Origin of the sequence: Bacillus sp. LJBS17 (assembly GCF_019334685.1) — a bacterium.
Taxonomy (GTDB): domain Bacteria; phylum Bacillota; class Bacilli; order Bacillales; family Bacillaceae; genus Bacillus; species Bacillus subtilis.
In genome coordinates this window covers 2,743,343-3,204,715 of the sequence record NZ_CP079759.1, presented here as the reverse complement: position 1 = coordinate 3,204,715, position 461,373 = coordinate 2,743,343, and the positions used below count along the sequence as shown (strand labels likewise).

General features: G+C 44.6%; 437 protein-coding genes, 23 tRNA genes, 3 rRNA genes, 7 pseudogenes, 4 riboswitches and 6 other annotated features (1 of these 480 running past the window's edge). Of the genes and pseudogenes, 357 read left to right on the top strand and 113 right to left on the bottom strand.

What is annotated here, in order from left to right:
* Window positions 1–85 precede the first annotated feature (85 nt).
* A complete protein-coding gene (locus KXZ66_RS16555) occupies window positions 86–1,588 on the top strand; it encodes a leucyl aminopeptidase (protein WP_032726803.1) in 1,503 nt (500 codons plus the stop codon).
* Window positions 1,589–1,735: 147 nt separating this feature from the next.
* Window positions 1,736–3,064, top strand: a complete 1,329-nt coding sequence (locus KXZ66_RS16550; RefSeq protein ID WP_003228736.1) for a Na+/H+ antiporter family protein — start codon at window positions 1,736–1,738, stop codon at window positions 3,062–3,064.
* 53 nt (window positions 3,065–3,117) lie between these two features.
* On the opposite strand, the gene KXZ66_RS16545 is transcribed toward KXZ66_RS16550, so the two are convergent.
* Complete coding sequence (locus tag KXZ66_RS16545; RefSeq protein ID WP_021480519.1) at window positions 3,118–3,720, bottom strand: biotin transporter BioY; 603 nt, start codon at window positions 3,718–3,720, stop codon at window positions 3,118–3,120.
* A gap of 101 nt (window positions 3,721–3,821) precedes the next feature.
* On the opposite strand from KXZ66_RS16545, the gene KXZ66_RS16540 reads away from it, so the two are divergent.
* From KXZ66_RS16540 to KXZ66_RS16505, 8 genes are all read left to right on the top strand, one after another.
* Window positions 3,822–4,418: a sulfite oxidase-like oxidoreductase gene (locus tag KXZ66_RS16540; RefSeq protein WP_046160805.1), complete on the top strand. Its 597-nt coding sequence runs from the start codon at window positions 3,822–3,824 to the stop codon at window positions 4,416–4,418.
* Window positions 4,419–4,631: 213 nt separating this feature from the next.
* Complete coding sequence (gene besA / locus KXZ66_RS16535; protein ID WP_015714637.1) at window positions 4,632–5,501, top strand: ferri-bacillibactin esterase BesA; 870 nt, start codon at window positions 4,632–4,634, stop codon at window positions 5,499–5,501.
* Window positions 5,502–5,694: 193 nt separating this feature from the next.
* A complete protein-coding gene (locus tag KXZ66_RS16530) occupies window positions 5,695–6,480 on the top strand; it encodes a 2,3-dihydro-2,3-dihydroxybenzoate dehydrogenase (protein ID WP_151870072.1) in 786 nt (261 codons plus the stop codon).
* A 25-nt stretch (window positions 6,481–6,505) separates the two neighbouring features.
* Entirely contained in the window at window positions 6,506–7,702 is a 1,197-nt protein-coding gene (gene dhbC, locus KXZ66_RS16525; protein ID WP_072173667.1) for an isochorismate synthase DhbC, read from the top strand.
* A gap of 28 nt (window positions 7,703–7,730) precedes the next feature.
* On the top strand, window positions 7,731–9,350 hold the full coding sequence (locus KXZ66_RS16520) for a (2,3-dihydroxybenzoyl)adenylate synthase (protein WP_151870073.1): 1,620 nt from the start codon (window positions 7,731–7,733) through the stop codon (window positions 9,348–9,350).
* A 27-nt stretch (window positions 9,351–9,377) separates the two neighbouring features.
* Window positions 9,378–10,316, top strand: coding sequence for an isochorismatase (locus KXZ66_RS16515; protein WP_029318480.1), 939 nt, complete (start codon window positions 9,378–9,380; stop codon window positions 10,314–10,316).
* Between the two features lie 19 nt (window positions 10,317–10,335).
* Complete coding sequence (gene dhbF / locus KXZ66_RS16510; RefSeq protein WP_219144616.1) at window positions 10,336–17,472, top strand: non-ribosomal peptide synthetase DhbF; 7,137 nt, start codon at window positions 10,336–10,338, stop codon at window positions 17,470–17,472.
* Between the two features lie 15 nt (window positions 17,473–17,487).
* On the top strand, window positions 17,488–17,697 hold the full coding sequence (locus KXZ66_RS16505) for an MbtH family protein (protein WP_003228753.1): 210 nt from the start codon (window positions 17,488–17,490) through the stop codon (window positions 17,695–17,697).
* Window positions 17,698–17,741: 44 nt separating this feature from the next.
* Here the strand turns inward: KXZ66_RS16505 and KXZ66_RS16500 are convergent, their stop codons facing one another.
* The 3 genes from KXZ66_RS16500 to adeR all read right to left on the bottom strand — a co-directional run bounded on the left by KXZ66_RS16500 (window position 17,742) and on the right by adeR (window position 21,037).
* Complete coding sequence (locus tag KXZ66_RS16500) at window positions 17,742–18,419, bottom strand: YukJ family protein (RefSeq protein ID WP_003228755.1); 678 nt, start codon at window positions 18,417–18,419, stop codon at window positions 17,742–17,744.
* 111 nt (window positions 18,420–18,530) lie between these two features.
* The gene (ald, locus tag KXZ66_RS16495; protein WP_041352154.1) at window positions 18,531–19,667 is read right to left on the bottom strand and encodes an alanine dehydrogenase; all 1,137 of its coding nucleotides are present in this window, start codon (window positions 19,665–19,667) and stop codon (window positions 18,531–18,533) included.
* Between the two features lie 101 nt (window positions 19,668–19,768).
* The gene (gene adeR / locus KXZ66_RS16490) at window positions 19,769–21,037 is read right to left on the bottom strand and encodes a sporulation transcriptional activator AdeR (RefSeq protein WP_051673220.1); all 1,269 of its coding nucleotides are present in this window, start codon (window positions 21,035–21,037) and stop codon (window positions 19,769–19,771) included.
* Between the two features lie 521 nt (window positions 21,038–21,558).
* On the opposite strand from adeR, the gene KXZ66_RS16485 reads away from it, so the two are divergent.
* The 9 genes from KXZ66_RS16485 to KXZ66_RS16445 all read left to right on the top strand — a co-directional run bounded on the left by KXZ66_RS16485 (window position 21,559) and on the right by KXZ66_RS16445 (window position 33,737).
* Window positions 21,559–21,852, top strand: coding sequence for a WXG100 family type VII secretion target (locus KXZ66_RS16485; protein WP_003220661.1), 294 nt, complete (start codon window positions 21,559–21,561; stop codon window positions 21,850–21,852).
* 69 nt (window positions 21,853–21,921) lie between these two features.
* On the top strand, window positions 21,922–22,161 hold the full coding sequence (yukD, locus tag KXZ66_RS16480) for an ESX secretion system protein YukD (RefSeq protein ID WP_003228763.1): 240 nt from the start codon (window positions 21,922–21,924) through the stop codon (window positions 22,159–22,161).
* 14 nt (window positions 22,162–22,175) lie between these two features.
* Window positions 22,176–23,531, top strand: coding sequence for a type VII secretion protein EssB (gene essB / locus KXZ66_RS16475; protein ID WP_151870075.1), 1,356 nt, complete (start codon window positions 22,176–22,178; stop codon window positions 23,529–23,531).
* Between the two features lie 60 nt (window positions 23,532–23,591).
* Window positions 23,592–28,079, top strand: coding sequence for a type VII secretion protein EssC (gene essC / locus KXZ66_RS16470; protein WP_151870076.1), 4,488 nt, complete (start codon window positions 23,592–23,594; stop codon window positions 28,077–28,079).
* On the top strand, window positions 28,076–31,312 hold the full coding sequence (gene esaA / locus KXZ66_RS16465) for a type VII secretion protein EsaA (RefSeq protein WP_219144615.1): 3,237 nt from the start codon (window positions 28,076–28,078) through the stop codon (window positions 31,310–31,312). Before essC ends, esaA begins: the two co-directional genes overlap by 4 nt.
* Before the next feature lie 31 nt (window positions 31,313–31,343).
* Window positions 31,344–31,799 (top strand): type VII secretion protein EssA, encoded by a 456-nt coding sequence (gene essA / locus KXZ66_RS16460; RefSeq protein WP_015251327.1) that lies wholly within the window; start codon window positions 31,344–31,346, stop codon window positions 31,797–31,799.
* A gap of 62 nt (window positions 31,800–31,861) precedes the next feature.
* Complete coding sequence (locus KXZ66_RS16455; protein WP_151870078.1) at window positions 31,862–32,596, top strand: (S)-benzoin forming benzil reductase; 735 nt, start codon at window positions 31,862–31,864, stop codon at window positions 32,594–32,596.
* A 197-nt stretch (window positions 32,597–32,793) separates the two neighbouring features.
* Window positions 32,794–33,324, top strand: coding sequence for an HD domain-containing protein (locus KXZ66_RS16450; protein WP_003244444.1), 531 nt, complete (start codon window positions 32,794–32,796; stop codon window positions 33,322–33,324).
* Between the two features lie 176 nt (window positions 33,325–33,500).
* Window positions 33,501–33,737 (top strand): YuzF family protein, encoded by a 237-nt coding sequence (locus KXZ66_RS16445; RefSeq protein ID WP_003220677.1) that lies wholly within the window; start codon window positions 33,501–33,503, stop codon window positions 33,735–33,737.
* Between the two features lie 40 nt (window positions 33,738–33,777).
* Here the strand turns inward: KXZ66_RS16445 and KXZ66_RS16440 are convergent, their stop codons facing one another.
* Entirely contained in the window at window positions 33,778–34,167 is a 390-nt protein-coding gene (locus KXZ66_RS16440) for a DUF2283 domain-containing protein (protein ID WP_151870079.1), read from the bottom strand.
* A 114-nt stretch (window positions 34,168–34,281) separates the two neighbouring features.
* Here KXZ66_RS16440 and KXZ66_RS16435 point away from each other — a divergent pair, with 114 nt between their 5' ends.
* From KXZ66_RS16435 to pdeH, 7 genes are all read left to right on the top strand, one after another.
* The gene (locus KXZ66_RS16435) at window positions 34,282–35,391 is read left to right on the top strand and encodes an AI-2E family transporter (protein ID WP_014480712.1); all 1,110 of its coding nucleotides are present in this window, start codon (window positions 34,282–34,284) and stop codon (window positions 35,389–35,391) included.
* Between the two features lie 59 nt (window positions 35,392–35,450).
* Window positions 35,451–35,672: a spore germination protein gene (locus KXZ66_RS16430; protein ID WP_015384524.1), complete on the top strand. Its 222-nt coding sequence runs from the start codon at window positions 35,451–35,453 to the stop codon at window positions 35,670–35,672.
* Window positions 35,673–35,744: 72 nt separating this feature from the next.
* Entirely contained in the window at window positions 35,745–35,993 is a 249-nt protein-coding gene (locus tag KXZ66_RS16425) for a YueH family protein (protein WP_021480501.1), read from the top strand.
* 71 nt (window positions 35,994–36,064) lie between these two features.
* Window positions 36,065–36,463, top strand: coding sequence for a YueI family protein (locus KXZ66_RS16420; protein WP_014480710.1), 399 nt, complete (start codon window positions 36,065–36,067; stop codon window positions 36,461–36,463).
* 96 nt (window positions 36,464–36,559) lie between these two features.
* Window positions 36,560–37,111: a cysteine hydrolase family protein gene (locus KXZ66_RS16415; protein ID WP_014477836.1), complete on the top strand. Its 552-nt coding sequence runs from the start codon at window positions 36,560–36,562 to the stop codon at window positions 37,109–37,111.
* Window positions 37,112–37,126: 15 nt separating this feature from the next.
* Window positions 37,127–38,599 (top strand): nicotinate phosphoribosyltransferase, encoded by a 1,473-nt coding sequence (locus KXZ66_RS16410; RefSeq protein ID WP_003228788.1) that lies wholly within the window; start codon window positions 37,127–37,129, stop codon window positions 38,597–38,599.
* Between the two features lie 136 nt (window positions 38,600–38,735).
* Complete coding sequence (gene pdeH / locus KXZ66_RS16405; protein ID WP_003243525.1) at window positions 38,736–39,965, top strand: cyclic di-GMP phosphodiesterase; 1,230 nt, start codon at window positions 38,736–38,738, stop codon at window positions 39,963–39,965.
* Here pdeH and KXZ66_RS16400 read toward each other — a convergent pair.
* Both KXZ66_RS16400 and KXZ66_RS22655 read right to left on the bottom strand, forming a co-directional pair.
* Window positions 39,941–40,309: a YuzC family spore coat inner layer protein gene (locus KXZ66_RS16400; RefSeq protein ID WP_038828672.1), complete on the bottom strand. Its 369-nt coding sequence runs from the start codon at window positions 40,307–40,309 to the stop codon at window positions 39,941–39,943. The two genes, pdeH and KXZ66_RS16400, sit on opposite strands and share 25 nt — an antisense overlap.
* A gap of 177 nt (window positions 40,310–40,486) precedes the next feature.
* A pseudogene (locus tag KXZ66_RS22655) lies at window positions 40,487–40,549 on the bottom strand (hypothetical protein); the annotation flags it as partial.
* A gap of 221 nt (window positions 40,550–40,770) precedes the next feature.
* On the opposite strand from KXZ66_RS22655, the gene degQ reads away from it, so the two are divergent.
* From degQ to KXZ66_RS16370, 6 genes and pseudogenes are all read left to right on the top strand, one after another.
* Window positions 40,771–40,911: a degradation enzyme regulation protein DegQ gene (gene degQ / locus KXZ66_RS16395; protein WP_003220708.1), complete on the top strand. Its 141-nt coding sequence runs from the start codon at window positions 40,771–40,773 to the stop codon at window positions 40,909–40,911.
* Window positions 40,912–41,095: 184 nt separating this feature from the next.
* The gene (gene comQ, locus KXZ66_RS16390) at window positions 41,096–41,995 is read left to right on the top strand and encodes a ComX modifying isoprenyl transferase ComQ (protein WP_015251332.1); all 900 of its coding nucleotides are present in this window, start codon (window positions 41,096–41,098) and stop codon (window positions 41,993–41,995) included.
* Entirely contained in the window at window positions 41,983–42,150 is a 168-nt protein-coding gene (gene comX / locus KXZ66_RS16385) for a competence pheromone ComX (protein ID WP_003242801.1), read from the top strand. Before comQ ends, comX begins: the two co-directional genes overlap by 13 nt.
* 14 nt (window positions 42,151–42,164) lie before the next feature.
* Window positions 42,165–44,475, top strand: a pseudogene (gene comP, locus KXZ66_RS16380) (two-component system sensor histidine kinase ComP).
* An 80-nt stretch (window positions 44,476–44,555) separates the two neighbouring features.
* Complete coding sequence (comA, locus tag KXZ66_RS16375; RefSeq protein ID WP_003220716.1) at window positions 44,556–45,200, top strand: two-component system response regulator ComA; 645 nt, start codon at window positions 44,556–44,558, stop codon at window positions 45,198–45,200.
* Between the two features lie 18 nt (window positions 45,201–45,218).
* Window positions 45,219–45,599, top strand: a complete 381-nt coding sequence (locus KXZ66_RS16370) for a hotdog fold thioesterase (protein ID WP_017695528.1) — start codon at window positions 45,219–45,221, stop codon at window positions 45,597–45,599.
* A gap of 38 nt (window positions 45,600–45,637) precedes the next feature.
* Here KXZ66_RS16370 and mnhG read toward each other — a convergent pair whose 3' ends face one another.
* The 7 genes from mnhG to KXZ66_RS16335 are packed head-to-tail and all read right to left on the bottom strand — an operon-like array spanning window position 45,638 to window position 51,406.
* Window positions 45,638–46,012: a monovalent cation/H(+) antiporter subunit G gene (gene mnhG, locus KXZ66_RS16365; RefSeq protein WP_014477830.1), complete on the bottom strand. Its 375-nt coding sequence runs from the start codon at window positions 46,010–46,012 to the stop codon at window positions 45,638–45,640.
* Window positions 45,996–46,280: a Na(+)/H(+) antiporter subunit F1 gene (locus KXZ66_RS16360; RefSeq protein WP_003228814.1), complete on the bottom strand. Its 285-nt coding sequence runs from the start codon at window positions 46,278–46,280 to the stop codon at window positions 45,996–45,998. Before KXZ66_RS16360 ends, mnhG begins: the two co-directional genes overlap by 17 nt.
* Window positions 46,280–46,756 (bottom strand): Na+/H+ antiporter subunit E, encoded by a 477-nt coding sequence (locus KXZ66_RS16355; protein WP_003228815.1) that lies wholly within the window; start codon window positions 46,754–46,756, stop codon window positions 46,280–46,282. Before KXZ66_RS16355 ends, KXZ66_RS16360 begins: the two co-directional genes overlap by 1 nt.
* Window positions 46,757–46,761: 5 nt before the next feature.
* Entirely contained in the window at window positions 46,762–48,243 is a 1,482-nt protein-coding gene (locus tag KXZ66_RS16350; protein WP_032726793.1) for a Na+/H+ antiporter subunit D, read from the bottom strand.
* Window positions 48,236–48,577, bottom strand: coding sequence for a Na(+)/H(+) antiporter subunit C (locus KXZ66_RS16345; protein ID WP_003220730.1), 342 nt, complete (start codon window positions 48,575–48,577; stop codon window positions 48,236–48,238). Before KXZ66_RS16345 ends, KXZ66_RS16350 begins: the two co-directional genes overlap by 8 nt.
* Window positions 48,577–49,008 carry a Na(+)/H(+) antiporter subunit B gene (locus tag KXZ66_RS16340; protein WP_003228819.1) on the bottom strand — a complete coding sequence of 144 codons (432 nt, stop codon included), beginning with the start codon at window positions 49,006–49,008 and terminating at the stop codon, window positions 48,577–48,579. Before KXZ66_RS16340 ends, KXZ66_RS16345 begins: the two co-directional genes overlap by 1 nt.
* The gene (locus KXZ66_RS16335) at window positions 49,001–51,406 is read right to left on the bottom strand and encodes a Na+/H+ antiporter subunit A (RefSeq protein WP_017695526.1); all 2,406 of its coding nucleotides are present in this window, start codon (window positions 51,404–51,406) and stop codon (window positions 49,001–49,003) included. The genes KXZ66_RS16340 and KXZ66_RS16335 overlap by 8 nt, the downstream gene beginning before the upstream one ends.
* A gap of 230 nt (window positions 51,407–51,636) precedes the next feature.
* On the opposite strand from KXZ66_RS16335, the gene KXZ66_RS16330 reads away from it, so the two are divergent.
* Window positions 51,637–51,852 (top strand): hypothetical protein, encoded by a 216-nt coding sequence (locus tag KXZ66_RS16330; protein ID WP_015483630.1) that lies wholly within the window; start codon window positions 51,637–51,639, stop codon window positions 51,850–51,852.
* Window positions 51,853–51,887: 35 nt separating this feature from the next.
* Here KXZ66_RS16330 and maeN read toward each other — a convergent pair whose 3' ends face one another.
* From maeN to maeL, 7 genes are all read right to left on the bottom strand, one after another.
* Complete coding sequence (gene maeN / locus KXZ66_RS16325; protein WP_029725866.1) at window positions 51,888–53,234, bottom strand: sodium/malate symporter MaeN; 1,347 nt, start codon at window positions 53,232–53,234, stop codon at window positions 51,888–51,890.
* Between the two features lie 154 nt (window positions 53,235–53,388).
* Window positions 53,389–54,348 carry a guanosine ABC transporter permease NupQ gene (gene nupQ / locus KXZ66_RS16320; RefSeq protein WP_014480697.1) on the bottom strand — a complete coding sequence of 320 codons (960 nt, stop codon included), beginning with the start codon at window positions 54,346–54,348 and terminating at the stop codon, window positions 53,389–53,391.
* Window positions 54,349–55,395, bottom strand: a complete 1,047-nt coding sequence (gene nupP, locus KXZ66_RS16315; protein WP_021480492.1) for a guanosine ABC transporter permease NupP — start codon at window positions 55,393–55,395, stop codon at window positions 54,349–54,351.
* Window positions 55,388–56,920 carry a guanosine ABC transporter ATP-binding protein NupO gene (gene nupO, locus KXZ66_RS16310; protein WP_003228830.1) on the bottom strand — a complete coding sequence of 511 codons (1,533 nt, stop codon included), beginning with the start codon at window positions 56,918–56,920 and terminating at the stop codon, window positions 55,388–55,390. Before nupO ends, nupP begins: the two co-directional genes overlap by 8 nt.
* Window positions 56,921–56,995: 75 nt before the next feature.
* Entirely contained in the window at window positions 56,996–58,075 is a 1,080-nt protein-coding gene (nupN, locus tag KXZ66_RS16305) for a guanosine ABC transporter substrate-binding protein NupN (RefSeq protein ID WP_015384509.1), read from the bottom strand.
* A 474-nt stretch (window positions 58,076–58,549) separates the two neighbouring features.
* Complete coding sequence (gene maeM / locus KXZ66_RS16300; RefSeq protein ID WP_014477821.1) at window positions 58,550–59,257, bottom strand: two-component system response regulator MaeM; 708 nt, start codon at window positions 59,255–59,257, stop codon at window positions 58,550–58,552.
* Complete coding sequence (gene maeL, locus KXZ66_RS16295; protein ID WP_003228835.1) at window positions 59,250–60,851, bottom strand: two-component system sensor histidine kinase MaeL; 1,602 nt, start codon at window positions 60,849–60,851, stop codon at window positions 59,250–59,252. Before maeL ends, maeM begins: the two co-directional genes overlap by 8 nt.
* Window positions 60,852–61,028: 177 nt before the next feature.
* Between maeL and KXZ66_RS16290 the strand changes: the two genes are divergently transcribed.
* A complete protein-coding gene (locus tag KXZ66_RS16290; RefSeq protein WP_003228837.1) occupies window positions 61,029–61,586 on the top strand; it encodes a YufK family protein in 558 nt (185 codons plus the stop codon).
* A 223-nt stretch (window positions 61,587–61,809) separates the two neighbouring features.
* On the opposite strand, the gene KXZ66_RS16285 is transcribed toward KXZ66_RS16290, so the two are convergent.
* From KXZ66_RS16285 to KXZ66_RS16275, 3 genes are all read right to left on the bottom strand, one after another.
* Window positions 61,810–62,223 carry a thiol-disulfide oxidoreductase DCC family protein gene (locus KXZ66_RS16285; RefSeq protein WP_015384506.1) on the bottom strand — a complete coding sequence of 138 codons (414 nt, stop codon included), beginning with the start codon at window positions 62,221–62,223 and terminating at the stop codon, window positions 61,810–61,812.
* 20 nt (window positions 62,224–62,243) lie between these two features.
* Window positions 62,244–64,118, bottom strand: a complete 1,875-nt coding sequence (locus KXZ66_RS16280; protein WP_010886602.1) for a transglycosylase domain-containing protein — start codon at window positions 64,116–64,118, stop codon at window positions 62,244–62,246.
* 92 nt (window positions 64,119–64,210) lie between these two features.
* The gene (locus KXZ66_RS16275; protein ID WP_220562392.1) at window positions 64,211–65,419 is read right to left on the bottom strand and encodes a multidrug efflux MFS transporter; all 1,209 of its coding nucleotides are present in this window, start codon (window positions 65,417–65,419) and stop codon (window positions 64,211–64,213) included.
* Between KXZ66_RS16275 and KXZ66_RS22650 the strand changes: the two genes are divergently transcribed.
* Both KXZ66_RS22650 and kapD read left to right on the top strand, forming a co-directional pair.
* Window positions 65,322–65,525, top strand: a complete 204-nt coding sequence (locus KXZ66_RS22650; protein ID WP_003243502.1) for a hypothetical protein — start codon at window positions 65,322–65,324, stop codon at window positions 65,523–65,525. The genes KXZ66_RS16275 and KXZ66_RS22650 overlap by 98 nt on opposite strands.
* 75 nt (window positions 65,526–65,600) lie before the next feature.
* Complete coding sequence (gene kapD / locus KXZ66_RS16270; RefSeq protein WP_014480688.1) at window positions 65,601–66,218, top strand: 3'-5' exonuclease KapD; 618 nt, start codon at window positions 65,601–65,603, stop codon at window positions 66,216–66,218.
* Between the two features lie 26 nt (window positions 66,219–66,244).
* Here kapD and kapB read toward each other — a convergent pair whose 3' ends face one another.
* From kapB to patB, 3 genes are all read right to left on the bottom strand, one after another.
* A complete protein-coding gene (kapB, locus tag KXZ66_RS16265; RefSeq protein ID WP_015714614.1) occupies window positions 66,245–66,631 on the bottom strand; it encodes a kinase-associated lipoprotein KapB in 387 nt (128 codons plus the stop codon).
* A 45-nt stretch (window positions 66,632–66,676) separates the two neighbouring features.
* Window positions 66,677–67,963: a sporulation sensor histidine kinase KinB gene (gene kinB, locus KXZ66_RS16260; protein WP_015714613.1), complete on the bottom strand. Its 1,287-nt coding sequence runs from the start codon at window positions 67,961–67,963 to the stop codon at window positions 66,677–66,679.
* 125 nt (window positions 67,964–68,088) lie between these two features.
* Window positions 68,089–69,252 carry a cystathionine beta-lyase PatB gene (gene patB / locus KXZ66_RS16255; protein ID WP_151870082.1) on the bottom strand — a complete coding sequence of 388 codons (1,164 nt, stop codon included), beginning with the start codon at window positions 69,250–69,252 and terminating at the stop codon, window positions 68,089–68,091.
* Between the two features lie 86 nt (window positions 69,253–69,338).
* Here patB and KXZ66_RS16250 point away from each other — a divergent pair, with 86 nt between their 5' ends.
* Window positions 69,339–69,599, top strand: a complete 261-nt coding sequence (locus tag KXZ66_RS16250; RefSeq protein WP_032726785.1) for a YugE family protein — start codon at window positions 69,339–69,341, stop codon at window positions 69,597–69,599.
* Between the two features lie 24 nt (window positions 69,600–69,623).
* Here KXZ66_RS16250 and KXZ66_RS16245 read toward each other — a convergent pair whose 3' ends face one another.
* Window positions 69,624–70,445, bottom strand: a complete 822-nt coding sequence (locus tag KXZ66_RS16245) for an alpha/beta fold hydrolase (protein ID WP_032726784.1) — start codon at window positions 70,443–70,445, stop codon at window positions 69,624–69,626.
* A gap of 147 nt (window positions 70,446–70,592) precedes the next feature.
* Here KXZ66_RS16245 and KXZ66_RS16240 point away from each other — a divergent pair, with 147 nt between their 5' ends.
* The 3 genes from KXZ66_RS16240 to yugI all read left to right on the top strand — a co-directional run bounded on the left by KXZ66_RS16240 (window position 70,593) and on the right by yugI (window position 72,848).
* Window positions 70,593–71,093 carry an Lrp/AsnC family transcriptional regulator gene (locus KXZ66_RS16240; protein WP_009968070.1) on the top strand — a complete coding sequence of 167 codons (501 nt, stop codon included), beginning with the start codon at window positions 70,593–70,595 and terminating at the stop codon, window positions 71,091–71,093.
* Complete coding sequence (locus KXZ66_RS16235) at window positions 71,094–72,254, top strand: aminotransferase (RefSeq protein ID WP_003228862.1); 1,161 nt, start codon at window positions 71,094–71,096, stop codon at window positions 72,252–72,254.
* A 201-nt stretch (window positions 72,255–72,455) separates the two neighbouring features.
* Window positions 72,456–72,848 (top strand): S1 domain-containing post-transcriptional regulator GSP13, encoded by a 393-nt coding sequence (yugI, locus tag KXZ66_RS16230; protein WP_003228864.1) that lies wholly within the window; start codon window positions 72,456–72,458, stop codon window positions 72,846–72,848.
* A gap of 78 nt (window positions 72,849–72,926) precedes the next feature.
* Here yugI and KXZ66_RS16225 read toward each other — a convergent pair whose 3' ends face one another.
* The gene (locus tag KXZ66_RS16225; RefSeq protein ID WP_003220771.1) at window positions 72,927–73,163 is read right to left on the bottom strand and encodes a DUF378 domain-containing protein; all 237 of its coding nucleotides are present in this window, start codon (window positions 73,161–73,163) and stop codon (window positions 72,927–72,929) included.
* A 229-nt stretch (window positions 73,164–73,392) separates the two neighbouring features.
* On the opposite strand from KXZ66_RS16225, the gene KXZ66_RS16220 reads away from it, so the two are divergent.
* The 5 genes from KXZ66_RS16220 (at window position 73,393) to KXZ66_RS16200 (ending at window position 78,190) form a co-directional block, all read left to right on the top strand.
* Window positions 73,393–74,556 carry an iron-containing alcohol dehydrogenase gene (locus tag KXZ66_RS16220; RefSeq protein ID WP_003228869.1) on the top strand — a complete coding sequence of 388 codons (1,164 nt, stop codon included), beginning with the start codon at window positions 73,393–73,395 and terminating at the stop codon, window positions 74,554–74,556.
* A gap of 103 nt (window positions 74,557–74,659) precedes the next feature.
* Window positions 74,660–75,832: an iron-containing alcohol dehydrogenase gene (locus KXZ66_RS16215; RefSeq protein ID WP_151870084.1), complete on the top strand. Its 1,173-nt coding sequence runs from the start codon at window positions 74,660–74,662 to the stop codon at window positions 75,830–75,832.
* A 111-nt stretch (window positions 75,833–75,943) separates the two neighbouring features.
* A complete protein-coding gene (locus KXZ66_RS16210; protein ID WP_003243401.1) occupies window positions 75,944–77,296 on the top strand; it encodes a glucose-6-phosphate isomerase in 1,353 nt (450 codons plus the stop codon).
* A gap of 58 nt (window positions 77,297–77,354) precedes the next feature.
* Window positions 77,355–77,726, top strand: coding sequence for a hypothetical protein (locus tag KXZ66_RS16205; RefSeq protein WP_015251349.1), 372 nt, complete (start codon window positions 77,355–77,357; stop codon window positions 77,724–77,726).
* A 59-nt stretch (window positions 77,727–77,785) separates the two neighbouring features.
* Window positions 77,786–78,190 carry a YugN-like family protein gene (locus KXZ66_RS16200; RefSeq protein ID WP_003228878.1) on the top strand — a complete coding sequence of 135 codons (405 nt, stop codon included), beginning with the start codon at window positions 77,786–77,788 and terminating at the stop codon, window positions 78,188–78,190.
* Here KXZ66_RS16200 and kbfO read toward each other — a convergent pair.
* Together kbfO and mstX are read right to left on the bottom strand one after the other, a co-directional pair.
* A complete protein-coding gene (gene kbfO, locus KXZ66_RS16195) occupies window positions 78,187–79,173 on the bottom strand; it encodes a potassium channel protein KbfO (RefSeq protein WP_003228881.1) in 987 nt (328 codons plus the stop codon). The two genes, KXZ66_RS16200 and kbfO, sit on opposite strands and share 4 nt — an antisense overlap.
* Window positions 79,170–79,502 carry a biofilm formation protein MstX gene (mstX, locus tag KXZ66_RS16190; protein WP_003228886.1) on the bottom strand — a complete coding sequence of 111 codons (333 nt, stop codon included), beginning with the start codon at window positions 79,500–79,502 and terminating at the stop codon, window positions 79,170–79,172. The genes kbfO and mstX overlap by 4 nt, the downstream gene beginning before the upstream one ends.
* 46 nt (window positions 79,503–79,548) lie before the next feature.
* Here mstX and KXZ66_RS16185 point away from each other — a divergent pair, with 46 nt between their 5' ends.
* The 7 genes from KXZ66_RS16185 (at window position 79,549) to KXZ66_RS16155 (ending at window position 84,691) form a co-directional block, all read left to right on the top strand.
* Entirely contained in the window at window positions 79,549–79,812 is a 264-nt protein-coding gene (locus KXZ66_RS16185) for a YuzI family membrane protein (RefSeq protein ID WP_128740678.1), read from the top strand.
* Window positions 79,813–79,853: 41 nt separating this feature from the next.
* Window positions 79,854–80,531 carry a zinc metallopeptidase gene (locus KXZ66_RS16180; protein ID WP_003228889.1) on the top strand — a complete coding sequence of 226 codons (678 nt, stop codon included), beginning with the start codon at window positions 79,854–79,856 and terminating at the stop codon, window positions 80,529–80,531.
* A gap of 43 nt (window positions 80,532–80,574) precedes the next feature.
* Complete coding sequence (locus KXZ66_RS16175) at window positions 80,575–81,864, top strand: hemolysin family protein (protein WP_038828450.1); 1,290 nt, start codon at window positions 80,575–80,577, stop codon at window positions 81,862–81,864.
* 126 nt (window positions 81,865–81,990) lie between these two features.
* Complete coding sequence (locus KXZ66_RS16170; protein WP_151870085.1) at window positions 81,991–83,655, top strand: glycoside hydrolase family 13 protein; 1,665 nt, start codon at window positions 81,991–81,993, stop codon at window positions 83,653–83,655.
* A gap of 25 nt (window positions 83,656–83,680) precedes the next feature.
* Window positions 83,681–83,815: a hypothetical protein gene (locus KXZ66_RS16165; protein ID WP_003243642.1), complete on the top strand. Its 135-nt coding sequence runs from the start codon at window positions 83,681–83,683 to the stop codon at window positions 83,813–83,815.
* A complete protein-coding gene (locus tag KXZ66_RS16160) occupies window positions 83,775–84,173 on the top strand; it encodes a secondary thiamine-phosphate synthase enzyme YjbQ (RefSeq protein WP_151870086.1) in 399 nt (132 codons plus the stop codon). The genes KXZ66_RS16165 and KXZ66_RS16160 overlap by 41 nt, the downstream gene beginning before the upstream one ends.
* A gap of 263 nt (window positions 84,174–84,436) precedes the next feature.
* Window positions 84,437–84,691 carry a hypothetical protein gene (locus KXZ66_RS16155; RefSeq protein WP_003244393.1) on the top strand — a complete coding sequence of 85 codons (255 nt, stop codon included), beginning with the start codon at window positions 84,437–84,439 and terminating at the stop codon, window positions 84,689–84,691.
* Between the two features lie 13 nt (window positions 84,692–84,704).
* Here KXZ66_RS16155 and KXZ66_RS16150 read toward each other — a convergent pair whose 3' ends face one another.
* The gene (locus KXZ66_RS16150) at window positions 84,705–85,442 is read right to left on the bottom strand and encodes a protein-glutamine gamma-glutamyltransferase (RefSeq protein ID WP_101501405.1); all 738 of its coding nucleotides are present in this window, start codon (window positions 85,440–85,442) and stop codon (window positions 84,705–84,707) included.
* 157 nt (window positions 85,443–85,599) lie between these two features.
* Here KXZ66_RS16150 and mcpB point away from each other — a divergent pair, with 157 nt between their 5' ends.
* The 10 genes and pseudogenes from mcpB to rhaA all read left to right on the top strand — a co-directional run bounded on the left by mcpB (window position 85,600) and on the right by rhaA (window position 100,098).
* Window positions 85,600–87,588 carry a methyl-accepting chemotaxis protein McpB gene (mcpB, locus tag KXZ66_RS16145; protein ID WP_032726777.1) on the top strand — a complete coding sequence of 663 codons (1,989 nt, stop codon included), beginning with the start codon at window positions 85,600–85,602 and terminating at the stop codon, window positions 87,586–87,588.
* Between the two features lie 176 nt (window positions 87,589–87,764).
* Window positions 87,765–89,753 (top strand): methyl-accepting chemotaxis protein TlpA, encoded by a 1,989-nt coding sequence (gene tlpA, locus KXZ66_RS16140; RefSeq protein ID WP_021480475.1) that lies wholly within the window; start codon window positions 87,765–87,767, stop codon window positions 89,751–89,753.
* Between the two features lie 122 nt (window positions 89,754–89,875).
* Window positions 89,876–90,919 (top strand): annotated as a pseudogene (mcpA, locus tag KXZ66_RS22845) (methyl-accepting chemotaxis protein); the annotation flags it as partial.
* Window positions 90,914–91,864 (top strand): methyl-accepting chemotaxis protein, encoded by a 951-nt coding sequence (locus KXZ66_RS22840; RefSeq protein WP_369877620.1) that lies wholly within the window; start codon window positions 90,914–90,916, stop codon window positions 91,862–91,864. The pseudogene mcpA and the gene KXZ66_RS22840, both read left to right, overlap by 6 nt.
* Before the next feature lie 112 nt (window positions 91,865–91,976).
* Window positions 91,977–93,965, top strand: a complete 1,989-nt coding sequence (tlpB, locus tag KXZ66_RS16130; protein WP_038828460.1) for a methyl-accepting chemotaxis protein — start codon at window positions 91,977–91,979, stop codon at window positions 93,963–93,965.
* Window positions 93,966–94,101: 136 nt separating this feature from the next.
* Window positions 94,102–96,171, top strand: coding sequence for a bifunctional aldolase/short-chain dehydrogenase (locus KXZ66_RS16125; RefSeq protein ID WP_151870087.1), 2,070 nt, complete (start codon window positions 94,102–94,104; stop codon window positions 96,169–96,171).
* 56 nt (window positions 96,172–96,227) lie between these two features.
* Window positions 96,228–97,004, top strand: a complete 777-nt coding sequence (gene rhaR / locus KXZ66_RS16120; protein ID WP_009968057.1) for a rhamnose catabolism operon transcriptional regulator RhaR — start codon at window positions 96,228–96,230, stop codon at window positions 97,002–97,004.
* Window positions 97,005–97,008: 4 nt separating this feature from the next.
* Window positions 97,009–98,466, top strand: a complete 1,458-nt coding sequence (gene rhaB / locus KXZ66_RS16115; protein WP_070547688.1) for a rhamnulokinase — start codon at window positions 97,009–97,011, stop codon at window positions 98,464–98,466.
* Window positions 98,467–98,483: 17 nt separating this feature from the next.
* Complete coding sequence (gene rhaM / locus KXZ66_RS16110; protein ID WP_021480470.1) at window positions 98,484–98,798, top strand: L-rhamnose mutarotase; 315 nt, start codon at window positions 98,484–98,486, stop codon at window positions 98,796–98,798.
* 25 nt (window positions 98,799–98,823) lie between these two features.
* On the top strand, window positions 98,824–100,098 hold the full coding sequence (gene rhaA / locus KXZ66_RS16105; protein WP_151870088.1) for an L-rhamnose isomerase: 1,275 nt from the start codon (window positions 98,824–98,826) through the stop codon (window positions 100,096–100,098).
* Window positions 100,099–100,138: 40 nt separating this feature from the next.
* Here rhaA and iolU read toward each other — a convergent pair whose 3' ends face one another.
* Window positions 100,139–101,125: a scyllo-inositol 2-dehydrogenase gene (iolU, locus tag KXZ66_RS16100; RefSeq protein WP_041850599.1), complete on the bottom strand. Its 987-nt coding sequence runs from the start codon at window positions 101,123–101,125 to the stop codon at window positions 100,139–100,141.
* 181 nt (window positions 101,126–101,306) lie between these two features.
* On the opposite strand from iolU, the gene KXZ66_RS16095 reads away from it, so the two are divergent.
* The 3 genes from KXZ66_RS16095 (at window position 101,307) to KXZ66_RS16085 (ending at window position 103,575) form a co-directional block, all read left to right on the top strand.
* A complete protein-coding gene (locus tag KXZ66_RS16095; protein ID WP_021480467.1) occupies window positions 101,307–102,473 on the top strand; it encodes an AI-2E family transporter in 1,167 nt (388 codons plus the stop codon).
* Between the two features lie 92 nt (window positions 102,474–102,565).
* Window positions 102,566–103,396, top strand: a complete 831-nt coding sequence (locus tag KXZ66_RS16090; protein WP_014477785.1) for an undecaprenyl-diphosphate phosphatase — start codon at window positions 102,566–102,568, stop codon at window positions 103,394–103,396.
* A 106-nt stretch (window positions 103,397–103,502) separates the two neighbouring features.
* Window positions 103,503–103,575 (top strand) — tRNA-Ala (locus tag KXZ66_RS16085).
* Between the two features lie 106 nt (window positions 103,576–103,681).
* Here the strand turns inward: KXZ66_RS16085 and cdoA are convergent.
* Entirely contained in the window at window positions 103,682–104,167 is a 486-nt protein-coding gene (gene cdoA, locus KXZ66_RS16080) for a cysteine dioxygenase (RefSeq protein WP_021480465.1), read from the bottom strand.
* 502 nt (window positions 104,168–104,669) lie between these two features.
* Between cdoA and KXZ66_RS16075 the strand changes: the two genes are divergently transcribed.
* From KXZ66_RS16075 to KXZ66_RS16065, 3 genes are all read left to right on the top strand, one after another.
* Window positions 104,670–106,205, top strand: a complete 1,536-nt coding sequence (locus tag KXZ66_RS16075; protein ID WP_151870089.1) for an MFS transporter — start codon at window positions 104,670–104,672, stop codon at window positions 106,203–106,205.
* A gap of 160 nt (window positions 106,206–106,365) precedes the next feature.
* Window positions 106,366–107,214 carry an exo-glucosaminidase LytG gene (gene lytG, locus KXZ66_RS16070; protein ID WP_031315317.1) on the top strand — a complete coding sequence of 283 codons (849 nt, stop codon included), beginning with the start codon at window positions 106,366–106,368 and terminating at the stop codon, window positions 107,212–107,214.
* 108 nt (window positions 107,215–107,322) lie between these two features.
* Entirely contained in the window at window positions 107,323–107,586 is a 264-nt protein-coding gene (locus tag KXZ66_RS16065) for a YiaA/YiaB family inner membrane protein (protein WP_003222348.1), read from the top strand.
* Window positions 107,587–107,620: 34 nt separating this feature from the next.
* On the opposite strand, the gene ktrB is transcribed toward KXZ66_RS16065, so the two are convergent.
* The 4 genes from ktrB to gbsR form a co-directional block, all read right to left on the bottom strand.
* On the bottom strand, window positions 107,621–108,958 hold the full coding sequence (ktrB, locus tag KXZ66_RS16060; RefSeq protein ID WP_003228940.1) for a Ktr system potassium transporter KtrB: 1,338 nt from the start codon (window positions 108,956–108,958) through the stop codon (window positions 107,621–107,623).
* Between the two features lie 6 nt (window positions 108,959–108,964).
* The gene (ktrA, locus tag KXZ66_RS16055) at window positions 108,965–109,633 is read right to left on the bottom strand and encodes a potassium uptake protein KtrA (protein WP_003228942.1); all 669 of its coding nucleotides are present in this window, start codon (window positions 109,631–109,633) and stop codon (window positions 108,965–108,967) included.
* Between the two features lie 72 nt (window positions 109,634–109,705).
* A riboswitch (cyclic di-AMP (ydaO/yuaA leader) is annotated at window positions 109,706–109,854 on the bottom strand.
* Between the two features lie 145 nt (window positions 109,855–109,999).
* A complete protein-coding gene (gene bslA / locus KXZ66_RS16050) occupies window positions 110,000–110,545 on the bottom strand; it encodes a biofilm surface layer hydrophobin BslA (protein ID WP_003243556.1) in 546 nt (181 codons plus the stop codon).
* Between the two features lie 197 nt (window positions 110,546–110,742).
* Window positions 110,743–111,285: a transcriptional regulator GbsR gene (gbsR, locus tag KXZ66_RS16045; RefSeq protein ID WP_015251366.1), complete on the bottom strand. Its 543-nt coding sequence runs from the start codon at window positions 111,283–111,285 to the stop codon at window positions 110,743–110,745.
* Window positions 111,286–111,483: 198 nt separating this feature from the next.
* Between gbsR and betB the strand changes: the two genes are divergently transcribed.
* The 3 genes from betB to KXZ66_RS16030 all read left to right on the top strand — a co-directional run bounded on the left by betB (window position 111,484) and on the right by KXZ66_RS16030 (window position 114,847).
* Window positions 111,484–112,956 carry a betaine-aldehyde dehydrogenase gene (betB, locus tag KXZ66_RS16040; protein ID WP_032726762.1) on the top strand — a complete coding sequence of 491 codons (1,473 nt, stop codon included), beginning with the start codon at window positions 111,484–111,486 and terminating at the stop codon, window positions 112,954–112,956.
* 16 nt (window positions 112,957–112,972) lie between these two features.
* Window positions 112,973–114,181, top strand: coding sequence for a choline dehydrogenase (gene gbsB, locus KXZ66_RS16035; RefSeq protein WP_032727092.1), 1,209 nt, complete (start codon window positions 112,973–112,975; stop codon window positions 114,179–114,181).
* Between the two features lie 87 nt (window positions 114,182–114,268).
* Window positions 114,269–114,847: an MOSC domain-containing protein gene (locus KXZ66_RS16030; RefSeq protein WP_077671146.1), complete on the top strand. Its 579-nt coding sequence runs from the start codon at window positions 114,269–114,271 to the stop codon at window positions 114,845–114,847.
* A gap of 5 nt (window positions 114,848–114,852) precedes the next feature.
* On the opposite strand, the gene KXZ66_RS16025 is transcribed toward KXZ66_RS16030, so the two are convergent.
* Window positions 114,853–115,341, bottom strand: a complete 489-nt coding sequence (locus KXZ66_RS16025) for a DinB family protein (protein WP_070547682.1) — start codon at window positions 115,339–115,341, stop codon at window positions 114,853–114,855.
* A 167-nt stretch (window positions 115,342–115,508) separates the two neighbouring features.
* Here KXZ66_RS16025 and KXZ66_RS16020 point away from each other — a divergent pair, with 167 nt between their 5' ends.
* The 3 genes from KXZ66_RS16020 to KXZ66_RS16010 are packed head-to-tail and all read left to right on the top strand — an operon-like array spanning window position 115,509 to window position 118,122.
* Window positions 115,509–116,033: an NfeD family membrane protein gene (locus KXZ66_RS16020; protein WP_032727091.1), complete on the top strand. Its 525-nt coding sequence runs from the start codon at window positions 115,509–115,511 to the stop codon at window positions 116,031–116,033.
* A 20-nt stretch (window positions 116,034–116,053) separates the two neighbouring features.
* Window positions 116,054–117,583, top strand: a complete 1,530-nt coding sequence (gene floT, locus KXZ66_RS16015) for a flotillin lipid rafts scaffold protein FloT (RefSeq protein ID WP_015384468.1) — start codon at window positions 116,054–116,056, stop codon at window positions 117,581–117,583.
* A gap of 17 nt (window positions 117,584–117,600) precedes the next feature.
* Window positions 117,601–118,122 (top strand): GNAT family N-acetyltransferase, encoded by a 522-nt coding sequence (locus tag KXZ66_RS16010; RefSeq protein WP_151870090.1) that lies wholly within the window; start codon window positions 117,601–117,603, stop codon window positions 118,120–118,122.
* A gap of 41 nt (window positions 118,123–118,163) precedes the next feature.
* Here the strand turns inward: KXZ66_RS16010 and thiT are convergent, their stop codons facing one another.
* A complete protein-coding gene (gene thiT / locus KXZ66_RS16005) occupies window positions 118,164–118,742 on the bottom strand; it encodes an energy-coupled thiamine transporter ThiT (protein ID WP_003228966.1) in 579 nt (192 codons plus the stop codon).
* Window positions 118,743–118,841: 99 nt separating this feature from the next.
* Window positions 118,842–118,943: riboswitch (TPP riboswitch) on the bottom strand.
* 464 nt (window positions 118,944–119,407) lie between these two features.
* On the opposite strand from thiT, the gene KXZ66_RS16000 reads away from it, so the two are divergent.
* The 29 genes from KXZ66_RS16000 (at window position 119,408) to glgP (ending at window position 134,384) form a co-directional block, all read left to right on the top strand.
* Window positions 119,408–120,953, top strand: a 16S ribosomal RNA gene (locus KXZ66_RS16000).
* Between the two features lie 170 nt (window positions 120,954–121,123).
* Window positions 121,124–124,049: ribosomal RNA gene (locus tag KXZ66_RS15995) — 23S ribosomal RNA — on the top strand.
* 132 nt (window positions 124,050–124,181) lie between these two features.
* Window positions 124,182–124,297, top strand: a 5S ribosomal RNA gene (gene rrf, locus KXZ66_RS15990).
* Together the 16S, 23S and 5S rRNA genes with 21 tRNA genes alongside form the textbook arrangement of a ribosomal RNA operon.
* A gap of 22 nt (window positions 124,298–124,319) precedes the next feature.
* Window positions 124,320–124,395: transfer RNA gene (locus KXZ66_RS15985), tRNA-Val, on the top strand.
* Between the two features lie 32 nt (window positions 124,396–124,427).
* Window positions 124,428–124,503, top strand: a tRNA-Thr gene (locus KXZ66_RS15980).
* A gap of 37 nt (window positions 124,504–124,540) precedes the next feature.
* Window positions 124,541–124,616, top strand: a tRNA-Lys gene (locus KXZ66_RS15975).
* A gap of 10 nt (window positions 124,617–124,626) precedes the next feature.
* Window positions 124,627–124,713 (top strand) — tRNA-Leu (locus tag KXZ66_RS15970).
* 5 nt (window positions 124,714–124,718) lie between these two features.
* A tRNA-Gly gene (locus tag KXZ66_RS15965) sits at window positions 124,719–124,793 on the top strand.
* Window positions 124,794–124,807: 14 nt separating this feature from the next.
* Window positions 124,808–124,893: transfer RNA gene (locus KXZ66_RS15960), tRNA-Leu, on the top strand.
* Window positions 124,894–124,902: 9 nt separating this feature from the next.
* Window positions 124,903–124,979, top strand: a tRNA-Arg gene (locus KXZ66_RS15955).
* A gap of 15 nt (window positions 124,980–124,994) precedes the next feature.
* Window positions 124,995–125,071 (top strand) — tRNA-Pro (locus tag KXZ66_RS15950).
* A gap of 5 nt (window positions 125,072–125,076) precedes the next feature.
* A tRNA-Ala gene (locus KXZ66_RS15945) sits at window positions 125,077–125,149 on the top strand.
* A gap of 20 nt (window positions 125,150–125,169) precedes the next feature.
* A tRNA-Met gene (locus tag KXZ66_RS15940) sits at window positions 125,170–125,246 on the top strand.
* A gap of 2 nt (window positions 125,247–125,248) precedes the next feature.
* Window positions 125,249–125,325 (top strand) — tRNA-Ile (locus KXZ66_RS15935).
* A 6-nt stretch (window positions 125,326–125,331) separates the two neighbouring features.
* Window positions 125,332–125,424: transfer RNA gene (locus KXZ66_RS15930), tRNA-Ser, on the top strand.
* 17 nt (window positions 125,425–125,441) lie between these two features.
* Window positions 125,442–125,518: transfer RNA gene (locus tag KXZ66_RS15925), tRNA-Met, on the top strand.
* 11 nt (window positions 125,519–125,529) lie between these two features.
* A tRNA-Asp gene (locus tag KXZ66_RS15920) sits at window positions 125,530–125,606 on the top strand.
* Window positions 125,607–125,618: 12 nt separating this feature from the next.
* A tRNA-Phe gene (locus tag KXZ66_RS15915) sits at window positions 125,619–125,694 on the top strand.
* A 17-nt stretch (window positions 125,695–125,711) separates the two neighbouring features.
* Window positions 125,712–125,787, top strand: a tRNA-His gene (locus KXZ66_RS15910).
* A 10-nt stretch (window positions 125,788–125,797) separates the two neighbouring features.
* Window positions 125,798–125,871, top strand: a tRNA-Gly gene (locus KXZ66_RS15905).
* A 15-nt stretch (window positions 125,872–125,886) separates the two neighbouring features.
* Window positions 125,887–125,963 (top strand) — tRNA-Ile (locus tag KXZ66_RS15900).
* A 12-nt stretch (window positions 125,964–125,975) separates the two neighbouring features.
* Window positions 125,976–126,050: transfer RNA gene (locus tag KXZ66_RS15895), tRNA-Asn, on the top strand.
* Between the two features lie 3 nt (window positions 126,051–126,053).
* Window positions 126,054–126,144, top strand: a tRNA-Ser gene (locus KXZ66_RS15890).
* Between the two features lie 25 nt (window positions 126,145–126,169).
* A tRNA-Glu gene (locus KXZ66_RS15885) sits at window positions 126,170–126,241 on the top strand.
* Window positions 126,242–126,472: 231 nt separating this feature from the next.
* The gene (gene glgB / locus KXZ66_RS15880) at window positions 126,473–128,356 is read left to right on the top strand and encodes a 1,4-alpha-glucan branching enzyme (protein WP_038829922.1); all 1,884 of its coding nucleotides are present in this window, start codon (window positions 126,473–126,475) and stop codon (window positions 128,354–128,356) included.
* On the top strand, window positions 128,353–129,495 hold the full coding sequence (locus KXZ66_RS15875) for a glucose-1-phosphate adenylyltransferase (RefSeq protein WP_151870091.1): 1,143 nt from the start codon (window positions 128,353–128,355) through the stop codon (window positions 129,493–129,495). The genes glgB and KXZ66_RS15875 overlap by 4 nt, the downstream gene beginning before the upstream one ends.
* 23 nt (window positions 129,496–129,518) lie before the next feature.
* Window positions 129,519–130,550, top strand: coding sequence for a glucose-1-phosphate adenylyltransferase subunit GlgD (gene glgD / locus KXZ66_RS15870; protein ID WP_021480380.1), 1,032 nt, complete (start codon window positions 129,519–129,521; stop codon window positions 130,548–130,550).
* A complete protein-coding gene (gene glgA, locus KXZ66_RS15865) occupies window positions 130,547–132,001 on the top strand; it encodes a glycogen synthase GlgA (protein ID WP_219144613.1) in 1,455 nt (484 codons plus the stop codon). Before glgD ends, glgA begins: the two co-directional genes overlap by 4 nt.
* Window positions 131,988–134,384, top strand: a complete 2,397-nt coding sequence (gene glgP / locus KXZ66_RS15860; RefSeq protein WP_032722378.1) for a glycogen phosphorylase GlgP — start codon at window positions 131,988–131,990, stop codon at window positions 134,382–134,384. The genes glgA and glgP overlap by 14 nt, the downstream gene beginning before the upstream one ends.
* Before the next feature lie 30 nt (window positions 134,385–134,414).
* On the opposite strand, the gene KXZ66_RS15855 is transcribed toward glgP, so the two are convergent.
* Together KXZ66_RS15855 and cotI are read right to left on the bottom strand one after the other, a co-directional pair.
* A complete protein-coding gene (locus KXZ66_RS15855) occupies window positions 134,415–134,882 on the bottom strand; it encodes a TspO/MBR family protein (RefSeq protein ID WP_041851138.1) in 468 nt (155 codons plus the stop codon).
* A gap of 92 nt (window positions 134,883–134,974) precedes the next feature.
* Window positions 134,975–136,048: a spore coat kinase CotI gene (cotI, locus tag KXZ66_RS15850; RefSeq protein WP_080351468.1), complete on the bottom strand. Its 1,074-nt coding sequence runs from the start codon at window positions 136,046–136,048 to the stop codon at window positions 134,975–134,977.
* A gap of 189 nt (window positions 136,049–136,237) precedes the next feature.
* Between cotI and cotSA the strand changes: the two genes are divergently transcribed.
* From cotSA to KXZ66_RS15835, 3 genes are read left to right on the top strand one after another with little or no spacing between them, the layout of a single operon-like run.
* The gene (gene cotSA / locus KXZ66_RS15845) at window positions 136,238–137,371 is read left to right on the top strand and encodes a spore coat protein CotSA (RefSeq protein WP_064670850.1); all 1,134 of its coding nucleotides are present in this window, start codon (window positions 136,238–136,240) and stop codon (window positions 137,369–137,371) included.
* Between the two features lie 14 nt (window positions 137,372–137,385).
* Window positions 137,386–138,441 (top strand): spore coat putative kinase CotS, encoded by a 1,056-nt coding sequence (gene cotS, locus KXZ66_RS15840; protein WP_103803295.1) that lies wholly within the window; start codon window positions 137,386–137,388, stop codon window positions 138,439–138,441.
* Between the two features lies 1 nt (window position 138,442).
* Entirely contained in the window at window positions 138,443–138,877 is a 435-nt protein-coding gene (locus KXZ66_RS15835) for a hypothetical protein (RefSeq protein WP_151870093.1), read from the top strand.
* Window positions 138,878–138,950: 73 nt separating this feature from the next.
* Here KXZ66_RS15835 and KXZ66_RS15830 read toward each other — a convergent pair whose 3' ends face one another.
* From KXZ66_RS15830 to KXZ66_RS15820, 3 genes are read right to left on the bottom strand one after another with little or no spacing between them, the layout of a single operon-like run.
* On the bottom strand, window positions 138,951–140,174 hold the full coding sequence (locus KXZ66_RS15830) for a glycosyltransferase family 4 protein (RefSeq protein WP_032726474.1): 1,224 nt from the start codon (window positions 140,172–140,174) through the stop codon (window positions 138,951–138,953).
* 2 nt (window positions 140,175–140,176) lie between these two features.
* Entirely contained in the window at window positions 140,177–141,127 is a 951-nt protein-coding gene (locus KXZ66_RS15825; RefSeq protein WP_032726473.1) for an NAD-dependent epimerase/dehydratase family protein, read from the bottom strand.
* The gene (locus KXZ66_RS15820) at window positions 141,124–142,410 is read right to left on the bottom strand and encodes a UDP-glucose dehydrogenase family protein (RefSeq protein ID WP_122895724.1); all 1,287 of its coding nucleotides are present in this window, start codon (window positions 142,408–142,410) and stop codon (window positions 141,124–141,126) included. The genes KXZ66_RS15825 and KXZ66_RS15820 overlap by 4 nt, the downstream gene beginning before the upstream one ends.
* 171 nt (window positions 142,411–142,581) lie before the next feature.
* Here KXZ66_RS15820 and KXZ66_RS15815 point away from each other — a divergent pair, with 171 nt between their 5' ends.
* Window positions 142,582–143,400, top strand: coding sequence for a UTP--glucose-1-phosphate uridylyltransferase (locus tag KXZ66_RS15815; RefSeq protein WP_151870094.1), 819 nt, complete (start codon window positions 142,582–142,584; stop codon window positions 143,398–143,400).
* 8 nt (window positions 143,401–143,408) lie between these two features.
* On the opposite strand, the gene KXZ66_RS15810 is transcribed toward KXZ66_RS15815, so the two are convergent.
* Window positions 143,409–144,128 carry a yteA family sporulation protein gene (locus KXZ66_RS15810; RefSeq protein ID WP_003229046.1) on the bottom strand — a complete coding sequence of 240 codons (720 nt, stop codon included), beginning with the start codon at window positions 144,126–144,128 and terminating at the stop codon, window positions 143,409–143,411.
* Window positions 144,129–144,417: 289 nt separating this feature from the next.
* Here KXZ66_RS15810 and KXZ66_RS15805 point away from each other — a divergent pair, with 289 nt between their 5' ends.
* The 10 genes from KXZ66_RS15805 (at window position 144,418) to mntD (ending at window position 156,058) form a co-directional block, all read left to right on the top strand.
* The gene (locus KXZ66_RS15805; RefSeq protein ID WP_015714577.1) at window positions 144,418–145,833 is read left to right on the top strand and encodes an isochorismate synthase; all 1,416 of its coding nucleotides are present in this window, start codon (window positions 144,418–144,420) and stop codon (window positions 145,831–145,833) included.
* On the top strand, window positions 145,830–147,572 hold the full coding sequence (gene menD, locus KXZ66_RS15800; protein ID WP_015384451.1) for a 2-succinyl-5-enolpyruvyl-6-hydroxy-3-cyclohexene-1-carboxylic-acid synthase: 1,743 nt from the start codon (window positions 145,830–145,832) through the stop codon (window positions 147,570–147,572). Before KXZ66_RS15805 ends, menD begins: the two co-directional genes overlap by 4 nt.
* A complete protein-coding gene (menH, locus tag KXZ66_RS15795; protein ID WP_141949787.1) occupies window positions 147,560–148,384 on the top strand; it encodes a 2-succinyl-6-hydroxy-2,4-cyclohexadiene-1-carboxylate synthase in 825 nt (274 codons plus the stop codon). The genes menD and menH overlap by 13 nt, the downstream gene beginning before the upstream one ends.
* A 34-nt stretch (window positions 148,385–148,418) precedes the next feature.
* Window positions 148,419–149,234 (top strand): 1,4-dihydroxy-2-naphthoyl-CoA synthase, encoded by an 816-nt coding sequence (gene menB / locus KXZ66_RS15790; protein WP_003229054.1) that lies wholly within the window; start codon window positions 148,419–148,421, stop codon window positions 149,232–149,234.
* 90 nt (window positions 149,235–149,324) lie between these two features.
* Complete coding sequence (locus KXZ66_RS15785) at window positions 149,325–150,785, top strand: o-succinylbenzoate--CoA ligase (protein WP_151870095.1); 1,461 nt, start codon at window positions 149,325–149,327, stop codon at window positions 150,783–150,785.
* The gene (gene menC, locus KXZ66_RS15780; RefSeq protein ID WP_049140989.1) at window positions 150,782–151,897 is read left to right on the top strand and encodes an o-succinylbenzoate synthase; all 1,116 of its coding nucleotides are present in this window, start codon (window positions 150,782–150,784) and stop codon (window positions 151,895–151,897) included. Before KXZ66_RS15785 ends, menC begins: the two co-directional genes overlap by 4 nt.
* A gap of 279 nt (window positions 151,898–152,176) precedes the next feature.
* The gene (mntA, locus tag KXZ66_RS15775; RefSeq protein ID WP_113712811.1) at window positions 152,177–153,097 is read left to right on the top strand and encodes a manganese ABC transporter substrate-binding protein/adhesin MntA; all 921 of its coding nucleotides are present in this window, start codon (window positions 152,177–152,179) and stop codon (window positions 153,095–153,097) included.
* Between the two features lie 18 nt (window positions 153,098–153,115).
* Window positions 153,116–153,868 carry a manganese ABC transporter ATP-binding protein MntB gene (gene mntB / locus KXZ66_RS15770; RefSeq protein ID WP_014480635.1) on the top strand — a complete coding sequence of 251 codons (753 nt, stop codon included), beginning with the start codon at window positions 153,116–153,118 and terminating at the stop codon, window positions 153,866–153,868.
* A gap of 5 nt (window positions 153,869–153,873) precedes the next feature.
* Window positions 153,874–155,181, top strand: coding sequence for a manganese ABC transporter permease MntC (gene mntC / locus KXZ66_RS15765; RefSeq protein WP_219144612.1), 1,308 nt, complete (start codon window positions 153,874–153,876; stop codon window positions 155,179–155,181).
* A complete protein-coding gene (gene mntD / locus KXZ66_RS15760; protein WP_041851129.1) occupies window positions 155,171–156,058 on the top strand; it encodes a manganese ABC transporter permease MntD in 888 nt (295 codons plus the stop codon). The genes mntC and mntD overlap by 11 nt, the downstream gene beginning before the upstream one ends.
* 18 nt (window positions 156,059–156,076) lie before the next feature.
* Here the strand turns inward: mntD and KXZ66_RS15755 are convergent, their stop codons facing one another.
* The 3 genes from KXZ66_RS15755 to KXZ66_RS15745 are packed head-to-tail and all read right to left on the bottom strand — an operon-like array spanning window position 156,077 to window position 158,703.
* Window positions 156,077–156,235: a DUF1540 domain-containing protein gene (locus KXZ66_RS15755; protein ID WP_003229069.1), complete on the bottom strand. Its 159-nt coding sequence runs from the start codon at window positions 156,233–156,235 to the stop codon at window positions 156,077–156,079.
* Between the two features lie 53 nt (window positions 156,236–156,288).
* The gene (locus tag KXZ66_RS15750) at window positions 156,289–157,329 is read right to left on the bottom strand and encodes a cytochrome d ubiquinol oxidase subunit II (RefSeq protein ID WP_014477746.1); all 1,041 of its coding nucleotides are present in this window, start codon (window positions 157,327–157,329) and stop codon (window positions 156,289–156,291) included.
* 42 nt (window positions 157,330–157,371) lie between these two features.
* Window positions 157,372–158,703: a cytochrome ubiquinol oxidase subunit I gene (locus tag KXZ66_RS15745; RefSeq protein WP_032726463.1), complete on the bottom strand. Its 1,332-nt coding sequence runs from the start codon at window positions 158,701–158,703 to the stop codon at window positions 157,372–157,374.
* A gap of 205 nt (window positions 158,704–158,908) precedes the next feature.
* On the opposite strand from KXZ66_RS15745, the gene KXZ66_RS15740 reads away from it, so the two are divergent.
* A complete protein-coding gene (locus tag KXZ66_RS15740) occupies window positions 158,909–159,157 on the top strand; it encodes a type B 50S ribosomal protein L31 (protein WP_219144610.1) in 249 nt (82 codons plus the stop codon).
* A gap of 93 nt (window positions 159,158–159,250) precedes the next feature.
* The gene (locus KXZ66_RS15735; protein ID WP_003229074.1) at window positions 159,251–159,814 is read left to right on the top strand and encodes a beta-class carbonic anhydrase; all 564 of its coding nucleotides are present in this window, start codon (window positions 159,251–159,253) and stop codon (window positions 159,812–159,814) included.
* On the opposite strand, the gene yidD is transcribed toward KXZ66_RS15735, so the two are convergent.
* Entirely contained in the window at window positions 159,811–160,038 is a 228-nt protein-coding gene (gene yidD, locus KXZ66_RS15730) for a membrane protein insertion efficiency factor YidD (protein WP_003229076.1), read from the bottom strand. The two genes, KXZ66_RS15735 and yidD, sit on opposite strands and share 4 nt — an antisense overlap.
* A gap of 128 nt (window positions 160,039–160,166) precedes the next feature.
* Between yidD and KXZ66_RS15725 the strand changes: the two genes are divergently transcribed.
* Both KXZ66_RS15725 and KXZ66_RS15720 read left to right on the top strand, forming a co-directional pair.
* The gene (locus KXZ66_RS15725) at window positions 160,167–160,640 is read left to right on the top strand and encodes an S-ribosylhomocysteine lyase (protein WP_003219361.1); all 474 of its coding nucleotides are present in this window, start codon (window positions 160,167–160,169) and stop codon (window positions 160,638–160,640) included.
* Window positions 160,641–160,759: 119 nt separating this feature from the next.
* A complete protein-coding gene (locus KXZ66_RS15720; RefSeq protein WP_032726462.1) occupies window positions 160,760–161,197 on the top strand; it encodes a FixH family protein in 438 nt (145 codons plus the stop codon).
* Here KXZ66_RS15720 and ytzI read toward each other — a convergent pair.
* Window positions 161,191–161,331, bottom strand: coding sequence for a YtzI protein (gene ytzI / locus KXZ66_RS15715; RefSeq protein ID WP_003229081.1), 141 nt, complete (start codon window positions 161,329–161,331; stop codon window positions 161,191–161,193). The genes KXZ66_RS15720 and ytzI overlap by 7 nt on opposite strands.
* A 128-nt stretch (window positions 161,332–161,459) precedes the next feature.
* On the opposite strand from ytzI, the gene KXZ66_RS15710 reads away from it, so the two are divergent.
* The 3 genes from KXZ66_RS15710 to ytkD all read left to right on the top strand — a co-directional run bounded on the left by KXZ66_RS15710 (window position 161,460) and on the right by ytkD (window position 163,152).
* Window positions 161,460–161,897, top strand: coding sequence for a Dps family protein (locus tag KXZ66_RS15710; protein WP_003229083.1), 438 nt, complete (start codon window positions 161,460–161,462; stop codon window positions 161,895–161,897).
* 165 nt (window positions 161,898–162,062) lie between these two features.
* Window positions 162,063–162,467 (top strand): phage holin family protein, encoded by a 405-nt coding sequence (locus KXZ66_RS15705; RefSeq protein WP_021480358.1) that lies wholly within the window; start codon window positions 162,063–162,065, stop codon window positions 162,465–162,467.
* A gap of 208 nt (window positions 162,468–162,675) precedes the next feature.
* Window positions 162,676–163,152 (top strand): RNA deprotection pyrophosphohydrolase, encoded by a 477-nt coding sequence (gene ytkD / locus KXZ66_RS15700; RefSeq protein ID WP_003229087.1) that lies wholly within the window; start codon window positions 162,676–162,678, stop codon window positions 163,150–163,152.
* Between the two features lie 26 nt (window positions 163,153–163,178).
* On the opposite strand, the gene KXZ66_RS15695 is transcribed toward ytkD, so the two are convergent.
* Genes KXZ66_RS15695 through KXZ66_RS15685 form a run of 3 tightly spaced genes read right to left on the bottom strand, consistent with a single transcriptional unit; the run spans window position 163,179 to window position 165,765 of the window.
* Entirely contained in the window at window positions 163,179–163,991 is an 813-nt protein-coding gene (locus KXZ66_RS15695) for an ABC transporter permease (protein WP_003229090.1), read from the bottom strand.
* Window positions 163,966–164,748: an ABC transporter ATP-binding protein gene (locus KXZ66_RS15690; RefSeq protein ID WP_003229092.1), complete on the bottom strand. Its 783-nt coding sequence runs from the start codon at window positions 164,746–164,748 to the stop codon at window positions 163,966–163,968. Before KXZ66_RS15690 ends, KXZ66_RS15695 begins: the two co-directional genes overlap by 26 nt.
* 12 nt (window positions 164,749–164,760) lie before the next feature.
* Window positions 164,761–165,765: an ABC transporter substrate-binding protein gene (locus tag KXZ66_RS15685; RefSeq protein WP_021480357.1), complete on the bottom strand. Its 1,005-nt coding sequence runs from the start codon at window positions 165,763–165,765 to the stop codon at window positions 164,761–164,763.
* Between the two features lie 151 nt (window positions 165,766–165,916).
* Here KXZ66_RS15685 and KXZ66_RS15680 point away from each other — a divergent pair, with 151 nt between their 5' ends.
* Both KXZ66_RS15680 and KXZ66_RS15675 read left to right on the top strand, forming a co-directional pair.
* Window positions 165,917–166,690, top strand: a complete 774-nt coding sequence (locus tag KXZ66_RS15680; protein ID WP_029318292.1) for an alpha/beta hydrolase family protein — start codon at window positions 165,917–165,919, stop codon at window positions 166,688–166,690.
* A gap of 51 nt (window positions 166,691–166,741) precedes the next feature.
* Entirely contained in the window at window positions 166,742–166,984 is a 243-nt protein-coding gene (locus KXZ66_RS15675; protein WP_004398611.1) for a DUF2584 domain-containing protein, read from the top strand.
* Between the two features lie 38 nt (window positions 166,985–167,022).
* On the opposite strand, the gene pckA is transcribed toward KXZ66_RS15675, so the two are convergent.
* The gene (gene pckA, locus KXZ66_RS15670; RefSeq protein WP_014480627.1) at window positions 167,023–168,606 is read right to left on the bottom strand and encodes a phosphoenolpyruvate carboxykinase (ATP); all 1,584 of its coding nucleotides are present in this window, start codon (window positions 168,604–168,606) and stop codon (window positions 167,023–167,025) included.
* A 196-nt stretch (window positions 168,607–168,802) separates the two neighbouring features.
* Window positions 168,803–168,941, top strand: a riboswitch (SAM riboswitch).
* A 167-nt stretch (window positions 168,942–169,108) separates the two neighbouring features.
* Between pckA and metK the strand changes: the two genes are divergently transcribed.
* The 3 genes from metK to alaP all read left to right on the top strand — a co-directional run bounded on the left by metK (window position 169,109) and on the right by alaP (window position 173,886).
* The gene (gene metK / locus KXZ66_RS15665; RefSeq protein WP_003229102.1) at window positions 169,109–170,311 is read left to right on the top strand and encodes a methionine adenosyltransferase; all 1,203 of its coding nucleotides are present in this window, start codon (window positions 169,109–169,111) and stop codon (window positions 170,309–170,311) included.
* A 149-nt stretch (window positions 170,312–170,460) separates the two neighbouring features.
* Window positions 170,461–172,359 carry an asparagine synthase (glutamine-hydrolyzing) gene (asnB, locus tag KXZ66_RS15660; RefSeq protein ID WP_004398625.1) on the top strand — a complete coding sequence of 633 codons (1,899 nt, stop codon included), beginning with the start codon at window positions 170,461–170,463 and terminating at the stop codon, window positions 172,357–172,359.
* A 135-nt stretch (window positions 172,360–172,494) separates the two neighbouring features.
* Complete coding sequence (gene alaP, locus KXZ66_RS15655) at window positions 172,495–173,886, top strand: alanine permease AlaP (protein ID WP_003229105.1); 1,392 nt, start codon at window positions 172,495–172,497, stop codon at window positions 173,884–173,886.
* Between the two features lie 245 nt (window positions 173,887–174,131).
* On the opposite strand, the gene KXZ66_RS15650 is transcribed toward alaP, so the two are convergent.
* The gene (locus tag KXZ66_RS15650; protein WP_014477735.1) at window positions 174,132–174,647 is read right to left on the bottom strand and encodes a gamma carbonic anhydrase; all 516 of its coding nucleotides are present in this window, start codon (window positions 174,645–174,647) and stop codon (window positions 174,132–174,134) included.
* Window positions 174,648–174,695: 48 nt separating this feature from the next.
* Here KXZ66_RS15650 and ytpA point away from each other — a divergent pair, with 48 nt between their 5' ends.
* Window positions 174,696–175,475 carry a phospholipase YtpA gene (gene ytpA, locus KXZ66_RS15645; RefSeq protein ID WP_003229109.1) on the top strand — a complete coding sequence of 260 codons (780 nt, stop codon included), beginning with the start codon at window positions 174,696–174,698 and terminating at the stop codon, window positions 175,473–175,475.
* A gap of 20 nt (window positions 175,476–175,495) precedes the next feature.
* Window positions 175,496–176,599 (top strand): tetraprenyl-beta-curcumene synthase, encoded by a 1,104-nt coding sequence (gene tbcS, locus KXZ66_RS15640; RefSeq protein ID WP_004399076.1) that lies wholly within the window; start codon window positions 175,496–175,498, stop codon window positions 176,597–176,599.
* Here tbcS and KXZ66_RS15635 read toward each other — a convergent pair.
* Both KXZ66_RS15635 and KXZ66_RS15630 read right to left on the bottom strand, forming a co-directional pair.
* The gene (locus KXZ66_RS15635; RefSeq protein ID WP_120028506.1) at window positions 176,589–177,173 is read right to left on the bottom strand and encodes a tRNA 5-(aminomethyl)-2-thiouridylate-methyltransferase MnmM; all 585 of its coding nucleotides are present in this window, start codon (window positions 177,171–177,173) and stop codon (window positions 176,589–176,591) included. The two genes, tbcS and KXZ66_RS15635, sit on opposite strands and share 11 nt — an antisense overlap.
* Window positions 177,170–178,138 (bottom strand): tRNA modification radical SAM protein MnmL/YtqA, encoded by a 969-nt coding sequence (locus KXZ66_RS15630; protein ID WP_032726458.1) that lies wholly within the window; start codon window positions 178,136–178,138, stop codon window positions 177,170–177,172. Before KXZ66_RS15630 ends, KXZ66_RS15635 begins: the two co-directional genes overlap by 4 nt.
* Window positions 178,139–178,299: 161 nt before the next feature.
* Between KXZ66_RS15630 and KXZ66_RS15625 the strand changes: the two genes are divergently transcribed.
* From KXZ66_RS15625 to bceB, 12 genes are all read left to right on the top strand, one after another.
* Window positions 178,300–178,572 (top strand): YtzC family protein, encoded by a 273-nt coding sequence (locus tag KXZ66_RS15625; protein WP_003229117.1) that lies wholly within the window; start codon window positions 178,300–178,302, stop codon window positions 178,570–178,572.
* A 154-nt stretch (window positions 178,573–178,726) separates the two neighbouring features.
* Window positions 178,727–178,864 (top strand): hypothetical protein, encoded by a 138-nt coding sequence (locus KXZ66_RS15620; RefSeq protein WP_003229119.1) that lies wholly within the window; start codon window positions 178,727–178,729, stop codon window positions 178,862–178,864.
* A gap of 33 nt (window positions 178,865–178,897) precedes the next feature.
* Entirely contained in the window at window positions 178,898–179,290 is a 393-nt protein-coding gene (ytrA, locus tag KXZ66_RS15615) for a GntR family transcriptional regulator YtrA (RefSeq protein ID WP_003229121.1), read from the top strand.
* Window positions 179,283–180,161: an ABC transporter ATP-binding protein YtrB gene (gene ytrB, locus KXZ66_RS15610; protein WP_003229123.1), complete on the top strand. Its 879-nt coding sequence runs from the start codon at window positions 179,283–179,285 to the stop codon at window positions 180,159–180,161. The genes ytrA and ytrB overlap by 8 nt, the downstream gene beginning before the upstream one ends.
* Entirely contained in the window at window positions 180,155–181,141 is a 987-nt protein-coding gene (gene ytrC, locus KXZ66_RS15605) for an ABC transporter permease YtrC (RefSeq protein ID WP_015483589.1), read from the top strand. Before ytrB ends, ytrC begins: the two co-directional genes overlap by 7 nt.
* Before the next feature lie 29 nt (window positions 181,142–181,170).
* Window positions 181,171–182,148, top strand: a complete 978-nt coding sequence (gene ytrD / locus KXZ66_RS15600; protein WP_049140982.1) for an ABC transporter permease YtrD — start codon at window positions 181,171–181,173, stop codon at window positions 182,146–182,148.
* Window positions 182,149–182,162: 14 nt separating this feature from the next.
* The gene (gene ytrE / locus KXZ66_RS15595; RefSeq protein WP_014477726.1) at window positions 182,163–182,858 is read left to right on the top strand and encodes an ABC transporter ATP-binding protein YtrE; all 696 of its coding nucleotides are present in this window, start codon (window positions 182,163–182,165) and stop codon (window positions 182,856–182,858) included.
* A complete protein-coding gene (ytrF, locus tag KXZ66_RS15590; protein ID WP_047183062.1) occupies window positions 182,848–184,158 on the top strand; it encodes an ABC transporter permease YtrF in 1,311 nt (436 codons plus the stop codon). Before ytrE ends, ytrF begins: the two co-directional genes overlap by 11 nt.
* 96 nt (window positions 184,159–184,254) lie before the next feature.
* The gene (gene bceR, locus KXZ66_RS15585) at window positions 184,255–184,950 is read left to right on the top strand and encodes a two-component response regulator BceR (RefSeq protein ID WP_070547660.1); all 696 of its coding nucleotides are present in this window, start codon (window positions 184,255–184,257) and stop codon (window positions 184,948–184,950) included.
* The gene (gene bceS, locus KXZ66_RS15580; RefSeq protein WP_161619632.1) at window positions 184,943–185,947 is read left to right on the top strand and encodes a two-component sensor histidine kinase BceS; all 1,005 of its coding nucleotides are present in this window, start codon (window positions 184,943–184,945) and stop codon (window positions 185,945–185,947) included. The genes bceR and bceS overlap by 8 nt, the downstream gene beginning before the upstream one ends.
* Before the next feature lie 101 nt (window positions 185,948–186,048).
* A complete protein-coding gene (gene bceA, locus KXZ66_RS15575) occupies window positions 186,049–186,810 on the top strand; it encodes a bacitracin ABC transporter ATP-binding protein BceA (RefSeq protein ID WP_003229137.1) in 762 nt (253 codons plus the stop codon).
* A complete protein-coding gene (bceB, locus tag KXZ66_RS15570) occupies window positions 186,800–188,740 on the top strand; it encodes a bacitracin ABC transporter permease BceB (protein ID WP_128747204.1) in 1,941 nt (646 codons plus the stop codon). The genes bceA and bceB overlap by 11 nt, the downstream gene beginning before the upstream one ends.
* A 36-nt stretch (window positions 188,741–188,776) precedes the next feature.
* Here the strand turns inward: bceB and KXZ66_RS15565 are convergent, their stop codons facing one another.
* Complete coding sequence (locus KXZ66_RS15565; protein ID WP_014477720.1) at window positions 188,777–189,523, bottom strand: LMBR1 domain-containing protein; 747 nt, start codon at window positions 189,521–189,523, stop codon at window positions 188,777–188,779.
* Between the two features lie 188 nt (window positions 189,524–189,711).
* Between KXZ66_RS15565 and KXZ66_RS15560 the strand changes: the two genes are divergently transcribed.
* A complete protein-coding gene (locus KXZ66_RS15560; RefSeq protein WP_041851117.1) occupies window positions 189,712–190,905 on the top strand; it encodes an MDR family MFS transporter in 1,194 nt (397 codons plus the stop codon).
* A 236-nt stretch (window positions 190,906–191,141) separates the two neighbouring features.
* Here KXZ66_RS15560 and KXZ66_RS15555 read toward each other — a convergent pair whose 3' ends face one another.
* Window positions 191,142–191,927, bottom strand: coding sequence for a YtvA family blue-light photoreceptor (locus KXZ66_RS15555; protein ID WP_049140998.1), 786 nt, complete (start codon window positions 191,925–191,927; stop codon window positions 191,142–191,144).
* Window positions 191,928–192,331: 404 nt separating this feature from the next.
* Between KXZ66_RS15555 and KXZ66_RS15550 the strand changes: the two genes are divergently transcribed.
* The 3 genes from KXZ66_RS15550 (at window position 192,332) to KXZ66_RS15540 (ending at window position 195,934) form a co-directional block, all read left to right on the top strand.
* Window positions 192,332–192,667 (top strand): DUF4257 domain-containing protein, encoded by a 336-nt coding sequence (locus KXZ66_RS15550; RefSeq protein WP_219144980.1) that lies wholly within the window; start codon window positions 192,332–192,334, stop codon window positions 192,665–192,667.
* Window positions 192,668–192,769: 102 nt separating this feature from the next.
* Window positions 192,770–192,984 (top strand) — a binding site (T-box leader).
* Window positions 192,985–193,092: 108 nt separating this feature from the next.
* Window positions 193,093–195,507: a leucine--tRNA ligase gene (leuS, locus tag KXZ66_RS15545; RefSeq protein WP_219144609.1), complete on the top strand. Its 2,415-nt coding sequence runs from the start codon at window positions 193,093–193,095 to the stop codon at window positions 195,505–195,507.
* A 115-nt stretch (window positions 195,508–195,622) separates the two neighbouring features.
* A complete protein-coding gene (locus KXZ66_RS15540; RefSeq protein ID WP_041851115.1) occupies window positions 195,623–195,934 on the top strand; it encodes a rhodanese-like domain-containing protein in 312 nt (103 codons plus the stop codon).
* Window positions 195,935–195,955: 21 nt separating this feature from the next.
* Here the strand turns inward: KXZ66_RS15540 and melA are convergent, their stop codons facing one another.
* Genes melA through KXZ66_RS15515 form a run of 5 tightly spaced genes read right to left on the bottom strand, consistent with a single transcriptional unit; the run spans window position 195,956 to window position 201,353 of the window.
* On the bottom strand, window positions 195,956–197,254 hold the full coding sequence (gene melA / locus KXZ66_RS15535) for an alpha-galactosidase MelA (protein ID WP_003246000.1): 1,299 nt from the start codon (window positions 197,252–197,254) through the stop codon (window positions 195,956–195,958).
* A 19-nt stretch (window positions 197,255–197,273) separates the two neighbouring features.
* A complete protein-coding gene (locus KXZ66_RS15530; RefSeq protein ID WP_014480612.1) occupies window positions 197,274–198,104 on the bottom strand; it encodes a carbohydrate ABC transporter permease in 831 nt (276 codons plus the stop codon).
* A complete protein-coding gene (locus KXZ66_RS15525) occupies window positions 198,101–199,012 on the bottom strand; it encodes a carbohydrate ABC transporter permease (protein ID WP_015251409.1) in 912 nt (303 codons plus the stop codon). The genes KXZ66_RS15530 and KXZ66_RS15525 overlap by 4 nt, the downstream gene beginning before the upstream one ends.
* Window positions 199,005–200,285: an ABC transporter substrate-binding protein gene (locus KXZ66_RS15520; protein WP_041851114.1), complete on the bottom strand. Its 1,281-nt coding sequence runs from the start codon at window positions 200,283–200,285 to the stop codon at window positions 199,005–199,007. The genes KXZ66_RS15525 and KXZ66_RS15520 overlap by 8 nt, the downstream gene beginning before the upstream one ends.
* Window positions 200,286–200,318: 33 nt before the next feature.
* On the bottom strand, window positions 200,319–201,353 hold the full coding sequence (locus KXZ66_RS15515) for a LacI family DNA-binding transcriptional regulator (RefSeq protein WP_041851113.1): 1,035 nt from the start codon (window positions 201,351–201,353) through the stop codon (window positions 200,319–200,321).
* A gap of 217 nt (window positions 201,354–201,570) precedes the next feature.
* Here KXZ66_RS15515 and KXZ66_RS15510 point away from each other — a divergent pair, with 217 nt between their 5' ends.
* The 10 genes from KXZ66_RS15510 (at window position 201,571) to KXZ66_RS15465 (ending at window position 212,334) form a co-directional block, all read left to right on the top strand.
* Window positions 201,571–202,470, top strand: coding sequence for a dienelactone hydrolase family protein (locus tag KXZ66_RS15510; protein WP_041851112.1), 900 nt, complete (start codon window positions 201,571–201,573; stop codon window positions 202,468–202,470).
* Between the two features lie 208 nt (window positions 202,471–202,678).
* Window positions 202,679–203,455: a 6-carboxyhexanoate--CoA ligase gene (gene bioW, locus KXZ66_RS15505; RefSeq protein ID WP_041851143.1), complete on the top strand. Its 777-nt coding sequence runs from the start codon at window positions 202,679–202,681 to the stop codon at window positions 203,453–203,455.
* Complete coding sequence (bioA, locus tag KXZ66_RS15500; RefSeq protein WP_021480339.1) at window positions 203,445–204,791, top strand: adenosylmethionine--8-amino-7-oxononanoate transaminase; 1,347 nt, start codon at window positions 203,445–203,447, stop codon at window positions 204,789–204,791. Before bioW ends, bioA begins: the two co-directional genes overlap by 11 nt.
* On the top strand, window positions 204,781–205,950 hold the full coding sequence (gene bioF / locus KXZ66_RS15495) for an 8-amino-7-oxononanoate synthase (RefSeq protein WP_041851111.1): 1,170 nt from the start codon (window positions 204,781–204,783) through the stop codon (window positions 205,948–205,950). Before bioA ends, bioF begins: the two co-directional genes overlap by 11 nt.
* The gene (gene bioD, locus KXZ66_RS15490) at window positions 205,947–206,642 is read left to right on the top strand and encodes a dethiobiotin synthase (RefSeq protein WP_041851110.1); all 696 of its coding nucleotides are present in this window, start codon (window positions 205,947–205,949) and stop codon (window positions 206,640–206,642) included. Before bioF ends, bioD begins: the two co-directional genes overlap by 4 nt.
* Window positions 206,643–206,644: 2 nt before the next feature.
* The gene (gene bioB / locus KXZ66_RS15485) at window positions 206,645–207,652 is read left to right on the top strand and encodes a biotin synthase BioB (protein WP_004398967.1); all 1,008 of its coding nucleotides are present in this window, start codon (window positions 206,645–206,647) and stop codon (window positions 207,650–207,652) included.
* A 68-nt stretch (window positions 207,653–207,720) separates the two neighbouring features.
* A complete protein-coding gene (gene bioI / locus KXZ66_RS15480) occupies window positions 207,721–208,908 on the top strand; it encodes a biotin biosynthesis cytochrome P450 (protein WP_041851142.1) in 1,188 nt (395 codons plus the stop codon).
* 76 nt (window positions 208,909–208,984) lie between these two features.
* The gene (locus KXZ66_RS15475) at window positions 208,985–209,746 is read left to right on the top strand and encodes an NAD-dependent epimerase/dehydratase family protein (RefSeq protein WP_041851109.1); all 762 of its coding nucleotides are present in this window, start codon (window positions 208,985–208,987) and stop codon (window positions 209,744–209,746) included.
* Between the two features lie 206 nt (window positions 209,747–209,952).
* A complete protein-coding gene (locus KXZ66_RS15470) occupies window positions 209,953–210,813 on the top strand; it encodes a carbohydrate ABC transporter permease (RefSeq protein WP_010886597.1) in 861 nt (286 codons plus the stop codon).
* A 24-nt stretch (window positions 210,814–210,837) separates the two neighbouring features.
* A complete protein-coding gene (locus tag KXZ66_RS15465) occupies window positions 210,838–212,334 on the top strand; it encodes an extracellular solute-binding protein (RefSeq protein ID WP_014480599.1) in 1,497 nt (498 codons plus the stop codon).
* Between the two features lie 40 nt (window positions 212,335–212,374).
* On the opposite strand, the gene KXZ66_RS15460 is transcribed toward KXZ66_RS15465, so the two are convergent.
* The gene (locus KXZ66_RS15460) at window positions 212,375–214,693 is read right to left on the bottom strand and encodes a helix-turn-helix domain-containing protein (protein ID WP_151870102.1); all 2,319 of its coding nucleotides are present in this window, start codon (window positions 214,691–214,693) and stop codon (window positions 212,375–212,377) included.
* Window positions 214,694–214,908: 215 nt separating this feature from the next.
* On the opposite strand from KXZ66_RS15460, the gene rmgP reads away from it, so the two are divergent.
* The 6 genes from rmgP (at window position 214,909) to KXZ66_RS15430 (ending at window position 219,742) form a co-directional block, all read left to right on the top strand.
* Window positions 214,909–215,874: a polygalacturonan/rhamnogalacturonan ABC transporter permease gene (gene rmgP, locus KXZ66_RS15455; RefSeq protein WP_015251423.1), complete on the top strand. Its 966-nt coding sequence runs from the start codon at window positions 214,909–214,911 to the stop codon at window positions 215,872–215,874.
* Between the two features lie 7 nt (window positions 215,875–215,881).
* Window positions 215,882–217,003, top strand: a complete 1,122-nt coding sequence (gene rmgQ / locus KXZ66_RS15450) for an unsaturated rhamnogalacturonyl hydrolase (protein ID WP_141949798.1) — start codon at window positions 215,882–215,884, stop codon at window positions 217,001–217,003.
* Complete coding sequence (gene rmgS, locus KXZ66_RS15445) at window positions 217,000–217,503, top strand: rhamnogalaturonan transport/degradation protein RmgS (protein ID WP_080474428.1); 504 nt, start codon at window positions 217,000–217,002, stop codon at window positions 217,501–217,503. Before rmgQ ends, rmgS begins: the two co-directional genes overlap by 4 nt.
* A gap of 11 nt (window positions 217,504–217,514) precedes the next feature.
* Window positions 217,515–218,801, top strand: coding sequence for a Gfo/Idh/MocA family protein (locus KXZ66_RS15440; protein ID WP_021480330.1), 1,287 nt, complete (start codon window positions 217,515–217,517; stop codon window positions 218,799–218,801).
* A 22-nt stretch (window positions 218,802–218,823) separates the two neighbouring features.
* On the top strand, window positions 218,824–219,492 hold the full coding sequence (locus tag KXZ66_RS15435; protein WP_141949755.1) for a YesL family protein: 669 nt from the start codon (window positions 218,824–218,826) through the stop codon (window positions 219,490–219,492).
* A gap of 67 nt (window positions 219,493–219,559) precedes the next feature.
* Complete coding sequence (locus tag KXZ66_RS15430; protein WP_003223398.1) at window positions 219,560–219,742, top strand: sporulation protein Cse60; 183 nt, start codon at window positions 219,560–219,562, stop codon at window positions 219,740–219,742.
* A gap of 36 nt (window positions 219,743–219,778) precedes the next feature.
* Here KXZ66_RS15430 and opuD read toward each other — a convergent pair whose 3' ends face one another.
* Entirely contained in the window at window positions 219,779–221,317 is a 1,539-nt protein-coding gene (gene opuD / locus KXZ66_RS15425; protein WP_003229220.1) for a glycine betaine transporter OpuD, read from the bottom strand.
* A gap of 188 nt (window positions 221,318–221,505) precedes the next feature.
* Entirely contained in the window at window positions 221,506–222,768 is a 1,263-nt protein-coding gene (locus KXZ66_RS15420) for a BaiN/RdsA family NAD(P)/FAD-dependent oxidoreductase (protein ID WP_072173641.1), read from the bottom strand.
* A 203-nt stretch (window positions 222,769–222,971) separates the two neighbouring features.
* On the opposite strand from KXZ66_RS15420, the gene murJ reads away from it, so the two are divergent.
* The gene (gene murJ / locus KXZ66_RS15415) at window positions 222,972–224,606 is read left to right on the top strand and encodes a lipid II flippase MurJ (protein ID WP_014480588.1); all 1,635 of its coding nucleotides are present in this window, start codon (window positions 222,972–222,974) and stop codon (window positions 224,604–224,606) included.
* Between the two features lie 68 nt (window positions 224,607–224,674).
* On the top strand, window positions 224,675–225,394 hold the full coding sequence (locus KXZ66_RS15410; protein WP_101502192.1) for a pseudouridine synthase: 720 nt from the start codon (window positions 224,675–224,677) through the stop codon (window positions 225,392–225,394).
* 121 nt (window positions 225,395–225,515) lie between these two features.
* On the opposite strand, the gene KXZ66_RS15405 is transcribed toward KXZ66_RS15410, so the two are convergent.
* The gene (locus KXZ66_RS15405; protein WP_003152337.1) at window positions 225,516–225,737 is read right to left on the bottom strand and encodes a DeoR family transcriptional regulator; all 222 of its coding nucleotides are present in this window, start codon (window positions 225,735–225,737) and stop codon (window positions 225,516–225,518) included.
* A 289-nt stretch (window positions 225,738–226,026) separates the two neighbouring features.
* Between KXZ66_RS15405 and KXZ66_RS15400 the strand changes: the two genes are divergently transcribed.
* On the top strand, window positions 226,027–226,737 hold the full coding sequence (locus KXZ66_RS15400) for an ABC transporter ATP-binding protein (RefSeq protein ID WP_042977616.1): 711 nt from the start codon (window positions 226,027–226,029) through the stop codon (window positions 226,735–226,737).
* On the top strand, window positions 226,734–227,891 hold the full coding sequence (locus KXZ66_RS15395) for an ABC transporter permease (RefSeq protein ID WP_151870103.1): 1,158 nt from the start codon (window positions 226,734–226,736) through the stop codon (window positions 227,889–227,891). The genes KXZ66_RS15400 and KXZ66_RS15395 overlap by 4 nt, the downstream gene beginning before the upstream one ends.
* 38 nt (window positions 227,892–227,929) lie before the next feature.
* Here the strand turns inward: KXZ66_RS15395 and pbuO are convergent, their stop codons facing one another.
* Entirely contained in the window at window positions 227,930–229,228 is a 1,299-nt protein-coding gene (pbuO, locus tag KXZ66_RS15390; RefSeq protein WP_014480583.1) for a hypoxanthine/guanine permease PbuO, read from the bottom strand.
* Between the two features lie 96 nt (window positions 229,229–229,324).
* Here pbuO and pepV point away from each other — a divergent pair, with 96 nt between their 5' ends.
* Entirely contained in the window at window positions 229,325–230,716 is a 1,392-nt protein-coding gene (gene pepV, locus KXZ66_RS15385; protein ID WP_151870104.1) for a dipeptidase PepV, read from the top strand.
* 33 nt (window positions 230,717–230,749) lie between these two features.
* On the opposite strand, the gene cysK is transcribed toward pepV, so the two are convergent.
* Entirely contained in the window at window positions 230,750–231,685 is a 936-nt protein-coding gene (gene cysK / locus KXZ66_RS15380) for a cysteine synthase A (protein ID WP_003229237.1), read from the bottom strand.
* Between the two features lie 148 nt (window positions 231,686–231,833).
* Between cysK and thpR the strand changes: the two genes are divergently transcribed.
* The 5 genes from thpR (at window position 231,834) to KXZ66_RS15355 (ending at window position 237,462) form a co-directional block, all read left to right on the top strand.
* Window positions 231,834–232,385 carry an RNA 2',3'-cyclic phosphodiesterase gene (gene thpR, locus KXZ66_RS15375; protein ID WP_014480581.1) on the top strand — a complete coding sequence of 184 codons (552 nt, stop codon included), beginning with the start codon at window positions 231,834–231,836 and terminating at the stop codon, window positions 232,383–232,385.
* 25 nt (window positions 232,386–232,410) lie between these two features.
* A complete protein-coding gene (locus KXZ66_RS15370; protein ID WP_003229241.1) occupies window positions 232,411–233,325 on the top strand; it encodes a hypothetical protein in 915 nt (304 codons plus the stop codon).
* Window positions 233,326–233,373: 48 nt separating this feature from the next.
* Entirely contained in the window at window positions 233,374–234,303 is a 930-nt protein-coding gene (locus KXZ66_RS15365; protein ID WP_021480323.1) for a YegS/Rv2252/BmrU family lipid kinase, read from the top strand.
* 25 nt (window positions 234,304–234,328) lie between these two features.
* Window positions 234,329–236,485: a type I pullulanase gene (pulA, locus tag KXZ66_RS15360; RefSeq protein ID WP_021480322.1), complete on the top strand. Its 2,157-nt coding sequence runs from the start codon at window positions 234,329–234,331 to the stop codon at window positions 236,483–236,485.
* Between the two features lie 179 nt (window positions 236,486–236,664).
* Window positions 236,665–237,462: a phosphotransferase family protein gene (locus tag KXZ66_RS15355; RefSeq protein ID WP_009967993.1), complete on the top strand. Its 798-nt coding sequence runs from the start codon at window positions 236,665–236,667 to the stop codon at window positions 237,460–237,462.
* On the opposite strand, the gene KXZ66_RS15350 is transcribed toward KXZ66_RS15355, so the two are convergent.
* Complete coding sequence (locus KXZ66_RS15350) at window positions 237,463–237,741, bottom strand: YtzH-like family protein (RefSeq protein WP_003237926.1); 279 nt, start codon at window positions 237,739–237,741, stop codon at window positions 237,463–237,465. It lies immediately after the preceding gene.
* Between the two features lie 206 nt (window positions 237,742–237,947).
* On the opposite strand from KXZ66_RS15350, the gene trmB reads away from it, so the two are divergent.
* The 3 genes from trmB (at window position 237,948) to KXZ66_RS15335 (ending at window position 241,287) form a co-directional block, all read left to right on the top strand.
* A complete protein-coding gene (gene trmB / locus KXZ66_RS15345) occupies window positions 237,948–238,589 on the top strand; it encodes a tRNA (guanosine(46)-N7)-methyltransferase TrmB (RefSeq protein WP_021480321.1) in 642 nt (213 codons plus the stop codon).
* A 69-nt stretch (window positions 238,590–238,658) separates the two neighbouring features.
* Window positions 238,659–239,504, top strand: a complete 846-nt coding sequence (locus KXZ66_RS15340; RefSeq protein ID WP_032726424.1) for a YtnP family quorum-quenching lactonase — start codon at window positions 238,659–238,661, stop codon at window positions 239,502–239,504.
* An 82-nt stretch (window positions 239,505–239,586) separates the two neighbouring features.
* Window positions 239,587–241,287: an NAD-dependent malic enzyme gene (locus KXZ66_RS15335; protein ID WP_014480576.1), complete on the top strand. Its 1,701-nt coding sequence runs from the start codon at window positions 239,587–239,589 to the stop codon at window positions 241,285–241,287.
* Between the two features lie 52 nt (window positions 241,288–241,339).
* On the opposite strand, the gene KXZ66_RS15330 is transcribed toward KXZ66_RS15335, so the two are convergent.
* Window positions 241,340–241,657, bottom strand: coding sequence for a PepSY domain-containing protein (locus KXZ66_RS15330; protein WP_151870105.1), 318 nt, complete (start codon window positions 241,655–241,657; stop codon window positions 241,340–241,342).
* Window positions 241,658–241,815: 158 nt separating this feature from the next.
* Between KXZ66_RS15330 and KXZ66_RS15325 the strand changes: the two genes are divergently transcribed.
* Window positions 241,816–242,889: a M42 family metallopeptidase gene (locus tag KXZ66_RS15325; RefSeq protein WP_151870106.1), complete on the top strand. Its 1,074-nt coding sequence runs from the start codon at window positions 241,816–241,818 to the stop codon at window positions 242,887–242,889.
* Window positions 242,890–242,943: 54 nt separating this feature from the next.
* On the opposite strand, the gene KXZ66_RS15320 is transcribed toward KXZ66_RS15325, so the two are convergent.
* Window positions 242,944–243,390 carry a YtoQ family protein gene (locus KXZ66_RS15320; RefSeq protein ID WP_003229263.1) on the bottom strand — a complete coding sequence of 149 codons (447 nt, stop codon included), beginning with the start codon at window positions 243,388–243,390 and terminating at the stop codon, window positions 242,944–242,946.
* A 78-nt stretch (window positions 243,391–243,468) separates the two neighbouring features.
* Between KXZ66_RS15320 and KXZ66_RS15315 the strand changes: the two genes are divergently transcribed.
* The 13 genes from KXZ66_RS15315 (at window position 243,469) to motS (ending at window position 255,569) form a co-directional block, all read left to right on the top strand.
* On the top strand, window positions 243,469–243,585 hold the full coding sequence (locus KXZ66_RS15315) for a hypothetical protein (RefSeq protein WP_004399150.1): 117 nt from the start codon (window positions 243,469–243,471) through the stop codon (window positions 243,583–243,585).
* Between the two features lie 38 nt (window positions 243,586–243,623).
* The gene (locus tag KXZ66_RS15310; protein ID WP_003229265.1) at window positions 243,624–243,947 is read left to right on the top strand and encodes a thioredoxin family protein; all 324 of its coding nucleotides are present in this window, start codon (window positions 243,624–243,626) and stop codon (window positions 243,945–243,947) included.
* Between the two features lie 14 nt (window positions 243,948–243,961).
* Window positions 243,962–244,771, top strand: a complete 810-nt coding sequence (locus KXZ66_RS15305) for a DUF1444 domain-containing protein (RefSeq protein ID WP_009967991.1) — start codon at window positions 243,962–243,964, stop codon at window positions 244,769–244,771.
* Between the two features lie 15 nt (window positions 244,772–244,786).
* Window positions 244,787–245,392, top strand: coding sequence for a YtpR family tRNA-binding protein (gene ytpR, locus KXZ66_RS15300; RefSeq protein WP_003229269.1), 606 nt, complete (start codon window positions 244,787–244,789; stop codon window positions 245,390–245,392).
* A 159-nt stretch (window positions 245,393–245,551) separates the two neighbouring features.
* The gene (sftA, locus tag KXZ66_RS15295; RefSeq protein ID WP_163138222.1) at window positions 245,552–248,410 is read left to right on the top strand and encodes a DNA translocase SftA; all 2,859 of its coding nucleotides are present in this window, start codon (window positions 245,552–245,554) and stop codon (window positions 248,408–248,410) included.
* Between the two features lie 249 nt (window positions 248,411–248,659).
* The gene (gene murC, locus KXZ66_RS15290) at window positions 248,660–249,958 is read left to right on the top strand and encodes a UDP-N-acetylmuramate--L-alanine ligase (RefSeq protein ID WP_015714530.1); all 1,299 of its coding nucleotides are present in this window, start codon (window positions 248,660–248,662) and stop codon (window positions 249,956–249,958) included.
* A 161-nt stretch (window positions 249,959–250,119) separates the two neighbouring features.
* Window positions 250,120–250,542: a DUF948 domain-containing protein gene (locus KXZ66_RS15285; RefSeq protein WP_003229276.1), complete on the top strand. Its 423-nt coding sequence runs from the start codon at window positions 250,120–250,122 to the stop codon at window positions 250,540–250,542.
* A 30-nt stretch (window positions 250,543–250,572) separates the two neighbouring features.
* Window positions 250,573–251,028: a YtxH domain-containing protein gene (locus tag KXZ66_RS15280; protein ID WP_004398549.1), complete on the top strand. Its 456-nt coding sequence runs from the start codon at window positions 250,573–250,575 to the stop codon at window positions 251,026–251,028.
* A gap of 23 nt (window positions 251,029–251,051) precedes the next feature.
* On the top strand, window positions 251,052–251,378 hold the full coding sequence (gene ytxJ, locus KXZ66_RS15275; protein ID WP_015714529.1) for a bacillithiol system redox-active protein YtxJ: 327 nt from the start codon (window positions 251,052–251,054) through the stop codon (window positions 251,376–251,378).
* A gap of 235 nt (window positions 251,379–251,613) precedes the next feature.
* Window positions 251,614–252,690, top strand: coding sequence for a bifunctional 3-deoxy-7-phosphoheptulonate synthase/chorismate mutase (locus KXZ66_RS15270; RefSeq protein WP_003223454.1), 1,077 nt, complete (start codon window positions 251,614–251,616; stop codon window positions 252,688–252,690).
* A gap of 275 nt (window positions 252,691–252,965) precedes the next feature.
* Window positions 252,966–253,970, top strand: coding sequence for a catabolite control protein A (gene ccpA / locus KXZ66_RS15265; RefSeq protein ID WP_003229285.1), 1,005 nt, complete (start codon window positions 252,966–252,968; stop codon window positions 253,968–253,970).
* 62 nt (window positions 253,971–254,032) lie between these two features.
* The gene (gene motP, locus KXZ66_RS15260) at window positions 254,033–254,851 is read left to right on the top strand and encodes a flagellar motor protein MotP (protein ID WP_015714528.1); all 819 of its coding nucleotides are present in this window, start codon (window positions 254,033–254,035) and stop codon (window positions 254,849–254,851) included.
* Entirely contained in the window at window positions 254,841–255,569 is a 729-nt protein-coding gene (motS, locus tag KXZ66_RS15255) for a flagellar motor protein MotS (protein ID WP_015714527.1), read from the top strand. Before motP ends, motS begins: the two co-directional genes overlap by 11 nt.
* Window positions 255,570–255,579: 10 nt before the next feature.
* Here the strand turns inward: motS and KXZ66_RS15250 are convergent, their stop codons facing one another.
* The 3 genes from KXZ66_RS15250 to acuA are packed head-to-tail and all read right to left on the bottom strand — an operon-like array spanning window position 255,580 to window position 258,043.
* Window positions 255,580–256,743 (bottom strand): acetoin utilization protein AcuC, encoded by a 1,164-nt coding sequence (locus tag KXZ66_RS15250; protein WP_015714526.1) that lies wholly within the window; start codon window positions 256,741–256,743, stop codon window positions 255,580–255,582.
* Entirely contained in the window at window positions 256,740–257,384 is a 645-nt protein-coding gene (locus tag KXZ66_RS15245) for an acetoin utilization AcuB family protein (protein WP_003229294.1), read from the bottom strand. Before KXZ66_RS15245 ends, KXZ66_RS15250 begins: the two co-directional genes overlap by 4 nt.
* 26 nt (window positions 257,385–257,410) lie before the next feature.
* The gene (gene acuA / locus KXZ66_RS15240; protein WP_014480567.1) at window positions 257,411–258,043 is read right to left on the bottom strand and encodes an acetoin utilization protein acetyltransferase AcuA; all 633 of its coding nucleotides are present in this window, start codon (window positions 258,041–258,043) and stop codon (window positions 257,411–257,413) included.
* 160 nt (window positions 258,044–258,203) lie between these two features.
* On the opposite strand from acuA, the gene acsA reads away from it, so the two are divergent.
* The 3 genes from acsA to KXZ66_RS22645 all read left to right on the top strand — a co-directional run bounded on the left by acsA (window position 258,204) and on the right by KXZ66_RS22645 (window position 261,790).
* Window positions 258,204–259,922, top strand: a complete 1,719-nt coding sequence (gene acsA, locus KXZ66_RS15235) for an acetate--CoA ligase (protein ID WP_004399030.1) — start codon at window positions 258,204–258,206, stop codon at window positions 259,920–259,922.
* Window positions 259,923–259,976: 54 nt separating this feature from the next.
* Window positions 259,977–260,213: a binding site (T-box leader), on the top strand.
* A 50-nt stretch (window positions 260,214–260,263) separates the two neighbouring features.
* Window positions 260,264–261,532 (top strand): tyrosine--tRNA ligase, encoded by a 1,269-nt coding sequence (gene tyrS / locus KXZ66_RS15230; protein WP_014480566.1) that lies wholly within the window; start codon window positions 260,264–260,266, stop codon window positions 261,530–261,532.
* A 129-nt stretch (window positions 261,533–261,661) separates the two neighbouring features.
* The gene (locus KXZ66_RS22645; protein ID WP_015714524.1) at window positions 261,662–261,790 is read left to right on the top strand and encodes a small protein SR7P; all 129 of its coding nucleotides are present in this window, start codon (window positions 261,662–261,664) and stop codon (window positions 261,788–261,790) included.
* A gap of 21 nt (window positions 261,791–261,811) precedes the next feature.
* Here KXZ66_RS22645 and rpsD read toward each other — a convergent pair whose 3' ends face one another.
* On the bottom strand, window positions 261,812–262,414 hold the full coding sequence (gene rpsD / locus KXZ66_RS15225) for a 30S ribosomal protein S4 (protein ID WP_003229304.1): 603 nt from the start codon (window positions 262,412–262,414) through the stop codon (window positions 261,812–261,814).
* Between the two features lie 294 nt (window positions 262,415–262,708).
* Here rpsD and KXZ66_RS15220 point away from each other — a divergent pair, with 294 nt between their 5' ends.
* Window positions 262,709–264,448: a diguanylate cyclase domain-containing protein gene (locus KXZ66_RS15220; protein ID WP_041851098.1), complete on the top strand. Its 1,740-nt coding sequence runs from the start codon at window positions 262,709–262,711 to the stop codon at window positions 264,446–264,448.
* Window positions 264,449–264,485: 37 nt separating this feature from the next.
* Here the strand turns inward: KXZ66_RS15220 and KXZ66_RS15215 are convergent, their stop codons facing one another.
* Window positions 264,486–264,977 (bottom strand): GAF domain-containing protein, encoded by a 492-nt coding sequence (locus tag KXZ66_RS15215; protein ID WP_041851097.1) that lies wholly within the window; start codon window positions 264,975–264,977, stop codon window positions 264,486–264,488.
* Between the two features lie 126 nt (window positions 264,978–265,103).
* On the opposite strand from KXZ66_RS15215, the gene refZ reads away from it, so the two are divergent.
* Window positions 265,104–265,727: a transcriptional regulator RefZ gene (refZ, locus tag KXZ66_RS15210; protein ID WP_014477663.1), complete on the top strand. Its 624-nt coding sequence runs from the start codon at window positions 265,104–265,106 to the stop codon at window positions 265,725–265,727.
* Here refZ and hisJ read toward each other — a convergent pair.
* A complete protein-coding gene (gene hisJ / locus KXZ66_RS15205) occupies window positions 265,724–266,530 on the bottom strand; it encodes a histidinol-phosphatase HisJ (protein ID WP_029318252.1) in 807 nt (268 codons plus the stop codon). The genes refZ and hisJ overlap by 4 nt on opposite strands.
* Before the next feature lie 196 nt (window positions 266,531–266,726).
* Here hisJ and ezrA point away from each other — a divergent pair, with 196 nt between their 5' ends.
* A complete protein-coding gene (gene ezrA, locus KXZ66_RS15200; protein WP_003229320.1) occupies window positions 266,727–268,415 on the top strand; it encodes a septation ring formation regulator EzrA in 1,689 nt (562 codons plus the stop codon).
* A gap of 95 nt (window positions 268,416–268,510) precedes the next feature.
* Here ezrA and brnQ read toward each other — a convergent pair whose 3' ends face one another.
* Window positions 268,511–269,848 (bottom strand): branched-chain amino acid transport system II carrier protein, encoded by a 1,338-nt coding sequence (gene brnQ / locus KXZ66_RS15195; RefSeq protein ID WP_003229322.1) that lies wholly within the window; start codon window positions 269,846–269,848, stop codon window positions 268,511–268,513.
* A gap of 194 nt (window positions 269,849–270,042) precedes the next feature.
* Between brnQ and KXZ66_RS15190 the strand changes: the two genes are divergently transcribed.
* The 5 genes from KXZ66_RS15190 to KXZ66_RS15170 all read left to right on the top strand — a co-directional run bounded on the left by KXZ66_RS15190 (window position 270,043) and on the right by KXZ66_RS15170 (window position 276,077).
* Window positions 270,043–271,188, top strand: a complete 1,146-nt coding sequence (locus KXZ66_RS15190) for a cysteine desulfurase family protein (protein WP_021480314.1) — start codon at window positions 270,043–270,045, stop codon at window positions 271,186–271,188.
* A gap of 3 nt (window positions 271,189–271,191) precedes the next feature.
* Complete coding sequence (gene thiI / locus KXZ66_RS15185; protein WP_003229326.1) at window positions 271,192–272,397, top strand: tRNA uracil 4-sulfurtransferase ThiI; 1,206 nt, start codon at window positions 271,192–271,194, stop codon at window positions 272,395–272,397.
* A 93-nt stretch (window positions 272,398–272,490) separates the two neighbouring features.
* Entirely contained in the window at window positions 272,491–272,700 is a 210-nt protein-coding gene (gene sspA / locus KXZ66_RS15180) for an alpha type acid-soluble spore protein SspA (protein ID WP_003223491.1), read from the top strand.
* A 178-nt stretch (window positions 272,701–272,878) separates the two neighbouring features.
* On the top strand, window positions 272,879–274,468 hold the full coding sequence (gene mbcS / locus KXZ66_RS15175) for an acyl-CoA synthetase MbcS (RefSeq protein ID WP_021480313.1): 1,590 nt from the start codon (window positions 272,879–272,881) through the stop codon (window positions 274,466–274,468).
* A gap of 19 nt (window positions 274,469–274,487) precedes the next feature.
* A complete protein-coding gene (locus KXZ66_RS15170; protein WP_021480312.1) occupies window positions 274,488–276,077 on the top strand; it encodes an amidohydrolase in 1,590 nt (529 codons plus the stop codon).
* A gap of 31 nt (window positions 276,078–276,108) precedes the next feature.
* Here the strand turns inward: KXZ66_RS15170 and KXZ66_RS15165 are convergent, their stop codons facing one another.
* On the bottom strand, window positions 276,109–276,912 hold the full coding sequence (locus tag KXZ66_RS15165) for an NAD kinase (RefSeq protein ID WP_021480311.1): 804 nt from the start codon (window positions 276,910–276,912) through the stop codon (window positions 276,109–276,111).
* A 185-nt stretch (window positions 276,913–277,097) separates the two neighbouring features.
* Between KXZ66_RS15165 and sppA the strand changes: the two genes are divergently transcribed.
* From sppA to KXZ66_RS15095, 15 genes and pseudogenes are all read left to right on the top strand, one after another.
* Window positions 277,098–278,105 carry a signal peptide peptidase SppA gene (gene sppA / locus KXZ66_RS15160; RefSeq protein ID WP_021480310.1) on the top strand — a complete coding sequence of 336 codons (1,008 nt, stop codon included), beginning with the start codon at window positions 277,098–277,100 and terminating at the stop codon, window positions 278,103–278,105.
* A 12-nt stretch (window positions 278,106–278,117) separates the two neighbouring features.
* Entirely contained in the window at window positions 278,118–278,612 is a 495-nt protein-coding gene (locus KXZ66_RS15155) for an RDD family protein (protein WP_014477652.1), read from the top strand.
* A gap of 74 nt (window positions 278,613–278,686) precedes the next feature.
* A complete protein-coding gene (locus KXZ66_RS15150; protein WP_015483561.1) occupies window positions 278,687–279,367 on the top strand; it encodes a DUF2953 domain-containing protein in 681 nt (226 codons plus the stop codon).
* Window positions 279,368–279,380: 13 nt separating this feature from the next.
* Complete coding sequence (gene ytfJ / locus KXZ66_RS15145) at window positions 279,381–279,836, top strand: GerW family sporulation protein (protein WP_003223504.1); 456 nt, start codon at window positions 279,381–279,383, stop codon at window positions 279,834–279,836.
* A 109-nt stretch (window positions 279,837–279,945) separates the two neighbouring features.
* On the top strand, window positions 279,946–280,449 hold the full coding sequence (gene tpx / locus KXZ66_RS15140; RefSeq protein ID WP_003223506.1) for a thiol peroxidase: 504 nt from the start codon (window positions 279,946–279,948) through the stop codon (window positions 280,447–280,449).
* A gap of 60 nt (window positions 280,450–280,509) precedes the next feature.
* Entirely contained in the window at window positions 280,510–281,499 is a 990-nt protein-coding gene (locus KXZ66_RS15135; RefSeq protein WP_042974972.1) for a class I SAM-dependent methyltransferase, read from the top strand.
* Window positions 281,471–281,673, top strand: a pseudogene (locus KXZ66_RS15130) (hypothetical protein). The gene KXZ66_RS15135 and the pseudogene KXZ66_RS15130 overlap by 29 nt, the downstream one beginning before the upstream one ends.
* A gap of 172 nt (window positions 281,674–281,845) precedes the next feature.
* Window positions 281,846–283,033 (top strand): acetate kinase, encoded by a 1,188-nt coding sequence (locus KXZ66_RS15125; RefSeq protein WP_003223511.1) that lies wholly within the window; start codon window positions 281,846–281,848, stop codon window positions 283,031–283,033.
* 84 nt (window positions 283,034–283,117) lie between these two features.
* Window positions 283,118–283,630 carry a MogA/MoaB family molybdenum cofactor biosynthesis protein gene (locus KXZ66_RS15120; RefSeq protein ID WP_021480306.1) on the top strand — a complete coding sequence of 171 codons (513 nt, stop codon included), beginning with the start codon at window positions 283,118–283,120 and terminating at the stop codon, window positions 283,628–283,630.
* Window positions 283,631–283,799: 169 nt separating this feature from the next.
* A complete protein-coding gene (locus KXZ66_RS15115; RefSeq protein WP_003229357.1) occupies window positions 283,800–285,011 on the top strand; it encodes an argininosuccinate synthase in 1,212 nt (403 codons plus the stop codon).
* Window positions 285,008–286,393 (top strand): argininosuccinate lyase, encoded by a 1,386-nt coding sequence (gene argH, locus KXZ66_RS15110; protein ID WP_017695740.1) that lies wholly within the window; start codon window positions 285,008–285,010, stop codon window positions 286,391–286,393. The genes KXZ66_RS15115 and argH overlap by 4 nt, the downstream gene beginning before the upstream one ends.
* A 61-nt stretch (window positions 286,394–286,454) precedes the next feature.
* Entirely contained in the window at window positions 286,455–286,589 is a 135-nt protein-coding gene (locus KXZ66_RS22640; RefSeq protein ID WP_004399018.1) for a hypothetical protein, read from the top strand.
* Window positions 286,590–286,715: 126 nt separating this feature from the next.
* A complete protein-coding gene (locus KXZ66_RS15105) occupies window positions 286,716–287,483 on the top strand; it encodes an SDR family oxidoreductase (RefSeq protein ID WP_004398521.1) in 768 nt (255 codons plus the stop codon).
* Window positions 287,484–287,545: 62 nt separating this feature from the next.
* Complete coding sequence (locus KXZ66_RS15100) at window positions 287,546–288,229, top strand: metal-dependent hydrolase (RefSeq protein WP_003245964.1); 684 nt, start codon at window positions 287,546–287,548, stop codon at window positions 288,227–288,229.
* 110 nt (window positions 288,230–288,339) lie between these two features.
* On the top strand, window positions 288,340–289,659 hold the full coding sequence (locus KXZ66_RS15095; protein ID WP_004398641.1) for a CBS domain-containing protein: 1,320 nt from the start codon (window positions 288,340–288,342) through the stop codon (window positions 289,657–289,659).
* A gap of 18 nt (window positions 289,660–289,677) precedes the next feature.
* Here KXZ66_RS15095 and KXZ66_RS15090 read toward each other — a convergent pair whose 3' ends face one another.
* Window positions 289,678–289,980, bottom strand: a complete 303-nt coding sequence (locus tag KXZ66_RS15090; RefSeq protein ID WP_003229401.1) for a YtpI family protein — start codon at window positions 289,978–289,980, stop codon at window positions 289,678–289,680.
* 130 nt (window positions 289,981–290,110) lie between these two features.
* Between KXZ66_RS15090 and nrnA the strand changes: the two genes are divergently transcribed.
* Complete coding sequence (nrnA, locus tag KXZ66_RS15085) at window positions 290,111–291,052, top strand: bifunctional oligoribonuclease/PAP phosphatase NrnA (protein WP_004398971.1); 942 nt, start codon at window positions 290,111–290,113, stop codon at window positions 291,050–291,052.
* A 17-nt stretch (window positions 291,053–291,069) separates the two neighbouring features.
* Here nrnA and KXZ66_RS15080 read toward each other — a convergent pair whose 3' ends face one another.
* From KXZ66_RS15080 to ytrH, 3 genes are all read right to left on the bottom strand, one after another.
* Window positions 291,070–291,261: a YtzJ family protein gene (locus KXZ66_RS15080; protein ID WP_003229407.1), complete on the bottom strand. Its 192-nt coding sequence runs from the start codon at window positions 291,259–291,261 to the stop codon at window positions 291,070–291,072.
* Between the two features lie 101 nt (window positions 291,262–291,362).
* Window positions 291,363–291,866, bottom strand: a complete 504-nt coding sequence (gene ytrI / locus KXZ66_RS15075) for a sporulation membrane protein YtrI (RefSeq protein WP_003229408.1) — start codon at window positions 291,864–291,866, stop codon at window positions 291,363–291,365.
* A complete protein-coding gene (gene ytrH, locus KXZ66_RS15070; protein ID WP_003229410.1) occupies window positions 291,863–292,204 on the bottom strand; it encodes a sporulation membrane protein YtrH in 342 nt (113 codons plus the stop codon). Before ytrH ends, ytrI begins: the two co-directional genes overlap by 4 nt.
* A gap of 139 nt (window positions 292,205–292,343) precedes the next feature.
* Here ytrH and dnaE point away from each other — a divergent pair, with 139 nt between their 5' ends.
* The 7 genes from dnaE to KXZ66_RS15035 all read left to right on the top strand — a co-directional run bounded on the left by dnaE (window position 292,344) and on the right by KXZ66_RS15035 (window position 302,648).
* Window positions 292,344–295,691 (top strand): DNA polymerase III subunit alpha, encoded by a 3,348-nt coding sequence (dnaE, locus tag KXZ66_RS15065; RefSeq protein ID WP_219144607.1) that lies wholly within the window; start codon window positions 292,344–292,346, stop codon window positions 295,689–295,691.
* Between the two features lie 136 nt (window positions 295,692–295,827).
* Window positions 295,828–297,060 (top strand): NADP-dependent malic enzyme, encoded by a 1,233-nt coding sequence (gene maeB / locus KXZ66_RS15060; protein ID WP_014664951.1) that lies wholly within the window; start codon window positions 295,828–295,830, stop codon window positions 297,058–297,060.
* Between the two features lie 334 nt (window positions 297,061–297,394).
* Window positions 297,395–298,267: an acetyl-CoA carboxylase, carboxyltransferase subunit beta gene (gene accD / locus KXZ66_RS15055; RefSeq protein ID WP_032726384.1), complete on the top strand. Its 873-nt coding sequence runs from the start codon at window positions 297,395–297,397 to the stop codon at window positions 298,265–298,267.
* Window positions 298,252–299,229 (top strand): acetyl-CoA carboxylase carboxyl transferase subunit alpha, encoded by a 978-nt coding sequence (gene accA, locus KXZ66_RS15050; RefSeq protein WP_151870114.1) that lies wholly within the window; start codon window positions 298,252–298,254, stop codon window positions 299,227–299,229. Before accD ends, accA begins: the two co-directional genes overlap by 16 nt.
* A 183-nt stretch (window positions 299,230–299,412) precedes the next feature.
* Complete coding sequence (gene pfkA / locus KXZ66_RS15045) at window positions 299,413–300,372, top strand: 6-phosphofructokinase (RefSeq protein ID WP_003237788.1); 960 nt, start codon at window positions 299,413–299,415, stop codon at window positions 300,370–300,372.
* A gap of 42 nt (window positions 300,373–300,414) precedes the next feature.
* On the top strand, window positions 300,415–302,172 hold the full coding sequence (gene pyk / locus KXZ66_RS15040) for a pyruvate kinase (RefSeq protein ID WP_021480298.1): 1,758 nt from the start codon (window positions 300,415–300,417) through the stop codon (window positions 302,170–302,172).
* A gap of 92 nt (window positions 302,173–302,264) precedes the next feature.
* Complete coding sequence (locus tag KXZ66_RS15035) at window positions 302,265–302,648, top strand: FxsA family protein (protein WP_161621729.1); 384 nt, start codon at window positions 302,265–302,267, stop codon at window positions 302,646–302,648.
* A 32-nt stretch (window positions 302,649–302,680) separates the two neighbouring features.
* On the opposite strand, the gene ytvI is transcribed toward KXZ66_RS15035, so the two are convergent.
* Entirely contained in the window at window positions 302,681–303,796 is a 1,116-nt protein-coding gene (gene ytvI, locus KXZ66_RS15030; RefSeq protein WP_004399115.1) for a sporulation integral membrane protein YtvI, read from the bottom strand.
* 95 nt (window positions 303,797–303,891) lie between these two features.
* Between ytvI and KXZ66_RS15025 the strand changes: the two genes are divergently transcribed.
* From KXZ66_RS15025 to coaE, 10 genes and pseudogenes are all read left to right on the top strand, one after another.
* Window positions 303,892–304,356, top strand: coding sequence for a DUF441 domain-containing protein (locus KXZ66_RS15025; RefSeq protein ID WP_004398695.1), 465 nt, complete (start codon window positions 303,892–303,894; stop codon window positions 304,354–304,356).
* A 333-nt stretch (window positions 304,357–304,689) separates the two neighbouring features.
* Window positions 304,690–305,808 (top strand): citrate synthase, encoded by a 1,119-nt coding sequence (gene citZ, locus KXZ66_RS15020; protein WP_014477638.1) that lies wholly within the window; start codon window positions 304,690–304,692, stop codon window positions 305,806–305,808.
* A 164-nt stretch (window positions 305,809–305,972) separates the two neighbouring features.
* Window positions 305,973–307,244, top strand: a complete 1,272-nt coding sequence (gene icd / locus KXZ66_RS15015; RefSeq protein WP_151870116.1) for an NADP-dependent isocitrate dehydrogenase — start codon at window positions 305,973–305,975, stop codon at window positions 307,242–307,244.
* A 43-nt stretch (window positions 307,245–307,287) separates the two neighbouring features.
* A complete protein-coding gene (gene mdh / locus KXZ66_RS15010; protein ID WP_003237775.1) occupies window positions 307,288–308,226 on the top strand; it encodes a malate dehydrogenase in 939 nt (312 codons plus the stop codon).
* 211 nt (window positions 308,227–308,437) lie between these two features.
* Window positions 308,438–309,160, top strand: coding sequence for a two-component system response regulator PhoP (gene phoP, locus KXZ66_RS15005; protein WP_014477634.1), 723 nt, complete (start codon window positions 308,438–308,440; stop codon window positions 309,158–309,160).
* Window positions 309,153–310,892: a sensory box histidine kinase PhoR gene (gene phoR / locus KXZ66_RS15000; RefSeq protein WP_004398493.1), complete on the top strand. Its 1,740-nt coding sequence runs from the start codon at window positions 309,153–309,155 to the stop codon at window positions 310,890–310,892. The genes phoP and phoR overlap by 8 nt, the downstream gene beginning before the upstream one ends.
* 243 nt (window positions 310,893–311,135) lie before the next feature.
* A complete protein-coding gene (gene polA, locus KXZ66_RS14995) occupies window positions 311,136–313,778 on the top strand; it encodes a DNA polymerase I (protein WP_004398870.1) in 2,643 nt (880 codons plus the stop codon).
* Window positions 313,779–313,800: 22 nt separating this feature from the next.
* Window positions 313,801–314,631: a DNA-formamidopyrimidine glycosylase gene (gene mutM, locus KXZ66_RS14990; protein WP_029318229.1), complete on the top strand. Its 831-nt coding sequence runs from the start codon at window positions 313,801–313,803 to the stop codon at window positions 314,629–314,631.
* 148 nt (window positions 314,632–314,779) lie between these two features.
* Window positions 314,780–315,430 (top strand): annotated as a pseudogene (gene ytaF / locus KXZ66_RS14985) (sporulation membrane protein YtaF); the annotation flags it as partial.
* Between the two features lie 15 nt (window positions 315,431–315,445).
* Window positions 315,446–316,039 carry a dephospho-CoA kinase gene (gene coaE, locus KXZ66_RS14980; protein ID WP_038827987.1) on the top strand — a complete coding sequence of 198 codons (594 nt, stop codon included), beginning with the start codon at window positions 315,446–315,448 and terminating at the stop codon, window positions 316,037–316,039.
* 40 nt (window positions 316,040–316,079) lie between these two features.
* Here coaE and ytbE read toward each other — a convergent pair whose 3' ends face one another.
* Together ytbE and KXZ66_RS14970 are read right to left on the bottom strand one after the other, a co-directional pair.
* Window positions 316,080–316,922 (bottom strand): aldo/keto reductase YtbE, encoded by an 843-nt coding sequence (gene ytbE, locus KXZ66_RS14975; protein WP_003229455.1) that lies wholly within the window; start codon window positions 316,920–316,922, stop codon window positions 316,080–316,082.
* A gap of 23 nt (window positions 316,923–316,945) precedes the next feature.
* Window positions 316,946–318,136 (bottom strand): MFS transporter, encoded by a 1,191-nt coding sequence (locus tag KXZ66_RS14970; RefSeq protein ID WP_015483547.1) that lies wholly within the window; start codon window positions 318,134–318,136, stop codon window positions 316,946–316,948.
* 183 nt (window positions 318,137–318,319) lie between these two features.
* Between KXZ66_RS14970 and KXZ66_RS14965 the strand changes: the two genes are divergently transcribed.
* From KXZ66_RS14965 to thrS, 9 genes are all read left to right on the top strand, one after another.
* The gene (locus KXZ66_RS14965) at window positions 318,320–318,700 is read left to right on the top strand and encodes a winged helix-turn-helix transcriptional regulator (protein WP_021480292.1); all 381 of its coding nucleotides are present in this window, start codon (window positions 318,320–318,322) and stop codon (window positions 318,698–318,700) included.
* A gap of 205 nt (window positions 318,701–318,905) precedes the next feature.
* Window positions 318,906–319,928 (top strand): glyceraldehyde-3-phosphate dehydrogenase, encoded by a 1,023-nt coding sequence (locus KXZ66_RS14960; protein WP_003229459.1) that lies wholly within the window; start codon window positions 318,906–318,908, stop codon window positions 319,926–319,928.
* 238 nt (window positions 319,929–320,166) lie between these two features.
* Window positions 320,167–320,547, top strand: coding sequence for an adenosylmethionine decarboxylase (gene speD / locus KXZ66_RS14955; protein ID WP_003223584.1), 381 nt, complete (start codon window positions 320,167–320,169; stop codon window positions 320,545–320,547).
* Between the two features lie 272 nt (window positions 320,548–320,819).
* A complete protein-coding gene (gene nrdR / locus KXZ66_RS14950) occupies window positions 320,820–321,278 on the top strand; it encodes a transcriptional regulator NrdR (RefSeq protein ID WP_003223586.1) in 459 nt (152 codons plus the stop codon).
* A 114-nt stretch (window positions 321,279–321,392) separates the two neighbouring features.
* On the top strand, window positions 321,393–322,811 hold the full coding sequence (gene dnaB, locus KXZ66_RS14945) for a replicative helicase loading/DNA remodeling protein DnaB (protein WP_021480291.1): 1,419 nt from the start codon (window positions 321,393–321,395) through the stop codon (window positions 322,809–322,811).
* A 27-nt stretch (window positions 322,812–322,838) separates the two neighbouring features.
* Window positions 322,839–323,774 carry a primosomal protein DnaI gene (gene dnaI, locus KXZ66_RS14940; protein ID WP_038827989.1) on the top strand — a complete coding sequence of 312 codons (936 nt, stop codon included), beginning with the start codon at window positions 322,839–322,841 and terminating at the stop codon, window positions 323,772–323,774.
* 33 nt (window positions 323,775–323,807) lie between these two features.
* Window positions 323,808–324,449, top strand: a complete 642-nt coding sequence (locus tag KXZ66_RS14935; protein ID WP_038828001.1) for a TVP38/TMEM64 family protein — start codon at window positions 323,808–323,810, stop codon at window positions 324,447–324,449.
* A gap of 78 nt (window positions 324,450–324,527) precedes the next feature.
* A complete protein-coding gene (gene ytxC / locus KXZ66_RS14930; RefSeq protein WP_021480288.1) occupies window positions 324,528–325,373 on the top strand; it encodes a putative sporulation protein YtxC in 846 nt (281 codons plus the stop codon).
* A gap of 394 nt (window positions 325,374–325,767) precedes the next feature.
* Window positions 325,768–327,699, top strand: a complete 1,932-nt coding sequence (gene thrS / locus KXZ66_RS14925) for a threonine--tRNA ligase (protein ID WP_014480529.1) — start codon at window positions 325,768–325,770, stop codon at window positions 327,697–327,699.
* Window positions 327,700–327,737: 38 nt separating this feature from the next.
* On the opposite strand, the gene KXZ66_RS14920 is transcribed toward thrS, so the two are convergent.
* Window positions 327,738–328,520, bottom strand: coding sequence for an HAD family hydrolase (locus KXZ66_RS14920; RefSeq protein ID WP_032726370.1), 783 nt, complete (start codon window positions 328,518–328,520; stop codon window positions 327,738–327,740).
* A gap of 166 nt (window positions 328,521–328,686) precedes the next feature.
* Here KXZ66_RS14920 and lytS point away from each other — a divergent pair, with 166 nt between their 5' ends.
* From lytS to lrgB, 4 genes are all read left to right on the top strand, one after another.
* Window positions 328,687–330,468, top strand: a complete 1,782-nt coding sequence (gene lytS, locus KXZ66_RS14915) for a two-component system sensor histidine kinase LytS (protein WP_019712906.1) — start codon at window positions 328,687–328,689, stop codon at window positions 330,466–330,468.
* Window positions 330,446–331,171, top strand: coding sequence for a two-component system response regulator LytT (gene lytT / locus KXZ66_RS14910; RefSeq protein ID WP_019712907.1), 726 nt, complete (start codon window positions 330,446–330,448; stop codon window positions 331,169–331,171). The genes lytS and lytT overlap by 23 nt, the downstream gene beginning before the upstream one ends.
* Window positions 331,172–331,304: 133 nt before the next feature.
* Window positions 331,305–331,745 carry an antiholin-like murein hydrolase modulator LrgA gene (gene lrgA, locus KXZ66_RS14905; protein ID WP_014477620.1) on the top strand — a complete coding sequence of 147 codons (441 nt, stop codon included), beginning with the start codon at window positions 331,305–331,307 and terminating at the stop codon, window positions 331,743–331,745.
* Between the two features lie 21 nt (window positions 331,746–331,766).
* Window positions 331,767–332,462 (top strand): antiholin-like protein LrgB, encoded by a 696-nt coding sequence (gene lrgB, locus KXZ66_RS14900; RefSeq protein ID WP_003229482.1) that lies wholly within the window; start codon window positions 331,767–331,769, stop codon window positions 332,460–332,462.
* A 31-nt stretch (window positions 332,463–332,493) separates the two neighbouring features.
* Here the strand turns inward: lrgB and KXZ66_RS14895 are convergent, their stop codons facing one another.
* Window positions 332,494–333,156 carry a hypothetical protein gene (locus KXZ66_RS14895; protein ID WP_041851081.1) on the bottom strand — a complete coding sequence of 221 codons (663 nt, stop codon included), beginning with the start codon at window positions 333,154–333,156 and terminating at the stop codon, window positions 332,494–332,496.
* A 257-nt stretch (window positions 333,157–333,413) separates the two neighbouring features.
* Window positions 333,414–333,544: a sequence feature (ribosomal protein L20 leader region), on the top strand.
* 58 nt (window positions 333,545–333,602) lie between these two features.
* On the opposite strand from KXZ66_RS14895, the gene infC reads away from it, so the two are divergent.
* Genes infC through KXZ66_RS14875 form a run of 4 tightly spaced genes read left to right on the top strand, consistent with a single transcriptional unit; the run spans window position 333,603 to window position 335,054 of the window.
* Window positions 333,603–334,124, top strand: a complete 522-nt coding sequence (gene infC, locus KXZ66_RS14890) for a translation initiation factor IF-3 (RefSeq protein WP_010886591.1) — start codon at window positions 333,603–333,605, stop codon at window positions 334,122–334,124.
* A 12-nt stretch (window positions 334,125–334,136) separates the two neighbouring features.
* Window positions 334,137–334,337 carry a 50S ribosomal protein L35 gene (gene rpmI / locus KXZ66_RS14885; protein ID WP_003222418.1) on the top strand — a complete coding sequence of 67 codons (201 nt, stop codon included), beginning with the start codon at window positions 334,137–334,139 and terminating at the stop codon, window positions 334,335–334,337.
* 31 nt (window positions 334,338–334,368) lie between these two features.
* The gene (gene rplT, locus KXZ66_RS14880; RefSeq protein WP_003222420.1) at window positions 334,369–334,728 is read left to right on the top strand and encodes a 50S ribosomal protein L20; all 360 of its coding nucleotides are present in this window, start codon (window positions 334,369–334,371) and stop codon (window positions 334,726–334,728) included.
* Window positions 334,729–334,784: 56 nt separating this feature from the next.
* Window positions 334,785–335,054, top strand: coding sequence for a DUF1294 domain-containing protein (locus KXZ66_RS14875; RefSeq protein ID WP_151870117.1), 270 nt, complete (start codon window positions 334,785–334,787; stop codon window positions 335,052–335,054).
* Window positions 335,055–335,069: 15 nt separating this feature from the next.
* Here KXZ66_RS14875 and ysdB read toward each other — a convergent pair whose 3' ends face one another.
* Complete coding sequence (gene ysdB, locus KXZ66_RS14870; protein WP_029318219.1) at window positions 335,070–335,462, bottom strand: sigma W pathway protein YsdB; 393 nt, start codon at window positions 335,460–335,462, stop codon at window positions 335,070–335,072.
* Between the two features lie 183 nt (window positions 335,463–335,645).
* Between ysdB and KXZ66_RS14865 the strand changes: the two genes are divergently transcribed.
* The 14 genes and pseudogenes from KXZ66_RS14865 (at window position 335,646) to KXZ66_RS14805 (ending at window position 350,985) form a co-directional block, all read left to right on the top strand.
* The gene (locus KXZ66_RS14865; protein ID WP_024573509.1) at window positions 335,646–336,731 is read left to right on the top strand and encodes a M42 family metallopeptidase; all 1,086 of its coding nucleotides are present in this window, start codon (window positions 335,646–335,648) and stop codon (window positions 336,729–336,731) included.
* A 198-nt stretch (window positions 336,732–336,929) separates the two neighbouring features.
* The gene (abnA, locus tag KXZ66_RS14860) at window positions 336,930–337,901 is read left to right on the top strand and encodes an arabinan endo-1,5-alpha-L-arabinosidase AbnA (RefSeq protein ID WP_151870118.1); all 972 of its coding nucleotides are present in this window, start codon (window positions 336,930–336,932) and stop codon (window positions 337,899–337,901) included.
* A gap of 177 nt (window positions 337,902–338,078) precedes the next feature.
* On the top strand, window positions 338,079–339,569 hold the full coding sequence (araA, locus tag KXZ66_RS14855) for an L-arabinose isomerase (RefSeq protein WP_038827996.1): 1,491 nt from the start codon (window positions 338,079–338,081) through the stop codon (window positions 339,567–339,569).
* A gap of 13 nt (window positions 339,570–339,582) precedes the next feature.
* Window positions 339,583–341,265, top strand: coding sequence for a ribulokinase (gene araB, locus KXZ66_RS14850; RefSeq protein ID WP_151870119.1), 1,683 nt, complete (start codon window positions 339,583–339,585; stop codon window positions 341,263–341,265).
* Between the two features lie 16 nt (window positions 341,266–341,281).
* Entirely contained in the window at window positions 341,282–341,971 is a 690-nt protein-coding gene (gene araD, locus KXZ66_RS14845; RefSeq protein WP_124072869.1) for an L-ribulose-5-phosphate 4-epimerase, read from the top strand.
* Window positions 341,949–342,767, top strand: coding sequence for a sugar-phosphatase AraL (gene araL / locus KXZ66_RS14840; protein WP_124073056.1), 819 nt, complete (start codon window positions 341,949–341,951; stop codon window positions 342,765–342,767). The genes araD and araL overlap by 23 nt, the downstream gene beginning before the upstream one ends.
* Window positions 342,764–343,948: a sn-glycerol-1-phosphate dehydrogenase gene (egsA, locus tag KXZ66_RS14835; RefSeq protein ID WP_124072870.1), complete on the top strand. Its 1,185-nt coding sequence runs from the start codon at window positions 342,764–342,766 to the stop codon at window positions 343,946–343,948. The genes araL and egsA overlap by 4 nt, the downstream gene beginning before the upstream one ends.
* A gap of 30 nt (window positions 343,949–343,978) precedes the next feature.
* Window positions 343,979–345,280, top strand: coding sequence for an arabinooligosaccharides ABC transporter substrate-binding protein AraN (locus tag KXZ66_RS14830; RefSeq protein WP_015714490.1), 1,302 nt, complete (start codon window positions 343,979–343,981; stop codon window positions 345,278–345,280).
* 35 nt (window positions 345,281–345,315) lie between these two features.
* Window positions 345,316–346,257: an arabinooligosaccharides ABC transporter permease AraP gene (locus KXZ66_RS14825; protein WP_003229507.1), complete on the top strand. Its 942-nt coding sequence runs from the start codon at window positions 345,316–345,318 to the stop codon at window positions 346,255–346,257.
* Window positions 346,258–347,103, top strand: a complete 846-nt coding sequence (gene araQ, locus KXZ66_RS14820; protein WP_003229508.1) for an arabinooligosaccharides ABC transporter permease AraQ — start codon at window positions 346,258–346,260, stop codon at window positions 347,101–347,103.
* Window positions 347,104–347,121: 18 nt separating this feature from the next.
* The gene (gene abfA, locus KXZ66_RS14815; RefSeq protein WP_003222445.1) at window positions 347,122–348,624 is read left to right on the top strand and encodes an alpha-L-arabinofuranosidase AbfA; all 1,503 of its coding nucleotides are present in this window, start codon (window positions 347,122–347,124) and stop codon (window positions 348,622–348,624) included.
* A gap of 151 nt (window positions 348,625–348,775) precedes the next feature.
* Window positions 348,776–350,572 (top strand): carbon starvation protein CstA, encoded by a 1,797-nt coding sequence (cstA, locus tag KXZ66_RS14810; protein ID WP_014477607.1) that lies wholly within the window; start codon window positions 348,776–348,778, stop codon window positions 350,570–350,572.
* Window positions 350,515–350,702, top strand: a pseudogene (locus KXZ66_RS22635) (hypothetical protein). Before cstA ends, KXZ66_RS22635 begins: the two are co-directional and overlap by 58 nt.
* Complete coding sequence (locus tag KXZ66_RS14805) at window positions 350,617–350,985, top strand: VOC family protein (protein WP_015384319.1); 369 nt, start codon at window positions 350,617–350,619, stop codon at window positions 350,983–350,985. The pseudogene KXZ66_RS22635 and the gene KXZ66_RS14805 overlap by 86 nt, the downstream one beginning before the upstream one ends.
* A gap of 38 nt (window positions 350,986–351,023) precedes the next feature.
* Here the strand turns inward: KXZ66_RS14805 and KXZ66_RS14800 are convergent, their stop codons facing one another.
* From KXZ66_RS14800 to sspI, 4 genes are all read right to left on the bottom strand, one after another.
* Entirely contained in the window at window positions 351,024–352,358 is a 1,335-nt protein-coding gene (locus tag KXZ66_RS14800) for a (Fe-S)-binding protein (RefSeq protein WP_070547624.1), read from the bottom strand.
* Window positions 352,355–353,767 (bottom strand): glycolate oxidase subunit GlcD, encoded by a 1,413-nt coding sequence (gene glcD / locus KXZ66_RS14795; RefSeq protein WP_151870120.1) that lies wholly within the window; start codon window positions 353,765–353,767, stop codon window positions 352,355–352,357. Before glcD ends, KXZ66_RS14800 begins: the two co-directional genes overlap by 4 nt.
* A 102-nt stretch (window positions 353,768–353,869) precedes the next feature.
* Complete coding sequence (locus KXZ66_RS14790) at window positions 353,870–354,976, bottom strand: CdaR family transcriptional regulator (protein ID WP_038828006.1); 1,107 nt, start codon at window positions 354,974–354,976, stop codon at window positions 353,870–353,872.
* Window positions 354,977–355,044: 68 nt separating this feature from the next.
* Entirely contained in the window at window positions 355,045–355,260 is a 216-nt protein-coding gene (gene sspI / locus KXZ66_RS14785; RefSeq protein ID WP_021480275.1) for a small acid-soluble spore protein SspI, read from the bottom strand.
* 118 nt (window positions 355,261–355,378) lie between these two features.
* On the opposite strand from sspI, the gene KXZ66_RS14780 reads away from it, so the two are divergent.
* Window positions 355,379–356,125 (top strand): TrmH family RNA methyltransferase, encoded by a 747-nt coding sequence (locus KXZ66_RS14780; RefSeq protein WP_032726352.1) that lies wholly within the window; start codon window positions 355,379–355,381, stop codon window positions 356,123–356,125.
* A gap of 66 nt (window positions 356,126–356,191) precedes the next feature.
* Here KXZ66_RS14780 and KXZ66_RS14775 read toward each other — a convergent pair.
* Window positions 356,192–356,397: pseudogene (locus KXZ66_RS14775) on the bottom strand (hypothetical protein).
* A gap of 81 nt (window positions 356,398–356,478) precedes the next feature.
* Here KXZ66_RS14775 and pheS point away from each other — a divergent pair.
* Together pheS and pheT are read left to right on the top strand one after the other, a co-directional pair.
* Window positions 356,479–357,513, top strand: coding sequence for a phenylalanine--tRNA ligase subunit alpha (gene pheS, locus KXZ66_RS14770; protein ID WP_003229529.1), 1,035 nt, complete (start codon window positions 356,479–356,481; stop codon window positions 357,511–357,513).
* A 15-nt stretch (window positions 357,514–357,528) separates the two neighbouring features.
* Window positions 357,529–359,943 (top strand): phenylalanine--tRNA ligase subunit beta, encoded by a 2,415-nt coding sequence (gene pheT, locus KXZ66_RS14765; RefSeq protein WP_151870121.1) that lies wholly within the window; start codon window positions 357,529–357,531, stop codon window positions 359,941–359,943.
* Between the two features lie 35 nt (window positions 359,944–359,978).
* Here pheT and rnhC read toward each other — a convergent pair whose 3' ends face one another.
* Window positions 359,979–360,920, bottom strand: coding sequence for a ribonuclease HIII (gene rnhC / locus KXZ66_RS14760; protein ID WP_024571958.1), 942 nt, complete (start codon window positions 360,918–360,920; stop codon window positions 359,979–359,981).
* Between the two features lie 133 nt (window positions 360,921–361,053).
* Here rnhC and zapA point away from each other — a divergent pair, with 133 nt between their 5' ends.
* From zapA to KXZ66_RS14690, 14 genes are all read left to right on the top strand, one after another.
* A complete protein-coding gene (gene zapA / locus KXZ66_RS14755; protein ID WP_003229534.1) occupies window positions 361,054–361,311 on the top strand; it encodes a cell division protein ZapA in 258 nt (85 codons plus the stop codon).
* A 6-nt stretch (window positions 361,312–361,317) separates the two neighbouring features.
* Window positions 361,318–361,851, top strand: coding sequence for a CvpA family protein (locus KXZ66_RS14750; RefSeq protein WP_014477597.1), 534 nt, complete (start codon window positions 361,318–361,320; stop codon window positions 361,849–361,851).
* 73 nt (window positions 361,852–361,924) lie between these two features.
* Entirely contained in the window at window positions 361,925–363,637 is a 1,713-nt protein-coding gene (gene polX, locus KXZ66_RS14745; protein ID WP_003229538.1) for a DNA polymerase/3'-5' exonuclease PolX, read from the top strand.
* 20 nt (window positions 363,638–363,657) lie between these two features.
* Window positions 363,658–366,015, top strand: coding sequence for an endonuclease MutS2 (locus KXZ66_RS14740; protein WP_015251513.1), 2,358 nt, complete (start codon window positions 363,658–363,660; stop codon window positions 366,013–366,015).
* A 14-nt stretch (window positions 366,016–366,029) separates the two neighbouring features.
* Complete coding sequence (locus KXZ66_RS14735; protein WP_003237674.1) at window positions 366,030–366,434, top strand: DUF350 domain-containing protein; 405 nt, start codon at window positions 366,030–366,032, stop codon at window positions 366,432–366,434.
* A 188-nt stretch (window positions 366,435–366,622) separates the two neighbouring features.
* Complete coding sequence (lcfA, locus tag KXZ66_RS14730; protein WP_072175577.1) at window positions 366,623–368,305, top strand: long-chain-fatty-acid--CoA ligase LcfA; 1,683 nt, start codon at window positions 366,623–366,625, stop codon at window positions 368,303–368,305.
* A 105-nt stretch (window positions 368,306–368,410) separates the two neighbouring features.
* Window positions 368,411–368,995 (top strand): fatty acid metabolism transcriptional regulator FadR, encoded by a 585-nt coding sequence (fadR, locus tag KXZ66_RS14725; protein ID WP_014477593.1) that lies wholly within the window; start codon window positions 368,411–368,413, stop codon window positions 368,993–368,995.
* Between the two features lie 14 nt (window positions 368,996–369,009).
* On the top strand, window positions 369,010–369,786 hold the full coding sequence (locus KXZ66_RS14720; protein ID WP_077671532.1) for an enoyl-CoA hydratase: 777 nt from the start codon (window positions 369,010–369,012) through the stop codon (window positions 369,784–369,786).
* Window positions 369,787–369,800: 14 nt separating this feature from the next.
* Window positions 369,801–370,574 (top strand): electron transfer flavoprotein subunit beta, encoded by a 774-nt coding sequence (gene etfB, locus KXZ66_RS14715; RefSeq protein ID WP_014480500.1) that lies wholly within the window; start codon window positions 369,801–369,803, stop codon window positions 370,572–370,574.
* A 35-nt stretch (window positions 370,575–370,609) separates the two neighbouring features.
* Window positions 370,610–371,587, top strand: coding sequence for an electron transfer flavoprotein subunit alpha (etfA, locus tag KXZ66_RS14710; protein ID WP_004398999.1), 978 nt, complete (start codon window positions 370,610–370,612; stop codon window positions 371,585–371,587).
* 217 nt (window positions 371,588–371,804) lie between these two features.
* A complete protein-coding gene (abfB, locus tag KXZ66_RS14705; protein WP_015483534.1) occupies window positions 371,805–373,292 on the top strand; it encodes an alpha-L-arabinofuranosidase AbfB in 1,488 nt (495 codons plus the stop codon).
* A gap of 322 nt (window positions 373,293–373,614) precedes the next feature.
* The gene (trxA, locus tag KXZ66_RS14700; protein WP_003222500.1) at window positions 373,615–373,929 is read left to right on the top strand and encodes a thioredoxin; all 315 of its coding nucleotides are present in this window, start codon (window positions 373,615–373,617) and stop codon (window positions 373,927–373,929) included.
* Between the two features lie 135 nt (window positions 373,930–374,064).
* A complete protein-coding gene (gene uvrC, locus KXZ66_RS14695; RefSeq protein ID WP_038828019.1) occupies window positions 374,065–375,837 on the top strand; it encodes an excinuclease ABC subunit UvrC in 1,773 nt (590 codons plus the stop codon).
* A gap of 64 nt (window positions 375,838–375,901) precedes the next feature.
* A riboswitch (Lysine riboswitch) is annotated at window positions 375,902–376,081 on the top strand.
* Between the two features lie 125 nt (window positions 376,082–376,206).
* Window positions 376,207–377,433, top strand: a complete 1,227-nt coding sequence (locus KXZ66_RS14690; RefSeq protein WP_032726339.1) for an aspartate kinase — start codon at window positions 376,207–376,209, stop codon at window positions 377,431–377,433.
* Window positions 377,434–377,476: 43 nt separating this feature from the next.
* Here KXZ66_RS14690 and KXZ66_RS14685 read toward each other — a convergent pair whose 3' ends face one another.
* Window positions 377,477–377,923, bottom strand: a complete 447-nt coding sequence (locus KXZ66_RS14685; protein WP_003222508.1) for a YslB family protein — start codon at window positions 377,921–377,923, stop codon at window positions 377,477–377,479.
* A 292-nt stretch (window positions 377,924–378,215) separates the two neighbouring features.
* On the opposite strand from KXZ66_RS14685, the gene sdhC reads away from it, so the two are divergent.
* From sdhC to KXZ66_RS14625, 12 genes are all read left to right on the top strand, one after another.
* Window positions 378,216–378,824: a succinate dehydrogenase cytochrome B558 gene (gene sdhC / locus KXZ66_RS14680; RefSeq protein WP_003222512.1), complete on the top strand. Its 609-nt coding sequence runs from the start codon at window positions 378,216–378,218 to the stop codon at window positions 378,822–378,824.
* A gap of 33 nt (window positions 378,825–378,857) precedes the next feature.
* Window positions 378,858–380,618 (top strand): succinate dehydrogenase flavoprotein subunit, encoded by a 1,761-nt coding sequence (gene sdhA / locus KXZ66_RS14675; protein ID WP_003229567.1) that lies wholly within the window; start codon window positions 378,858–378,860, stop codon window positions 380,616–380,618.
* Window positions 380,619–380,620: 2 nt separating this feature from the next.
* Window positions 380,621–381,382 (top strand): succinate dehydrogenase iron-sulfur subunit, encoded by a 762-nt coding sequence (sdhB, locus tag KXZ66_RS14670; RefSeq protein ID WP_014477584.1) that lies wholly within the window; start codon window positions 380,621–380,623, stop codon window positions 381,380–381,382.
* A 60-nt stretch (window positions 381,383–381,442) separates the two neighbouring features.
* A complete protein-coding gene (locus tag KXZ66_RS14665) occupies window positions 381,443–381,886 on the top strand; it encodes an acyl-CoA thioesterase (RefSeq protein ID WP_077671534.1) in 444 nt (147 codons plus the stop codon).
* A gap of 115 nt (window positions 381,887–382,001) precedes the next feature.
* Window positions 382,002–382,226, top strand: coding sequence for a spore germination transcription factor GerE (gerE, locus tag KXZ66_RS14660; RefSeq protein ID WP_003184172.1), 225 nt, complete (start codon window positions 382,002–382,004; stop codon window positions 382,224–382,226).
* A gap of 243 nt (window positions 382,227–382,469) precedes the next feature.
* On the top strand, window positions 382,470–382,910 hold the full coding sequence (locus tag KXZ66_RS14655; RefSeq protein WP_003229573.1) for a MarR family winged helix-turn-helix transcriptional regulator: 441 nt from the start codon (window positions 382,470–382,472) through the stop codon (window positions 382,908–382,910).
* Between the two features lie 7 nt (window positions 382,911–382,917).
* Window positions 382,918–383,736 carry a glutamate racemase gene (gene racE, locus KXZ66_RS14650; protein ID WP_015251521.1) on the top strand — a complete coding sequence of 273 codons (819 nt, stop codon included), beginning with the start codon at window positions 382,918–382,920 and terminating at the stop codon, window positions 383,734–383,736.
* Between the two features lie 114 nt (window positions 383,737–383,850).
* Window positions 383,851–384,951: a spore germination protein GerM gene (gerM, locus tag KXZ66_RS14645; RefSeq protein ID WP_021480263.1), complete on the top strand. Its 1,101-nt coding sequence runs from the start codon at window positions 383,851–383,853 to the stop codon at window positions 384,949–384,951.
* A gap of 110 nt (window positions 384,952–385,061) precedes the next feature.
* Entirely contained in the window at window positions 385,062–385,799 is a 738-nt protein-coding gene (gene rph / locus KXZ66_RS14640; RefSeq protein ID WP_003246039.1) for a ribonuclease PH, read from the top strand.
* Between the two features lie 12 nt (window positions 385,800–385,811).
* Complete coding sequence (locus KXZ66_RS14635; RefSeq protein WP_077671535.1) at window positions 385,812–386,408, top strand: XTP/dITP diphosphatase; 597 nt, start codon at window positions 385,812–385,814, stop codon at window positions 386,406–386,408.
* A 15-nt stretch (window positions 386,409–386,423) separates the two neighbouring features.
* Window positions 386,424–386,933: a metallophosphoesterase gene (locus KXZ66_RS14630; RefSeq protein ID WP_017697219.1), complete on the top strand. Its 510-nt coding sequence runs from the start codon at window positions 386,424–386,426 to the stop codon at window positions 386,931–386,933.
* 129 nt (window positions 386,934–387,062) lie between these two features.
* Window positions 387,063–387,136: transfer RNA gene (locus KXZ66_RS14625), tRNA-Arg, on the top strand.
* A 63-nt stretch (window positions 387,137–387,199) separates the two neighbouring features.
* On the opposite strand, the gene KXZ66_RS14620 is transcribed toward KXZ66_RS14625, so the two are convergent.
* The 3 genes from KXZ66_RS14620 to cotQ all read right to left on the bottom strand — a co-directional run bounded on the left by KXZ66_RS14620 (window position 387,200) and on the right by cotQ (window position 389,153).
* Window positions 387,200–388,021 (bottom strand): YsnF/AvaK domain-containing protein, encoded by an 822-nt coding sequence (locus KXZ66_RS14620; RefSeq protein ID WP_021480260.1) that lies wholly within the window; start codon window positions 388,019–388,021, stop codon window positions 387,200–387,202.
* A gap of 183 nt (window positions 388,022–388,204) precedes the next feature.
* Window positions 388,205–388,660: a GNAT family N-acetyltransferase gene (locus KXZ66_RS14615; RefSeq protein WP_021480259.1), complete on the bottom strand. Its 456-nt coding sequence runs from the start codon at window positions 388,658–388,660 to the stop codon at window positions 388,205–388,207.
* 157 nt (window positions 388,661–388,817) lie between these two features.
* Window positions 388,818–389,153, bottom strand: coding sequence for an inner spore coat protein CotQ (gene cotQ, locus KXZ66_RS14610; RefSeq protein ID WP_151870123.1), 336 nt, complete (start codon window positions 389,151–389,153; stop codon window positions 388,818–388,820).
* 445 nt (window positions 389,154–389,598) lie between these two features.
* Window positions 389,599–389,843, top strand: a binding site (T-box leader).
* Window positions 389,844–389,964: 121 nt separating this feature from the next.
* Between cotQ and ilvB the strand changes: the two genes are divergently transcribed.
* From ilvB to yihA, 13 genes are all read left to right on the top strand, one after another.
* Complete coding sequence (gene ilvB, locus KXZ66_RS14605; RefSeq protein WP_015251528.1) at window positions 389,965–391,689, top strand: acetolactate synthase large subunit; 1,725 nt, start codon at window positions 389,965–389,967, stop codon at window positions 391,687–391,689.
* Window positions 391,686–392,204 (top strand): acetolactate synthase small subunit, encoded by a 519-nt coding sequence (gene ilvN, locus KXZ66_RS14600; protein ID WP_004399096.1) that lies wholly within the window; start codon window positions 391,686–391,688, stop codon window positions 392,202–392,204. The genes ilvB and ilvN overlap by 4 nt, the downstream gene beginning before the upstream one ends.
* 23 nt (window positions 392,205–392,227) lie before the next feature.
* Window positions 392,228–393,256 (top strand): ketol-acid reductoisomerase, encoded by a 1,029-nt coding sequence (ilvC, locus tag KXZ66_RS14595; protein WP_003222549.1) that lies wholly within the window; start codon window positions 392,228–392,230, stop codon window positions 393,254–393,256.
* Window positions 393,243–394,799 (top strand): 2-isopropylmalate synthase, encoded by a 1,557-nt coding sequence (locus KXZ66_RS14590; protein WP_038427818.1) that lies wholly within the window; start codon window positions 393,243–393,245, stop codon window positions 394,797–394,799. The genes ilvC and KXZ66_RS14590 overlap by 14 nt, the downstream gene beginning before the upstream one ends.
* A 20-nt stretch (window positions 394,800–394,819) precedes the next feature.
* A complete protein-coding gene (leuB, locus tag KXZ66_RS14585; protein WP_014477570.1) occupies window positions 394,820–395,917 on the top strand; it encodes a 3-isopropylmalate dehydrogenase in 1,098 nt (365 codons plus the stop codon).
* Window positions 395,918–395,966: 49 nt separating this feature from the next.
* Window positions 395,967–397,385 carry a 3-isopropylmalate dehydratase large subunit gene (gene leuC / locus KXZ66_RS14580; RefSeq protein ID WP_003229604.1) on the top strand — a complete coding sequence of 473 codons (1,419 nt, stop codon included), beginning with the start codon at window positions 395,967–395,969 and terminating at the stop codon, window positions 397,383–397,385.
* A gap of 12 nt (window positions 397,386–397,397) precedes the next feature.
* Window positions 397,398–397,997, top strand: a complete 600-nt coding sequence (gene leuD / locus KXZ66_RS14575; protein WP_021480251.1) for a 3-isopropylmalate dehydratase small subunit — start codon at window positions 397,398–397,400, stop codon at window positions 397,995–397,997.
* Window positions 397,998–398,115: 118 nt separating this feature from the next.
* Complete coding sequence (ddcA, locus tag KXZ66_RS14570; protein ID WP_101502156.1) at window positions 398,116–399,120, top strand: DNA damage checkpoint antagonist DdcA; 1,005 nt, start codon at window positions 398,116–398,118, stop codon at window positions 399,118–399,120.
* Between the two features lie 227 nt (window positions 399,121–399,347).
* Window positions 399,348–400,622 carry a trigger factor gene (gene tig, locus KXZ66_RS14565; protein ID WP_003229611.1) on the top strand — a complete coding sequence of 425 codons (1,275 nt, stop codon included), beginning with the start codon at window positions 399,348–399,350 and terminating at the stop codon, window positions 400,620–400,622.
* A gap of 271 nt (window positions 400,623–400,893) precedes the next feature.
* Window positions 400,894–402,156 carry an ATP-dependent protease ATP-binding subunit ClpX gene (gene clpX / locus KXZ66_RS14560; protein ID WP_003229613.1) on the top strand — a complete coding sequence of 421 codons (1,263 nt, stop codon included), beginning with the start codon at window positions 400,894–400,896 and terminating at the stop codon, window positions 402,154–402,156.
* 151 nt (window positions 402,157–402,307) lie between these two features.
* Window positions 402,308–403,966 carry an ATP-dependent protease LonB gene (gene lonB / locus KXZ66_RS14555; protein WP_038827669.1) on the top strand — a complete coding sequence of 553 codons (1,659 nt, stop codon included), beginning with the start codon at window positions 402,308–402,310 and terminating at the stop codon, window positions 403,964–403,966.
* Between the two features lie 180 nt (window positions 403,967–404,146).
* Window positions 404,147–406,471, top strand: a complete 2,325-nt coding sequence (lon, locus tag KXZ66_RS14550; protein WP_003229618.1) for an endopeptidase La — start codon at window positions 404,147–404,149, stop codon at window positions 406,469–406,471.
* Window positions 406,468–407,055 carry a ribosome biogenesis GTP-binding protein YihA/YsxC gene (yihA, locus tag KXZ66_RS14545; protein WP_003229621.1) on the top strand — a complete coding sequence of 196 codons (588 nt, stop codon included), beginning with the start codon at window positions 406,468–406,470 and terminating at the stop codon, window positions 407,053–407,055. Before lon ends, yihA begins: the two co-directional genes overlap by 4 nt.
* A 21-nt stretch (window positions 407,056–407,076) precedes the next feature.
* On the opposite strand, the gene KXZ66_RS14540 is transcribed toward yihA, so the two are convergent.
* A complete protein-coding gene (locus KXZ66_RS14540) occupies window positions 407,077–407,574 on the bottom strand; it encodes a hypothetical protein (protein WP_014477563.1) in 498 nt (165 codons plus the stop codon).
* A 229-nt stretch (window positions 407,575–407,803) separates the two neighbouring features.
* Here KXZ66_RS14540 and hemA point away from each other — a divergent pair, with 229 nt between their 5' ends.
* The 8 genes from hemA to cotN all read left to right on the top strand — a co-directional run bounded on the left by hemA (window position 407,804) and on the right by cotN (window position 416,973).
* Window positions 407,804–409,171, top strand: coding sequence for a glutamyl-tRNA reductase (hemA, locus tag KXZ66_RS14535; RefSeq protein ID WP_004399038.1), 1,368 nt, complete (start codon window positions 407,804–407,806; stop codon window positions 409,169–409,171).
* A 7-nt stretch (window positions 409,172–409,178) separates the two neighbouring features.
* Window positions 409,179–410,009 (top strand): cytochrome c biogenesis protein, encoded by an 831-nt coding sequence (locus tag KXZ66_RS14530; RefSeq protein ID WP_003222575.1) that lies wholly within the window; start codon window positions 409,179–409,181, stop codon window positions 410,007–410,009.
* A 32-nt stretch (window positions 410,010–410,041) separates the two neighbouring features.
* Window positions 410,042–410,986: a hydroxymethylbilane synthase gene (gene hemC / locus KXZ66_RS14525; RefSeq protein WP_021480247.1), complete on the top strand. Its 945-nt coding sequence runs from the start codon at window positions 410,042–410,044 to the stop codon at window positions 410,984–410,986.
* Entirely contained in the window at window positions 410,976–411,764 is a 789-nt protein-coding gene (hemD, locus tag KXZ66_RS14520; protein WP_133954278.1) for a uroporphyrinogen-III synthase, read from the top strand. Before hemC ends, hemD begins: the two co-directional genes overlap by 11 nt.
* Window positions 411,761–412,735, top strand: a complete 975-nt coding sequence (gene hemB / locus KXZ66_RS14515; RefSeq protein WP_015483525.1) for a porphobilinogen synthase — start codon at window positions 411,761–411,763, stop codon at window positions 412,733–412,735. The genes hemD and hemB overlap by 4 nt, the downstream gene beginning before the upstream one ends.
* 29 nt (window positions 412,736–412,764) lie before the next feature.
* Complete coding sequence (gene hemL, locus KXZ66_RS14510) at window positions 412,765–414,057, top strand: glutamate-1-semialdehyde 2,1-aminomutase (protein WP_015384279.1); 1,293 nt, start codon at window positions 412,765–412,767, stop codon at window positions 414,055–414,057.
* A 130-nt stretch (window positions 414,058–414,187) separates the two neighbouring features.
* The gene (gene spoVID, locus KXZ66_RS14505) at window positions 414,188–415,915 is read left to right on the top strand and encodes a spore coat morphogenetic protein SpoVID (RefSeq protein ID WP_021480245.1); all 1,728 of its coding nucleotides are present in this window, start codon (window positions 414,188–414,190) and stop codon (window positions 415,913–415,915) included.
* A 32-nt stretch (window positions 415,916–415,947) separates the two neighbouring features.
* Window positions 415,948–416,973, top strand: a complete 1,026-nt coding sequence (gene cotN, locus KXZ66_RS14500; protein ID WP_021480244.1) for a spore coat protein CotN — start codon at window positions 415,948–415,950, stop codon at window positions 416,971–416,973.
* An 18-nt stretch (window positions 416,974–416,991) separates the two neighbouring features.
* On the opposite strand, the gene KXZ66_RS14495 is transcribed toward cotN, so the two are convergent.
* Window positions 416,992–417,183, bottom strand: coding sequence for a hypothetical protein (locus KXZ66_RS14495; protein WP_003222590.1), 192 nt, complete (start codon window positions 417,181–417,183; stop codon window positions 416,992–416,994).
* A 165-nt stretch (window positions 417,184–417,348) separates the two neighbouring features.
* Window positions 417,349–417,571 (top strand) — a binding site (T-box leader).
* 59 nt (window positions 417,572–417,630) lie between these two features.
* Between KXZ66_RS14495 and valS the strand changes: the two genes are divergently transcribed.
* The 16 genes from valS (at window position 417,631) to rpmA (ending at window position 432,056) form a co-directional block, all read left to right on the top strand.
* A complete protein-coding gene (gene valS, locus KXZ66_RS14490) occupies window positions 417,631–420,273 on the top strand; it encodes a valine--tRNA ligase (protein ID WP_072175589.1) in 2,643 nt (880 codons plus the stop codon).
* 59 nt (window positions 420,274–420,332) lie between these two features.
* Window positions 420,333–421,625, top strand: a complete 1,293-nt coding sequence (locus tag KXZ66_RS14485) for a bifunctional folylpolyglutamate synthase/dihydrofolate synthase (RefSeq protein ID WP_219144605.1) — start codon at window positions 420,333–420,335, stop codon at window positions 421,623–421,625.
* A 139-nt stretch (window positions 421,626–421,764) separates the two neighbouring features.
* Window positions 421,765–422,511 (top strand): prepilin peptidase, encoded by a 747-nt coding sequence (locus KXZ66_RS14480; protein ID WP_219144604.1) that lies wholly within the window; start codon window positions 421,765–421,767, stop codon window positions 422,509–422,511.
* A 133-nt stretch (window positions 422,512–422,644) separates the two neighbouring features.
* Window positions 422,645–423,643, top strand: a complete 999-nt coding sequence (gene spoIIB, locus KXZ66_RS14475; protein WP_021480241.1) for a stage II sporulation protein SpoIIB — start codon at window positions 422,645–422,647, stop codon at window positions 423,641–423,643.
* Window positions 423,644–423,795: 152 nt separating this feature from the next.
* Window positions 423,796–424,365, top strand: a complete 570-nt coding sequence (locus tag KXZ66_RS14470; RefSeq protein WP_004398496.1) for a Maf family nucleotide pyrophosphatase — start codon at window positions 423,796–423,798, stop codon at window positions 424,363–424,365.
* 36 nt (window positions 424,366–424,401) lie between these two features.
* Complete coding sequence (radC, locus tag KXZ66_RS14465; protein WP_021480240.1) at window positions 424,402–425,097, top strand: RadC family protein; 696 nt, start codon at window positions 424,402–424,404, stop codon at window positions 425,095–425,097.
* A gap of 91 nt (window positions 425,098–425,188) precedes the next feature.
* Window positions 425,189–426,202, top strand: a complete 1,014-nt coding sequence (gene mreB, locus KXZ66_RS14460) for a cell shape-determining protein MreB (RefSeq protein WP_003229650.1) — start codon at window positions 425,189–425,191, stop codon at window positions 426,200–426,202.
* Between the two features lie 30 nt (window positions 426,203–426,232).
* Window positions 426,233–427,105, top strand: coding sequence for a rod shape-determining protein MreC (mreC, locus tag KXZ66_RS14455; RefSeq protein WP_003222609.1), 873 nt, complete (start codon window positions 426,233–426,235; stop codon window positions 427,103–427,105).
* Window positions 427,102–427,620: a rod shape-determining protein MreD gene (gene mreD, locus KXZ66_RS14450; RefSeq protein WP_219144602.1), complete on the top strand. Its 519-nt coding sequence runs from the start codon at window positions 427,102–427,104 to the stop codon at window positions 427,618–427,620. Before mreC ends, mreD begins: the two co-directional genes overlap by 4 nt.
* A gap of 52 nt (window positions 427,621–427,672) precedes the next feature.
* Entirely contained in the window at window positions 427,673–428,353 is a 681-nt protein-coding gene (gene minC / locus KXZ66_RS14445; RefSeq protein ID WP_004398901.1) for a septum site-determining protein MinC, read from the top strand.
* A 1-nt stretch (window position 428,354) separates the two neighbouring features.
* The gene (gene minD / locus KXZ66_RS14440) at window positions 428,355–429,161 is read left to right on the top strand and encodes a septum site-determining protein MinD (protein WP_042975118.1); all 807 of its coding nucleotides are present in this window, start codon (window positions 428,355–428,357) and stop codon (window positions 429,159–429,161) included.
* Between the two features lie 148 nt (window positions 429,162–429,309).
* Entirely contained in the window at window positions 429,310–430,104 is a 795-nt protein-coding gene (gene spoIVFA, locus KXZ66_RS14435) for a stage IV sporulation protein SpoIVFA (RefSeq protein ID WP_029727118.1), read from the top strand.
* Window positions 430,097–430,963, top strand: coding sequence for a stage IV sporulation intramembrane metalloprotease SpoIVFB (spoIVFB, locus tag KXZ66_RS14430; protein WP_004398649.1), 867 nt, complete (start codon window positions 430,097–430,099; stop codon window positions 430,961–430,963). Before spoIVFA ends, spoIVFB begins: the two co-directional genes overlap by 8 nt.
* A gap of 57 nt (window positions 430,964–431,020) precedes the next feature.
* Window positions 431,021–431,096 (top strand) — a sequence feature (ribosomal protein L21 leader region).
* Window positions 431,097–431,109: 13 nt separating this feature from the next.
* Complete coding sequence (rplU, locus tag KXZ66_RS14425; protein WP_003229668.1) at window positions 431,110–431,418, top strand: 50S ribosomal protein L21; 309 nt, start codon at window positions 431,110–431,112, stop codon at window positions 431,416–431,418.
* A 2-nt stretch (window positions 431,419–431,420) separates the two neighbouring features.
* Complete coding sequence (locus KXZ66_RS14420) at window positions 431,421–431,759, top strand: ribosomal-processing cysteine protease Prp (RefSeq protein WP_003229669.1); 339 nt, start codon at window positions 431,421–431,423, stop codon at window positions 431,757–431,759.
* Window positions 431,760–431,771: 12 nt separating this feature from the next.
* The gene (gene rpmA, locus KXZ66_RS14415) at window positions 431,772–432,056 is read left to right on the top strand and encodes a 50S ribosomal protein L27 (RefSeq protein ID WP_003222623.1); all 285 of its coding nucleotides are present in this window, start codon (window positions 431,772–431,774) and stop codon (window positions 432,054–432,056) included.
* A gap of 120 nt (window positions 432,057–432,176) precedes the next feature.
* Here the strand turns inward: rpmA and KXZ66_RS14410 are convergent, their stop codons facing one another.
* Complete coding sequence (locus tag KXZ66_RS14410; protein ID WP_003229671.1) at window positions 432,177–432,299, bottom strand: hypothetical protein; 123 nt, start codon at window positions 432,297–432,299, stop codon at window positions 432,177–432,179.
* 77 nt (window positions 432,300–432,376) lie between these two features.
* Here KXZ66_RS14410 and spo0B point away from each other — a divergent pair, with 77 nt between their 5' ends.
* The 4 genes from spo0B to pheA are packed head-to-tail and all read left to right on the top strand — an operon-like array spanning window position 432,377 to window position 435,653.
* A complete protein-coding gene (spo0B, locus tag KXZ66_RS14405; RefSeq protein ID WP_004399131.1) occupies window positions 432,377–432,955 on the top strand; it encodes a sporulation initiation phosphotransferase Sop0B in 579 nt (192 codons plus the stop codon).
* Window positions 432,956–432,988: 33 nt separating this feature from the next.
* Window positions 432,989–434,275, top strand: a complete 1,287-nt coding sequence (obgE, locus tag KXZ66_RS14400; RefSeq protein ID WP_219144601.1) for a GTPase ObgE — start codon at window positions 432,989–432,991, stop codon at window positions 434,273–434,275.
* A gap of 60 nt (window positions 434,276–434,335) precedes the next feature.
* Window positions 434,336–434,779, top strand: coding sequence for a transcriptional regulator ThrR (thrR, locus tag KXZ66_RS14395; RefSeq protein ID WP_003222630.1), 444 nt, complete (start codon window positions 434,336–434,338; stop codon window positions 434,777–434,779).
* Between the two features lie 16 nt (window positions 434,780–434,795).
* Window positions 434,796–435,653, top strand: a complete 858-nt coding sequence (gene pheA, locus KXZ66_RS14390) for a prephenate dehydratase (protein WP_004398512.1) — start codon at window positions 434,796–434,798, stop codon at window positions 435,651–435,653.
* Window positions 435,654–435,676: 23 nt separating this feature from the next.
* Here pheA and KXZ66_RS14385 read toward each other — a convergent pair whose 3' ends face one another.
* Both KXZ66_RS14385 and nifS read right to left on the bottom strand, forming a co-directional pair.
* Entirely contained in the window at window positions 435,677–436,219 is a 543-nt protein-coding gene (locus KXZ66_RS14385) for a transcription repressor NadR (protein ID WP_004398582.1), read from the bottom strand.
* Complete coding sequence (gene nifS, locus KXZ66_RS14380; RefSeq protein ID WP_041850179.1) at window positions 436,179–437,366, bottom strand: cysteine desulfurase NifS; 1,188 nt, start codon at window positions 437,364–437,366, stop codon at window positions 436,179–436,181. Before nifS ends, KXZ66_RS14385 begins: the two co-directional genes overlap by 41 nt.
* A 102-nt stretch (window positions 437,367–437,468) precedes the next feature.
* Between nifS and nadB the strand changes: the two genes are divergently transcribed.
* The 6 genes from nadB to KXZ66_RS14350 all read left to right on the top strand — a co-directional run bounded on the left by nadB (window position 437,469) and on the right by KXZ66_RS14350 (window position 443,829).
* Window positions 437,469–439,064, top strand: coding sequence for an L-aspartate oxidase (gene nadB, locus KXZ66_RS14375; protein WP_041850178.1), 1,596 nt, complete (start codon window positions 437,469–437,471; stop codon window positions 439,062–439,064).
* Window positions 439,018–439,887 (top strand): carboxylating nicotinate-nucleotide diphosphorylase, encoded by an 870-nt coding sequence (nadC, locus tag KXZ66_RS14370; RefSeq protein ID WP_041850177.1) that lies wholly within the window; start codon window positions 439,018–439,020, stop codon window positions 439,885–439,887. The genes nadB and nadC overlap by 47 nt, the downstream gene beginning before the upstream one ends.
* Entirely contained in the window at window positions 439,874–440,980 is a 1,107-nt protein-coding gene (nadA, locus tag KXZ66_RS14365; protein ID WP_219144599.1) for a quinolinate synthase NadA, read from the top strand. Before nadC ends, nadA begins: the two co-directional genes overlap by 14 nt.
* A gap of 116 nt (window positions 440,981–441,096) precedes the next feature.
* Window positions 441,097–442,260: a spore coat assembly protein SafA gene (safA, locus tag KXZ66_RS14360; protein WP_219144598.1), complete on the top strand. Its 1,164-nt coding sequence runs from the start codon at window positions 441,097–441,099 to the stop codon at window positions 442,258–442,260.
* Window positions 442,261–442,407: 147 nt separating this feature from the next.
* Window positions 442,408–443,004 (top strand): spore germination protein SgpA, encoded by a 597-nt coding sequence (gene sgpA, locus KXZ66_RS14355; protein WP_219144597.1) that lies wholly within the window; start codon window positions 442,408–442,410, stop codon window positions 443,002–443,004.
* Window positions 443,005–443,106: 102 nt separating this feature from the next.
* Window positions 443,107–443,829, top strand: a complete 723-nt coding sequence (locus KXZ66_RS14350) for a YebC/PmpR family DNA-binding transcriptional regulator (protein ID WP_219144979.1) — start codon at window positions 443,107–443,109, stop codon at window positions 443,827–443,829.
* A 40-nt stretch (window positions 443,830–443,869) separates the two neighbouring features.
* Here KXZ66_RS14350 and KXZ66_RS14345 read toward each other — a convergent pair whose 3' ends face one another.
* The 3 genes from KXZ66_RS14345 to KXZ66_RS14335 all read right to left on the bottom strand — a co-directional run bounded on the left by KXZ66_RS14345 (window position 443,870) and on the right by KXZ66_RS14335 (window position 446,003).
* The gene (locus KXZ66_RS14345) at window positions 443,870–445,324 is read right to left on the bottom strand and encodes an alanine/glycine:cation symporter family protein (protein WP_021480230.1); all 1,455 of its coding nucleotides are present in this window, start codon (window positions 445,322–445,324) and stop codon (window positions 443,870–443,872) included.
* Window positions 445,325–445,487: 163 nt separating this feature from the next.
* Window positions 445,488–445,628, bottom strand: a complete 141-nt coding sequence (locus KXZ66_RS14340) for a hypothetical protein (RefSeq protein ID WP_004398683.1) — start codon at window positions 445,626–445,628, stop codon at window positions 445,488–445,490.
* A 6-nt stretch (window positions 445,629–445,634) separates the two neighbouring features.
* On the bottom strand, window positions 445,635–446,003 hold the full coding sequence (locus KXZ66_RS14335; RefSeq protein WP_172655417.1) for a DUF5412 family protein: 369 nt from the start codon (window positions 446,001–446,003) through the stop codon (window positions 445,635–445,637).
* A 162-nt stretch (window positions 446,004–446,165) separates the two neighbouring features.
* Between KXZ66_RS14335 and KXZ66_RS14330 the strand changes: the two genes are divergently transcribed.
* Window positions 446,166–446,288 carry a hypothetical protein gene (locus KXZ66_RS14330; RefSeq protein ID WP_003229707.1) on the top strand — a complete coding sequence of 41 codons (123 nt, stop codon included), beginning with the start codon at window positions 446,166–446,168 and terminating at the stop codon, window positions 446,286–446,288.
* Between the two features lie 45 nt (window positions 446,289–446,333).
* On the opposite strand, the gene KXZ66_RS14325 is transcribed toward KXZ66_RS14330, so the two are convergent.
* Window positions 446,334–446,981, bottom strand: coding sequence for a phosphotransferase (locus tag KXZ66_RS14325; RefSeq protein WP_014480441.1), 648 nt, complete (start codon window positions 446,979–446,981; stop codon window positions 446,334–446,336).
* 237 nt (window positions 446,982–447,218) lie between these two features.
* Here KXZ66_RS14325 and iolG point away from each other — a divergent pair, with 237 nt between their 5' ends.
* The 9 genes from iolG (at window position 447,219) to yajC (ending at window position 454,667) form a co-directional block, all read left to right on the top strand.
* Window positions 447,219–448,244, top strand: a complete 1,026-nt coding sequence (gene iolG, locus KXZ66_RS14320; RefSeq protein WP_021480226.1) for an inositol 2-dehydrogenase — start codon at window positions 447,219–447,221, stop codon at window positions 448,242–448,244.
* Between the two features lie 70 nt (window positions 448,245–448,314).
* The gene (locus KXZ66_RS14315; RefSeq protein ID WP_064670977.1) at window positions 448,315–449,622 is read left to right on the top strand and encodes an MFS transporter; all 1,308 of its coding nucleotides are present in this window, start codon (window positions 448,315–448,317) and stop codon (window positions 449,620–449,622) included.
* Window positions 449,623–449,669: 47 nt separating this feature from the next.
* Complete coding sequence (gene bofC, locus KXZ66_RS14310; RefSeq protein WP_163116857.1) at window positions 449,670–450,182, top strand: sporulation cell-cell signaling protein BofC; 513 nt, start codon at window positions 449,670–449,672, stop codon at window positions 450,180–450,182.
* Window positions 450,183–450,320: 138 nt separating this feature from the next.
* Entirely contained in the window at window positions 450,321–450,926 is a 606-nt protein-coding gene (gene ruvA, locus KXZ66_RS14305; RefSeq protein WP_003229717.1) for a Holliday junction branch migration protein RuvA, read from the top strand.
* Between the two features lie 10 nt (window positions 450,927–450,936).
* Complete coding sequence (ruvB, locus tag KXZ66_RS14300; protein ID WP_003229718.1) at window positions 450,937–451,941, top strand: Holliday junction branch migration DNA helicase RuvB; 1,005 nt, start codon at window positions 450,937–450,939, stop codon at window positions 451,939–451,941.
* Complete coding sequence (locus KXZ66_RS14295) at window positions 451,934–452,134, top strand: DUF2905 domain-containing protein (RefSeq protein WP_003222669.1); 201 nt, start codon at window positions 451,934–451,936, stop codon at window positions 452,132–452,134. Before ruvB ends, KXZ66_RS14295 begins: the two co-directional genes overlap by 8 nt.
* Window positions 452,135–452,163: 29 nt before the next feature.
* Window positions 452,164–453,192 carry a tRNA preQ1(34) S-adenosylmethionine ribosyltransferase-isomerase QueA gene (queA, locus tag KXZ66_RS14290; RefSeq protein WP_003229723.1) on the top strand — a complete coding sequence of 343 codons (1,029 nt, stop codon included), beginning with the start codon at window positions 452,164–452,166 and terminating at the stop codon, window positions 453,190–453,192.
* A 26-nt stretch (window positions 453,193–453,218) separates the two neighbouring features.
* Window positions 453,219–454,364, top strand: a complete 1,146-nt coding sequence (gene tgt, locus KXZ66_RS14285; protein ID WP_003229725.1) for a tRNA guanosine(34) transglycosylase Tgt — start codon at window positions 453,219–453,221, stop codon at window positions 454,362–454,364.
* 36 nt (window positions 454,365–454,400) lie between these two features.
* Window positions 454,401–454,667 carry a preprotein translocase subunit YajC gene (gene yajC / locus KXZ66_RS14280; RefSeq protein WP_004398708.1) on the top strand — a complete coding sequence of 89 codons (267 nt, stop codon included), beginning with the start codon at window positions 454,401–454,403 and terminating at the stop codon, window positions 454,665–454,667.
* Between the two features lie 56 nt (window positions 454,668–454,723).
* Here the strand turns inward: yajC and KXZ66_RS14275 are convergent, their stop codons facing one another.
* Complete coding sequence (locus KXZ66_RS14275) at window positions 454,724–455,113, bottom strand: TIGR04086 family membrane protein (RefSeq protein WP_031315243.1); 390 nt, start codon at window positions 455,111–455,113, stop codon at window positions 454,724–454,726.
* Between the two features lie 197 nt (window positions 455,114–455,310).
* Between KXZ66_RS14275 and KXZ66_RS14270 the strand changes: the two genes are divergently transcribed.
* Window positions 455,311–455,967, top strand: coding sequence for a DUF421 domain-containing protein (locus KXZ66_RS14270; protein WP_021480225.1), 657 nt, complete (start codon window positions 455,311–455,313; stop codon window positions 455,965–455,967).
* Between the two features lie 3 nt (window positions 455,968–455,970).
* On the opposite strand, the gene spoVB is transcribed toward KXZ66_RS14270, so the two are convergent.
* Window positions 455,971–457,527 carry a stage V sporulation protein B gene (spoVB, locus tag KXZ66_RS14265; protein WP_101502140.1) on the bottom strand — a complete coding sequence of 519 codons (1,557 nt, stop codon included), beginning with the start codon at window positions 457,525–457,527 and terminating at the stop codon, window positions 455,971–455,973.
* A gap of 115 nt (window positions 457,528–457,642) precedes the next feature.
* On the opposite strand from spoVB, the gene comN reads away from it, so the two are divergent.
* The 5 genes from comN to recJ all read left to right on the top strand — a co-directional run.
* Window positions 457,643–457,939, top strand: coding sequence for a post-transcriptional regulator ComN (comN, locus tag KXZ66_RS14260; protein WP_003229735.1), 297 nt, complete (start codon window positions 457,643–457,645; stop codon window positions 457,937–457,939).
* A 38-nt stretch (window positions 457,940–457,977) separates the two neighbouring features.
* Window positions 457,978–460,191 carry a protein translocase subunit SecDF gene (gene secDF, locus KXZ66_RS14255; protein WP_015251564.1) on the top strand — a complete coding sequence of 738 codons (2,214 nt, stop codon included), beginning with the start codon at window positions 457,978–457,980 and terminating at the stop codon, window positions 460,189–460,191.
* 157 nt (window positions 460,192–460,348) lie between these two features.
* A complete protein-coding gene (locus KXZ66_RS14250; protein ID WP_003229739.1) occupies window positions 460,349–460,846 on the top strand; it encodes a cation:proton antiporter regulatory subunit in 498 nt (165 codons plus the stop codon).
* A 75-nt stretch (window positions 460,847–460,921) separates the two neighbouring features.
* A complete protein-coding gene (locus tag KXZ66_RS14245) occupies window positions 460,922–461,245 on the top strand; it encodes a LapA family protein (protein WP_003229740.1) in 324 nt (107 codons plus the stop codon).
* Window positions 461,246–461,311: 66 nt separating this feature from the next.
* Window positions 461,312–461,373, top strand: partial view of a single-stranded-DNA-specific exonuclease RecJ gene (gene recJ / locus KXZ66_RS14240; protein WP_128740599.1) — the 5' end (the start) only. It continues 2,299 nt past the right edge of the window; 62 of the gene's 2,361 nt are visible here — the first part of the coding sequence; the start codon lies at window positions 461,312–461,314; its stop codon lies beyond the right edge, outside the window.

The following is a 461,373-nucleotide window of genomic DNA, read 5'->3' as shown; positions in this document are numbered from 1 at the left end:
TTAAAATAAGTATAGTGGAAAGAATGTTTTTCCTATTATACCATTGTTCATTACAAATACCCATTACGTTAGGAGTGTAAGCCTCATGTTTTATGCGGTTCAACAATCAGAGCATACAGAAACCCTTGTGGTCGGGCTTTTTCAAAAAAGCCAGCTGACAGGAAAAGCGTTGGAAATTGATGAAATGCTCGAAGGCCATCTGACACAGCTTTTAAAAGAGGGTGATGTCTCTGCGAAACCGAATCAAGTATCAAAAGTATTCCCTCCATCTTCTGCGGGTATGAAACGGATTTATTTCGTTGGTCTGGGGAGAGAAGCAAATTATTCGTTTGAACAGGCGAAGGAATGTTTTGCTCATGTTTTTCAAGCCATTCATAAAGATCGAAAACAAGAAACTGCTGTTCTGCTTGATACGTTTATTTCGGAAGACGTGCCTCCAGCCGATGCCGCGCATGCTTTAGCTGAGAGCTGCCTGCTTGCTTCCTATGAGGTGCAGGATTATAAGCACAAATCAAATGAGCCTGACAAACAAATTGAAGCCGTGTATGTTGTAACAGATGAAGATACACAGGAAGTGCAGGCCGGGCTTCGCGTCGGCCAGGCATACGGACAAGGGACAAATTCGGCTAGAACGCTTGTGAATATGCCGGGAAACATGCTGACAGCGACTGACCTCGCTTCGTATGCTGAAGAGCTTGCGGCGAAATATGATTTTGAGTGTGAGATATTGGAGAAATCAGAGATGGAAGAGCTCGGTATGGGCGGAATACTTGCGGTAAACCAAGGCTCCACCGAACCGCCGAAAATGATTGTGTTGAAATATCAGGGCAAAAAGGAATGGGAGGACGTCGTCGGACTAGTCGGGAAAGGAATTACCTTTGACACAGGCGGCTACTCCATTAAAACGAAATCTGGAATTGTCGGCATGAAATCAGATATGGGAGGAGCAGCTGCGGTTCTCGGTGCTATGGAAACGATCGGAGAGCTTCGTCCTGAGCAAAACGTGCTGTGCGTTATTCCATCAACCGATAATATGATTTCCGGCGGGGCCATGAAGCCGGATGACGTGATCGTATCTTTAAGCGGAAAAACAATAGAAATCCTTAATACGGATGCTGAAGGAAGGCTAGTGCTTGCAGATGGCATTACATACGCGAAACAGCATGGCGCGTCAGTTCTTGTCGATGTAGCTACGCTTACCGGCGGCGTCGTTGTGGCATTAGGAACAGAAACAACCGGTGCAATGACAAATGATCAAAGCTTTTACCAGCAGGTAGCTGATGCTGCACAAGAGTGCGGTGAGGCAATCTGGCAGCTGCCGATAACAGAGAAGGATAAAAAACGCGTGAAAAGCAGCCAAATGGCGGATCTTAACAATTCACCGGGACGCGAGGGACATGCGATTATGGCAGGAACGTTTCTTGGTGAATTCGCTGAGTCAACACCTTGGGTTCACCTTGATATTGCAGGCACAGCGACTGCCAATAAAGCAACCTGCTTCGGGCCGGCCGGGGCTACTGGCGTTATGGTAAGAACACTGGCTACACTTGCGGAGCGATTTACATTGGAAGAAGATAAAAACGAGTAATGAAAAATCCCTGCTGTATGATGCGGCAGGGATTTTTTTCTTCTGGAATCTTTAGTTGACTAAAGTGGATCGGTTATGATACGATACGTTCGTACTTTATTTATCTACTACATTAGCAAACTAAAGGATTTTTGGAGGGGTATCATCATGAATGCAGTCGTCATCGCAGTCCTGCTTATGCTTGTATTAAGCCTGCTGCGTGTCAATATTGTTATCGCATTAATTATAGGCGCCTTGGCCGGCGGGTTAACAGGCGGGCTCGGTCTTGGCGAAACGGTTAAAGCTTTCACAGACGGTCTCGGCGGAAATGCCACCGTTGCAGTCAGCTATGCCATGCTTGGCGCGTTTGCCGCCGCTTTGACGAAAACAGGTCTTCCGGACGCAATGGTGGAAGCCTCCGTTAAATTAATCGGAAATAAAGAAGATTCTCGAAAAAAAGCACTGTCTAAGGTGCTGATTGTGCTGATTATTTTAATTGTATCTTGTTTTTCGCAAAACGTCGTTCCGGTTCACATCGCGTTTATCCCGGTGCTGATTCCGCCGCTTTTGAAAATCTTTAATGAACTTGAAATGGACCGCCGTCTGATCGCGTGTGTAATTACATTTGGCTTAACGGCTCCTTATATTTTGCTTCCGGTCGGTTTCGGCCAAATCTTCCAAGGCATGCTGAAGGACAATATGGCGGATGCCGGGTTAAACGTTCCGCTTGCTGACATTCCGTACGCACTGATTATTCCAGTTGCAGGTATGGTTGTCGGCCTTATTTTATCAGTGATCGTATACCGTAAACCGAAACAATATGAAACAAAAGACATTTCAGGTGCAGAAGCATCGCCATATACGAGAAAAAGTATTGGTATCGCGGTTCTAGCCATTGTTGTGTCACTCGGCGTCCAGCTTTACTTATCTCAGACTTTGGGAGTGGAAGGAATGATTATGGGGGCGCTCGCTGGTCTGATTGTTCTGTTTGTCAGCGGTGTGATGAAGCGTGATGAAGCGGACTCACTGATTACTGATGGAATGGTTTTAATGGCCTTTATCGGCTTTGTCATGCTTGTTGCAGCCGGTTTTTCAAACGTATTAACGAAAACCGGAGATGTCGAGTCACTGGTCAAAACGTCAGCCGGTTTTATCGGACACAGTCAGTCCTTGGGCGCATTGCTGATGCTCATTGTCGGCTTATTAATTACAATGGGAATCGGATCTTCTTTTGCGACGATTCCTGTTATCACAACCATCTTTGTGCCTCTATGCATGCAGCTAGGATTCAGCCCGATGGCAACGATTGCGATTATCGGGGCTGCTGCTGCGCTTGGCGATGCCGGTTCACCTGCCAGTGACAGTACGCTTGGACCGACTTCAGGTTTGAGTGCGGACGGCCAGCATCACCACATTTGGGATACTTGTGTGCCGACATTTATATTTTATAATATTCCGCTTGTCATCTTTGGCTGGATTGCAGCGCTTGTTTTATAGGAAAAAGGCTCCCCTTTACTGGGGAGCCTTTTCTCGTTATGATAAAAAAACGTTTACGTAGATGATATGTGATTTCTGTTAAAGCCGGTTGCTTTATGAATAGAGCGGTAGATTGCTGGTGCGATAAACGACAGTATCACAGCCAGCGCTGTATCTTTTACCATAAACCAAATCATAAAGCCCCAAGCCGTGCCGTAGCTCACTGGCGTATGAATCCACAGCTTCAGTGCAAGATACATATAGGTAGTGCCGATGAGATACATGATCGCCGTTCCGATAAGTGAAGCAATGAGAAATCGAATTTTACTTGGCTGAATGTTTCGTTCTAAAAACCACCCCGCTGCAAATGCTGCCGGGATGTATGAGATAATAAACCCGCCGCTTTTCCCTGCAAACGGTGCGAAGCCTGCTGAAAATTGAGCAAACACAGGCGCTCCGGCCAATCCCACAAGTGCATATACAATCATGGCAATCGCTGCCCGTTTGCTGCCAAGAAGCAAAGCTGCCAAGAGACAGAAAAACGGCTGCATCGAAAGCGGAATGCCGGCTACTTGTAAAAAGGGTGCTACTGATGTAATGTTGGCCCCGACAGCCATAAGTGCGGCGAACATGCCAATCAGCGCCATATCTCCCGCACGAAGTTTATGTTGTTTCATCGTTGTTCCCCCTTAGGTTGACATACACAATCATAGAGTAATAAAGAACAAAAAGATTGTCAACATGATTTTAAATTAGGTTAACAAAAAAGGAGGCCCATATGTATTTCGGAAAAACAAAACAGTCCGATCAATCTGGAAGAGTGCCGCCAAATCAAAACGTCACCACTTCATTTCCTGTGCTTCATACCGGAGATGTCCCATATTACGAAGATATGACGAAATGGAATCTTCAAGTGTACGGTTTGGTTGACCATCCGATGCTGCTAAGCTTTGAAGATGTCAAAGCCTTTCCACGGTATGAATCGAAAAATGACATTCATTGTGTCACGGGATGGTCAAGGCTTGATAATGTGTGGCAAGGCGTGCGGGCTTGTGATATAGCGGAAAAAGCGGGTGTAAAAGAAGAAGCGGGCTACGTCATTTTACATGCTGAAGAGGGCTGGACGACCAATCTGCCGCTTGATGATTTCTTAGCGGAAACTTCCCTTCTGGCTTATGCGCATAATGGCGAACCTTTAACCCCTGAACACGGCTTTCCGCTGCGGGGTGTATTTCCGCATCTATATTTTTGGAAAAGCGCCAAGTGGCTGCGCGGCATCCAATTTACGAAAGAAAATCATCCTGGCTTTTGGGAGCGGAATGGCTATCACATGAGAGGCGATCCTTGGCAAAATCAAAGGTTTACATGGGATTAAGGTTCTATTTCAAATAGGACAATCCGCATTTTTATTGGGTTTTTACTTCCATATTGATAGTCTGCAGGTACCTTATTTGATCAAGGTGCCTTTTTTATTCGGGAAAAAGTTGACTTTCTTTGGAAGAAAACCTATTATTTGAGGTGTCTAGTTGATAGTGAAAATCATTATCATACATTGCGGTTTAGTTTAAGGAGAGGAATGTCGTACTGCATGAAAGAGCAAACAACAGACCGGACAAATGGCGGGACATCAAACGCATTTACGATTCCTGGTACGGAAGTGCGTATGATGTCTTCACGCAATGAAAACCGTACCTATCACATTTTTATCTCGAAACCTAGTACGCCGCCGCCACCCGCTGGTTATCCTGTGATTTATCTGCTGGATGCCAATTCTGTCTTCGGAACGATGACGGAAGCCGTTCGAATACAGGGACGCCGACCCGAAAAAACCGGGGTGATCCCTGCAGTGATCGTCGGCATTGGCTATGAGACAGCGGAGCCGTTCTCCTCAGCACGCCACCGGGATTTTACAATGCCAACAGCCCAATCGAAGCTGCCGGAAAGGCCCGACGGCAGAGAATGGCCGGAGCATGGCGGAGCGGAGGGCTTTTTCAGATTTATTGAAGAGGATTTAAAACCGGAGATAGAACGAGATTACCAGATTGATAAAAAAAGACAAACAATCTTTGGCCATTCGCTCGGAGGGCTTTTCGTGCTGCAGGTGCTGCTAACAAAGCCCGATGCGTTTCAAACGTATATCGCAGGAAGTCCGTCCATTCATTGGAATAAACCGTTTATTCTCGAGAAAACGGACCATTTCGTCTCTCTCACCAAGAAAAACAATCAGCCTATCAATATCCTGCTTGCCGCAGGAGAATTAGAGCAGCATCATAAAAGCCGGATGAATGATAATGCAAGGGAGCTTTATGAGCGGCTGGCCGTTTTATCTGAACAAGGCATACGGGCAGAATTTTGCGAGTTTTCAGGAGAAGGACATATTTCAGTTCTTCCTGTTTTGGTCAGCCGGGCGCTGCGTTTTGCGCTTCACCCTGACGGACCGCATCTTTCAATGGGCTGAGACATACTCAGCCTTGCCTTTAAAAAAATATTTGTCACTGAAATTATATTTGACTGTCACATGACATTTGGATATGATTATTTTTATAATTGATAATGATAATCATTATCAATAGATTGCGTTTTTCAAGGCGCAGCAGTCTTTTTCGCTGGATGTCTGTTCGGCATTTAGAGCGAAGAAAGGAATTGATGATATGAATGCAAAGAGTATAGAGGGAAAAATTGCTTTTATAACAGGGGCTGCCCAAGGAATAGGCGAAGCTGTTGCGCGGACGCTTGCCAGTCAAGGCGCACATATTGCGGCAGTTGATTATAATCCTGAAAAGCTGGAAAAGGTTGTGAGCAGCCTCAAAGCAGAAGGCCGCCATGCAGAAGCTTTTCCTGCGGATGTGAGAGACAGCGCGGCGATTGACGAGATCACGGCGCGCATCGAACGTGAAATGGGGCCGATTGATATTTTAGTGAATGTAGCGGGTGTCCTTCGCCCGGGACTGATCCATTCGCTTAGCGATGAGGAATGGGAGGCGACGTTCTCAGTGAATTCGACTGGCGTATTTAACGCCTCGCGTTCAGTAAGCAAATATATGATGGACCGAAGATCGGGTTCGATTGTAACAGTCGGATCGAATGCTGCCGGTGTGCCAAGAACATCTATGGCGGCATATGGGTCTTCAAAGGCTGCGGCTGTGATGTTTACGAAATGCCTTGGCCTTGAGCTTGCAGAATACAATATTCGCTGCAACATTGTATCTCCCGGATCAACGGAAACAGACATGCAGTGGTCATTATGGGCCGACGAGAATGGAGCGGAGCAAGTCATAAAAGGATCACTTGAGACATTTAAAACAGGGATCCCGCTCAAAAAACTAGCCAAGCCTTCGGATATTGCGGATGCGGTGCTCTTTTTGGTTTCTGGCCAGGCAGGGCATATTACGATGCATAATTTATGCGTAGATGGCGGCGCGACCTTAGGCGTTTAACTGAATTTAAAGGAGGTTCATGAGAATGTTGGATCAAAACGTTATAACAGAAACAAAAGCGGAGCATTTGCTTCATGAATATCAGCCGGGCGCCTTTTTCTTAGCGTCTCCTCATCGTGTACTGTTAGCGAAAGGCATATGTGAAATCGTACCGGAGGCAGACGGGCAAAACCAAATGGAAACCCTTTCTGGCCGAATTGCAGAGGCGTTACGTCAGGCAAAACAATCAGGGCAAAGCCGGCCGCTTGTTGTCGGGGCCGTTCCTTTTGATCAAGTAAAAGCAACGCGGCTCGTTGTACCTGAAGAAGTGCGCTGGTCAGGACCGCTTCAATTTGATCATGAGGAAAAGGAACAGCAGGCTGGGCATACATACCACATAAAGCCTGTTCCTGAACCTGAGGATTATAAAAATGGTGTTGAACAAGGGCTGGCACGCATTGCCGATGGAACACTCAGCAAAATCGTCCTGTCCAGATCGCTGCATTTGACATCGCCTGAACCGATTCAGACGGATGAATTGCTTCGCCATCTGGCTCAGCATAACTCGCATGGCTACACGTTTGCCGCAGACGTGTCCAGTCAGGAGGAAACGTCTCCCCGCCGAACATTGCTCGGAGCAAGTCCGGAGCTTCTCGTTTCAAGGATGGGAACACAGGTCGTTTCCAACCCATTAGCCGGCTCAAGGCCGCGCAGTAATGATCCTGTTGAAGACCAGCGCCGGGCAGCTGAATTGCTTTCTTCCGCAAAGGATCTTCATGAGCACGCAGTTGTCGCTGACGCGGTTGCGGCAGCGCTGAGACCTTTCTGCCGGACGCTGGAGGTTCCGGAGAAGCCTTCACTGATCAAAACGGAAACGATGTGGCACCTGTCCAGCGTGATTAAGGGAGAGCTTTCCGACCCGTCTGTAACCGCACTTGAATTGGCGGCGGCTCTCCACCCGACGCCAGCAGTCTGCGGAACACCGACTGATCTTGCAAGAGAAGCGATTCTCAGCATTGAACCATTTGACCGCGGTTTCTTTACCGGCATGGTCGGATGGTGTGACGATGCCGGTGACGGAGAATGGATCGTGACCATCCGTTGTGCAGAAGCAGAAGAACGCTCACTCCGCCTGTATGCTGGAGCTGGTGTTGTGGCCGGTTCAAAGCCCGAGGACGAGCTTCAGGAGACGTCCGCAAAGTTTCGGACAATGCTGCGGGCAATGGGCGTGGATCACATATGAACAGAATGAATTGCTGGAGGGATGCAACATGCTGAAAGGATTTACTCCTTGGCCTGATGAGTTAGCTGAGACCTATCGAAAGAATGGCTGCTGGGCCGGCGAGACGTTTGGAGATTTGTTAAGAGACCGGGCAGCCAAATATGGCGACCGCATTGCGATTACATGCGGGAACACCCATTGGAGCTATCAAGAGCTTGACACAAGGGTTGATCGTTTGGCTGCCGGATTTCAGAAGCTCGGCATTCAACAGATGGATCGTGTCGTGGTGCAGCTGCCAAATATCAAAGAGTTTTTTGAAGTTATTTTCGCGCTATTCCGTCTGGGGGCGCTTCCAGTCTTCGCACTGCCTTCTCATCGAAGCAGTGAAATTACATATTTTTGCGAGTTTGCTGAAGCGGCTGCATATATCATTCCCGACGCTTATTCCGGTTTTGACTACCGTACGCTTGCCAGACAAGTTCAAAGCAAGCTGCCGACTTTGAAACACGTCATTGTCGCAGGTGAGGCAGAGGAATTTTTGCCGCTGGAGGATTTGCATACAGAACCTGTAAAACTGCCTGAAGTCAAATCTTCGGATGTGGCGTTCCTCCAGCTTTCTGGCGGGAGCACCGGGCTATCGAAACTGATTCCGAGGACCCACGATGACTACATATACAGCCTGAAGCGGAGTGTGGAGGTCTGCTGGCTCGACCACAGCACGGTGTACTTGGCCGCGCTGCCGATGGCACACAATTATCCGCTGAGCTCACCCGGCGTTCTCGGCGTATTATACGCTGGAGGAAGAGTGGTATTATCTCCTTCTCCAAGTCCAGATGATGCATTTCCTTTAATTGAACGGGAAAAGGTCACGATAACCGCTCTTGTTCCGCCTCTTGCGATGGTATGGATGGATGCGGCATCCTCACGCCGTGATGATTTATCCAGCCTTCAAGTGCTGCAGGTCGGCGGTGCCAAGTTTAGTGCTGAAGCCGCGCGCAGGGTAAAAGCTGTTTTCGGCTGCACGCTGCAGCAGGTGTTCGGAATGGCAGAGGGTCTCGTCAATTATACGAGATTGGATGATCCTGAGGAGATCATTGTCAACACCCAAGGAAAACCGATGTCCCCATATGATGAAGTGCGTGTTTGGGATGATCATGATCACGACGTAAAACCTGGTGAAACAGGACATCTGCTGACACGGGGACCATATACAATTCGAGGTTACTATAAGGCGGAAGAGCATAATGCCGCTTCATTTACTGAGGATGGTTTTTACCGTACGGGTGATATCGTCAGGCTGACACGAGACGGCTATATTGTCGTTGAAGGCCGGGCGAAGGATCAAATTAACCGTGGAGGAGAAAAGGTTGCGGCTGAAGAGGTAGAAAATCATCTGCTGGCGCATCCGGCTGTCCATGATGCGGCAATGGTCTCCATGCCTGATCAATTTCTTGGCGAAAGATCTTGTGTGTTCATTATTCCCCGGGATGAAGCCCCAAAAGCCGCAGAGATCAAAGCATTTTTGAGAGAGCGCGGACTGGCGGCATATAAAATCCCTGACCGAGTTGAATTTGTCGAATCCTTTCCGCAGACAGGGGTAGGAAAGGTAAGCAAAAAGGCTCTTCGTGAAGCCATTTCCGAGAAACTTCTTGCAGGGTCAAAAAAATAAATCAACAATTTGAGAGGAAGTGTTCATATGGCTATACCTGCCATTCAGCCGTATCAAATGCCGACAGCATCTGATATGCCGCAAAACAAAGTATCATGGGTGCCTGATCCGAATCGGGCTGTCTTGTTAATTCACGATATGCAAAACTATTTTGTCGATGCTTTCACAGCAGGAGCGTCTCCGGTAACAGAGCTTTCAGCGAATATACGAAAGCTGAAGAATCAATGTGTTCAGCTTGGGATTCCTGTTGTCTATACCGCACAGCCGGGAAGCCAAAATCCGGATGACCGTGCGCTGCTGACAGATTTTTGGGGCCCGGGATTAAACAGCGGTCCTTATGAGGAGAAAATTATAACCGAGCTGGCACCGGAGGATGATGATCTTGTGCTGACAAAATGGAGATACAGCGCGTTTAAGAGAACGAATCTGCTTGAAATGATGCGCAAAGAGGGACGCGATCAGCTGATCATTACAGGAATTTACGCCCATATCGGCTGTCTTGTTACAGCATGTGAAGCATTTATGGAGGATATTAAAGCCTTTTTTGTGGGAGATGCAGTTGCTGATTTTTCATTAGAAAAACATCAAATGGCGCTGGACTATGCGGCTGGACGCTGTGCGTTTACCGTGATGACTGACAGTCTTCTTGATCAGCTGCAGAATGCGCCGGCAGACGTTCAAAAAACGTCAGCAAACACTGGCAAAAAGAATGTGTTTACATGTGAGAATATCCGTAAACAAATTGCTGAGCTTCTACAAGAAACACCGGAAGACATCACAGATCAAGAGGATTTGCTCGATCGTGGTCTTGATTCGGTAAGGATCATGACATTGGTGGAACAATGGCGCCGTGAAGGGGCAGAGGTGACTTTCGTGGAATTGGCTGAACGCCCAACGATCGAAGAATGGCAGAAATTGCTCACAACCCGCAGCCAGCAAGTGCTGCCAAACGCGGATTATTTATAAAAGGAGGGTAAACAAACGGATGCCTGATACAAAAGATCTTCAATATTCTTTGACCGGGGCGCAAACTGGCATATGGTTTGCTCAGCAGCTTGATCCGGACAATCCAATCTACAATACAGCGGAATATATAGAAATCAATGGACCAATCAATATTGCTCTTTTTGAAGAAGCTTTGCGGTACGTGATCAAGGAAGCGGAATCGCTGCATGTCCGCTTCGGTGAAAATATGGACGGGCCTTGGCAGATGATAAACCCGTCTCCGGATATACAGCTGCACGTCATTGACGTCAGCTCTGAGCCTGATCCGGAAAAAACAGCATTAAACTGGATGAAAGCTGATTTAGCAAAGCCGGTTGATTTAGGGTATGACCCTTTGTTCAATGAAGCTCTGTTTATTGCCGGGCCTGATCGTTTCTTTTGGTATCAGCGCATTCACCATATAGCGATCGACGGCTTCGGTTTTTCCCTGATAGCCCAACGTGTGGCAAGTACATATACTGCGCTTATAAAAGGACAAACAGCTAAAGGCCGTTCCTTTGGGTCTCTCCAGGCCATTTTGGAAGAGGATACAGATTATCGCGGATCAGAGCAGTATGAGAAGGATCGCCAATTCTGGCTGGACCGTTTTGCAGATGCACCTGAAGTTGTGAGCTTGGCTGATCGGGCGCCAAGAACATCTAACAGTTTTCTTCGTCATATGGCATATCTGCCTCCGTCTGATGTAAACGCGTTAAAAGAAGCGGCGCGCTATTTCTCAGGAAGCTGGCATGAAGTCATGATTGCGGTGTCAGCTGTTTATGTGCACCGTATGACCGGCTCTGAGGATGTTGTGCTCGGCCTGCCCATGATGGGGCGGATAGGGTCCGCGTCACTGAATGTACCGGCTATGGTGATGAACCTTCTCCCGCTCCGGCTGACGGTAAGCTCTTCGATGAGCTTTTCTGAACTGATTCAGCAAATTTCCCGGGAAATCCGCAGTATTCGGCGACATCATAAGTATCGCCATGAAGAGCTTCGGCGCGATCTGAAATTGATAGGAGAAAATCATAGATTATTTGGCCCTCAAATCAATCTTATGCCGTTTGATTACGGACTCGACTTTGCCGGCGCCCGGGGCACAACGCATAATCTTTCAGCCGGTCCTGTTGATGATCTATCAATCAATGTATATGACAGAACAGACGGCAGCGGGCTGCGAATTGATGTTGATGCGAATCCCGAGGTATACAGTGAGTCTGATATTAAGCTTCATCAGCAGCGTATCCTACAGCTGCTGCAAACGGCTTCTGCCGGAGAGGACATGCTGATTGGGCAAATGGAGCTTCTGTTGCCAGAGGAGAAAGAAAAAGTCATTTCTAAATGGAATGAGACGGCAAAATCCGAGAAGCTGGTCAGCCTTCAGGACATGTTCGAAAAGCAGGCAGTTCTTACGCCAGAACGTATCGCTCTCATGTGTGATGACATTCAAGTCAACTATCGAAAGCTCAATGAAGAGGCAAACCGCCTCGCGCGTCTGTTGATCGAAAAAGGGATTGGTCCGGAGCAATTTGTCGCTTTGGCGCTGCCGCGTTCCCCTGAGATGGTGGCCTCAATGCTTGGTGTGCTCAAGACTGGTGCGGCGTATCTCCCCCTTGATCCGGAGTTTCCAGCCGACCGCATTTCTTACATGCTGGAGGATGCGAAACCTTCATGCATCATAACGACTGAGGAAATAGCAGCCAGTCTGCCTGATAACCTGGCTGTACCGGAGCTTGTGCTTGATCAGGCTGTTACACAGGAGATTATAAAACGCTATTCGCCGGAAAATCCGGATGTATCGGTTTCTCTTGACCATCCCGCGTATATCATCTATACCTCAGGATCAACAGGAAGACCGAAGGGAGTCGTTGTGACACAGAAAAGCTTAAGCAATTTTCTGCTGTCCATGCAGGAGGCATTTTCTCTAGGAGAAGAAGACAGGCTGTTGGCTGTGACGACTGTCGCTTTTGATATTTCAGCATTGGAGTTATATCTTCCGCTGATTAGCGGAGCGCAAATTGTGATCGCAAAGAAAGAAACGATCCGTGAGCCGCAGGCATTAGCCCAAATGATTGAAAATTTCGATATTAACATCATGCAGGCGACACCGACACTGTGGCACGCTTTGGTAACGAGTGAACCTGAGAAACTTCGGGGGCTTAGAGTGCTTGTAGGAGGCGAGGCGCTGCCGAGCGGTCTTTTGCAGGCGCTTCAAGACCTTCATTGTTCAGTCACGAACTTATACGGTCCCACTGAAACAACGATTTGGTCTGCCGCAGCTTTTCTTGAAGAAGGGTTGCAGGGCGTTCCTCCGATTGGGAAACCGATTTGGAACACGCAGGTGTATGTGCTTGATAATGGATTGCAGCCGGTGCCGCCGGGCGTTGTCGGAGAGCTTTATATTGCAGGCACCGGCTTGGCCAGAGGTTATTTCCATCGCCCTGATTTAACGGCGGAGCGCTTCGTTGCAGATCCATACGGACCGCCGGGAACTAGGATGTATCGGACCGGAGACCAGGCCCGCTGGCGTGCCGATGGGTCTTTGGATTATATCGGGCGGGCGGATCATCAAATCAAAATTCGCGGATTCCGAATTGAACTTGGAGAAATTGATGCCGTGCTTGCCAATCATCCGCACATTGAACAGGCCGCGGTTGTTGTACGGGAAGATCAGCCGGGAGACAAACGATTGGCGGCTTATGTAGTCGCTGATGCTGCTATTGATACTGCAGAGCTTCGTCGTTATATGGAGGCTAGTCTTCCTGATTATATGGTACCGTCGGCGTTTGTGGAGATGGACGAGCTGCCGTTAACACCTAATGGCAAGCTTGACCGGAAAGCACTGCCGGCACCAGACTTCAGCACATCTGTCAGTGATCGGGCCCCGCGGACCCCTCAGGAAGAGATATTGTGTGACTTGTTTGCAGAGGTTCTCGGTTTGGCACGCGTCGGTATCGATGACAGTTTCTTCGAGCTTGGGGGCCATTCTCTTCTTGCAGCCCGTCTGATGAGCCGCATTCGCGAGGTAATGGGAGCCGAACTTGGTATCGCCAAGCTCTTTGACGAACCGACAGTAGCCGGACTCGCTGCCCATCTTGATTTGGCGCAGAGTGCACGTCCCGCTTTGCAGAGAGCTGAGCGGCCTGAAAAGATCCCGCTATCATTTGCCCAGCGCCGGCTATGGTTCCTGCATTGTCTGGAAGGACCGAGTCCTACTTATAATATTCCGGTTGCTGTCCGTTTGTCAGGTGAGTTGGATCAAGGATTGCTGAAAGCGGCACTTTATGACCTCGTCTGCCGTCATGAAAGCCTTCGGACGATCTTCCCTGAATCACAGGGGACATCCTATCAGCATATTTTAGATGCCGATCAAGCCCATCCTGAGTTACATGTTACTGAAATTGCTGAGAAGGAGCTTTCTGATCGGCTTGCCGAAGCTGTACGCTACAGCTTTGATCTTGCTGCTGAACCTGCTTTTCGTGCCGAGCTTTTTGTGATCGGTCCTGACGAGTACGTGCTGCTTCTTCTCGTCCATCATATTGTCGGGGACGGCTGGTCCTTAACACCGCTGACCCGAGACCTTGGGACGGCTTATGCGGCTCGCTGCCACGGACGATCTCCCGAATGGGCGCCTCTTGCTGTGCAGTATGCAGACTATGCGCTTTGGCAGCAAGAACTGCTTGGAAACGAGGATAATCCAAACAGCTTGATTGCCGGTCAGCTTGCTTTCTGGAAAGAAACCTTGAAAAAACTGCCTGATCAGCTTGAACTGCCAACCGATTATTCACGTCCGGCTGAGCCGAGTCATGATGGAGATACGATTCATTTTCGTATTGAGCCCGAGTTTCACAAGCGATTGCAGGAGCTGGCTCGCACAAATAGGGTGAGCCTGTTTATGGTGCTTCAATCCGGTCTCGCCGCTTTATTGACAAGGCTCGGGGCGGGCACCGACATTCCGATCGGCAGTCCGATCGCGGGACGGAATGATGATGCGCTGGGCGATCTTGTAGGGCTGTTTATTAATACATTGGTGCTCAGAACTGATACGTCCGGTGACCCAAGCTTTCGTGAGCTTCTAGACAGAGTACGGAAAGTGAATCTGGCCGCCTATGACAATCAGGATCTGCCGTTTGAGAGACTTGTAGAGGTGCTCAATCCGGCTCGTTCGCGTGCGACGCATCCTTTATTCCAAATCATGCTTGCGTTCCAAAACACACCGGACGCTGAACTGCATCTTCCTGATATGGAGAGCAGCCTGCGAATCAACAGTGTCGGTTCTGCCAAGTTTGATTTGACGCTGGAAATCAGTGAAGATCGCCTTGCTGACGGGACACCAAACGGGATGGAAGGACTGCTTGAATACAGCACTGATCTTTTCAAGCGGGAAACTGCTCAGGCTCTTGCTGACCGATTGATGCGCCTGTTGGAGGCTGCCGAGTCTGATCCTGACAAGCAAATCGGAAATCTGGATATTCTTGCATCAGAGGAACGCAGCAGCATGGTGACTGATTGGCAAAGTGTATCTGAAAAGATTCCGCACGCATGTTTGCCAGAGCAATTTGAGAAGCAGGCTGCTTTACGTCCTGATGCCATTGCCGTTGTATATGAAAATCAGGCACTGAACTATGCAGAGCTGAATGAAAGAGCAAACCGGCTTGCCCGAATGCTGATTAGTGAAGGTGTCGGGCCGGAGCAATTTGTGGCATTGGCACTGCCCCGATCGTTGGAAATGGCTGTCGGCCTATTGGCGGTGCTAAAGGCCGGGGCAGCTTATCTCCCTCTTGATCCGGATTATCCGGCTGATCGAATTGCTTTTATGCTAAAAGATGCAAAGCCTGCGTTTATCATGACGAACACTAAAGCTGCAAATCACATTCCGCCAGTTGAAAACGTGCCGAAAATCGTGCTGGATGATCCCGAGCTGGCAGAGAAACTAAACACGTACCCTGCAGGTAATCCAAAAAATAAGGATAGGACTCAGCCGCTTTCGCCTTTGAATACGGCATATGTCATTTATACATCCGGCTCAACAGGTGTTCCAAAAGGTGTAATGATTCCTCACCAAAATGTAACACGTTTATTTGCAGCGACTGAGCACTGGTTCCGTTTCAGCTCAGACGATATCTGGACCATGTTCCATTCCTATGCGTTTGATTTTTCGGTGTGGGAGATCTGGGGTCCTCTGCTGCATGGCGGACGTCTTGTGATCGTGCCTCACCACGTCAGCAGATCGCCAGAAGCGTTTTTGCGCCTGCTTGTCAAAGAGGGGGTGACTGTTCTGAACCAGACACCGTCTGCTTTCTATCAGTTTATGCAGGCGGAACGGGAACAGCCGGATCTCGGACAGGCACTCAGTCTGCGCTATGTCATTTTTGGCGGAGAAGCGCTTGAACTCAGCCGTTTAGAGGATTGGTACAACCGCCACCCTGAAAATAGACCGCAGCTTATCAATATGTATGGGATTACAGAAACGACGGTGCATGTGAGCTATATCGAATTAGACCGAAGCATGGCAGTTTTACGGGCAAACAGCTTGATCGGCTGCGGCATTCCCGATCTTGGTGTATACGTGCTGGATGAACGCCTGCAGCCGGTTCCGCCGGGTGTTGCCGGAGAGCTGTATGTATCAGGAGCGGGGTTAGCACGAGGTTATCTAGGCCGGCCTGGTTTAACATCTGAACGCTTCATAGCTGATCCGTTCGGTCCTCCAGGCACCCGGATGTACCGCACTGGGGATGTGGCCCGCCTCCGCGCTGACGGTTCCCTCGACTATGTCGGCCGTGCAGACCATCAAGTGAAAATTCGGGGATTCCGAATTGAATTGGGAGAAATTGAAGCTGCACTTGTTCAGCATCCGCAGCTTGAAGATGCGGCAGTGATCGTTCGTGAGGATCAGCCGGGAGATAAACGGTTGGCAGCTTATGTCATCCCTTCGGAAGAAACATTTGATACGGCGGAACTGCGCAAATATGCTGCGGAGAGACTGCCGGATTACATGGTGCCTGCTGCCTTTATGACGATGAAAGAATTGCCGCTGACACCGAATGGAAAGCTTGATCGTAAAGCGCTGCCCGCTCCGGATTTCGCAGCGGCAGTGACAGGACGAGGACCGAGAACGCCGCAGGAAGAAATTCTCTGTGACCTCTTTATGGAGGTGCTTCACTTGCCGCGTGTCGGCATTGATGACCGTTTCTTTGATTTAGGCGGACATTCCTTGCTTGCTGTACAGCTCATGAGCCGCATTCGTGAAGCACTCGGCGTTGAACTCAGCATCGGCAACTTGTTCGAAGCACCTACTGTAGCCGGGCTCGCTGAAAGACTTGAAATGGGATCAAGCCAAAGCGCTCTTGACGTTCTGCTGCCGCTCCGAACAAGCGGAGACAAGCCTCCTTTATTCTGTGTTCATCCAGCAGGGGGACTCAGCTGGTGCTATGCCGGTTTGATGACGAATATAGGAACGGATTATCCGATCTACGGCTTGCAGGCACGGGGAATCGGGCAGCGCGAGGAGCTTCCGAAAACACTTGATGACATGGCTGCCGATTACATTAAACAAATCCGAACGGTTCAGCCGAAAGGCCCGTACCATCTGCTAGGCTGGTCTCTGGGCGGGAATGTCGTTCAAGCGATGGCGACCCAGCTGCAAAATCAAGGAGAAGAAGTTTCCCTATTGGTGATGCTGGATGCCTATCCAAACCACTTCCTTCCTATAAAAGAGGCGCCGGATGATGAGGAAGCGCTTATTGCCCTTCTGGCGTTAGGCGGGTACGATCCGGACAGCTTAGGGGACAAACCGCTAGATTTTGAAGCAGCGATTGAGATTCTTCGCAGTGACGGCAGTGCGCTTGCGAGCTTGGATGAAACGGTCATTTTAAATTTGAAGAATACGTATGTCAATTCTGTCGGCATTTTAGGCTCCTATAAGCCGAAAACCTTCCGCGGAAATGTTTTGTTTTTCAGATCAACAATCATTCCTGAATGGTTTGATCCGATTGAACCTGATTCGTGGAAGCCTTATATTAACGGACAGATTGAACAAATTGACATCGACTGCCGTCATAAAGATTTATGTCAGCCGGAACCTCTGGCTCAAATCGGCAAGGTTCTCGCTGTCAAACTGGAAGAGTTGAATAAATAAGGGAGGAGAAATAGAATGGCTAATCCTTTTGAAAATGCGGATGGCACGTATTTGGTGCTGATCAATGAAGAAGGCCAATATTCCCTATGGCCCGGTTTTATAGATGTGCCGAGCGGCTGGACAGTCGTTCATGAGCAAAAAGGGCGTGAAGCTTGTTTGGACTATATCCAATCGCATTGGAGCGATATGAGGCCAAACAGCCTAAAGACTGTTGAAAATGTGTAATCGTATCAAAAAGAGACTGCTCGCCGCAGTCTCTTTTTCTAATCTTACGCAGACGTTTGGGTATGATCACAATCTCTGACCGGGTTTCCGTTTTCATCGGTACACCAAGATTGGGATAAAAACGCTAAAAACACAGCGGCCCACTGATCTGCAAACTGAATCAGAATACCCCCGTCATGCCAAGAGCCGTTGTCTTTTTTCCAGCGCGTATCCATTGCATTCCCTTGATTCATATGGATATTGTGCATTCCGTTAGTCGGGGTAAAGCCGAATATTTTATCTGCAGCCTGTTCAGGGCCGAATTTTGAACCGAATATATAAACCGGCGCTTTCTCATCTTGTGCTTTCTTCATATAGGTTTCAATAAAATCATTTAAATCATTATCAGGTCCTGTGATTTCATGAGGCAAAGGCTTCATTTCCCGCGGGTCAAACAAATTGCCCCGCACATAATCCAGTGCCACTTCACGGTTTGCTTCATTGATCCTTGTATATCCATACGGCATGTTCGGAAGGATGGTAATTGAGCCCGAATCAAACTGATCGTCAGCCAAATACAATACTTCAGATTCCTCAGAACTGGACATCACATTGATGGCGCACCTGTAATACGTATTCTCTTCACCGAGCATTTTGACTTGGAAATGAGGACTGTCATCATCTGTTTCCCGCTTCATGTCTAAGACTATGCCTTTTAACACGCCATATTGCTGAACAGCCATATGAATCCTCCTTTATGATCAACTTCATAGTCATAATTCGTGAAATGGTCTCTTTTTTCCTTTTAAAAAATAAAAAAGCCTGCAGAAATCTTTCTGCAAGCTCAATGTGAATTAAGCACCCGCCACAGATGATTCATCCTGTAAAGCTTTCTCGGCAGGAATATACTCATAGCCTAGATCTCTTGCTACAGCTTCATAGGTCACGTGTCCGTTAGCGGTGTTTAAACCCGCTCTCAGTGCCGCATTGTCTGTGAGCGCTTTTGCTGCCCCTTTGTTCGCGATTTGCAGCGCGTATGGAACAGTAACGTTAGTCAGGGCGATTGTTGATGTACGAGGGACTGCGCCCGGCATGTTCGCTACAGCATAATGCACAACCCCGTGTTTTTCATATGTTGGCTGATCATGTGTTGTGATATGGTCGACAGTTTCGACGATGCCGCCTTGGTCGATCGCTACATCAACAATGACTGAACCGGGTTTCATTTGTTTTACCATTTCCTCAGTGACAAGAGTCGGAGCTTTAGCACCCGGAATTAATACCGCGCAAATGAGGAGATCCGCTTCCGCCACAGCATCAGCAATATTGACCGGATTAGAAATTAACGTTTTAATCTGATGGCCGAAGATGTCATCAAGCTGGCGCAAGCGGTCTGCGTTTAAGTCAATGATCGTCACATCTGCACCGAGTCCGACAGCCATTTTCGCCGCGTTTGTCCCGACTACGCCTCCTCCGATAATCGTTACTTTTCCGCGAGAAACGCCCGGCACCCCGGCAAGCAGAATGCCTTTTCCGCCTTTAGGCTTTTCTAAGAATTGAGCGCCGATTTGCGCCGCCATTCTGCCCGCAACCTCAGACATAGGTGTCAGAAGAGGCAATGTCCGGCCTTCACTGACCGTTTCATATGCGATGGCAGTTACTCCTTTATCCTTCAAGGCCTGTGCAAGCTCAGGCTCAGCTGCTAAATGAAGGTACGTAAACAGCACAAGTCCTTTGCGGAAATAAACATATTCTTCCGGCAGCGGTTCTTTTACCTTCATGACCATTTCGGCGTCCCAGACCTGCTTCGGATCAGCAATGATTTCCGCTCCTGCTGACTCATAGGCTTCATTTTCAAATCCGCTTCCAAGGCCCGCGCCTGTTTCAACCAGCACCCGGTGGCCGTTTGAAATGAGCTGAGAAACGCCCCCGGGTGTTAATGCGACACGGTTTTCATTGTTTTTTATCTCTTTAGGAACCCCTATGATCATATCTGTCTCCTCCTGTATCTGTGATATTTTTAGTGTAGCTTGATATTTTGGAAAATTCTTTGTTTGATTAAGAAAATAAAAAAACATGGATTTGTGAAATTTCACAAATCCATGTGCCGAAGTTTGATATCTAAATAGATGGTGAATTTTTGATTCACATTTTTCAAATCAATTTCAGCGATCTGGCTGATCCGCTTAAGGCGGTAATTCAACGTATTAACGTGTATATTTAACAGCTTAGAAGCGGTATTCACGTTGCTGTCCGCTTCAATAAAGCGCTCTAGCGTCTCTACCAGATTTGACTGGTGATCCCGGTCATATTGTTCCAGTTTGGAAAGCGAGTAATTATAATGGCCCGCCTGTTTCCGTTTTTCATATAAGACATCTAAGTATTGATAAATGCCTAACTCAGAAAAGCTGAAAAGATGTTTGGTCTCTTCAGTGAACCGTTCCTTCGTTTTTAAGACGGACAATGCTTCCTGATAGGAGCGGGAGACAAAAGAAATAGAGTTGTATATTCCGCCAAAAGCGATAGAAACGTCTTCTATTTTATACCGCTCCTTCAGCTGTTTTTGCGTACTTAAAGCAAACTGTTTTAAATCTTGAAAAGGATGATCTGTTTTGGGTGAGGTTAATATAATAAGTTCATTGGAATCTACGGTCGCCAGCAGCACGTAAACCTGCTGGGTCGTTTCCTGTAAATATTGCAGCTGCTGTTCGATTTTTTCAGTCAGCTCGCCATTTATGCGGATGATCATAACGGAAAACTCTGAAGGAGCGGCCATTCCAAGCTTATGGAACCCATCCGCCATATCATCCTCCTGATGGATGTGTCCGGTCAGCATTTTCCAGAAAAATTCTTGGCTGCGTTCTTCATTTTTCGTTTTTCTGATTTGAAGTTTGAGAAGCTTGTTTTTCACTGCTTTTGCTGCCATTTGCAATGTCAGCAGATCTTCATCGGACAATGTTTTTTGGATCTCAAGCGCCCATATGAAGCCAAGTACTTGCTTGTTTTTCCAAATCGAAATAGCGACGCGATTGCTCAGCCCGACTTCATCGATTTGCTTGACTCTGATCGGCTGGTCCGTTTTTAAGAGAGCAGGAATTGTCCCGTCTTTCCACAGCTTGTTAATCACCTTCTCCGGTACCCTTCTGCCAATAATGGTAGACGTCCGGGCAGGGTCTGTGCAGTCGCTGTGTGTACTGTAGGCAAGCAGTTTGTGGTTAACATCCTCTATGGTGATCGGGCACCGCAGAACGTCGCTGATATGATCAGCAACATCTTCAAGTCTGTCAAAACTATATTTAAACGGATCATTCGGCATGGTCATAAATCTCCCTACTTTTCGTGCTTGATTTCTCTTTGACATCTCATCCCCTTCCTTTTATTATGATTGTTGTTGTTTGTGAAAATCAACAACAAAGAACAGAAGCAAAAAAACAATTTCATGAGAGAAACGTTCTATATACATTTGGCGGTGTAATCGCCTTTTTGCAGGACAGTTGTATGCCTCATATAATACGACAGCTTATCCTATTAATCTTCTAAGAAAGTCATCGGAGGCGAGACTAATTAAGGAAAGAAAAAACTGAACCTTTCAGAAATGGTGCTGTAGCATCAAATTTTCTGAAAGGTTTTTTTTGGGAGTTGGAGCGTTATTTGGGTCTTTTGGATTATTCGGAGAATGAAGAGAAGATTAAGAAAATAAACCTATTTACTTTACAGTATATGTCATTTTTAAGTGATTCGGGATAAACCATTGGACTCATTTTGTAAAATTAAAACATATTTGTTTGACTATGCCGAAAAACTGTTTTTATAATAATGACGTTCTAAAAATAAGTGAATTAGCCCATATTTAGGCTGATGGCACAGGAGGTAATGAGGAATATGGCAGGATTAATTCGTGTCACACCCGAAGAGCTAAGAGCGATGGCGAAGCAATACGGCGTTGAAAGCCAAGAAGTATTAAATCAGGTTGATCGTTTAAACCGAATGATCTCTGATTTGAAAAGCATGTGGGAAGGTGCTTCAAGCGAAGCGTTCGCAGATCAATACGAGCAGCTCAAACCTTCATTTATCAAAATGTCAGATTTGCTTCAAGATGTGAATCAGCAGCTTGATCAAACAGCAAATACACTTGAGTCTACTGACCAAGACATCGCAAATCAAATCCGCGGATAACAGTATGAAAGGGAAGGAGCGCCTGATTCAAAAGAAGACGGCGCTCTTTCTATGTAAGGGTGATCCTAAATGTATATTGATATTACAATAGATTTGAAACATTATAACGGCAGTGTCTTTGATCTCAGATTGTCAGATTACCACCCGGTGAAAAAAGTAATTGATATTGCTTGGCAGGCCCAAAGCGTATCTATGCCTCCGCGCGAAGGGCACTGGATCAGAGTGGTGAACAAGGATAAGGTGTTTTCCGGAGAATGCAAGCTGTCTGATTGCGGCATTACAAACGGAGACCGGCTTGAAATATTATGAAAGGATCTGGTTGAATGTCAGGTAAACAAAAATCATATTTAGAAAACCAATTAGAAGCTGTTGCCGAGAAAACAGATGCCGGCTATACATTTACCTTTCAACGGGAAAAAATAAAGCTTCTCGACGGTCTTGAAGCTAACGTGATCAAAGATATAAATCCATTTTTTCATAAAGAAATCGATGTGACGGATGATGAAGTAATCATCACAATCCAACCTCCCTCCTCCTATAAAGCATTCCGCTTCATGAAAGCTAAGGATAAAAAAAGTAAATGGCAGTTTGCCTATCAGCTTGTTCAAGCCGTACAGCAGCACAATCTGTCGAGGCTGAATTTGATTGTCGCTCCTGAAAACATTGTATTCGATAAAGGGCTTACGCCTTATTTTCTCCATTATGGAGTAAAAGAAAGCATTCCTCCTTACGAGCGTGATGAGGAAAGAGTATGGCAGGAGCTGAAAGCGGCAGCGGCTTTGGCAGTTGACGGCGCTTTTGCGTTTGAAGACTACCTGAAATTCAATGAAACGCTGACGTTTTCCGCAGAGGCAAAGGCGATATTAGATGCTGAATCCTATGATGATTTGCTCGAGCTGATTCAAACCCATATTGATGAGCTCGAAGCCAAAGCAAAAACATACATACATATCCCGAGAAAGAAGTGGAACATCCAGCGATATATCGGCCTGGGGCTCATTGTTTTGCTTGTACCGGCACTTATTTATTCGATGTACGCCTTATTTTTCGCGCAGCCAAAGCACCAGGCGATAGTGGACAGCAACCGTGCGTTCTTAAAGAAGCAGTACAGTGAAGTCATCAGCACACTGTCCAAGTACGATGCGGAAAGCCTGCCTGAATCGGTGCAGTATCAGCTGGCGACGTCCTATGTTGAGGTCGAAAACCTGGGGAGTGCAAAAACCAAAAATATAGAAAATAATTTAGTCACCCTTCAATCAGACCCTCAGCATTTCTTATATTGGATTGATTATGGTCGAGGAGAATACAAAGAAGCGATCAGTATCGGCCGCAAGCTGGAATACAATGATTATATTTACTTTGCCCTAGCTAAATATAAACAGCAGCTTTTATCTGAGGATACAAATGATGAAGATATACAAAAAGAACTTGATTCAGTAAATAGTGAGCTTGAAAAAGCGCAAAAAGAACGTCAAGAAAATAAACAGTCTAATTCTGAAACATCGTTAGTCGATACAAGCGAAGAACAGACACAAACAGACGAAGAAAAACAAGCAGAAGAGAAAGCGGCGGAAGAAAAAGCCGCAGCCGAGGAAAAAACGAAAAAAGAAGAACAGAAGAAAAAAGAAGACGAGAAAAAAGAAACAGAAAAGAAAGATGAGAAAAAAGATGACAAATAACGTGAGACATGAAGCACAGGTCATCGCATGCTGCCATTCGGCCGTAAGGGGGTTCGCCATTTGAGTCTATTATGGGTTTTTTACCAAAATAACGTTCAAAAATTAAATCTGTCTAACCTCCCGTCGTCTCATCCGGTGACCATAGGGCCTGATGTGAAGGATTCTGTTACGATCAGCTCCATTCCATTTAATAGCGGAGTGGTTTCTCTTAAAAGAAAGGAATCCGGCGGCCAATACGAAGTTTTCCTGGGAAATGATTGTCTCGGCACGATTGAGACGGATATATCATTTACTCTCCAAACGGATCAGCAGGATATACGCTTAATATTGACGGGCAGTGAACCTGAGAAATCCGTTTATTTTACGGGAAATCGGGATGAAATTGTATGTTCCTCAGAAAAAACGAATGCAGATATTTATCTGAATCCGCAAGATTTTGCATTTGCAGAACAAAGCACGTTTTCTTTGCTTCGTGCAGGCGGCAGCTGGTCGGTCCGCCCTGAAAGCGGAACGATCTTCTTGAACGGAGAGAAAATCAACGCCAATACGCCGCTCAAGCCGGGGGATGAAATATTCTGGAACTTCACGCAAATGAGGGTGACGGAACAAGACCTTTTAGAAATTGTTCATTATGCCCAGTTTGAAACAGCGTTAACAGAAACGGTCAAACCGAGTACAGAGATGCAGAAAAAATATCCGCAGTACAGAAGAACGCCGCGGATGGTATACGATCTGCCGGATGACCGCGTTTCTTTCAGTTTTCCCTCTCAGGAGAGCGATCAAACCAACAGAGGGCTGTGGCTCGTCATCCTGCCTCCGCTTGTGATGCTGATCGTGATGGGCGTAGTTGCCATCATCCAGCCGCGCGGCATATTTATACTCGTTTCTTTGGCCATGTTTATGATGACTCTCATTACCTCGACAGTGCAATATTTCCGGGATAAAAACCAGCGGAAAAAACGCGAGGAAAAACGGGAGCGTGTATATAAGCTTTACTTAGACAATAAGCGGAAAGAGCTTCAGGCACTTGCTGAAAAGCAAAAGCAGGTTCTTGAATTTCACTTTCCTTCATTTGAACAAATGAAATACTTAACAAGTGAAATCAGTGATCGGATCTGGGAAAAATCACTTGAAAGCAAGGATTATCTGCAACTGCGGCTTGGGACGGGAACAGTTCCGTCAAGCTATGAAATCAATATGAGCGGCGGAGACTTGGCGAATCGTGATATCGATGACCTCATGGAGAAATCGCAGCACATGCAGCGCGTCTATAAAGATATCCGCAATGCGCCGGTGACGGTCGATTTGGCAGAAGGTCCGATGGGGCTTGTCGGTAAATCGCAAATTGTGAAAAATGAGATTCACCAGTTGATCGGACAGCTGTCGTTCTTTAACAGCTATCACGATTTGCGTTTTGTATTTATTTTTCATGAAGAAGAGTATAAAGACTGGGAGTGGATGAAGTGGCTTCCGCAATTTCAAATGCCCCATATTTATGCAAAAGGATTTATTTATAATGAGCAAACCCGAGATCAGCTCTTGTCTTCACTTTACGAATTGATCAGAGAGCGTGATCTCGGAGATGACAAAGAAAAACTGCAGTTCAAACCGCATTTTGTATTTGTCATCACGAATCAGCAGCTGATCTCTGAGCATGTCATTCTCGAATATTTAGAAGGACAGCATGAGCATCTGGGCATCTCGACAATTGTCGCGGCGGAAACAAAGGAAAGCTTGTCGGAAAACATTACAACTCTTGTCCGCTACATTAATGAGCATGAAGGCGACATCTTAATACAAAAGAAAAAAGCGGTAAGAATTCCGTTCCGTCTCGATCATCATCAGCGTGAGGACAACGAACGGTTCTCACGCACGCTGCGGACGCTGAACCACCAGGTCGGCATTACGAATTCCATTCCGGAAACGGTATCGTTCCTGGAGCTTTTTCATGCGAAGGAAGTAAAAGAAATCGGCATTCAGCAAAGATGGCTGACAAGTGAATCGTCGAAGTCGCTGTCAGTGCCGATCGGCTATAAAGGGAAAGATGACATTGTGTATCTGAACCTTCACGAAAAAGCACACGGTCCGCACGGCTTGCTTGCGGGGACAACGGGATCAGGGAAAAGTGAATTTCTCCAGACCTACATCTTGTCACTTGCAGTGCATTTTCATCCGCATGAAGCGGCTTTCTTACTAATTGACTATAAAGGCGGAGGAATGGCGCAGCCGTTCCGCAACATTCCCCACCTCCTCGGCACGATCACAAATATTGAAGGAAGCAAAAACTTCAGTATGCGTGCGCTTGCTTCCATTAAAAGCGAGCTGAAAAAAAGGCAACGCCTGTTTGACCAGTATCAAGTCAATCACATCAATGACTATACAAAGCTATACAAGCAAGGGAAAGCAGAAGTGGCGATGCCTCACTTGTTCTTAATTTCTGATGAGTTTGCCGAGCTGAAAAGCGAGGAGCCTGATTTTATCAGGGAGCTTGTCAGTGCCGCGCGTATCGGACGAAGCCTCGGCGTTCATTTGATTTTGGCGACACAGAAGCCAGGCGGCATCATCGACGACCAGATCTGGAGTAACTCGCGCTTTAAAGTAGCGCTCAAGGTCCAGGATGCCACCGACAGTAAAGAAATTTTGAAAAACAGCGATGCCGCAAACATTACCGTAACAGGCCGCGGCTATTTGCAGGTCGGAAACAATGAAGTGTATGAGCTGTTCCAATCTGCATGGAGCGGGGCGCCTTACTTAGAGGAAGTCTACGGTACTGAGGATGAAATCGCGATTGTTACAGATACGGGTCTGATCCCGCTTTCTGAGGTTGATACCGAAGATAACGCGAAAAAAGACGTTCAAACCGAAATCGAAGCTGTAGTTGACGAAATTGAACGCATCCAAGATGAAATGGGAATCGAGAAGCTGCCAAGCCCTTGGCTGCCGCCGCTTGCGGAACGTATTCCGCGCACTCTTTTCCCTTCAAACGAAAAAGACCATTTCCACTTTGCGTATGTCGATGAACCTGATCTGCAAAGACAGGCGCCAATTGCTTATAAGATGATGGAAGATGGAAATATCGGCATCTTCGGCTCTTCGGGCTACGGAAAATCGATTGCAGCCGCAACGTTCCTGATGAGTTTTGCGGACGTATACACACCTGAAGAGCTTCATGTCTATATCTTTGATTTCGGAAACGGAACGCTGCTGCCATTAGCGAAGCTCCCGCATACCGCGGATTACTTCCTGATGGACCAGTCAAGAAAAATTGAAAAGTTCATGATTCGCATCAAAGAAGAAATTGACCGCCGTAAACGTTTGTTCCGGGAAAAAGAAATCAGCCACATCAAAATGTACAATGCGCTGAGCGAAGAAGAGCTTCCATTCATTTTTATCACCATTGACAACTTTGACATTGTCAAGGATGAGATGCATGAGCTTGAATCGGAATTTGTCCAGCTTTCCAGAGACGGACAAAGCTTGGGTATCTACTTTATGCTGACAGCAACGCGGGTGAATGCTGTCCGCCAGTCATTGTTAAATAACTTGAAAACAAAGGTTGTCCATTATCTCATGGATCAATCAGAAGGATATTCCATTTACGGCCGTCCGAAATTCAATCTTGAGCCGATTCCGGGACGCGTCATCATTCAAAAGGAAGAGCTTTATTTCGCGCAAATGTTCCTGCCTGTTGACGCCGATGATGATATCGGCATGTTCAACGAGCTGAAATCAGACGTACAGAAACTTCAAGGGCGATTTGCTTCAATGGAGCAGCCGGCACCGATTCCGATGCTGCCTGAGAGCTTGTCTACGAGAGAATTTTCTATCCGCTTCAAGCTGGAACGCAAGCCTTTATCTGTACCGATCGGGCTTCATGAAGAAACAGTCAGCCCAGTCTATTTTGATTTAGGCAAGCATAAGCACTGCCTGATTTTAGGCCAGACTCAGCGCGGGAAAACAAACGTCTTAAAAGTAATGCTCGAACATCTGATTGATGATGAAACTGAAATGATCGGCCTGTTTGACTCGATTGACCGCGGCTTATCTCATTATGCGAAGGAATCAGCTGTTTCATATTTGGAAACGAAAGAAGATATTGAGCAGTGGATTGAAACAGCTGAAGACATTTTCAAAACAAGAGAGGCCATGTATGTAGAAGCCGTCCGCCAAGGAGACGCACAAAATCTGCGATTCTCACAAGTCGTGCTGATGATTGACGGGATAACGAGATTCCAGCAGACGATTGATACGAGAATACAAGACCGTCTCGCTAACTTCATGAAATCATACGCTCATCTTGGGTTCAGCTTTATCCCGGGCGGAAATCACAGCGAATTCTCAAAAGGCTATGACTCCTTGACGACTGAGATGAAGCAAATCCGCCACGCGATTCTGCTGATGAAAAAGTCTGAGCAAAATGTCATTCCTCTCCCGTACCAAAGACAGGAGCCTGAGATTCAGCCGGGCTTCGGATATGTTGTGGAAAACGGGAAGGAGCAAAAAGTTCAAATTCCTTTATGTTCTGCTGAAAGGGAGAGTGCTAGATGACAGAACAACGAAAAAGCTTGATCAAGTTAATATCCGCCGTCATCATCATTTTGCTGCTGCCGGTTTTGTTTTTCCGATTTATCGGAGACGATCCGACGAAAAAAGCAGTCAATTCCACCCGGCAAATCGCGGTGGTGAATGAAGACACAGGCGTATTGAGTGATGAGGTAAAGTCTGATGAAGAGGACAAATCCGCCCAGTTCGGCAAGGAAGTAGCGGCCGTTCTGGGTGAACGTCCTGATTATTCGTGGACGGTCGTAAACCGAAGCGCGGCCGAGACCGGTCTCGCTTCAAAGAAATATGATGCGATCGTCTACATTCCCTCAGACTTCTCAAAAAACATTTTGAGCTATGACAAAGACCATCCTCAAAAAGCAACGCTCGAATTCAGCATTCAAGATAACCTGAATGCGGTTAACAAAGAAAAAGTTCAGCGGGAGCTTGAGGATGCCCAAAAGACAATGAACAAAAAAATGTCGGCCTTATACTGGAACTTTGTTTCGCAAAAAGTGGACAACATCAGAGGAGAATTTGACAAGATCGTCAATAAAGAATCTGAATTCCAGAATGTCATGTACAACTTTTACAAACCAAGCTCTAATGATTTAGCAGGTGAAATCAAACAGCAAAAAGACTTAATCGATGAGCTGAAGAAATCAATGAATGAAGCGCAAGGCACGACAAAAGAAAAAGCTTCTACGGCGGAGGAAGCCAAAAACACGCTGAAAGAATTCATTGATACAGTTGAAAGGTACAAAGAATATCAAGAGAATCAGAAAAAGCTGCTTTTGGCAGCCCAGGATTCAACACAGCAGCAAATCCGGACAGGTCTGGATGCCATCCAGGCACAGCAAAAGGCGAATCAGTTCAGCGAACGCATGAGCGGATTGGCAACCGGGATCGGCCAAGCGAAGACACAGCTCGGACAAACCAGCAATGTGCTGGCAAACGCCCAGCAAATTAGGGCAGGCCAAGTGTCCCAACAGGAACTTGGCATGGCAAAAATCCAAAGTAATTTAATCGATCAATATCAGGCCGCATCAAGACAGGCTGCACTAAATCAGGTGTACCAATTGCTTGTCCCGGCACGTCAGGCATTGACAGTTGCGAAAGGGGACGACCCAGTCATAGACGATGGCTCTGACAACAATGATAAAGATAAAGACCCGAAAGAAGAAAATCCTGAAGAACTGAAAATCGATCTTGAAAAACAGCGTGAAGAACTGAAAAATATCGCTGCTGATATTCAGGATATTTCAGACAATCTGAAGGAGCCTGAAAAAGAGGATCCAACACCGGAGGACCCGGGTACTGAACCAGACGATCCGTCCACTGATAATCCAGAAAAACCTGATGACGGGGGCAGTACAAAGCCCGATGATACACAGGGTGACACAGGGAACGACAATAACAGCAGTGATACTGGTAATGACGGACAAACGGACGGCAGTACTCAGGATCAAGACCAGCAGAAGGGAACAGACGGTCAGGAGCAGAACGGCGATGCCTCTGATGGTGCGTCCGACAGCGGACAATCCGAAACGGGCACATCTGCCGAACAGACTGCATCTTCTGATTCAGCCCTTCAATTTATCAAGCTGGCAAATGAAGGCGGAACCGGAGATTCAGGAGATACCGGCAGCGGCGAAGATACGACGGAGCCTGGGGACCAAGATCAACCAGGAAACGATGACATTTCTGATATCGCCAAAGCAAAAGAACAGCTCAGCAAAGCGTCTGAGCGAATCAAGCAAATTGAAGAAGAACTGAAGGAAAAAGAAAATACACATAATGAAGCACTGAAGAAGAAGCTTCAAGAATTGAAAGAGCAAATGGACGGCCTTAATGATGAAATAGATGATCTCAAAGACCAAGTGAAAACACTCGATGATAATCTCAAAAGACTCGAAGCGAAACGGAAGCGGGAGTTTGAAGGGATTTACAGTGCGATTCGCGAGCTTGAAAATAAAGATCAGCTTCAATTTTCAGGAGAAATCAATACAGAAAGCATCTCCGCTTTAATGAGATACTATAAATATTTGTCTGTTTATGACTCTGTATTATCCGGTACGATTGACAGTGCTGCAAAAGCCGGCGCCATTAACGGCCAGCAGGGCAACGTCAAATCAGTCCTGGCTCTCACACCTGAAGAATCAGCCAGCTGGGAAGCTCTCAAAAACAACACGATGCAAACAGATGAGGATATTAACAGCTTCATCGACGGAATGACCAAGTTTGCGGACGACTACAGCGGCTTTATCCGTGACTCTCAAGCAGGTGTTCTCGACGAACTGACGAAAATCTCTGAAAGTGCCGCAAAAGCGACAGAACAGCTTGTAACAGGCGCAACACAGGAATCTGCGACGTTCAGCAACGACGGGCTGTCTGGCACCATGGCACTGAGTGTCCAAGATACGGTCGGCCAGGAAGTGCTGCAAATGTCAGACATGATGGGTTCATTGTCTGATCGCCAGTCAGGCATCATTGATTACACAACCAACATGCAGCAAAGCGTCAATGATGTTCAAGCGAAAGCCGACACCTTAAACAACAACTGGGGGAAAAATGTCGCCTCCACGAAACTCGTGCGCAATGACGTATACGGCATACTCGGAAACACATTAGTAGACGGGCAAAACAATGGCTATGTATATGATTACTTAGCGAATCCGCTTAAAATCAGCGGAGAGGTTCCGGAAGAAAAAATTCAGACGGTACCGCCGGTTGTCATCCTTGTCATTGTGTTGATCAGCAGTCTGTTAATCGGCTATTTCAGCTCGTATTACCAAAACGCACCGCTTCTCGTCAAAGGAGCGTTATTCGGAATTCTGAATATCCTTGTCGGACTTATGATCAGCTTGTTCGGTTTGAATATTTATTCACTGCCGGACGATCAGACGATTAAGTGGTCGGTGTTCACGATTCTATTGCTGGTCGCAAGCTCTGCCTTCATCCGGACGGCATTCAGATTCGGATCAATCCCTGGATGGGTTGCTTCAGCAGCTATGATTCTATTCTATGTCGCACCGCTTATTGATTTGATCATGCCGAACTTTACATTTGAAGATCCGGTTTCGAAAGTATATATCGACATCCAGTACGGTACTGGGCACTTGTTTACAATGGGAATAACTGTTCTGCTGATCATTACGGTGATTGCCGCGGCTCTGCCGCTGATTATCCGGCTGATGGCTGAACACACAGCAGAAAGCGATGAAACGTATGAAGCGTAATCGCAGCATGGAAAAGGGGATCATGATTTGTATGCTCTCCTTTTCCCTTTTCATACCCTCTGCCGCGGCTGCCCAAACTGAAGAAAACACAGATGTCGCGCCAAACCAGTATGAGAAAAAAGACATCGAAATCGATACGAATTATTTGCATGAAGATACCTACTATGAAGAAAAAACAGAACTGCCTGAGGAACAGAAGGATATCACTTTTGATAAACCGAAGGACAAGGACGCCGAGCTGATAAAAGATTTGTTTACATCAACAAATGCCGAGGATTCCAACACGATTGCGGCCCAGTCGAAACAGCTTGGAATTACATTTGCTGAAAAACCAATAACAAAGACATCATCAACGGAAACAGAAGATGAACAAGAAACATCATCATTGCTGCTGCCGATGATCTATGTCGTACTGATCCTGCTCGGAATTGCAGGCATCGTGTTCCTCATCCCAAAAGTCACAGCGCAGGAAAACAAGAAGGCGTAGGCCGCGTGCTTGTGTTGTGTAAAAGCAGTGCCGTACAATAATAACGGAAAAGGAGGTTTCCAATGGAACTTTATATCATCACCGGAGCGTCAAAAGGGCTGGGTCAAGCCGTTGCATTACAGGCTTTAGAAAAGGGGCATGAAGTCCATGCCTTATCCAGAACGAAAACAGATGTCTCTCACAAAAAACTGACGCAGCATCAAATAGACCTCATCAATCTCGAAGAAGCTGAACAGCAATTTGAAACATTGCTCTCATCCATCGATCCAGATCGTTATTCTGGTATTACCCTTATCAATAACGCTGGAATGATAACGCCGATCAAACGTGCCGGCGAAGCGTCGTCTCTTGACGAGCTTCAGCGCCATTATCAGCTGAACCTGACTGCGCCCGTGCTTTTGAGTCAGCTGTTTACAAAACGGTTTGCTTCATACAGCGGCAAAAAGACGGTTGTCAACATTACTTCAGGAGCCGCCAAAAATCCATATAAGGGATGGAGCGCGTATTGCAGTTCAAAAGCCGGGCTCGACATGTTTACGAGGACATTCGGATTTGAACAGGAGGATGAAGAGCTGCCGGTGAACATGATTTCGTTCTCACCTGGAGTGATGGACACTGAGATGCAGGCCGTCATCCGTTCTTCATCGAAAAAGGATTTCCACCACATTGAACGATTCCGGAAATTAAATGAAACAGGAAGCCTTCGCAGTCCGGACTTTATTGCCGGCACGCTGCTTTCTTTACTAGAAAAAGGGACGGAAAACGGCCGTATTTATGATATTAAAGAGTTTTTGTAGAGCAGATATTTTCTGCTCTTTTTTTTATACAAAAGGCTACAGCCATCGCATTTTATTGAACAGCCGCATATACTGACTGAAACGCTGCTTTTAGGGTATAACAATGATGATAAGAAGATCAAAATGATGTGACATAAGAATTGAGTTTCTCTGCAAATTATGTTAGGATTCTAAAAATATCTAAAGGAGGGGTTTCCATGAGAAAGGTTACATTAATGGATGTTTTCACCCATCCAATTGCACAAAAATATCTTCAGCGTTCCGGCGTGGCACATGCGATTGCCTGCGCTTATCATGCATACAGGCTGTCTGTGAAGGCTGACATTAATCCTGATTTAGCAGCAAAAGCGGCACTGCTTCATGACATCGGCCATTATGAATGGTATACAGACGGAAAGTGGGATTATGAGAAATACAAAAGAAATGACATTCATGCCATTAAAGGGGCGGAACGGGCGCATAAGCTTCTGATTCGGCTTGGCGAGGAACCGAAAGCGGCTAAAGAGATTGCACTAGCCATTTTGCTTCATACAGATTCCTATTTGCCTGAAGGCGAATTAGATAAAAACACGCTACAGCAGATTGTCAAAAAAGCGGACGAACTGGATGAAGAGCCGGGCGGCCACCATCATTACCGCCAAATTGATCCTTCAACCGCACGAAAAAAAATAGAAAAGCTGGACCAATTAATCGACCAAGCCCAGGCATCCGTGATAAAGCCTGTATAAGTACGGAACAGCGCCAGCTTTCTTCGCTGTCTCCGCTTCATCGATACTTCCTTTACACCCGCTTCCAAACGTATTCTCCTAAAATCTCCGCACCCCTTTGTTTTATCAGGTAAGCCTGTGTCATTATCCATAAGCGCGGCATAAGCTGAGATAAAACACACAAAGGGGATAAAAGTATGGTCAACCAAGGTAGTCCGCAACTGGTCTCTTTAGTCGATCCTTATGTCTATCAGACCATTAAAAAGCTCATCGGCTCAAGGTTCGTTATACAGACAGTACGAGATACGGTCAGAGGCAGACTGATCGATGTAAAACCTGACCATATCACAATTGAAGGAGCCCGAAATTCTGTTTGTTTGATCAGAATCCAGCACATGATTTCCGTCACCCCAGATTACAGTGAGCGGGTCTAACAGTGCTTGCGCATGAAAAATAGGCGTACACCGGGACGTCCTATTTTTCAGTTAAGCGCTGTAAAAACGCACTATGATACATTGTTCCATCAAGGTCAAAGCCGGCAAATTCCTGATAGTCACCATCTGAAAAACAGAAAGTGACACCGTACACCGTATAGCAGGAACGGACTGAAGCATGCTGGCAGACCCGAAAATGATAACCGTCTGAATCTTTTACATATAGCCGGGATTTCCCGGCAAATGGGGCACAGAGGTGTGCTACCTCACCAAAACATTCGAATCCGGCGATTTTGCCATCTTGGCTGATATCCAGCAGGAGACAATCATTGACTCTGAGCTCCTCAGTCCGTACATTCCTGTTCTTTTTCGGAGGAAGAACATAGATATAAGCCAGTTCTGAATCTGTATCGTATGTCACGGCCTTCATCACCAACACTCCTTTCATTATATTAAGAGTTCTGATATGAGTTCATTTTTGTTACAATGATGGGGTATAAGTTCTTTTATCTGACAGACAAAGAAAAACTAGGAGGAACAAAGCTTGTTGAAATCAAAAGTCCATTTTTGGACATTGCAGATTTTATTTGTTTTGCTGATTATTTTTGTAGCAACAAAAGTTTCATTTGTATTTCAGCCGTTTATTGTTTTTATCTCGACATTGTTTTTCCCGATGCTAATTGCGGGAATTTTGTATTTCATATTTAATCCGGTCGTCCGCCTGCTTGAGAAAAAAATTCCGCGGACATTATCCATTCTATTGATCTATTTACTGTTTATCGGTTTGCTTGCCTTTATTTCAGCGTCAGTCGGACCTATCATCACCTCACAGGTGACAGGGCTGTTTAATAACCTTCCTGATTATATAAAACAGATTCAGGCGCTGACAAAGGATTTGTCCCATTCTCAATGGTTTACCTGGATGATGAACCAGGATTATGTATCGATATCAAAAATTGAACAGTCATTGACAAGTTTTCTCCAAAACCTGCCGCAAAATATCACGTCCAGTTTATCTGCGGTGTTTGGCGTCGTGACAAACATCACGCTTGTTATTATTACTGTTCCATTTATCCTTTTTTACATGCTGAAAGACGGACACCGCTTTCCGCATTTGGCAGTAAAAATTCTTCCGGCTTCTTATCGGACAGAAGGCTTAAAGATTTTTAAAGATTTATCCGATACGCTTGCGGCATACTTCCAGGGTCAGCTGTTAATCTGTCTTTTTGTCGGGACAGCGTGTTTTATCGGCTATTTAATTGCCGGACTGCCGTATGCCCTGATTCTCGGGATTGTCATGGCGATTACCAATATCATTCCCTATGTCGGGCCTTTTCTCGGTGCCGCGCCGGCTGTCATTGTCGGTTTTATGGACTCGCCGGCCAAAGCGCTGTTTGCGATTATTGTGGTCGTCATCGTTCAGCAGCTGGACGGAAACCTGCTGTCTCCTCTTGTGATCGGAAAGCGTCTGAATACCCATCCGCTTACGATTATTTTGCTGTTAATCGGAGCGGGAAGCTTCGGCGGAATTCTCGGCATGATTTTAGCGGTGCCGGTTTATGCGGTAGTGAAGGCGTTCTTCCTGAATATTGTCCGCTTGATCAAGCTGCGCCAGCGGTCACGACTCGAGGAAAACGCAAAGCCAGCTGAATAGGCGGGCACCATTAGCGGCTCTTTGCATATGATGCTGTAAATCAATGCGGAGGTGGGGAAATGCCTGCAATTGTGGGGCCGATTTATATCATGTCAGTTACGGGTAATGCCGCGGCAAGCTTTGGAGACGTATTTGCGATTTCGCCCAAAAGCGTCGCTCATTCAGGGGCGGGGTCAGGCGCATTTCAGCTTGGTGATTTTGTGAAGATTAACAACCAAACGAGTAAAACTCTCTTCAAAGATGCCGATATCACTGATGAAACAGTTTCGTTTAACGGGTAACAGCCTTTTCACAAGAGGCTGTTGCTTTTTTATTGTATAATATGGGTAGTCTTTGAATAGAGAGGTCATGTTATGAAAATCAGAAAAGCAAATATCAATACGCAAACCGGAATGATCACGGACGTGTATCTGCATGAAAACAGAAAAGAACTGCGCACGCTTGTAGCGGTACCGCAGCTGGAGTGGAGCACGATCATTTCCTATGAAGAAGATAAAGCAACTCTGCCTGAACGGCTGGAAGCGTCGTTGCGCCGGCATACAGAGGAAATCCCTGCTGGTGAGCTGGCCAAAAAAATCATTCATTGGGTAACAGAAATGTAAACGGCGCTTGAAAGTTTAGCTCCTGCCTGTTCAGGTGATAATGAAGACAAACAAGACGGGAGGACAGGCTTTTGAGTGAAGACAAAATGGATCTCTATTTGCAGCAAGGAATGTATGGGCCTTTGGAGACAAAGCCTGACGAGCGCCATTTGTTTTTAGGCTCTTTAAGAGAAAGAGTCGTTTTGGCACTGACGAAAGGACAGGTGCTTAGAAGTAAACCGTATAAAGAGGCGGAGCACGAGCTGAAAAACAGCCATAACGTCACCCTTTTGGTTAATGGAGAGCTTCAGTATCAGTCTTACTCTCCTTATATCCAAATGGCGAACCGGTACGGAGTGCCCTTCAAGATTGTATCTGATCTTCAGTTTCATACGCCTTTAGGCCTCGTTATTGCGGCTGACATCGCTGTGAATCGTGAATTGATATATATTCAGGACGACATTTATAATCGGTCAGTGCTGAAATCTTAAGAGACAAACGGACCGTTTGTCTTTTTGTTCATGGCAATTCACTTACAACTGGAGATAAGATATAATGTTCTCATACTGATGGCGGGGAGGCCGGCTATGAAAAAAGCACTTATTTGTATTGATTATACGAATGATTTTGTGGCGAGTGACGGAAAATTGACCTGTGGGGAGCCCGGCAGAATGATTGAAGAGGCGATCGTCAATTTAACTGAAGAATTCATCACAAACGGTGATTACGTCGTATTAGCAGTAGATTCTCATGATGAAGGGGATCAATATCACCCTGAAACCCGTCTTTTTCCTCCGCATAATATAAAAGGCACGGAAGGAAAAGATCTGTACGGAAAGCTTTTGCCTCTATATCAGAAACATGAACATGAGCCTAATGTTTACTACATGGAAAAAACGAGATATTCTGCTTTTGCGGGAACTGATTTAGAGCTCAAACTCAGAGAGCGGCAGATTGGCGAACTGCACCTTGCCGGTGTCTGCACAGATATTTGTGTGTTGCATACAGCTGTTGACGCATATAACAAAGGTTTTCGGATTGTTGTGCATAAACAAGCTGTTGCCAGCTTTAATCAGGAGGGGCACGCATGGGCTCTTTCCCATTTTGCAAACAGCATCGGAGCGCAAGTGGCAGAGTAAGGAAGGGGAAAAACAGTGTTAGAGTACGGATTTAAAGATGACAGCCTGTCATTACATACAGACCTTTATCAGATCAATATGGCGGAAACGTACTGGAGAGACGGCATTCATGAAAAGAAAGCGATTTTTGAGCTGTTTTTCAGAAGGCTTCCGTTTGAAAATGGCTATGCCGTATTTGCGGGCTTGGAAAAAGCCATTGAATACTTGGAAAATTTCAAGTTTACGGATAGCGATTTGAGTTATTTACAGGATGAACTCGGGTATCATGAAGATTTTATTGAATATTTGCGCGGCTTATCTTTTACAGGTTCACTTTACTCCATGAAAGAAGGAGAGCTCGTTTTTAACAATGAGCCGATTATGAGGGTGGAGGCACCCCTGGTAGAAGCGCAGCTGATTGAAACAGCTTTGCTCAACATTGTGAACTATCAAACATTAATCGCAACAAAGGCTGCCCGGATTAAAGGCGTCATTGGTGATGAAGTTGCGCTTGAATTCGGAACAAGACGGGCACACGAAATGGATGCGGCCATGTGGGGAGCGAGAGCAGCCTTAATCGGCGGCTTTAGCGCGACAAGCAATGTAAGAGCCGGAAAGCGCTTTAATATCCCGGTTTCCGGCACACATGCGCATGCGCTTGTGCAGGCTTACCGCGATGAATATACAGCTTTCAAAAAATACGCGGAAACACATAAGGATTGCGTTTTCTTAGTTGACACGTATGACACGCTTCGTTCAGGCATGCCGAACGCGATTAGGGTTGCCAAGGAATTCGGCGACCGCATTAATTTCATTGGCATCCGTCTGGACAGCGGCGATTTGGCGTACCTGTCAAAAAAAGCCCGGAAAATGCTTGATGAAGCAGGATTTACAGATGCGAAGGTGATTGCTTCAAGCGATTTGGATGAGCACACCATTATGAATTTAAAGGCTCAGGGAGCGCGCATTGATGTCTGGGGTGTCGGTACGAAGCTGATCACTGCCTATGACCAGCCGGCTCTCGGCGCAGTTTATAAACTCGTTGCCATTGAAGAGGACGGGAAAATGGTTGACACGATCAAAATTTCGTCCAATCCTGAAAAAGTGACGACACCGGGCAGAAAGAAAGTCTACCGCATTATTAACCAGTCCAACCATCATTCTGAAGGCGACTATATTGCGCTTTATGATGAGCAGGTGAATGATCAGAAGCGGCTCAGAATGTTCCACCCGGTTCATACATTCATCAGCAAATTTGTCACGAATTTTTATGCGAAAGATCTTCATGAGCTGATTTTTGAGAAGGGTATTCTTTGCTACCAAAACCCTGAGATTTCAGACATACAGCAGTATGTGCAGGATAACCTCAGCCTGCTTTGGGAGGAATATAAGAGAATCAGCAAGCCGGAGGAATACCCGGTTGATTTAAGCGAGGACTGCTGGAGCAATAAAATGCAGCGGATCCACGAAGTGAAAAGCAGAATTGAAGAAGAGCTTGAGGAAGAATAAAGAAAAACTGGCCTTTCATTCGCGAAGGGCCAGTTTTCTTTATGTATATATTATTTTTCATGTTTAGACAATTTTCGTCAAATTATTTGATATACTTAGGGGTGAAAGCCGCGCGTATTGTAAGGGGGATAAATCAATGAGGGTGTTTGTTGCAAGACAGCCTATTTTTAATAGAAAAGAACAGGTTGTTGCTTATGAACTGCTGTATAGAGAAAGCGAAGAGAACGTGTATAGCGCTAAAGACGGCGATCAGGCAACAACAGATTTGGTGATCAACAGCTTTTTAAACATCGGAATTGAGAAGCTGACGGAAGGGAAACGCTGTTTTGTTAATTTTACGGAAAGCCTGATGTTTTCGAATCTTCCCACCTCCTTCAATCCGAAACAGCTTGTCATTGAAATCCTTGAAGATATACCGATCACGCCGGCCCTCATTTCTAGATGCAAAGAATTGAAAAAAATGGGGTATATGCTGGCGCTTGATGATTTTTATGCAATAAACCCGCAAGATGAGGACTTACTGGAAAAACTCATGAGCTATATTGATATATTGAAAATTGATTTTCTCAAAACAACACGAATGGAACGCAGAACAATTTTGCAAACCTACGGCTGCCGCGGCCTGATTTTTTTAGCGGAAAAAGTAGAGACCCGAAAAGAATATAAACAGGCGGTCCAAGACGGCTTTCAATTATTCCAAGGCTACTTTTTCAGCGAGCCGCGCATCATCAGCGGGCATGACCTATCGACTCATTTCTATTCTTACTATGAACTGCTTAACGAACTGAGCAAAGAGCAGCCTAACATAAAGCGTGTGACAGAGTACATAGAGCGGGATTTATCACTGTCCTATCAAATTTTAAAATTTTTAAACTCATCCCATAGCCGTTTGAGCCAGAAAATTGAAAGCATTCAACAGGCCATTATGTTGCTGGGATTTAATGAAATCAAACGGTGGATATATATCCTTTCCTTTAAGGATTTAAGCAGGAAAGGGCATTCCAGCAAGCACGAAATCATTAAGATTTCTTTGATAAGAGCAAAGCTTTGCGAACTGCTGGCGAGAAAGACATCCCGGCCGCAGCCTGCTTCTTATATGCTGATCGGTATGTTTTCTCTCATAGACACCCTCCTGCATAGAGAAATAGAGGAAATTGTTCAAGAATTGCCTTTAAAAGATGAAGTCGGGCAAGCATTATTAGGCCATCAAAACGACTACTACCAAATGCTTGAGCTTGTGAAATTAATTGAAAGCAACAACTGGGACACTTGCTCGGAATTAGGCAATCAACTCGACAAAGAAGAAGCGTATGAATGTTATTTAGAGGCTCTGGAATGGTGTCATAATCTTATGGACGCAAAATGATTGCGGTCCTCTGACCACCGCAAAGCAAGAATCATTCGGCTTTGCGTTCCGATAAGGCTGATATAGATGCCGTCGGGATTAAAGACCGTATCCACTTCATGCCGGACGCCCATTTGTTTGATTAGGCGCTTGATGGTTTGTTTATCGGACTGCTCGGCTGCGGTCAGAATGCGGCGCGAGAGCTCCCGCGAGCCCGCAATGCGGCTGAGAACAAGCTGGGCATCCGCAAATATCCCTCCGGCCTGCTTCGCTGAACGGATAAAGGTATCAATATTGTTGGCAGGAGCGGGCGGACGGCGTACCTCATACGGATACACGTAAAACCAGGGATAACGATATCTCATGGGAGCACCTCACAAAAAAGGGATGTTTCTATATGTATAGATCCCTAATTGCCGAATATGACAAAGCGAAAAGGCCACAACTTTAGCGTTGCGGTCTTTTTCGGTGTTTGTCGGTCAGGAAACGCCAAGAATCGCATATTCAATTTTGAAAATACGGTATGAAGGACTATAGTCTTACTTAGTAAAAATGCGAAACACGTTAAAATCAAGGGAATTAAGAATCTTTCTCAATTTCGGCACATATAAACGCTCTTTCGCATAGAAAGATAGTCCCGTTCTTGTTGTGATTCCTTTGAGTATAAGGACCTATTGAGATTTGCGGTGTCACGCAGGACTTTTTTGCATACTTTTCGGTGAAAAATGAGCCGAAAGCAGATACACTATTAGTAACAGATCAAATACCTAGGACTCGTTCACCATACACAATTCATTGATCTTTCAAAAAAAGGAGTGTGGAAACGATGGAAAAGAAACTTGAAGAAGTAAAACAATTGTTATTCCGACTCGAACTTGATATTAAAGAAACGACAGATTCATTACGAAACATTAACAAAAGCATTGATCAACTCGATAAATACAATTATGCAATGAAAATTTCGTGAAAAAGACTTGGAAACAAGTCTTTTTTTTCGTTCTACCGATACAATAAATGGATAAAGTATTATATGATTGTTAAAAAACGAAAAACCTGCTGTCCTTTAAATGTCCCATTTAGTAAAATGGAATGGGAGGGGGGAAGTCGTTATTGAGCAGATATGTTTAGATTCTGTCCGGATCAAGGAGAAAATGAAGGAGATTGTGGAGCAAAACATATTTAACGAGGATTTGTCACAACTTCTTTACTCATTTATTGATTCTAAAGAAACATTCTCCTTTGCTGAATCCACAATCTTACATTATGTTGTTTTTGGAGGGGAGAATTTAGATGTTGCAACAAGGCTTGGCGCGGGAATAGAAATTCTTATTCTTTCATCAGATATTATGGATGATCTTGAAGATGAAGATAATCACCATGCATTATGGATGAAAATTAATCGCTCGGAGTCGTTAAATGCAGCACTTTCCTTGTATACAGTAGGATTAACGAGTATTTATTCATTAAATAACAATCCTCTAATTTTTAAATATGTTTTAAAATACGTAAACGAGGCCATGCAAGGTCAACATGACGATATCACTAATAAATCTAAAACAGAAGATGAAAGTTTAGAAGTAATTAGATTAAAATGTGGAAGTCTGATTGCACTAGCAAATGTAGCAGGTGTTTTATTGGCTACAGGAGTATATAATGAAACAGTTGAAAGATATTCCTACTATAAAGGGATTATTGCTCAAATTTCTGGAGATTATTATGTTCTTTTATCCGGAAATCGCAGTGATATTGAAAAAAACAAACATACACTGATTTACTTATATCTTAAGCGCCTTTTTAATGATGCTTCGGAAGATTTATTATACTTAATTTCACATAAAGACTTATATTATAAATCGTTACTTGATAAAGAGAAATTCCAAGAAAAATTAATTAAAGCGGGAGTTACTCAATACATTTCGGTATTATTGGAAATATATAAACAGAAATGTATTTCTGCTATAGAACAATTAAATTTAGATAAAGAAAAAAAAGAGCTAATAAAGGAATGCTTATTAAGTTATACAAAGGGGGATACAAGATGCAAGACCTAATTAACTACTTTTTAAATTATCCTGAGGCTTTAAAAAAATTGAAAAATAAAGAAGCCTGCCTTATAGGTTTTGATGTGCAAGAAACTGAAACAATAATTAAAGCTTATAATGATTATTATCTGGCTGATCCAATAACCCGTCAATGGGGTGATTAATAGGTGGATTAATATTGAAGAACTTAATAAAAAAATTCACAATAGCTGTAATTGTTTTGAGTATCCTTTATATAAGCTATACAACTTATATCAGTATGAATGGAATTATTATTGGGACTAAGATTCATAAAAATGATAAAAGTCAATTTATGATAGAAGAAATATCGGAATCTTCATATGGACAATTTGTTGGTCTGAGACAGGGAGACATCATATTAAAAATTAATAAAGAAAAACCTTCAGACAAACATTTGAAATGGGGATATTTGAGTCATATTAACAGTCTGGATATTTTGAGAAGTGGAAAAAAGATTCATCTCAAAGATTTTGATTTAGTTACTCTAAATAGACCTTATAGTTTTTTTCTGTTCGTACTTCCTTTGGTTTTTTATTTTTTAAGCATAATATGTATTTTTTATATACTTAAAGTAAATAAAAAAAGGAGATCATTTGCTGCCTATATTCTTATTCTATTGTTATTAGACATTTCGATAGCATATATAAGTGCAGGCGGACCATTTAGAGGACATATAATCAATCGGTATATTAACTTGTTTACTTTTATATCTTCTCCTATTCTTTATCTTCAATTTATACAAAGATACCTTGGAGAAATAGGTAAAACTTTTTTGAATAGACTTTCTTTTCTTTATATCATACCAATATTTAATCTTGGTATTGAGTTTTTTCAAGACTATTTACAAGTAGATATTGATTTTTTAGCAACTCTTAATTTGGTTTCTTTTGCAACTTTGACTCTATTTTCTTTTTCAGCGATATACTTACATCTTAATAAATATAAATATGCTGAGCATTCGTTTATTCTTAAATTACTAATTTTAACAAACACTCTTTCATTTGCGCCTTTTTTGATATTTTTTGTTCTTCCAATAATATTTACAGGTAATTATATTTTCCCGGCATTAGCTTCGGCGTCATTACTAGTACTAATTCCGTTCGGGTTAGTATACCAATTTGTAGCCAATAAGATGTTTGATATAGAGTTTATCTTAGGAAGAATGAGATACTATGCTCTACTTGCCATGATACCAACTCTTCTAATAGTTGGTGCATTAGTTCTGTTTGATGTAATGGACATCCAGATGAACCCTGTGCGTCAAACTGTATTTTTTTTCGTTGTCATGTTCGCTGTCTTTTATTTTAAAGAGGTCATGGATTTTAAATTTCGGTTAAAACGTTTCTCCGAAAAATTCAACTATCAGGACAGTATATTTAAATATACTCAGCTAATGAGGGGTGTAACTTCTCTTCAACAAGTTTTTAAAGAACTGAAAAATACTATACTGGATGTTTTGCTTGTAAGCAAAGCTTATACCTTTGAGGTTACTCCTGATCACAAAGTGATATTTTTAGATAAGCATGAAGTTGGACCGGACTGGAATTTTTATCAAGAGGAATTTGAAAACGTAACTTCAGAAATTGGGAAAATTATAGAAGTCAATCAAGGCTTTCTTATGAAAGTTGGTGAACGAGGCGGTAGTTCTTATGTTCTGCTTTGTTTATCTAATATTAACACTCCCCGGCTAACACGTGATGAAATATCGTGGCTGAAAACACTGTCTTTTTATACAAGTGTGTCCATGGAAAATGTCCTGCATATTGAGGAGCTCATGGAACATTTGAAGGACTTAAAACAAGAGGGAACCAACCCCATCTGGCTGAAAAAGCTAATGTTTGCAATCGAAGAAAAACAGCGTTCAGGACTCGCCCGCGATCTCCACGATTCGGTTCTTCAGGATTTGATTTCCTTAAAACGCCAGTGTGAGCTGTTTTTGGGTGATTTCAAGAAGGATGATAATCCGTGCCGTGAAGAGGTGCAGGACAAGCTTGTACAGATGAATGAGCAGATGTCTGATGTGATTTCGATGACGAGGGAGACGTGTCATGAGCTGCGGCCGCAGCTTCTGTATGATCTTGGATTAGTGAAGGCGCTGTCGAAGCTGGTGGCGCAGCAGCAGGAGCGGGTTCCGTTTCACATTCGTTTAAATACCGGGAGATTTACGGCTTCCCTTGATCTGGATTCGCAGCTGAATTTGTACCGGATCATTCAAGAGTTTCTGTCTAATGCGGTCAAGCACTCTCAGGCGACGGATGTGCTGATTATGCTCATCAGTATTCAAAACAAAATCGTTCTTCATTATGAGGACGATGGCGTTGGGTTTGATCAGGAAAAGAATACTGAGCATTCCATGAGCATGGGGCTTTCTGGCATTAAGGAGAGAGTCAGGGCTTTAGATGGGCGCCTTCGGATTGAAAACAAGTGAAGGAAAGGGCTTTAAGGCTGATATTGAAATCGAATTGTAATGGATTTATAACGGAAACGACTTGGCACAGGCCAAGTCTTTTTTATAAAATGGAAAAGAGTGAGTAAAAGGGAGGAAAACATGAAAAAGATACTAGTGATTGATGACCATCCGGCTGTCATGGAAGGCACCAAGACAATTTTGGAAACGGATTCGAATTTGTCTGTTGATTGTCTCAGTCCTGAACCGAGCGAACAGTTTATCAAGCAGCATGATTTCTCGTCATATGATCTCATTTTAATGGATCTGAATTTAGGCGGCGAGGTCAATGGGATGGAGCTTTCTAAACAGATTTTACAAGAGAATCCTCATTGTAAAATTATCGTGTATACCGGTTATGAGGTCGAGGATTATTTCGAGGAAGCGATTCGTGCGGGTCTGCACGGTGCCATCAGCAAAACGGAATCTAAAGAAAAGATCACCCAATACATATACCACGTACTCAACGGAGAAATTTTAGTCGATTTTGCTTACTTTAAACAGCTGATGACTCAGCAAAAAACAAAGCCGGCTCCTTCCTCTCAAAAAGAACAAGATGTGCTCACACCTAGAGAATGCCTGATTCTTCAAGAAGTTGAAAAGGGATTTACAAACCAAGAAATCGCAGATGCCCTTCATTTAAGCAAGCGGTCCATTGAATACAGCTTGACATCGATTTTCAATAAGCTGAATGTCGGTTCACGGACGGAAGCGGTTTTGATTGCGAAATCAGACGGTGTACTTTAAATGTTGGGGGTGTAGATGATGGATACGAAACACACATTGCTTGAAGCGCTTGGTATAGAGATTGTTGAAAACACAGCGGAACGATGCGTTGCGGTCATGCCGGTGGATCATCGGACGGTGCAGCCGTTCGGATATTTGCATGGGGGCGCTTCAGTGGCCCTGGCGGAAACAGCGGCGAGCGCAGGTGCACAGAACCTGATTGATCATTCAACACAGGCTTGTGTCGGTTTGGAGATTAACGCCAACCATTTAAAATCTGTAAAGGAAGGAACGGTAAAGGCGATAGCCGAGCCCGTTCATATCGGCAGAACGACGATTGTCTATCACATTCACATATATGACGAGCAAGAGAGGCTGATCTGTATATCCAGATGCACGCTGGCTGTCATCAAGAAATAAAAAAACAGCCGGAACTCTGCCTGTCCGGCTGCTTATTTTTATAGATAAGAATCCTCTTTTCGTTTAATCACAAAGTTTCTGATTCCGTTATAGTCATCCTGTACACTTCTCTCATCAAGCTTGACGCCGGAGTTATACGCAGCACGGCAGATCAAGTGCCCGCCGATCGGCGACGTAATAAAGATAAAGAGAATCCCAAGCAGGATTTTAGCGGAGAGCTCCCCCGTCACAAACCACAAATAGAAGAAGACACCGAGCAGAATCATATTGACACCTAATGTTGAGCCTTTAGAAGCAGCATGAGCGCGTGTAAACACATCGGGAAGGCGAAGTACGCCAAATGAAGCAATGAGGCATACAAGAGCTCCCAGCAATATGAATACAGCCACAACAACTTTAGCGGTTTCGATCATTTTCGATAATCTCTCCTTTCTCCAGGAACTTGGAAAATGCGATCGTTCCGATAAACGATAAAATCCCCAGCAACAAAATAATATCCAAAAACGCACTTGTTTTCAGCAAAATGGAGACAAGCGCCGTGATTGCGATCAGATTGATGCCGATTGCATCCAGAGCCACGACCCGGTCAGGCACAGTCGGCCCTTTAATGACACGAATGACATACAAAAAGGTAGACACTGCCATAATGCCGAGCGCGATTTGCAGGATCAGCGTAAACATCAGCGGCTCACCTCCTGTATGGCTTTTTCAAATGACTCCCGAATATCAAAAATCGCTTTTTCCGCATCCTCGATATCCATTGCATGAATATAAAGTATTGTTCTGTCATCAGAAATATCCATCACCAAGGTTCCCGGCGTTAGTGTAATGAGCAGGGAAAGCAGGGTGATTTCCCAGTCCTTCGTCAGTTCAGTTTTAAAAGCAAAAATACCCGGTCTTATATTCAGTTTTGGAGATAAGACTGATTTCATCACACTGACATTGGCAAGGTACAGTTCCTTTATAAAAATGAAACAGAGCTTGATGATAGAAATCAATTTCCATAGATAAAACTGGCGAGTGAAAAAGCGCCGGAAGAAAAAGAGAGAGAGCATGCCCAGAATATAGCCTGTAATGAATCCTGCGGCGCTTGGACTGTTGCTTAAGAACATCCAGCAAAAAGCGAGAAACACATTTAATAAAATTTGAAATGCCATGCGATCTACTCCTTCAGAACAGCTTCGATATATTTTTCCGGATTCAGCAGCGTCTCGGCCGCTTGATCAACGTAAGGCGACACCCATTCTGTACCCAACCCGAAGAGAAGAGACAGCAAGAGAAAAATAGCTGCCGGATAAAGAAGTCCTTTAGCTGTTCGATGATTTGGTTTTGGCGTTTCTTTTTCTTCGCCCCAAAACGCATGTATAAAGATCCTCAGCACAGAGTACAGTACGAGCAGACTCGAAAGCAGAATCAGCATGGATATCGTAAATTCACCTTCTGCGAAGCCGCCCTCTGCAATTTTAAATTTGCCGACAAATCCGCTTAGTGGCGGAATGCCTGCAAGAGAAATAGCGGAAATGAAAAACATCCATCCAAGAACAGGATAGCGTTTGATCAGCCCGCCCATTTTATGCAGGCTCGCGGTTCCAGTCAATGCGATCAGCGTACCTGCCAGCATAAACAAAGCGCCCTTAATCAGCATATCGTGAATCAGATAGTAGATCGCGCCCTGAATGGATGCGGGGGTGTGTACTGCCACACCGAACAAAATCACGCCGACAGCAGTAATAATGTTATAGATCACAATTTTCATGACATTCGAATAAGCGAGTGAACCGATCACACCGAAAATCACAGTCAGCGCCGCCAGCCAAATCATCAGCTGATGGGTAAAGGCTGTATCGTGAATAAAAATCAATGTGAAAACCCTCGCAATCGCATATAACCCGACTTTTGTCAGCAAAGCGCCGAACAACGCGGAGATTGCTGCCGGTGGCGCGTAATAAGAGCCTGGAAGCCAAAAGTAGAGGGGGAAGATTCCGCCCTTCATGCCAAATACCAAAAGCAGCAGGACACCAATCACAGTGATCAGCCCGGTTTGTCCTGTTTCGCTGATTTTCACGCTAAGATCCGCCATGTTTAACGTGCCGGTTACAGCGTATAAAAAGCCGACCCCTATGACAAACAGGGCAGACGACACGATATTAAACACAATATATTTAAGGGATTCGCGCAGCTGAATTTTTGTGCCGCCTAATACAATCAGCATATAGGAAGCAATAAGCAGAAGCTCAAAAAATACGTACATATTAAATAAATCGCCTGTTAAAAACGCTCCGCTGACGCCGGCAAGCAAGAACTGTACGCCGGAGTAGTAAAAGGAGCGCTCCCGTTTTTCACCGATAGAACGGAAGGAATAAAGCCCAACTAATAAACCGATGACCGCTGTTGTGAGAACGAGCAGGCTGGCGAATTGGTCTGCGGCAAGCACAATGCCGTACGGCGCTTTCCATCCGCCTAGGCTGAGTGTCTGGATGCCTTTTGTGAAGACAGTCTGTACAAGTATGCCGCTAATCACAATCCCGATGGCCGATGCCGCCGTGCTGAAGATTCTCATGAGCATAAGATTCTTCGTCATGAAAATCAGAAGAATAGCCGACAAAAGCGGGATCAGGATTGGCAAAATAACAAAATTATTCATGTTGATCATTTCCCCTCATTTGATCCATATCGTCCGATTTCAATTCCTGATAAGCGCGGAAGGCCATGACGAGGATGAATGACGTAACGCCAAAAGAAATGACAATTGCGGTCAAAATCAGGGCTTGCGGAAGCGGATCGACAAATGATTTGGCATGCTCGCTCAAAATCGGAGCGGCGCCTTTCTTTAATCCTCCCATAGTCAAAAGCATTAAATGAACGCCATGGCTTAACAGTGCTGTTCCGATAATGACACGAAGCAGGCTTTTAGACAGCAGCAAATACGTAGCAGCCATAAAAATAATACCGGCTAATACAGCCATTAAGATTTCCATTATTCTTCCTCTCCAATCGTTTGAATAATGGTCATCGTTATGCCTACGACAACAAGATAAACGCCTAAATCAAATATCGTCGCTGTGGCGAGCTCCGTTTTCCCAAGGATCGGCAGCTGAAAGTATCCGAATGTGTGGGTTAAAAAAGGAGCCCCGAAGACAAAGGAGCCAACGCCTGTTAATACAGCGAGCAGAAGGCCGGCTCCCGCGACATAAATGAAATTGACCGGCAAAAGGGAACGCACGGTTTTTAAATCATATGCCAAGAGCAAGAGAACGATGGAAGAGGACGTGATCAGTCCGCCGACAAAGCCTCCTCCGGGCGCGTTATGCCCTGATAAAAATAAATAGAAAGAGAAAAGCAAAATGATAAAGGATACAAGCTTTGTCGCGGTTTGAAGAATCAAGTCATTTGTTTTTTGTTCATTCACCGCTTTTCCCCTCCTCTTTTACTTTTGTTTTAATCATGCTGTAAATGCCGAGAGCGGCTATTGTTAATACCGTAATTTCAAACATTGTATCAAATCCCCTGAAATCAACAAGAATGACATTGACGACATTATCCCCTCCGCCGAGATCGTGGCTGTGTTTGACAAAGAAGGACGCAATGCTGTCTTTTGTCCGCTGGCTTGAGGATGCGATACCAAGCAGAGTAACAATAATACCGACGCCTAAAGAAATGATAAAATTCGTCATCCGGAACGTTCTCGTTTTTGTTTTCAGCCTCAGTTTCGGCAAATGGTAGAAGCAAAGCAGAAACAGTGCCACAGAAATCGTTTCAATGACGAGCTGAGTCAATGCCAAGTCCGGCGCTCTGAAAATGACAAAAAACAATGCAAGCGTATAACCGACAACACCGAGTGCAATGATCGCCGTCAGTCTTGACCTAGCAAAAACAGTCGCCACTGTGGCGCTGATCATGACAAGCGTCAAAATGATTTCGTATACACCGATTTTAGCCATGCCTTCCGTTTTAAATGAAAATCCGCCTTTAATGGCAAAAGCTCCGCCTATCAGAATGATGAAACCAGCGAAGATATACAGCAAATAATCTCTTAAAAACCCGGTCATATATTGTTTTGTGACCCGGTAAGAGCCTTTCTCCATCAGAGTCAAAAGCTTATCGTATAACCGGTTGAGTGTGAGTTTCGAAGGAAACAGTTTATAGATTCCTTTCCACTTATTCAGCGACAAATAACCAATTGTTCCGATCACAACAATACCCGCAGTCATGAGCAATTCCGTTGTAACCCCATGCCACTGTGAAATGTGAACGTGGAATTTCTCATGGCCGGCAAGCAGTGTCGGATAGATTGAGTTCATCGCAGGCTCTATCAGGCTGTACGACAATATATTCGGGAAAAAGAAGAGACTGACAGCCAAAGCGACAAGAATGACTGGTGGTACGAGCATGCCGACAGGCGCCTCGTGAGCCGGTTTTTCAAGCTGCTCAGGCTGGTAATTTCCTCTGAATGTTTTAAACAGCAATTTCATGCTGTAGATAAACGTAAATACACTTCCGATCCAGGCGAAAAGAGGGAACAGAACGCCCCATGTCTGCACGTTGAACAGGTCAAAATGTGTCACGCGAAGCATGCTTGTGAAAAACATTTCTTTACTCAAAAATCCGTTAAACGGCGGTAAGCCGGCCATTGAAAATGTCCCGATTAAGGAAATGGTAAATGTAATCGGCATAATCGCCATTAGGCCGCCTAGCTTCCGGATATCCCGTGTGCCTGTTTCGTGATCGATAATCCCGACTGCCATAAACAAGCTTCCTTTAAAGGTTGCGTGGTTGATCAAATGGAAAATGGCAGCCATAGCGGCAACTGTATAATATTCTGTATGTCCGTAATGAAGGGCCGCAGCACTGACTCCAAGCATGGAGATGATCATGCCGAGCTGGCTGACGGTTGAAAACGCCAAAATCGATTTTAAATCAGTTTGTTTCACGGCATGGAATGAACCCCAAACCATCGTAAAAAGGCCAACGAGGGACACGATCCAAAACCACTGGGCTGAAAAGGCGAAAATAGGACTGAATCTCGCAATCACATAAATGCCGGCTTTTACCATAGTAGCTGAATGGAGATAAGCGCTGACAGGCGTCGGAGCTTCCATCGCGTCAGGGAGCCAGATGTAAAAAGGAAATTGCGCTGATTTCGTAAAAGCCCCTAATAAAATGAGAATCATAGCCGGGATAAACAATTCGTGGCCGGCAATTAATTGAACCTGATGAACCATCTCTCTAATACTGAAGGAATCCGTTATCAAATAAAGGAGAATAAATCCGCCGAGCATGCACAGCCCGCCGCTGACCGTAATCAAAAGTGATTTGGCTGCGCCATAGCGCGACTTTTCCCGCTTATACCAATAGCCGATCAGCAAAAAGGATGAAAGGCTTGTAAGCTCCCAGAACATGTAGAGAACCATGACATTGTCTACTAGAACGACGCCGAGCATGGCGCCCATGAACATCAATAAGTAGACATAAAAGGGCCCAAGCTGTTCTTTTTCTTTCGATAAATAAAAAATGCTGTAAAGAGTGACCAAAGAGCCAATGCCTGTGATCAGTAAAGCGAATAATAACCCGAGGCCGTCTATATAAACGGTAAAGTTAATGCCGAGTGACGGAATCCACTCTAATACCGATCGAAGTGTTTCTCCAGATTGCGTCATCCTGATCATTGGGAGAAAGTATATAAACAGCAAGACGGGCAGGATCAACACAAACCAGCCCGTATGCACTCTTTTTGCGTATTTTGCCAAGAAGGGAATGATAAAAGCAAATAAAAAAGGCGATAAAATAGCAAGATGTAAGAGCTGCAAAGATAAGACCTCCTTTTCTCGTTCTCAATTGAAAAATGCGCTATGTATGAAATATACGGTCAAACGACCTAGTCCAAATTATATCGCACTTTTCTGCAAGCTGCCACGCTTCGAACTGCTATAATGGGTTTTTATGAGTTCTTTTGACCTCAAAATAAGTCTAACAAAAAAGAGGTTATTTGTATATTTAAAATCAATCCTGATCAAGCTGAAGGTAAGGAGCTGGTCATGTGAAAAGAAAAGTCGTGATGTGCTCAGGTTTATTCTGCTCAGTATTTGCAGGGGCATTCATGTTGAATCAATATGACGGGCGCAGCGGTGTGGCGGCTAGTGATGAGTGGGAGCTGTATTTACTGGAGCACCACCTGTCAGCCAGAATGAGTGAGACGGAATCAAAGGATCTGCCGTTTGGTCCCCGAGAGTATATTCGGATTGTGAATAAATAAAAAAAGAGTTCCGCATAAAACGGAACTCTTTCTGTTTATGAAGTGAAAAAACGAAGCAAAACTGTCGCGCAAATAACTGTGCCTGCACCGCCGAGACGGGTTGAAATTTGGGCAAACGGCATAAGGCCCATTCTTCCTGATGCTGATAAAATGGCAACATCACCCGTTCCGCCGAGGCCGCTGTGGCAGCAAGTAACGATTGCGGATTCAACCGGATACATGTTCATCAGCTTGCCTACAAAATATCCAGAACCAATCATCGCGATAACAACTGAAATACAAATGATGACAAACGGAATAGAAATCACAGACGCTACGTCATCCAACGGAATAAAGAGGATGCCGAGACCGACCATCAGCGGCCATGTAAAGCTTGAAGAAATAAACTTATAAAGCTGGTAAGCGCCTTCTTCCATTTTTTTCGGAAGAATATTTGCATACTTGACAGCCGCAGCTGAAATAATCATTAAGATCGCGCCCGGGATGAAGATGAATTTCTCCAATAACCCGCCAAAAATAAAGAATGTACACGCGAGCAGAACTCCTGCTCCCATTAATTTGAAATCAATTTTTGCTTCGGCTTCTTTTTGATTGAAAATCTCATTTGCTTTTTTAGATTTTACGAGACGTCCGTTCCCATTTAGATCTGGACGCTTATCGCCAAGCTTTTTCATTAAGGCTGCACATATGATAGCAAAAACGTTTCCTATAATTGCGGCTGGAACCAGCTGAGACACAAATACATCAGCAGATGAGCCCAGTATTTGTGAGTAGGCGATTGAAAGCGGTAAAATTCCTTCGCCTATTCCCCCGGCAATAATCGGGACAACAACAAAGAAAAAGGAATCATAGGCACTATAGCCAAAAATAAATCCGACAAGGATGCCGGCTGCAACGGCCGCGATCGTTCCTGCAACCAGTGGAACGAACATTCTGATAAACCCCTGTATTAAAACAATTCTGTTCATACCGAGGATACTTCCCACAACAAGGCAAGCGATATAGAAATAAAGGAAGTTAGACGTTTTCATCAAGTTGGTTACAGCGTCTAAAGATGTTGAATTCAGTACATTGTAAAAGACTAAAAATGAAGGAACAAACAAAGATAAAATAGCAGGGCCGCCAATATCCTTCAATATCGGTATGCGTTGGCCTATGTCTCCGAGAAACACACCAAGAATCATAATGATGGCAAACCCGCCAAGCATATTTGCCGGCAGCTCATTGTAATAGGCTGCAAGAATAATAATAACAGCTAATACTGTGTATAAAGGCAGAGGAATCACACCGATTTCCCAAGACCAGATTTTTTGAAACAGGTTTTTCCCCTGTGAGTCTTTTGGCTCAGGTGAAATTGTCCCCGTTTTTGGAATTGCTCCCATGTCATACACCCCCATGTATTGTTTGTTACAGTCTACAAGAAAGCGTTAACACTTCATATTTTTTTAAGTTAAAAAACTAATAAACAATTAAATTAAGGGGGTCTTTTGGATTAGAAAAAAATCCCTGAGAATCGTCTTCCCAGGGGAAAATGTTTTATCTTTTTCCTTTAATATAGGGCACGCCATTGGCTTTTGGCGCATCTGCCCGCCCGATAAAGCCGGTTAAAGCGAGAATCGTTAAGACATAAGGAGCCATCAGCATATACACATTTGGTATGTCTTTAAAAAGAGGGAGCAGCGATCCAATGATGCTTAAGCTTTGGGCGAATCCGAAAAACAGGGCGGCCCCCAGTGCTCCGATCGGATGCCATTTTCCGAATACAAGCGCTGCCAGGGCGATAAAGCCTTGCCCGGAGATGGTAGAGTGCGTGAAATCAAGCGCAATTGTAGAGGCATATACGCCGCCGCCGAGACCGCCGAACAATCCGCTGATCATCACGCCGATGTAGCGCATTTTATATACGTTGATTCCCATCGTATCGGCCGCCATCGGATGCTCTCCGACAGAACGGATACGAAGGCCGAACGGCGTTTTGAACAAGATAAACCAGGAAATAAAGGCAAGTGCTATTGCAAGAATAGACGTATAATAGACATCCGAAAAGAAGATCTTTCCCAAGACGGGAATATCGCCCAAACCGGGGATTTTCGTCTTATAAAAAGGCTCTGGAATTTTGTCTGTCTGCGCTTTGCCGTAGATCAGTTTGACGATAAATAAAGTTGCCCCAAGCGCCAGCATGTTAATGGCGACACCGCTGACTGTCTGGTCGGCGCGAAACGAAATCGCCGCTGCCGCGTGAATCAGTGAAAACAGGGCGCCTGCTGCCATGGCGGCAAGGAGCGAAAGCCAAGGTGCGGCGGCACCTAATTCCGGACCAAAAAATAAATTAAATAACACGCTGGTGAACGCCCCGATAATCATGAGGCCTTCTAGGCCGATATTCACAACACCTGATCTCTCGGAAAACACGCCACCGAGAGCAGTTAAAATAAGCGGGGCCGCATAGACGAGTGTGGCAGGGACAATGATAGATAAAATCTGCACAATGTCCACTTAGTTCCCCCCCTTTTTCTTCAATTTGCCCATGACGAAACGAATCGCATAGCTTGAAGCCACAAACAGAATAATAATGGCAATCACAATATCAACGACCTCTGATGGAACGCCTGATTCAATCGGCATATTTAATGCGCCGATTTTCAGACCGCCAAGCAGGCATGCCGCCAGTACAACGCCGACGGCTGTGTTTCCCCCGAGAAGAGCGACAGCGATACCGTCAAAGCCTACGCCGGTAAATGCGCCTTTCACTGCTGCGTATTCGAATGTCCCTAGGCCCTCCATGGCTCCGGCAAGGCCTGCAAAAGCGCCGGAGATAAGCATGGAGGTCATGATATTCTTCCGCACGCTCATGCCGGCATACTGGGAAGCGTGCTGGTTAAACCCGACCGCCCGGAGCTCAAATCCCTTTGTAGTTTTGTTGATGATAAACCACATGATAACTGCTGCGAGAAGGGCAACGATGATTCCCAAATGCAGCCGTGAGTAATCGGTGATCTGTTCAAGAAAAGGAGAGCGGAGGGAGGCGGATTCGTGAATTTTCCCCGTCTTGTCCTGATGATCTGTCAAGACGTTTGAAATGATGTAATTGGTCATGTGCAGCGCGATATAATTCATCATAATGGTGACAATGACTTCATGAACGTAAAATCGCGCTTTCAAAATGCCGGGAATAAACCCCCATAATCCTCCTGCAGCTGCCGCTGTAATCAATGCGAGCGGCAAGTGAATATATGCCGGTCCGTCAAACGCCGTACCGACCCAAACCGCTGCTGTCCAGCCGACGAGCAGCTGGCCCTCGACGCCGATATTAAAGAGTCCGGTTCGGAATGCAAAGGCGACAGCCAATCCGGATAAAATATAAGGCGTAATTTGCCGGATGGTTTCTCCGACATAATAGATCTCTCCGAATATCCCATTCCACAAAGCCGAATATCCGCTGGCCACACTGTAGCCGCTCACAAGCATAATCAACGCGCCGGCCGCAAGACCAAGTATGATTGCGATGAGCGGCACGAGTAAATGAGAGAGTCGTTTAACCATTTGCTTTCCCCGCTTCCTTTTGCGTGCTTCCTGCCATCAAGAGACCAAGCTCCTGTTCAGTGGTTTCCTGCGGATTAACGCTGGCGATAATGCGTCCTTCAAAAATAACGGCGATTCTGTCACTGAGATTCATAATTTCTTCAAGCTCAAACGAGAGGAGAAGAACGGCTTTCCCGGCATCACGCTGCTCAATGAGCTTTTTATGGACAAATTCAATCGCTCCGACATCAAGGCCGCGAGTCGGCTGGGCGGCAATTAATAAATCAGGATTTCGGTCTATTTCCCGCCCGATAATCGCTTTTTGCTGGTTTCCGCCTGACAATGCCCGAGCGTGTGTATATTCATCCGGCGTTCTGACATCGTACTCAGTGATCAGGCTGCGTGCTTTTTTGTACATTTCGCCTTTATGTAAAACGCCCAATGCTGAATACGGCTTTTTGTAATAGCTTTGCAGCAGGATATTCTCTCCGATTGGAAAATCAAGGACGAGACCGTGTTTATGGCGATCCTGAGGGATATGGCCGATCCCGGATTCAGTGATTTTTCTTGGCGTCAGGTTTTGGATCTGTTTTCCGTTTAAGGTGATTGTTCCTGAATCTGTTTTGCGGAGTCCTGTCACCGCTTCGATCAGCTCAGATTGCCCGTTTCCGTCGACGCCTGCTATGCCGACTATTTCTCCCGCTTTGACTGAAAGAGACAAATCTCTGACTGTCTCTATTCCGCGGGTATCCTTTACAGTTATGCCGTCAATCGCAAGCACTTCCGCTCCCGGCTGAGCAGCTCTCTTTTCGGTTTTGAACGATACCTCACGGCCGACCATTAGACTGGCGAGTTCGTCTTGGTTTGTATCACGGACATCAAGGGTTTTGATGCCTTTTCCTTTACGGATAACCGTAACGCGGTCACAAATCTCCATAATCTCTTTCAGCTTATGGGTGATTAAGATGATGGACTTCCCTTCTTTGACCAGGTTCTTCATAATTTGCATCAGTTCCTTAATTTCATGAGGCGTCAAAACAGCCGTCGGTTCATCAAAAATCAGAATGTCGGCACCGCGGTAGAGGGTTTTTAATATTTCTGCGCGCTGCTGCATACCGACTGATATGTCAGCTGCTTTTGCTTCAGGATGGATCTGCAGGCCGTATCGATCGGAAATGTCCTGCACCTCTTGGCCAGCACGCTTCCGGTCAATTCTGCCAAACTTCTTTGGCTCCTTCCCGAGAATAATATTTTCAGCAACTGTAAAGGTGTCAACAAGCATAAAGTGCTGGTGCACCATTCCAATTCCAAGGTCATTCGCTTTGTTCGGGCTGTTGATGTGCACCTTCTCGCCGCGCACCCGAATTTCACCCCGCTCCGGCTGATACAGCCCGAAAAGGACATTCATCAATGTTGATTTCCCCGCTCCGTTTTCACCGAGCAACGCGTGTATTTCGCCTTTTTTGACCTGAAGATTGATATTGTCATTGGCGACGATACCTGGAAACGCCTTGCGGATATTGAGCATTTCAATGACATATTCCATTGATTGACCGCTCCTTTATTTCAAAATAAAAGAAAAACAAGGGATAAGGGCTCGACCTCCTTATCCCTGCGATTCTTATTCAGCTTTAAAGGTTTTCAGCTCTTTCTCAGTTGCCGGGACTTCCAATCCGTCGATGATTTTTTTCTTCCATTTATCGACCGCTTTGATCACATCATCCGATAGATTTTGTTTAGATGGAGAAATGCCGACTCCGTCTTGATCAAGCCCGTAGGTAAGTGTTTCGCCGCCCGGGAACTTTCCGTCACTCGCTTTTTTCGTTACATCTTCAACGACTGTATCTACTTTTTTCACCATGGAAGTGAGGGTGACGTTATCATCTGTTCCTTCTACCTGGCCTTCTGCGTATTGGTCTTTATCGACACCGATGACCCAGACATCGCGTTTTGGATCTTCTTTCTTCAGGTTTTTCGCTTCAGTAAAGACGCCTGTGCCAGTGGCGCCCGCAGAGTGATAAATAACATCTACGCCTGATTTATACATGCTTTCGGCGGTTGCTTTGCCGACATCGGCTTTATCGAAACCTCCTGCGTATTTCACTTCTACAACGGCTTTAGGGTTAACTGCTTGCACGCCGGCACGGAAGCCGACCTCGAATTTTTTGATTAACTCTGATTCCATGCCGCCTACAAAGCCGATTTTTCCTGATTTGCTTGATAGGGCTGCGGCCACTCCGACGAGAAATGAGCCTTCCTGCTCTTTAAACGTAATACTTGCGACGTTGTCTTTATCGACAACAGCATCTATAATCGCGAAGTTTGTATTTTTGCGCTGGTCAGCAATTTCGCTGATTGAATCCTCCATTAAGTAGCCGACGCCGTAAATTAAGTCAAAATTCTCACGCGCCAATTTATTTAAGTTCGTTGTATAGTCTGCATCTGATTTGGATTGAAGATAGTCGTAACCGTTTTTGCCTTTTTTCAGCCCATTCTCTTTCCCAAAGGCTTGGATGCCTTCCCAGGCTGATTGGTTGAAGGATTTGTCATCCACTCCGCCTACGTCAGTAACCATCGCCACACTGAATTTGTTTTTGCCTTCGCCTGAGCCGCTGCTTTTTTCGCTGTTTCCGCATGCTCCTAATATGGTGCCTGCTGCGATCACAAGTGACATCGCCAATCCGATTTTTCGTTTATTCAAGATATAACCCCCCAGAAAAATTTGGTTCAAAGCTGATCCGGCCAGTCATGTGATGGGCTGTCCTGAACAATTTCTTAGAATCGATAAAATTTTCTGATAATAACAAATGGAATGCGCTGAGACAGTTCTATTCTTCCCTGAATAAGCGTGGTGTGAGTATTTCCTTCGAAAGGCGGGGAAGAGAAGGATGCGGAAGGCGTTCCGGGCGGAAAACCGTGACATCGTTTTCTGAAGTAAGACTTATGACTTAGTTTTTCGGGATCAACTTACCAATCATAATTTATCATTTAACTAATAAGAAATAAATAGAATTTCGCATAATTTTTTAAAAAGTATCTATTTTTAGAATTGTTTGCTTAAAAATGTTGAAAGGCCTTTTGTTATTCTTGTATAACTTATCAACAATAGAATCAAGCATCTTGGCAAGAGATATGACAGAAAAAATGCACTGCTCAAAGCAAGCAGTGCGTTTTCTTATAGATATTGCTTTATTCCGTTAAGGTTACTGTTGTTGACGTTGTACTGAAACACAGGTCTTCCGATCGTTCCGTACGCCATTTCTACATTCAGAACCTGTATATCTTCAAGAAACTTTAAGTATTTTCGTATGGATACTTGAGAGATTTCAGTGTGCTTTGCCAAGTCTTCTGTCGTAAAAGATTCATTTTCAAATGACTGGATACTGGACCAGATCAGCTTCAGCGTGCTTTTTGTAAGGCCTTTAGGAAGCTGCACTTTTTCTGTTGCTTCTTTCTTTTGAAAAAGCTCGGCGTCCAGTTCTTTTTGGCTCATGTTGCGATGGGTTGAATACACCTTTTGTTTTCGTCTGTAATCAGACAAAGCCGTTTGGAAACGTTCAAATTCAAACGGTTTGATTAAATAATCAACAGCTCCGTACCGAAGTGTTTTCTTGATCACGTCAAGCTCGCTGGCCGCTGAGATGACAATCACGTCAACCGCTTCATTTTGGGCTCTCAATTCCGTCAGCAGTTCCAGCCCGTTTTTTCCCGGCATATAAATATCAAGCAAAATGAGGTCGATATGATGCTCGCCTAAAATATGCAGAGCGCTTTGAAAGGAAGAAGCGATGCCTTTCAGCTGAAAGCCATCTATTTGGCTTAAGTATCGTTTATTTAATTCACCCACCATGGGGTCATCTTCAACTATTAGTACATTAATCATGATTTTCCTCCTTCGGTTCGTACGGGATGCGAATACTGAATGTCGTTCCTTCATTCTTTTCGCTTGTGAGGATCATTTGGCCTTTTAAATTTTCGATGCTTTGCTGTGTGAAATAAAGGCCGAATCCCCGGTTTTTGCCCTTTGTTGAATAGCCTTGTTCAAATACTTTGGCTTGGTCTTCTTCAGACATGCCTGCTCCAGTATCGGTAATTTCAATATCAAGTATGCTGTTATGGAAGCGCATGGACATGGTGATTTGTTTTTTCGGCATATCGGCAACGGCGTCTAAGCCATTGTTGATGAGATTTCCGATGATTGTAATAAGTTCATGGATGACAGAAGGGTCTGCCGCGTTCGGGATGACACCGTTGCATTCAATATCAAGATTTGCGCCCTGTTCACGTATAAAGCTTTGCTTTCCAAGCAGAAAACCGGCCAGTACGGAGCTTTTGACATCATTTATAATTTCACTTGTTTCTGATTTTTGCTGTATGGCTATATCTTTAATATAATCTCCAAGATCATCATACTCTTTCAGCTGGACGAGACCTAATATCACATGCAGTTTGTTCATAAATTCATGAGACTGCGCTCTCAGTGCGTTTGCATACATTTTAACACCGGAAAGCTGTTCAGCTAAATGTTTTACCTCGGTCTTGTCGCGGAATGTTGCAATCGCTCCGACAGTTTGTCCTTTCAGCTGGATAGGAACTTCATTAAACACAAGCTCCAGCCCGTTAATGCGGACGTCTCTGTCTTGAAGAGGTTTTTTTGTCTCAATGACCTTTTTCAAGCGGCTTTTCGGCAAGATGTCATCTACATCCTGATCAATGGGATTTGTGTTGATGCCCATTTTGACGAATAGGCGTTTTGCTTCCGCGTTGGCAAGTTTAATTTTGCCATGTTCATCGACAGCGAGTATTCCTTCCTTCGTCGATTCCAGCATCGCGCTCCGTTCTTCAAGCAGAGTCGCAATTTCATAAGGTTCAAGTCCGTACATGATATTTTTCACTGTACGGGCGACGATAACGGCTCCGATCACACCGACGAAGATGCTGACGCAAATAATAAAGTAAAGCGGCCGTAAGCTATGGCTGATCACTTCATCAATTTCATTTACGGTGATGCCGACCGCGACTGCACCGACCTGTTTTCCATTCTCCGCGTAGACAGGGACGAACGCTCTCTGCGATTTCCCGAGCGTGCCAGAGGCTGTGCTGATATGGACATGCCCTTTTAATACCTCGGACTCATCACCGCCCCTGAATTTTTTCCCGATTTTGCTCGGGTCAGGATGAGTTTTGCGGATACCGTTCATATCCATGACGACAACAAATTCCGTGCCGGTGATTTTCTGAACCCGCTTTGTGTAGCTCTGCAGTTCCTTTTGTTTTTTTCCGCTTTCTAAAGCAGCGGCTGTCATCGGCGCTTCAGCTACCATTTCAGCAGTCTGCAGCGCAGTGGCCTTTTCCTGATCTCTAATTCGTTTGGTGGTTTGGGCACCGACTGTAAAAAACGTAATGAGCAATGCGATTAATACAACGATACAAACAAATATGGTGAGTCTGGTTTGCAGTTTTAATGTTTTTTTCATATAAAACTTCCTTACGTTTTATGATTCCTGCGTACTACTTTACTCTCAAAATGCTGCTTTGTGAAGATTTGGGACCGTAATTCGTAAAAAGGAGAAAAAATGGAATAATTTATCTTGTCAATGTGTTTTAAGTCCTCCATAATAAATGAGGTAGATTATAGAAAGGGACTTTTTTATATGAAAAATACTTATTTGACAGGATATTTTCCGCTGATTGCGATCCTGCTTTTTAGTTCGTCCTTATCCATCTCAACTTCACTTTATGCGTTGAAGATGCTGTCTTCATTTGGAATGTATGATGGAATGCTCGATTATTTTTCAGAGAAAGGAATCAGGCTTGCGTTATTTGCTGCCTTTGCACTTTTATATTTTATGGTTCTGTCCGCTCTGAAATTGATTGCAAATACCGTGACCGAGCTGTCATTGTTGTTTTTTGCTAATGATCCGGAAGGGAACAACCTGAAAAAACTCAGAATGGGTTCCATGATTTATTTGGGCGGCGGGATTTTATCCTTCGTGCTCTTGCAAAATGTCATTTGGATTGTGATCTGGTTTGCGGTCGTCACGCTCGCTTACTTTGTGTTTACCGTATACCGGATTTATTCGACGCTTTCTCTCATGTCATTAGTCGGGTTCATTCTATTGGAACTGCTGTTTTGGTTTACCTTTGTTATCGGTATTCTGTTCATATTTATCAAGCTTTATAATAGCATAATGGCTAGCTTACCTGTGTAAGCTAGCCATTTCAGCGTTTGGTGGTCAGATTTGCGCTTCGTGCTCTATACGCAATAAAACGGCGGCTAGATTCTCAGGTTTCCGCCGTTTCACATCCAATGCTCGCTCTTCATCGACTTCAAAAGTTTTCAATCACGCTGAAAAGATGACAAAATCCTAAAACGAAGTCGTTTTAGGATTTTGTCAACAATCTGTGATGGCTAGCTTCCTAGCCATTTTTTATTTACGGTAAAAATCTTTTTTTAATAGAAGGGGAGGGGAGCATACATTCATTTTTTTTGCCAAACCACTTATAGCGGTTGTTGGCAATGAAAGAATAGACCATATCTCTGACAGGCTTCGGCACTGCGAAAAACAGGACGAAGAGCCGCCATGGGCCTCGCAGATGCCTGAAAACCTTAATGGCTGCAGTTGACTTTGTGTACACTTGGCCGTCTTCAATAAAGACAAAGCTGTCAAACCGATCAGTCGGAAGCCCGCTTTTTTTCAGCAGGCTCTGTCCTGTTTCCGACTGCAGCGATGTGAAAGAAATCAATCCGTCCGGATCACGTTTAATGATAAACTGCACGGCGCCATTGCATAAATTGCAGACACCGTCAAACAGCAAAACGCGATTTGGAATTTGTTCTGAAGTCACCCCATATCCCCTCCGATCCTTTAATAAGCCGCTTGCAGCGTTCCTTTCCAGATGGAAAGCTGAGGGCTGATGCTGTGAAGATATTCAACGCTGGTCGGTGTATCCTTTCCGACCCAGACACCCATTGTATACGTATCAGTCAGGCCGACAAACCACATATCGTGATAATCATTTGATGTTCCGGTTTTACCGCCGATGTAAGGCGCATTGAAATATGCTTTTTTCCCTGTTCCGCTTTTCACAACGGAAGACATCAGTTTTTTCAGCTGCATGTTCGTGCGGACGCTGAATATTTGAGTCGCTTTATCATTCCATTTATAAAGCGTTTTTCCTTTAAGGTCTGTCACCTTTGTAATCGCATGGCTCGGCGTATAGCTTCCGCTGTTTCCGAATGTCGTATAAGCCTTTGTCATCTCAAGAGGCGTCATGCCGTTTGTAAATCCGCCAAGCGCCGCCGGAAGAAGATAGTCACTGTCGACAAGTTTGGCAAAATGATACGGCTCAATATAACTGAATGCCTTTTGGATGCCGACGCGGTCGAGCATTCTAATAGCCGGGGTATTATATGAATTTTTAAACGCCGTATCAAGCGTCACTGTGCCGTAAGTGCGGTTATTGTAGTTTTGCGGACAGTAGTCTTTGCTGCAAAACTTGCTGGCATCAATGGTGCTGCTTGTTGTCGCGCCGGTCTGTTCAATATAAGGGCCGTAATCAAGAAGCGGCTTAATGGATGACCCCGGCTGCCTGTACGCCTGGTAGGCGCGGTTAAAGTCATATTTTTGATAGTTTTTCCCGCCGGATAGAGCGATGATTTGATGCGTCTGGTGATTAATCACAGCCGCTCCGCCCTGTACGTCCGCATACGGGAGCTTGGAATTCATTTGTGCCACAACTTGATTTTGCATGTACGGATCAAGTGCAGTATAAATTTTCACGCCGTCTTTCATCAGCGTGCTGACTCTTGCGGACAGCTCGTTCTCGATCTTTTCTTTTTGTTTTCCTGATGCTTTTTGAAGGCGTTTATCAAAGCCTTCTGATTCAGACACCAGCTGAGTGAATTCATCATTGACGTAGGAAACGTAGTCAGGATATTTGTCTTCTCTTTTTTCAACATCCAGTTTGATTTTTTGTTTTACGGCTTTTTTCAGCTCTTTGTCCGTAATGACCCCGGCATCTTTTAGCCCTTTAAGCAAACGTTCTTGACGGCTTTTCGTGTAGTCAAAATGCTTGAGAGGATCATATAATGTAGGGTTATTAGGTATAGCACAGATAAAAGCCATTTCTCCCACTGTGAGAGATTTCAGCGGTTTGCTGAAATAGAATTGAGCTGCTGAACCGACACCATAGACACCGTTGTTGAAATAAATGGTGTTTAAGTAAGCTTCAAGAATTTCATTTTTCGTATATTTTTTCTCCAGCTGATAGGAATACGCGAGCTCTGTCAGCTTGCGGCTGAAGGAGCGTTCGTGGCTCAAATACAAGTTTCTTGAAAGCTGCTGTGTGATGGTGCTGGCACCCTGGTCAATTTTCTTGTCTTTTACGTTAGAAGCAGTAGCCCGCACCATTCCCATAAAGTCAAAGCCTTTATGCTCGTAAAAATGGCGGTCCTCAGATGTTAAGAAAATCTGTTTGACTTCCTCGGGAATCTTGTTAAATGGAACGAGCACACGGTTTTCGTGGTCGCTGACGATTTCCGAGACAAGGGAGCCGTCCCTGTCATACATGTAGCTGTTCTGAACAAGGCTGATATCTTTCAGATCAATATTTTTATCAAGCACCTGATCCAGGGACTTCATTTGTTTTACTTCTTTTCCGGAAGCGATAACTGTAAATGCAAACAATGGGATTATGCAAAGGAGCAAAATCCATCCGATTATTTTTCGTAACATGGTCACTCTCTTTTCTCCTAAATTCTAGCCATATCGTACCATTCTTTTGAGATTACGAGAAGGTTAAATTTAGAAGATTCCTCAGTTTTTTCTCGGAATCAGCTTGCTTTGGCATAAGAATCTTTCCGAAGTTTCTGCATGATCCAAAGCATGCAGGCGCCGGCGAAAAAGAGAAACGCCGTGACGTAAAAGGTGGCCGAAATGGTAAAATGGCTCGATATGATTCCGCCGAGCAGAGGCCCGAGCACGTTGCCTAAAAAGCGAAAGCTGACATTGTAGCCGAGAACTTCACCTTGAATGCTGCCGGGAGCCTGAACGCGGATCGCTGCCGTAATGCATGGCAGCAAACCGCCCATCGCCATTCCGAATAAAAATCTGAAAACAAGGAGCACGCTGAGTGAGGACGCGAGCGCCTGCGGAATAAAAAAGAAAGAGGCGGCGAGCAAAAGTCCGATTAAAATGCGGCGGTGGCCGTAGCGGTCGCCCAGATCACCCCATTTTCTAGCCAGCAGCAAACTTCCGAGCCCCGTTGCTGAAAATGCCATGCCGGAGAAAAAGGCAAGATTGACAGGTCCGTGCAGCTCATTTACATATAAAGCGAGCAGAGGCTGGATACTGAAATTGCCTGTTTGAATCAGCATGGTTAACAGCATCATGACCCACAGTGCGGGCTGGTGAAAAATATAGGAGAGCACTTCTTTTCTCGAGTAAGACGTACGTTTGGCTGTTTTCTCTGCAAGAGGCTTTTCTTTGACACCAAATAACACGAGAAGAACAGACGAGAAAATCACAAAGGATGTGATAAAAAAGGTATACGTAAAGCCGAAACGATCAGCAAGCATGCCTCCCAAAAGCGGGCCGAACAAGCTTCCGGACACTTGCCCCATTTGCAGCGTGCCAAGTGTTTTGCCGGCTGAGCTCTTCGGAGTCTGTGCCGAAATCATCGCAAGAGAAGTCGGGATGAATCCGGTTACAAGACCCATTGCCATACGCAGAAAAAACAATTGGTACACCGATGTAACAAAGCCCATGAAGAAAATGCTGAGGGCAATGCCCGTTCCGGTTGCCATAAGGATTTTCTTGTATCCGCGTTTGTCTCCGAACCGTCCCCAAAACGGGGATACCAAAAACGCCATGAGAAATGTAATGCCGAACACATAGCCGCTCCACCTTTGCACAAAGCCGTTTGAAAAAGAGCTGAGCGTCTCAATGTATAAGGAGAGAAAAGGAACGATCATCGTTGTGCTAGCGGAGACAAAAAAGTTCGCCAGCCACACAATGACAAAGTTTTTCTTACGGATAGAAATAACATCACCTTCTTATTATTTCGGGTTCCTTACTAATTATAAAGAAACGATTCACAATTTAAAAGAAACGAAGCGGCTGGGAAAATTCATTATTTTTAGAAAATGAAGAAATGTCGAGAAGGGGAATTGATATACTATAAAGATAGCATTTTCTGATCGGAGGAAAGGCAGGTGTAAAAAGGTGACGACAAACAGCTTACTCATTATTGATTTCGAATTTACAATGCCTGATGGAAAGTACAGTCCTCAAAACTTCTTCCCGGAAATCATTGAAGCCGGAATTGTAAAGTCGATTGATGATGAAGTGGTTGAGACGTTTTCTAGCTATGTTAGACCGAAAAAGTTCCCGAAGCTTACGAAACGCTGCAAATCATTTTTAAAAATAACCCAAAAACAGGTAGACGAAGGAATGAGATTCGAGGATTTCATCCGTAAACTAAACGAGCTGGATCCTGAGAAAAACAGCACAATTATTACGTGGGGAAACATGGATATGAAAGTGCTGAAGCAAAACTGTATGTTTAACCATATCCCTTTCCCGTTTAAGGGAGAAATGAGAGATTTATCGCTTGAATACAAAAACTTTTTTGGAGACCGGACATTGACGGGTTTATGGAAAGCTGCCGAAGAGTATGGAGATTCCGGAACCGGCACCCATCATAAAGCGCTTGATGATGCTCTCACAGCATATAAACTTTTTAAGCTTGTTGAGCAGGATAAGCAGTATCTCGAAAAGCCGAAACCGCCCACAATCGGCGAAAGAATCGATTTAACCGAACTGTTCAAGCGCGCGACGTGAAAAACCCAATCTTTTGTCAGACTGGGTTATGGCCGGTTAAAATATTCTTTTTCTAAAATGTCCAGATTATGAAGGGAGCGTTTTGCCCACTCCGAACCATCCTCATTCAATTTGGCTCTCAGCTGTGCTGTCGCCTCCCGCAGAGATTCGGTATAATCCGGCACTTCACCGTCATAAGGCTTCACCATATGGTGGGGAATATTGGTCTGTTCACCATATGCGAGCGCTTTTCTCTCATGAAAAAATGGCACATCCGCCTGTTTTGGATGATGAAGGTCTCCTTGAGAGGGATGGGTAAGAACCGCTTTCACTTTCACTAAATAGTGCTGCGGCCTGCAAGCCGTGATTTCTCCTATGTATACACCTGTTTTGTAAAATCCTTTAACGATAGAGCCTGTCTCAAACGTGCTCATCTGTCATCACCTCGCATTCATTCTATTAAAGTTCCAATCGATTTGCTAGTGAGGAAGATCAGCGGGAAGCTTAATGGTCACCGTAGTGCCTTTTTGGAAGCTGCTGTTAAATGAAATGGTCCCGTGATGATGTTCAATAATGGAAAAGGTTACGGTGAGGCCGAGTCCCGTTCCGTTCGTTTTTAAGGAATAATAAGGTTCGCCGAGTTTTTGCATTTGATGGTCTGTCATCCCGACCCCATTGTCTGTGATGTTAATCATGATCGTATGGCCGTTTCTTTTGGCTGATATGTGGATCACACCCTTCCCGTGAGGAACCGCTTCAATACTGTTTTTCATCAGGTTGATGACAGCCTGCTTCAGCTTTGTTGCGTCTCCGTATATCAAAAGGTCCGGTTCTGTTTCAGCCTCGACGGTTACTGACTTGTAATTGGCGTACGACACCATAAGGGAGCTTGTCTCTTTGATAAGGGCTGATAGGTCAAAAACCTCTTTTTCGTATAATTGCTGTTTGGCCATATCGAGATAGTTTGTAATAATGCCTTGCGCCCGGTCAAGCTCTGACAGTACAAGCTTTTTGTAATCTGCACTCGACTTGTTTTGTAGGGTTTCATCATTAAAAAGCAGCTGGACAAACCCGCGGACAACTGTCAGCGGATTCCTGACCTCATGGGCGACGCTCGCTGCCAGTTCACTCACAATCGTCATTTTTTCAGAATGGATAAGCTGTGAGCGCAGGGCGATATTTTCGGCGATGCTTTCGATAATATAGATGCTTAATAGAAGAACACTGGAGCGGAAAAGCCCTGAGACTGCCGCCTCGTAAACGAAAATTCCTGATTTTTGAAAATTTAAAATATTCAAGGCGGAAAGAATCCAGCTTGAGGCGAAAAATAGGAAAATCTCCACGCAGCTGATCAATAAAGACAGCAGCAGTTTTTTCGCTTTGGACATGAATGGCCATTTTTTCTGAAATAAGATTGGGATAATGATAAGAAAAGGCAGCAAAGTGAAAACAAACATTGCGGAAGGTTCGTAAAAAAGCAGTTCAAAACATAGGACAGATGCGGCGACTGTAAGTCCGGAAGCGGTACTAATGTAAAATAAACAAATGATAACGGGAATCATCTGAAGGCCGTATTGTATGTAGTCCATTTCATGAATCGGGAAAATAATGCATAAAACGGAGGCGCCGCAGGCGAAGAGCGTGACCAAACCGCTGTTTATTTTTGGCACAAGAATCGCAGGTTTTCCAAGCCAAAACACTTGGTAAAGAAGAATAGGAAACAAAATAAAGCAGATGTGCAGAAGATAGTCTTTTAGAATTTCCATTCGTGTGAAATCCTTTCGTATAAAATATGAATCTATTATAACACTAAATATTAGAAGTAAAATATAAAATTCCTTTATTAAGAACGCCTTTACAAATGAAGACGTAAAGGCGTTTACAGCTATATTTACGATAATGCGGCTTTGATGCGGCGCAGGCCGTCCTGCAGGGTTGCAAGAGAGCATCCCGCGTTCAGGCGCATAAATCCTTCTCCGCCAGGCCCGTATTTCGTCCCGGGCTCTAAAATAACTTTTCCTTTTTTTAGCATTCTTTGCTGAAGCTCTGCATCGGACAAGCCGTAAGCGCTGAAGTCGAGCCAAATCAAGTATGATGCATCCGGCTTCATCATTTTGACCTTTGGCAGCTCGTTGCTCAAAAAGGCTTCCGCTTCGTTCATGTTTTTCTCAATGTAAGAGATCAATTCATCAAGCCACGGTCCGCCTTTTGAATACGCGGCTTCGATTGCAGTGACGGCAAACGCGTTCAGTCCGCCTAAACCATTGCGCTGAAGGCTTGCGGAAAACTTGGCGCGCTTCAGGCGATCCGGAATAATGATTGCTGAAGCCTGCAATCCGGCGATATTAAATGTTTTGCTTGGAGCAGCACATGTTACGGAAATATCAGCGAAATCGTCAGAGAGCGAAGCGAACGGCGTGTGTTTATGTCCGTACAGCATTAAATCGGAATGGATTTCATCCGATACAACTGTGACGCCATGCTCAAGGCACAATTCGCCTAGCTTCAGTAAATCTTCCCGGCCCCATGAACGCCCAGAAGGGTTATGAGGATTGCATAAAATAAACAATGTAACGCTTGGGTCACGAAGCTTCGTCTCCAAATCTTCAAAATCCATTGCATATGCGCCGTCTTTTTCTAGCAGCGGATTATGTAAAATGTGCCGGCCGTTTTTCTCCACCATATGGTAAAAAGGCGTATAAACTGGAGGCTGAACAACTACTTGATCGCCAGGATCCGTAAAAGCTTGTACCGCCATGCTCAAAGCTGTTACAACGCCGGGGCTGAATGTGATGCTTTCCGGATTTACCTTCCAGCCGTGCCTGTTTTGCATCCATCCGCACACAGCATCCTTCGTTTTTTGATCTGGAGTTGTATAACCAAAAATACCGTGGTCAAGACGCTCTTTTAACGCTTCAGTTATCGCTTCCGGGGCGCGAAAATCCATATCTGCCACCCACATCGGGAGGGCGTCTGTCACGCCAAATAATTCGCCTGTTTTGTCCCATTTGACCGATTGGGTGCCAAGGCGTTCTTCTCGTTTATCAAAGTTCATTCTGTTACCCCCTCATGTATGTTTATTCTTCTAAGCTTCACTATGATAAGATAGAACTGCAAACTTTATTATAAGCGGTGATGAATATGGAAGAAAGTCAAGCGGTCAGGGAAATGATTAAGATTATTGCCAAATGGGACCCGTTTAAATATGGAGAAGAGTTTTACGAAACGGAGGCTGTTGATGTCGTGCAGGCAGTCTATGATGAAAACGATCCCGACTTGCTGGCGAAAAGCATTCAGCAAATATTTGAAACTTCTTTTGAACAAACGCTGCCGATCGCCAGCTGCCGGGAAGTGGCAGGCCAGCTTTTATTCATTAAAAACAGCAGCTCCTGCACGCCTTAAAAAACCGGTTCAGCACCGGTTTTTTTAATTGATAAAATGAGCAATGTGTTCAGAAACAAGTTCAGGCCGTTCTTCAGGCACCAGATGTCCGGTCTGGCCAAGTGAGTACAGCACGGAATTAGGCAAATCTGCGTGCAGCCGTTTACCGATCTCCATTGGGACAATTCGATCCTCCTCGCCCCAAATCAATAGAGCAGGCTTGTTCATTTTCTTCAATTGCTCGGGTTCTAAATCTCCTTCTCTGTGGCGGATAAACCTTGTCATGGCTTTGAAAATCTGCTCGTCCTGAAACGGTCTGCCATAGCCGTCAATCATCTCCTCATCAATCAGCGATTTGTCATGCACCACATTTAATAAATTTTTCATCACGCCTTCTTTCGAGAGCCAGCGTTTGATGTAAAGATGAAAATACGGGATATGGGTCCCGAAAATAATCGTCGGGTGTGAACGTTTTAAATACCCTGAACTGCAAAGCAGCACAACCTTTGAAAAAAGCTCAGGTTTTTGGAGAGCAGCAGACAGCGATATCTGCCCGCCCATAGAATGCCCGACAAGCACAGCCTGTTTCACTTGCAAGTGCTCCAAAATCCCAATGACAAGCTTAGCAAGGTTTTGATAGGTATAGATAAACGTTCTTGATTTTTCAGATTGGCCGAAAGGAGGCAAATCAAGCGCGATGATGTCGTACTTGTCCCGAAGGAGAGGAATTACTTTTCTGAAGCTGAATGCAGATGATAAAAAACCGTGTACGCAGACCAGCGTTTGCCTGCCGGGATTTTGATAATGTTCGTAGTATACATTGACTCCATCGACCGTAAACCGCCTTATTGGTGAAACCGCCTCCATTCTGTGTCACTCCCTTTTTTTGATGGTTGTATTATGCCCTGAAATTGTCAATTCTAGCGGAAGTTTCTCCTCGTTTTTTCTTAGCATTCGTCAAAAAACGTGATATAATGTCTTGAGATTTCTTGACATTGCAAAGGTGTGAATCAAATGAAATTGACAGAAAAAGAAACAGAAATATTAGAAATTTTAGACGAAAACAGCCGCGCCGATTTAGAAACAATCGCAAAGATGGCGGGCATCCCTGTAAATGAAGTGAAAACAATTATTGACAAACTGGAGAAAGAAAAGGTTATTATCGATTATTCCGCTATGATTGACTGGCGAAAAGTCGACGGACATGAGGGCGTTACGGCCATGATTGACGTCAAAGTAACGCCGAAGCGGGGCGTCGGTTTTGATGAAGTGGCGGAACGGATTTACCGATTCCAAGAGGTTGAATCAGTTTACCTGATGTCAGGCGTATACGATTTGTCTGTCGTGATTCGCGGCAATTCCATGTCTGACGTAGCGCGTTTTGTTTCGGATAAACTCTCAACGCTTGATTCAGTTGTATCTACGACAACCCATTTTATCCTGAAAAAATACAAGCATGACGGCAAAGTGTTTGAAACAGGAGACGACGACAAAAGAATCGTGGTGTCACCGTAAATGACTTCGTATTTATCAGACTATGTACAACAAATAAAGCCATCCGGCATCCGCAAATTCTTTGATTTGGCGGCAACGATGGAAGGCGTCATTTCTTTAGGCGTCGGCGAGCCTGATTTTGTTACCGCGTGGAATGTCCGCGAAGCAAGCATTCTCTCTCTTGAACAAGGATATACGTCATACACGGCCAATGCGGGTTTATACTCATTGCGGGAGGAAATCAGCCGTTATTTGAGCAACAGGTTTGATCTTAGCTACTCGCCAGATAATGAGCTGATTGTGACAGTGGGGGCAAGTCAGGCTTTGGATATTGCGATCCGCGCCATTGTGAATCCAGGTGAGGAAGTCATCATTCCTGAGCCGTGTTTTGTGGCGTATGATGCGCTTGTTTCTTTGGCAGGCGGTATCCCGGTTCACGTTCATACAACGGCAGACAAAGGATTTAAAGCAACGGCTGCTGATTTTGAAGCGGCAGTCACTGAAAAAACAAAGGCCATTCTCATCTGCTCACCATCGAATCCGACAGGTTCGGTTTATTCGAAGGAAGAGCTGAATGAGATTGCTGAGTTTGCCAAAAAACATGATGTCATCGTCTTAGCCGACGAGATCTACGCGGAGCTGACATATGATGAGGAATTTACAAGTATAGCGGCATTACCGGGAATGAAGGAACGGACGGTAGTCATCTCAGGCTTTTCAAAAGCATTTGCAATGACGGGCTGGAGGCTCGGTTTTGCCGCGGCACCATCCTTGCTTCGGGATGCCATGCTTAAAATTCATCAGTATGCGATGATGTGCGCGCCTGCAATGGCGCAGTTTGCCGCCCTTGAAGGCCTGAAGAACGGCATGGAAGACGTAGAAAAAATGAAAAAAAGCTATCGAAGAAGACGGAATCTGTTTGTAGAATCGCTCAATGAAATCGGTCTCAGCTGTCATCATCCGGGCGGCGCTTTCTATGCTTTTCCATCTATTAAAAGCACGGGAATGAGTTCAGAACAGTTTGCCGAGGAGCTACTGACGCAGGAAAAAGTGGCCGTTGTTCCTGGAAGTGTGTTTGGTCCGAGCGGTGAGGGATATATCCGTTGTTCATACGCAACCTCGATTGAACAGCTTCAAGAAGCGTTAGTCAGAATGAAACGCTTCCTGCACAAAACAACATAAAAAAAGATACGAACCTTTTGTTCGCATCCAATAAAAGGGGGGAATACTAGAAAGCCTTTGGTATTTTCAGTTTACCCCCTTTTTGCTGTGCATAAACCTGATTTTTTATAAAAAAGTTTTCTTTGCGGAAATAAGACATGTGTGATATAATTTTAAATTGCGTATAAACAGATATTTAATTTAACTTAGGAGTTGTTATGAATGGCAGCAAAATTTGAAGTGGGCAGTGTTTACACTGGTAAAGTTACAGGATTACAAGCGTATGGTGCGTTTGTTGCATTAGATGAAGAAACTCAAGGTTTAGTACACATTTCTGAAGTGACTCACGGTTTCGTAAAAGATATCAACGAGCACCTTTCAGTTGGCGACGAAGTACAAGTAAAAGTACTTGCTGTTGATGAAGAAAAAGGCAAAATCAGCCTTTCAATTCGTGCGACACAAGCTGCGCCTGAGAAAAAAGAAAGCAAACCAAGAAAACCTAAAGCTGCTCAAGTAAGCGAAGAAGCTTCTACACCACAAGGTTTCAACACATTAAAAGATAAGCTTGAAGAGTGGATCGAAATGTCCAACCGCAAAGACCTTATCAAAAAATAAGCATGAAAAAAAGCACCGGACAGGAATGTTCGGTGCTTTTGATTTCATGCAAAATCCTATTTCAGCGTGATTGATATCCTATCGCATTTCAGGATTTGCTGCTTCTTCACGTGATCTTTCCTCGTTTGGCTTAAATAGCAGACCGAGGTTGATTAAGCCGGCGATTCCGACAAGTCCGTAAATGATTCGGGAAAGAGCTGACCCTTGGCCGCCGAAGATAGCCGCTACTAAGTCAAATTGGAAAAATCCGATCAGTCCCCAGTTAATGGCGCCAATGATGGTTAATACAAGACAAATTCTTTGAATGGTACTCATGTTTTGCAACCTCCTCCATGAATTATTAAAACAGTTATAGATTGTGACATATTGGAGAATCTATACATGCATTCTCCATATGAGGGAAGCTGGCCTGCCCTCGCTTATATCAGCTTCTTTCCCAGCACCTTGCAAAATAAAACCATCTGGTATGCTGATCGGTGAGAGCTGATTGCTTTACATGTGGTGAGGACATTCTGCATAATAAAAAATCTAAGGAGGAGATGTCATGCAAAACTTTACATACTGGAATCCGACCAAATTAATTTTCGGGCGCGGCGAAGTGGAAAGACTTCCGGAGGAACTCAAACCTTACGGAAAAAACGTATTGCTTGTGTACGGAGGCGGCAGCATTAAACGCAGCGGCCTGTATGATCAAGTGATTGAACAGCTGAATAAAGCCGGAGCTACCGTGCATGAATTAGCAGGTGTGGAACCGAATCCTCGTGTGTCGACTGTTAATAAAGGTGTTGCCATCTGTAAAGAACAAAACATTGATTTCTTGCTGGCTGTCGGAGGCGGAAGCGTAATCGACTGTACAAAAGCGATTGCCGCAGGAGCGAAGTATGATGGTGATGCGTGGGATATCGTTACGAAAAAGCATCAGCCAAAAGATGCTTTGCCATTCGGAACGGTATTGACTCTCGCTGCAACTGGTTCAGAAATGAACTCAGGATCTGTTATTACAAACTGGGAAACAAAAGAAAAATACGGCTGGGGCAGCCCGCTCGTATTCCCTAAATTCTCGATTCTTGATCCGGTGAATACATTCACCGTACCTAAAAACCACACGATCTACGGGATGGTTGACATGATGAGCCACGTATTCGAACAATACTTCCATCATGTATCAAACACGCCGTATCAGGACCGCATGTGTGAATCACTTTTGCGTACAGTCATTGAAACAGCGCCTAAGCTGATCAATGATCTCGAAAATTACGAATTGCGTGAGACGATCCTGTACACAGGAACAATCGCATTAAACGGCATGCTTTCTATGGGGGCAAGAGGGGATTGGGCTACTCATAATATTGAACATGCAGTATCAGCCGTTTATGATATTCCGCATGCCGGCGGACTGGCGATTCTGTTCCCGAATTGGATGAGACACACATTGTCTGAAAACCCTGCCCGCATGAAACAGCTTGCAGTTCGCGTGTTTGATGTTGAAGAAGCAGGTAAAACGGATGAAGAAATTGCCCTTGAAGGTATCGATAAGCTGTCCGCATTCTGGACAAGCCTTGGCGCTCCGAACCGTCTTGCTGATTATGATATTAATGATGAGCAGCTTGACACAATTGCTGACAAGGCAATGGCTAACGGTACATTCGGCCAATTTAAATCACTCAACAAAGAAGATGTGCTGTCAATTTTGAAAGCATCTCTATAAAAAAAAGGGGAAATAGCCGTTTGGCTGCTTCCCTTTTTCTTTTTGTCAACTTATGTTACAATGGAAAATCTGTTTTTTACCAGCATCATTTGGAGGTTTTACTATGGAAAATTTCACTTATTATAATCCGACAAAGCTGATTTTTGGAAAAGGTCAGCTTGAACAATTAACAAAAGAATTCAAACGATACGGCAAGAATGTACTGCTTGTTTACGGGGGCGGCAGCATTAAACGCAACGGCCTTTATGATCAAGTCACAGGCATTTTAAAGGAAGAGGGCGCTGTTGTTCATGAGCTGTCAGGTGTAGAGCCGAACCCGCGTCTTGCGACAGTGAAAAAAGGCATAGACCTTTGCAGAGAGCATAACATTGATTTTCTGCTTGCTGTCGGCGGAGGCAGTGTGATTGACTGTACAAAGGCAATCGCAGCTGGCGTCAAATACGATGGCGACGCTTGGGATATTTTCAGCAAAAAAGTAACAGCGGAGGATGCGCTGCCGTTTGGCACTGTTTTAACGCTTGCTGCAACAGGGTCTGAAATGAACCCTGATTCCGTGATTACAAACTGGGAAACAAACGAGAAATTTGTATGGGGCAGCAATGTCACTCATCCGCGTTTCTCTATTTTAGACCCTGAAAATACGTTCACCGTTCCAGAAAATCAAACAGTATACGGCATGGTTGACATGATGAGCCACGTATTCGAACAATACTTCCACAATGTTGAAAACACGCCGCTTCAGGATAGAATGTGCTTTGCTGTTTTGCAGACGGTCATCGAAACAGCTCCTAAGCTTCTTGAAGATCTGGAAAACTACGAACTTCGTGAAACGATTTTGTATGCTGGTACAATTGCTTTAAACGGCACGCTCCAAATGGGATACTTCGGTGACTGGGCTTCTCATACAATGGAACACGCTGTTTCAGCTGTATATGATATTCCGCACGCGGGCGGTTTGGCAATACTGTTCCCAAATTGGATGAGATATACGCTTGATACAAATGTAGGCCGCTTCAAAAACCTCATGCTCAACATGTTTGACATTGATACTGAAGGCAAAACAGATAAAGAAATTGCGCTTGAAGGAATCGATAAACTGTCTGCGTTCTGGACAAGCCTCGGTGCACCTTCTCGTCTTGCTGATTACAATATTGGAGAAGAAAAGCTTGAGCTGATTGCTGATATCGCAGCCAAGGAAATGGAACACGGCGGCTTCGGCAACTTCCAAAAACTGAACAAAGATGACGTGCTTGCCATCCTTCGCGCGTCTCTATAAACTCAAAGGGCGGAATCCAGTCATTCCGCCCTTTCTTCTTGACTTGATTTCACAGATAAGTTCATATAAAGTGAAAGATGAAAACATTATACCGTTATGGAGGGACAAGCAATGACGCATGTACGCTTTGACTACTCAAAAGCGTTGACTTTCTTCAACGAACATGAACTTACATATCTGCGGGACTTTGTAAAAACAGCACACCATAATATCCATGAAAAAACAGGCGCGGGCAGCGATTTTCTAGGCTGGGTGGACCTCCCTGAACATTATGATAAAGAAGAATTCGCGCGCATCAAAAAAAGCGCGGAAAAAATCAAATCTGACTCTGATGTCTTGCTTGTTGTCGGCATTGGCGGTTCTTATCTTGGAGCGCGGGCAGCGATTGAAGCGCTGAATCACGCGTTTTATAACACTTTGCCAAAAGCAAAACGCGGCAATCCGCAAGTCATTTTTATCGGGAACAACATCAGTTCATCTTATATGAGAGACGTCATGGATCTTCTTGAAGATGTTGACTTCTCTATTAATGTGATTTCTAAATCAGGTACGACAACTGAACCTGCAATCGCTTTCCGTATTTTCCGCAAGCTTCTTGAAGAGAAATACGGTAAAGAAGAAGCGAAAGCGCGGATTTATGCAACAACTGATAAAGAGCGCGGCGCATTAAAAACGCTTTCTAACGAAGAAGGCTTCGAATCATTCGTTATTCCTGACGATGTCGGCGGCCGTTATTCAGTTTTAACAGCTGTAGGTCTCCTGCCGATTGCTGTCAGCGGCGTCAACATTGACGACATGATGAAAGGCGCCCTGGATGCGAGCAAAGATTTTGCAACATCTGAACTGGAAGATAACCCAGCATACCAATATGCGGTTGTTCGCAATGTCCTTTATAATAAGGGCAAAACAATTGAAATGCTCATCAACTACGAACCGGCGCTTCAATACTTTGCGGAATGGTGGAAGCAGCTGTTCGGAGAAAGCGAAGGGAAAGATGAGAAGGGCATTTATCCTTCTTCAGCGAACTATTCAACAGACCTTCATTCTTTAGGCCAGTATGTACAAGAAGGCCGCAGAGATTTATTCGAAACGGTCCTGAACGTAGAGAAGCCTAAACATGAACTGACAATTGAGGAAGCGGATAACGATCTTGACGGCTTGAACTATTTAGCCGGTAAAACTGTTGATTTCGTTAACAAAAAAGCATTCCAAGGTACAATGCTTGCCCATACAGACGGAAATGTTCCGAACTTAATCGTTAACATTCCTGAGCTGAATGCATATACTTTTGGATACCTTGTATATTTCTTCGAAAAAGCCTGCGCGATGAGCGGTTACCTCCTTGGCGTCAATCCGTTTGACCAGCCTGGTGTAGAAGCGTATAAAGTCAATATGTTTGCGTTACTCGGCAAACCTGGCTTTGAAGAGAAAAAAGCAGAGCTTGAAAAACGTCTGGAAGATTAATGTGAGAAAGCTGACTGGCATTTGCCGGTCGGCTTTTTATAAAATCAGAAAGGTGCTGATGTTCATGAAACAATTGGTTAAACATCTCATCATTGCCGGTTTTTCTGCAGCTATTTTAAGTTTCCTTATCTCCTTTGATGCCGTGTATACAGAGTTTTCTTCAAGCTTTGGCGGCACGCTGTCACATTTTTTCATCCACGCCTTTCTTCTCATTGGTTTGCCGCTTGCCCTTTTTACCGATGCGGTACATCGGATTTTGCATTTAAAACGAACCCATACTCTTTTCACTAAATTAGGACTCTATGCAACGGTTGTTTATGTGTCTTGGGATTCAGCTGTATGGCTTGCAGCGGCAATGGCTGTTTACTTCTTAATTGAATGCGCTTTCTTTTCTGTTGGCCGCGCGAAAGAAACAACGATTTCCATGTAGGCGCCTCTGAATGAAGTCTTGTTCGGCGGGACAGGATAAGTGAAAAAAGGGGCATTCTGATGATACCAATACCTTCCGCGATAGATGGGCAGTCTTTTCTGCTTCAAGAACTGGAACAAGTGATGAAGCCGCTCGGTTATGTGATAAACGGCGGCTGGGAATACGATCATGGCTACTTTGATTATAAAATTGATGATAGAGACGGCTATTTATTTTTAAGAATTCCCGTCAATGCGGTACAGGGCAGTCTCGATGAACGAGGGGCGGCCGTCCGGATCGGAACGCCATTTATGCTGAGACAGGTGTTTCAGGCGGATGTTGACGATCACGCCGAGGGAGGGCCTTTCCAATCACTGTTTAATCAATTTTCCGAACCGGAAAGGCGGGACGCGGAAATTGATCCGGCATTTTTGGATATCGGCGCCTCTCTCGTGAAAGAATTGGAGGATGTTCTGTTACACTAGATGGCAAGGAATTGGTCTGTTTCGAGCACCTTGTATGTAAGAGGAGGGGAAAGCATCGGTCCCTCCTTTTTTTGTACGCCTATAATTGTTGTGTTGTGATCAAGGAAATAGAGAACACAGGTTTTGTAAGCCGCTCCCTTTAGTTCGTCAGGAACAGCAAGAAGCTCCACATGCTGATCAAGTGTCAGCTTGATTCCGTTCTGCTGTTTAGACGGCCGTAACTTGACTTGGTAATGCTGCAGCATCGCCCGGCTGATAAATTCTGAAGTTCCGATGATTTGGTTTGCGCCTGCCCGCTCCGCATTGGTGACAAAACGGTCAGTCAAAATTTCGACGATGCAGTAAGCAAGGGGATTAAGCCCTTTAACAGATAAAAGAGTCAGCACTGACAGCATATCAGCATCAGTTTCACTTTTATACTGATCGGCAGTAATCATCACTGATTCCGCTTCAGTAATATTGGCCCGTTTCAGTGTCCCATCATCGGCAGCGTGCCCGCGTATGAAATGAACGTTTTCAATAAGCGGGCCTTCTGTTAAGGATTCATCGATTAGTACGACTGTTTTGGAAGGGGCGGCAAGCTGAAGGTCTTTCAAAAGCCGGTTTGTTTTTTCATTCCACCCGATCAGAATGATGTGGTCCCGGCCTTTGTAAGCAACTTTTCCTTCGATGTAGCGATGCTGTCTGCTGAATGCGGCCGCTGATAACGTAGCGAAATACGCTGTGACAAAGCTTGCTCCGCTCAAAATCAGCAGTATTCCGGCTGCCTGTCCCAGCGGAGTGTGCGGCACATAGTCTCCATAACCGACTGTCGAAACCGTAACGACAGCCCACCAAATACCTTCGAATACCGAAGTGAACTGCTTAGGCTCAAGTATATAAATGATTTGGCCGAACAAAAGAATCAGACATAAAATAATAACCCCGATTCGGATAAATAACGGCCACCTGAGCCATGAAATAAATATCCGATTTGATTTCATTCTTTTTCTCCTTCTTCAGATACTGAGATGGATAAAATCTGTTTAATAATTGTATTTAATTTCTCATTTAGCTTTTCCTGGCCGTACATATCTCGGGCCTGCTTCATTAACTCGGCTGTATCATCATCAAGCTGAATAAGCGGTTCATCAATTTCCGATTCATTATACAGCTGGATAAACGCGTCCAGTCCTTCATTCATTCGGTCGATTGCTGTGCTCAGCTGTTCCTTTTCCTCACTCGTCACTTTCATAGCTTCCATCACACCCGTGCTTTTTTCTAACAGTATGTCCCACTTCCGGTGATGTTTTTCAAAAAATGTACAAAACATATAAAACCGGATTTCTCCATAAACTAAAACAAAAAGGATGAAAAAGATGACGATCTTTCAAAGAACGATCGTGGTTTTGATCGGTACGCAGCTGGCGGCATCTGGAGTGATTTTGTTTATTTTCGATTTGAATTCCTATAATCACTTTTCCGGCAGCTTCTCTTGGCTTCATTTTCTGAAAGAGCTGGTCGGCAGCTTCACCTTTTATTTGTTTTCAGCCGGTTTGTTCTTTCTGCTGATTGGATTGTGTGCTCCGAGCCGGAAGAAAAAGCGCATTCCTGTACACGGGAAAGAAAACTCATTAAAATAATCGTAATAGAGAAATGATCATGAACAAAGGATGATGAAAAAATGCTGTTTATATTTTTAACAATAGCCGCATTGGGATTGTCGTTTTGGGCACAATTTAAAGTAAAGAGCAACTTTGAAAAATATTCAAAAGTGGAAGCCTCAAGCGGACGTACAGGGGCAGAAACGGCAAGACGGATTTTAGATATAAACGGTCTTTACGACGTGCCGGTCGAACCGGTAAGAGGCACTTTAACAGACCATTACGACCCGACAAGACGGGTGGTGCGTTTATCTGAGCCGGTCTATTACGGCCGCTCAATTTCCGCCATATCCGTAGCTTCCCATGAAGTCGGACATGCCTTGCAGCATCAGGAGTCATATGGTGCGCTTGTGCTGAGACATAAAATCTTCCCAGTCGTGAATTTTGCATCCGGTGTAGCTCCTTTGCTTTTCTTAGGAGGCATGCTTCTCGGCAGCCTGAATTTGATCGGGCTTGGCATCATACTGTTTTCAGCGGCTGTCTTTTTCCAGCTGATTACATTGCCTGTCGAATTCAATGCAAGTTCACGTGCGAAGCAGATAATTGTGTCAGAAGGATTCATCCGAAACAATGAAGAAAATGGGGTAAATAAAGTGCTGAGTGCTGCTGCCTTAACGTATGTGGCCGCCGCCCTGGTTTCCCTGTTTGAACTACTTCGTTTTGTGATGATTTTCTTAAACGGTCGTGATGAGAATTAACGTTAAGGAGGTGGCCCCTTACCATTTATGGTAAGGGCTTTTTTTGCTTATTTTACAATTGATCGCCATTTTTGTTTTGATTGGCATTACGGCTGTTTTCGTTGCAGCGGAATTTGCGATCGTCAAAATCAGAGGTTCAAAAATCAATCAGCTCATCGAAAGCGGTGACAGCCGAGCACTAGCCGCACATAAAATCATCTCCAATCTTGACGAGTATTTATCAGCCTGCCAGCTCGGGATTACGATTACAGCCCTCGGCCTTGGGTGGCTTGGTGAACCTACATTTGAACGTTTTCTTCATCCCTTATTTACAATGACAGGCATGCCGGAACCGTTTAACCACATTGTCACATTTGTAGTTGCATTTATCATCGTCACTTTTTTGCATGTGGTGATGGGGGAGCTTGCCCCGAAAACGGTTTCTATTCAAAAAGCTGAAGCTGTAAGCTTATGGATTGCAAAGCCGCTGATCTGGTTTTATAAAATCACGTACCCGTTTATTAAAGCATTAAACGGCTCTGCAAGCTTTCTTGTGAAATTGTTTGGCTTTCATTCAGTAAAGGAGCATGAGGTTGTCATCAGCGAAGAGGAACTAAGGCTGATCCTTTCTGAAAGCTATGAAAAGGGAGAAATCAATCAGTCTGAATTCCGCTATGTAAATAAGATTTTTGAATTTGACAACCGGGTAGCGAGAGAGATTATGATTCCGCGGACAGAAATTGCGGTTATCTCTCTGGAGCAGTCGCTTGAAGAGGCGATTCATCACATCATTAATGAACGGTATACGCGCTACCCTGTCATCAAAGATGACAAGGATCATATTTTAGGGATCATCAACAGCAAAGATATGTTTAAAGCTTATTTTCTCGGCCAGCCGATAAAGCTGAATCAAATCATGAGGCCCGTTATCAGAGTCATTGAAAGCATTCCTGTTCAGCAGCTTTTAATCCGCATGCAGAAGGAGCGGATTCACATGGCGATTCTCGTAGATGAATACGGGGGAACGGCGGGGCTTGTCACTGTAGAGGATATTATAGAGGAAATCGTCGGGGAAATCCGCGATGAGTATGATCAGGATGAAACACCGCACATCCTGAAAAAGGGCGAGCACCATTATGTGATGGATGGAAAAGCGCTAATAGACGAAGTGAATGACCTTCTCGACATTGCGATTGAAAATGAAGAAATTGATACGATTGCAGGCTGGCTTCTAACGCAAAAAATGGAGCTGAAAGCAGGAGATGTGATACACGCGGAGGGCTGTGAATTTAAAATCCTCGACGCCGAAGATCATCACATCCGTTTTGTAGAAATTAAAAAAACTGATTTTTAATAAAAAACAGCCGGGGAACGAACGGCTGTTTTTTGTGTCATCAAGTCATTTCTTAAAAAGCAATGCTGTGAAGCCTTTTTTCTACATAGGATATATAAGACCGGTACACTGGGAAGGAGTGGCTGTATGAAAAAGGCTTGGTGGAAGGAAGCTATTGTTTACCAAATTTACCCCCGCAGTTTTAAAGATTCAAATGGCGACGGAATTGGGGATATTCAAGGAATCAGATCCAAGCTTTCTTACATAAAAGAGCTGGGCGCTGACGTCATATGGATTTGCCCGCTGTATGACTCACCGAATGCTGATAATGGCTATGATATCCGGGATTATCAAAACATATTAAGCGAGTTTGGCACCATGGAAGATTTTGATGAACTGCTTGGTGACATTCATGATCTGGGGATGAAGCTGATTATGGATCTCGTTGTGAACCATACAAGCGACGAACATCCATGGTTCATAGAATCCCGTTCATCCATACACTCGGAAAAGCGCGACTGGTATATTTGGAAAGATGGCAAAAACGGAAAAGCGCCCAACAATTGGGAAAGCATTTTCGGCGGGCCGGCTTGGGAGTATGATCAAAAGACAAGCCAGTATTATCTGCACCTTTTTGATAAAAAACAGCCTGATTTGAATTGGGAAAATGAACAGGTGAGGAATGCCGTTTATGACATGATCAATTGGTGGCTTGATAAAGGAATTGACGGATTTCGGGTGGATGCCATTACGCATATTAAGAAAAAAGAAGGGCTTCCCGACATGCCGAATCCAAAGGGGCTGGACTATGTCCCTTCCTTTCCTTATCATATGAATGCTGACGGCATTATGGATTTGTTAACAGAGCTGAAGGAAAACACATTTTCCCGCTATCCGATTATGACAGTTGGTGAAGCAAACGGCGTCGCTGCAAAAGAAGCAGCTGATTGGGCTGGAGAAAAAAACGGCATATTCAGCATGATTTTTCAATTTGAGCATCTCGGCCTGTGGGATGTAGAGATCAATGAAAGTATTGATATCGTTGCATTTAAACGAATTTTAACTGACTGGCAGGACAGTCTGGAAGGGATCGGCTGGAATGCTTTGTTTATGGAGAATCACGACCAGCCCCGTTCAGTTTCTGTGTGGGGAGACGACGGAGTGTACCTGAAAGAAAGTGCAAAAGCGCTTTCCGCTGTTTATTTTCTCATGAAAGGCACACCGTTTATTTATCAGGGACAGGAACTCGGGATGACGAACGTGGCTTTTCCATCTATTGATGACTATGATGATGTCGCGATGAAACGCCTGTATGAAACAAAAACAGCGAAAGGCACATCACACGAGGATGTGATGAAGATTGTCTGGAAAAAGGGAAGAGACAATTCGCGAACGCCGATGCAATGGAATGCTGGTCCATACGCCGGATTTTCTGAGGCCAAACCGTGGATCGGAATCAATGAGAATTACAAATGGCTGAATGCCGAGGCGCAAAAAAACGATAAAACATCCGTTTACCATTTTTACAAAAGCTTGATCAAGCTGCGCCAAACATATGATGTTTTTATTAACGGGACATACGAGCTCATTTTACCGGAAGATCAGCAAATCTTTGCATATCTTCGGAAAAACGAGAGCCATACTGCACTGATTGCGGCCAATCTGACAGGAACACCGGCGTTGTTCAGGCACTCTGGATTGCCTTTGTCATCAGATGCACTCGTCTTGTCAAATATTGAAACAGAGCCGCACAAGCATATGACATCAGTACTCTTAAAGCCGTATGAAGCAAGAATATATCAATGGTGCTAAACTCCAGCCTTAGACTGGAGTTTTTTTGTTTTATCGGGTTTATGAGAGCGGTTTAACAGGAAAAAAAAGAACACAGAACGAATTAAGCGATGAGAGCGGACAAACGAAAGGAGAAACAAATGCTGAAAACACTGCAAATCAAAACAACCAAACGAGATGAAATGATTGATATCACCCGGGAGGTGGAAGCATTTCTTAAAGAAACAGGTATAACGAGCGGCGCAGCGCTGATTTACTGTCCGCATACGACTGCGGGCATTACAATTAATGAAAATGCCGATCCGGACGTCAAAAAAGATATGCTCAGAAGGTTTGATGAGGTATATCCGTGGGAACATGAGCTGGACCGCCATATGGAGGGCAATACAGCTGCACACATGAAGTCGAGTACGGTCGGAGCTTCACAGCATGTCATTGTGGAAAACGGCCGGCTCATTCTTGGAACGTGGCAGGGCATTTATTTCTGCGAATTTGACGGCCCTCGCACCCGGACATGCTATATCAAAATAATGGGATAATAGGCTGTTTTTTATGACAAAAGCATGATCGCTGAACAAGCGCCGATAGCCGGAGCCGGAGGGCTTGTCACACCCGCCCACGCTGCCGCTTTATCGAATGAAGGCGCGCTTGGCATTCGTCCATATGCGAAATAAAAAGCGAGGGAAAGAGACACGCGCCTCACCCTTTGTTTTCAGGAAAGCCTGCATGAGGGATAGTCAATCAATGGATGTAAACGTACCGAGCTTTGCCGAACGTAACTTGATAAACTGAGGTGACAGATATGAACATTCTTCAATATTCTTATAAAAAAAGAGGGAAAATTGAGTTTGTATTTGAAGGCTGGCCTCACTCAAAAGTTACAATGGTTCCTATCAAAGGCTACTATTTTGTCCGCTTTATCAAATGGAGCAGCCAGGATCCAATCGTGACAAGAAATGACCTTGAAAAAATGGAGTGGGCTGCGAACCAATATTTCGGCACAGCCCCCTTCTATCGAAAACGAAAGGCATTTGAAACCCCATCGTCCGGAAAATAGGCGATGGGGCTTTTTAGCGGACGATGCGGAAAAGAGACGGAACATCCAGTCTGGTCGCCTGAGACAGAAGGTAGGCTGACTGTAAGGCTCCTTTTTTCCTAAAAGAATTCAGCTTATCAATAATTTGCTTTCCGTTTAAGATTCCAAGACCATGGGCAAAATATTTATCTTCCCCCAGTAAAATCACATTTTCGCCTCTCCATTGCGCCTTTTGTGGATCAAATTCAGGATTCTTAAAATACAAACAATCTCCAAGGAAAAAGTGGTGTCCTGTTTCCGTATATATCGGCAATTTCTCATAATGCCAGTCATATAAAATAATTCTGTCAAAGCTGGTATTGAATTTATCTTCTCCGATTGTATCGATTAAGGCCAAGTAATAAATGATAACGATTGCGGTTGCGCATTCAAACGCATAAAACGGGCCGTTCTCTGCAATGTCACGAATCGCTTTTGAAGGCGGCATTCTGTATTTCAGCTCCAAGGCGCCCTCCGGTGAAACCCTCCAATACGTTGTATTCCCGTATGTTTTTAAAAAAGTGGCAAACTTCGCCCCGCTTTTGTGCAGCGTCTTTGCCGCTGCTACAATATTCATCCGCAGTTTAAGCTCAAACATCAGTTCAGCAATTGAATGATAATCAAACTGAACAGGCGTCTCAATCATCTCTTTTAAGAGCGGATTCAGATTTTGATCAATCTGCCAATTTTCAATATCCTGGGGACGGAGCAATTGTCCTGATACAATAATCATGTTTAGCCCCCCTTGTTTTTTATAAGATATGCAAAGAGCTTGGGCAATGAAAGTTAAAAAGGCAGAAGACAGCCAAAAAGAACTTCTTCCATTTTTTATTTTAAAACTTTTTTAAGCAGCCGATATATACTGTATCAAACCTGAAGGAGCAAGTGACATGAAGACTTTTATCAATTGGCTGAAGAAACCGTCTATTTCAAAGAAATTAATCGTCTCATTTATTGCGATTCTCATTATCCCTATTCTTATATTAGAATTTAGCTCTTACCGAAGCGCCAGCGGAAAGCTGGATCAGGAAATTATGGGAAATGCGAAAAACAGTGTCGATACATTTAATACAACTGTTACAAATGATCTGGGAGAAAAAGCGAAAGCAGTCACCTTTTTCAGTGAATCTCTTAAAAGATCCGCATTCAAAGGGAAATCGAATCAAGAAGAGATCAAAGCTAAATTTTCACAATATGTATCTATTAATCAAGGAGTAGCCAGAATTTATGGGGGCGCAGATAACGGCACTTATGTACAAGCGCCAAAAGAAAAATTGCCGGAAGGATACGACCCGAGACAACGGCCTTGGTACCAGGATGCGATGAAGGCCGGCGGTGAAATTGTCGTGACAGATCCTTACGTGGCTGCGAGTGACGGAAGCATGGTCATTACCATTGCACAGGAGCTGAAGGACGGATCTGGCGTTGTCGCCATGGATATTACCATTGATAAATTGTTAGAACAAATGAAACAAATCAAGGTCGGAAAAGAAGGTTATGCTTTCATTGCAACAAAAAACAAAACCTATGTCGCCCACAAGAACCATAAGGCTGGAGAAAAGCTTTCAGGCGACTGGGTAGCCAAAATGTATGCGAATGACAGCGGTGAACTCCAGTATACTCTTAATAACGAAGATAAAAAGATGACCTATACTACAAACGAACTGACTGGTTGGAAAATAGCCGGCACAATGTATATGGATGAAATTAAGGATGCCTCAAAGTCTGTGCTGACAACAGGAATGATTGTGCTGATTGCTTCCATTGCGGCAGGCGGAATTTTAATTCTGTTTATCGTTCGTTCGATTACAAAACCGTTAAAACGTCTTGTTCAATCATCGAAAACGATCAGCAGGGGAGATCTGACCGAAACGATCGAAATCCATTCAAAGGATGAGCTTGGAGAGCTTGGGGAAAGCTTCAATGAAATGGGACAATCTCTCCGCTCGCTGATCAGCGCTATTCAGGACTCGGTGAACAATGTGGCCGCATCTTCCGAACAGCTTACCGCATCTGCCGGGCAGACGAGTAAAGCCACCGAGCATATTACGATGGCAATTGAGCAGTTCTCAAACGGAAACGAGGAGCAAAGCGAAAAGGTTGAATCCAGCTCTCATCAGCTGAACTTAATGAATGAAGGACTCCAGCAAGTCTCACAAACATCGTCAGATATTACAAAGGCATCTATCCAATCAACGGAAATCGCCGGAACGGGTGAGAAGTTTGTGCAGCAGACAGTCGGACAAATGAACTCGATTAATCAATCTGTTCAGCAGGCTGAAGCTGTTGTCAAAGGCTTAGAAGGAAAATCAAAAGACATCACAAGCATTTTGAGAGTCATCAACGGAATCGCTGACCAAACAAATCTGCTTGCACTAAATGCAGCCATTGAAGCGGCGCGTGCCGGAGAGTCAGGACGCGGCTTCTCTGTCGTAGCGGAGGAGGTGCGCAAGCTGGCTGTCCAATCAGCCGATTCAGCGAAAGAAATCGAAAAGCTGATCCAAGAAATCGTCGCAGAAATCGACACCTCTCTTCACATGTTTAAAGAGGTCAATCAGGAAGTACAGTCCGGACTTGTTGTCACAGACAATACAAAAGAAAGCTTCCAGAGCATTTTCAGCATGACAAACGAAATCGCGGGCAAGCTGCAGACGATGAATTCCACCGTCGAGCAGCTGTCAGACCGTTCACAGCATGTTTCAGCAGCAGTCAGCGGCATTGCAGACGTGTCGAAAGAAAGCTCGGCAAGCATCCAGGACATTGCCGCATCAGCTGAAGAACAGCTTGCTTCCATGGAAGAAATCAGTTCCTCAGCGACGACTCTTGCGCAGATGGCAGAAGAGCTTCGCGATCTGACGAAACAATTTAAAATCGAGTAAAAACCGAAAAACAGCGCTATCAAAGCGCTGTTTTTTTATATGGTAAACAATAATAAAGTCCTAGTTTAACAGGTGAATTTAGAACTATTTTTCATTTTTTCCTCCATTTTCAATGTAATTTAAAGGAAGATCCGCCGATATAATTTGTAAATTATTGAAAGAAGGTTCAAAAGGAAATGAAAAAAACACTCACCACTATTCGCAGATCATCAATTGCAAGGAGACTTATTATTTCTTTCCTGCTGATCTTAATTGTTCCGATAACCGCCCTTTCGGTTAGCGCTTATCAATCAGCAGTTGCCTCACTTGATGTACAGATGACGCAAAGCGCAAAGGAAAATGTTCAGATATTAGATCACATCATTGATGATAAAATCAGCACGACTGAAAAAAGCCTCGCATATTTCAGCGATTGGGCTACAGCAGAAAAATTTCAGGATAAAAAGAAAACAGAGCTGAAACAGGAATTTAAACAATTTATCCAAATGAATGATAATGTCGCTGCGGTATTTTCAAGCGGCAAAGACGGGGACTTCACACGTTATCCGTACGCTGACATGCCAAGCGACTTTAATGCTTTGGAACGAGATTGGTACAAAGAAGCAATGGCCAATAAAGGCAAAACAATTGTCACTGAGCCTTATGAATCGATTTCATCAGGAAAAATGGTCGTCACCATCGCCCGTCAAACGGTGGATGGGTCAGGCGTTGTCGCCATTGATATGAAAATTGATGACTTAGTCACTACCGCGAAAGGAATCAATATCGGAAAAGAAGGCTATGCTTTTATTTTGAGCCAAAACAAGAAAGTCATCGCCTACTCCGGAGAAAAAGCGGGAACAGAGCTAAAAGGGGACTGGGTTGATAAGCTCTACAAGGATAAAAGCGGGGACTTTGAATATACGTACAAAGGCAAAAAGAAAAAAATGGCATTTGCAACAAGCCAAACAACAGGCTGGAAAATCAGCGGCACGATGTATGCAAACGAGATTCACGATGCTGCAAGCAGGGTTCTGATCATGGCTTCAATCGTTCTGGCGATTGCCATCGGAGCTGGAATGACGGCGATTTATTTTGTGATTCGATCCATCACAAAGCCATTGAGACGCATTGTCGCATCCGCTGAAAAAATTAGTGAAGGCGATCTAACCGAAACGATTGAAATCAATTCAAAAGATGAACTCGGCGTTCTGAGTGAGAGCTTCAATCATATGGCACACTCGCTTCGCTCGCTCATTCAGGGGATCAAAGACTCAGTAGAACACGTTGCCTCATCGTCCGAAGAGCTGACTGCATCGGCAGACCAGACAAGCAGAGCCACTGAGCACATTACGATGGCTATCGAGCAATTTTCAAACGGCAGCGAAAGCCAAAGCGAGAAAATAGAAACGACAACCGAACAAATTAATGAAATGAATGACGGATTGGCAGAGCTGGCGCGGGCTGCAGCAGTGATTACAGAAACATCCGCAGATTCAACAGAAGTGTCAAGTAAAGGGGAGACACTCGTCCAGAAAACAGCCGGCCAAATGAACACAATTGACCATTCCGTAAAAGCAGCGGAACAAGTGGTGAAAGGGCTGGAGATCAAATCAAAGGATATCACGAATATTTTGCGTGTCATCAACGGCATTGCGGATCAAACCAATCTTTTGGCTTTAAATGCCGCCATTGAAGCGGCCAGAGCAGGTGAATACGGCCGGGGCTTCTCAGTCGTCGCTGAGGAAGTGAGAAAGCTCGCGGTACAGTCGGCTGACTCAGCAAAAGAAATTGAATCGCTGATCAGTGAAATAGTAAAAGAAATTCACACATCACTGAACGTGCTTCAGTCCGTAAACAAAGAAGTTGAAACAGGGCTTGTCATGACGGATGAAACTAAACAGAGCTTCAAACATATATCGCAAATGACCAATCAAATTGCTTCCGAGCTGCAAAACATGAATGCAACGGTTGAGGAGCTGTCAGCGGGAGCTCAAGAAATTTCCGCAGCTTCAAATGATATCACAGCCATTTCTAAGGAAAGCTCGGATGGCATCCAAGATATCGCCGCTTCAGCTGAGGAACAGCTGGCATCCATGGAGGAGATTAGTTCATCTGCACTGACGCTTGAAAGAATGTCTGAAGAACTCCGTGATCTGACAAAACAATTTAAAGTAGATAAATAATAGGTCTAAAATACTATTTATTTATGGGAAATTAGTTACTTTTGTTAAATTTCTTCTTTTTTGCTGTATATATTTACCCATTTCCAGCCGATATGAAGGGTAGCATAAAAAAGGAGAAATGAATGATGAAAAAAATACTCCAACTCATAAAACAAAGATCAATTACACGGAAGCTTCTCGTTTCCTTTCTGTCGATCCTCATCATACCGGTTGTCATATTGGCGATCTTTGCGTATCAATCGGCTAGCAGCTCACTCGACAGACAGATGATGGGGAGCGCATTGGAAAATGTACAGCAATTAAACGAAATCATTAACACCAGCATCGGCGAAAAAGAAAACAGTGCTGATTATTTCAGCGAATGGCTGACAAAAGAGAAATACAATGCAAAAAGCAATGCAAGCATTGCAGAGAAATTCTCACAATATATCAGCATTAACAAGGATGTAGAATCCATTTATACAAGTGACACAAAAGGGCACTTTACCCGCTATCCGGATCTTCCGATGCCAAGCGGCTATAATCCGGTTGAACGCGACTGGTACAAAAAAGCGGTTGCAAATAAAGGGAAAGTCGTGATCACAGACCCTTATAAAACCGCGTCGACAAATACGATGGTTGTGACAATCGCCCAGCAGACAAAAGATGGTTCAGGCGTTATCGCAATCAACATGACGATTGAAAATCTGCTGAAAACAACCAAAAAAGTCAACATCGGCACACAAGGCTACGCATTTATCATGACGAAGGACAAAAAAGTTGTCGCACACCCGAATGAAAAATCAGGAACTGAATTAAAAGGCGACTGGCTCGATAAGATGTTGAGTGCTGATAAAGGCGATTTTCAATACACCATGGATGGCGATAAGAAAAAAATGGCCTTTGACACAAACAAGTTGACGGGATGGAAGATCGGCGGCACCATGTATTTGGATGAAATCCATGAGGCAGCCCAGCCTGTCCTTCACCTTGCTTTAATTGTCTTGGCCGCAGCTATTATCATAGGGATTATCGTCATGACATTGATCATTCGGTCGATTACAACACCGCTGAAACAGCTTGTCGGTTCCTCTAAGCGGATCAGCGAGGGAGATTTGACGGAAACCATTGATATCCGTTCAAAAGATGAATTGGGCGAGCTCGGCAAAAGCTTTAACAATATGGCGTCGTCACTTCGTTCTCTCATACACGCCATCCAGGATTCGGTAGACAATGTTGCCGCTTCCTCTGAGGAGCTGACTGCATCAGCTGCGCAAACGAGCAAGGCAACAGAGCACATTACATTGGCGATTGAACAATTTTCTAACGGCAATGAAAAACAAAACGAAAACATTGAAACGGCAGCAGAGCACATTTATCAAATGAATGACGGGTTGACGAATATGGCTCAAGCTTCTGAAGTGATCACTGATTCATCTGTTCAATCGACAGAAATTGCAAGTGAAGGCGGCAAGCTTGTTCATCAAACCGTCGGCCAAATGAATGTCATTGACAAGTCCGTTAAAGAAGCGGAGCAAGTCGTACGCGGATTGGAAACGAAATCGAAAGATATTACAAACATTTTGCGTGTGATCAACGGCATCGCAGACCAGACGAACCTGCTTGCCTTAAACGCAGCAATTGAAGCAGCGCGCGCAGGCGAGTACGGCCGCGGCTTCTCCGTTGTAGCGGAAGAAGTAAGAAAACTGGCAGTACAGTCAGCAGATTCAGCAAAAGAGATTGAAGGATTAATCATCGAAATTGTGAAGGAAATCAATACATCACTCGGCATGTTCCAATCTGTCAATCAAGAGGTGCAGACAGGACTTGACATCACAGATAAAACAGAAATGAGCTTCAAACGCATTTCTGAAATGACGAACCAAATCGCCGGCGAACTGCAAAATATGAGTGCGACGGTTCAGCAGCTTTCTGCCAGCTCCGAAGAAGTTTCGGGAGCGTCTGAGCACATTGCATCGATTTCAAAAGAAAGCTCAGCGCATATACAAGATATCGCGGCGTCAGCTGAAGAGCAGCTAGCTTCCATGGAAGAAATCAGCTCGTCTGCAGAGACCCTTTCCTCTATGGCGGAAGAGCTTCGGGATATGACCAAACGATTCAAAATTGAATAATAAGCCTTAACACCCAAGCTTTTGCGCTTGGGTGTTTTTTTTAGTTTTTTTATTAAACCTTTTATCCTAGTTTGACGATATTAGATTTATCTTAAAGGAGGAGTCAACGAGAATGGGAAAATTCATACAATGGATCAAACAGCCATCGATCAGCAAACCGCTAATCGCTGCGTTTCTGGCAGTGCTTATTTTGCCGGTTGGGGTTTTAGCATATTTCAGTTATCAATCAGCTTGGAACGCGTTAGACAGAGAGCTCATAAGCAGTGCAAAGGGAAATGTTGAAGAACTAAACAGTACGCTGCAAAATAAATTAGAAGATAAAGTAAAAGCAATAGATTATTATAGTGAGACAGTTGATAAAGACATATTGTTAGGCAAAAACAAAACATTACTGAAAGAGAAATTTAAGCAGTACACGACACTTAACGACGATGTAGGCGCAATCTATGCTGCCTCAGAAGATAAGAAGCTTTATAAATATCCGGATAGCGGTGTTCCGAAAGGTTTCGATCCGACAGGACGTGACTGGTACAAACAGGCGGTTGCGGAAAAAGGACAGGCTGTTTTCTCAGAACCGTATACCGATGAAGCGACAGGAGATATCGTTGTCACAATTTCAAAACAATTAAAAGACGGTTCAGGGGTTATAGCGCTAGATTTAAACCTGGATGAAGTGCTTACTGCATCAAAAAGAATCAAAATCGGTAAAGAAGGCTTTGCATTTATTACGACAGGCAACAAAAAATATATCGCCCATCCGACCATTAAGCCGGGGACAACCGGTTCCGGCGATTGGACAAACCAAGTATATTCCAAAAAAGAAGGCTCATTTGAATATACATTCGAAGGCAAAGAAAAGAAAATGGCCTTTACGACAAATAAACTGACTGGCTGGAAAATCGCGGGCACATATTTTGTCAGTGAATTGCAAGATGCTTCAAGCCCGGTGCTGAACACTGCGGTTATCATTCTATGCGTGTCAATAGTAATCGGCGGCATACTCATACTCTATATTATCCGTGCCATCACCAAGCCGTTAAGAAAACTTGTCTCAACGTCTGCAAAAATCAGCAGCGGAGATCTCACAGAAGTCATTGACATTCACTCGAAAAACGAGTTTGGCCAGCTTGGCGAAAGCTTTAATGAAATGTCTGCATCATTGCGTTCTGTAATCGGCGTTATTCAAACGTCTGTAGAAAACGTCGCTTCATCTTCTGAGGAGCTGACAGCAAGCGCAGCCCAAACAAGCAAGGCAACTGAACATATTACACTTGCCATCGAACAGTTCTCAGATGGCAACGAGGCACAAAGCGAGAAACTGGAAACAAGCTCAAATCATCTTTCTCAAATGAACGAGGGGATTTCAAAAGTGGCTCAGGCCTCTTCAACCATTACGAAATCATCGATTCAGTCCTCTGAGGCAGCGGGCAGCGGAGAAAAGCTGGTGGAGCATACAGTCGGCCAGATGAAAACAATTGACCAATCCGTTCAAAAAGCGGAAGCGGTTGTGAAGGGCCTTGAAACAAAATCGCAAGACATCACAAGCATCTTGAATGTGATTAACGGCATTGCTGATCAAACCAACCTGCTTGCATTAAATGCTGCGATTGAGGCGGCAAGAGCGGGAGAATACGGAAGAGGTTTCTCAGTAGTTGCGGAAGAGGTTAGAAAACTTGCTGTACAATCAGCAGACTCCGCCAAGGAAATTGAAGGATTAATTCAAGAGATTGTCAGGGAAATCAGCACCTCACTTACAATGTTCCAATCCGTGAATCATGAAGTGAAAGAAGGCTTGCAGATTACGGATCAAACAGCGGAAAGCTTTAAACAAATCTATGAGATGACAACCCAAATTTCCGGCGAATTGCAAAACTTGAACGCGACGGTTGAACAACTGTCAGCCGGATCACAGGAAGTGTCAAGTGCTGTTGAAGATATTTCTGCAGTAGCGAAAGAAAGCTCAGCAGGCATTCAGGATATCGCAGCTTCGGCGGAAGAACAGCTTGCGTCCATGGAAGAAATCAGCTCTTCAGCGGAAACGTTGGCAAACATGGCGGAAGAACTTCAGGACATTACGAAGAAATTTAAAATAGAATCATAATGAAACGAGAAAGCGGCATATCTGCTGCTTTCTTTTTTGTTAGGAAGCAAAAATAAACAAAAACGATTCAAAAACAAACAGAAATCATATATAATGAAAACGGATACAAATAAAAGGGTATGGAGGAATATCAAATATGGCGAAACATATATGGGATTCAGAGCGAGCTGCACAGCTGCCTAAAGGTGTAGAGGAATTGGTGTACAGGTCCAATCTGATCGGGTCAGACCGCACTGTCTGCAACTGGGGCGGGGGGAATACATCTATGAAAATAACGGAAAAGGATTTTAGAGGCCGTGAAATAGAAGTCATGTGGGTAAAAGGAAGCGGTTCGGATTTGGCAACAATGAAAGCGCATAACTTTTCCGGTTTGAAATTAGAAGATATCCGCCCGCTGATTAAAAGGGACCAAATGCCCGATGAAGAAATGGTAGACTACCTGTCTCATTGTATGATAGACAGCAAACATCCCCGCCCTTCAATTGAAACGCTATTACACGCTTTTCTGCCATACAAACATGTTGACCATACCCATCCAGATGCGATTATCAGCATATGCTGTGCGGATAATGGAAAACAAATCGCTGAAGACATTTACGGAAATCGGTTTGTATGGGTCCCATACGTCCGTCCTGGATTTACTTTGTCTAAAATGATCGCTGAAGGCGTAGCAAACAATCCCCACGCCGAGCTTGTATTAATGGAGAAACACGGCTTAGTCACTTGGGGAGAGACGTCTGAAACATCTTATCAAAAAACGATATCCATCATTCAAGAAGCCGAGCAGTATATTAACGATCGTATCAATCAGCATGAGGTATTCGGAGGCAAAAGGTATCAGCCTCTGCCGGAGGATAAAAGAAAACAAATCTTGGCAGGCATCATGCCTGTGATCAGAGGAGCAGTAAGTGAAGAAAAGAAAATGATCCTTTCCTATGATGATCATGACGATGTCTTGGAATTTGTAAACAGTGTCCAAGCGCCAGCACTTTCGCAAATCGGTGCGGCATGCCCGGATCACCTTGTTCACACAAAACGGGTTCCGCTGTACATTGATTGGAATCCGGAAACTCAAGATGTGCACAAGCTTGCGGATCTGATCAAGTCAGGAGTCGAGACCTTTACATCAGAGTATCAGGCTTACTTTACACGCAATCAGCAGGATGGGGATCAAATCTTTGAATCCGCCCCGCGGGTGATATTGATTCCTGGAATCGGAATGGTGAATACAGGAAAAAGTTATGCGATGTCTAAAGTAAGCGGGGCTTTATATCGGAGGGCCATCGCCGTAATGAAAGGAGCAACCGCTCTGGGGCAATTTGTTTCTTTACATGAAAATGAGTCCTACCATGTCGAATATTGGCCGCTCGAACTATATAAACTCACGCTGGCCCCGCCGGAAGCAGAATTTTCCCGAAAAGTAGCGCTGATAACTGGAGGAGCCGGCGGAATCGGCAGTGCGGCATGCCGCCGATTTGCAGCTGAGGGAGGGCACGTGATCGTAGCTGATCTGAATATAGAAGGCGCACAGAAAATTGCCGGGGAAATAAACGATGCATACGGAAAAGGACGGGCAATGGCTGTCAAAATGGATGTGACAAAGGAGGAAGACGTACAGTCAGCTTTTGAACGAGCGGCGCTTGCTTACGGCGGCATTGATATCGTCGTCAATAATGCCGGGCTGGCCACATCAAGCCCATTTGACGAAACAAGTCTAAAAGAATGGAATCTTAATATGAATGTTTTAGGAACAGGCTATTTCCTTGTAGCCCGTGAAGCGTTTAAACAGATGAAACATCAAAATAGAGGCGGAAGCATGGTATTTGTCGGATCGAAAAATTCGGTTTATGCGGGAAAAAACGCCTCTGCCTACAGCTCTGTTAAGGCGCTTGAAACCCATTTAGCAAGATGCATCGCAGCAGAAGGCGGAGAATTCGGCATTAGGGTCAACTCCGTTTTGCCTGATGCAGTTCTTCAAGGATCGGCAATCTGGGGTTCAAGCTGGCGTGAGGAACGAGCCGCGGCGTACGGGATTGAACCGGATCAGCTGGAGGAACATTACCGGAAACGGACAGCATTGCTCGTCAATATTTACCCGGAGGATATTGCCGAAGCCATTGCATTCTTCGCTTCTTCCAAAGCCGAAAAAACAACGGGCTGCATGATCACGGTAGACGGCGGCGTCCCTGCTGCTTTTACGCGTTAGATATATGCTATGATAAAAATATAAGACGGACTACGATATGAGGAAGGGCGTTACCGATGCTAGTAGCAGAACGGCAGCAAAAAATAGTGGAAATAGTAAATATGCGTTCAAGCATCCGCGTTTCCGAATTAAGTGACATTTTTTCAGTCACAGAGGAAACCATTCGGCGTGATCTTGAAAAGCTTGAAAAAGAACATAAACTGAGCCGGAGCCACGGAGGAGCGGTCAGTATTCAGCAGAAGGAATCAGAAATTCATTTTTCTGAACGGGAAATCACGAATGTCATCGAAAAAAAAGCCATCGCTCACGAAGCGGCCAAATATGTAAAAAGCGGAGACCGAATCATTCTCGATGCAAGCACAACCGCTTGGTACATGGCAAAAATACTCCCTGACATTGAGCTCACCGTGATTACAAACTCAATGAAAGCAGCTATTGAACTCAGTAATAAAGAAAACATATCAGTCATTTCAACAGGCGGCATTTTGCTGGAAAAATCATTATCATTTGCCGGCCCGTTAGCAGAGCGTTCACTTGAGACCTATCATGTCAATAAAACCTTTCTGTCATGTAAGGGATTTGACGTACACAACGGGATGAGTGATTCAAATGAGTGGCAGGCGCTGCTCAAAAAACGGATGATCGAAAGGTCGGACCAGACCATTTTGATGGCCGATTCAAGCAAATGGGGGAACCGCGAGTTTTCACATATCGCCTCGCTGCAAGATGTCAGCCGCCTTATTACGGATTCTGGACTTGATCCGGCATCGGTAAAAGCTCTTGAGGACAAAAAGGTGAAGGTGACAGCTGTTCCTCTTTCGAAGAGAGGGTGAAAGGATGATTTATACTGCCATTGATGTAGGCGCATCAAGCGGGAGAATCATGGTAGGTGAACTGAATGAAGGGAAGCTTGACATACAAGAGATTCACAGGTTCGCTAACGGTTTCAGTCAAAGAGACGGGCATTGCTTATGGGATATTGATCATTTGCTAAAACAAATCCTGCAAGGACTGCAAAAAGTAAAGACGCTTGGGTATGAACACTGCACCGTAGGCATTGATACTTGGGCAGTTGATTATGTCTTACTGGACGAAAAAGGCGATCGGTTGCGGGAAGCAATCTCCTACCGTGATAGAAGAACAGATCACACAATAGACAAACTGGAACATACCCTCTCAAAAGCCGCAATTTATCAAAAAACAGGAATACAATTTCAGCCTTTCAACACGATCTATCAATTGTTTGAAGAAGACCGTGAGCTGCTGAAAAAGACAGACAAAATTATGATGATTCCTGATTATTTAGGCTATTGTTTAACCGGAAAAGCTGTAACGGAAATCACAAACGCGTCCACAACACAGCTTTTAAACGTCTCAACGGGAAATCTTGATCCTGAATTGCTTGAAGCCGTGTCTGTTCTGGAACAGCAATTTGCGCCGCTCACTGAACCGGGGTGTGAACTCGGGAAGCTAAGAAATGAGTGGTTCCCGGATTATGATCTCCCGGCGTGCAAGGTGATGACAGTCGCAACACATGATACGGCCTCGGCCGTCATTGCGGCGCCAGGCGTAAATGATGGCTGGGCGTATATCAGCAGCGGAACATGGTCGTTAATCGGGGTTGAAAACAAAACACCGATAATAACTGATCTGGCTTTAGAAAACAACTATACAAATGAACGCGGCGCAAACAACACCATTCGCTTTCTCAAAAACATTATCGGCATGTGGGCGATACAAGAAGTCAGACAGCAGTTACAAGCAGATTACTCTTTCCAGCAGCTTGCAGAAGAAGCCAAAAAAACAGAACCATTCCAGCAATTTATAAACTTAAATGATAAACGATTCCTGAATCCAGAAAACATGATAAAGGAAATACAACATTATTGCAGACAAACCCGCCAAAAGATTCCCCGCACTGCAGGCGAACTTGCCTGCTGCATCTACAGCAATTTAGCCATCATCTATGCGATAGCCATCAAAGAGCTCGAAACAATCACAGAAAAACCGATCGAGCAATTTCATATCATCGGCGGCGGAGCCCGGAATGATTTCTTAAATCAATTAACGGCAGACATGAGTGGAAAAGCGGTATATGCAGGGCCGATAGAGGCAACTGCCACCGGAAATCTTTTGATGCAAATGATTGCTGCCAAAGAAGTCAAAGACATAAAAGAAGCCCGGCAAGTCGTCAGAAATTCCTTTCCGATCAAAGTGTTTACACCTAAAGACATTGACAGAAGCACCATCATTCAGTCCTTTCAGCAAACCGTTTTGAAAGCGCTATCTAAATGATGAAGAGGTGAAAAGGTTTGAAAAGAAAAGCCAGTATCATGTTTGTCCATCAAGACAAGTACGAAGAATACAACCAGCGGCATGATGACATTTGGCCTGAGATGGCAGAAGCACTCAAAGCTCATGGAGCACACCATTATTCCATTTTTCTAGACGAGGAAACAGGCAGGCTTTTTGCATATTTAGAAATAGAGGATGAAGAGAAATGGAGAAAGATGGCGGACACGGAAGTTTGCCAAAGATGGTGGAAATCGATGGCGCCATTAATGAAAACAAATTCGGATTTCAGTCCTGTTGCGATAGATCTAAAGGAAGTTTTTTATTTGGATTAAAAAACTGATAAAGGGAGAGAGCCGCATGACCATAAAAGCCAATTATGACAGTGCAAAACAGGCATATGAAAAATGGGGAATTGATGTTGAAGAGGCGCTTCGGCAATTAGAGCAAGTGCCCATTTCGATCCACTGCTGGCAGGGTGACGACATTGAAGGCTTTGAAGTAAATAAGGGCGAGCTTTCAGGCGGAATTGACGTGACCGGCAATTATCCCGGAAAAGCGCAAACTCCTGAAGAATTAAGAAGAGATTTGGAGAAGGCTCTTTCTCTCATTCCTGGAAAGCACCGCGTAAACCTGCATGCGATATACGCAGAAACAAACAGGGAAGCGGTAGAACGTGACGAATTGAAGCCGCAGCATTTTGAAAACTGGGTGAAATGGGCAAAAAACCTTGGTCTCGGTTTAGATTTTAATCCAACCTTGTTTTCGCATGAGAAAGCGGCTGACGGACTCACCCTTTCACACCCTGATCCGGACATCAGAGAATTTTGGATCAGGCATTGCATCGCTTGCCGCCGTATCGGGGAATACTTTGGGAAAGAATTAGGAACACCTTGCTTGACGAATATTTGGATTCCCGACGGCTATAAGGATATCCCCAGTGATAGGCTGACACCGCGTAAAAGACTAAAAGAATCACTGGATCGGATCTTCGCAGAGGAGATCAGTGCACATCACAATCTTGATTCAATCGAGAGCAAGCTGTTCGGGCTTGGCTCCGAATCATATGTTGTCGGATCTCATGAATTTTATTTAGCTTATGCTTTGACGAATCATAAGCTTTGTTTACTTGATACAGGCCATTTCCATCCGACTGAGACGGTATCAAACAAGATCTCGTCCATGCTGCTTTACACAGACAAGCTTGCCTTGCACGTATCGCGGCCTGTTCGTTGGGATAGCGACCATGTAGTGGTTTTGGATGATGAATTGAGAGAAATCGCTCTTGAAATTGTACGAAATCATGCTCTTGAGAAGGTCGCCATCGGTCTGGATTTTTTCGATGCCAGCATTAACCGTGTAGCCGCCTGGACCATCGGAACGAGAAATATGATCAAAGCTTTATTGTATGCCTTGCTTCTCCCGAACGGATATTTAAAACAATTGCAGGAAGAGGGCCGCTATACAGAAAGGCTGGCCCTGATGGAGGAATTCAAAACATATCCTTTCGGAGCCATCTGGGATTCCTACTGTGAGCAAATGGGCGTTCCGGTAAAAGAGGCATGGCTTCATGACATCAAAGAATATGAGCAACAGGTGCTTTTAAAAAGGAAGGCATCTTCTCCGATTGTCTAATAAAAAATCCGCCGCGGCATTTGCATGCGGGCGGATTTTTTTAAGCTTGATCAGCAGGGTATACAATCCCCATTTGCTTTCTTGCTTCTTCCATAATTTTTGCGGTGGTCAAAGACCGTTCAAATGTATTTTCTTCAGATTCCAGCTTATTCTCTTTTATGAGTGTGACAAATTCTTCTGCTTCATAGAACATCGCCGGTTTAGGATCAGGGATCGCGATGTTTTCAAGGCGGCCGTCCCGGTAGCGGATTTCAACACGTTCAGGCCGGTGAATTGTATCGATTACAATCGTCCCGTCTTCACCCTGGATTTCCGCCGGGGCATAGGAAGTAGAGATTTTGGAATGCATCAGAACAGCTTCGAACCCGTCGTAAGACAGAATGACAGTTCCTTCTCCGTCCACTCCGGAAGATAAAGCATATCCGTTTGCTTTTACATCCTTTGGCTCGCCAAACAACACAACAGCCGGATAAATACAATAGACGCCAATATCCATTAATGACCCATTGGAAAGCTCAGGCTGAAACGCATTCAAAACAGTTCCGCTTCTGAACGCGTCATATCGTGAGGAATACTGGCAGTAGCTTGCGGTAAATCTGCGGACAGTGCCGATTTTATGCAGGTGTTTTTTCAGCTCTTTGAAATTCGGCAGGAAAGTGGTCTTCATTGCTTCCATGAGAACAACACCGTTTGCCTTAGCCGCTGAGATCATCTCTTCTGTTTCTTTTGTATTCGAAGCAAACGGCTTCTCACAAAGCACATGCTTGCCATGGTTCATAAAGAGAACGGCTTGTTCCTTGTGAAGAGCGTTCGGGCTCGCTATGTATACGGCATCAAAGCAATCGCTCGCCGCCATTTCCTGAAGGTCTGAGAAGGCATGCGCAGCGTTGTGTTTAGCAGCAAACTCGCCAGCGCGTTCAGCCGATCTTGAATAAACAGCAGTCAGCTGAAAATCTTCGATATCCGCTGCTGACTCAAGAAAGCGGTCTGTAATCCAGTTGGTTCCTATTATTGCAAAACGTATCACTCGTATCGCTCCTTTTGCATGATATAGCTAAATTATAGCTTAAAAAGAACAAAATCACATGATAGATATAAATAGAATGTTAAAACCGTGAAAGCTTTTCCAGCAATTAACGGTTTTTATTTTTCATTATAGGGACGATAGTGTACAATTTAATTAAACTATGTATGACGGAGGAACGATAGTGGAGACGTTGCAAACATGGAGCGGCAGATTCAAGCGATTCTTCTTGGATAATAAGTTTGTTTTATTTTTGCTTGTGCTGCTGCTGATTGGTTTAAATATTCTAGTATTTACAAAAACATCATTTATTTTCACCCCGATTATTGTTCTGCTCAAAACGATATCACTTCCGATTATTTTGACAGGCATTGTTTTTTATCTGTTAAACCCAGTCGTCGATTTTCTGGAGAGAAGAAGAATAAGAAGAATCTATTCTATATTGCTGCTATATCTATTGGTTATCGGGCTGATCACGATCACGATCGTGTCGATCATTCCCTTCTTAAAAGAACAAATTATGAGTTTGATTGACAATATCCCGAGATATGTGGACGTCGTAGAAAATCAGACGAAACAGCTGATCGGCAGCAACTTCGTCAATCAGGCCCAGCAAACGATGAACATTAATATATCTGATCTTGCTACAAAGGTTTCGGATCAGGCAGCGACGATCGTGAACAGCACCTTTACCGGTGTTGGGAATTTTATCGGCGCACTGACTGAGATTATCATTTCGATCGTCACGGTTCCGTTTATTCTATTTTATTTGCTAAAAGACGGAAGAAAATTACCGGTCTACATACTGAAGTTTGTGCCGACTCGATTGAAAGAACAGACATATACAGTCTTAAGCGAAATGAATCATCGGTTAAGCTCTTATATCAGAGGCCAGATCATTGTCAGCTTCTGTATCGGGTTTTTGCTGTTTATCGGTTATTTGATTATCGGGCTGGATTATGCTTCATTGCTTGCAGTCATTGCGGCTTGCACAAGCATCGTTCCATATTTAGGGCCAACGATTGCCATTACGCCTGCGATTATTATTGCCATAGTGACATCGCCGCTCATGCTGCTTAAGCTGGTGATCGTTTGGACGATTGTTCAGCTGATTGAAGGGAAGCTGATCTCTCCGCAAATTATGGGAAAAAACCTTCACATCCATCCGATTACGATTATTTTTCTGCTGTTAACAGCCGGCAAGCTGTTTGGCGTTGTTGGAATCATTCTTGCGATTCCCGGCTATGCGGTTGCCAAAGTCATTACGACACATTTATTTGACTGGTTTAAAATGCAGTCACATTTATACGATGAAGAAAAAAATGAAAATACGTCGGGTCATAAAGTGTGATTTTCGTTTATAGTTATATAAGACGGGCTTTCCATTTATGGAAAGCTCCCGTTATGTAAAAAAATAAATGTCTAATGGGGAGAATCAAAATCATGACTCTATGGGAATTGTTTGTAGCCGCCATTTTAGGAATCGTAGAAGGATTAACAGAGTACGCGCCGGTTTCTTCGACAGGACATATGATCATAGTAGACGACATCTGGCTTAAATCAAGTAATCTGATGTCAGAAGAAGCTGCTAACTCATTCAAGGTGGTTATTCAGCTAGGCTCCATTTTAGCAGTAGCTATCGTGTTTAAAGACCGAATTTTAAATTTACTGGGCTTGAAAAAAAATATTACAAGCGACCAGGAGCAGGGACATAAATTAAGCATTGCCCAAATTGCCGTCGGACTCGTGCCTGCAGCTGTTCTCGGCTTTTTGTTTGAAGATTACATTGATGAATATTTATTTTCCGTTAAAACTGTGGCCATCGGTTTAATTGCCGGGGCAATCCTGATGCTTTTTGCTGACTGGGTCAATAAACGGAAAACAGCGACAGACACACTCGACCGCATTTCCTATAAACAGGCGATAGCCGTCGGCTTATTCCAATGTCTTGCCCTTTGGCCGGGTTTCTCGCGTTCGGGTTCAACCATTTCCGGCGGTGTTATTCTCGGATTAAACCACCGAGCTGCAGCCGACTTTACGTTTATTATGGCGATGCCGATCATGATGGGAGCCAGCTTTCTAAGCCTTGTGAAGCATTGGGACAGCTTAAGCTCGGATCTGATGCCGTTTTTCATCGTCGGCTTTATCTGTGCCTTTGTGGTCGCACTGTTTGTCGTCCGTTTCTTCTTAAGGCTGATTAACAAAATCAAACTTGTCCCATTTGCAATCTATCGAATTATTCTCGGTGTGATTTTACTTTTGATCATGATGTAAGTCGAAAATAAGGCTCTTTTACGAGCCTTATTTTTTCTGTCAATTCAAGAGGAAACAGCTTGTTTTTCAAAATAAAATCATCTATAATAAACATGACGTTACATACGGGGCCATAGCTCAGCTGGGAGAGCGCTACGCTGGCAGCGTAGAGGTCAGGGGTTCGAGCCCCCTTGGCTCCATACCTGTAAACCCTTATTCTATAAGGGTTTTTTTGTTTTGAGGAAAAGGTTTCATTCTCTGAATCCTCCAGTTGAGCGAAGTCAAAGTGAGCAGCTTATCTGTCAATCATGAATTTTCCAATACTTCCTTTTGTTCCTCAAAGACCGTCATGTCTTCCAAAGGAGGGGAGTAGACATGAAGAGACACCATTCGTTCAGATGTTGGATTGGACATTTTGTGAATTAAACCTTTGGTTGAAATAAGGCATTCTCCTTCGTGGACAAAGTATGAATTGGAGAGTTCTGCGTGTTCGCCGGCTGAGCGATAAATAGAATTAAGAAGCTTTCCTTCTAACACCATTGCACAACCAATGGATTGACCATGATCGTGTACTGTTGTCTCCTTGTTTGGCGGAATGTTAATCACGATAATTTCCAATTCATTATTTCGATAGATGGCATTTCGGCCGTAAGCGTATTGGTCTGGTTCCTTAATATACGGTTGACTCAATTTTGCTGCGTTTGGAATTTGTTTTAAAGACGTTGCTAAATCTTTAACCGATGGATTTTTCAAGCCGCTAAAAATGTCTTGGATACACTCATACAGTTCCATTCGTTTTTGCCTCCCGGAATATTTAGAATTTCCTTACATTGGTATTTCATAGGTTAATTCATGGTATTTACCCATATACAATTTAGAGGCGGCAAACGCCCAGTAAACACAAAAAAATGTGCGGCCAAAATGTTGTCTTATCACCAACTTATTCGAGTTTATTAGTGGGAATAGTGGGTTGAAAGGATTAAAACGGCCTGCTTTAATTCGCTTGAGGGAACGAGCAGGGATTCATAAGTGCAGTTCTAGACACAATATCGGGGAAAAGCTTTCAAGATTTCTATGTTGTGCTTGAAATTTACTCCATTGACAAAACACAATCGATTTGAAATAATATTTGATTATATGCTCATTCATTCACATAATTATAATAAAATAATATCATTTCCCCTGAAAGGGAGAATATTAGAATGAAAGCTAATGGTATGCAAAATCTATTAGCTTCTTTTGTTTTCAAAAAATGATGTGTTTCGCATGTATTCATATAGGAAGGGATGACAACATGAAGACAAAACACTATTGGGTGATTTCTTTGCTCGCCGTCTTAGCGGTCGGGCCGGGATTGATGTCTAACACGGCATTGTCGTCAGTTCAAGGCCTTGTTCAGAAAGCGGTTGGAACAAGTGTCTTCACATCAGTAAATCCGATATTGATCGGCAATATGGCCTTTGCCTTGTTAGTTCCGGCAGGACCGTTGCTGAGGAAAAAATTCGGTGCTCGTCCCGTCTATCTGGCTTCATTACCTGTCTTTATACTAGGTTCACTGCTCATCGCATGTTCAAGCGATGTTGCATTGATGGCGGCAGGACGCTTTTTACAGGGAGCGGCAACAGGTGTCATGCTGATGATTATGATTCCAATGCTTGTACTGTCATTCCCGATTGAACGCAGGAACTATGCACTGCTTGTGCTGATCGGGGGATTCTATGGTTCTGTTATCATCGGTACAATCCTGGGAACCATTGCAACAAGCTGCGGGCATTGGAGATGGCTGTTTTTCATCTTTGGCACCTTGTCCCTGATCGGTGTCGCGGTGAGCTATTTCTTTCTTCATGATGAGCATCACGGAGCGGCGGATCAAGAACAGCCGCTTGATCGTGCGGGAATTCTTTTATCTGTCTTCCTTGCCGCAGCCTCAGCGGTTTCATTCATTTTTCTGCAAAAATGGGGGCTGTCATCGGGTTATGTATGGATTGGTTTCGGGGTGACGTTATGTTTGCTCATTGGTCTATTGATTGTGGAATATAAAGTGAAAAACCCATTCATATCTATTAAACTGATGCTGCTGCCAAAACCGGTGCTTGGCTTATTGATCATAGCTGCAGGGACGATAACGGTAGCTGTCAGCCTGTCTGCTTTTCAAGGCTTGCTCCGTCAAATGTATGATATTTCTCAGGAGCATCTCATTCTTTTAAACTTGACTCTTTTAATCGGAGTAGCGATCGCGGCCATTTTGAGCGCTCTGTTTTATGATAAAGTCGGACCAGGGATGCTCGGTATTATCGGCGGACTCATTCTCGTCTTTGTGAATTTTCAATGGCTGCATATGCAGGATCGATCATCTCTTTATATGTTCGCGGCACTGTTTATCATGCTTGCAGCGGGAACAGGCCTGACAGTCGCCGCAGGGCTGATGGGAGCTGCCATGGGAGGCCCGCTGCCTGATTTGGTCAAGAGAATGACAGCTGTTCAGTTTTTAAGATTGTTTGTCTATATGGGAGTTCCTATTCTCATCGGCTTTTTCACGAAAAAAGATGCTGCCAGACAAAGCGGTTCGGTACAGGATTCTATGATGACTGCTTATCATGATCTCTTCTTCATTTCTTTTATCCTTAGCGTGCTGCTCGTCTGCCTGTCATTTTGTATGAATGCCACTGGAATGGGGCACAAGCTGGCACATAAACCACATGATAAAGCGAAAGCAGCTCCGGAAAAACCGGCCGTTTCAGCAGAAGGTTTGTCGAAGGCAACTGTCAAATCATATAAAGTAATAAATGATACGGAATATCGTAATGCACTCAGAAATTTACAAAAATAGAAACATGGTAAAAACCTTTTCATTGAGCGAAAAGGTTTTTATTTTGCAATCTTTTCCCAACTTTATCCCTAAAGAATTGAAAAATATTAGAAGTGCAAGTAAAATTCTAAAAGGTAGATTCTTTTACATTCGTAATCTTTTAATTCGAAGGAAGGTTTTCATGGCCCGTAAAAAACTTAAAAAACGTAAACTCTTGATTTCACTATTTTTCATTGTATCGATTCCGCTAGCTCTGTTTGTTTTAGCGACAACTTTATCAAAACCGATTGAAACATCCAAAGAAACTGAAGAAATCGATGAACAGCAAGTATTTATAGACAGTCTGTCCGGACATGCCCAAATTTTGTATGAAAAATACCATGTTCTCCCCAGCATCACAATTGCTCAGGCCATTCTCGAATCGGACTGGGGGAACAGTGAACTGGCTGCTAAGGCCAACAACCTTTTTGGCGTAAAAGGGAATTATAAAGGCCATCATGTCACGATGGAAACGGACGAAGTTGAAAAAGGGAAAAGAAAAACCATTCGCGCGAAGTTTCGAAAATACAGCACGTTTTTTGAATCTATGGATGATCACGCCCAATTGTTCGTTCGTGGCACATCGTGGAATAAAAAGAAGTATAAACCGGTGCTTGAGGCAGGGAATTATAAGGAAGCGGCAACCGCCCTGCAAACATCAGGATATGCTACAGATCCTGACTATGCTGACAAAATCAGCGCTATTGTGGAAAAATACGATTTAGATGAGTACGATGAGGTAAATCCATCCCTCAAATCTGTGGATTTAAACGCCTCTATTAAAGACAGTGCCGTTCAAGACGTATGGTCCAAGCCCTCTACTGATGATCGGTCCATAAGGCTTACCTCTGCCCAATCTTACGTCGGCAAAGACATAAAGGTTGTGTCTAGAAAACAGAAAGGCCAGTCTGTATGGTACCAATTCCAAATCAATGATAAACTTATCGGCTGGATTGATGATTCAGCTGTTGAAATAAAGGAGGCAACCTAAGCCCTTTTTACTGGTATTTTTAATTCTTTGTTCCATTACGGGGAATTTGAGGTATAATATTCCACGGAAGTTATCACTTTTTAACTATGCTTTCGGGAGGGAACAAAGGTGCAGAAATATAGACGCAGAAACACGGTTGCCTTTACAGTATTAGCTTATTTTACTTTTTTTGCGGGAGTATTTTTGTTTAGTATCGGACTCTATAATGCTGATAACCTGGAACTCAATGAAAAAGGTTATTACATCGCTGTTATGATACTTGTAGCAGTTGGTGCGATTCTTACACAAAAAGTAACCCGTGATAACGCGGAGGATAATGAAATCATCGCGGAACAGGAAAAAAGACAAAATCAATCTCATATCGAATCATAAAAAATCCGGCGACTGCACGCCGGATTTTTTGATATCACCCTGTAAACACTTCGCCGTCAGGGTAACGGATATTTGATTGCTCTGTTTTTGCGAATGAAAACACGAACGTTAAAGGACCAATTCTTCCGATAAACATGATGACAATAATGATACACTTGCCAGCTGTTGTCAGTTCAGGAGTAAGCCCCATCGTAAGGCCGACAGTTCCGAATGCGGAAAAGGTTTCAAACACAATTTGAAGAAATGGCGCTTGTTCTGTGATCGTCAGGGCGAAAATCCCTAAAAACACGATGAACAAACTGGTGACGCTCACAGCTAAAGCTTTAATGATAATCGGATATTTGATGGAACGGCGGAAAATAACCGTTTCTTTTTTACCTCTCAAGTAAGCAATAACAGATGTTAAAATCACGATGAACGTAGTCAGCTTAATGCCGCTCGCCGTTGATGCGCTTCCTGCTCCGATAAACATCAATAATAAAGTAAATACAATTGTTCCTTCTCTCATGCTTCCAAAATCTAGAGAATTGAAGCCTGCGGTTCTCGGCGTCACTGCCTGAAAATAGGACGCCCACAGTTTATCCACTATATGCAGGTGGCCGAGCGTGCCGGGGTTGCTGTATTCTAAAATAAAGACCGTAAGCATAGCAATCGCATTCAACATCAGCGTTCCTGTAAGCATGAGCTTTGTATGTAAAGAAAAAGCTTTAAAACGCCGATTTTTCATCACATCAAACAGAACCGTAAATCCGATCCCTCCTGTAATAAATAAGAAAGTAATCACGAGGTTCACTGTAGGATCGCCAACGTAGCTCATCAAATTATCAGGCCACAACGAAAACCCGGCATTGTTAAAAGCAGATATTGCGTGAAACAAACTTGCAAACAAGCCGGATGACCAGCCGTACTGAGGTACAAGCCGGATGGATAAAATGAGTGCTGCTATCAATTCAATACTGATCGAAAACAGAAACAAGACTTTGACAAGGCCAATGACACCGCCGATTGTCGGCTGGTTTAAGGCTTCCTGGACGAGCATTCGTTCTTTTAAGCCGATTTTTTTTCCTAATATCATGACGATCAAGACCGCAAATGTCATAAATCCAAGCCCGCCAATCTGAATCAGCCCCATAATAACTGTTTGCCCGAATACCGTAAATTGAGTGCCGGTATCGACAACAGCAAGCCCTGTAACAGTTGTAGCGGAAGCCGCAGTAAAAAGGGCATCTATCCATGACAATGGCTTCGTAGTGGAAATCGGAAGCATTAATAGGACAGCCCCGATGATAATGGTAAGGAAAAAACCAATGGCAAGCACTTGAGGCGGTGTAAACCGAACCCATTTGATCACTTTATCCTTTTGAAGTGTCACCTTTGTCTACATCCCTTCGTTTTCAAAACGTTTAATATCCTTTTTGTGGCCCATGATCACCAGGCAATCTTGCTCGTGAATGATGTCTTCAGGCGCGGGGGAAAGACAGATATCTCCATGATGTTTGATGGCCAGGATCGTGCAGCCGTACTTTGCTCTTACATTCAGGTCAATAATCGATTTTGAATCAAGCTTGCGCGTAGCCAGCAGCTCGACAATACTGTATTCATCAGATAGATCAATGTAATTCAAAACATTCTCGTCTGAAAGGCTTTGTGCGATTTTAACCCCCATATCTTTTTCAGGATGAATAATGCGGTCAGCGCCGATTTTTTCAAGCACCTTGTGATGATAATAGTTTTGAGCCTTTACCCAAATATTTGGAATATCAAGCTCCTTTAATAATAGGGTGGTCAGCGTACTCGCTTGAATATTTGCTCCGATGGCAACAATCACATATTCAAAATTGCGTATTCCTAATGAAAGCAATTCGTTTTCTTCGGTGGCGTTGGCAATTACCGCATGAGTGGCGTAAGAAGCATATGCATTGACCTTTTCTTCGTTGATATCAACCGCAAGGACCTCATGCCCCATTCTATGAAGTTCTTTACAAATGCTGCCGCCAAACCGGCCCAGCCCGATCACGGCAAATTGCTTATTTTTAATTCTTCCCAATGTTCATATCTCCCTTAGTGAATTAACGTTTTTGAAGCAAAAAAGACCATTGCAAAGAATGGCCGATAATAGACCTCCTCTCTGTATACGCCTACGAGGTTAGCTGTCGGATTAGGGATTCAGAGTACCCCCTCTTACTTAGTAAGATTCACCCCAAGGCTGTTAATAAAACAGCCAATCGTTGGTTCCCCCGTTCGTGTTTGATTAAGCGGTAAAAGAGACTGTATGAAATTGAACACTCAAGAATTTACTCCTGTTTCTAGTGTTTGTCAATTTAAATTTTAAACCAGAAAAAAGATAACGGGGATTAGAGAAAAAGGGGGAGGGTAAAACGCAAAAAAGACCGGCGTTAACCGGTCTTTTACATTAGTTGCAACCGCAAGGCTGAGTCGGAGGAGTGCTGCGCTTAGCCACGTCAATGCTGGCTTCTGCGTAAAATTTATTTCCGATGCTTAATGATTTATTCTCCGCACGGAAAGTATATGTACCAGCGGCAGGAAGTGTTTTGTTATTCAGTTTTAATTTGAATTCGCCAGCTCCTAACAAATCAAGTGCCAAAGGAACTCTTACTGTTTTCCCGTTATTGAGGATCTGTGTTGTACGCAAGGCATTTCCGTTCAATGTGTCTTTCGTGTTTGCAGTAAATCCGCTTGGCAATGTAAACTCCATAACGCCAAGGCTGAGAAGCGTGTTTGGACGGTAAGTCAATTCGATATCTGAGAAAGACCATTCCGTTTTGCTGGCGCCTGTGATTGTTGCGAACAATGAAGCTGTAGACTGTGTTCTCATAGTGGATTCAGTATGAGCTTTAGTTGATGTAGATTCAGCCGCGAAAGAAGCTGTAGGTGCAGAAACGAGTAACCCGAGACTTAATGCACTAATTGCCAAAGAAGATAATAATTTGCGTTTCATAACAAAATTCCCCCTAAAAAATGATAAATTAAACAGGCCTGCCCGCTTTTCACCTCCTCTGAAAGGCCAAATACAAATTTTACCTACATAAAATTACCATCAAATATTTTGGAAGTAAATGGGGTGTTTTTCCCGTATTTTTCAAATTTGTAGTAGTTACATCAAAAAAACGCCTGGTTTCCCAGGCGTTTTTTGCTTTACTTTGTTTCGATCGGTATAAATTTAAAAATTTCTCCGGTCTGCACCGATTCAGCAAGCCGTTTCAGCCAGTCATAGTAAGCTTTAGAGCTTTCCAGCTGATCATATAACTGCAGTGCTTCATTTTTGATATCCTCATCGAGATCTTCCTTGCTTAAAACCTTTTGTAAATCAGCTTGTGCTTCCTCGATCGCTGTTACATTCACTTGAACCTCCCGCTCCCATTTAGGTGGAAAGAAATTTGTGAAAAATTTAAAGAAATCCTTCTCAGCCACAAATGTATGCTTGCGGATGCCCCGGTGAAATGTTTTTTTCACTACATTTAAGTCTTGAAGCTTTTTGACGCCAGTGCTCATGCTTGGTTTGCTCATTTGCAACTCCTCACGCATTTCGTCAAGCGTCATCTCATCCCTCATATACATCGTCCCATATAAAATCCCGACACTGCGGGTAATTCCGTAAAGATCCATCGTTTCAGCAATGGAGTCAATAACAAGATCCCGAGCCTGTTCTATAGCTGCAAATTCTGGATTTTCATCCATACTGACCCTCTTTTCCTTTAGAAAATTAAATCCGTTAAGTTATTTCTTTATGTTCTTTATCTTAACGAAACATGAGGAAAAGTCAAAAAGAAAAATCAAAATGGGACTTTGACAGTTTAAAAACCATATGTTAGATTAAGGTTGTTAAAAACATTAAATTTTTATTTAACAAACTTTATTTACGTCAAGGAGGCTTATATGAGTCAAACATTATTCATTGACGGAGAATGGATCAGTGCCGAAAAAGAACAGATCCGCAGTATTATCAACCCATTTAATCAAGAAGAAATTGCAACTGTAAGCGAGGGAGGGCGAGAGGACGCCATCAAAGCAATCGCAGCCGCACGCAGAGCATTTGACAAAGGAGAATGGTCATCGCTATCCGGGCTAGAACGCGGAAAAATTGTTCTGAAAATTGCGGAATTAATCAGACGCGATCTTGAGGAGCTGGCTGAGCTTGAATCTCTTGATACAGGAAAAACACTCGAAGAAAGCAAGGCCGATATGGACGATATCGCCAATGTTTTTCAATATTACGCCGGCTTGGCAGACAAAGATGGCGGAGAGATCATTTCATCTCCGATTCCTGATTCAGAAAGCAAAATTATTAGGGAGCCAATCGGGGTTTGCGGCCAGATTACTCCATGGAATTATCCGCTCCTTCAAGCGAGCTGGAAAATCGCCCCTGCACTGGCTGCAGGAAACACAATCGTCATGAAGCCGAGTGAGATTACGCCGCTGACGACAATCAAAGTCTTTAAGCTGATGGAAGAAGCCGGTGTTCCAAAAGGTGTCGCAAATCTTGTTCTTGGACCGGGAGCCACAGTGGGCGACGAGCTTGCCGTAAACAAAGACGTCGATTTGATTTCATTTACGGGCGGAATTGAAACAGGCAAAAAAATCATGCGGGCGGCAAGCGGAAACGTCAAAAAAATCGCCCTTGAACTTGGCGGGAAAAACCCAAATATTGTTTTCAAGGACGCGGATTTAGAAGTTGCGGTTGATCAGGCCTTAAACGCTGTATTTTTCCACGCCGGCCAAGTATGCTCTGCAGGTTCCCGCTTGCTTGTTGAGGATGCCATTCATGATCAATTTTTGGCGGAGCTGGTCAAACGGGCAAAACGCATAAAACTCGGAAACGGTTTTCATGCTGAGACAGAAAGCGGTCCGCTTATTTCGGCGGAGCACAGGGCAAAGGTAGAAAAATATGTTGAGATCGGAATAGAGGAAGGCGCGAAGCTGGAGACAGGAGGCAAACGCCCGGAAGATCCTGAGCTTCAAAACGGCTTTTTCTATGAACCTACTATTTTCTCAAACTGTAATTCTGACATGAGAATCGTTCAGGAAGAGGTTTTCGGTCCTGTATTGACAGTCGAAACCTTCAGCTCTGAAGAAGAGGTAATCGAGCTTGCGAATGATACCATCTATGGCTTGGCTGGAGCGGTATGGTCAAAAGACATTGAAAAGTGCGAACGGGTAGCAGCCAGCTTGAGAATGGGAACCGTTTGGATCAACGATTTTCATCCGTACTTTGCACAAGCGCCATGGGGCGGATATAAGCAATCCGGGTTCGGACGCGAGCTTGGAAAAATAGGCCTTGAAGAATACACAGAAGTCAAACATGTATACCGCAATACAAAACCGGCAGCGGTTAACTGGTTTAATTCATAAGAGGGGGAGATTGATGATGACATTAAATATGAAGGTAGAAAGCATGCAGAAATTCCACACATTTGAAATTCCGACTGTGATTAAGCATGGAATCGGAGCCATCAAGCATACGGGTGAGGAAGTAGCTGCTCTGGGCGTTTCAAAAGCGCTCCTTGTCACAGACCCAGGGATTTATGAAGCCGGTGTTGCTGATCCTGTAATCGAATCACTTAAAGAAGCAGGCATTGAAGTGGTGCTCTTTCATAAAGTTGAGCCAAACCCGCCTGTCCGTCTGGTGAATGAAGGATCTGAGCTTTACAAAAAAGAGAATTGTAATGGTTTGGTGGCAGTCGGAGGCGGAAGCTCCATGGATACAGCAAAAGCAATCGGAGTAGAAGCAACTCACGAAGGAAGCGTGCTTGATTATGAAGCGGCAGATGGGAAAAAACCGCTGGAAAACCGCATTCCTCCGCTGACGACAATTCCCACTACAGCTGGAACAGGATCAGAAGTAACCCAATGGGCGGTTATCACAGATGAAGAAAGAGAATTCAAATTCAACACGGGCGGTCCGCTGATTGCAGCACACTTGACCATCATTGATCCTGAGCTTCATGTTTCAATGCCTCCGCATGTAACAGCTATGACGGGAATTGATGCTCTCGCCCATGCCATTGAGTGCTATACAATGAAATTTGCACAGCCAATCACGGATGCGGTTGCCTTAATGGCGATTGAGTATGCCGCTCATTACATTAAGAGGGCATTTGCTGACGGAGAGGATCTGGAAGCAAGGTACGGAATGGCGCAGGCTGCGATGCTTGCCGGTCTTTCTTACGGAAGTGAATCAGCGGGCGCGGCTCATGCGATGAGCCAAACGCTTGGCGGTATTATCCCAGTCGCTCACGGCCAATGTGTAGCGGCGATGATGGGCCCTGTCATGGAATACAACTGGAAGGGCTATCCTGAGAAGTTTGCGCGTATTGCGAAAGCGTTCGGTATTGATACAAGCAAGATGACAACAGAAGAAGCTGCGAAAGCATCTGTCAATTGGATGTATGATCTGGTCGAAGATTTAGAAGTGCCGACTTTAGAAGAGCAGGGAGTATCACCTGATATGATCGAACGCTTGTCTAAAGAAGCTATGAAAGATCCGCAAACCTTCGGAAACCCTAGAGATTTAAATGAAAAAGCATACAACTGGATCTACAAGCGCTGCTTTAACCTTACGCCTAAAACGGTATAATCAAAATCCCGCTCCTTTACAGAGCGGGATTTTTTGGGATAATGAAGCATAGGTGGAAATTTTAGATAAGAAAGAAGGTGCCAGCTGATGTGGAAGCGTATGACTGCAAAAGCGGAAGGCTTATATATCGCAGATACAGAAAGCTTCGTAACAAAGCAAATGGACAAGCTTAATTTTGATTATGGCGGCATCCCCGGCGACTTGCATTTTGGCCTGACCAAAAAAGCGGGAGCCAGAGAACCAATGTTTTCAAGAGGGACTGAAATTTTCAACCGCAGACAAATTTCAATTGTTTCAATAGAGGAATGCAACGAAATCGCTTTAAAAATGGGAGTGCCGAGGATTTTGCCGGAATGGCTCGGGGCGAATGTGGCAGTCAGCGGTATGCCAGATCTTACTTCATTAAAAGAAGGAAGCCGGATTATTTTTCCGAGCGGAGCGGCTCTGCTGTGTGAGGGCGAAAATGATCCGTGTATCCAGCCGGGAGAAGTCATTCAGTCTTATTATCCGGACCAACCGAAGCTGGCGCCGGCTTTCGTCCGCCACGCACTGGGCATTAGAGGGATTGTCTGTATTGTGGAAAGACCTGGTGCTGTTTACACAGGTGATGAAATAGAAGTTCATTCCTATCAGCGAAAAGTCAAACGAAAAGCAGAAAGGGTCTGATGAAATCAGGCCCTTTCTATCTTTTCTTTAATTTCTTTCATTTGGCTGAGGTGCCGTTTTTCATGATGGCCGATAAAATCGATCCACTGTCTGACAGTCAGCTCTTGAAACACAGGATGCGGAAGCACTCTTTCAAAATCTTCTTCTTTCAGAGAGGCAATCGCAGCAGTCAGCTGCTCTCTTACCACATCAAGCTCACGTTTCATTTGGCTGCCTGAAATAAAATCATGCGCAGGCTCAAGATGACTCGGGGCTTTCCGTTTATTATTTCTGTCCTGTGCTACCTCAAGCGGTTTTCCTTCAATTTCTTTAATCGGAGCGTCCTTTATACGTTCCTTCAACATTTTTTGTGCGGTCATATCGATTTTTTTCAAATGGTCAAGAACTTCCCGTATGCTCCATTCTTCAGCAGAAGGCTTTTGGTTCAGCTTTTCGTCAGAAAGTCCTTTCAATTCGTTCCACGTTTCTAATCTGGCTTCATTAAAGATACTCATCATATCTCCTCCTAAAATGACATTACCATATATATAAGCAATTATCATTTATAAAGCACTTCAAATGGGTTATTTGTCTTAAAATTTTGAAACCTTTCCCGTGGTGTCTCGTATAAATGGTAACGGCGGCCGTTCATCAATGCATTGATGAAGAAAGGATGAGGAAATTGGAGTTATTTGGAGTACCTATACAAACAATTTATCTTTATACGCTTATTATTGCGGGCAGCCTTACGCTATTATTCCTGTTTTTCGGAGATGTATTTGCAGGACTGTCAGAAGGCATTCCGTTTCTTAATCCGACATTAGTGCTCTCATTTTTCACATGTTTTTCAGCGGGCGGATATATAGGTGAACTTGTATTGCCTCTGTCAAGCTTGCTGATTGCGCTTTTATCTTGCATCCTTTCGATCATGCTGGTGGTATTGCTTCACATCTTTGTACTGGTACCATTATCATCTGCAGAAGAATCATTGGCATATAGAGAAGATGATCTCAGAGGAAGACTCGGTAAAGTGATTACAGCTGTGCCGGTTGACGGGTTTGGTGAAGTGGTCATAGAAGGGATAGGCGGGACCATTTCAAAGTCAGCGGTCAGTTTTGATAATCAGCAGATCAGTTACGGGACAACGGTGTTAGTCGTAGATATTAACAACGGAGTTCTTTCGGTTACTCCGCATGAACCCATTTAATATACAAGGAGGAATTTGATATGACAATGCCGATTATAATGATCATCGGAGTTGTATTCTTTTTATTAATTGCACTAATAGCTGTGTTTATTACGAAGTATCGTACAGCAGGGCCTGATGAAGCGTTAATTGTAACGGGGAGCTATCTGGGCAATAAAAATGTTCATGTCGATGAAGGCGGCAACCGTATTAAAATCGTCCGCGGCGGAGGAACCTTTGTCCTTCCCGTCTTCCAGCAGGCAGAGCCGCTAAGCCTATTATCAAGCAAACTCGATGTTTCGACACCTGAAGTCTATACAGAACAAGGAGTGCCAGTAATGGCCGATGGAACTGCGATTATTAAAATCGGCGGTTCTATAGGAGAAATCGCTACAGCAGCCGAACAATTTTTAGGGAAATCAAAAGACGACCGTGAGCAGGAAGCGCGGGAGGTTTTAGAAGGCCACCTTCGTTCCATTCTCGGCTCAATGACAGTAGAAGAAATCTATAAAAACAGAGAAAAATTCTCTCAAGAGGTGCAGCGTGTCGCTTCACAGGATCTCGCGAAAATGGGGCTTGTAATCGTCTCGTTTACCATTAAAGATGTTCGTGATAAAAACGGTTATCTTGAATCATTAGGGAAACCGAGAATTGCCCAAGTAAAACGCGATGCTGATATCGCAACAGCAGAGGCTGATAAAGAAACCCGAATTAAGCGGGCAGAAGCCGATAAAGACGCAAAAAAATCAGAACTTGAACGGGCGACGGAAATCGCTGAAGCTGAAAAACTCAATCAGCTCAAAATGGCTGAATTTCGCAGAGAACAAGATACGGCAAAAGCGAATGCCGACCAAGCATATGATTTAGAGACTGCCAGAGCGCGCCAGCAAGTCACAGAGCAGGAAATGCAGGTTAAAATTATCGAACGCCAAAAACAAATAGAACTAGAAGAAAAAGAAATTCTTCGCCGTGAACGTCAATACGACTCAGAGGTAAAGAAAAAAGCCGATGCAGACCGTTATTCTGTTGAGCAGTCCGCAGCAGCTGAGAAAGCCAAACAGCTCGCGGAAGCCGATGCCAAGAAGTACAGTATAGAAGCAATGGCAAAGGCTGAGGCGGAAAAAGTAAGAATTGACGGGCTAGCAAAAGCAGAAGCGGAAAAAGCGAAAGGAGAGACAGAGGCAGAGGTTATCCGCCTGAAAGGTCTTGCAGAAGCGGAAGCAAAAGAGAAAATTGCGGCTGCTTTTGAACAGTACGGGCAGGCGGCGATTTTCGATATGATTGTCAAAATGCTTCCGGAATACGCGAAACAAGCAGCGGCACCTCTTTCAAATATTGATAAAATCACCGTTGTCGATACAGGAGGAAGCGGTGAATCAAGCGGAGCAAACAAAGTAACCAGCTATGCGACGAACTTAATGTCAAGTTTGCAAGAAAGTTTAAAAGCATCCTCAGGAATTGATGTAAAAGAAATGCTTGAGAACTTTTCAGGAAAAGGAAACGTAAAACAAAGCATTAATGAATTAACAAATGAAATCAAAGAAGCCAAAACGATCCAAAAATCAGAGTAAGGAAAGGGCAGAACCGTATGGTAACTGTACGTGAAGCGAAGTTAGAGGATATAAAGGACATTGCAAAAGTGCATGTAGACAGCTGGAGGTCAACATACCACGAAATTATCCCGATTGATTATTTAAACAGCCTGAACTATAAGGAATTTGAAGACAAATGGAAAAGTCGCTCGTTAAAGGGAGTATTTGTTGCTCAGGACGAAAAGGGTTCAGTATTCGGCTTTGCTTCATTTGGACCTATTCGCTCTGAACAAGAAGGCTATGACGGCGAGTTATACGCTATTTATCTTCTGGAAGAGCGCCAGCGGCAAGGTGCAGGCAGGGCGCTCTTAGCAAAAGGAGCGGAGTATTTGCTTCAACATGGGTTTTCAAGTATGTTTGTTTGGGTTATTGAGCAGAATCCCTCGATTATATTTTATCAGGCCTATTCACCTGAAAGAGTAGCGGAGGACAACTTTGAAATTGCCGGAGTAAGGTTGAAAGAAGTAGGTCTTGGCTGGCCGGATCTTTCAGCTTTAAAAACACTTCTTAACAGATAACGAACAATCCCCCAGCGGAATTCGCTGGGGGATTGTTACTTTTACGCTTTGTCACTTTTAAGCAGACGGGGTGCTGTCATAAATAATAAACATAGGACAATTGCACAAATAATGAATGAAGGTACCATGTAAGTCGCATTATAAGTTAAAGAATAAATCCATACCGGTGTTCCTTTTGGAGCAAAGCTACCGAAAAACACAGCTCCTGAAATGACATGCGCGGCATAGCGCAGCAAACTGCCGATAAAAACTGCGCTGACCACTGAAACAATCAATTTCCCTTTTGTTTTTGATACAGCGGCTTTACGGACTGAAGAAGCGAAACAGCCGCTTATGCCGATTGCCGCGAAAGCGACAATGTAATCTAACAATAGCTGTACAGGATGTTGAGCAAACAAGTTTCCGATTGCTATTTGTACTAGACCTGTCAACAAACCTGTAGTAAGACCTGCTTTGACACCCCAGCGAAACGAAATTAAAAAGATCGGAATCATCATGATGGAGACCGAGCCTCCTTGAGGCATGCTAAGAAACATTCCTGAGACAATGTCTAAAATAACGGCTGCCGCTGTCATAATGGCAATTTCAATAAGGCGAACCAGTTGCTTAGATTGATTCATATCTATCTCCTTCCATTGACAGACAACCAAAAGGACAACAAAAAAGCAGCACGCGGAAGGATGAGAAAAGTTCCACGCACTGCTTTACGATCTGCAATTCATTTGACTTTGCCACATCCCTACGCCAGCGTTAACTAACAGGTTCAAAGGGTCAGAACGAAACCGCTCACTCTCAGCTTTAATGCTCCCCTTGTGGTCATCAGTATTTAGTTCGTTTCTACTATACAAGAAAACGAAAAAAACAACAAGATCACATGACTGATGTATATGTTCTTTTAAGAAAGTTATATGATACACACGCTTTAGAAATCATGGCGAGGATTATAGTTTATTTGTTTTATAGATTTTTTAAAAAAACTATTGCAATAAATAAATAGAGGTGTTATATTATTAAACGTCGCTGATGCACAGCGGACACAAACTAGATGCTTCAAAACAACTTGAAAAAAGTTGTTGACAAAAAAGAAGCTGAATGTTATATTAGTAAAGCTGCTTCATTGAGAAGTGACGAAATGATCTTTGAAAACTAAACAAGACAAAACGTACCTGTTAATTCATTTTTATAAATCGCACAGCGATGTGCGTAGTCAGTCAAACTAGGGCCTGCACGACGCAGGTCACACAGGTGTCGCCGCAGGATGCGGTGAACTTAACCTGTGATCCATTTATCGGAGAGTTTGATCCTGGCTCAGGACGAACGCTGGCGGCGTGCCTAATACATGCAAGTCGAGCGGACAGATGGGAGCTTGCTCCCTGATGTTAGCGGCGGACGGGTGAGTAACACGTGGGTAACCTGCCTGTAAGACTGGGATAACTCCGGGAAACCGGGGCTAATACCGGATGGTTGTTTGAACCGCATGGTTCAAACATAAAAGGTGGCTTCGGCTACCACTTACAGATGGACCCGCGGCGCATTAGCTAGTTGGTGAGGTAACGGCTCACCAAGGCAACGATGCGTAGCCGACCTGAGAGGGTGATCGGCCACACTGGGACTGAGACACTACCAGACTCCTACGGGAGGCAGCAGTAGGGAATCTTCCGCAATGGACGAAAGTCTGACGGAGCAACGCCGCGTGAGTGATGAAGGTTTTCGGATCGTAAAGCTCTGTTGTTAGGGAAGAACAAGTACCGTTCGAATAGGGCGGTACCTTGACGGTACCTAACCAGAAAGCCACGGCTAACTACGTGCCAGCAGCCGCGGTAATACGTAGGTGGCAAGCGTTGTCCGGAATTATTGGGCGTAAAGGGCTCGCAGGCGGTTTCTTAAGTCTGATGTGAAAGCCCCCGGCTCAACCGGGGAGGGTCATTGGAAACTGGGGAACTTGAGTGCAGAAGAGGAGAGTGGAATTCCACGTGTAGCGGTGAAATGCGTAGAGATGTGGAGGAACACCAGTGGCGAAGGCGACTCTCTGGTCTGTAACTGACGCTGAGGAGCGAAAGCGTGGGGAGCGAACAGGATTAGATACCCTGGTAGTCCACGCCGTAAACGATGAGTGCTAAGTGTTAGGGGGTTTCCGCCCCTTAGTGCTGCAGCTAACGCATTAAGCACTCCGCCTGGGGAGTACGGTCGCAAGACTGAAACTCAAAGGAATTGACGGTACCGCACAAGCGGTGGAGCATGTGGTTTAATTCGAAGCAACGCGAAGAACCTTACCAGGTCTTGACATCCTCTGACAATCCTAGAGATAGGACGTCCCCTTCGGGGGCAGAGTGACAGGTGGTGCATGGTTGTCGTCAGCTCGTGTCGTGAGATGTTGGGTTAAGTCCCGCAACGAGCGCAACCCTTGATCTTAGTTGCCAGCATTCAGTTGGGCACTCTAAGGTGACTGCCGGTGACAAACCGGAGGAAGGTGGGGATGACGTCAAATCATCATGCCCCTTATGACCTGGGCTACACACGTGCTACAATGGACAGAACAAAGGGCAGCGAAACCGCGAGGTTAAGCCAATCCCACAAATCTGTTCTCAGTTCGGATCGCAGTCTGCAACTCGACTGCGTGAAGCTGGAATCGCTAGTAATCGCGGATCAGCATGCCGCGGTGAATACGTTCCCGAGCTTGTACACACCGCCCGTCACACCACGAGAGTTTGTAACACCCGAAGTCGGTGAGGTAACCTTTTAGGAGCCAGCCGCCGAAGGTGGGACAGATGATTGGGGTGAAGTCGTAACAAGGTAGCCGTATCGGAAGGTGCGGCTGGATCACCTCCTTTCTAAGGATATTATACGGAATATAAGACCTTGGGTCTTATAAACAGAACGTTCCCTGTCTTGTTTAGTTTTGAAGGATCATTCCTTCGAAACGTGTTCTTTGAAAACTAGATAACAGTAGACATCACATTCAATTAGTAACACAAGATATCACATAGTGATTCTTTTTAACGGTTAAGTTAGAAAGGGCGCACGGTGGATGCCTTGGCACTAGGAGCCGATGAAGGACGGGACGAACACCGATATGCTTCGGGGAGCTGTAAGCAAGCTTTGATCCGGAGATTTCCGAATGGGGAAACCCACCACTCGTAATGGAGTGGTATCCATATCTGAATTCATAGGATATGAGAAGGCAGACCCGGGGAACTGAAACATCTAAGTACCCGGAGGAAGAGAAAGCAAATGCGATTCCCTGAGTAGCGGCGAGCGAAACGGGATTAGCCCAAACCAAGAGGCTTGCCTCTTGGGGTTGTAGGACACTCTGTACGGAGTTACAAAAGAACGAGGTAGATGAAGAGGTCTGGAAAGGCCCGCCATAGGAGGTAACAGCCCTGTAGTCAAAACTTCGTTCTCTCCTGAGTGGATCCTGAGTACGGCGGAACACGTGAAATTCCGTCGGAATCCGGGAGGACCATCTCCCAAGGCTAAATACTCCCTAGTGACCGATAGTGAACCAGTACCGTGAGGGAAAGGTGAAAAGCACCCCGGAAGGGGAGTGAAAGAGATCCTGAAACCGTGTGCCTACAAGTAGTCAGAGCCCGTTAACGGGTGATGGCGTGCCTTTTGTAGAATGAACCGGCGAGTTACGATCCCGTGCAAGGTTAAGCAGAAGATGCGGAGCCGCAGCGAAAGCGAGTCTGAATAGGGCGCATGAGTACGTGGTCGTAGACCCGAAACCAGGTGATCTACCCATGTCCAGGGTGAAGTTCAGGTAACACTGAATGGAGGCCGAACCCACGCACGTTGAAAAGTGCGGGGATGAGGTGTGGGTAGGGGTGAAATGCCAATCGAACCTGGAGATAGCTGGTTCTCTCCGAAATAGCTTTAGGGCTAGCCTCAAGGTAAGAGTCTTGGAGGTAGAGCACTGATTGGACTAGGGACCCTACCGGGTTACCGAATTCAGTCAAACTCCGAATGCCAATGACTTATCCTTGGGAGTCAGACTGCGAGTGATAAGATCCGTAGTCGAAAGGGAAACAGCCCAGACCGCCAGCTAAGGTCCCAAAGTATACGTTAAGTGGAAAAGGATGTGGAGTTGCTTAGACAACCAGGATGTTGGCTTAGAAGCAGCCACCATTTAAAGAGTGCGTAATAGCTCACTGGTCGAGTGACTCTGCGCCGAAAATGTACCGGGGCTAAACGTATCACCGAAGCTGCGGACTGTTCTTCGAACAGTGGTAGGAGAGCGTTCTAAGGGCTGTGAAGCCAGACCGGAAGGACTGGTGGAGCGCTTAGAAGTGAGAATGCCGGTATGAGTAGCGAAAGAGGGGTGAGAATCCCCTCCACCGAATGCCTAAGGTTTCCTGAGGAAGGCTCGTCCGCTCAGGGTTAGTCGGGACCTAAGCCGAGTACGAAAGGCGTAGGCGATGGACAACAGGTTGATATTCCTGTACCACCTCCTCACCATTTGAGCAATGGGGGGACGCAGGAGGATAGGGTAAGCGCGGTATTGGATATCCGCGTCCAAGCAGTTAGGCTGGGAAATAGGCAAATCCGTTTCCCATAAGGCTGAGCTGTGATGGCGAGCGAAATATAGTAGCGAAGTTCCTGATTCCACACTGCCAAGAAAAGCCTCTAGCGAGGTGAGAGGTGCCCGTACCGCAAACCGACACAGGTAGGCGAGGAGAGAATCCTAAGGTGATCGAGAGAACTCTCGTTAAGGAACTCGGCAAAATGACCCCGTAACTTCGGGAGAAGGGGTGCTCTGTTAGGGTGCAAGCCCGAGAGAGCCGCAGTGAATAGGCCCAGGCGACTGTTTAGCAAAAACACAGGTCTCTGCGAAGCCGTAAGGCGAAGTATAGGGGCTGACGCCTGCCCGGTGCTGGAAGGTTAAGAGGAGCGCTTAGCGTAAGCGAAGGTGCGAATTGAAGCCCCAGTAAACGGCGTACGTAACTATAACGGTCCTAAGGTAGCGAAATTCCTTGTCGGGTAAGTTCCGACCCGCACGAAAGGCGCAACGATCTGGGCACTGTCTCAACGAGAGACTCGGTGAAATTATAGTACCTGTGAAGATGCAGGTTACCCGCGACAGGACGGAAAGACCCCGTGGAGCTTTACTGCAGCCTGATATTGAATGTTGGTACAGCTTGTACAGGATAGGTAGGAGCCTTGGAAACCGGAGCGCCAGCTTCGGTGGAGGCATCGGTGGGATACTACCCTGGCTGTATTGACCTTCTAACCCGCCGCCCTTATCGGGCGGGGAGACAGTGTCAGGTGGGCAGTTTGACTGGGGCGGTCGCCTCCTAAAAGGTAACGGAGGCGCCCAAAGGTTCCCTCAGAATGGTTGGAAATCATTCGCAGAGTGTAAAGGCACAAGGGAGCTTGACTGCGAGACCTACAAGTCGAGCAGGGACGAAAGTCGGGCTTAGTGATCCGGTGGTTCCGCATGGAAGGTACCATCGCTCAACGGATAAAAGCTACCCCGGGGATAACAGGCTTATCTCCCCAAGAGTCCACATCGACGGGGAGGTTTGGCACCTCGATGTCGGCTCATCGCATCCTGGGGCTGTAGTCGGTCCCAAGGGTTGGGCTGTTCGCCCATTAAAGCGGTACGCGAGCTGGGTTCAGAACGTCGTGAGACAGTTCGGTCCCTATCCGTCGCGGGCGCAGGAAATTTGAGAGGAGCTGTCCTTAGTACGAGAGGACCGGGATGGACGCACCGCTGGTGTACCAGTTGTTCTGCCAAGGGCATCGCTGGGTAGCTATGTGCGGACGGGATAAGTGCTGAAAGCATCTAAGCATGAAGCCCCCCTCAAGATGAGATTTCCCATTCCGTAAGGAAGTAAGATCCCTGAAAGATGATCAGGTTGATAGGTCTGAGGTGGAAGTGTGGCGACACATGGAGCTGACAGATACTAATCGATCGAGGACTTAACCACATTTTGAATGATGTCACACCTGTTATCTAGTTTTGAGAGAACACCTCTCTAAAGGCGGAAGGTAAGGAAACTCCGCTAAGGGCTCTCACATCCTGTGAGAAACGCCCAGTACCTTCATCCTGAAGGCATTTGTTTGGTGGCGATAGCGAAGAGGTCACACCCGTTCCCATACCGAACACGGAAGTTAAGCTCTTCAGCGCCGATGGTAGTCGGGGGTTTCCCCCTGTGAGAGTAGGACGCCGCCAAGCAATTGCACGTTAGTGCAAGTATGGAGGATTAGCTCAGCTGGGAGAGCATCTGCCTTACAAGCAGAGGGTCGGCGGTTCGAGCCCGTCATCCTCCACCATTTTTCATTATACATATCGGTTTTACATATATGCCGGTGTAGCTCAATTGGTAGAGCAACTGACTTGTAATCAGTAGGTTGGGGGTTCAAGTCCTCTTGCCGGCACCACTTTTATATGATATAATATTCAAGTCTCTTGTAAGAAGAGCCATTAGCTCAGTTGGTAGAGCATCTGACTTTTAATCAGAGGGTCGAAGGTTCGAGTCCTTCATGGCTCACCATTTACATGTTGCGGATGTGGCGGAATTGGCAGACGCGCTAGAATCAGGCTCTAGTGTCTTTACAGACGTGGGGGTTCAAGTCCCTTCATCCGCACCATTTCTGCGGAAGTAGTTCAGTGGTAGAACACCACCTTGCCAAGGTGGGGGTCGCGGGTTCGAATCCCGTCTTCCGCTCCAACTATACCATCCACGCCGGGGTGGTGGAATTGGCAGACACACAGGACTTAAAATCCTGCGGTAGGTGACTACCGTGCCGGTTCAAGTCCGGCCCTCGGCATTAAGTGTTGCGCCCGTAGCTCAATTGGATAGAGCGTTTGACTACGGATCAAAAGGTTAGGGGTTCGACTCCTCTCGGGCGCGCCATGATCTATATGAAATCGGGAAGTAGCTCAGCTTGGTAGAGCACATGGTTTGGGACCATGGGGTCGCAGGTTCGAATCCTGTCTTCCCGACCATTCTTGGGGCCTTAGCTCAGCTGGGAGAGCGCCTGCTTTGCACGCAGGAGGTCAGCGGTTCGATCCCGCTAGGCTCCACTTGGTTTCAAAAAATATTTGGCGGTGTAGCTCAGCTGGCTAGAGCGTACGGTTCATACCCGTGAGGTCGGGGGTTCGATCCCCTCCGCCGCTACCAATGGACCTTTAGCTCAGTTGGTTAGAGCAGACGGCTCATAACCGTCCGGTCGTAGGTTCGAGTCCTACAAGGTCCACCACTATACGGAGGAATACCCAAGTCTGGCTGAAGGGATCGGTCTTGAAAACCGACAGGGGTGTCAAAGCCCGCGGGGGTTCGAATCCCTCTTCCTCCGCCATACATATTCCTAATCATCGCGGGGTGGAGCAGTTCGGTAGCTCGTCGGGCTCATAACCCGAAGGTCGCAGGTTCAAATCCTGCCCCCGCAACCAAATTTTAAAATGGTCCGGTAGTTCAGTTGGTTAGAATGCCTGCCTGTCACGCAGGAGGTCGCGGGTTCGAGTCCCGTCCGGACCGCCATTTAAATACTTAGGCTCGGTAGCTCAGTTGGTAGAGCAACGGACTGAAAATCCGTGTGTCGGCGGTTCGATTCCGTCCCGAGCCACCATTTATCAATATATTTTGGCGGTTGTGGCGAAGTGGTTAACGCACCAGATTGTGGCTCTGGCATTCGTGGGTTCGATTCCCATCAATCGCCCCAAATAAAAATTGCGGGTGTAGTTTAGTGGTAAAACCTCAGCCTTCCAAGCTGATGTCGTGGGTTCGATTCCCATCACCCGCTCCATTTCTATATCGTCATGGGCCTGTAGCTCAGCTGGTTAGAGCGCACGCCTGATAAGCGTGAGGTCGATGGTTCGAGTCCATTCAGGCCCACCATGACTTTTGTATTCCACAGTAGCTCAGTGGTAGAGCTATCGGCTGTTAACCGATCGGTCGCAGGTTCGAATCCTGCCTGTGGAGCCAAATGGAGAAGTACTCAAGTGGCTGAAGAGGCGCCCCTGCTAAGGGTGTAGGTCGTGTAAGCGGCGCGAGGGTTCAAATCCCTCCTTCTCCGCCATATGATTACAGATATCATAATTATCGGCCCGTTGGTCAAGCGGTTAAGACACCGCCCTTTCACGGCGGTAACACGGGTTCGAATCCCGTACGGGTCATCCAGAAGCCTTGCATATCCTGCAAGGTTTTTTTGTTTTCTAAATCATGATATGTCTTAGATTTTGTTCTTTATTTTAAAAACAGACTACAAAAATCTCCATATATTTCGTTTTTCTTCAGAAAATGAAGTTAATTGTCTATAAGTATAAGCGCTTTCAGGAAAGGGCTTTTTTTTATTTCTTCGAATAAATACTATAAATGAAAACTATGATGTCAGAAAGGATGATTACATGGCCGCTGCCAGCCCGACAGCACATGATGTTTATCTTTTTCACGAAGGCAGTCTGTTTAAAAGCTATCAGCTGTTTGGCTCGCATTACCGCGAGCTGAATGGCAAAAGCGGATATGAATTCTGTGTGTGGGCGCCTCATGCGTCGGAAGTACGAGTGGCTGGAGATTTTAACAGCTGGTCTGGAGAAGAGCATGTGATGCACAGAGTGAATGATAATGGCATTTGGACGTTATTTATTCCAGGTATAGGAGAAAAGGAACGATATAAATATGAAATCGTGACGAATAACGGTGAGATCAGGCTGAAGGCAGATCCATACGCTATTTATTCAGAAGTCAGACCAAACACAGCGTCACTTACTTACGATTTGGAAGGGTACAGCTGGCAAGATCAAAAATGGCAAAAGAAACAGAAGGCTAAGACGCTGTATGAAAAACCTGTTTTCATTTATGAACTGCATCTTGGGTCTTGGAAGAAGCATTCTGATGGCAGGCATTATTCCTATAAAGAATTAAGTCAGACGCTTATCCCTTATATCAAGGAGCATGGGTTTACCCATATTGAACTGCTTCCGGTGTATGAGCATCCATATGATCGTTCATGGGGGTACCAAGGAACGGGGTATTACAGCCCGACAAGCAGGTTTGGCCCGCCGCATGATCTGATGAAGTTTGTTGATGAATGTCATCAACAAAATATCGGAGTCATTTTGGATTGGGTCCCCGGACATTTTTGTAAAGATGCACATGGCCTTTATATGTTTGATGGAGAACCGCTTTATGAATACAAAGAAGAACGTGATCGGGAGAACTGGTTATGGGGCACGGCAAACTTTGACCTGGGGAAACCGGAAGTTCATAGTTTTTTAATTTCGAATGCGTTGTACTGGGCGGAATTCTATCATATAGATGGATTTAGGGTTGATGCAGTGGCTAATATCCTGTATTGGCCAAATCAGGATGAACGCCACACGAATCCATATGCTGTTGATTTTTTAAAAAAACTCAATCAAACCATGAGAGAGGCATATCCACATGTGATGATGATTGCGGAAGATTCTACAGAATGGCCTCAAGTGACAGGTGCCGTTGAGGAAGGGGGGCTTGGTTTTCATTATAAATGGAATATGGGATGGATGAATGACGTACTGAAATACATGGAGACGCCGCCCGAAGAAAGGCGGCATTGTCATCAGCTTATCTCTTTTTCATTACTATATGCGTTTAGTGAACATTTTGTATTGCCGTTTTCTCATGATGAAGTCGTATACGGAAAAAAATCACTTCTTAATAAAATGCCTGGCGACTACTGGCAGAAATTTGCCCAGTATCGGCTTTTGCTGGGCTATATGACAGTGCATCCCGGAAAGAAATTGATCTTTATGGGATCAGAGTTTGCCCAATTTGATGAATGGAAAGATACAGAACAGCTTGATTGGTTTTTGGACTCCTTCCCCATGCATCAGAAAGCCAGCGTTTTTACGCAAGATCTTCTCCGCTTTTACCAAAAAAGCAAAATCCTTTATGAGCATGACCATCGTGCACAATCGTTTGAATGGATTGATGTCCATAATGACGAACAATCAATCTTTTCTTTTATTCGTTATGGCAAAAAGCACGGTGAGGCGCTTGTCATCATTTGTAATTTTACACCCGTGGTCTATCATCAATATGATGTTGGAGTTCCTTTTTTTACTCAATACATTGAAGTGCTTAACAGTGACAGTGAAACATATGGAGGCTCAGGGCAAATCAACAAAAAGCCGTTATCGGCCAAAAAGGGAGCACTTCATCATAAACCGTGTTATATCACGATGACCATCCCCCCTTACGGCATCTCGATTTTACGGGCGGTTAAAAAAAGAGGAGAGATAAAAAGATGAAAAAACAATGTGTAGCCATGCTCCTTGCCGGCGGGAAGGGCAGCCGTCTCAGCGGATTAACAAAAAATATGGCCAAACCGGCTGTATCTTTCGGGGGAAAATACAGGATTATTGATTTTACCCTAAGCAACTGTTCTAATTCAGGCATAGACACAGTCGGGATTTTAACGCAATATCAGCCGCTTGAGCTGAATTCCTATATTGGGATCGGCAGTGCATGGGACCTGGATAGATATAATGGCGGCGTGACGGTTTTACCCCCTTATGCCGAGTCATCAGAAGTCAAATGGTATAAAGGGACGGCAAGCGCCATTTATGAAAATCTCAATTATTTGAATCAGTATGATCCGGAGTATGTACTGATTTTATCAGGAGATCACATATACAAAATGGACTACGGCAAAATGCTTGATTATCACATTGAAAAGAAAGCAGATGTGACCATCTCTGTCATCGAAGTGGGCTGGGAGGAAGCAAGCCGGTTCGGCATCATGAAGGCCAATCCAGATGGGACGATCACACATTTTGATGAAAAGCCCAAATTCCCTAAGAGCAATCTTGCCTCAATGGGAATTTATATATTCAATTGGCAGCTTTTGAAACAGTATCTTGAGATGGACGATCAAAACCCTTATTCTAGCCACGACTTCGGCAAAGACATTATTCCTCTGCTTTTGGAGGAGAAAAAGAAGCTTTCTGCTTATCCGTTCAAGGGATATTGGAAGGATGTCGGAACGGTGCAGAGCTTGTGGGAAGCCAATATGGATTTGTTAAAAGAGGACTCGGAGCTGAAGCTGTTTGAACGCAAATGGAAAATTTACTCCGTCAATCCAAATCAGCCTCCGCAATTTATTTCATCTGATGCGCAGGTTCAAGATTCGCTTGTGAACGAAGGTTGTGTTGTATATGGAAATGTGTCTCACTCCGTTCTTTTTCAAGGTGTGACTGTCGGTAAGCATACGACTGTTACATCATCCGTCATAATGCCGGATGTGACGATTGGGGAGCATGTAGTCATTGAAAATGCCATTGTTCCTAATGGGATGGTGCTGCCGGATGGCGCAGTGATTCGCTCCGAAAAAGACATTGAAGAGGTGCTGCTCGTTTCAGAGGAATTTGTAGAAAAAGAATTGATTTAATTACTGAAGAGGGGGCAGAGTCAGTGTTCAATAATCAAATGTTAGGTGTTATAGATGAAACCACATATAAGCATTCTCTTCAGGATTTAACAGCACAGCGGTCGCTCGGGGCGATCCCTTTTGCCGGCAGGTACCGACTGATTGATTTTATGCTTTCCAACATGGTGAATGCGGATATTAGGAGTGTTGCAATTTTTCCGAAGTATCGTTACCGTTCGCTCATGGATCACCTTGGGGCGGGTAAGGAATGGGATTTGCACCGGAAAAAGGACGGCCTCTTTTTTTTCCCGTCTCCCCATCTTCATCACGAATACGATGAATTCGGTTCCTTTCGCCAGTTTTCGGACCATCTAGATTACTTCCACAGAAGCACTCAGCAATATGCTGTAATCTCCAACAGCCATACCGTATGCAACATTCAATTTCAATATGTGCTGAAACGCCATCAGGAGGTTGGCTGCGATGTCACCGAGGTATTTCAGGACGGCCAGTCGCTGCAAATTTATATCATGTCTACAACACTTTTAAAAGATTTGATCTACGGACATAGTGAAAAAGGCTATAAAACCATTCAGGAGGCTGTTGAAAAGGAAGCTTCCGCTCTGACCATTTGCCCTTATGAATATTCAGGTTATGCCGCAGTTATTGATTCGGTGGAAAAATATTATACCCACAGTATGGAACTCATTCAGCCCCGTTTTTGGCAGCAGGTGTTTTTGCCGCAGCAGCCTATCTACACAAAAGTGAAGGATGAACCGCCGACGAAATACGGAAAACACAGCACTGTCAAAAATTCTTTGGTGGCAAACGGCTGTGTGCTTGAAGGAGAGGTTGAAAACTGCATTTTGTTCAGGGCGGTCCATGTCGGAAAGGGTACGAAGCTGAAAAACTGTATTATTATGCAAAAAACGCAGATTGGCGAGGATTGTCTTCTTGAGCAGGTCATTTCGGATAAGGACGTTAAAATCGGCAAGGCGACGGAAGCTGCTGGAACAGCTGACCAGCCGCTTGTATTAAGAAAAGGTTTGGTGCAAGGAGAGCTGATGAATTCTTGAAGATATTATTTGCTGTGTCTGAATGCACCCCATTTGTTAAATCAGGAGGTCTTGCCGATGTAGCAGGCGCTCTTCCGAAGGCGCTTGCGCGATTAGGCAATGAAGTATATGTGATGCTGCCGAAGTACAGCCAAATACCTGAGCTGTGGAAAAAGCGTATGAAGAAAAAGGCTGAGTGCACCGTAGCTGTCGGCTGGCGTCAGCAATATTGCGGAATTGAACATATGGACGAAGATGATGTGAATTATTACTTCATCGACAATGAGTACTATTTCAACAGGGATTCGTTGTACGGGCATTATGATGACGGTGAGCGGTTTGCCTTTTTTTCAAGAGCTGTGCTGGAGGCTGCCAAAGTTGTGAATGTTCAAGCCGATATTGTTCATACTCACGATTGGCATACAGCGATGGTCAATTATTTGCTGAAAGAGGAGTACAGAAAACATCCTTTTTATGAACGGATGAAAAGCGTGCTCACGATCCACAACCTGCAGTTTCAAGGCATATTCCCTCCTGATGTCACACATGACTTGCTGGGTCTTGAGATGGATCATTTTCATTATGAAAGGTTAGAATGCAACGGATTTGTTAATTTTATGAAGGCGGGCATCATTGCGGCTGATCATGTGACAACTGTGAGCCCCACTTACAGAAATGAAATCATGACGCCGTATTATGGTGAGCAGCTGGAACAGGTTTTGCAATATAGGGAAAATGATGTAACCGGCATATTAAATGGCATTGATGATACGTTCTATCAGCCGAAAAGCGATCCTTATATAGAGGCGCAATACGATTCAGGGGATCTTGCATGCAAGTTGGAAAACAAAACGAAGCTTCAGCGGCGGATGGGGCTTCCAGAGAAAAACGATATTCCGCTGATCAGTATGGTGACAAGGCTCACTAAACAAAAGGGGCTTGATCTTGTCCGCAGAATTATGCATGAACTTCTTGAGGAGCAAGACATACAGCTGGTTGTGCTGGGCACAGGAGAACGTGAATTTGAAGATTATTTCCGGTATGCAGAATTTGCTTTTCATGAGAAGTGCCGGGCTTATATCGGGTTTGATGAGCCGCTAGCCCATCAAATTTATGCGGGCTCTGATATGTTTTTGATGCCGTCGAAATTTGAGCCGTGCGGTTTGGGGCAGCTCATTGCTCTTCAATATGGCGCCATTCCGATTGTCAGGGAAACGGGCGGTCTTTACGACACTGTCCGTGCCTATCAGGAGGAAGAGGGAACGGGCAATGGCTTTACGTTTTCCGCCTTTAATGCGCATGATCTGAAATTTACGATAGAAAGGGCACTGTCGTTTTATCGCCAACAGGATGTATGGAAGAGCATCGTGAAGACCGCTATGAATGCAGATTACAGCTGGGGGAAGTCGGCTAAAGAGTATCAGCGTATTTTCGAGCAGGTGACAAGGAGTGGACGGGATGTTCTCGAGTAAAGAACGCTTTGCAGACTTATTTTTAAAGCGTCTGGAAATGACGTGCGGAAAAAGCTTTAAAGATTCTGCCAAGCTGGATCAATATAAAACGTTGGGCAATATGGTCAGAGAGTATATCAGCGCTGATTGGATCGAAACGAATGAAAAAAGCAGATCAAATTCCGGGAAGCAGACATATTATTTATCAATCGAATTTCTGCTCGGTCAGCTCCTTGAGCAAAACTTAATGAATCTTGGTGTTCGTGATGTTGTAGAAGCTGGTTTAAAGGAAATCGGCATCAATTTAGAGGAGATCCTTCAGATAGAGAACGATGCAGGTCTCGGCAATGGCGGACTTGGCCGCTTGGCCGCTTGCTTTTTAGATTCGCTTGCTTCGTTGAACCTGCCTGGGCACGGCATGGGCATACGTTATAAGCATGGTTTGTTTGAGCAAAAAATTGTAGACGGGCATCAGGTGGAGCTGCCTGAGCAATGGCTGAAAAACGGGAACGTATGGGAAGTAAGGAATGCGGATCAAGCAGTGGACGTGCCGTTTTGGGGCGAAGTCCATATGACAGAAAAAAGCGGGCGCCTGCATTTTCGCCACGAACAAGCGACAATTGTTACCGCTGTTCCTTATGATATACCGATCATCGGCTATGAAACGGGCACTGTCAACACGTTAAGGCTTTGGAACGCCGAGCCCTATGCGCATTATCACGGCGGTAATATTTTGTCTTATAAGCGGGAAACAGAAGCGGTTTCTGAATTCTTATATCCCGATGACACCCATGATGAGGGGAAAATTTTACGGCTGAAGCAGCAGTATTTTTTAGTATGCGCAAGCTTAAAAAGCATTGTGAACAATTACCGTAAAACACATAAATCTTTATCCGGCCTGCATAAAAAAGTGAGCATTCATATTAATGACACTCACCCTGCGCTTGCGGTGCCTGAGCTGATGCGGATTTTGCTCGATGAAGAGAACATGGGCTGGGAAGAAGCTTGGCATATCACTGTACATACGATTTCTTATACAAATCATACAACATTGTCAGAAGCGCTCGAGAAATGGCCGATTCATTTGTTTAAGCCGCTGCTCCCGCGAATGTACATGATTATTGAAGAGATCAATGAGAGGTTTTGCCGCGCAGTTTGGGAAAAGTATCCGGGAGACTGGAAAAGGATAGAGAACATGGCGATTACAGCGCATGGTGTTGTCAAAATGGCTCATCTGGCCATAGTAGGCAGCTACAGTGTAAATGGCGTTGCAAAAATACATTCCGATATATTAAAGGAAAGGGAGATGCGCGACTTTCACTTGCTGTTTCCGAATCGTTTTAACAATAAGACGAATGGAATTGCCCACAGGCGCTGGCTGTTAAAAGCGAATCCGGGCTTGTCTGCCATCATTACAGAGGCGATCGGCGATGAATGGGTCAAACAGCCGGAATCACTGATCCGTTTAGAACCGTACGCCACTGATCCTGCATTTATTGAACAGTTTCAAAACAACAAAAGCAAGAAAAAACAAGAGCTTGCCGATTTGATTTTTTGCACGGCCGGGGTGGTTGTGAACCCTGAGAGCATATTCGACGTACAGGTGAAACGGCTTCATGCATATAAACGGCAGCTGCTGAATGTTCTTCACATTATGTATTTGTATAACCGCCTCAAGGAGGATTCGGGGTTTTCAATCTACCCGCAAACCTTTATTTTCGGGGCAAAGGCTTCACCAAGCTATTATTATGCCAAGAAAATCATTAAGCTGATCCATTCTGTCGCAGAAAAAGTCAATTATGATCCGGCGGTCAAACAGCTGATCAAAGTTGTTTTTTTAGAAAATTATAGAGTTTCTATGGCTGAGCGAATTTTTCCGGCATCAGACGTAAGTGAGCAAATTTCAACCGCAAGCAAGGAAGCGTCTGGTACAGGGAATATGAAGTTTATGATGAACGGGGCTTTGACGATCGGCACGCATGACGGCGCAAATATCGAGATCCTTGAGCGGGTGGGCCCTGACTGTATTTACACGTTCGGCTTAAAGGCGGATGAGGTTCTATCGTATCAGGAAAACGGCGGCTATAGATCGAGGGAATATTATCAGCATGACAGAAGAATCAGGCAGGTAGCGGATCAGCTGATCAATGGTTTTTTTGAAGGAGAAGCAGATGAATTTGAATCGATCTTTGACTCGCTGCTTCCGCATAATGATGAGTATTTTGTGCTGAAGGATTTCAGCTCATATGCAGATGCGCAGGAGCGAATTCAAGCTGATTATCGAGAGCGAAGGAAATGGTCTGAGCGTTCGATTGTAAACATTGCTCATTCAGGATATTTCTCCAGCGACCGCACGATCCGGGAATATGCGAAGGACATTTGGGGCATCAAGCCGATGATGTGAAAAAGCCGCTGTATAAGCGGCTTTTTTTGTTCACAGATTCATTGAATTGATTGTAAAGGATAAGAACGTCGCAAATGCACTCCATAAAAAATAAGGCAAAAGAAGATAGCTTGCGGTTCTGCTGTATTTTTTGGCAATGATCAGTAATACGATTGCTGTGATGGCGACAAGCAGGCAGTCAAGCGATGCAGCCAGCAGATTTTTTTGCGTAAACTGGAAATAGCTGAAGGCTTGATTGAGCACGTAATTTATCAAAAGTGTAAACCAAAAGCTTTTCGCACCTTTAAATGAAAACGCAGCATATACAATGGCTGCTGAAAGGGAGATCAGGGCAAACAGGATGGCCCAAATGATGCCGATCGCAGTTCCGCTTGGCGTCCAGTCCGGTTTTTTCAATGAATTGTACCATTCTTGGTCCACAGGAAACAGGTAGCCTGCGGCTGAAAACAGCGCATATGTAATCACAAAAACCGCTATGGCGCCGAAAATCTTTTTCATGTTTGTACCCTCCGTATGTATTTATTTTACATTTACACTTACCCTTTAGCTTATAAAGATCAAACCCCCGATATGCGGGGGAAATGATGGGGTTAAATCAGCTGCTGCAATGCGTTTGATTTAATGCGTTCATATTCAAAAGCTGATTCTAATTCTTCCTTCGGTAAAGCAGACTTGCGGACGTATTTTTCGCGAATGACATCGTAAAGCTCATAAGGAAACAGCATATCTATAAACATGACTTGTTTTTGTTCTTCAGTTAATGGGGCTCTGGATTCGTATGCGTTCAGCATGACATGAAATGTCTCGTCATCCCAAACACCCGTCGTATCCAAAAGCGGAATAATCATTTTGCGCAAATCGCGAATAGGCAGATCAAATGATACGGTATCTAAGTCGATGACCCAAATCTGTTCATTTTCTCCTAAGAGTGTATTCCCGGTTCCGTAATCCTGGTGGCAAAGGTTAGGGCTTTTTTTCAGCTGTTCAGTCCATGGAACATAGGTCGATTGCAAAAGCCGGTCTTTGATGCGCAGCCCGTCTTCAATAAAGCCATCTATCTCCTGAAGATAAAGCTGTGAGAAAGGATCTTCTTTTTCCGCCTCCGCCATCAGCTTCCACGTTTCCATCTGTTTGCATCGTTTCGTGTAGTGATTCGGCCAGCGACCTAATTTGGTAAATACGGGAACGCCATTTGGCGGCTGATATCCGACGGAAGCTGTATGAAAATCAGCAAGGCCTTTCATGATAAACTCCAAGTCCTGCTTTACAGTCAGCTCAAACGGTCTTCCTTCGATCCAGTCATATACGACAAATAGAAATGAGCCGTGCTTAGAATATAGGCTGCCTTTTTTGTTTGGGAGTATGCCAGGAACATTCATGCCTTTTTTTGCTAAATAGTCCTGCGCGAAAATGGAAAACAACGCTTTCTTTTCTGGCCTGTGTATTCGTTTTAGACAAACCGCGCCGGAGTCTGTGTGGACCTTCCAGACAAGCGCCATCTGGTTTCCCTGAATGACGTCTATTTTTTCAGCCTGCACATCCCATCCTTGAAGCACATTTTCAGCCAGCTCCGTTAATTTTTTTGCATCTTCTGCTGATAAAGGAAGCTCTGATGAATTCCCCTCCTCAATGACTTCATGGTTTTCTGCCATTAAAGGACACATCCTTACCTGTTTTACTCCTACCTTATGAATCAAAAGGAAAAAATGATTGAGTTATTTGACTATATTTAATAGATGAATCTGGTTGTTTACCCGTTTTGTTTTTAGGGCAGTCCCATTCCGCACAAGTTGCTTGTTCAGCCGTATCATGATTCTAACTAGTTAAAAATCATGCAGGAATGGAGGCTATGTATGAAAATAGCACTGATCGCCACAGAGAAGCTTCCTGTCCCATCGGTTCGAGGAGGCGCCATTCAAATCTACCTCGAAGCGGTTGCCCCTTTAATTGCAAAAAAACATGAGGTGACTGTGTTTTCTATTAAAGATCCGAATCTCGCTGATAGAGAGAAGGTAGACGGTGTCCATTATGTGCATTTGGATGAAGACCGTTATGAAGAAGCCGTTGGAGCAGAGCTGAAAAAGAGCCGTTTTGATCTTGTGCATGTTTGTAATCGCCCAAGCTGGGTTCCGAAATTGAAGAAACAGGCGCCGGATGCTGTTTTTATTTTAAGCGTTCACAATGAAATGTTCGCTTACGATAAAATCAGCCAGGCGGAAGGCGAGATTTGCATCGACTCCGTAGCGCAGATTGTTACGGTCAGCGATTATATCGGACAGACGATCACAAGCCGTTTTCCGTCAGCACGATCAAAAACAAAAACGGTGTATTCCGGTGTGGATTTAAAAACGTACCACCCTCACTGGACGAATGAAGGGCAGCGAGCTCGCGAAGAGATGCGAAGCGAGCTGGGGCTTCACGGCAAAAAAATCGTCTTGTTTGTCGGCCGGCTTAGCAAAGTCAAAGGCCCGCACATATTATTGCAGGCTTTGCCGGACATCATTGAGGAGCACCCCGATGTCATGATGGTGTTTATCGGGTCAAAATGGTTCGGAGATAATGAATTAAATAACTATGTCAAACATCTTCATACCCTTGGTGCGATGCAAAAGGATCATGTCACATTTATTCAATTTGTGAAGCCAAAGGACATTCCGCGCCTTTATACCATGTCAGATGTATTTGTATGCTCTTCGCAATGGCAGGAGCCTTTAGCAAGGGTGCATTATGAAGCGATGGCTGCGGGACTTCCTATTATTACAAGCAATCGGGGAGGCAATCCAGAGGTCATAGAGGAAGGGAAAAACGGCTACATCATTCATGACTTTGAAAATCCTAAACAATATGCCGAACGCATCAATGATTTGCTGAGCAGCTCTGAAAAGCGGGAACGGCTTGGGAAATACAGCCGCCGTGAGGCAGAAAACAAATTTGGCTGGCAGAGGGTGGCTGAAAATCTGCTCAGCGTCTATGAAAAGAACAGATAGAAGGGGTGAACAGAGTGTACCAAAAAGAGCATGAAGAACAGATTGTGTCCGAAATTCTCAGCTATTATCCTTTTCATATTGACAATGTGGCGCTGAAATCGAACAAAAGCGGACGCAAAGTCTGGGAAGTCGAAACTGATCATGGCCCAAAGCTGCTAAAAGAAGCGCAAATGAAACCGGAGCGGATGCTTTTTATCACTCAGGCACACGCCCATTTACAAGAGAAAGGGCTGCCGATAGCGCCGATTCATCAAACAAAAAATGGCGGGAGCTGCTTGGGCACGGATCAGGTTTCTTACAGCTTATATGACAAAGTGACAGGAAAAGAAATGATTTACTATGATGCAGAGCAAATGAAAAAAGTCATGTCATTTGCCGGCCATTTTCATCATGCCTCAAAAGGATATGTTTGCACAGATGAAAGCAAGAAGAGAAGCAGGCTGGGAAAATGGCACAAATTGTACCGATGGAAGCTGCAGGAACTTGAAGGGAATATGCAGATCGCGGCATCCTATCCTGATGACGTATTTTCGCAAACTTTCTTAAAACATGCTGATAAAATGCTGGCAAGAGGAAAAGAAGCTCTTCAGGCGCTTGATGACTCAGAATACGAAACCTGGACAAAAGAAACGCTCGAGCATGGCGGATTCTGTTTTCAGGATTTTACATTGGCACGTTTGACAGAGATCGAAGGGGAGCCTTTTTTAAAGGAGCTTCACTCGATTACCTACGATTTGCCGTCAAGAGACCTTCGTATTCTGCTGAATAAAGTGATGGTTAAGCTTTCTGTATGGGATACTGATTTCATGGTTGCACTGCTTGCGTCCTACGACGCAGTGTATCCACTCACAGAAAAACAGTACGAGGTACTTTGGATTGATCTCGCGTTTCCGCATTTGTTCTGTGCAATCGGGCACAAATATTATTTGAAGCAAAAGAAAACGTGGTCAGATGAGAAGTATAACTGGGCGTTGCAAAACATGATTTCTGTTGAAGAATCTAAAGATTCGTTTTTGGATAAACTGCCGGAACTGTATAAAAAGATAAAAGCGTATCGGGAGGCGAATTGACATGAGGTCATCGAAACAAAAAGCCTCTATTTCTAAACTGGATCTCGACCAATTCGTATTTACACCGCCTGGACCGATGGGATGGCAGGCTCATGACTCAACCTCAGCTGAGAAGGAAGAAGAGGAGAAGCATTTAGATGTGGGCAGCATTCGAGAGCTCCCTCACATCAATGCACCGAAAGAATATCAAGAAGAAACGAAGGAAAAGGAAACAGATCACAAAATCGTCGATGATGAAGAAGAAACGAAATTCGAAACCATTCTAGAGCCTGAGGAGGAACGTGATTCGAAACGCTCAGCGCCCCCATATGTAGAAGAAGAGGAGGAAGATGAAGAACCAGACTTAGCGGAGGAAGCTAGAGTGGAAATCATCATTCTTCCAAGTGAATCTAAACCAGCTCCATGGTTTTCTCAAACCGTAAAGCGCAAGGCATAAAGTCATATTTATGCCTTTTTTCATGTTCTCTGCAGCAAAAAAACAGCCCGTTTTGCAACACGAGCTGTAGGTTTTATGTTTTTGCTTTCACAAAAAGCTGATTGATAGATGATAAATCAAAATTTTGCGTCAGAAAAGGCGGCGGAAATTGTTTGTTTTTCGGAGTGAGAACGGATTGGTAAACAGTATTGAGCCTTTTGGCCGCATGGGTAAAGGTAAATAAAGCTTCTACATGCTGTCGGGCGTTTTTTGTCATTTTGCTCATTAATTCTTGATCTGTAAAGGCTCTGTCAATTGCTTTTGCAAATGAAGAAGGTTTGTTGTATCTGTCGATGACAAGGCCGGTGACTTCGTCTTTTACGACTTCTCCGTTTCCGCCCCGGTTTGTGGTAATTAAGGGCGTGCCGGCCGCCATTGCTTCATAATTCACACGGGCGAGGGGTTCGTTCCACTGAGAGCTGCACACAAATACATCTGCCATCAGAAAAAGGTTTGGGATGTCGTCAGCGGGAATGAATTTTGTAAAGATTATGTGGTCTCTGTATGGCAGCGCCAGCGTGCGCAGATAGGTTACATATTGGTTTTCGCTGTCATCGCTGAACCACTTCCCGCCTGCTATGACCAGTACAGCATCAGGGTGCTGCTGCAAAATCCGTCTCATGCTGTGAATGAGAAGGTGAGGTCCTTTTGTCGGGCTTAAACGGCCGGCGAATAAAATAACTTTTTTATCTTCAATACCGTATTTTTTCCGGTATGTTTTTCTGACAGCCGAGCCTTTCATCGTCCAGACGGGCGGATAAGAGTTTAAATCAACGCCGGAATACACAACTTTTGTGATGTCCTCGGCTTCAGGGAAACGTTCAATGACGGTTTGTTTAATAAATTCGCTCACAGTTGTGATTATGGAGACATTGTCGAGTACTTCTTTTCCTTGCGCGAAGGTCATTTTTTTTTCAGAAAACATTTCGTTATGCAGGCTCAGAACGATCTTGCTGTTTGGTGAGGCTTTTTTATATAAAGAGACATTTAAAGGCCTGTTGAACACATGAATGAGGTCAAAGGAAGAGGCTCGCAGCTCTTCGGCTACCGCCTCGCGGTAATGTTCTTTTGGCAGATGGATATAATGTACGCCGTCTTTTGTTTCTCTTTTTGGAAGCGCTGGATCTTCTATTGAAAAAATAGTCAGGTCGTACCTGCTGCTGAAATAGGGCGTGACACCGTCAATCATCATTTGAATAGCGCCGCCGCGTACTGCGGGCGCCGGCAGCTTTTCTGTACAGATAAAGGCAAGCTTCATTTTTATTCCCCCTGATACAGCGACGATAAATAGGCGATTTCGTTGGTCAAGCCATCCTTTAAGGATGTGGCGGGATCATAATGCAAGAGCTGCTTTGCTTTTGAAATATCCGCCCACGTGTTGCGCGGTTCCCCTGCTATTTTGTCCGAAAAGTGCAGTGTTGCTTTTCTACCGGAAATATCCTCAATGAGGGAGACAACCTTTAAGACTGAGGCACGCTCAGCACCGCCGATATTTACTGTTTCACCAATAAGGTGGGGTTTCTCAAGAACAGCGGTGATGCCTTTGACACAGTCGCTGATATAAGTGAAATCTCTTGACTGCTGCCCATCACCGAAGATGGTAAGCGGCTTTTGCTGAAGGTGCTGCTTAATGAGCCGGTGAAAAGCCATATCCGGCCGCTGTCTTGGCCCGTATACGGTAAAAAAACGGAGAATCACAATTGGAATGTCAAAGCTTTGTTGATACACATGGCAAAGCTTTTCTCCCGTAAGCTTTGTTACCCCGTACGGAGATAAAGGAGAAAGCGACGTGTTTTCGCTGACTTTTCCTTGTTTTTCGCCATAGACGGAAGAGGTGGATGCAAAGACGAACGTTTGAATAGAATGTTCTCGGCACGCCTCGAGGAGCCTTTGGAGCGCTTGGATATTATGTGCGGCATATGGGTGAAAATGACTGCCCCAGCTTGAGCGGACACCCGGTATGGCCGCCAAATGAAAGATGACGTCCACTCCTTCCAGTAAGGGAGCAAGATCCGCTGTCAGCAGATTTTCCTTTATGAACGTAAATCGCTTTTCCGGCAGCAGGTTTTTAAGGTTTTTTAATTTCAAGGAAAATGGAGTAGGACCGATAAAGTCATCGATTCCGATAACGTTATGTTTCTTATCTTTTAGTAATTCTTCGCAGAGGTGGGAGCCGATAAAGCCCGCTGCTCCTGTGACGAGTATTTTCATGGACGGCCAACTCCCGTACAGATCAGGCCGCAAGCCTCGATCAGTTCTTTTTTTAGTACGTTGCGTCCGTCAATCACAAGACGCCCTTTCATGATGCCTGCAGCCTTTTTCCAATCAAACGCTAAAAACTCGGGCCATTCTGTCGCCAAAAATAAAAAGTCGCTTTCTTCGATCGCATCAAAAGCTTGAGAATGCTGAGTTACATGCTGCCGCAAATGTTCTGGAAGTACAGCTTCAGGATCATATGCATGAACATCACATCCCAGCTCCGCCAGCCTTTCCATCAGTCTGACAGCCTGAGAATTCCTGATGTCATCGGTATTCGGTTTGAAGGAAATGCCGAGTACAGCCGCTTTCTTGCCTTGAAGTGTTTCGAAGAATGACTGTATTTTTTTGATATACAGGCCAAGCTGGGTGTCATTAATGTGCTGCACGGCCCGGAGCAGGAAGGTCTCCGTGTTTTTTTCCTGGGCAGCAAATTGCAGCGCCTGCAGATCCTTTGGAAAACAAGAGCCTCCGTATCCGATGCCTGCCTGCAAAAAGTGCTTCCCGATCCTTGGGTCTAGACCGATAGCGCGGGAAATATCTGAGATATCTGATTGATAGGCTTCACATATGCGGGCCATTTCGTTAATAAACGAAATTTTGGCCGCTAAAAAGAAATTGTTGGCATATTTGATCAGCTCTGCTCCCGCTAAGCTTGTAACGATAAAAGGGGTATCAATGTGTTTGTAAATGGATTTGACGATGGCTGCCGATACGTGATCTTCTTCCTGAACACCGATGACTGTTTTGTCAGGATGCAGCATGTCATATAAGGCATTGCCTTCCCGCAGAAACTCCGGATTGGATACGATATTAAAGAGGTTTTTAGACACTCCGGAGGCAATCAGCTGTTTTGCTATGTTTTCATTTGTCCCGGGCGGAACAGTGCTTTTCGTAATAATGGTTTTATACGATCGGATCGCCTCGCTTAAATCACCGATGACGGACTGCAGGGCTTTCGTATCAGCTGATCCGTCCGAACGCGGCGGAGTTCCGACTGCGATAAAAATAACGGGACATTCCTCCATGCTCGATTTCACTTCAGAAGAAAACGAGAGATTGCCGCAACGAAGTATTGCATCTGAAAGCCCAGGCTCGTAAAAGGGAATGACTCCTTTTTTCAGCTGCCCGATTTTTTTGACGTCTTTGTCTGTGCATATCATGTCATGTCCGATGGATGCCAGTGCCGCTGATAGGGTTAAACCGACATACCCGGCGCCAACCACACAAATTTTCATCACCTGAGCTCCTTTACAAGATTACTGGTCATATATCAATATCCTATTAAAAAAGGGCTGGTTCGTGATTCCGCTTTCTGCCCAGTTGCTTCCGCCTAATTTCAGATGTACAAACATCGGGATGCGCTCTTGGAATATCATGTAATAAACATGAGCTGAGGGGAAAATACCATGATAAAAAAAGCGATCATTCCTGCAGGCGGATTCGGCACGAGAAATCTGCCGGTGACGAAGGTGATTCCGAAAGAAATGTTTCCAGTAGGATCTAAGCCTGTGATTCATTATCTTGTTGAAGAATTAAAGGAGTCAGGCATTGAGGACATTTTGATGGTTGTATCGAGCCATAAAAATCTGATTGTCGACTATTTTGATTCCTCTTTGGCACTTGAGGCTTTTTTGGCCTCTAAGAATAAACTGCATTTACTTAGAGAGCATCCCATTCCGGATATACGGATTCACTATGTGCGGCAGCCTTATGCAAAGGGTCTTGGCGACGCCATTTCTTTCGGAAAGCAATTTGCAGGCGGAGAGCCTTTTGCCGTCGTTTTGCCAGATGATCTGATTTTTTCCGCCAATCAGCCGGCTTTGGGGCAGCTGATTGAAGCATATACGAAATATCAGTCCAGTGTAATCGGCTTAAAAGAAACAAAAACGGAGGATTTACATCATTACGGGGTGATAAAAGGGGAGTCTGTTGAAAAAGGGCTTTATCGCATACAGGATATTGTGGAAAAGCCTAAACAAAACCCTCCGTCTCATTTTGCCGCAGCAGGGCGTTATATTTTCACACCGGATATTTTTAATGAGCTGGAGGCATTAGAAGCTGATAGGGGAGGAGAAGTGCAGGTAACGGATGCGATAAAAGCTTCGCTCGGGGCATGTACCGTATACGGGAAATTGCTAGAGGGCGAGCGGTATGACATCGGCCTGCAAAAGGATTATCTGAAGCTGATTTACGATATGCTGAAAACGGAAAAGAACCCCCAATAATCGGGGGTTCAATCAGCGTGGAGATCGCCGAATGTGGTCATGATTCCCTCTTCGTCAAGTTCTTCTTCATAGCGCTCATGGGCTCTGCTTTGATAAACGGTAATTTCTTTTCCAGTGATATCTGTAGCGATGAAATTTTCGTAAGACTCCGTATTGCCGATATTCTCTTCGGCATTCATCGTCATATCATCATAGCTGAGCGGAGGGTTTTCCATATCCTGCGGCGTTTGTGAGTTACCATATTTTTCGACATCCTGATAGGAATCCTCACTGTCATATGGCGCTCTGATTTCTTCATCATCATCAAATTCAAATTGCCCGAATGGTGTTTCTTCTTCAATCGGACGGTCTTTGGAAACCACGTCCTGTGAAGAATACTCCGCGAGGGTTGTTGCAGTCGGAAGCGCTTCAAGTCGTTCGAAAGGGATTTCCTTTCCGCTGACTTCACAAATGCCATACGTACCGTTTTCTATTGCCTTCAATGAATGCTCAATGTCCCGAAGGTGCTCTCGCTCATGCAAGTCTAGAGCGATGTCTTTCTCACGCTCGTAAAGTTCTGTCGCCTGATCGCCGGGATGGTTGTCGTATGCCGAAAGCTCACCCCACGAATCATAAGGAAAGGCTGAGTTAAGCTGAAAATGATCATTGTCTTTGAAACGGTTTAAGATATCTTTTTTCGTTTGTTCCAGTTCATTTTTTAAATGCTGAAGCTGTTCTTTCGTAAGCAATGTAATCGCCTCGTTTCTCTGTGATGCATACCTTTAGTATGAACAGAACGCCTGAGAACTTTCATAAATGGCAGGTGGAGGAATATAGGAGGTTTTCCTTTTATGGTAAGCGGATACAACCTTTGCTATCAGTGGAGAAAGAAATTTAAGCTTTGTTTCTTTTTCATTTCTGAAATTAGGTTTATAATAGGTAAGGCAGGCCATTTGGACTGCATGATCTGTGTTTGACACAAAGGAGACACAGGTGTATGGTATTAAAAGCATTTTAAGGATTATGGAGGAATGTCTCATGGTGACAACGGTGCAGCGTACGTTCCGAAAGGAAGTTCTACATGCATTACATAAAGCCAAAGAAGTCAACCATGCTGTCTTAATAAGCTATTCGAGACAAATCGAGTCTCTTGACCCTCTATCATTTTTCAATTACGGAGCAAAAAAATATACAGGCAATCGATTTTTTTGGTCAGATCCTGAAAGTGAATTGACAATAGTCGGTCTTGGCAAAGAAGCGGTTTTCCAGACAAATCAAAAAAACAGCGAGCGGTATCGTGAGGTTTTTGAACAATGGGAGCGCTTTAAAAAGACGGCTTTTCATATTTATGAAGAAGAAAAGCTGCAGCATTCTGCAGTGGGACCTGTGTTATTCGGAGGATTTTCTTTTGACCCTTGCGAAGAAAGAGGTTCACAATGGGACCATTTCTCGGAAGGGGATTTCTTTGTGCCTGCGCTTATGCTGACGATGACTGCTGAAGGCCCGTTCTTAACAGTTAACAGATGGGTAAGCGGAGGAGAAGACGCAGAAGCTGTTTTAGAAGGCTTAAAAGCTTTTGCGGCGGAATTTATGGTTCCCGATTTCAAGCAAGAAGATCAGGCTGTGATTGCAGCAGCCGAAGAGCTGGATAAGGATGATTGGCTGAAAGCAATCGAAACAGCCACAAGCCAAATTAAAGGGAAACAATATGATAAGGTTGTTCTTGCCCGAGAGCTGCTGCTCACGTTTGACGGTCCAATCCAAATAGAACCGGTGCTTAAAACCCTTCTGGACGATCAGCAGACAAGCTATGTTTTTGCAATTGAACAAGAAGGCAAAACTTTTGTCGGCGCGTCTCCGGAAAGACTGATCAAAAGAGACGGCGGCACTGTCATGTCTTCCTGTCTGGCAGGCTCCATTAAACGAGGCGTGAATGAAGAAGACGACTGCCGGATAGGCCTTGAATTATTAAACGATGAGAAAAACCTGCTTGAGCATGATATTGTGGTAGGTATGATTCATAATGCTTTTGTATCAAGCTGTTCAGAGGTTGAAAAGCCTGATGGACCTGTTTTGTACAAAACAAAAAGCGTTCAGCACCTGTTTACGCCGATTGTCGGACAGCTGCGCGAGTCTGCTTCGATTTTTGACTTAATTGAGAAGCTGCACCCCACTCCGGCGCTTGGGGGATCACCTCAGGAAAAAGCTGTTGACGTGATCAGGGAGATTGAACCGATGTCCCGCGGCTGGTATGCGGCCCCTATCGGCTGGATTGACAGCCAGGATAACGGGGAATTCGCGGTAGCCATTCGTTCAGGGCTCATCGAAGGAAGCACAGCAAGGCTGTTTGCCGGGTGCGGTATTGTGGAAGACTCGGAACCAATCTCGGAATATGAAGAAACACAGATTAAATTGAAGCCGATGATCTCTGCATTAGGAGGTGAGAGGCGTTGACAGTCAACCCGATTACTCATTACATCGGAAGTTTTATTGATGAATTCGCCCTTTCCGGAATTACGGACGCCGTCGTTTGTCCGGGCTCAAGATCTACACCGCTGGCTGTTCTTTGTGCTGCGCATCCCGATATCAGCGTCCATGTCCAAATTGATGAAAGATCTGCCGGATTTTTTGCCTTAGGTTTGGCAAAAGCGAAGCAGCGTCCCGTACTATTGATCTGTACATCTGGAACAGCCGCGGCCAACTTTTATCCGGCTGTGGTTGAAGCCCATTATTCAAGGGTGCCTATTATTGTGTTAACTGCTGATCGGCCTCATGAGCTGCGCGAAGTAGGCGCACCGCAGGCTATTAATCAGCACTTCTTATTCGGTAACTTTGTTAAGTTTTTCACAGACTCTGCTCTTCCTGAAGAGTCTCCGCAAATGCTGAGATACATCCGAACGCTGGCAAGCCGCGCTGCCGGAGAAGCACAAAAGCGCCCAATGGGGCCTGTCCATGTGAATGTGCCGCTGCGCGAACCGCTGATGCCGGATCTTTCAGATGAGCCGTTTGGAAGAATGAGAACAGGCCGTCATGTGTCTGTGAAAACGGGTACGCAGTCTGTTGACCGCGAGTCCCTGTCTGATGTGGCTGAGATGCTCGCAGAGGCTGAAAAAGGAATGATCGTCTGCGGAGAGCTCCATAGTGATGCGGACAAGGAAAACATTATTGCGCTTTCAAAAGCGCTTCAGTATCCAATTTTAGCGGATCCGCTGTCTAATCTGCGGAATGGTGTTCATGATAAAAGCACTGTTATTGATGCGTATGATTCGTTTTTAAAAGATGATGAGCTGAAGCGGAAACTCCGTCCTGATGTTGTCATTCGGTTTGGACCGATGCCTGTTTCAAAACCGGTTTTCTTATGGCTTAGGGATGATCCGGCGATTCAGCAAATCGTGATTGACGAGGATGGAGGGTGGAGAGACCCGACACAGGCAAGCGCGCATATGATTCATTGTAATGCGTCTGTTTTTGCTGAGGAGATCATGGCAGGCCTTACTGCTGCTGCCAGATCCTCAGAGTGGCTGGAAAAGTGGCAGTTTGTCAATGGGCGGTTCCGCGAGCATCTGCAAACAATCAGCAGTGAAGATGTTTCGTTTGAAGGCAATCTCTATCGAATCCTTCAGCATCTTGTGCCTGAAAACAGCTCGCTGTTTGTGGGAAACAGCATGCCGATCAGGGATGTTGATACGTTTTTTGAAAAGCAGGACCGCCCTTTCCGGATTTATTCAAACCGGGGAGCAAACGGGATAGACGGTGTCGTCTCCTCTGCCATGGGGGTATGTGAAGGAACAAAAGCGCCTGTTACCCTTGTGATTGGAGATTTATCTTTTTATCACGATTTAAACGGCCTGCTGGCGGCCAAAAAGCTGGGTATTCCTCTTACTGTGATTCTTGTCAATAATGACGGAGGCGGGATTTTCTCCTTTTTGCCGCAGGCTTCTGAGAAGACACACTTTGAAGATTTGTTCGGCACACCGACTGGGCTCGATTTCAAGCATGCGGCTGCACTTTACGGCGGAACGTATTCATGCCCGGCTTCTTGGGATGAATTCAAAACAGCTTACGCGCCGCAGGCAGACAAGCCCGGACTCCATTTGATTGAAATCAAAACGGATCGCCAATCAAGAGTCCAGCTTCATCGCGATATGCTGAATGAGGCTGTGCGGGAAGTGAAAAAACAATGGGAACTGTAAACATAACGGTATCAGATGGTGTCCGATATGCAGTGGCAGACGAGGGGTCGAATGCTTCCGAAGCCGTCGTCTGTCTGCACGGGTTTACCGGCAGCAAACAATCATGGAATTTTCTTGATGAGATGCTGCCTGATTCCCGCTTGATCAAAATTGATTGTTTAGGGCATGGGGAAACAGATGCCCCGCTGAATGGGAAAAGATACAGCACAAGCCGGCAAGTTTCTGACCTTGCCGAGATTTTTGATCAATTAAAACTTCACAAAGTGAAATTGATTGGGTATTCTATGGGAGGAAGGCTTGCTTACTCTTTTGCGATGACATATCCCGAGCGGGTATCGGCACTTGTGCTTGAAAGCACGACGCCGGGTCTCAAAACACTTGGGGAACGGCGGGAACGAATCATGCGGGACCGGAAGCTTGCTGATTTTATTTTACGAGACGGGCTCAAAGCGTTTGTTGCGTATTGGGAGAATATCCCTTTGTTTTCATCTCAGCAGAGGCTGGCTGAAGATATTCGGCACAGGATACGATCGGGCCGTCTGCGGAACAATAAGATTGGGCTTGCGAACAGTTTAACAGGCATGGGCACCGGTTCACAGCCTTCCTTGTGGAGCCGTGTAGAGGAAATAGATGTTCCTGTACTTCTGATCTGCGGGGAGTGGGACGAAAAATTTTGCGCCATCAATCAAGAGGTGCATAAGATGCTTCCTTCTAGTAGAATAGAGATTGTTCCAAAAGCAGGACATACGGTCCATGTGGAACAGCCGCGATTGTTTGGTAAAATAGTGAGTGAGTTTTTGACAAGCATCTGACTCATTCACATAGAGAATAAAAGGAGGTCATCATATGGCTGAATGGAAAACAAAACGGACATACGATGAGATATTGTATGAAACGTATAATGGCATTGCAAAAATAACAATCAACCGACCTGAGGTACATAATGCGTTTACCCCTAAAACGGTTGCTGAAATGATTGATGCGTTTGCTGACGCAAGAGACGACCAAAATGTTGGGGTTATCGTGCTTGCCGGTGCAGGGGACAAGGCATTTTGTTCTGGCGGAGACCAAAAAGTGCGCGGCCACGGTGGATATGTAGGAGACGACCAGATCCCGCGTCTTAACGTATTGGATCTTCAGCGTTTAATCCGCGTCATCCCGAAACCGGTTGTTGCGATGGTGTCCGGATATGCGATCGGCGGAGGCCATGTGCTTCACATCGTATGTGACTTGACAATTGCTGCGGACAACGCAATTTTTGGACAAACAGGCCCTAAAGTGGGAAGCTTCGATGCAGGTTACGGTTCTGGCTACCTGGCTCGAATTGTAGGGCATAAAAAAGCACGTGAAATCTGGTACCTATGCCGTCAGTACAACGCACAGGAAGCACTGGACATGGGTCTTGTCAACACAGTCGTTCCTTTGGAACAGCTTGAAGAAGAAACGATTAAATGGTGTGAAGAAATGCTTGAAAAAAGCCCGACCGCACTGCGCTTTCTTAAAGCTGCGTTTAACGCGGACACAGACGGACTTGCTGGAATTCAGCAGTTTGCAGGGGATGCTACCCTTCTTTACTACACAACAGATGAAGCAAAAGAAGGCCGTGATTCCTTTAAGGAAAAACGCAAACCTGATTTCGGACAGTTCCCTCGTTTCCCGTGATCAGCAATACTTAGTAAACCAACAGCTTGAGACTTTGCGGTCCAAGCTGTTTTCTTTTCAATACAGACATTTTACCTCGGAGATGATGACATGCTGACAGAACAGCCCAACTGGCTCATGCAGCGGGCACAGCTGACACCTGAGAGAATCGCTCTCATCTATAGAGACCAAACCGTGACATTTGCAGAATTATTTGCCGCGTCTAAGCGAATGGCGGCACAGCTTGCCGCTCATTCGCTTCGGAAAGGGGATACTGCGGCTATTTTGCTCCAAAACCGTGCAGAAATGGTATACGCCGTCCACGCTTGTTTTTTGCTTGGTGTTAAGGCGGTGCTTTTGAATACGAAGCTGTCAACACATGAAAGGCTGTTTCAGCTGGAGGATTCCGGATCCGGCTTTTTACTGACAGATTCAACCTTTAACAAGAAAGAGTATGAACACATCGTTCAAACGATTGATGTGGATGAACTGATGAAAGAAGCAGCAGAGGAAATTGAGATCCAGGCTTATATGCAAATGGATGCAACGGCAACGCTGATGTATACGTCGGGTACGACAGGAAAGCCCAAGGGAGTTCAGCAAACGTTCGGAAACCATTATTTCAGTGCGGTGTCGTCCGCTCTTAATTTGGGTATAACAGAACAAGACCGCTGGCTTATCGCATTGCCGCTCTTTCACATCAGCGGCTTGTCCGCATTATTTAAATCTGTGATCTATGGAATGACTGTCGTGCTTCACCAGCGTTTTTCCGTAAGCGATGTGCTGGATTCTATCAACAGGCATGAAGTGACAATGATATCTGCGGTGCAGACTATGCTGGCCAGTCTTTTGGAAGAAACAAACCGCTGCCCTGAATCCATCAGATGCATTCTTCTCGGCGGCGGTCCTGCACCGCTGCCATTGCTTGAGGAATGCCGTGAGAAAGGATTCCCTGTCTTTCAGTCATATGGAATGACAGAAACATGCTCGCAAATTGTTACCCTGTCGCCGGAATTCAGTATGGAAAAGCTCGGATCTGCGGGGAAACCGCTGTTTTCGTGTGAAATCAAAATAGAGCGGGACGGACAGGTATGTGAACCGTTTGAACACGGTGAAATTATGGTCAAAGGCCCGAATGTCATGAAAAGCTATTTTAACCGGGAGAGCGCAAACGAAGCCTCTTTTCAAAATGGCTGGCTGAAAACAGGTGATCTTGGTTATTTGGACAATGAAGGCTTTTTATATGTATTAGACAGACGTTCAGATCTGATCATTTCTGGCGGAGAAAACATTTATCCGGCCGAAGTGGAGTCAGTGCTGCTTTCACACCCCGCTGTGGCCGAAGCCGGGGTTTCAGGGGCTGAGGACAAAAAATGGGGGAAAGTGCCTCACGCCTATCTTGTCCTTCACACGCCTGTGAGCGCAGAAGAATTGACTGACTACTGTAAAGAACGCTTGGCGAAGTATAAAATTCCGGCAAAATTCTATGTGCTTGACCGCCTGCCGCGCAATGCGTCTAATAAGCTCTTGCGAAATCAGCTGAAGGATGCGCGTAAAGGAGAACTGCTATGATCGAAATAGAAAAAATCACGCTTTACCATTTGAGCATGAACTTAAAGAAACCGTTTAAAAACAGTATCGAAACGCTTCAAGAGCGTAAATTTCTGATCGTGGAAGCCATTGATACAACAGGTGTCACAGGCTGGGGAGAAGTTTCCGCTTTCTCTTCGCCTTGGTACACCGAGGAAACCATTGGAACATGTTTGCATATGCTAAAAGATTTTTTTATCCCAAATGTCGTCGGCCGTGAATTCAATCACCCTTCAGAAGTGCCGGACAGCCTGGCGCGTTATAAAGGAAACCGGATGGCAAAAGCGGGACTTGAATCGGCTATATGGGATATCTATGCCAAAAAGAAGGGCTTATCCCTTGCTGAGGCATTGGGCGGAACAAGGGATAAAGTCCCTGCCGGGGTGGTAGTCGGCCTGGCGCCTCTTGACGATATGCTGAAGGAAATTGAGAGCTATCAAAAAGAAGGCTATCAAAGAATAAAAATTAAAATTCAGCCTGGGCAGGATGTGGAATTGGTCAAGGCCATCCGCAGCCGATTCCCAACCATCCCGCTTATGGCCGATGCCAATTCCTCGTACGAATTGAAGGATATCAGCCGTTTAAAGGAGCTTGATGAGTACCATTTAATGATGATTGAGCAGCCCCTTCAATCCGACGACATCGTTGATCACCGCCACCTGCAGAAACATTTGAAAACGGCCATTTGCCTTGATGAGAGCATTTGTTCAGTTGATGATGCGAGACGGGCGATTGAGCTAGGAAGCTGCAAAATTATTAATATAAAACCTTCTCGTGTCGGCGGCTTAACAGAAGCCTTAAAAATTCATGATTTATGCAAAGAGCATCATATGCAGGTTTGGTGCGGCGGAATGCTGGAAACAGGCATATCAAGAGCGCAGAACGTGGCGCTTGCTTCACTGCCTCAATTCACAATACCTGGCGATATATCTTCATCCTCACGATATTGGGATGAAGATATTGTAACCCCTGATATTCGTATTGATAATGGATTTATTTCTGTGTCAAAACAGCCTGGTTTAGGGGTTGAGGTGAATCAAGACATTATGCGAAAATATGTGACCAAAATGGATGTTTTCACACAGCATGGGTAAGAAAAAAGAATTTTGCTATTTTGAATAAATGACACTGTGCTGTTACAGTAAAAGTGTTCGTTGAATACATCCCTTCTCGTTTGGACCGGCTGCTGACCCAGCCGGTTTTTTTATGTAAATCAGCTTGACAAAAATGGTCAAACGCGATAATTTTGCACAAAGGAAACTTTTTGTCCTGTGTAAATAAAACATGCTTTTGGCTAATTTAATGTCACATGTCTAAGAACTGACAACATAAGATAAAACAATCGGACATTGATGGCAAAGAGGAGGAGAAATATGAGACGAGGGCTGATGGCAGCAGTGCTTTTTGCGACCTTTGCGTTAACGGGATGCGGAACGGATTCAGCCGGAAAAAGCGCTGATCAGCAATTACAAGTGACAGCGACAACATCTCAAATTGCCGATGCAGCAGAAAACATCGGAGGTAAGCATGTAAAAGTCACCTCTTTAATGGGACCGGGGGTTGATCCGCACCTCTACAAAGCTTCCCAAGGTGATACGAAAAAATTAATGTCTGCCGATGTTGTTCTGTACAGCGGGTTGCATTTGGAAGGGAAAATGGAGGATGTCCTCCAAAAAATCGGCGAACAAAAACAAGCGACGGCAGTAGCTGAGGCCATTCCGAAAAATAAGCTTATTCCCGCGGGGGAAGGCAAGACGTTTGATCCCCACGTCTGGTTCAGCATTCCGTTATGGATCTATGCGGTGGATGAAATTGAAGCGCAATTCAGCAAAGCAATGCCTCAGCACGCAGATGCCTTTCGGAAAAATGCCAAAGAGTACAAAGAAGATTTGCAATATTTAGATAAGTGGTCGCGTAAAGAGATCGCACATATTCCGGAGAAAAGCCGTGTGCTTGTGACTGCTCATGATGCGTTTGCGTACTTTGGGAATGAGTATGGATTTAAGGTAAAAGGCCTGCAGGGACTCAGCACAGATTCGGACTATGGATTAAGGGATGTTCAGGAGCTGGTTGATCTTCTGACAGAAAAACAAATAAAAGCTGTGTTCGTAGAAAGCAGTGTATCTGAAAAATCAATCAATGCAGTGGTGGAAGGCGCTAAAGAAAAAGGCCATACAGTCACAATCGGCGGTCAGCTTTATTCGGATGCCATGGGTGAAAAGGGCACAAAAGAAGGCACATACGAAGGAATGTTCCGCCACAATATCAACACGATTACTAAAGCGCTTAAATAAAGAAAAGAGGTGGAGGATATGTTCCCTGTTGAGCTTGATAATGTGACGGTTGCTTATCATAAAAAGCCTGTACTGCAGGACATTTCGCTGCAGGTACCGGAAGGAAAACTTATTGGCATTATCGGCCCAAACGGCGCGGGAAAATCAACCTTGATCAAAACGATTCTTGGTCTTGTGCCCCGGGCTTCCGGAGACATCTCTATTTACGGCAAAGACTATAAGGATCAGCGGACCAGAATCGGATATGTTCCGCAGCGCGGCTCGGTTGACTGGGATTTCCCCACAAGCGCGCTCGATGTCGTCCTAATGGGAAGATACGGGAGAATCGGTTTATTAAAGAGGCCAAAGAAAGCGGATGTGGAGATGGCGAAGGCCGCATTAGCAAAAGTCGGGATGCTTGATTATGCGAAGAGGCAGATCAGCCAGCTGTCAGGCGGCCAGCAGCAGCGGGTGTTTCTTGCCCGGGCACTCTGCCAGAACGCTGACATTTATTTTATGGATGAACCGTTTGCAGGTGTCGATGCAGCGACGGAGCGGGCGATTATGACACTGTTGGCAGAACTCAAAGAAAAAGGAAAAACCGTGCTTGTCGTCCATCATGACCTGCAGACCGCCGAGGATTATTTCGATTGGATTTTACTTCTTCATTTAAGAAAAATCGCTTTCGGACCGGCGGAAAACGTTTTTACGATCGAAAACCTGCAAAAAACATATGGAGGAAGGCTTACGTTTTTAAAAGATAAAGTGCTGGCAGAAGGACATAAGGAGTGAGCGCAATGTTTGAAAGTTTGTGGCTGCAGCTTCAGCATCCGAATACACAGTGGGTGCTGGCCGGTACGCTTTTGCTCGGGATGGCAAGCGGTGTTTTGGGCAGCTTTGTGCTGCTGAGAAAGCAAAGTTTAATTGGCGATGCGATGGCCCATTCAGCTCTGCCGGGAGTGTGTCTCGCTTTTCTGTTCACCGGGCAAAAATCACTGCCTTTCTTTTTGCTGGGGGCGGCGCTCGCCGGGCTGCTCGGAACGTTTTGTATTCAGCTGATTCCGCGGCTTTCAAAAACAAAGGGGGACTCGGCGATCGGGATTGTTCTTTCTGTGTTTTTTGGCGTCGGGATCATTCTGCTGACATATATTCAGCAACAGGGGGCGGGAAGCCAAAGCGGGCTTGATTCTTTTTTATTCGGCCAGGCTGCTTCATTGGTCAGGCAGGATATCATCCTTATTGCAGGAATATCCGCTGTTCTACTGCTCCTATGTATTGTTTTCTTTAAGGAATTTACATTGATTACTTTTGATCTCGCGTTTGCAAAGGGATTAGGAATCCCGGTGCGTTTTTTAAACGGGCTTTTGGCTTGTCTGATTGTCTGTGCTGTCGTCATTGGGCTTCAGACTGTTGGTGTGATATTAATGGCGGCTATGCTGATTACACCTGCCATAGCTGCGAGATATTGGACCGAACGATTAACCGGGATGATCGTCATTGCCGGGATTACAGGCGGGGTCAGCGGCGTGGCCGGAACCCTGCTTAGCACCACGATGAAGGGAATGGCGACAGGGCCATTAATGATCTTATCTGCAACGCTGCTCTTTCTTTTTTCAATGATTTGCGCGCCTAAGCGGGGATTGGCTGCTAAAGCCATAAGGCTGATGAGGCTGCGGCGCAGAACAAGCAGGGAGCAAGTGCTTTTGGAGATTTATGAACAGTATGAAAAGAATAATCTTTGTGTAACTGTTGAAAGTGTAAGAAAGAAAAGACGCCTATCCCCTTCATTATGCCTTAAGGCATTAAATGACTTGGAACAAGAGAGGTGCATTGAGCGTATCGAAAATGGAATTTGGCAAATCACAAGCAAAGGGATAGAAAAAGGCTATCACACAGCTTTGAAGCAGCGGATGTATGAAGTGTATCTCATGCATGAAATGGAACTTGCCAATATAGAATCCGATCAGGACTGCTTTGATCCGGACCGTTTACCGAGAGAAACGAGAGAGCGGCTTTATTCACTCTTAAAGCTGTATGGACGGATGCCAGAGCGTCGAAAAGCGTCTCATGATGCCGAGAAGGGACAGATCGCAAATGAGTTTTGAAGCATGGATTATAGCTACCGGTGTATTAGTCGGTGTAAGCTGCGGATTGATCGGCACATTTCTTGTGCTGAGAAGCATGGCGATGCTGGCCGACGCAATCAGTCATACAGTGTTGCTTGGCATTGTCGGCGCTTTTCTAGTGACGGGAAGTCTCGATGGGATTTCTATGTTTATTGGCGCAGCCGCAACCGGTCTGTTAACGGCTTTCTTGGTTCAGCTTCTTCATAGCAAGGGGGTTCAATCAGATGCTGCCATAGGAGTTGTGTTTACATCCTTATTTGCAATCGGGGTTATTTTGCTTTCTGTGTATGGAGCGAATGTCCATCTCGATATTGAGCACTCGTTAATGGGAGAAATCGCTTTTGTGCCGTGGAATACGGTGACGGTATTCGGGGTTGATATTGGGCCGAAAGCGTTTTGGATGCTGACATCTGTTCTGGTTTTAAACGTAGTGTTGATCAGTGTGTGCTATAAGGAGTTTAAAATCGCTTCGTTTGATCCTCAAATGGCTTTAGCCTTGGGAATACCAGTTTTGCTCATTCATTACGTGCAAATGGGCATGCTGTCCCTGACGACTGTTGCTTCCTTTGATTCGGTTGGTGCCGTATTGGTTGTGGCCATGCTGATTGTTCCGCCGGCTGCGGCACATTTGTTGACAGACCGGCTTCTTTATATGCTGATTCTCAGCGCGTTGATTGGCGGGCTGTCGGCGGTCATGGGCTATTTCTTCGCAACGTGGCTTAATGTTTCGATTTCAGGAGCGATGGCAGCCATGACAGGTGTATGTTATGCAAGCGCCTTTTTGTTTTCACCTGCAAACGGGGTCATAACTAAAAAGCTGAGAACACTCAACATGCAAAAAGAAAGAGCTGGCTGATGCAGCTCTTTCTTTTAATTACAAATCATGCGGCTTAAACGTTTTGCAGTCTGTTTCCCGGCTGTTTTCAGCCGTTTCACCAGTATGGCTGACAACATAAATGGCATCAGCGGTGCATTTGTTACCTTTGCCCCAATAAGAACAGTTGTTGACCTCACATAGAATTTTCTGCTCCATGCCATCCCCTCCTTATAAAGGTTCTGGATTAGTATAGCCGGCTGGCTTGCCCTCTATTCCTCCTGGCGGATATAGCGTTTATCTCGCATAAACATTTTCCAGAAGAAATAAAAGCCCGGAAATAGAATGATAAATGCAACGATATAAGTCGCAAACAGCGCCCTGAACGTTGCTGGCTCTGTGAAGCCTGACATGACTGTCACATCAGGATAAATCATATACGGAAGATGCGCCCGCCCGTACGCGTAGCTTGCGAGAAAATACTGTATCCCAATCGCGACAAGTGCAAGCCGCGGTTTTCCGATGTTTTGCCCAAAGCTCTTATTAGGCAGAAAAAGGGCGATTCCAGCAATGACAAATGTAATGAACGATGCAATAATCCAAGTAAAATCATTCAGCATTCCGCTGTACAGCCAGTTTGCTTCATTCCGCATTGTTACCATGATGCATACAGCAAACAACAGTGAAATCGGGCCGGTAATCAGGGCGCTTTTTCTGTAGGCTCGGTACGCATCCTGTTCCTCTGCCACATTTGAAACATCTGCAAGCAGCAGCGAGGACAAAAATAAGGTGCTTAAAATCGCAAACCCGATAAATGAATAGGCGTTGGGGCTTGAAAAGATTTTAGACATATTTAAGTTATAGATTCCATCCGTTTTTTCTATAAACCCTCCGTGTGTCACAGGAAGCACCAAAATTAAAATAGCAGGAATGATAAAGCCGGAGATGCCGGAAATATATCTTAGCGTTTTCCGCTCCTTTGCTGTATTTGAAAAAACGAGAAATCCGCTTCGAATCGCTAAAAGCAGCAAAATCATGCTTCCGGGAATTAATAAAACGGTTCCGAGCACAAATGTCGCGCCGGGGAAAAAACTGAAAAGCGCCACGACGATGGCCACAATAAAGACGTTTGTGACCTCCCAAGTCGGGGACAAAAAGCGATTCGCAATATCGGTGGCCTTCATATGCTCCTTATTTAAATAGATCATAGACCAAAATCCCGCTCCAAAATCCATTGTCGCCATGACGGCGTAAATAAACACAAAGCCCCAGATAATTGAGATGGCGATCAGAGCGTCAGTTGAAATCTCCATTTGTCGATCTTCCTTCCATTTGGTTTCCTGTTTGCGAAGCCATTACGACTCCGCTGTATTTAAATCTTCGTCAACCGGGTGCTTGCGGAAATAATACAGCAGCACGTAGACAACAGCTGCGCCTAACACGGCATAAACAAATGTGAAAAATAAGAACAGCACCCCGATCGAGCCAGTCGTTGTTACGACATCTGACGTTTTCAGCAGATGATAGATGACCCAAGGCTGCCTCCCCGTACATGCGAAAATCCAGCCGAATTCAATGCCGATGAGACTAAAAGGGCCTGCTGTCATGAAAATGACCAAAAGCCACGTTGGGAAACGGTCTTTCTTGAGCACCTTTCTCCAGATCACTCCGATAATGGAATAAAGAATAAGCAGCATGCCTACACCGACCATCGCATTAAACAGCGTGTGAATGAAAAGCGGCGGCCATTCATCTCTCGGAAATGCATTTAATCCCTTTACAACAGTGTCAAAACGGTTCGCTGCCAAAAAGCTTAAAGCCCATGGAATCTCGATTGCCCATTTTACTTTTTCTTCATTCGGGTCGGTAAAACCGCCGATAGCGAGCGGGGCGTGGGATCTTGTTTCAAACAGGCCTTCCGCACCGGCTAATTTTTCGGGCTGGTATTCGTACAGCATCTGTGCAGATTCGTGTCCGTTCAAAGCGGTCAGCAATGAAAAAATACCGCCGATCGTCAGTGCGAGCAAAAGGGCTTTCCGGTGAAAGCGATAGACCTTTTCCTTTTTCCTCGTCCGGATCATTTTATACGCCGCAACAGAAGCCACGATAAACGCACCGGTCATAAACGCGGACAGCACGACATGGCCGGCAGTGATAAAAAAGCTAGGATTAAAAAACGCAGCCCACGGGTCAACATCTGTAATTTTTCCGTTTAAAATTTTAAAACCGGCGGGTGTACCTTCAAAAGCGTGAACATTCGTAATCAGAACAGCTGATGCTGCTGCCCCGACTAACACAAAGAAAACAGCAACAATCCTCATTGCAGGTGACAAACGGTCTGCAGCGTATACATAAATCGACATGAATAGGGCTTCAACAAAAAAAGCATAGATTTCAATTTGAAATGGCAGGGACATCACCCGGCCGATGACTTCCATAAATCCCGGCCATAAAAGCGCGAGCTGAGTGCCCGCGATCGTTCCGGTCGGTATGGCGACCCCCAGCAAAACGGCTTGTGCTTTCGTCCATCTTTTCGCCATGATCGCATAATGGTCATCTTTCGTTTTTTGATAGATCAATTCCGCCACTAAAATCATGAGCGGGAGACCGACTCCAAGCGTTGCGAAAATGATATGAAAGCCCATTGTCGTGCCAAAGAGGCTTCTGGCCAAAACTAAATCATCCACAATCGTAAACCACCTTTCTAAAAAGACGTTCTGTATGTATTTTAGGTTTATTATTTGCTTCCTCGGTTAGATTATTCTTCCTATTCTTAAATGCCATGAGGTTTACGATGTGAAAACAGAGGGAAGGATATAAGAAGATTGACAAAACGTTTGTAAGGTTATAAAATAAAACGTAATTATTACGATTTATTGAAAGGAGATTCACATGAAAGAAGGAATTCATCCGAAGAACCACAAAGTGATATTTCAGGATGTCAACAGCGGCTACCGTTTTCTCAGCACCTCTACGAAAACATCTAATGAAATAGCAGAGTGGGAAGACGGAAACACATATCCTGTCATTAAAGTAGAAGTAAGCTCTGACACGCATCCGTTTTATACTGGCCGCCAGAAATTCAATGAAAAAGGCGGACGAGTTGAGCAGTTCAAAAAACGCTATAACATGGGGAAATAAGGCAGACCAGAGGGTTTGTCTTTTTTTATTATGACGAATAAACAAGGGTTGTGATATATTGAAGAGTAAAAAGAATAGAAAGGGACAACGAACATGAGTCTTCTAAATGATATTCTCGAATTTAACAAGACATTTACTGAACAAAGAGAGTATGAAAAGTATCAAACATCAAAATTTCCAGATAAAAAAATGGCGATTCTTTCTTGCATGGATACTCGTCTGGTTGAACTGCTGCCGCATGCGATGAATTTGCGAAACGGTGATGTGAAAATCATTAAAAGTGCCGGTGCGCTTGTGACACACCCATTCGGAAGCATCATGAGAAGTATACTCGTCGCAGTGTACGAGCTGAATGCAGATGAGGTGTGTGTGATCGGGCATCACGATTGCGGCATGAGCAAAATCAGCAGCAAAAGCATGCTTGAAAAAATCAAAGCAAGAGGGATTCCGGAAGAACGCATCGAAACAATAAAGTACTCCGGTGTAGACTTTGATCAATGGTTTAAAAGCTTTGATTCAGTGGAAGCGAGTGTGAAAGACAGCGTAGATGTTATTAAACATCACCCGCTGTTCCCTGAAAACGTTCCGGTCCATGGCTTAGTCATTGATCCTAAAACCGGAAAACTGGATCTTATCGTAAACGGTTATAACAATTAATGTTTTTGTTTCTTTTCAGGAACGGGATCGACTCCTCCCGGATGGAACGGGTGGCATTTCAAAATCCGTTTGATTGTCAGCCATCCGCCTTTTAAAGCGCCATGTGTTTTAATCGCTTCGATTCCATATTGGGAACAGGTCGGATAAAAGCGGCACGTTGGCGGTGTCAGGGGCGAGATGAATTTTTGATATCCTCTGATCAGAGCGATGAATAGGGTTTTCATGTTTCTTCAGCAACCTTTCTGATGCAAGTATAAGAAAAAAAACACAGATTGAAAAGTTAATCAATAATTCTTATCGGAAAAGTATGTTATAATGAAATTACATTTTTAAAAAAGGGGAGAGTGCCATTATGCCTTCAGTAGAAAGTTTTGAGCTTGATCATAATGCGGTTGTTGCTCCATATGTAAGACATTGCGGCGTGCATAAAGTAGGAACAGACGGCGTTGTAAATAAATTTGACATTCGTTTTTGCCAGCCAAATAAACAGGCGATGAAGCCTGACACCATTCACACACTCGAGCATTTGCTCGCGTTTACGATTCGTTCTCATGCTGAGAAATACGATCATTTTGATATCATTGATATTTCTCCAATGGGCTGCCAGACAGGCTATTATCTAGTTGTGAGCGGAGAGCCGACATCAGCGGAAATCGTTGATCTGCTTGAAGACACAATGAAGGAAGCGGTAGAGATTACAGAAATACCAGCTGCGAATGAAAAGCAGTGCGGCCAAGCGAAGCTTCATGATCTGGAAGGCGCTAAACGTTTAATGCGTTTCTGGCTTTCACAGGATAAAGAAGAATTGCTAAAAGTATTTGGCTAAAATAGAAAGGACCTTTTTGCGCATAAGCAAAAAGGTCTTTTTTGTGACGTCTCATATTTTATGTACCATTTGCTGTAAGCGTTTGCTACTATTTAGGTAAACGATGAAAGGGTGATGGCATGAAAAAGATGTTGGTTGTTCTGCTTTTTTCTGCTTTATTGCTTAATGGATGCGAATCTGGTGAAAGCAAAGCAAATACAGCTGAGACGCCCGAGGTTTTGGATGTCAAGCTGACCGGGCCTGAAAAAGTAAATCCCGGAGAAAGCGCTGCTTATGAAGCAGCCGTATCATATGGTGATGAAGCTGTGACGGATGCCGATGAAGTAGAGTTTGAAGTATGGAAAGAAGGGGAAAAAGACGCAAGCCAAATGTTTAAGGCGAAACAAGAAAAAGGCGTATACCGATTGGAAACGACGTTTAAGAAAGATGGTGTATACACTGTCCAATCCCATGTCACAGCAAAAAAACAGCATAGCATGCCGACTTTAAAAGTCCAAGTCGGAGACGCCGATGCTGCCAGCAATCAGTCAGAAGAGGAGCATTCACATCATCATTGATTGTGTGAATCAGAGTGATTTTCTTGTGGTGGATCAATGGTATGCTTTACATTATAGGCTTTTACAGTCGTCCAAATGGTTACAAGCAAAACAGCCAGCACAATTAAAATACTTATCGTAATGAGAAGCGTCATGACATTCCACCTCCCGTTTTTTAACAATTGTAGCATAATAGAAGAAATCGTGACAGATAAGGGTAAAAAAGAGGTTTTAGCGTACGATATTAAGGGTATACATAGTCATATAACAAGGAGGAGATACCATGTCAGAACAATTGATTCAAGCAGTGAACAAACAAGTAGCCAACTGGACAGTCATGTATGTGAAACTACATAATTATCACTGGTATGTGAAAGGAAAAGATTTCTTCACTCTTCATGAAAAGTTTGAGGAGCTGTACAATGAAACGGCAACTTATATTGATGACTTAGCAGAACGTCTTTTGGCGCTGAACGGAAAACCGATTGCAACAATGAAGGAATCCTTAGAAACGGCTTCTGTCAAAGAAGCTGCTGGAAATGAAACAGCTGAACAAATGGTTCAAAGCGTATATGATGATTTCACAGTCATCGCGGAAGAGCTGAAAAACGGCATGGATTTAGCTGATGAAGTCGGTGACGAAACAACAGGGGACATGCTTCTTGCGATCCATCAAAATATTGAAAAACATAACTGGATGCTAAAAGCTTACCTAGGTTAAGTTCAAAAATAGAACGGCCGGATGTCTTAAAAAAGACGTCCGGCTTTTCTTTTTGTATCTTAAAAATAGGCGACAACCAGTCCATTTTTCTGAAAAATCCAATCCGTTCGGCTTGTTTACCATAGAATATCGTAAGGCCGTTTCTGTGAAAGGATGTTGGGATAAATGGATAGAGACTTTGGCATCTTTTCGTTTTTAGCAGTCAGCGTTTCAGCAGCGGGTTTTTTCTTTGGAGGTTTTCAGTATTCATTTCTGATTTTGCTCTCTCTTATGGCAATTGAATTTATCAGTACGACTTTGAAGGAAACCATTATTCACAAACTGTCATTTAAAAAGATATTTGCCCGGCTTGTCAAAAAATTAGTCACGCTGGCTCTGATCTCTGTATGCCACTTTTTTGATCAGCTGCTGAATACACAGGGATCAATTCGTGACTTGGCTATTATGTTTTATATTCTTTATGAATCTGTGCAAATTGTTGTGACAGCCAGCTCTCTTGGCATACCGGTTCCCCAGATGCTTGTCGATCTTTTAGAAACGTTAAAAAATAAATTTAAGCGCAAACCGTAACTTTTCCCTGTTCGAGGGTCATAATAAAGCCCAGAGCGTCGGCCGCACTTTTCGGCAAAAGCTATCGCAAAAAACTGTACGAGCTAGTCTGCATGCAGAACCTGACGGCGTGCTGGGTTTCCCTTATTTTTTGATAAAAGGCTTCCGAAGAAACGTAACTGTGGTATGATGTATGGAAGATAGCTAGGAACGGATTTGAGGGATAAACATGTACGAGTTTAAAGATTATTATCAGAATACTGTTCAGCTTTCCTTTGACGATCAGCCTTTCTCGGACAGCCCGAAGCATGTCTGGGTGATTTGCCGTTTTGGCGGCAAATGGCTTTTAACAGAACATGAGGACAGAGGCTATGAGTTTCCAGGCGGGAAAGTAGAGCCGATGGAGTGCGCAGAAGAGGCTGCGCTCCGGGAAGTAAAGGAAGAGACGGGCGCGAGAGTCAAAAGCCTCAAGTATCTCGGACAGTATAAAGTTCTCGGAAAAGAAAAAGTGATTGTAAAAAATATATATTTTGCAGATATAGAAAAGCTTGAAAAGCAGGCTGATTACTTTGAAACGAAAGGCCCGGTTTTGTTTCACGAGCTGCCGGAGAACCTTTCCCGCAATAAAAAATTCAGCTTTATTATGAAGGATTCCGTTCTTCCGATCAGTTTGAAAAAACTGAAAGAATCTGGATGGATTGAATAAAAAACCCGGCACATGTGCCGGGTTTTTTATGTCCTCCCCTTCGTCCATTTCTTTTCCAGCAGCTCGACGCCCTGATACATCAGAGTGGCGAAGATGGCGATGATCAGCAGGCTTAAGAAGACGAGTGTAAAATTGAAGACTTGGAATCCGTAAATAATCATATATCCTAATCCGACCTTCGAAACGAGGAATTCCCCTACAATGACGCCAACCCATGATAAACCGACGTTCACTTTTAGTGTTGAAATAATCGCGGGGGAGGATGCAGGCAGTATGACTTCTTTAAAAATAACCCACTTTTTTGCGCCGAATGTTTTCATGACTTTCGTATAGTTTTCGTCGACCTCTTGGAAGGCGGTGTAGACAACGATGGTTGTGATAATGACGCTGATGATGGCTCCCATCGCAATGATGCTGATAAAACTGGGACCGAGCGCGACAATCAGGATCGGGCCTAGGGCCACTTTCGGCATTGCGTTCAAAATCACAAGATACGGATCTAAAATTCTGGCAAGTCGGTTAGACCACCATAACAAAGCGGCGAGACACGTGCCCATAAACGTCCCAAGCAAAAAGCCAAGCACCGTTTCAAATAAAGTGACGCCGATGTGTGACAGTAAAGAACCGTCACCAAGTTTCTCCAGCAATAATCGCCACACAGCTGATGGAGAGCTGAAGATCAGCGGATCGATCCAGCCCTGCCTGCTGGAGATTTCCCAGCCCGAGAAAAAGAGAATAAATATGGCAAGCTGAAAGGAATGGACCTTCCACTTTTCCTTTTTCTGTTTGAATTGATACTGCTCGTGAAGCAGATCAATGGTTTCTTTGCTGTTTCTCAAGAGAATTCAGCTCCTTCCATATCGTTTGAAACAGTGTCTGGAAGGAAGGTTCCTGACGGGCGTCAAAAGGCAACATCGCGGCCAATTCCTTAGGAATGGTAAAAATCTGATGGATGGTGCCCGGCTGATTTGAAAATAAAAAGATCGTATCGCTCATCGCTATCGCTTCCCCTATATCATGAGTGACAAGCACTGCTGTTTTTTGATATTCCTTTAATGTGCGGAATACCAGGTTTTCCAAAGACAGCTTTGTCTGAAAATCAAGCGCGGAAAATGGCTCATCCAGCAAAAGCAGACTAGGGTTAGGCGCAAGTGTTCTTGCAAGCGCAGCCCGCTGGCGCATCCCGCCTGACAGCTCTTTCGGATATTTTTTCTCCACATCTATGAGGCCGAACTCCGGCAATAGACCGAGTGCAGCGGCTTTGCTTTCTTCTGTCAGCGTGTCGGCGATTTTTAAACCGAGAAGCACATTTTCCTCGATAGATTTCCAGGGAAATAAGTAATCCTGCTGAAGCATATAGCCAATATTATGTTCTTTTTGATTCGGCTCACGGCCTTCAATCAGAACTCTGCCTTCTGATGGCTCAATCAAACCGGCAATAATGGAAAGCAGTGTTGTTTTTCCGCAGCCGCTTGGGCCGAGAAATGAGATGAAATCACCTTTTTCGGCATCGAAATGAATATCCCGCACAGCCGTTGTTTTTTCTTTAATAGAAAAATAAGTATGGGTTACATGGTCGACATGTAAGAAAGACATAGATGGCGCCTCCTATTTCTCCGAGGTGACTTTTTCAGCAATTTCTTTATTTACAAGCTGATTGTATGGAATGTGCTTCGGCAGTTCTCCCGATTGATCCATAATGGTTTGGAGAAGCTCCCATTCTTTTTCGTTAAGCAGAGGGTCTGGTGAATATGAATGCTGTTTTTTATAGCGTTCAATGGATGTTTCGATGACGTCTGGGTCGGTATCATCAAATTCATCTTTAATGGCATCTGTGATGTCCTTCGCAGAATGGTTTTCAACCCACTGTTGCGCCTTATAAATGGCCTTTGTAAACTTGACGGCTGTGTCTTCATTTTTCTTCAAATAGCTTTGTTTCGCCATAAAAGTCGTATAAGGAACCTCTCCTGATTCTTCTCCGAATGAAGCCACGATATGGCCGATGCCTTTTTTCTCAAAGAGAGAAGCCTGCGGTTCAAAGAGCTGTACATACTCACCGGTTCCAGAAGCAAACGCATTGGCAATATTGGCGAAGTCTATGTTCTGGATGAGGTCTATATCCTTATGCGGGTCAATCTTATGTTTGTTCAGTACATACTCGCCGACCATTTGCGGCATGCCGCCTTTTCGCTGACCGAGAAACGTTTTTCCTTTCAACTGATCCCAGTCGAAGTGTTCAACATCTTCTCTCGCGACAAGAAACGTTCCGTCTGTCTGAGTCAGCTGGGCGAAATTAATGACGGGATCTTTAGCCCCTTGCGCTTCGACATAAATAGATGTTTCTGACCCGACAAGCGCGATGTCGGAGCCGTTGGAAAGAAGCGATGTCATCGTTTTGTCTCCGCCCCAGGTCGTATTCACATCGACATCAAGCCCTTCTTCTTTAAAAAACCCTTTAGACTCAGCAACATATAAAGGTGCGTAAAAAATTGAATGGGTCACTTCAGCTACCTTGACTTTTGTGAGCGTTTCTTCCTGCTTGCAAGCCGCCAGGGCGAACATCAGAAAGATACTGCCGACACAGGCGAAGCTCAGCCTTAACCATCTGTTCACATAGACAACCTCCTTATTTCGCATCAAGTTAATATCCTTTTTTGCTTTACATATCGTATGATGGGTATAAAAATGTGTGAATGCCTAACCAGGTTCTCCGGATGTAATTTTGGAGTAAGGAAAGCATATAGAAAAAAAGGAGGCGGCTGTTTTGATTGTAGAGAAAAGAAGATTTCCGTCGCCAAGCCAGCATGTGCGTTTGTATACGATCTGCTATCTGTCAAATGGATTACGGGTTAAGGGGCTTCTGGCTGAGCCAGCGGAACCCGGACAATATGACGGATTTTTATATTTGCGCGGCGGGATTAAAAGCGTGGGCATGGTTCGGCCGGGCCGGATTATCCAGTTTGCATCCCAAGGGTTTGTGGTGTTTGCTCCTTTTTACAGAGGAAATCAAGGAGGAGAAGGCAATGAGGATTTTGCAGGAGAAGACAGGGAGGATGCATTTTCTGCTTTTCGCCTGCTTCAGCAGCACCCAAATGTCAAGAAGGATAGAATCCACATCTTCGGTTTTTCCCGCGGCGGAATTATGGGAATGCTCACTGCGATCGAAATGGGCGGGCAGGCAGCTTCATTTGTTTCCTGGGGAGGCGTCAGTGATATGATTCTTACATACGAGGAGCGGCAGGATTTGCGGCGAATGATGAAAAGAGTCATCGGCGGAACACCGAAAAAGGTGCCTGAGGAATATCAATGGAGGACACCGTTTGACCAAGTAAATAAAATTCAGGCACCCGTGCTGTTAATCCATGGAGAAAAAGACCAAAATGTTTCGATTCAGCATTCCTATTTATTTGAAGAGAAGCTAAAACAACTGCATAAGCCGGTGGAGACGTGGTACTACAGTACATTCACACATTATTTCCCGCCAAAAGAAAACCGGCGTATCGTGCGGCAGCTCACACAATGGATGAAAAACCGCTGACAGTGAAATATGTTATGATAAAGAAAAAAGAGAACGAAAGGGGATTTCACTTTGGGAATGCCTGTTGAATTTAATACACTGATTGTGACAAAAGGAAAAGAAGTTCGCATAGATGAAAATATATTCACGTTAGAGAAGGACGGATACCGAGTATATCCGATGGAGATTCCAATGGATGTACGCAAAACAAAGTTTGGCGAAAAGTCAGGCACAGCTGAAGTGCAGAAGCTTCAATGGGAAGAAGGCCGGACCATCATTACATACAAGCTGACTTCTTTGCATTCCGTCAATTAAAACAAGCCAAGAGCATAATTGCTCTTGGCTTTTGTTTTTTATACGAGAGGGCCGCCTGCCTGGGCGATGGCATCGGTATGTGCGAACTTTTTAAAGTTCTCTTTGAATTCATTTGCAAGGTAGACTGCTTTTTCTTTGTATTCTTCCTTGTTGGTCCACGTATTTTCAGGCTGAAGGATATGATCAGGAACGCCAGGAACATGTGCCGGAATGTGCAGGCCGAAAATATCGTCAGTTATCATTTCAGCATCCTCTAATTTACCTTCAATCGCTGCTTTGACCATTGCTCTAGTGTAAGAAAGCTTCATTCGTTCGCCTGTGCCGTAGCCGCCCCCGGTCCAGCCGGTATTGACTAAGAAAACGTCTGCGCCGTGTTCATCGATCTTTTTGCCGAGCATCTCAGCATAGACGTGAGCAGGAAGCGGCAGGAAAGGTGAGCCGAAGCATGTAGAGAACGTCGTTTCAGGAGACGTGACACCACGTTCGGTTCCGGCGAGCTTACTCGTGTAACCGCTCAAGAAATGGTACATCGCCTGCTCCTTCGTTAGTTTGCTGATCGGCGGCAGGACTCCGAATGCATCAGCCGTCAAAAATACAATTGCTGACGGATGGCCGGCCATGCTTGGAGTCACGATGTTGTCAATCATATGAATCGGGTAAGCTGCCCGCGTGTTTTCAGTATAGAAGGAATCATCATAATTGGCTTCGCGTGTATCTTCGTCAACAACGACATTTTCGAGAACAGACCCGAAACGGATCGCGTTAAAGATTTGCGGCTCCTTTTCCTCGCTTAAATGAATGCACTTAGCGTAGCACCCGCCTTCAATATTAAAGACACCTGTATCAGACCAGCCATGTTCATCGTCACCGATCAGCTTGCGGTCAGCATCTGCCGACAGGGTGGTCTTGCCTGTTCCTGACAGTCCGAAGAAAAGGGCGACATCGCCTTTTTCACCGACATTGGCGGAGCAGTGCATAGATAAAATATCTCTTTCAGGCAGCAGGAAATTCATAATGGAGAAAATGGACTTCTTCATTTCACCGGCATACTCAGTTCCGCCGATTAAAATTGTCCGCTTTTCGAAAGAGACAATAATAAACGTTTCGGAATGAGTGCCGTCTGTTTTTGGATCCGCTTTGAAATGCGGAGCAGAAAGAATGGTGAACGGCTGCTCAACTGTTTTCTTATCATTTCCTTCCGGACGGATAAACAGCTGCCGCGCAAATAAATTGTGCCATGCGAACTCATTTACGACAGTGATCGGCAGCCTGTATTTCTCGTCTGCTCCGGCAAATCCTTCGAAAACAAACAGCTCATCTCGCTCCTTTAAATAGCTGACAACTTTCGTGTACAGCCGCTCAAACGCTTCTTCTGAAATCGGCTGATTCACCGGGCCCCAATCGATCTTATTTTTCGTGCTTTCTTCCTCCACGATGAATTTATCTTTAGGTGAGCGTCCTGTGTAAGCGCCTGTAGTCGCACGAACAGCACCTGTGGATGTTAAAATGCCTTCGTTTCGGGAGAGGACTTTTTCTGTTAGCTGTGCTGCAGATAAATTATGACGCACATTTGGACATGTTAATAAGGCTTGTAAATCAGCGGTCAAATCAACTGAGTTCATATGAAACCTTCCTTTATCGTTTTTTGTGTTTTGCTAATTGTGAATTAGTATAACATATATTTTCAAATAGTCTATACTATTTATTATTTTTTGTGTGTGCATTTCCATTGTTTTCCCTCAATATAGGTGCCTATTTCTTCTGAATCATATTGACATTGCAAACCCTTTTACGATAAGATATTTCATTGAGCGGATACTCTTATCCCGAGCTGGCGGAGGGACAGGCCCTATGAAGCCCAGCAACCGGTTTCTCTGTTATTTATTATGTTCAACTGAGTGAGACAACCAAGGTGCTAACCTGTTGCAAGGTTGTATGATTCCTTGAGCGATAAGAGTGAAAGGCACAAAGACCAAACCCTTTCCTCGATGGAAAAGGTTTTTTTATTTCATAAATATGCCAATTAACATTCTCTAATATAACTGTACATTGTATAAGAGGGAGCGAGTTCCGTATCATATATACAAGGTCTTTCGGGAGGCCTTGTGCAGGAGGAAGCAAATCATGAGTAAAAATCGTCGTTTATTTACATCAGAATCTGTTACGGAGGGGCATCCGGATAAAATCTGTGACCAGATTTCTGACAGCATTTTAGATGAAATTTTAAAGAAAGACCCTAACGCGCGTGTTGCTTGTGAAACATCTGTGACAACAGGTTTGGTTCTTGTAAGCGGAGAGATCACAACTTCTACGTATGTTGACATTCCGAAAACGGTTCGCCAAACCATTAAAGAAATCGGATACACACGTGCAAAATACGGATTTGATGCGGAAACTTGTGCGGTTTTAACATCAATTGATGAGCAGTCTGCTGATATCGCGATGGGCGTAGACCAAGCGCTTGAAGCCCGTGAAGGCACAATGAGCGACGAAGAAATTGAAGCGATTGGTGCGGGTGACCAAGGATTAATGTTCGGTTATGCGTGCAACGAAACGAAAGAGCTTATGCCTCTTCCAATTTCACTTGCCCATAAATTAGCCCGCCGCCTAAGTGAAGTCCGTAAAGAAGATATTCTTCCGTACCTTCGCCCTGACGGCAAAACACAGGTAACGGTTGAGTACGATGAAAATAACAAACCAGTCCGCATTGACGCGATTGTTATTTCAACTCAGCATCATCCTGAAATTACACTTGAGCAAATTCAGCGCAACATTAAAGAACATGTCATCAATCCGGTTGTTCCTGAAGAGCTGATTGATGAAGAAACAAAATATTTCATCAACCCTACAGGACGTTTCGTAATCGGAGGCCCTCAAGGGGATGCGGGACTTACAGGACGCAAAATCATCGTTGATACGTACGGCGGCTATGCACGCCACGGCGGAGGCGCGTTCTCAGGTAAGGACGCGACGAAGGTAGACCGTTCTGCAGCTTATGCGGCAAGATACGTTGCGAAAAACATCGTTGCGGCTGAGCTTGCTGATTCTTGCGAAGTACAGCTTGCTTACGCGATCGGTGTTGCACAGCCTGTGTCAATCTCAATCAACACATTCGGTTCAGGAAAAGCTTCTGAGGAAAAACTGATTGAAGTTGTTCGCAATAACTTTGATTTACGACCTGCCGGCATTATCAAAATGCTTGATTTGCGCCGTCCGATCTACAAACAAACTGCTGCGTACGGCCACTTTGGACGTCACGATGTTGACCTTCCATGGGAGCGCACAGACAAAGCGGAGCAGCTGCGTAAAGAAGCGTTAGGAGAATAATTTTATAGCCGCTTACTGGTTAAGCGGCTTTCCCTTTTTTATCGTTGTATTCATGTTTATTTTTTTACATAACTGTGAAACCAAATACTATTCACAGCGTCTATAAATAGGGGTTCAATGATGACAATTTTAATTATGGAGGCAATACTATGTGTGGATTTGTCGGGGTTTTTAACAAGCATCCGTTAGCTCAAACCGCTGATCAAGAAGAACTAATCAAACAAATGAACCAAATGATCGTTCACCGCGGTCCTGACAGTGATGGATATTTCCATGATGAGCACGTCGGCTTCGGATTCAGACGGCTCAGCATTATTGATGTAGAAAATGGCGGACAGCCTTTATCATATGAAGATGAAACATATTGGATTATCTTTAACGGAGAAATCTATAACTATATTGAACTGAGAGAAGAGCTTGAAGCAAAGGGGTACACATTCAACACGGATTCGGACACAGAGGTTCTTCTTGCGACTTACCGTCACTATAAAGAAGAAGCGGCGTCCAAACTGCGCGGTATGTTTGCCTTTCTGATTTGGAATAAAAACGATCATGTGCTTTATGGGGCAAGAGATCCATTCGGCATTAAACCGTTGTACTACACAACGATCAATGATCAGGTTTATTTTGCCTCAGAGAGAAAAAGTTTAATGGTTGCTCAGAATGATATTGAAATAGATAAAGAGGCATTGCAGCAGTACATGTCTTTCCAATTTGTTCCTGAACCAAGCACGCTTGATGCCCATGTGAAAAAAGTAGAGCCGGGTTCACAATTCACAATCCGCCCGGACGGCGATATCACATTCAAAACGTATTTCAAAGCGAACTTCAAGCCGGTTCAGACTGAAGAAGACAAGCTTGTGAAAGAAGTCCGAGACGCGATCTATGACTCTGTAAACGTTCATATGAGAAGTGACGTTCCTGTCGGTTCGTTTCTGTCTGGCGGGATTGATTCTTCCTTTATTGTGTCTGTTGCGAAGGAATTTCATCCAAGCTTAAAAACATTCTCTGTCGGCTTTGAACAGCAGGGCTTCAGTGAGGTTGATGTAGCGAAAGAAACGGCAGCGGCGCTGGGCATCGAAAATATCAGCAAAGTCATTTCGCCTGAGGAATACATGAATGAGCTTCCGAAGATCGTATGGCATTTTGATGACCCGCTAGCTGACCCGGCAGCGATTCCGTTGTACTTTGTTGCAAAAGAAGCGAAAAAACATGTTACGGTTGCTTTATCAGGTGAAGGAGCGGATGAGCTCTTCGGCGGATATAACATTTACCGTGAACCGCTTTCGCTTAAACCGTTTGAACGGATTCCGTCCGGCTTGAAAAAGATGCTTCTGCACGTTGCTGCCGTTATGCCTGAAGGTATGAGAGGAAAGAGCCTGCTTGAGCGCGGCTGTACTCCGCTTCAAGATCGTTATATCGGTAACGCGAAAATCTTTGAAGAGTCTGTCAAAAAGCAGCTGTTGAAGCATTATAATCCGAACCTTTCATATCGCGATGTGACGAAGACTTACTTTACGGAAAGCAGCTCGTACAGCGATATCAATAAAATGCAGTATGTCGATATCCACACTTGGATGCGCGGCGACATTTTGTTAAAGGCGGATAAAATGACGATGGCGAATTCTTTGGAACTGCGTGTGCCGTTCTTGGATAAAGTCGTATTCGACGTCGCTTCAAAAATTCCTGATGAGCTGAAAACGAAGAACGGCACGACGAAGTATCTTCTTCGCAAAGCCGCTGAAGGAATTGTGCCTGAGCATGTATTAAACCGCAAAAAGCTCGGTTTCCCTGTACCGATCCGTCATTGGCTGAAAAACGAAATGAACGAATGGGTGCGGAATATTATTCAGGAAAGCCAAACGGATGCTTATATCCATAAGGATTATGTCCTTCAGCTTCTTGAAGACCATTGTGCGGACAAGGCTGATAACAGCCGTAAAATCTGGACTGTACTGATCTTTATGATCTGGCACAGCATCAATATTGAAAAACGGTATATGCCTGAAGAGCTGAGCCATCAGCCTAAAGAAGTCATCTTTGTGTAACAGACAACAAGGCTTTCGAGTAGTCGAAAGCCTTGTTGTTATCCTTTTATTTCTCCATCATCATTGATTTACCCAATCCGTACGGAATATTCAGAAAAATGATATAATGATATTTTTTTCTAGGGGAGAAGAAGCATGCAAAAACAAAAACAAGAGCTGCACCGCGGACTCGAAGAAAGGCATATTTCTTTAATGTCTTTAGGAGCTGCTATAGGAGTAGGGTTGTTCCTCGGCTCCGCATCAGCTATTCAATTAGCAGGGCCTGGTATTTTGGTAGCGTATGCCGCAAGCGGCCTGGTCATGTTTTTTATTATGAGAGCGCTTGGGGAAATGGCCATTCAAAAACCGGTCGCAGGCTCCTTCAGCAGGTATGCGCGTGATTATTTGGGACCGCTTGCAGGCTATTTAACAGGGTGGAACTACTGGTTTTTATGGGTTGTCACCTGTATGGCCGAAATTACTGCTGTCGGTATCTATATGGGGTTCTGGTTTCCTGACGTGCCAAACTGGATTTGGGCGTTATCGGCACTGGTCATTATGACGGGTGTTAATTTCCTGGCTGTCAAAGCTTACGGTGAGTTGGAATTTTGGTTCGCATTGATTAAAATTGTTGCGATCTTATCCATGATTGCTGTCGGTTTATTGATGATTATTGCAGGAGTCGGCAATGGGGGCATTGCCACTGGAATCAGCAATTTGTGGAACAACGGAGGATTTTTCCCTCATGGTTTAAAAGGGGTTCTATTGTCTCTTCAAATGGTCATGTTCGCCTATTTAGGGATTGAAATGATCGGGGTGACGGCTGGCGAAGTAAAAAACCCGCAAAAATCGTTAGCCAAAGCAATCGATACAGTATTTTGGAGGATTTTGATTTTTTATGTAGGCGCTTTATTTGTCATTATGTCTATTTATCCGTGGCAGGAAATTGGCTCTCAAGGAAGCCCATTTGTTCTCACATTTCAAAAAGTGGGCATTCCATCGGCGGCAGGTATCATTAACTTTGTCGTGTTGACTGCCGCGCTGTCTTCATGCAACAGCGGTATTTTCAGCACAGGACGGATGCTGTTTAACTTGGCGGAACAGAAAGAGGCGCCACAAGCATACGGTCAGCTGACGAAAGGCGGCATCCCGGGTAAAGCTGTTCTGGCTTCAGCGGGGGCTTTATTAGTCGGAGTGCTGTTAAACTATGTTGTCCCTGCGAAGGTATTTACTTGGGTTACAAGTATTGCGACCTTCGGAGCGATTTGGACGTGGGCAATCATTTTGCTTTCTCAAATAAAATACAGGAAAAGTTTGAAGCCGGAAGAAAAGAAACAATTAAAGTACAAAATGCCTTTATTTCCGTTTACGTCTTATGTGTCATTGGCATTTCTAGCATTCGTCGTCATTCTTATGGCTTACAGCCCTGATACAAGAGTAGCCGTGATTATCGGGCCGATATGGTTTCTCATCTTGCTGGCTGTGTACTATGGAAAAGGGTTTCACAAAAAAAATGCGGCTGCTGCCAGCGAACGAAATATCAGCTGACAAAAAGAGCTCCCAGTGGGCTCTTTTTGTGTGTGCTCATAGAAAATAGAGAACAGGAAAGAATAGGTATGTGTGTTTGCAGAGGCTGTTTATAGTTTTGTGATAAGATAAAAGTCATACGTTTCATGCTATATGTGAACGTTTTATGGAAAAATCGAAACCCGAACTGTGATGACGTCCGGGTTAACGATGGTTATTGCTTTCAAATATAATTTGAAAAATGGTAAAGTAAGACGAAGCAGGTCTTATGTTTGTTGAAGAAATTTATAATATTGGCCCTTTTCTACATATTCTGACCGTATTCTTTGCATATCTTTTCGGTCTTCTTCCGTCAAAGGGCGGATGACTTTTGCAGGGCGGCCAAAGGCGAGATGGCCAGGCGGAATGGTTTTTCCAGGCGGGACAAGACTGCCGGCACCAATAAAAGCGCCTTCGCCAATTTCGGCTCCGTCTAAAATGATTGAGCCCATGCCGATTAAGGCGTTCTTGCGGATAACAGCGCTATGAAGTGTAACCTGATGGCCTATCGTGGCGTCATCTTCAATGAGCAGCGTCTTGTTCGGGCTTTGATGGAGGCAGCTTAAATCCTGGATATTGACTCTGTTTCCGATTCTGGTCGGCGCAACATCTCCCCTTATGACAACAGAAAACCAAATGCTGGACTGTTCTCCGATCACGACATCACCGGTAATTGTTGCATTATCAGCTATAAAGGCTGTTGGGTGGATATCTGGCTTGTGTTCCTTATAAGGGTAGATCATAAGATTCATCCTTCTTTCTCTATTTAAATTTCGTATGAGGTGAAGAGCATGTGGACCTGGAAAGCAGACAGACCTGTTGCCGTGATTGTAATTATTCACGGGGCAAGTGAATATCACGGACGATATAAATGGCTGATTGAAATGTGGCGGTCCTCGGGTTATCACGTTGTCATGGGCGATTTGCCTGGACAGGGAACAACGACAAGAGCGAGAGGGCATATTCGCTCGTTTCAAGAATACATTGATGAAGTAGATGCTTGGATAGATAAAGCGCGAACTTTTGATCTGCCGGTTTTTCTTCTAGGTCACAGCATGGGCGGTCTGGTCGCGATTGAATGGATTAAACAGCAAAGAAATCCCAAGATTACGGGAATTATTTTATCATCACCGTGTCTCGGACTGCAAATTAAAGTGAATAAAGCGCTTGATCTTGCATCAAAAGGCCTGAATGTCATCGCTCCGTCACTTAAGGTTGATTCGGGATTATCAATTGATATGGCGACGCGCAATGAGGACGTCATCGAGGCTGACCAAAATGATTCGTTATACGTCAGGAAAGTTTCTGTCAGATGGTACAGAGAGCTTTTAAAGACAATTGAATCGGCAATGGTGCCGACAGAGGCATTTTTGAAAGTTCCGCTTCTTGTGATGCAAGCCGGTGATGACAAGCTTGTTGACAAAACGATGGTCATCAAGTGGTTTAATGGTGTTGCTTCTCATAATAAAGCATACAGAGAGTGGGAAGGGCTTTACCATGAGATCTTCAATGAACCCGAGAGAGAAGATGTCTTTAAAGCAGCAAGAGCGTTTACTGATCAATATATTTGAACTAGTAGGGGGTGCATGTGTTGACAGTACCGGAACATCCTTTTGGATTGATGGCAAAGGTATATCGAGATATTTTTCCGCTCGTTCATCAAGAGCTGGACATATGGAAGCAAAAATCAGAATCGATTCATAACAGTGAATTGAAAGCACAGGCAACCGCAAGTATTCGGGACAAAACGTTTCACTGTGAAGGCGGCGGCATACTGGCCTTATTGTCAGGCAGCCAAAAGCAGAAATGTGTCGAGTTTATCATCGCGTATCAAACGATTAGTGATTATTTGGACAATCTGTGTGACCGCAGCACCTCGCTGGACCCGCAGGATTTTCGGATGCTCCATGCCTCAATGCAGGACGCACTGACAGTTGGGGCGGAACTGCAAAACTATTATCAATTCAGGGAAGAACAGGATGACAGCGGATATTTGCATGAACTGGTCAAAACGTGCCAGCGTGTTCTCGGCTCCATTGAGCACTATGACATGATTAAACCTTATCTGCTTGAACTGTGCGGCTATTATTGCGATTTGCAGGTGCATAAGCACGTTATTGAGCATGAGCGTGTTCCGCGGCTTGAAAAGTGGTTTACTCAATATGAATCAGAGCTGCCTGAGATGGAATGGTATGAATTTTCAGCCTGTGCAGGCTCAACGTTAGGCATTTTCTGTCTGGTTGCGTATTCGTTCCAGCCTGATTTCACAGAAAGCACCGCTAAAAAAATCCGCGACAGTTATTTTCCTTACATACAGGGCCTTCATATCCTGCTTGATTATTTGATTGATCAAGAGGAGGACTTGCTGGAAGGAGACTTGAATTTCTGCTCGTATTATCAGTCTCATGAAGAGATGATGGACCGGCTTGAACACTTTATCCATAAAGCCGACGAGCATTTACAAGGCATTCCGCATGAAAACTTCCATCGTTTAATCAATCGCGGCTTGCTTGGCGTTTATTTGTCAGATGATAAAGTGGCGGGCCAAAAGGAGATGGGCCGGCTCGCAAAGAAGCTGATCAAAGCCAGCGGAAAAACCTCCCTTTTCTTTTATATCAACGGCAGAGCCTACCGGAAATTTCAAAAAATGTCCTGGATGAAAAACTCAAAGAAAAAAGCTCAAATCATTTGCTGATCTGAGCTTTTTTTTCGATGGCGATAATAAATGGCGGGTCATTTTGCTGATTGATAAATCCGTATGATAATACACGGGCTGTTTGCTGGTCCAAGTCCCGGCAAAACTCGAGCACGTCGTTTTTTTCAGCTTTGCCTTCCGGGTGGCCATGATAGACGACGAGAACAATCAGACCTTCGTCTCTCATGATGCCGAGAAGCTGTTCAATTGCTTTGATCGTAGAACTGCCGTTTGTCGTAATTGATTTGTCCCCGCCCGGCAAATAGCCGAGGTTAAATACCGCGGCCGCCACTTTGCCATGTGTTTCAGGCGGGAGGGATTCAGCGATTTTATCATGGCTTTTGTGAAATAACGTTGTTCGCGCTTGATACATGTCACCGAGCCGTTCCTTTGTATTGGCCACGGCTGATTCTTGGATGTCGAATGCGTACACATGGCCGTTTTCACCAACAAGCTCCGCTAAAAACTGTGTATCATGTCCGTTGCCCATTGTCGCATCTACGACAATATCTCCTTCTCCCGCGGCCATTTTCAGCAGTTCTTTGCTGTAGGGAAGAATTTTCTTCAAAATCATAGCACTGATTCCTCCTCAAGCCGTTGAAAGAACTTTCCTTGATAGCTGCCTCGGTTTTCTAGCTCTTTATTAATGGCGCCAAGCACTTCCCATTTGTTGACGCTCCACATTGGCCCGATCATCAACTCAATCGGTCCGTCACCTGTAATGCGGTGGACGATCATTTCAGGCGGAATGATCTCAAGCTGATCGCAGACGAGCTGCACATAATCATCTTGAGAAAGAAATTCCAGCTTCCCCTTTTCATATTGCTTGACCATTGGCGTGCCTTTCAGTAGGTGAAGCAGATGGATTTTAATGCCCTGTACGTCCAAATCTGCGACGGCCTTTGCCGTATCCATCATCATGTCCCGGTCTTCCAAAGGCAGCCCGTTGATAATATGCGAGCAGACACGTATGCCGTGTTTTCTTAATTTATTGACGCCTTCCACATAGCAGTTAAAATCATGTGCGCGGTTGATCAGAAGTGCAGTCCGTTCATGAACTGTTTGAAGCCCAAGCTCCACCCACAAATAGGTGCGTTCATTCAGCTCTGCCAGGTAATCAACGACATCATCAGGCAGACAGTCAGGGCGAGTGGCGATCGAAATGCCAACCACATCATCTAAAGCGAGGACGGATTCGAATTTCTCACGAAGCACCTCAACCGGGGCGTGAGTGTTTGTGAAAGCCTGAAAATAAGCGATGTACTTGCCGTCCTTCCATTTTTCGTGCATGCGGTTTTTGATGTCATGGAATTGCGTAATTAAATCATCGGCCCGGTTCCCGGCAAAATCGCCGGAGCCTGCTGCGCTGCAAAACGTACAGCCTCCGTGGGCTACGGTGCCGTCCCGATTTGGACAGTCAAAACCGCCGTCAAGCGCTACTTTAAACACCTTATGGCCGAAATGTTCTCTGAGATGATAATTCAATGTATGATAGCGTTTTTCCGTATTTGAATAAGGAAAAGGATTGTTCTGCATCACAATTCATGTGCCTCCTTGCGTACGATTGCATCCTAAAATTGTAGCACGCATTTCACAAGAGAACAAATGAATATCGACCATAAATTACTTTATTGAATAAAGTCAGATGAGGCTACAATATGAATGATGGATGAATTCCATTACCAAAAGGAGGGGTTACTGTGGCAACAAGACAATCAGTAGATGAACATCTCCAGCAATGTATGCAGGCCTATGATTATGCTGAAGAACAGCTGAAAATCGCTTCTAAACAAGAGCATTATAACGATCAAGAATATAGTGATGCACAAATGCAGCTAGAAGATGCGGTAAATGCCTTGAATAAACTATGGCTGTCGTCAAATGATCAGCAGAGAGAACAGCTGTACAGAATGAGACTTCAGCTTCAATCTTTGCAAAATAATATGATCCTGCAGCACCCTCTTGATGTGTAGGAAAACGGACCCTTTTAAAAGGGTCCGTTTTTTTGTAAAAAAAGGATTGACTTTGTGAGTCAAAGTATTTATTGTATTAAGTGTACTAATTGAAGTAATACACTATAGACACTAATATAAAATCATTTATATATTGACATTAAGGGAGGCAGTTATGAAACATAAAAAACGAAACAAACGTAACGTGCCAATGCTGATTGCGGCATCTGTGATCGCTTGTTCTTTTTTTCTTGTTCTTGTGATGATCGGTTTTGAATGGCAAAAAAGTATAATTGATCATTTTTATCTATAAAAGGTTCAGATCGTATAGAAAGTAGGGAAGTAAATGATTCAAATCGATCCAAGAAGCTCAACACCCATTTACGAACAAATTATTCAGCAAATGAAAGAGCTTTGTTTGAAAGGGATCATGAAGCCTGGTGATAAGCTTCCTTCTGTCAGAGAATTGGCAACGATCATTATTGCGAATCCGAACACTGTCAGCAAAGCGTATAAAGAACTTGAGCGAGAGGGGATTATTGAAACGCTGCGGGGCAGAGGGACCTATATATCGGAGAATGCAAAAACGACACTGGTTGAAGGGAAGATGACGATGATTAAAGAGCAACTCAAACAGCTCATCATCGATGCACACTATGCAGGGGTTGAGCTGGAAAAACTGCACGAATGGATAAAGGAAATCAGCGCTGATGTGAAGGGAGGCAAAAAAAATGATTGAACTGCGGCAGCTGTCAAAAGCGATTGACGGCAATCAAGTATTAAAAGATGTTTCATTAACAATCGAAAAAGGAGAAATCTTTGGATTGCTTGGACGCAATGGATCGGGCAAAACGACGATGCTTCGCTTAATCCAGCAAATCATTTTCGCTGACAGCGGAACGATTTTATTTGACGGCGTAGAAATCAAAAAGCACCCGAAAGTCAAACAAAATATCATCTACATGCCTGTTCAAAATCCGTTTTACGATAAGTATACATACAAGCAGTTAGTCGATATTTTGAGAAGAATATATCCGAAATTTGATGTCACGTACGCGAATGAGCTGATGAACAGATACGAAATTCCGGAAACGAAAAAATACCGTGAGCTGTCGACAGGCTTAAAAAAGCAGCTATCGCTCGTTCTGTCGTTTGCGGCGAGACCGGCGCTGATCCTCCTTGATGAGCCGACGGATGGTATTGATGCGGTAACTAGACATGATGTGCTGCAGCTGATGGTCGATGAAGTGGCAGAGCGTGATACGAGTATCCTGATTACGTCCCACCGGCTTGAAGACATAGAGCGGATGTGCAACCGAATTGGCTTTCTTGAAGATAACAGGCTGACCAACGTCATGGATCTTGATGAATTAAAAGAAGAATACATCAAAATACAAATGGCGTTTGACACAGATGTCAATCTGGCCATCAGAGAGCAAAACATTCCGATGCTCGATCAGGCCGGCGTGTTTTACACAGTGCTGATTCCGAAAAGCGATGAGGAGAAAAAGAGCTTTTTGAGAGAGCTGAAGCCAAAAGTATGGAATGAGCTTCCTGTCAACTTAGAAGAAGTGTTCATTGCGAAGTTTGGAGGGAAGCGGAGATGGTAGACCGAGGTCTCCTCTATCGAGAGTGGAAGCAGAATCAAGTGGTGATTTTGTTAAGTATCGCGTTTTTAGTGCTGGCAAATCCGCTTTCTATCGTTAATACGTATTTGTCTTATCAAGGATGTCTTGATCGCCAAGACCCGCAATATTGTGATTTTATTGTGAATTATTCCATAAGCAATCTGATAGATCTCAACTGGGTGCCGGGTGTCATTTTGGCGGTCTGCTTCCTAGGAATGGAACGTTCGAAAGGCACGATGGATTTTATATTAAGCCTTCCATATAACAGAAGCCAAATTTTCCAGACGAAATTTTGGTTAGGCGGTTTTGTGATTGTGCTGTCGCAATTGATTGGCTTTTTACTCGCATGGCTGCTTATTGTTGTCTATAACCCTGAACACGTCTACTTTTTTGAGCACAGCAGCGTTGGAGTAATTGTGATTAGTTTTATGGCTTTTTCACTGGTGATGGCCGCCGGAGCGTTAACTGGAAATGCTTTTGCCCAGCTGTTAACGGCGTTTTCTGCAGCTATATTGCCGTATTTAATTATTGCATTGCCGGTTGGAAACCTTGAAGTTGTTTTTGGTGTGAGTATATGGGAAATGTTCCCTTCCCCTGAGAGTTATTTCTCTCTGGCAAGCAATTTATCGAACCTAGTACCGATTAGTTACGTTGTAAATGAATGGATGACTAACAGTAAATATCTTTTATTGATTCCAGCCGTAATGAGCATTCTATTTTACTTGATTGGTTTGATAAGCTTCAAAAAGCATCCAAGTGAACGAAACGGACACTTTTTCTTATGGAACAGATTAGACCGTCCGGTGCAAATTCTGGTTATGGCTTTCGGCATCCTTGGATTTGGTTTATTTGGATACTATACCGGACATTCCATTATTGGTTATATTTTGGGTATGATCATTGGGGCAGTGGCTGGATTCTTTGTGAGCTACTTCTCTATTTATAAGAAAACAAAAGTGTAAGAAATGCCTTAGGTTTGGAGGGAAGTGAGTTGCCGGATTCCGGACTGCTTTACAAAGAGTGGCGGCAGAATAAAGTCGCCTTAGTTATCACCATTTTGGTTTTTATATTAGGTAATCCATTATCAATTTTAAATATGTATCTCATCTATCAAGGCTGTGTCACTGGAAAAGAAAATTGGGTCGGCCCCTGCGTATTCAGCGTTGATTATTTAAACAGCTCATTTATCTCATTGTTTTGGATTTGGGGAGTCGTTTTGGCGGTCAGCCAGCTAGGGATTGAACGAAGCAAGGGCTTTTTTGATTTTACATTAAGCCTTCCTTATACACGAGGGCAGATATTTAACGCGAAGTTCTTTACTAGCGGAATGGTGATTGTGATCCCGCAGCTCATAGGTTATGTTTTATCTGTTTTACTGATTTTGTTTTTGAAGCCTGATCAGGCCGTTTATTTTCACAATTACAGCTTGGGAATGATTATTGTTAGCATGCTGGCTTATTCTTTGATTATGGCCGGAGGAGCTTTGACAGGCAATAGTTTCGCACAGCTTCTAGTCTCATTTACCGTAGCCATTTCGCCGTTTTTACTCATCAGCCTGCCTGTGATCAACCTCGAGATCCTTATTGGCGGATCAATCGATTTTATCCATGGTCCAGTACCTAAATGGGTGCAGTATTTCATTCCGATAATTTATGTAGACTCAAAATGGGCTGAGAATTCACCATATTATTTAGTGATTCCGGCTATCATGACTATCATCTTCTACATCATCGGCTATATTAGCTTTGTCAAACTGTCTAATGAAAGAAACGGATATTTCTTCTTATGGAAGCCGCTTAACCGCCCGGTGCAGATCATCGTTATTATCATAGGAATCATGGGCTTCGGCTACTTTGGATTTTCTGCCAGCGAGAGCTTTGCAGGCTATTTCATTGGCATGGCTGCCGGCGCGGTAATCGGTTTCTTGATTAGTTATTTTGCGATTTATAAAAAAACAAAACTTTTGTAAGGGAGAGAGAACATATGATTGATGTTCAGCATATCGACCATTCTTTCACGATCGGAAAAAAGGGCCGTGAGAATGAAGTTCCAGTATTGAAGGATGTTTCATTACGTGTGGCGAAAGGTGAGATCGCCTGTATTGTCGGACGAAGCGGCTCAGGTAAATCAACGCTTTTGAATTTAATTTCCGGCTACATATCGCCGACAAAAGGGCGGATTGTCATTAATGGCACTGATGTTACGGGGTTTAATGAAAAGGAATGGGCGCAATTTCGGCTTGATCATTTCGGGTTTATTTTCCAAAGCTTTCAGCTCATTCCGGGCTTAACGACGTATGAGAATGTGGAAATGCCGCTGGCGTTAAAAGGAATCAAGCCATCTGAGCGGAAGCAAAAGGTGCAGGACATGCTGAAACGCGTCGGTCTGGAAAACCACGCCGCTCATTATCCGAATGAACTGTCAGGCGGCCAGCAGCAGCGTGTCAGTATTGCTCGAGCGTTGATTTTAAATCCTTCGATTATCTTAGCGGATGAGCCGACGGGAAGCCTTGATTCAGAAACGGAACATGAAGTGCTGGAATTGATCCAGCAGCTGAATCGTGAGCGTGGCATTACATTTGTGATCATTACTCACGATGATGAAGTCGCTTCTATCGGACATTCAAAATTTCAGCTTCATGATGGTGTGCTAAAAGGAGGAATTACCGTTGAGGTTTAAGGATCAGGTTCATTTTATCAGAAGAAATATGAAGAAAAACAGACTTCGCGTCTTTATGACGATTCTTGCGACAACAATGGCGTGTGCGTTTTTGGTTGTGCTGTCGTCCGTTGGGTTTGGGATTCAAAAGACAATTACAGATATGACAATGAGCCAGCAGGTTGTAACGAAAGTCAGTGTAATGGGCAAGGAAGGAGACAAGCCTATTAAAAAAGCTGACTTAGAGAAGTATGATCACGTAAGGTCAGTTGTAGAAAGAACACAAGTGTATGAACCAAACAAAGCTACTTTAGGCAATCGTACAAATGAAAGCTCAAATCTCATTTTTACTAATATGAATGATGAATTAAAGGCCAATATGGAATTGGAAAAGGGAAGAGTCGCAAAGTCAGAAAATGAAATCGTAGTAGGATACGACTTCGCAAAGAGATTATTGACGAAAAAAGAATCGGAAGAATATAACAAAAAAATCGAAGAAGCAAAAGGAAATCCAGAAGATATAAAAGAACCAAAGGGCTATACGAAAGATATTCTGAACAAAACAATAGAACTAAGTGTATCGAAGACAGATCCTAAAACAGGGGATGTTACAAAAACAAAAACATATGACTTTAAAATTGTCGGTATTACAAAAAAACCATCTCAAGACTGGATGGAGGACTCAAACATTTTTATCAGTGATCAATTCAAAAAAGATTTTTCGGAATTCTTAGATTTCAAAGGCGGAAATGTTGAAACGAACATTGGTGTTTTTGCTGATAAGTTTGAGAATGTGGAACAGCTGACAAATGATCTAACAGATGACGGGTACTATGTCACATCAGTGACTACCGAACTTGAGGGAGCCAATACCTTCTTCATGGTCTTCAAAATCGGACTGATCTTTGTCGGATGTATCGCAGTTATCATTTCAGCGATCGGCATTTTTAACACGATGACGATGGCGGTGACAGAGAGAACGCAAGAGATCGGCATTATGAAAGCGATTGGGGCGAGCCCGTCAATCATTCGCCGAATGTTCTTGATGGAAAGCGCGTATATCGGAATTTTAGGCTGTGTGATTGGGATTATCATTTCTTATGGCGTGAGCTACCTTGTCAACCTGGCCGTTCCGATGATTCTTGCGGCTACAAGCGGAAGCGATGCGGGCGACTTGAATTACACATTCTCCTACATCCCGGCGAGTCTTGTGATCATTGCCGTTGTGATTTGCGGAGGGGTCGCAGTCATTTCCGGAATGAACCCGGCGAGAAAAGCAACAAAAACCAACGTGCTGACAGCGTTGAGAAGAGAACTATAATGCGAACGAGCCGGCTGAGACAGCCGGCTTTTTCTATAGCACATGATAGCGTTTTGCTATACACTTGATAAAAAAGGAAAAAGTGCGGTGAATTGATTGTTTAAACTTTTGCTGATTGAAGATGATGAATCGCTGTTTCATGAAATCAAGGATCGTTTAACGGGATGGTCCTATGATGTATACGGCATTCAGGATTTCAGTCAGGTGCTGCAGGAATTTGCGGCGGTTAATCCTGATTGTGTCATTATTGATGTACAGCTGCCTAAATTTGACGGCTTTCATTGGTGCCGGCAGATCCGCTCCCGGTCAAATGTTCCGATTCTCTTTTTATCCTCCCGGGATCATCCTGCTGATATGGTGATGTCCATGCAGCTCGGGGCAGATGACTTTATCCAAAAGCCATTTCATTTTGATGTGCTGATTGCGAAAATCCAAGCGATGTTCCGGCGTGTGCACCATTATAATACGGAGCCGAGTACGATTAAAACGTGGTGCGGCGCTGCTGTAGACGCGGAGCAGAACCTCGTCAGCAATGACAAAGGATCTGTTGAACTGACCAAAAATGAGATGTTCATTCTTAAACAACTAATAGAGCAAAAAAACAAGATCGTCAGCCGTGAAGAGCTGATCAGAAGCTTGTGGAACGATGAGCGTTTTGTTAGTGATAATACGCTGACCGTCAATGTCAATCGCCTGCGAAAAAAACTGGACGTCCTGCAGCTTGGCGCATATATCGAGACAAAGGTGGGCCAGGGCTACATCGCGAAGGAAGAGGACAAGTTCTATGATTAAAGCATTCCTTATCGAAAGGCGGAGCTGGATTGCCGCGTTTTTGTTTCAGCAGGCTTTGATGCTGTTCATTGCTTTTGTCGATCCTTCCATATCATTCGGGAATGTACTTTATATGGTGTATTTGTGCATCTTGTTTTTTATCATATTCCTTTGGTTCCGCTATCGGAAAGAAACAGCGTTTTATAAAAGCTTGAAAACATGGGAGAACAATCTCGATGTGACAGCCATAAATGAACCGGAAACGCCGTTTGAAGCAATGGTTGAAAGAAGCATTGCCGGGCAAACAGAACACTTGAAGCAGACCGCAGCACGGCATCGCTTAGCATTGGAAAATGAAAAAGATGAGCTGATGGCATGGATCCATGAGGTCAAAACTCCATTAACAGCGATGCATTTAATCATTGATAGAATGGAAGAAAAAGCACTGAAATCCCAGCTGTCATATGAATGGCTGCGTATTCACCTGCTTCTTGATCAGCAGCTTCATCAAAAACGCATTTCATTTATTGAAAACGACCTGTCAGTAGAATTCATTCAGCTTCAGCCTTTGATCTTTAAAGAAATCAAAGACTTACAATCGTGGTGTATCCAAAAAGGGATCGGTTTTGACATACAGCTCGAGGCCAAAGAAGTGCTGAGCGATGCAAAATGGCTGGCGTTTATCATCAGGCAGCTGCTGACAAACGCGGTGAAATACAGCGAAGCCTCTGAAATTGAGATCAAAAGCTTTCGAAAAGGGGAACAGACGCAGCTCCAAGTGAAAGACTGTGGCAGGGGCATTGATCCAAAAGATGTACCGCGTATTTTTGATAAAGGGTTTACATCCACAACGGATCACCATGATCAAGCGTCAACTGGCATGGGGCTGTACTTGGCAAAAAAAGCAGCGGCGCCGTTATTGATCCTTATTGATGTTGAGTCGGAGTTCGGTGCGGGGACAGTTTTTACATTAACCTTTCCAAGACGGAATCAATTTGAACATGTCATAAGCATGTGACGAAAATGTCACATGCTTTTCTTTTTTGTTCGCCGTATCGAAGGAAAAGCCCGGCATTCCTTTTTATAATGAGATTATCCAATATAAAGGAGACTGCGTAAATGGTGATTTTAGAAGCGAATAAAATTCGAAAAAGTTATGGAAACAAGCTGAATAAACAGGAAGTGCTGAAGGGCATCGATATTCACATTGAAAAGGGCGAATTCGTCAGTATTATGGGTGCTTCCGGGTCGGGAAAAACCACTTTGCTCAACGTTCTGTCCTCAATCGATCAGGTCAGTCACGGAACCATTCATATTAATGGAAATGACATGACGGCTATGAAGGAAAAGCAGCTGGCTGAATTTAGAAAACAGCATTTAGGCTTTATCTTTCAGGATTACAATTTGTTAGACACATTGACAGTGAAAGAGAATATCCTTCTGCCTTTATCGATCACGAAACTATCAAAAAAGGAAGCCAATCGCAAGTTTGAGGAAGTTGCAAAGGAACTGGGAATATATGAATTGCGGGATAAGTACCCGAATGAAATTTCCGGCGGCCAGAAGCAGAGAACATCCGCCGGAAGAGCGTTTATTCATGACCCGAGCATTATTTTCGCTGATGAACCGACCGGCGCGCTTGATTCGAAATCGGCCTCTGATCTATTAAATAAGCTGAGCCAGCTCAATCAAAAACGAAACGCCACGATTATTATGGTTACCCATGATCCCGTCGCTGCCAGCTACTGCGGCAGAGTCATTTTTATTAAGGACGGGCAAATGTATACACAGCTGAATAAAGGGGGCCAGGACAGGCAGACGTTTTTCCAGGATATTATGAAAACGCAAGGCGTGTTAGGCGGGGTGCAGCATGAACATTAATCAGCTCATCCTGCGAAATTTGAAAAAGAATCTTCGTAATTACTATCTGTATGTGTTTGCGCTCATCTTTAGCGTGGCGCTTTATTTCGCCTTTGTCACGCTGCAGTATGATCCAGCAATTAACGAAGTGAAGGGTTCAATCAAGGGAGCCGCGGCTATTAAAACCGCTTCGATTTTGCTTGTGGCTGTAGTGGCGATCTTCATTTTATATGCCAATACGATTTTTATTAAGAGACGGAGCAAAGAAATCGGGCTGTTTCAATTAATTGGAATGACGAAGCATAAAATTTTTCGCATCTTAAGCGCAGAAAATGTCATGCTGTATTTCGGTTCATTAGCGATCGGGGTCGCGGCCGGGTTTTCGATATCGAAGCTTGTCTTGATGATTCTGTTCAAAATTGTCGATGTCAAAGCGGATGCGAAACTGCATTTTTCTGAGCAGGCCTTGGTCCAAACGGTCATTGTGTTCTGCGGCATTTACCTTTTGATCATGATCATGAATTATACGTTTATCAAAAAACAGAGTATTTTATCTTTGTTTAAAGTAACGTCCTCCACTGAAGACAAAGTAAAGAAAATATCATTTTTCCAAATGATAATCGGCGCTTTAGGCATCGTGTTGATTTTGACAGGATACTATGTGTCTTCTGAGCTGTTTGGCGGAAAATTTAAGACCATTAATGAACTGTTTGTTGCGATGAGCTTCATTCTGGGGAGCGTCATTATCGGGACGTTTTTGTTTTATAAAGGATCAGTTACGTTTATCTCGAATATCATTCGAAAAAGCAAGGGCGGCTACTTAAATATTTCTGAGGTCCTGTCACTGTCATCAATCATGTTCAGAATGAAATCGAATGCTCTGCTGCTGACGATTATTACAACCGTTTCAGCACTTGCGATCGGACTGTTATCTCTTGCATATATCTCGTATTACTCGTCAGAAAAGACCGCTGAACAAAATGTAGCGGCTGATTTTTCATTCATGAATGAGAAAGATGCCAAGTTATTTGAAAACAGATTGAGGGAAAGCAACATCTCGTTTGTAAAAAAGGCAACACCTGTCCTGCAAGCAAATGTTGACATTGCAAATATCATGGATGGAACTCCGAAAGAGATGCAGGGCGATCCCAGCAATATGCAGCTTGCTGTTGTTAGCGACAAAGATGTAAAAGGAGCCGATGTGGCGGCTGGAGAAGCCGTTTTCTCAGGATACACCGACTTGCTGCAAAAAATAATGGTTTTCAAGGACTCTGGTGTTATTAAAATAAAAAGCAAACATGAGACGCAGCCATTAAAATATAAAGGATTAAGAGAAGAGTTTCTTGTATCCTACACGTTTACAAGCGGGGGCATGCCCGCTGTCATTGTGGATGACAGCCTGTTTCAACAGCTGAACAAGGATAAGGACCCCCAAATTCAGCTGGCGCAATCTACCTTTATCGGCGTTAATGTGAAACATGACGATCAAATGGAAAAAGCAAATGAGCTTTTTCAACAGGTGAACAAGAAAAACGAGCATTTATCAAGACTGGATACAAGCGCTGCGCAAAAATCACTGTTTGGTATGGTGATGTTCATCGTCGGCTTCTTAGGGTTAACGTTCCTGATTACATCAGGTTGTATCCTTTATTTTAAACAAATGGGTGAAAGTGAAGATGAAAAACCGAGCTATACGATTTTAAGAAAACTCGGTTTTACGCAGGGCGACCTAATAAAGGGAATACGCATCAAACAAATGTACAACTTCGGCATTCCGCTCGTTGTCGGCCTCTTCCACAGTTACTTTGCCGTCCAATCCGGCTGGTTCTTATTCGGATCAGAGGTATGGGCGCCTATGATTATGGTGATGGTGTTATATACTGCGCTCTACTCCATTTTTGGTTTTCTGTCAGTTCTTTATTATAAGAAGGTCATTAAATCGTCGTTGTGAAACAGAAAAAGCTCCAGACATTCTGGAGCTTTTTGTTTATCGTTTTGGCGCCCTATAACCGGCGGCTTCAGCTTCTTCAACTGAGCAAAACATTTCAGCCGGATCGGTTGTCCGGTCATAGTATGTACTGCCTGGCGTGTGGTAGATGCCGTTTTTGCTTCCTTTGATATTACAGCCTTCTGCTTTGTCAGCTGTTTTGGTTTCATCACTTTTACTCGTATTGTTTGAAGAACTTCCAGTGTCTTCATGAGAACTGGCGGTTTGGCTTTCCGTCTCTTTTAATTGATTTTCAAGCTTTGTTTTATCTTGTCGGAGTGTTTCATTTTCAGCCTTTGCCGTTTTTGCATCTTCTTTGAGCTGCTTTTGATTTTCTTGAAGCTCTTTAATCTCAGCTTTTAATGATTTCTGAGTCTTTTTTAGATCGCTATTTTCGTTTTTAAGCTTCTCAAGCTTGTCTTGATCTTCTTTGTTGTCTTTTAATTTCTTTGCTTCAGAGCTGACAGATTTATATTCTTTCTCAAGTTCTTCATGCTCTTTTGTGAGGTTTTTGTATTCGGCGTTTAGCGCTGAATATTTTTTCTCGGCATTTGCTGCGGAAGTGTCAGGTTCTGCCAATGCTGCCCCGGTAAAGAGCAGCACAAGGCCTCCAATGAAAAGCGGCCAAAAAAGTCTCTTGGAGAAACGTTTTTCCTTTTTCAGTACATATCTGACAAAGTGATATAATCCATAGCCCAGTGCAATGAGACATGCCAGAAAACCTAAGAATGCTAATACCATTTCCATAATATGACCCCTTTTTCTATTTATTTTACATTTTTCAAACAATATTTGTTAGATTTTTTCACGTTCATCAGTTGAAAAATGTGAGAGAGACAGATAGAATTAATGTGCTATGATAACTGGATTCGTACGGAGCCGTCTTAGGTTTCGTTTTTTTCATGAGCTTTTTTAAGTAAGAAAGGGGGATGAGTATGCCGCGTGCTCTTAAGATTTTAGTCATTGGAATGTTTATCAATGTGACGGGTGCTTCTTTTTTATGGCCGCTGAATACGATTTATATCCATAATCATTTAGGAAAGTCGTTAACAGTAGCCGGACTTGTCCTGATGCTGAATTCCGGCGCCAGTGTGGCTGGCAATTTATGCGGAGGTTTTTTGTTTGATAAAATCGGCGGTTTTAAATCGATTATGCTTGGGATAGCCATTACGTTAGCAAGCCTGATGGGCCTTGTCTTTTTTCATGATTGGCCGGCCTATATTGTGCTGCTGACGATTGTGGGCTTTGGCTCCGGTGTTGTTTTTCCGGCCAGCTACGCAATGGCGGGATCGGTATGGCCTGAAGGGGGAAGGAAGGCATTTAATGCGATATATGTCGCGCAAAACGCGGGTGTGGCCGTCGGTTCAGCACTTGGCGGTGTCGTGGCATCTTTCTCGTTTTCATATGTATTTTTGGCAAATGCCGTATTGTATCTGATCTTTTTCTTTGTTGTATATTTCGGATTTCGAAATATTCAGACGGGCGATGCATCCCAAACATCCGTGCTTGATTATGATGCTGTGAACAGCAAAGCAAAATTTGCCGCATTGATCATTTTAAGCGGAGGCTATGTACTCGGATGGCTGGCTTATTCTCAATGGTCCACCACAATTGCTTCGTACACACAAAGCATTGGAATATCTCTTTCCTTATACAGCGTGCTATGGACAGTTAACGGAATTCTAATTGTGCTCGGCCAGCCGCTCGTCAGTTTTGTGGTGAAAAAATGGGCCGAGTCGCTAAAAGCGCAAATGGTCATCGGCTTTATCATTTTTATTGTGTCTTTCAGCATGCTGCTGACTGCAAAGCAATTTCCGATGTTTCTCGCTGCGATGGTGATCCTGACGATCGGAGAAATGCTTGTTTGGCCTGCTGTGCCGACAATTGCCAATCAGCTCGCCCCTAAAGGGAAAGAAGGCTTTTATCAAGGCTTTGTCAACAGTGCGGCGACAGGCGGCAGAATGATTGGTCCCCTGTTCGGAGGAGTGCTTGTCGATCATTACGGCATTAAGGCCCTTGTTTTATCTCTGTTGGTATTGCTGCTGATCAGTATTGCCACAACGCTTCTATATGACAAACGGATAAAATCAGCTAAAGAAACAAATAAGCAGGCATCAATCTCTTCATAATAAAAGATCCCGCCGAATGAGCGGGATCTTTCAGCGTGTCGACAAACCCTCGCATTCGTTGTCAGGCCTGCGCTTCGGTGCTCACGAATTAGAACATTCGCTCCGCTCCTATGCTCGTCCTTCCTAGACTTCAAGGGTTTTCAATCACGCTGAAAAGATGACAAAATCCTAAAATGAAAACCATTTTAGGATTTTGTCAACAATCTGAAAGATCCCGCCGGATGAGCGGGATCTTTTTACATAATCGGAAGCACTTTAACGGCATCCTTTACATTTGAAAATGTTTTCAGCGACGAAAAATTGGCATCCAATTTATTCATTTTCATGGCCAATTCAGGCTTAATGCCGGTAATGATTAACTCAGTTCCAGTCAATTTCAGCAAATGGCTCAGCTTGAAAATTTGGTCGGCCGTTTGTTCGTTCACTTGGGCCAATCCGGATAAATCAATGATCAAATAATCATCTTTGGATGTTGATAAGATATTCGTCAATGTGCAAACAATGGAATTAAATCGCTCCTCTGTCAGGTTTCCGACTAGCGGAAGAGCTGAAATGCCATTGCGAATCGGGACTATAGGAGTTGAAAGTGCAGTAATTTCCGTGAGGGAATCCTCGAGAAGCTTTTCATACTCTTTTTGCTTGGTGATGTCTTTCTGAATTCCGACAAAATACGTTTTATCCTCTATTTCCATTGGATCAATATTTAATTCATTCCAGAACATCGTTCCGTCTTTTTTGTAGTTTTGGATCTGAACGGTGACCGGTTCTTTATTTTGTAAAGCGGTTCTGATGTTGTCCACTTCTGCAGGACCTGTGTGTTTCCCCTGTAAGAAGCGGCAGTTCTTTCCTAAAATTTCCTCGGTTTCGTAGCCGGTCATTTGAACAAAGCCTTGATTTACGTAGACAATAGGATTATCTTCAAGTGCGGGATCTGTAATTACCACACCGACTCGCACGTGATCAAGCGCTTTTTTGATGACTTCCAGCTGTCCTGGTATCCCAAATGATTGAAAACTAGCCATATAAATCCCCCTTAGGCCGTCAGCTTGCTATGCGAAAGCCTGATATTCCCCTTTTTTAAAATGAATTCTACAGTAACCGTAGCACAACACATGTTCTGATTCAAGCAAGTGCAGTTTGTTGTTTGTCATTAGGGCTTGTCCTCGTATACACTAAAAATAAGAACAGAATATGAACATATGAACGGAAAGGTTTTCTACATGCTAAATAGGTGACTAGGTAAATGTCACTGGGTGAAAAATGAATCCAATGCATCAAGCTTACCGATCATGTGTTCACATATAATGGAAGAAACAAGCTTTTTACAGATTTGCCGGTATGTAGATATCGAAAATCATCGGAATCGTTTAAGGGGGCTGGATGGCCTGAAGTCGCTTTACGAAATAAGGGCTTTAGGAAGGTGATGATGAAGATGCTGCATCAGGTACTTATTGCTTGTGTAATTGGAGGAATCATGGGGATTCTCGGTCATGTGAAAAAGAGAGGCAGACTGGAGAAGCCCAGAATGACGAAGCGGTTTATCTACCTTGGATTTTTGGAAGATTGGTTTATCGGAATGACAGCTTCCATTTTACTTGTATTATCCGCTGACCCCGATTCAGGAATTCAACTTGTCATCTTATCCATTATCTCAGGCTACGGCGGTGAAGCTGTTCTCAGAAGTTTTGACTTTGTGAGAGAACTGAACAGCGGCGGCGAACCGGCCGAGTCCAAACGTCAAACCAAAACTCCACTCGAATAATTGTCCTCAATCTTCGCCCGTTCAGGGTACATTCCCATTGTATACAAACCTGCTTGCACTTATGAACAGAATTCTATAAAATACAGTTAGATTACGGTTGCGATAAGAACAATGAAGAGGAGCAGTAAGAAACAGATATTGTTGCAGAGAGTTGACGGCTGGTGAAAGTCAATCAAGTTTGTTTCCGAACTCACCTCAGAGTTGCAGCGGTGAAAAGCCGCTGACGCATAACTGCGTTAAAAGTATCAAGTGAGTGCGGCGTATGCCGCGCTAACGAGGGTGGTACCGCGGGAAAACGAAAGTCTCTCGTCCCTTTTTGGGATGAGGGAGTTTTTTTAGTTTGGGAATATTCTGAATATAATCCTCTCCTTCCCGTCAATACTTGAACCATACACGCCGTATTCAATCAGAAGGAGGTTTTTACTTTGAGTTTTCAGCACAAAGAGATAGAAAAGAAATGGCAAACATATTGGCTTGAAAACAAAACATTTGCCACTCTTGATAATAATGAAAAACAAAAATTTTACGCGCTGGACATGTTTCCTTATCCGTCTGGAGCTGGGTTGCACGTCGGCCATCCTGAAGGATACACAGCTACGGATATTCTGTCCCGCATGAAGCGCATGCAGGGCTATGATGTCCTTCATCCAATGGGCTGGGACGCATTCGGCCTGCCAGCTGAACAATACGCCCTTGACACAGGGAACGACCCTGCTGTGTTTACGAAGCAGAATATTGATAACTTCCGCCGCCAAATTCAAGCGCTTGGCTTCTCATATGACTGGGATCGCGAAATCAATACGACTGACCCTGAATACTATAAATGGACGCAATGGATTTTCTTAAAGCTATACGAAAAAGGCCTTGCTTACGTTGACGAAGTGCCTGTAAACTGGTGCCCTGCGCTCGGTACGGTTCTTGCCAACGAAGAAGTTATTGACGGCAAGAGCGAACGCGGCGGCCATCCGGTAGAGAGACGCCCAATGAAGCAGTGGATGCTGAAAATCACCGCTTATGCGGACAGGCTCCTTGAGGATTTGGAAGAGCTTGATTGGCCGGAAAGCATTAAAGATATGCAGCGCAACTGGATCGGCCGTTCGGAAGGCGCTCACGTTCATTTTGCAATAGATGGACATGATGATTCCTTTACGGTGTTTACAACAAGACCAGATACGCTGTTTGGCGCTACATACACTGTCCTTGCCCCGGAACACGCATTGGTGGAAAACATCACAACGGCTGAGCAAAAAGAAGCTGTTGAAGCTTATATCAAAGAAATTCAATCAAAGAGTGACCTTGAACGCACAGATCTTGCGAAAACAAAGACAGGCGTATTCACAGGAGCGTATGCGATCAATCCTGTAAACGGAGAAAAACTGCCGATTTGGATTGCGGATTATGTTCTTGCATCATACGGAACAGGTGCTGTCATGGCAGTTCCAGGCCACGACGAGCGTGATTTTGAATTCGCCAAAACATTTGGCCTTCCGGTGAAGGAAGTCGTAAAAGGCGGGAACGTTGAGGAAGCAGCTTATACTGGCGACGGCGAGCACGTGAACTCTGATTTCCTGAACGGCCTTCACAAACAGGAAGCGATTGAGAAAGTGATCGCTTGGCTGGAAGAAACGAAAAACGGTGAGAAGAAAGTGACGTACCGTCTTCGTGACTGGCTCTTCAGCCGCCAGCGTTATTGGGGCGAGCCGATTCCGGTCATTCATTGGGAAGACGGAACGTCAACAGCTGTCCCTGAAGAGGAGCTGCCGCTGATTTTGCCGAAAACGGATGAAATCAAACCGAGCGGAACGGGCGAATCACCGCTTGCGAACATTAAAGAGTGGGTGGAAGTCACAGACCCTGAGACAGGGAAAAAAGGAAGAAGAGAAACGAATACAATGCCGCAATGGGCGGGAAGCTGCTGGTATTTCTTGCGCTATATTGATCCGCACAATCCGGATCAGCTGGCATCACCAGAAAAATTGGAAAAATGGCTTCCGGTCGATATGTATATCGGCGGTGCAGAACATGCCGTGCTTCACCTTCTGTATGCGCGCTTCTGGCATAAGTTCCTTTATGATATCGGCGTAGTGCCGACGAAAGAACCGTTCCAAAAGCTGTACAACCAAGGAATGATTCTCGGCGAAAATAACGAAAAAATGAGTAAATCTAAAGGGAACGTTGTCAACCCTGACGAAATCGTGTCCTCTCACGGTGCTGATACGCTGAGATTGTACGAAATGTTCATGGGACCTCTTGATGCTTCAATCGCCTGGTCTGAATCAGGATTAGACGGTGCGCGTCGTTTCCTTGACCGTGTATGGCGCCTATTTGTTGAAGAAAACGGTGAGCTTAGTGGCAAAATCGTTGAAGGCGCTGGTGAAACATTGGAGCGCGTCTATCATGAAACGGTTATGAAAGTCACAGACCATTATGAAGGCCTTCGTTTCAACACAGGTATTTCCCAGCTGATGGTCTTTATTAATGAAGCTTATAAAGCAACAGAACTGCCGAAAGAATATATGGAAGGCTTCGTGAAGCTTCTTTCTCCTATCGCGCCACACTTAGCGGAAGAGCTTTGGGAGAAGCTTGGCCATTCCGGCACAATTGCCTACGAAGCTTGGCCTGTATATGATGAAACAAAACTTGTGGATGATGAAGTTGAAATCGTTATTCAGCTAAACGGAAAAGTAAAAGCTAAATTACAGGTTCCTGCCGATGCAACGAAAGAACAGCTGGAACAGCTTGCTCAAGCAGATGAAAAGGTCAAAGAGCAGCTTGAAGGCAAAACGATTCGGAAAATCATCGCGGTGCCTGGCAAGCTTGTCAATATTGTGGCAAACTAAGCCTAGAAAAAATCCCCTTTGCCAAAAGGGGATTTTTTTCATCAGTCTCAGAATAGCAATCGTTCAGCTGACTTTGATATACTGAACATGATCACTGTGAATAGGAGTGTTTTCTTTGGAAATAAAAGAAATCAGCACAGCCGCTTTGAAAGAAAAAATTGAGGCGGACGAAGAATTATATTTAATTGATGTCAGAGAAGATGAAGAGGTAGCGGAAGGCATGATCCCGCAAGCCGTTCATATTCGCATGGGGGATATTCCTGAAAAAATGGAAAGCCTTGATAAAGACAAAGAGTACGTATTTATCTGCCGCTCAGGAATGCGCAGCATGAACGTCTGCAAGTACCTGGATGAGCAAGGCTTTAAAACAGTCAATGTTGAAGGCGGCATGATGGCATGGGAAGGCGAAACAAAACCAAAAAACTAGGGGAGAGCGGTCCCCTAGTTTTTATTTGTATTCCGGAAGCCAATCGCCGTGTGCTGCAAATAAATCGTCACACATGGAGATGATGTCCTTCATGGAAAGCTCCGCACTTGTATGCGGATCAAGCATTGCAGCTTGGTAAACCGCTTCTTTTTTCCGTGTGACAGCCGCTTCGATTGTCATCAGCTGTGTATTAATATTCGTGCGGTTTAAGGCGGCAAGCTGCTCAGGCAGTTCTCCGGCGAAGCACGGTGTAATTTTTTTTCTGTCGGCGACGCATGTCACTTCCACAACCGCTTTTGAAGGAAGGTTGGTGATCAGCCCTGTATTCAAGACGTTTCCTCCGAAGGTGAATGGTTCGTTTGTTTCCATTGCTTCTATAATTCTTGAACCATATTCCTTTGAGCGTTCGTGCGTAAGGTTTTTATTGTTGACGATGTCATCCCGCATTTTCTCCCAATTTTCAATCTGCTTGACGCACCTTCTCGGATATTCGTCGAGCGGGATTTGCAGCTCGCTGATCAATTCAGGGTAATTCCGTTTAATAAAGTATGGGTGATACTCTGCGTTATGTTCGGACGATTCCGTGACATAATAGCCGAACTTATCCATTAATTCAAACCGCACCATATCATGATGCTTTGTTTTTTGTTTTTCTTTCGCTCTCCTTTTGATTTCTGGATATAAATCTGTGCCGTCTTTTTTGACTTCCAAAAGCCAAGCCATATGATTGATTCCTGCGATGCGTTCCTCAATTCCGTCATGCTCCATTCCGAGAGCTTTAAATAAATCCTTCGTGCACACTTGAACACTGTGGCAGAGCCCGATTGTTTTGATATTGGTATAGCGGAGCATGGCGCCTGTAAGAGTGGCCATTGGATTTGTATAGTTTAAGAACCATGCGTCAGGGCACATTTCCTCCATATCTTTTGCGATATCAAATAAGACCGGGATTGTTCTGAGAGATCTGAATATCCCGCCGATGCCGACTGTATCGGCGATCGTCTGGCGCAGCCCATACCGTTTAGGAATCTCGAAATCGATGACTGTGCTCGGTTTGTATCCTCCAACCTGAATCGCATTGATGACATAGCCTGCGTTTTGCAAGGCGAGTTTTCTGTCATCATAGCTGTTGATGGCCACACTTGGGTTATAACGGTCTCTTAGATTTTCGAGCATGAGCTGGGATTCCTGCAGGCGTTTGGGATCAATGTCGTAAAGAGCGAACTCAAATCCATTCAGTGCCTCTGTTAACAGGCAGTCTCCCAAAACATTTTTGGCGAAAATCGTGCTCCCTGCACCGATAAATGTAATCTTTTTCATATTGCTTCCTCCTTTAATGTTAACCCTTTACCGCTCCGGAAGACAGGCCGGCAATAAAGTATTTTTGCAGCGCCAAAAACAGAACAACCATCGGCAGCATTGCCATAAGTGCCGCTGCGGCAACTAAATGAAGGTTGTTTGCGTTTTCTCCGAAAAAACCTGCCATGGCTACTGTTAATGTCTGAACCTTTTGATCTTGTAAAAAGAAAATGGCAAATTGATAGTCGTTCCAAATAAAGACACAAGAAATAATACAGATGGTCGCAGTGATCGGCTTCAGCAGAGGAAACACAATCGTAAAAAAGATTTTCAGCATGCCTGCGCCGTCAATTCTTGCGGCTTCTTCAAGCTCTTTTGGAATGGTCGATCGGATAAAGCCTGAATATAAGAATACGGTTAAAGGCATGTAAGCCGCTGTATTGATGAAAATGGCGATTGCGTGTGTATTGACCATTCCGGCGTCCACGACCATTCGGTACAAAGGAACCATGGACGTTAACGGAGGGATGATCATAATGGAAATCAGCAAGGCAAAAACGGCTTTATTCAGTTTCGTTTCCCGCCGGGCAAGCGGGTAGGCGGCAAGTGAGCCGAATATAATTAATAACAAGGCAGAAAAACCTGTGATGATCATGGTGTTTATAAAAGAGTTTCCTAGCGAAGCGCGCTCCCACGCCTCTGAAAAATTATGAAAGGAGATGTCGGCTGGAAATATCCATTTCGAACTGTAGTCTCCTTTTGCTTTCAATGAAGTGGTCAGCAGGATATAAAAAGGAATAAAATGCGCACAGGCCACAATGGCTGCAAGAAGCGTAATGATCCGCATGCTTTTTGTACGGGCGGCTCTCATGACATTTCCGTCTCCTTTCTTTTAAAGTACGCAAGCGCGCAAAAGCTGATGATCAAAATGACAAATGCCATAAATATGCCTTGCGTTGCGGCATAGCCGGCATCCTGCCGTTTGAAATACAAATCATACATAAATGTGGACATGGATTGTGACGCATTTCCGGGGCCGCCAGCGGTGAGTGCAATGATGACGTCAAACAGCTTTAAGCCTCCGATAATGTTGATGACCATATTAATGGTAATGGAGGGCATTAACAGCGGCAGCGTGATGGTAAAAAACTGCTGGCCTTGTTTCGCGCCATCCATTTGCGCCGCTTCATAGTAGTCTTTCGGAATGCTTTGCAGACCGGCTAAGTAGACAACCATAGCGATCCCGACATATTGATAGGTGTTAATCATGACAATGATCCATGGATTGAGCGAGGGACTGGCGAGCGCATTAATAGGGCTGATGCCGAAGACCCCGAGCAAATCGTTGAGCGCGCCTCCGTCATAGGAGAAGAAAAAGTACCAAATGTAGCCCATAATGAGCGGGCTGATCATCACCGGCAAATACACAATTGTTCTTGTTACCGCTTTCGTTTTAATGCTTTGATTTAAGAGCAGAGCGTACAGAAGCCCGACCACATTTTGAAAAAAGGTGCTCCCAAGCCCGTAAAGCAGAGTGTTTTTTAAGATATGCCAAGTGTCAGGATCAGAAAACAGCCTTTCATATTGCGCGAATCCAACCCATTGGTAAACTTGTGAAAAGCCGTTCCAGTTTGTAAAGGTAATCAATGTGCCTTTCACAAACGGATAAATCATAAAGACCAGAACGGAGAGCAAAGCAGGAATGTACATCCACCAAAGTGAGGACTGCTTTTTTGGCTTAACCTGTTTCACATGAACGTCCCTTGCGATCTCACTCATTGTTTTCAGCTCCCTGTGTTTCCGATTGCTCCCTGAGTCGTTTATATTCTCTTCCCAGTTTCTGCGAAATTTCTTGAGGCGCCATAATGTCAGCCGCCAGCTCCTGCCCAACCGTGCCCAAGACATCCCACATTCCGTTTGGCAAGTATAAACGGTCGAAGTAAGGCTCGACTTTGACATCTTGATAATGCTCATAATCGTTTGCGTAGAAAATATTAGCTTTCACATTGGTCAGCCCTGAAGGAAGCGATGTGGCTTCAGCCATTTGTTTGGCATTGGCCGGGCGGGCCATAAATGCGATAAATTCTTTTGCCTCTTTTAATTGAGGCGAATCTTTCCATGCTGCAAGGGTGTAGCGTTCACCGCCGATCCATATCGGGTTATCACCGGGATGTATGGCGGGTGTCGGGATAATGCCGACCTTGACGTTCGGATTGATCTGGGCAACGTCTTGGCCGAGGGTGCCGCCTTGCATTGTAAAGGCGATTTTGTTTTGGGCCATTAATTCAATGAGCTGTGATTTTTTTGCCGTGACGGCGTCGATGTTAATCAATTTTTCTTTCTGCATTTGTTTGAGGATTTCTGATAAATAAGTGAATTTACTCCATTGAAAAGTGCCGTTGATGAGCTGTTTTTTTTCATTATGGGCAGGGTCTGTGATGAGAAGAGGTGTAGCGAATTGGTCGTAATATTGTGCAAATGAGCTTTTGTCATAGCCGGCAAACCAGAAGGGAACAATGCTTCCCTTGCTTTTTTCTTTAATCGTTCTCAGTGCTTTGATAAAGTCATCCATGGTTTCCGGCGGAGCAATGCCGTAACGGTCTAAAATATTGCGGTTATACGCCAGACCGTCTTTTGCCTGATTGATCGGATAGGCATACACCTTTCCGCTTTTATTTTTGAGGATGCTGTTTAAATTGGGATCAAGATCTTGAGTCCATTCCATATCCCGGAGATCCGCTGTATATTCACCGTACCTGATTTTCCCCCAGCCATGTGTATCGAATAGATCTGGCAAATCATTGGCCGCCATTCTGACACGCATCATATTTTCATAGTCATTGCCTGGGAAATGAAGGCTGACATGAATGTCACTGTGTTCCTTTTCGAATGCTGCCGCTAGTTTTCTGAACGTATCTCTTTCACTGTCGGTTGACATTGTAGAATAAATGGTTAACGTCTTTTTTGCGGTATCTGCTGAGCTTTTCTCTGCTGAACACCCGGGCAGAACAAGCAGAATAAGAGAGAGAAATAAAACAAAAGTGTGTTTCATCTTTTCCTCCTTATCATCGTGATGAATCTTTGCTTATGTCACCTCCTTTGCTGTACATCCACAGCTTTGTCTTACGATTAATGTTGTAGGCAGGGTGACATGGTGAGGAAGCGTTCGGCCATTGAGACGGTCAAGCAGCAGTTTTACGCCTGTCCGGCCCATTTCCTCTGTGTATACCTTCACCGTCGTTAAAGGCGTGCTGGCAAATTCAGCTTCCTCAATGCCGTTAAAGCTGACGATTGCGGTATCCCGCGGCACTTGCAGTCCGGCTTCCTGAAGCGCTTTTAATGCGCCGATCGCCATAGAATCGCTGGCAATAAAGAATGCTTCCGGCAGATGGCCTTGATCGATTGCTTTCTTCATCAGGCGATAGCCCTCACGCATGCTGTATTCTCCGATCAGCACATGCTCAGGCTGGGGGGCGGCTGACTCCAAAAAAGCGGTCAGGCGTTTATCTTCAATCGTTCTGCGAATGCTTTGGCCGTCCTTCAGCGTATGCTCTTTTTCTTGTCCGCCAATGTAGCCTAACCGTTTGTAGCCTAAGTCGAGAAGGTGATCAATCGCCTGGCGTGAAGCCGATTCAAAATCGATTCCAATCGAATCGTATGCTTGCGGATCTGGTGAATGATTGATAAATACGGCATGCTCCAGCCTCCCGCTGATATGCTTAACCGCTTCATCATGAACACGGCCGATGACAATGACACCATCCAATTCCCGAAAGATATGTTCCTGAAAGGAGCCGAGATGAATCGAATTTGTAATGAAAATTTCCTGTTCAAAGCATTCCTTTTCAATCCCTTTCCGAATGGAAGAAAAATAAGGGTCCTGCCTTTCCTGATCAGGGGACAGACAGCTCAACACACCGATCAGCGGCTGAGCCCGCTGTTTTTGCCCGCGGGATTTTCGGCGTTTGGCAACGGTTTGATAACCAAGCTCTTCAGCGATGTTGATGACTCTTTGTCTCGTTTCGCCCGCAACAGAAAGCGACTCATCTTCATTTAAAATTCTGGACACAGTTGCGCTGGAAACTTTAGCTTTCAAGGCGATATCTTTAATACGAACCATGGGTATCCCTCTCATCTATTTAGTAAAATATTAACTCATCTGTTTTTGATAAATTGATACTATCATATAAAAGTAAGCGGTTACAATAATTGTTTTCGGAATATTTCGTTATATTTACTAAATATTTAGTAAATGATGTGATTTATGTTGGAAAAATAAAGGGGAACCCAGATCTGTCTCGTAAATGTGAAGTAAGCGAAAAAGGAAGGGTGATGGGATGAGAGTCGAAAGAAGAAAGCAACTGTTTCGTTTGCTTGGTGATTTGCCTGATCGGAGGCCAATCAGTGTTGAGACATTACGTATTGAAGAAAGAGAAGAAAATATTGTTGAAACGCTCCTGCTCGATTTAAATGGACATGAAAAGGTGCCCGCTTATTTTGTGAAGCCGAAGAAAACAGAAGGACCGTGCCCAGCCGTATTGTTTCAGCATTCGCATGGGGGCCAGTATGATAGGGGAAAAAGTGAGCTGATTGAGGGAGCGGATTATTTGAAAACGCCTTCTTTTTCTGATGAGCTTACTTCACTCGGATACGGCGTTCTTGCGATTGATCATTGGGGATTTGGAGATCGGCGGGGAAAAGCGGAAAGCGAGATATTTAAAGAAATGCTTCTCACCGGAAAAGTGATGTGGGGGATGATGATTTATGACAGTTTAAGTGCGTTGGACTATATGCAGTCACGCTCTGATGTTCAGCCTGACAGGATCGGAACCATCGGCATGTCTATGGGAGGTTTGATGGCGTGGTGGACAGCGGCGCTCGATGACCGGATTAAGGTGTGTGTGGATTTGTGCAGCCAGGTGGATCATCACGTGCTGATCAAAACACAGAATCTTGATAGGCACGGCTTTTATTATTACGTCCCATCGCTTGCAAAGCATTTTTCCGCATCGGAGATCCAAGGCCTGATCGCGCCGCGCCCGCACCTTAGTCTTGTTGGTGTACACGATCGGTTAACGCCGGCCGAGGGCGTGGACAAAATCGAAAAAGAATTGACAGCTGTCTATGCTGGACAGGGAGCTTCTGATTGCTACCGAGTGGTCCGTTCTGCTTCGGGACATTTCGAAACAGCAGTTATGAGGCATGAAGCTGTCCGGTTTTTGCAAAAGTGGCTGTGACTGTAAAAAGAAATCGAAAAAGACCGTTTTGTGTGAAAACGGTCTTTTTGTTTCCTTTTAACCAACTGCCATAAATCGATCCTTTCTTCTATTGACAGAAACAGGAGAGAATAATATATTCTAATTGTTAACCTTTAAATATAATTGGTTAACAATTGAGGTGAGAAGCACTACACGTTCTTCAGTTTCAGTGAAAGGGCGAGAAATGATGCAAGAAGAAACTTTTTATAGTGTCAGAATGAGGGCTTCTATGAATGGATCTCATGAAGACGGCGGAAAGCATATATCCGGCGGAGAACGGCTTATTCCTTTCCATGAGATGAAGCATACAGTCAATGCTTTATTAGAAAAAGGGTTATCCCATTCAAGAGGAAAACCTGATTTTATGCAAATTCAATTTGAAGAGGTACATGAATCGATAAAAACCATTCAGCCATTGCTTGTGTATACGAATGAAGTGAGCTGCCCGGAAGAAGGACAAAAGCTTGCCCGATTGTTATTGGAAAAAGAAGGCGTTTCACGAGACGTGATTGAAAAAGCATATGAACAAATCCCTGAATGGTCAGATGTCAGGGGTGCGGTGTTGTTTGATATTCATACAGGCAAGCGAATGGATCAAACAAAAGAAAAAGGGGTGCGGGTCTCCAGAATGGATTGGCCGGACGCTAATTTTGAAAAATGGGCGCTTCACAGTCACGTGCCAGCTCATTCAAGAATAAAAGAGGCCCTTGCGCTCGCTTCAAAGGTAAGCTGGCACCCGGCAGCCGTTGCAGAATTATGCTGGTCGGACGATCCGGATTACATAACAGGCTATGTTGCGGGTAAGAAAATGGGCTATCAGCGTATTACAGCAATGAAAGAATACGGGACTGAAGAGGGCTGCCGAGTCTTTTTTATTGATGGATCCAATGATGTAAACACGTACATACATGATCTGGAGAAGCAGCCTATTTTAATCGAGTGGGAGGAAGACCATGACTCATGATTTGATAGAAAAAAGTAAAAAGCACCTCTGGCTGCCATTTACCCAAATGAAAGATTATGATGAAAACCCCTTAATCATCGAAAGCGGGACTGGAATCAAAGTCAAAGACATAAATGGCAAGGAATACTATGACGGTTTTTCATCAGTTTGGCTTAATGTCCACGGACACCGCAAAAAAGAACTAGATGACGCCATAAAAAAACAGCTCGGAAAAATTGCGCACTCCACGTTATTGGGCATGACCAATGTTCCAGCAACCCAGCTTGCCGAGACATTAATCGATATTAGCCCAAAAAAGCTCACGCGGGTCTTTTATTCAGACAGCGGCGCAGAAGCGATGGAAATAGCCCTAAAAATGGCGTTTCAGTATTGGAAGAACATCGGGAAGCCCGAGAAACAAAAATTCATCGCAATGAAAAACGGGTATCACGGTGATACGATTGGCGCCGTCAGTGTCGGTTCAATTGAGCTTTTTCACCACGTATACGGCCCGTTGATGTTCGAGAGTTACAAGGCTCCGATTCCTTATGTGTATCGCTCTGAAAGCGGTGATCCTGATGAGTGCCGTGATCAGTGCCTCCGAGAGCTTGAACAGCTGCTTAAGGAACATCACGAGGGAATTGCCGCGCTTTCCATTGAATCAATAGTACAAGGCGCGTCCGGTATGATCGTGATGCCGGAAGGATATTTGGCAGGGGTGCGCGAGCTATGTACAACATACGATGTCTTAATGATCGTTGATGAAGTCGCTACAGGCTTTGGCCGTACAGGAAAAATGTTTGCGTGCGAGCACGAGAATGTCCAGCCTGATCTGATGGCTGCCGGTAAAGGCATTACAGGAGGCTATTTGCCAATTGCCGTTACGTTTGCCACTGAAGACATCTATAAGGCATTTTATGATGATTATGAAAACCTAAAAACCTTTTTCCATGGCCATTCCTATACAGGCAATCAGCTTGGCTGTGCGGTTGCGCTTGAAAATCTGGCATTATTTGAATCTGAAAACATTGTGGAACAAGTAGCGGAAAAAAGTAAAAAGCTCCATTTTCTTCTTCAAGATCTGCACGCTCTTCCTCATGTTGGGGATATTCGGCAGCTTGGCTTTATGTGCGGTGCAGAGCTTGTCCGGTCAAAGGAAACCAAAGAACCTTACCCGGCTGATCGGCGGATTGGATACAAAGTTTCCTTAAAAATGAGAGAGTTAGGAATGCTGACAAGGCCGCTTGGGGACGTGATTGCATTTCTTCCTCCTCTTGCCAGCACAGCTGAAGAGCTCTCGGAAATGGTTGCCATTATGAAACAAGCGATCCACGAGGTTACGAGCCTTGAAGATTGATTCCTGGTTAAACGAGCGGTTAGACATAGTAAAGGAAGCCGGCGTACACCGTAACCTGCGGTCAATGAATGGGGCACCGGTTCCAGAGAGGAACATTGATAGCGAAAATCAAACGGTCTGGTCCTCAAACAATTATTTAGGGCTCGCAAGCGATAGACGTTTGATCGATGCAGCCCAAACAGCATTGCAGCAATTTGGGACAGGAAGCAGCGGTTCACGTTTAACGACAGGCAATTCGGTCTGGCATGAAAAGCTAGAAAAGAAGATTGCCAGCTTTAAGCGGACAGAAGCGGCCCTGCTGTTTTCGAGCGGTTACTTGGCCAATGTCGGTGTCCTTTCATCCTTGCCAGAAAAGGAAGATGTCATTTTAAGTGACCAGCTCAATCATGCAAGTATTATCGACGGCTGCCGACTTTGTAAGGCTGATACAGTTGTTTATCGGCATATTGATATGAATGATCTTGAAAACAAGCTGAATGAAACACAGCGTTATCAGCGCCGTTTTATCGTAACAGACGGGGTATTCAGCATGGATGGCACAATCGCCCCTCTTGATCAGATCATCTCACTTGCGCAACGCTATCATGCCTTCGTGGTCGTTGATGATGCCCATGCAACAGGAGTTTTGGGTGATTCGGGACGAGGAACGAGTGAATACTTTGGTGTTTGTCCTGACATTGTGATCGGCACCTTAAGCAAGGCTGTTGGCGCGGAAGGAGGTTTTGCGGCAGGATCAGCGGTCTTCATCGACTTTTTGCTGAACCATGCCAGAACATTTATCTTTCAAACCGCTATTCCGCCAGCCAGCTGTGCGGCTGCTCACGAGGCTTTCAACATCATTGAAGCCAGCAGGGAAAAACGACAGCTTTTATTTTCTTATATCAGCATGATCAGAACCAGTCTGAAGAATATGGGTTATGTCGTGAAAGGAGATCACACACCGATTATTCCCGTGGTCATTGGCGATGCCCATAAAACGGTCCTATTTGCTGAAAAACTGCAGGGCAAGGGAATTTTTGCTCCTGCCATTCGGCCGCCGACCGTTGCGCCAGGTGAAAGCCGGATTCGAATCACAATCACGTCGGATCACAGTACGGGTGATATTGATCATTTGCTGCAAACATTTCATTCAATCGGAAAGGAGCTGCACATCATTTGAGGGGTTTTTTTGTGACAGGAACAGATACAGAAGTGGGGAAAACGGTTATATCCAGCGGAATCGCCGCTTTATTGCGAGAACATAACAAAGATGTCGGGGTGTATAAACCATTTTTAAGCGGGATATCGCGTCATCATCCAGATAGTGATACTAGTCTGCTGAAAGACATGTCGCAGACCAGTCTCTCCCATGAAGACATTACGCCTTTTGCCTTCAAGGCGCCGCTTGCACCATACGTTGCAGGGAAACTTGAGGGAAAGACTGTCACCATGGAAGAGGTTTTAAGCCATTGGGGGCGGATTAGAGAAAAACATGAATGCTTCATCGTAGAAGGTGCGGGCGGTATTTCTGTGCCATTGGGAGAGGACTATTTGGTCAGTCATGTCATAAAAGCGTTGCAGCTTCCCATGATTATTGTGGCACGTCCTCACCTTGGAACCATTAATCATACCTTTTTAACTGTCAAATATGCAGAAAGCATGGGGCTTCCAATTGCCGGAATTATCATCAATGGAATCAGTGACTCTCCTGATGAAGATGAAAAAACCAATCCTGAGATGATTGAGCGCTTATGCGGTGTTCCGATTTTAGGGGTTACGCCAAAGCTTGCCAACGTGACGAAAGAAACGGTTCTACATATGGTAAAAGACCATATCAATCTATCATTACTGATGAATCAAGTGGGGGTATGAGAATGAATCAATGGATGGAACTTGCAGACCGGGTGCTGGCTGGAGCAGAAGTGACTGACGAAGAGGCGCTTTCAATATTACATTGTCCTGATGAAGATATTTTGCTATTAATGCATGGAGCTTTTCATATCAGAAAACACTTTTATGGAAAAAAAGTAAAGCTCAATATGATTATGAATGCGAAATCCGGGCTCTGCCCGGAAAACTGCGGCTATTGTTCACAGTCTGCGATTTCGAAAGCGCCGATTGAGTCTTATCGGATGGTGAATAAGGAAACGCTGCTTGAAGGCGCGAAGCGGGCGCACGATCTGAATATCGGCACATATTGTATCGTGGCAAGCGGCAGAGGGCCGTCTAACAGAGAAGTGGATCAGGTCGTAGATGCGGTTCAGGAAATTAAAGAGACGTATGGATTGAAGATTTGTGCGTGTCTCGGACTGTTGAAGCCAGAGCAGGCGAAGCGGCTCAAAGATGCCGGAGTAGACCGCTATAATCATAATTTGAATACGTCACAGAGGAACCATTCAAACATCACGACCTCACATACATACGATGACAGAGTCAATACGGTTGAAATCGCAAAAGAATCGGGGTTGTCTCCGTGTTCAGGCGCCATTATCGGGATGAAGGAGACGAAACAGGATGTCATTGACATCGCCAAAAGCTTGAAGGCTCTTGACGCGGATTCCATTCCGGTGAATTTTTTGCATGCAATTGATGGCACGCCGTTAGAAGGCGTCAACGAATTAAACCCGCTGTATTGTTTAAAAGTGCTGGCGCTGTTCCGTTTTATCAATCCATCAAAAGAAATTCGCATTTCCGGAGGAAGAGAGGTCAATCTCCGCACATTGCAGCCATTAGGGCTTTACGCCGCAAACTCCATTTTTGTCGGAGACTACTTAACAACTGCCGGGCAAGAGGAGACGGAGGATCATAAAATGCTGAGTGATTTAGGCTTTGAAGTTGAATCAGTCGAAGAAATGAAGGCTAGTTTAAGTGCGAAAAGCTGAAAGAATCAATAAAAGCAATCGGTATGATGTCGATTGTTTTTATTTTTGAACAGAAAGGAGAAAATCACGTGACAATTGCATCGTCAACTGCATCTTCTGAGTTTTTGAAAAACCCATATTCTTTTTACGACACATTGCGAGCTGTTCATCCTATCTATAAAGGGAGTTTCTTAAAATACCCGGGCTGGTATGTCACAGGATATGAAGAAACGGCTACTATTTTGAAAGATGCGAGATTCAAAGTCCGCACCCCGCTGCCTGAGAGCTCGACCAAATATCAGGACCTTTCACATGTGCAAAATCAAATGATGCTGTTTCAGAACCAGCCTGATCATAGACGATTGCGGACGCTTGCCAGCGGAGCGTTTACGCCGAGAGCGACAGAGAGTTATCAGCCGTATATCATTGAAACTGTCCATCATTTGCTTGATCAAGTGCAAGGTGAAAAAAAGATGGAGGTCATTTCGGACTTTGCTTTTCCTTTAGCAAGCTTTGTCATAGCTAACATTGTAGGTGTACCGGAGGAAGATAGGGAGCAATTAAAGGAGTGGGCTGCGAGTCTCATTCAAACGATTGATTTTACCCGGTCAAGAAAGGCATTAACAGAGGGCAATCATATGGCTGTGCAGGCTATGGCATATTTCAAAGAGCTGATTCAAAAGCGAAAACGCCACCCTCAACAGGATATGATCAGCATGCTCTTGAAGGGGAAAGAAAATGATAAGCTGACGGAAGAGGAGGCGGCATCTACGTGCATATTGCTGGCGATCGCCGGACATGAGACAACGGTTAATCTCATCAGCAATTCAGTCCTTTGTCTGCTGCAGCATCCAGAACAGCTTTTGAAACTGAGAGAAAATCCAGATCTTATTGGTACCGCAGTTGAGGAATGTTTACGCTATGAAAGCCCCACGCAAATGACAGCCAGAGTTGCGTCAGAGGATATTGACATCAGCGGGGTGACGATTCGTCAAGGAGAACAAGTCTATCTTTTGTTAGGAGCGGCTAATCGAGACCCAAGCATTTTCACGAACCCCGATGTCTTCGATATTACGAGAAGTCCTAATCAGCATCTTTCATTCGGTCATGGCCATCATGTTTGTTTAGGGTCCTCGCTGGCACGATTAGAAGCGCAAATTGCGATTAACACTCTTCTGCAGCGGATGCCCAGCCTTAAGCTCGCGGATTTTGAATGGCGGTATCGGCCGCTTTTTGGATTTCGGGCGCTTGAGGAGCTGCCGGTGACTTTTGAATAAGCCTAAGAATATGAGTGCCAAAAAAGTGTCAGCCCCGCCGAAAATGGGCAATCTATAAAAAAGGGGAGTGAACATCGTGAAAAAAGTGCTGATCGCCGGCGGAAATGGTGTGATTGGGAGACTGCTTGCTGAAGGGCTTATTTCAGACTATGAAGTGACAGTGCTTGATAAAGATCATTTCGATGGCAAAGCCTCTTCCATTCAGGCTGACGCGGCAAATTATGAGGAGCTGTTGAAGAAGATTCCAAAAGATATCGATGCCATCTTGAATTTACTCGCTGTTAAAATCAAATACGATATTATGGACATCGCTGAGTTTGAAAAAATGACGGATGTTTTCTATAGGGCAAGCTATTATCTGTGCCGTGCGGCAGCGGAGCTCGGCATTCAAAAGCTCGTGTTCGCCAGCAGCAATCATGTCACAGATGTATACGAAAAAGACGGGCGCTCGCTCTTAGGACGGGAAATCACAACAAGCGATTATCCGCTGTCAAAAAACTTGTACGGTGTATTAAAGCTGACCTCTGAACAGATTGGCCATTTGTTTTATTTGGAAAATAAGCTATCAGTAATCAACCTTCGAATCGGAACAGTCGTGACAGATGAAATGGATACGCTGCATGAAAAAGAACGGACGAAAAAGACACTGCTTTCTCACCCCGATCTGCTGTCGATTTTTAAAGCCGCTATTGAGACCAATATCCGGTACGGCACTTATTACGCCGTCTCTGATAATCCGGGCCGGCCATGGTCCATTGAATCTGCCGTGAATGAACTTGGGTTTTCGCCACAAATCAATACGGCCGAACTTCTGAACGGGGAGGAGAACGGAGCATAATCATTTTCTAAGATTATGCTCTTTTTCTTTTGTTATCGGTCTCAATTCGCGGAAGCCCCCGCCCGGCCGGGGACTCTGTTCAAATGATTATAGACATGGCAATCACAGATTTGCTACATTTTAGACACGATATCGTCACATGCTGAGCTCGGTTTTCAAAAATATGATAACGCTTACAAAGAGAGGTGGGAGCTATCGCACATTCACTGAAAAACCGTCTGTTTGATATGTTGATTTATGGTTTCTTGCTGATGTTCGCTTTAATATGCGTACTTCCGTTCATTCATGTCATCGCAGCATCCTTTGCCACAGTAGAAGAAGTCGTGTCGAAAAAATTTATTTTAATACCGACCACTTTTTCGCTAGATGCTTATCGCTACATTTTTTCAACAGATATTATTTATAAGAGTTTGCTTGTTTCTGTGTTTGTGACAGTGATAGGCACTGCGGTCAGCATGTTTCTTTCTTCACTGATGGCTTACGGGTTATCCCGCCGTGATTTAATCGGCCGGCAGCCGCTCATGTTTCTCGTCGTATTTACGATGCTGTTTAGCGGCGGCATGATTCCGACTTTCCTTGTGGTCAAATCGCTTGGATTGCTCGATTCTTACTGGGCGCTTATTTTGCCGACAGCCATTAATGCCTTTAACCTGATCATTCTGAAAAACTTCTTTCAAAATATCCCGTCAAGCCTGGAAGAGTCCGCGAAAATTGACGGGTGCAATGATCTGGGCATATTCTTTAAAATTGTGCTGCCGCTGTCTCTTCCTGCGATCGCAACGATTTCACTATTTTATGCGGTCACGTATTGGAACACGTATATGACAGCCATCTTGTACTTAAATGATTCAGCAAAATGGCCGATTCAGGTGCTTCTGCGCCAAATCGTCATTGTATCAAGCGGTATGCAGGGGGATATGTCTGAAATGGGGTCGGGCAGCCCGCCGCCTGAGCAAACCATTAAAATGGCGGTCATAGTGGTGGCGACCATCCCGGTTCTGCTTGTCTATCCGTTTATACAAAAGCATTTTGCAAAAGGAGCTTTGCTGGGATCTGTCAAAGGATAAAGAAATATGAAACGGAGGGGTACGATGGGAAACAAATGGAGGGTGCTTTTGATTGTGCTTGTACTGGCACTCGGCGGAGTGCTGGCGGGCTGTAAAGGGGCTGATCAGTCTTCGGCTGAAGGCAAAGCTGGCCCGGATTCAAAGGTAAAGCTGTCTTGGATGGCGATTTTGTATCACCAGCAGCCGCCGAAAGACAGGGCGATTAAAGAAATTGAAAAGCTGACAAATACAGAACTCGACATCACCTGGGTTCCAGACGCGGTGAAAGAAGACAGGCTGAATGCGGCGCTTGCAGCGGGCAATCTTCCGCAAATCGTGACGATCCAGGATATTAAAAATTCGTCAGTCATGAATGCCTTCCGGTCAGGAATGTTCTGGGAAATCGGTGATTATATCAAGGATTATCCCAACTTAAACAAAATGAACAAACTCATTAATAAAAATGTGACAATTGACGGCAAGCTCTACGGGATATACAGAGAGCGCCCGCTTTCCAGACAGGGGATTGTCATTCGGAAGGACTGGCTGGACAATTTAAATCTGAAAACCCCGAAAACGTTGGATGAGCTTTATGAAGTGGCCAAAGCATTTACGGAGGACGACCCGGACAAGGATGGGAAAGATGATACATTCGGGCTGGCAGACCGTAATGACTTGATTTACGGCGCGTTTAAAACGATTGGCTCGTATGAAGGCATGCCGACAGATTGGAAGGAATCGGGCGGCAAATTCACGCCTGATTTCATGACACAGGAATACAAAGACACAATGAACTATATGAAAAAGCTGCGTGATAACGGGTATATGAATAAGGATTTTCCCGTCACAAGCAAAACCCAGCAGCAGGAGCTGTTTTCGCAAGGAAAAGCCGGAATTTATATTGGCAATATGGTAGATGCGGTCAATCTGCGCGACCATGCCTCTGATAAATCGATGAAGCTCGAGATCGTCAACCGTATAAAAGGCCCAGATGGGAAAGAGCGGGTATGGGCATCAGGAGGCCATAACGGCGTGTTTGCTTTCCCGAAAACGAGTGTGAAAACGGAAGCTGAGCTTAAACGGATCTTGGCTTTTTTTGACCGAATTGCCGAAGAAGATGTCTATAGCCTGATGACTTATGGCATTGACGGCGTTCATTACAACAAAGGTGAGGACAAAACGTTCACACGCAAAGAAAGCCAGGTAAAAGACTGGCAGACTGATATTCAGCCGCTGTCCGCCTTAATTGCCATTGATAAAGCCTACTTAAAAAACACTGGAGATCCGCTTCGGACGGCGTACGAGGAGCTGACCGAGGACAATGAAAAGATTATCGTCTCAAACCCGGCTGAAAGCCTTTATTCCGCATCGGAGTCGGAACGGGGGGATGAACTGAAGAAAATCATTGATGATGCGACTTATAAATATATGATTGGAGACATCACAGAAAGCCAGTTCGATAAAGAAGTGGAAAAATGGGAGTCAAGCGGAGGAAAACAAATTATTCAGGAATACGAAGAAGCATTTAAACAAACAAAATAATGTTGGGAAAACCCAAAACGCGCAAGCGGTTTTGGGTTTTTTACATGCTTCTTTTTTGCTGGCGGTAGTTTCCCGGTGTAATCCCCTCCAGCTTTTTAAAAGACCTGATAAAATTTTGCGAGTTTTTATATTTCAGCTTTTCGGCAATGTCCTTGACCGCCATGTCTGTTTCGGCAAGCCAGCTTTTCGCCATATGGTGTCGGTAGCTTGAGACATACTCGCTGAATGAAATACCCATTTCTTTTTTGAAAATGCTGCTTAAATAATTTGGGTTGTAATGCAGCCTGCGCGCGATTTCGTCCAGTGTCAATTCGGATTCAAACTCATGATGGATGATATGAATGATGTTGTCGGAAATATTTTTGTACTGGGCATCCGCGCGGGCGTTCACTTTGTCTGTCATCGGATCAATAAACTCATTTTTTAGCCAGTTTTCGGTATCCTCGAACGTTTTCAGCTCAAAAATTTGGTCATACAGCATTTTGTTTTCTTCAAGCTCAAACAATTCGATCCCAAGCACATGCATCAGCTCAATCACATGGTTCAAAAAACGGGCGATGGCGATTTGAAATTGATACGGGTTGGTGTTCTGGGTGAAAATGGCTTGCAAAATCGCGTGCAGGCATTTATCCGCTTTCTCCTTGTCTCCTGCTTTAACGGCATCGAACAGCTCATGCTGAAGCTGCTTTGGAAAATGGGTTTTGAAGGTTTTTTTCTGGTCAAGGTCTTCGTAAAAGATGATCGACTTGTTTTCCGCTTTAAGCCGGTATTTCAACGCTTCTGAGCCTTCCGCATAGGCTGTTTTCGCTTTTGTCAGCACATCAAACGGCTGGCTGATGCCGATGCTGACAGACAGCTGCAGCTCAGCTTCCGCTTTTTCCTGAATCATCCTTGCAGTCTCATTCAGCTCAGCTATGAATTCTTCTTTTGTCCCGCTTTGGTTGATCAAAATCGTCGCCTGCTGTTTGTCAACTACGGCGGGGGCAAGATGTTTGTCCGTCGGGATGCTGCGCTCAATCATGCTGTTGACGGCAAACAAAAGCAGATCCATATCTTTTTTCTCATAAGGCGTATGATTCAGTGTGTCAATTTGGAGCACAAGCAGGGCAAGGTGCCGCCAATTTTGCTTTAAGCCGAGGCTTTCAAAACGGTTATCAACCTCCTCATCCGTCAGTTTTCCAAGCATAAGCCTGACCATAAAATATTGCTGCAGATGAGTGGCCTGCTGCTTCATCGTTTCCTCAAGGTCGTCATTTCGGTCCTTCAGCTGCTTAAAGCTCTGTTCAATTAACTCAAATTCATTTTGAGGAGGCTGTTGTTTCTCTTGTATGGCTCCATGTCTTGCGAATGATTCGTAAAGCATCCTGATCGGCTTGTAAAAATGGCGGGAGCCCAGCCAAGAGAACAATAATGAAAGCGTTAACAAAATAAGGCATACTGCAAAAGTGATCCAGCCAATTGACTTGGCTTCTTTTTTTAGCTCGGGCAGGGAAACGAGAGAAAAATAAGTCCATGTATTATAGTCAGATTTTTGATAGGTGACTTTATAATGAATCCGGTCAATCACTGTTTCAAACTGTCCGCTATTGGCGGTTTGCGCCAGCACTTTTTGGACAAAGCCGTCGTTATGAAGAGATTCACCGACATCAGACATGTTGTTATGAAGGATAATGCGGCCTTTTTCATCGATGATAAACAGGTTGTTGGCGTTTGAATAGCCAGGCATATTTTTGACAAGCGAACAGCTCGGAATGCTTGCGGCGGCCAATCCTTTTGTATTTGTGCTGTTCAAAGGAAGCTGCTTAATTAAATTGATATTGTAGCGGCAGTTTTCTGCTGTGCTTTCTTTGGTTGAAATCAAATGATTGTTTTTCTCAAGCGTCCAATAGGAGCGGCTCGCTTTGTATTTCGTGTACGCTGAGGCTGCTTCATGAAGAGTGTCTGTATTCAAACGGTACAAACCGGAATTGTTCATGTACCATTTTTTCGTATAACTGACTAACGTCATGTTGGACAGATCGGTATCAAAGCTTTGCAGATAATTGAGCTCTTGGTTTACTTGGTTATAGATTTGAAATTGGTCTGAGTGCAAAGGCTCGGACAATGTGCGAAGGAGAGGCGGCGAACTCACATAGTGGGTTAAAGAGTGATCAACGGTTTTCAATATATGCTCGATGCTTTGCTGGGTCTGCTGGAGTGTGTCGAATTTTTCCTCCGAAACGTTGGAAATAGCCGTTTTCTGAGAGTGCTCGTACGAAAACAATCCGACCAAAATAACCGGAATGGTGCTGAGCAGGCAGAAAAACGTGATCAGTTTGTAGTAAAACTTGTATTGGCTTCTTTTCATAAAACCCCCCATTTCATAACATCCACTTCACCTTAATACAATTAATCCAAAGATTGATAGATATTGTCAATAATCATTTTCTAATATCGGTGTCTTTTTTTCAGGTGGACCTGCTGAACCCTTGATTATAAAGGGATAAAACAGGATGTGATCATATGATTGTAGACGGACTTTTGCCTGCTGCGCTACAGTGAATGCAAGAACCCGTGAAAGGAGGCTAGGAAAAAATGAAAACAGCAGAAGCGCAAGCGCCGGCTGTTGATACAGTCATTTTTAAAAAAGAAAAAAGAAAGCGCTTACTAAGTAAGCTGATTCAGCAAAAATATTTGTACTTGATGATTTTGCCTGGGTGTATTTATTTTTTGCTTTTTAAGTATGTCCCGATGTGGGGAATTGTGATTGCGTTTCAGGATTATCAGCCGTTCCTCGGCATTTTGGGCAGTGAGTGGGTGGGGCTGAAGCATTTTATCAGGCTGTTTACTGAGCCTACATTTTTTCTCTTGTTAAAAAACACGCTCGTGTTATTTGCTTTGAACCTGGCCATATTTTTCCCGGTGCCGATACTGCTGGCGCTTCTATTGAACGAAGTGCGGATTGCTCTCTTTAAAAAATTTGTTCAGACGCTGATTTATATCCCGCATTTTATGTCTTGGGTCATTGTTGTATCGCTTTCGTTTGTGCTGTTAACGGTAGACGGAGGCTTGATTAATGAACTGATTGTGTTTTTTGGCGGTGAAAAAATCAATTTTCTGCTGAACGAAGAATGGTTCCGGCCCCTGTATATTCTGCAGGTTATCTGGAGGGAAGCAGGCTGGTCGACGATCATTTATCTGGCGGCCATTACAGCGGTTGACCCCCAGCTGTATGAAGCGGCGAAAATGGACGGAGCGGGACGGCTGCGGCAAATGTGGCATATTACGCTGCCCGCCATTAAAAGCGTTATCGTCGTTTTGCTGATTTTGAAAATCGGAGACACGCTGGAGCTTGGCTTCGAGCATGTGTATTTGCTGTTAAATGCGACTAACAGGGAAGTGGCGGAAATTTTTGATACGTACGTTTATACTGCAGGGCTGAAACAGGGCCAATTCAGCTACAGTACAGCAGTCGGCGTATTTAAAGCGGCGGTCGGGCTGATTTTGGTCATGCTAGCGAATCGTTTGGCGAAGAAATTTGGCGAGGAAGGAATTTATTAAGAAAGGGATGGGATCAATGGATCAATCAATCGCTGTAAAATCGCCTCTTACGTACGCGGAGGCATTGGCAAAAACCATTATGAATACGTACACAGTCGAGGAGCTGCCTCCTGCAAACCGCTGGCACTACCATCAGGGTGTTTTCTTATGCGGTGTATTGCGGCTGTGGAAAGCAACCGGGGAAAAGCGGTATTTTGAGTATGCGAAGGCCTATGCAGATCTCTTAATCGATGATTATGGCAATCTATTATTTAGAAGAGATGAACTGGACGCCATTCAAGCGGGTCTCATTCTTTTTCCATTATACGAGCAGACGAAGGATGAACGGTATGTCAAAGCGGCAAAAAGGCTGCGCGGCTTATATGGAACACTGAACCGGACGTCTGAGGGCGGTTTTTGGCACAAAGACGGTTATCCTTACCAAATGTGGCTTGACGGCTTATACATGGGGGGGCCGTTCGCACTGAAATATGCCAATCTGAAGCAGGAGCCGGAGCTGTTTGATCAGGTTGTGCTGCAGGAGTCATTAATGAGAAAGCATACGAAGGATGCAAAAACCGGACTCTTTTATCACGCCTGGGATGAAGCGAAAAAAATGCCTTGGGCCAATGAAGAGACAGGCTGTTCACCGGAATTTTGGGCACGTTCCATCGGCTGGTACGTCATGTCTCTTGCTGACATGATTGAAGAGCTGCCGAAGAAGCATCCAAACCGTCATGTGTGGAAAAACACGCTGCAGGACATGATGGAAAGCATCTGCCGCTATCAAGACAAGGAGACCGGGTTATGGTATCAGATCGTTGATAAGGGAGACAGGTCTGATAACTGGCTGGAAAGCTCAGGATCCTGCCTGTACATGTACGCATTTGCGAAGGGAATCAATAAAGGCTATTTAGACAGAGCTTACGAAACAACACTGCTAAAAGCGTATCAAGGCTTGATTCAGCATAAAACCGAAACATCAGAAGACGGCGCGTTTCTCGTCAAAGACATATGTGTCGGAACGTCAGCCGGTTTCTATGACTATTATGTCAGCCGCGAAAGAAGCACAAACGACCTGCACGGAGCCGGCGCGTTTATTTTAGCTATGACAGAGCTGGAGCCTCTTTTTAGGTCAGCGGGGAAATGACAAAAAAGATACGTACGGCTTTGTGTGTGATCGTCTCAGTGCTCTTTTTGGCATCATGCTCAAGCAGGCCGGACGGAATGCATGTCATTCTCTTTTCTGATATGCAGGCTGGCGTACAGGAAAAAATAAAAAAGGCCGCCGAGCAGAATGCCGGGAAGGTCGATATCTTTCCAGCTTTTCAGGAAAAACTGCTGACTGAAATTACCGCCCATGAGGGAGATGTTTTCATCGTGCCTGAAGACATGTTTCAAGCTTACGATGATCCGGAAAATTTTCAGCCGTTAATCGGATTGCCTCCTAAAAAAACATCTCCTTATACAACTGTTAATAAAAAAACAGGAGAAAAAACGATCTATGCCGTTCAGATCGAAAAAGGGAAAAAACAGCTGAACGGCTATTCTTTTCGATTGAATCGCGATATGGCGGCGTTTATCCCTGTGTATGCTGAAAAAACAGAGGAAGCGCTGCAGCTGATTTCTCAACTAACTGAAGCCCGATAGAGGTGAGGATATTGAAGAACATCGTCTTTTGCGGATTGAGCAGCAGAGCATTCAGTATGTTTATCAAACCGCTGTTGGAGCGGTTTTCAACTCATTATGAGATTACGGGATTGCTGGATGCCGATCCGAAACGTTTTGCCGTTTGCAAAAAGAAATTTCCCGAGCTGGCCCACGTGCCCGAGTTTAGCGAAGATGCTTTTGACGAGATGATGCGCGTGTCAAAGCCTGATATCGTCATTGTGGCAGGCAGGGACGATACGCATGTCACATATATTGTAAAAAGCCTTCAGTGGGATACAGATGTAATTACTGAAAAACCAATGGTGACAACAGTGCAGGATGCCAATCGGGTGCTTGAAGCGGAGGCCAAAAGCGAAGGAAAAGTCACCGTCGCGTTTAACTATCGCTACAGCCCGTTTCATCGGAAAATAAAAGAAATGATTCTGGACGGAAAAATAGGCAGGGTCACCTCCGTTGATTTAAATTGGTATATTGATACGTATCATGGCGCCAGCTATTTTAAACGCTGGAACAGGTCGAGACAGTTTTCCGGCGGTCTTTCTGTCCATAAATCAACACATCACTTTGATCTCGTCAATTGGTGGCTCGGGCAAAATCCGGAAGAGGTATTTGCTTATGGCGCCTTGAATTACTATGGGCCGGACAGTGAGTGGAACCCCTTGCCCGAAGAAGACGGGCGTTTTTGCGGGACGTGCCGGGTCAAAGAAAAATGCCACTACTATTCAAGGTGGCATCCCCGTTCCTCTAAAGCTTCTATAAAAGATGATCATCTCGAAGCAGGAGACCAGTCTAGCTTATATACTGCATACAGGCCTGACGCGTGTATTTTTGACGAGGAAATTGACATCGAGGATACGTACGTAGCGGCAGTCAAATATGATGGCGGCGCACTGTTAAGCTACTCGATTGTTTTTTCGGCCCCGTATGAAGGCTACCGGCTGACGATCAACGGCACAAAAGGGCGTATTGAATCAAATGAATTTCACGAACCTTCCAGAATTCCGTTTGCTTTTCCTGAGCAGACAATCGAATACTATCCGCTTTTTGAATCAAAGCAGACGATACAAGTAGTCAAAAATGAAGGGGGGCATGGCGGAGGTGATCCGCTTTTGCTTGAGGATCTTTTTTTAGGAAAAGACCCGCTGCGCCGCTATGATATTTTAGCCGGGGCTGAAGCTGGAGCCTACTCCATCGCGGTTGGTGAGGGAATGTGGCGCTCGGTTGCCGAAAAGAAGCCGATCGGCATGAAAGAGCTTTTTCAGATGCAGAATGTATAATGCAAAAAAAGGAGGGGGCACCATGGAACATGATGGCTCACTGGGACGGATGCTGCGTTTTTGCGAATGGATCATGAGATTTGCGTATACAAACTTGCTGTGGCTGTTTTTTACGTTGCTCGGTCTCGGTGTGTTTGGCGTCATGCCCGCGACCGCGGCTTTATTCGCTGTCATGCGGAAGTGGATTCAGGGGCAGGACAACGTTCCGGTGCTCAAAACGTTTTGGCAGGAATACAAGGGTGAATTTTTTCGTTCAAATCTGCTCGGAGCTGTACTGGCGCTCATCGGAGTGATCATTTATATTGATTTGGCCTTCATTTATCCAAGTCATTTCCTTCTGCACATCCTGCGCTTCGCCATTATGATATTTGGCTTTTTGTTCGTATCCATGCTTTTTTATGTGTTTCCGCTGCTTGTCCATTTTGACTGGAAAAAACGTCTGTATGTGAAATTTTCGCTCTTGCTCAGTGTGGCGTATTTGCAATATACGCTTACTATGCTTGCGCTGACTGTTGCTCTCTTTTTCTTGCTTGCGTACCTGCCCGGCATTGTCCCTTTTTTCAGCGTCAGCCTTATCAGCTACTGCCATATGCGGATTGTTTATGCCGTGCTGCTGAAAGTGGAGCAGCAAGGCGGCGAGCCACAGAGGGAATCCCATATACGGAAAGCTTTTTATCCGGAAACGAGATAATCATCATTTCTCTATCATAAGGCTGTTCCAAACGGAATAGATTGATAGAGAAAGGAGAGCGGATAAAATGCTGAAGGTAGCGGTATTTGATGAAGAGCATGAAAAAGACTTACAGACGGAAATCAATTCATTTTTAAAAGGGATATCGGAGGAGCAGCTGATTGATATCAAATATACGGTTTCGGCAGCGTGCGACCCAGACGGCGAGCAGCTTTACTGTTTTTCCGCCCTTATCTTATATCGCAAATAAAAAGATCTTTCCGCAGGCACGGAAAGATCTTTTTTGTTAATATGCTTTTTTCACTCTTGGACTTCTCGGTTTATCGAGTTTCTCCGCTTTTTTGATCTCTCTTCTTTCTTTTGAGAGCGATTGATAGAGAGAGGCAATCATCAGCAGGATAACGATAGAAAACGGCAGCGCTGCCAGAATCGCTGTGTTCTGCAAAGCGGCAAGCCCTCCGGAATATAGGAGCACAGCCGCCATGGCAGACTGAATGATGCCCCAGCTGAGTTTCACAGAATTCGCCGGATTTAAAGAACCGTACGACGTCTGCATGCCCAGCACGAATGTAGCTGAATCTGCAGACGTGATAAAAAATACTGCGATCAGAATCAATGCAAGGATCGATGTCACCATTGTCAGCGGATAGTGATCAAGTGTTCCGAACAGCATCGTTTCAGTGGACAGCTTTGCTACATTGAACGCGCCTTTTTGCTGGAGATCCATGGCTGATACGCCGAAAATGGAGAACCATAGAAATGTCAAAATACAAGGTGTCACCAAGACGCCGATTAAAAATTCGCGTATCGTCCGGCCTCTGGATACACGGGCGATGAAAATGCCGACAAATGGAGACCAGGAAATCCACCATGCCCAATAGAAAATCGTCCAGCTGTTAATCCATTCGCGTTTTTCAGGATCATTCGGTGTCAGTCTGAAGCTCATTTGAACAATATTTTGAATGTATTGTCCGATAGAATCTGTAAATGAGTTCATTATCAGCACTGTAGGCCCGACAACGAGCATAAACAACATTAACAATCCGGCCAATACCATGTTTGTGTTGCTTAAATACTTAATTCCTTTTCCGAGTCCGCTCCACGCAGAAAGTAAAAAGAGCACTGTCACAATAATGATTAAAACCAATTGGACGATAAACGCATTCGGAATGCCGAACAGGTAATTCAAACCGCCATTAATTTGGGTTGCGCCAAGACCAAGACTAGTTGATACCCCGACAACAGTGGCGAAAACTGCAATACAGTCAATGGCCTTTCCGATCGGTCCGTTTACTTTATCCCCGAGAATCGGTGACAGTGTGCTGCTGATTAATCCGGGCGCGCCTTTGCGGAATTGGAAATAGGCAATGCATAATGCCACAATGGCATAAATGGCCCAAGCGTGCAAACCCCAGTGGAAAAACGTATAGCGGAGTGCATCTCTGAAGGCTTGGGGGGTTTCTGTTTCACCTGATGGAGAGCTAATTGCGTAATGGCTGATCGGTTCAGCCGCACCGTAGAATACTAAGCCGATTCCCATGCCTGCGCTGAACAGCATGGCAAACCATGATAATAACCCGAATTCCGGTTTTTCATCAGGCTTTCCGAGTTTGATTTTTCCGATCGGGCTGAAAATCAAAAAGAGACAAAACCCGACAAACAAAGAGACAACTAAAAGATAATACCAACCAAATGAATCGGTAATAAATGCTTGTGCCGATTGAGACACATTTTGCAGGCTGTCAGGAGAAATAACACCCCATAATACAGCTGCAGCTGTGATTGCAATCACAATCCAAAATACACTAGATATATGTTTCAACATTTCTCACCCTCTAATTTTTTGTGTACGCCTATATCTTGCTCGCAGGCTTAGTATGGTCGTACGATGGCAGCTCATTCCTCTCTTAAAATTACCCCGCAATCAGGTGAAACAAAACAAGTCTCACCCTAACATGAATGCGGGGAATGTTCAAATGTGAGTTTGGCGGCAAGAGATTTAAAGAGTAATGATTAAGAACGGGCGTATTGCCCGGCATTTAGCCCTGCAAGCCTGCCTGTGACAAGGGCGGAGGTAATATTGTATCCGCCTGTGTAGCCGTGGATATCCAGAATTTCACCGCAAAAATAAAGCCCCTCCATTTTTTTAGAAGCCATCTTTTTCGGGTCAATTTCTTTTACAGATACCCCGCCTCCCGTGACAAATGCCTTATCAAGCGACAGTGTGCCATTTGCGAGGACAGTAAACTGCTTGCAGTCCCTTACAAATTGTCTGAAAGGATCCTTCGGCAGCTCAGAAAACGATACGTTCGGAGAGATGCCGTTTTTTTCGAGCAGGAATAGGAGATAGCGCTCCTGCATCCAAGGCTTCAGCACGTTTTTAATGGTTTTTTTCGGTGCTTCCTTCAGTTCTTTATACATCTTTTGGAAAAGCGTTTCTTCATTGATATCCGGATACAAGTCGATTCTGATCGGCACTTGAGGCTGTTTTTTCAGCTCTTTTACGACAAATTGGCTGCATCTGAGAATGGCAGGTCCTGAGAGGCCGAAATGGGTAAACAGCATGTCCATTTTATGTGTGATAATCGGTTTGCCTTTTTTATTTAACACACTGACGGCTACATCTCTTAGTGATAAGCCCTGAAGTGTTTTTTGCTTAATGAACGGTTCGCCAGAAGTGACGGGAACCTCTGTCGGAAACAGCTCTGTTATGGTATGGCCCGCGGCTTCAGCCCATTCATAGCCGTCTCCCGTGCTTCCGGTATGAGGCACGCTTTTACCGCCTACAGCGATAATGACTGCCTGGCTATGGATCATTTCGCCATTATTCGTCACAATCCCTGCTGCCTGTCCATCTTCATATATAACAGATTTAATTTTCTCGTTCGTTCTGATTGTTACGCGGAGCTGCTTCAGCCTGTTTAACAGCGCGTCAACGACACTTTGGGCTTTGTCGGTCACAGGGAACATCCGGCCGTGATCCTCTTCCTTCAATTGAATGCCGAGGTTTTCAAAAAACTTGATAATGTCCTCATTATTAAATTCAGAAAACGCGCTGTATAAAAAACGCCCGTTGCCGGGGATGTGCTTGATAATTTCTTCCACAGGAAGACGGTTCGTCACATTACAGCGGCCGCCCCCGGAAATCGCGAGTTTCCGTCCTAATTTATTTCCTTTATCTATCAGCAACACGCCAGCGCCCTGTTCTCCTGCTGCAATCGCAGCCATCAAGCCTGAAGGGCCTCCGCCGATTACGATTACGTCATATTGTTTCATCTTTATCATCAACTTTCTTTTCATTTCGTGTGCGGACACCCCCGTCCGCAGTACTATTATAGCGAAAGAAAGCCGCTCCTTAAACGTCTTTTGCCGCGGACATGAATGTTCACAGGATTGCTTTTGTATTTATTACCGTCTAAATGCCCAGTTGTGGTAAAATAGAAAAGTTGAATCTTCGTAGAAAATGGTGATGAAGAAACATGTCAAGCAAACTGTTAAGAGGCACGTTTGTATTAACGCTCGGTACATATATATCGCGGATTCTGGGGATGGTCTATTTAATTCCCTTCAGCATTATGGTCGGGGCGACAGGCGGTGCATTATTTCAATACGGATACAACCAATACACTTTATTTTTGAATATTGCTACGATGGGCTTTCCGGCCGCTGTTTCTAAATTTGTTTCCAAATATAATTCAAAAGGGGATTATGAGACAAGCAGGAAAATGCTCAAGGCGGGCATGTCGGTTATGCTCGTCACAGGAATGATAGCCTTTTTCATTCTGTATCTATCGGCTCCGATGTTTGCGGAAATATCGCTGGGAGGCAAGGATAATAACGGCTTGACAATTGATCATGTCGTTTATGTCATCCGCATGGTCAGCTTAGCGCTTTTGGTCGTACCGATTATGAGCCTTGTCCGCGGATTCTTTCAAGGGCACCAAATGATGGGTCCGACAGCTGTTTCCCAAGTCGTTGAACAGATTGTCCGCATCATCTTTCTATTGAGTGCGACATTCTTGATTTTGAAGGTTTTCAACGGCGGCCTTGTCATCGCTGTGGGCTATGCAACCTTCGCAGCGCTGATCGGTGCCTTCGGAGGGCTGGTCGTGCTTTATATTTATTGGAACAAACGGAAGGGCAGCCTGCTGGCGATGATGCCGAATACGGGTCCGACAGCAAACCTAAGCTACAAGAAAATGTTTTTCGAGCTGTTCAGCTATGCTGCTCCGTACGTTTTTGTCGGACTAGCCATCCCTTTGTATAACTATATTGATACAAATACGTTTAACAAAGCGATGATTGAAGCCGGTCATCAAGCCATCAGCCAAGACATGCTTGCGATTCTAACCCTGTATGTTCAGAAGCTCGTGATGATCCCGGTTTCCCTAGCAACTGCTTTCGGACTGACATTAATTCCAACGATTACTGAATCGTTTACAAGCGGAAACTATAAGCTGTTAAATCAGCAGATTAATCAAACGATGCAGACGATCCTGTTTTTAATTATTCCGGCTGTTGTCGGGATCTCTCTATTGTCAGGACCGACGTATACGTTCTTTTACGGGTCAGAGAGCCTTCACCCTGAACTGGGGGCAAATATTTTGCTATGGTATTCGCCAGTCGCGATTTTGTTCTCTTTGTTTACAGTCAACGCAGCCATTCTGCAGGGCATCAATAAGCAAAAATTTGCGGTTGTCAGCCTTGTGATCGGTGTCGTGATCAAGCTTGTGCTGAATGTTCCGCTGATCAAGCTGATGCAGGCTGACGGAGCGATTTTAGCGACGGCGCTTGGATATATCGCTTCACTTTTATATGGGTTTATCATGATTAAGCGCCATGCAGGCTATTCGTATAAGATACTAGTTAAACGAACTGTTTTGATGCTTGTCTTATCAGCCATTATGGGTATTGCCGTGAAAATCGTGCAGTGGGTATTAGGCTTCTTTATTTCCTATCAGGATGGCCAGCTGCAAGCTGCGATTGTTGTGGTGATCGCGGCCGCTGTTGGCGGAGCTGTCTACCTGTATTGCGGCTACCGATTAGGATTTTTACAGAAAATTTTAGGCCGCCGTTTGCCAGGTTTCTTAAGGAAAGGCAGACATGCAGGCTGATGAACTAGATATGATGAAACTGAGGGCTCGCATGCTGCGGGCTTTCTTTTATAAAGGAGAGATTGGGAATGAGACTTGATAAGCTGCTTGCCAACAGCGGGTATGGTTCCAGAAAAGAAGTCAAAGCCGTTGTAAAGGCTGGAGCCGTGATGATCGACGGCAAACCTGCCAAAGATGTAAAGGCGCACGTTGATCCTGATACGCAGGAGGTGACCGTATACGGGGAACCGGTTGATTATCGAGAGTTCATTTATCTTATGATGAATAAACCGCAGGGCGTGCTGTCGGCGACTGAGGACAGCCGGCAGCAAACAGTGGTCGATCTGCTGACGCCGGAGGAGATGAGATTTGAGCCATTTCCAGCCGGCAGGCTTGATAAAGATACAGAGGGCTTTTTGCTGCTCACAAATGATGGCCAGCTCGCACATCGGCTCCTTTCTCCTAAAAAGCATGTTCCAAAAACATATGAAGTCCATTTAAAATCACAGATTTCTAGGGAAGACATCTCCGATTTGGAAACGGGTGTCTACATAGAGGGCGGCTATAAAACAAAGCCGGCAAGAGCGGAAATCAAAACAAACAACAGTGGCAATACCGTGATATACCTGACAATTACAGAAGGAAAATACCATCAGGTCAAGCAAATGGCAAAGGCAGTCGGCAATGAAGTGGTTTATCTGAAGCGGCTTTCGATGGGACGCGTTTCCCTAGATCCCGCTCTGGCACCCGGAGAATACCGTGAGCTGACAGAGGAAGAGCTTCATTTGCTCAATGAGCCGCAAGCATGACAAAAACCCCGCATATCGAATGCGGGGTTTTATTTATAAGCACACAAAAACAAGGCTCAGTAGTTTCTGCGCCCTATTATCTATCGGGCCGCTCTCAGGCGGCCCTATGTAATTTTTCAATTTATGAGGTAATCTTTACTTTCTTTCTCGTTGTCTCCCACTTGCCACGGCTTGGACTATGAACAAGATCATTATATGCCAACACATTTAAGTCTCTTTGAATCGTTCTAGGTGTAATGCCGAATTCGTCAACCAGTTCCTGTGTTGTCACAAGACCTTTTTCTTGGATAAACATGTAAACTGATTTGATTCGAGTTAGCATACGGTTTGTTGAAGGTTTCAAAAAACCACTCCCTATCATAAGATCGGATGGACTTGACTAACCACAACTCACGACTATCAACTGCGTACGAAATAGCAACAAAGGCAGACATCTGTAATTGTTATAATAATTCGCCCTCATTATACACGATATTGCAGTGATGAATCTAGGGATAACTCCTATTAATTTTTTCCAATTCGCGTTGGGCAGCCATCCTTGTTGGATTACTATGTATTTCGGCTCAATATTATTATGGTTAAAGAAACTTTTTTTATTCTGTTTCGTAGTAAATTTTGGAGGTGGGAGAGTTTTGACAAATTTGCTTGAAGCTTCAATAGAACAGGCCGGGTATACAAGCCGAAAAAAAGTGCTCACCGATGTTTTTCTGGAAGTCAGAAAAGGGGAACTGGTTGGACTGATCGGAGCTAACGGCGCCGGAAAAAGCACCGCAATCAAGGCGATACTCGGCCTTTCAGAAGATTTTAAAGGGCATATTGCCTGGAACGACTGTTCATTTGCATATATTCCGGAGCATCCGTCCTTCTACGAAGAACTGACGCTGTGGGAGCATTTGGATCTGATCAGCACACTCCACGGCATTGAAGAGAGTGAATTTGCGCATCGGGCCCAAAGCCTGCTGCAGACGTTTTCGCTTGATCAGGTCAAACATGAGCTGCCTGTCACCTTTTCGAAGGGCATGCAGCAAAAACTAATGCTTATCCAGGCCTTTCTCTCTAAGCCGGATATGTATGTGATTGATGAACCGTTTATCGGCCTTGATCCGATATCGACGAAACGCTTTGTGGACATGCTTAAGGCTGAAAAAGAACGTGGAGCCGGAATTCTTATGTGCACGCATGTACTCGATACCGCGGAAAAAATCTGTGACCGGTTTTATATGATTGAGAAAGGTTCATTATTTCTCCAAGGCACGTTAAAAGATATTCAGGACAAGACCGGATTAGAGGGGCAGTCATTGCTTGACTGTTTTTATAAGGCAGTTCAAGGTGATCGGCCATGAACGGGCGTACGCTCTTTTTTCGAAGGCTGTTTGACTATTACAAGTATCAGTTTAAAGTGTTGCATGCGGTCATTGACTGGACAGTCGCTCTCTATATTGTTTTGCCGGCGATTGCTTTTGTCATCTATCAGTATATTGATTTGATGAATGGAAGAGGCCTTCTTTATGAGTGGTCTGAAGTGGCGGAGTGGAGATGGCTGTACGCTGTGTGTGGGGTGATCATGTTTACAGGCTCGATTCGTACATTTTTAATGGAAGCGGACAAAGTGTTTTTGCTGCAAAAGAAAGAAATCATCTATCAGCTCAAACGGTACGCGCTTTTGTATTCTTTTCTCGTCACGATGGCTAAATGGCTGCTTCTCTTTTTCATTGTCCTTCCCTTGATCAGTCATTCTGTTCACATCACATTCGCAGAAAGCACTGCTCTATTGTGTTATTTGTTTGGCCTTCATATATTCTTTTTATCCTTAAAGCAAGACAGGATCAGAAAGCCGCGCTCTATTTCGAGATGGATTGGTGATATCCTTGTCAGAGCTATATTTTTTGCTGGTTCTGCTATCCTGATTGTTTTGACTCAGTGGCACTTGCTTGCGCTTTTTGGCATTTTATTTTTGCTTTTCTCAGTTATCCGCAGTTTGAAAAAGACGGCTTCGTTCACGGCTTTTGAAGCTGAGGTGACTGAAGAGAAAAAAAGCAGGCTTGCCCTTGCAGGACTTGTGATGATGATGAGTCAGGAGGCGGGAATGCCAAAAGTAAAAGACAGGATGAGAAGAAAACCGTTATTATACCGAAATTCAAAAAGGATATTTAAAAGACGAACGATCTGCACAGGCTATAAGGAATTGTTTTTTAAAGTCATGCTGAGGAATGGCGAGTATGCGAGGCAGATGTACATGCTATTGTCAGCTTTCACCGTTCTCATATTTGTTTCCCCAATTTGGCTGAAGGTGATTGCGCTGCTGGTCTATACAGGTGTTTGCCGTTATATCCTGACGCTTATTTTTGACAAGGTCATGGATGCCCCTTTTTTAATTGGCACCGATAAGGAAAGTGATGAATATTATCGGGCCAGAAAAAACTGTATCAACATCCTGCACTATGCGTTTGCCGCCTGTTGTTTTTTAGCGGCCGCTGTCTCTTTATTGTTTACATAAAAAACCCAAACGACGACGTTTGGGTTTTTTGGTCTATGTTATAAAATAAACAGCTGGATGAAAAACAGAATGGCGAAAACGATGACGAGCGGATGAATCTCTCTCCATTTTCCCCGCGCCGCTTTTACGATCGGATATGAAATAAAGCCAAGCGCAATTCCTGTTGAAATGCTGGATGTCAAAGGCATGGCCAGAATGACGAGAAACGCTGGAAATGCCTCGTCCATCTCTTTCCAGTTCATATTGGAAACCGAGCCCATCATCAAGCTGCCGACGATAATCAAAGCAGGCGAGGTGATGGCGGCTATACCGGACAAGGCGCTGACAAGCGGACTGAAAAACATTGAAGCCGCAAACATCACCGCGACAGTCAAAGCCGTAAGCCCCGTTCTTCCCCCGGCTGCGACACCGGCGGAAGATTCGATAAATGCGGTCGTCGGACTTGTGCCGAAAACAGCTCCTACTGTCGTCGCTGTTGAATCAGCAAGCAGCGCTTTTCGCACGTTAGGCAGCTTGTTGTTTTTCATCAGCCCGGCTTGCTCGGCAACTCCGATCATCGTGCCTGTCGTATCAAAAATGGTGACTAATAGAAAAGAAAAGACGACAGCGTACAGGCCGTGATGAATGACATCGCCAAAAGCGGTAAATGGATTTGAGATCATCAATCCTTCCGGCAAATGAGGAAGCGACATAAATCCCTTTGGAAAATGGAGCTGACCGGTGAAAAAGGCGATCAAAGCGGTAGCTGCCATTCCGATAAATAAAGCGCCGCTTACATTCAGCACCATCAGGACCACGCTGATCAAAAGGCCAACCAGCGTTAAGATAACACCAGGTGAATGCAGATTGCCGAGAGTGACCAGGTTTGACTCATCAGCTGCCACAATTCCCGCTTGACGCAAACCGATAAAAGCAATAAACAGCCCGATCCCAGTTGTGATCCCGTATTTTAAATTGTTTGGAATCGCTTCTATAAGTTGTTTTCTTAAAGGCGTTAACGATAGAATAATGAAGAGAACCCCTGCTGTAAATACTGCGCTGAAAGCTGTTGCGTACGTGATGCCGCCATCGCTTGCGCTTACGACATGAAAGGCTAAATAAGCGTTCAAGCCCATGCCGGGCGCAATAGCAATCGGATAATTTGCTGCCAGGGCCATCCACAGCGTTCCGACAATGGAGGCAATAATCGTTGCGGTGAACACCTGGTCGAAAGGAACCCCGGCGTTAGCCAGAATGACCGGATTGACCACGACGATATAGACCATTGTGAAAAAGGTCGTCAGCCCTGCTATGATTTCTTGCTTTATGGATGTTTGCTGCTCTTTTAGATGAAACATAGTATCCTCCAATTACGAACGTTTTAACAAAACACCATTAATATTATTCGTTTTATTTGGTTTTTGCAAGTCATTTCTTGCGGAAAGGGGATCATTATGAACTGGGAAGTTGAAGTGATCAGAAAAAAAGAGGATTTAATTCGTGATACGCAGGAATTTTTGAGAATCAACAGTGTCATGGACGAAACAACCGCCGGACCCGGTAAACCGTTTGGAGAAGGGGTAAACGCCAGCCTGACTTCATTGCTGGAGCTTGGAGAAAAAGAAGGCTTTACAACAAAAAATCTTGACGGCTTTGCAGGTCATATTGAATGGGGGGAGGGCGATGACATTATCGGCGTACTTTGCCATGTTGACGTCGTGCCGCCGGGAGATGGGTGGACGAGTGATCCATTTTCAGCTGAAATCCGCAACGGACGGATTTATGCAAGGGGCGCCATTGATGACAAAGGCCCGACAATGGCGGCATTCTACGCGCTGAAAATCGTGAAAGACATGAATCTGCCCCTGTCCAAGCGAGTCAGAATGATTATCGGAACAGATGAAGAAAGTGATTGGAGATGCGTAGAGCATTATTTCAAGCATGAAGAAATGCCAACAATGGGCTTTGCGCCTGACGCCGATTTTCCGATCATTAATGCGGAAAAAGGGATCATCGATGCTTCTTTACTTATTCCACACCGTCCAAATCAAGCAGAACCAAAGGCAGTGCTTGTCTCGTTTCAATCAGGCCTTCGTTTGAACATGGTGCCTGATGCTGCGGAAGCTGTCATTGAAGGGCCGAAAAATGAAGAGATTCTGTCTTCATTTAAAGACATGCTCCGCACGACGGACCAAAAAGGGGAAGCTGCAATAGAGAACGGACAGCTCATTTTGCGTATGTACGGTCTTTCCTGCCATGCGATGGAACCGAACAATGGGATCAATGCCGGTATTTTATTGTGCGAATTTCTCCAGCAGACTGAGCTTGACGATGCAGGAAAGCGGTTTGTGCAAGTTGTGACAGATAAGTTCTTAGGTGATACAAGAGGAAAAAAACTGGACATCGACTGTGAGGATGAAATCAGCGGTGAGCTGACATTAAATGTCGGAACACTGCGCTATAAAGAAGGGCAAGGAGGCGAGCTCGGGATCAATATCCGCTATCCTGTGACAGCAGAAAGCAAAGCGATTCGCGATGCATTCGAAAGTGCATCTGAATTTGATCTGGGAGAATTCAAAGACAGCAAGCCGCATCACGTGTCCGCAGATCATCCGTTAGTCAAAACCCTGCAAAAGGTTTATGAAGGCCAGCTGGGTAAAAAAGCTGACTTAATCTCAATCGGCGGGGGGACATATGCGAGATCCTTAAAAGCCGGTGTCGCGTTCGGCCCGCTGTTCCCCGGACGCCCTGACAGCGCACACCAAAAGGATGAATATATCGAAATTGATGACCTGCTGAGATCGACAGCGTTATATGCTCAGGCCATTTACGAGCTTGCAAAATAAAAGGACCGGCTTCTGCTGAAGCCAGTCCTTTTTTTAAATAAATGACCATAAATCAGTTGATAAGTACCGTTCTCCTGTATCAGCTGTCATGCAGACCACAACTTTGTCAGGAGAGAGGCGTTTCGCTGTTTCGATTGCCGCGAAGCAGGCAGCGCCTGATGAAGGACCGACAAGAATTCCTTCTTCAGCAGCAAGCCGTCTTGTCGTCGTATACGCGTCTTCATCAGAGATTTTGATAATTTCATCATAAACGTCTTCATTTAAAATCGGCGGTATAAAGCCTGGGCTCGTTCCTACAAGTTTATGCGCGCCAGGTTTTCCGCCGGATAATACAGGCGAACCCGCTGGCTCAACAACATGAACCGTGATATCCGGAAAAAGCTCTTTGAGCGCCTCACCTGTTCCGGTAATGGTTCCGCCCGTTCCAGAGGAGGCGACAAAAGCGCCGAGCGGTTTTCCAATTTCCTCTATTGCCCGGGCGATTTCAGGCGCTGTTGTTTTCCGGTGCGCATCAGGATTAGCAGTGTTATCGAACTGCATTGGAATATAGCTGTTCGGAATTTGTTCGGCAAGCTCCTTCGCTTTTTTGATGCTGCCCGGCATTCTTTCCTCTCCGGGAGTTAATACAACCTCTGCACCGTAAGCTTTAAGCAGGTTGATCCGTTCCTTCGTCATCGTATCAGGCATAACTAAGATTGCTTTATATCCGCGTGCTGCCGCATTCATGGCGAGCCCGATTCCGGTATTTCCGCTTGTCGGCTCTATAATAACTGATCCCGGCTTGAGTAAACCGTTTTGTTCAGCTTCTATGATCATTTGATAAGCGGCTCTGTCTTTCACACTGCCGCTCGGATTGAAAAATTCAAGCTTTAAATAGACTTGTGCCGCATTTTCCGGCTGAAGCCGATTCAATCTCACTAGCGGTGTATCTCCTATCAGATCAGCTGTGTTTGCAACGATTTTCAACATTGTCATTCCTTTCTGAATAAAACAAGTGTCATATAATATCCTAACATAATAAACGTTTGTGCGAGAGTGTTTTCATACACTGTTCCTCTATCCGCACAGCCTCTTTATTGATAAAATAATAGCTGTCAAAGAAGGGAGTGTCAGACGGATGCCAGATATACGGCCTCATTATTTCATCGGCGTTCCCATACCTGAGGGAATTGCAAATCCGATCTACCAGGCTGCGAAAAACGAACCGATATTGACGTTTCAAAAATGGGTGCACCCGCTTGACTATCATATCACGTTAATTTTTCTCGGAGCGGCGGATGAGACACAAATAAAGAAGCTTGAAGGTTCGCTAGCAGAGATTGCTTCAGAAATTGACCCATTTTCAATTGAGTTTGACAAGATAGATGTATTCGGCGACCGCAGAAGGCCGCGCGTTTTACATCTGGAGCCAAAGAAAAACAAAACGCTTGATAGACTGCGGGAACATACGAAGCAGGCTGTACTTCAGGCCGGCTTTCAAGTGGAAAAAAGACCGTATCATCCTCATATGACGCTGGCAAGAAAATGGACAGGCGAAAATGGATTTCCAGCTCATGTTCCGTTTGAAAGCGGCGAAGTTTCGATGATGGCTGAACGATTTTCGCTCTTTCAAATACACTTGAACCAATCACCAAAATACGAGGAAATATTCAAATTTCAATTATCTTAATTCATTGCGGAGTGGAGAAACAAACATGGCACAAATCATCAAAATTCATGATTATATATCAAGATATGAGCTTGATCCGTACCATTATATCAACCAGTTTGTACGTCTGAAAAAAGAGCGCTGGCTTTCACTAGTAGAAGCAGCGGAGCGACAGCATGAAGAAAGGCAAGCCAGTGCTGAAGAACCGGAACCGGTGCAGAAACGAAAAAAATTTTCATTGAAAAGAAGAAAAGAAGAGATAAAAGCCGATATACAAGAAGAGAGACACCAATGGTTTGAGGACGAAGAAGATATTCATGTAAGGCTCCCGAAGAGCAGGGTGGCGCTTGCTTCTTTTTATAAAAGACATTTATATGATTTTCAGCTCAAATGGGCAAGCTCTACTCTTTCAGAAATATCTCAACTCTCAAACCAGGTGAAGCAGGACCGCATTTTGCGTTATCTGACCCAGCAGCTGCCTGATTCTTATTTTATTATGTATAAGCCTGTGCTGAAAATTCAGCAGGCGGCGGTTGAATTAAGCATTGTGATTATTTCTCCTCTGGAAATTTATTGCGTTTCTTTTTTAGAGGCTGAGGAAGACAGTGTCTACATAGGGTCTAAAAATCGTTTTTGGGACAAGAAAACAGCCTCTCAGACTGCATCAGTGTTAAATCCAGGGCTTAGCCTGTTTCGTACGGACTCGGTTGTGTCAAAGATCGTAAAGGAAAAACAGGCTGAGATTCCGGTTCGAAAATTGCTTCTGAGCAGAACGTCGTACATCGATTACCCGGAGCCGCCATACGGCTTAGAAATAGCGGATAAGCGGAGCGCGGAAGAATGGATTGAGCGGCAGAAGAAAAACACTGCTCCGATCAAACATCATCAGGTAAAGGCTGCAAAGGCTCTATTGTCTTACTGCATGTCTGACTCCTATCGCAGACAGGAGTGGCTGGAGTAAAAGAGAACGATTTGAGCGGTTTTCTCATAACATAAGCAGGTGAGAAAGATGAGCCATTGGTTTTTTATTATTAACCCGACAGCAGGACATCGAAACGGCCTGCGTGTTTGGAAGTCCATTCAAAAAGAATTGATCAAACGAAAGGTTGAGCACCGTTCATTTTTAACTGAACATCCGGGACACGCCGAGGTGCTCGCCAGACAGATTTCAACGATACAAGAATATAAGCTGAAGCGCCTGATCGTCATTGGCGGAGACGGAACCATGCATGAAGTTGTCAACGGGCTGAAAGATGTTGACGATATTGAGCTGAGCTTTGTGCCGGCGGGCGCATATAATGATTTTTCGCGAGGATTCTCTATTAAAAAAATCGATCTGATACAGGAAATCAAGAAGGTAAAGCGCCCGTTAACAAGAACCTTTCATTTAGGGAGCGTCAATTTCCTTCAGGATAAATCACAGATTCTTTATTTTATGAATCATATCGGGATCGGGTTTGACGCATATGTTAATAAAAAGGCGATGGAATTTCCGTTGAGACGGGTTTTTCTTTTTCTCCGCCTTCGATTTCTTGTGTATCCGCTTTCTCATTTGCACGCTTCGGCAACCTTTAAGCCGTTTACGTTAGCTTGTACGACGGAAGACGAGACGCTCGAATTTCATGATGTCTGGTTTGCCGTTGTATCCAACCATCCGTTTTACGGGGGAGGCATGAAGGCGGCGCCCCTAGCAAATCCGCGCGAGAAGACATTTGATATTGTAATCGTTGAAAACCAGCCGTTTTTGAAAAAATATTGGCTTTTATGTCTCATGGCATTTGGAAAACATACAAAGATGGATGGCGTTACGATGTTTAAAGCGAAGGACATTACATTTTACACGAAGGACAAAATCCCGTTCCATGCTGACGGAGAAATCATGGGCACTACCCCGTTTCGTCTGGCTTCTAGTCCTTCACCCCTAAGGATCAAAACATAAACGTGTTTGAAGGAGAGAGCTTCCGATGGTCAGCATCCGCCGCAGCTTCGAAGCGTATGTCGATGACATGAATATCATTACTGTTCTGATTCCTGCTGAACAAAAGGAAATCATGACACCGCCGTTTCGGCTTGAGACAGAAATAACAGATTTTCCTCTGGCTGTCAGGGAGGAATACTCCCTTGAAGCAAAATACAAGTACGTCTGCGTATCCGACCATCCTGTGACATTTGGAAAAATCCATTGCGTCAGAGCATCCAGCGGCCACAAAACGGATCTCCAAATTGGCGCGGTCATCCGGACGGCAGCGTTTGATGACGAATTTTATTATGACGGAGAGCTGGGCGCCGTTTATACCGCGGATCATACCGTATTTAAAGTATGGGCGCCTGCTGCAACCTCAGCTGCTGTCAAGCTTTCACACCCCAATAAAAGCGGGCGCACATTCCAAATGACTCGGTTGGAAAAAGGCGTCTATGCCGTTACGGTCACAGGTGACCTTCACGGATATGAGTATTTGTTTTGCATCTGCAACAATTCAGAATGGATGGAAACCGTTGACCCGTATGCCAAGGCTGTGACTGTAAATGGAGAGAAGGGCGTCGTCTTGCGCCCGGATCAAATGAAATGGACTGCTCCTCTTAAACCATTCTCACACCCTGTGGATGCCGTCATCTATGAGACGCACCTTCGCGACTTCTCCATCCATGAAAACAGCGGCATGATAAACAAGGGAAAATACTTAGCATTAACGGAAACTGATACACAAACCGCAAATGGCAGTTCTTCGGGACTGGCGTATGTAAAAGAGCTTGGTGTTACACATGTGGAGCTTCTGCCGGTGAATGATTTTGCCGGAGTTGATGAAGAGAAGCCGCTTGATGCATACAATTGGGGATATAACCCGCTTCATTTCTTTGCCCCGGAGGGAAGCTATGCCTCAAACCCTCATGATCCTCAAACGAGAAAAACAGAGCTGAAACAAATGATCAATACCCTGCATCAGCACGGTCTGCGAGTCATTCTGGATGTTGTTTTTAACCATGTGTATAAGAGGGAGAATTCCCCCTTTGAAAAGACAGTGCCCGGTTATTTTTTCCGGCACGACGAATGTGGGATGCCATCAAACGGCACCGGCGTTGGCAATGATATTGCATCAGAAAGAAGGATGGCAAGAAAATTCATTGCGGATTGCGTGGTCTATTGGCTTGAAGAATACAATGCTGACGGCTTCCGATTTGATCTCCTCGGCATTTTAGATATTGACACCGTGCTTTATATGAAAGAGAAAGCAACTAAGGCAAAGCCCGGAATCCTGCTTTTTGGAGAAGGGTGGGATCTGGCTACACCGCTGCCGCATGAACAGAAAGCTGCTTTGGCGAACGCGCCAAGAATGCCGGGCATCGGCTTTTTTAATGATATGTTTCGTGACGCTGTAAAAGGGAACACCTTTCACCTTATGGCAGCAGGGTTTGCGCTTGGCGGCAGTGAATCAGCACAAGCTGTGATGCATGGAATTGCCGGGTCTTCCGGATGGAAGGCATTAGCACCGATTGTTCCGGAACCAAGCCAGTCCATCAATTATGTCGAATCACACGACAATCACACCTTTTGGGATAAAATGAGCTTCGCGCTTCCTCAAGAAAATGACAGCCGAAAGCGAAGCAGACAAAGGCTTGCAGCCGCGATTATTTTGCTTGCCCAAGGGGTGCCGTTTATTCACAGCGGCCAGGAATTTTTCCGGACGAAGCAGGGAGTGGAAAACAGCTATCAATCCAGTGACAGCATCAACCAGCTCGACTGGGATCGCCGTGAAACATTCAAAGAAGATGTTCACTATATCCGCAGGCTGATCTCGCTGAGAAAAGCGCATCCTGCATTCCGTCTTAGGTCCGCTGCAGACATCCGGCGCCATCTTGAATGCTTGACGCTAAAAGAACACCTTATCGCATACAGGCTTTATGATCTTGACGAGGTTGACGAATGGAAAGATATCATTGTTATCCATCACGCGAGTCCTGACTCCGTCGAGTGGAGGCTGCCAAACGACATACCTTATCGGCTTTTATGTGATCCATCAGGATTTCAGGAAGACCCGGCAGAAATTAAGAAAACGGTTGCAGTAAACGGCATCGGAACAGTTATCTTATATTTAGCATCAGATCTTAAGAGTTTTGCTTGACGAAGTTTGTGCTATAGCGCTAAAATTTAAAGGACGGCTATTGATTAGCATATGAGACTCTCAATAGCTGTCTTTTTTATTTTTATACGATTCGTACGAAAAAGGCATTCGCTGGATAGACTAGAAACGATTAGCCTTAATTCTAAAATATTTTAAGAAATGATGGGTTGAACATTGATATGAACTGGTTGGGACAATTACTAGGTAGCGATTGGGAGATCTTCCCCGCCGGAGGAGCTACAGGAGATGCATATTATGCGAAACATAACGGGCAGCAGCTTTTTTTAAAACGTAATAGCTCACCTTTTTTAGCTGTTTTATCCGCCGAAGGCATTGTTCCGAAGCTGGTTTGGACAAAACGGATGGAAAATGGGGACGTCATTACGGCCCAGCACTGGATGACCGGCAGAGAGCTGAAGCCTAAAGACATGAGCGGACGGCCCGTTGCTGAATTGCTTCGTAAAATACACACATCAAAAGCCTTGCTGGACATGCTGAAGAGACTTGGAAAAGAACCGCTGAACCCGGGGGCTCTTTTGTCTCAGCTGAAGCAGGCTGTATTTGCTGTGCAGCAATCTTCGCCGCTGATTCAAGAAGGGATCAAGTATTTGGAAGAACACCTGCATGAAGTGCATTTCGGTGAGAAAGTCGTTTGCCATTGTGATGTCAATCATAATAACTGGCTATTGTCTGAAGACAACCAGCTGTATTTAATTGACTGGGACGGCGCCATGATCGCTGATCCGGCGATGGACCTCGGGCCTTTGCTGTACCACTACGTCGAAAAGCCAGCTTGGGAGAGCTGGCTGAGCATGTACGGCATAGAGCTGACAGAAAGCCTTCGGTTGCGAATGGCTTGGTATGTGTTATCTGAAACAATTACTTTCATTGCCTGGCATAAAGCAAAAGGCAATGATAAGGAATTTCATGATGCAATGGAAGAGCTGCATATCCTCATGAAACGAATTGTTGATTAATCAGGAATACGAATCCATTTGCTCTACCCATTGAGACAGGCTGTTCTGATGCTCTTGTATGTGTGAGTCGATGGATTTGGACGATATTCCTGATTGGCTGTAGCGGTAAACATCTTCAAGCACGTTTTTGAAATTTGAATCAAGCTCGGTGTTTGCCATCAGTGATTTAATCACACGCTCAAGCTGCTCGTACTCTGCGACTGTTCCGCAGCAGTCCAATTGATGGTCAGTCAATATATCCTTCAATAAATGAACTTGATGCTCATAATGTAAACCCATAACGGTACACATCCCTTCAGTATCATACGGGTTAAATTGTTCAAAACAGAGCGTTTTTATACATGTGAAAGGAGTGTTCCAGCAGACGGGACCCTCTTTTTTTATGCGCTCGGCCTTAAGAGAGATACACTGGAAAAACGAGCTTGCGGGTCTTTTTAATTCATGGTATGTTGTTAGTCGAAATAATAGATAGAGGTGTCAATCATATGAGAATGCGCCACAAGCCTTGGGCTGATGACTTTTTGGCTGAAAACGCAGATATTGCCATCAGCAATCCTGCTGATTATAAAGGGAAATGGAACACAGTGTTTGGCAACGACAATCCGATCCATATCGAGGTTGGTACAGGAAAAGGCCAATTTATTTCTGGTATGGCCAAACAAAATCCCGACATCAATTATATTGGTATTGAGTTATTTAAAAGCGTCATCGTGACAGCCGTCCAAAAAGTAAAAGACAGCGAAGCGCAGAATGTAAAGCTTCTGAATATAGATGCGGACACGCTGACGGATGTGTTTGAGCCGGGGGAAGTGAAACGGGTCTACTTGAACTTTTCTGATCCTTGGCCGAAGAAACGGCATGAAAAACGCCGCCTGACATATTCCCACTTCCTCAAAAAATATGAAGAAGTAATGGGCAAAGGCGGAGCGATTCATTTTAAAACGGACAACCGAGGTTTGTTTGAGTACTCTTTGAAGAGCTTCTCTGAGTACGGCCTCCTGCTGACATACGTCAGTCTTGATTTGCATAACAGCAATCTCGAAGGCAATATTATGACAGAATATGAAGAAAAATTCTCTGCACTCGGCCAGCCGATCTATCGGGCTGAGGTTGAATGGAGAACGTAAAGACAGACTCTGACAGGAGTCTGTTTTTTTTATGGACCGTTTGCTACCATGATGACAGGGGGGATGAAAATGGAAACAATGAAAATTGGAAACATCACGTTGACCTGGCTTGACGGAGGCGTGACGCATATGGACGGAGGCGCCATGTTCGGCGTTGTGCCAAAGCCGCTTTGGTCTAAAAAATATCCAGTCAATGAAAAAAACCAGATTGAACTAAGGACAGACCCTATTTTGATTCAAAAGGATGGGCTCAATATCATCGTTGACGCCGGAATTGGGTCCGGCAAGCTGACTGATAAACAAAAACGAAACTATGGCGTGACACAAGAGTCGAATGTGAAACCCTCATTAGCTGCACTCGGATTAACGGTTGCCGATATAGATGTGATCGCAATGACACACCTTCATTTTGATCATGCATGCGGTTTAACGGAGTATGAAGGTGAACGGCTCGTCTCTGTCTTTCCGAATGCAGTGATTTATACATCTGCTGTTGAATGGGACGAAATGCGCCATCCGAATATCAGGTCGAAAAATACGTATTGGAAAGAAAATTGGGAGGCTGTAGCTGGCCAAGTCAAAACCTTTGAAGACACCTTAACGATCACAGAGGGTATTACACTGCATCACACCGGAGGCCATAGCGACGGACACAGTGTCCTGATATGCGAGGATGCGGGTGAAACTGCCGTACATATGGCAGATCTGATGCCGACACATGCCCACCGCAATCCGCTATGGGTGCTGGCTTACGATGATTATCCGATGACCTCTATCCCGCAAAAGCAGAAATGGCAGGCGTTCGCAGCAGAAAAAGACGCTTGGTTTATTTTTTATCATGATGCCGAGTATCGCGCCCTTCAATGGGAGGAGGACGGAAGCATCAAAGATTCAGTCAAGCGAATGAAGCAATAGCATATTTTTATGTTTACCCTGCATGTTTTCCGGCTAATAATGCAAACCTAGTACTAATTATGCTCAGAAAGGAAGAGGCAGGGTGAAACAATTCAAAGTAACAAACGAAGGAGACATTCAAACAACATTAAGAGGCCTTGAAGTGCTCTCTGTTCCTTTTTTGAACAAAGGTGTTGCTTTTACTGAGGAAGAAAGAAAAGAACTTGGTTTAAAAGGCTTTCTGCCGCCCAAGGTATTAACAATTGATGATCAGGCGAAAAGAGCGTATGAACAATATTCCGCACAGCCTGACGATTTGAGCAAAAATGTCTATTTAACGGCGCTGCACGATCGGAATGAAACGCTGTTTTACCGCTTGTTAAATGACCATTTAGGGGAAATGCTCCCGATTGTCTACACACCGACAGTCGGAACGGCAATCCAGAGATACAGCCATGAATACAGAAAACCACGAGGGCTCTATCTGTCAATCGATGACCCGGACGGTATGAAAGAAGCTTTTAAACAGTATAAAGATCAAAGCGATACGATCGATTTAATTGTTGCCACTGATGCGGAAGGAATTTTAGGAATCGGTGACTGGGGCGTCGGAGGAATCGCGATTTCTATTGGCAAGCTGGCGGTTTATACAGCGGCTGCGGGCATTGATCCGAGCAGAGTGCTGGCTGTTGTTTTAGATGCGGGGACAAATCAGGAGAGCCTCTTGAACGATCCGCTTTATGTCGGCAACCAGCATTCCAGAGTGCGCGGAGAACGCTATGACCAATTTATTGACGACTACGTTGCGCTGGCGAGAGAAACATTTCCGAATGCATTGCTGCATTGGGAGGATTTCGGGGCGAAAAACGCGCGAAGCATTTTGAAACGCTATAAAGATAAAGTGTGTACCTTCAATGATGATATCCAAGGAACTGGCGCTGTTTCTTTGGCCGCAGTCTTATCCTGTGCAAAAGCGTCTAAAGTTCCGCTGAGGGATCACAGAGTTGTTATATTCGGAGCGGGAACGGCAGGAATCGGAATTGCCGAACAGCTGCGGGAAGCATTGGTGCGCGAGGGACTGAGTGAAGAAGAATCATACAAGCGCTTCTGGTGCATAGACAGAAACGGGCTGTTAACAGATGATATGGATCAGCTTCTTGATTTCCAAAAGCCGTATGCCCGTTCGGCTGATGAAGTGAAGGATTATCAGCGGAACGGAGACGGCGGAGGCATTGATCTTCTTGAAGTGGTCCGGCAGGCGAAACCGACGATCCTGATCGGCACATCTACAGTTTCCGGCGCTTTCACTGAAGAAATTGTAAAAGAAATGGCGTCACATGTGAAACGGCCGGCGATTTTGCCAATGTCAAATCCGACAACCCTTTCTGAAGCAAAACCGGAGGATTTAATCGAATGGACAGAAGGCCGTGCGCTGATCACAACAGGAAGCCCGTTCCCGCCAGTTGAATATAACGGAGTTACGTATCATATCGGGCAGGCAAACAACGCGCTTGTCTTCCCTGGTCTCGGTCTTGGAACGATTGTTACAAAATCAAAATTAATTACCGACGGCATGTTTGAAGCATGTGCCCGGGCAATCGCAGGTATGGTCAATGTCGGGGTGCCTGGCGCGCCGATGCTTCCAAAAGTTGAAGATTTGCGCACTGTTTCGGCAACCGTTGCTGTTGAAGTTGCAAAAACCGCAATGAAGGAAGGCGTCGCTACGGAAGAGCCTGAAGACATTATACAGGCAGTGCAGGATGCGATGTGGTATCCGGTATACAAACCGATTCGCGCGATATAATAAAAAAGAGCCGCTGCATAGGCAGCGGCTTCTATTTTTTGCTTGTCCGGTGTTAAGAGGCGATTGTATCAATGACATCAACAATTTCTCCCGTTTTCGCATCCACCATGACTTCATACTGTTCTAATTCTCCGAAAGCTGATCGTGTAATGCCGGTTTTGTATACCTGTACCGTTTCTCCGTTAAAATTGTAAGGCTCCGGCTGGGTGTAAATCCATGATCCGTCAATCGGGCCCCGCTGCTTAAAAGCAGATTTTACAATTCGAAGCGCTTTTTCTGAAGAAATATAAGGCTTCATCACATATTGTTTCACAACGACAGCCGTACAAATTCCAAGTCCTGCTCCTAAAAGAAGATGACGCAATTTCAAAATAAAGCACCTCCTGGTTGATCGTACTTTTCATTATACAGAAACAGCCAAATCCTGTTAAGCAATACGCGGCTGATCGAGCAGATTGGGTCAGGGTGCTTGGAAAACTTCATTGTTTCTAATAAAATAAAAGGACTACATAGAAATGAGGGGAAAACATGAATCAAGAAACGAAAGCGCTTTTCCAAACACTGACGCAGCTTCCCGGCGCGCCGGGCAATGAGCATCAGGTTCGTGCTTTTATGAAGCAGGAGCTAGCCAAATATGCCGATGACATCGTTCAGGACAGACTGGGAAGTGTTTTCGGAGTCAGACGAGGCGCAGAGGACGTACCGAGAATTATGGTAGCCGGGCACATGGACGAAGTCGGCTTCATGGTGACATCCATTACAGACAACGGACTGCTCAGATTCCAGACGCTCGGAGGCTGGTGGAGCCAGGTTTTGCTTGCGCAGCGGGTTGAAATTCAAACAGATAACGGGCCGGTTCCGGGTGTGATTTCAAGCATACCGCCGCATTTATTGACAGATGCGCAGCGAAACCGTCCGATGGATATCAAAAACATGATGATCGACATTGGAGCGGATGATAAGGAAGACGCCATCAAAATCGGCATTAAACCGGGACAGCAGATTGTGCCTGTTTGTCCGTTTACGACGATGGCGAATGAAAAGAAAATTTTATCAAAAGCATGGGATAACAGATATGGATGCGGCTTAAGCATTGAACTTCTGAAGGAATTACACGGTAAAGAGCTTCCGAATACACTCTATGCGGGTGCAACGGTTCAGGAAGAAGTAGGGCTAAGGGGCGCGCAGACGGCTTCTCATATGATTAAACCGGACTTGTTTTTCGCCCTTGACGCCAGCCCGGCAAACGATATGAGCGGAGACAAAAATGAATTCGGCCAGCTTGGAAAAGGCTTTTTGCTGCGCATTCTTGACAGAACGACAGTCATGCATCGCGGAATGAGGGAATTCGTTCTTGATATGGCTGAAACGCATGATATTCCATATCAATATTTTGTATCCGGCGGGGGAACAGACGCAGGCAAGGTTCATATTTCGAACAGCGGTGTGCCGTCAGCGGTTATCGGAATATGTTCCCGCTATATTCATACAAACGCTTCTATCATTCATATTGATGATTATGCTGCTGCTAAAGAAATGCTCATCAAACTTGTAACAGCCTGCGATAAGCAGACGGTGGATGCGATTAAAGAAAATATGTAGGTTTCATAAAAGCTTGTTGAACGAGCAGTAAGCCCGGATCGACAAGCTTTTTTCTTATTCTGTTTCAAATAGATAGGAAAGGGCCTTAATGGCTTGGTTAACGGTTTCAACCGTAATATTCGCTTTATTGGAAAGCTCTTTTAAAGGATGGTGGAGCGATTCCGGCCGGATGATAATCAGGGGTTTTCCTTTTGCGATCGCATATGATGCATCCATTGCCGTGTTCCACTGTTTGTACTTTTCGCCAAACAGGGCGATCACAAAGTCTGCTTTATTCATCAGGACGGCGGTTCTGAAGTTGTTGATGTCAGAGGCTTTGTCATCCTTTAAAACGGCATTTGGCTGTACGCCCATAATTTCTTCACCAATATTGTCTGAGCGGTCATGATTCTCCATCGGGCCAACAAACGTAATCGGGAGCTTCAGTGATTTTGTTTTTTCTTTAATTTCCTCGCGCCAATTGCTGTGGATTTCTCCTGCTAAATAGACGATAAACTCCATATAAAAATCCCTCCTTATGTATGTCCATCTGTAAATTTTACCCTCATGTACACGATGTTAAACGAAACGAACTTGATAATGCAAATAAAATATGATAATGATAATGGGAAAGCCAATCTTACATATTCATTCGTTGCATATAAGTGGTTTTGCCTCAAGCAGTTTGGTATGATCCAAATGGACGAGTATCGATAAAAAACATGTAAGAACATAAACAACTGGAGGGATATGAAATGAAAAAAATTGAATCAACTCAAGAGCTGGAAAAAGCGGTAAAGGATGATTGGTCTGTATTTATGTTTTCAGCCGATTGGTGCCCGGATTGCCGTTTTGTAGAGCCTTTCCTGCCTGAATTGGAAGCGAATTTCCCTGAATTCACCTACTACTACGTAGACCGTGACAAATTCATTGATACATGTGCAGAGTGGGAAATTTACGGAATCCCAAGCTTTGTGGTGTTTAATGAAGGAAAAGAAGTAAATCGTTTTGTGAGCAAAGACCGCAAAACAAAAGAAGAAATTGAACAGTTTTTAACAGACTCTCTCGCTAAAGCGTAAAGGAGGACATCGGTTTGAAAATGACCTCAAGGAAGCTGTCAGATATACTGAAGCAGCGCCTTCAGCACGAGAATCGCTCCTTTCTGTTTGACAGAGAAAAAGACACCCTCCGTGTTGAGGATCAAACGACTAAAAAAGGGATTACACTCGATTTGCCGCCGATTATTGCAAAATGGGAACTGAAAAAAGACGAAGCCATTGATGAGATCGTGTACTATGTCTCCGAAGCGATGACGGCAATGGAAGGGAAGGCTCAGGAAATGACCGGGAAAGAAACCCGCATTTATCCGGTCATCCGCTCGACTTCCTTCCCGGACAAGTCCAGCGAAGATATCCCGCTCATTTATGACGATCATACCGCAGAGACAAGAATTTATTACGCGCTAGATCTCGGGAAAACCTACCGTTTAATTGACCAGCGCATGCTTGAGAAAGAAAACTGGACAAAAGAGCGGATCAGAGAGACGGCCGCATTTAATCTCCGTTCCCTGCCGACGGTTGTCAAAGAGGATACGGTTGCCGGCAATTACTTTTATTTCTTCAGGGCAAACGACGGATACGACGCAAGCCGGATTTTGAACGAAGCGATCTTAAATGAGTATAAGCAGCATGCAGAAGGGGAGCTGGCGATCTCTGTTCCTCATCAGGACGTTTTGATTCTTGCTGACATCCGGAATGAATCGGGGTATGATATTCTAGGACAAATGTCGATGAGCTTCTTTGCAGGCGGCACCGTCCCGATTACCGCCCTTTCATTTTTGTACAATGAAGGAAAGCTGGAACCGGTGTTTATCCTGGCGAAAAGCCGTCCGAAAAAGGATTAGAAAGGATTTTTACTTATGAACGCTTTTTATAATAAAGAAGGTGTGGGAGACACGCTCCTGATCTCTCTTCAAGATGTGACACGCGAACAATTAGGCTATGAAAAACACGGCGACGTCGTCAAAATTTTCAATAACGAAACAAAAGAAACAACGGGCTTCAACATTTTCAACGCGTCTTCTTACTTGACCATTGATGAAAACGGCCCTGTTGCGCTCTCAGAAACATTCGTGCAAGATGTGAATGAGATTTTAAACAGAAACGGCGTTGAAGAAACATTAGTCGTTGATTTATCTCCGAAGTTTGTTGTGGGGTATGTAGAATCAAAAGAAAAACATCCGAATGCGGATAAATTAAGCGTATGTAAAGTCAACGTAGGAGAAGAAACGCTTCAGATCGTCTGCGGCGCGCCTAACGTTGACCAAGGCCAAAAAGTTGTCGTTGCCAAAGTCGGTGCTGTGATGCCTAGCGGACTTGTCATTAAGGATGCAGAGCTTCGCGGCGTTCCGTCAAGCGGGATGATCTGCTCAGCGAAAGAGCTTGATTTGCCGGATGCCCCTGCTGAAAAAGGAATCCTTGTGTTAGAAGGAGACTATGAGGCGGGAGACGCATTTCAGTTTTAGACTCCCATAAATCCGCCAAAAAAAACGAATCATGTGAAAAGCCGCTAAGCCCTTGTTTAGCGGCTTTGTTTCTGCTGATAGCTTAATCTTTTCTGGGCCGACCAGCAGTGGTATACTAAAAACCGTCCCAGAAAACTATAAGGGAGTTAGAGATAAATTATGAGTTGGCTTCATAAATTTTTTGATTTGTTTTTAGGCGAAAGCGAAGAGGATGCTGAACGGGAGACAAAACCCGCTCAAATTCCGCAGCAACAAGAAGTACATCATCCTGAAGGACAATTAAAAAGATTGGAAGATCCTAAAATATATTATGAATATCCAAAAGGCAAATTCCGTTTTCCAGTCGTGCCTGACGGATACAAAAATCATGACCTGAGAAGGCGCCGCACACCATCGGACGAACCGAAATCCGCGCCTCGTCCAAGTGCTGCACCTTACAGAGAGCGTCCCAGAAATGAAGAAGAGCAGCATACATATCAAGCAGCAGAGCCGGCGAAGAAACCGTTTAAACCGACAAATATCCCTTCGCCTGTCTATGGATTCAATCAAAAACCATCTGTTAAAAAGGATGTGCCGAAAAAGCCTTCTGAAACATTGAACGAACTGGATAAATCGGTAAAAGAGAAGGTAACACTGCTGTCAGAAGAGATCGAACGTGAACGCGGCTATCCTGCTTCAGACACACAGGCGCATTCCAAAAAAGAAAGTCCTTTCTTCCCGGATACCCAATTTAAAAAACAGCCTTCTGGCGTTTTAAACAGAAAGGAAACGGAGCATGATGAGGCGCTGGCGAAACGGCCAGCCGAGCCGTCAGGTAACAAAGTGCCATTTGAGTCAGGCGTTCAACAGCCGGAAAAAGAGGAGCCTTCCTTCCCAGCTGAACATGCCGAAAAGCAAACACCGCCTGAGATGCTCACAGATACGGCGGCTGAAGGGCTTTCAGACAGTGAAGTAGGCCGCGAAGAGCCTGCAACGGCTAAGGAAGAACAAAGGGAGCAGCAGCCAGAGAAAATTGAAGAGCCTGTTTTCTCCGCTGAACATGATGAAGAGCAAACAGCTCCTGAATCTCAGACTGAGTCAGTATCTGAGGATGAAAAAGCAAAAGAGCCGTCAGACAGCCCAGTATACAATCACCATGAAAACGCGGCAGAAGGTGCTGAGTCCCCGTTCGTTCAAGAAGAACAAATGGACATTCGTCAGGAAGAGCCTTTATTTACTGATCATGAGTATTCATCAGAGGCTCTGGCTCAAGCAGAAACTGTGGCAAAAGAATCAGAAGAGCCATCAGAAAGCATAATAAATAATCATTATGACACCCTGGGAGAGGCTCAGGAAACGAAGATAGATGTTCAGCCAGACAGCCATACAGAGCTTGAGAAAACTGAACGCTTGGAGCAGGGTTCCAAATCGTTTACTGCAACTCTTGAAAACCGGCAGGAAATTCGCGCAGACAAACCTCGCGAAGCTTCAGAAGAGCCGAAAAAAAGGCCTGGTGTACAGGAGAAAAGGACTGAACAAAGCGCATCTTCTCAAAAAGGGCCATCCGTTCCTTTTAATGTGATGATGCTGAAAAGAGATACGCATAAACAGCAAAAAGCAGAGGAGCGCCGCGGCAGCTATGTATTTCCGAATGTTGCACTGCTTGATGTCCCGCCAGCGCAGGTTCAAGATGATGCTGCGTGGATCGAAGAACAGCGTCAGCTTCTTGATTTGACCTTGAAAAACTTCAATGTCCGCGCCAATGTGGTCCATGTAACCCAGGGTCCGTCTGTCACGAGATTTGAAGTGCATCCTGAACCAGGTGTAAAGGTGAATAAAATCACCAACTTGTCTGATGATATTAAACTTAGTCTTTCAGCGAGAGATATTCGGATTGAAGCGCCGATTCCGGGGAAAAATACGATCGGAATTGAAGTGCCGAACCGCACGAGCAAGGTGGTTGATTTGCGCCAAATGATTCGCAGCTCAGCTTTCAGGACAAGCAAGTCACCGCTCACAGCTGCGCTGGGATTAGATATTTCAGGAAATCCTGTTGTTATCGACTTGAAGAAAATGCCGCATGGCTTGATTGCCGGCGCTACAGGCTCCGGAAAAAGCGTATGCATCAATACAATATTAGTCAGCCTGCTTTATAAAGCTGACCCGAGTGAGGTAAAGGTGCTGCTGATTGATCCGAAAATGGTAGAGCTGGCCCCTTACAATAAAATTCCTCACCTCGTCAGCCCGGTCATTACTGATGCTAAAGCGGCTACAGCTGCTTTGAAATGGGTCGTTGAGGAAATGGAGCGCCGCTATGAGCTTTTTGCCCATTCAGGTGTTCGCGACATTGACCGCTTTAATCAATTAACCGCTGAACACCAAATGGGTGAAAAGCTGCCATATTTAGTTGTCATTATTGATGAGCTTGCAGATTTGATGATGGTGGCTCCAAACGATGTGGAAGAAAGCATTGCGCGGATCGCCCAAAAAGCCAGAGCGTGCGGTATCCATCTTCTCGTCGCAACTCAGCGTCCGTCAGTCGATGTCATAACAGGTCTGATTAAGGCGAATATCCCGACGAGAATTGCCTTTTCTGTCTCAAGCCAGGTTGATTCCCGAACAATTATTGACATAGCCGGTGCAGAAAAGCTTCTCGGAAAAGGGGATATGCTCTTTTTGGAAAACGGATCGGGAAAACCGGTCCGTCTGCAAGGTAACTTTGTGTCAGACCGGGAAATCGACCGCGTCGTTTCCCACGTCAGAAGCCAAATGCCGCCGACCTATTTATTTGAACAAGAAGAGCTCGTAAGACAAGGATCAGCCCTGAAAGAAGAGGACGAACTGTTTTACGAAGCGTGTGAGTTTGTTGTAGAGCAAAACAGTGCGAGCACTTCAAGCCTGCAAAGAAGATTCAGAATCGGTTACAATCGTGCGGCAAGGCTGATCGACATGATGGAAGCGGAAGGCATGATCTCTGAGGCAAAAGGAAGCAAGCCTCGAGAGGTGCTGATCACAGCAAGTGATTTAATAAACGAATAATATGGGTTCATTTTCACACCAAACATGGTATGATAGTGTTTAGAGCATTTAACAGCTATGCCGCTTTACAGCAGCTGTGCATAGACAAATCTTGATATCTGGGTTTAATCGGAAAGAAATAACCTGATACTAAACATAACAAAACATATAAAATACGCCGCTAAGGGAGGCTTTTCAGCCGCCGCGGTCGCAAATTGAAATGAGCGTCATATACTGGGGAACAGATAGACGTTTGTTGGAGGTACAATTATGACTGTTTATCATTTTGTTGGAATAAAAGGGACCGGTATGAGTCCGCTTGCCCAAATACTTCATGATAATGGATATACTGTCCAAGGATCGGATATCGAAAAATTTATTTTTACGCAAACAGCGCTTGAAAAAAGAAATATTACGATTCTTCCTTTTAGAGCGGAAAATATTAAACCCGGCATGACAGTCATCGCCGGAAACGCATTCCCAGACACGCATCCTGAAATAGAAAAAGCGATGTCTGAGGGAATTCCGGTGATACGTTATCATAAGTTTTTAGGCGACTACATGAAAAAATTCACGAGTGTTGCCGTTACGGGTGCACACGGCAAAACGTCGACTACGGGTCTGCTGGCTCACGTGATCCAAAACGCAAAACCGACGTCTTTCTTAATCGGAGACGGAACAGGCCAGGGAAATGAAAACAGCGAATACTTTGTGTTTGAAGCGTGCGAATACCGCCGCCATTTCTTAAGCTATCAGCCAGATTATGCGATTATGACGAATATTGATTTTGATCACCCTGATTACTTCTCAAGCATTGACGATGTATTTGACGCTTTCCAAGAGATGGCTCTTCAAGTCAACAAAGGCATTATTGCCTGCGGAGACGATGAGCATCTGCCGAAAATCCATGCGAACGTCCCGGTTGTGTATTACGGCACGGGGGAAGAAAATGATTTTCAAGCCAGAAACATCGTAAAAAGCACGGAAGGGACAACTTTTGATGTCTTTGTCCGCAATACGTTCTATGATACGTTTTATATTCCTGCGTACGGCCACCACAATGTATTAAACTCATTGGCGGTCATTGCGTTATGCCATTATGAAGAAATTGATTCCAGCATCATTAAGCATGCTCTCAAATCCTTTGGGGGCGTCAAACGCAGATTCAATGAGAAGCAGCTTGGGGATCAAGTGCTGATTGATGACTATGCCCATCATCCGACAGAAATAAAAGTGACAATCGAGGCGGCAAGACAGAAGTATCCAGATCGGGAAATTGTCGCGGTATTTCAGCCTCATACATTTACACGGACGCAGCAGTTCCTTGACGAATTTGCAGAAAGCCTGAGCGGCGCTGACTGTGTGTATTTATGCGATATTTTCGGCTCAGCCCGTGAGAATGCCGGAAAGCTGACGATCGGCGATCTCCAGGGAAAAATTCATAATGCCAAGCTGATTGAAGAAGATGACACATCTGTTTTAAAAGCTCATGATAAAGCCGTTCTCATCTTCATGGGAGCAGGAGATATCCAAAAATATATGAGAGCCTACGAAAACGTCATGGCATAATAAAAAGCAGTGATCTCACTGCTTTTTATTTATCTGATGGGAAAGCTTATTAAAGGATTTTCTTACATAACGGAGAATAGTATGTATACAGCCCAGTACACATGTTTATGATTGAAGAAAACGGGTAAACAGCAGTATATCCTGCAGCAAGGAGGTTTGAGATGATTATTATTCTTTATTTGAGCGTTGCACTCATCGCAGTTGCATTTCTCGTATTAGTGATCTACTTGTCTAAAACATTGAAGTCATTGCAGCTGACACTAAAAAACGTCGCATCCACTCTTGAAGGGCTGGAGGGACAAATGAAGGGCATCACAACTGAAACAGCCGAGCTTTTACATAAGACCAACCGCCTGGCTGAAGATATTCAGGAAAAATCAGAAAAGCTGAACACGGTCGTTCATGCTGTTCAAGGAGTGGGAGCTTCTGTACAGCAGTTCAATACATCCATGAAACAAGCGGCAGGGTCTGTATCGGCATCAGTTAGAGAAAATCAAGATAAGATCAATCAAGTTGTCACATGGAGTCAAGCAGCAATGGAAATTTGGGAGAAATGGAAGCAAAAGAAAAAATCAGCCCTGTAAGAGAAAAAAATACTAAGAGGAGGAATAATGATGAGCAAAGATGGAATTAATAGTAAAGATTTTTTAATCGGAACTTTAATCGGGGGAATCATCGGTGCCACTACAGCTCTTTTTCTAGCGCCTAAATCAGGCAAAGAACTTCGCGACGATCTTGGCAGCCAAGCTGTTGCTTTACGGGACAAAACTGATAAAATGACGGCAGATGCGAAGGAAAAAGGCACGCAATATGTCAGCATCGCAAAAGACAAAACTTCCAACATCACACAGCTTGTAGCGGATCAGTCTGGGCAGATCATGAACAAGGTAAAGGATTTAAGAGACCGTTCCAAATCTGACAAAACGGATTCATCGACTGCAATGCAGGATATGAGGGAAGAAGCAATGCAGGCAGCCGATGAAACAAAAGATCAAGTCCTCCAGACGAAAGAAGATGTAAAAGACGAACTGAAAGATGCACAAAAACAGGCTGAGCAGTTGAATCGCTGAGCAGGGAAGGAAGAGCTTGAGTCATGGCTAAACAGCTTATTCAATCTGAGGAAGAATTTAAACGGATTGCAGAACAGGAAGGCGTTTTCGTCTTCTTTAAACACAGCACCACATGCCCGATCAGCCAGGCAGCATTTCATGAGTTTGATGCCTTTGCAAATCAGCATGAGGATGTGCCGGCTTACTATCTTCAAGTACAAGAAGCCCGGCCGCTGTCCAATTTCATTGCAGAAACATATGGGGTCAAGCATGAAAGCCCTCAGGTATTCATCATCCAGAACGGTGAAGTGAAATGGCATACCTCACATTCACAAATTACAGAAGCCGCTATTGAGCAGCATTTGTCATAGAAAAAAGCGTCCAGATATCATCTGGCGCTTTTTTTTGTAAAAAACCCTTGAACATTGCCCTCACATCATGTAGGATAGCTTCATAGATTACTTTATCACTTAAAAGCGTTTGGGTAATAAAGTAGAGTTTTTATAAAATTTTTTGTATTTCAGTATTTCCATTTGGAATTACTTATAGTAAGATGCATGATAACTACAAAATAAAAAATGAATGTGCAGGGAAAGGATGAAAAAAATGAGCAACACAGAGTTAGAGCTTTTAAGGCAGAAAGCAGACGAATTAAACCTACAAATTTTAAAACTAATCAACGAACGCGGCAATGTTGTAAAAGAGATCGGTAAAGCGAAGGAAGCACAGGGTGTCAACCGATTTGACCCTGTCAGAGAACGCACAATGTTAAACAATATCATTGAAAACAATGACGGGCCGTTCGAAAATTCAACCATCCAGCACATTTTTAAAGAGATATTCAAAGCCGGTTTAGAGCTTCAGGAAGAAGATCACAGCAAAGCGCTGCTTGTCTCCCGCAAGAAAAAACCTGAAGATACAATTGTTGATATCAAAGGCGAAAAAATCGGAGACGGCCAGCAAAGATTCATTGTAGGCCCATGTGCGGTAGAGAGCTATGAGCAGGTAGCTGAAGTCGCTGCGGCTGCGAAAAAACAAGGGATTAAAATTTTGCGCGGTGGAGCCTTTAAGCCTCGTACGAGCCCATACGATTTCCAAGGGCTTGGTGTTGAAGGCCTTCAAATTTTAAAACGTGTAGCGGATGAATTTGATCTGGCGGTTATCAGTGAAATCGTAACTCCGGCTCATATCGAAGAAGCGCTGGACTACATTGATGTCATTCAAATCGGAGCGCGCAACATGCAAAACTTCGAATTGCTGAAAGCGGCCGGCGCCGTGAAAAAGCCAGTGCTTCTGAAGCGCGGTCTTGCTGCAACGATCTCTGAATTCATCAATGCTGCTGAATACATCATGTCACAAGGAAATGACCAAATTATCCTTTGTGAGCGCGGAATCAGAACATATGAAACAGCAACGAGAAACACGCTGGATATTTCAGCTGTGCCGATTTTGAAACAAGAAACGCATTTGCCAGTCTTTGTTGATGTTACGCATTCAACAGGCCGCCGTGACCTCTTGCTTCCGACAGCTAAAGCCGCTTTAGCGATCGGTGCAGATGGCGTAATGGCTGAGGTTCACCCTGATCCGTCGGTCGCACTTTCTGACTCTGCTCAGCAAATGGCGATTCCTGAATTCGAAAAATGGCTGAATGAACTGAAGCCAATGGTGAAAGTCAACGCTTAATTGAACAATCCAAAAGGCCGCGCCTGCGGCCTTTTTTTATGCTTTCTCGTTTATTTAGTTATAAAAACCAAGTATACGTTTTCATCATCTATAAAAACGTGTATAATTTCATGAGAAGTAATTAAATTTGATGAATAATGAAAAATAATGTACACTACTGACTTACGCTTACAAATCATAAACGACATAAATTCGGACATTATGACATTTCTCTACATAAAGTGTTTATGCTATAGATAAGGATAAGTGTATCCAGTAAAAGGAGTGGTTTTAGGATGAGCAATATTACGATCTACGATGTAGCGAGAGAAGCTAATGTAAGCATGGCAACCGTTTCCCGTGTCGTGAACGGCAACCCGAATGTAAAACCGACAACGAGGAAAAAAGTCTTGGAAGCCATTGAACGTCTCGGTTACCGTCCAAACGCGGTGGCAAGAGGGCTGGCAAGTAAAAAAACAACAACTGTAGGTGTCATCATTCCCGATATCTCAAGCATTTTCTATTCAGAGCTTGCACGCGGAATTGAAGATATCGCGACAATGTATAAATACAATATTATTTTGAGCAACTCTGACCAAAACATGGAGAAAGAGCTGCACTTGTTAAACACAATGCTCGGCAAACAAGTGGACGGCATCGTGTTTATGGGCGGAAACATTACGGACGAGCATGTGGCGGAATTTAAGCGTTCCCCAGTGCCGATTGTACTTGCCGCTTCTGTAGAAGAGCAGGAGGAAACACCGTCAGTCGCTATCGATTACGAACAGGCGATTTATGATGCTGTGAAGCTTTTGGTTGATAAAGGACATACAGACATCGCATTCGTTTCCGGACCAATGGCAGAACCGATCAACCGTTCAAAAAAACTCCAAGGCTACAAACGTGCGCTTGAAGAAGCGAACCTTCCGTTTAATGAACAATTTGTAGCTGAAGGGGATTACACATATGATTCCGGACTCGAAGCACTGCAGCATCTGATGAGCCTGGATAAAAAACCGACAGCCATTCTTTCTGCAACTGATGAAATGGCACTCGGCATTATCCATGCCGCTCAGGATCAGGGCTTATCCATTCCGGAGGATCTCGACATTATCGGCTTTGATAATACAAGATTAAGCCTCATGGTTCGTCCGCAGCTTTCAACAGTTGTTCAGCCGACATATGATATTGGCGCCGTTGCGATGAGACTGCTGACGAAGCTCATGAATAAAGAGCCGGTTGAAGAGCATATCGTCGAACTGCCGCACCGTATAGAGCTAAGAAAGTCAACCAAGTCATAAGAAAAACTAAGAGCAAGCTTCACCTTTATGGTGAATTCTTGCTTTTTTCATGGGGAGAAATGATGAAACGTTTTGATTATCTTACACCTGTTGGATTTGTGTTAGGAACGATTATTATTGTTATCGGGATTATTTCGGGATCTGGAGTAAGCGGTTTCCGCTCTTTTCTTGATCTGACCTCTTTCTTCATCGTAACAGGGGGACTTTGCGCCGCTGTTTTTATCAGTTTTCCGCCAAGAGAGCTGAAAAAAGCGCCCTCTGTGTTAAAGCAGGCATTCATCCGCCAGGAAGACAATGTGAAAGATCTTGTGAAAACCTTTGTTTCCCTTTCCGATCACGCGCGAAAACACGGGCTTTTATCATTGGATGATCAGGCTCGGGAAATCAAAGATCCATTCTTGAAAAAAGGGCTGCTTTTAGCGATTGATGGCTGGGATGAAGAAACGATTCGGCTCGTCATGGATTCAGAAATCGCAGCAATGGAGGAACGGCACCGAAAAGGGCGGCGAGTTTTTGAAAAAGCGGGAGAATTCGCTCCGGCGTGGGGAATGATCGGAACACTCGTCGGGCTTGTGCTGATGCTCAAAAACTTAAACGACCCGCATATGCTCGGACCAAACATGGCCATTGCGCTTCTGACGACTTTATATGGTTCATTACTGGCAAATATGGTCTTCAACCCGATCGCGGCTAAGCTTGAAGAGAAAACAGAAAGTGAAATTTTCATCAAGCAGGTAATGGTGGAAGGGATTATCGGTGTTCAATCCGGAAAAAACCCGCGCAACCTTGAAAGCCAGCTGGTCGTTTTCAGCTCACGGGAAGAATGGAAGAAGCAGCCAAAACAAGTAAAAACAAAAAAGGGATCTGTACATGAAGCTTAGAAGAGAACGTTTTGGCAGAAGGAATGGAAGCGGAAAAAACAGTCAATCTTCATCCAGCTGGATGGTAACCTTTACAGATCTGATCACCTTGATCCTTGTGTTCTTTATTTTACTCTTTTCGATGTCCCAAATCGATCTGCAAAAATTTAAAGCGGCGGTGGACTCGATCCAGAAGGAAGGCAACGGGCTTCAGCCGGACCAAACATCCATAGAAAAAAAGAATACATCCCCATCTGATACGAAGAAGCAAGAGGATCAGCAGGATCAGCTTCTCAAGAAAGTAAATACATATATAAAAGACAATCATTTGAAGGCCCAAATGACAGCCAAACGGGATGAACGCGGTGTCGTGCTCGTTCTTCAGGAGGCTGTGCTGTTTGATACAGGTGAGGCAAAGGTGCTGAAAAATGCCGAAACACTTCTTCACCAAATTGCCGTTCTTCTTCAAACCATTCCAAATGACATTCAGGTGGAGGGACATACAGACAGCCGAAACATTTCGACATACCGATACCCGTCGAACTGGGAGCTATCAGCAGCACGGGCGAGTGGAGTTATTCAATACTTCACGTCTAAAGAGAAGCTTCCCTCCAAGCGCTTTATTGCTGTCGGTTATGCGGATACAAAGCCGGTAAAGGATAACAAGACAAATGAACACATGAAGGAAAATCGGCGTGTGGAAATAGTGATCAAAAAATCAAAAACGACCTCTTCGTAAAGGTCGTTTTTTACTTTGTTCTTTGCTGTTCAGAACGTATCGCATATAATGCTTTGCTGACAGTTTGGGCATTTTTTTCTGTAATTTCAGGCTTGCGGGGAATCGGAGGATATAAATCAGCCGGATCGCTCCAGCTCGACGGAAGGGCCACGGGGCATTGTTTTTGCCATTTAGCAATCCATTCCGGCGGGATCTCGTGTCCCGGGTCAATTCCCTTCATTTCAAGCCATATTCTGGCCCAGGCGCGGGGCACGACACGCCAAATATCATATCCGCCGCCTCCGACTGCAATCCATTTCCCTCCGCAATATTGATGAGCCAAAGTGTGTGCAAGACGGGGGATTTCTTCGTATATATTGATTGTTGCTGATAAATGCGTCAGCGGGTCGTAGTAATGGGCATCGGCGCCGTTTTGGCTGATAATGACATCGGGCTTGAAATAAGCGGCGACTTCTGAAGCTGCTGTCCGGTAAGCCTCAAGAAAAGAATCATCCTCTGTAAAAGCGTCAAGCGGGATATTAAAGGAATAGCCATATCCTTTTCCGCTTCCTTTTTCTTGGATCTGACCGGTTCCAGGGAATAAATACCTTCCTGTTTCATGAATGGACAGCGTGCATACGTCAGGATTATCGTAAAATGTAAATTGCACACCGTCCCCGTGGTGGGCGTCGGTATCAATATAAAGTACCCTGGATCTGTATTTTTTCTGGATATATTGAATCGCCACAGCGCTGTCATTATATATGCAAAACCCTGAAGCTCTCCCACGAAAGCCGTGATGAAGCCCTCCGCCAAGGTTTGCCGCATGCAGGGCTTGTCCTGACATGACCCAGTCTGCGGCCGTTAAAGTGCCGCCGACCAAGAGTGATGCCGCTTCGTGCATGCCGGCAAAGACGGGTGTGTCTTCAGTGCCGAGCCCGTAGCTTTCTCCTTCTTCAGCGGGAAGCTTTCCGGCGCCCGCAAGCTTTACGGCCTGAATGTAATCGTCCGTGTGGACAAGGGAAAGCTCCTCTTCTGAAGCGAGTCTGGGGGTGACAATGTCTCCATCATCAAAGGCATTGATCGTCTTAAGCAAATCATATGTTAACAGAACCCGCTGCTGATTAAAGGGATGCTCCTGATGAAACATATAGGTTTGGTAGGATGGAGAATAGATAAATACACTGTCTCTCATAGCAGGTCCCTTTGCTCTGACGGCCATACGACGTGGTGTCCATTTCTTTGTAATGCCTGCAAAAACGGCAGCGGATTCATCGTTTTTACACGGAAGACAAGCACTTTTACACCGGGATCGTCATGCGGATAAACAAGCACGCTTAATATTTTCACTTGAAGGTCTTGGCAAAGACTGCTGATCTCAGCGAGGCTTTTGGTGATGTCGTTTACTTTTATCTCAATTTGCGATCCCGGCTGGTCAGCGCCTGTCAATTTGACAAACGTCCGCAGCAAATCGGTTTTTGTTAAAATGCCTATTAATTTTTGATGGTGCACCACTGGAAGGCAGCCGATGCCATGCTCGTAGAACACGGCTGATATTTCTTCGACAAAATCTAACGGGTGGGCGCAGACAACATCCTTTTTCATAATTGAATCTACGCTTCGTGTGAGAAATAGGCTTCGTTTGTTTTCTTCAAAAATACTCGGGCTGGCCTGTTTCATGTCTCTGTCTGTAATCATGCCGATCACGTGTCGTTCTTCATCTACAACAGGCAGATGCCTGATATGGAATTCCTTCAGTTTGCATATTGCTGTTTCAAGCGTATCCGTCTTCGTTAATGTAATGACATCTCTTTTCATGATTTGCTCAACAATCATTATTTTTTCCCCTTTGCCAGTGTCAGTTAATACATATAACGATGATAAAAACGGAGCCTGTCAAATTGCTCAATTGATTCTTGGCTGACGTTTTTTCCAATGCGGGCCATCAGACAGTTTGCAGGGTGGGAGCTGATCTCCGGCTCATCCGTTGCAAACCAGACCAATCCGCCTGCATTCATCATCTTTTCCATGATCTTTCTGTATTCCCACACATCTTTTTTCATCCCTTTTAAATCCCAATGCCAGTAATATTCTGTCGTCATCACAATGTAGTTTTCCATTTGTTCATCCATCATGCTGACGGTCAGGAGCGTCTTTCCGACAGCGCATCCCCGATAGTCCGGCGCTACTTCGATGGCTCCGAGCTCAATCAAATCCTCCATATTTCCTTCAGACCATCTTTCGAGCGGGTCAGGATATAAATACGTGACATAGCCGATAATGGTTCGGCCATCTCTGGCAATAATAATGCGCCCTTCGGGAAGGCCTGCAATGTCGACTAGCGCTTCATGCTGCTCACGAGGCGGGCGAAATGCGGTTAAATCTTTATGAAACTCATAACCTGCCAAATCCTCTGGAGAGACAGGCCCTTCTATCAGTAAAGAGCCGGTTGCTGTTTTGATGTTTGCTGAATGGTATGTTTTATGATGTTCCACTAATTCACCGTCCCATCAATTCTTATCAAAAATACATGCCTTCTTTAAGAATACCAAATTATAAAGCGTTTTCAACATGGTTTATATTTTAAAAATTGAGAAGAATATGAATATATACTATAATAATTGTGACAACTTCAGCAAAGGGGGATGTTTGGGCATGAATTTGAAAGCGTTACCAGCAATAGAGGGGGATCATAACTTAAAAAACTATGAAGAAACGTACCGGCATTTTGATTGGGCCGAGGCAGAGAAACATTTCTCTTGGCATGAGACAGGGAAACTGAATGCGGCGTATGAAGCGATTGACCGCCATGCCGAATCGTTTCGAAAAAACAAAGTAGCGCTTTATTATAAAGACGCAAAAAGGGATGAAAAATACACATTTAAAGAAATGAAGGAAGAATCAAACAGAGCCGGGAATGTGCTGAGACGGTATGGAAATGTGGAAAAAGGGGACCGCGTTTTTATTTTTATGCCGAGATCACCCGAGCTTTATTTTATTATGCTTGGCGCAATCAAAATTGGCGCCATCGCCGGGCCGCTGTTCGAAGCATTTATGGAGGGAGCGGTGAAAGATCGGCTTGAAAACAGTGAGGCAAAGGTTGTTGTCACAACACCTGAGCTGCTGGAGAGAATACCGGTAGACAAACTGCCTCACTTGCAGCATGTCTTCGTAGTCGGGGGAGAGGCTGAGAGCGGCACGAATATCATCAATTATGATGAAGCAGCGAAACAGGAAAGCACAAGACTGGATATCGAATGGATGGATAAAAAAGACGGCTTTCTGCTTCACTATACATCAGGTTCCACTGGTACGCCAAAGGGCGTGCTGCATGTCCATGAAGCGATGATTCAGCAATATCAAACAGGAAAGTGGGTCCTTGATTTAAAGGAAGAAGACATTTATTGGTGCACGGCTGATCCAGGCTGGGTGACAGGTACGGTATACGGCATTTTTGCACCGTGGCTGAACGGAGCGACAAATGTCATCGTCGGCGGACGTTTCAGCCCGGAAAGCTGGTATGGTACGATTGAACAGCTTGGCGTCAATGTCTGGTACAGCGCGCCGACCGCTTTTCGGATGCTGATGGGAGCGGGAGATGAAATGGCTGCGAAATATGATCTAACTTCACTCCGGCATGTGCTCAGTGTCGGTGAGCCGCTAAATCCGGAAGTCATCAGATGGGGACATAAAGTTTTTAACAAACGAATTCATGATACATGGTGGATGACAGAAACGGGCAGTCAGCTTATCTGCAACTATCCTTGCATGGATATTAAACCGGGTTCAATGGGTAAGCCGATTCCAGGAGTGGAGGCAGCGATCGTTGACAATCAAGGCAACGAGCTTCCGCCGTACCGAATGGGCAATCTCGCCATCAAAAAGGGCTGGCCTTCCATGATGCATACCATTTGGAATAACCCTGAAAAGTATGAATCGTATTTCATGCCGGGCGGCTGGTATGTGTCTGGGGATTCTGCTTACATGGATGAAGAGGGATACTTTTGGTTCCAAGGCAGAGTTGATGACGTCATCATGACCTCCGGTGAGCGCGTCGGCCCATTTGAAGTGGAAAGCAAGCTTGTCGAACATCCGGCTATTGCAGAAGCAGGCGTAATCGGAAAGCCTGACCCGGTGCGTGGAGAAATCATTAAAGCTTTTATTGCACTCAGGGAAGGATTTGAGCCGTCTGATAAACTGAAAGAAGAGATCCGCCTATTTGTAAAGCAGGGTCTTGCAGCCCATGCGGCTCCGCGTGAGATCGAATTTAAAGATAAGCTTCCGAAAACCCGAAGCGGAAAGATCATGAGGCGCGTGCTGAAGGCATGGGAGCTTAATCTGCCGGCTGGAGATCTGTCAACAATGGAGGATTAAAAGGCGGCGTTGACACAGGATTTTATTTATGTTAAAAATGATATAGCTTCATATGAAAAGGTAAAGATTGAGACAAGTAGAATATCCTTACGTTCCAGAGAGCTGATGGCCGGTGAAAATCAGCACAGACGGATATATCGAATACACTCATGAACCGCTTTTGCAAACAAAGCCGGCCAGGCTTTCAGTAGTGAAAGAACGGACCTGATCCGTTATCAGGCAAAGTGATAAGACGAATGTTTGCATTCTCTTATTAGTAGGGTGGTACCGCGATAATCAATCGTCCCTTCGTGTAAACGAAGGGGCGTTTTTTATTTTAATCAAAAAAGGAGCTTTATCTTATGACTAACTTACTTGAAGACTTATCCTTCCGCGGATTGATTCAGCAAATGACAGATGAAGAAGGGTTAAATAAACAGCTGAATGAAGAAAAAATCCGCTTGTACTCAGGCTTTGACCCGACAGCAGACAGCTTGCATATCGGACACCTGCTGCCTATTTTAACACTTCGCCGTTTTCAGCTTGCAGGGCATCATCCGATTGCGCTTGTGGGGGGCGCGACGGGCCTCATCGGTGATCCAAGCGGAAAAAAAGCAGAGCGTACATTAAACACTGCTGACATCGTATCCGAATGGTCCCAAAAAATCAAAAACCAGCTGTCCAGATTTCTAGATTTTGAAGCAGCAGAAAACCCAGCTGTCATCGCGAACAACTTTGACTGGATCGGCAAAATGAATGTGATCGATTTCCTTCGTGACGTTGGTAAAAATTTCGGCATCAATTACATGCTGGCAAAAGATACGGTCAGCTCAAGAATTGAATCCGGCATCTCGTACACGGAATTCAGCTACATGATTCTTCAATCTTATGATTTCTTAAATCTTTACAGAGACAAAAACTGTAAACTGCAAATCGGCGGAAGCGATCAGTGGGGCAACATCACAGCCGGTCTTGAACTGATCAGAAAATCGGAAGAAGAAGGAGCAAAAGCGTTCGGTCTTACGATTCCGCTTGTCACAAAAGCAGACGGCACGAAGTTCGGAAAAACGGAAGGCGGTGCGATCTGGCTTGATAAAGAAAAAACATCGCCATATGAATTCTATCAATTCTGGATCAACACAGACGACCGTGACGTTGTCAAATACTTGAAATACTTTACGTTCCTTTCAAAAGAGGAAATTGAAGCGTACGCTGAAAAAACAGAAACGGCGCCAGAAAAACGTGAAGCGCAAAAACGCCTGGCAGAAGAAGTGACATCGCTTGTTCACGGACGCGAGGCGCTGGAGCAAGCCATCAACATCTCCCAAGCGCTGTTCAGCGGCAATATTAAAGAGCTTTCCGCTCAAGATGTAAAGGTAGGCTTTAAAGATGTTCCTTCTATGGAAGTTGACAGCACCCAAGAGCTTTCACTTGTAGATGTGTTGGTGCAATCTAAATTATCTCCTTCTAAACGCCAAGCGCGTGAAGACATCCAAAATGGAGCTGTTTACATTAACGGCGAACGCCAGACGGAAATCAATTATACCCTATCAGCAGAAGACCGTATCGAAAATCAATTTACTGTTCTGCGCCGCGGGAAGAAAAAATACTTCCTTGTGACGTATAAATAAGAAAAAGATCCTTTGCCACTGAAGGCAAAGGATCTTTTTGTTTACCGCATAGGAATGAAAGGAAAAGAGTATATTAGATAGGGCAAACACGACCAATCACCACCTTTTAAATGAAAGGAGCGCTAAAGTGTGAATCTCATGTGTACGATTGCAAAAGAACGGCTGCAGCAGGATTACTGGGATCAGCAGGCGCAAGATAGTGTTGGCCAGCAAGAGGCGAATGACGAAACAGACGATAAAAAAACCCCGACCGCATAGCGGCAGGGGTTTTTAAAACGATTAACGAGAGTAGAACTCAACGATAAGCGCTTCGTTAATTTCCGGAGCAAGTTCAGAACGCTCAGGAAGACGAGTGAAAGTACCTTCAAGCTTTTCAGCGTCGAAAGTAAGGTATTCAGGAACGAAGTTGTTCACTTCAACAGATTCTTTGATGATAGAAAGGTTTCTTGATTTTTCGCGAACACCGATTGTTTGACCAGGTTTCACAAGGTAAGACGGGATGTCAACGCGGCTTCCGTCTACAAGAATGTGACCGTGGTTAACCAATTGGCGAGCTTGACGGCGAGTACGTGCTAAACCTAGCTTGTACACAACGTTATCAAGACGAGAATCTAAAAGAATCATGAAGTTTTCACCGTGTTTACCAGCTAGTTTGCCAGCTTTGTCAAACAAAGTGCGGAATTGACGTTCGTTTACACCGTACATGTGACGAAGCTTTTGCTTTTCTTGCAATTGCAAACCGTATTCTGATAATTTTTTACGTTGTCCTGGACCGTGTGGACCTGGAGCGTAAGGGCGTTTTTCTAATTCTTTTCCTGTACCGCTAAGAGAGATTCCTAGACGGCGGGACAGTTTCCAAGATGGACCTGTATAGCGAGCCATAATGTGACTCCTCCTTTGGTTTTATTTTTGTGGAAAATAAAAACCGTCTGCTCTATTCGACCATGCACATTTTGTTTTCATGTATCCTCGCTCCAGCAGCAGAGAGTTACACGATACACCTTATTGATAAGGAACAAAATGAAAACATAGAAGCTGAACAAAAAGGCTGCAATATTTCACACAAAGGTCATTATATAATTTATTTGTTTTGAAGTCAACCATTCCTCCATTATTGCTTCACCGTTTATGATATAATAAACAAAAATTAGTGGTAAACTTTTAGGTGATAAAAATATGGTAGAACAAACTAAAGATCAATTATCCGCCTTTCATTATCATATGCTCGATTTTTTATTAACCAAATCTGAAAAAGTCACATTCACCGACTCTTTCATATGGCTGACTTCGGCTATTCAAACCTATTTTTCAACCCTTTGTGTTTCGCTTACACCGTCACCATCAGGCTTTGTGACAAAATTGGCAGATGGTGAAGCGCGTTTTTCCGCTTCAAAAATAAACGCTTCATGTTATCTGATTGAGGACGGCTCCGGCAGGCGTTTTCATCTTGCGTGCAGGCAGGATGAAGAGATTCCTGAAGGGCTTCCGGACGTGGTTGCTTCATTTTTAAACCAGTCGATGAAACAGGAAAGACTCTATAACAAAACGATCTACCAAAAAAAGATATACAAAATGACAGAGCTGTTCCATTCACTGCTTGATCAGACAGATGTGCTGAAGCAGCTTTTAGAAAGCTTGACCAGCACATTTTCTCTTTTTGAGTTTTCTTTATTTATATCGCACGATCAAGACCAATGTTTAGGGATACCTGCAAAAGAGCTGTATATGGAAGGGGAAAAATCCGATTCCTTTGCGCTCAAAGTGTATTTGTCCGGAGACATTTTGCGGAAAAATGAATCTGTCGCCTATATTCCGATCAAAGGACAGCAGGGCACATACGGGGTGTTGAAGGCTGAGGGAACGGGTGACAGCTTTCTTACTGATGCCTGCCTTGATGAAATGTCGCTGTTAGCAAACGCGGCGGGAAAAGCGTTTGAAAATGCCCAGCTCTACGAACAATCCAAAGCAAGCATCGCAAATTTGGAATTGATTAATGAAACATCACGCCGCCTGAATCAGCGGCTGACACTGACTGATACAATGAATGATCTGGCTGTGAGAATGGCAGAATCGTTTCAGGCAGAAGAAGTGGGATTTTTTCATATAGACCATTTTGAAAACCTAACATTGCTTCCAGGCAGCACAGCATTTTTTAAAGAAGCGAAACCGTCAGATTTTTATAATGAGCTGAAAGAAAAGCTGTATGAAGGTGAAAAAGGGGTTTTCATCGGGAATGGCCAGTCTGTTTTTGGGAAGGCGGGGTACGGCTCGCTGATGGCTGCTCCGATGATTCAAAACGACCGGCTTCTGGGCTTTGCGGTTTTATTGAAACAGGAGCTGTACGCTTTTACATTTGAAATGTACAAGCTGTTTCAGGCGCTGATTCATCACGCGACACTGGCTGTAACCAATTCAATGCTTCGCGACCGTCTTGAGCACCTTGTGAAAACAGATCAGCTGACTGAACTGTATTCACGAGTGTATTTAGATGAAAAAATTCAATACAGCATGAAAATCCACCAAAAGGGTGTTTTTATTCTTGTTGATATTGATAATTTTAAAAATGTAAATGATACGTACGGCCATCAGACTGGGGACGAGATTTTAATTCAAGTCGCTTCAGTGATTAAAAGCAACATCCGAAAGCATGATGTCGGTGCCCGCTGGGGAGGCGAGGAGCTGGCGATTTATTTGCCAAATGTGCCGGTTGCAGTGGGGAAACGGATTACTGAGCGACTGGTTTACGCGGTCAGAAAAAATACGAAACCCGAGGTAACCATTTCCTGCGGTATCTCCTGCTGGACGACAGAAACAAGAAAATCGCTGAAAGAGCTTGTGCATGAGGCAGACGAAGCGCTCTACAGCGCGAAACGGAGCGGGAAAAACCGCTTGATGGTTCATGACTCAATAAAATAAAAAAAGCCCAAAACGATATCAGTTTTGGGCTTTTATATTACTGCGCTAACGCTTTTTCTAGCGTTTCGGCAAATTGAGTTAAGTATTTTTCATCAATTTCGTCGAAACGGTTTTTCACTGGGCTGTCGATGTCTAAGACGCCGACAATTTTTTCGTCTACTCGAATCGGAAGCACAATTTCTGATTGAGACGCTGCATCGCAGGCGATATGTCCCGGAAACGCGTTTACATCCTCAACACGTTCCACTTTTCCGTTTGCGTACGCTGTGCCGCAAACCCCTCTGCCGAAAGGAATCCGAACACATGCCGGCAGGCCTTGGAACGGACCTAACACAAGCTGTCCATCCTCTTCTTTGGCAAAATAGAAACCCGCCCAGTTGACTTCAGGCAGCGAATGATACAGCAGTGCTGAGGCATTTGCATAGTTAGCTATTTGGTCTGTTTCGTCTTCGGTCATGGCTTCGAGCTGTTTTAGCAGAAGCTGATAGTCTTTTTCTTTATCTCCAGATTGTTTTTCGACATGGAACATGGAAAACCCTCACTTTTTCTATAATATAAAACAAAGTTCCGGCTTTTCTGCCGGCATTTGTCGATAAGTTCTTACAGGAACAGCGGCTTCCTGCTTGAATAATATCAAGAGGAAGGAGTGAGCCGTATGAAAGTAAGCACCAAAGACAAAATTATTGAATCTGCTGTCATGCTTTTTAACCAAAAAGGATTTTCTGGCACGTCTGTCCGTGAAATCGCAAAGTCAGCTGATGTAAATGTTGCGCACATCTCCTACTATTTTAAAGGCAAAGGAGGTTTGATGGAACACTTAGTTTCAGAGTTTTACGAAGGCTACAGCAAAACGCTTGAAACAGCGGCAAGCAATATCTCTTCTCAAAGCACGCAGGAACAGCTTCTTCAATTGGTTTTCGATATTTTATCCTATCAGCATAATCATCGTCAATTAACTCGTTTTGTCTACCGGGAAGTCACAATTGACTCCACATTAATCAGGGAAATTATGTCGACATATCTAATGAAGGAAAAGTATATCTTCCAGCTGATCATTGAGGAAGGAGAAAAACAGCGTGAATATTTAACGCTGCCGCTGCCTCATTTTATTCTCCAATTAAAATCTCTCTTGATGATGCCCTATCTCCAGCCTCAATATATTTCAGAAGTACTCTACATGCAGCCGCACGAGCCGTATTTTTATAAAATGTATTTTGAAGAAATCAAGATTTGGATCAGAAGCGTCTTCCGGACAGGAGACGTGGCGCTCACCAATTAGCACCGTTCCAAAAACGTCTCATACGCATATCCGACATCTCCCGCTTGATGGGCATCAGACCCAAACACAAGCGGGATCTTCTTTTGCTTCGCTTCATTCAGCATCCAATCCTCGATATAAATACCGCCAGCGTAAGTTTTTCTTAAGCCGGAAGTATTGAAGTCGAGCTCCATTCCGTTTTCTTCAATGGCATTTAAGCACAGGGAAACGAGGCCGCGAATATGCTCTGACATGCTGTATGGAAACAGCTTGATGAATTTTTGGACGAGTGTGATGTGACCGACTCTTTTTGGCTTATAAACGCCGAGAGATGCTACAATGGAAGAATAGATACTCCGGTAATATTGTTCATATACCGCTTCAATGCTTCCGCAGGCTGAAATCAGCTCTTTGAAGGTATGCTCGTCATAATCAAGGCATAGATAGGAAGAGTCTGTGCGCAAAAAATGAACGGATAAGATGCTGTCATCTAAATATGGCCCGTATGTGTCCAGGAATAATGTAATTTCGTCTTCAAATTCAGCGATATAATCGACTTCAAGCCCTGTCCGTATGCTAAGCTGTCCGCGATATTCTTTTTTTAATCCGGAAATTTCATGAATATAGCGTTCCAAAGAAGCTTGCGCCATCGCGCTGTCTTTCAGCGGCGTGGGATCGGTAAAAGAGGGCGGCAATGGGGCGTGTTCGGTAAAAGTAATCGATTCGAACCCTTTTTTTAAGGCTTCTTCTGCATATTGTCTGAGTGTGTCATTGGAGCCGTGAGGGCAAAATGGTGTGTGAATATGTCCGTCTCGCTTTTGCATTGATGTCACCCCATGAAAAAATAGTCAAATCCTGCCGATTTTGCACAAAAAGTTTTTGATTTCTGGTCAAAAAATGTTTGTTACATGGTATCATAATAACAATGAAAACGACAGTTTTTCTCAATACATATCCTGAAATCTTTCTGAATAAATAAAACACCCTGACAGATTAAGGTAAACAGCAAGGGGGCTCATTATGGAGTTTGTCATTGGATTATTAATTGTACTGCTTGCGCTGTTTGCGGCAGGCTACTTTTTCAGGAAAAAAATCTACGCCGAAATCGACCGGCTGGAATCGTGGAAGATTGAAATTCTGAATCGGTCGATCGTGGAAGAAATGTCTAAAATAAAACATTTAAAAATGACGGGTCAGACAGAAGAGTTCTTTGAGAAGTGGCGTGAAGAATGGGACGAGATTGTCACAGCCCACATGCCGAAAGTTGAAGAGCTCCTTTATGATGCCGAGGAAAATGCAGACAAATACCGGTTTAAAAAGGCCAATCAAGTGCTCGTTCATATCGACGACCTGCTGACAGCGGCTGAATCAAGCATTGAAAAGATTCTTCGGGAAATCAGCGATCTTGTCACAAGTGAGGAAAAGAGCCGTGAAGAGATTGAACAGGTGAGGGAGCGCTATTCGAAATCTCGAAAAAACCTGCTGGCTTACAGCCACCTTTACGGGGAGCTTTATGACAGCCTTGAAAAGGATCTGGACGAAATTTGGAGCGGCATCAAACAATTTGAAGAAGAAACAGAAGGCGGAAACTATATTACTGCACGAAAAGTACTGCTTGAGCAGGACCGCAATCTTGAACGGCTTCAGTCATACATAGATGATGTGCCGAAGCTGTTAGCTGACTGTAAACAGACGGTGCCTGGACAGATTGCAAAGCTCAAGGATGGCTATGGCGAAATGAAAGAAAAAGGGTACAAGCTTGAGCATATCCAGCTTGATAAGGAATTAGAAAATCTGTCAAACCAGCTGAAACGAGCGGAACATGTCCTGATGACTGAGCTGGATATTGATGAAGCGTCCGCAATCCTGCAGCTCATTGACGAAAATATTCAATCTGTTTATCAGCAGCTGGAGGGCGAAGTTGAAGCCGGTCAATCCGTACTAAGCAAAATGCCTGAATTGATTATTGCTTACGACAAGCTTAAAGAAGAGAAAGAGCATACGAAAGCGGAAACTGAGCTGGTGAAGGAAAGCTACAGGCTGACAGCCGGTGAGCTCGGCAAACAGCAGGCTTTTGAAAAGCGCCTTGATGAAATTGGGAAGCTGCTATCATCCGTTAAAGATAAGCTCGATGCAGAGCATGTCGCCTACTCACTTTTAGTAGAAGAAGTTGCTTCAATAGAGAAGCAAATTGAAGAAGTGAAAAAAGAGCATGCCGAGTATCGTGAAAACCTGCAAGCGCTGAGAAAAGAAGAGCTTCAGGCGAGGGAGACGCTCAGCAATTTGAAAAAAACAATTTCTGAGACAGCAAGACTGCTGAAGACTAGCAACATTCCAGGCATTCCGAGCCATATTCAAGAGATGCTGGAGAACGCGCATCATCATATTCAAGAAACAGTCAATCAACTAAACGAACTTCCATTAAATATGGAAGAAGCCGGAGCCCATTTGAAACAAGCAGAAGATATCGTCAACAGGGCAAGCCGGGAATCAGAGGAACTTGTCGAGCAGGTCATCCTCATTGAAAAAATCATTCAGTTCGGAAACCGGTTCAGAAGCCAAAATCACATTTTATCTGAACAGCTGAAAGAAGCGGAAAGACGTTTTTATGCTTTTGATTATGACGACTCTTATGAAATTGCAGCTGCCGCTGTAGAAAAGGCTGCGCCAGGTGCAGTTGAAAAAATCAAAGCTGACATATCCGCTTAGATAATCACGACCATGAAAAAGAGCCCGCAGTGTAATGAGCAGGCTCTTTTTTTCATTACAAAACGCCTGCGCAATAACGCAGGCGTTCTGTGACATTAACTTATTTCATTAAGCTGTTTGGATGGTCCGATGAATAAGGTCAGCACATAGCCGATAACCGCTCCGACGATTCCTGGAAGCACCCAGCCGATGCCGAGGCTGTAAAGAGGAAGATTCGCATTTAGAAACACATCTAAAGATCCAAGTGAAAAACCGGCTGCTTTGATACCGTCTAAAATACTGAAAAGTCCTGTACCGATCAAGCATGCGATGTACACTTCGCGTCTTTCTTTAAAGATCTTATCGATGAAGGAAAGAACGATAATGACAATGGCAAGCGGATAGATAGCTGATAAAATAGGAACAGAAAACGCGATAATTTGCGCGAGTCCGAAATTCGCAATGATCAAGCTGAATAACGTGACAATCGTAACGACAATTTTATATGATAATGCCGGAATAAGTTTTGAAAAATATTGGCCGCAAGATGTGACAAGGCCGATGCTTGTTGTTAAACATGCGACTGTAATCGCTGCTCCGAGTACGATGTTGCCTAATGAACCGAATAAATAATGGGAAGACGCAGATAAAATTTTAGCTCCTTCACCAACAGGACCAATGGCATTTGTGCTTGTTGCACCTAAATAAGCAAGGGATACATAAATGAAAGTCAGGCCTAAAGCGGCAATCACACCTGCTTTAATGCAGGCTGCAGCAAGAGCTTTAGACTGTGTGACGCCTTTGCTTTTTACAGCATTTACAACGACAACGCCAAATACAATTGAAGCAAGTGCGTCCATTGTTTTATAGCCTTCTAAAAATCCTTTAAAAACCGGTGTTCCTTTATATGCTTCTGTCACGGCGCCCAATCCGCCCATCGGCGTGAAGATGGCTTTGAGAACAATGATTAAAATAATTGTGAATTTGATGGGAGTCAGAATTTTTCCGACTCGATCGACAACCTTGGATGGGTTTAACGCTAAATAGTACGTAACACCGAAAAAGATAAGTGTAAATATTAATAAAGAAAGTCTTTCTGGTACGCCAGTCAAAAATGGAACAGCGCCAATTTCATATGAAACAGTTCCTGTTCTCGGGATGGCGAATAATGGTCCGATTGATAAATAAAGCACGACAGTAAAGATTGTGCCGAAAACAGGGTGCGCTTTGTCAGCAAGGCCTTTAGCGTCCTTACCGGTTAATGCGATGGCGATAATGCCGAGAAGCGGCAGGCCTACCCCTGTCAGTAAAAATCCGCCGATGGCCTTCCAGACGTTGTGTCCGGCTGCTTGTCCAAGTTCCGGCGGATAAATCATATTTCCTGCTCCAAAGAATAACGCAAATAGCATGAAACCAATAATAATGGTATCTTTGACAGGCAGTGAGTGTTTCATGAAAAAAATCCTCCTAATAATTATGTTAAAATATTCTGTCAATTAATTGTCAGATAATATGACGAAACGAACAAATCTTATTATATGGTAAAAAAATTAGAAGTCAATACTAGTTTTTCGTAATTTTCTATTAAATTTTGTTATGGTAACATAAATATCATACCTTGTACCGCTTTCATAAAGGAGTAAAAAAGATGATATATTTAGATAATAGTTCAACGACTAAGCCTTACGATGAAGTCTTGAACGTATATGAACAGACAAGCAGCCGATACTTTGGCAATCCTTCATCTTTGCACCGATATGGAGCCGAAACGGAACAGCTGCTTCAAGCAGCCAAAAATCAAATCAAAAGGTCCTTAGGCCTAAAAAAATATGATATTGTATTTACGTCAGGCGCCACAGAAGCCAATAATGCGGCTTTAAAAGGAGCGGCTTTGTCAAAGATAAAAACAGGCAAACATATCATTGCCACTTCTATTGAACATCCATCCGTTACGGAATCGTTAGAACAGCTGAAAGAGTTGTTCGGGTTTGATATCACTTATCTTTCTGTGAATGAAGACGGATTTGTTTCTATTGAAGATCTAAAAGCAGCCATCCGTCCCGATACCGTGCTTGTCAGCATGATGCATGTGAACAATGAAGTCGGTTCCGTGCAGCCGATTGAAGCGGCAGGGGAAGTGCTGAAGAAGCACCCGAACATTTTGTTCCACGTCGATTATGTGCAGGGCATCTATAAAGTGCCCTTGGCAATTGAAAAGGCCGGCATTGATCTATGTTCAATTTCCGGGCATAAATTTCACGGGCTGAAGGGGACAGGCGCACTTATTGTAAAAGAAGGAACACGCCTTATTCCGCTCATAACGGGAGGCTCTCAGCAAAAAGGCATACGGGCCGGAACAGAACATACTGCTGGAGCGGTTTCGCTTGCCAAGGCCATTAATCTTGCCTCTGCTGATTTTGACACACGGCTTGACACGATGACTGCCGCAAAGGAATTGTTTATGAAAAGGCTGAGTGAAATTGAGGGCGTCGTTATCAACACGCCTCAAATGAATAGCGCGCCGCACATTATTAATTTCTCTGTACCGGGGATTAAAGCGGAAGTGCTTTTACACATGCTTGAGGAACAGGATATTTTCGTCTCCACAACATCGGCTTGCTCGGCAAAAGAACATAAGCCCAGCAAGGTTCTCTTAGAGATGGGCAAAGGAGAGCAGATTGCCGGAAGCAGCATCAGAATCAGTTTAAATTACAGCCAGACAAGCGATGTGGCAGAACCGTTTATGAACGCGCTTCGTCCTGGCATCAAAAAATTAAGGAAAATGATGAGGTAGAACATGAATTACGATCATATATTAATTCGTTTTGGGGAAATTTCGACCAAAGGCAAAAACAGAAAAAGCTTTATTGAGCGCTTAAAACAAAACATCAGACTCGTTTTGAAAGACTATCCGAATTTAAAATACTTTTCCAACAGGGATCGTATGACGATTACATTAAATGGAGAGGATCCTGAGGCTCTTTTTCCTCATTTAAAGCAAGTGTTTGGGATTCAAAGCTTCAGCCTGGCAATTAAATGTGACAGCCGCCTTGATGATATTAAGGCAACCGCACTAAAGGCTATCAAAGATCAGTATAAACCAGGTGATACGTTTAAAGTCGCGACAAAGAGAGCGTATAAGCAATTTGAATTAGATACAAACCAGATGAACGCTGAAATCGGCGGCCATATTTTGCGAAATACAGAAGGATTGACGGTCGATGTTCGCAACCCAGACATCCCGCTCAGAATCGAAATCAGGGAAGAAGCAACATTTTTGACAATTCGTGATGAAAAAGGTGCAGGCGGGCTGCCAGTTGGTTCAGCAGGAAAAGCGATGCTGATGCTTTCTGGCGGTTTTGACAGCCCTGTGGCCGGTTTTTATGCGATGAAACGGGGATTGTCGGTAGAAGCTGTTCATTTCTTCAGCCCGCCATACACAAGCGAGCGCGCAAAGCAAAAGGTAATGGATCTGGCGAAATGTCTGTCCCGTTTTGGGGGAAGCATGACACTTCATATTGTTCCATTTACAAAAACGCAAGAGCTCATCCAAAAACAAATTCCTGAAAATTACACAATGACGGCAACCCGCCGCCTCATGCTTCAGATAGCCGACAGAATCAGAGAAAAGAGAAACGGGCTTGCCATTATTACGGGAGAAAGCCTCGGTCAGGTAGCGAGCCAAACGCTTGAAAGCATGTATGCAATTAATGCGGTGACGTCAACACCGATTTTGCGTCCGCTAATCGCCATGGACAAAACAGAAATCATCGAAAAATCACGGGAAATTGGCACATATGAGACAAGCATTCAGCCGTTTGAAGACTGTTGCACGATCTTTACACCGCCAAGCCCGAAAACACGCCCTAAAAAAGAGAAAATTGAACACTTTGAAAGCTTTGTTGATTTCGAGCCGTATATTCAAGAAGCGGTAGATAACATTGAGACAATGACCCTGTATAGCGAACAAGAAGCTAACGATAAATTCGCTGAACTCTTTTAAATCAATTTTCAGCTCCTGTATACAATTACCAAAGTTTTTCTGAATGAAGCCATGTGTTTTGACACATTCTATACTCACAAGGAGGTGAGACACATGGCTAACAATAACTCAGGTAACAGCAACAACCTTTTAGTACCAGGAGCTGCTCAAGCGATCGACCAAATGAAATTAGAAATCGCTTCTGAATTCGGTGTAAACCTTGGAGCAGACACAACTTCTCGCGCTAACGGTTCTGTTGGAGGAGAGATCACAAAACGTCTTGTATCTTTTGCTCAACAAAACATGGGCGGAGGACAATTCTAATTTACAATTTCACATAATGGCTTAGGAGTGGGGGTATCCCCACTCTTTTTCATTTTTTACATATAAAAAAGGACCAGCGGCCTATAAAATCTATGTTTACAGAGGTTGCTTTTAGGCATATCCTTACGGAAAGAGCCTGTATTTATGTATAATGGGTGGAGAAAGTGAGGAGTTGTTCGTGTTAAAACGTGAAGATTTAATTGCCCCTGTGCAATATAATTTAGTGAATGAAATGGAAAAGTTCAGTGCTGCTGGACAAAAAACCGCTCTTCTTTGGGAGGACGAGTCGGGCAAGCAAGAATCTTGGTCGTATGAAAAGCTGATGGAAGAAACAAATAAAATCGGAGCGGCCTTAGCTGATCTTGGATTTAAAAAGGGAGACAAGCTGATTGTAATGGTACCGCGGGTGCTTGAAGCCTATGCTGTTTATTTGGCTATCCTGAAATCAGGAATGGTTGTCATTCCGTGCTCCGAAATGCTTCGCGCGAAAGATCTTGAATACCGGATTGAACATGCAGAGGTAAAAGGCGCCATCGTCTACTCAGAATTTATTGGCGCTTTCCGGGATGTCAGTACGACTGACAAACTGATTACACTGTCTATTGGTGAAAATGATGCCGGCTGGAAAAACCTCTTATCAATTGAAGCGGACGGAAGCCAATTTAAAACAGCTGACACAACAAGAGATGATATGGCTTTCTTATCCTATACATCCGGGACAACAGGTCAGCCGAAAGGTGTTGTACATACACATGGATGGGCATTTGCTCATTTAAAAACTTCTGCCGGCGCTTGGCTTGATATTTCTGAAAAGGATATCGTCTGGGCTACTGCTGCCCCTGGCTGGCAAAAGTGGGTATGGAGTCCGTTTTTAGCGGTGCTTGGCAGCGGAGCAACCGGTTTTGTGTACCACGGCAGATTCAAAGCAGAAAAATATCTAGAGCTTTTAAATCGCTACAAAATCAATGTTTTCTGCTGCACGCCGACAGAATACCGCTTAATGGCGAAGGTTGAAGGCTTGGACCGTTTTGATCTTTCTGCCCTGCACAGCGCTGTTTCCGCAGGTGAGCCGCTCAATCGTGAAGTCATTGATGTTTTCCAAAAGCACTTTGGCATTAAGGTACGGGACGGATATGGCCAAACAGAAAGCACGCTTTTGGTTGGTGTTTTGAAAGATACGCCTATTAAACCGGGAAGCATGGGAAAGCCGACACCGGGAAATCAGGTGGAGATCATAAATGAAGACGGTGAAATCTGCAAACCTGGTGAGGTTGGCGATATCGCTGTTCACCTCAGTACGCCTGCGCTCTTTAAAGAGTATTTTAAAGATCCGGAAAGAATGAAAACACAAATTCGCGGCGATTATTTCCTAACGGGAGACAGAGCAAGAAAAGATGAGGAAGGTTACTTCTGGTTTGAAAGCCGAAATGACGATATTATTATCAGCTCCGGCTATACGATCGGGCCTTTCGAGGTGGAAGACGCGCTTGTTAAGCACCCAGAAGTAAAAGAATGTGCTGTTGTCGCGAGCCCTGATGAAATCAGAGGCTCCATTGTAAAGGCATATGTTGTCCTGCAAAATCATGAAAAACGCAGTGATGAGCTTGTCAAAATGCTGCAAAACCATGTGAAGACGATTACCGCTCCATACAAATATCCTAGAGAAATTGAATTTGTGGAAAACCTGCCGAAAACGGCTTCTGCAAAAATCAGACGAGTGGAATTAAGAAAACGTGAAGAACAGCTCAAAGCCAATAAAAAGGCGTAAAGAAAGAGAGTGAACGTGAATGAAGGCGATATGGCACGGCGGTTTCATTTATACGATGCTCAAAGAAGGCGATCGGACTGAGGCAGTTTATGTTGAGGATGGTGTCATAAAAGGCACCGGCAGCTATAAACGTTTGAAGGAAAAGTACGGGTCGCCGGAAACAGAAGAAATCAGCCTGAACGGAGCAGTGATGTTCCCCGGTTTTGTTGACAGCCATCTACATTTGATCGGCCACGGTGAGAAACAGCTTCAGCTCGATCTGTCCGCACTGACGTCGAAAGATTCAATTTTACAGGCTGCGAAGGAAAGAGAGCGGCAGCTTCCTAAAAACGATTGGCTCATTGGAGAAGGCTGGAATGAAAATCAGTTTGAGACACCTGACTACTTGACTAAGCATGATCTTGATCGCCTGTTTCCTGACAGGCCCGTCTTGCTCAAGCGTATATGCCGGCATGCAATAGCTGTCAATTCTGCGGCTCTTCAAGCAGCGGGAATTTCAAGAAATACTCCTGATCCTGACGGCGGAGTCATCGTAAAAGATGCAAATGGCGAGCCGACCGGACTCCTGTTTGATAAGGCGCAGGATTTGATTCTGAACGCTGTCCCGCCAGTCTCCCAGCACTATGTTGATGAGGCATTAACGGCTGGAATAAAGGATTGCTGGACAAAAGGCCTGACGGGCGGTCATTCGGAAGACTTGTCCTATTATGGTGATGTTTCGGTGCCGTTGAAAGCTTATGAGAAAGCTGCCGCTGGCGGAAAGTATCCGTTCCGCTGCCATTTGCTCGTTCATCATGAAGCGGTCGATCGATGGGAGCAGCTGGATAAGCCGTCCGGCCCTTATGTGGAGTTTGGTGCGATGAAAATCTTTGCGGACGGGGCGCTTGGCGGGAGAACGGCTTTGTTGAAAGAACCATATCAGGATGATCCATCAACAAATGGTGTTCAGGTTCACGATGACGAAACCCTTGGCCGGCTCATTCGCAAAGCGAGAGAAAAAGGGATGGAGGTTGCTGTTCATGCAATCGGAGATCTTGCTTTTGAAAAAGTGCTGAACGCAATTGAAAAGCATCCGCCCAAAAACGGCCGGCATGATCGGCTTATTCATGCCCAAGTGCTTGATAACGAATTAATCGAGAGAGCAGCACGCATGCCGATCGCACTTGATCTTCAGCCGCATTTCGTTGCAAGCGACTTTCCATGGGTCATTGACCGTCTCGGAAAAGACCGGATGAAGACTGCATTTGCCTGGAAAACCCTCATATCTAAAGGCATTTTATGCGCGGGCGGTTCAGACGCCCCGATTGAGCCTGTTGACCCGCTTCTAGGGATCCAGTCCGCGGTCCTCAGGAAAAGCAGTCATGAGCAAAACGGGCCAAGCTATAATGAAAGTGAATGTTTACCTGTATATGAAGCGATAAAGCTTTATACAGAAGGTAGCGCCGGTATCATTTATAAAGAGAAGTCACGCGGGAAAATTGCGGAAGGCTATGACGCGGATTTTACAGTTCTCAGTGGTGATCCGTTTGCCATTGACCCCGCACAGCTTCATCTTTTAGATATTAAAAAAACCGTGATTAACGGCCAGATTGTATATGAGAAATCATAAAAGGACAGGCAGCAGCCTGTCCTTTTATTTTCTATAAAAAAGTACGCTTCACTTTTTCCCAAAATGAATTGTCCTTTAGTTTGACTGTTTTGATTTTCTTATTAGACAGTTTGATTTCGATCGTTTTCACATTTCTCGTGCTGAGTGCTTCATTGTCCAAACCGATAATCGGGTGCTCATTTCCGTCCTGCACCACACGAAGGGTCAGCTTTCGGTCAGAGCTGAGGACAAATGGCGAGCCGAGTGTCCGGTAGGTGTTATTGTTAAGGGATGCAAGCTCAGATACCTGCATGCATGGAAGCAATGGATCAACAACCGCTCCTGCAACAGATTTGTTATAGGCGGTGCTGCCTGTAGGCGTTGAGATAATCATTCCGTCACCTCTAAACGTTTCAAAGTGCAGATCGTCAATCAGCACGTCCATCACAAAGGTTTTGATGATGCTTGAGCGGATGGATACCTCGTTTAAGCAGTGAAAAGGACTGGCTTGATCCACTGTCACTTCAATCAGCGGGTATTTTCTCACTTCAATTTGTTCGAACGTCATTGCATCGACCATTTTTTCTCGCTCATCACTATGAAAGTCGCAATATAGATGAGCTTTCCCCTTTTTGGTAATGCCGACGTACAAGCAGTCGTCACGAAAATTCGTCTTTCTGACTGCCTGCAAAAATGTGCCGTCCCCGCCAATGCTAGCGATAATATTGGCGTCTGAGTGTTGGTTCACAACGGTAAATCCATGCTCTTCCGCCAATTGTGTTAACGAGCGGGCTTGTTCGTGCGTTTCCTGATCCTGTTTGTGAAAAAAATAAACATTACGGCGTTGATCGGTCATATCCCATTTCCCCTTTGCTGTCATATTTAAGTTTTTCTGCCATCCAGTATTTGTGATAAAATACCTTTGGCCATAAGTGTACCACGTTTGCCGGCAGCCCGTTAAGCCGGAGCTTTCTCATGAAGTGAAACATTTTTCATATTGAATCGTATAATGAGAGAGTTTAGGAAAAAGGAGGAGAAAAAATGAATGCAAAAAGATGGATTGCATTAGTGATTGCTCTGGGGATTTTCGGCGTGTCTATTATCGTCAGCATCTCTATGAGTTTCTTTGAAAGCGTCAAAGGCGCTCAAACGGATCTCACATCACTGACAGATGAATCGCAGGAAAAGACGCTGGAAAACGGCAGTCTCTCAAGTAAAATTGCCGTATTAGAGGTCAGCGGCACCATTCAGGATAATGGGGACTCAAGCAGTCTGCTTGGTGCAGACGGATATAACCACAGAACGTTCTTAAAAAACCTTGAGCGCGCAAAAGATGACAAGACGGTCAAAGGTATCGTTCTGAAGGTGAATTCTCCGGGTGGCGGAGTGTATGAAAGTGCTGAAATACATAAGAAACTGGAAGAAATCAAGAAAGAAACGAAAAAACCGATTTACGTGTCAATGGGTTCGATGGCAGCATCAGGAGGCTATTACATCTCAACAGCGGCTGATAAGATTTTTGCGACACCGGAAACCCTGACCGGGTCACTCGGCGTCATTATGGAAAGCGTCAATTATTCAAAGCTTGCCGACAAGCTTGGCATTTCTTTTGAAACGATTAAGAGCGGGGCCCATAAGGACATTATGTCTCCTTCCCGTGAGATGACGAAAGAAGAAAAAAACATCATGCAATCGATGGTTGATAATTCGTATGAAGGCTTTGTTGATGTCATTTCAAAAGGGCGCAGCATGCCGAAAGCAGAGGTAAAGAAAATTGCGGACGGCCGCGTGTATGACGGACGGCAGGCGAAAAAACTGAACCTCGTTGATGAGCTTGGTTTTTATGACGATACCATTACGGCCATGAAAAAGGATCACAAGGATTTGAAAAACGCCTCTGTCATTTCTTATGAGGAAAGCTTCGGATTAGGCTCACTGTTTTCCATGGGCGCGAACAAAATGTTTAAAAGTGAGATTGATTTTTTGAATATGAGAGAAATTCTATCGCAATCCGGTTCGCCGAGGATGATGTATCTCTATGCGAAGTAGGAGGGAACAATAATGGACGCGACATATGAAGAGTTAGAGCGCAATGACATCAAAGGCCCGCAAGAAGCGGAGCAGCTGACACATGCCTATGCTGGCTTTTGGGTTCGTTTCTGGGCTTTCCTGCTTGATTGGCTCGTGATATGGGGATTAAACCATTTGCTCGTTTCTCCCCTCTTTACCGTATTGGATCTGCCGAAAACATCCGGCATGTTTACCTTCTCGGCCTACAGTGTGACAACGCTTATTGTGTATCTTGCCTATTTCGCACTCATGACAAAATACTTCAGGCAGACGCTTGGTAAAATGGTGTTCGGCCTCAAAGTGGTTTCTGTGAAGCAAGATAGCAAGCTGACATGGAGTACAGTTATTTTTCGTGAAGTGGTGGGACGGTATATTGATAAGATTTGGATTTTATATATCGTTGTTGCCTTTTCACCTACAAAACAAGGGATTCATGATTACATCGCAGATACCACCGTGGTGCATGAAAAATTATACCGCAAATAACCGATAACCCGGACCTCCGTCCGGGTTTATTTTTTTAGGAATTGGCGATAATGCTCCTAGAGGAAGTGAAGAATATGGTGTATGTACTGACAGCCATTCTTATTCTCATAGGGATCGTACTGCTTCTCAGAATGAAAATCCATGTCGCGCTGGAGTATCTTCATGCCGCTGATAATGACAAATTGACCTTGAAGATTACGGCGCTGTTTGGCCTTATAAGGATCAAAAAAACAATCCCGGCGATTAAGGTGAACAAAGAAGACGGAACAGTGGATATCAAACAAAAAACTGAATCTAAAATGAAAAAAAGCAGCGGAAAGAAAAAAATTACACAAAACGATGTGCAGCAAAGCATTAATAAAATCGAAATGCTTTTGCATCAGGTCACCAGACTGCGGAAAATCAGCGCGTCTTTTCTCGCGCATTTACATATCACAAAACTAGAATGGGTTACAGTAATCGGAATTCAGGACGCGGCAGTGACAGGTGTGTTAACAGGTGCTGTATGGGGTGTGAAGGGCGGTATCGCAGCAATGCTCTACGACCACCTGGACTTTGTGAATAAACCTGTCTATGAGGTGATCCCGTCGTTTCAAGTCCCTGTTTCCAAGACCCATTTTCAGTGTATATTCTTTTTTCGCTTTGGACATGCTATGCTTGCAGCTTTCAAATTCGTCAAATACGGACGGGAGCTATCCGTATTAAAGAAGAATCCGTCGGCTAGAATGACTTCAAAGAATGATTCATCAGTTTAAGGAGGAAGCGTATATGGCAGACCATCCCATCCAAGGGTTAATGAAAACCGCAATGGAAAACTTGAAGGAAATGATTGATGTTAACACCATCATCGGAGATCCAGTAGAAACGCCTGATGGAAGTGTGATTTTAACTGTTTCTAAAGTTGGATTCGGATTCGCCGCAGGCGGAAGCGAGTTTGGCGGAAAGCCGGCCGAAAAGAAATCGGAAGACGATGAGACAAGAGAACAGAAACTTCCTTTCGGAGGCGGAAGCGGGGGCGGTGTGTCCATTACGCCGATCGCGTTTTTAATTGTCGGATCGACAGGCATCAGAATGCTTCATTTAGATGAAAATACCCATTTAATAGAGAAAATTTTAGACGCAGCCCCTCAAACACTCGAGCGCATCCAGCAAATGTTCAAGAAAAATAACAAGAACCAAGGCCAGGGCCAAAATCAAAACCAAATGAACAATATGAATTATTAAAAAAAAGTTAACTGCGCTGGCCGCAGTTAACTTTTTTTTGGCATAAACTTTGCAGTTTGCAGGAAACTTTACTATGATAGAGACATACATACAAAAGGGAGGAATTATAATGGCTGAAATTACATTCAAAGGCGGTCCGGTTACACTTGTCGGACAAGAAGTGAAGGTAGGAGATCAAGCTCCTGATTTCACAGTGCTGACTAACAGCCTTGAAGAAAAATCGTTAGCTGACATGAAAGGAAAGGTAACGATTATTTCTGTTATCCCTTCAATTGATACAGGTGTTTGTGATGCACAAACACGCCGTTTTAACGAAGAAGCTGCAAAGCTTGGAGATGTCAACGTCTACACAATCAGTGCAGACCTTCCATTCGCGCAAGCGCGCTGGTGCGGCGCTAACGGAATTGACAAAGTGGAAACACTGTCTGACCACAGAGATATGTCATTTGGCGAAGCGTTCGGTGTGTATATTAAAGAACTTCGTCTGCTTGCTCGTTCCGTATTTGTCCTTGATGAGAACGGAAAAGTCGTTTACGCTGAATATGTAAGCGAAGCAACAAACCACCCGAACTATGAAAAGCCAATTGAGGCTGCTAAGGCATTAGTGAAGTAAGCAGGGAAAAAAGCTCCAGGCTGCCGCCGGAGCTTTTTTCATGGCAAGGAGGAACACAATATGCAAAAAGACCATGTAGGTGCGGTGTATGAGCTGTTAAACGAAGCCGCGATTATGATAAAGAATGAATTGCAGATTTCATATATAGAGGCGCTGGCCGAAGCAGGAGAAATGTATTTTCTTGAAAAAACGGATCAGCTGAAACTGCCTGCTGATCAGAAAACCAAACATCTTCAGGCTCTGCTTGAAAAAGCGGAATTCGGCACGTATGAGCATGAGTGGGTACGCAAGGCTTTTCAGCTTGCCGTCCTTAAAGGAATGAAAGATATCTCCCATCCAAACAGACAAATGACGCCGGATACGATCGGGCTTTTCATCAGCTATTTGGTGAATAAGTTTATGGCGGACAAAAAGGAACTGACCATTCTTGATCCAGCCTTGGGAACTGGGAACCTTCTGTTTACCGTGCTGAACCAGCTGTCTGAAAAAACGGCAAACAGCTTTGGCATTGAAATTGATGATGTGCTCTTGAAGATCGCCTATGCCCAAGCGAACCTTCTGAAAAAAGAGCTTGAGCTTTTCCACCAAGACAGCCTTGAGCCGTTGTTTATCGATCCAGTTGACACGGTCATTTGTGATTTGCCAGTCGGCTATTATCCGAATGACGAAGGAGCAGAAGCGTTTGAGCTCAAAGCTGACGAAGGCCATTCCTTCGCTCATCATCTGTTTATTGAACAGAGCGTCAAGCATACCAAACCGGGCGGCTACTTATTTTTTATGATTCCGAATCATTTGTTTGAGAGCTCCCAAAGCGGCAAGCTGAAACAGTTTTTCAAAGATAAGGTTCATATCAACGCACTGTTGCAGCTGCCAAAATCTATTTTTAAAGACGAAGCTCATGCCAAAAGCATCCTTGTGCTTCAGAAACAAGGAGAGAATACGAAAGCGCCGGGGCAAATTCTGCTTGCGAATCTTCCGTCTTTCTCCAATCAAAAGGCGATGCTTGATATGATGGCTCAATTTGATGAATGGTTTAAAAAAGAAAAGTAAGTGTTTTAAAAGCAGCTAGGCAACCGTATGAGGTCGATGCCTAAGCTGCTTTTATTTATGCTTTTGAAGACCGGACTTGACGAATTGAATCCAGCTTTGAAACACAAAATACAGAGGGAAAAACCGCAAATTGTAAGCGTTCATCAATACAAAACCTATAGGGAATGTGTCTGAAAATAACGACTTCTTATTGTAAGCGTTATCAATACGCAAGTTGACTTGAAAAGCCGACATGACAATGTTTAAATGGAAAAGTCAGATATTTTTCGGAGAAGATGTTGATATTCACCGGGAAAAAAGTACGAAAAACGAAGTTGTTGATACAGAGTATAAAGGAGCGTCAATCATGTCCAAAATTATTGCAATTAACGCAGGAAGCTCGTCTTTGAAATTTCAGCTTTTCGAAATGCCTTCAGAAACCGTTTTAACGAAGGGTTTAGTTGAACGAATCGGTATCGCCGACAGCGTATTCACAATTTCTGTGAACGGCGAAAAAAATACAGAAGTAACTGATATTCCAGATCATGCGGTAGCTGTTAAAATGCTGCTGAATAAGTTAACGGAATTCGGCATTATTAAAGACTTGAATGAAATTGACGGAATTGGCCATCGTGTCGTTCACGGCGGAGAAAAATTCAGCGATTCTGTTTTATTAACGGATGAAACCATTAAGGAAATCGAAGATATTTCTGAATTGGCACCGCTTCACAATCCGGCAAATATCGTTGGAATTAAAGCGTTCAAAGAAGTGCTTCCAAATGTTCCTGCGGTAGCTGTATTTGATACAGCATTCCACCAAACAATGCCTGAGCAGTCTTACCTTTACAGCTTGCCGTATGAATACTATGAAAAATTCGGCATCCGTAAATACGGCTTCCACGGCACTTCACATAAATATGTAACTGAGCGTGCGGCAGAGCTTCTCGGCCGTCCGTTAAAAGACTTGCGCCTGATTTCCTGCCACCTTGGAAACGGAGCAAGTATTGCCGCTGTTGAAGGCGGAAAATCTATTGACACATCCATGGGCTTTACGCCGCTTGCCGGTGTAGCAATGGGCACACGCTCTGGAAACATCGACCCTGCCCTGATCCCATACATCATGGAGAAAACAGGCCAAACGGCTGACGAAGTACTGAATACATTAAACAAAAAAAGCGGACTGCTCGGCATTTCCGGTTTCTCAAGCGATCTTCGTGACATCGTTGAAGCAACGAAAGAAGGAAATGAGCGCGCGGAAACGGCTCTTGAAGTATTCGCAAGCAGAATCCACAAATACATCGGTTCTTACGCTGCAAGAATGAGCGGTGTCGATGCGATCATCTTTACTGCCGGTATCGGTGAAAACAGTGTGGAAGTCAGAGAACGCGTTCTTCGCGGTTTAGAATTCATGGGCGTATACTGGGATCCTGCGCTTAATAACGTGCGCGGCGAGGAAGCTTTCATCAGCTATCCGCATTCTCCAGTAAAAGTCATGATCATTCCGACTGATGAAGAAGTCATGATTGCGCGCGACGTTGTTCGTTTAGCAAAATAAATCGCATGAAAGCACATTCTCTTGAATGTGCTTTTTTGTTGATGCATGATAGTGACAGACAGAAAACATAAAAGAGGTGGGCCAATGAGTGTTCAAGAGCATAAACAAGAAGCTCCCGATATCGTTCGTTGCAAAGTAATTACTGTCAGTGACACGAGGACAGAGGAAACCGATAAAAGCGGCAAGCTGATGATCTCGTTTTTAGAAGAAGCCGGTCATCATATTGCCGCATATGAAATTGTAAAAGACGAAAAGGATGCTTTGCAGCGGTCAGTGCTTGCGGGCTGCATGGATGAACAGACAGACGCGGTACTCTTAAACGGAGGGACAGGCATAGCAGATCGTGATGTCACAATTGAAGCCATTACGCCGCTGTTTTCGAAAGAACTGCCCGGCTTTGGAGAAATATTCAGGATGCTGAGTTATACAGAGGATATCGGCCCTGCCGCAATCATGTCGAGAGCAACTGCCGGCGTCATTCAGCATACCGCTGTTTTCTCAACGCCAGGCTCAAGCGGCGCGGTAAAGCTGGCAATGAATAAGCTGATTATTCCCGAACTTGCGCATGTGGTCAGAGAAATCAGAAAAGACAAGTAAATGAATAAATACTATGAAACTTCACCTGAAATTTAGGTGAAGTTTTTTTTATAAAAGGCTTGAAAAAACGAAACGTACTTGTTAAAGTGTATACATACAAAATGTATTTTTATTAAATATAATTTATTTTTATACAAAATAGAAACACGGTTGAGAGGGGATTTTTATCATGTCAGAACAGAAAAAAGTCGTATTAGCATACTCAGGAGGTCTTGATACTTCCGTCGCAATAAAATGGCTTCAGGAGCAAGGATATAATGTAATCGCCTGCTGCCTGGATGTCGGTGAGGGCAAAGATTTGGCATTTGTTCAGCAGAAAGCGCTTGAAGTCGGCGCTACAAACTCCTACGTGATCGATGCAAAAGAAGAATTTGCACAGGATTACGCGCTTATCTCTTTGCAGGCCCACACAATGTATGAAGGAAAATACCCGCTTGTTTCGGCATTATCTCGACCGCTGATCGCGAAAAAACTGGTTGAAATTGCGGAAAAAGAAGATGCACAGGCGATTGCCCACGGATGCACAGGGAAAGGAAATGACCAGGTTCGTTTCGAAGTCTCCATTAAATCATTAAACCCTGACCTAGAAGTCATCGCGCCGGTTCGCGAATGGCAGTGGTCACGTGAAGAAGAAATTGAATATGCGGCTAGCCGCGGCATTCCGATTCCGATCAATCTTGACAGCCCGTATTCTATCGACCAAAACCTCTGGGGACGCGCCAATGAGTGCGGTATTTTAGAAGATCCATGGGCGGCGCCGCCAGAAGGTGCATACGATTTAACAGCTCCGCTGGAAAAAACGCCGGACACGCCGGAAGTGATTGAAATTGCATTTGAACAAGGCGTGCCTGTCTCCATTGACGGTGTTTCCTACTCGCTTTCTGAGCTGATCTTGAAGCTGAATGAAATGGCGGGCGCGCACGGTGTCGGACGTATCGACCACGTGGAAAACCGCCTCGTCGGCATTAAATCCCGGGAAGTATACGAATGCCCTGGTGCGATGACACTGATCAAAGCGCATAAAGAATTAGAAGATTTGACACTGGTGAAAGAGGTAGCCCACTTTAAACCGATCATCGAGCAAAAAATGTCAGAAATCATTTACAACGGCTTATGGTTCTCACCGTTAAAAGACGCGCTGCACGCTTTCTTAAAAGAAACGCAAAAGCATGTCACAGGCATTGTCCGCGTGAAGCTGTTTAAAGGCCATGCAATTGTAGAAGGACGTAAATCAGAATACTCTCTATATGATGAAAAACTTGCAACATATACAAAAGACGATGCATTTGATCACCATGCAGCAATCGGATTTATCGAGCTTTGGGGACTTCCGACAAAAGTGAACAGCATCGTGAAAAAGAAGGAGCAGATTAAAGCATGAAGAAGCTTTGGGGAGGCCGATTTCAAAAAACACCGGAAAAATGGGTCGACGAGTTCGGCGCGTCCATATCATTTGACCAAAATTTAGTTGCTGAAGACATTACAGGGTCTCTCGCACATGCTGCCATGCTGAAAAAATGCGGTATTCTGACAGCTGAAGAAGAGCTGAAAATCCGAGAGGGCCTGAATACCCTTTTGCAAAAAGCAGAGGAGGGAGCATTGGAATTCTCAGTCGATTATGAGGATATTCATTTGAACATTGAGAAAATGCTCATTGACGAAATCGGTCCTCTTGGCGGCAAGCTGCATACCGGCAGAAGCCGGAATGACCAGGTGGCGACTGACATGCATTTATATTTGAAGAATCATGTCGGCCACATCATCGAGCTGATTGAGGCATTCCAAAGTGCGCTGATTGAAAAGGCGGAAGCGAACGTTGAAACGATTCTGCCGGGCTACACACATCTGCAGCGCGCCCAGCCGATTTCATTCGCTCACCATCTGCTTGCGTATTTCTGGATGCTTGAGCGCGACAAGGAGCGTTTTCAGGATTCAATGAAGCGGATTAACAAATCTCCGCTCGGCTGCGGGGCGCTCGCGGGAACAACCTTCCCAATTGACCGTGATTATTCAGCGGAACTGCTCGGCTTTGATGCCATTTATGAAAACAGCTTGGACGGCGTCAGCGACAGAGACTTCATTTTGGAGTTTTTAAGCAACAGCAGTATGCTGATGATGCACCTCTCCCGTTTCTCTGAAGAAATCATTTTATGGTGCTCGCAGGAGTTTAAATTCATCGAGCTTGACGATACGTACGCAACAGGAAGCAGCATGATGCCGCAAAAGAAAAATCCTGATATGGCGGAGCTGATCCGCGGCAAAACAGGACGCGTATACGGCGATATGATGGGGCTGTTTACGATCATGAAAGGACTTCCGCTCGCTTACAACAAAGATCTGCAGGAAGACAAAGAGGGCATGTTTGACACGGTGAAAACGGTGGAGGGCAGCCTGCAAATCTTCACAGGCATGATCCAAACAATGACTGTAAACAAAGACGTCATGAAGCAAGCAACAAAACAAGACTTTTCAAATGCGACGGAACTGGCGGATTATTTAGCTAAAAAGGGGATGCCGTTCAGAGAAGCGCATGAAGTGGTCGGGAAACTTGTGTACACATGCATCGAAAGAGGGATCTATTTAAGCGATATGCCGTTTGGCGAGTTTCAGCAGGCGAGCACACTATTCGAAGAAGATATTTACACTGTGTTAGACCCTTACTACGCAGTTGAAAAAAGAATGAGCGCCGGGGGCACCGGATTCAAACAGGTAAAGCAGGCGCTTGAAAAAGCGAAAGCTTGCGTGGCAGCAGGAGTTTGTTAAAATTTCCTTCATAAAATCCCGTCATTATAGCCAACCTACCTCTATAATGATGGGAGGCAGAATGATGAAAAAAGAACCGGAACGCTATATTTATGATGAACAAGAAAGCCAGGAGACAACAAGGCTCATTTCAGAAGCGTATCAAAGCGGTTATGTCGATATGCCTGATCAGGAGTCTTCATCTCCTGCAGAATAAGCTGTCTGTACAGGCAGCTTTTTTTGTATGCCAAAGTGTAAAAAGTGATATTGCAAGCCTTTTATAGTAAAGTAGAAGAAGAAACACTTTATTGAAAGCGGCGACGTTGCTTTGGGAGGTATTCATGTGCGACATGCTTTAATTACTGCCGGTTCGAAGGGTTTAGGCCGCAAAGTGACTGAAACGTTGCTTGCAAAGGGGTATTCAGTAACAGTCAATTACAGACAGGATGAGGAGGCAGTCAGCCGCCTGAAGGAAGCCTGTCCCGATTGTCTTGACCGGCTGCAATTTGTAAAAGGTGATGTCACCAAAAAAGAAGATCTGCTGCGTATTGCAGAGGCTGCCTTAAACCGCTTCGGAAGGATCGACTTTTTGATTAACAACGCGGGACCATACATATTTGAACGTAAAAAGTTAGCCGATTATACTGATGATGAATGGTATGGCATGCTGGAAGGAAATTTAAGCGCCGTCTTTCATTTATTCAAAGCGGTTATTCCTATTATGAGAAAACAGCAATTTGGACGCATCATTACGTACGGATTCCAAGGTGCGGCTCACGCGCCCGGCTGGCTTCACCGATCGGCATTTGGCGCTGCGAAAGTGGGCTTGGCTTCTTTGACGAAGACAATTGCCATTGAAGAAGCCGAATTCGGCATAACCGCCAACATGGTTTGCCCGGGAGACATTGTCGGCGACATGAAAGAAGCATCGATAGAGGAAGCCAGAATGCGAATCGGCAAAGAAAAAACGCCGATAGGAAGATCCGGTACAGGCGAGGATATCGCCCGGATTATCGCTTTCTTGTGTGAGGAGAACTCAGACCTTGTGACAGGGACTGTCATTGAAGCCACCGGAGGCCTCAATGTCATTAACAAGAATCAAACAACATAAGTTTTTCAGCTTTTTAAAAAGGGAAAATAAAAAAATCAAAATCATGTGACGAGGTGAAAGAAATGAAAGTGACATATCACGGACATTCTGTAATCACAGTGGAAACGAAGGACCATCATATTATTTTTGATCCGTTTTTAACAGGGAATTCATTAACGGATATAAAGCCGGAGGATGTAAAAGCGGATGTCATCTTACTAACGCACGGCCACAATGACCATGTCGGTGATACTGAACAAATCGCCAAGCAAAATAACGCGCTGGTTATAGCCCCGAACGAGCTCGCTGTGTACTTAGGCTGGAAAGGCTTGAATGTTCATCCAATGCACATCGGCGGCTCCCGCCAGTTCGATTTTGGAAAAGTGAAGCTCACACAGGCCTTTCATGGATCAGCCATCACAGATGAAGAAAACAAAACGATCACTTACACAGGCATGCCTGCCGGTATTTTGCTGACTGTAGAAGATAAAACGATTTTCCACGCGGGCGATACGGCTCTTTTCTCTGATATGAAACTCATTGGCGAATTGAATCATATCGACCTTGCTTTCCTGCCGATTGGCGATAACTTTACGATGGGGCCTGAAGACGCCAAGCTTGCCGCTGAATGGCTGCGCGCAAAACAGGTCGTGCCGGTGCATTACAATACATTCCCGGTCATCGAACAAGACCCAGAAGCATTCGCTGACAGCCTGCCGGGCGGAGTCGGCAAAGTCATGTCGGTCGGTGAGACGATCGAGCTTTAAACCGTGAAACCATCTCTAGGAGATGGTTTTTTATTTTCCAGCCTCATTGCGTATAAATCCTTTGAAACCTTATAATAAAAACAAGAAGACTGTCCTTAGAGGTGAAAGGCTTGGCAACGAAGCATGAACAAATTTTAACGTATATCGATTCACTGCCTGTCGGTGAAAAAATTTCTGTCCGAAGAATTGCAAAGGAAATGAAAGTAAGCGAAGGAACCGCGTACAGAGCGATCAAGGAAGCAGAGAATAAAGGGTTTGTCAGCACGATTGAACGTGTGGGCACAATCAGAATTGAACAAAAGAAAAAAGAGAACATTGAAAAGCTTACCTATGCAGAGGTTGTAAATGTTATAGACGGACAAGTGCTCGGAGGCAGGGCAGGGCTCCATAAGACATTGAATAAATTCGTCATCGGCGCGATGGAGCTTGACGCGATGATGCGTTACACCGCAGCGGGGAATCTTTTGATTGTCGGAAACAGAATCAATGCACACAGGCAGGCGCTTGAAGCGGGCGCGGCCGTATTGGTGACCGGGGGCTTTAACACGGATGACAGCATTGTGCAGCTGGCAGATGAGCTTGAACTGCCGATTTTATCCACGAGCTATGACACCTTTACAGTTGCCGCGATGATTAACCGGGCAATTTATGACCAGCTGATCAAAAAAGAAATTGTTTTAGTGGAGGACATCCTAACACCTGCTGACCGCACGGTATATCTTTCGCCTAAGGATAAACTTGAAAAATGGTATGAGAAAAATTTTGAAACAGGGCACGGCCGCTTCCCGGTTGTCGACGATCAAATGAAAATCCATGGCATTCTGACATCAAAAGATATTGCTGGCCATGACCGAAATGCATCTATAGAAAAAGTTATGACCAAAAATCCCGTCACGGTTATTGGGAAAACATCTGTCGCTTCAGCTGCGCAAATGATGGTATGGGAAGGGATCGAAGTGCTTCCCGTCACTGACGGCCACCAAAAACTCATCGGCATGATCAGCCGCCAAGACGTATTGAAAGCTCTTCAAATGATTCAAAAGCAGCCGCAGGTTGGGGAGAAGCTTGATGATATCGTTTCAAGGGGGTTTAAAGATGAGGGTGATGATAAAGAAGATCAAACGGTTTACGAGTATGAAGTCACGCCGCAAATGACAAATCAGCTTGGAACCATTTCTTATGGCGTATTTACGACCATTTTGACGCAAGCGGCAAACCGATTTTTGCGCTCGAAAAAACGCGGCGAACTCGTCATAGAGAGCATCACCATCTTCTTTTTGAAGCCTGTGCAGATGGAATCAGTCATCGAAGTCAAACCTCGCATCTTGGAGGCCGGCAGAAAGTTTGGGAAAATGGAAGTGGAAGTGCACAGCCAAGGTCATATCGTGTCTAAAGCGATGCTGATGGTTCAGCTGATGGAAAGAAGCTAAGGGACGTTCAGGCGCCCCTTACGCGTGATCTCTTTCAGCTTCTTTGGCGTGAAGGGGATTGTAATGCCTAAAGGCTTTATAACCTGCCCAAGCGCTTCCTGCTCCTATGACGATAAAGATACCGCCGATTACTAACGTTAATACTGAATGGAATAATATCATTTGGTTAAGCCCGTAGAACAGGACTAGTGACCCTAAGGCCATGCTTGATTTTGCTGAACATATTTCTTTTGCCAAAGATGGCTTTGCCCGTACGCCTTTTACTTTATAGTACACATAAAAGCAGGCTGAAAGCCCAATCAAAAAAACAAGAACCAGCATAAATGAAATCCTCCATCGTAAAAGTTTACAAACCCATTTTATACAAAAACGGGCTTGGTTTTGACGTTATTTTTCTTTTCCGTCGGCAGAGAATGTGATTTAATGAATAAAAACAATAAAGGAGTATCAAATGAAAACAGAATTGATCAGAACCATATCATTATATGACACGATTATCTTACATAGACATGTGCGTCCTGATCCGGATGCCTACGGATCACAGTGCGGGCTTACGGAAATCCTGCGTGAAACATATCCTGAAAAAAATATTTTTGCGGTCGGCACGCCTGAACCGTCCCTCTCTTTTTTATATTCCCTCGATGAGGTGGACAATGAAACATATGAAGGCGCACTTGTCATTGTCTGTGACACGGCAAATCAAGAAAGAATCGACGATCAGCGTTATCCTTCAGGCGCCAAACTAATGAAAATCGACCACCATCCGAACGAAGATCCATACGGTGACCTTCTCTGGGTCGATACAAGCGCCAGCTCAGTAAGTGAAATGATTTACGAGCTGTATTTAGAAGGAAAAGAGCACGGCTGGAAGCTGAATACGAAAGCGGCAGAGCTGATCTACGCCGGCATTGTTGGAGATACCGGACGCTTTTTATTTCCGAATACCACGGAAAAAACATTAAAATATGCAGGCGAGCTCATTCAGTATCCATTCTCTTCCTCAGAGTTATTTAATCAATTGTATGAAACAAAACTGAATGTGGTGAAGCTTAACGGCTTTATCTTTCAAAATGTGTCTTTGTCCGAAAACGGGGCTGCTTCTGTTTTCATCAAAAAGGATACGCTTGAAAAATTCGGCACAACGGCTTCTGAAGCGTCGCAGCTTGTCGGGACGCTTGGCAATATCTCAGGTATTCGCGCCTGGGTGTTTTTCGTAGAAGAAGACGATCAAATCAGAGTCAGATTCCGTTCGAAGGGGCCTGTCATTAACGGACTTGCCCGGAAATATAACGGCGGAGGGCATCCGTTAGCTTCAGGCGCCTCTATTTACAGCTGGGATGAAGCTGATCGGATTTTAGCTGATCTGGAAACATTATGTAAAGAACACGAGTAGAGGGGAGACCCTCTCTCTTAGTGTTCATCTGTGACGGGGATGAACCAGCAGCCGAAATCAGTAAGGTCCTCGTAGACTTGGAGATTGTGTGATTGAAGTTCTTTTTTGATGAGGGAAGCGAGTGAGTTTGTTTCGGCATATGCAGAAAAACCTTGTCTGAGACGGGCTGCTTGATCTTTTGCTAACTGACGGTCACTGTAAACCTCCATTTCCCTTCCTCCTTCCTTTCGCCATTAAGCCTCACATATAGTTTATAAAAAAGAATGGGAAAAAGCGACAGAAGTTTGGAGAATTTGAAAAAAATCCATAATTATGTGGCGAAAGATATTTCAAGTTCCACTGTCAGCCTCGTATAAATAATCAATTCTCTGACGGTTGCCTCGTATTTTTTTTCATTGATCATATAGACTTTATTTTCAATTGTCCGCTTCAAGAGATCCTTTGTTTGATAGACGCTCTCTATGTCTTTTGTAATCACCTCTGAAATATCATCCTTTACATGCTCCTCGAATTTCGTTTTATCCGGCTGTGATATTTTATATTTATCCCCATTCAGCAATTTGACGCTGACGCTTTGAATCAGCAGTTTTCTTTTATTATCTTCATTCAGTTTATGGAGGTCTTCCTGATAGATCGAAATTTGATTGTTCAAGTCTTTTACATGCTCTTTTTGCTTTTCGATGAGGCTGACCTGCTCCTCTTGGAATGTTCCGTAGGTAAACAGGAAAAAGAACCAGCTGATTACGGCCCCGCACATCATTCCCGCGAAAAAACGCTGCCATCCCGGTTTTTTGTAATGCTGGGGGACCCTCATGAAGAAAGATGCTCCTGGGTCAGCCATGATATAATAAGCCAGCCGCTTTGCGCGCCCCCCATGGCCGAAATAATTAAAAGAAGCTGTTTAAAGATATCTCTCGTATTGCCTTCGAGTATGCCGCGTTCAAAGCTGTATACCGCATCAAAGGTGCCTCCGATAGCTGCGACAAGCGCCCATATTTTTAACCGGTTGGCAAGCTTTGTAATGGCTGTAAGCGGAGGTTCGCCTGCCAAGTATGCTCCGAGCCCTCCAATGAGTGCGCCCCCGATCAGCACCCCTAACGCAATGAAGTAGCTATTGATAAAATTCACCATAAATCCTGCTTCCTGATCCATCTTTATCACCTCACCTTTTATATCATATTGAGCTTTCAGGACAAGTATGATGATGAGTCAAAAAAGAACGTTTGTTTCTTTTGGAAACCGGCCTTATAATGAGGGAAGAAATGAATCGTAATGAGAAAGAGGTGATAGCATGTCTTTTGTTCACCTGCAAGTGCATAGCGGGTATAGCCTGCTAAACAGCGCCGCGGCTGTGGAAGAACTCGTCAGTGAAGCTGACAGGCTCGGATATGCGTCTTTGGCGCTGACAGATGATCATGTCATGTACGGAGCTATTCAATTTTATAAAGCTTGCAAGGCGAGAGGGATCAACCCAATAATCGGTTTGACGGCTTCTGTTTTTACAGATGACAGCGAGCTTGAAGCATACCCGCTCGTCCTGCTGGCAAAATCAAATACAGGCTATCAAAACCTGCTGAAAATCAGCAGCGTTCTGCAATCTAAATCAAAAGGCGGACTGAAGCCGAAATGGCTTCACAGTTATCGAGAAGGGATTATCGCAATAACGCCCGGCGAAAAAGGATATATTGAAACGCTTCTTGAAGGAGGGCTGTTCGAACAGGCTGCTCAAGCCTCGCTGGAATTTCAGTCTATATTCGGAAAGGGAGCTTTTTATTTCTCCTATCAGCCTTTTAAAGGGAATCAAGTCTTGTCTGCGCAGATTCTAAAGCTATCAGAAGAAACGGGTATCCCTGTTACGGCCACAGGCGATGTGCATTACATAAGGAAGGAAGATAAGGCTGCCTACCGTTGTTTGAAAGCGATTAAAGCGGGGGAAAAACTGACGGATGCACCCGCTGAAGATTTGCCTGATCTCGATTTGAAACCTCTCGAAGAAATGCAAAACATTTATCGAGAGCATCCCGAGGCACTGCAAGCTTCTGTAGAGATCGCGGAACAATGCCGGGTTGACGTCAGTCTCGGGCAGACCCGTCTACCGTCTTTTCCGACCCCAGACGGAACGTCCGCTGATGATTATTTAACGGATATCTGTATGGAGGGACTCCGCAGCCGTTTCGGCAAGCCTGATGAACGATACCTTCGCCGTCTTCAGTATGAGCTTGATGTCATCAAGCGGATGAAGTTCAGCGATTACTTTCTGATCGTGTGGGATTTTATGAAGCACGCCCATGAAAAAGGGATTGTTACAGGACCGGGAAGAGGTTCTGCGGCGGGTTCTCTTGTGGCATATGTGCTGTATATCACAGATGTTGACCCGATTAAGCATCACCTTCTGTTTGAAAGATTTTTAAATCCCGAACGCGTCAGCATGCCGGATATTGATATTGACTTTCCCGATACTAGAAGGGATGAAGTCATTCAATATGTTCAGCAGAAATACGGTGCAATGCACGTCGCACAGATTATCACCTTTGGAACACTTGCGGCAAAGGCGGCGCTCCGGGACGTCGGCAGAGTATTCGGCGTCAGCCCGAAGGAGGCAGATCAGCTTGCAAAACTCATTCCTTCAAGACCGGGAATGACGCTGGATGAAGCGAGACAGCAGTCACCGCAGCTGGATAAGCGGCTTCGGGAGTCAAGCCTGCTTCAGCAAGTCTATTCAATTGCCCGGAAAATAGAAGGGCTGCCAAGGCATGCATCAACCCACGCAGCGGGCGTTGTCCTGAGTGAAGAACCGTTAACAGATGTTGTTCCGCTTCAAGAAGGGCATGAAGGGATCTATTTAACGCAATATGCGATGGACCATCTTGAAGACTTGGGCCTTTTAAAAATGGATTTCTTAGGTTTGAGGAATCTGACACTTATTGAATCCATCACTTCAATGATTGAAAAAGAAGAAAATATTAAAATAGATCTTTCAAGTATATCCTACAGCGATGACAAAACGTTCTCCTTGCTGTCAAAAGGGGATACGACAGGCATTTTCCAACTTGAATCTGCAGGGATGAGAAGCGTCTTGAAACGGCTGAAACCTTCGGGCCTAGAAGATATTGTGGCGGTCAATGCACTGTACCGGCCGGGTCCGATGGAAAATATTCCGTTATTTATCGACCGTAAACACGGCCGGGCGCCTGTTCACTATCCTCATGAAGATTTAAGGAGCATTTTGGAAGATACATATGGCGTCATTGTGTATCAGGAACAAATTATGATGATTGCTTCCCGTATGGCGGGGTTTTCTTTAGGCGAAGCGGACCTATTGAGAAGGGCGGTCAGCAAAAAGAAAAAAGAAATCCTGGACAGAGAGCGAAGCCATTTTGTTGAAGGGTGCTTAAAAAAGGAGTATTCTGTAGACACTGCAAATGAGGTCTACGATTTAATCGTCAAATTCGCAAACTATGGCTTTAACAGAAGCCATGCGGTGGCATACAGCATGATCGGGTGCCAGCTTGCGTATTTGAAAGCTCATTATCCGTTATATTTTATGTGCGGATTGCTGACAAGCGTCATTGGCAATGAGGATAAAATCTCTCAATATCTTTACGAAGCAAAGGGGAGCGGGATTCGTATCCTTCCTCCGTCAGTGAATAAAAGCAGTTTTCCGTTTACAGTTGAAAACGGATCTGTCAGATACAGCCTCCGCACAATAAAAAGTGTAGGCGTCTCAGCAGTCAAAGATATATATAAAGCAAGAAAAGAGAAACCATTTGAAGATCTTTTCGATTTCTGCTTTCGCGTGCCGTCAAAAAGCGTAAATCGCAAAGTGCTTGAAGCACTTATCTTTTCTGGTGCGATGGACGAATTCGGCCAAAACCGGGCCACGCTGCTCGCATCCATTGATGTTGCTTTGGAACATGCTGAGCTATTCGCCGCGGACGATGACCAAATGGGATTGTTTTTAGATGAATCGTTTTCAATTAAGCCGAAGTATGTGGAGACGGAGGAGCTTCCTCTGGTGGATTTACTTGCGTTTGAAAAGGAAACGCTTGGCATTTATTTTTCAAATCATCCCCTCTCCGCCTTCCGAAAACAGCTCACTGCGCAAGGAGCAGTCTCCATTCTGCAGGCTCAGCGAGCAGTCAAAAGGCAGCTTTCACTAGGCGTTCTGCTGTCGAAGATCAAAACGATTCGGACGAAAACAGGTCAAAACATGGCGTTTTTAACGCTCAGTGATGAAACCGGCGAGATGGAAGCCGTAGTCTTCCCTGAACAATTCAGACAGCTTTCTCCCGTTTTAAGAGAAGGCGCTCTTTTGTTCACTGCGGGGAAATGTGAAGTTAGACAAGATAAGATCCAATTCATCATGTCCCGGGCAGAATTATTAGAAAATATGGATGCAGAAAAAGCGCCATCGGTTTATATAAAAATAGAAAGCAGTCAGCACAGCCAGGAGATCCTGGCAAAGATTAAGCGCATTTTGCTGGAGCATAAAGGGGAAACAGGCGTTTATCTCTATTATGAAAGGCAAAAACAGACGATTAAGCTACCTGAGTCGTTCCATATCAATGCAGATCACCAGGTGTTATATCGCTTAAAAGAGCTGTTGGGTCAAAAAAACGTCGTTTTAAAACAGTGGTAACGATTCGCTTTTTGTTATACAATTGGAGCAATTATGTGATCCTGTTTAAATATTCAGATAGATTTACTCCGCAGAATGCAGCAATCAACGCAGCAGTATACGAATCAAAAAATATCCATAAGGAGTGTTTAGGAGAATGTCATTAAGAGAAGAAGCATTACACCTGCATAAAGTCAACCAGGGGAAACTGGAGTCTAAATCAAAAGTAGAGGTCAGAAATGCGAAAGATCTAAGCCTCGCGTATTCTCCGGGTGTTGCAGAACCGTGTAAGGATATTCATGAAGACATTAACAAAGTATATGATTATACAATGAAGGGGAACATGGTAGCAGTTGTAACTGACGGTACAGCTGTACTTGGCCTTGGAAACATCGGCCCTGAAGCGGCGCTTCCTGTTATGGAAGGGAAAGCAGTTCTTTTCAAAAGCTTTGCGGGCGTAGATGCGTTCCCGATTGCTTTAAACACAAACGATGTTGATAAAATCGTTGAAACTGTAAAATTGCTGGAACCGACATTTGGCGGCGTCAACCTTGAAGATATTGCAGCGCCAAACTGCTTTATCATTGAAGAGCGCCTCAAAAAAGAAACAAACATCCCGGTTTTCCATGATGATCAGCACGGTACTGCCATTGTAACCGTAGCAGGTCTTGTGAACGCGCTGAAACTGTCTGGAAAATCCATGTCATCCATTAAAGTTGTCGCAAACGGCGCGGGTGCGGCTGGCATTGCGATTATCAAGCTTCTTCATCATTATGGCGTTCGCGACATTGTGATGTGCGATTCCAAAGGGGCCATTTATGAAGGGCGCCCGAACGGCATGAACGATGTCAAAAATGAAGTGGCGAAGTTCACGAACCAAGATCGCAAAGACGGTTCTCTGAAAGATGTCATCGTTGATGCTGACGTATTTATCGGTGTCTCTGTAGCAGGCGCGTTAACAAAAGAGATGGTTCAAAGCATGGCAAAAGATCCGATTATCTTTGCAATGGCAAATCCAAATCCGGAAATCATGCCGGAAGATGCGCGTGAAGCCGGAGCAAGCGTTATCGGAACTGGCCGTTCTGACTTCCCGAACCAAGTAAACAATGTTCTTGCATTCCCTGGTATTTTCCGCGGAGCACTTGATGTGCGTGCCACTCATATTAACGAGGAAATGAAAATCGCAGCGGTTGAAGCCATTGCTTCACTGGTTTCAGAAGATGAGCTTAGCGCAGACTATGTCATCCCTGCACCGTTTGATAAACGTGTTGCGCCTGCTGTTGCGAAGGCTGTGGCAAAAGCTGCGATGGAAACAGGTGTTGCAAGAATCACTGTTGACCCTGAGGAAGTCGCAGAAAAAACAAGAAAACTTACGATTATTGGTGAATAATTTTAATTCATTCCAAAAATGGCAGCGCGTTGGCGGAGACCGGCGCGCTGTTCTCAAGTTAAACTGACGGCTGAAATTTTTTTAGGGGGTTAGCCTTAAAAAAATTTCAGCCGGGTTTAACATTATTTTTGAATACGCTGTCAACCTTGTCGTTTCAACACCTTATCTGATTTCATACAAGCCTTTCCGAGCACGTCATCGAATAAAAAGTTGTCGAATTGAGGATGACAGCGTTTGACAAAAAAAGTACAATAGTTTCGGTAAAGTTATTAGCAAGTCTATCTGTTTGATGACATGCGGTGAAGAGAACCCTTCACAAAAGGGAGGTAATCATTTGTTAAAGGATATATTCACGAAAAAGAAAAAGTATGCTTCCGTACCATCTGAACAAGCGAAGCACGATGTTCCGGAAGGCATTATGACAAAATGTCCTAAGTGTAAAAAAATCATGCTCACTAAAGAGTTGGATAAAAATATGCGGGTATGCATGAACTGCGATTATCATTTCCCAATGAACGCAAAACAGCGTATCGAAAGCTTGATGGATGAACAATCCTTTGAGGAATTCAATCAGGGAATGCTCTCGGAAAATCCGCTTGGTTTCCCGGGATATCTGGAAAAGCTTGAAAAAGATCGCGAGAAAACATCCTTAAACGAGGCTGTTGTGACAGGCAAGGGCACTATCGGCGGATACCCGGCTGTTGTCGCCGTCATGGACTCTTCATTCAGAATGGGCAGCATGGGTTCAGTCGTCGGTGAAAAAATCACGCTTGCGATTGAAAAAGCAAAAGCTGATAAAGTTCCGTTTATTATTTTTACGGCTTCAGGCGGCGCTAGAATGCAGGAAGGCGTATTAAGTTTGATGCAGATGGCTAAGACAAGCTCTGCGTTAAAACTGTTCAGTGAAGAACAGGGTCTTATTATTTCAGTAATGACGCATCCGACTACCGGGGGCGTATCAGCAAGCTTTGCATCCCTTGGCGATTACAATTTCGCTGAGCCTGGCGCGCTGATCGGTTTTGCCGGAAGACGGATTATTGAACAGACAATAGGAGAAAAACTGCCTGAGGACTTCCAAACGGCTGAATTTTTATTAAAACATGGACAGCTTGATGCGGTTATTCATCGCGACGATATGAAAAAAACGTTAGAAAATCTGCTGGATATGCATCAAACAGGAGGTGACATTGAGTGGCTCCAAGATTAGAATTTGAAAAACCGGTGATTGAACTGCAAACCAAAATCGCCGAACTAAAAAAATTCACCCAAGATTCCGATATGGATCTAAGTGCGGAAATCGAACGGCTCGAAGACCGTCTCGCTAAGCTTCAGGATGATATTTATAAAAATTTGAAGCCATGGGACCGGGTTCAAATCGCGCGTTTGGCGGACCGTCCGACAACTCTTGATTATATCGAACACCTGTTTACCGACTTTTTTGAATGTCACGGAGACAGAGCGTACGGGGACGATGAAGCCATTGTCGGCGGGGTTGCGAAGTTCCACGGCCTCCCTGTAACGGTAATCGGGCATCAGCGCGGCAAAGACACGAAGGAAAACCTAGTCCGCAATTTTGGGATGCCGCATCCTGAAGGCTACAGAAAAGCGCTTCGTCTGATGAAACAGGCTGACAAATTTAACAGACCAATTATCTGTTTTATTGATACGAAGGGGGCATACCCTGGACGAGCAGCTGAAGAAAGAGGACAAAGTGAAGCTATTGCCAAAAACCTGTTTGAGATGGCCGGCCTTCGAGTGCCTGTTATCTGCATCGTCATCGGTGAAGGCGGAAGCGGCGGAGCCCTTGGTCTGGGTGTAGGGAATCACTTGCATATGCTGGAAAACTCTACTTATTCTGTTATTTCTCCGGAAGGTGCCGCGGCACTTTTATGGAAGGACTCCAGTCTTGCTAAAAAAGCAGCAGAAACAATGAAAATCACTGCGCCGGATTTAAAAGAATTAGGTATTATAGATCATATGATTAAAGAAGTAAAAGGCGGAGCGCACCATGATGTGAAGCTGCAGGCAAGCTATATGGACGAAACCCTTAAACAATCGTTAAAAACTTTGCTGAAGCTGAGCGAAGAAGAATTAGTTCAGCAGCGCTATGAAAAATATAAAGCAATTGGCAAAGTCTCGGTTGAAGATCAATATATCGGGGTAAACTAAATAAACGTGAAGCCTTTGGCTCACGTTTATTTTTTGTGACATTCCTTAAATTTTATTTAAAAACAATTTATTTAATTGTATAATAGGTAAGGTTTCATAGGGAGGATGGAGATCCCTTTTCATTGTTTTTAGGGCAATGATCATGTTATGTTTAATCATATATGTTGCTGAGGTGAATGGAGAATGAAACGTATAGGGGTATTAACGAGCGGCGGGGATTCCCCGGGAATGAACGCAGCAGTTCGCGCAGTAGTCAGAAAAGCGATCTATCATGACGTTGAAGTTTACGGTATTTACAACGGATACGCGGGATTGATCAGCGGAAAGATTGAAAAGCTTGAACTTGGATCAGTAGGCGATATTATACATCGTGGAGGAACTAAGCTTTATACGGCAAGATGTCCTGAATTCAAAACAGTTGAAGGCCGTGAAAAAGGGATAGAAAACTTGAAGAAGCTTGGTATTGAAGGCCTTGTTGTTATCGGCGGAGACGGTTCATATATGGGTGCGAAAAAATTAACGGAACACGGGTTTCCATGTGTAGGTGTACCGGGTACAATTGATAATGACATTCCGGGCACTGATTTTACAATCGGTTTCGATACAGCTTTAAATACAGTAATTGACGCAATTGATAAGATTCGCGATACAGCGACTTCTCATGAACGTACATATGTAATCGAAGTAATGGGCCGTCATGCCGGCGATATCGCATTGTGGGCCGGTCTTGCAGGGGGCGCGGAATCGATCTTAATCCCTGAGGCAGACTATGACATGCACGAAATCATTGCCCGCTTAAAACGCGGCCACGAACGCGGCAAGAAGCACAGTATTATTATTGTTGCCGAAGGTGTAGGCAGCGGTGTTGAATTCGGGAAACGCATTGAAGAAGAAACAAATCTTGAAACTAGGGTATCTGTATTGGGCCATATCCAGCGCGGAGGTTCTCCGAGTGCTGCTGACCGTGTGTTAGCAAGCCGTCTCGGCGCATATGCAGTTGAACTGCTGCTTGAAGGAAAAGGCGGACGCTGTGTAGGTATACAAAACAATAAGCTTGTAGACCATGATATTATAGAAATACTTGAGACAAAACACACAGTTGAGCAAAACATGTATCAGCTTTCAAAAGAACTGTCTATCTAATGTACAGCTGAAGGCTGAAGATTTCAGAAGGAAGTGAACCAAATGAGAAAAACTAAAATTGTTTGTACCATCGGTCCGGCAAGTGAAAGTATTGAAATGCTTACGAAATTAATGGAGTCAGGAATGAACGTGGCTCGATTAAACTTTTCTCACGGAGATTTTGAGGAACACGGTGCAAGAATTAAAAATATCCGCGAAGCAAGTAAAAAACTTGGCAAAAACGTTGGAATTCTGCTTGATACAAAAGGTCCTGAAATCCGCACACATACAATGGAAAACGGCGGTATTGAGCTTGAAACAGGCAAAGAGCTCATTATTTCAATGGACGAGGTTGTAGGAACAACAGATAAAATTTCAGTGACATATGAAGGTTTAGTCCATGACGTTGAACAAGGTTCAACGATTCTGTTAGATGACGGCCTTATCGGTCTTGAGGTACTTGATGTAGATGCCGCTAAACGCGAAATCAAAACAAAAGTATTAAACAACGGAACACTCAAAAATAAAAAAGGTGTTAACGTACCGGGCGTAAGTGTCAATCTTCCGGGTATTACTGAAAAGGATGCGCGAGACATCGTTTTCGGTATTGAGCAAGGAGTAGACTTCATCGCACCATCTTTCATTCGACGTTCCACGGATGTGCTCGAAATCCGTGAGCTTCTTGAAGAGCACAACGCTCAGGATATTCAAATCATCCCTAAAATCGAAAACCAAGAGGGCGTTGACAACATCGATGCGATTCTCGAAGTGTCTGACGGCTTAATGGTTGCACGCGGAGACTTAGGTGTGGAAATTCCAGCTGAAGAAGTGCCGCTTGTGCAAAAAGAACTGATCAAAAAATGCAACGCGCTGGGCAAACCTGTTATTACAGCAACACAAATGCTTGACAGCATGCAGCGCAACCCGCGTCCGACTCGTGCGGAAGCAAGTGACGTTGCAAACGCGATCTTCGACGGAACAGATGCGATCATGCTATCTGGTGAAACTGCTGCCGGAAGCTATCCGGTTGAAGCAGTTCAAACAATGCATAACATCGCGTCCCGTTCTGAAGAAGCTTTAAATTATAAAGAAATTCTCTCAAAACGCAGAGATCAAGTGGGCATGACAATTACAGACGCAATTGGACAATCTGTCGCGCATACGGCGATTAACCTGAATGCTGCTGCGATCGTAACGCCGACAGAAAGCGGCCATACAGCACGTATGATTGCAAAATACCGTCCGCAGGCTCCGATTGTTGCGGTTACTGTAAATGACTCTATTTCCAGAAAGCTTGCCCTCGTATCTGGCGTATTCGCGGAAAGCGGCCAAAATGCGAGCTCAACAGATGAGATGCTTGAGGATGCTGTCCAAAAATCATTGAACAGCGGAATTGTAAAACACGGCGATCTTATCGTTATTACAGCAGGCACTGTCGGTGAGTCCGGCACTACGAATTTAATGAAGGTTCATACTGTCGGTGATATCGTCGCTAAAGGCCAAGGCATTGGACGCAAATCAGCTTACGGTCCGGTTGTCGTTGCACAAAATGCAAAAGAAGCTGAGCAAAAAATGACTGACGGTGCGGTACTTGTTACCAAAAGCACTGACCGTGATATGATTGCATCCCTTGAAAAAGCGTCTGCTCTTATTACAGAAGAAGGCGGTTTGACTAGCCATGCGGCGGTAGTCGGATTAAGCCTTGGCATCCCGGTTATCGTGGGTCTGGAAAATGCGACATCTATTTTGACAGATGGCCAGGATATTACAGTTGACGCTTCCAGAGGTGCAGTCTATCAAGGCCGTGCGAGCGTTCTTTAATTACAGGTGAAAACGGAAGGGGAATCCCTTCCTTTTCTCTTTATCATGCCTTTTGTTGAACAGAACGTGTTACACGTGTGGGGGGCTTGGATATGAGATTTTTGTTTTTGCTTTTTATTGTGTTTCCGGCAATAGAAATCGGCATATTCCTATTTTTAGGCAAGCTGATTGGCATTTTGCCGACAGTTCTATTCATGATTCTGACGGGCATTATCGGCGCAGCAGCTGCAAAAAAACAAGGAACCGAAGTGTATTATAAGGTTCAGCGTGATCTTCAATATGGCAAAATGCCGGGGGAAGCGATTGCTGACGGTCTGAGCATTTTCATTGGCGGTCTATTGCTGATGCTTCCGGGCTTTTTATCAGATTTGGCCGGCGCCTGTCTTCTTATCCCGATTACCCGCGGCTGGTGTAAGCCGATTCTGTTCAAATGGCTGAGAGGAATGTCGAAGAATAAGCGGATCATCATCAAATAAAAAACGGCAGCCATGAAAAAACGGCTGCCGTTTTATTTTTGCTGAACGGTGATATAGGACCATATTTCTTTTAATGCGCCTGTTGTGATGAAAGCTTGGATGATGACGAGTACAGCCGGTCCAGCAATCAGTCCTAAAAACCCGAATAATTTAAAGCCGGCAAACAGGGCGATGAGTGTTGCCAGCGGATCGATCCCGATAGATTTACTTAGTATCTTGGGCTCTGTCAGCTGCCGCTGAATAAGAACGACGAGGTACAGGATACCAATTCCGATCGCTTGGGGCAGCTGGCCCGTAATCGATAAATACAAAATCCAGGGCACAAATACGGAGCCGGCACCTAAGTAAGGGAGAAGATCTACAAGCCCGATTAAAAAAGCAATTGTTGCGGCGTGTTCAACCTTTAAGAGAGAAAGGCCGATAAATACAATCACCATCGTGATGAAAACGAGGACGGCTTGTGCTTTGATAAAACCAGTCATTGCTTTTTTTAATTCGCTGCTGATTGCTTTGCTGTTAGCTGTCACACGATCCGGCAGAATTAAAACAAGCATGGCTTTCAGCTTATGCCAATCCTTTGTCATAAAAAAGGTTGCCAGAAGAGAAAAAATCAGAACCGCCGCCGTATTGGGAAGAAGAGCGAAAAATCTCGGGATCATCTCTAGAATGTGGGACAGCAGGAGCCCGGCATTTTTAGCGGCAGAATCACCGAGTGTCTGGATATGAGTGACGATGGAAGCCTGCTGGTTCGTTTCCAATTCTTGAAACAAAAGAGTTAACTCGTTATAGAGCGGCTGAATATGTGTTGTAAACAATTTTTCGCAATATGAAATAAACGTGCTGATATGCGGAGGCAGCGTTTTTGCTAGATAAGCTGTTCCCGTTACGATTTCGGCTACCAGAATGGTGAGGACGCCGAAGGCTGCGAGCAGAAAAAAAGCAAGAACGCCCAGAACATTTATCGTTCGGGGGAATCCTGTCACTTTGTCCAAATAATCGACAACAGGATGAATCACTGAAGAAAGAATAAGGGCGATCAGGAACGGATAAGTTAACGGAAACGAATAATAGGCCGCAGCTATCGACCCTGCGGTCATTGATATGACAAAGAGGGTTCTGAAAAAAATAGTGATATAAGATTGATTCACGAAAACGGTCCTCCTCTCGTCAGCATGTCCTATTTTTTATATGTATTCACGCTGCGGCTGAATATGAATACATTCTCTTAAAGGAGGGATGGCATGTGTTTACACAAGCGAATTTATTTTTAATTTTACTCTTGGCTATCGCACTTATCGCAAAAAACCAATCATTGCTCTTTGCTGTATCCGTCCTTTTGATCATCAAAATCGTTGGGCTTGATCAGAAATTATTTCCGACCATCCAGTCAAAAGGCATTAACTGGGGTGTGACCATTATTACCATCGCCGTTCTTGTCCCGATTGCCACGGGAGAAATCGGATTTAAGCAGCTTGGAGAAGCAATGCGGTCTTCCTACGCATGGATCGCCCTTGGAGCGGGGATCGCAGTGGCGCTGATTGCAAAAAACGGCCTGACCCTGCTTGAAAATGATCCGCATATTACAACTGCTCTCGTGATCGGGACCATTCTTGCAGTCGCGCTTTTTGGAGGAGTTGCGGTGGGGCCGCTGATCGGAGCGGGGATTGCTTATTTAGCCATGCAGATCGTAAAACTGTTCACTTCATAAAAAAAAGCGGCCTGAAAGCCGCTTTTTTTTTATGCAAAAACCCGCAAATAAAGGCGTTTTTTCGGGGAAATCACAGAATGAAAAAAAAAATTATAGGTAAACATTTAACAAATGTCTGATTATTGTTTATAATGAGAATAGGCTTAAACTTAAATAAGCTTATAAGAATTTGTTATGTTCTTTCATAAGCAAAGGGTTTTAGTTCCAGCAGCCAGTAAAATGTAAGCATTTTCTTTTTGGGGGAGAGAAATACTTGCATCGTGCTTTTTAAGTAAGCCTCATGTTTTTACAACACTCTTAAAGGGGAAATTTATTGAAAAGGAGATGTTATATATGACAGCGACACGCGGTCTTGAAGGGGTTGTAGCAACAACATCATCTGTTAGTTCTATTATTGATGATACCCTTACATATGTGGGGTATGATATCGATGATTTGACAGAGAATGCAAGTTTTGAAGAAATCATCTACTTGCTTTGGCATCTAAGGCTGCCAAACAAAAAAGAGCTTGAAGAGTTAAAGCAGCAGCTTGCAAAGGAAGCTGCCGTTCCGCAAGAAATTATTGAGCACTTCAAATCTTATTCCCTCGAAAATGTTCATCCCATGGCTGCTCTTCGGACAGCAATTTCATTACTAGGCCTGCTTGACAGCGAGGCTGATACCATGAACCCGGAAGCCAACTACAGAAAGGCGATCCGCCTTCAGGCAAAGGTGCCTGGCCTGGTTGCAGCGTTTTCCAGAATTCGCAGGGGTCTTGAGCCTGTTGAACCGAGAGAAGATTACGGTATTGCGGAGAATTTTCTTTACACATTAAACGGTGAAGAGCCTTCACCAATTGAGGTTGAAGCCTTCAACAAAGCATTGATTTTACATGCTGACCATGAGTTGAACGCGTCAACGTTCACAGCGAGGGTCTGCGTCGCAACACTTTCTGACATCTATTCAGGCATTACTGCAGCAATCGGCGCGCTGAAAGGGCCTCTTCACGGAGGAGCGAATGAAGGCGTTATGAAAATGCTGACAGAAATCGGTGAAGTGGAAAACGCTGAGCCGTACATCCGCGCTAAACTTGAAAAGAAAGAAAAAATCATGGGATTCGGCCACCGTGTGTATAAGCATGGTGATCCGCGCGCGAAGCATCTGAAAGAAATGAGCAAGCGCCTGACCAACCTGACAGGCGAAAGCAAATGGTATGAGATGTCGATTCGTATAGAAGACATCGTCACATCAGAGAAAAAGCTTCCGCCTAACGTTGATTTCTATTCGGCTTCTGTATATCACAGCCTCGGTATTGACCATGATTTGTTTACACCGATTTTTGCTGTAAGCAGAATGTCCGGCTGGCTCGCTCATATTCTTGAGCAGTATGACAACAACCGTCTGATCCGCCCGCGGGCAGATTACACAGGCCCTGACAAACAAAAATTCGTTCCGATTGAAGAAAGAGCCTAAAGAACCATTGGAGGCTGGCTTGCGTCAATGAGGTTAGCCTCTTGTTCAGAACATCAAAATTGGGTTACACTTTAAATTGAATGTTAGGAAAAATCATTTTATTTTCTATATAAGAAAAATAAAATGTTTTCTAAATATGAATTACATACTGGGAGGTTTTTATTGTGGCACAAGGTGAAAAAATTACAGTCTCTAACGGAGTATTAAACGTACCAAACAACCCGATTATCCCATTTATCGAAGGAGACGGAACCGGTCCTGATATTTGGAACGCGGCTTCGAAGGTTTTGGAAGCAGCAGTAGAAAAAGCATACAAAGGCGAAAAGAAAATTACATGGAAAGAAGTTTACGCCGGAGAAAAGGCTTATAATAAAACAGGTGAGTGGCTCCCTGCTGAAACATTAGATGTGATCCGCGAATATTTCATCGCGATTAAAGGCCCGTTAACGACACCTGTCGGCGGCGGTATCCGTTCTTTGAACGTAGCGCTCAGACAAGAGCTTGACCTATTCGTCTGCTTAAGACCTGTAAGATACTTTACTGGAGTGCCGTCACCGGTAAAACGCCCTGAAGATACTGATATGGTCATCTTCCGTGAAAATACAGAAGATATTTACGCAGGCATCGAGTATGCAAAAGGCTCTGAAGAAGTGCAAAAGCTTATCAGCTTCCTTCAAAATGAGTTAAACGTCAATAAAATCCGTTTCCCTGAGACATCAGGTATCGGCATTAAGCCTGTTTCAGAAGAAGGAACAAGCCGCTTGGTCAGAGCTGCCATTGATTATGCGATCGAGCATGGCCGCAAATCTGTAACGCTTGTTCACAAAGGAAACATCATGAAGTTCACAGAAGGCGCGTTCAAAAACTGGGGCTATGAACTTGCTGAAAAAGAATACGGAGATAAAGTCTTCACATGGGCTCAATATGACCGCATTGCTGAAGAAGAAGGAAAAGACGCTGCCAACAAAGCGCAAAGCGAAGCGGAAACAGCAGGAAAAATCATTATCAAAGACAGCATTGCTGACATTTTCCTTCAGCAGATCTTAACGCGTCCAAACGAGTTTGATGTCGTTGCGACAATGAACTTGAACGGAGATTACATTTCTGATGCTCTTGCTGCGCAAGTCGGCGGAATCGGCATTGCTCCTGGAGCGAACATCAACTACGAAACAGGACATGCGATTTTCGAGGCGACGCACGGAACGGCTCCTAAATATGCAGGCCTTGATAAAGTAAACCCATCTTCAGTTATTCTTTCAGGCGTTCTGCTTCTTGAGCATTTAGGATGGAACGAAGCGGCTGATTTGGTTATCAAATCTATGGAAAAAACAATCGCTTCCAAAGTCGTAACTTACGATTTTGCTAGATTAATGGACGGGGCGACTGAAGTGAAATGTTCAGAGTTCGGAGAAGAACTGATCAAAAACATGGACTAAGCAAGGAAAAAGCCTAAAACTAGCCATAAAGGAGAAGAGAGACATGGGAAATACTCGTAAAAAAGTTTCTGTTATCGGAGCAGGTTTTACCGGAGCTACAACTGCATTTTTAATCGCTCAAAAAGAGCTGGCAGACGTTGTTCTTGTTGACATTCCGCAATTGGAGAACCCGACAAAGGGAAAAGCGCTTGATATGCTTGAAGCAAGCCCGGTTCAAGGCTTTGACGCAAAAATTACGGGAACATCCAATTACGAGGATACAGCTGGCTCTGACATTGTTGTCATTACAGCCGGTATCGCAAGAAAACCTGGTATGAGCAGAGATGATTTGGTCTCTACAAACGAAAAGATTATGAGAAGCGTTACCCGGGAAATCGTGAAATATTCTCCTGACTCTATTATTGTGGTGCTGACAAATCCTGTTGATGCAATGACATACGCGGTGTACAAAGAATCAGGCTTCCCTAAAGAGCGTGTAATCGGCCAGTCCGGTGTGCTTGATACGGCAAGATTCAGAACATTTGTGGCAGAGGAATTAAACCTGTCAGTGAAAGATGTGACTGGTTTCGTACTCGGCGGACACGGTGACGATATGGTTCCGCTTGTGCGTTATTCTTATGCTGGCGGTATCCCGCTTGAAACTCTTATTCCGAAAGAACGGATTGACGCAATTGTGGAGCGTACTAGAAAAGGCGGAGGCGAAATCGTGAATCTTCTTGGAAACGGAAGCGCGTATTATGCGCCTGCGGCTTCTCTGACAGAAATGGTCGAAGCGATCTTGAAGGATCAGCGCCGCGTCCTTCCTACAATTGCTTATCTTGAAGGGGAATACGGCTATGAAGGCATCTACCTTGGTGTTCCTACAATTGTAGGCGGCAACGGTCTTGAGCAAATCATTGAACTTGAACTGACAGACTATGAAAGAGCGCAGCTGAATAAATCAGTTGAATCTGTCAAAAATGTCATGAAAGTATTATCCTAATAAAAAGAGAGAAAGGCTTGCTTAATACAGCCTTTCTCTTTTTACTATAAATGAAAGCGCTATCATGAACATCTTTATTTCTTTTAAAAATGATGTAAAAGGCGAATTGTCGGAATGTCCTGCTTTCGCTAAAATAAAATCATGAAACATGTTAAGATGACATAAAATAGAGAAATAGGATGTCGGGGAATTATAATACTGGAGGCACAGCATGAACAAGAAAATTTTAGTTGTGGATGATGAAGAATCTATTGTTACTCTTTTACAGTACAATTTGGAACGGTCAGGCTATGATGTCATTACCGCCTCGGATGGGGAAGAAGCACTCAAAAAAGCGGAAACAGAGAAGCCTGATTTGATTGTGCTTGATGTGATGCTTCCAAAATTGGACGGAATCGAAGTATGCAAGCAGCTGAGACAGCAAAAACTGATGTTTCCCATTTTAATGCTGACAGCGAAGGATGAGGAATTCGACAAAGTATTAGGGCTTGAGCTCGGTGCTGATGATTATATGACCAAGCCGTTCAGTCCAAGGGAAGTAAATGCGAGAGTCAAAGCGATTTTAAGGCGTTCGGAAATGGCTGCGCCCTCTAGTGAGATGAAGAACGATGAAATGGAAGGCCAGATCGTAATCGGCGATCTGAAAATCCTGCCTGATCATTATGAAGCGTACTTTAAAGAAAGTCAGCTTGAACTGACACCGAAAGAATTCGAACTGCTGCTCTATTTAGGCAGACATAAAGGCAGAGTTCTGACAAGAGACCTGCTGCTGAGCGCAGTCTGGAATTATGATTTTGCCGGAGATACGAGAATTGTTGATGTGCACATCAGCCATCTTCGCGACAAAATTGAAAACAATACCAAAAAACCGATCTACATTAAAACGATTAGGGGATTGGGGTATAAACTGGAGGAGCCAAAAATGAATGAATAAATACCGTGTGCGCCTTTTTTCTGTATTCGTTGTCTGTATGATTCTGGTGTTTTGTGTTCTCGGGCTGTTTTTACAGCAGCTTTTTGAAACATCTGATCAAAGGAAAGCAGAGGAACACATTGAAAAAGAAGCAAAATACTTGGCTTCGCTTCTTGATGCCGGCAATCTGAATAATCAAGCAAATGAGAAAATCATTAAAGATGCAGGCGGCGCGCTTGATGTGAGCGCATCCGTTATTGATACAGACGGCAAGGTGCTGTATGGGTCAAACGGGAGATCGGCTGATTCCCAAAAGGTGCAGGCGCTTGTTTCTGGCCATGAGGGTATTCTGTCAACAACAGATAACAAGCTTTATTACGGACTTTCACTTAGAAGCGAAGGTGAAAAAACAGGATATGTGCTGCTTTCCGCCTCTGAAAAAAGCGACGGCTTAAAAGGCGAATTGTGGGGGATGCTGACGGCCAGTCTTTGTACCGCATTTATCGTCATTGTTTATTTTTATTCCAGCATGACCTCACGTTATAAAAGGTCAATTGAGTCAGCGACAAATGTAGCCACAGAACTCTCTAAGGGCAACTACGATGCACGGACGTACGGCGGCTATATTAGGCGTTCTGATAAGCTAGGACATGCGATGAACAGCCTTGCCATTGATCTGATGGAAATGACGCGAACGCAGGAAATGCAGCGGGATCGGCTGCTGACAGTCATTGAAAACATTGGCTCCGGGCTGATTATGATCGACGGAAGAGGCTTTATTAATCTCGTAAACAGATCTTACGCCAAGCAGTTTCATATCAATCCGAATCATATGCTGCGCCGTCTTTATCACGATGCATTTGAACATGAAGAAGTGATCCAGCTTGTCGAAGACATTTTTATGACGGAGACAAAGAAATGCAAGCTGTTAAGACTTCCGATCAAAATAGAACGGCGTTATTTTGAAGTGGACGGCGTTCCGATTATGGGGCCGGATGATGAATGGAAAGGAATTGTGCTCGTTTTCCATGACATGACGGAAACAAAGAAATTAGAGCAGATGAGGAAGGATTTTGTGGCCAATGTTTCTCATGAGCTGAAAACACCGATTACGTCCATAAAAGGGTTTACGGAGACGTTATTGGATGGGGCGATGGAGGACAAAGAGGCGCTTTCTGAATTTCTCTCTATTATTCTTAAGGAAAGCGAAAGGCTTCAGTCTTTGGTTCAGGATTTGCTCGATCTCTCAAAAATCGAGCAGCAAAATTTCACGCTCAGTATCGAAACGTTTGAACCGGCCAAAATGCTTGGTGAGATAGAAACGCTTCTGAAGCATAAAGCGGATGAGAAAGGCATCTCCTTGCACCTGAATGTCCCGAAAGACCCTCAATATGTATCTGGTGACCCGTACAGGCTGAAACAGGTATTTCTTAATCTCGTAAACAATGCGTTAACCTACACGCCTGAGGGGGGCTCCGTGGCTATCAATGTAAAACCCAGAGAAAAAGACATTCAGATTGAGGTTGCCGATTCTGGAATCGGAATTCAGAAAGAAGAAATTCCGCGAATCTTTGAACGCTTTTACCGCGTAGATAAAGACAGAAGCAGGAATTCGGGCGGAACAGGGCTGGGCCTTGCGATTGTCAAGCATTTAATAGAGGCTCATGAAGGGAAAATTGATGTCACAAGCGAGCTTGGACGGGGAACTGTCTTTACCGTGACGCTGAAACGGGCCGCTGAAAAGTCCGCCTAATGTTTACAAAGGTTTAACAATATCTTCATGCACTGTTAAACCTATGCTGGTAGGATGTAGTAGAACCCCTTCATCCAAGGAGCCAATTTTGACGGCGGGAACCTATTTGTGTTCCCGTCCTTTTTTGTGTCTTCTCTTATAGTTCACGTATTTTCCTTTCAAATTGAACTTTGTTAAAATAAGAGGAGCTAATGACTATGTAAGAGATGAATGGAAGCCTGAGGCTTCTTAGGAGGAAATTGAATGACGGAACGAAAAAAATTAGTGCTTGTAGACGGAAACAGTCTGGCTTACCGGGCGTTTTTTGCATTGCCGCTGTTAAGCAATGATAAAGGTGTTCATACAAATGCTGTATACGGCTTTGCGATGATTTTGATGAAAATGCTTGAGGATGAAAAACCGACGCACATGCTGGTTGCGTTTGATGCCGGGAAAACAACATTTCGTCACGGCACATTTAAAGAATATAAAGGCGGCAGACAGAAAACCCCGCCTGAGCTTTCCGAACAAATGCCGTTTATCCGCGAGCTGCTGGATGCCTACCAGATCAGCCGCTATGAACTGGAACAATATGAAGCGGATGATATTATCGGCACACTGGCCAAATCGGCTGAAAAAGACGGATTTGAAGTTAAGGTTTTCTCAGGAGATAAGGATTTAACACAGCTGGCAACGGACAAAACGACAGTTGCCATTACGAGAAAGGGAATTACCGATGTTGAATTTTACACACCGGAGCATGTCAAAGAGAAATACGGGCTTACGCCTGAACAAATCATTGATATGAAGGGTCTGATGGGCGATTCCTCAGATAATATTCCGGGTGTGCCCGGCGTCGGAGAAAAGACTGCGATTAAGCTTTTAAAACAATTTGATTCCGTTGAAAAGCTGCTGGAGTCCATTGACGAGGTGAGCGGAAAGAAATTGAAGGAAAAGCTTGAGGAGTTTAAGGATCAGGCATTGATGAGCAAGGAGCTTGCGACAATTATGACGGATGCTCCGATTGAGGTATCTGTTTCCGGCCTGGAATATCAAGGCTTTAATCGTGAACAGGTCATTGCCATCTTTAAAGATCTTGGCTTCAACACGCTTCTTGAACGGCTTGGAGAAGACAGTGCAGAAGCAGAACAGGATCAATCGTTGGAAGACATTAATGTCAAAACAGTCACAGACGTGACAAGCGATATATTGGTTTCTCCATCCGCATTTGTCGTTGAACAGATTGGCGATAATTATCATGAAGAGCCGATCCTCGGATTTTCGATCGTAAATGAAACGGGAGCTTATTTCATTCCGAAAGACATTGCCGTTGAGTCTGAGGTGTTTAAAGAATGGGTGGAAAATGACGAGCAGAAGAAATGGGTCTTCGACAGCAAGCGGGCAGTTGTCGCTTTGCGCTGGCAGGGCATTGAGCTGAAAGGAGCCGAGTTTGATACGCTCCTTGCGGCTTATATCATCAACCCGGGCAATTCATATGACGACGTTGCGAGTGTGGCTAAGGATTACGGCCTGCATATCGTTTCAAGTGATGAATCAGTTTATGGAAAAGGAGCAAAACGGGCAGTGCCGTCAGAAGACGTACTGTCTGAGCACCTTGGCCGAAAAGCGTTAGCGATTCAAAGCCTTCGGGAAAAGCTCGTTCAGGAGCTGGAAAACAACGACCAGCTTGAACTGTTTGAAGAGCTGGAAATGCCTCTTGCGCTTATTCTTGGCGAAATGGAATCAACTGGCGTCAAGGTCGATGTTGACCGTTTAAAACGGATGGGTGAAGAACTGGGTGCGAAGCTGAAGGAATATGAAGAAAAAATCCATGAGATTGCGGGAGAGCCGTTTAACATCAATTCTCCGAAACAGCTAGGCGTCATCTTATTTGAAAAGATCGGCCTTCCTGTCGTAAAGAAAACGAAAACAGGCTATTCTACGTCTGCCGATGTGCTTGAAAAGCTGGCTGACAAGCATGATATTGTCGACTATATTTTACAGTACAGACAAATCGGCAAGCTTCAATCAACATATATCGAAGGGCTTTTAAAGGTGACGAGACCGGATTCGCATAAAGTGCACACGCGATTTAACCAGGCCTTAACGCAAACTGGCCGTCTCAGCTCGACTGATCCGAACCTGCAAAACATTCCGATCAGGCTTGAGGAAGGGCGGAAAATTCGCCAAGCTTTTGTGCCGTCTGAAAAAGACTGGCTCATTTTTGCAGCCGATTATTCACAAATCGAGCTGCGGGTGCTTGCCCATATTTCAAAGGATGAAAATCTGATCGAAGCTTTTACAAATGATATGGATATTCACACGAAAACGGCAATGGATGTGTTCCATGTCGCTAAGGATGAAGTGACATCTGCGATGAGACGCCAGGCGAAAGCGGTCAACTTTGGCATTGTTTACGGGATCAGCGATTACGGTCTGTCACAGAACCTCGGCATTACTCGGAAGGAAGCGGGAGCATTTATCGACCGCTATCTGGAAAGCTTCCAAGGCGTAAAAGCGTACATGGAAGATTCAGTACAGGAAGCGAAGCAAAAAGGATACGTAACAACGCTTATGCATCGCCGCCGCTACATCCCTGAGCTGACGAGCCGGAACTTTAATATCCGAAGTTTTGCGGAGCGGACGGCCATGAATACGCCGATTCAAGGAAGCGCCGCTGATATTATCAAAAAAGCCATGATTGACATGGCTGCCAAGCTGAAAGAAAAACAGTTGAAAGCAAGGCTTCTGCTTCAAGTACACGATGAATTGATTTTTGAGGCGCCAAAGGAAGAAATTGAAATTCTTGAAAAGCTTGTTCCTGAAGTGATGGAGCATGCGCTTGCATTAGATGTGCCGTTAAAGGTGGACTTTGCATCAGGCCCATCTTGGTACGATGCGAAATAAACAGAGATAGGAAGTGATGGATGTGCCGGAATTACCAGAGGTTGAGACGGTCCGGCGCACTCTGACCGGGCTTGTAAAGGGAAAAACAATCAAATCGGTAGAGATCAGATGGCCGAATATCATCAAACGGCCTGCCGAACCGGAGGAATTTGCGCGAAAACTAGCAGGAGAAACGATACAGTCCATCGGAAGACGGGGAAAGTTTTTACTGTTTCATTTAGATCATTATGTTATGGTTTCTCACCTTCGAATGGAAGGAAAATACGGTCTTCATCAAGCCGAGGAGCCTGACGATAAACACGTGCATGTCATATTCACGATGACGGATGGAACCCAGCTCCGGTACAGGGATGTGCGGAAATTTGGAACCATGCACTTATTTAAACCGGGAGAAGAAGCGGGCGAGCTCCCGCTTTCTCAGTTAGGTCCGGAGCCGGATGCAGAAGAATTTACGAGTGCGTATTTAAAAGAACGGCTTGCGAAAACAAACCGCGCTGTCAAAACTGCCCTACTGGATCAAAAAACGGTAGTTGGACTCGGGAACATTTATGTGGATGAGGCTCTTTTCAGAGCAGGTGTCCATCCCGAGACAAAAGCAAATCAATTATCAGATAAAACAATCAAAACCCTTCACGCTGAAATCAAAAACACTCTGCAGGAGGCGATTGATGCGGGCGGAAGCACAGTCCGTTCTTATATCAACTCCCAAGGGGAAATCGGAATGTTCCAGCTGCAGCATTTTGTGTACGGAAAAAAAGACGAGCCATGCAAAAATTGCGGAACGATGATTTCGAAAATTGTCGTTGGAGGAAGAGGCACGCATTTTTGCGCAAAGTGCCAGACAAAAAAGTAGCATAATGCTTCATTGTCCAAGCTGTCGGTGCATATATCAGTAACTCTGGAATTGAGGATGCCATTTTCGAAACACGGATTTTTCACTTTCCCATATATATGATTGTGATGAATCCCGGGCATTTCACATCTGATACAAGAGCACCAACAGAAAGGAAGAAACGGATATGCAAATGGTTTCTATACTGCTGCTGGCGTTGGCTGTCAGCTTGGACAGTTTTTCAGTCGGATTTACGTACGGATTGAGAAAAATGAAAATACCGTTTAAAGCGATTTTGGTTATCGCCTGCTGTTCCGGTGCTGTCATGTTTATATCCATGCTGATCGGAAGCTTTCTCACGAAGTTTTTTCCTGTATATGTGACGGAGAAGCTTGGCGGTTTGATATTGGTTGGAATCGGTGCGTGGGTTCTGTATCAATTTTTCAAACCGGCAAAAGATAAAGAATACCTATTGCATGAAAAAACACTGCTTAATTTAGAGGTTCGGTCATTAGGAATTGTGATTCATATTTTGAGAAAACCCATGAGTGCGGATATCGACAAATCGGGTGTGATCAACGGAATTGAGGCGGTCTTATTGGGATTTGCCTTATCGATTGATGCCTTTGGAGCAGGTATAGGCGCAGCCATTCTCGGTTTTTCGCCGATTGTGATGAGCATCGCCGTGGCAATCATGAGCTCGCTGTTTGTATCAATTGGAATCAATGCCGGCCATTTTCTGTCTAAGTGGAAATGGATCGATAAAATGGCGTTTTTGCCGGGGCTTCTATTAATCACGATTGGGCTCTGGAAATTGTAAAAAGGAGTGGATCTCTTGACCTTAGTCATTGGTTTAACGGGAGGAATAGCTAGCGGCAAAAGCACGGTAGCCAATATGCTGATTGAAAAAGGAATAACAGTTATAGATGCAGATATCATTGCAAAACAAGCGGTAGAAAAAGGGATGCCGGCCTACCGGCAAATCATTGACGAATTCGGTGAAGACATACTGCTCTCAAATGGCGATATAGATCGAAAAAAGCTTGGAGCGCTGGTATTTACAAATGAACAAAAACGTCTCGCTTTAAATGCAATTGTTCATCCCGCAGTCAGGCAGGAAATGCTCAATCGCCGTGATGAAGCCGTTGCAAATCGGGAGGCATTTGTTGTATTGGATATCCCGCTATTGTTCGAAAGCAAATTGGAATCATTGGTTGATAAAATTATTGTGGTCAGTGTGACAAAAGATCTTCAACTGGAACGTCTGATGAAGCGCAATCAGCTGACGGAAGAAGAAGCAGTCAGCCGTATCCGCTCTCAAATGCCCTTAGAGGAAAAAACAGCAAGAGCAGATCAAGTCATTTATAACAGCGGCACGCTTGAAGAGACCAAAAGGCAGCTTGATGAAATCATGAACAGCTGGGCATAATCAAAAAACACCGTTCATATTGAACGGTGTTTTTTTGCCATTAAAAATCAAAGTTGTCCGGATCAGGACCGACGCGCAAGTTTTCATTCAGTGCATCGATTCGGTTCATGTCATCCTGCGTTAATTCAAAGTCAAATACGCTTGCATTTTCTTTAATGCGGTGTTCCTTCGTTGATTTAGGAATCGTAATGATGCCATGCTGCAGATCCCAGCGCAAAATAATTTGTGCGACAGATTTATTATATGTTTGAGCGATGTCAGCCAATACAGGGTGATCCAGCAGCTGTCCCTGCATTAAAGGTGACCAAGCCTCCATCTGGATGCCCTGATTTTGGCAGTATCTTATCAACTCTTTTTGTGTGAGGCGCGGGTGAAATTCCACTTGGTTAATCATAGGCTTAATTTCAGCTGCCGTCATCAGATCTTCAAGATGGTGAATTTGGAAGTTGCTTACGCCAATCGCTTTGATGCGGCCTTCTTTATACAGCGTTTCAAGCGCTCTCCAAGCTTCTTTATACTTTCCTTCTACAGGCCAGTGGATGAGGTATAGATCCAAATAATCCAGACCGAGTTTGGACAGACTTGTTTCAAACGCGGCGAGTGTTTCTTCGTAGCCTAAATCCGCATTCCATACTTTCGATGTGATAAACAGATCCTCTCTTGAAATGCCTGCTTCTTCAATGCCTTCCCGAATCCCTTCTCCGACTCCAGCTTCATTTCCATAGATTGCTGCAGTATCAATACTGCGGTACCCGTGAACAATGGCAGTTTTAACTGCGTTTACCAGTTCAGATCCTTCTTCCACTTGGAACACGCCAAGGCCGAACCAAGGCATTTCTACCCCATTATGAAGTGTTGCTTTTGCTTGTAAATGTGTTGTCATGTTCATTTCCTCCTTTAAAATTGTCAGGCTTCCTGCCGATCTCGTTTTTCCATCAAGCGGCTCCAGCCTGTTAAAATGACTGCACCGACCACCATTAATCCGCCTATCCAAGCGGTATGAATCAATCCGATTGAATCGGTGATCACACCGCCAAGGTATGACCCAAGCGCGATCCCTGCATTAAAGGCAGCGATATTCATCGCGGATGCGACGTCAACTGCACTCGGGACAAAACGCTCAGCCAGCATGACGACATACACCTGAAGGCCGGGCACGTTCATAAAGGCCAGCAATCCCATACAGAGAATGGTAATGAGCCCAGCTGCTTGATACGGGGCTGTAAATGTCAGTACGAATAGAACAATTGCCTGTACGATAAACATATAGAATAAAGCGGCAATTGGATTTCGGTTTGACAGCTTTCCGCCAATCATATTGCCGATAGCAATAGCTATTCCGTATCCGAGCAGAATCACTGCAACAGTCCCGGCTTTGAAGCCTGTTACTTCCTGAAGCAGGGGAGACAGATACGTGAACACAACGAATGTTCCTCCGTATCCAAGCGCTGTAATGACAAATAAAAGCAATAACCGGCTGTTTGTCACAAGCTTCAATTGATCCCGCATCGTTGTTTTCGTCCCTTTTCGTAATTTGGACGGTACAAGAATGCCATTTGTAATGAAAGCAATGATTCCGACGGCGATAATGACCATAAAGGCGAAACGCCAGCCGAACTGCTGGCCGATAAATGTCCCAAAAGGAACTCCGGTTACAGTTGCCACAGTGAGGCCAGTAAACATAATTGAAATCGCGCTAGCCCTTTTATCTTCCGGGACAATATCCGCTGCGATTGTCGAACCGATCGACATAAACACACCGTGCGAAAATGCCGATATCACACGTGCTGCTAGTAAAATCCCGATGCTTGAAGCGGTTGCTGCCATCGTATTACCGGCAATAAAAATAAACATGATCCAAAGCAATAGTGTCTTACGTGACATGCTTGAGGTCAATGAAGTTAATATAGGTGCCCCAAATGTAACGCCGAGCGCATAAAGGGAAACGGTCAATCCTGCTGTCGTGACGGGAATATCCAGGTCATCAGCAATGAGCGGCAAAAGGCCGACACTGATAAATTCAGTTGTCCCTATTGCGAATGCACTTACGGCCAAAGCCAGTAGTGCAGGAATACTACTTTTATTGGCTGAAGTCATGATGTTCCTCCTTTGTAAGATGTGTTGTATGATTGAAATTCTGCCGAGTAAGCTATATAAATAAAAAAGAGCAGATTCAAATCAGCCGGCAAATGTGATTATGAAACATATCGTTAAGAAATAAAAGTACGTACTTTGAAGTGCTATAGTCACTTTTTGGTGCCTGTGAGGAGAATGGATTGTATGGAGAAGAAAAAATATAACATTTCTGTTGAAGCGACTCTTGAAGTGATCGGTGGGAAATGGAAATGCGTCATTTTATGCCATCTGACGCACGGAAAAAAACGCACAAGCGAATTAAAACGCCTAATGCCCAACATCACGCAAAAAATGCTGACTCAGCAGCTGCGCGAGCTGGAAGCGGACGGTGTCATTAAACGAATCGTATATAATCAAGTTCCTCCCAAAGTGGAATATGAGCTCAGCGAATACGGCCGCAGCTTAGAAGGAATTTTAGATATGCTGTGTGCTTGGGGAGCGAATCATATTAACAGAGTGTACGGGGATACATTTTCTGTGCTAGAAGAAAGTGTGCTCAATGATAAGTTAAAACAGGAATCATAAAGCATGAGGGCAGTCAGTGCGGAGCGCTGGCTGCTTTTTGGTTCTTACGCCTGATATTCTGTGCAAGAAAACATAAGATGCATCATAAATTAGCGTTATAATCGTTGATTTTTATCAATATGTACTGGCGAATTTGTTTTAATGTGTTATACTAATTTTAGATAGTAACAAATTAGGGTGGCATAATTGATAAGGGGTGTCCAACATGAAGGTAAAAGTAGCGATCAACGGGTTTGGAAGAATCGGAAGAATGGTTTTTAGAAAAGCGATGTTAGACGATCAAATTCAAGTAGTGGCCATTAACGCCAGCTATTCCGCAGAAACGCTGGCTCATTTAATAAAGTATGACACAATTCACGGCAGATACGACAAAGAAGTTGTGGCTGGTGAAGACAGCCTGATCGTAAATGGAAAGAAAGTGCTTTTGTTAAACAGCCGTGATCCAAAACAGCTGCCTTGGCGGGAATATGATATTGACATAGTTGTCGAAGCAACAGGGAAGTTTAATGCTAAAGATAAAGCGATGGGCCATATAGAAGCAGGCGCAAAAAAAGTGATTTTGACCGCTCCGGGAAAAAATGAAGACGTTACCATTGTGATGGGCGTAAATGAGGACCAATTCGACGCTGAGCGCCATGTCATTATTTCAAATGCGTCATGCACGACAAATTGCCTTGCGCCTGTTGTAAAAGTGCTGGATGAAGAGTTTGGCATTGAGAGCGGTCTGATGACTACAGTTCATGCGTATACGAATGACCAAAAAAATATTGATAACCCGCACAAAGATTTGCGCCGGGCGCGGGCTTGCGGTGAATCCATCATTCCGACGACAACAGGAGCGGCAAAGGCGCTTTCGCTTGTGCTGCCGCATCTGAAAGGAAAACTTCACGGCCTCGCCTTGCGTGTCCCTGTTCCGAACGTCTCATTGGTTGATCTCGTTGTTGATCTGAAAACGGATGTTACGGCTGAAGAAGTAAACGAGGCATTTAAACGCGCTGCCAAAACGTCGATGTACGGTGTACTTGATTACTCAGATGAACCGCTCGTTTCGACTGATTATAATACGAATCCGCATTCAGCGGTCATTGACGGGCTTACAACAATGGTAATGGAAGACAGGAAAGTAAAGGTGCTGGCGTGGTATGACAACGAATGGGGCTACTCCTGCAGAGTTGTTGATCTGATCCGCCATGTAGCGGCACGAATGAAACATCCGTCTGCTGTATAAAATAAGGTCATGGACACATTTTAAAGAAAAAACCCTTAACAGCATATTTCTGAAAAAACGCACCTTGCAAATTAGACTTAAACACAGTATACTATTTTTCGTGAACTTCTTGCTTGAGACTGTTTCGGAATTACTTAAAGGGTTAGGACCTCTCCGGACTAACTTTCCCCCGTGGTAAATGGCCGACCCAGTTGTTGGAATTTCACTTTTTAATTCTTGTTAAGGGGGGTCCATGACTATGGAAACAATGGGGCGTCACGTTATCTCCGAGCTATGGGGATGCGATTTTGATAAGCTGAATGACATGGATTTTATTGAAAAAACGTTTGTAAATGCTGCTCTAAAATCAGGTGCTGAGGTGCGCGAGGTTGCATTTCACAAATTTGCACCGCAAGGCGTAAGCGGAGTTGTGATTATTTCTGAATCACACTTAACGATTCACAGTTTTCCTGAGCACGGATATGCGAGCATTGATGTTTATACTTGTGGAGACTTAGATCCTAATGTCGCTGCTGATTACATTGCAGAGGCATTACATGCTGATACAAGAGAAAACATTGAAATACCAAGAGGAATGGGGCCTGTGCAAATTAAACAGGCGCAAGCGAAAGTACTATAAAGTAAATTGCGAACACAAAGGGAGCTGAAGCTAGAAAGCCATTATGCGCTTTTTAGCTTATGCTCCTTTTATTTTTATAAAGAAACGAGAGTGTCAGCTTTTTCTTTTTTCATTTTTTTTGTAAAATAAGAAGGAGATTTTCACAACCACCTAATGCTATAGAAACAAATTTAACAACGGCTCTCCCGACAGATGCTGTCACATCTATTTTTAAAAGGCGGAGGCTGCCGAAAATACATTGCAGGGAACGATATAGTTGGGAGCTGATTTTATTGAAATGTCCTTCATGCCAGCATAACGGAACACGAGTCCTTGATTCACGGCCTGTGGATGACGGAAAGTCGATTCGCCGAAGACGCGAGTGCGAATCCTGCCACTACCGGTTTACGACCTTTGAGAAAGTGGAGGAAACCCCGCTCATCGTCGTGAAAAAAGAAGGTGTGCGTGAGGAATTCAGCAGAGAAAAAATGCTGCGCGGCCTCATAAAAGCATGTGAAAAAAGGCCTGTTTCACTCAAAACGCTTGAAGACATGTGCTTTGATATTGAAAAAGAGCTTCGCAATCAAGGCTGCTCCGAGGTGAAGAGTGAGCTCGTCGGAGAAATGGTCATGGACCGGCTGGCTAAGATTGACGAAGTCGCATATGTGCGGTTCGCGTCCGTCTATCGGCAGTTTAAAGATATAAACGTCTTTATCGACGAATTAAAAGACTTAATAAAGAAAGAGCGTTAAAAGAGCTAAGAGGATTCTTCTAGCTCTTTTCTCATGTGCAAAATTGGCATTTGATAGATATAAGAAACGGTGTAAAATGAAAGGTAGAAACAAATTCGGAAGGTTTGAGAATGTATGGCTGACTATTGGAAAGATGTACTGCCTGTAGACCCGTATGTGGTTAAAAGCAGATCGATGCTGCAGGATATTGACAGACAAATTATTACACAACTGTACCAGCCCTTAATCGGCCCTGTTGCATTCTCTCTTTATATGACATTGTGGGGAGAGCTTGAACAAAACCGTCTGTGGGGCGGAGAGTCCACACATAGACAGCTGATGGGGATGACACAGTCCAACTTAAAAACGATCCATCAGGAACAGGGGAAGCTCGAGGGCATCGGATTGCTGAAAGTATATATGAAAGAATCTGAGCGGCAGGAGCGCCTCTTTATATATGAACTCCTTCCGCCGCTCAGACCGAATGAATTTTTTGAAGACGGAATGCTGAATGTTTTTCTGTATAATAGAGTCGGAAAAACGAAATATCAGCAATTAAAACAATTTTTTACGCACCCGGCCATTTCAGAAGATGCGAAGGACATTACGCGTCCGTTTAATCATGCGTTTGAATCGCTGCAGCCGAGTGAATGGAAGCTCACATCCGATATGGAGGAAACGGTAAGACTTGCCGAGGGGTCCGAGTATACTTCTGTCGGACAGTCTCCGTCCTACACCATAACGGAGGATGTATTTGATTTTGATTTGTTTTTAGCGGGACTTTCTGAGACGATGATACCGAGAAAAGCGATGACCCAGCAGGTGCGGGACACAATCAAAAAGCTTTCTTATCTGTACGGAATTGACCCTTTGCAAATGCAAAATGTTGTAATGAGCGCAATTGATGAGCGTGACGTCATTACGACGGAGGCATTAAGAAAAGCGGCGAGCGACTGGTATCAAATTGAAAGAAACGGACAGCTGCCCGATTTGGTGGAAAAAACACAGCCGATGCATCTGCGTGAAGGCGAAAAACCGGCAGAAGAGGATTCTCTGGATGGGAAGCTGATTGCATTGCTTGAGGCGATTTCCCCGAAGAAGCTTCTGCAGGACATTGCTGACGGAACAGAGCCGTCAAAAGCTGATCTGAAGATCATAGAAGAAATTATGTTCGAACAGAAGCTCGAGCCAGGCGTCACAAATGTGTTAATTTATTATGTCATGCTGAAAACCGACATGAAGCTGTCCAAAAACTATATCCAAAAAATCGCTTCGCATTGGGCACGCAAAAAGGTAAAAACGGTCAGGGAAGCGATGAAGCTCGCAATAGAAGAAAACCGCCAGTATCTTGAATGGGCTGAAGGAAAAACAAAGTCTTCGAAACGAAACCAAAAAGTGATTCGTGAAGAAAAGCTTCCTGATTGGATGACAGAAAAGGAAACAGCGTCTGACTCAGAATCCGGACAGCAGAAGCTGCATCCGCAGGATTTGGAAGAACAGAAGAAAAAGATGATGGAAGAAATGCAAAAACTGAAAAAATACTCTGCCTATTAAAGACAGAGATGCGGGGTGAAGGAATAGATGGAACCAATCGGCCGTTCCCTGCAGGGCGTAACCGGCAGGCCGGATTTCCAAAAACGTCTTGAACAAATGAAGGAAAAAGTCATGAAAGATCAAGATGTTCAAGCATTTTTGAAGGAAAACGAAGAAGTGATTGACCAAAAAATGATCGAAAAGAGCTTAAATAAGCTTTATGAATATATTGAACAAAGCAAGAATTGCTCCTATTGTTCGGAAGATGAAAACTGCAACAATTTGTTGGAGGGCTACCATCCGAAACTTGTTGTCAGTGGGCGGTCTATTGATATCGAGTATTATGAATGTCCAGTCAAACGGAAGCTCGACCAGCAGAAGAAACAAAAGTCTCTTATGAAAAGCATGTATATCCAGCAGGATCTTCTCGGAGCGACGTTCCAGCAAGTTGATATCAGTGACCCGAGCAGGCTCGCGATGTTTCAGCATGTTACAGACTTCCTGAAAAGCTATAATGAGACGGGAAAAGGGAAAGGATTATATTTATACGGGAAATTTGGGGTAGGAAAAACGTTTATGCTCGCTGCAATTGCCAATGAGCTGGCGGAAAAAGAGTACTCCTCCATGATTGTCTATGTGCCTGAATTTGTGAGAGAGCTTAAAAATTCGCTGCAAGACCAGACATTGGAAGAGAAGCTCAATATGGTAAAGACCACACCCGTATTGATGCTTGATGACATCGGAGCAGAATCAATGACAAGCTGGGTAAGGGATGAAGTCATCGGAACGGTGCTTCAGCACAGAATGTCCCAGCAGCTGCCAACGTTCTTTTCTTCTAATTTCTCACCTGACGAGCTGAAGCATCATTTTACGTATTCGCAGAGGGGAGAAAAAGAAGAAGTAAAAGCTGCAAGATTAATGGAGCGGATATTATATTTGGCTGCTCCGATCCGCCTTGACGGAGAAAACCGCCGACATCCATAATTGCTGTGGTTCAAAGGGGAAGGAACTGAGGGTATGAAACGAAAAACGGCTGTCAAATGGCTGGCAGTGCTTGCAGGTGCTGGTTTACTCTATTGGGGAAATAAAACGTATTTGAATGTATCGCCGAAAGAAATCAGGGTTTGGGTATTGTCGTTCGGAGTCTTTGCACCTCTGATGTTTATCGGGATATCCATCGTCAGGCCACTTGTTTTATTTCCGGTGTCTGTTATTTCAATAGCTGGCGGACTTGCGTTTGGCCCGCTTCTCGGCACGCTTTATACGTTAGTCGGTTCAATGTGCGCTTCAGCTGTTTCGTTTTTTGCGGCCGGTTTGTTTTCGGCGAAAAAGAACGGGCATTACGAAAGGCTTGAAGCCATTCAGAAGCAAATGGAGGATAACGGATTTTTCTACATCTTTCTTTTGAGAATCCTGCCGATCAATTTTGATTTCGTCAGCTATGCGGCAGGTCTTTCCAATGTCAAAGCGCTGCCGTATTTTGCGGCGACGGCTGTGGGTATCATTCCTGGGACGATTGCGCTTAATGTGCTGGGTGCGAGCTTTTTGGCTGGCAATCTGCCCGCTTTCTTTCTTGTCCTAGCTCTGTATATCGTGTTTATCTCGCTGCCATTCATCCTCAGAAAGAAAATGCAAAACTTGTTCCAAGAATCAAATTAAGATTTGCCAGTGACCTTTACGTCTATTTTAAAAACATCCCCCATATACTTGTAACAGATGCCGTAAGGGGGGACAAACATGCTTGAAATAATCTTTGAAGATGACCATGATGCAGCCGCTTTTTTACATCTCATTCAGCATTCGGACGATCGGAACAATATCATTGTCCGTGAAGGCATACGAAAAATCGGGATTGAAAAAGCGAATCCGGCTTTTCCTATTCAGCGTTTTATGGAGCCGATTCTGGTCAAATTTTTTTTGGAATGCAAAGAAGACGAGCATATGCTGTCATTGATTGAGGAAACTTATTGTTTCACGGACCAGGATGAACAGCAGCAAATCCTTCAGCTCGCACACAGTATTATTGAAGGTGAAGCAGACGATCTTCCGTTTGAGCCGCTGAAGCTTTCACGGAAACAATCTATTTTGGATGAACTCCAAACGATCTGTTTAGAGGAAGGAGTATTTTACATTCGCTCCTTTCAGACCTTCCGACTTGGATCATACTATAAGCAGCTGAGAGATATTACAGAAGCAGCGATTGATGAATATAAGATGGAACAGGAATATCAAAACTTTATTCAAACACTCAGAGACTATGTGAACGCCAAACAGCCGCGAATCAAAAAAGTGCATATTGTCCATGATGGTTCCTTTACATTATGGGAGCTGCGCTATGTGCCGGAACGGGAAAAAATGAAATACATAGACAGAAGATTTGTCCGGGATCATCCTATGTATATTGATTCTCATTTGCTCGCGCCGCTGATTTCCATTGCGCCTGATGAAGTCGTGCTTTATACTGACCAGCCCGAGCACATGATGGCAAGGACCATTCAAAACGTATTTCAAGAGAGAGTGGAAATGCTCCCGCTGCATGCTTTTACAGATGCAGAAATACCGGTGAAGCACTCGGAAGGATGAGGGCCGGCAGCCTGTCTATATAAGGCTGTCGGTTTAAAAAAAGGAAACGCGATCGTGTTGATTTTTTGGATTGAACAATTTATAATACATAGGAGATTAAGAAAGACACACGTATTGATAAGGACACGAAGGAATGATACCGGCTCAAAGAGAGGGAAGCCCTGGCTGCAAGCTTCCCAGCTAAGGACCATTCGCTTTACCGCCTTTGAACTTCAGCTGTGAACCTCTTGAAAAGGAACAGTAATGGCTGACGGGAACTCCCGTTACAGAGCTTAGAGCCGCAGGTGCCGTATTGGCTTTGCGGAAAAAAGGGTGGAACCACGATTCCGTTTATTCAACCTCGTCCCTTTCATAGGGGGCGGGGTTTTTATATGCAAAAAAAGGAGTGACAAAGATGTCAGATATGGTAAAAATCACATTTCCTGATGGAGCAGTCAAGGAGTTTGCGAAAGGAACAACAACAGAAGATATCGCGGCATCCATCAGTCCGGGATTAAAGAAAAAATCATTAGCCGGAAAACTGAACGGAAAAGAAATCGATTTGAGAACGCCGATCAATGAAGACGGTACAGTGGAAATCATTACAGAAGGCTCAGAAGAAGGTCTTCAAATTATGCGCCACAGTACGGCTCACTTGCTGGCTCAAGCGATTAAACGCATCTACAAGGATGTTAAATTCGGCGTCGGTCCGGTTATCGAAAACGGGTTTTACTACGATGTAGAAATGGACGAAGCGATTACACCGGAGGATCTGCCGAAAATCGAGAAAGAAATGAAAAAAATCGTTAATGCGAACCTTCCGATCGTTCGAAAAGAAGTCAGCCGTGAAGAAGCGAAAGCCCGTTTTGCGGAAATCGGCGACGACCTGAAGCTTGAACTATTGGATGCGATTCCTGAAGGAGAAACCGTTTCGATCTATGAGCAAGGCGAATTCTTTGACCTGTGCCGCGGCGTCCACGTTCCTTCAACCGGAAAAATCAAAGAATTTAAGCTGTTAAGCCTTGCAGGCGCATACTGGCGCGGTGACAGCAAAAACCAAATGCTTCAGCGCGTATATGGCACAGCTTTCTTCAAAAAAGCTGATCTTGAAGAGCATCTTCGTATGCTAGAAGAAGCGAAAGAACGCGACCACAGAAAGCTCGGCAAAGAATTAAAGCTGTTTGCGAACTCTCAAAAAGTCGGACAAGGCCTGCCGCTTTGGCTGCCAAAAGGCGCGACAATCCGCCGCGTCATCGAGCGCTACATTGTTGATAAAGAAATCAGCCTCGGCTATGAGCACGTATACACACCTGTGCTAGGCAGCAAAGAGCTGTATGAAACATCAGGACACTGGGATCATTATCAGGAAGGCATGTTCCCTCCGATGGAAATGGACAATGAAACACTTGTATTGCGTCCGATGAACTGTCCGCACCATATGATGATTTACAAACAAGACATTCACAGTTACCGCGAGCTTCCGATTCGTATTGCAGAGCTTGGAACGATGCACCGCTATGAAATGTCAGGTGCGCTGTCAGGGCTTCAACGGGTACGCGGAATGACGTTAAATGATGCACACATCTTTGTGCGCCCGGATCAAATTAAGGATGAGTTTATCCGTACAGTCCGTTTAATCCAGGATGTTTATGAAGACTTCGGTTTAAGTGATTACACATTCCGTCTGTCTTACCGCGATCCGGAAGATACAGAGAAATATTTTGATGACGATGAAATGTGGAACAAAGCGCAATCCATGCTGAAAGAGGCAATGGACGAAATCGGCCACGACTATTACGAAGCAGAAGGTGAAGCGGCATTCTACGGCCCTAAACTTGATGTTCAGGTGAAAACTGCGATCGGAAAAGAAGAAACACTGTCTACGGTTCAGCTTGATTTCTTATTGCCGGAACGTTTCGACCTGACATACATCGGTGAGGACGGCAAGCAGCACCGTCCGGTTGTCATTCACAGAGGTGTCGTTTCAACAATGGAACGCTTTGTTGCCTTCTTAATCGAAGAACACAAAGGCGCGCTGCCGACATGGCTTGCACCGGTTCAGTTCCAAGTCATCCCGGTTTCTCCGGCTGTGCATTTAGACTACGCGAAAAAAGTGCAGGAACGCCTGCAACGTGAAGGCCTGCGTGTTGAAGTCGACAGCCGCGATGAAAAAATCGGCTACAAAATCCGTGAAGCGCAAATGCAAAAAATCCCGTACATGCTGGTGGTCGGTGACCAAGAAGCAGAAAACGGAGCGGTAAACGTGCGTAAATACGGAGAACAGAACTCTGAAACCATTTCACTTGATGAGTTTGTGAAAAAGGCAGTAGCTGAAGCGAAAAAATAAAATAAAAAGCATGATCTCGTTGAAGAGATCATGCTTTTTTATTTCTCTAATATAGGAAACAAATCATGAAGGCTGCTGATGATGTAATCAGGCGTTACGTCAGTTTCGTTTTTCTTATCAGTCCGGTTGATCCAAACGGTTTTGATTCCGGCTCTTGAAGCGCCTAAAATATCAGTATTCAAATTATCGCCGACCATGATGGCATCGTCTTTTTCAATATTCATCAGCTTAAGGCAGTGTTCAAAAATTGAAACATCCGGCTTGCCCTTGCCGAATGCGCCCGAGATGACGATTTCATTGAAGTAAGGAGCGAGCTCAGGTACGCCGGCAAGCTTCTCCTTTTGCAGACTCGGATCGCCATTTGTCAAAAGCAATAATTCATACTTGCCTTTTAATTGATCGAGTACAGCAAAAGTTTCATCATATACAAACGGGCGTTTTCTGCGCTCTGCCGCAAAAAACTCTCCCAAGTATTCGCCATATGCAGGATCATCGATCCCAAGCGCTTTCAGTCCGTTTGTCCATGCATTTCTTCTGTACTCCGGCACAATCTTGTTCAGCTTTTGAAAGCCTTCACTGATTGGCTCTGAGAAATTGGACCACAGTCCTTCAAACGGGTTAATGCCGATCATCACTGTATATGGATACGTCTCATATGACATGTACAATTCTCTCGCCGCTTCGCGAACAGCTGCTTCGAATTCCTCAGGGTCAAGGCCATATTTTTTCTCCGCCTGTAAGCAAGTTTCTGCAAATGTTGTTCTGACGCTTTTTTCGTCCCAAAGTAGTGTATCATCTAAATCAAAAAATACGGCTTTCATGATCTTCTCCTCTGCTTCAGATTCAAATCTTTCTGCCAAAAGGCTCATGTTTTATTTTACAATAGATAAAAGCCTTGTGAAATATGTTTTCAGACGATTTTAAAAAAACAGTCAGCCGTAAAACGAAAACATGCTAGAATGAAAACGGAAAGAACAGGTGACATGAATGATTCATTTAATGATTATGATGCTGGAGAGAGTGGGGATTATTGTTATATTAGGGTTCATTCTCGCCCATACGAAACTTTTCAGACAAGCTCTTCAGAATCAGGACGGCTATAAAGGAAAAGCGATTTTAATTTCAATTTTTTCTCTTTTCAGCATCATCAGCAATTATACAGGCATCGAAATTCAAAGAAATATGATTGTAAACAATGACTGGGTGTTTACGATAGATCCATCGGGCTCTATCGCGAATACCCGTATTTTGGGCGTGGAAATCGGGGGCCTTCTCGGAGGTCCGTTTGTAGGAGCTGGGATCGGCATACTGGCGGGCCTGCATCGTTTTTCACTCGGTGGCAGCACGGCTTTAAGCTGTGCCGTATCATCTATTTTAGCGGGTGTTCTTGCAGGCTTGATCGGCAGGTATTTTACGAAGCGATATCGAATGCCGACACCGCGCATCGCCGCTCTTGTGGGAATCGGCATGGAGTCACTGCAAATGATCATTATTTTGCTGATGGCAAAGCCGTTCAGTGACGCTTGGGAGCTTGTCAGCATGATCGGAATTCCGATGATACTCATCAATGGAACAGGCAGTTTTATTTTTCTGTCTATTATTCAAGCGATCATTCGCAAGGAAGAACAGGCAAGAGCTCTCGAAACGCATCGAGTGCTGACGATTGCTGATCAGACACTTCCATTTTTTCGCCAAGGATTAAATGAAAACTCCTGTAAAAGTGTAGCGGCTATTATCCATAAGCTGACAGGAACAGATGCGGTGTCTCTCACTGATAAAGAAAAGATCCTTGCGCATGTCGGTGCGGGAATGGATCACCACATCCCATCGAAAAGTTTGATCACCGGCCTGTCCAAAAAGGTGATTAAAACAGGGCATATTATGAAGGCGATTTCGCAGGAAGAGATTGAATGCACGCATGCTGAATGCCCTTTGCACGCTGCAATTGTTCTGCCGCTGACATCGAACGGCAATACAATCGGCACCTTAAAAATGTACTTTAAAAGCCCGGCAGGCCTGAGTCAGGTAGAGGAGGAACTTGCCGAGGGGCTGGCCATGCTGTTTTCGACACAGCTTGAGCTTGGGGAAGCAGAGCTGCAAAGCAAACTTCTCAAGGATGCTGAAATTAAAGCGCTTCAAGCACAGGTGAATCCGCATTTTTTATTTAATGCGATCAACACGATTTCTGCGCTATGCCGTACAGATGTTGAAAAAACCCGTAAGCTCCTATTGCAGCTCAGTGTTTATTTTCGTTCAAACCTTCAAGGAGCGAGACAGCTGCTGATTCCGCTCTCAAAGGAGCTGAACCATCTTAACGCCTATTTGTCATTAGAACAGGCGCGTTTTCCCGGGAAATATAAAATTGAGCTTAAGATCGACACAAGACTGGAGCAGATTGAAATCCCTCCGTTTGTTTTGCAGGTGCTTGTCGAGAACGCGCTTCGGCACGCGTTTCCGAAAAAACAAGACATATGCAAGGTTACAGTCTGTGTCTTATCTGATGATGCATCCGTCTATATGAAGGTGGCGGATAACGGACGCGGAATTCCGCCGGACGTCTTGCCGGAACTGGGAAAGAAACCGTTTCCGTCTAAGGAGGGAACCGGTACAGCGCTTTATAACCTAAATCAGCGGCTGATCGGTTTATTCGGACAGCAGGCTGCACTGCATATCAGCAGTGAGGTTCATAAAGGGACAGAGGTTTCCTTTCAAGTGCCAATGCAACAGATGAAAGAGGGAGAAGAACATGCTCAGGGTGTTAATAGTTGATGATGAGATGCTGGCAAGAGATGAACTGGCTTACTTGCTTAAGCGGACCAATGAGGAAATGGAAATCAATGAAGCGGAAAATATCGAATCCGCTTTTGACCAAATGATGGATCAAAAACCTGATTTGCTGTTTCTAGACGTTGATTTATCCGGAGAAAACGGTTTTGATATCGCAAAGCGATTGAAGAAAATGAAGCATCCTCCTGCAGTTGTGTTTGCGACAGCGTATGACCAGTATGCGCTCAAAGCGTTTGAGGTGGACGCTCTTGATTATTTAACCAAGCCTTTCGATGAAGAAAGAATTCAGCAAACGCTGAAAAAATATAAAAAAGTCAATCGGGATATTGTAGAAATAGAGCAAAACAGCCATGCGGGCCAGCACAAGCTCGCGCTATCTGTGGGGGAATCGATTGTGATTGTGGATACGAAGGACATTATCTATGCCGGAACAGAAGATGGTCATGTCAATGTAAAAACCTTCGATCATTCTTATACGGTCAGCGATACACTCGTTGTGATTGAGAAAAAGCTGCCGGATTCTGATTTTATCCGCGTCCATCGGAGCTTTGTCGTGAATACCGAATATATTAAAGAAATTCAGCCATGGTTTAATTCAACGTATAATCTGATCATGAAAGACGGATCGAAAATACCGGTCAGCCGGACATATGCGAAGGAATTGAAAAAGCTGCTCCATATTTGATGGGCGGCTTTTTGCATTTCAGCCATTTGATTCTGCAACTCAGCCCCGCTATTCGGCATGTTATCTTGTAAGCGCTTTATAACAGGGGATTCTTATTTATAATGAGGGTACCAAAGAGAAAGAGGTGAAGAAAATGAGTGCTAAAAAAGTGTACGGGTTTTTAACACAAGCATTTATTTTTGCCGTCATTATGCTGGTTTCAAATATGATTGCCGCTATTGTCCCAATACCTATCCCGGCATCGGTTGTAGGGTTGGTCTTATTATTTCTCCTATTATGTTTGAAAGTCATTAAACTGGAACAAGTGGAAACGCTCGGAACGTCTTTAACCTCTCTGATCGGATTTTTATTTGTTCCGTCAGGTATATCTGTTATGAATTCGCTTGGTGTGATGCAGCAATACGGCCTGCAAATTGTTCTTGTCATTCTGCTCGCAACGATTATTTTGCTGGGGGCTACGGGATTGTTTTCTCAGCTGATTCTTTCGCTGAGCGGAAAACGCAAGACCGCAGCGGACATGAAAACAAAAACAGTACAAAGCCCGCAGAACAATAACGAACTCGTTCACCATTAAGGGAAACAGGAGGTTCTTCAAATGGAAAGCACAATGAGTCCTTATTTTGGGATTGTCGTATCACTTGCTGCATTCGGCATCGGCACCTTTTTATTTAAGAAAACGAAAGGCTTCTTCCTTTTCACTCCTTTGTTTGTTGCCATGGTGCTGGGGATCGCATTTTTAAAAATCGGCGGTTTTTCCTACGCGGATTATAATAACGGGGGAGAGATCATTAAGTTTTTCCTTGAACCGGCAACGATCGCATTTGCAATTCCTTTGTACAAACAAAGAGATAAGCTTAAAAAATACTGGTGGCAAATCATGGCCTCCATTATTGCCGGCTCTATCTGCTCTGTCACGATTGTTTATCTGCTCGCTAAAGGCATTCATCTCGATTCGGCCGTAATGAAAAGCATGCTTCCGCAGGCGGCTACAACGGCAATTGCGCTTCCTTTATCAAAAGGCATCGGGGGCATCAGCGACATCACAGCCTTTGCGGTCATCTTTAACGCTGTCATCGTATATGCGCTCGGAGCATTGTTCTTGAAGGTGTTTAAAGTGAAAAATCCGATTTCTAAAGGATTGGCTCTTGGAACATCCGGACATGCACTTGGTGTAGCGGTCGGGATTGAGATGGGAGAAGTTGAAGCTGCGATGGCAAGTATTGCTGTTGTCGTAGTAGGAGTGGTAACGGTTCTGGTCATCCCTGTGTTCGTGCAGCTGATCGGAGGATAAGCCAAGGCTGAATGCCTTGGCTTTTTTTATTTTATGGTGCGTCTTCGGGATCGATATACCCTTGTTTAATGCCCCATTCTACTTGATCGTCATGCCACTTTTTTCGTTCTTCATAACCATAACCATCGTCATCAGGAAGCTCTGAAGCTGGCTGTTGAATGGTTTTATCTGTCTGACTCGAGGAAGATGGTGGATTTTTACTATTAGATGAGGGTGCCTCGGTCTGCTGCCGTTGTGCCTGTGATTGCCGCTTTTTCTCAGCGTTCGCTTTCTGCTCTTTTTGGATTGCTGCCTGCCGCTGTCTTTCAAGTTCAGCTTGTCTTTTTGCTTCCGCTAATCGCTGATTCTCTGCCGCCTGCTGCTCTGCTAATCGCTGTCTCTCTGCTTTTTCCTCCTGCTGTTTCTTTCGTTTCGCCTCCCGCTCTTTTTCAAGCTTTTTCTCTGCGGCGATTTGTCTTTGCTTTTCAGCTTCTTCTTTTGCCTTCCGCTTTCCTAACTCAGTAGCAAGTGGACTCTCGAACTTCATGTCCAATGAAACGGGTTTTAGTTTTTTTAGCTCTTTCTCCAGCCCCTTTTGAGGAAATGCTGCAGTTGTCTTAACAGTTTCGACTTTTGATTCGGAAGATGTGCTGCTATTCGAGCAACCGGTTAATATCAATGTGAAAAATAAAGCAAGCTGTATCAGTTTGTTCATGTGTCAGGCTCCCTTCTGCTTCTTATATCGGTCAGAGATTAACTTTGTTTTACATTTCTTCCTGTCGGTGGTTTTGTTGTAAATTGCGAAATAAGGGGGGAATTGTTGGTTCTTTGCATTCTGGGTGGGGATGAAAGATTTTCTTTTTCTCTCTTGCGCTCATAGAAAACCCATGTTACAATGTAAAAGTTGTTCCGGATAAGTCGTCCTTGACTAAAGATCCGGTATTGTGTAGAATAGTTATTGAATTGAATATAAATCACAAGCAGAAGCACCCGCTTCTCACCTGATTGACACATGCATGTAGTTGGCAGGTTGACCGTACATTTTTATTGATACAGATGTTCGTAGTGTGGGTGTTTTATAATGCCCACACTTTTTGTTTGCCTGCAAAATGCATTCAAAATGAGTTGTGAATCAATTCGAAGAAACTATGGAGGTGGCTCATTATTAGCAAAGATCAATTGGTTAATGAGGGTATCCGTGCACGTGAGGTCCGTTTAATCGGACAAAATGGCGACCAGCTTGGAATCAAGTCCCGTCAGGAAGCACTTGAAATCGCCGGCCGCGCAAATCTTGACCTTGTGTTAGTTGCAGCGAATGCAAAACCGCCTGTCTGCCGAATCATGGACTACGGTAAGTTCCGATTTGAGCAGCAGAAAAAGGAAAAAGAAGCACGCAAGAATCAAAAAATCATTAACTTAAAAGAAGTTCGGTTAAGTCCGACAATCGATGAGCATGACTTTAACACGAAATTGCGCAATGCGATTAAATTCCTTGAAAAAGGCGATAAAGTGAAAGCTTCTATCCGCTTTAAAGGACGCGCAATCACTCATAAAGAAATCGGTCAGCGTGTATTAGACCGTTTCTCCGAAGCATGTGCTGAGGTTGCGACAGTCGAAACAAAACCAAAAATGGACGGCCGCAGCATGTTCTTAATGCTCGCACCGAAAAACGAAAAGCAATAAGGAGGAAATCCCATGCCAAAAATGAAAACTCACCGCGGATCTGCTAAACGTTTTAAAAAGACAGGTTCTGGGAAGTTAAAACGTTCTCACGCGTACACAAGTCACTTATTCGCCAACAAATCTCAAAAGCAAAAGCGTAAGCTTCGCAAGAGTGCTGTTGTAAGCGCAGGAGACTTCAAACGTATCAAACAAATGCTTGCTAACATCAAGTAATCGGATAAGGAACAATTAGGAGGGAAATTCAATGCCAAGAGTAAAAGGCGGAACTGTTACACGTAAGCGTCGTAAAAAGGTTCTTAAATTAGCAAAAGGTTATTTCGGTTCAAAACATACATTATACAAAGTAGCTAACCAGCAGGTCATGAAATCTGGAAACTATGCTTTCCGTGACCGTCGTCAGAAAAAACGTGATTTCCGTAAACTTTGGATCACTCGTATCAACGCAGCTGCTCGCATGAACGGCCTTTCTTACAGCCGTTTAATGCACGGTCTTAAGCTTTCTGGTATCGAAGTAAACCGTAAAATGCTTGCTGATCTTGCTGTAAACGATCTTACTGCATTCAATCAGCTTGCTGATGCTGCTAAAGCTCAATTAAACAAGTAATCATATAGAGCCGCTCTCCAGCAGAGCGGCTTTTTCTATATAAAGGATGAGGCAACATGATTATTGCTGCTTATTTGGTGTTGATTAATCTGTGCGGTTTTTGGGTGATGGGCATTGACAAACGCAAAGCGCAGCAGCACAAGTGGAGAATTTCTGAAGACCGGCTGTGGCTGATAGCCATCGTGTTTGGAGTGCTCGGTGTCTGGCTTGGCATGCAAACCTTCAGACATAAAACGAAACACGCTTCTTTTAAGTACGGAGTACCGCTTCTTCTGGTAATTGAAGCGATTCTCATCGCTATTTACTACAGCCCGTTTGATTTATAAAAAGCAGAAAAGCGTTTAACGCTCTTCTGCTTTTTTTGCGAGTTTAATGGGCTGGTCCCAGTCAATCTTACAATTTGGATATCGTTCCAGCACTTTTTCTTCAATGCTCTCAAAATCTTTTGCAGAGAAATGCTTCAGCTTCTCAGGAGATTCTGTCCAGACAAAGATCGTGTGAATAAACAGCGGATGATCCTTGGAAGGAATATGCTTTTCTCCCTCAAAAAGCACGCCTTTATACGTCAGCTGAAAATTCTTCCGGGTATTGTTTTGTTCATCAATAATATAAAAATGTTCTTTTGATTGGGCCAGCTTAAGCCTTCTCTTAGGATTCGCGACATATTTGACCACGGCATAAATACAATAAGCAAAAAGTGCAAGCAAAATAATCCTTAGAACCATGACAAACATTGTGTGAAGGCACCTCCCTTATGGTGATGATCTGATGTAATACGAAAAGCATAGAAAAAGGTTTCACTTTTTCTAAAAGAAAGCTGTAAAAACATATACCCGATTTTCAAGTGAAATAGTCGTATGGTTAGCGCTATGTTTTGTATAATAAGAATGCAGGACTGATGAAGGAGGGTTTGGAACATGGCAAAATTAGATGAAACATTGACCATGCTGAAAGATTTAACAGATGCAAAAGGCATACCGGGCAATGAAAGAGAAGTAAGGCAAGTGATGAAATCATACATAGAACCATTTGCTGATGAGGTGACAACAGATCGCCTGGGCAGTTTAATTGCCAAAAAAACTGGTGCAGAAAACGGCCCGAAAATTATGATCGCCGGACATTTGGATGAAGTCGGCTTTATGGTGACACAAATCACCGATAAAGGCTTTATCCGTTTTCAAACCGTTGGCGGCTGGTGGGCTCAGGTTATGCTTGCCCAGCGCGTCACCATTGTCACAAAAAAAGGAGAAATCACAGGGGTTATCGGATCTAAGCCGCCTCATATTTTGTCTCCTGAAGCAAGAAAAAAATCAGTGGAAATAAAAGACATGTTTATTGATATTGGAGCTTCAAGCCGGGAAGAAGCCTTGGAGTGGGGTGTACTCCCGGGAGATATGGTCGTTCCGCATTTTGAGTTTACGGTCATGAACAATGAAAAATTCCTACTCGCAAAGGCCTGGGACAACCGCATCGGCTGTGCGATTGCAATTGATGTGTTAAGAAACTTACAAAACACAGACCATCCAAATATAGTGTATGGCGTCGGAACCGTGCAGGAGGAAGTCGGGCTGAGAGGAGCGAAAACGGCTGCACACACCATTCAGCCTGATATTGCGTTTGGTGTTGATGTAGGGATAGCAGGAGACACGCCTGGCATTTCCGAGAAGGAAGCGCAGAGCAAAATGGGCAAAGGCCCGCAGATTATCGTTTATGATGCATCTATGGTCTCTCACAAAGGTTTGCGCGATGCAGTTGTGGCAACTGCAGAGGAAGCCGGCATTCCCTACCAATTTGATGCCATTGCCGGCGGCGGAACTGATTCGGGTGCCATCCATTTGACGGCAAATGGCGTTCCTGCGCTGTCCATTACCATTGCAACCCGCTACATTCATACGCACGCGGCCATGCTGCATCGTGATGATTATGAAAACGCGGTAAAGTTAATTACAGAAGTCATTAAGAAGTTAGACCGAAAAACGGTTGACGAAATTACGTACCAATAAAAGATACGGAAGAATCCGCCTATTGAGGCGGATTCTATTTTTTTGTCTGTACAAATTACAGCATAGTGACTACAATAAAGGGGATACCGAAAATTTCCTGAACATGACGATATACGATACGCAGCTCGATTTGATAGGAAGGGAGGATAAACAATCTAATTTGTAAGCGCTTTCTAATATAAAGGAGGTTAAACAAAATTGAAAAAGAAAAAAACATGGAAACGCTTCTTACATTTTTCGAGTGCAGCTCTGGCTGCAGGTTTGATATTCACTTCTGCTGCTCCCGCAGAGGCAGCGTTTTGGGGTGCATCCAATGAACTGCTTCATGACCCGACTATGATTAAAGAGGGGAGCTCATGGTATGCGCTCGGAACAGGGCTTACTGAAGAACGGGGACTGCGGGTTTTGAAGTCTTCAGACGCTAAAAATTGGACCGTACAAAAATCCATTTTCAGTACACCGCTATCGTGGTGGTCCAATTATGTGCCGAATTATGGCCAAAACCAGTGGGCGCCGGACATCCAATACTATAACGGCAAGTACTGGCTGTATTATTCCGTTTCTTCTTTTGGAAGCAATACATCTGCCATTGGCCTGGCATCTTCAACAAGCATCAGTTCGGGGAGCTGGAAGGACGAGGGCTTGGTGATTCGTTCGACAAGCTCAAATAATTATAACGCCATTGATCCGGAGCTGACTTTCGACAAGGATGGCAACCCGTGGCTTGCATTCGGCTCGTTTTGGGGCGGCATTAAGCTGACTAAGCTCGATAAGAGTACGATGAAGCCTACAGGCTCGCTCTATTCGATTGCAGCTAGACCGAATAATGGAGGTGCCTTAGAAGCTCCTACTCTTACGTATCAAAATGGGTATTACTATTTAATGGTTTCATTTGATAAATGCTGTGACGGGGTAAACAGTACGTACAAAATTGCTTACGGAAGGTCCAAAAACATTACAGGCCCTTATCTTGATAAAAGCGGAAAAAGCATGCTTGAAGGCGGAGGCACCATTTTGGATTCGGGCAATGACCAATGGAAAGGACCTGGAGGCCAGGATATTGTGAACGGAAACATTCTTGTTCGCCATGCCTATGATGCCAATGACAACGGCATTCCAAAGCTTCTTATCAATGATTTGAATTGGAGCTCGGGCTGGCCGTCCTATTGAATCAAAAAGCCGGGCTCTGCCCCCGGCTTTTTTTAAAAGAAAAGATTGACAGTATAATAGTCAATTACTATAATAAAATTGTTCGTACAAATATTTATTTATAGGTTTATTTTCTATCATTAGTACGTATCTTTTGTATTTGAAAGCGTTTTATTTTATGAGAAAGGGGCAGTTTACATGCTTCAGACAAAGGATTATGAATTCTGGTTTGTGACAGGAAGCCAGCACCTATACGGGGAAGAGACGCTGGAACTCGTAGATCAGCATGCTAAAAGCATTTGTGAGGGGCTCAGCGGGGTTTCTTCCAGATATAAAATCACTCATAAGCCCGTCGTCACTTCACCGGAAACCATTAGAGAACTGTTAAGAGAAGCGGAGTACAGTAAGACATGTGCTGGCATCATTACATGGATGCACACATTTTCCCCTGCAAAAATGTGGATAGAAGGCCTTTCCTCTTATCAAAAACCGCTTATGCATTTGCATACCCAATATAATCGCGATATCCCGTGGGGTACAATTGACATGGATTTTATGAACAGCAACCAATCCGCGCATGGCGATCGAGAGTACGGTTACATCAACTCGAGAATGGGGCTTAGCCGAAAAGTCATTGCCGGCTATTGGGATGATGAAGAAGTGAAAAAAGAAATGTCCCAGTGGATGGATACGGCGGCTGCATTAAATGAAAGCAGACATATTAAGGTTGCCAGATTTGGAGATAACATGCGTCATGTCGCGGTAACGGACGGAGACAAGGTGGGAGCGCATATTCAATTTGGCTGGCAGGTTGACGGATATGGCATCGGGGATCTCGTTGAAGTGATGGATCGCATTACGGACGACGAGGTTGACACGCTTTATGCCGAGTATGACAGACTATATGTGATCAGTGAGGAAACAAAACGTGACGAAGCAAAGGTAGCGTCCATTAAAGAACAGGCGAAAATTGAACTTGGCTTAACCGCTTTTCTTGAGCAAGGCGGATACACAGCGTTTACGACATCGTTTGAAGTGCTGCACGGAATGAAACAGCTGCCGGGACTTGCCGTTCAGCGCCTGATGGAGAAAGGCTACGGGTTTGCCGGTGAAGGAGATTGGAAGACAGCGGCCCTTGTACGGATGATGAAAATCATGGCTAAAGGAAAAAGAACTTCCTTCATGGAAGATTACACGTACCATTTTGAACCGGGAAATGAAATGATTCTGGGCTCTCACATGCTTGAAGTGTGTCCGACTGTTGCTTTGGATCAGCCGAAAATCGAGGTTCATCCACTTTCGATTGGCGGCAAAGAGGACCCTGCGCGTTTTGTATTTAACGGCATCAGCGGTTCTGCCATTCAAGCTAGCATTGTTGATATTGGCGGGCGTTTCCGCCTTGTGCTGAATGAAGTCAACGGCCAGGAAATTGAAAAAGACATGCCGAATTTACCGGTTGCCCGTGTTCTCTGGAAGCCGGAGCCGTCATTGAAAACAGCAGCGGAGGCATGGATTTTAGCCGGCGGTGCACATCATACCTGCCTGTCTTATGAACTGACAGCGGAGCAAATGCTTGATTGGGCGGAAATGGCGGGGATCGAAAGTGTTCTCATTTCCCGTGATACGACAATTCATAAACTGAAACACGAGTTAAAATGGAACGAGGCGCTTTACCGGCTTCAAAAGTAGAGGGGGATGTCACATGGCTTACACAATAGGGGTTGATTTTGGAACTTTATCAGGAAGAGCGGTGCTCGTTCATGTCCAAACAGGGGAGGAACTTGCGGCTGCTGTAAAAGAATACAGGCATGCTGTCATTGATACCGTCCTTCCAAAAACGGGTCAAAAGCTGCCGCGCGACTGGGCGCTGCAGCACCCTGCTGATTACCTCGAAGTCTTGGAAACAACCATTCCGTCTTTACTCGAACAGACGGGCGTTGAACCGAAAGACATTATCGGGATTGGAATTGATTTCACGGCATGTACGATCCTTCCTATTGACAGCAGCGGGCAGCCGTTATGCATGCTGCCTGAATATGAAGAGGAGCCGCACAGCTATGTGAAGCTCTGGAAGCATCATGCGGCCCAAAAACATGCTGATCGGCTCAATCAAATCGCGGAAGAAGAAGGAGAGGCTTTTTTACAGCGGTACGGAGGAAAAATTTCATCAGAATGGGTGATTCCAAAGGTCATGCAAATTGCCGAGGAAGCGCCTCACATTTATGAAGCGGCTGACCGGATCATCGAGGCTGCGGACTGGATCGTGTACCAGCTGTGCGGCTCGCTCAAGCGAAGCAACTGTACCGCAGGGTATAAAGCGATGTGGAGTGAAAAAGCGGGGTATCCGTCAGATGATTTTTTTGAGAAATTAAACCCTTCAATGAAAACGATTACAAAGGACAAATTGTCAGGTTCTATTCATTCAGTAGGAGAAAAAGCCGGCAGTCTGACTGAAAAAATGGCAAAGCTGACAGGGCTTCTCCCGGGAACGGCTGTTGCGGTTGCCAATGTGGACGCTCATGTTTCCGTACCGGCGGTCGGCATTACAGAGCCAGGGAAAATGCTGATGATTATGGGAACCTCAACGTGCCATGTTCTTCTTGGTGAAGAGGTGCATATCGTTCCAGGTATGTGCGGCGTTGTGGACAACGGAATTCTCCCGGGCTATGCGGGATATGAAGCCGGGCAGTCCTGTGTCGGCGATCATTTTGACTGGTTTGTGAAAACATGTGTCCCGCCAGCTTATCAAGAGGAAGCAAAGGAAAAAAACATTGGCGTTCATGAGCTGCTGAGTGAGAAAGCAAACCATCAAGCGCCAGGTGAAAGCGGCCTGCTTGCTTTAGATTGGTGGAATGGAAACCGTTCAACTCTTGTTGATGCAGATTTAACAGGGATGATGCTTGGCATGACACTGCTGACGAAGCCTGAAGAGATTTATAGAGCGTTAGTTGAGGCGACAGCTTACGGAACACGGATGATTATCGAAACATTCAAAGAAAGCGGTGTTCCGATTGAGGAACTGTTCGCAGCCGGCGGAATAGCTGAGAAAAACCCGTTTGTCATGCAGATATATGCGGATGTGACAAACATGGACATTAAAATCTCTGGTTCACCGCAAGCCCCAGCCTTAGGATCTGCCATTTTCGGCGCGCTTGCAGCAGGCAAAGAAAAAGGCGGCTACGATGACATCAAAGAGGCAGCGGCGAACATGGGAAAACTGAAAGATATAACTTATACGCCAAATGCCGAAAACGCCGCGGTTTATGAAAAATTGTACGCTGAATATAAAGAGCTGGTTCATTATTTCGGAAAAGAAAACCATGTCATGAAGCGTCTGAAAACGATCAAAAATCTTCAATTTTCATCTGCCGCCAAAAAGAATTGATAAAGGGTGATGGAGCATGCTTGAAACATTAAAAAAAGAAGTGCTGGCTGCCAACCTGAAGCTTCAAGAGCATCAGCTGGTAACCTTTACGTGGGGAAATGTCAGCGGCATTGACCGTGAAAAAGAAAGAATTGTCATCAAACCTAGCGGAGTCGAATACAGCGACCTGACAGCCGATGACTTGGTTGTTTTGAACCTTGATGGAGAGGTCGTCGAAGGCTCGCTTAAGCCTTCTTCAGATACACCTACCCATGTTTATTTATATAAAGCCTTTCCTAATATCGGGGGAATTGTCCATACCCATTCTCAATGGGCGACAAGCTGGGCGCAATCGGGCAGAGACATCCCTCCGTTAGGCACGACCCATGCTGATTATTTTGACAGTGCGATTCCATGTACTCGAGAAATGTATGATGAAGAAATCATTCATGACTACGAACTGAATACAGGAAAAGTCATAGCGGAAACCTTTCAGCATCATAACCACGAACAGGTGCCGGGTGTGCTCGTGAATAATCACGGACCGTTCTGCTGGGGCACTGACGCCTTAAATGCCATTCATAACGCAGTTGTATTAGAAACGGTTGCCGAAATGGCCTATCACTCCATTATGCTGAACAAGGATGTAACCCCAATCAATACAGTCCTGCATGAAAAGCATTTTTATCGAAAACACGGAGCAAATGCGTATTATGGCCAGTCATGATACGCCTGTGTCACCGGCTGGCATTCTGATTGACTTGGACGGTACTGTATTCAGAGGAAATGAGTTGATCGAAGGAGCAAGAGAAGCGATCAAAACGCTTAGGAGAATGGGAAAGAAAATCGTCTTTTTAAGCAACCGGGGGAATATCTCCCGTGCCATGTGCAGAAAAAAACTTCTTGGCGCGGGGATTGAAACGGACGTAAACGACATTGTTCTGTCATCAAGCGTGACAGCGGCTTTTCTGAAAAAACATTATCGTTTTTCAAAGGTATGGGTGCTTGGGGAGCAAGGCTTGGTTGACGAGCTGAGGGTGGCCGGTGTGCAGAACGCGAACGAACCGAAGGAAGCGGATTGGCTCGTGATCTCCCTTCATGAAACGCTCACGTACGAAGATTTAAATCAAGCCTTTCAAGCGGCTGCCGGCGGCGCTCGTATTATCGCTACAAACAAAGACCGCTCTTTTCCGAACGAAGACGGAAATGCCATTGATGTGGCTGGAATGATTGGGGCGATAGAGGCTTCCGCACAAGCGAAGACTGAACTTGTTGTCGGAAAACCGTCATGGCTGATGGCGGAGGCTGCCTGTACAGCAATGGGGCTGTCCGCACATGATTGCATGATTATAGGAGACAGCATTGAATCTGACATTGCGATGGGGAAGCTTTATGGCATGAAAAGCGCCTTAGTGCTAACTGGTTCTGCGAAACAGGGTGAACAGCGTTTGTACACGCCGGATTATGTGCTGGATTCTATTAAGGATGTAACCAAATTGGCTGAGGAGGGGATTCTGATATGAATCGTATCGCAGCTGACGTTCAGCGTGCTTTTGAACACGCCGGAGAAAAGACGTTGCCTATAAAAGTTGAAGAAATTGTTCTCGGTAAACAAGCAGCTGATTCGCTTTTGAATTATGTAAAACAAAAAAACAATAAACATATTGTCCTTGTCTGCGACGCGAATACACACCGCATTGCAGGAATTGATCTGGAAAATCAGCTGAATCAAGAAGGATTTCAGGCCGAGTGCCTGATCATTCCAGAAAATGAAGCCGGAGATGTGACAGCTGATGAACGATCGCTCATTCATGTGCTGATCCATACGAAACAACCAACGGATGTCATGATCGCAGTCGGTTCGGGCACGATTCATGATATCGTCCGCTTTGCGGCGTTTCAAAGAGATTTGCCGTTTATTTCTTATCCGACTGCTCCATCTGTAGACGGTTTTACATCAGCCGGTGCGCCGATTATTTTATACGGCACGAAAACAACCATTCAAACGAAGGCCCCATCTGCGCTGTTCGCTAATCTGGATCTATTAAAAGCGGCACCGCAGTCAATGGTGGCGGCTGGCTTTGGTGACATGCTCGGTAAAATCACGTCTTTAGCAGATTGGGAAATATCCCGGCATCTTGCCGGTGAGCCTTATTCGCCTGCAGGAGCTAAGATCGTTCAGGAGGCGCTTGCTGCCTGCATTGAACACACAGAAGACATTGCGATGAAAACGGAAACAGGCATACGGGTTTTGATGGAGTCTTTACTTGTATCGGGGCTTGTCATGCTGGCATTAGATCATTCCCGCCCGGCATCAGGCGGAGAGCATCATATTTCACATTGGATTGAGATGGAATTAATGGAGAAAAAACGGCCACAGATTCTTCATGGGGCAAAGGTGGGCTGTGCAGCTGTTTTATTAACTGACACATACAGAAAGCTCGCTCAGGATGACGGGCTGAACGAATTTTCACCGAGCCAGCGGCAAGCCATCCAATCGGCTTATCAAACTCTCCCGGAAGGAGAAGTGCTGGCTGATTGGCTGAGATCAGCCGGAGGCCCTGCGTATTTTGACGAAATCGGTGTCGGGCAGGATTCCGTCAAGAATGCCTTCAGACATGCGCACACCTTAAGAGACCGCTGCACCGGATTAAGAATCATTAATGAAAACAAAACGCTGATCAACCATGGTCTATATGAATAGCCCGCACCTCGAATGGAAGGGGTAACGCAGATGAAAAAAATGACTGTCTGTTTTCTTGTGCTCATGATGCTGCTGACATTAGTCATTGCTGGGTGTTCAGCAGAAAGATCATCCGGGAAGTCGGGTGAAACCGAGCTGACCTTTTGGACATTTAACGGGCTTCATGAGCAGTTCTATGTGGAAATGGTGAAGGAATGGAACAAAAAATATCCTGACCGCAAAATTAAGCTGAATACGGTCGTTTATCCATATGGACAAATGCACGATAACTTATCTATCTCCCTAATAGCGGGAGAAGGCGTTCCTGATATTGCAGATGTCGAATTGGCCCGTTTTTCAAACTTTTTGAAGGGCTCTGACATACCGCTTGCCGACTTGACTCCGCTGATTGAAAAGGATCGCGATAAATTCGTTGAGGCGCGGCTGACATTGTACAGCAAAAACGGAAAGCTTTACGGACTCGATACACATGTAGGGACAACGGTCATGTTTTATAACATGGATGTGATGAAAAAAGCCGGCGTCAATCCTGACGATATTAAAACATGGGATGATTACCATAAAGCCGGACAGAAAGTGCGCAAAGTGACCGGGAAGCCGATGGGAACGGTGGAAACAAATGATTCCGCAACGTTCTTATCTATGATTTCACAGCAAAACTCAGGCTATTTTGATAAAAACGGCAAGCTGATCCTCAATAATGACACCAACGTAAAAACACTTCAATATTTAAAAGACATGATCAATGATAAAACGATGATTCCTGCGCCGGGCGGCGGGCATCACAGTGAAGAATACTACGGCTTTATGAACCAAGGAGGAGCTGCTTCAGTCCTCATGCCGATTTGGTATATGGGAAGATTTATCGATTATATGCCTGATCTGAAAGGGAAGATTGCCATCAGACCGCTCCCGGCATGGAAAGAGGGGGGCGACCGCTCGGCAGGTTTGGGCGGTACGGCAACTGTTGTACCGAAGCAATCCAAGCATGTTGAGTTAGCAAAAGAGTTTTTGGCCTTTGCGAAGGGCTCTGAAGAAGGAAATAAAAAACTCTGGAGCGTACTCGGCTTTGACCCGCTTCGCTGGGATGTTTGGAGCTCCAAGGAATTGAAAGAGAAAAACAAATACACGGATTACTTCCAAAACGGAACAGGCATTTTTTCTGTGCTGCTCGATATCAAGGATGAAATCAATCCAATTTATTTACATGAGGATTTTGCCAAGGCTTCAGACCTTGTCAACAGAAGCGTATTGTTCGACGCGCTTAAATCTCAGCAAAAAACGCCTAAACAAGCCTTGGACAGAGCGGCAGGTGAACTGAAACAGAAATAGAATCCCATTCAAAAAGTGAAAGCGGGGAGGTTCTCATGAAACCTGTGAAAACGGGAACGGTTCATCCCGTTCCTTCAGCTGCGAAACAATCAGGCTGGCGAGATCTGTTTTATTCAAAAAAAGCGGCGCCCTATCTGTTTACAGCGCCATTCGTTTTATCCTTTCTCGTATTTTTTCTATACCCCATCATTAGTGTCTTCATCATGAGCTTCCAAAGAATTTTGCCGGGAGAGGTGTCCTTTGTCGGATTGTCTAATTATACAGCGCTAAACAACCCGACGTTCTATACCGCCCTTTGGAATACGCTGGAATACACCTTTTGGACGCTGATCGTGCTGATTCCTGTTCCATTGCTTCTGGCCATATTCCTGAATTCAAAGCTGGTCAAATTTAGAAATATATTTAAATCAGCATTATTCATCCCGGCATTGACCTCCACCATTGTCGCGGGGATCATTTTTCGGCTGATCTTCGGAGAAATGGAAACGTCTCTGGCCAATTCCATCCTACTCAAACTCGGCTTTTCACCTCAGAACTGGATGAACAATGAACATACCGGCATGTTTTTGATGGTGCTGCTTGCTTCATGGAGATGGATGGGAATCAACATCCTTTACTTTTTAGCCGGTTTGCAAAATGTGCCGAAAGAGCTGTACGAAGCCGCTGATATAGACGGCGCGAATACAATGAAAAAATTTCTGCACATCACGCTGCCGTTTCTCAAGCCTGTAACCGTATATGTGCTGACCATCAGCATCATCGGCGGCTTCAGGATGTTTGAGGAAAGCTACGTCCTTTGGCAGAATAATTCCCCGGGTAATATTGGTCTGACGCTTGTCGGATATTTGTATCAGCAGGGACTTGCCTACAATGAAATGGGATACGGAGCGGCCATCGGCATTGTGCTTTTGATTGTGATCCTTGTTGTCAGCCTGATTTCATTAAAGCTGTCAGGCTCGTTTAAGGGGGAGGGATAAATGTTGCGGCACAGTCCTCAGTTTAGCGTTTATAGAATTGCGCTAACCCTGTTTTTTATGATGCTGAGCCTATTGTATCTTTTTCCGATTTTCTGTTTGCTTTTAGGATCATTAAAGCCGTCATCTGAGCTTTTGCGTGTGGGGCTGAATCTTGATATTGATCCAAAAGTGATGAGTTTTGATAACTACACATTTCTGTTTAATGGCGGCAGCATTTATTTCAAATGGTTTTTTAACAGTCTTGTACTCGGGCTTTTTACGACCGTGCTCACTCTGTTTTTTTCTTCGATGATCGGGTACGGGCTTGCGGTTTATGATTTTAAGGGAAGAAATATCATCTTTGTTCTTGTGCTGATTATTATGATGGTTCCGCTGGAAGTGATGATGCTTCCTCTGTTTAAGCTTACTGTCGGACTGCACTTGATCGATTCATATACGGGTGTCATATTGCCGTTTATCGTTTCACCTGTTGCCGTTTTCTTTTTCAGGCAATATGCCCTTGGCCTTCCAAGAGATCTGCTGGACTCCGCAAGGATGGACGGCTGTACGGAATTCGGCATCTTTTTCAGGATTATGGCACCGCTGATGAAACCGGCTTTCGGTGCGATGATTATCCTTCAGTCCTTAAACAGCTGGAACAACTTCTTGTGGCCGCTGATTGTGCTTCGGTCGAAAGAAATGTTTACGCTTCCAATAGGGCTGTCCAGCTTGCTGAGCCCTTATGGAAATAATTACGACATGCTTATATCCGGCTCAGTATTTGCGATTTTGCCGGTGATTATTATTTTCTTGTTTTTCCAAAAGTACTTTATCTCCGGCCTGACGGTAGGGGGAGTCAAAGGTTAATGAAGGAGGAAACGTGTGATGAAAAAAGCGCGAATGATTGTAGACAAAGAATATAAAATCGGTGAAGTAGATAAACGGATTTATGGCTCGTTTATCGAACATATGGGTCGTGCGGTATATGAAGGCATATACGAGCCTGATCACCCTGAAGCGGATGAAGATGGATTTAGAAAAGATGTCCAGTCGCTGATCAAAGAATTACAGGTTCCCATCATCCGCTATCCGGGCGGAAACTTTTTATCCGGATACAACTGGGAGGACGGTGTCGGACCAGTCGAAAACCGCCCGAGACGGCTTGACTTGGCATGGCAAACGACAGAAACCAATGAAGTGGGAACAAATGAATTTTTATCTTGGGCAAAAAAGGTGAACACTGAGGTCAATATGGCCGTCAACCTTGGCACAAGAGGCATAGATGCCGCTCGTAATCTCGTTGAATATTGCAACCATCCGAAAGGCTCTTACTGGAGTGATTTAAGAAGATCGCATGGCTATGAACAGCCGTATGGCATCAAAACATGGTGCTTAGGAAACGAAATGGATGGACCGTGGCAGATCGGCCACAAAACAGCTGATGAATACGGACGGCTTGCTGCAGAGACAGCAAAGGTCATGAAGTGGGTTGACCCATCAATTGAACTCGTTGCCTGCGGCAGCTCAAACAGCGGCATGCCGACCTTTATCGATTGGGAAGCGAAGGTGCTTGAGCATACGTATGAGCATGTCGACTATATCTCTCTTCACACTTACTACGGAAACCGGGATAACAATCTGCCAAACTACTTGGCCCGTTCCATGGATTTGGATCATTTTATCAAATCAGTCGCTGCGACCTGTGACTATGTAAAAGCAAAAACACGCAGCAAGAAAACAATCAATCTATCTCTGGATGAATGGAACGTATGGTATCACTCAAATGAGGCTGATAAAAAAGTCGAACCGTGGATCACTGCGCGTCCGATTTTAGAGGATATTTACAATTTTGAAGATGCCTTATTAGTCGGCTCTCTGCTCATTACGATGCTGCAGCACGCAGACCGTGTGAAAATTGCGTGTCTTGCACAGCTTGTCAATGTCATCGCGCCGATCATGACGGAAAAAGGCGGTGAAGCATGGAGACAGCCGATTTTCTATCCATACATGCATGCTTCTGTTTATGGAAGGGGCGAGTCACTGAAACCGCTTATTTCTTCTCCGAAGTACGACTGTTCTGATTTCACTGATGTGCCATATGTTGATGCTGCTGTTGTGTACTCTGAAGAGGAAGAAACCCTCACTATTTTTGCGGTAAACAAGGCTGAGGATCAGATGGAGACGGAGATTTCGCTCAGAGGCTTTGAATCCTACCAAATCGCAGAGCACATCGTACTTGAGCATCAGGATATCAAAGCGACAAACCAGCATAACAGAAAAAATGTCGTTCCGCATTCCAACGGAACATCGTCTGTCAGCGAAAACGGCTTAACTGCTCATTTCACGCCGCTTTCCTGGAATGTGATCCGCCTGAAAAAACAGTCATAAGAGAAGCTAAGCCGGAGATTTCTCTCCGGCTTGTCTTTCAACTGCCACGAGCCGGCCCGTTCAAGCCGGCTTTTTGTATAGGAAAAAATGACCGCTTTTCACCATGAAATTATGATATATTTATGAAAAACAGCAAAGGGGATGGGAGAAAATGAATGCGGTTACAATTGTGATAGCATCAATGTGTATTTTGGCTATTGCCTATCGTTTATACGGAACATTTATGATGGTGAAGGTTCTCAAAGTGAATGATGACAAGCCAACACCTGCTCATGCGCTTGAGGATGGGAAAGACTATGTGCCTACAAATAAATGGGTTTCGTTCGGCCACCACTTTGCCGCGATCGCAGCGGCCGGGCCGCTGGTTGGACCAATTCTGGCGGCGCAGTTTGGCTATTTGCCGGGATTATTGTGGCTGTTAATCGGGGCGGTAATTGGGGGAGCCGTCCATGATATTGTGGTGTTGTTTGCATCGATGCGCAAAAACGGAAAATCGCTGTCGGAAGTGGCGAAGGATGAGCTTGGCCCTGTTGCAGGATTTTGTACAGGACTGTCCATGCTGTTTATCATCACGATCACAATGGCGGGCCTGTCGATGGTTGTCTTGCATGCGCTTGAACGTAATCCATGGGGAACATTTGCGGTAGGGATTACGATACCGATTGCGATGGGTGTGGGCTTATTTTATAAGAAAACGGGAAATTTAAAGCTCGCTTCAACGGTCGGCTTTCTCTTTTTAATGGCAGGAGTCTTTATCGGTCCATGGGTACAGACTACAGCGCTCGGTGACTTTTTAACACTAGATACGAAAACGCTTGCAATAGCGCTTCCTGTTTATGCGTTTTTTGCGGCTGCGCTTCCCGTTTGGCTGCTTCTTGCTCCGCGTGATTATTTAAGCAGCTTTATGAAAATCGGTGTTTTTATCGCTTTGATTGTTGGTGTGTTTGTCGTCAATCCGTCCATTCCGTTCCCTGCGTTTACAGAATTCGTAAAAGGCGGCGGGCCGGTGCTGGCAGGACCTGTCTGGCCGTTCATCTCAATAACCATCGCCTGCGGGGCGATCTCTGGGTTCCATGCCTTTGTCGGCTCAGGAACGACACCGAAAATGCTGAATAAATGGAGTGATATGAAGCCGGTTGCGTTTGGCGCAATGCTTGTTGAGTGTCTTGTCGGCATCATGGCGCTGATTGCAGCGACCGCTTTACAGCCTGCTGATTACTTTGCGATTAACAGCACGCCTGAGGTTTTCCGTACGCTTGGCATGAATGTCGTACATTTGCCTGAATTGAGCAGGGAAATCGGTTTGGACTTAGAAGGAAGAACAGGGGGAGCCGTCACACTTGCGGTGGGAATGACTTATATTTTTACCGGAATGCCGTTTTTCAGCCATTTGGCCTCATACTTTTTCCAATTTGTCATTATGTTTGAAGCGGTCTTTATTTTAACAGCGATTGACGCCGGCACACGCGTCGCCCGTTATTTGATCCAGGATTTCTTCGGGGAGGTGTATAAGCCGCTGAAGAAAACAGACTGGATTCCGGGCTCTGTATTTGCCAGCGCGCTTGCCTGTTTGATGTGGGGGTACTTGCTGTATTCAGGAGATATCGGTTCCATTTGGGCGCTGTTCGGCGTTTCTAATCAGCTGATGGCTTCAGTGGGGCTGATTATCGGAGCGACCATCGTGCTGAAAATCGCTGATAAACGCCGATACATTCTGACTTGCCTTATCCCGCTTGCCTATTTATATGTCACTGTCAATTATGCGGGCTATTGGATGGTGCGCAATGTGTATCTCAATCCTGAAGCAGCAGGATATAGTGTATTGAATGGCGTATTATCTATCATCATGCTGGTGTTAGGCTTCATTATTATCGTGGCGGCTGTGAAAAAATGGGCGCAGATGTGGAAAGATCCGAGCTTAAGGATGGAAGCGTCTATACCGGGCTAGAAGGACTATTGAAAATGTTGAGGGGGTTTTCAATGAATCTATCAATGAAATATCTTATTCTATACGTATCGGACAGCAAGCGGGCTATTCATTTTTACCGGGATATTTTAGGACTGCCGATTCGTGCTGAACACGGAACGTATATCGAATTTGATACAGGGTCTACGATATTGGCGCTTAATACGCGGGAAAGCGCCAGAGACATCACGGCGCTGGACATTCCGGATACATCTGCTTCAAACACATTTGAAATCGGGTTTGTTACTGAAAATGTAGAAGCGGTCATCAAAAGGATGAGAGAACAAGGCGTATCGATTATCGGGGAGCCAAAAGTGAAACCATGGGGGCAGACGGTCGCCTATATCGCTGATCCGGATGGACATTATATCGAAATTTGCAGTCCGATGGAATAACGCACAAAAGCCCAAAACAATGTCTGTTTTGGGCTTTCTCATGATGTTTTGTGCCCGGCTGCTTCCAATAGCAAATCAGCCAGGTGAACGGCTCTGACTTTACCGCTTAGTCCTTCGCGTTCAATCCCGAGCTTCATCTGCAGCAGGCAGCCGGGATTTGCTGTTACAATGAGGATCGCTTCGGTTGCTTTGACGGCAGCCATTTTGCTGTCCAGTATTTTCATAGACATTTCAGCTTCGACGATGTTGTAAATTCCCGCTGACCCGCAACAGCTGTCTGCTTTCTCCATTTCTTTGAATTCCGCCCCTTTGATGCTTTTAAGAAGCTGGCGGGGCTCAAGCGACGTATGCATTACATTTCTTAGGTGGCATGAATCTTGGTAGGTAACGACCTGAGGTGTCTCGAGCGCTAAGTCCATTTGATGGAAATCGAGTTCAACCAAAACTGAAGAAAAATCCTTCAGCTTTTGAACAAAAGCGACGGCCCGCTCCGACCATTCCGGGTCATCCTTCAGCAAATGATCATATTCGGTAAGAAAGGCTCCGCATCCTCCTGCGTTTGTAATGACAGCATCCACGTCTAACGCTTCAAAAGCAGCGATATTTTGTTTCGCGAGCTCTTTCCCTGTGTTTTTTTCACCGCTGTGTCCATGAAGCGCCCCGCAGCAAGCCTGTTCAGGCGGAATGACAATGTCGCAGCCTGCCAGCTGTAAAAGCTTCAATGTGGCGTTGTTGGTCGGTAAAAACATTGTATCCATTAAGCAGCCCGAAAAAAAGGCGACCCGTTTTTTCATGGGGCCAATGGACGGCAGGAAACGCGGCCGATGTTTCATGTCTTTGCTTTTTGGAACATCAGGAAGAACAGCTTCCATCGTCCGCAAATGCTCAGGCAGGACCCGAAGCATGCCTGATTTTCGCACAGCGGTTTGCAGTCCTGAACGCTGATACAAACCGATAAGGCTTACAGCTGAGCGCATGCGGTTTTGATGCGGAAACAGCTCGTGAAAAGCCGTCTTTCGCATGACACGTTCACCAAGCGAGTGTTTTTTATTTTGGTGGATAATATCTCTGGCTTCCTCAAGCAGCTGCCCGTATTTCACGCCAGACGGGCATACAGGCTCACAGGCGCGGCAGCCGAGGCAAAGTGACAGCGACCGTTCGACATCTTCATCCGGTTCAATCATACCGTCGGCTACGGCTTTCATTAAGGCGATGCGCCCGCGCGGAGAGTGTGTTTCCTGAAATCCCGATTCGATATAGGTCGGACAGGAAGGAAGACAGAAACCGCAGCGCATACAATTTAATAACTCGCCATCATCCATACGCTCTTTAAATTCATTTTGGATCTGTTTCATTTCTTTTTCTGTTGTCATCTTTCCGTCACCACACGTTTTCTCGCATCTTTCGCAAACATTTTGCCGGGATTTAATATGTTCCGGGGGTCAAATGCCGCTTTCAACGCTTTCATCGCATCAATGCCTTCTTTTTTCAGCTTCATTTCCAAGTAAGGCGCTTTCATTTCCCCGACTCCATGCTCTCCGGTTATCGTCCCGCCAAGTTCAATCGCTTTCTCAAAAATCTCGGCAAAAGCCTGTTCGACACGTTCCATTTCATCCTCATTTCTTATGTCTGTCGTGCATGTCGGGTGAAGGTTCCCATCTCCCGCATGGCCAAAGGTGCAGATGGAAATATCATATTTAGCAGCAATATCATTAATCGCTTTAACCATATTGGCGATTTCTGAGCGAGGAACGGTTGCATCCTCTAAAATCGTCGTCGGTTTGAGGCGGGATAGGGCAGAAAGTGCAGAACGCCGGGCTTCAGTCAGGGCAAACGCTTCCTCCTCTGTTTGTGCGGTCTGAACGGAAACGGCGTCGCCTTTTTTGCAGATCGCCTCAATCTTTTCCATATCCCGTTCAACAGTTTCAAATGGCCCGTCTTGTTCAATTAACAGAACTGCTTTTGCGCTTGTCGGAAGTCCGATTTTGGCATAATCCTCAATCACCAAAAGTGTAGGCTGGTCGAGAAATTCAAGCGTGGCGGGTATGATTTTTGCGGCAATGATGTCTGATACCGTTTGAGCAGCGGCATCGATATTTTCATATAGGGCAAGCAGCGTCTTTTTTGTTTCAGGCTTTGGAACGAGCTTGACGATTGCCTCTGTCACAATGCCGAGTGTTCCTTCTGAGCCGACAAAAAGACGTGTGAGATCGTATCCGGCCACATCCTTTGCGAGTTTTCCGCCGGTGCGGATGATGTCACCATTTGCGAGCACAACCTCCAGTCCAATAACATAGTCGCGGGTGACGCCGTATTTTAATCCGCGGAGCCCGCCGGAATTTTCATTGATGTTGCCGCCGATAGTTGATATTTTCATAGAACTCGGATCGGGCGGATAAAACAAACCTTTGCTTTCAACTGCCTTGATCATATCCAGCGTAATAACGCCCGGCTGAACTGTGGCAGTTAAATTTTCTTCATCAATTTCAAGAATCCGGTTCATGTGCTTAAAGAGAAGCACAAGTCCGCCTTCAGTCGGGCACGTGCCGCCGCACAGGTTTGTCCCTGATCCTCTTGGAACGATCGGCACTCGATGTTCGCTGCAAATTGTTAAAATGCGTGCTACTTCATCAGTATTCCTCGGAGCAATCACGGCATCAGGCATAGACTGATACTGAGGCGTCGCATCATATGAATAGACGAGACGGCCGGCATTCGAGTCATCAAAGTTTTCTGGTCCGGAGACCCGAATCAGCTGTTCCTTTACATCCTTGGTGATCATTTCACCCATCCCCCTGTCAAAAAACGCTTCCAATCTATTGTAAGAGAAAAAAAGCAAAGCCTTCCATGGAGAAACATACAAAAAATGAAACTGAAACTCTCTCTATTTTGTATCTTGATCTAAAAAATAGAGGGCGACGTACATCGTGACGACGTCCTCGGTACGGTCAAAACGTAAACCCGTCAGCTGTTCAGCCTTAGACAGACGATAACGCAATGTATTGATGTGTATATGCATGTCTTCAGCGGTTTGTTTCAAAGACAAATCGTGATGAAAGAAAGTCCGTAACGTATTCATAAGTTCCTGATGCTCTAGCGCATCTCCTAATACTCTTTGCGGAAATTCGTTTCGGGTTCCCGGGCTGATCTCCGTCAGACACATATCAAGCTTCAGATCCTCTTCAAATATGGGCGTTTTTCGCTTAAGGCTGACAGCCAGCGCTTTTTCCGCTTGCTCGTATGACTCTGTCAGGCTGGAGCTTGCGACAGCTCTTCCGGCGCCAGCTGCTGTATATTGGCTGCTTGCGGTATTGGCAAACGAACAAATGTGAAGGATTTTCCGTAAAAGCCGATCCCTTTGTTCATGCTGCGGCACTTCATGATTAATCAAAATCCGTTCATTTCCCCACCTGATGAACAAATCCGCAGGGTACGATGATTTCCAGATGCGTGCCATTTTTTCAATATCATGACGTGACCACTCATACCCCTGAATAAGAATCATTTGGCGCCGGGAGGAAAGGTCAACACCAAGAAGTTGAGCTTTCTCAAGAAAACTGGGAGACCACTCCTTTAGTTGCAGCCAATCGATCATAAAGGACTCCAGCATTCTCTCACGCCACTGGGATTGCTCTAAGTGCCGCGATTCCTTAATGAACAGCTCTGTCATTTTTCGAAGCAGTTCTCCGAATGGCTGAATCTCTGCAGGCTCACCTGTCAGCCCGAAGACGGCGATCACATCATGGTCAAAAAATACAGGGAGGTTTATGCCTGCTTTCGCTCCTTTTAACCTTGTTTCATCTTCTTTTGTAATAATCACGCTGCGTCTTTCTTTTGCACAGATAAGCGCTCCCTCATGAAATTGTCCGACACGCTCATCGTTTGTGCCTGCCATAATAAGACCGTCCGTGTTTACAATAATGACTTCACGTTCGTACATTTTTTTAACTTCAGCAATAATTTTTTTCGCTAATAACGGCTGTAAAAACATGGCGTTCCCCCTCATCATATTTTTATTATATAAGAAAAAAACCGGGCGCTGTCACCCGGTTTCATGTCTTATTCGGCGGGTTTTAATCCGCCTTCAAGCGTTTTCAGCATTTCGTTTTTCTCACTTTCGGATGCGTGCTGCCAAATGACTTCGAATAAAACGCCGAGCCCTGGAAGCATTTTTTCTTCACCGCTTTGAATCGCATCTACGATTGTATGCTCAAGCTGCTCCTGATTATTGCCGGTGACATTGGAGATGACGGCATGACGTAAATTAAGATCCATGTAAAACGCTCCTTTTTCTAAAATGTAATACGTATATTCTAACCCTGCACCTGGTTTATTATGTGCTGTTCTTGCGATATAATAACATCATGTTAAAAAAAGGAGCGCCACATAGACAGTGAAACAAATAGAATCGGCAAAAAATCAAAAAGTGAAGGATTGGAAAAAGCTTCACACAAAAAAAGAACGAACAAAAACAAATACATTTCTGATAGAGGGAGAACACCTCGTTGAAGAGGCGTTGAAAAGCCCGGGCATTGTGAAAGAAATCCTTGTAAAGGATGAAACGAAGATTCCTTCAGATCTTGAGACTGGTATCCAGTGCTATATGCTGAGTGAAGATGCGTTTTCAGCTGTGACTGAAACCGAAACGCCGCAGCAGATTGCCGCTGTGTGCCATATGCCTGAAGAAAAGCTGGCAACAGCACGCAAGGTGCTGCTGATTGACGCTGTTCAAGATCCGGGAAACCTTGGCACAATGATTCGAACGGCTGATGCGGCCGGTTTGGATGCGGTTGTACTCGGTGACGGCACGGCGGACGCCTTTAACGGAAAAACACTGCGATCTGCTCAAGGATCTCACTTCCATATTCCTGTTGTGAGAAGAAACCTGCCTTCATATGTGGACGAATTGAAGGCAGAGGGCGTAAAAGTATACGGCACGGCGTTGCAAAACGGAGCGCCTTACCAGGAGATCCCTCAGTCTGAATCCTTTGCGCTCATTGTAGGAAATGAAGGTGCAGGGGTGGATGCTGCATTGCTGGAAAAAACGGATTTGAACCTGTACGTGCCGCTTTACGGACAGGCTGAATCACTAAACGTTGCGGTTGCGGCTGCCATCCTCGTGTATTACTTGCGAGGATAGTGTTGCGCCAAGCGTTGGATTTCTCTATAATAGAACATAATATTTCAAAAACCGTGACAGAGGACCTCAATTTCTGATCAACTGCTTTCCAGGGAGAAAATGCCGCTGACTGAGAGCATTTTTAACGCAGCCGGAAATTGGCTTCACCTCTTGAGTTGTCGCCGGGACCGTGCACATGCGCGTAAAGGTGAACCGGAATCTGATTCCGTTATGTCAATGAAGCTGACGACAGCATCAGTCTGTCTGAAATAAGGGTGGTACCGCGGCCACAACTCGTCCCTTGTACAAGGGACGGGTTTTTTTTATTTTCCAAAGACATATGACGGTTTGTTTACATAAAAGGAGGATGCAAAATGGAAGAAAAGCTAAAACAGCTGGAACAAGAAGCTTTAGAACAAGTAGAAGCGGCAAGCTCATTGAAGGTTGTCAATGATATTCGGGTGCAATATCTCGGAAAAAAAGGGCCGATTACAGAAGTGCTGCGCGGAATGGGCAAGCTTTCTGCTGAGGAACGTCCAAAAATGGGGGCGCTCGCGAACGAAGTAAGGGAGCGTATTGCCAATGCGATTGCTGACAAAAACGAGAAGCTTGAAGAAGAGGAAATGAAACAGAAGCTTGCAGGACAGACAATTGACGTCACGCTGCCGGGGAACCCTGTTGCAGTCGGCGGCCGCCATCCGCTCACTGTTGTCATTGAAGAAATTGAAGATTTATTTATCGGTATGGGCTACACAGTCGAGGAAGGGCCAGAGGTTGAAACGGATTACTACAACTTCGAATCGCTCAATCTTCCGAAAGAACACCCTGCGCGCGATATGCAGGACAGCTTTTACATCACAGAGGAAACTTTGATGAGAACGCAAACTTCTCCTGTCCAAACACGGACGATGGAAAAGCATAAAGGCAAAGGTCCCGTTAAAATCATTTGCCCGGGTAAAGTATATCGCCGTGATAACGATGATGCGACGCACTCTCACCAATTTATGCAAATTGAAGGGCTTGTCGTTGACAAAAACATCAGCATGAGTGATTTAAAAGGAACGCTTGAACTCGTTGCGAAAAAAATGTTCGGGCAAGACCGTGAAATCAGACTCCGCCCAAGCTTCTTCCCGTTTACTGAGCCTTCAGTAGAAGTGGATGTGACATGCTTTAAATGCGGTGGAAACGGCTGCTCAGTATGTAAAGGAACAGGCTGGATTGAAATCCTCGGTGCCGGAATGGTTCACCCGAACGTGCTTAAAATGGCTGGCTTTGATCCGAAGGAATATCAGGGCTTCGCATTCGGAATGGGTGTTGAGCGCATCGCGATGCTGAAATACGGCATTGATGATATCCGCCACTTCTATACAAACGATGTCAGATTTATTTCGCAGTTTAAACAGGCGTAAGAGGAGGATGCAAGGATGTTTGTTTCTTATAAATGGTTAGAGGATTATGTTGATTTAAAAGGCATGGACCCGGCTGTTCTTGCTGAAAAAATTACAAGAGCCGGTATTGAGGTTGAAGGAATTGAATACAAAGGAGAAGGCATCAAAGGCGTTGTCATCGGCCATGTGCTGGAGCGCGAGCAGCACCCGAATGCTGATAAGCTGAATAAGTGCCTTGTGGATATCGGAGCTGAAGCCCCTGTACAAATCATTTGCGGCGCGCCGAATGTGGATAAGGGACAAAAAGTCGCAGTTGCAACAGTCGGAGCGGTGCTGCCGGGCAATTTCAAAATCAAAAAAGCTAAGCTTCGCGGTGAAGAATCAAACGGCATGATCTGTTCCTTACAGGAGCTTGGTATTGAAAGCAAACTTGTGGCGAAGGAGTATGCAGAAGGCATTTTCGTATTCCCGAATGACGCTGAAACAGGAAGCGATGCCTTAGCGGCTTTACAGCTTGACGATGCGATTCTTGAGCTGGGTTTAACGCCAAACCGCGCGGATGCCATGAACATGCTTGGTGTTGCTTACGAGGTTGCCGCGATTTTAGACACTGAGGTAAAGCTTCCGCAAACGGATTACCCGGCTGCTTCAGAACAAGCGTCTGATTACATTTCAGTCAAAATTGAAGATCAAGAAGCGAACCCGCTGTACACTGCAAAAATCATTAAAAATGTCACGATTGCTCCGTCACCGCTTTGGATGCAGACAAAGCTGATGAATGCAGGCATTCGTCCGCACAACAACGTCGTTGACATCACAAATTTTGTCCTGTTGGAATACGGACAGCCGCTTCATGCGTTTGATTATGACAGATTTGGCTCTAAGGAAGTGGTAGTAAGAAAAGCAGCTGAGAATGAAATGATCGTAACTCTTGATGATCAAGAACGTAAGCTGTCCGCCGATCACCTTGTCATTACAAACGGAACGAAAGCGCAGGCCGTTGCGGGTGTCATGGGAGGAGCAGAGTCAGAGGTTCAGGAAGATACGAAAACGATTTTGCTTGAGGCTGCGTATTTCAACGGGCAGACGGTTCGCAAGGCTTCCAAAGACCTTGGTTTGAGAAGTGAATCAAGCGTAAGATTTGAAAAAGGAATTGATCCGGCGCGCGTACGTCTTGCAGCAGAACGGGCTGCGCAGCTGATCCATCTGTATGCCGGCGGTGAGGTGCTTGCTGGAACAGTTGAGGAAGATCACCTGACAATCGAAGCAAATAACATTCACGTATCTGCTGATAAAGTGAGCAGCGTTCTAGGCCTGACGATCAGTAAAGAAGAACTGATTAGCATTTATAAACGTCTCGGTTTTACGGTCGGTGAAGCGGGTGAACTTCTCGTTGTGACTGTCCCATCACGCCGCGGCGACATTACAATAGAAGAGGATTTAATCGAAGAAGCGGCAAGACTGTACGGCTACGATAACATTCCGTCTACGCTTCCTGAGACAGCGGGAACTACAGGCGGATTAACGCCATACCAGGCAAAACGCCGTAAAGTCAGACGCTTCCTTGAAGGCGCAGGCTTATCACAAGCCATCACTTACTCACTGACAAACGAGAAGAAAGCGGCAGCGTTTGCGATTGAAAAATCACTGAATACTGTGCTTGCGCTTCCAATGAGTGAAGAAAGAAGCATTCTCAGACACAGTCTTGTTCCGAATCTGCTTGATTCTGTTTCTTACAACATCGCGAGGCAGACTGACTCAGTTGCACTGTACGAAGTCGGCTCCGTTTTCCTGACGAAGGAAGAGGACACAAAACCTGTTGAAACAGAACGCGTAGCAGGAGCTGTTACCGGATTATGGCGCAAGCAGCTATGGCAGGGTGAAAAGAAACCAGTTGATTTCTTTGTTGTCAAAGGAATTGTAGAAGGGCTGTTAGACAAACTCAACGTCCTAGACAGCATTGAATTTGTACAGTCTGAACGCAAACAGCTGCATCCGGGCAGAACAGCGAACATTTTATTGAATGGTTCTCTGATCGGCTTCATCGGCCAAGTCCATCCTTCATTGGAAAAAGAACTGGATATAAAGGAAACATACGTATTTGAGCTCGATCTTCATGCGTTGCTCGCAGCAGAAACAGCACCTCTTGTTTACACGGCGATTCCGAAATATCCGTCTGTGACACGTGATATCGCCCTTGTAACAGATAAAACCGTCACAAGCGGACAGCTCGAGAGCGTCATTAAAGAGGCTGGCGGAAAGCTTCTGAAAGAGGTAACCGTCTTTGACGTATACGAAGGCGAACATATGGAGGAAGGCAAGAAGTCAGTCGCTTTCTCACTCCAGTATGTCAACCCTGAACAAACACTGACTGAAGAAGAAGTGACAAAGGCGCACAGCAAAGTGCTGAAAGCGTTAGAAGACGCATATCAAGCTGTTTTAAGAGGCTGATAAAAAAGCTTGCAGAGAAATCTGCAAGCTTTTTTCTATGAGCGTTTTTTATCAGCAAGGCGCTGCGCTTTTTGCGTATTGGCGAAATGGAGTTTTGTAAAGGTTCTGAGTGCAGATGCCCCTTTTTTGAGGATCAGCTTGGCGGCCGCTTCATCGACGTGCGGACCGGCCCCTTTTGGAAGCGTCATTCCTGCCGCGCGTGACAGTTTATCCATTTCCATTAAAAATGAATATCTTGCAATGATTGAAGCAGCAGCGACAGCCAGGTGAATACCTTCAGCTTTTGTGCTAAAATAGGTCCGCTCCTTCACAATGTCTCTGCCCTTTAAATGATTGAAGTAGACGCCTGGCTCAGCGAATTGGTCAATCAAAATGGCTTCAGGCTTTACTCCATCTAATTTTCTTAATAAATGTGTGATCGCCTGATTGTGCAGCAAAGCTTTCATTTTCCCTTGGCTCATGCCTTTTTCCTGCATGCTGTTATACTTTTCATTTTTTAAAACCAGGAGGCTATATGGAATAGTTTTGATCAGGTTTCGGGCAATCTCGATGATTTGCGGATCTTTTAAATCTTTAGAATCCTTAACACCGAGTTCCTTCATTAAAGGAAGCATGGTTTTGTCGACGTACGCGCATACAACCGTCATTGGGCCAAAGTAATCTCCGGTTCCGACTTCGTCAGAACCGATAACAGACATTCCGGCGATATCTGCCGGAGGGGCATAGCGGGGATCAGCCGGCTTTTTGGCCGTTTTCTTCTTTTCCTGAGGCTCTGCTGTTCCCCAGCGCGCGGATTCTGCCGCAGCGTTTTTTCCTTGAAACAAGACCTTGCCTGATTTATATGCTGTAATGGTACAGCCGGGCGGTTTTGCCTGAAAAACGGCTCCCTGCGGAACAGAGGCTGTAAGTGAACCGCTGTACGTCATTTTCATTTGGTCAATAGCAGACAACGATACTTTTATCACTGAATGGGACACGTAATAATCTCCTTTTTTTACACTTTTCGCTGTATATACCAGTGTATCATAACAGCGGGAGGCTCGTCTTTCCATTCATTTAATAAACGTGTTATGATAAGAACTAGGATTCTCGCGGAATGGAGGAGAAACGTTGTCTGACGGCAAAAAAACAAAAACAACCGTTGACATTTACGGCCAGCACTTCACGATTGTCGGTGAAGAAAGCAGAGCCCATATGAGGTATGTCGCCGGAATTGTTGATGATAAAATGAGAGAAATCAATGAAAAAAATCCATACCTTGATATAAATAAACTTGCAGTGCTGACAGCGGTAAATGTGGTGCACGATTATGTCAAATTACAAGAGAAATGTGAAAAACTGGAGCGTCAGCTTAAAGAAAAGGATTGAACAACTATGCTAGATATCATCATCTTAATCTTGCTCCTGATGGGGACTTTACTGGGGTTAAAACGCGGTTTTATCCTGCAGTTTATCCGCTTGACGAGCTTTATTTTATCAATTGCCTTTGCGGCTTTATTCTATAAAAACGTGGCACCGCATTTACATTGGATTCCCGCACCCGATTTTTCAGCGGGACAGCCGGCTCTTTCTTTTTTTACGGGGAATTTGGAAGCAGCGTACTATAATGCGATTGCGTTTATCGTTTTATTTATAATTGCTAAAATCTTACTGAGAATCATCGGCTCGTTCCTGAGTATTGTAGCCGGCATTCCGGTGATTAAACAAATCAACCAGATGCTGGGCGCCGTTCTCGGTTTTCTAGAAGTCTATTTATTTACATTTGTGCTGCTGTATGTCGCATCCGTTCTTCCGATAGATGCACTGCAGCAAATGATGGGGCAATCGTCTCTCGCAAATGTGATCATTAACCATACACCATACTTGTCAGGGCTCCTACAAGAGCTGTGGACACAGTACGGGGCATAAAAAAACTTCTCTTGTCCGGAGAAGTTTTTTTCAAGTATGATGGAAACATATGTGAACGTCTGGGGGTTATGATATGCATAAAAAAGATATTATCCGGCTGCTTGAAACCATTGCAGTCTACATGGAACTCAAAGGGGACAACCCGTTTAAAGTATCCGCCTTCCGAAAAGCGGCGGCAGCTCTGGAACAGGACGACCGAAGCTTATCAGAAATGGACGATATGATGTCGCTGTCCGGCATTGGAAAAGGAACGTACAGCGTCATTAAAGAGTATATAGATGAAGGAAAGTCAAGCACGCTCGAATCGCTTCAGAAAGAAGTGCCGGAAGGACTCGTGCCTTTATTGAAGCTGCCGGGGCTCGGCGGCAAAAAAATCGCAAAGCTGTATAAAGAGCTCGGCGTACACGATGCAGAATCTCTAAAGGAAGCCTGTGAACAGCAAAAGGTGCAAGGTCTTGCGGGCTTTGGAAAAAAATCGGAAGAAAAAATATTACAGGCGCTCGGGGAAGCCGGAAAACAGCCTGAACGGTTCCCGATCGGCTACGCCCTCCGGATCGCGCGGGAAATTGAGGAGCATCTTTCTCAATTTACGCATATCATCAAATTTTCTCGTGCCGGAAGTCTCCGCAGAGCGCGGGAAACGGTGAAGGATCTGGATTATATCATTGCTACAGATCATCCGGCTGAAGTAAGAGAGCAGCTTCTTGAGCTGCCAAACATCAAAAGCGTGATCGCAAGCGGAGATACGAAGGTGTCCGTCATCCTTTCCTTTGAATATGAAACAAGCGTCGATTTCCGTCTTGTGACGGAAGAGCAGTTTCCGACAACCCTCCATCATTTTACGGGATCAAAGGATCACAATATTAAGATGCGCCAAATCGCCAAAGAACGCGGCGAGCGGATCAGTGAATACGGCGTTGAGACAGTTGAAACCGGAGAGATCAAAACATTTCCGAGTGAACGTGAATTTTATGCGCACTTCGGCCTGCCGCTGATTCCGCCGGAAATTCGTGAAAGCGGACAGGAAGTGGAAACCTACAGCGACAGCATTGAACTGATAGAGCTCGGGCAAATCAAAGGTGATCTCCACATGCACTCAACGTGGAGCGATGGCGCATTTTCGATCAGAGAGATGGCTGAAGCCTGCATCAAAAAAGGCTATCAATACATGGCGATCACCGATCACTCACAATATTTAAAGGTCGCCAACGGGCTTACTGCAGAAAGACTTAAGCAGCAGGCAAAAGAAATTGACGCGCTGAATGCAGAGTTTGAAAACTTCCGTATTTTGAAAGGCGTTGAGATGGATATCCTGCCTGACGGTACGCTCGATTATGATGACGATGTGCTTGCGGAAATGGATATCGTTATTGCATCGATTCATTCCAGTTTTAATCAGCCGGAACACGTGATTATGAAACGGCTTGAGACGGCACTGACAAACAAGCATGTTGACATTATCGCACACCCGACCGGGCGCCTTATCGGCAGACGGGCCGGTTACGAAATCGATATTGATCAGCTGATTGAGCTTGCGAGGAAAACAAATACGGCGCTTGAACTCAACGCCAACCCTGCGCGCCTTGATCTGCGCACAGAGCATTTAATGAAAGCAAACGAACAAGGGGTTACATTGGTGATTAATACTGATGCCCATAATATTGAGATGTTAGACGATATGAAAACTGGCGTTACTGCCGCGCGCAAAGGATGGACGGAAACGAAAAACGTTCTGAATGCCCGGTCGCTTAAAGACGTAGAGGCATTTCTGAAGCGCAACGATTAAGTAAGGAGGCTCACACAATCGTGCAGCAAAAAGTATTATCAGCTCTTGAATTTCATAAAGTGAAAGAACAGGTTATTGGGCATGCCGCTTCATCGCTCGGAAAAGAAATGCTTCTCGAGCTTAAGCCTTCTGCTTCTATAGACGAAATCAAAAAACAGCTGGATGAAGTAGACGAAGCTTCTGACATTATCCGGCTGAGAGGCCAAGCGCCATTTGGCGGCCTTGTAGATATCAGAGGAGCGTTAAGACGGGCGGAAATCGGCAGCGTTCTCAGTCCTTCTGAATTCACTGAAATCTCAGGCCTGCTTTATGCAGTTAAACAAATGAAACATTTTATCACGCAAATGGCTGAAGACGGTGTCGACATTCCGCTGATCCATCAGCATGCTGAACAGCTTATCACGCTGTCCGATTTAGAGCGGGACATTAATTCCTGCATCGATGATCACGGAGAAGTGCTTGATCATGCATCGGAAACATTAAGAGGAATCCGCACACAGCTCAGAACACTCGAATCAAGAGTCAGAGACCGGTTAGAGTCGATGCTGCGTTCCTCTTCCGCATCGAAAATGCTGTCTGATACGATTGTTACGATTCGGAATGACCGCTTTGTGATCCCGGTCAAACAGGAGTACAGATCCAGCTATGGAGGAATTGTGCACGACACCTCATCCTCTGGTGCGACATTATTCATTGAACCGCAGGCGATTGTAGATATGAACAATTCCCTTCAGCAGGCGAAAGTGAAAGAAAAGCAAGAAATTGAACGGATTTTGCGTGTGCTGACAGAGAAAACGGCAGAGTATACAGAGGAGCTATTTCTAGATTTGCAAGTGCTGCAGACGCTTGACTTTATTTTTGCAAAAGCTAGATATGCAAAAGCGGTTAAAGCGACAAAACCGATTATGAACGACACCGGCTTTATCCGTTTGAAAAAAGCCCGCCATCCATTGCTTCCGCCTGACCAGGTTGTTGCCAATGACATCGAGCTTGGCCGCGATTTTTCAACCATTGTCATCACAGGGCCAAACACCGGGGGGAAAACAGTCACCCTTAAAACGTTAGGCCTGCTAACCTTAATGGCGCAGTCAGGTCTTCATATCCCGGCAGATGAAGGGTCAGAAGCGGCAGTATTTGAGCACGTATTCGCTGATATCGGTGATGAACAGTCGATTGAGCAAAGTTTAAGTACGTTCTCATCCCATATGGTGAATATTGTCGGCATTTTAGAACAGGTCAATGAAAACAGCCTTGTGCTTTTCGATGAACTTGGTGCAGGGACAGATCCGCAGGAGGGGGCGGCCCTCGCCATGAGCATCTTGGATGACGTGCATCGCACCAATGCACGAGTGTTAGCTACGACGCATTATCCGGAATTGAAGGCGTACGGCTATAACAGAGAAGGCGTCATGAATGCCAGCGTTGAATTTGACATCGAAACGCTGTCACCGACCTATAAACTTTTAATTGGTGTGCCGGGTCGAAGCAATGCTTTCGAAATTTCAAAACGCCTCGGGCTCCCGGACCATATCATCGGGCAGGCGAAGTCAGAAATGACGGCCGAGCATAACGAAGTCGATACGATGATTGCGTCGCTGGAACAAAGCAAAAAACGTGCGGAAGAAGAGCTTTCTGAGACAGAATCAATCAGAAAAGAAGCGGAAAAACTGCATAAAGAGCTGCAGCAGCAAATCATCGAGCTTAACAGCAAAAAAGACAAAATGCTTGAAGAGGCAGAACAGCAGGCTGCTGAAAAAGTAAAAGCGGCAATGAAAGAAGCCGAGGACATTATTCATGAATTGCGCTCCATAAAAGAAGAACACAAATCCTTCAAGGATCACGAGCTGATTAACGCGAAGAAACGGTTAGAAGGCGCTATGCCTGCTTTTGAAAAGTCCAAGAAACCGGAAAAGCCGAAAACGCAAAAACGCGACTTTAAGCCTGGCGACGAGGTGAAAGTCCTCACTTTCGGGCAAAAAGGAACATTGCTCGAAAAAACAGGCGGCAATGAATGGAACGTTCAAATCGGTATTTTAAAGATGAAAGTAAAAGAAAAAGATCTGGAGTTTATCAAATCAGCTCCGGAGCCAAAAAAAGAAAAAATGATTACAGCGGTCAAAGGAAAGGACTATCACGTATCGCTTGAACTTGATCTTCGCGGCGAACGCTATGAAAATGCCCTCAGCCGGGTTGAAAAATACTTGGATGATGCGGTGTTAGCCGGATATCCAAGAGTGTCAATCATCCACGGAAAAGGAACCGGCGCTTTAAGAAAAGGCGTACAGGATCTTCTGAAAAACCACCGCAGCGTCAAAAGTTCCCGTTTCGGTGAAGCAGGTGAGGGAGGATCAGGCGTTACGGTTGTTGAACTAAAATAAAAGGGAGTATGGCCATGAGTGATTTTTGGGAAAACGAGCTTGTGGAAATCGCGGCATATTACAGTGTCGCGGTTCTCTGCCTCGTCCTCTTTTTGACTGTGTTTGAGCTGGTGACGGCTTATAAAAACTGGGAAGAGATTCAAAAAGGAAATCTTGCGGTGGCAATGGCGACCGGCGGAAAAATTTTGGGAATCGCAAACGTATTTCAGCATTCCATCTCCCAGCACAATTCGCTGCTGCAAATGATCGGCTGGGGCGTTTACGGGTTTGTTATGCTTCTGATCAGCTACTTTATTTTTGAGTTTTTGACTCCGCGGTTTAAAATTGATCAGGAAATCGAAAATGATAACCGGGCTGTCGGCTTTATTTCATTTGTCATTTCTGTCGGGCTTTCATTTGTGGTGGCAGCCGGAATATAAGGGGACGGAGAATAGATGGAAAAGCTTGCGAAAATACTGCTCGTCGCAGCGGGAATCTTTTTGTTAATTGGTCTTATATATCTGTTCATATTATGAGAAAAAGAAAGATTTACCTTTCTTTTTCTTTTTTTTGCCGTCCATCTGCTATAATGATAAGGTGGATCTCTAAAATCGAAAGGGGAGGTTTTATGCAGTCTCAAAAGCCGTGGCTTGCCGAGTATCCCAACGATATCCCGCATGAGCTTCCGTTGCCGAATAAAACCCTGCAATCCATCCTGACAGACTCCGCCGCACGATTCCCTGATAAAACCGCAATATCGTTTTATGGAAAAAAACTCACCTTTCATGACATTCTGACGGATGCTCTTAAACTTGCAGCTTTTTTGCAGTGCAATGGCCTGCAAAAAGGAGACAGAGTGGCTGTTATGCTGCCCAATTGCCCGCAAACAGTGATTTCTTATTATGGCGTCTTGTTTGCCGGTGGCATCGTGGTGCAGACGAATCCGCTTTATACCGAGCACGAGCTTGAATACCAGCTTAGAGATGCTCAGGTAAGTGTAATCATCACCTTAGATTTGCTTTTCCCGAAGGCAATAAAAATGAAAACGTTATCAATAGTCGACCAGATTTTGATAACCAGCGTAAAAGACTATTTGCCTTTTCCGAAGAATATTCTTTACCCGCTGACGCAAAAACAAAAAGTGCATATCGACTTTGACAAAACAGCTAACATTCACACGTTCGCTTCCAGTATGAAGCAGGAAAAAACTGAACTCCTGACAATCCCGAAGATCGATCCTGAGCATGATATCGCTGTCCTCCAGTATACCGGAGGAACAACCGGAGCTCCAAAAGGGGTCATGCTCACGCACCAAAATATTTTGGCAAATACTGAAATGTGCGCCGCTTGGATGTATGACGTGAAAGAAGGCGCTGAAAAAGTGCTGGGCATCGTCCCGTTTTTTCATGTCTACGGACTGACGGCAGTCATGAACTATTCGATTAAACTAGGCTTCGAAATGATTCTTCTTCCTAAGTTTGATCCGCTCGAAACACTTAAAATCATCGACAAACACAAACCGACGCTCTTTCCTGGCGCACCGACAATTTACATTGGCCTTTTGCATCACCCCGAATTGCAGCATTATGATCTGTCATCCATTAAAAGCTGTCTTAGCGGATCAGCCGCGCTCCCTGTGGAGGTAAAGCAGAAATTTGAAAAGGTGACTGGCGGAAAGCTTGTGGAAGGCTATGGTTTGTCTGAGGCATCCCCAGTGACGCACGCCAATTTTATCTGGGGAAAAAACAAGCCGGGCAGTATCGGCTGTCCTTGGCCAAGTACGGACGCTGCGATCTATTCTGAAGAGACGGGTGAGCTTGCCGCTCCGTATGAGCATGGAGAAATCATTGTAAAAGGTCCGCAAGTCATGAAAGGATACTGGAATAAACCAGAGGAAACCGCCGCAGTGCTGAGAGATGGCTGGCTGTTCACCGGGGACATGGGCTATATGGATGAAGAAGGCTTTTTCTATATTGCTGACAGGAAGAAGGATATCATCATTGCCGGCGGTTACAATATTTACCCGCGTGAGGTAGAAGAAGCGCTTTATGAACATGAAGCCATACAGGAAATTGTTGTTGCAGGCGTTCCCGATTCCTACAGGGGAGAAACAGTAAAAGCATTTGTCGTATTAAAGAAAGGCGCAAAAGCCGATGCAGAAGAACTGGACGCTTTTGCGAGATCACGTCTAGCTCCCTATAAGGTGCCCAAAGCCTATGACTTCAGAAAGGAGTTGCCGAAAACGGCGGTGGGAAAAATTTTAAGAAGGCGTTTACTTGAAGAAGAAACCGAAAATCATCATATCAAATAAAAAAAAGAGAACGCCTATGAATAAACTTGACAAACCTGAAAATCCTTCTTATCATGAAATTATGAATGAATAGTCATTCATTTCTATAGGAAGGAACGATGAACATTGAAGCAAAAACGGCCAAAGTATATGCAGATTATTGATGCAGCAGTAGAAGTCATTGCAGAAAACGGCTACCACCAGTCACAGGTATCCAAAATTGCCAAACAAGCTGGGGTAGCGGACGGCACCATCTATCTCTATTTTAAAAACAAAGAAGATATTTTAATTTCTCTTTTCAAAGAAAAAATGGGTCAATTTATTGAGCGGATGGAAGAGGACATTAAAGAAAAAGCAACAGCGAAAGAGAAATTGGCGCTTGTGATTTCAAAGCATTTTTCCCTTTTAGCGGGTGACCATAATCTCGCAATTGTCACGCAGCTTGAGCTCCGCCAATCCAACTTGGAGCTGCGCCAAAAAATCAACGAAATATTAAAAGGCTACTTAAATATTTTGGATGGCATTTTGACGGAAGGCATACAATCAGGCGAATTAAAAGAAGGCCTCGACGTCCGCCTCGCCCGGCAGATGATTTTTGGAACGATTGACGAAACCGTGACAACTTGGGTGATGAATGACCAAAAGTACGATCTTGCTGCGCTTTCAGACAGCGTTTTAGAATTATTGGTGTCCGGAATTCATAATAAGTAAAGGAGTTCTGTCCTATGAATGCAATATCACTGGCAGTTGATCAATTTGTGGCAGTTTTGGCGATTCACAATCCGCCGGCAAATGCGCTTTCCAGCCGGATATTAGAAGAGCTGTCTTCCTGTCTTGATCAATGTGAGATAGATGCAGGCGTTCGAAGCATTATCATTCACGGCGAGGGAAGATTTTTCTCAGCCGGCGCTGATATTAAAGAATTTACATCGCTTAAAGGCAATGAGGATTCCTCATTGCTCGCTGAGCGCGGCCAGCAGTTAATGGAGAGAATCGAAAGCTTTCCAAAACCGATTATCGCAGCGATTCACGGCGCTGCTCTCGGAGGCGGGCTGGAGCTTGCGATGGCCTGTCATATCAGAATCGCAACAGAAGATGCTAAGCTGGGGCTCCCGGAGCTTAATCTCGGTATCATTCCAGGTTTTGCGGGGACACAGCGCCTTCCGAGATATGTCGGTACAGCCAAAGCATTAGAGCTTATCGGATCAGGAGAACCGATATCCGGAAAAGAAGCGCTTGATCTCGGACTTGTCTCAATTGGAGCGAAAGATGAGGCAGAAGTGATTGAAAAAGCAAAAGCACTTGCCGCTAAGTTTGCAGAGAAAAGCCCACAAACGCTGGCATCTTTGCTTGAACTTCTTTATTCCAACAAGGTGTATTCCTATGAAGGCAGCTTAAAGCTTGAAGCAAAGCGATTTGGGGAAGCATTTGAGTCAGAGGACGCCAAGGAAGGCATCCAGGCATTTCTCGAAAAAAGAAAGCCTCAGTTCAAAGGCGAATAAAAGGGGATATGATCATGAATCTATTTGTACTGATGAAACGGACGTTTGACACAGAAGAAAAAATCGTCATTGAAACAGGAAAGATTCAGGATGACGGAGCGGAATGGATTATTAATCCATATGATGAGTACGCGATAGAAGAAGCCATCCAGCTGAAGGAAAAGCATGGCGGCACGATCACCGCCGTCACGGTCGGCGGTGAAGAAGCGGAGAAAGAATTGCGTACGGCGCTTGCCATGGGTTGTGACCAAGCTGTTTTAATCAACATAGAAGATGATCTTGAAGAACCCGACCAATATTCCATTTCTCAAGTTTTATACCACTATATGAAGGATCAGGAGTTTGATTTGATTCTCGGCGGAAATGTTGCCATTGACGGAGGATCAGGACAAGTGGCGCCTCGGCTTGCCGAGCTACTGGACATTCCATGTATCACTACGATCACCAAACTCGAAATCAACGGCACTGATGCAGAAGCAGAAAGGGACGTCGAAGGGGATGTTGAAAAAATCAAAACGACGCTCCCATTGCTTGTCACAGCTCAGCAGGGCTTAAACGAGCCGCGCTATCCATCGCTTCCGGGAATTATGAAGGCTAAGAAAAAGCCGCTTGAAGAGCTTGAACTTGATGATCTTGACCTGGACGAAGAGGATGCTGAACCAAAGCTGAAAACCATTGAACGTTTTCTGCCGCCGAAAAAAGAAGCCGGGAAGCTTCTCCAAGGTGAGCCTGCTGAACAGGCAAAAGAGCTTGTTTCATTGCTCCGCAGCGAAGCTAAAGTCATTTAAAGCTTGGACATTCAAAGAAACAGGGGGATGTTAGAATGGGAAAAAAAGTGATCGTGCTTGGAGAAATACGCGATGGGGAATTGCGGAATGTCACCTTTGAAGCAATAGCTGCAGGAAGAACCATTTCAGGAGATGGGGAAGTCATCGGTGTTCTCATCGGTGAAAATGTACAAAGCATTGCACAAGAGCTTATTCATTACGGAGCAGATAAAGTTCTTACCGCTGAGGACCCGAAGCTGAAAACATACACGGCAGACGGGTACAGCCAGGTCATGAGAGGTGTTATCGAGCAAGAAAATCCTGATTCAGTCATCTTCGGGCATACGGCAATGGGCAAGGATCTTTCACCGAAGCTTGCTGCCCGTCTGCAAACAGGCTTAATTTCTGATGCTATAGATGTAAGCGTTACCGGAGGGAATGTTGTGTTCACACGGCCGATTTACTCGGGGAAAGCTTTTGAACGCGTCATTTCAACCGATCCGATGATCTTTGCAACAATTCGCCCCAATAACATTCAAGCTTCAGAAAAAGACACCAGCAGATCGGGGAGCATCGAAAGCATTGATGTTTCTCTTACTGACCTCCGCACTGTTATCCAAGAGGTCGTGAAAAAAACAGCTGACGGCGTTGATCTCTCCGAAGCAAAAATTATCGTTGCGGGCGGCCGAGGAGTCAAAAGCAAGGAGGGATTTCAGCCTCTGCAGGAGCTTGCAGAGGTGCTAGGGGCCGCAGTCGGGGCTTCTCGCGGGGCATGTGACGCTGATTATTGCGATTATGCTCTCCAAATCGGGCAGACCGGGAAAGTCGTCACTCCGGATTTGTACATTGCATGCGGCATTTCCGGCGCCATCCAGCATTTGGCCGGCATGTCAAACAGCAAGGTGATCGTCGCCATCAATAAAGACCCCGAAGCCGATATCTTTAAAATAGCGGATTACGGCATCGTTGGTGATTTATTTGAAGTTGTCCCGTTATTAACTGAGGAATTCAAACAATTGAATATACACTCATAAAGGAAATCCCGGACTTTAAAAGTTCGGGATTTTTTCATATTTATAAATACATACGTACAAATATAAAAACAATAGAAAATTTCGTTGACATGTACGAACATATATAATATGGTTACTTTAAAAGCGCTTACATTCATGCTGACTCCTCAGGCAAAAGACAGATCACATATTTGACTGTGGTGCTTTTCATATCCGTATGAAAGGAATGATCAGAGGCATGTCTGAACATCAAGCAGTGATTCAAACAGATATCGTAAAAGGAACCATTAACAAAAATATATACGGTCATTTTGCTGAGCATTTAGGAAGAGGGATTTATGAGGGGATCTGGGTCGGAACGGACTCAGACATCCCCAATATCAACGGGATACGAAAGGACGTGCTGGAGGCGCTCAAACAGCTGCACATTCCTGTCCTCAGGTGGCCGGGCGGGTGTTTTGCGGACGAATACCATTGGGCAAACGGTGTCGGTGACCGTAAGACAATGCTGAACACTCACTGGGGCGGTACAATTGAATCAAATGAATTCGGAACGCATGAATTTATGATGCTTTGCGAGCTGCTTGAATGCGAGCCATATATTTGCGGCAATGTCGGAAGCGGAACCGTTCAGGAAATGGCGGAGTGGATTGAGTATATGACATTTGAAGAAGGCACGCCGATGTCAGACTGGAGAAAGCAAAATGGAAGAGAAGAACCTTGGAAGCTGAAATATTTCGGCGTGGGCAATGAAAACTGGGGCTGCGGCGGCAACATGCATCCCGAATACTACGCAGATCTGTACCGGCGTTTTCAGACTTATGTCCGCAATTACAGCGGGAATGACATTTATAAAATTGCAGGCGGCGCAAATGTGGATGATTTTAATTGGACGGACGTGCTTATGAAAAAAGCCGCTGGCCTGATGGACGGGTTGAGTCTTCATTATTACACGATTCCGGGGGATTTCTGGAAGGGCAAAGGATCAGCCACAGAATTCACGGAAGATGAATGGTTTATTACGATGAAAAAAGCCAAATACATCGATGAATTGATTCAAAAACACGGCACGATTATGGACCGGTACGATCCGGAGCAGCGGGTCGGGCTGATTATTGATGAATGGGGCACGTGGTTTGATCCCGAGCCAGGCACGAATCCCGGTTTCTTATATCAGCAAAACACCATTCGTGATGCACTGGTGGCGGCTTCTCATTTCCACATTTTCCATCAGCATTGCCGCCGGGTGCAAATGGCCAACATCGCCCAAACAGTAAATGTTCTTCAAGCGATGATTTTGACTGAGGGAGAGCGGATGCTTTTGACACCGACGTACCATGTATTCAATATGTTTAAGGTGCACCAGGACGCTTCTCTTTTAGCCACAGAGACAATGTCTGCCGACTATGAATGGAACGGTGAAACGCTTCCGCAAATCAGCATTTCAGCGTCGAAACAAGCTGAAGGCGATATCAATATCACAATTTGCAACATCGATCACCAAAACAAAGCAGAGGCGGAAATCGAGCTGAGGGGCCTACACAAGGCAGCGGACCATTCCGGGGTCATTCTTACGGCAGAAAAAATGAATGCGCATAACACGTTTGACGATCCTCATCATGTCAAACCGGAATCCTTCAGACAATACACGCTCAGCAAAAACAAACTGAAAGTAAAACTCCCGCCAATGTCAGTCGTCTTACTTACGCTGCGTGCTGATTCTTAATCGCGCAAGAGCGCCGGAGCTTCATGCCGGCGCTCTTTTTCAGGTTTTAAAACAGCTCCGGCAGGGCATGGTAAAGTACATGACAGTGAAGAGGAGATGTGATCCTATGCTTCGTACCATTTTAATGATTATTGGGGCAATTGTAGTGATCGGGGCCATTATCAGATTTGTGTTTTAAAAAAAGAGCATATCCCATTCAACCATATAAAAATGAGTAAACCGGCTGTGATCAGGAAAAAATAATTTGTAAGCATTAAAATAGCGTGAACGAATGGGAGATGCTATACTAAAAATCATCATTTCACATTGGAGGAATTCAATAATGGCTATCGTAAAAGCAACTGATCAATCTTTCTCAGCTGAAACAAGCGAAGGCGTCGTACTGGCAGACTTCTGGGCTCCTTGGTGCGGACCTTGTAAAATGATTGCACCTGTTCTTGAAGAATTGGATCAAGAAATGGGAGACAAACTGAAAATCGTAAAAATCGATGTTGACGAAAACCAAGAAACTGCCGGAAAATACGGCGTTATGAGCATCCCGACTCTTCTTGTGTTAAAAGACGGCGAAGTAGTTGAAACTTCAGTCGGCTTCAAACCAAAAGAAGCGCTTCAAGAGCTTGTAAACAAACATCTTTAATTTTCCGCTGCTTACATGCCAGAGCGATTCCGATTGAGGGATCGCTTTTTTTATTCGCCAATTGTGAACCATAGAGAAAAACAAACGTTCGTGTTAAACTGGAAATAAAGGATTAAACATAAGGAAGGGTAACATATGAACAAACAACTGAAAGAAAAACTCGCCCTCCTTCCTGATCAACCGGGTTGTTATCTCATGAAGGACCGGCAGCAGACTGTGATCTACGTAGGGAAAGCAAAAGTGCTGAAAAACAGAGTGCGCTCCTACTTCACCGGTTCTCACGACGCGAAAACCCAAAGGCTTGTGACGGAAATCGAGGATTTTGAATATATCGTGACGTCCTCCAATCTTGAAGCGCTTATTTTAGAAATGAATCTGATCAAAAAGCATGATCCGAAATACAACGTCATGCTCAAAGACGACAAAACCTATCCTTTCATAAAACTCACCCATGAACGCCACCCAAGGCTGATTGTCACCCGCAATGTCAAAAAAGACAAAGGGCGCTATTTCGGGCCGTATCCGAATGTACAGGCAGCAAGGGAAACAAAAAAACTGCTCGACCGTCTGTATCCTCTCAGAAAATGCTCCAAGCTCCCGGACAGAGTGTGCCTTTACTATCATCTGGGCCAATGCCTCGCTCCGTGTGTAAAGGATATTTCCGAAGAGACGAACAGAGAGCTGGTTGAAAGCATTACACGTTTCTTAAGGGGCGGCTATAATGAGGTCAAAAAAGAGCTTGAAGAGAAAATGCATGAAGCTGCTGAGAATCTTGAGTTTGAACGAGCAAAAGAGCTTCGTGACCAAATTGCCCATATTGAATCAACGATGGAAAAACAAAAAATGACGATGAACGATCTAGTCGACCGTGATGTATTCGCGTACGCGTACGATAAGGGCTGGATGTGCGTGCAGGTCTTTTTCATCCGCCAAGGAAAGCTCATTGAACGCGATGTCAGCATGTTCCCGCTTTATCAGGAAGCAGATGAAGAGTTCCTCACGTTCATCGGGCAGTTCTATTCAAAAAACAACCACTTCCTTCCGAAGGAGATTTTAGTTCCGGACAGCGTAGATCAATCCATGATCGAGCAGCTGCTGGAAACAAACGTTCACCAGCCGAAGAAAGGCCCGAAAAAAGAACTGCTCATGCTTGCCCATAAAAATGCGAAAATCGCATTGAAAGAAAAATTCTCTTTAATCGAACGCGACGAGGAGCGTTCAATCGGGGCTGTGCAGAAACTAGGTGAGGCATTAAATATTTATACGCCGCACAGAATTGAAGCGTTTGATAACTCAAACATACAGGGGACAAACCCGGTTTCCGCGATGATTGTGTTTATCGACGGCAAACCATACAAAAAGGAATACCGCAAATATAAAATCAAAACCGTTACAGGGCCGGATGATTACGGTTCTATGAGAGAGGTTGTCAGAAGACGCTATACGAGAGTGCTTCGTGAGAATCTGCCGCTGCCCGATCTGATTATCATTGACGGAGGAAAAGGGCAGATCAACGCAGCAAGGGATGTCATTGAAAATGAACTCGGCTTGGATATCCCGATCGCCGGTTTAGCGAAAGATGAAAAACACAGAACCTCAAATTTACTGATCGGTGAGCCGCTGGAGGTGGTGTATCTGGAACGAAACAGCCAGGAATTTTACCTCCTGCAGCGCATTCAGGACGAGGTGCACCGTTTTGCAATCAGTTTTCACAGGCAAATCCGCGGAAAAAGCGCGTTTCAATCCGTTTTGGACGACATCCCGGGTATCGGAGAGAAAAGAAAGAAAATGCTGTTAAAGCATTTCGGTTCCGTTAAAAAAATGAAGGAAGCAAGCCTTGAGGACATCAAAAAAGCCGGTGTTCCTGCAGCGGCGGCTCAGCTCCTTTACGACAAATTGCAAAAATAATGTTGTCCTTTTAAATAAGATCTGATAAAATGTGAACTAATTTCATAGTTAGATCGTGTTATATGGTGAAGATAGAGGTGCGAACTTCAAGAGTATGCCTTTGGAGAAAGATGGATTCTGTGAAAAAGGCTGAAAGGGGAGCGTCGCCGAAGCAAATAAAACCCCATCGGTATTATTTGCTGGCCGTGCATTGAATAAATGTAAGGCTGTCAAGAAATCATTTTCTTGGAGGGCTATCTCGTTGTTCATAATCATTTATGATGATTAATTGATAAGCAATGAGAGTATTCCTCTCATTGCTTTTTTTATTGTGGACAAAGCGCTCTTTCTCCTCACCCGCACGAACCAAAATGTAAAGGGTGGTAATACATGGGTCTTATTGTACAAAAATTCGGAGGCACTTCCGTCGGCTCAGTCGAAAAAATTCAAAATGCGGCAAACCGCGCAATTGCAGAAAAACAGAAAGGCCATCAAGTCGTTGTCGTCGTTTCAGCAATGGGAAAATCCACTGACGAATTGGTCAGCCTTGCAAAAGCTATTTCTGACCAGCCGAGCAAACGCGAAATGGATATGCTGCTGGCGACAGGCGAGCAGGTCACGATTTCACTCCTTTCAATGGCATTGCAGGAAAAAGGCTATGACGCTGTGTCTTATACTGGCTGGCAGGCGGGAATCCGTACGGAGGCCATTCACGGAAACGCCAGAATTACAGATATCGACACTTCGGGTTTAGCAGACCAGCTTGAAAAAGGAAAAATTGTCATTGTTGCAGGATTCCAAGGCATGACAGAGGATTGTGAAATTACGACATTGGGCCGGGGCGGTTCAGATACAACAGCAGTTGCTTTGGCTGCCGCTTTAAAAGCTGATAAATGTGACATATACACAGACGTGCCAGGCGTGTTTACAACCGATCCGCGCTATGTGAAATCAGCGAGAAAACTTGAGGGCATCTCATACGATGAAATGCTTGAGCTTGCCAATTTAGGCGCCGGTGTTCTTCATCCGAGAGCAGTTGAGTTCGCGAAAAATTACCAAGTGCCGTTAGAAGTGCGTTCAAGTACAGAAACCGCAGCGGGAACATTAATTGAGGAGGAATCTTCCATGGAACAGAATTTAATTGTCAGAGGCATTGCATTTGAAGATCAAATCACAAGAGTAACCATTTACGGGCTGACTAGCGGCCTGACAACTTTGTCTACTATTTTTACGACACTTGCCAAAAGAAACATAAACGTGGATATCATTATCCAAACGCAGGCCGAGGACAAGACTGGAATTTCCTTCTCTGTCAAAACAGAAGATGCAGACCAAACCGTTGCAGTGCTTGAAGAGTATAAAGACGCGCTGGAATTTGAGAAAATCGAGACAGAAAGCAAATTGGCTAAAGTATCCATTGTTGGATCCGGCATGGTCTCAAATCCTGGTGTAGCGGCTGAAATGTTTGCTGTACTGGCGCAAAAAAACATTTTAATCAAAATGGTCAGCACATCTGAAATCAAAGTGTCAACAGTCGTAAGCGAAAATGACATGGTGAAAGCAGTCGAGTCGCTTCACGATGCATTTGAGCTTTCAAAACACCCTTCAGCTGTGTAATGACAATCAAAAAGGCGGGACTATGCAGTCACCGCCTTTTTGATTACACTGGGTCTTTCATATCCCATTTCACAGTCAGAACCACTTTATCGGCTCTCTTTTTCACTTGTTCATATGATTCGGCAATCTGATCATTCATCAATTGAATTTGTTCAGCGATAAAACCAGCCTCCAGCTGAAAGCATGGTTCTTTCTGATGTTTAAGCCGGTTGGAAATGATCGGCCCTTCAAGTTCAAATTCAAGCTCCTGTTTTTTAGCGCTTACGTTGGTGAGGGTTCCCCAGCCCGCTTCTTCAAAGAAGGCCGGAAATTCCTCCCATGATTCAAGAGGAAACTTACGGGCGAGATGTTTTCCTGCCCAATACATCATGGAAGAGTAATCTTGGCCAAGCATATCTGGGAGAACGATCTCTCGTATTAGTTCGTAGGCATAGGCGTTCATTTCAATTTCTTTTAGGTTGTCAATAGATGCTTCAAATTTAGACTTCATATCTGTCTCCCCTCTCTCCTGCGTATATTATAGCTCAAACAGGGGGGAGGATTACAGAATGATCCTGTAATTCTTATGAAAAATTAAGCAAGAAATATATATTGATAAAATAAAATTTTTCAATCAACTAATCAATTCGGAAAATTATAATTTATGTACGCGTTTTCTTGACGCCCTTTTGAGGGAGGAGTAAAATGAAATTGTCAATAAATCTTAATAAAGTGCTTACAATTGAAAGAAGTGGGGGAAGAGATTTAGCACATTTCGCACTTATCAAACAGGGGGTAAAGTAATGTCTGGGAACAGAGAGTTTTATTTTCGAAGATTGCATTCCTTGCTTGGCGTCATACCGGTCGGCATCTTTCTCATTCAGCATTTAGTCGTCAACCAGTTTGCCGCAAGGGGCGCTGAAGCATTCAATAGCGCTGCTCATTTTATGGATAGTCTGCCTTTCAGGTATGCCTTGGAAATTTTTATTATCTTCTTACCATTAATTTATCATGCAGTTTATGGTGTGTACATAGCGTTTACTGCGAAAAATAACGCAGGTCAATACAGCTACATGAGAAACTGGCTATTCGTCCTGCAGCGTGTAACCGGTATCATCACCCTCATTTTCGTCAGCTGGCACGTGTGGGAAACCCGCATTGCCGCGCAAATGGGTGCTGAGGTCAATTTCGACATGATGGCGAATATTTTGAGCTCTCCGGCTATGCTTGGTTTTTACATTGTCGGTGTTTTATCAACAATTTTCCACTTCTCGAACGGTTTATGGTCTTTCGCTGTTACATGGGGCATCACGGTAACGCCTCGTTCTCAAAGAATTTCGACATACGTTACGCTGATTATTTTTGTTGCACTGTCATACGTAGGCTTAAAAGCGATTTTCGCATTTGTTTAAGAGTACTAGATTACTAGAGGGAGAGGGGCTATCATGAGTCAATCAAGCATTATCGTAGTCGGCGGGGGTCTTGCCGGCCTCATGGCGACAATTAAAGCAGCGGAATCAGGAATGGCGGTTAAATTGTTTTCCATCGTTCCTGTCAAACGTTCTCATTCAGTTTGTGCGCAAGGCGGCATAAATGGAGCGGTCAATACAAAAGGGGAAGGTGACTCTCCGTGGGAACATTTTGATGACACGGTATACGGGGGAGACTTTCTTGCCAACCAGCCGCCAGTCAAGGCGATGTGTGAAGCGGCGCCTTCGATCATCCACTTATTAGACCGGATGGGCGTCATGTTTAACCGGACGCCTGAAGGCCTGCTTGATTTCCGCCGATTCGGGGGTACACAGCACCACAGAACTGCTTATGCTGGTGCGACGACGGGACAGCAGCTGCTTTACGCACTGGACGAGCAAGTGCGCAGATACGAAGTTGCGGGTCTGGTCACAAAATACGAAGGCTGGGAATTCCTTGGCGCTGTTTTAGATGATGACAGAACCTGCCGTGGAATTGTTGCACAAAACCTGACAAACATGCAAATTGAATCCTTCCGTTCAGACGCTGTCATTATGGCGACGGGCGGACCGGGAATCATCTTTGGAAAATCAACGAACTCCATGATTAATACAGGATCTGCTGCATCAATCGTTTATCAGCAGGGAGCGTATTATGCAAACGGAGAATTCATTCAAATCCACCCGACAGCCATACCGGGCGATGACAAACTAAGACTGATGAGTGAATCAGCGCGTGGTGAAGGCGGTCGCGTGTGGACATATAAAGACGGCAAACCGTGGTATTTCCTGGAGGAAAAATATCCGGCATACGGAAACCTGGTGCCGCGTGATATTGCGACACGCGAAATATTTGATGTGTGTGTGAACCAGAAGCTCGGCATTAACGGTGAAAACATGGTCTATCTCGATCTGTCTCATAAAGATCCGAAAGAGCTTGACATTAAGCTTGGCGGCATCATTGAGATTTATGAGAAATTCATGGGAGACGACCCGCGTAAGCTTCCAATGAAAATCTTCCCTGCGGTCCATTATTCTATGGGCGGTTTATGGGTGGATTACGATCAAATGACAAACATCCCTGGACTGTTTGCGGCTGGGGAATGTGATTATTCTATGCACGGCGGCAACCGCTTGGGAGCGAACTCCTTGCTGTCTGCGATTTACGGAGGCATGGTGGCCGGACCGAATGCGGTGAAATATGTAAACGGCTTAGAATCTTCAGCGGAAGACATGTCTTCATCATTATTCGACGCTCACGTTAAGAAAGAAGAAGAAAAATGGGCTGATATTATGAGTATGGACGGAACCGAAAATGCCTATGTTCTTCACAAAGAGCTCGGTGAGTGGATGACGGCGAACGTAACAGTTGTCCGCCATAATGACAAGCTTTTGAAAACGGATGACAAAATTCAGGAGTTAATGGAGCGCTTCAAAAAGATCAACATCAATGACACGACAAAATGGAGCAACCAGGGAGCGATGTTCACACGCCAGTTCTCGAACATGCTTCAGCTTGCGAGGGTGATTACCCTTGGCGCATACAACCGTAATGAAAGCCGGGGCGCCCATTATAAACCGGATTATCCTGAACGTAATGATGACGAATGGCTCAAAACAACAATGGCTAAACATGTAAGCCCGTATGAAGCGCCGGAATTTGAGTATCAGGATGTCGATGTATCACTGATAACGCCTCGGAAACGGGATTACTCGAAGAAGAAGGTGGCGAAATAATCATGAGTGAACAAAAAACCATACGATTTATTATCACACGTCAAGATACAGCCGACAGCACGCCTTACGATGAAGAATTTGAGATTCCATACCGCCCGAATCTGAACGTCATTTCCGCTCTGATGGAAATCCGCCGGAATCCGGTTAATGTCAAAGGTGAGAAGACAACCCCTGTCACATGGGATATGAACTGTCTTGAGGAAGTATGCGGCGCATGTTCAATGGTCATAAACGGAAAACCCCGCCAGTCTTGCACGGCGCTTATCGACCAGCTTGAACAGCCGATCCGTTTAAAACCAATGAAAACATTCCCAGTCGTTCGTGATTTGCAGGTTGATCGCAGCAGAATGTTTGATTCATTGAAAAAAGTTAAAGCGTGGATACCGATTGACGGTACGTACGATTTAGGACCGGGGCCGAGAATGCCGGAAAAACGCCGTCAATGGGCATATGAATTATCAAAATGCATGACATGCGGCGTCTGCCTCGAAGCTTGCCCGAATGTGAACAGCAAATCGAAGTTCATGGGGCCTGCACCGATGTCGCAAGTCCGCCTGTTTAACGCGCATCCGACAGGCGCTATGAATAAATCTGAACGATTAGAAGCATTAATGGATGAAGGCGGCCTTCAAGATTGCGGTAACTCGCAAAACTGTGTTCAATCCTGTCCGAAGGGGATTCCGCTTACCACTTCGATTGCAGCCTTGAATAGAGATACAAACTTACAAGCGTTCCGCAATTTCTTCGGAAGCGACAGAGTATAAGAAGAAAAAACCTCTTCCGCATGGGAGAGGTTTTTTTAAACAATAAGGAGATGAAAAAAGATGAAGCTTCCCGCTTATATTGATATGCCGTTTCAAGAATGGAAAACATCCTTTTCTTTTTTCAATGAGGTATCCGTAAGATTTTCCGAGACAGACATGTTTGGGCATATGAATAATGTAACCCCTTTTATATATTTTGAGGAGGCGCGGATTTCTTATTTTAAACAGCTGAATATGATGAGTGAAAACAAACAGACCATGACAGTCGTGGCAAGCCAGCAATGCGATTATTTGCGCCAAGTCATGCCTTATGAAGAGTTGCGCATCTATGTGAAAACAAGCGCAGTCGGCAGTTCATCTCTTACCTTGCACTATCTCGGAGAGAACCTCGAAGGCGAACCCTGCTTCACCGGGGCAGTCGTGATGGTTCAAGTCTCAAAGGAAAGCGGCAAGGCTGTCAGCTGGACAGATGAGGAGAAAGAAACGCTCCTTCATACACGATAAACTAATTATCTTGTAAACGTCACCTCCTGCGCCCTTCTTACATATGATATCTCGACTATATCAAAACCCATTCGTTTCTGATTCGCTCTCACCTTAGCAAGGAGGGTTACAATACTTGAAGGAGAAAGAATTTCAATCGAAGCCGCTGCTAACGAAAAGAGAAAGAGAAGTGTTCGAATTGCTCGTTCAAGATAAGACAACAAAGGAGATTGCAAGCGAGCTATTTATCAGTGAGAAAACCGTTCGAAACCATATTTCAAATGCCATGCAGAAATTGGGTGTGAAAGGGCGTTCGCAAGCCGTTGTTGAGCTTCTTAGAATGGGTGAGCTAGAGCTTTAATCCTTGCCGGTATTCCTTCTTTTGGAAGGAGCCGGTTATTGCTGTTTGTTTGGAACATTCGAAACCATATTTGGAATGCTGTGCAAAACGTAGGCAAGTCATAAATTAAATTTTATTTCTTGATGTTGTTTGACTAAAGTCCTCTATTTCTCTCCTGCGAGTCTTGCATTTTCTTCAAAAAAGAAGGAAAATAGACACGGAACGCTTTTGTGCGTAAGAGATCCTTGAGTGAGGGATGGACAAATGACATCAAAACCTTTGGAGCATGTTGCGGATATTGAAAAGTCACTCCGCCACATTGCCGCGATCATTAAGCAAAAAGGACGAGAAATCCTTAACCAATATGCGATTACGCCGCCGCAATTTGTCGGCTTGCAATGGCTTTATGAATTAGGAGATATGACAATCGGTGAATTATCGGGCAAAATGTATCTGGCATGCAGCACGACAACAGACCTAATCGACCGCATGCAAAAAAATGAGCTTGTTGAGCGGGTCAAGGACCCGGCGGACAGACGTGTTGTCCGGATACATCTGCTGCCTGAAGGAGAACGGATTATCCAAGAGGTCATTACAAAAAGACAGGAATATCTGCGTGATATGTTCGAATCGTTTACAGATGAAGAAATAGCCATCTTCGAAAAATCTTTGATGAAACTGCAGCATGAAATGAAGAGAAAATGAGGCGATTTTGTTGGAACAACCAATAGGAGTCATTGATTCCGGGGTTGGCGGTTTAACCGTTGCGAAGGAAATCATGAGACAGCTACCTAAAGAAAATATTATCTACGTTGGGGATACGAAACGGTGTCCTTATGGGCCGCGCCCTGAAGAAGAGGTGCTTCAATATACGTGGGAGCTGACGAATTATTTACTCGAAAACCACCACATCAAAATGCTGGTGATCGCCTGTAATACAGCAACAGCGATCGCATTGGATGACATCCAGCGAAGCGTCGGTATACCGGTGGTCGGAGTGATTCAGCCTGGTGCGAGAGCAGCGATAAAAGTGACGGATAATCAGCATATCGGTGTCATCGGCACAGAGAATACGATTAAGAGCAATGCGTACGAAGAGGCGCTTTTGGCATTAAATCCTGATCTGAAGGTTGAAAACCTTGCCTGCCCGCTGCTTGTGCCTTTTGTGGAAAGCGGGAAGTTTCTCGATAAAACAGCAGACGAGATTGTCAAAACCTCGCTGTATCCGTTAAAAGATACATCGATTGATTCGCTGATTTTAGGCTGCACCCACTATCCCATTTTGAAAGAAGCCATTCAAAGATATATGGGAGAACACGTTAACATTATTTCGTCCGGCGATGAAACAGCCCGGGAAGTCAGCACGATTCTCTCGTATAAAGGGTTGCTGAACCAGTCTGCGAATGCCCCGGATCATCAGTTCTTGACAACAGGAGCGCGTGATCAGTTTGCGAAAATCGCAGACGATTGGTTTGGGCATGAGGTAGGTCATGTGGAATGCATCTCCCTGCAAGAACCGATTAGAAGATAGTTTTCCCCGCAACGGTATGTTGCGGGTTTTTTTCTGTTTTGCCGGAATTCTTCGGTCTATTTCCTAAAGAGGCTCGTATACATAATAGTACAAACATCCTTAGGAGGGAAAAGTATGCTGAAAAAAGGACCTGCAGTCATTGGTGCCACTTGTCTCACCTCTGCCTTGCTTTTATCCGGATGCGGTTTGTTTCAATCTGATAAGGCAGCCGAGGAAATTGATCCGCCTCAAGACGTTACATTCGTGAACGATGAAGCGGGTGCCAATTCAAATACAACAGCAGCCAAAAAAACAGAAAGTGAAAAAAGCGATACCGCAAAAGCGGATCAAGCCTCATCTACTGTTATGAGGGAGCTTTATCTCATTGATAAAAACGGATATGTTGTTGCGCAAACGCTGCCTCTCCCTAAAAGTGAGAGTACGGCTAAGCAGGCGCTTGAATACCTCGTACAGGGCGGGCCTGTGTCTGAAATTCTTCCGAATGGCTTCAGAGCTGTATTGCCGGCTGACACCACCGTTAACGTTGACATCAAAAAAGATGGAACCGCGATAGCTGATTTCTCTAATGAGTTCAAAAATTATAAGAAAGAAGACGAACAGAAAATCGTTCAATCTGTGACGTGGACGCTGACGCAATTTAGTTCGATAGATAAAGTGAAGCTGAGAATAAACGGGCATGAACTGAAGGAGATGCCTGTAGGAGGGACGCCGATCTCAGATGATTTAAGCCGCAAAGACGGCATTAATTTGGAAACAGCCGGTGTAAATGATCTCACTGCTACCCATCCGCTGACAGTCTACTATTTGGCGGAAAATGAAGACAGTGAATACTACGTGCCGGTGACCAAACGAATCGACAATTCGGAAAAAGACGACATCACAGCAGCCATTAATGAATTGGCTAAAGGCCCAAGCAAGGTGAGCGGGCTGTTAACAGACTTCAGTGAAGATGTAAAGCTGGTCAGCAAACCGAAAATCAAAGACGGGCGCGTGACGTTGGATTTCAATCAATCTATATTCGGCAGCGCCGATGAGAAGACGAAAATGATTTCTTCAGAAGTGCTGAACAGCATTGTGCTCACGTTAACGGAGCAGCCGGATATAAAAGGCGTGTCTGTTAAAGTGAACGGAAAATCAGAGCTGGTAAATGAAAAAGGCGAAAAGCTCACAGAACCGGTCTCCAGACCATCTCAAGTGAATACGGGTAGTTTTTAAATTGGGATTTTTGATATACTAGAAAGAAAGAGGTTAGCGTTCCGGCTGCCTCTTTCTTTATTCAATTCCGGGACAAAAATGGTTTATGTACATACAATCGGAGGTAAAACATGAGACATGACGGAAGACAACACGATGAGCTGCGTCCAATCACATTCGATTTGGATTTTATCAGCCATCCGGAAGGTTCTGTTCTAATAACAGCAGGGAATACAAAGGTAATCTGCAACGCGTCTGTTGAGGACCGCGTACCGCCGTTTTTGCGGGGCGGAGGGAAAGGCTGGATTACAGCAGAGTACAGCATGCTGCCGCGGGCAACAAACCAAAGAACAATCAGAGAATCTTCTAAGGGGAAAATTTCCGGCAGAACAATGGAGATCCAACGCCTGATCGGCCGCGCGCTTCGAGCTGTTGTAGATCTGGAAAAGCTCGGTGAACGGACGATTTGGATTGACTGTGATGTCATTCAAGCTGATGGAGGAACTAGAACAGCTTCCATTACAGGCGCATTTCTTGCTATGGCGATTGCGATTGGCAAGCTGATCAAAGCAGGAACAATCAAGACAAATCCGATCACTGATTTTCTTGCTGCGATCTCTGTTGGAATTGATAAGGAACAGGGAATTTTGTTAGATTTAAATTATGAAGAAGATTCCTCCGCTGAAGTTGACATGAATGTCATCATGACAGGCAGCGGCCGTTTTGTGGAACTGCAGGGAACCGGGGAAGAGGCGACTTTTTCAAGAGAGGATCTGAACGGTCTTCTGGGTCTTGCAGAAAAAGGAATTCAAGAGCTGATTGACAAGCAAAAAGAAGTGCTGGGTGATTCTCTGCCAGAACTGAAATAAAGACAGAAAGGCTTGATCATCATGAAAGAAGCAATTATTGCAACACATAATCCGGGAAAAGTGAAGGAATTCAAAGAAATTCTTGAGCCAAGAGGCTATGATGTCAAATCTTTAGCTGAAATTGGATTCACAGAAGAAATTGAAGAAACAGGCCATACATTTGAAGAAAATGCCATTCTGAAAGCGGAAGCTGTTGCCAAAGCAGTGAACAAAATGGTGATTGCGGACGACTCCGGTCTATCCATCGATAATCTTGGCGGCAGACCCGGGGTTTATTCAGCCCGCTATGCAGGGGAACAGAAAGACGACCAGGCAAATATCGAAAAAGTGCTCAGCGAGCTGAAAGGTATCGAAAAAGAACAGCGCACCGCCCGTTTCCGCTGCGCACTGGCCGTGAGTATTCCCGGAGAGGGAACAAAAACAGTCGAAGGCCATGTTGAAGGGTATATTGCTGAAGAACCGAGAGGAGAATATGGCTTTGGCTATGACCCAATTTTTATCGTGAAAGATAAAGATAAGACAATGGCTGAACTGACAAGTGATGAAAAAAATAAAATCAGCCATAGGGCTGACGCGCTTAAAAAGCTGTCTAAGCTTTTGGAGGCATAAGGAGGAAGCTTGTACATGAACGTGCTGATTATCAGTGACAGCCATGGGCTTGAAGAAGAACTCCAAACCATTGCGAAACGGCATGAGGCAGAAGTTGATCTCATGATTCATTGCGGGGACTCTGAGCTTGAAACGAGGCATCCTGCATTGGAGCCTTATGCGGTTGTAAAAGGCAATTGCGATTTTGCCGGCGATTTTAAGGACGAGCTTCTTCTGACTGCCGGCTCAAGAAAAATACTGGTCACACACGGCCACCTTCACGGTATAAAACAGACCTTGTTAAACGTATACTATCGTGCAGAGGAGCTCGGAGCGGATGTTATCTGCTTCGGGCATTCGCACATCGCGGGCAGCGAAGTGCTGCGCGGAAAACTGATGATTAACCCAGGCAGCATCCGGCTTCCGAGGGTGCGCAGGACAGAAAGCTATGCTATACTGACATTAGAAAATGATGCTGCGTCAGTCCGTTTTTACGACCAAGCAGGCAATGAAATTGAGGATCTGCAAAATCGAGTCACACTATGAAAATGTCATGAGGAAGAAAATTTTCTTCCTCATGAAAAAAATTCTAAAAAACCGTTGACTTATTATTGCATCCCATATATAATAAATCTTGTCGCTGATAGTTAAAGCGAAAAACAAAAAACAAAACGTGTCCCAGTAGCTCAGCTGGATAGAGCAACGGCCTTCTAAGCCGTCGGTCGGGAGTTCGAATCTCTCCTGGGACGTACCAAAAGAAAAACCTCAAATCCATTTAGGATTTGAGGTTTTTTGTTGTCGTCTTATGATTTTTATTTGTTATTTAACGTATCATCATCCAAGCCGTCAACTTTTCCTTCTTTATTCAGACGAGGTTCTTCTTTTTTCACAGTTTCAGAAATATGTTCATTTTCTTCAACAGTGCGTTTGCCGACAACCACTTCATCAGTGACAACCGGTTTTTTAGTCACTTCAAGCTTTTCCTCAACGATTGGAACTCTGATCTCTTCCGAATCGTTGACGGGAGCAGCGTCCGTTTTATTTTCATCCACTGGACGGCGTTCGACATAAATTTCATCGTGTCTCACCGGGATGTCCATATCTCTTTTTTCTGTTTTCACTTCTTTTCCTATTTCTACTTCGCCGGTTTGAACGTCTTCCTTATCGACTTTCAGCTGTTCTTCCCGGAGCGGCATCGTTTTTTCTTCTTTCGTTGTATAATCCAATTCATTTGTGCTTGAAAAGCCGCCTGAAAGGGCATTGCCGTTATCAATAGGAGCAATTACATCTGCATCTGTATCAACGGCTACCAGAAGTTTTCCGTCATCCAAATCTTCTTGATACTTGTCTATTTCATCAGTTTTAATATCCAAGTCGGATAATGCTTTGCTGTGTGTAGCAGTATCATCCATTGTGAAATAATCTTTCAGTTTATCGAAAAAAGATTCAGATTCGTCCTGATGTGCATCGATGGCTTGATTGACTTCTGTTCCTGTACGTGACTCCAAATAATCTGTATCTCGCCGGCTTGTCACAACAGAAATGTCATCAGAATCATAGCCTTTTGTGAGTAAGCCTTCAATCGCTGCGATGGTTTCCTGCGGGGTATCGTATACACCAACTATGCTTTTCATATCAATCTCCTCCTTTATGAATTTGCATGATATCGTTCATGTCGTTTGTAATTCCCGCTGTTCTTTGAATTAAACAAAATTGAAAACATTGGCGTGTATCATAAAGGTGAAAAATGTGTGAATATAAAAAAAGATAGATAAGACAGACCTTCCTCTGTACTTATCTATCCTTATAAAGCCGTCTCACAATTCCTTCGTCATAAACACACTGTTTGGATCTTCAACATAGTCTGCAAACGGTTCACAGTACTGAAAACCGAAGCTTTCATACAACTTTCTTGCCGGCTCAAATGAAGCCATTGAACCCGTTTCTAAGCTTAACCGCTCATAGCCTCGCTTTCCAGCTTCTTCAATGATATGCTGGAGAACTTGTTTGGCAACGCCTTTTCTTAAATGTGATGCAGATGTTCGCATTGATTTGATTTCTCCGTGCCGGCTGTCCAGTTCTTTTAGTGCTCCGCAACCGGCTAGTTCATCACCCTCCCATGCACTCCAAAATGTTATTCCAGGGCCTCTTAGTTTCTCTAAACCTAAGGCATGAATGCTTTCTGGTGGGGACATAAGCGTCATGCTATGTAAATGCTCATTTACAAGTGAGACCACCTGACGTTCAGTTAAATCGTCTATTTTTATATGCAATTTTATACCTCCTCAAACATTCATCTTAATCATATTTCCTCCTGAACCCAACTATAAAGGCAGAAAATCTGTCAGTTTTGAAGAAATGTATGAGTTGCAAAAGATGCTTGAAAGCAAAAAAAGAGGCCGAAATCGTGTTCGGCCCTTGCAGTTTTCTTTAATATCTAAAGCCTCCATGCACACCGGCTGTTCCGCTAAAACCGCCGACATGTGTCGCCGGAATACTGAACCCGCCGCTATGGCCGCTGAAGCCAGTGCCTGAAAATTGCTGCCCGAAAAAATCTGAAGTGTATGGATAAGAGGAGTACATAGCAGAGGGAGTGGTTAACGGGCTATATGCCTGGCTGAACGGCTGTCCGTATCCGTAGCCTCCAAATGGCTGATGGCTTTGCTGGTAAAAGGAAGGGACAGCAGGATAATGATGCTGCGGAAAGCTCTGGAAGCTTGGAAAGCCTGCAGGGAATCCTTGCATGTCTGCTAATGATTTATTCATCGTATCACCTTTTCTTTGCAAGATACCATTAATGTATGCCGGGGAATAATAGGGGTGCCTATCCGAAATTGAAATGGATTGCAGATGATCTGTCAGACTCAATCCATATACGAACCATAGCGTGTTATAAAATCTTACATGTTTATATAAAATTAAATAATTCTGGTGTATTCTTGATAGATTAATAAAAAAATTATAAAAACTTTTAACATTTGCAATTCCTTTTGTACCAATAATGAAAGCGTATACAATATAGATTGATTAATCAAAATTGTCTAATAATTTTAAAAAATGCTGTTGACACTGCGTCCAAAGCGGCGTAATATGAGTTCAACAAAAGATAAACGCAAGCTTCACAAGCGAAAATCATCGCAGTATGATTCTAAAAAAATGAAAAACAAACGACCTTCTTGAACAGCTGGAAAGCCGTTCCGAAGGCTGAATATGAAAAGCGCAGATGAGGATAAGTAGCCTTGAAAAAGCTTTCCACAGAGAACCGGGTTAGCTGAGAACCGGCGAAGCTTTACAAGGTGAACTCGCCTCAGAGTGCCAGTCTGAAATGACAGTAGGACTTGGCCGGGTGAACTTGATTCACTCGTTACTAAAGCGGATAGAAATATCCATGAGACGGCCAACTAAGGCCGTAAACAAGGGTGGTACCGCGGAAAGAAAAGCCTTTTCGCCCCTTTTAGCTATCGCAGTTACTGCGCGGCTGATTGTGGGCGGAAGGGCTTTTTTTATTGAATAATCAGCTATCTAGCTAATGAAAAGATGATCTTTAAAGGATGAAAATCCAAAAGGAGGAACTAAAATGGGGACTAATGTACAGGTGGATTCAGCATCTGCCAAATGTACACAGACGATGAGCGGAGCATTAATGCTGATTGAATCATTAAAAAAAGAGAAAGTAGAAATGATCTTCGGTTATCCGGGCGGGGCTGTGCTTCCGATTTACGATAAGCTATACAATTCAGGGTTGGTACATATCCTTCCCCGTCACGAACAAGGAGCAATTCATGCAGCGGAGGGATACGCAAGAGTCTCCGGAAAACCGGGTGTCGTCATTGCCACGTCAGGGCCGGGAGCGACAAACCTTGTTACAGGCCTTGCTGATGCCATGATTGATTCATTGCCGTTAGTTGTCTTTACAGGGCAGGTAGCAACCTCTGTAATCGGGAGCGATGCATTTCAGGAAGCAGACATTTTAGGGATTACGATGCCAGTAACAAAACACAGCTACCAGGTTCGCCAGCCGGAAGATCTGCCGCGCATCATTAAAGAAGCGTTCCATATTGCAACAACTGGAAGACCCGGACCTGTATTGATTGATATTCCGAAAGATGTAGCAACAATTGAAGGAGAATTCAGCTACGATCATGAGATGAATCTCCCGGGATACCAGCCGACAACAGAGCCGAATTATTTGCAGATCCGCAAGCTTGTGGAAGCCGTGAGCAGTGCGAAAAAACCGGTGATCCTGGCGGGTGCGGGCGTACTGCACGGAAAAGCGTCAGAAGAATTAAAAAATTATGCTGAACAGCAGCAAATCCCTGTGGCACACACCCTTTTGGGACTCGGAGGCTTCCCGGCTGACCATCCGCTTTTCCTAGGGATGGCGGGGATGCACGGTACTTATACAGCCAATATGGCCCTTCATGAATGTGATCTATTAATCAGTATCGGCGCCCGTTTTGATGACCGTGTCACAGGAAACCTGAAACACTTTGCCAGAAACGCAAAGATTGCTCACATCGATATTGATCCAGCTGAAATCGGAAAAATCATGAAAACACAGATTCCTGTAGTCGGAGACAGCAAAATTGTCCTGCAGGAGCTGATCAAACAAGACGGCAAACAAAGCGATTCAAGCGAATGGAAAAAACAGCTCGCCGAATGGAAAGAAGAGTATCCGCTCTGGTATGTAGATAATGAAGAAGAAGGTTTTAAACCTCAGAAATTGATTGAATATATTCATCAATTTACAAAAGGAGAGGCCATTGTCGCAACAGATGTAGGCCAGCATCAAATGTGGTCAGCGCAATTTTATCCGTTCCAAAAAGCAGATAAATGGGTCACGTCAGGCGGACTTGGAACGATGGGATTCGGTCTTCCGGCGGCGATCGGCGCACAGCTGGCCGAAAAAGATGCTACTGTTGTCGCGGTTGTCGGAGACGGCGGATTCCAAATGACGCTTCAAGAACTCGATGTTATTCGCGAATTAAATCTTCCGGTCAAGGTAGTGATTTTAAATAACGCTTGTCTCGGAATGGTCAGACAGTGGCAGGAAATTTTCTATGAAGAACGTTATTCAGAATCTAAATTCGCTTCTCAGCCTGACTTCGTTAAATTGTCCGAAGCATACGGCATTAAAGGCATCAGAATTTCATCAGAAGCGGAAGCAAAGGAAAAGCTGGAAGAGGCATTAACATCAAGGGAACCTGTTGTCATTGACGTGCGGGTTGCCAGCGAAGAAAAAGTATTCCCGATGGTGGCTCCGGGGAAAGGGCTGCATGAAATGGTGGGGGTGAAACCTTGAAAAGAATTATCACATTGACTGTGGTGAACCGCTCCGGGGTGTTAAACCGGATCACCGGTCTATTCACAAAAAGGCATTACAACATTGAAAGCATTACAGTTGGACACACAGAAACAGCCGGCGTTTCCAGAATCACCTTCGTCGTTCATGTTGAAGGAGAAAATGATGTTGAACAGTTAACGAAACAGCTCAACAAACAGATTGATGTGCTGAAAGTCACAGACATCACAAATCAATCGATTGTCCAGAGGGAGCTGGCCTTAATCAAGGTTGTCTCCGCGCCTTCAACGAGAACAGAGATTAATGGAATCATAGAACCGTTTAGAGCCTCTGTCGTTGATGTCAGCAGAGACAGCATCGTTGTTCAGGTGACGGGTGAATCTAACAAAATTGAAGCGCTTATTGAGTTATTAAAACCTTATGGCATTAAAGAAATCGCGAGAACAGGTACAACGGCTTTTGCGAGGGGAACCCAGCAAAAGGCGTCATCCAATAAAACAATATCTATTGTATAAAACATAACAAGGGAGAGATTAAAATGGTAAAAGTATATTATAACGGTGATATCAAAGAGAACGTATTGGCTGGAAAAACAGTAGCGGTTATCGGGTACGGTTCGCAAGGCCACGCACATGCCCTGAACCTTAAAGAAAGCGGAGTAGACGTGATCGTCGGTGTTAGACAAGGAAAATCTTTCACTCAAGCCCAAGAAGACGGACATAAAGTATTTTCAGTAAAAGAAGCGGCAGCCCAAGCCGAAATCATCATGGTTCTGCTTCCGGATGAGCAGCAGCAAAAAGTTTACGAAGCTGAAATCAAAGATGAATTGACAGCAGGAAAATCATTAGTATTTGCTCATGGATTTAACGTTCATTTCCATCAAATTGTTCCTCCGGCGGATGTAGATGTATTCTTAGTGGCGCCTAAAGGACCGGGACACTTGGTAAGAAGAACATATGAGCAAGGAGCTGGCGTACCTGCATTGTTCGCAATCTATCAAGATGTGACTGGAGAAGCAAGAGACAAAGCCCTCGCATATGCAAAAGGAATCGGCGGCGCAAGAGCGGGCGTATTAGAAACGACATTTAAAGAAGAAACAGAAACAGATTTGTTCGGTGAGCAAGCAGTTCTTTGCGGCGGATTAAGCGCGCTTGTCAAAGCCGGATTTGAAACATTAACTGAAGCAGGTTATCAGCCTGAACTTGCATACTTCGAGTGCCTTCATGAGCTGAAATTAATCGTAGACCTTATGTACGAAGAAGGACTTGCAGGAATGAGATATTCAATCTCTGACACAGCACAGTGGGGAGATTTCGTATCAGGTCCTCGCGTTGTGGACGCTAAAGTAAAAGAATCTATGAAAGAAGTATTAAAAGATATCCAAAACGGTACATTCGCAAAAGAGTGGATCGTCGAAAACCAAGTAAACCGTCCTCGTTTCAACGCTATCAATGCAAGCGAGAACGAACATCAAATCGAAGTAGTGGGAAGAAAGCTTCGTGAAATGATGCCGTTTGTGAAACAAGGCAAGAAGAAGGAAGCGGTGGTCTCCGTTGCGCAAAATTAATTTTTTCGATACGACGCTTCGTGATGGTGAACAGTCCCCTGGAGTGAACTTGAATACACAGGAGAAACTTGCCATAGCTAAGCAGCTCGAAAGACTCGGGGCAGATATCATTGAAGCGGGATTTCCCGCTTCGTCCCGAGGTGACTTTTTAGCTGTTCAGGAAATCGCAAGAACCATTAAAAATTGTTCAGTAACTGGTCTGGCCCGTTGTGTAAAAGGTGATATTGATGCTGCTTGGGAAGCGTTAAAGGATGGCGCTCAACCAAGAATTCATGTATTTATCGCCACATCGGACATTCATTTGAAGCACAAGCTGAAAATGACACGTGAGCAAGTCATTGAAAGAGCGGTTGAAATGGTGAAATACGCAAAAGAACGTTTTCCGATTGTGCAATGGTCAGCTGAAGATGCCTGCCGCACTGAACTGCCGTTTCTAGCAGAAATCGTCGAAAAAGTGATTGACGCAGGCGCCAGTGTTATCAATCTTCCGGACACTGTCGGCTACCTGGCTCCGGCGGAATACGGAAATATCTTTAGATATATGAAGGAAAACGTTCCGAACATTCACAAAGCAAAGCTTTCAGCCCACTGTCATGATGATTTAGGAATGGCAGTCGCAAACTCTCTTGCTGCGATTGAAAATGGCGCTGATCAAATCGAATGCGCTGTGAACGGGATCGGTGAAAGAGCCGGAAACGCGGCATTAGAGGAAATTGCCGTAGCCCTCCATACCAGAAAAGATTTCTACCAAGTCGAAACAGGTATTACTCTGAACGAGATTAAGAGAACAAGTGATTTAGTAAGCAAACTGACAGGCATGGCTGTCCCGCGCAACAAAGCGGTTGTTGGAGATAATGCATTTGCTCATGAATCAGGCATCCATCAGGACGGCTTTTTAAAAGAAAAATCGACTTATGAAATTATTTCACCGGAGCTTGTCGGTGTAACCGCAGATGCGCTTGTCCTAGGTAAACATTCCGGACGCCACGCATTTAAAGACCGGCTGACTGCTTTAGGATTCCAATTTGACAGTGAAGAGATTAATAAATTCTTTACGATGTTCAAAGAGTTGACTGAGAAGAAAAAAGAAATCACTGATGAGGATCTTGTTTCTCTTATTTTAGAAGAAAAAGTAACAGATCGCAAGATTGGGTATGAATTTCTTTCTCTTCAAGTACATTACGGAACAAGTCAGGTCCCTACGGCTACTCTTTCGTTGAAAAATCAAGAAAACGCAGAGCTTATTCAGGAAGCTGCAACTGGAGCTGGAAGCGTGGAAGCAATCTACAATACGCTTGAGCGCTGCATCGATAAGGACGTAGAGCTCTTAGACTACCGCATTCAGTCTAACAGAAAAGGCGAAGATGCATTTGCCCAGGTGTATGTAAGAGTTTTGGTGAACGGAAAAGAATCAGCAGGGCGGGGCATAGCGCAAGACGTATTAGAAGCATCAGCGAAAGCTTATTTGAACGCAGTAAACCGTCAATTGGTTTTCCAGTCGAATATGAGTGGGTTGAAAAACCACACAGCTGTCGGATCATAAAAGAAAGGAGAACGGTTAACTTGAAGAAACGTATTGCTCTATTGCCCGGAGACGGGATCGGCCCTGAAGTATTAGAATCAGCGACAGACGTACTGAAAAGTGTTGCCGAACGCTTTAACCATGAATTTGAATTTGAATATGGCCTGATTGGAGGGGCGGCTATTGATGAACATCATAACCCCCTCCCGGAGGAAACCGTTGCTGCTTGTAAAAATGCAGACGCGATATTGCTTGGCGCTGTCGGCGGACCGAAATGGGATCAAAATCCTTCGGAACTGAGACCGGAAAAAGGGCTGCTCAGCATCAGAAAACAGCTTGATTTGTTTGCGAATTTGCGGCCTGTGAAGGTATTTGAAAGCCTTTCTGACGCTTCGCCTTTGAAAAAAGAATATATAGATAATGTTGATTTCGTTATCGTTCGTGAGCTCACAGGCGGCTTGTATTTCGGCCAGCCGAGCAAACGCTATGTAAACACTGAAGGTGAGCAGGAAGCAGTAGATACACTGTTTTATAAGCGAACGGAAATTGAACGAGTGATCAGAGAGGGCTTCAAAATGGCGGCAGCCAGAAAAGGCAAAGTGACCTCTGTAGATAAAGCGAATGTTCTTGAATCAAGCCGGCTGTGGCGTGAAGTGGCTGAGGACGTTGCACAAGAGTTTCCTGATGTGAAGCTTGAGCACATGCTTGTGGATAACGCGGCCATGCAGCTAATTTATGCACCGAATCAATTTGATGTCGTGGTGACTGAAAATATGTTCGGTGATATTTTAAGCGATGAAGCGTCCATGCTTACAGGCTCGCTCGGAATGCTCCCGTCAGCCAGCCTATCAAGCTCTGGCCTTCATCTGTTTGAACCTGTTCATGGCTCCGCGCCTGATATTGCCGGTAAAGGGATGGCAAATCCGTTCGCAGCCATATTGTCAGCGGCAATGCTTTTGAGAACATCTTTCGGGCTTGAAGAGGAAGCGAAAGCTGTAGAAGATGCGGTAAACAAAGTCTTGGCTTCCGGAAAAAGAACAAAAGATTTGGCACGGGGTGAAGAGTTCAGCAGCACTCAGGCCATTACAGAGGAAGTTAAGGCAGCAATCATGAGTGAAAATACAATTTCTAATGTGTGACAGCTTACGTTAAGCGGTCTTAGCTCTAGGTAGAGGGAGGAAATAAAAGATGATGCCTCGAACAATCATCGAAAAGATTTGGGATCAGCATATTGTAAAACATGGTGAGGGAAAGCCGGATCTTCTCTATATTGATTTGCACCTCATTCATGAGGTGACGTCTCCTCAGGCATTTGAAGGCTTGAGACAAAAGGGAAGAAAGGTCAGAAGACCCCAAAACACATTTGCGACAATGGACCACAACATCCCGACTGTCAATCGTTTTGAGATAAAGGATGAAGTTGCGAAACGCCAGGTAACGGCGCTTGAAAGAAACTGTGAGGAATTTGGCGTGCGCCTTGCCGATCTTCACAGTGTGGATCAAGGGATTGTCCATGTCGTCGGACCTGAACTAGGCTTAACGCTTCCAGGGAAAACGATTGTGTGCGGGGACAGTCATACATCAACACATGGCGCTTTCGGCGCTCTTGCATTTGGAATCGGGACGAGTGAGGTTGAACATGTCCTTTCCACACAGACACTTTGGCAGCAGCGTCCAAAAACACTTGAAGTGCGCGTAGATGGAACGCTTCAAAAAGGGGTAACGGCAAAGGATGTCATCCTTGCTGTCATCGGCAAATACGGTGTGAAATTCGGCACAGGCTACGTCATTGAATACACTGGGGAAGTATTCAGAAATATGACGATGGATGAACGAATGACCGTTTGTAACATGTCAATTGAAGCAGGAGCAAGAGCAGGTTTGATTGCACCTGACGAGGTGACGTTTGAATATTGCAAAAATCGCAAGTACACGCCAAAAGGCGAAGAATTTGACAAGGCCGTAGAGGAATGGAAGGCGCTGCGCACAGACCCGGGCGCTGTTTACGATAAATCTATTGTCCTTGACGGCAACAAAATTTCCCCTATGGTGACATGGGGCATTAACCCGGGAATGGTTCTTCCTGTCGATTCTGAAGTTCCTGCGCCGGAAAGCTTTTCTGCAGAAGATGACAAAAAAGAAGCGATTCGCGCTTATGAATATATGGGACTTACTCCTCATCAAAAAATTGAAGACATTAAAGTGGAGCACGTATTTATCGGTTCCTGCACAAATTCCCGCATGACTGACCTTCGACAGGCTGCTGACATGATCAAAGGGAAGAAGGTAGCTGACAGTGTAAGGGCCATCGTCGTGCCCGGATCCCAAAGCGTGAAGCTTCAGGCTGAAAAAGAAGGGCTTGACCAAATTTTCTTGGAAGCTGGATTTGAATGGAGAGAGTCAGGCTGCAGCATGTGTTTGAGTATGAATAATGATGTTGTTCCTGAGGGAGAGCGCTGTGCATCAACCTCTAACCGCAACTTTGAGGGCAGACAAGGAAAAGGTGCAAGAACACATCTCGTCAGCCCGGCAATGGCTGCGATGGCTGCCATTCACGGACACTTCGTTGATGTCAGAAAGTTTTATCAGGAAAAAACAGTTGTGTAAGGAGTGCGCGAGATGGAACCTTTGAAATCACATACGGGGAAAGCGGCCGTATTAAATCGGATCAATGTGGATACAGACCAGATTATTCCTAAGCAATTTTTGAAGAGGATTGAAAGAACAGGCTACGGGCGTTTTGCATTCTTTGACTGGAGATATGATGCGAATGGTGAACCGAACCCTGAATTTGAATTAAACCAGCCTGTTTATCAAGGAGCTTCCATTTTAATAGCAGGAGAAAACTTCGGCTGCGGGTCATCGCGTGAACACGCTCCGTGGGCACTTGATGATTATGGGTTTAAAATTATCATTGCGCCGTCATTTGCTGATATTTTTCATCAGAACTGCTTTAAAAACGGCATGCTTCCGATCCGCATGCCATATGACAATTGGAAACAGCTTGTCGGCCAGTATGAAAACAAGTCATTGCAAATGACTGTTGACCTTGAAAATCAGCTGATTCATGACAGTGAAGGCAATCAAATTTCATTTGAAGTTGACCCGCATTGGAAAGAGATGCTGATCAACGGATATGATGAAATTTCATTAACGCTGCTGCTGGAAGATGAAATAAAGCATTTTGAATCACAAAGAAGCTCTTGGCTTCAAGCCTGAAAAAGCAGCCGGTATTTGTCCGGCGGCTTTTTTTGCCTGGTGAAACCTTTCATTTCTTGTGTTTGTTCACAGGTGTTGATACACTTGAACAAAATAAATGCCTGAAAGGAATATAGGTATGACGCATGACAAGAAGAACGCAAAAATTATTCCTTTTCCTCATCTGAAAGACCGCCTTGTGGAAAAAGGGATGTCATCACTAAAGGAAAAAAAGTATCAAGAAGCGCTTGAACTGTTTTCAGAAGCGATGAAATATGATGATACTGAATCCGATCTTCACTTAGGGATGGCCATCTGCTTTTTAGAGCTGGGCGAGCTGGAAGAGGCAAAAAGCGTGTGCGAGAAGATGCTCAAAGAAGGTTATGGCCATTATTTTACGGTTTTGCAGGTGTACATGACCATCTTAATTCAGCTCAAACAATACGAAGAAGTCAAAAGCACCATTGAAGCCGTTTTGGAAGAAAATCAGCTGCCGGCAGAAAGCGCCGAGCAATTTTATAAGCTGCTGGATTTCAGCCGGAAAATGACTGATCCGGATCGTGAGGATGAGGCTTGGGCTGAAGAATATGAGGATACAATTGACACCGAGAAAGTGCTGGCAAGCCCTGAGGAGCAAATGAATCTCATTCATTCCTTAAAAGACCGTAACGTAGCAAAGTATACAGGATTGCTCAAAACAATCCTCCAAGATCCCTCAGCCCATCCGATTATCAAAACGATGATTGTCATGCTGTTGGCTGAGCATGAGTACAGTAAGCCTGTGCACATTAGCAAATTTGGCGAGTCGTTGACTATTGAACCTTCTGAGATTGTCTCGCCTGATGCCGCCCCGATCCTGCACCGTGTTCTCAGGGTGCTGGATGAGACACTTGGAAATGAAAATCCAACCTTATATGCGGCAGTAGAAGAATTGTGGAGAAGACATTTATACGTTTTATATCCGTTCCAGCCGAAATTGCTGTCGGCTGACCTTTGGGCGGCTGCCCTGCATAAAGTCGGTTACGAGATGCACGGGATTGAAATTGAAAGCGAAGAACTTCATATGATGTATGAATTTACAGACAGAGAACTCGATGAAGCTTGCACAATGTTAAAAGATATTGAAGAAATTTCTTATTTGTAAATCGCGCCATATAGTTGAAAGCGCTATGTGTTATGTTATAATATAGTGGTTGTATTTGTGTATAACGGGTTATAAGAAATACGGTTGGACAGGCTTTGCAGTTCATTATTAACATCTATACATAATGATTCTGATCTTTGGCAGCTTTGTTTTTGTTGGACGAAGCCGTATGATTGCTTTAGAATGGAAGACCGACACAACCTGAATAGATTTTTGGAGGGAAACACATGTCTGTAAAATGGGAAAAACAAGAAGGCAACGAAGGCGTTTTAACGGTTGAAGTTGATGCTGAAACGTTTAAAACAGCACTTGATGATGCATTTAAAAAAGTAGTAAAACAAGTTTCAATTCCTGGATTCCGTAAAGGTAAAATTCCTCGCGGATTATTCGAACAGCGCTTTGGCGTAGAAGCTCTTTACCAAGATGCTTTGGATATTCTTCTTCCTGTAGAATACCCTAAAGCGGTTGAAGAAGCTGGAATCGAGCCTGTAGACCGTCCTGAAATCGATGTTGAAAAAATCGAAAAAGGCGAAAGCTTAATCTTCACTGCGAAAGTAACAGTAAAACCTGAAGTGAAGCTTGGCGAATACAAAGGCCTGGGCATTGAAAAAGACGACACAACTGTAACTGACGAAGATGTTCAAAACGAACTAAAAGCCCTTCAAGAGCGTCAAGCTGAGCTTGTTGTAAAAGAAGAAGGCGCCGTTGAAGAAGGAAACACAGTTGTTCTTGATTTCGAAGGATTCGTTGACGGCGAAGCTTTCGAAGGCGGAAAAGCTGAAAACTACTCTCTAGAAGTAGGTTCTGGTTCATTCATCCCTGGCTTCGAAGATCAATTAGTTGGCCTTGAAGCAGGTGCTGAGAAGGATGTTGAAGTGACATTCCCTGAGGAGTACCACGCTGAAGATCTTGCAGGCAAACCAGCTGTGTTCAAAGTGAAAATTCACGAAATCAAAGCGAAAGAGCTTCCTGAGCTTGACGATGAATTCGCAAAAGATATCGATGAAGAAGTGGAAACACTCGCTGAATTAACTGAAAAAACTAAGAAACGTTTAGAAGAAGCAAAAGAAAACGAAGCTGACGCTAAATTGCGTGAAGAGCTTGTTCTGAAAGCTTCTGAAAATGCTGAAATCGATGTTCCGCAAGCAATGGTCGACACTGAGCTTGACCGCATGCTGAAAGAATTCGAACAGCGTCTGCAAATGCAAGGCATGAACCTTGAGCTTTACACTCAATTCTCAGGCCAAGATGAAGCTGCGCTTAAAGAGCAAATGAAAGAAGATGCTGAAAAACGCGTAAAATCTAACCTGACTCTTGAGGCGATTGCGAAAGCGGAAAACCTTGAAGTATCAGATGAGGAAGTTGATGCTGAGCTTACTAAAATGGCTGAAGCATACAACATGCCTGTTGAAAATATTAAACAAGCCATCGGTTCTACTGACGCGATGAAAGAAGATTTAAAAGTTCGCAAAGCAATTGATTTTCTTGTAGAAAACCGTTAATATGGTGCATAATAATAGTACTAATAAAACAGGGCGCGAATCATTCGTGCCTTGTTTTGTACAATTATGAGTTATCTCTTTTTCTTGGGGCAATATAGTTAATGCAGGGCTGTTTTTTGTCATACATATAGAATGTGCAAGTCAGAAACACATTGTTACCGTCTTTTTGGAAAGTATGGTAAAATGCAATACATACTCGTTCGTTTCAAGAATCATTTTCTTTTGCTCTGCCGGTAAAAGAAAAAGTGAGACAAGATTAAGGGGTGAAAGAATGTTTAAATTTAACGAGGAAAAAGGACAATTAAAATGCTCGTTCTGTGGAAAAACACAAGATCAGGTTCGTAAGCTTGTAGCTGGACCTGGTGTATATATATGTGACGAATGTATCGAACTCTGCACTGAAATTGTAGAGGAAGAACTCGGAACAGAAGAAGAAGTAGAATTTAAAGACGTACCAAAGCCTCAGGAAATTCGCGAAATTTTGAATGAATATGTCATCGGCCAAGATCAAGCGAAGAAATCACTTGCTGTTGCTGTGTATAACCACTATAAGCGCATTAACTCTAACAGCAAAGTTGATGATGTTGAGCTTTCAAAAAGTAATATTTCATTAATCGGCCCTACGGGAAGCGGTAAAACCCTTCTGGCGCAAACATTAGCTCGCATTTTAAATGTGCCGTTTGCGATTGCAGACGCTACATCTTTGACTGAAGCTGGATACGTGGGTGAAGATGTAGAGAATATTCTCTTGAAGCTCATCCAAGCTGCTGATTATGATGTGGAAAAAGCCGAAAAAGGCATTATCTATATTGATGAAATCGATAAAGTGGCTAGAAAATCTGAAAACCCGTCTATCACACGTGACGTGTCAGGTGAGGGTGTACAGCAGGCATTGCTTAAAATTCTTGAGGGTACAGTGGCAAGCGTGCCGCCTCAAGGGGGACGTAAGCATCCTCATCAAGAATTCATTCAAATTGACACAACAAATATTTTGTTCATTTGCGGCGGAGCTTTCGATGGTATCGAACAAATCATCAAACGCCGTTTAGGCCAAAAAGTGATTGGATTCGGTGCCGACAATAAAGCTGCTGATCTTGAGAAAGAAGATCTTCTTTCAAAAGTGCTTCCAGAAGATTTGCTCCGTTTCGGGTTAATTCCTGAATTTATCGGACGTCTTCCGGTTATTGCAAGCCTTGAAAAGCTTGACGAAGAAGCATTGGTTGCGATCTTAACAAAACCGAAAAACGCTCTTGTTAAGCAATTCAAGAAAATGCTTGAGCTTGACAACGTTGAGCTTGAGTTTGAAGAAGAAGCGCTTTCTGAAATTGCTAAAAAAGCAATTGAACGCAAGACTGGAGCACGCGGACTCCGTTCTATCATTGAAGGCATCATGCTTGATGTGATGTTTGAGCTGCCTTCTCGTGATGACATTGAAAAATGTGTAATTACCGGGGCGACTGTGACACACGGAGAGCCTCCTCGCCTCTTATTAAAAGACGGCACTGAGGTAAGCCAAGATAAAACATCTGCATAAAGATAAGTACAAACCTCCTGAGTGGTAACACTCAGGAGGTTTTTTTGCATGCAACTCTTCCGGAAAAACGTTTATTCCCGTCTTCTATGGGAGATACTAGCAATCAGAGGAATGAATTGGATACATAAATTGTTTTTCAGGAGGGACCACCATGAGTTGGACAGGGATCGCGTTATTTATTCAGCTGTTTTTTGGGATCATCATCGGTTTGTATTTTTGGAATTTGCTTAAAAATCAAAGGACACAAAAGGTCACGATAGATAAAGAATCAAAGAAGGAAATGGAGCAGCTTCGGAAAATGCGCGCTATCAGCTTGTCCGAGCCATTATCTGAGAAGGTCCGCCCCAAAAGCTTTCAAGATATCGTCGGACAGGAAGACGGCATTAAAGCATTAAAGGCGGCTTTATGCGGGCCAAATCCTCAGCATGTGATTGTCTATGGGCCACCGGGAGTTGGGAAAACGGCTGCTGCGCGGCTTGTGTTGGAAGAAGCAAAAAAACATAAACAATCACCGTTTAAAGAGCAGGCTGTTTTTGTGGAACTCGATGCGACAACAGCCCGTTTTGATGAAAGAGGAATTGCCGATCCGCTCATCGGCTCTGTCCATGACCCGATATACCAAGGGGCCGGAGCGATGGGACAGGCTGGGATTCCGCAGCCGAAGCAGGGAGCTGTCACCCATGCCCATGGCGGTGTGCTGTTTATTGATGAAATAGGGGAGCTGCATCCTATTCAAATGAATAAAATGCTGAAGGTGCTTGAGGACAGAAAAGTCTTTTTAGACAGTGCGTATTACAGTGAGGAAAATACACAAATTCCGAATCATATTCATGATATTTTTCAAAATGGGCTGCCGGCTGATTTTCGCTTGATTGGCGCGACCACGAGAATGCCAAACGAAATTCCGCCAGCTATCAGGTCCCGCTGTTTGGAGGTTTTTTTCCGCGAGCTTGAAAAGGACGAGCTGAAAACGGTTGCTAAAACAGCAGCGGATAAAATTGAAAAAAATATCTCCGAAGAAGGCCTAGATCTTTTGACCAGCTACACGAGGAACGGGCGGGAAGCCGTCAATATGATTCAAATCGCAGCGGGGATGGCTGTAACGGAGAATCGGAAGGACATTACGATTGAGGATATCGAATGGGTCATTCACTCCAGTCAGCTTACTCCAAAGCACGAGCAAAAAATCGGTGTTGAACCACAGGTTGGCATTGTAAATGGGCTTGCAGTCTATGGGCCTAACAGCGGATCGCTTCTGGAAATCGAAGTGAGTGTAACCGCGGCTCAAGATAAAGGATCAATTAACATCACAGGAATAGCTGAAGAAGAAAGCATCGGCAGCCAATCAAAATCAATCAGACGAAAAAGCATGGCGAAGGGTTCGGTTGAAAATGTATTAACCGTGCTCCGGACAATGGGAATGAAGCCTTCTGATTATGATATTCACATCAATTTCCCAGGAGGGATTCCGATTGATGGGCCGTCAGCAGGCATTGCGATGGCGGCGGGGATTTTCTCGGCGATACACAAAATTCCTATTGACAATACCGTTGCGATGACGGGCGAAATCAGCCTGAACGGTCTTGTGAAACCCATCGGAGGCGTCATTCCGAAAATAAAAGCGGCCAAGCAGTCCGGTGCGAAAAAGGTGATTATCCCATATGAAAATCAGCAGGCCATCTTAAAGCAGATTGACGGGATCGAGATTATTGCAGTGAAGACGTTCCAAGAAGTGCTTGATGAAATTTTAGTGAATCCGCCAACGGAACAAAAACCGTTTCCTATTGAAATCAATAAAGAATCTGTTTAAACCCTATTTTGATAATAGGGTTTTTTTCATGAAGGACATCTTTTCCTTTTTCATATCAGAAAGAAAGGGTATACTACGAGGAGACTGTTTTATAGAAAATGGAACCATGCCGTTTATTGTACAAGGATGAAAAAGTTGTATTATAATGGTTCATACTAAAGTCACGGAGGTGTCAGTCACATGGCAGAAGAATTAAAACGCAGCATCCCGCTCCTCCCTTTAAGAGGTTTATTAGTGTACCCGACGATGGTTTTGCATTTAGATGTAGGACGTGACAAGTCGGTTCAGGCTCTTGAACAGGCAATGATGCATGATCATATGATATTTTTAGCCACTCAGCAGGATATTTCGATAGACGAACCTGGTGAAGACGAGATTTTCACTGTCGGCACCTATACAAAAATTAAGCAAATGCTGAAGCTTCCGAACGGTACGATTCGTGTGTTGGTGGAGGGCCTCAAGCGCGCCCATATCGTCAAATACAATGAACACGAGGATTACACGTCGGTCGACATTCAACTTATTCATGAAGATGATTCAAAAGATACAGAAGACGAAGCATTGATGCGGACTTTGCTAGACCACTTTGATCAGTACATAAAAATTTCTAAAAAAATCTCGGCCGAAACGTACGCCGCGGTTACTGATATCGAAGAGCCGGGCAGAATGGCAGACATCGTTGCTTCTCATCTGCCCCTTAAACTAAAGGATAAGCAGGATATTTTAGAAACGGCTGATGTCAAAGACAGGCTGAACAAGGTCATTGATTTTATTAATAATGAAAAAGAAGTGCTGGAGATTGAGAAAAAAATCGGCCAGCGCGTCAAACGTTCGATGGAGCGTACGCAGAAGGAATACTACTTGCGAGAACAAATGAAGGCGATTCAAAAAGAGCTTGGCGATAAAGAAGGCAAAACTGGCGAAGTTCAGACGCTGACGGAAAAAATCGAAGAAGCAGGCATGCCTGATCATGTGAAGGAAACAGCGCTTAAAGAATTGAACAGATATGAAAAAATTCCGTCAAGTTCTGCGGAAAGCTCTGTGATCCGCAACTATATCGACTGGCTGGTTGCTCTTCCGTGGACGGATGAAACAGATGATAAGCTTGATTTGAAAGAAGCAGGACGTCTCTTGGACGAAGAGCACCACGGGCTTGAAAAAGTAAAAGAACGTATTTTAGAATATTTGGCTGTCCAGAAGCTGACCAAATCCCTGAAAGGCCCGATTCTCTGTTTGGCAGGACCTCCAGGTGTCGGAAAAACGTCTTTAGCCAAATCAATTGCAAAAAGCTTGGGACGCAAATTCGTCAGAATCTCACTCGGAGGAGTTCGGGACGAATCAGAGATACGCGGACACAGACGGACCTATGTCGGAGCAATGCCTGGACGTATTATTCAAGGGATGAAAAAAGCGGGCAAGCTGAATCCGGTCTTCTTATTAGACGAAATTGACAAAATGTCATCTGATTTTAGAGGAGACCCATCATCTGCTATGCTTGAAGTGCTTGATCCAGAGCAAAACAGCAGCTTCAGTGATCACTATATTGAAGAAACCTTTGATTTATCCAAAGTGCTGTTTATCGCAACGGCGAACAATTTGGCCACAATTCCGGGTCCGCTCAGAGACAGAATGGAAATTATTAATATCGCAGGTTACACAGAAATAGAAAAACTTGAAATCGTAAAGGATCACTTGCTTCCAAAGCAAATCAAAGAACACGGGCTGAAGAAAAGCAACCTGCAGCTGCGTGATCAGGCGATTCTTGATATTATCCGCTACTATACGAGAGAAGCTGGTGTGAGAAGCCTTGAACGCCAGCTTGCCGCGATTTGCCGTAAAGCTGCAAAAGCCATTGTTGCTGAAGAGCGAAAACGGATTACGGTTACTGAGAAGAACCTTCAAGACTTTATCGGAAAACGTATTTTCAGATATGGACAAGCTGAAACAGAGGATCAGGTTGGTGTAGTGACAGGGCTTGCTTATACAACCGTTGGCGGAGATACGCTGTCGATTGAAGTATCGCTTTCTCCGGGGAAAGGGAAATTAATCCTGACAGGAAAGCTCGGAGATGTTATGAGAGAGTCTGCTCAGGCTGCATTCAGCTATGTGCGATCCAAAACAGAAGAACTTGGCATTGAACCTGACTTTCATGAGAAGTATGATATTCATATACATGTACCAGAGGGTGCGGTGCCAAAAGATGGTCCGTCAGCCGGTATTACGATGGCAACAGCGCTTGTTTCTGCTTTAACGGGACGGGCGGTTTCGCGTGAAGTTGGCATGACTGGGGAAATCACGCTTCGCGGGCGCGTGCTGCCGATCGGCGGCTTAAAGGAAAAAGCGCTTGGCGCACATAGAGCGGGATTAACGACCATTATTGCGCCTAAAGATAATGAAAAAGATATAGAGGATATTCCGGAAAGCGTCAGGGAGGGGCTGACATTTATATTGGCGTCCCACTTAGACGAGGTTTTGGAACATGCCTTAGTAGGAGAGAAGAAATGAAAGTCACAAAGTCAGAAATCGTGATCAGTGCAGTAAAACCGGAACAGTACCCTGAAGGGGGGCTTCCGGAAATCGCATTGGCCGGAAGATCGAACGTAGGAAAATCGTCTTTTATCAATTCATTAATCAATCGCAAAAATCTTGCGAGAACGTCATCAAAGCCGGGAAAAACACAAACGCTTAATTTCTACATTATCAATGATGAGTTGCATTTTGTGGATGTGCCGGGCTACGGTTTTGCCAAAGTGTCAAAGTCTGAGCGTGAAGCATGGGGCAGAATGATTGAAACCTATATCACGACACGCGAGGAATTAAAAGCTGTGGTGCAGATCGTTGATTTGCGGCATGCGCCATCTAATGATGATGTACAGATGTATGAATTTTTAAAGTATTACGGCATTCCTGTTATTGTTATCGCTACAAAGGCGGATAAGATCCCGAAAGGCAAATGGGACAAACACGCGAAGGTTGTCCGACAAACATTAAATATTGATCCGGAAGACGAGCTGATTCTCTTTTCTTCAGAAACGAAAAAGGGAAAAGACGAAGCTTGGGGAGCGATCAAAAAAATGATAAACCGGTAGAGGATCCTCTACCGGTTTTATTTATCGTATAGATTTTTTTCGTTTTATCAATAATAACAATAAACTGATTCCAATAAAGACAAACGGCCAATACTCCTTCAGAAGCGCTGTTGGAATATGCGCAGACTCAAGCCATGCCATAATTTGTTTGAAAAAGTACAAAAACAGGGAAAAACAAATCATCGACACAGCTTCATATACATATTCTTTTTTTTGAACGGCTGAAACGAGAAGTGAGAAGCCGATCATAAAGAGGAGCATTTCAAAATCATCCGGCCACCATACCCATTTCGGCTTGGCAAAAAAGTGTAAACCGATCCCGAAGAGAAGCAAACCGATAAAAAAATGGGGTGTAACGGCTTCTTTTTTTCCTTGATATACAAAGGCTGCGCCTAACAGCATGAGGAGAACAGGCCATTGATCCTGCCCTGAAAACAGTTCGGCTTGGCCGCTTTCAAGCCATGCATATACTGAAGCGGCAAGCAGCAGACAAGGGAATAAAATTGATTTTTGTTTCATGCATATCACCTTCTTGTTTTTTAGAGCTGATGTGTAGTAAATTTCTGCTGTTTTTGGTATTGTCAATAGGAATGCTTCTTTTCTCAGAAGCTTTTTCTAATATAGCATAAGAATTTTAAAATCTGTTCACATTTTGTGAAAGAAACTATGTTATAATTATTATAAATAATGAGTTCTATGTTAGAATGATTATAAATTAAGATTGGGTGTTGGGGGTGTAATTAGAGCGATGCATATACTTGTTGTGGGAGTAGATTATAAATCCGCCCCTATTGAGATACGTGAAAAAGTAAGTTTTCAGCCGAATGAGCTGGCAGAAGCAATGGTGCAGCTGAAAGAAGAGAAAAGCATTCTTGAAAACATCATTGTCTCAACCTGCAACCGCACTGAAATTTATGCGGTAGTCGACCAGCTCCATACCGGCCGTTATTATATAAAAAAGTTTTTAGCTGATTGGTTTCAATTAAGCAAAGAAGAGCTGTCACCGTTCTTAACGTTTTATGAGAGCGATGCCGCTGTTGAGCATTTATTCCGTGTAGCCTGCGGACTTGACTCTATGGTGATTGGCGAAACGCAGATTCTCGGACAGGTACGCGACAGCTTTAAAACAGCTCAGCAAGAAAAAACGATCGGGACTATTTTTAATGAGCTGTTTAAGCAGGCGGTTACAGTGGGCAAACGAACTCACGCAGAAACAGACATTGGCTCAAATGCGGTGTCAGTAAGCTATGCTGCAGTTGAACTTGCCAAAAAAATCTTCGGAAATCTTTCAAGCAAGCACATATTGATTCTCGGTGCGGGAAAAATGGGCGAGCTTGCTGCGGAAAACCTGCACGGACAGGGAATCGGCAAGGTCACTGTCATTAACCGAACATACTTGAAAGCGAAGGAGCTTGCAGACCGTTTCTCAGGTGAAGCGAGAAGCTTGAATCAGCTTGAAAGCGCGCTTGCGGAGGCTGATATTTTAATCAGTTCAACCGGTGCAAGTGAATTTGTCGTGTCCAAAGAGATGATGGAAAACGCGAATAAGCTTCGCAAGGGACGCCCGCTGTTTATGGTCGACATTGCCGTGCCTAGAGATCTTGATCCGGCGCTGAATGATCTTGAAGGTGTTTTTCTTTATGATATCGACGATCTGGAAGGCATTGTAGAAGCGAACATGAAAGAGCGGAGAGAAACAGCTGAAAAAGTTGAACTGTTAATTGAAGAAACCATTGTGGAATTTAAACAATGGATGAATACACTTGGTGTTGTGCCTGTTATTTCTGCATTGCGCGAAAAGGCGCTTGCCATCCAGTCAGAAACGATGGACAGCATTGAGCGTAAGCTGCCTCACTTAAGCACAAGAGAGAAAAAACTGTTGAACAAACACACCAAAAGTATTATTAACCAAATGCTTCGTGATCCGATTTTAAAGGTGAAAGAGCTTGCGGCAGATGCTGATTCTGAAGAAAAGCTCGCGTTGTTTATGCAGATTTTTGATATTGAAGAAGCTGCGGGCCGTCAAATGATGAAAACCGTTGAAAGCAGCCAGAAGGTCCACTCTTTTAAGAAGGCTGAATCAAAAGCGGGTTTTAGCCCACTTGTAAGTGAGTGAAAGCTGAATGATTGATACTGCAATGGCAAGACTTAATGAGGGGACAATCGTCATTTACGCGTTAAGTGTACTCTTTTATTTTATAGATTTTCTTCAACACAACCGGAAGGCTGGAAAAATGGCCTTCTGGTTGCTTTCTATTGTCTGGACTCTGCAAACCGTGTATTTGGCCTATTTTATGTGGGTGACGGGGCGGTTTCCGGTATTAAATGTGACGGAGGCGCTTTATTTTTATGCCTGGGTGCTTGTCACGCTGTCACTTGTACTGACAAAGCTTTTACGTGTTGACTTTATCGTGTTTTTTACAAATGTTATAGGATTTTCTATGATCGCCATTCACACATTTTCACCGACAGAGCAGCAGTCAGCTGCTTTTTCCGGGCAGCTTGTATCCGAGCTTTTGGTGATTCATATTACAATGGCGATTCTTTCATACGGCGCTTTTTCCCTTTCTTTTGTTTTTTCTGTGCTATATATGTTTCAATATCATCTGCTGAAAAAGAAAAAGTGGGGAAAATGGCTGTTGAGAATAGAAGATTTATCTAAGCTTGATTATATGGCGTATGTTTTAAATGTCATTGGGGTTCCGATGCTGCTGCTGAGTTTGATTCTCGGCGTCATATGGGCATATGTCTCACTAGAAACGCTGTATTGGTTTGACGCCAAAGTGCTTGGTTCGTTTGTCGTCCTGCTGCTGTACAGCTATTATCTTTATATCAGGCTGATTAAAGAGCTGCAAGGAAAGGTCGCTGCACTGTGGAATACGGCTTGTTTTCTGGTGCTGATGATCAATTATTTCCTGCTTGGAAGCCTGTCGCAATTCCATTGGTTCAGTTAAACGATGTCCCAAGCAGATTCGGGAGGAAAGAAATGATGAGAACGATTAAAGTAGGTTCCAGACGAAGCAAACTCGCTATGACTCAAACAAAATGGGTTATTCAAAAACTGAAGGAAATCAATCCTTCGTTTGCTTTTGAAATTAAAGAGATCGTGACAAAGGGCGACCGGATTGTCGATGTTACACTCTCAAAAGTGGGTGGAAAAGGGCTGTTTGTCAAAGAAATTGAACAGGCGCTTTTAAACGAAGAGATTGATATGGCAGTGCACAGCATGAAGGACATGCCTGCTGTTTTGCCTGAAGGCCTTGTGATCGGCTGCATTCCTGAACGGGAGGACCCGCGTGATGCCCTTATTTCAAAGAATCGCGTAAAGCTTTCAGAAATGAAGGAAGGTGCTGTCATTGGCACAAGCAGTTTAAGAAGAAGCGCGCAGCTTTTGATTGAGCGCCCTGACCTTACAATTAAATGGATTAGAGGTAATATAGATACAAGACTTCAAAAGCTGGAAACAGAGGATTATGACGCGATTATTTTAGCGGCTGCCGGCCTTTCTAGAATGGGGTGGAAGCAAGATGTCGTAACCGAATTCCTTGAGCCAGAGCGCTGTTTGCCTGCTGTGGGGCAGGGAGCACTGGCGATTGAGTGCCGAGAATCGGATGAAGCGCTGTTGGCGTTGTTTTCTCAGTTTACAGATGAATATACAAAACGGACTGTCTTAGCGGAACGTGCTTTTTTAAACGCGATGGAGGGCGGCTGCCAGGTTCCGATCGCGGGCTACTCCGTGTTAAATGGACAGGATGAAATTGAAATGACAGGTCTTGTCGCTTCACCTGACGGCAAAATCATTTTTAAAGAAACCGTCACCGGAAACGATCCGGAGGAAGTAGGAAAGCGCTGTGCCGCTCTTATGGCTGACAAAGGAGCAAAAGATTTAATTGATCGTGTAAAACGGGAGCTTGATGAGGATGGAAAATGATTTTCCGTTGGAAGGAAAAACAGTGCTTGTCACCCGGAATAAGGCACAGGCAACATCATTTCAGCAAAAAGTGGAGGCGCTTGGGGGTAAAGCGGTTTTAACCTCTTTGATTACGTTTCGCCGCGCTTTGCCGAATGATGTTGCGGAACAGGTAAGAGAGGATCTTGCCGCGCCAGGCTGGCTTGTTTTTACAAGTGTGAATGGGGCAGACTTCTTTTTTTCTTATCTGAAGGAAAATCAGCTTATTCTCCCTGCGTATAAAAAAATTGCAGCCGTCGGTGAAAAAACCGCCCGCCGTTTAAAAACGCATAACGTATCGGTTGATGTGATGCCACAGGAGTATATTGCTGAACAATTGGCTGACGCTCTTAAGCAGCATGCTGAACCGGGGGAGCCCATTACCGTGATGAAAGGGAATTTGTCACGTGATGTGATAAAACAAGAGCTTGTCCCGCTCGGTTTTGAAGTAAAGGAATGGGTTCTCTACGAAACGATTCCGGATGAAGAAGGCATTGAGGAACTGAAAGACGCTGCGGGTCAATATTCCTTTGACTATGTAACATTTACGAGTTCATCAACCGTACATACGTTTATGCATGTCTTGGGAGAAGAATTAAAAAAGTGGAAGGCGAATGGGACGGCCTGTATCAGCATTGGGCCTTTAACAAATGATGCCCTTCTGACGTACGGCATCACATCGCATACGCCTGATACATTTACAATAGATGGCATGCTTGAATTAATGTGCAGCATGTCAAGAGAGGAAGAGAGAATATGAGTCAATCATTTAATAGACACCGCCGCCTGCGGACATCAAAAGCAATGAGAGAAATGGTAAAGGAAACACGTTTGCATCCATCAGATTTTATTTATCCGATTTTTGTCGTTGAAGGGCTGGAAGGCAAAAAAGCTGTTCCGTCAATGCCTGATGTTTACCATGTATCATTAGATTTATTGAAGGATGAAGTAGCGGAGCTGGTCAAACTGGGCATTCAATCTGTTATCGTATTCGGCATCCCGGAAGAAAAAGATGATTGCGGAACACAAGCGTACCATGATCACGGAATTGTCCAAAAAGCCATCACAGAAATTAAAGAACACTTCCCTGAAATGGTTGTTGTCGCTGACACGTGCCTGTGCGAATACACAGACCACGGCCATTGCGGACTTGTCAAAGACGGAGTCATTCTCAATGATGAATCGCTGGAGCTTTTGGCGCAGACAGCTGTCAGCCAAGCGAAAGCAGGTGCGGATATCATTGCGCCATCAAACATGATGGACGGATTTGTTACAGTGATCAGAGAAGCACTTGATAAAGAAGGATTCGTCAATATTCCAATCATGTCTTACGCTGTGAAATATTCTAGCGAGTTTTACGGTCCGTTCCGTGATGCAGCAAACAGCACACCGCAATTCGGAGACCGCAAAACATATCAGATGGACCCTGCCAACCGTATGGAGGCACTCCGCGAAGCACAATCAGATGTCGAGGAAGGCGCGGACTTTTTGATTGTCAAACCTTCGCTTTCTTATATGGATATCATGCGTGACGTAAAAAATGAGTTTACTTTGCCGCTCGTCGCTTATAATGTAAGCGGAGAGTATTCAATGGTGAAGGCTGCAGCGCAGAACGGCTGGATCAAAGAAAAAGAAATTGTGTTGGAAATTTTGACAAGCATGAAGCGCGCGGGTGCCGACCTGATTATTACGTATCATGCGAAAGACGCAGCGAAATGGCTTGCGGAGTAATTTTATTCAGTTGACAGGAGTTGAGGCAGATGAGAAGCTATGAAAAATCAAAAACGGCTTTTAAAGAAGCGCAAAAACTCATGCCGGGCGGTGTGAACAGTCCCGTTCGCGCATTTAAATCGGTAGACATGGACCCGATTTTTATGGAGCGCGGAAAAGGCTCGAAAATCTTTGATATTGACGGGAATGAATATATTGACTACGTCTTGTCATGGGGGCCTTTAATTTTAGGGCATACAAATGACCGCGTCGTAGAAAGCCTCAAAAAAGTGGCTGAATATGGGACAAGCTTCGGTGCTCCGACTGAAGTAGAAAATGAACTGGCTAAGCTCGTCATTGATCGTGTGCCATCTGTAGAAATTGTACGAATGGTAAGCTCCGGAACAGAGGCTACAATGAGTGCCCTCCGTTTGGCAAGGGGCTATACGGGCCGCAACAAGATTTTAAAATTTGAGGGCTGCTACCACGGACACGGCGATTCTCTCTTGATTAAAGCTGGTTCAGGTGTTGCCACTCTCGGACTGCCTGACAGCCCGGGGGTGCCTGAAGGCATTGCGAAAAACACCATCACCGTTCCGTACAATGATTTAGAAAGTGTAAAGCTTGCTTTCCAGCAATTCGGTGAAGACATTGCGGGAGTCATTGTAGAGCCAGTTGCCGGAAATATGGGTGTTGTTCCGCCGCAAGAAGGTTTCCTGCAGGGTCTGCGTGATATCACTGAGCAGTACGGCTCCCTGCTGATTTTTGATGAAGTGATGACTGGCTTCCGGGTCGATTATAACTGCGCTCAAGGCTACTTCGGCGTAACGCCTGATCTGACTTGTTTAGGAAAAGTAATCGGGGGCGGACTTCCTGTCGGCGCTTATGGCGGAAAGGCAGAAATCATGGAGCAGATCGCTCCAAGCGGCCCGATCTATCAAGCTGGTACATTGTCAGGCAATCCGCTTGCGATGACGGCTGGCTTAGAGACATTGAAACAGCTGACACCTGATTCCTACAAGAATTTCATCAAAAAAGGCGACAGACTGGAAGAAGGAATTTCAAAAGCTGCCGAGGCTCATGGAATTCCGCATACCTTTAACCGTGCAGGTTCGATGATCGGTTTCTTCTTTACAAACGAACCAGTCATCAATTATGAAACAGCGAAATCATCTGATTTGAAGCTGTTCGCAAGCTATTATAAAGGGATGGCAAATGAAGGGGTATTCCTTCCGCCATCACAATTCGAAGGTCTTTTCCTCTCAACGGCCCATACTGATGAAGATATTGAAAACACAATCCAGGCAGCTGAGAAAGTATTTGCTGAGATCAGCCGCAGATAAGAGTGAAAACCGGTATCAAGGACTCCTTGTGCCGGTTTTTTCGTGCTCTCCCACTCATATTTTCTCCAGTTCATACATACACCTTTAGTGACATCTAATTTTAAGGATTAGATGAAAGGAGGATATGAACTTGCCGCAAAATCATCGATTGCAATTTTCTGTAGAAGAATCGATCTGTTTCCAAAAAGGACAGGAAGTTTCTGAACTGCTTTCTATTTCATTAGATCCTGATATTAGGGTTCAGGAAGTAAATGATTATGTATCAATCATAGGATCGCTTGAACTTACAGGTGAGTACAACATAGATCAAAACAAACATACCGAAGAGATTTATACAGATAAGCGGTTTGTTGAACAAGTCAGAAAGAGAGAGGATGGAAGTGCGGAACTGACTCACTGTTTTCCTGTGGATATTACCATTCCGAAAAATAAAGTGAGCCATTTACAGGATGTCTTCGTCTTTATTGACGCATTTGACTATCAATTGACGGATTCGCGCATTTTAACAATTCAAGCTGATTTAGCGATCGAAGGGCTTTTGGACGATACGCAAGACAAAGAGCCGGAGATACCTTTATATGAAGCTCCTGCGGCATTCAGGGAGGAAGAGCTTTCAGAGCCGCCGGCACATAGTATAGTAGAAGAACCGGGTGCATCATCGGCAGAGGAAGCAGTTCTTCAGCATGAACCGCCAGCTGAACCGCCAGAACTTTTTATCTCGAAAGCGGGGCTCCGTGAAGAACTGGAGACAGAAAAAGCAGAATCTGAGCCGCCTGAATCGGTTGCTTCAGAACCAGAGGCCAGAGAAGATGTGAAAGAGGAAGACGAGTCAGAAAAGCTTGCTGTGCCGGAAACGGAGGTTCGTGCTGAATCGGAAACAGAAGAATCTGAGCCAGAACCTGATCCTTCAGAAATAGAGATTCAAGAGATCGTTAAAGCAAAAAAAGAAACGGCTGAGCCGGCAGCTGCAATAGCGGATGTTCGTGAAGAAGCAGACTCTCCAGCGGAGACTGAGCTTCGTGAACACGCTGGAGCAGAAGAATCGCCTGCTTTGGAAGCTGAACTTCATTCAGAGACTGTGATTGCAGAGGAAAAAGAGGAAACAACAGTGTCTCCTAATCATGAATATGCGCTACGCCAAGAGGCTCAAAATGAAGAAGCAGCTCAATCGGATCAGGCTGATCCTACGCTTTGCCAAGAAGAGGCGGAAGCGGATGAAGCTTTGGAGAGTGTATCAGAGGCAGCTCTCTCCATAGAAGATAGCAGAGAAACAGCTTCAGCTGTATATGTGGAGAATGACAAAGCCGATTTACATTTCCATTTCAATCAAAAAACAAGCTCGGAGGAGGCATCTCAAGAAGAATTGCCTGAACCGGCATACCGTACCTTCCTGCCTGAACAAGAAGAGGAGGATTCTTTTTATTCAGCGCCTAAGCTGCTGGAGGAGGAAGAACAAGAGGAAGAGAGCTTCGAAATTGAAGTGAGAAAAACACCATCAGCTGAAGAGCCTAAGGAAGAAACACCTTTTCAATCCTTCCAGCTGCCTGAATCTTCTGAGACTGAAAGGAAGGAAACGGATGCTGTTCCTAGGGTTGCTCCTGCTGCTGAAACGAAGGAACCTCAAACAAAGGAAAGTGATAATTCTCTTTATTTAACAAAACTCTTTACAAAAGAAGCGGATGAGTTTTCGAGAATGAAAATTTGTATTGTGCAGCAGGAAGATACGATCGAGCGTTTATGCGAACGGTATGAAATTACATCCCAGCAGCTGATCAGGATGAATTCTTTAGCCTTGGATGATGAATTAAAAGCAGGACAGATTCTCTATATTCCTCAATATAAAAATAGCCATGCGTAAACCGTAAGTGATCGGAAAATGTGGTGAATGAAATGGAAGATACCCAATCGGTTCTTCAGGAATACGGACTGACTGCTCGATTTATTGAGCCTGTCAGTCCTCTTGTTTGGAAAGTGTATACAGACTACGGCATATTTGCCCTGAAAAAATTGAAAGAAGGTCGCGGCAAGCATTTTACAGATCATATGGTGGCGATTGAGGAAAAAGGCTTTCGTTCATTCGTTCCCGTTTACAGAACAAATAGCGGTGAGTTTTTCTCAGCAGGCATACAATACGGAGATACCTACTATTTAATGCCTTGGCTCCAATTTGACCAAGAGGAAGAACGGGATCAGAAACATGCTTATTTATTTAGAGAAACAGCCCGTCTTCACGAGAGAACCGCGCAGGAACTAAAGGTTAGACGTGATGAGATTGAACGTTATTACGGGCAAACGAAAAAAAAGTGGGAACAAGATAAAATTTTCTATGAGCAGTTTGTGGATAGAGCGGAGAAGGAGTGGTACCTTTCTCCTTTTGAACTCCAGGCCATAACCTATTTTTCAGAAACCATTTCCGCGGTGAATTTTGCGCTGGAACGGCTGGAGGACTGGTATGAGTCTGCAAAGGAAAAAGACGTTTCAAGGGTTGTAATGAACCACGGCAGCCTGTCTATACACCATTTTCTGTATAATGATGCCGGGACCGGATATTTTACAAACTTCGAAAGAGCATCTGTCGGTCCGCCGCAAAACGACCTGCTCGGCTTTTATACAAAAATGTTCAGAGGCTTTCCGAAAGCTTGTCCGGAATGCGTCGAATGGTTTTATGGATATACGAAATCATTCCCTTTGCGTGAAGCGGAAGTCAGCCTTTTTCTCAGCTATATGGCATATCCGGCAGCCATGTACAAGGTGCTGAACGGTTATCAAACTGGGAAAAGACAGCATGAAAAAGAGGAATGTACACAATTATTAAAGGCTTATTGGCAAATGAAAAATATAGAGCCGTTTGTGATGAAAATCCATCAGATTGAACAAGAGAAAAAATTTCAGGCTGAAAACGAGTCCACGTCTTAATGGCGCGGACTTGTTTGTTTATATCCATTCTAAATGAAGGGCGCAAGCTAAAAAGATTAGGATTGCGAGCAGCAAAACATCAAAGGTTGTCGGAAAGAAAATGGTTCTGATTCCTTGAAAAATCGTAATGGGAATAATCACTTGTGCGGATACAAGCCGAATTTGCCTTACCCATGGCGGCAGCGAATAAGAGCTGAAACGTTTCTTCACGGTGCATCCTCCTCTACGCATTTACAAGCATCATATGTAAACTTGGGCAATAGGTGCCTGCCCATCTGTATAGAAAGCGGTGTTTTTGGAAAAGATGATTGACGAATCAAAAACACTTTTACTATAATAAAGAACATAAATAATGTATACAATGAGCTGATAAATACACCTGCTTAGAACGGGAAGAGTACAAAAAAGGCGCATGCAGAGAGAGAAGCCGTTTGCTGAAAGGCTTCTTATGTTGTCTGATTGGAAGGTCGCCCGGGAGCATAATTTCTTGAAAGAAGAGTAGAGAAATTCGGGAAACACCCGTTATCCGTTATAAGTGCATGAACTGATAGAGTTCATGAAAAAAGGTGGTACCGCGAAAGAGCTTTTCGTCCTTTTACAGGGATGAAGAGCTCTTTTTTCGTTCTCAGCCATTTTTAAACATGCTGGAGGGTTATGATGGAAACGAATGAACAAACAATGCCGACGAAATATGATCCGGCAGCGGTTGAAAAAGACCGATATGATTTTTGGCTAAAAGGCAAATTTTTTGAAGCGGGCAGTGACCAGACAAAAGAGCCATACTCTGTTGTCATCCCGCCGCCAAACGTAACAGGAAGACTTCACCTTGGCCACGCATGGGACACAACGCTGCAAGACATTGTAACAAGAATGAAACGCATGCAGGGCTATGATGTGCTGTGGCTTCCTGGCATGGACCACGCCGGCATCGCGACACAGGCTAAAGTAGAGGCGAAACTTCGTGAAGAAGGCAAATCCCGCTACGATTTAGGCCGTGAAAAATTCCTCGAAGAAACGTGGAAGTGGAAGGAAGAATATGCTGACTTTATTCGCAGCCAGTGGGCGAAATTAGGTCTTGGCCTAGATTATTCCCGTGAACGTTTTACGCTGGATGAAGGCTTGAGCAAAGCGGTAAGGGAAGTATTCGTTAAGCTTTATGAAAAAGGCCTGATCTACAGAGGCGAATATATTATTAACTGGGACCCAGCGACAAAAACAGCCCTATCCGACATTGAGGTGATTTACAAGGATGTTCAAGGCGCATTCTATCATATGAGCTATCCGCTTGCTGACGGTTCAGGCTCAATTGAAATTGCGACGACACGTCCTGAAACAATGCTCGGTGATACAGCTGTTGCCGTTCACCCTGAAGACGAGCGCTATAAACACCTTATCGGAAAAACGGTGATCCTGCCGATTGTAAATCGTGAAATTCCGATTGTCGGTGATGACTATGTTGATATGGAATTTGGTTCAGGTGCCGTGAAAATTACGCCTGCTCATGATCCGAACGACTTCGAGCTTGGCAACCGCCACAATTTAGAACGCATCCTTGTCATGAATGAAGATGGCACGATGAATGAAAATGCGCTCCAATATCAAGGTATGGATCGTTTTGAATGCCGCAAAAAGCTCGTGAAAGATTTACAGGAGGCGGGAGTTCTCTTCAAGATCGAGGATCATATGCACTCTGTCGGCCATAGTGAACGAAGCGGGGCTGTTGTGGAGCCTTATCTTTCTACACAATGGTTTGTGCGCATGCAGCCGCTTGCTGATGCAGCGATTGAGCTGCAAAAGAAAGAAGAAAAGGTCAACTTTGTGCCTGACCGTTTCGAAAAAACGTATTTACACTGGATGGAAAATATCCGCGACTGGTGTATCTCCCGTCAATTGTGGTGGGGCCATCGTATTCCTGCCTGGTATCATAAAGAAACAGGCGAGCTATATGTCGGGCTTGAAGCGCCGGAAGACAGCGAAAATTGGGAACAGGATACAGACGTACTGGATACATGGTTCAGTTCTGCGCTATGGCCTTTCTCCACAATGGGCTGGCCTGATGTAACGGCTGAAGACTTTAAACGCTACTATCCGACAGATGTTCTCGTGACAGGGTACGATATCATTTTCTTCTGGGTATCACGCATGATTTTCCAAGGCATTGAATTTACAGGCGAGCGCCCGTTCAAAGATGTTTTAATCCACGGCTTAATCCGTGACGAGCAAGGCCGGAAAATGAGTAAATCTCTTGGCAACGGTGTCGACCCGATGGATGTGATTGACAAGTACGGAGCCGATTCTCTGCGTTATTTCCTTGCGACTGGAAGCTCTCCTGGCCAGGATCTGCGCTTCAGCTATGAAAAAGTGGAATCGACCTGGAATTTTGCCAATAAAATTTGGAACGCCTCCCGTTTTGCATTAATGAATATGGATGGCATGACGTACGATGAGCTTGATCTGTCAGGCGAAAAGTCAGTCGCTGACAAGTGGATTTTAACGCGATTAAATGAAACGATCGAGCACGTGACCCAGCTTGCTGACCGATATGAATTTGGTGAAGTAGGACGCCATTTATATAACTTTATTTGGGATGATTTCTGTGATTGGTATATTGAAATGGCGAAGCTTCCGCTTTATGGAGAAGACGAAGCGGCTAAGAAAACTACCCGTTCCATCCTTGCTTACGTACTTGATCAAACGATGCGTCTGCTCCATCCGTTTATGCCATTCTTAACGGAGGAAATTTGGCAGCACCTTCCTCACCAAGGGGAATCGATTACAGTAAGTCAATGGCCTGCAGTAGTGCCGGAGCATACCGATACTGAAGCGGCAGCTGACATGAAGCTTCTTGTTGAGCTGATCCGTTCTGTGCGCAATATCCGTAGTGAAGTCAATACGCCAATGAGCAAGCAGGTTGAACTGTACATTAAAACAAGCACAGACGAAATAGCAGCCCGCCTCGAAGCGAACCGTTCATATGTTGAACGCTTTACGAATCCGAGCGTGCTTAAAATCGGCACCGATATTGAGGCTGTTGATAAGGCGATGACGGCCGTTGTCTCAGGAGCAGAGGTTATTCTTCCGCTTGAAGGCTTAATCAATATTGATGAAGAAATTGCCCGTCTGCAAAAAGAATTTGATAAACTGACAAAAGAAGTTGAGCGTGTCCAAAAGAAACTTGGAAATGAAGGATTTATGAAAAAAGCGCCTGCACACGTAATTGATGAAGAACGTGAAAAAGAAAAAGATTATGTGGCGAAGCGTGACGCTGTTCAAAAACGAATGGCTGAGCTGAAGGGTTAATGAAAAGCCGGGGCGGTTTCTAGAGAAACCGCCTTGTCTTATAAAAGAGGGGATTATCATTGTTTACTGCATATCAAGATGCGCGCAGCTGGATTCACGGGAGGCTGAAATTCGGGGTGAAGCCCGGACTTGGCCGAATGAAACAGCTGATGGCGCGGTTAGGACATCCTGAAAAAAAAATCCGAGCGTTCCACGTCGCAGGAACAAACGGTAAAGGATCAACTGTCGCTTTTATCCGTTCTATGCTGCAGGAAGCCGGATATACGGTTGGAACATTTACATCGCCTTATATTATTACGTTTAATGAACGGATCAGCGTAAACGGGATACCGATTTCAGATGAGGAATGGACAGCACTCGTCAATCAAATGAAACCGCACGTTGAAGCCCTTGATCAAACGGAATACGGACAGCCGACAGAATTTGAAATTATGACGGCCTGTGCATTTTTATATTTTGCAGAATTTCATAAGGTCGATTTTGTTATTTTTGAAACAGGTTTGGGCGGTAGATTCGATTCTACTAATGTGGTTGAACCGCTCTTAACTGTGATTACAAGCATTGGACACGATCATATGAATATTTTGGGAAACACCATTGAAGAAATTGCAGGAGAAAAGGCCGGTATTATTAAAGAAGGTATTCCAATCGTTACAGCAGTTACCCAGCCGGAAGCTTTACAGGTCATCCGCCATGAAGCTCAACGGCATGCTGCGCCGTTCCAGTCATTGCATGATGCATGTGTTATTTTCAATGAAGAGGCTCTGCCTGCAGGAGAACAGTTTTCATTCAAAACGGAAGAGAAATGCTATGAAGATATTCGGACATCTCTGATTGGCACCCATCAAAGACAAAATGCTGCTTTGTCCATTTTGGCTGCGGAGTGGCTCAATAAGGAGAATATCGCCCATATCAGTGACGAAGCGTTAAGGAGCGGGCTTGTGAAGGCTGCTTGGCCGGGACGGTTAGAGCTTGTTCAGGAACATCCTCCGGTATATTTAGACGGTGCGCATAACGAAGAAGGTGTTGAAAAGCTGGCGGAAACGATGAAGCAGCGTTTCGCCAATTCACGCATTACTGTGGTGTTTAGCGCGTTAAAGGACAAACCGTATCAGAACATGATTAAAAGACTGGAAACCATTGCTCATGCGATTCATTTTGCTTCTTTTGATTTCCCGCGTGCTTCTCTTGCAAAAGATCTCTATGATGCAAGTGAAATCAGCAATAAAAGCTGGAGTGAAGATCCAGACGATGTGATCAAATTCATAGAAAGCAAAAAGGGCTCAAATGAAATTACGCTGATTACCGGATCTCTTTACTTTATTTCTGACATTCGAAAAAGGTTGAAATAAAAGCATCCGGCTCCGGCAGAATCAAAAAAAGATTCTGCCGTTTTTTTCATGTGTAAAATTGAATATTCCCAATTGGAGCTCAGGATGTCCATTTTGCTACAATCCATACCAGAACTCAATGAGTAAAGGTGTGTTGTCTATGCTATCCATTCTTTTTATCTTCGGGCTTATCCTTGGTTCTTTTTACTATACGGCCGGGTGCCGTATCCCCTTACATCTATCTATTATTGCGCCCCGTTCATCATGCCCGTTTTGCCGGCGAACATTAACTCCTGCAGAATTAATTCCCATCCTGTCATTCCTATTTCAAAAAGGTAAATGTAAAAGCTGCGGGCATAAGATTTCTTTTATGTATCCCACAGCAGAGCTTGTGACAGCGTGTTTATTTGCTGCCGCAGGAATACGCTTTGGCGCATCGCTGGAACTGTTTCCCGCTGTGGTGTTTATCTCTCTTCTCATTATTGTTGCAGTGACAGATATTCATTTTATGCTGATTCCAAATCGAATATTGATTTTCTTTCTTCCCTTTTTGGCGGCCGCGAGATTGATTTCTCCGCTTGATTCCTGGTATGCAGGCCTGTTAGGTGCGGCAGCCGGATTTCTGTTTCTGGCTGTAATTGCCGCAATCACCCATGGGGGAGTAGGGGGAGGAGATATTAAATTATTTGCGGTGATTGGCTTTGTGCTTGGTGTGAAGATGCTGGCAGCTGCCTTTTTCTTTTCTGTTTTGATAGGTGCATTATATGGAGCGGCAGCTGTTCTGACTGGTAGACTCGCTAAAAGGCAGCCGCTTCCCTTCGCCCCCGCTATAGCCGCAGGGAGCATTTTAGCCTATTTATACGGTGACTCTATCATTTCTTTTTATATCAAAATGGCATTGGGCTGACTGCTGAAAAATTTGACGAACGTTTTTTGGACAAGGCGACAAAAGTCTTGTTCTTTTTTTCTTTGCCTGTGCTAAAGTGTGTAGCATGAAAAGCCGACAAGAACGGTCAAGCAAATGAAGGGAGGAAGCGGAATTGAAAAAAAGAAAGAATAAAAAAAACAGTAAAGCCGCAGAAAAAGCCCTCAAGGTGACGATTAATGGAAAAGAAGAGACGGTTTACGAACAAGAGACGCCTGAGACAGAGGCGAATAAAAGCATGACATTTTCAAATTGGGAGGAAAAAAGACAGGCAGAACAAGAGGTTGCGGCATCCCAGGAACACCCTGATGAAGATGAATTCAATTGGGATTCCGAGGAGGACAAGGTGTTTAAAGAGGACCCTAAAGTTGTTCCTCCTTTTCAAAAGAAAAAAACAAAGCTTTATGCAAAAGGAAAGACCGGGGCTGCCAAACCGGTAAAAAGAGTGGCCGCGACGATTGCCTTCGCGGCTGTCATTGGCACTGGATTAGGGTTATTCGCGTTAAACATATCGGGGAATAAAGAAGCGTCAGCACCGGCCTCTTTAGAGGATTCTTTAGGCAGCCAAACGGCAAAAGCAGGGGATACTTCAACTGAAAAACAAACTTCAGGCGCAGAAAAACAAGCGGCACAAACTGAAGGTACATACAAAACATACGCTGTGCAAGCCGGAAAATTTTCAAATGAAAAGGGCGCCGAAACGTTAACAGAACAATTGACCGAAAAAGGATATTCCGCCGTGTCACTGTCAAAGGATGATGGGTATACGTATGTCATCGCGGGCTTAGCCACTGATAAGGATGTCTCACAGCAGTTAGGACAGGTTTTAATCGACAGTGATTTTGAAGCCTGGGGAGGCAAGGAGCTTTCCTTATCAATAGAGTCAGATATGACAGATACTTTTAAGGAAACAGCGGAGCTTGCAGCAAAGGCGATTCTCGGCGAAGACATTACAAAAGCGAGTGTAGAGAAAATAGAAAAGTCGCTTGGTGAAACAAAAGCGTCAGAAACAGGAGAGAAAAAAGCGATTTTGCAGGCTTTAAAGGAATTAGAGGATCCAAGTGCTGAAGCCGGGTGGAAGGCTCAGCAGGAGCTGTTAGCCGTCGTAAAATAAGAGATAGTGCCCTGAGCCTTCGTCCTTTAGTGACAGGCTTTTTTTATTTTGTCATGAAAAAGTTATTTTTCTGAAATTGTGACAAGCCTCGTGATTTGGTAGGATAAACGAGTATCTTTTTTTCTTAAGCAAACCCTGAAAGGATGACGAACATGACAAAACCGCTAATACTTGCATCACAATCTCCGCGCAGGAAAGAACTCCTCGATCTTCTCCAGCTGCCCTACTCCATTATTGTCAGTGAAGTAGAAGAAAAATTAAATCGAAACTTTTCACCAGAAGAAAACGTCCAATGGTTGGCAAAACAAAAAGCTAAGGCTGTAGCTGATCTCCACCCGCATGCAATCGTTATCGGTGCTGATACAATGGTATGCCTTGACGGCGAATGCCTTGGCAAACCGCAGGATCAAGAAGAAGCTGCTTCTATGCTGAGGAGGCTTTCAGGCCGAAGTCACTCAGTAATAACCGCGGTCAGCATTCAAGCTGAAAATCACAGCGAGACTTTTTATGATAAGACAGAAGTTGCGTTTTGGTCCCTCAGTGAAGAAGAGATTTGGACGTATATTGAAACAAAAGAGCCGATGGATAAAGCAGGTGCATACGGCATCCAAGGAAGAGGCGCGCTTTTTGTAAAGAAAATAGACGGAGATTATTATTCAGTCATGGGTCTTCCTATATCAAAAACAATGAGAGCTCTTCGCCATTTTGATATAAGGGCATGACGGTTCTATAAACGGGAAGGGAAAGAAAAGGAGTGCTTGGTCATACAAGATCTGCCATTAAAACTCAAAGATTTCCCAATGAAAGAAAAGCCAAGAGAACGGCTCCTGAAAGTCGGAGCCGAGAACTTAGCGAATCATGAACTTTTGGCTATATTATTGCGGACAGGGACTAAACACGAATCTGTTTTGGACCTGTCAAACCGGCTGCTGCGCTCATTTGACGGGCTGCGTCTGCTCAAGGAAGCATCGGTTGAAGAGCTGTCAAGCATCCCGGGAATCGGTATGGTAAAAGCGATTCAAATACTGGCTGCAGTTGAGCTTGGAAGCCGGATTCATAAATTAGCCAACGAAGAACATTTCGTTATTCGCTCCCCGGAAGACGGCGCTAATCTTGTCATGGAGGATATGCGCTTTTTAACCCAGGAGCATTTTGTCTGTTTATACTTAAATACAAAAAATCAAGTCATCCATAAACGCACCGTATTTATCGGAAGCCTGAATTCATCTATTGTCCACCCGCGAGAGGTGTTTAAAGAAGCGTTTAAACGATCTGCCGCTTCCTTTATCTGTGTTCATAATCATCCTTCTGGAGATCCGACGCCGAGCAGGGAAGATATTGAAGTGACAAGACGGCTGTTTGAATGCGGAAACCTGATTGGCATCGAGCTGCTTGACCATTTGGTGATCGGGGATAAAAAATTTGTGAGTTTAAAGGAAAAAGGATATTTGTAACACTTTTTTTTTCGTCGAATTAAGCTATAATAGAGTTTATGAGTTTTTCCCTTTAGGGTATTTTTGCTTTAAGAAAGGAAGATACATACATATGTTTGGAATTGGTGCTAGAGACCTTGGTATAGATCTTGGAACTGCGAATACGCTTGTTTTTGTAAAAGGAAAAGGAATTGTTGTGAGAGAGCCGTCAGTTGTCGCTTTGCAGACGGATACGAAATCGATTGTCGCTGTCGGAAATGATGCGAAAAATATGATTGGACGGACACCGGGCAATGTGGTGGCTCTTCGCCCGATGAAAGACGGCGTTATCGCTGATTATGAAACAACGGCGACGATGATGAAATATTACATCAATCAGGCCATAAAAAATAAAGGCATGTTTGCCAGAAAACCATATGTAATGGTATGTGTCCCATCAGGCATTACAGCTGTTGAAGAACGCGCTGTTATCGATGCGACAAGACAGGCTGGAGCACGTGACGCGTATCCGATTGAAGAGCCTTTTGCCGCAGCAATCGGAGCCAATCTGCCAGTTTGGGAGCCGACTGGAAGCATGGTTGTTGATATCGGGGGCGGTACGACAGAAGTTGCGATTATTTCCCTCGGAGGCATCGTAACGTCTCAGTCAATCCGTGTAGCCGGTGATGAGATGGACGACGCAATTATCAACTACATCAGAAAAACGTACAACCTGATGATCGGTGACCGTACCGCTGAAGCGATTAAAATGGAAATCGGATCTGCAGAAGCTCCTGAAGAATCCGACAACATGGAAATCCGCGGCCGCGATTTGCTCACAGGTCTGCCGAAAACAATTGAAATTACAGGAAAAGAGATTTCTAACGCTCTACGCGACACTGTATCTACAATTGTCGAAGCAGTGAAGAGCACACTCGAAAAAACACCGCCTGAGCTTGCAGCAGATATCATGGACAGAGGTATAGTGTTAACCGGCGGCGGAGCGCTTTTGCGCAATTTGGACAAAGTCATCAGCGAAGAAACAAAAATGCCGGTCCTTATCGCCGAAGACCCGCTTGATTGTGTAGCGATCGGAACAGGGAAAGCACTGGAGCACATCCATCTTTTCAAAGGGAAAACTAGATAATCGGGAGTTCAATAGAAGAGGTGTAACACGATGCCGAATAAGCGGTTAATGCTATTACTTCTGTGTATTATCATATTGGTGGCTATGATTGGATTTTCGCTGAAGGGCGGCCGCAATACCACCTGGCCTGAGAAAGTGATCGGCGATACGACGGGAGTATTTCAAAATATTTTTCATACGCCTGCCGAATTTTTTGCAGGAATATTTGAGAACATCAATGATTTAAAAAACACATACAAAGAAAACGAGCGTCTAAGAGAAAAACTTGACGGACAGACACAATATGAAGCCAAGCTTCAAGAGCTTGAGGAAGAAAACAAATCCTTGCGTGACGAGCTTGGCCATGTCAAATCGATTAAAGATTACAAGCCGATTTTAGCAACGGTCATCGCCAGAAGCCCTGATAATTGGGCCAAACAGGTCACCATTAACAAGGGGACTCAGCAAAACGTAGCGAAAGATATGGCCGTTACAAACGAAAAAGGCGCATTAATCGGCAAGATCAAAAGCTCCGGACTTAACAATTTTACGTCTACTGTTCAGCTTTTAAGCGATACTGACCGCAATAACAGAGTCGCGACAAAAATTTCCGGAAAAAAAGGCAGCAAAGGCTACGGCTTGATCGAAGGATATGACAAAGAGAAAAAACGTCTTAAGATGACAATTATTGAGCGTAAAGATAAACAAGACGTGAAAAAAGGCGATCTTATTGAAACATCAGGGACAGGCGGTGTTTTCCCAGAAGGGCTGACAATCGGTGAAGTGACTGATATCGAGTCAGATTCCTATGGATTAACGAAGGTTGCTTATGTAAAACCTGCGGCTGACCTTACAGATTTAAATAATGTGATCGTTGTTAACCGTGACGTGCCGACTGTCGATACAGAGGAGGAAGGATCGTGAAACGTTTCCTTCTCCCTTTCGTTATGATGCTTGTTTTTTCTGCGGAAAGCATTTTTACAGATTTGATGCATTTTCCTTTCGTTACAGATGACCAAGTGCTCGCCCCGCGTTTTTTGATGCTTGTATTGATATTCATGTCGGCTTTTATCAACCAAAAACACGCGATGATTTACGGATTTATTTTTGGTTTTCTATATGACATGAACTATACAAGTCTATTAGGCGTTTACATGTTTGGTTTTGCAGGGCTATGCTATTTGGCTTCAAAAGCGTTTAAAGTGTTACATACAAACGCATTTGTAGTGATATTGATAGCAGTTCTGGCTGTCTGTCTGCTCGAATTTTACGTATTCGGCATTCAGTCTTTGATTCATAAAGATATTATGACGTTTAACGGATTTGTGCTTGACCGGTTTATACCGACAATTTTATTAAATATTGCAGCAGCTCTTATTCTTGTTCTGCCATTTAGATTGTTTTTTATGAGTCTAAAGAAAGAATTGAGAGATGAGTAAAAAGGATTTTATCTTTTTTTGACGAAATGAGTATGTTGTTGAGGTGAATATTGTGAAGACCAAAAAGCAGCAATATGTAACAATAAAAGGAACAAAGAATGGACTAACATTGCATCTGGATGATGCGTGTTCTTTTGATGAGCTTCTCGATGGTCTTCAGAATATGCTGTCAATTGAACAATATACCGATGGAAAAGGCCAGAAAATCAGTGTTCATGTTAAGCTGGGAAATCGCTTTTTATATAAGGAGCAAGAGGAACAGCTAACCGAATTGATTGCGTCAAAGAAAGATTTGTTTGTTCATTCTATTGACAGTGAAGTCATTACTAAAAAAGAAGCACAGCAGATAAGAGAGGAAGCCGAAATTATTTCTGTTTCAAAAATTGTCCGTTCAGGCCAAGTACTGCAGGTAAAAGGCGACTTGCTCCTGATCGGTGACGTGAATCCCGGCGGAACAGTCAGGGCCGGAGGGAACATTTTTGTTCTGGGCTCACTGAAAGGAATCGCGCATGCCGGATTTAATGGAAATAATCAAGCGGTCATCGCCGCCTCTGAAATGCTTCCGACACAATTAAGAATCAATCATGTGTTAAATCGCTCCCCAGACCACATTCAAAAAGGGAACGAAATGGAATGTGCTTATTTAGATACAGACGGAAATATGGTCATTGAACGCCTTCAACATTTGGCTCATTTAAGACCTGATCTAACAAGGCTTGAGGGAGGAATGTGAATTGGGTGAGGCTATCGTAATAACTTCGGGAAAAGGCGGAGTAGGTAAGACAACAACATCTGCGAACCTCGGTACCGCCTTAGCCATTTTAGGGAAGCGCGTATGCTTAGTAGATACTGATATAGGACTGCGCAACCTTGATGTTGTAATGGGTCTTGAAAATAGAATTATTTACGATCTGGTAGACGTTGTAGAGGGCAGATGCAAAATGCATCAGGCGCTCGTAAAAGACAAACGTTTCGATGATCTGCTCTATTTAATGCCCGCTGCTCAAACGAGCGATAAGACAGCTGTTGCTCCTGAACAAATTAAAAACATGGTCCGAGAGCTCAAACAGGAATTTGACTATGTCATCATAGACTGTCCTGCCGGAATCGAGCAAGGGTACAAAAATGCCGTTTCCGGAGCTGATAAAGCGATTGTGGTCACTACGCCTGAAATCTCAGCTGTTCGTGATGCTGACCGTATTATAGGGCTGCTGGAGCAAGAGGAAAATGTTGAATCGCCGCGGCTCGTTGTAAACAGAATCAGAAATCACTTGATGAAAAACGGTGACACGATGGATATCGACGAAATCGTACAGCATCTGTCGATCGATTTGCTCGGAATCGTGGCTGATGATGATGAAGTCATCAAAGCTTCCAATCATGGCGAACCGATTGCGATGGACCCTAAAAATCGCGCTTCCATTGCATATCGCAATATTGCCCGCCGCATCTTAGGTGAATCTGTTCCTTTACAGGTGCTTGAAGAGCAAAACAAAGGAATGATGGCTAAGATTAAGTCATTTTTCGGAGTAAGATCTTAATGTGATAGAATCAAAGAGAAGAATCTGACAAAGCATATGCTGTGTCAGATTTTTTTGTTTTTGCCTGCTTTGTTCTTGACTAAACCGAATATTTGCCATGGACAAGACATATGATGTACAAACCCAACGAATGCAAAGGATGATGGCAATGAGTCACAGAGCAGATGAAATCAGAAAACGATTAGAGAAAAGAAGAAAGCAGCTTTCCGGCTCAAAACGTTTCTCTACTCAGACAGTTTCTGAAAAGCAGAAACCCCCGTCCTGGGTGATGGTAACGGATCAGGAAAAGCATGGAACACTTCCGGTCTACGAAGATAATATGCCAACATTCAACGGAAAACACCCATTGGTGAAAACAGATTCAATTATCCTGAAATGTCTTCTGTCGGCCTGCCTTGTTCTCGTTTCAGCTATAGCCTATAAAACAAACATTGGACCCGTCAGTCAGATTAAACCCGCCGTAGCCAAAACCTTTGAAACTGAATTTCAATTTGCCTCAGCAAGCCATTGGTTCGAAACCAAATTCGGAAATCCGCTTGCTTTCCTGGCTCCTGAACACAAAAATAAGGAACAGCAAATTGAAGTAGGCAAAGATCTGATCGCGCCTGCATCCGGGAAAGTACAGCAGGATTTTCAGGACAATGGGGAAGGAATTAAAGTCGAAACAAGCAGCGATAAGATTGATAGCGTAAAAGAAGGCTATGTGGTTGAAGTCAGCAAAGACAGCCAGACGGGACTGACGGTTAAGGTGCAGCATGCTGACAACACCTATAGTATCTATGGCGAGCTCAAAGATGTGGATGTTGCTTTATATGATTTTGTGGATAAAGGCAAAAAGCTCGGTTCGATTAAGCTTGATGATCATAATAAAGGGGTCTATTATTTTGCCATGAAAGACGGCGATAAATTTATTGATCCGATTCAGGTGATTACATTTGAATAAATGGCTCGACCTTATCTTAAAGATCCATGTGCATCCTTTTCTTTGGATTATCGCGGCGCTGGGCTTGCTCACAGGCCATATGAAAGCATTATTATGTCTGCTCCTGATTGTATTGATTCATGAACTGGGGCATGCTGCTCTGGCCGTATTTTTTTCTTGGAGAATCAAGCGTGTTTTTTTGCTGCCGTTTGGGGGAACGGTCGAAGTGGAAGAACACGGGAATCGGCCGTTAAAGGAAGAGTTTGCGGTCATTATTGCCGGCCCTCTTCAGCACATCTGGCTTCAGTTTGCCGCCTGGATGCTTGCAGAAGTCTCAGTGATTCATCAGCATACCTTTGAACTCTTCACCTTTTATAATCTTTCTATCTTATTTGTCAATTTACTGCCGATCTGGCCGCTGGATGGAGGAAAACTGTTATTTTTGTTGTTTTCCAAACAGCTGCCTTTTCAAAAGGCTCACCGGCTTAATCTAAAAACGTCGCTCTGCTTCTGCCTGTTGCTCGGGTGCTGGGTTTTATTCGTGATTCCTCTGCAGATCAGCGCATGGGTTTTGTTTGTCTTTCTGGCTGTTTCCTTGTTTGAGGAATATCGGCAAAGGCACTATATCCATGTGAGATTTCTCCTCGAAAGGTATTACGGAAAAAACAGGGAGCTTGAGAAACTTCTGCCGCTGACAGTAAAGGCGGAGGATAAAGTCTATCATGTGATGGCCGAGTTCAAACGTGGCTGTAAGCATCCGATTATTATAGAAAAATCAGGCCAAAAGCTCAGCCAGCTTGACGAGAATGAAGTGCTGCACGCTTACTTTGCCGATAAGCGGACGAATTCTTCCATGGAGGAACTGCTTCTGCCCTACTAAAACTGATTGACAAACGCCTTGTATTTTGGTATATTTTTTAATGTTATGGATGTAGCACCATTGCTACAACCGCTCAGTACAGGTGTTAAGAGCTTTTACAGCCCCCTGGTATCTGGCGAGTCTTAGTCTAATAGGAGGTGCAGAGAATGTACGCAATCATTAAAACAGGCGGTAAACAAATCAAAGTTGAAGAAGGCCAAACTGTTTACATCGAAAAACTTGCTGCTGAAGCAGGTGAAACAGTTACTTTTGAAGACGTTTTGTTTGTTGGCGGAGACAACGTGAAAGTCGGCAACCCTACAGTTGAAGGCGCAACAGTAACGGCTAAAGTTGAAAAACAAGGCCGCGCGAAAAAAATCACTGTTTTCAGATACAAACCAAAGAAAAACGTTCATAAAAAACAAGGTCATCGTCAGCCTTACACTAAAGTGACGATCGAAAAAATCAACGCGTAAGCATGATTCAGGCAACAATCAGAAGGTCTCATGATAAAGGCATATTGTCTTTTGAAATGACGGGCCATGCGAATTTTGCTGAACATGGACAAGATCTTGTTTGTGCCGGAGTGACAGCCGTTGTGTTTGGAGCCGTTAACGCGGTCATTGTGCTCGCGGGCTTCGAGCCGCTTCTTGATATAGGGGAGGACGGGGGTTATTTTTATTTTGAATTCCCTGAATCTCTTGATCCAGAGGCACGCCAAAAAGCTCAGCTGCTGATTGAAGGCATGATTGTTTCGCTGGAGACAATCGAACGGGATTACAAAGACAACTTGCGTGTGACCACAAACATAATATAGGAGGTGAGCTACATGCTTAGATTAGATCTTCAGTTTTTCGCTTCTAAAAAAGGAGTAGGTTCTACAAAGAACGGACGTGACTCTGAGGCTAAACGTTTAGGTGCTAAACGTGCTGACGGTCAATTCGTAACAGGCGGTTCTATCCTTTACCGTCAACGCGGAACAAAAATTTACCCAGGTGAAAACGTGGGCCGCGGCGGAGATGACACTCTATTTGCGAAAATCGACGGAACTGTTAAATTCGAACGTTTCGGCCGTGACCGCAAAAAAGTGAGCGTATATCCTGTAGCTCAATAATGATTCAAAAAACTCCGGTCGATGATGACTGGAGTTTTTTTTGCAATATGCGGAGTAAACACCTAGAATGAAATGCAGAGTATGTGCGAGCAGACCCCGCCAAGAATGAGAATAAACATCTCAAACCCACTGGATATGTTCCCCAAGCAGTAATACATAAAATGTTCTGCCTGGCTGCAAATCAACCAAAGCCAGAAAAAAGGAACATGATATTTCTGGGAAAAACAATTGTTTTTCTAACAAAGCCTTCTCTGTTATAATTCATAATACACACTTATACAGACTCCTAAATAAGAAATTAAATGATTGGGAGTGCGAAAATGAAGGATGTTTCAAAAAATCAAGAAGAAAATATAAGCGACACGGCATTAACAAACGAACTGATTCATCTGCTTGGCCATTCCCGGCATGATTGGATGAATAAGCTGCAGCTGATTAAAGGAAACTTAAGCTTACAGAAGTATGACCGTGTCTTTGAAATGATTGAAGAAATGGTTATAGACGCAAAGCACGAATCAAAGCTCTCAAACCTGAAAACACCGCATTTGGCGTTTGATTTTCTTACGTTTAATTGGAAAACCCATTATATGACGCTTGAATATGAAGTTCTCGGAGAAATTAAGGATTTGTCGGCTTATGATCAAAAGCTGGCGAAACTGATGAGAAAGCTGTTTCATCTGTTTGATCAAGCAGTCAGCAGAGAGAGTGAAAATCATTTAACGGTTTCGCTTCAAACGGATCATCCTGACAGACAGCTGATTCTGTACCTTGATTTTCACGGCGCCTTTGCCGATCCATCTGCTTTTGATGATATTCGGCAGAATGGATATGAGGACGTTGATATCATGCGTTTTGAAATCACGAGTCACGAATGTCTGATTGAAATTGGGTTGGACTAGCGGAGTTTTTAACGGTTTAGAACGGAGGACATTATGTTTGTAGATCAGGTCAAAGTATATGTAAAAGGCGGCGACGGCGGCAACGGTATGGTTGCGTTTCGCCGTGAAAAATATGTGCCGAAAGGCGGCCCTGCCGGCGGTGACGGAGGAAAGGGAGGAGACGTCGTTTTTGAAGTAGATGAAGGTCTCCGCACCCTGATGGATTTTAGATACAAAAAACACTTTAAAGCGATTCGCGGCGAGCATGGCATGTCCAAAAACCAGCACGGACGAAATGCTGATGATATGGTCATTAAAGTTCCGCCGGGCACCGTTGTGACAGACGATGATACAAAACAGGTCATCGCTGATTTAACAGAGCACGGACAGCGGGCTGTCATTGCAAGAGGCGGAAGAGGCGGAAGAGGGAATAGCCGCTTTGCTACACCGGCTAATCCCGCGCCTCAGCTTTCAGAAAACGGCGAGCCGGGAAAAGAACGCTACATTGTTCTTGAATTAAAAGTGCTTGCAGATGTCGGACTTGTCGGGTTCCCGAGTGTGGGAAAATCTACTTTGCTGTCTGTTGTCTCATCTGCAAAACCGAAAATTGCGGACTATCACTTTACAACGCTTGTCCCGAATCTCGGCATGGTTGAAACGGATGACGGACGCAGCTTTGTCATGGCCGATTTGCCGGGGCTGATTGAAGGCGCACACCAAGGCGTCGGACTGGGCCACCAGTTTTTGCGCCATATTGAACGGACGAGGGTTATTGTTCACGTCATTGACATGTCAGGCTTAGAAGGCCGCGATCCGTATGAGGATTATCTTACGATTAACCAGGAGCTGAGCGAGTACAATCTGCGTCTCACCGAGCGTCCGCAAATTATCGTTGCAAATAAAATGGACATGCCGGAGGCTGCGGAAAATCTCGAAGCCTTTAAAGAAAAGCTGACGGATGATTATCCAGTATTCCCGATCAGTGCGGTGACAAGAGAAGGTCTGCGTGAGCTTCTGTTTGAGGTTGCCAATCAGCTTGAGAACACACCGGAATTCCCGCTGTATGACGAGGAAGAGCTTACACAAAACCGTGTCATGTACACAATAGAAAATGAAGAAGTGCCATTTAACATTACACGCGATCCAGACGGTGTATTTGTGCTTTCAGGAGACAGCCTTGAGCGGTTATTCAAGATGACTGATTTCTCACGTGATGAATCGGTTAAACGGTTTGCAAGACAGATGCGCGGAATGGGTGTTGATGAAGCACTCAGAGAACGCGGAGCCAAGGATGGAGATATAATCAGGCTTCTGGAATTTGAATTTGAATTTATTGATTAATGAATGTTGGCTGAAAAGAGAGCCTGGTGTCAGGCTCTCTATTTTAAAGGGGGGATGCAAATGAAAGAGGAGACATTTTATCTTGTCCGTGAAGATGTATTGCCCGATGCAATGAGAAAAACATTAGAAGTCAAAAAGCTGCTTGATCGAAAAAAAGCAGATTCAGTAGCAGATGCCGTTCAAAAGGTCGATTTAAGCAGAAGTGCGTTTTATAAATACAGGGATGCTGTTTTTCCATTCTACACCATGGTAAAAGAACAAATTATCACACTTTTCTTTCATTTAGAGGATAGGTCAGGTGCGTTATCTCAGCTTCTTCAGGCGGTAGCTGATTCTGGAAGCAACGTTCTTTCCATTCATCAGACCATTCCGCTTCAAGGCAGAGCAAATGTGACACTGTCTATCAGTACGTCGGCAATGGAAGAAGACATTCATACATTAATGAATAAGCTCAGGAAGTTTGATTTTGTAGAAAAGGTTGAAATATTAGGTTCAGGTGCATAAGGGAGAGAAAATCGTCATGAAAGTCGGTTATTTAGGTCCAGCAGCTACATTTACACATCTAGCAGTCAGTTCTTGTTTTCAAAACGGCGCCGAACATGTTGCTTACCGCACCATTCCGGAGTGTATAGATGCAGCCGTTGCAGGCGAAGTTGATTTTGCTTTTGTTCCTTTGGAAAATGCATTAGAAGGATCTGTTAATCTAACAATAGACTATTTAATACATGAACAGCCTTTGCCAATCGTGGGTGAAATGACGTTGCCGATTCATCAGCACTTGCTCGTCCATCCCTCTAGAGAGAATGCATGGAAAGAGCTCGACAAAATTTACTCGCATTCACACGCGATTGCGCAATGCCATAAATTTCTTCATCGACATTTTCCTTCCGTTCCATATGAATACGCCAATTCTACCGGGGCGGCAGCAAAGTTTGTCAGTGACCATCCCGAGCTGAATATCGGGGTCATTGCCAATGATATGGCAGCTTCTACATACGAATTAAAAATCGTGAAACGGGATATACAGGACTATAGGGACAATCATACAAGATTTGTTATCCTGTCTCCTGATGAAAACATATCTTTTGAAGTGAATTCAAAATTGAGTTCTAGGCCCAAAACGACCTTAATGGTCATGCTGCCGCAGGATGATCAGTCCGGGGCGCTGCATAGAGTGCTGTCTGCATTTTCTTGGAGAAATTTAAACTTGTCAAAAATTGAGTCACGTCCGACTAAAACCGGATTAGGTCATTATTTCTTTATTATTGATATTGAGAAAGCGTTTGATGATGTATTGATCCCAGGAGCCATGCAGGAGCTTGAAGCGCTCGGCTGCAAAGTGAGGCTTCTGGGTGCATACCAGTCTTACCAATTATAAAAAAGCCCTCTAGAGGGCTTTTTTTAGTCTTTAATTAAAATGCCGGCTTCTTCGAGGGCTTGGCAGGCTTGATCGATGCGATGTTCATCAGGTGCTGTCAGTGTATGCAGGTGCACGCCGTCGGTCAGCTGTGATAAGTAGGCAGCATTCGTAGAATTGATTTTTTTGATGAAATGGCTAACTTCTTTCCGGGTGCCTACTTGGATGGCTGCAGTTAAATCTCCGTATACGGGATGCTCGATTTTTACGTCTTTTACTGTAACGCCTTCGTCGACGATGAGCTGCAGTTCCTCTTCTGTCCGTTCAGGACCGTGCAGACATGCTATGATTCTTTCTGCCTGCTGGTGCTGCTGAGCGGCTGCATCCATGTATACATACCCTTGGCTTGTGGCGATAATCGGTACATTTTTCGCTTTCAAGAGCGATATATCCTGTACAATAACCTGTCTTGAGACGTTCGCTTTTTTTGCGAGTTCTCCTCCTGTCAGCGGTGATTTAGATTCCTTCAGCCACAGAAGAAGCTGGTCACGCCTGTTGGCGCCCATTAGCTTTAATTCTTCGGTCAATATCAAATTCTCCTTTCTTTTGTTCCCAAAGCACTGTAAACGTATGTAATAACTGTTCCAGCTGTTCAGCTGTTGTATGCCTGCCAAAAGAGATGCGGATAAATTGCAGAGCTTCTTGTTCGGTTTTTCTTAATGCTTTCATTGTTTCAGACGGACCGTGGTAACCTGCAGAACAAGCGCTGCCGGTTGAAATGCAAATATTACTCCGATTACATTCTAACATAACATATTGTCCTTCAAATGAGTGAAAAAAACACCCTATAATATGCGGAAGACATTCTGCTTGCGAAGTCTCTGCCGCAAGGGTTACAGGGAGAGACCGAATACGGATTTGGTCTAGAAAGTAAGTTCTTAATGCCTCATTGCGGGATATCTGTTTTTCCATTTCGCTTACGATCAATTCTGCAGCGGCAGTGAAGGCACCGATCCCGGGAACATTTACGGTGCCGGCTCTGAATCCGTATTCATGAGTAGTCAGAGGATAAACTGGTTTCCAAGGGACATCCGGATGGATATAGACCGCCCCTACTCCTTTTGGACCGTGGATTTTATGGCTAGACATTGAGAGTGCATCTACTCCCAGATTTTTTGTATTGATCGGGATCTTTCCAAACGTTTGAACAGCGTCGCAATGAAGAAGAATCCCCTTATTGTGCAGGTATGAAGACAGGCGTTGAATGGGCTGAATGATCCCGGTTTCAGAATTTGCATGCTGAATAGATACAAGGCCTGTTTCCGGCCGGATATGGGCTAGTAATATTTCCTCGGTAATAAGCCCGTATTCATTCGGTTCAATGACTGTTACATCATATCCCTGCTGTTCCAAAAAAGCAGCGCAATTGTGAATGGACTGATGCTCCATGGCAGTTGTAATAAAATGTCTTTTCTTTTTTGGCAGGCCGTTTAGCAATGATTGAATGGCCAGAAAATTGGATTCAGTGCCGCCGCTTGTAAAATAGATGCCGCTTGCTTCTCCGCCAATGATGTTGGCGATTTTTTCACGGCAGTACTCCAGTATGTGCTTTGCTTTTCCTCCTGCATCATGCAGGCTGCTGGCATTTCCGTACATATCCATACTAAGCTTCTGATATACGGTAAGGGCTTCCTCACAAATAGGCGTTGTCGCTGCATAATCTAAATAAATCATCCGGTCTTCCTCCATCCGTTCTCCATAAAAAACTCTTGAGTTTATTTTATCCTTGTGTAAATATAGGTGTCAAGACAGGTGTAAACAACAGGAGGATGGCATATGTCTAAAAAGACGATTGCAGTCATCGGTTCAGGGGCGGCGGCACTTTCCTTAGCTGCAGCTTTCCCGCCCTCATACGAAGTGACTGTTATCACAAAAAAAAGCGTCAAAAACAGCAATTCTGTCTATGCACAAGGCGGGATTGCTGCGGCCTATGCAAAAGATGACTCGATTGAAGCCCATCTGGAGGATACGTTATACGCAGGGTGCGGCCATAATAATCTAGCTATTGCAGCAGACATTTTACATGATGGAAAAATGATGGTTCAAAGCCTATTGGAGCGTGGATTTCCATTCGACCGCAATGAACGAGGCGGTGTTTGTCTTGGAAAAGAAGGGGCCCACTCATACAACCGTATATTTCATGCAGGCGGAGACGCAACAGGCAGGCTGCTTATCGATTATTTGCTCAAACGGATCAACAGCAAAATCAAGTTAATCGAGAATGAAATGGCAGCAGATTTGCTTATAGAGGACGGACGATGTATCGGCGTCATGACAAAAGACAGCAAAGGGCGGCTCAAGGTAAGGCACGCAGACGAAGTTGTGCTGGCTGCCGGCGGCTGTGGAAACCTGTTTCTTCACCATACAAATGATCCTACTGTCACAGGTGACGGTCTTTCTCTGGCTTACCGGGCCGGGGCGGAATTAACGGATTTGGAGTTTACTCAGTTTCACCCGACACTGCTTGTGAAAAATGGTGTTTCCTACGGGCTTGTTTCAGAAGCTGTCAGAGGGGAAGGCGGATGTTTAGTAGACGAAAACGGCCGCAGGATTATGGCTGAACGGCATCCTTTAGGTGACCTGGCTCCAAGAGATATTGTCTCACGGGTTATTCACGAAGAAATGGCAAAAGGAAATCGCGTTTATATAGACTTCAGTGCGATTTCTGATTTTGAAACACGTTTCCCTACCATCACCGCTATTTGTGAAAAAGCAGAGGTTGATATTCAAAGCGGAAAAATTCCTGTTGCTCCGGGAATGCATTTCTTAATGGGAGGTGTTTCAGTTAATCGCTGGGGAGAAACGACAGTGCCGGGACTTTATGCGATTGGCGAGACAGCATGCTCCGGTTTACATGGAGCAAACCGGCTTGCAAGCAATTCTTTATTGGAAGCGCTGGTATTTGGAAAAAGGGCAGCAGAGCATATTATCCAAAAACCGGTTTATAACAGGCAATATCAATCAAGGTTAGAAACCAGTGTCGTCTACGAGGTGCCGGATATAGAGGTGCATGAACTGCAAAGCAAAATGACAAGCCACATGTCTATTCTGCGGGAACAAAGCAGTTTGATTGAGCTTAGCATCTGGCTTCATACGCTGCCTTTTCAGGAAGTAAATGTGAAGGATATCACAATTCGGCAGATGGAACTTTCTCATCTATGGCAAACTGCAAAGCTGATGACGTTTTCTGCGCTTTTGCGGGAGGAAAGCAGAGGGGCTCACTTCCGCACCGATTTTCCTCATGCTGAGGTGAGCTGGCAAGGAAGACAAATTGTTCATACAAAAAAAGGAACGAAGATCAGAAAAAACGAGGGGATTTGGAACAATGAATCATTTACAGCTGAAAAAATTACTGAATCACTTTTTTCTTGAGGATATTGGGACAGGGGATCTTACATCGCAGTCTATTTTTGGAGAACAGAGCTGTGAAGCGGAGATTGTTGCAAAGTCAGAGGGTATTTTTGCAGGAGCAGCGATCATAAAAGAAGGCTTTTCGTTATTGGACGAAAATGCTCAAATCATTTTGCACAAAAAAGATGGGGACATGTTGCATAAAGGTGAAGTGATTGCCGAGTTACACGGTCCCGCAGCTGCGCTCCTTTCAGGAGAGCGGGTCGTATTAAATCTTATTCAGAGGCTGTCAGGAATTGCGACAATGACAAGAGAGGCTGTTCGGTGTCTGGATGATGAACAGATTAAAATTTGTGACACGAGAAAAACAACACCGGGGCTCAGAATGCTGGAGAAATATGCTGTCAGAGCCGGCGGCGGGTATAATCATCGATTCGGTTTGTATGACGGCATCATGATTAAAGATAATCATATCGCAGCATGCGGCTCTATTTTAGAGGCATGCAAAAAAGCCCGTCAGGCCGCAGGGCACATGGTAAATATCGAGGTGGAAATTGAAACGGAGGGACAGCTGCGGGAAGCAATTGCAGCTGGCGCGGATGTTATTATGTTTGACAACTGTCCGCCTGATACGGTCCGTCATTTTGCAAAGCTCACACCGGATCATATAAAAACTGAAGCCTCCGGCGGGATTACGTTAGAATCTTTGCCTGCTTTTAAAGGGACGGGTGTGAATTATATTTCATTAGGATTTCTGACTCATTCCGTCAAAAGTTTAGATATCAGCATGGATGTTACGTTATCAAATGAATCTGTGGAGGAATGCCGTTATGTCAATTCTTGATGTGATCAAACAATCGAATGATATGATGCCCGAAAGTTATAAAGAACTATCGAGAAAGGATATGGAAATGCGCGTTGCCGCCATTAAGAAAAAGTTCAGCAGCAGGCTCTTTATACCAGGCCATCATTATCAAAAGGATGAAGTGATACAATTTGCTGACCAAACAGGCGACTCCCTGCAATTGGCCCAAGTAGCGGAAAAAAACAAAGAAGCGGATTATATCGTATTTTGCGGCGTTCACTTTATGGCAGAAACCGCCGATATGCTGACAAGCGAGCAGCAAACGGTTGTCCTGCCAGATATGAGAGCAGGATGTTCTATGGCTGACATGGCTGACATGCAGCAGACCAATAGGGCATGGAAGAAGCTTCAGCATATATTTGGAGATACGATCATACCTTTAACTTATGTGAACTCCACTGCGGAGATCAAGGCATTCGTCGGAAAACATGGCGGAGCAACTGTGACTTCTTCGAATGCGAAAAAAGTGCTTGAATGGGCGTTTACACAGAAAAAAAGAATTTTATTTTTGCCTGATCAGCATTTAGGGAGAAATACGGCTTATGATCTGGGCATTGCGCTTGAAGATATGGCTGTGTGGGACCCGATAAAAGATGAATTAGTAGCTGAATCCGGGTATACGAATGTGAAAGTGATTTTGTGGAAAGGGCATTGCTCTGTTCACGAGAAATTCACCACTAAAAATATCCTTGATATGAGAGAGCGAGACCCCGACATTCAGATCATTGTGCACCCGGAATGTTCACACGAAGTCGTGACACTAAGCGATGATAACGGATCAACGAAATATATTATCGACACAATCAACCAGGCTCCGGCGGGAAGCAAGTGGGCAATCGGGACAGAAATGAATCTTGTTCAGCGGATCATTCACGAGCATCCAGATAAACAAATCGAATCACTTAACCCTGACATGTGCCCTTGCCTGACAATGAACCGAATTGATTTGCCGCATTTGTTGTGGTCGCTGGAACAAATTGAAAAAGGAGAACCTTCAGGCGTCATCAAGGTGCCAAAAGCCATTCAGGAAGATGCACTCCTTGCCCTGAATCGAATGCTTTCGATCACGTAGATCAGAAATATTTTCCCTTCCTTTACTCATAACTTCTTTTGTTCAGGCATATGTTGTGAAGAAACATATTGTAATCACAGCTGAACTGTTCACGTTTTGCATAGGAGGGGAAAACGTTGAAAATCCATATCGTTCAAAAAGGTGATTCGCTCTGGAAAATAGCTGAAAAGTACGGAGTCGATGTTGAGGAAGTGAAAAAACTCAATACACAGCTTAGCAATCCAGACTTAATCATGCCTGGAATGAAAATAAAAGTGCCGTCAGAAGGAGTCCCGGTCAGAAAAGAGCCAAAAGCGGGCAAAAGTCCTGCGGCCGGGAGTGTGAAGCAAGAACATCCATATGCGAAAGAGAAGCCTAAATCCGTTGTCGATGTAGAAGACACAAAGCCGAAAGAAAAGAAGTCCATGCCGTATGTCCCGCCGATGCCTAATTTGCAGGAAAATGTGTACCCTGAAGCTGATGTGAACGATTATTATGATATGAAACAGCTTTTCCAGCCCTGGTCGCCTCCTAAACCGGAGGAGCCGAAAAAACATCATGACGGAAATATGGATCATATGTATCATATGCAAGACCAATTTCCACAACAGGAGGCTATGAGTAATATGGAAAATGCAAATTATCCGAATATGCCTAATATGCCAAAGGCGCCAGAGGTAGGCGGTGTAGAAGAGGAAAACGTTCATCACACAGTTCCGAATATGCCGATGCCGGCTGTTCAGCCTTATTATCATTATCCGGCTCATTTCGTACCGTGTCCGGTGCCTGTTTCGCCAATTCTTCCAGGATCAGGATTATGCTATCCGTACTATCCGGCACAAGCTTATCCAATGCATCCGATGCATGGATACCAGCCAGGCTTTGTATCGCCTCAGTATGACCCGGGTTATGAAAACCAGCATCATGAAAACAGCCATCACGGACATTACGGTTCATACGGTGCGCCGCAATACGCATCTCCGGCTTATGGATCTCCGTATGGACATATGCCGTATGGCCCTTATTACGGCACTCCCCAAGTAATGGGAGCATACCAGCCTGCTGCGGCTCATGGTTACATGCCGTACAAAGATCATGACGACTGCGGCTGTGACGGTGATCATCAGCCATATTTCTCTGCGCCTGGCCATTCGGGAATGGGAGCTTACGGAAGCCCCAATATGCCATATGGCACAGCTAACCAAAATCCAAACCCATATTCGGCAGGAGTTTCTATGCCAATGACGAATCAGCCTTCTGTAAACCAAATGTTTGGCCGGCCGGAAGAAGAAAATGAGTGATCGTTCGGAACGATGTAAATCGTTCCTTTTTTTATTTTTAAGCAGATCACTGCCAAATGGAGAGAACTGACACGCTTAACATGCCCCCCATACGCACATGATAAAAGCGAGCAAACATGCTCAATTCGTCCACGGGGGGTTTTTCCATTGGGTAAAAAAATGACGATCGCTAGCCTGATTATAATGACAGCCGGCTTAACAGCATGCGGAGCAAACGATAATGCTATGAATGATACGCGCAATAACGGCAATACCCGTCCAATCGGATATTATACAAATGAAAATGACGCCGATAGACAGGGAGACGGAATCGACCACGATGGTCCTGTTTCTGAATTAATGGAGGATCAGAACGACGGTAACCGAAACACCACGAATGTAAATAACCGTGACCGTGTTACTGCTGACGATCGTGTTCCTTTGGCAACTGACGGAACATATAACAACACGAATAACCGAAACATGAATCGGAATGCAGCGAACAACGGGTATGACAACCAAGAAAACAGAAGACTGGCTGCAAAAATTGCCAACCGTGTGAAACAAGTGAAAAACGTCAATGACACACAAGTTATGGTATCGGATGACCGAGTAGTTATCGCAGTCAGAAGCCACAGAGAGTTCACAAAGTCTGACAGAGATAATGTCATAAAAGCAGCGCGCAACTATGCAAATGGCCGTGATGTCCAGGTATCAACAGATAAAGGGCTGTTCAGAAAACTTCATAAAATGAACAACCGCTAGGAAGGAAGGGCTGCCGGAAGTGATATTCGGCAGCCTTTTTCTTTGCATCAGCGAACAATTCCCATTAAAGTGTACATAGAAAATGTAAAAGAAGGTGAAAACATGGCAGGCCATTCCAAGTGGAAAAACATTCAAAAAAGAAAAAATGCACAGGATGCAAAGCGCGGCAAAATATTTATGAAGCTTGCAAAAGAAATCTATGTGGCAACGAAAGAAGGCGGAGCGGATCCAGAAGCAAATTCAGCATTGCGTCTTGTCATCGAAAAAGCAAAAGGCGCCAATATGCCGAATGAAAATATAGATCGGGCCATTAAAAAAGCTGCGGGAGGCCAAGACGGAAGCAGCTATGAAGAAATCACCTATGAAGGCTACGGCCCTTCAGGGATTGCCGTCATGGTTGAATGCGTAACAGATAATAAAAACCGAACGGCGTCAAATGTGCGGACAGCCTTTAATAAAAATGGCGGAAGTCTGGGAGAAAGCGGATGTGTAGCCTTTTTATTTGAACGAAAGGGGTTCATTACGATAGACCGTACTGAACGGCAAATAGAAGAAGATGAGCTCATGCTTGATGTGCTTGAAGCAGGAGGAGAAGAGCTGCGAATTGAAGAAAACCTATATGAGGTGTTCACAGAGCCTGAGCATTTTGAAGAGGTGAAAACAGCCCTCGAATCGAAATATCTAATTTCTTCGGCGGAGGTGACCATGCTTCCCAATACCTATGCAGAAGCCGATGATCAGGCTGTTGAGAAGCTGGAAACATTAATAGACGTCCTTGAAGATGACGATGATGTTCAAGAAGTGTATACAAACTATCGCTCATAAAAAACCGGCACGATGTCATATCGGGCCGGTTTTAGTATGTTCAGGAGACACGTTCACTTTCATGAGTGTATTCTTTCTCCCAGAAATCAGCGTTTTTGATACCCAGCGCTTTTGGATCAAAGACCGGGTCTAAGCCCTGCTTCTTTTGGCGCTCATAATCCTTTAAAGCAAGGAGCGCCGGCTTGGCAAGCAGCACAATGGCAATGACGTTCAGCCATACCATAATGCCAAGCCCTGCATCCCCTAATGCCCAAGCAAGTGAAGCTGTTTTCACAGTACCATAGAACGTGGCGGCTAAAATAATCAGTTTTAAGCCAAGCATCGCCCATTTGCTTTCTCTGCCTCGTGCTAAATAGGCGATATTTGTTTCTGCGATGTAGTAATACGCCATAATTGTTGTAAAAGCGAAGAAGAATAAAGCGATGGCAACAAAGCCTGCACCGAATCCGGGAAGAACACTGTCAATTGCCGCTTGTGTGAAACCAGGTCCTGCTTCTACGCCTTTAAGCTGGTGAACGATAAAGGAACCATCTGCAGCCTGGGTATTGTACATGCCGGTAAACAATATCATGAAAGCTGTAGCGGAACATACAAACAAGGTGTCAATATAAACAGAAAATGCCTGAACCAGTCCCTGCTTGACCGGATGAGAAACCTCTGCAGCAGCTGCTGGATGCGGGCCTGTTCCCTGGCCGGCTTCGTTTGAATAAATGCCACGTTTAACGCCCCAGGAAATCGCCATGCCGATCAAGCCGCCAAAAGCGGAATCCAATGCAAAGGCGCTTTTGAATATTAATGAGATCACAGCAGGCAATTCAGACACATTCATGACAATAATAATCAAAGACAGCAGGATATATCCAATTGCCATAAATGGAACAATCATTTGCGCCGCATTGGCAATTCGTTTGACGCCGCCAAAAATAATGAACCCTAATAATAAAACCAGACCACACCCTGTGACGAAAGGAGAGATGCCGAATGCATTTTGGATCCCAGCCGCAATGGAGTTGGACTGTACGCCCGGCATTAGAAAGGCCATTGCAATAAGGGCAGCAGCGGCAAATAAGACGGCAAACCACTTAATGCCTAAGCCTTTTTCTATATAATAAGCAGGGCCGCCCCGATATTGACCGTCTTGTTTCACTTTGTAAATTTGAGCAAGCGTTGATTCTACAAAGGCACTCGCCGCCCCGATAAAGGCAATCGCCCACATCCAGAACACTGCACCGGGTCCGCCGAATGCAATTGCTGTCGCCACTCCCGCGATGTTTCCTGTGCCCACACGGCCGGACAGCGCAATCGATAACGCTTGGAAAGATGAAACGCCGGCTTCAGAGCTCTTGCCTTTGAACATCTGAACAATCATTTCTTTTAAATGTCGGACTTGTAAAAAACGGGTCATAATTGAAAAGGCGAATCCAATTCCCAATAAAATATAAATGACGGGCGTACTCCATAAGACCGCATTCAAACTAGCAACAAAATCTGCCATCAAGCTTCCCCCTCACTTCAAATTCGAATACATGTATAAAAAGGATTTTGGTCTAATCGAACTATTTCTACAATCGATTTGTCACATTATATGACCTGTAATTATCAATAAGAAGAGGAAGGGAAAAAGAAAAAACGCGGCGTATCGACTACGCTGCGTTTTTCTACAGAGGCAAACTTATGGCAATTGTTATAAAATCCTTCAGCAACAAATAGCCTAGTTCAGTCAAACCGTATATAAAGGATAAAGCAATCACAAAATGATTGAAATGCTTTTCATCATTTGTTCCGTTCATCTTATTCATGTTTCATCACCTCACTGACGCCTGCGGCGGTTCTTCACGTATCCAATGATCATCTTTTCGCCAATCATACGTTTCATCAGTATCGAGATGTAAAGTCTGATTGCCGATTTTCACTGTATTGTAATTGATCCACGTCACTGCTGGGCGGCTGTCCGGGTAATTCCAGTAGATTGTTCTCTTGACAAGTGTTTTTTCATTTACAAGTTCACCTCTGGCTGCATCTAAGCTCAAGGTGTTTTCGGATACATAAGTGTTTAACGTATAGCTGCCGTCCGGCGATTCAACAGATTGGACGAGATTCCCTTTCGGAACGTTTTTTAGTGAAAATAACATCCAATAAATGGCGCCGCCGAAGAAGACCAGCAGGGCAAACATAATAAGCGGGATGTTGCTGCGTGTCTTAATGTGACTCTCTCCCTTTTTTTCTCTCATTTTACTATATATCGGATTCATATGATCTTTACATTTCTTTAAAATTACCTTAATAAAGCAATGATAAGATGAAATAAAGCCAATAAAGGGTGAGGGGAGACAGAAATGGAAAAAACGTATTGTCATTCCGGCGAGAAGGACCCAGAAGCGGTCTACTTAACTGTGAGAGGCTATCGAATTAAGCTGTCGCCTGAACAAATGAAACTGATTTCTGCCGTCAGAAAGTAAAAAATACATGATAAAGGCAGCCGCTTGTGCGGCTGCCTTTTTGATTTAAGAATATTTTCTTTTCCGCTGTGCGAAATGCTTTTGAAACCAATCTTTCTTATATAAAAATGCGATGATCTCCAGCCAAAAACCCGGAATCTTTTTGGGGAATATCGGTTTTTTGTAGAGTGCATGATATGCGGATTTTAAGTCGTCCCACTGCGTGCATGTTTTTGTCTGCTCAAATCTCGCAACATCAATCACCCGCACCGCCCCGGTTTCTGTCAATATCAGATTTCGCAAATGAATATCTGACGGGTTCAGTCCGGCTGCCCGGGCGTCAGAAAGCGCTTCTTCAACCTGCTGAATCATGTCATCACTGATTGCAATGCCTTTCTTCAGACAGTTATAAAAGGTTTCACCTTTAATATATTCCATGAGAATAAATGAATCGCCAGTTTCGTAAATGTCAGGATAGAATGCGGACCCGGCTAATTTTTCATAGATCGCTGCTTCTTTGACTGCTGTCGCTCGATATTCCGGAAAAAATACTTTCAGCGCCATTTTTCGACCGCCTTCTGTTAAGGCAAACACATAGGCGCTTCTTCCCTTGCCGATTAGTGTTAATTCCTCGGATTTCTCTTTGACTTTATCAAATCTGCTGTTCTTGCGGTATATGACGGAATGGGCCAGTGCCTCTGCTTTTGTCAGCATTTCATTCACCTTCTTTGCTCTATTTTATGCAGTTGTTTATAGGAAAATCATAAACTGTTCAGGAAAAAGAGCCTAATTCTAGTGTATCTGGTCTTGAAGAAGAAGGCTACTTATAAGCATGAATTGTGATAAAAGTGACATAGAACGTTTAATTTCCATTCTTGAAAAGCGCTTACAAATGGGATAGTATTAATTTTAAATAAAGCGCTTTCGTGAATGATCAAGGGGGAAGAAGCTATGACAAAACAGATTGTGACAGGGATTATCGGTGCAGGCCGCATCGGCAAACTTCATGTTCAAAATATAAGCCGGATTCCTCACATGAAAATAAAAGCAGTCTCTGACATTCAGGCAAGCCGTATAAAAAGCTGGGCCGACAGTCATCAGATTGAATACATAACCTCTGATTATCGTGATTTATTACATGATCCTGATATTGATGCTATTTTTATTTGCTCTCCTACAGCCGTACATGCACAGATGATCAAAGAAGCAGCCGAGGCGAAAAAGCATATATTTTGTGAGAAGCCCGTTAGTTTCTCTCTGGACGAAACGAGTGAAGCGCTTGCGGCTGTCCGGAAACACGGGGTAACACTTCAAGTCGGATTTAACCGCCGCTTTGATCCTCATTTTAAGAAAATCAAAACGATTGTTGAAAATGGTGAAATCGGTACACCTCATTTATTAAGAATCACGTCCCGGGACCCAGAACCCCCGAATATAGATTATGTCCGTACGTCAGGCGGATTGTTTATGGATATGTCGATCCATGATTTTGATATGGCCAGATATATTATGGGAAGCGAAGTGACGGAAGTGTATGCCAAAGGGGCGGCTTTGGTGAATCCTTCTTTTGCGGAGCTGGGTGATATTGATACAGCTGTTATTACACTGACTTTTGAAAACGGTGCCATGGCTGTGATTGATAACAGCCGCCAAGCTGTGTACGGATATGACCAGCGGGTTGAGGTTTTCGGGACGAAAGGCTCTGCAGCGGCTGACAATAGCAGGCCGACAACGGTTGAGGTGTCAACAGCTGATTTTGTGATGAAGGATAAACCGCATTTCTTTTTCCTTGAACGCTATAAGGATGCATATGAGGAGGAGATTCTCCGTTTTGCAGAAGCGATCGGCACAAACCAGGAGACTCCCTGCACCGGCAATGACGGTTTACAGGCCGGAAGGATCGCCAGAGCAGCACAGCAATCGCTTGCTTTTGGCATGCCTGTCAGCATTGAGCACACTGAAAAAATCGCTTTTTAATCTAACAGGATTACAATTCAGCAAGCTTGGGTATATACTCCATTGATACTTTAAGTAGGCGGTGGAGAAAATGAATACAGTACATGCTAAAGGAAATGTTTTGAACAAAATCGGAATTCCTTCTCACATGGTTTGGGGTTATATTGGCGTTGTCATCTTTATGGTTGGAGACGGCCTCGAACAAGGCTGGCTGTCTCCTTTTCTCGTTGATCATGGTCTCAGTATGCAGCAATCCGCATCGTTATTTACCATGTACGGCATTGCTGTCACCATCTCAGCTTGGCTTTCAGGAACGTTTGTCCAAACTTGGGGGCCGAGAAAAACGATGACTGTCGGATTGCTTGCATTTATCCTCGGTTCGGCCGCTTTTATCGGCTGGGCGATTCCTCATATGTATTATCCGGCTCTTTTGGGCAGCTATGCTCTTAGAGGCTTGGGATATCCGCTGTTTGCATACTCTTTTCTCGTATGGGTGTCATACAGCACCTCTCAAAATATTCTCGGCAAAGCCGTCGGCTGGTTTTGGTTTATGTTTACGTGCGGCCTTAACGTGCTCGGCCCGTTCTATTCCAGCTATGCAGTTCCGGCCTTTGGAGAAATCAATACGCTTTGGAGCGCTTTACTGTTTGTGGCGGCAGGCGGAATTCTTGCCTTATTTTTTAACAAAGATAAATTTACTCCGATACAAAAACAAGATCAGCCGAAATGGAAAGAACTGTCGAAGGCATTTACGATTATGTTTGAAAACCCAAAGGTAGGCATCGGCGGAGTGGTCAAGACGATTAATGCGATAGGACAATTTGGATTTGCCATCTTTCTTCCTACTTATTTAGCAGGATACGGGTATTCGGTTTCGGAATGGCTGCAAATATGGGGGACGCTGTTTTTTGTGAATATTGTGTTTAATATCATTTTCGGTGCAGTCGGAGATAGACTTGGCTGGCGCAATACGGTCATGTGGTTTGGCGGTGTCGGATGCGGTATTTTTACGCTGGCGCTGTATTACACGCCTCAGCTGATCGGGCATCAGTATTGGGTGCTCATGATTATCGCCTGCTGCTACGGCGCGGCTTTAGCAGGATACGTTCCATTAAGCGCGCTTTTGCCGACGCTTGCACCTGATAATAAAGGTGCTGCCATGTCAGTGTTGAATTTGGGATCTGGTTTATGTGCGTTTATCGCGCCGGGCATCGTGAGTCTTTTCATTGGGCCGCTCGGTGCAGGCGGCGTGATTTGGATCTTTGCGGCATTGTATTTTTTCAGTGCCTTTCTGACGCGATTCTTGACAATTTCTGAGCAAAGCACAGATGTGTATACGGAGGAACGGTTTGTCAGGGAAAATGTGCAGACAAATTTTGATAAAACGGTTAAGCAGTAGCCTCTTTGGTCAAACTAATCATAAACGTGTGCAAAGAGGTGTAGAGGGTGAAACGATTCAGCACGGCGTATCTTTTGCTGGGCATTCTTTGCTCAGCGGCAGTATTTTTATTAGGAGCTCCTTCCCGCGCACTTGGCGCGGAAGTGGAGCACTATGAGCCGCTGCAGGTGCATGTGCAGCTTGAAAAGGTGTATTTGGACGGCGATGTCAGCATTGAGCATAGGCATGAAAAAGTGTTTTCTATGGATGATTTTTGGGCAGCTTATGCCGGATGGACGCTTGTGGAACAAAAAAAGGGATATGTGCTCTTCCGGAAGCAAATGGACGATATATCTCCGCTCAGCAAGGTCAACGGGTATATCGGTGTATCGGATAATGGAGTGATTTCCACTTTTCATGGGCGGCCTGAGCCAGCTTCCGAACCAATTCAGTCTTTTTTTCAAATTGATTTAGAAAGGCTGGAAAGCCATATGCAAAAAAATCTGCTGAAAGGCATTCCATTTCGGACAAAAGCGGAGTTTGAGGATGTCATCGAACATATGAAGACATACAGCGGGTAACGTCCGCTGATTGAAGACATGTATTCATGTCTTTTTTTTCGTGAAAGAATGAGAGAGAAGCGAACATATGTTAACTTTTCTATAAGACTTTGGCTGTTTTTATGGTACAATGAAGAACAGTCAAAGAGGTGAATTTGCGTGATTGAATTTGTTAAAGGGACGATTGATTATGTATCTCCCCAATATATTGTCATAGAGAACGGCGGCATCGGCTATCAGATTTTCACGCCGAATCCGTTTATATATAAGGAGAGAAGCCAGGAAACGATTTTTACATACCATCATATCAGAGAGGATGCTTTTTCGCTTTACGGTTTTTCAACAAGAGAGGAGAAGGCGCTCTTTACAAAGCTGTTAAACGTGACCGGAATTGGCCCGAAAGGAGCACTTGCCATCTTGGGCTCGGGTGATCCCGGAGCGGTCATCCAAGCAATTGAAAATGAAGATGAAGCTTTTTTGGTCAAGTTTCCTGGAGTAGGAAAGAAAACCGCACGCCAGATTATTCTAGATTTAAAAGGAAAGCTGGCAGATGTTGTGCCTGAAATGATTGAAAATCTGTTTAATCATGAAGAAAGGCTTGAAAAGCAAACAGCGGAAACGGCTCTTGAAGAAGCACTTGAAGCCCTCAGGGTTCTCGGATATGCTGAAAAAGAAATCAAAAAGGTGCTTCCTCACCTTAAAGAAGAAATTGGGCTGACAACAGACCAATATGTGAAAAAAGCATTACAAAAACTATTAAAGTAAGGTGATGTTCATGGATGAACGGCTCGTCTCAAGTGAAGCAGACAACCATGAATCAGTGATAGAGCAAAGCCTGAGGCCGCAAAATCTGGCACAGTATATCGGGCAGCATAAGGTAAAAGAAAATTTGCGCGTGTTTATAGATGCGGCGAAAATGAGACAGGAGACGCTGGATCATGTTCTTCTGTACGGGCCGCCCGGACTCGGAAAAACAACGCTTGCTTCGATTGTTGCTAATGAAATGGGAGTGGAATTGCGGACGACATCAGGGCCTGCTATTGAAAGGCCTGGTGATTTGGCTGCTATATTAACGGCGCTGGAACCGGGAGATGTATTATTTATTGATGAAATACATAGGCTGCACAGATCGATCGAAGAGGTGCTTTATCCTGCAATGGAAGACTTTTGCCTGGACATTGTGATTGGCAAAGGCCCATCTGCCCGCTCGGTTCGGCTCGACCTTCCGCCTTTTACGCTGGTGGGAGCCACGACGAGGGTGGGGCTTTTGACGGCTCCTTTAAGAGACAGATTCGGCGTCATGTCTCGCCTTGAGTACTATACACAAGAAGAACTGGCGGATATTGTCACAAGAACCGCTGATGTATTCGAGGTTGAGATTGATAAACCGTCGGCTCTTGAAATTGCAAGAAGATCGAGAGGGACGCCCCGCGTGGCGAACCGCCTGCTGAGAAGGGTGCGCGATTTCGCCCAAGTGCTGGGTGACAGCAGGATTACGGAAGACATTTCTCAGAATGCGCTGGAGCGGCTTCAGGTTGACCGTCTCGGTTTGGATCATATTGATCATAAGCTGCTGATGGGCATGATCGAAAAATTCAACGGCGGCCCAGTAGGCCTTGATACGATTTCAGCTACCATCGGCGAGGAATCGCATACGATTGAAGACGTATATGAACCATATCTGCTGCAAATTGGATTTATACAAAGAACGCCGCGTGGAAGGATCGTGACACCGGCCGTTTATCATCATTTCCAAATGGAGGCTCCCCGATATGACTGAATTTCCTAAGATCATCATGATTCTTGGTGCTGTTTTGCTTATTATCGGAGCAGTTTTGCATTTTGTCGGCAAGATGCCGGGAGATATTTTTGTAAAAAAAGGAAATGTCACGTTTTTCTTCCCGGTTGTCACTTGTATTATTATAAGTGTGGTATTATCAATTTTGCTTAATCTTTTTGGCAGAATGAAATAACAAAAGACTAGAATAAAGGTGAAATCATCATGAAAGTCGATTTATTTGATTTTGAACTACCAGAACGTTTAATTGCACAAGTACCGTTGGAGCAGCGTGATGCTTCAAGGCTGATGGTGCTCGATAAACATACAGGAGAGCTTACTGACAGCTCGTTTAAACACATTATCAGCTTCTTTAACGAAGGCGATTGTCTAGTCCTGAACAATACCCGGGTACTGCCTGCGCGGTTATTCGGCACAAAAGAGGATACCGGCGCGAAAGTGGAACTTCTTTTGTTGAAACAGGAAACCGGTGATAAATGGGAAACACTTGCCAAACCGGCGAAACGGGTGAAAAAAGGAACTGTTGTCACATTTGGAGACGGAAGATTGAAGGCAATCTGCACGGAAGAGCTTGAGCACGGCGGCAGAAAGATGGAATTTCAATATGATGGTATTTTCTACGAGGTGCTTGAATCCCTTGGAGAGATGCCGCTCCCTCCATATATCAAAGAACAGCTTGATGACAAAGAGCGCTACCAGACAGTGTATTCAAAAGAAATCGGCTCTGCTGCTGCGCCTACAGCTGGCCTTCACTTCACGGAAGAAATCTTACAGCAGCTGAAAGACAAAGGCGTGCAAATTGAGTTCATCACACTGCACGTAGGCCTTGGAACGTTTCGCCCTGTGAGTGCCGATGAAGTGGAAGAGCATAATATGCATGCAGAGTTTTATCAAATGTCAGAAGAAACGGCTGCAGCCTTAAACAAAGTAAGAGAAAATGGCGGTCGGATCATTTCTGTCGGCACGACCTCGACACGCACGCTTGAGACGATTGCCGGGGAACATGACGGGCAATTTAAAGCATCAAGCGGCTGGACATCTATTTTTATTTATCCGGGCTATGAATTTAAAGCCATTGACGGAATGATTACAAACTTCCATTTGCCGAAATCGTCATTGATTATGCTGGTCAGCGCGCTTGCTGGAAGAGAAAACATTCTGCGTGCCTATAACCATGCAGTGGAAGAGGAATACCGTTTCTTCAGCTTCGGAGACGCGATGCTGATTATATAATTTGAGAACAGGAGGCCTCATCAAAAGTGGCTGAACAACCAATACGCTATGAATTTATAAAAGAATGCAAACAAACAGGAGCGCGGCTGGGCAAAGTGCATACGCCTCACGGCTCCTTCGAAACGCCGGTTTTTATGCCGGTCGGCACACTGGCGACAGTCAAAACAATGTCGCCTGAAGAGCTGAAAGCAATGGATGCAGGTATCATTTTGAGCAACACTTATCATCTATGGCTTCGTCCGGGCCAAGACATTGTCAAAGAAGCGGGCGGGCTCCATAAATTTATGAACTGGGACCGCGCAATTTTAACAGATTCAGGCGGTTTTCAGGTCTTTTCTTTAAGCAAGTTTCGTAATATAGAGGAAGAGGGTGTCCATTTCCGCAATCATCTAAATGGAGACAAGCTGTTTTTATCTCCGGAAAAAGCGATGGAGATCCAAAACGCACTCGGCTCTGATATTATGATGGCGTTTGATGAATGCCCGCCATACCCGGCGGAGTACGACTACATGAAGAGGTCAGTTGAACGGACAAGCCGTTGGGCGGAACGTTGCCTGAATGCCCACAATCGTCAGGATGAACAAGGGCTGTTTGGTATTGTACAAGGCGGAGAATATGAAGATCTGCGGACACAAAGTGCGAAGGACTTGATTTCCCTTGATTTTCCGGGATATGCTATAGGCGGATTGTCTGTAGGTGAACCGAAGGATGTCATGAACCGTGTACTCGAATTTACAACACCGCTCTTGCCGAAGGATAAACCGAGATATCTGATGGGAGTAGGTTCTCCGGATGCACTGATCGACGGAGCGATCCGCGGGGTCGATATGTTTGACTGTGTGCTGCCTACACGGATTGCAAGAAACGGCACAGTGTTTACTGCTGAAGGACGACTCAATATGAAAAATGCGAAATTTGAAAGAGACTTCCGTCCGATTGATGAAGAGTGTGATTGCTATACATGTAAAAACTACACTCGCGCGTACATTAGGCACTTGATTCGCTGTAATGAAACATTCGGCCTTCGATTAACAACTTACCATAACCTTCATTTTCTGTTACACTTAATGGAGCAGGTAAGACAGGCTATTCGCGAGGATCGTCTGGGTGATTTCAGAGAAGAGTTCTTTGAGCGTTACGGCTATAACAAGCCAAATGCGAAAAGCTTCTAAATAAACATAACAGGCTTACAGAAAGGGGTGAAAATGATGACTGGCACTTTAGGTACATTGGTTCCTATTATTTTAATGTTTGCGGTCCTTTACTTCTTGCTGATTCGTCCTCAGCAAAAGCAGCAAAAGGCTGTACGCCAAATGCAAGAGGAACTGAAAAAAGGCGATTCAGTAGTGACAATCGGGGGATTGCACGGTACTGTTGACTCTATCGACGAAAGCAAAGTCGTAATTAAGACTGGTGATAACACACGTCTTACGTTCGACCGCCGCGCGATCAGAGAAGTTTCTGCTGCTGAATAACAGCAGGAGCTATACATAGCAAACAAAAAAGAGCGGGCAAGTGAGCCCGCTCTTTTTTATGTGGAAGACCTGTTTCCCCTCATGTTCACGCCGAAAATCCCGCCCAGCATGCACACCCCTAAAAATCCCAGATGGAAGATCAGCTGTTCTGCTGTAAATGTCTTTCCGAATCCTAAATACTGAAACAATAAGATAATCAGAGAAAAACTTAAGGCAGTCAATGCTCCAATCATCCAGCCTCTTTCCTTGCCTTTCCCGCCTGAAATGAACCCGCCGATAAATAAAGAGAGAAATGAGATAGCTGTGATCAGCCAGTTAAATGATGATTCTTCCAGCGAGGTTGCGGTCAATAAAAGTGAAACCGCCAAACTTGTCAGGAGCATGGCTGCAAATATGGCGATTAAGCCGTAAAGAATGCCTTTTCCAACTTGTTTCGTCTCCTCCATGATTGTCTCCTTTCTGCCTGTATTAAAAGGCTTCTGTTCTTTTTGCACAAAGCCGTCAGACATGCTGATGGCTCGTCTTTGTAAAAATGTATTCCCTTATCCCATGAATTAGACGTAAAAGCTTTGTGAAATGCAATCGGTTTTTCTTACATAAATTGATCATTTTGTTGCAACCTATAATGAGTTGGAGGTGCATGATGGAAGAGCTTCTCACTATTGCGTTTCGCACAGTCGTATTGTATTTTGTGATATTGGTCATTTTTCGTCTCATGGGCAAGCGGGAGATCGGAGAGCTTAGTATATTAGATCTCGTTGTCTTTATCATGATGGCTGAAATTGCCGTTTTAGCCATAGAAAACGTAGACGATCATCTATTTCATACCATTTTGCCAATGCTTGTATTAATGATCATTCAAGTGACTTTGGCATACTTTTCTTTAAAAAACCGAAAAGTCCGCCAGCTTCTTGACGGTAAGCCGACCATAATTATCAAATATGGAAAAATTGACGAAGACGCCATGAAATCACAGCGTTATAATTTTGATGATTTAATGGTTCAGCTCAGAGAAAATAGCATCGACAGAGTAGCTGACGTATCATTTGCTATTTTAGAGCCGTCGGGCAAACTGACTATTGTTAAGAAAGAAAACAGCGGAGAGCATCGACAGCTCGAAATGCCGCTCATTATAGACGGCTTCATTCAAACAGAAAACCTGTCCAGAATCAGTAAAGATAAAAAATGGCTGCTCGAAAGTTTGCAAAAACACGGATACACAAACCCTTCAGATATTTCTTTTTGCTCGTTTACAGACGGAGAATTATTTATTGATGAAAAAGATGGGCACCGCCCGTAACCGTTATCGGACGATTAGACGTCCGATAATGGGAATGCGGCGAAGCTCATCTTTTTTAATTAAACGGAAAACGAGCAGGAGGATTATATAAATGGCGGCGCTCACCGCAATCCATCCGGCTAGATTGACAGCCTCAGATGCTCCAAAGCTTATATATTGTTTGATGGTGGAGCTGATAAATCCACAAATTACAATAACAGCGAAGCTGAGCGCATACTCCTTGATTTTGATGCTGATCGGCAGCACTTTGCTTACGGTTGCTGCGTGCAATAGCGTGACGAGCACCATGCCTGTCACAATGGCTAATGCCGCGCCCATAATGCCAAGAGAAGGCCTTGTGGCAAGGACAAAAATAAGGCCTGTTTTGACTAGCGCTCCGATTAAGCTGTTCATCATCGCAGCTCCTGCCAAATTAAGCGCCTGCAGAACAGCTTGAAGCGGGCCTTGAAAATAATAAAGCAGAAAAAACGGGGCCATCACTTTTATAAATACAGCTGCGCCTGAGGAACCGTACATCACTCTCATCAGCTCATCCGCAAAAACAAATAAAATAACAACTGAAATGCCTCCGCTGAGCAGACAGAGACGCATCGCCTGTTCCAAGCGGTATTCCACCACCTGCAATTTTTTCTGCTCCATTCCTTCACTGATCGCAGGAACAAGCGCGGTCGACAAAGAATATGTAATAAAGCTGGGCAGAGTCAGCAGCGTCATGGCAAAGCCGGTCAGTTCCCCGTATTGCTTTGTTGCGGCAACTGTTGCCACACCGGCGATGGCAAGGCTTTGAGCGACGACGATTGGCTCGAAAAACCAAGAGAGGTTTCCGATAAAGCGGCTCCCGGTTGTTGGAAGGGACACGCTCATTAATTGGGTAAAGGTTTGTTTTCCGTTTTTAATTGACTGGAAAAAATGCTTTCTGATTTTAATTGTCTTTTTATACTTAAAGCAAACGAATAAATAAAGAAGTGATGCCAGCTCCCCTGCCACTGAGGATAGCATTGCCCCCGCTGCAGCATATTCAATTCCGTAAGGGAGAAAAATCGTTGTGCAGACAGCCACGAGTGAAATGCGGACGACCTGTTCAAGGACTTGTGACATAGCAAGCGGGTTCATATTCTGTTTTCCTTGAAAGTATCCCCTCAGCACACTCGATATAGCAATAATCGGCACAACCGGCGTAATGGCCAAGAGCGGATACAGTGTTCGCTTATCTGTCAGCATCGTTTCAGCCATAACCGGGGCGAAAAACAGAAACAGCGGTGTAAAGATGAGGCTGAGCACTCCCGTGATGGTCAGAGACATGACTAAAATATTTTTCGTTTTTTGATGATCTCCGCGCGCACTGGCTTCAGCGACTAGCTTGCTGATCGCGACCGGCAGACCGAATTGAGTTAATGTAGTGGCCAAGAAGAAGGTAGGCGCCGCCATCATGTAAAGCCCGACTCCTTCTTCACCGATAAAACGGGCGATAACCACCCGGTTGACAAACCCGAGCATTCTTGTAACCATTCCTGCTGCGATAAGGATAAGAGTGCCCTTTAAAAACGTCTGTTTCGCCATTTTTACCCCCTGCCTTCTCAAACTACCTGGAATCATATACAATAAAGATATGCGTATATATCGTCCAAGCATGACAAGTCTTCTTGAAAAACAATAAAAAAGGAGCGTGGAATTCGTGGAGAAGCATCCAGCCGATCTATATAAAGACCACGTCAGGCCGTTTCTTTACAGCAAACTGGAAGAGTTCAAGATTCTCGGGTATGATGATGTTGAACTCGAAAGTTTGTGGTCATACTTAACAGATAAGAAGTGGAAAAAGAAAACGGAACTGAACATTTATGAACTGGCGAGTGATATTTTATCAGTGAAAATTGGCGAATTTATGAACTATGCAACCGTTGAGTCATTTAAAACGTCTAATTGGCTGGGCAGTGAAGAGGGCCAGGAAGCATTGGAAGAACTGCTGAGATAGCAGGTTGATTCGCACAGGTTTAAGGGAGGATATACATAATGAAAAAAGGACGCTTGATTGCGTTTTTCCTTTTCGTTCTATTGATCGGCACGGGCTTGGGCTACTTTACGAAGCCTGCCGCTAACAATATTACGTTAGGATTGGATTTGCAAGGCGGATTTGAGGTGCTGTATGATGTACAGCCTGTAAAAAAAGGTGACAAAATCACAAAAGACGTTCTGGTCAGCACTGTAGAGGCATTGAACCGCCGGGCCAATGTTCTCGGTGTCAGCGAACCGAACATCCAAATTGAAGGGAATAACCGGATTCGCGTTCAGCTCGCTGGTGTGACAAACCAAAACAGAGCGCGTGAAATTCTGGCGACTGAAGCGCAGCTTTCTTTCAGAGATGCAAATGATAAGGAACTGTTAAACGGTGCTGATCTAGTCGAAAACGGCGCTAAACAAACTTATGACAGCACAACAAATGAGCCAATTGTCACGATTAAGCTGAAAGACGCTGATAAATTTGGTGAAGTGACCAAGAAGGTCATGAAAATGGCGCCAAACAACCAGCTTGTCATTTGGCTGGATTATGATAAAGGTGATTCCTTTAAGAAAGAAGTTCAAAAAGAGCATCCTAAATTTGTATCCGCTCCAAATGTAAGTCAGGAGCTAAATACAACTGATGTAAAAATTGAAGGTCATTTCACAGCTCAAGAAGCAAAAGATTTAGCCAGCATTTTAAACGCAGGCGCACTTCCTGTGAAACTGACTGAAAAGTATTCGACATCAGTAGGCGCACAATTCGGCCAGCAGGCTCTCCATGATACGGTGTTTGCCGGTATTGTCGGTATTGCAATTATTTTCTTATTTATGCTTTTCTATTACCGTCTGCCGGGATTAATCGCGGTGATTACGCTATCTGTTTATATCTACATTACACTCCAGATCTTTGACTGGATGAATGCCGTACTCACGCTTCCGGGAATTGCCGCTCTCATTTTAGGTGTCGGGATGGCTGTTGACGCCAACATTATTACCTATGAGCGGATTAAAGAAGAGCTCAAGCTAGGAAAGTCAGTCCGCTCTGCCTTCCGTTCAGGAAACAGACGGTCATTTGCGACGATTTTTGACGCGAATATTACAACCATTATTGCAGCGGTTGTGCTCTTTATCTTTGGGACAAGCTCTGTTAAAGGGTTTGCGACAATGCTGATCCTATCGATTTTGACAAGCTTTATCACTGCCGTTTTCTTATCGAGATTTCTCCTCGCTCTCCTTGTGGAAAGCAGATGGCTTGATCGGAAAAAAGGCTGGTTTGGTGTCAATAAGAAACATATCATGGATATTCAGGATACGGATGAAAATACAGAGCCGCATACGCCATTCCAAAAATGGGATTTCACGAGCAAACGCAAATACTTCTTTATTTTCTCCAGTGCAGTCACGGTTGCCGGGATTATTATCCTGCTTGTGTTCAGGCTGAATCTTGGCATTGACTTTGCTAGCGGTGCACGGATTGAAGTACAAAGCGACCATAAGCTGACAACAGAGCAAGTTGAGAAGGATTTTGAATCTCTGGGTATGGACCCTGATACTGTAGTTCTGTCAGGCGAAAAGAGCAATATCGGTGTTGCCCGTTTTGTCGGGGTGCCAGATAAAGAAACCATAGCAAAAGTAAAAACGTATTTTAAAGACAAATACGGATCAGAGCCAAATGTCAGCACAGTTTCACCGACAGTCGGTAAGGAGCTGGCAAGAAATGCGCTGTACGCAGTTGCTATAGCTTCTATTGGCATCATTATTTACGTTTCAATCCGATTCGAATACAAAATGGCGATTGCTGCCATCGCCTCATTGCTATATGACGCATTCTTTATCGTCACGTTCTTCAGTATTACAAGGCTTGAGGTAGATGTTACGTTCATCGCGGCCATCTTGACGATAATCGGGTATTCCATTAACGATACAATCGTTACATTTGACAGGGTCCGCGAGCATATGAAAAAGCGCAAGCCGAAAACATTTGCCGATCTGAACCATATTGTAAACCTGAGCCTGCAGCAAACCTTTACACGTTCAATTAACACTGTATTAACTGTTGTGATTGTTGTTGTGACATTGCTGATCTTTGGAGCATCTTCTATTACTAACTTCTCAATTGCTTTATTGGTCGGGCTGTTAACAGGCGTTTATTCTTCTCTATACATTGCCGCACAAATTTGGCTTGCATGGAAAGGAAGAGAACTGAAAAAAGATTCGGCGCAATAAAAAATATCAGGCTGTCCTCTGCAGGGCAGCCTGTTTTTTGAAGTTTCATTGAACTTAAAATAGACATTTGCTATAATGACATACGCTTACATTTAAACATATATATGGTGTTAAAAGTGTTTATGACTGGTTTTCAGATATGTAGGAGGGTTTATATATGAGGGTTCGCGAATCAGAGCTGCCGGGCATAGGACAAAAAGTTGAAATGATTACTAGAAACCGTGATAAAATTTCAATTATCATTCATCATGACGGAAGAAGAGAGCTTTACTATTTTGACGAAAACGACCATGAGGAATGTGTTGCCTCCGTGCAGTTTGATGACGCTGAAGCAAGGCAAATGTCTGCAATTCTTGGCGGAATGGCATATAAACCGAAAGCGTTAGAACAGGTCGAGTCAGCCCTTGATGATTTGATTATAGAGTGGTGTAAAGCAGAGGCGGGAGCGCCTGCCATTCATCAGACGATTGGTGATTTGAATGTGGGTCAGGAATATCATGTAACGGTCATTGCAATTGTAAAAAAGAATCAGGATAAACAACTGAATCCGAGCTCTGAAACAGTCATTGACGAAGGCGATACACTTGTGATTTCCGGTGAGGGAACCGGACTGAAGAGGCTGATCCGGGAAAAATTAACAGCAAAGGGAGCTTAACCTAGTGTTAAGCCATGTTTAAAACCAGTCTTGATGGGGAAAGTTACCTCAATAAGAAGTTTGGGGGAAAAGAGAATGAATAAACAATGGACCATTATTTTCGCACTTATTTTCACCTTAATTGTTGCTATTTTCGCAGTCATTAATGTTCGATCCGTAGAAGTTGATTACCTGTTTGGAAGATCAGAATGGCCGCTCATTCTTGTTATTTTGGGCTCAGTTTTAATGGGAGCGCTGATCGTATTTTCTGTCGGCATTTTTCAGGTAATGAAATTGAAGCGGGAAATAAAAACCTTGCGGAAAGAAAATAGAACAGCAATACATAAACAAGAGGATACTCATCTTGCTGATCAGACTGACACACAGGATGCATCAGCCATGATTGAGAAAAAAGACTAGTTTTCGAATATTATTTGAAACCCCTCAGCCTGCTCTAGTATAATAGGGTGGTTGAGGGGTGAATTTATGTTAGCGTCAAAAATGCGATGGGAAATCCAGCGACCAGATCAGGATAAGGTCAAATCACT

What these genes read in the sequence shown, in the direction of transcription:
- KXZ66_RS14970 (WP_015483547.1), bottom strand. Translation starts at nt 318,136, where the DNA reads ATGACTTCAGCCAATAAAAGTAGTATTCCTGCACTACTGGCTTTGGCC.
- sspI (WP_021480275.1), bottom strand. Translation starts at nt 355,260, where the DNA reads ATGGATCTTAATTTACGTCATGCCGTCATCTCCAATGTCACCGGCAAT.
- KXZ66_RS15875 (WP_151870091.1), top strand. Translation starts at nt 128,353, where the DNA reads ATGAAAAAACAATGTGTAGCCATGCTCCTTGCCGGCGGGAAGGGCAGC.
- KXZ66_RS15835 (WP_151870093.1), top strand. Translation starts at nt 138,443, where the DNA reads ATGAGGTCATCGAAACAAAAAGCCTCTATTTCTAAACTGGATCTCGAC.
- KXZ66_RS16400 (WP_038828672.1), bottom strand. Translation starts at nt 40,309, where the DNA reads ATGAGATATCGTTATCCCTGGTTTTACGTGTATCCGTATGAGGTACGC.
- lonB (WP_038827669.1), top strand. Translation starts at nt 402,308, where the DNA reads ATGAGTTGGACAGGGATCGCGTTATTTATTCAGCTGTTTTTTGGGATC.
- KXZ66_RS16530 (WP_151870072.1), top strand. Translation starts at nt 5,695, where the DNA reads ATGAATGCAAAGAGTATAGAGGGAAAAATTGCTTTTATAACAGGGGCT.
- betB (WP_032726762.1), top strand. Translation starts at nt 111,484, where the DNA reads ATGAGTCAAACATTATTCATTGACGGAGAATGGATCAGTGCCGAAAAA.
- spo0B (WP_004399131.1), top strand. Translation starts at nt 432,377, where the DNA reads ATGAAGGATGTTTCAAAAAATCAAGAAGAAAATATAAGCGACACGGCA.
- yihA (WP_003229621.1), top strand. Translation starts at nt 406,468, where the DNA reads ATGAAAGTCACAAAGTCAGAAATCGTGATCAGTGCAGTAAAACCGGAA.
- acsA (WP_004399030.1), top strand. Translation starts at nt 258,204, where the DNA reads ATGAATTTGAAAGCGTTACCAGCAATAGAGGGGGATCATAACTTAAAA.
- KXZ66_RS15710 (WP_003229083.1), top strand. Translation starts at nt 161,460, where the DNA reads ATGTCAGAACAATTGATTCAAGCAGTGAACAAACAAGTAGCCAACTGG.
- lytG (WP_031315317.1), top strand. Translation starts at nt 106,366, where the DNA reads ATGGCCCGTAAAAAACTTAAAAAACGTAAACTCTTGATTTCACTATTT.
- KXZ66_RS15090 (WP_003229401.1), bottom strand. Translation starts at nt 289,980, where the DNA reads ATGCTGGTTCTTGTTTTTTTGATTGGGCTTTCAGCCTGCTTTTATGTG.
- rhaB (WP_070547688.1), top strand. Translation starts at nt 97,009, where the DNA reads ATGATTTATACTGCCATTGATGTAGGCGCATCAAGCGGGAGAATCATG.
- thpR (WP_014480581.1), top strand. Translation starts at nt 231,834, where the DNA reads ATGCCAGATATACGGCCTCATTATTTCATCGGCGTTCCCATACCTGAG.
- KXZ66_RS16030 (WP_077671146.1), top strand. Translation starts at nt 114,269, where the DNA reads ATGTGGAAGCGTATGACTGCAAAAGCGGAAGGCTTATATATCGCAGAT.
- ytrA (WP_003229121.1), top strand. Translation starts at nt 178,898, where the DNA reads ATGATTCAAATCGATCCAAGAAGCTCAACACCCATTTACGAACAAATT.
- KXZ66_RS14960 (WP_003229459.1), top strand. Translation starts at nt 318,906, where the DNA reads ATGAAGGTAAAAGTAGCGATCAACGGGTTTGGAAGAATCGGAAGAATG.
- KXZ66_RS15215 (WP_041851097.1), bottom strand. Translation starts at nt 264,977, where the DNA reads ATGTTCCATGTCGAAAAACAATCTGGAGATAAAGAAAAAGACTATCAG.
- KXZ66_RS16235 (WP_003228862.1), top strand. Translation starts at nt 71,094, where the DNA reads ATGACTTCGTATTTATCAGACTATGTACAACAAATAAAGCCATCCGGC.
- KXZ66_RS15785 (WP_151870095.1), top strand. Translation starts at nt 149,325, where the DNA reads ATGCTGACAGAACAGCCCAACTGGCTCATGCAGCGGGCACAGCTGACA.
- kbfO (WP_003228881.1), bottom strand. Translation starts at nt 79,173, where the DNA reads ATGAAATCAAATCGGATATTTATTTCATGGCTCAGGTGGCCGTTATTT.
- KXZ66_RS14530 (WP_003222575.1), top strand. Translation starts at nt 409,179, where the DNA reads ATGATTGATACTGCAATGGCAAGACTTAATGAGGGGACAATCGTCATT.
- hemD (WP_133954278.1), top strand. Translation starts at nt 410,976, where the DNA reads ATGGAAAATGATTTTCCGTTGGAAGGAAAAACAGTGCTTGTCACCCGG.
- motP (WP_015714528.1), top strand. Translation starts at nt 254,033, where the DNA reads ATGAAACGTTTTGATTATCTTACACCTGTTGGATTTGTGTTAGGAACG.
- nupP (WP_021480492.1), bottom strand. Translation starts at nt 55,395, where the DNA reads ATGGTTAAACGACTCTCTCATTTACTCGTGCCGCTCATCGCAATCATA.
- KXZ66_RS15285 (WP_003229276.1), top strand. Translation starts at nt 250,120, where the DNA reads ATGATTATTATTCTTTATTTGAGCGTTGCACTCATCGCAGTTGCATTT.
- KXZ66_RS14655 (WP_003229573.1), top strand. Translation starts at nt 382,470, where the DNA reads ATGACATCAAAACCTTTGGAGCATGTTGCGGATATTGAAAAGTCACTC.
- KXZ66_RS14790 (WP_038828006.1), bottom strand. Translation starts at nt 354,976, where the DNA reads ATGTTTTTACAGCCGTTATTAGCGAAAAAAATTATTGCTGAAGTTAAA.
- KXZ66_RS16205 (WP_015251349.1), top strand. Translation starts at nt 77,355, where the DNA reads ATGTTCATGAAACAATTGGTTAAACATCTCATCATTGCCGGTTTTTCT.
- KXZ66_RS16415 (WP_014477836.1), top strand. Translation starts at nt 36,560, where the DNA reads ATGAAAAAAGCACTTATTTGTATTGATTATACGAATGATTTTGTGGCG.
- bceS (WP_161619632.1), top strand. Translation starts at nt 184,943, where the DNA reads ATGATTAAAGCATTCCTTATCGAAAGGCGGAGCTGGATTGCCGCGTTT.
- KXZ66_RS16090 (WP_014477785.1), top strand. Translation starts at nt 102,566, where the DNA reads ATGACTCTATGGGAATTGTTTGTAGCCGCCATTTTAGGAATCGTAGAA.
- pepV (WP_151870104.1), top strand. Translation starts at nt 229,325, where the DNA reads ATGAACTGGGAAGTTGAAGTGATCAGAAAAAAAGAGGATTTAATTCGT.
- glcD (WP_151870120.1), bottom strand. Translation starts at nt 353,767, where the DNA reads ATGATCACCAAGGATGTAAAGGAACAGCTGATTCGGGTCTCCGGACCA.
- rpmA (WP_003222623.1), top strand. Translation starts at nt 431,772, where the DNA reads ATGCTTAGATTAGATCTTCAGTTTTTCGCTTCTAAAAAAGGAGTAGGT.
- KXZ66_RS14830 (WP_015714490.1), top strand. Translation starts at nt 343,979, where the DNA reads ATGAAAAAAATGACTGTCTGTTTTCTTGTGCTCATGATGCTGCTGACA.
- KXZ66_RS15725 (WP_003219361.1), top strand. Translation starts at nt 160,167, where the DNA reads ATGCCTTCAGTAGAAAGTTTTGAGCTTGATCATAATGCGGTTGTTGCT.
- bceB (WP_128747204.1), top strand. Translation starts at nt 186,800, where the DNA reads ATGAACATTAATCAGCTCATCCTGCGAAATTTGAAAAAGAATCTTCGT.
- brnQ (WP_003229322.1), bottom strand. Translation starts at nt 269,848, where the DNA reads ATGAAACACTCACTGCCTGTCAAAGATACCATTATTATTGGTTTCATG.
- ytpA (WP_003229109.1), top strand. Translation starts at nt 174,696, where the DNA reads ATGTGGACCTGGAAAGCAGACAGACCTGTTGCCGTGATTGTAATTATT.
- araA (WP_038827996.1), top strand. Translation starts at nt 338,079, where the DNA reads ATGCTTCAGACAAAGGATTATGAATTCTGGTTTGTGACAGGAAGCCAG.
- argH (WP_017695740.1), top strand. Translation starts at nt 285,008, where the DNA reads ATGAAGAAGCTTTGGGGAGGCCGATTTCAAAAAACACCGGAAAAATGG.
- dnaI (WP_038827989.1), top strand. Translation starts at nt 322,839, where the DNA reads ATGGAACCAATCGGCCGTTCCCTGCAGGGCGTAACCGGCAGGCCGGAT.
- gbsR (WP_015251366.1), bottom strand. Translation starts at nt 111,285, where the DNA reads ATGGATGAAAATCCAGAATTTGCAGCTATAGAACAGGCTCGGGATCTT.
- rph (WP_003246039.1), top strand. Translation starts at nt 385,062, where the DNA reads ATGAGACATGACGGAAGACAACACGATGAGCTGCGTCCAATCACATTC.
- KXZ66_RS14620 (WP_021480260.1), bottom strand. Translation starts at nt 388,021, where the DNA reads ATGAAAAGCATAGTTGGTGTATACGATACCCCGCAGGAAACCATCGCA.
- bioW (WP_041851143.1), top strand. Translation starts at nt 202,679, where the DNA reads ATGCAAGAAGAAACTTTTTATAGTGTCAGAATGAGGGCTTCTATGAAT.
- kapB (WP_015714614.1), bottom strand. Translation starts at nt 66,631, where the DNA reads ATGAGCACGTTTGAGACAGGCTCTATCGTTAAAGGATTTTACAAAACA.
- KXZ66_RS16505 (WP_003228753.1), top strand. Translation starts at nt 17,488, where the DNA reads ATGGCTAATCCTTTTGAAAATGCGGATGGCACGTATTTGGTGCTGATC.
- trxA (WP_003222500.1), top strand. Translation starts at nt 373,615, where the DNA reads ATGGCTATCGTAAAAGCAACTGATCAATCTTTCTCAGCTGAAACAAGC.
- rhaR (WP_009968057.1), top strand. Translation starts at nt 96,228, where the DNA reads ATGCTAGTAGCAGAACGGCAGCAAAAAATAGTGGAAATAGTAAATATG.
- polX (WP_003229538.1), top strand. Translation starts at nt 361,925, where the DNA reads ATGCATAAAAAAGATATTATCCGGCTGCTTGAAACCATTGCAGTCTAC.
- mntD (WP_041851129.1), top strand. Translation starts at nt 155,171, where the DNA reads ATGAGTTTTGAAGCATGGATTATAGCTACCGGTGTATTAGTCGGTGTA.
- KXZ66_RS16125 (WP_151870087.1), top strand. Translation starts at nt 94,102, where the DNA reads ATGGCGAAACATATATGGGATTCAGAGCGAGCTGCACAGCTGCCTAAA.
- lcfA (WP_072175577.1), top strand. Translation starts at nt 366,623, where the DNA reads ATGCAGTCTCAAAAGCCGTGGCTTGCCGAGTATCCCAACGATATCCCG.
- lytS (WP_019712906.1), top strand. Translation starts at nt 328,687, where the DNA reads ATGATTCATTTAATGATTATGATGCTGGAGAGAGTGGGGATTATTGTT.
- KXZ66_RS15735 (WP_003229074.1), top strand. Translation starts at nt 159,251, where the DNA reads ATGAGTCTTCTAAATGATATTCTCGAATTTAACAAGACATTTACTGAA.
- pyk (WP_021480298.1), top strand. Translation starts at nt 300,415, where the DNA reads ATGAGAAAAACTAAAATTGTTTGTACCATCGGTCCGGCAAGTGAAAGT.
- KXZ66_RS15100 (WP_003245964.1), top strand. Translation starts at nt 287,546, where the DNA reads ATGAAAGTGACATATCACGGACATTCTGTAATCACAGTGGAAACGAAG.
- mreB (WP_003229650.1), top strand. Translation starts at nt 425,189, where the DNA reads ATGTTTGGAATTGGTGCTAGAGACCTTGGTATAGATCTTGGAACTGCG.
- nadC (WP_041850177.1), top strand. Translation starts at nt 439,018, where the DNA reads ATGAATCATTTACAGCTGAAAAAATTACTGAATCACTTTTTTCTTGAG.
- rmgQ (WP_141949798.1), top strand. Translation starts at nt 215,882, where the DNA reads ATGGGATCAATGGATCAATCAATCGCTGTAAAATCGCCTCTTACGTAC.
- KXZ66_RS14295 (WP_003222669.1), top strand. Translation starts at nt 451,934, where the DNA reads ATGACTGAATTTCCTAAGATCATCATGATTCTTGGTGCTGTTTTGCTT.
- KXZ66_RS16170 (WP_151870085.1), top strand. Translation starts at nt 81,991, where the DNA reads ATGAAAAAGGCTTGGTGGAAGGAAGCTATTGTTTACCAAATTTACCCC.
- araL (WP_124073056.1), top strand. Translation starts at nt 341,949, where the DNA reads ATGCGTATTATGGCCAGTCATGATACGCCTGTGTCACCGGCTGGCATT.
- pheT (WP_151870121.1), top strand. Translation starts at nt 357,529, where the DNA reads ATGTTTGTTTCTTATAAATGGTTAGAGGATTATGTTGATTTAAAAGGC.
- KXZ66_RS14805 (WP_015384319.1), top strand. Translation starts at nt 350,617, where the DNA reads ATGAAATATCTTATTCTATACGTATCGGACAGCAAGCGGGCTATTCAT.
- KXZ66_RS16540 (WP_046160805.1), top strand. Translation starts at nt 3,822, where the DNA reads ATGTATTTCGGAAAAACAAAACAGTCCGATCAATCTGGAAGAGTGCCG.
- KXZ66_RS15395 (WP_151870103.1), top strand. Translation starts at nt 226,734, where the DNA reads ATGAACGGGCGTACGCTCTTTTTTCGAAGGCTGTTTGACTATTACAAG.
- KXZ66_RS16485 (WP_003220661.1), top strand. Translation starts at nt 21,559, where the DNA reads ATGGCAGGATTAATTCGTGTCACACCCGAAGAGCTAAGAGCGATGGCG.
- KXZ66_RS15135 (WP_042974972.1), top strand. Translation starts at nt 280,510, where the DNA reads ATGCAAAAAGACCATGTAGGTGCGGTGTATGAGCTGTTAAACGAAGCC.
- abfB (WP_015483534.1), top strand. Translation starts at nt 371,805, where the DNA reads ATGTCTGAACATCAAGCAGTGATTCAAACAGATATCGTAAAAGGAACC.
- KXZ66_RS14420 (WP_003229669.1), top strand. Translation starts at nt 431,421, where the DNA reads ATGATTCAGGCAACAATCAGAAGGTCTCATGATAAAGGCATATTGTCT.
- ilvC (WP_003222549.1), top strand. Translation starts at nt 392,228, where the DNA reads ATGGTAAAAGTATATTATAACGGTGATATCAAAGAGAACGTATTGGCT.
- KXZ66_RS14825 (WP_003229507.1), top strand. Translation starts at nt 345,316, where the DNA reads ATGAAACCTGTGAAAACGGGAACGGTTCATCCCGTTCCTTCAGCTGCG.
- rhaA (WP_151870088.1), top strand. Translation starts at nt 98,824, where the DNA reads ATGACCATAAAAGCCAATTATGACAGTGCAAAACAGGCATATGAAAAA.
- KXZ66_RS15525 (WP_015251409.1), bottom strand. Translation starts at nt 199,012, where the DNA reads ATGAGTGAGATCGCAAGGGACGTTCATGTGAAACAGGTTAAGCCAAAA.
- KXZ66_RS14935 (WP_038828001.1), top strand. Translation starts at nt 323,808, where the DNA reads ATGAAACGAAAAACGGCTGTCAAATGGCTGGCAGTGCTTGCAGGTGCT.
- bioB (WP_004398967.1), top strand. Translation starts at nt 206,645, where the DNA reads ATGAATCAATGGATGGAACTTGCAGACCGGGTGCTGGCTGGAGCAGAA.
- KXZ66_RS16250 (WP_032726785.1), top strand. Translation starts at nt 69,339, where the DNA reads ATGGAAGAAAGTCAAGCGGTCAGGGAAATGATTAAGATTATTGCCAAA.
- rpmI (WP_003222418.1), top strand. Translation starts at nt 334,137, where the DNA reads ATGCCAAAAATGAAAACTCACCGCGGATCTGCTAAACGTTTTAAAAAG.
- KXZ66_RS14350 (WP_219144979.1), top strand. Translation starts at nt 443,107, where the DNA reads ATGGCAGGCCATTCCAAGTGGAAAAACATTCAAAAAAGAAAAAATGCA.
- sppA (WP_021480310.1), top strand. Translation starts at nt 277,098, where the DNA reads ATGAATGCAAAAAGATGGATTGCATTAGTGATTGCTCTGGGGATTTTC.
- nrnA (WP_004398971.1), top strand. Translation starts at nt 290,111, where the DNA reads ATGAAAACAGAATTGATCAGAACCATATCATTATATGACACGATTATC.
- KXZ66_RS16555 (WP_032726803.1), top strand. Translation starts at nt 86, where the DNA reads ATGTTTTATGCGGTTCAACAATCAGAGCATACAGAAACCCTTGTGGTC.
- trmB (WP_021480321.1), top strand. Translation starts at nt 237,948, where the DNA reads ATGAGAATGCGCCACAAGCCTTGGGCTGATGACTTTTTGGCTGAAAAC.
- menH (WP_141949787.1), top strand. Translation starts at nt 147,560, where the DNA reads ATGGGAACTGTAAACATAACGGTATCAGATGGTGTCCGATATGCAGTG.
- melA (WP_003246000.1), bottom strand. Translation starts at nt 197,254, where the DNA reads ATGAAAAAGATTACATTTATCGGTGCAGGGAGCACGATTTTCGCCAAA.
- KXZ66_RS15720 (WP_032726462.1), top strand. Translation starts at nt 160,760, where the DNA reads ATGAAAAAGATGTTGGTTGTTCTGCTTTTTTCTGCTTTATTGCTTAAT.
- KXZ66_RS15740 (WP_219144610.1), top strand. Translation starts at nt 158,909, where the DNA reads ATGAAAGAAGGAATTCATCCGAAGAACCACAAAGTGATATTTCAGGAT.
- KXZ66_RS15550 (WP_219144980.1), top strand. Translation starts at nt 192,332, where the DNA reads ATGAAGATGCTGCATCAGGTACTTATTGCTTGTGTAATTGGAGGAATC.
- ytrB (WP_003229123.1), top strand. Translation starts at nt 179,283, where the DNA reads ATGATTGAACTGCGGCAGCTGTCAAAAGCGATTGACGGCAATCAAGTA.
- pbuO (WP_014480583.1), bottom strand. Translation starts at nt 229,228, where the DNA reads ATGTTTCATCTAAAAGAGCAGCAAACATCCATAAAGCAAGAAATCATA.
- KXZ66_RS15815 (WP_151870094.1), top strand. Translation starts at nt 142,582, where the DNA reads ATGATAAAAAAAGCGATCATTCCTGCAGGCGGATTCGGCACGAGAAAT.
- KXZ66_RS15650 (WP_014477735.1), bottom strand. Translation starts at nt 174,647, where the DNA reads ATGATCTACCCTTATAAGGAACACAAGCCAGATATCCACCCAACAGCC.
- thrR (WP_003222630.1), top strand. Translation starts at nt 434,336, where the DNA reads ATGAAAGAGGAGACATTTTATCTTGTCCGTGAAGATGTATTGCCCGAT.
- hisJ (WP_029318252.1), bottom strand. Translation starts at nt 266,530, where the DNA reads ATGCAAAAGCGAGACGGACATATTCACACACCATTTTGCCCTCACGGC.
- KXZ66_RS15120 (WP_021480306.1), top strand. Translation starts at nt 283,118, where the DNA reads ATGAGTGTTCAAGAGCATAAACAAGAAGCTCCCGATATCGTTCGTTGC.
- KXZ66_RS16515 (WP_029318480.1), top strand. Translation starts at nt 9,378, where the DNA reads ATGGCTATACCTGCCATTCAGCCGTATCAAATGCCGACAGCATCTGAT.
- maeL (WP_003228835.1), bottom strand. Translation starts at nt 60,851, where the DNA reads ATGAAAAAAACATTAAAACTGCAAACCAGACTCACCATATTTGTTTGT.
- KXZ66_RS14895 (WP_041851081.1), bottom strand. Translation starts at nt 333,156, where the DNA reads ATGAACAAACTGATACAGCTTGCTTTATTTTTCACATTGATATTAACC.
- KXZ66_RS15270 (WP_003223454.1), top strand. Translation starts at nt 251,614, where the DNA reads ATGAGCAACACAGAGTTAGAGCTTTTAAGGCAGAAAGCAGACGAATTA.
- KXZ66_RS15365 (WP_021480323.1), top strand. Translation starts at nt 233,374, where the DNA reads ATGAGCCATTGGTTTTTTATTATTAACCCGACAGCAGGACATCGAAAC.
- KXZ66_RS16215 (WP_151870084.1), top strand. Translation starts at nt 74,660, where the DNA reads ATGGAAAATTTCACTTATTATAATCCGACAAAGCTGATTTTTGGAAAA.
- KXZ66_RS15315 (WP_004399150.1), top strand. Translation starts at nt 243,469, where the DNA reads ATGCAAATAAAATATGATAATGATAATGGGAAAGCCAATCTTACATAT.
- etfA (WP_004398999.1), top strand. Translation starts at nt 370,610, where the DNA reads ATGGGAAAAAAAGTGATCGTGCTTGGAGAAATACGCGATGGGGAATTG.
- KXZ66_RS16520 (WP_151870073.1), top strand. Translation starts at nt 7,731, where the DNA reads ATGCTGAAAGGATTTACTCCTTGGCCTGATGAGTTAGCTGAGACCTAT.
- KXZ66_RS15520 (WP_041851114.1), bottom strand. Translation starts at nt 200,285, where the DNA reads ATGAAACACACTTTTGTTTTATTTCTCTCTCTTATTCTGCTTGTTCTG.
- hemB (WP_015483525.1), top strand. Translation starts at nt 411,761, where the DNA reads ATGAGTCAATCATTTAATAGACACCGCCGCCTGCGGACATCAAAAGCA.
- cysK (WP_003229237.1), bottom strand. Translation starts at nt 231,685, where the DNA reads ATGTTGAAAATCGTTGCAAACACAGCTGATCTGATAGGAGATACACCG.
- lrgB (WP_003229482.1), top strand. Translation starts at nt 331,767, where the DNA reads ATGGAAAGCACAATGAGTCCTTATTTTGGGATTGTCGTATCACTTGCT.
- KXZ66_RS16180 (WP_003228889.1), top strand. Translation starts at nt 79,854, where the DNA reads ATGCTGTTTATATTTTTAACAATAGCCGCATTGGGATTGTCGTTTTGG.
- cotQ (WP_151870123.1), bottom strand. Translation starts at nt 389,153, where the DNA reads ATGAATAAATCATTAGCAGACATGCAAGGATTCCCTGCAGGCTTTCCA.
- yugI (WP_003228864.1), top strand. Translation starts at nt 72,456, where the DNA reads ATGGCAGCAAAATTTGAAGTGGGCAGTGTTTACACTGGTAAAGTTACA.
- KXZ66_RS15430 (WP_003223398.1), top strand. Translation starts at nt 219,560, where the DNA reads ATGCTGAAGGTAGCGGTATTTGATGAAGAGCATGAAAAAGACTTACAG.
- degQ (WP_003220708.1), top strand. Translation starts at nt 40,771, where the DNA reads ATGGAAAAGAAACTTGAAGAAGTAAAACAATTGTTATTCCGACTCGAA.
- KXZ66_RS15435 (WP_141949755.1), top strand. Translation starts at nt 218,824, where the DNA reads ATGGAACATGATGGCTCACTGGGACGGATGCTGCGTTTTTGCGAATGG.
- esaA (WP_219144615.1), top strand. Translation starts at nt 28,076, where the DNA reads ATGACAGAACAACGAAAAAGCTTGATCAAGTTAATATCCGCCGTCATC.
- KXZ66_RS16360 (WP_003228814.1), bottom strand. Translation starts at nt 46,280, where the DNA reads ATGTTTACGCTGATCCTGCAAATCGCGCTCGGCATTATGGCAGTGTCT.
- KXZ66_RS15220 (WP_041851098.1), top strand. Translation starts at nt 262,709, where the DNA reads ATGGTAGAACAAACTAAAGATCAATTATCCGCCTTTCATTATCATATG.
- mntA (WP_113712811.1), top strand. Translation starts at nt 152,177, where the DNA reads ATGAGACGAGGGCTGATGGCAGCAGTGCTTTTTGCGACCTTTGCGTTA.
- pdeH (WP_003243525.1), top strand. Translation starts at nt 38,736, where the DNA reads ATGAGGGTGTTTGTTGCAAGACAGCCTATTTTTAATAGAAAAGAACAG.
- KXZ66_RS16550 (WP_003228736.1), top strand. Translation starts at nt 1,736, where the DNA reads ATGAATGCAGTCGTCATCGCAGTCCTGCTTATGCTTGTATTAAGCCTG.
- cstA (WP_014477607.1), top strand. Translation starts at nt 348,776, where the DNA reads ATGAATGCGGTTACAATTGTGATAGCATCAATGTGTATTTTGGCTATT.
- thrS (WP_014480529.1), top strand. Translation starts at nt 325,768, where the DNA reads ATGTCAGATATGGTAAAAATCACATTTCCTGATGGAGCAGTCAAGGAG.
- nadA (WP_219144599.1), top strand. Translation starts at nt 439,874, where the DNA reads ATGTCAATTCTTGATGTGATCAAACAATCGAATGATATGATGCCCGAA.
- tyrS (WP_014480566.1), top strand. Translation starts at nt 260,264, where the DNA reads ATGACTAACTTACTTGAAGACTTATCCTTCCGCGGATTGATTCAGCAA.
- sdhA (WP_003229567.1), top strand. Translation starts at nt 378,858, where the DNA reads ATGAGTCAATCAAGCATTATCGTAGTCGGCGGGGGTCTTGCCGGCCTC.
- KXZ66_RS15410 (WP_101502192.1), top strand. Translation starts at nt 224,675, where the DNA reads ATGAGACTTGATAAGCTGCTTGCCAACAGCGGGTATGGTTCCAGAAAA.
- KXZ66_RS16245 (WP_032726784.1), bottom strand. Translation starts at nt 70,445, where the DNA reads ATGGAGGCGGTTTCACCAATAAGGCGGTTTACGGTCGATGGAGTCAAT.
- murJ (WP_014480588.1), top strand. Translation starts at nt 222,972, where the DNA reads ATGTCAAGCAAACTGTTAAGAGGCACGTTTGTATTAACGCTCGGTACA.
- speD (WP_003223584.1), top strand. Translation starts at nt 320,167, where the DNA reads ATGGAAACAATGGGGCGTCACGTTATCTCCGAGCTATGGGGATGCGAT.
- alaP (WP_003229105.1), top strand. Translation starts at nt 172,495, where the DNA reads ATGCAAAAACAAAAACAAGAGCTGCACCGCGGACTCGAAGAAAGGCAT.
- KXZ66_RS14735 (WP_003237674.1), top strand. Translation starts at nt 366,030, where the DNA reads ATGAGTGATTTTTGGGAAAACGAGCTTGTGGAAATCGCGGCATATTAC.
- ytxC (WP_021480288.1), top strand. Translation starts at nt 324,528, where the DNA reads ATGCTTGAAATAATCTTTGAAGATGACCATGATGCAGCCGCTTTTTTA.
- KXZ66_RS15370 (WP_003229241.1), top strand. Translation starts at nt 232,411, where the DNA reads ATGGCACAAATCATCAAAATTCATGATTATATATCAAGATATGAGCTT.
- yidD (WP_003229076.1), bottom strand. Translation starts at nt 160,038, where the DNA reads ATGAAAACCCTATTCATCGCTCTGATCAGAGGATATCAAAAATTCATC.
- leuC (WP_003229604.1), top strand. Translation starts at nt 395,967, where the DNA reads ATGATGCCTCGAACAATCATCGAAAAGATTTGGGATCAGCATATTGTA.
- secDF (WP_015251564.1), top strand. Translation starts at nt 457,978, where the DNA reads ATGAAAAAAGGACGCTTGATTGCGTTTTTCCTTTTCGTTCTATTGATC.
- ytrI (WP_003229408.1), bottom strand. Translation starts at nt 291,866, where the DNA reads ATGAGGGTCCCCCAGCATTACAAAAAACCGGGATGGCAGCGTTTTTTC.
- KXZ66_RS16450 (WP_003244444.1), top strand. Translation starts at nt 32,794, where the DNA reads ATGAGAAAGGTTACATTAATGGATGTTTTCACCCATCCAATTGCACAA.
- KXZ66_RS15245 (WP_003229294.1), bottom strand. Translation starts at nt 257,384, where the DNA reads ATGATTGTTGAGCAAATCATGAAAAGAGATGTCATTACATTAACGAAG.
- pheS (WP_003229529.1), top strand. Translation starts at nt 356,479, where the DNA reads ATGGAAGAAAAGCTAAAACAGCTGGAACAAGAAGCTTTAGAACAAGTA.
- uvrC (WP_038828019.1), top strand. Translation starts at nt 374,065, where the DNA reads ATGAACAAACAACTGAAAGAAAAACTCGCCCTCCTTCCTGATCAACCG.
- KXZ66_RS15250 (WP_015714526.1), bottom strand. Translation starts at nt 256,743, where the DNA reads ATGAGAGACAGTGTATTTATCTATTCTCCATCCTACCAAACCTATATG.
- tig (WP_003229611.1), top strand. Translation starts at nt 399,348, where the DNA reads ATGTCTGTAAAATGGGAAAAACAAGAAGGCAACGAAGGCGTTTTAACG.
- yukD (WP_003228763.1), top strand. Translation starts at nt 21,922, where the DNA reads ATGTATATTGATATTACAATAGATTTGAAACATTATAACGGCAGTGTC.
- bslA (WP_003243556.1), bottom strand. Translation starts at nt 110,545, where the DNA reads ATGAAACGCAAATTATTATCTTCTTTGGCAATTAGTGCATTAAGTCTC.
- KXZ66_RS16355 (WP_003228815.1), bottom strand. Translation starts at nt 46,756, where the DNA reads ATGGCATTTCAAATTTTATTAAATGTGTTTCTCGCTTTTTGCTGGATG.
- KXZ66_RS15325 (WP_151870106.1), top strand. Translation starts at nt 241,816, where the DNA reads ATGAATCAAGAAACGAAAGCGCTTTTCCAAACACTGACGCAGCTTCCC.
- adeR (WP_051673220.1), bottom strand. Translation starts at nt 21,037, where the DNA reads ATGTCAAAGAGAAATCAAGCACGAAAAGTAGGGAGATTTATGACCATG.
- sspA (WP_003223491.1), top strand. Translation starts at nt 272,491, where the DNA reads ATGGCTAACAATAACTCAGGTAACAGCAACAACCTTTTAGTACCAGGA.
- ysdB (WP_029318219.1), bottom strand. Translation starts at nt 335,462, where the DNA reads ATGTTTGTCATGGTTCTAAGGATTATTTTGCTTGCACTTTTTGCTTAT.
- mntB (WP_014480635.1), top strand. Translation starts at nt 153,116, where the DNA reads ATGTTCCCTGTTGAGCTTGATAATGTGACGGTTGCTTATCATAAAAAG.
- KXZ66_RS16185 (WP_128740678.1), top strand. Translation starts at nt 79,549, where the DNA reads ATGACGATCTTTCAAAGAACGATCGTGGTTTTGATCGGTACGCAGCTG.
- ytzI (WP_003229081.1), bottom strand. Translation starts at nt 161,331, where the DNA reads ATGACGCTTCTCATTACGATAAGTATTTTAATTGTGCTGGCTGTTTTG.
- maeN (WP_029725866.1), bottom strand. Translation starts at nt 53,234, where the DNA reads ATGGGAGCAATTCCAAAAACGGGGACAATTTCACCTGAGCCAAAAGAC.
- KXZ66_RS14345 (WP_021480230.1), bottom strand. Translation starts at nt 445,324, where the DNA reads ATGGCAGATTTTGTTGCTAGTTTGAATGCGGTCTTATGGAGTACGCCC.
- KXZ66_RS15165 (WP_021480311.1), bottom strand. Translation starts at nt 276,912, where the DNA reads ATGACCGATCAACGCCGTAATGTTTATTTTTTTCACAAACAGGATCAG.
- KXZ66_RS22650 (WP_003243502.1), top strand. Translation starts at nt 65,322, where the DNA reads ATGTATAAGGAGAGAAAAGGAACGATCATCGTTGTGCTAGCGGAGACA.
- KXZ66_RS14245 (WP_003229740.1), top strand. Translation starts at nt 460,922, where the DNA reads ATGAATAAACAATGGACCATTATTTTCGCACTTATTTTCACCTTAATT.
- KXZ66_RS15035 (WP_161621729.1), top strand. Translation starts at nt 302,265, where the DNA reads ATGAGATTTTTGTTTTTGCTTTTTATTGTGTTTCCGGCAATAGAAATC.
- KXZ66_RS16010 (WP_151870090.1), top strand. Translation starts at nt 117,601, where the DNA reads ATGGTAACTGTACGTGAAGCGAAGTTAGAGGATATAAAGGACATTGCA.
- ytrC (WP_015483589.1), top strand. Translation starts at nt 180,155, where the DNA reads ATGGTAGACCGAGGTCTCCTCTATCGAGAGTGGAAGCAGAATCAAGTG.
- cotSA (WP_064670850.1), top strand. Translation starts at nt 136,238, where the DNA reads ATGAAAATAGCACTGATCGCCACAGAGAAGCTTCCTGTCCCATCGGTT.
- lytT (WP_019712907.1), top strand. Translation starts at nt 330,446, where the DNA reads ATGCTCAGGGTGTTAATAGTTGATGATGAGATGCTGGCAAGAGATGAA.
- hemL (WP_015384279.1), top strand. Translation starts at nt 412,765, where the DNA reads ATGAGAAGCTATGAAAAATCAAAAACGGCTTTTAAAGAAGCGCAAAAA.
- KXZ66_RS22840 (WP_369877620.1), top strand. Translation starts at nt 90,914, where the DNA reads ATGGCGTCGTCACTTCGTTCTCTCATACACGCCATCCAGGATTCGGTA.
- bioA (WP_021480339.1), top strand. Translation starts at nt 203,445, where the DNA reads ATGACTCATGATTTGATAGAAAAAAGTAAAAAGCACCTCTGGCTGCCA.
- phoP (WP_014477634.1), top strand. Translation starts at nt 308,438, where the DNA reads ATGAACAAGAAAATTTTAGTTGTGGATGATGAAGAATCTATTGTTACT.
- rplT (WP_003222420.1), top strand. Translation starts at nt 334,369, where the DNA reads ATGCCAAGAGTAAAAGGCGGAACTGTTACACGTAAGCGTCGTAAAAAG.
- KXZ66_RS16210 (WP_003243401.1), top strand. Translation starts at nt 75,944, where the DNA reads ATGACGCATGTACGCTTTGACTACTCAAAAGCGTTGACTTTCTTCAAC.
- KXZ66_RS15190 (WP_021480314.1), top strand. Translation starts at nt 270,043, where the DNA reads ATGATATATTTAGATAATAGTTCAACGACTAAGCCTTACGATGAAGTC.
- glgB (WP_038829922.1), top strand. Translation starts at nt 126,473, where the DNA reads ATGGCCGCTGCCAGCCCGACAGCACATGATGTTTATCTTTTTCACGAA.
- KXZ66_RS14480 (WP_219144604.1), top strand. Translation starts at nt 421,765, where the DNA reads ATGCTATCCATTCTTTTTATCTTCGGGCTTATCCTTGGTTCTTTTTAC.
- spoIVFA (WP_029727118.1), top strand. Translation starts at nt 429,310, where the DNA reads ATGAGTCACAGAGCAGATGAAATCAGAAAACGATTAGAGAAAAGAAGA.
- polA (WP_004398870.1), top strand. Translation starts at nt 311,136, where the DNA reads ATGACGGAACGAAAAAAATTAGTGCTTGTAGACGGAAACAGTCTGGCT.
- hemC (WP_021480247.1), top strand. Translation starts at nt 410,042, where the DNA reads ATGATGAGAACGATTAAAGTAGGTTCCAGACGAAGCAAACTCGCTATG.
- KXZ66_RS14325 (WP_014480441.1), bottom strand. Translation starts at nt 446,981, where the DNA reads ATGCTGACAAAAGCAGAGGCACTGGCCCATTCCGTCATATACCGCAAG.
- KXZ66_RS15080 (WP_003229407.1), bottom strand. Translation starts at nt 291,261, where the DNA reads ATGGAGGTTTACAGTGACCGTCAGTTAGCAAAAGATCAAGCAGCCCGT.
- hemA (WP_004399038.1), top strand. Translation starts at nt 407,804, where the DNA reads ATGCATATACTTGTTGTGGGAGTAGATTATAAATCCGCCCCTATTGAG.
- KXZ66_RS14250 (WP_003229739.1), top strand. Translation starts at nt 460,349, where the DNA reads ATGAGGGTTCGCGAATCAGAGCTGCCGGGCATAGGACAAAAAGTTGAA.
- obgE (WP_219144601.1), top strand. Translation starts at nt 432,989, where the DNA reads ATGTTTGTAGATCAGGTCAAAGTATATGTAAAAGGCGGCGACGGCGGC.
- KXZ66_RS16150 (WP_101501405.1), bottom strand. Translation starts at nt 85,442, where the DNA reads ATGATTATTGTATCAGGACAATTGCTCCGTCCCCAGGATATTGAAAAT.
- refZ (WP_014477663.1), top strand. Translation starts at nt 265,104, where the DNA reads ATGAAAGTAAGCACCAAAGACAAAATTATTGAATCTGCTGTCATGCTT.
- araD (WP_124072869.1), top strand. Translation starts at nt 341,282, where the DNA reads ATGCTTGAAACATTAAAAAAAGAAGTGCTGGCTGCCAACCTGAAGCTT.
- cotI (WP_080351468.1), bottom strand. Translation starts at nt 136,048, where the DNA reads ATGTGTCCTTTAATGGCAGAAAACCATGAAGTCATTGAGGAGGGGAAT.
- KXZ66_RS16220 (WP_003228869.1), top strand. Translation starts at nt 73,393, where the DNA reads ATGCAAAACTTTACATACTGGAATCCGACCAAATTAATTTTCGGGCGC.
- KXZ66_RS15350 (WP_003237926.1), bottom strand. Translation starts at nt 237,741, where the DNA reads ATGGGTTTACATTATGAGCATCAAGTTCATTTATTGAAGGATATATTG.
- KXZ66_RS14690 (WP_032726339.1), top strand. Translation starts at nt 376,207, where the DNA reads ATGGGTCTTATTGTACAAAAATTCGGAGGCACTTCCGTCGGCTCAGTC.
- valS (WP_072175589.1), top strand. Translation starts at nt 417,631, where the DNA reads ATGGAAACGAATGAACAAACAATGCCGACGAAATATGATCCGGCAGCG.
- nifS (WP_041850179.1), bottom strand. Translation starts at nt 437,366, where the DNA reads ATGATTTATTTAGATTATGCAGCGACAACGCCTATTTGTGAGGAAGCC.
- KXZ66_RS15340 (WP_032726424.1), top strand. Translation starts at nt 238,659, where the DNA reads ATGGAAACAATGAAAATTGGAAACATCACGTTGACCTGGCTTGACGGA.
- tpx (WP_003223506.1), top strand. Translation starts at nt 279,946, where the DNA reads ATGGCTGAAATTACATTCAAAGGCGGTCCGGTTACACTTGTCGGACAA.
- ilvB (WP_015251528.1), top strand. Translation starts at nt 389,965, where the DNA reads ATGGGGACTAATGTACAGGTGGATTCAGCATCTGCCAAATGTACACAG.
- ytxJ (WP_015714529.1), top strand. Translation starts at nt 251,052, where the DNA reads ATGGCTAAACAGCTTATTCAATCTGAGGAAGAATTTAAACGGATTGCA.
- KXZ66_RS16500 (WP_003228755.1), bottom strand. Translation starts at nt 18,419, where the DNA reads ATGGCTGTTCAGCAATATGGCGTGTTAAAAGGCATAGTCTTAGACATG.
- pheA (WP_004398512.1), top strand. Translation starts at nt 434,796, where the DNA reads ATGAAAGTCGGTTATTTAGGTCCAGCAGCTACATTTACACATCTAGCA.
- pckA (WP_014480627.1), bottom strand. Translation starts at nt 168,606, where the DNA reads ATGAACTCAGTTGATTTGACCGCTGATTTACAAGCCTTATTAACATGT.
- mcpB (WP_032726777.1), top strand. Translation starts at nt 85,600, where the DNA reads ATGAAGACTTTTATCAATTGGCTGAAGAAACCGTCTATTTCAAAGAAA.
- KXZ66_RS14665 (WP_077671534.1), top strand. Translation starts at nt 381,443, where the DNA reads ATGAAGCTTCCCGCTTATATTGATATGCCGTTTCAAGAATGGAAAACA.
- araB (WP_151870119.1), top strand. Translation starts at nt 339,583, where the DNA reads ATGGCTTACACAATAGGGGTTGATTTTGGAACTTTATCAGGAAGAGCG.
- ddcA (WP_101502156.1), top strand. Translation starts at nt 398,116, where the DNA reads ATGACGCATGACAAGAAGAACGCAAAAATTATTCCTTTTCCTCATCTG.
- comQ (WP_015251332.1), top strand. Translation starts at nt 41,096, where the DNA reads ATGAAGGAGATTGTGGAGCAAAACATATTTAACGAGGATTTGTCACAA.
- KXZ66_RS16425 (WP_021480501.1), top strand. Translation starts at nt 35,745, where the DNA reads ATGAAAATCAGAAAAGCAAATATCAATACGCAAACCGGAATGATCACG.
- ytfJ (WP_003223504.1), top strand. Translation starts at nt 279,381, where the DNA reads ATGGCAGACCATCCCATCCAAGGGTTAATGAAAACCGCAATGGAAAAC.
- KXZ66_RS14315 (WP_064670977.1), top strand. Translation starts at nt 448,315, where the DNA reads ATGAATACAGTACATGCTAAAGGAAATGTTTTGAACAAAATCGGAATT.
- essA (WP_015251327.1), top strand. Translation starts at nt 31,344, where the DNA reads ATGCTCTCCTTTTCCCTTTTCATACCCTCTGCCGCGGCTGCCCAAACT.
- citZ (WP_014477638.1), top strand. Translation starts at nt 304,690, where the DNA reads ATGACAGCGACACGCGGTCTTGAAGGGGTTGTAGCAACAACATCATCT.
- mstX (WP_003228886.1), bottom strand. Translation starts at nt 79,502, where the DNA reads ATGTTTTGTACATTTTTTGAAAAACATCACCGGAAGTGGGACATACTG.
- ald (WP_041352154.1), bottom strand. Translation starts at nt 19,667, where the DNA reads ATGATCATAGGGGTTCCTAAAGAGATAAAAAACAATGAAAACCGTGTC.
- KXZ66_RS14685 (WP_003222508.1), bottom strand. Translation starts at nt 377,923, where the DNA reads ATGAAGTCTAAATTTGAAGCATCTATTGACAACCTAAAAGAAATTGAA.
- KXZ66_RS14540 (WP_014477563.1), bottom strand. Translation starts at nt 407,574, where the DNA reads ATGAAACAAAAATCAATTTTATTCCCTTGTCTGCTGCTTGCCGCTTCA.
- abfA (WP_003222445.1), top strand. Translation starts at nt 347,122, where the DNA reads ATGAAAAAAGCGCGAATGATTGTAGACAAAGAATATAAAATCGGTGAA.
- dhbF (WP_219144616.1), top strand. Translation starts at nt 10,336, where the DNA reads ATGCCTGATACAAAAGATCTTCAATATTCTTTGACCGGGGCGCAAACT.
- KXZ66_RS15465 (WP_014480599.1), top strand. Translation starts at nt 210,838, where the DNA reads ATGGGAAACAAATGGAGGGTGCTTTTGATTGTGCTTGTACTGGCACTC.
- KXZ66_RS15355 (WP_009967993.1), top strand. Translation starts at nt 236,665, where the DNA reads ATGAACTGGTTGGGACAATTACTAGGTAGCGATTGGGAGATCTTCCCC.
- KXZ66_RS16160 (WP_151870086.1), top strand. Translation starts at nt 83,775, where the DNA reads ATGCTGAAAACACTGCAAATCAAAACAACCAAACGAGATGAAATGATT.
- essB (WP_151870075.1), top strand. Translation starts at nt 22,176, where the DNA reads ATGTCAGGTAAACAAAAATCATATTTAGAAAACCAATTAGAAGCTGTT.
- yajC (WP_004398708.1), top strand. Translation starts at nt 454,401, where the DNA reads ATGACTGGCACTTTAGGTACATTGGTTCCTATTATTTTAATGTTTGCG.
- KXZ66_RS16545 (WP_021480519.1), bottom strand. Translation starts at nt 3,720, where the DNA reads ATGAAACAACATAAACTTCGTGCGGGAGATATGGCGCTGATTGGCATG.
- cdoA (WP_021480465.1), bottom strand. Translation starts at nt 104,167, where the DNA reads ATGGAACTGTATGAGTGTATCCAAGACATTTTTAGCGGCTTGAAAAAT.
- KXZ66_RS15755 (WP_003229069.1), bottom strand. Translation starts at nt 156,235, where the DNA reads ATGGAGCAGAAAATTCTATGTGAGGTCAACAACTGTTCTTATTGGGGC.
- sftA (WP_163138222.1), top strand. Translation starts at nt 245,552, where the DNA reads ATGAGTTGGCTTCATAAATTTTTTGATTTGTTTTTAGGCGAAAGCGAA.
- KXZ66_RS16200 (WP_003228878.1), top strand. Translation starts at nt 77,786, where the DNA reads ATGATACCAATACCTTCCGCGATAGATGGGCAGTCTTTTCTGCTTCAA.
- queA (WP_003229723.1), top strand. Translation starts at nt 452,164, where the DNA reads ATGAAAGTCGATTTATTTGATTTTGAACTACCAGAACGTTTAATTGCA.
- KXZ66_RS15280 (WP_004398549.1), top strand. Translation starts at nt 250,573, where the DNA reads ATGAGCAAAGATGGAATTAATAGTAAAGATTTTTTAATCGGAACTTTA.
- rmgP (WP_015251423.1), top strand. Translation starts at nt 214,909, where the DNA reads ATGAAAACAGCAGAAGCGCAAGCGCCGGCTGTTGATACAGTCATTTTT.
- ezrA (WP_003229320.1), top strand. Translation starts at nt 266,727, where the DNA reads ATGGAGTTTGTCATTGGATTATTAATTGTACTGCTTGCGCTGTTTGCG.
- menC (WP_049140989.1), top strand. Translation starts at nt 150,782, where the DNA reads ATGATCGAAATAGAAAAAATCACGCTTTACCATTTGAGCATGAACTTA.
- ytbE (WP_003229455.1), bottom strand. Translation starts at nt 316,922, where the DNA reads ATGACAACACATTTACAAGCAAAAGCAACACTTCATAATGGGGTAGAA.
- clpX (WP_003229613.1), top strand. Translation starts at nt 400,894, where the DNA reads ATGTTTAAATTTAACGAGGAAAAAGGACAATTAAAATGCTCGTTCTGT.
- etfB (WP_014480500.1), top strand. Translation starts at nt 369,801, where the DNA reads ATGAATCTATTTGTACTGATGAAACGGACGTTTGACACAGAAGAAAAA.
- KXZ66_RS16350 (WP_032726793.1), bottom strand. Translation starts at nt 48,243, where the DNA reads ATGAATAATTTTGTTATTTTGCCAATCCTGATCCCGCTTTTGTCGGCT.
- ccpA (WP_003229285.1), top strand. Translation starts at nt 252,966, where the DNA reads ATGAGCAATATTACGATCTACGATGTAGCGAGAGAAGCTAATGTAAGC.
- patB (WP_151870082.1), bottom strand. Translation starts at nt 69,252, where the DNA reads ATGAACTTTGATAAACGAGAAGAACGCCTTGGCACCCAATCGGTCAAA.
- KXZ66_RS14470 (WP_004398496.1), top strand. Translation starts at nt 423,796, where the DNA reads ATGACAAAACCGCTAATACTTGCATCACAATCTCCGCGCAGGAAAGAA.
- ruvB (WP_003229718.1), top strand. Translation starts at nt 450,937, where the DNA reads ATGGATGAACGGCTCGTCTCAAGTGAAGCAGACAACCATGAATCAGTG.
- KXZ66_RS14875 (WP_151870117.1), top strand. Translation starts at nt 334,785, where the DNA reads ATGATTATTGCTGCTTATTTGGTGTTGATTAATCTGTGCGGTTTTTGG.
- sdhB (WP_014477584.1), top strand. Translation starts at nt 380,621, where the DNA reads ATGAGTGAACAAAAAACCATACGATTTATTATCACACGTCAAGATACA.
- KXZ66_RS15115 (WP_003229357.1), top strand. Translation starts at nt 283,800, where the DNA reads ATGTCAGAACAGAAAAAAGTCGTATTAGCATACTCAGGAGGTCTTGAT.
- KXZ66_RS15530 (WP_014480612.1), bottom strand. Translation starts at nt 198,104, where the DNA reads ATGAGAGCCGCCCGTACAAAAAGCATGCGGATCATTACGCTTCTTGCA.
- tlpB (WP_038828460.1), top strand. Translation starts at nt 91,977, where the DNA reads ATGGGAAAATTCATACAATGGATCAAACAGCCATCGATCAGCAAACCG.
- pulA (WP_021480322.1), top strand. Translation starts at nt 234,329, where the DNA reads ATGGTCAGCATCCGCCGCAGCTTCGAAGCGTATGTCGATGACATGAAT.
- KXZ66_RS15515 (WP_041851113.1), bottom strand. Translation starts at nt 201,353, where the DNA reads ATGGTTCGTATTAAAGATATCGCCTTGAAAGCTAAAGTTTCCAGCGCA.
- opuD (WP_003229220.1), bottom strand. Translation starts at nt 221,317, where the DNA reads ATGTTGAAACATATATCTAGTGTATTTTGGATTGTGATTGCAATCACA.
- KXZ66_RS14330 (WP_003229707.1), top strand. Translation starts at nt 446,166, where the DNA reads ATGGAAAAAACGTATTGTCATTCCGGCGAGAAGGACCCAGAAGCGGTC.
- KXZ66_RS16430 (WP_015384524.1), top strand. Translation starts at nt 35,451, where the DNA reads ATGCCTGCAATTGTGGGGCCGATTTATATCATGTCAGTTACGGGTAAT.
- KXZ66_RS14630 (WP_017697219.1), top strand. Translation starts at nt 386,424, where the DNA reads ATGAACGTGCTGATTATCAGTGACAGCCATGGGCTTGAAGAAGAACTC.
- floT (WP_015384468.1), top strand. Translation starts at nt 116,054, where the DNA reads ATGACAATGCCGATTATAATGATCATCGGAGTTGTATTCTTTTTATTA.
- maeB (WP_014664951.1), top strand. Translation starts at nt 295,828, where the DNA reads ATGTCATTAAGAGAAGAAGCATTACACCTGCATAAAGTCAACCAGGGG.
- motS (WP_015714527.1), top strand. Translation starts at nt 254,841, where the DNA reads ATGAAGCTTAGAAGAGAACGTTTTGGCAGAAGGAATGGAAGCGGAAAA.
- KXZ66_RS14750 (WP_014477597.1), top strand. Translation starts at nt 361,318, where the DNA reads ATGCTAGATATCATCATCTTAATCTTGCTCCTGATGGGGACTTTACTG.
- KXZ66_RS16240 (WP_009968070.1), top strand. Translation starts at nt 70,593, where the DNA reads ATGAAATTGACAGAAAAAGAAACAGAAATATTAGAAATTTTAGACGAA.
- KXZ66_RS15690 (WP_003229092.1), bottom strand. Translation starts at nt 164,748, where the DNA reads ATGTCTTTCTTACATGTCGACCATGTAACCCATACTTATTTTTCTATT.
- KXZ66_RS15555 (WP_049140998.1), bottom strand. Translation starts at nt 191,927, where the DNA reads ATGGCTAGTTTTCAATCATTTGGGATACCAGGACAGCTGGAAGTCATC.
- KXZ66_RS15855 (WP_041851138.1), bottom strand. Translation starts at nt 134,882, where the DNA reads ATGAAAAAGATTTTCGGCGCCATAGCGGTTTTTGTGATTACATATGCG.
- KXZ66_RS15750 (WP_014477746.1), bottom strand. Translation starts at nt 157,329, where the DNA reads ATGGAGATTTCAACTGACGCTCTGATCGCCATCTCAATTATCTGGGGC.
- egsA (WP_124072870.1), top strand. Translation starts at nt 342,764, where the DNA reads ATGAATCGTATCGCAGCTGACGTTCAGCGTGCTTTTGAACACGCCGGA.
- pfkA (WP_003237788.1), top strand. Translation starts at nt 299,413, where the DNA reads ATGAAACGTATAGGGGTATTAACGAGCGGCGGGGATTCCCCGGGAATG.
- thiT (WP_003228966.1), bottom strand. Translation starts at nt 118,742, where the DNA reads ATGAATCAATCTAAGCAACTGGTTCGCCTTATTGAAATTGCCATTATG.
- KXZ66_RS15310 (WP_003229265.1), top strand. Translation starts at nt 243,624, where the DNA reads ATGAAAAAAATTGAATCAACTCAAGAGCTGGAAAAAGCGGTAAAGGAT.
- asnB (WP_004398625.1), top strand. Translation starts at nt 170,461, where the DNA reads ATGTGTGGATTTGTCGGGGTTTTTAACAAGCATCCGTTAGCTCAAACC.
- iolG (WP_021480226.1), top strand. Translation starts at nt 447,219, where the DNA reads ATGACAAAACAGATTGTGACAGGGATTATCGGTGCAGGCCGCATCGGC.
- gbsB (WP_032727092.1), top strand. Translation starts at nt 112,973, where the DNA reads ATGACATTAAATATGAAGGTAGAAAGCATGCAGAAATTCCACACATTT.
- KXZ66_RS16345 (WP_003220730.1), bottom strand. Translation starts at nt 48,577, where the DNA reads ATGGAAATCTTAATGGCTGTATTAGCCGGTATTATTTTTATGGCTGCT.
- KXZ66_RS14800 (WP_070547624.1), bottom strand. Translation starts at nt 352,358, where the DNA reads ATGACAACAGAAAAAGAAATGAAACAGATCCAAAATGAATTTAAAGAG.
- metK (WP_003229102.1), top strand. Translation starts at nt 169,109, where the DNA reads ATGAGTAAAAATCGTCGTTTATTTACATCAGAATCTGTTACGGAGGGG.
- ytrE (WP_014477726.1), top strand. Translation starts at nt 182,163, where the DNA reads ATGATTGATGTTCAGCATATCGACCATTCTTTCACGATCGGAAAAAAG.
- rmgS (WP_080474428.1), top strand. Translation starts at nt 217,000, where the DNA reads ATGACAAAAAAGATACGTACGGCTTTGTGTGTGATCGTCTCAGTGCTC.
- KXZ66_RS14340 (WP_004398683.1), bottom strand. Translation starts at nt 445,628, where the DNA reads ATGAATAAGATGAACGGAACAAATGATGAAAAGCATTTCAATCATTTT.
- KXZ66_RS14270 (WP_021480225.1), top strand. Translation starts at nt 455,311, where the DNA reads ATGGAAGAGCTTCTCACTATTGCGTTTCGCACAGTCGTATTGTATTTT.
- ytpR (WP_003229269.1), top strand. Translation starts at nt 244,787, where the DNA reads ATGAACGCTTTTTATAATAAAGAAGGTGTGGGAGACACGCTCCTGATC.
- tlpA (WP_021480475.1), top strand. Translation starts at nt 87,765, where the DNA reads ATGAAAAAAACACTCACCACTATTCGCAGATCATCAATTGCAAGGAGA.
- murC (WP_015714530.1), top strand. Translation starts at nt 248,660, where the DNA reads ATGACTGTTTATCATTTTGTTGGAATAAAAGGGACCGGTATGAGTCCG.
- rplU (WP_003229668.1), top strand. Translation starts at nt 431,110, where the DNA reads ATGTACGCAATCATTAAAACAGGCGGTAAACAAATCAAAGTTGAAGAA.
- KXZ66_RS15560 (WP_041851117.1), top strand. Translation starts at nt 189,712, where the DNA reads ATGCCGCGTGCTCTTAAGATTTTAGTCATTGGAATGTTTATCAATGTG.
- KXZ66_RS14865 (WP_024573509.1), top strand. Translation starts at nt 335,646, where the DNA reads ATGGCAAAATTAGATGAAACATTGACCATGCTGAAAGATTTAACAGAT.
- dnaB (WP_021480291.1), top strand. Translation starts at nt 321,393, where the DNA reads ATGGCTGACTATTGGAAAGATGTACTGCCTGTAGACCCGTATGTGGTT.
- KXZ66_RS16445 (WP_003220677.1), top strand. Translation starts at nt 33,501, where the DNA reads ATGGTCAACCAAGGTAGTCCGCAACTGGTCTCTTTAGTCGATCCTTAT.
- KXZ66_RS14335 (WP_172655417.1), bottom strand. Translation starts at nt 446,003, where the DNA reads ATGTTTGCCCTGCTGGTCTTCTTCGGCGGCGCCATTTATTGGATGTTA.
- KXZ66_RS16440 (WP_151870079.1), bottom strand. Translation starts at nt 34,167, where the DNA reads ATGAAGGCCGTGACATACGATACAGATTCAGAACTGGCTTATATCTAT.
- mreC (WP_003222609.1), top strand. Translation starts at nt 426,233, where the DNA reads ATGCCGAATAAGCGGTTAATGCTATTACTTCTGTGTATTATCATATTG.
- KXZ66_RS15565 (WP_014477720.1), bottom strand. Translation starts at nt 189,523, where the DNA reads ATGGAAATGGTATTAGCATTCTTAGGTTTTCTGGCATGTCTCATTGCA.
- bceA (WP_003229137.1), top strand. Translation starts at nt 186,049, where the DNA reads ATGGTGATTTTAGAAGCGAATAAAATTCGAAAAAGTTATGGAAACAAG.
- ytkD (WP_003229087.1), top strand. Translation starts at nt 162,676, where the DNA reads ATGTACGAGTTTAAAGATTATTATCAGAATACTGTTCAGCTTTCCTTT.
- cotN (WP_021480244.1), top strand. Translation starts at nt 415,948, where the DNA reads ATGGAAGATACCCAATCGGTTCTTCAGGAATACGGACTGACTGCTCGA.
- KXZ66_RS15510 (WP_041851112.1), top strand. Translation starts at nt 201,571, where the DNA reads ATGAGAGTCGAAAGAAGAAAGCAACTGTTTCGTTTGCTTGGTGATTTG.
- comA (WP_003220716.1), top strand. Translation starts at nt 44,556, where the DNA reads ATGAAAAAGATACTAGTGATTGATGACCATCCGGCTGTCATGGAAGGC.
- KXZ66_RS15820 (WP_122895724.1), bottom strand. Translation starts at nt 142,410, where the DNA reads ATGAAAATTTGTGTGGTTGGCGCCGGGTATGTCGGTTTAACCCTATCA.
- KXZ66_RS15125 (WP_003223511.1), top strand. Translation starts at nt 281,846, where the DNA reads ATGTCCAAAATTATTGCAATTAACGCAGGAAGCTCGTCTTTGAAATTT.
- lrgA (WP_014477620.1), top strand. Translation starts at nt 331,305, where the DNA reads ATGAGTGCTAAAAAAGTGTACGGGTTTTTAACACAAGCATTTATTTTT.
- mdh (WP_003237775.1), top strand. Translation starts at nt 307,288, where the DNA reads ATGGGAAATACTCGTAAAAAAGTTTCTGTTATCGGAGCAGGTTTTACC.
- KXZ66_RS15420 (WP_072173641.1), bottom strand. Translation starts at nt 222,768, where the DNA reads ATGAAACAATATGACGTAATCGTAATCGGCGGAGGCCCTTCAGGCTTG.
- ytrH (WP_003229410.1), bottom strand. Translation starts at nt 292,204, where the DNA reads ATGGATCAGGAAGCAGGATTTATGGTGAATTTTATCAATAGCTACTTC.
- mnhG (WP_014477830.1), bottom strand. Translation starts at nt 46,012, where the DNA reads ATGATCGAAACCGCTAAAGTTGTTGTGGCTGTATTCATATTGCTGGGA.
- KXZ66_RS16455 (WP_151870078.1), top strand. Translation starts at nt 31,862, where the DNA reads ATGGAACTTTATATCATCACCGGAGCGTCAAAAGGGCTGGGTCAAGCC.
- KXZ66_RS15170 (WP_021480312.1), top strand. Translation starts at nt 274,488, where the DNA reads ATGAAGGCGATATGGCACGGCGGTTTCATTTATACGATGCTCAAAGAA.
- KXZ66_RS16290 (WP_003228837.1), top strand. Translation starts at nt 61,029, where the DNA reads ATGAAAAATACTTATTTGACAGGATATTTTCCGCTGATTGCGATCCTG.
- KXZ66_RS16370 (WP_017695528.1), top strand. Translation starts at nt 45,219, where the DNA reads ATGGATACGAAACACACATTGCTTGAAGCGCTTGGTATAGAGATTGTT.
- KXZ66_RS15320 (WP_003229263.1), bottom strand. Translation starts at nt 243,390, where the DNA reads ATGGAGTTTATCGTCTATTTAGCAGGAGAAATCCACAGCAATTGGCGC.
- KXZ66_RS15705 (WP_021480358.1), top strand. Translation starts at nt 162,063, where the DNA reads ATGGATAGAGACTTTGGCATCTTTTCGTTTTTAGCAGTCAGCGTTTCA.
- KXZ66_RS16025 (WP_070547682.1), bottom strand. Translation starts at nt 115,341, where the DNA reads ATGAGTATCTTTAATGAAGCCAGATTAGAAACGTGGAACGAATTGAAA.
- maeM (WP_014477821.1), bottom strand. Translation starts at nt 59,257, where the DNA reads ATGATTAATGTACTAATAGTTGAAGATGACCCCATGGTGGGTGAATTA.
- KXZ66_RS16075 (WP_151870089.1), top strand. Translation starts at nt 104,670, where the DNA reads ATGAAGACAAAACACTATTGGGTGATTTCTTTGCTCGCCGTCTTAGCG.
- rpsD (WP_003229304.1), bottom strand. Translation starts at nt 262,414, where the DNA reads ATGGCTCGCTATACAGGTCCATCTTGGAAACTGTCCCGCCGTCTAGGA.
- menB (WP_003229054.1), top strand. Translation starts at nt 148,419, where the DNA reads ATGGCTGAATGGAAAACAAAACGGACATACGATGAGATATTGTATGAA.
- araQ (WP_003229508.1), top strand. Translation starts at nt 346,258, where the DNA reads ATGTTGCGGCACAGTCCTCAGTTTAGCGTTTATAGAATTGCGCTAACC.
- dnaE (WP_219144607.1), top strand. Translation starts at nt 292,344, where the DNA reads ATGTCTTTTGTTCACCTGCAAGTGCATAGCGGGTATAGCCTGCTAAAC.
- KXZ66_RS16155 (WP_003244393.1), top strand. Translation starts at nt 84,437, where the DNA reads ATGAACATTCTTCAATATTCTTATAAAAAAAGAGGGAAAATTGAGTTT.
- comX (WP_003242801.1), top strand. Translation starts at nt 41,983, where the DNA reads ATGCAAGACCTAATTAACTACTTTTTAAATTATCCTGAGGCTTTAAAA.
- KXZ66_RS14275 (WP_031315243.1), bottom strand. Translation starts at nt 455,113, where the DNA reads ATGGAGGAGACGAAACAAGTTGGAAAAGGCATTCTTTACGGCTTAATC.
- nadB (WP_041850178.1), top strand. Translation starts at nt 437,469, where the DNA reads ATGTCTAAAAAGACGATTGCAGTCATCGGTTCAGGGGCGGCGGCACTT.
- thiI (WP_003229326.1), top strand. Translation starts at nt 271,192, where the DNA reads ATGAATTACGATCATATATTAATTCGTTTTGGGGAAATTTCGACCAAA.
- KXZ66_RS15460 (WP_151870102.1), bottom strand. Translation starts at nt 214,693, where the DNA reads ATGGGGGGTTTTATGAAAAGAAGCCAATACAAGTTTTACTACAAACTG.
- KXZ66_RS22640 (WP_004399018.1), top strand. Translation starts at nt 286,455, where the DNA reads ATGATGAAAAAAGAACCGGAACGCTATATTTATGATGAACAAGAAAGC.
- lon (WP_003229618.1), top strand. Translation starts at nt 404,147, where the DNA reads ATGGCAGAAGAATTAAAACGCAGCATCCCGCTCCTCCCTTTAAGAGGT.
- nupO (WP_003228830.1), bottom strand. Translation starts at nt 56,920, where the DNA reads ATGGAATATGTCATTGAAATGCTCAATATCCGCAAGGCGTTTCCAGGT.
- KXZ66_RS15635 (WP_120028506.1), bottom strand. Translation starts at nt 177,173, where the DNA reads ATGATTTTGAAGAAAATTCTTCCCTACAGCAAAGAACTGCTGAAAATG.
- KXZ66_RS15825 (WP_032726473.1), bottom strand. Translation starts at nt 141,127, where the DNA reads ATGAAAATACTCGTCACAGGAGCAGCGGGCTTTATCGGCTCCCACCTC.
- KXZ66_RS16225 (WP_003220771.1), bottom strand. Translation starts at nt 73,163, where the DNA reads ATGAGTACCATTCAAAGAATTTGTCTTGTATTAACCATCATTGGCGCC.
- KXZ66_RS15830 (WP_032726474.1), bottom strand. Translation starts at nt 140,174, where the DNA reads ATGAAGCTTGCCTTTATCTGTACAGAAAAGCTGCCGGCGCCCGCAGTA.
- sdhC (WP_003222512.1), top strand. Translation starts at nt 378,216, where the DNA reads ATGTCTGGGAACAGAGAGTTTTATTTTCGAAGATTGCATTCCTTGCTT.
- dhbC (WP_072173667.1), top strand. Translation starts at nt 6,506, where the DNA reads ATGTTGGATCAAAACGTTATAACAGAAACAAAAGCGGAGCATTTGCTT.
- besA (WP_015714637.1), top strand. Translation starts at nt 4,632, where the DNA reads ATGAAAGAGCAAACAACAGACCGGACAAATGGCGGGACATCAAACGCA.
- KXZ66_RS14720 (WP_077671532.1), top strand. Translation starts at nt 369,010, where the DNA reads ATGAATGCAATATCACTGGCAGTTGATCAATTTGTGGCAGTTTTGGCG.
- KXZ66_RS15150 (WP_015483561.1), top strand. Translation starts at nt 278,687, where the DNA reads ATGGTGTATGTACTGACAGCCATTCTTATTCTCATAGGGATCGTACTG.
- phoR (WP_004398493.1), top strand. Translation starts at nt 309,153, where the DNA reads ATGAATAAATACCGTGTGCGCCTTTTTTCTGTATTCGTTGTCTGTATG.
- KXZ66_RS14920 (WP_032726370.1), bottom strand. Translation starts at nt 328,520, where the DNA reads ATGAAAGCCGTATTTTTTGATTTAGATGATACACTACTTTGGGACGAA.
- KXZ66_RS15620 (WP_003229119.1), top strand. Translation starts at nt 178,727, where the DNA reads ATGAAACATAAAAAACGAAACAAACGTAACGTGCCAATGCTGATTGCG.
- KXZ66_RS15805 (WP_015714577.1), top strand. Translation starts at nt 144,418, where the DNA reads ATGGTGACAACGGTGCAGCGTACGTTCCGAAAGGAAGTTCTACATGCA.
- glgP (WP_032722378.1), top strand. Translation starts at nt 131,988, where the DNA reads ATGTTCTCGAGTAAAGAACGCTTTGCAGACTTATTTTTAAAGCGTCTG.
- mntC (WP_219144612.1), top strand. Translation starts at nt 153,874, where the DNA reads ATGTTTGAAAGTTTGTGGCTGCAGCTTCAGCATCCGAATACACAGTGG.
- gerM (WP_021480263.1), top strand. Translation starts at nt 383,851, where the DNA reads ATGCTGAAAAAAGGACCTGCAGTCATTGGTGCCACTTGTCTCACCTCT.
- spoVB (WP_101502140.1), bottom strand. Translation starts at nt 457,527, where the DNA reads ATGGCGAAACAGACGTTTTTAAAGGGCACTCTTATCCTTATCGCAGCA.
- KXZ66_RS15155 (WP_014477652.1), top strand. Translation starts at nt 278,118, where the DNA reads ATGGACGCGACATATGAAGAGTTAGAGCGCAATGACATCAAAGGCCCG.
- kinB (WP_015714613.1), bottom strand. Translation starts at nt 67,963, where the DNA reads ATGGAAATTCTAAAAGACTATCTTCTGCACATCTGCTTTATTTTGTTT.
- KXZ66_RS14965 (WP_021480292.1), top strand. Translation starts at nt 318,320, where the DNA reads ATGGAGAAGAAAAAATATAACATTTCTGTTGAAGCGACTCTTGAAGTG.
- leuD (WP_021480251.1), top strand. Translation starts at nt 397,398, where the DNA reads ATGGAACCTTTGAAATCACATACGGGGAAAGCGGCCGTATTAAATCGG.